Origin of the sequence: Actinomycetospora callitridis, from assembly GCF_028737265.1 — a bacterium.
Lineage (GTDB): Bacteria > Actinomycetota > Actinomycetes > Mycobacteriales > Pseudonocardiaceae > Actinomycetospora > Actinomycetospora callitridis.
Map to the genome: position 1 here is coordinate 55378 of NZ_JAQZAK010000004.1, position 446194 is coordinate 501571.

The window sequence follows — 446194 nt, forward strand, 5'->3', positions numbered from 1 at the left end:
GGAGTGGACCACCCGCCCCACGCAGGGATACTGGTCGGTAACCACGCGGTCCCCCGGAGGGGACCTCCGGAGGTGACCGACCGATGACCGCTCCCCCCACCGAGACCGGCACCGCAGCGTCCTGGGCCGAGTCCTGGGCCGAGTCCGGGATGGCGGCCCGGATGGACTCCTGGGTGCCGGAGTACGCCACCCGGTGCGCCGAGGCCGTGGTCCACGCCCTGGACCTGCTCGACGGCGACGACGTCGAGACCGTGCCCGACACGACGGGCCCCGGGTTCACGCTCAACGTGCTCGCCGACCCGCCGCCTCCCGTGCGGGCGCTGCACTGGACGCCGGACACCGGCTGGACCGTCACCGGTGACGCCGCCTCGCGCCGGGCGCCGCGCTGGTCGCCGCTGCCGCTGGCGGCCGACGCCGATCCCCTGGAGCTCTGCGAGGCGCTGGCCTGAGCAACGCGGCTCGCCGGCACCGACCGCGGGGCGGGGCGCATGTGCCGGTGCGGGCCCCTCGTCCGCACCGGCCGCCGCCCCGGGGTCGGAACGTACCGGGCGGTCCCCTCGGCGGAAAGCCGTCGCCGCGAGCCCGACTGCGTGGTGGCGTACGCACAATGACGTACAGCGTCACCCGCACGGGTGGCTCTAGCCTCGCTGGTCGACGCCCGTCATCGACGGGCACGGGGGAGGCACGATGCAACGCCGCGGCCAGGATCACCTGATCCACGAACCACGCATCCGCCGGGTTCCGCGCAGGCCGGCGACGCCGAGCACGCCCGCGCCGCGCCGCGAGGAGCCGGCTCCGCGGGTGCCCGCGCCCCGCAGCCCCCGCGACGAGGACCGCGCGACCGCCTAGGCGAGCCCCCTCGATCGGCGCAGGAGGCCGTCCTCGTCCGGCTCGACGGCGTCGAGTGCGCTCTGTGCGCGGTCCGTGCTCGGTGCGGGGGCGACGTCGGTCAGCGGTTGTGGCCGCGCGCCCGACCGCGGGGACGGTCGCCGCCCCGGTCGTCGTCGTCGCGGTCGTCCGCGCGCGCCTGCGCCCGCCAGCGGTCGAACCAGCGGTCCCAGGCCTCGGCGGCCCGGGCGTCGGCGTCGCGGGAGCGGCGCGTGGTGGTCGAGGTGGAGTCCGAGGCGTCCGACGACGACGCCACGTCCTCGACCGCCGAGGCCCGGGACGACGACGTGGTCGTCGTGGTGGGCCCGGGGTCGGCGGGGATCACGGGCGGCGCCGCGATCGGGACCGGGGCGGCCAGGGGCGTGGCGCCGACCTCGGGCGCCGCGATCGGCAGCGGGTCCGACGTGGTCGTCGCCGCCGCCACGAGCCCTGCCGCGCCCAGCATCCCGACCAGGCCGGCACCGACGGCGGCGACCCTGCGCGAGGGACGGGAGCGCGAGGCGCCCGCCCCGTCGTCGACGGACGTGGCCGCGCGGGTCCGTGCACGGGAGGCGGCGAGGGCGGCGGAGACGGCGGCCGGGACGGCGATGGGGCCGGTGTGGGACTCGTCGGCCTCCGGCTGGAGATCGGACGGCCGGGCGTCACCCGGGAGGCGGACGGCAGGGACCGACCCGGACGGGGCCGACAGCCCCGCCAGCGCCGTGATCGCCGGCACCGGGCCGGACGCCGGCGTCCCGGCCAGGGCGGCGAGCACGTGCGCCGCCTCCGCCGCACTGGGCCGCCGCGTCGGGTCGTGGTCGAGCAGGCTGCGCAGCACGGGCGTGAGGTCACCCGCGCGGCGGGCGGGCTGGACGTGCCCGGTGGCGACACGGGAGAGCACCTCGAGGGCGTTGCCCCCGTCCCCGGCCGGCGGGGTGCCCTCGAGCGCGGCGTAGAGCGTCGCGCCGAGGGAGAAGACGTCCGCGGCCGCGGTGGCGATGCCGCCACGGGCCAGCTCGGGCGCCATGTAGTGGGGCGTGCCGGCGACGAGCTGGTCGGAGGTGCCCGGATCGGCGTCGACCACGGCGATGCCGAAGTCGGTGACCGTGACGACGTCGTCGTGGCCGATCATGATGTTGGCGGGCTTCACGTCGCGATGGACGATCCCGCGGCCGTGCATGGCCCACAGGCCGTCGGCGACCTGCGCGCCGATGGCGGCGACCCGGGCCGGCGGCAGGAGACCCTCGCGGTCGAGGAGGTCGGCCAGCGACGGCGCGGCCACGTACTCCATGACCAGGCAGACCTCGCCGTCCAGCTCGGTCATGTCGAAGATGGCGGCCAGCCGGGGGTGGTGCAGCCGCGCGGCCACGCGGCCCTCACGGTGCGCCCGGTCGCGGATCTGGCGGGCGCGCGACTCGTCGAGGTGACCCCCGTGGAGCCGCTTGATGGCGACGTCGCGATCCAGCAGCTCGTCGTGGGCCCGCCACACGGATCCCGATCCGCCCCGCCCCACGGGCGCGAGCAGCAGGTAGCGGCCGGCGACCCGACGTCCGGGCTCGATCGTGGCCCGGGCGTCCCAGATGGCGCTCGGCACCGAGGTCGGTGTCGACATGCCCCTCCCCTCTGCTCCGTGACCGTGTATCGCGGGCCGTGACCGTTCCGTTACCGAGTGGTCCGGGTCCGGCCGGACGTCACCCGTTCGTGTCCGGCGGCATCCTCGCCGACCTGCGCCGCGCCACGCCGACCGCCCCACCCGGCGCCGCCGCCCTCCCCGGGGTCGGCGCTGTGACCTGGGCCATGCCGGCTGCGGTGCGCGGGGACACAGCGATCACTCCCCCGTCGAGCGCCGGGAGTCGGTACCGTCGGTACCGCGTACTTCAAGTACTCGATTCGACGCGGAGGTCACCGCCGTCATGGCGATTTCGGACATCAAGGAGTTCACGCACCTGAGCGAGGCCGATGTCGCGGCCATCGGGCGTGAGTTCGACGCGATCCGCCGCGACGTCGAGGCGTCGCGCGGAGAGGACGACGCCGCGTACATCCGCGGCGTGATCAAGCTGCAGCGCCGCCTCGAGATCGGCGGGCGCGTCGCGCTCGTCGGCAGCATCCTGCCGCCGCTGTGGCTCGCCGGCACCGCCGCCCTGGCCGCCTCCAAGATCATCGAGAACATGGAGATCGGCCACAACGTCATGCACGGCCAGTGGGACTGGATGAACGATCCGGAGATCCACTCGGCCGTCTGGGAGTGGGACAACGTCTGCCCCTCGGAGCAGTGGAAGCACTCCCACAACTACCTGCACCACACGTACACGAACGTGATCGGCAAGGACAAGGACGTCGGGTACGAGATCCTGCGGGTCTCGTCCGACCAGCCGTGGCACCCGTACTACCTGGGGCAGCCGCTCTACAACGCGCTGCTGATGTTCCTGTTCCAGTGGGGCGTCGCGCTGCACGACCTCGACATCGACGGCGCCGCCACGCTCGACGCCGACCCCGAGGAGATGAAGGCCAAGCTCCGCCAGATCGGGCGCAAGGCCGGCAAGCAGGCGGTGAAGGACTACGTGTTCTTCCCGGCCCTGTCCGGCCCGTTCTTCCCGGCGACGATCGCGGCCAACGCGACGGCGAACCTCATCCGCAACGTGTGGTCCTACGCGATCATCTTCTGCGGCCACTTCCCCGACGGCGCGGAGGTGTTCACCTCCGACGAGCTCGACGGCGAGACGTGGGGCGAGTGGTACCTGCGCCAGCTGCTGGGCTCGGCGAACTTCACCGGCGGGAACCTCATGCACCTCCTGAGCGGGAACCTCGGCTACCAGATCGAGCACCACCTGTTCCCCGACCTGCCGTCGAACCGCTACCCGGAGATCGCGGAGAAGGTGCGCGACATCTGCGCCCGCTGGGACCTGCCCTACACGACGGGCCCGTTCCCGAAGCAGTTCTGGCAGTCGACACGGTCGATCTGGAAGCTCTCGCTGCCGGTGGCGGGCGAGCTCAAGCGCTTCGTCGACCGCCTGACCGGCCGCGAGAAGCCGGTCGCCCCGGCCGACGTCCCGGCCCCCCGCACCGAGGTCCGTGTCGAGGAGCCGGTCGCCGCGTGACCTCGTGCGTGATCTTCTGAGCCATAGCTCAGAAGATCACGCACGTGGGGTCAGGCCGCCGGGTCGACGACCACGAAGTCGTCGGGCACCGGGCGGCCGTCGAGGTGGGCCTCGAGCATCTCCCGGACGCCCTCGGCGATCCTGGCCTGCGCCTCCTGCGTCATCCCCGAGCAGTGGATGGTCATGGCCTCCGCGCCCTCGGGCAGCGAGCGCCAGGGGTGGTCGGCCGGCGCCGGCTGGGGGTACCAGGTGTCGCCGGCGTAGCCCGCGAGGTGCCCGGACCCGATCGCCTCGACCAGCGCGTCCCGGTCGACGATGGCGCCGCGGGCGGTGTTGACCAGCCAGGAACCGGGCTTCATCGCCTTCAGGCGCTCCGGACCGAACAGCGCCTGGCTGCCCTCCATCAGCGGCAGGGCCAGGCAGATGACGTCCGACTCGGCGACCAGGGTGTCGAGGCGGGCGTACCGCACGCCCAGCGAGGCCTCCTCGCCGGCCGAGCGCCGGTGGTTGGCGTAGTACAGCATCCGCACGTCGAAGCCCTTGAGCCGCAGCGCGGTGCGGGCACCGATGGCCCCGAGCCCCACGATGCCGACGGTCTTGCCCTCGAGGTCGTGCGACGGTCCGGCGATCTTCGCGACGTCCCAGCCACCCTCGCGGGCCTCGGTGTGGGCCGGCACGAAGTTCCGGACCAGCGCGAGGATCTGCAGGACGTTGTGCTCGGCGACGCTGACGACGTTGCTGCCGGTGACCTCGGCGACGGTGACGCCGTGCTGCTTCGCGGTCTCGGGCTCGGTGTGGTCGGAGCCGATGCCCGCCGTGATCACCAGCTTGAGGTTCGACGCCTTCGACACGCGCTCCTCGTCGAGGTAGACGGGCCAGAACGGCGTCGTGATCAGCACCTCGGCGTCGGAGAGCTCGGCGTCGAGCCCCTCGCCGGTGTCGGTGGTCGTGACCAGCTCGTGGCCGCGCTCCGACAGGAACTCGCGCAGCCCGAGGGCTCGATCCGCACTGGCGGGGACGTCGACGTCGACGGCGTCGGACGACGGGTAGGACACGTAGACGACCTTCATGCGGTCGGCTACCCGGCCGCCCGCGACCGATATCGGTGGGGCGTGCCTCAGCCCGGCAGCGTCTCCCCGCCGATGGGTGCGAGCACCTCGCCGGTGTAGTACGACGACATCCGGTCCGACGCGAAGAACACGAAGGACGGCGCGATCTCGTCGGGCGAGGCGGGGCGACCCATGGGGGCCTGGGCCCCGAAGGAGTCGACCTTCTCCTCGGGCATCGTCGCCGGGATCAGCGGCGTCCACACCGGGCCGGGCGCGACGCAGTTCACGCGGATGCCGCGCGGCAGCAGCACCTGCGCGAGCGAGTACGTCAGCGCGTGCACCGCGCCCTTCGTCGCCGAGTAGTCGATGAGCGACTTGTTGCCGCGCAGCCCGTTCACCGAGCCCGTGTTGATGATCGCGGAGCCCTCCCCCATGTAGGGCAGCGCGTCCTTGGTGACCCAGAAGAAGCTGTGGATGTTCACGTCGAACGTGCGGGCCCACTGCTCGTCGGAGAGCTCCTCGAGCGACCCGACCGGCTCCTGGGTGGCGGCGTTGTTGACGACGATGTCGAGCCCGCCGAGCTCGTCGGCGGCGCGCTCGACGGTGCGACGGCAGTGGTCGCGGTCGGCGAGGTCGCCGGGCAGGCACACGCAGCGACGGCCCCGGGCCTCGACGAGCTTCTTCGTGTGGGACGCGTCGTCGCCCTCGTTGAGATAGGCCAGCGCGACGTCGGCGCCCTCCTCGGCGAAGGCGACGGCGACGGCGCGCCCGATGCCGGAGTCGCCGCCGGTGATCAGCGCCTTCCGGCCGGCCAGCAGGTCGCGCCCGACGTAGCCGGTCATCTCGTCGTTCGGCTCGGGGTCCATCGACCCGGTGCTGCCGGGGTAGGACTGTTCCTGGGGCGGGGGCTGCTCGCTGCTGCTCATGCCCGACGGTCTTGACGACGACGGGCGCCCCCGAAACGTGCGAGTGGGCCCGTCACCGCAGACTGGCGATCTTGTCGAGCACCGTCTTGCGGTTCTTGGTGCGGCGCTCGTAGGCGTCGACCTTGCCCAGATCGGTGGCCGAGAGCCCCTCGAGCTTCACCGTGACGTCGCCGACGTTCAGGTCGTCGTAGTCCTTGATCGGCAGGTCGTCCTCCACCGACACCGCGCCCTTGGCCTCGCCCTCCGCGGTCTCGGCGCCGGGCACCTTGCGCGCCTGGTCCGCCGCGGTCCCGGCCACGCTGCCCAGGCCCGATCCGAGGCGCTCGAGCAGCGCGGGGAAGGCCGTGGCGAGCTCGCGGGTGAACGACGCCTGGGCGCGCGCGAACGCCTGCACCCACTCGGCCGTGCGGTTCCCGGCGGCCTCCTCGGCCTCGGCGACGTTCTCGAGCAGCTCCTTGTACGCGCGCAGCGACTCCTCGCCGCCCTGGCGCGCGCGGCTCATGATCTGCTCGTTCAGGCCGCGGACCTGCTCGACGACCTGCTCGACCTTCGGGTTACCGGCCATGACTCCTCCTGGACACGTATGCCTCGCTGCATCGGCAGCTCCTCGTTTCCCGGACAGAGGTGTCCCCCAAACAGGCCAGCGCCCTCGACGTTCCGGGTGCGGACGGATCGCGGCCCCGTCGCGTGTTCCGACGGCCGGGACGCGCCGTGTGACGGGGCTCGCAACGCCACCTACAGTGGTGACGACGACGACACCGTCGGTGAAGGAGAGCTCGGCATGCGCACTCGTAGGCCCCGCCACGTCCGGCTGACCGAACCCCTGGTCCGCGAGAACGGCGAGCTGCGGCCGGCGAGCTGGGACGAGGCGCTGGAGCGCGCCGCCGCCGGCCTGCGCGGCGTGCCCGCCGACGCCTTCGGGATGTTCAGCTGCTCGAAGGCCACGAACGAGATGAACTACGCCGCGCAGAAGTTCTCGCGGGTGGTGATGGGCAGCAACAACGTCGACAGTTGCAACCGCACTTGACACGCTCCCAGTGTCGTCGGTCTGACGACGGTGTTCGGTGCCGGCGGCGGCACCTCCGCCTACGTGGAGGCGGAGCACGCCGACCTCATCATCCTGTGGGGCTCCAACGCGCGGGAGACCCACCCGATCTTCTTCCACCACGTGCTGCAGGGCATCCGCCGCGGCACCCGCATGTACTCCGTGGACCCGCGCCACACCTCGACCGCGCAGTGGGCCGACGCCTGGCTCGGGCTCGACGTCGGCACGGACATCGCGCTGGCCAACACGGTCGGCCGCGAGATCATCCACGCCGGGCTGGTGAACGAGGCGTTCGTCGAGCGCGCGACCACGGGGTTCGAGGAGTACCGGGCGACGGTCGAGCCGTACACGCTGGAGCGCGGCGAGGAGATCACCGGCGTCCCGGCGGCGACGATCCGCGAGCTCGCGCACGCCTACGCCCGCGCCGACCGTGCGCAGATCTGCTGGACGCTCGGCATCACCGAGCACCACAACGCGGCCGACTACGTGTTCGCGCTGATCAACCTCGCGCTGCTCACCGGGCACGTGGGCCGCTACGGGTCCGGCCTGGTGCCGCTGCGCGGGCAGAACAACGTCCAGGGCGGCGGTGACATGGGCTCCATCCCGGCCAAGCTGCCGGGGGGCTACGACGTCCACGACGAGGACGCCCGCGCCCGCTTCGCCTCGGTCTGGGGCACCGACGACTACCCGCGCGAGCCCGGGATGCACCTGTCCCAGATGTTCGAGGCGATGGAGCGCGGCGAGCTCAAGGCCCTCTACTGCATCGGGGAGAACCCGGCGGAGTCCGAGGCCAACGCGACGCACGCCCGGCACATGCTCGAGGGCCTGGACACCCTGATCGTGCAGGACATCTTCCGCACGGCCACCGCGGAGCTCGCCGACGTCGTGTTCCCCGCGACGGCGGACTGGTGCGAGTACGAGGGCACGGTGACGAACTCCGAGCGGCGCGTGCAGCGCGTCCGCAAGGCGATCGACCCGCCGGGGCTCGCGCGCCCGGACACCCACGCCATCTGCGCGCTGGCCACGAAGCTCGGGCACGACTGGGGCGAGCCCACCGCGGAGGAGGTGTGGGACGAGTTGCGCTCGGTGTCGCTCAACTGGCACGCCGGGATGAGCTACGAGCGCCTCGACGAGCTCGGCGGCATCCAGTGGCCGTGCCCGTCGCTCGACCACCCCGGCACGCCGCTCATGCACGCGCGGCTCTGGGCCGACGACCCCGCCGATCGCGGGACGCCGGCGCCGTTCACCGCGGTCGAGCACGTGGCGCCCGTCGACGTCCTCGACGACGAGTTCCCGATCCGCCTGACCACCGTCCGGCTGCTCGACGCCTACAACTCCGGCGTGCAGACCGGCGGCTACGCCTCCCCCATGCGCAGGCCGGAGTCGTTGCGCATCGACGCGGAGGACGCCGCCCGCCTGGGCATCGAGAACGGCGAGCGGGTGCGCGTCGTGTCCCGTCGTGGCGCGGTCGAGGCACCGATCGGCATCGACCCGTCCCTGCGTCCGGGGCTCGCGTCGTTCACACCGCACTTCAGCGAGGAGGTCGACGTCAACGTGCTGACGAACGACGCGTGGGACCCGAAGTCGGGGACCTCGGAGTTCAAGGCCACCGCCGTCCGTGTCGAGAAGATCGACGCCATGGCGGCCGCCCACCCGCGCCCGCTGCCGGCAGCGGGGAGCTGACGGATGGACCTGCACCTCTCGCAGGCCGAGCCCACCGCCCTCGAGCGGGACGCCATCGACGGGGCGTTCGCCGGGCTCGCCCACCCGACGGTGCACGACGACCGGCCCATGCGCACGGCCCACGCCGGCCACGACGCGCGGGCCCGGCGGCACCTGCTGCTGCCGGTGCTGCACGCGGCGCAGGACGCCACGGGGTGGATCTCCGAGGGCGCGCTGAACCACATCGCCCGCACGCTGTCCGTGCCGCCCGCGGAGATCTACGGGGTGGCCACGTTCTACGCGATGTTCACGGTCGAGCCGCGGGCGCCGCGGGTGGTCCACGTCTGCGACGACGTCGCCTGCGGCCCGTACGGCGGCGAGGACATCGCCACGGCGCTCACCGACGCGCTCGGCCCCGAGGGGACCGGACAGGACGCGTGCTGGGTGCGCAGCCCCTGCCTGGGGTTGTGCGAGCGCGCGCCCGCGGTGCTCCACCAGCGCGCCGGCGAGCCCGACCTCAGCCAGGCCCCGGCGGCCGCGGACGACGTGCTGGCCACGACGCGCGCGCCCGGTGCGGAGGCCGCCGACCAGGCCGACGCCGCCTTCGGCGACACCCGGGTCAGCGCTCCGCAGACCGGGCCGGGCGGCACGCTCCCGGGCGGGGGCCCGCTGCGGCTCCTGCGCCGGGTCGGCGTCGTCGACCCGGGGAGCCTCGACGACTACCGGGCCCACGGCGGGTACGCGGCGCTGCGCCGCGCGATCGACATGGGTCCGACGCGGGTGATCACCGAGCTCGAGGACTCGTCGCTCACCGGCCGCGGCGGCGCCGCGTTCCCCACCGGCGTGAAGTGGAAGGGCGTCGCCGGCGCCCCCGAGCGCCCGCACTACCTGGTGTGCAACGCCGACGAGTCCGAGCCCGGGACGTTCAAGGACCGCGTGCTCATGGAGGGCGACCCGTTCGCGCTCGTCGAGTCGATGACGATCGCCGGCTACGTCACCGGCGCGCACGTCGGCTACCTCTACATCCGCGGCGAGTACCCGCTGGCCACCCGCCGGCTCATCGCCGCGATCGACGCCGCCCGCGCCCGCGGCTACCTCGGCGAGGACGTGATGGGCGAGGGCTTCGCCTTCGACATCGAGTTGCGCCGGGGCGCCGGGGCGTACATCTGCGGGGAGGAGACCGCGCTCCTCGAGTCGATCGAGGGGTTCCGCGGCGAGCCGCGCAACAAGCCGCCGTTCCCCAGCGTGTCCGGGCTGTTCGGCAAGCCGACGGCGATCAACAACGTCGAGACGCTCTACAACGTCCTCGAGGTTCTCAGCATCGGTGGGCAGTCGTTCGCCGAGGTCGGCGGCGGGCGCTCCACCGGATCGAAGCTGTTCTGCCTGTCCGGGGCGGTCGGTGCGCCGGGCGTCTACGAGGTCGACTTCGGCACCACGCTGCGCCAGCTGCTCGATCTCGCCGGCGGCGTCCGGGGCGAGCTGCGCACGATCCTGCTCGGCGGCGCGGCGGGCGGGTTCGTCATGCCCGAGGACCTCGACGTCGTCCTCACCCTCGAGGGCGCGCGCGACATCGGCGCGACGCTCGGTTCGGGCGTCGTCCTCGTCTTCGACAGCCACGCCGACCTCACCGGCACGCTGCGGCGGATCGCGGCGTTCTTCCGCGACGAGTCGTGCGGCCAGTGCGTGCCGTGCCGTGTCGGCACCGTGCGCCAGGAGGAGGCCCTGGCCCGCCTGGAGCGCGACGCGCCGATCGGCTCGCGGGAGACCGAGATGGCGCTGCTCGAGGACCTGGCGCGGGTGATGCGCGACGCCTCGATCTGCGGCCTCGGCCAGACCGCGCCCGCGGCGATCACGTCGGCGCTGCAGCTCGGGCTGCTCGACCGGCCGAGCACGAACGGGGCTGGCAACGGGGCCCGCAACGGAAAGGTGCCCACCTGATGACCACCACGGGCAAGGGCCCTGCCGGTCCCGGCGGCGGCTCGAGCGCGCCGGTCGACGAGACGATCGACGGCGCGAACGAGGCCGTCGGCGGCGCGGCGATCGGGACGGCTCTCGAGGAGGGTCCGCCGCCGGGCGAGCGCACCGACGGCGACACCCATCCGTCGTCGCCGGTCGGGCCCACCGTCATCGATCCCGCCGCGCCCACGCGCACCGCCGAGGAGCGCCTCAGCAGCGGCCCGGTGATGCTCGGGACGATCAAGCGGCGGGTGACGCTGCAGCTCGACGGCCGCGAGGTCCGGGTGCCCGAGGGCGCCACGATCCTCGACGCGCTGCACGACGAGGGCACGCCGGCCCAGGCCGACACCCCCACGCTGTGCTGGGCACCGAACATGGACCCCATCAACGCGTGCCGGGTCTGCGTGGTCGAGGTCGAGGGCTCGCGGACGCTCGTGCCGTCGTGCGCGCGCAAGTGCGAGGACGGCATGGAGGTGCGCACCGACACCGAGAAGGTCCGCCACAGCCGGCGGATGGTGCTCGAGCTGCTCACGTCGTCGGTGGACATGGACCGCGCGAGCGCGGACGTGCAGCGCTGGATCCGCGAGTACGAGGTCGACGCCGCGCGCTACGGCCCGCCCGCACCCCCGGCCGCCGCGGGCGAGCGCGACCGTCGCCACGCGGGGCACCACGACGCTCCCGACGGGGCCACCGCGGCCACCGTGCAGCAGCCCGTGAAGATCGACAACGAGCTCTACGTGCGGGACTACTCGCGCTGCATCATGTGCTACAAGTGCGTCAACGCCTGCGGCACGGACGCCCAGTTCACGTTCGCGATCGCCGCGGCCGGGCGCGGGTTCGACGCCCGCATCGCCACGGAGTTCGACGTCGAGCTCCCCGACTCGGCGTGCGTCTACTGCGGCAACTGCATCGGCGTGTGCCCCACCGGGGCGCTCGTCTCGGTCCGCGAGCACGAGCTGCGCGAGGCCGACGACTGGCATCCCGAGGAGGAGACCGTCACGACGACGATCTGCTCGTTCTGCGGGGTCGGCTGCAACCTCGAGCTGCACGTCCAGCAGAACGAGATCGTCAACGTGACGAGCCCGTCCGACCACTCCGTCACCCACGGCCACCTCTGCATCAAGGGCCGCTTCGGATTCCAGCACGTGCAGAACCGGTGACCCGGTGTCAGGAGAGTGAGCCGGGCGGTCCACACCCGCGGGTCGAACGGCCGAACTCGACCGGCCATCGGGGCCCAACGCCGTGGCGGCGCTGTCCCCCGGGGCCGCGCTACTGATTGGCTGCGCACAACAGGCCCGCCGACGAAGGAGGCCCACCGTGGCGAAGACGTCGCAGAAGACCGATGAGGTCCTGAGCGGCCTGCAGCAACTGATCGAGGCCGGACGTGTGGCCGAGGTCGAGCAGGTCCTCACCACCCTGATCGAGAGCGAGCCGGCGCAGGACCCGACGGTCGAGGAGCGCGAGACGCGCTCCTACGCCGAGGGCATGCGCGACGGGATCGCGCTCGCGCGGGGCCTGGCCGGCGACGCCGGCCAGGACGACTGACACCTGCGTTCCGAGCGGTCCACCCGAGGGCCGCTCCCTTGCCTGGAGGACACACACCATGACCGCTGCGGCCGCCGTCGACGATCGACCGGCTCCGCAGGCCCCCGCACTCGCGGAGGCCCCTCAGCCGACAGCGGAGATGCCCTCCGCCGGGGAGATGCCCTCCGCCGGGGACCGGCTCAAGCAGGTGGCCATCGCGGCGCTCGACAAGCTGGCGGGCGCGGCCGTCGTCAAGGTGGAGGAGCTCTCCGACAAGCTCGGGGACATGGCCGCCGACGCCGTCTCGGGCAGCATGCCCACCGGGGTGGGCGCGAACGCCCTGATCAAGGGCGTCCTCGCCAAGATGGAGGGCAAGAACCCGGTCATCGCCGCGCTCAAGGGTGCCTTCGGCGCGATGAGCACCGGCACCAAGATCTGGCTGTCCCTCGCGCTGATCCTCCTCGCGGTCCTTTCCCCCGTGGCGCTGCTCGTACTCGCGCTGGTGCTGCTCGTCGCCGCCATCGTGGGGGCGGTCAAGGGCTGAGGGACCCGCGCCTCAGGTGCCCTCGGTCGCGCCCGTGGAGGTCGTGGCCATGGCCGGCTCTCCCCTGGGCTCCGAGGGGCCGCCCGTGTCGGTGATCTCGCCCGCCTGGTCGTGGGCGTGCTGCGCAGGGCGCGTGGGCGCGCGCAGGCCCTCGTAGATCGCGGGCTGGATGTCCCAGGTGTTCCAGTACTGCGCCCCGGGCAGGTCGGTGTAGCGCACCGTGACGTGGAAGTCCTCGCCCTCGAGCCCGTTCTTGCGCAGGAACGTCATCTGGTCGTCCAGGTCGTCCCAGAAGCAGGTGATGCGCGCCCCGGGTGACAGCGAGGTCAACCCGATGGTGAACAGGGGAAGGCCCGAGATCTCGACCCCGTCGGAGCTCTCGATCGGGCACGAGAACTCGAACGTGATGTTCTTGGCCGGCCCCTGGCCCACGTTCTCGACGGCGAGGCTCAGGGCCCGGGTCCCGTGGTCGAACTCGTCGTGCACGGCGACCACCGGGCGGCCCCCGGCGAGGAACTCCTGGCGCACCTCCCGCACCGACTCGCGCGCGGCGCGGAGCTGGAACCAGATCACCACGATGAACGCGGCGTAGAGCAGGGGCGACAGCGTCTGCGCGACGCTCGAGACGATCTCCAACGCGGGCACGGCGACCCTCCGATCTCCGGACACACGTCCGCGGACCGACCGTCGGGACGGCCGGTCCGCGGGGTGTGCTGTCGGGGTCCGCTCTAGCGGATGCCGACGACCTCCTGGGCCAGCGCGGCGTGACGCGTCTGGGCGGCGGAGACGACACCCGAGCGGTTCTTGTTCGCCTCTTCGTAGACGATGACCTTGTTGAGGTCCTCGACCTCGTCCAGCTGCTTGATCTTCGAGACGACGTCGTTCACGCCGAGGTCGTCGTAGTTCGGGATCGGCAGCTCCGAGGCGTGCAGCGCCCCGAGGCGGGTGCGGGCCTCGTGCAGCGCCGCCGCGGTGTCGGTCGCCCCCTCACGGCGGCTGACCTCCTCGGCACGGTCGAGCGCGGCGTCGCGGCCGGTGACGACCACGTCGCGGGCGTCCTCGCCGAAGCGCGCGGCGCGCTCGGCGGTGTCGGTGACGACACCACGCACCTGCTCGCCACGCTGCTGCAGGCGCGCCGCCCAGCGGCTGACCTGCTCACGGGCGAAGTTCACCGGCAGCGAGACGGCGCGCGTGGCGCCACCCGCGACCATCTGGAACGGGGTCGGCTGGAGCGCCGGGGGCCCACCCAGGGCGTGCTCGGCGAGCACGGTGGTCAGCCACTCGATGGTGGCCGCGTGGGCCTTCTCGAGGCGCTCGGCCAGCCGACGGACGTTGCTGTCCTTCGCGGCCTCGGCGAGGCCACGCAGGTACACCGAGCGGTCGCGGAGCTGGTGCTCCAGCGTCAGGTCGCCGAGAAGGGCCTCGTCGACCGGGCCCGCCTGCTCGACGGTCGCCTTGACGACGGCGCCGACGCGCCCGACCAGCGGGGACACGACGTCGGCGACGCCGCCCAGACGCTGGAGCTCGGCGGTGATCTCGTGCGTGCGCCGCTCGGCGTTGCGGGCGTTCTCCGTGAGCTCCTTGCGCACCGCCTCGGTCCGGGCCTGGGTGACGCGGATACGCGCGACCTGGACCTCGGTCTGGGTCAGCTGCAGCATCGAACGCAGCTGGGCGATCATGTGGTTCCGGTTGCTCACACTTCTCCTCGAACTCATCAGTTATGTGCGTGTGTTCGCGGCCTACCGGCCGGTCACCTCTGGGCTATCCGCCGGGCGCGGTGCCTATTCATCCGACGGCGGCCGGACCCGGTGTGAGCCGTACAACCGGCCCGTGACCTGCGTCGCGACCGCGCCGCGACGATCTACCCGACCCACGGAGGCGTTTGCCGTCCTCCCGGGGACGGCAACTACAGGGCCCATCGGCCCTGTCGACACTCCGGCAACCGGTCCAGTACGGAGCTCCGGCCACCGCGGCCGGGAGGGAGTGGATTCGTGATGACCCAGACCGCCGAGGACCTCGAACAGCAGTGGGCGCAGGACCCGCGATGGGCGGGCGTGCGCCGCGTACACACCGCGCAGGACGTCGTGTCCCTACGCGGCAGCCTCCCCGAGACGCACACGCTCGCCGACCACGGCGCGCGGCGGCTGTGGGACCTGTTGCACGGTGACGAGCCGGTGCGGGCGCTCGGCGCGATGACCGGCGGGCAGGCCGTGCAGATGGTCAAGGCGGGCCTCCAGGCCGTCTACCTCTCGGGGTGGCAGGTGGCCGCGGACGCGAACCTCGCCGGCGAGACCTACCCCGACCAGAGCCTGTACCCCGCGAACTCCGTGCCGTCCATGGTGCGCCGGCTCAACAACGCGATGCGCCGCAACGACGAGATCCTGGTCGCCGAGGGCGAGGAGCCCGACCCGGACCGCATCCTGCCGATCGTCGCCGACGCCGAGGCCGGGTTCGGCGGCGCGCTCAACGCCTACGAGCTGATGAAGGCGATGATCGAGGCCGGCGCCGCCGGCGTGCACTTCGAGGACCAGCTCGCCTCGGAGAAGAAGTGCGGCCACATGGGCGGCAAGGTGCTCGTGCCGACGAGCCAGCACCTGCGCACCCTGCACGCCGCACGGCTCGCGGCGGACGTGGCCGGGGTGCCGAGCCTCGTCGTCGCGCGCACGGACGCCCTGGGCGCCTCGCTGCTCACCACCGACGTCGACGACGACGACCGGCGCTTCCTCACCGGGGAGCGCACCGCCGAGGGCTTCCACCGCGTGAAGTCCGGCATGGGACCGGTGATCGCCCGGGCGAACGCGTACGCGCCGTACGCGGACCTGCTGTGGATGGAGACCGGGACCCCCGACCTCGACGAGGCCCGCGAGTTCGCCGAGGCCGTGCACCGCGAGCACCCGGACGCGATGCTGGCCTACAACTGCTCGCCGTCGTTCAACTGGCGGCGGCACCTGGACGAGAGCTCGATCGCCAAGTTCCAGCGGGAGCTGGGCGCGATGGGCTACGTGTTCCAGTTCATCACGCTGGCCGGGTTCCACGCCCTGAACCACTCGATGTTCGAGCTGGCCCGCGGCTACGCGGAGAGGGACATGACCGCGTTCGTCGACCTGCAGGAGGCCGAGTTCGCCTCCGAGGAGAACGGCTACACGGCGACGCGCCACCAGCGCGAGGTCGGCGCGGGCTATTTCGACCAGATCGCGCTCGCCGTCGACCCGCACGGCTCCACGGGCGCCATGGAGGGCTCGACCGAGTCCAGCCAGTTCGCCTGAGGAGAGGTTGTCCGAAGGGGGTGCGGTGGGCATCCCGACGGCCATGTCGGACCCGTCGAATGCCCACCGCGAACCTCCGAACCCCGACGCGCAGCGGACCCCGGAGCAGCACGACCGCACCGGTCGTGGCTCCGGGCCCTACGCCCCGGCGGGGCGTGACGACCAGGGCAACCCCGTTCCGTCCGTACCCCACGAGGGACTGCTGGGGCGCATCGCGACGTCGCTCGTCGCGGGCGAGGCGGTGGTGCTGGCCGCCCTCGGCGTCGCCGGCCTCGTCACGTCCTGGGGCGCGGGCTTCACCGCCCAGGTGCCGGACACCGTGCTCGCCCTGCGGCTCAACCCCGCCAACAGCGTCCTGCTGCTGGTCACCGCCGTGCTCGCGGTGGCTTCCCTGAAGTCGCGCAGCCTCCTGCGGCGCTTCGCCGGCCTCCAGGCCGTGGCCTACCTCCTGCTGTTCGTGTTCGGCGCGGCGTACAGCGTCAACACGGGCAACGCCACGTTCCTGGACCTCAACACGCCGGACCTCGTCCTCTTCGGGGTCCTGGCGGTCCTCGGGTTCATCATCCTGATGGTCTCGAGCGCCCGGATCGTCGAGCCACCGCCCGGCCCGCTGCCCTACCCGGACGCGGTGCCGAGTGCGCAGAAGAACGAGAACGAGGACGAGCAGAGCTGAGCACTCACGCCAGCGGTCGGCGGTGGCCGTGGTGGATGCGGTCCTTGACCAGCACCACCACCCCGCCGAGCACCACCACGAGGCCGATGTCCGCGGCGGCGCGCTTGAGGCCACCGAGCGCGACCGCGAGGTCCCCGGCGGCGAGCCCGACACCGATCAGGCCCGCGGCCGGCACGAGCGCCAGCGCGATGAGGGCGCCGGCGAGGACGGCCTCGCGGAACGACGTGATGATGACCAGCCCCGCGAGCGCGCCGCCCGCGCCCACGAGCCAGTCGGCAGCCGTGGGGTCCATGACCATGTGGACGCCCTCGCTGCTCGCGAGCACGCCGGGCTTCGCGAGGCCCAGTGCCCGCAGCACGAGGAACGCGACGCCGCCCGCCGCGGCGAGGATCGCGTAGCCGACGAGGACGGACACCAGGGCCCGCCGGATGCGGTAGAGGTCGGCGCGGATCAGGGCGAGGCCCAGCTTGGCGACGGGCTCGAAGGCCGGGGCGATGATCGCCGACGCGGCGAGGGCCAGGGCCTGCGGCACCGGCGGGGACAGCAGGCCCGCGACGGCGATCGCGCCGCCGAGGCCCATGAGCACGAGGTAGTTGACGCTCATGCGGCCGTGGTGGCGCAGCGTCCGCTCGAACTCCTCCCACGGGGACTCGTCGGCGTCGTCCTCGATGGCCTCCTGCGCGCCGGTGGCCACCACGCTCTCGGTGCGCACCGTGGCGACGGTGACCGGCCCGTGCTCCCGGGCGCGCTCCACGGTGGCCAGGACGGCGTCGATGGAGCGGTTGAGGACGTGGAGGGACAGCACGTCGCCCGCGGGTTTGAGGGACCCGCCGCGCTGCAGGGTCAGCGCGAGGACGCCGTCGTGGTCCTCGAGCGCCCCGAGCACCTCGTCGGTCGCCGCGGCCGGCACGGTCACGTCGATCTGGTGGTGCATCTGGTCTCGCTCCTCAGCGCTCGGTGGTGGGCTGGGTGGTGGGCTGGGTGACGGGCTGGGTCAGCGGCGGCACGACGGCGCGCACGACGACGAGTTCCTCGGTCCTCTGGTCGTCCGCGACCAGGCCGCGCTCGCGCAGCAGGCTGTGGCGCGCGGTGAGGACCGGGCCGAACGGGTGCTCGTGGCGCACGACGACCTCGGCGTCCATGCCCTGCTCGCGGAGCCGGGCCACGGTCACGGCCGGGTCGTTGAGCGAGGAGTGCACCACGAGCAGCCGGCCGCCGGGGCGCAGGACCCGAGGCGCCTCGTCGCACACCCGGTCGAGCACCGCGCGCCCGTCGCGCCCACCGTCGTAGGCCCGCGCGAGCCCGTGCTCGGGCAGGTCGTCGGTGGCGGCGGGCACGTAGGGCGGGTTGGAGACGACGACGTCGAACCGCTCCCCCGCCACCGGCGCCGTCAGGTCACCGCGGCGCACGCGCACCCGGCGTCCGTGCCGCAGGGCGTTGAGGCGGGTCGAGAGCAGCGCCCGGCGCGAGACGTCGACCGCGGTCACGTCGGTCCCCGGGACCCCCGCGGCGACCACCGACAGGGCCCCGGCACCGGCGCCCAGCTCGAGGACCCGGCACGCCCGCGCGGGGCCGCAGCCGTGGTCGGTCAGCTCGCGACGCAGGACGTCGGCGAGCAGCCACGTGTCACGCTGGACCGGATAGACGCCGGGCACACGCAGCACCTGGTGGTGCGGCCGGATCTCGGTGGGGGACGCGGGCGAGGTCCTGCGGGGGTCGGGGGCGACGGTCGTCATGGGCTCCTCGGCTCGGCTCGGTGGTGGCGAGTCGGGTCGCGGGCGCCGCGGGAGGCGCGCCGGTCGCCGACGTCGGCGTCGACCCAGGGGCAGGCGTTACCCGACCGGAGGTCGGCGCAAGGGGTCTCGGACATCACGTGCGAGATCCGTCGGATACGGCGACCCGATCGGGTACCACCTCGAACGCTGTCGATGTGAAGGAGCGCTCCGTGCCCGTCCTGCCCCGTCCCCGAGGACCGGTCTCGACCGCCGTGCTCGACGTGCTCTCCGGCCGTCGGCCGGCGTCGGACCTGCCCTGGCGTCCCGACGCCGAACCCCTGGGTGAGGACCTTCAGCTCGCGCTGTACTGCTGCTACGAGCTGCACTACCGGTCGTTCGACGGCGTCGACGACGCGCTGGAGTGGGACCCCGATCTGCTGGGCCTGCGCAGCCACCTCGAGGACCTGTTCCTCGGTGCCGTCCGGGCGCAGGTCTCGGGGGGCGACGACGTCGAGGCGGCCGTCGACGCCCTGCTCGTCGAGCCCGTCGAGGGCAGCGGGCCCTCGTGGCACCTCGCCCGCGACGGCGAGCGCTGGCAGCTCGACGAGTACGTCGCGCAGCGCTCGCTCTACCACCTCAAGGAGGCCGACCCTCAGGCCTGGGTGATCCCGCGGCTCGACGGCGTCGAGGGACGCGCGAAGGCGTCGCTGATGACCGTCGAGCACGACGAGTACGGCGCCGGGCGGCCCGAGCGGGTGCACGCGCGGATCTACGCGGAGATGATGGCCGGCCTCGGGCTCGACACCACCTACGGCGCCTACCTCGACGTGGCGCCCGCGGAGACGCTCGCGACCGTCAACATCATGTCGCTGTTCGGTCTGCACCGCCGGTGGCGCGGGGCGTCGGTGGGCCAGTTCGCGCTCATCGAGATCACGTCACCGCCGGGGTCGGCGCGGCTCGTGCGCGCGATCGAGCGGCTGGGCCTGCCGGACGAGGTGACGGCGTTCTACGCCGAGCACGTCGAGGCCGACGCGGTGCACGAGCAGCTCGTGCGCCGGGACCTCATCGCCGGGCTGCTCGAGTCCGAGCCGGAGCTGGCCGCGGACGTCGTGCTCGGCATCCAGGCGTCGACCCTGCTCGAGGACCGGCTCGCCGATCACCTCACGGCGGCCTGGTCGTCCGGGGAGTCGTCGTTCGTGTCGCGGGCACTCTCGGCGGTCTGAGCCGGGCGGATCTTCCGCCGGTGGCTGGTGTCGCAGAACGGGTAGCGCTTGGTCCGCCGGCAGGCGCACAGGGCCACGACCGGCCGCTCGCTGGTCACCGTCGTCCCGTCGGGCAGCTCCAGCTCGACCGGGCCCTCGACGAGGAACGGCCCGCCCTCGGTCATCGTGATGCGGGTGGGTCCTGACGGTGCGGCCATGGTCGGCGTCTACCCCGTCGACGCCTCCCGGCACACGCGGCGGGTGAGCGTCACGATGTGCCGGGCGAGCTCGGCGGGACGGGTCTGAGGCAGGTTGTGCGCCCCCTCGGTGATGGTCACGACCTCGATCCCCGGGCGGGTCGCGGCGAGCGCGTCGAGCCAGCCGGTCGGGGCGAGGTGGTCGTGCGGGCCGCGCACCAGCAGCACCGGCACCGTCGTCGCCGCGAGGGTGGCCCGCAGGTCGCGGCGACGGGCGGCGCGCAGGGCACGGGCGAAGCCGGACAGCCGGGTCGTCGCGTAGGAGCGCAGCATGCCCGGCACGCGGCGCGGGTCCTCCCGCGCCGCGGTGCGCAGCCAGCGCACGACCAGGCGGCGCCGGGGCGACATGCGCGGATCGGCGGTCGGGCCGACGAGCACGAGGCCGCGCACCGTGTGCGGGTGACGCCGGGCCAGCTCGGCCACGACCTGGCAGCTCGCCGAGTGCCCGACCAGGACCAGCGGCCCGTCCGCGAGGCCGTGCGCGTCCAGGCGCCGCGCGAGGTCGTCGGCCGACGACTCCGGGTCCAGCGCCGCGCCCGACTCCGCGCGGAGTCCCATGGACGGCAGGGCGACGACCGCCGTGGGGACGGCGACGCCGAGCGCGTCGACGAGTCCCCCGTACGACGCGGCCGTCAGACCCAGGCCGGGGACCACGACCGCGACGGGGCGGCCCGCCGGCGGCAGGAGGACGGGGTGCGGGGGCATCCCGGGTGACTACCCGGCCGCGTGCGGCGTCCTGTCGGCGTGAGACCGACTCCTCACCCCGGCCCGCTCAGCGCTCCCGCCGGGCGCCGCCGGCCGGGTGGACCTCGCGCACCACCGGCTCGGGGTGGCCGTCGACGGCGGCCCGGCGCGTCACGGCCTCGGCGATGTCCTCGGCGGCGGCGGCCGGGGTGAGCAGGAGCGCGCTGCCACCGAAGCCGCCGCCGACCAGACGCGACCCGAGCGCCCCGTGCTCGAGGGCCGTCTCCACCACGGCGTCGAGCGCCGGCACCGAGACCTCGAAGTCGTCGCGCAGCGAGGCGTGCGACGCGGTCAGCTCGGGCCCGACCTCCGCGGGGCGGCCGGCTCGCAGCAGCTCCACGACGCGGTGGACCCGCGCCTGCTCGGTGACGACGTGGCGGGCGCGCCGGAGCAGCGTCCCGTCCAGCCGGTCCAGCATCGCCGGCGTCGCCTCGCGCAGGGCATCGACGCCGAGCGCCTCCGCGGCGGCGACACAGGCGGCGCGGCGGTCGGCGTAGCCGCCGTCGGCGAGGTCGTGGCGCACCCGGGTGTCGACCACGAGCGTCACGAGCCCGTGCTCCTCCAGCCCGAGCGCGACGTGCTCGGCCTCGAGCGTGCGGCAGTCGAGCAGGAGCGCCGCGCCCTCGCGGCACATCAGCGACGCCGCCTGGTCCATGATCCCGACGGGTGCGCCGACGATGTCGTTCTCCGCGCGGCGCCCGGCGCGGGCCAGGGTGTGGCGGTCGAGGTCGCTGCCGGTCAGCTCCGCCACGGCCAGCGCCACCGCGGACTCCAGCGCTGCCGACGACGAGAGCCCCGCGCCGAGCGGGACGTCGCCGTCCACCACCAGGTCCCACCCCGCGCCCGGCAGGCCCTCCTCGCGCAGCGCCCACACCGTCCCCAGCGCGTAGGCCGACCAGCCCCGAGCCTGGGCGAGCGCGTCGAGCGTGGTGGTGACGAGGTCGTCGGGCTCCTGTGTGGAGCGCACCGTCACGGTGCCGTCGGCACGCGCGGCGGCGGCGACCCGGCAGCGCCGGTCGATCGCGAAGGGCAGCACGTGGCCCTCGTTGTGGTCGGTGTGCTCGCCGATGAGGTTCACCCGCCCCGGCGCCGAGAACACGCCGTCGGGGTCGCGGCCGAGGGCGTCGCGGAAGGTCTGCCCGACGTCCCGGTCGGTCCGGTCGGCACTGGCGGCGCTCACGCCGGCACCGTCGCGTCCGCGCAGGCCGCCCGCAACCGCTCGGCGGCCACCTCGGGCGCGACGTCGGTGAGGTACGCGCCGCCGAACGTCTCGGACCCGGCGAGGTACTTCAGCTTGCCGCCGCCCCGGTGCGGCGGGCAGATCTCGAGGTGGAGGTGGGTGACGTCGCGGTCGGCGCCGTCGGTGGGCGCTCCGTGGACACCCATCAGGTAGGACGTCGCGACGCCGAAGTACCGGTCGTACCCGGCGAGCACCCGCGCCAGGACGCGGGCGAGGTCCGCGCGCGCCTCCGGGGTCAGGTCGGGCAGCGACGGGACGTGCGCCCGGCTCCAGATGTCGACCTCGTAGGGGAAGCGCGCCCAGGGCGGGACGCCGGCCACGAAGTGCTCGCCGGCGACGACCTCGCGCACCCCGCCGGCCTCGGCCGCGACGACGTCGCAGAACACGCACCGGCCGGTGCGGTCGTGGTGGGCGCGGGCGGCGGCGATCTCGCGCGCCGGGCGGGGCGGCACGTCGGGGTAGGCGTAGATCTGGCCGTGCGGGTGGTGCAGCGTCACGCCGACCGCCTCGCCCTTGTTCTCGAACGGCAGCACGTAGCGGACGCCGGGGTCGGCGCCGAGGTCGGCGACCCGGCGCGCCCAGGCCTCGACGAGCAGGTGCACCCGGGCGACGCCGACGTCGGCGAGCGTCGCGTGGTGGTCGTCGGTGAACACCACGACCTCGCAGTGCCCGTAGGCCGGCTCGACCGGGACGAGGTCGGTGCCGGGGATCGCGGGCGCGGGCGGGTGCGGTGACAGCGACGGGAAGCGGTTGTCGAACACCGCGATCTCGAAGTGCTCGCGTGGGACCTCGGTGGGCTCGTGACAGGCCGATGTCCGACCCGGCGGCGTCGGGCAGAGCGGGCAGGCGGCGGCCGCCGGCTTGTAGGTCCGGTCCTGGCGGTCGGTCGCGAAGGTGACCCACTCGCCGTGGGTGGGGTCGTAGCGGCGCTCGCTCACGCGTCCTCCCCCCGTACGTCCCCCTGAGTCACCCAGGAGAAGAACCGGATCGTCCGCCCGTCGGCGAGCTCGCCGACCTCCTCGCCGACCTCCTCCCCGACCTCCAGGCCGACTCCCTCGCCGTCCCGTGGGATGGACGCTCCGTCCTCGTCCAACGACACCTCCCCCTCGACGCCGGGCGCACACCGATCGCGGTCTCGTGAATCATCACGTCCACGGTCACGGCGGGCGACGCCGACCATGGCAGGCCTGGACCGCACCCCGGCAAGGGCGCCGGGGCTAGTGGGAGAGAAGTCGGCGTTGTCCGCCGGGTCGGGGTCTTCGCTCGGGGTCGACCCATCGTGGGGGCGTGAACCACGGGAGCCCGTCGATCATCTGCACGGTCCAGTGGCCGTGGTGGATCACCTGGTGGTGATGGCGGCAGAGGAGCGTCAGGTTCTCGAGGCACGTCGGACCCTCGTCCGCCGCCCAGTGCTCGACGTGGTGGGCGTGGCAACGCCGCGGTCGGCGCGTGCAGCCGGGGAAGGCGCAGCCGCCGTCGCGGAAGGTCAGCGCCCGGCGCATCGCGTCCGGGACCAGGCGGGAGCGTCGGCCGATGTCCAACGGCTCCGACTTCGAGCCCAGCACCATCGGCACGATCTCGGCATCGCAGGCCCACCGGCGGATCGTGGCGGGGTCGGACAGGCGCCGGAGTCGAGCGTGCCGTGTCCGATCGCCAGCTGCAGCCACCGGAGATCCATGGTGATCGTCAGCAGCGGCCGGCCCGGGCTCCGCAGCGCCTCGGCGGTCGGCGCGGGCGCATCGGATCGGGCCGGCTCGGGGATCAGGGCCTCCTGAGCGGGGTCGTCGCCGGCGTCATCGCCCTCGGGCTCCGTGTCCGGCTCGGCCGCCCGCTCGCGGCGCGCCTCGGCCGCGAGGCCACCCGGCCCGGCGGCGTCCTCGACCAGGTCCTTCAGCGCGGAGGCGTTGCGGGTCGGGCGGTCGCGGTCGTCGTCCGGGCCGGTCGGTGTCGCGAGGGTGTCGAAGACCTCCCAGATCAGCTCCGCGTCCACCGGGTCGCGGAACCGACCCTTGATCACCAGCGATCCGTCCCGGCGGCGGGTCACGTACAGCTCGTCCCACCGGTCCGCGCCTTCGTCCGGCGCGGCGCCGTCGGGATCGAGATGGTCGAGCAGCCGCTTCGCGACCTTGTCCAACGCGCGGGGCGGCAACCGCGTGGCCTCGTCCGCGAGGATGCGCTCCGCGTCGACCAGGTCCCACGGGTCCACGTTCTCGGCCTTCGTCAGCCGCGCCATCGCCTTGCGGATGATCTCGAGGTGGTCGTCGTCGACCAGACCCTCGGCCATCACCCGCGCGGTGTTCGGCATCCGCACCGGCAGCGGCTCACCCCGGAGCGACAGCTGCGGCGTCAGGTCCTCGGACTCGCCCACCAGCCGGCGGGCGTCATTGAGGTCGATCCGCAACGAGTCCTGCAGCAACCGCTCCGTGGTGCGGTTCCCGGTCGCCACCGCCACCCCGAGCCGCTCCAGCCCGCGCGACGTCCTCGAGCAGCCGGTACTGCTCGCACCGGAGGGCGACCACCCGGGCATGGAGACGGTCGAGCGCCGCGCGCTCTGCCGTCCCCACACCCCGTTCGCTCATGTGTTCGATTCGAGAACGGACCCCTGACAGTCACGGCCGCTTCGAGGGAACCCAAGACGGAGACTTCTTGCGGGCCCGTCGCGCCCGCCGAACACGGGTGGGCAGTGCGGAAGGTCGAGCGACCCGAGGACTTCGCGGTGGGGTTCGCGCACCACGGCGACAGGCGCCCGCACACCGACAGGCCAACGGGAGGAAGCGGCCGAGGTCAGTCCCCCGACCCGTCGGCGAGCCTGTGCACCGCGTCGGCGAAGGAGTCGGCGGCGCGGAGGCGGGCGGTCAGCGAGCGTCGGCCGGTGTCGGTGAGGCGGTAGCGACGGGGGTCGCGGGACTGGCGGGACACCAGGCGGTTGCGGGCGAGCCGGTGCAGCGTCGGTACGAGGCGCGAGAGCGGCATGTCGAGGGTGCCACCGGCCTGCTCGCGCAGGCGGTCCGCGATCTCGTCGTGACGTCGCGGGGCGTCGGCCAGCGCAGCGAGGACCAGCGCATCGACCTGGCCCCGGTCCCGGATGCGGGCGCGCGGAGCGGAGGCGCGACGGGTCGTCGTGGTCATGAACATCAGGATGGCCCTGCGCGACGATCCGGCAAACGGGGCCGTTGGGCCCAGCCGGGAAGGCCGGACGGTCCATGCGGCCGGGCGTGCGGGTGCCTCGTACCCTCCGGCGCCGTGAGCACGCACGACGTCACCGGCCGGGACGCGGTCGAGCGGGCCCTGGAGGCCGCCGGGTCGCCGCGGGAGATCCGGACCTTCGACACCCCGGTCCCGTCGGCCGCGGCCGCCGCGGAGCAGCTGGGCTGCGAGGTCGGCGCGATCGCCAACAGCCTGGTCTTCACCGCCGGCGAGGACGCCCGGGCGGTCCTCGTGCTCGCCTCCGGCGCGCACCGCGTCGACCCCCGGCGCCTCGCCGCCCACCTCGGCGTCGCGAAGCGTCGCGTCAAGCGCGCCGACCCGGACACCGTCCTGCGGGCGACCGGCCAGCACGTCGGCGGGGTCGCGCCGGTCGGTCACCCGGCACCGCTCCCCTGCCTCGTCGACGTGGCGCTGACCGCCTACCCGACGGTCTGGGCCGGCGCCGGCGACGAGCACTCGATGTTCCCGACCACCGCCGAGGAGCTCGTCGCCCTCACCGGCGGGACGCTGCTCGAGGTCGCCGCGGACTGACGGCCGCCGGGCCGGGACGACCCCTTGCCGGGGTGGTGACACGGACCACTCCCCTCGATATGGACAGTCTGTTCTCTTCGTGGTTCTCTCTATATGGACACAGCGTCCACATCCACACCGGAGGTACCCATGAGCAGCACTCGCGTCGCCCTCGTCACCGGGGGCTCGGGCGGGATCGGCCGCGCGGTGGCCGAGCGACTGGCGCGCGACGGCATGGCCGTCGCCGTCCACTACGCGGGCAACAAGGCCCGGGCCGAGGAGGTCGTCGCCGCCGTCGAGGCGGCCGGCGGCCGGGCGATCGCCGTCGGCGGCGACGTCGCGGAGCCCGCGGAGATGGAGGCCGCGTTCGACGCCGTCGAGGAGGCGTTCGGCGGGATCGACGTCGTCGTCAACACCGCCGGGATCATGGTCCTGGCGCCGATCGCGGAGCTCGACCTCGACGACCTCGACCGCATGCACCGCACCAACATCCGCGGCACCGTCGTCGTCGCCCAGCAGGCCGCCCGCCGCGTCCGCACCGGTGGCGCGATCGTCGCGTTCTCGACGTCGGTGACGCGGCTGTCGTTCCCCACCTACGGCGCCTACGTCGCCAGCAAGGGCGCCGTAGAGGCCCTCGTCCCGGTCCTCGCCCGGGAGCTGCGCGGCCGCGAGGTCACCGTCAACGCCGTCGCTCCCGGCCCGACCGCGACCCCGCTGTTCCTCGAGGGCAAGACCGAGGAGCAGGTCGCCGGGCTCGCCGAGGCCGCGCCGCTCGAGCGCCTCGGGCAGCCCGACGACATCGCCGAGGCCGTCGCCTTCCTCGCCGGACCCGCCCGCTGGGTCAACGGCCAGACCCTGTTCGCCAACGGCGGACTCGCCTGAGAGGACCTGACGTGCACCAGATCATCGTCATCACCGGCGCAGTTCAATACAGCACGCCGATAGGGGCTTCGGGGCCATGAGCGCCCGCGAGCTCGCCCGCGCCGGCCCCACCGTCTACGCCGGCATCCGCGACACGGCCGGCCGGAACGCACCCGCCGTCGCCGACGCCGCGGCCTTTGCGGCCGAGCAGGGCGCGGACCTGCGCACCGTCGAGCTCGACGTCGCCGACCAGGACTCCGTCGACGCCGCGATCGCCCGCGTCGTCGCCGAGGCCGGACGTCTCGACGTCGTCGTCCACAACGCCGGGCACATGGTGCTCGGCCCCACGGAGGCGTTCACCCCCGAGCAGCTCGCGAGCGTCTACGACACCAACGTCGTGTCGACCCAGCGGGTCAACCGCGCCGCGCTGCCCCACCTGCGCGCCCAGGGCCACGGCCTGGTCCTGTGGGTCGGGTCGACGAGCACCCGCGGCGGCACCCCGCCCTACCTCGCGCCGTACTTCGCGGCCAAGGCGGCGATGGACTCGCTGGCGGTCAGCTATGCCGCCGAGCTCGCCCGGTTCGGGATCGACACCTCGATCGTCGTGCCCGGCTCGTTCACCAGCGGCACGAACCACTTCGCGCACGCCGGGCAGGCCGCCGACGCACCCGTGGCCGCCGCCTACGAGGAGCGGTACGCCGGGCTCCTGGACCAGGTCGGCGCGCGCCTCGCCGAGCTGGCCCCACCGGACGCCGACCCCACCGAGGTCGCCCGCACGATCGTCCGCGTGGTCGACACCCCCGCGGGACAGCGGCCCTTCCGCGTGCACGTGGACCCGGCCGACGACGGCGCCGAGGTCGTCAACGCCGTCGGCGACCGCGTGCGGACGGAGTTCTACCGCCGGATCGGCCTCGACGACCTGCTGCACGTCCGGGCATGACCCGGAGATCGCTAGCATCGCCGGTCGTGGACGACCAGCGCCGGCCCCGGGGACGGGGCCGGCGCCCGGCCGACGAGGTGCGCGGCGAGGTGCTGGCCGCGGCGGGCGAGCTCCTGCTCGCCGAGGGCATGGCCGGCTTCACCTTCGAACGGATCTCGGCGATCTCGGGCGCGAGCCGGACCACCCTGCACAAGTGGTGGCCGTCGCGCGGCGCCCTCGCCCTCGAGGCCTACTTCCGTTCGGTGCAGAGCACGCTCGCGTTCCCCGACACCGGCGACATCGCCGCCGACCTCACCGACCAGCTCACGGCGTTCGTCCGACTGATGACGCAGACGCCCGCGGGACGCGTGATCGCCGAGCTGATCGGCTCGGCGCAGACCGACCCGGAGCTCGCCGCGGCCTACCGCGAGCACTACTCCGCGCCGCGTCGGGCGCTCGCCGTCACGGCGATCGAGCAGGCGCGCGACCGCGGCGAGCTCCGGGACGACGTCGACGCCGAAGCGGTGGTCGACCAGCTGTGGGGCGCCTGCTACCACCGGCTGCTCATCCCCGATCAGCCGCTGACCGAGGACCTGGCCCGCACCCTGGTCGCCCAGGTGGTCCGTGGCGTGGCACGGAGGTGACGAAGGTGACGGAGACGAGAACGGTGGTGCGCAACCAGGTGACAGGAACGGCGTAGGCTGGATGGCGTCTGGATCGATCCGGTAGTGTCCGACCGGTCCGGACGTACCCCGTACACCGCACCCGAACGAAGGTTGCCGTGCCCGCACGCACCACGCCCGAATCCGAGGTCGACGCCCTCGACGTCGAGCTCTCCGAGCTGCGCCAGCTCCTCGACCGCCTCGATGGCCTGACCCATCAGGCGCGCACGCGGCTCCGCCGCATCGAGCAGCACCGCAACGGTGTCGACCCCCGTTGGATCGACCGCGCCGCTCGCTGACCCGTCCCACCAACTGAGCCCGCCCCGACCTGGTCGGGGCGGGCTTCCGTGTTCCCGGGATCAGGCCGCGAGCGCCGCGTAGCGCCCCTCGCGGTCCACCAGCTCGGCGTGCGTGCCGGTCTCGACGACCCGGCCGTGGTCGAGCACCGCGATCCGGTCGGCGTGACGCACCGTCGACAGGCGGTGCGCGATGGTGAGGGTGGTGCGGTGCCGCGCGAGGTCGTCGAGCGCGAGCTGCACGGCCCGCTCGGTCTCGGTGTCGAGCGCGCTGGTGGCCTCGTCGAGGACGAGCACCCGCGGGTCGCGCAGGAGCGTGCGGGCGATGGCGATGCGCTGCTTCTCGCCCCCGGAGAAGCGGTGGCCGCGGGCGCCGACCATCGTGTCGTAGCCCTCGGGCAGGGCGGCGACGACGTCGTGGATGCGGGCCGCGCGGGCGGCGGCCTCGATCTCGGCGTCGGTCGCGTCCGGCTTGGCCGCGCGCAGGTTCTCGCGCACGGTGGTGTGCAGGAGGTAGGTCTCCTGGCTCACCACCCCGACGACGCCGGCGAGGTCGGCCAGCCGCAGGTCGCGCAGGTCGACACCGTCGATCGTGATGCGCCCGGCGTCGGGATCGTGGAGGCGGGCGACGAGCGCGCCGAGCGTCGTCTTGCCCGACCCGGTCTCCCCCACCAGCGCGAGCGTCGTGCCGGCGGGCACCGTCAGGTCGATGTCGTCGAGCGCGGAGCGGTGGCCGCCGGGGTGGGTGAAGGTGACGCCCTCGATGCGCAGGTCGCCGCGCACGTCGGTGAGCGAGACGGGTTCGTCCGGGTCCGCGATGTCCACCGTCAGGTCCTGGTACTCGAAGATCCGGGCGAACAGCGCCAGCGAGCTGGCCACCTGGACGCCGACGTCGAGCAGCCCCGAGAGCGGCCGGAAGATCCCCGCCTGCAGCGAGGTGAAGGCGACGAGGGTGCCGATCGAGAGCGTGCCGACGGTCCAGGGCAGACCGGCGCCGACGTAGATCAGGGCCGGGATGGCCGCGAAGACGACACCCATCGTGGCCATGCGCCAGCGTCCGGCCAGCTGCGAGCGCAGCTCGAGGTCGGTGAGGCGGGCCGAGGACGACGTGAAGCGTTCGACGAGGGCGGGGCCGGTGCCGAGCGTGCGGTGCAGCGCGGCGGCGTCGACCGACAGGCCCTCCTCGATGGTGACGTTGAGGTCGGCGAGCTCGCGCTGGCGTGCCGCGGTCAGCTCGCGGCGCATGCGCGCGACGCGGCGGCTGACGAGCACGGCCGGCGGCAGCACGACCAGGGTGACCAGCGCGAGCTGCCAGGACAGGGCGACCATGGCGACGGCGGTGGCGACGACGGTCGTGAGGTTGGCGGCGATCGACGTCGCCGTCGACGTGACGACGGTCTGCATGCCGCCGATGTCGTTGGTGATGCGCGACTGCACCTCGCCGGTGCGGGTGCGCGTGAAGAAGCCGAGCGACTGGCGCTGCAGGTGGGCGAAGACGTCGGTGCGCAGACGGTGCATGACGCGCTGACCGACGCCGGTGGAGATCCAGGTCTGGACGACGCCGAGCGCCGCGGTGACGGCGGCGACGCCGATCATCCCGGCGGCGAGCAGGACGAGCAGGCGCAGGTCGCGCTGCGGGAGCGCCTCGTCGATGACGGCGCGGAGCAGGAACGGCGAGGCCATGGCGACGGTCGACGACGCGACGATGACCGCGACGACGACGGCCAGCGGCCTGCGGTCCTGCCGGAACAGGCGCGCGACGCGGCGCAGGGAGACCTGGCGCGCCAGCTCGGCGTCCTGGGCACGGGTCTCGCGGCTGGGTTCAGGAGGGCGGGGCAAGGGGCGACTCCTCGGTGGTGGGTTGCTGAGGTAACCTCAACGTGAGGCTACAACAACAACTCGCGAAGGGTATTCCCCGTGGACGACGAGCGCAGCGACGGTCCGGAGCAGGGCTCGCTCGCCGAGGCGTTCTGGCAGGTCGCGCGCCGGCTGCGCCACCAGTCGCGCGAGGCGCTCGCGCCCTGGGGCGTCTCGCCCTCCCAGCTCCGCGCGCTCGGCGTGCTGCTGCGCCACGGCGCGGTGCGCTCCGGCGAGCTCGCCGAGCACCTGCGCATCGCGCCCCGCTCGGCCACCGAGGTCGTCGACGCGCTCGCCGAGCGCGGCCTCGTCGAGCGCCGGCCCGACCCCGAGGACCGGCGGGCGACGCAGGTCGTCGCCACCGGGTCCGGCATCGAGCTCGGACGCGCGGTGCAGGCGGCGCGCGCCGTCGAGGCCGATCGTGTGTTCGCGACCCTCGGCGATGACGACCGCGCCGAGCTCACCCGGCTCCTGCGACTGCTCGCGGACGGATAGGGCCGCGCCTGCCCGCCGGCGTGCCGGGTGCCCGCGCCGGGCATCCCCACGGCCATGACGAGCAGCGGGACGAGCAGGGGACGCACGCTGGCGGCGGCCGCCCTCGCCGGCGCGGGAGCCGGCCTGGCCGGCGTGGCCGCGATGACGGCGCTGGAGAAGATCGAGCAGGCGGCGCTGGGCCGGCCGTCGTCGTACGTCCCGGCCCGGACCCTGCGGGCCCTCACCGGCGGAGCACCGTCCGACGCCGAGCGCCCGCCGGCGTGGAACCACGCGATGCACTGGGGCACCGGCGCGCTCCTCGGCACCCTGCACGGTGTGTGGGCCGCGACCGGGCTGCGCGGACCCCGCGCGCACCTCGCCCACACCGCCGTCCGGCTCGCGACCGACCAGACGCTCGAGAACGCGACCGGCGTCGGGGCGCCGCCGCACACGTGGCCCTGGCGCGAACAGGCGGTCGACGTCGCGCACAAGGCGGTCTACTCGCTCGTCACCGGTGTCGTGGTCGAACGCCTGGTGGCGCCCGACCTCGAGTCTCACCGCGGCCGCGTCAGCCACTGAGAGCCGCTGAGTCCGTTCCGGCGACTCACGCCCCGTCGAGCACCTTCCGGAGCACGACGGCGAACTCGTCGGGCTTGCCGGGCCAGCCGAACTCGCCGTCGAGGAAGCCGCCGTGGTGGCTCGGGAAGACCGTGGCCTCCTGGCCGAGCGCCGCGGCCGTCGCGCGGCCCGTGCGGGCGGTGTAGGTGTCGCCGGACTCCTCGCCCACCGCGAGGACGACGCGCGACGACGCCGAGGTCAGCGCGTCGACGTCGAGCACGTGGTCGACGACGGCCGTCGAGCGCTCGGAGAGCAGCGGGTCGTCGCGCGAGCCGTCGTCCTCGGTCGGCATGCCGAACATCGCGGGGTCGGGCGCCGGCTGGGCGAAGTACTCGTCGGTGAACTCGCCCTCCCACATCCCCAGGGCCATGAAGCCCGCCATGCCGTGCCCCCACCCCTTGGTCTGGTAGGCCTCCCGGAACTGCTCCGACGCCCGGCGGGCCGCCTCGGCGTCCGGCAACACGCCGATGATCGGCGGCTCGTGGGCCACGAGCGTCACGACGTCCCCGGGGTGCGCGGTGACGAGCTGCAGGCCGGCCACCGCTCCCCCGCTGCTCCCGAACACGTCCACCGGCCCGGCGCCGAGCTCGGCGATCAGGGCGTGGAGGTCCTCGGCCTGGGTGACCGGGTCGTTCTCGACGCGGCCGTCACTGCGGGTGCTGCGGCCGAGCCCGCGCGGGTCGTAGGCGACGACGGTGCGGTCCTCGAAACGCGCCGCGAGAGCGCGGAAGCCGCTCGCGTCCATCGGCTGGCCGATCATGAGCAGCACCGGGTGCCCGTCGGCCGGCGGCAGCGGGCCGTAGACGTCGTAGGCGATCTCGGCGCCGTCCACGGAAAGGACCTTCGTCTCGGCCACGGCCTGCTCCTCCGGGGTGAAGTATCGATATCGAACCAAACAGTTCTAGCGTTGCGCTCAACCGTGAGGTTGTCAAGGCGCCGTCGTCGAGCACCCGACCGGACGCGGTGATGGAGTGTGCGCCATGACGGACGGCGCGACCACGATCGTCACGACCCCCGAGCAGGAGCGACTGCGCGGGGAGGTCCGCGAGCTGTGCGCCCGGTTCCCCGATGAGTACTGGCGCGAGCGCGACCGCGCGCGGGAGTACCCCGACGCCTTCGTCGACGCGTTGACCGAGGCCGGCTATCTGGCCGTGCTGATCCCCACCGAGTACGGCGGGGGCGGGCTGGGGATCACCGAGGGCTCGATCGTGCTCGAGGAGATCAACCGCTCCGGCGGGCACTCGGCGGGCTGCCACGCCCAGATGTACACCATGGGCGCCCTCCTCAAGCACGGCTCCGAGTCCCAGAAGCAGACCTATCTGCCGGCGATCGCGGACGGGACGCTGCGGCTGCAGGCGTTCTCGATCACCGAGCCCGAGGCCGGGTCGAACACCACCGACATCGCCACCACCGCCGTGCGCAGCGGCGACGAGTACGTCATCAGCGGGCACAAGAACTGGACCAGCCGCATCGAGCAGTCCGACCTCGCGCTGGTGCTGGCCCGCACCGCTCCGCGGGGTGATGATCCCGCCGAGCGCACCCGCGGGATCAGCCTGTTCCTGGTCGACCTGCGTGCGATCCGCGCCGAGCAGCCCGACACGTTGGACGTCACCCCGGTGCGCACGATGTTCAACTACGCCACCAACGAGGTCCGCTACCGCGACATGCGGGTCCCGGCCTCGGCGCTGATCGGCGAGGAGGGCAAAGGCTTTCGCTACGTGCTCGACGGGTGGAACGCCGAGCGCATCCTGCTCGCCGCCGAGGCCGTGGGCGACGGCTACTGGTTCATCGCCCGCGCGACCGCCTACGCCAACTCGCGCGAGGTGTTCGGCCGCCCGATCGGGGCGAACCAGGGCGTGCAGTTCCCGCTCGCCCGCGCCTACGGGCAGGTCACCGCCGCGGACCTGATGCGCTACCGCGCCGCGGCCCTGTTCGACGCCGGCGAGAAGTGCGGCGAGCAGGCCAACCTCGCCAAGCTGCTGGCCAGCGAGGCCAGCTGGCAGGCCGCCAACGCCTGCCTGGACACCCACGGCGGCTACGGCTTCGTCGACACCTGGGACGTCGAACGCAAGTTCCGCGAGACCCGCCTCTACCAAGTGGCCCCGGTCAACAACAACCTCGTGCTCGCCTACCTCGGCCAGCACGTCCTCGGGATGCCCCGCTCCTACTGAACAGGGAGCACGCACCACGGCCCTAGCGCTGGGCGCGCCGGGCCGCGGCGATGACCTCGGTGAGCGCGCCGTGCAGGTCGCGCAGCTCGGGGAGCTCCATGTCCAGGCGCTCGACGATGGCCGGCGGGATCTGCTCGGCCTGCGCGCGCAACGCGACACCCGCCGGGGTCAGGCGCACGGCCAGCGAGCGCTCGTCGCCCGGGTCGCGCTCGCGGGTGAGGTAGCCGGCAGCCTCGAGGCGCTTGAGCAGCGGCGAGAGCGTGCCGGGGTCGAGCTCGAGCCGATGGCTGAGCTCCGTCACCGACAGCGGCGCGTCCTGCCAGAGCGCGAGCATCACGAGGTACTGCGGGTGCGTGAGGTTCATCGGCTCGAGCAACGGCCGGTACACCGAGATCACGGTGCGGGCCGCGACCGCGAGCGCGAAGCAGACCTGGTTCTCGAGGGCCAGCGGATCGAGGTCCTCCAGAGCGGTGTCGCCCATCCCACGTCCCCTCGTCGCCGGTTCGTGGTCATAATACTGGTGTGCAAACCATTGGTGCACCAACGATGGAGACCGATGTGACCGTCCGCCGCCCGAACCCCCTGCAGTGGCTCTGGTACGCCTTCGGTGGGTCGTTGCCGGCGCGGTACGCGCCGTGGGTGCTGCGCGACACCACCTGCCGCACGTGGTGGCTGCGCCACCTCCTGCGCGCGGTCGTGCAGATCTCCCCGTTCGTCATCGCGATCGTCGTGCTCGTCCCCGGCCCGCTCTGGCTGCGCCTCATGTGCTCCCTCGGCGGGGCGATCATGGGTCTGATCTTCTCGATCAGCTACCTGCACGAGACCGCCGAGCACCGCCTGGTCAAGGCCGGGTACCCGGCGGGCACAGGCCCCGCGACGCGCGCGGAGCGCACGGCCGAGAAGGACGCCGCGGCGGCCGAGCGCTACGCCAGCCGGTACCGGACCCCGCCGGCCGACTGACGGCCACAGACACATCGGCCTCAGGCACACCGGCCAGGGGCACACCGGCCAGGGGCACACCGGCCCCGGGCACACTGGGGCACGTGACCACGCCCGACACCCCCGACGGGGACGACCCCGACACCGACGACGACACCGTCTTCGAGCAGCTCGACGAGGCCGAGTCCCTCGACAACCCCGACCTCGACGACCCTCTCGACGAGGGCATCTCCCCGAACGAGCAGCCCTGGGGCACGACGGCCTGGGGCGTCACGCCCGAGGAGGAGGAAGAGGGCGAGCCGCTGGCCGACCGCCTGCGCCGCGAGGTGCCCGACGACGAGGACACCGACGACGGCGACGGCCTCGGCGACGAGTCCGACACCGACGGCGAGCTCCGCGACGACGAGGTCGGCGACGAGCGCTCCGGGCGGCTCGTCCTGAGCGAGGACGGCGAGGACTTCTTCGCCGAGGACGTCGGCGTCGACGGTGCCGGGGCGAGCGCCGAGGAGGCCGCGATCCACCTGGTGGACGACGAGCGCTGACACCCGGCGCGAGGTCAGGCGACCAGGCGCACGACCTCGTCGGCCACGCCCCACGACACGGTGACGCCCACCCCGCCGTGGCCGTAGGCGTGGACGACGCCCCGGTCGTCGACCTCGACCCGCGGAGACGGCCGCACCGGGCGCCACCCGACCTCGCGGCCGAGCACCCGGGCGTCGGCGAGGCGCGGCTCGACGGCGATCGCGCGGGCGAGGATCTCCTCGGCCACCTGCGCGTCGGGGGTCTCGTCGTCGGGCGGCAGGGCCGCGCCACCCACGACGACGCGGCCGGGGTGCGGGAAGACGTTGGTCCAGCGCGGGGAGGCGACGACCTCCATCGAGAACTCCTCGATGCCGGCGTCGGCGAGCACGACGTGGACGCCGCGCACCCCGGTCACCGTCGGGTCCCCGGCGAGCTCCCCGGCCCCGCTGCCCGCGGCGTTCACCACCACGCGTCCGGGCTCCGCGGTGTCGGTGACGTCGGCGAGGTCGGCGACGTGTCGCTGCTCGACGACGACCCCGAGCCGCGCGGCCCGGTCCGCCAGGTGTCCGAGGTAGGTCGGCATGTCGGCGAACGGGAGGGTGACGGCCATGCCGACGCGGCCCCGCGTCTCGTCCGGGCCGAGCGCCCGGAAGTCCGGGAGCACCCGGGCCCACGGCGGCAGCTCGTCCGCGACGTCGACGTGGATCCGGCCATGGAGCCGGTGGATGCCGGTCGCGGGGTCCTCGGCGAGCTCCTCGAAGACCGGGGTGGAGCGCTCGGTCCACGCCGTCAGCGGGTCGTCGGGGCCGGCCCCGCTGATCCCGAGCATCGCGCCGGCCGCCACGGACGTCGTGTCCTCCACCGCCCGATCGGTGAGCACCCGGACCCGGTGACCCGCCTCGGCCAGCCGGATCGCGCTCGACAGGCCGATCACCCCGGCACCCACCACCACGACGTCGCTCATGGTCGACATCATGGCGCCACCGGCCGGGGCGCGGCTTGGACGAATCCGATCACCGCGCGAGCTCCGAGAGCGTGACCGCCGTCAGTCCGCGTCGCCCGGTGCGCGCGAGCAGGGCGTCGACGGTGCCGGCGACCGCCTCGCGCCCCGGGCCTTCGTGCAGGACGACGACGGCGCCGTGCCGGACCACCGCGTCCAGCCACCGCGGAGTCCCCGCCGTCCCGGCGCCGGCCCCGGCGACCGCCACCGCGCTGCCGAGCACGGCGCGCAGGCCCTCCGCCTCGGCGATCGCGAGGTGCTCCGCCGTCGGCCACCCGGAGCCCGACCGGAACCACCGCACCGGGGCGTGCGCCTCCAGCGTCCGCTGGGAACGGCGCAGCGAGTCCCGGAACGCCTGCTCCTCCAGGCGCCAGCTCGGCTCGTCGCGCCAGGTGTGGTTCCCGAGCTCGTGGCCCTCGCCCACGAGGCGGGCGACGAGGTCGGGGTGGCGCTCGGCCCGCTCGCCGAGGACGAAGAACGTCGCGCGGGCGCCCCGCCGCGCCAGCACCTCCAGCAGGGCCGGGGTCGTCGACGGGTCGGGCCCGTCGTCGATCGTCAGGGCGAAGAGTGGCGCCCGCGTCGGGACGGCGAACAGCACCCGTCCGCGCAGGACCGGGCCGAGCGCACGAGCGACCACACGGACGAACGGAGCCACGGGTTGATCCAACTCCTGCGGGGGAACGGGGGCCGTATGAGCGAAGCGAGCCGGGTGTCGCGGGTGGACGTCGACGGCCGGGAGTACGAGATCGAGGTCGACCACAGCACGTGGACCGGCGGCATCGAGGTACGCCGGAACGCCGAGGTGGTCGCGACCGGCCGGTTGTGGCTCACGGCGAAGCGCTTCGAGGTCCCGATCGGCACCAGCACGGCGCTGGTCGAGGTCGAGTCCGCCTACGCCGGGTTCGCCGCGCGCAGCGAGCTGCACCTCGACGGGCGCTACGTCGAGCCGTTGCGGGGCTGAGTCCGTTCGCTGGACCCGCCCGCCGGGTCCGCCCGCTCACTCGCCCCGGAACGTCGCCTTCCCGTGGCCCTGCTCGACGAACGACGCCATCGCGTTCTGCAGGTCGGTGGTGGCGAACAGCTGCCCCGCGGCGCCCGGCGTCACGCGGTGGGCCGCCTCGAGGCCGCCCTCGGCGAGGTGGCGCAGGATCTCCTTGGTGGCCGCGTGCGCCGTCGTCGGGCCGGCGGCCAGGGAGGTCGCGAGCTCGCGGGCGGCGTCGTCGAAGCCGTCCTCGGGCAGCAGCCGGTCGACCACGCCCCAGCGCTCGAGCTCCTCGGCGCCGAATCGCTCGGCGGTCATCACCAGGAGGCGCGCCCGGCCCGGGCCGGCGCGCTCGGCCAGGCGCTGCGTGCCGCCCATGGCCGGGGTCAGGCCCACGGTGGCCTCGACCAGCCCGAACGAGGCGCGCGGGCTCGCGACGATGAGGTCGCACGCCAGGGCCACCTCGAACGCCCAGGTCAGCGTCAGCCCGTGCGCGGCGAAGACCGTCGGGAACGGCAGCCGGTGGATCCGCCGGCCCAGGTCGACGAGCTCGTCGAAGTAGCGGGTGCCGGCGTCGACGTCACCGGCCTGGGCCATGGGGTGGAAGATCTGCTTGACGTCGACGCCGCCGCTGACGACCTTGCCCTCGGCGCGCACCAGCGCCGCGCGGGGCCGTGCGTGCTCCACCTCGGCGACGGCATCGCGCAGCGCCTCGTGCAGGGCATGGTCGTAGAGGTTCAGCGGCGGGTGGTCGACGGTCACGAGGGCCAGGCCTGCGGGATCGACATCGACCGTCACGGGGCGGGTCGTCATGACCGGAGAACCTGCCCTACCCGCGCCGGCCGAGCAGCGCGAGCAGCTCGTCGCGCGCCGTGTCGCCGGCGGGAGGCACCGGCTCGCCCCACAGGCCCGCGCCGGTGAGCATGATCGGGTCGCTGCGGATGTAGGCCAGCGCGCGGTCGACGCCGACCTCGTCCAGCGTCTCGTCGAGCCCCGCACCGCGGGCGAGGTCCCACTCGTGGACGGTCAGGTCGAGCAGCATCTGCTCGGCGTACTCCCCGACCGGGAGCCACCCGAACGACGTGTGCACCCGCGCGCCGTGCCCCTCGGTGGCGGTCCACGACGGCCGCGACCGGGCGACGGCGCGCCGCCACGCCCCGGGCGGATCGCCCTGGAGCAGGTCGCCGTCGTACCGGTCGCCGACCTCGTCCATCGGCGTCCCGGCCAGGACGTGCGGCGCCCAGAGGTGCTCGAAGCAGAGGTGGGCGACGAGATCGCGCACGGACCACTCGGAGCAGGGCGCCGGGGCGTCCCATCCCGCAGGATCGACAGCACGGAGCCGGTTCGTGAACCGGTCCATGGCGGCGGGCACCAGGGCACGGGGGTCGGCGCTGTGGGGGTCGGCCATGGGGACGACCCTCCTCGCCAGGACCCGCGTCTGGGAAGCTCACCGGCGATGGCCGACGTGCACGACGTCCGTCGACTCGCCCTGGGGCTCGACGGCGTGGAAGAGATCGACAGCGACGGCTTCGACTTCCGCGTGGAGGGTCGGGGCTTCGTCTGGTCGTACCCGGACCGCAGCGGCGGGCGCCGCGTGCTGCGCACCGACGTCGCCGTGCTGTTCGTCGGCGACGAGGCCGAACGGCAGGCGCTGCTGCTCGGCGAGCCCGATCTGTTCTTCTCGACCCCGTCCTACGAGGGGTTGCCGCTGGTGATGCTGCGTCTGGAGAAGGTGGACGTCGCGCGGCTGACCGAGCTGGTCACGGACGCCTGGCTGATGCGCCGCGAGCGCTGAGGTCCGGCGCGGCCGGGAGGCACGCCGTCATCCGCACCGTCGTCCCGTCCGACGGGTCGCTGTGGATCTGCACGAGGTCGCACAGCTGGTGGGCGAGGCTCAGGCCGTACCCGCGCCCCTCGGCGGGGCCGGCGCGGTGCCGCCCGACGAGGGGGTCGGGGATCCATCCGCTGTCTTGCACCTCGCACACGACCGCGGCGGGCTCCCCCGCGCCGCGGCCCGGCTCGCGCGTCCACAGCGCGAGCAGGCCCGGGCGCCCGGTGTGCACCACGGTGTTCACCGCGACCTCGTAGGCGGCGAGGCTCAGGTCGGCGGCGCGGTCCTCGTCGAGCCCGGCCCGCAGCGCGTGCTCGGCGACGGCCCGGCGCACCACCCGCGGCCCGTCCGGTGCGGCGAACACCAGCGTCTCGCCGACCTCCTCGGGCTCGGCGAGCGGTCCGCTGACCCACTGCGCGAGTTCCGCGGGGTCGGCGTAGTGCGTGCTCGCCGAGCTGGTGCCCCGCTCGAGGATGACCGGGTGTGTGCGTTCCGCGTCGGCCACCACCGCCGGGGCGAGCGCGGTGGTGTCGTACGGGCAGAGGACCGTGGCGCGGCGGTCGGCGAGCGCGACGTTGATCAGCGCCTCGTGCTGCACGGCTGCGGCGTACTCTGCCGGGCTGCGGCCGGCCCAGATCGGCTCGCCGATGATCCGCACGCGCCGACCGGCGTGCTCGTCCACGAACGCCCGCAGCACGCCGGCGATGATGCGCCCGGGGTTGCGGCCGGCGACCGTCATGTCGTGGAAGACGACGTCGCAGGCCTGCGGGCCCAGCGCGGCGTGCACGAGGTCGAGCCGGTGCGGCGGCGCCGCCATCATCACCGGCTCACCGGCGTCGAGCCCCTCGCGCAGGAACGGCACGGTGCCGGCGAGATAGGCCTCGTCGTCGGCGTAGAACAGCGCGGGATGGACCAGCGTGTCGGCACCACCCTGGTGGTGCCGACCGTGCTCATCGTCCGCGCTCATGGTCGCCATTCCGGCCGTCGCTCTCTGACGGACGACATCTTGCCTGGTCGCGGCTCTGAACACCGCTTTCACCCGGCGTTTCCACCCGGATACCGGCGAGCGGCGCAGCCTCGGCGGTGGATGCCCGAGGACCTTCCCCCGACCGCACCAGCCGAGCACACTGCCGACGTGGACGAGGGGACGCTGCGGGTCGGCTCGGCGCTGCCCGACCCACCCTTCGAACTCGACGGGCAGGAGGGCGCTGCCGTCGGATTCGACCCGGCCGTCCTGCAGGCCGTCGCCACGGCGCTGGGCCGGGAGCTCGTGCTCGTCCGCGACGCGGCCGACGACTTCGACGGCATCTTCGCGGGCCTCGACCGCGGCGACTACGACGTGGTCGCCTCCGGCGCGACGATCACCGAGCACCGCCGCACCCTCGCCCGCTTCTGCCGGCCGTACGTGCGCTCCGGGCAGAGCCTCGTCGTCGACCGCGAGCGGAACCCGGATCTGCACGGCGTCGACGACCTCGTCGGCCGCACGGTCGGCGTGCAGCACGGCAACACCTCCGAGCCGGTGGCCGACGACCTCGCCCGCACCGGGCGCATCGCCGGCGTCCACCGCTATGCCTACCGCGACATCCTGACCGCACTCGACGACCTCGCCGCCGGCCGGATCGACGCGTTCATGAAGCTCGAACCCGTGATGCGGTGGCTGACCCGCGACCGGCCGTCGCTGGCCGTGGTCCAGACCGGGATCACCCGCGAGGACCTGGGGGTGGCCGTGCGCCGCGACGACGCCGGGCTCGCCGGGCGGATCGACGACGCCCTCGACGGGCTGCGCGCCGACGGCACGCTCGCCCGCCTGGGACGGCAGTGGCTCGGCACCGGTGAGCCGGGCACCACGACGTCCGTGGTGTGAGCTGTCCTGTGAGTTACCGGCGGCCCTTGCTCTGCCAGTAGCCAGGGCCGGGGGTGTCGACGGTGTGCCGCCGGCTCTTCGCGTTCCAGGACCAGCGTCCGGCGCCGAGTCCCCAGCTGACGCCGTCGGGCCCGGCGTGGAGCCGGACCGGGCCGAGCTTGAACGTCCGCCGCAGGTGGTGGCGGGGGTGGACGTGGGGCAGCAGTCGGAATCCCATGGAGCCTCCTTCGTCGTCAGGACAACGGCTGCCCGACGAGCCGAGTTCCCGAACGACGCCGAACGGACGAATCGGTCAGGCGAATCGGTCAGGCGAACAGGTGCCCGCGGACCAGACCCCCGTGCACGGTGCGGACGAACACGACGACCCACGCGACGAGGAGCACGACGTAGAGCACGACCGCGGCGCCCGCGAGCGCGGGCAGCGGGAGGCGGGCGGCAAGGGCGCTGGTACCGGTGACGCAGGTGCCGACGGGGAACGTGAAGCTCCACCACGTCAGCGAGAACGGCAGGCCGCGGCGGGCGGTGCGGATCGTGACGGCCGTGGCGAGGGCGAGCCAGAGCATCGCGAAGCCCCAGACGGGCACGCCGTAGAGCAGGCCGAGCACCGCGGCCCCGGTGGCGTAGGGCTCGGGCAGGCTGCCGGCGGCCTCGCCGCCGAGCAGGTTCGCGGCGGTCACCGACTGGCCGAGCGGGCCGAGCACGATCCACATCGTCGGCACCGCCGCGGCCGGGCCGGCGCCGTGGACGACGAGCTTGTGCCAGATCTGGGGCAGGATCGCGAGCGTGGCGAGCAGGCTCATCCCGAACATCGCGTAGCAGGCCAGCAGCAGCGTCGTCCGGCCCGTGCCCGCGTCCAGGTGCGCAGGAGCAGGGCCCCGTCGGCGGCCGAGACCATGGGCGGCACCACCGGCATCAGCCAGCCGCCGAACACGCCGTCGGCGCCGATCTCGTGCTCGGTGATCATCCGGTACGGGATCCAGACGGCCGTGACCAGCCCGATCGCGGTGCCGACACCCCAGAGCACGCTGCTGAGGGTCACCGCCGTGCCAACCCCGAGCACCGGGCCGCCGAGCAGCACGGTCCCGGCGCCGACGGTCATCACGGCCATCGCGACCGCCCCGAAGGACTGGGCCATCACCGGGTTGCTCGCGTGGCGGCGGGCCGCGGCGGGGTGACGCAGCCAGTGCACGGCCCACGCCGCGACGAGCGCGACGAGCAGCACCGACGCGAGGCCCCAGACGACGGTCGCGAACACCCGCAGACCGGGGACCGCCACCGGCAGGCCCGCCGCGGCGCCGCCGACGACGCCGGTGCCCATGACGGTCGAGAACCAGTTCGGGCCGAGGTTCGCGACCACCGCACCCGGACGCTCGAGGTCCCGGAGGAGGAGGCGCGGACGAGCGACCGGGGCCGTCGTGGGAGCAGCCGTGAGGGTCGTCGGTCGCTCGTCGCTCATCACCGTCATGACCGGAATGCTGGTGCCGCGCGACGTTCCCGAGTAGGTGGCCCGACCTCGTGCACCCATAAGCTGCGGTTGTGCCTCTACCGCCCCGGGTGGCCGACCTCGGCCCCTACGACCTGCTGCTCTCGGTCGCCGAGCGCGGCAGCATGGGCCGCGCGGCGGCCGCGCACGGCGTCTCCCAGGCGGCGGTCAGCGCCCGCGTCCGCTCCCTCGAGGCCGCCCTCGGCGTGACGCTGCTCGAGCGCTCGCCGCGCGGGACCACGCTGACCCCGGCCGGGGCGCTCGTCGCGGGGTGGGCGCGGTCCGCGGTCGACGCGGCCGAGGCGCTGGAGGCCGGGATCGCCTCGCTGCGCGCCGAGCAGTCGAGCCGCCTACGGGTGGCCGCGAGCCTCACGGTGGCCGAGTACCTGCTCCCCCGCTGGCTGGTCGCCCTGCGGACCCGCAACCCCGGCACCGCGGTGTCGCTGTCGTCGCAGAACTCCACCGACGTCGCCGCCGACGTGCTCGCCGACCGCGCCGACGTCGGCTTCGTCGAGGCGCCGACCGTGCCCGACGAGCTCGACGCCCAGGTCGTGGCGCGGGACCAGCTCACCGTCGTCGTCTCCCCCGACCACCCCTGGGCCCGCCGCCGGCACGGGATCGACGCCGCCCGCCTGGCCACCACCCCGCTCGTGGCCCGGGAGCACGGCTCGGGGACGCGGTCGCACCTCGAGCGGGCGATCGGTCCGCTCGCCGAGCCCGTCCTCGAGCTGGCCTCGACCACGGCGATCAAGAACGCGGCGGCGGGCGGGGTGGCGCCCGCGGTGCTCAGCTCGCTGGCCGTCGCCCCGGACCTCGCCGCCGGCACCCTCGTCGCCGTCCCGGTCCGCGGGGTGGCGCTGCACCGCACGCTGTCCGCCGTCTGGCACCGCGGCCGCCCGCTGACCGGGCCGTCGGAGGATCTCGTGCGGATCGCGACGGGCTCGGGCTGATCAGGCGACGTCGGCGGGGGTCTCCGAGACCTCCGGGATCTCGTCGATCGAGGTGTAGACGGGGAGGCCCTCCGCGCGGGCGATCGCGACGTCCTGGTCCGCACCGCGGGACTCTCCGGGCAGGCGGAGGACGGCGTCGCAGTGCTGCAGCAGCCGCTCGGCCGTCGGGTACATGACCTGCTCCGCGAGCGGGTCGGCGATCCCGTCCGCGCCCGCGCTCGCGAGCACGGGCAGCGCCACCCACTCGCCGATCATCGGGACGTGTCCCTTGGCGAAGATCGGCCACGCCGCCTCCTCGAGGCGGTGGAGGTTGCGGGCGAGGAGGGCGGGGTCGTCGCCCGTGCCCGAGCGGTAGGGACCAGCGATGAGAATGAGGAGACTGTTCACGAACGAGGACGGTAGTATGGGGAAACACGGGAAAACAAGGAGAAAAACGTGCTGACAGCGCAGCGTCGCGATCTGTTGCTGGAGCGGCTCCGCCGCGACGGGCGCCTCGTGGCCCGCGACGTCGCCGCCGAGCTCGGCGTCAGCGACGACATGATTCGTCGCGACCTGCGCGAGCTCGCGGGCGCCGGGCTCGTCCAGCGGGTGTACGGCGGCGCCCTGCCCGTCTCCCCCGCGGTCGCGGACTACTCCGCGCGCACTGCGCTGGCCGGGAACTCGAAGCAGCGGGTGGCCGCCGCCGCAGCGGGACTCGTCACCCCCGGCGCCGTCGTCGTCCTCGACGGCGGCACCACCGCGCTCGCCGTGGTGGACGCACTCCCCCGCGACCTGCGCGCCACCGTCGTGACCCACAGCCCCACCATCGCGGTCGCCCTCGTCGGCCACCTCGGGATCGAGGTCGAGATCCTCGGCGGCCGGCTCTTCCGGCACTCGCTCGTGGCGTACGGCGCCAGCGCCGTCGAGGCCGCTGCGGGCGTGCGCGCCGACCTCTTCCTCCTCGGCGTCACCGGGGTCCAGGCCGAGGCCGGACTGACCACCGGCGACCGCGAGGAGGCCGCGATGAAGCGGGCGCTCGCCGCCCGCGCGGGCGACACCTACGTGCTCGCGAGCTCCGAGAAGATCGGCGCGGCCTCGCCGTTCGAGGTGCTCCCGATCGACGCCGTCAGTGGGATCGTCACCGACGCCGAGGACGGCCCTGGGCTCGCGGCGCTCGTCGAGTCCGGAGCGCCGATCGTGCAGGCCTGATCGTTTCGCCGGAGCGGGGTCGCTGACTACGGTCGGACGCATGCCCGACGACCTCGCCTCCCGGGTCGCCGGGCCCGTCCTGCACCCCGGGGACGACGGGTACGCCGAGGAGCTCGCGGGCTTCGACCTCGCCGTCAGCCAGCGCCCCGCGGTCGTCGTCGGCGCGACGGGGGCCGCCGACGTGATCGCGGCCGTGCGGTACGCCCGCGACGCGGGGCTCGCGGTCGGCGTGCAGGCGACCGGCCACGGCATCACCGTCCCCGCCGACGACGTCCTGCTGATCACCACCCGGCGCGCCGACGCCGTACTGGTCGACCCGTCCGACGGCACCGCGTGGGTCGAGGCCGGCGCGATCTGGAGCCGCGTGCTGCACGAGGCGGCGCCGTTCGGCCTGGCCCCGCTCGCGGGCTCCGCGCCGGCGGTCGGCGCCGTCTCCTACACCCTCGGCGGCGGGATCGGGGTGCTCGGCAGGCGCTGGGGGTTCTCCGCCGACCACGTCCGACGGCTCGACGTCGTCACCGCCGACGGCGTCCCGCGTCGCGTGACCGCCCAGGACCACCCGGACCTGTTCTGGGCGCTGCGCGGCGGCGGCGGCAACGTCGGGGTCGTCACCGGGATGCAGGTCGGGCTCGTGGAGCTCGCCGAGGTCTACGGCGGCGGGCTGTTCTTCGCGGGGGAGGACGCCGGCGCGGTCCTGCCGGCCGTGGTCGACGCCTGCCGCGATGCCCCCGACGAGGTCAGCCTGTCGGTGGCGATGGTGTCGTTTCCCGACCGCCCCGCCGTGGGCCCCCTGCGCGGCCGGTGGTCGTGCTGGGTCCGGGTCACCTCGTCGGGCACCCCGGCGCGCTGCGAGGAGGTCATCGCGCCGATCCGCGCGGCGGCGACCCCGTTCCTCGACACGGTGCGGACCATGCCCGTCACCGACCTCGGGACGATCCACAACGACCCCGTGACCCCGACGGCCACGAACAGCCACTCCCTCACGCTGCGCCGCGTCGACGCCGACACGGTCGCGACGCTGCTGCGCCACGCCCGGCCCGACACGCCCTTCGTCATCGAGGTGCGCCAGCTCGGCGGCGCGCTGGGCCGCGAGCCCGCCGTCCCGAACGCGGTCGGGCACCGCGGCGCGGTCGCCACCCTCTACGTCACGGCCTACCCGCACCCCACCGGACCGTCGGCGTCCGACGGCGCCGCGGAGCGGGCCCTGATCGCCGACCTCGCGCCGTGGAGCGACGGCGGGGCGCTCGTCAACTTCCTGGCCGGCGCCCACGTCGGCACCGACGACGTCCGCGCCGCCTACGAGCCCGACCTCTGGGACCGCCTCGTCGAGATCAAGACGGCCTGGGACCCGGACAACGTCTTCCGGATCAACCACAACGTCCCGCCGGCGCGGTAGAACATCACCGGCCGGCCGGCACCTCCGCGGGCAGGTCCCGGGCCCGCGCCGCGTCCCGGTGGCGCAGCAGCATCCGGCGGCCCACCAGCACCCCGATCCCGGCGATGAGCATCGCGACGGCGGCGACGACCCACGCCGCCGCGAAGGAGATCCCGGTGGCGAGCAGCCCGAACCCGACCGGGCCGAGGCACCCGCCCGCGTACACCCCGACCTGCACGATCGCGGTGGCCGCCGCCGGGGCGGACGGGTTGAGGCGCACCACGGCGAACTGCAGCAGGCCGGGCCACGACCAGCCGAGACCGAAGCCCAGGACGGTGCCGACGACCAGGGCCACCGACCCCGGCACCGCGAGCAGGACGACCCCGGCGGCACCGAGCAGCAGGGAGCCGGCGACCACCGCGACGTGACCGCCCGCGCGGCGGTCCGCGAGCCAGCCGTGGAGCATGCGCATCACGACGGCGACGACGCTGCCGAGGGTCAGGACGAGGCCGGCGAGGCCCGGGGCCACGCCCTGGTCGACCGCGGAGGCCACCAGGAAGATGCTCAGGCCGGTGGAGCTCGCGGCGCCGAGACCCGCCGCGATCCCGACCACGGCCAGGGCGCCGGTCGCGCGATCCGCCTTCCCGGCCGCCGAGCGCTCCTCCGGCCCGGACCCGCGGGGCGCGACGGCCAGGGCGCCGAGCGCCATCCCGGCGGCGATCACGTAGGCCCAGCGCCACCCGACGGTCAGACCCACGGCGGGCACGGCCAGGCCCGCGAGCAGCGTCGCCAGCGGGACGCACGCCTGCTTGACCCCGAACGACAGCCCGAGGCGACGGGCCGGCATCGCCCGGGCCAGCGTGAGGTTCGTGCTGAGCTGGCCCATGACGTTGGTCCACGCCCCGAGCAGCACGATCGCCACGACGGCCGCGTAGCTGCGCGCGAGGGCCGCGATCAGCAGCATCGAGATCGCGGCCCCCACCAGCGCGATCCGGCTCGTGCGCCGCGACCCGAGCTTCTCGACCAGCTTCCCCACCGGCAGCGACACCAGCGCGGACACGCCGAAGTACGCCGAGACGATGAGGCCCAGCGCCGCCGGGTCGAAGCCCAGCTCGGCGCCGACCTGCACCGAGAGCGCGCCGAGCAGGAAGATCGGCAGCACCGTCGCGGTGGTGATCGCGACGGCGCCGGACCCGACGCGCACCGCCGACTGCGGCTCCGTCTCCGGCGGCGCTGGCTGCTCTGGCATCGTGAGCAACGCTAACCGAATGCCGGGGTCCCGTGGCGCCGGCTGAGCAGCGTCACACAGCAGCGGTGCCGATCAGCCCCTTGCGCGTCACGAGTGCGGCGAGCTCCTGCTCGGACAGGCCGTCGGTGCCCTCCGGACGGCGCGGCACCACCATGTAGCGCGTCTCGGCGCTCGCGTCCCAGACGGTGATGCGCACGGCGTCGGGCAGCTCGAGGCCGAACTCCCGCAGGACACCGCGGGGGTCACGGACCACCCGCGACCGGTAGGCCTCGCTCTTGTACCAGGTCGGCGACGGCCCGAGCAGCGACACGGGGTAGCACGAGCACAGCGTGCAGACGACGACGTGGTGCTCGTCGGCGGTGTTCGCGACGGCGACCAGCGGCTGCACCTGCAGGCCGGCCGCCATCGACATCCCGAGCTCCTCGATCGCGGTGCTCGCGTCGGCGAGCAGGCGCTCACGGAACCCCGGGTCGACCCAGGCCCGCGCCACGATCGCCGCGCCGTTGGCCGGGGAGCCGCCCGCGGCGAACGCGTCGATGCGCTCGTCGAGCTCACCGTCCGCCAGCCACCCGCGCTCCTCCAGCAGCGTCTCCACGTGCCGGACCCGCGCGGCGAGCGGTCCGTCGTCGTGCGTCGTGCTCATCGTGGGTCCCCCTCCGGGTCAGCGGGTTCCAGGTAGTCCTCCCAGAGCTCGACGACGACGGCGTGGTCGCGGCCGTCCTCGCCGGGGCCGAAGAGGTCGGCGGCCCGGAACCGCACCTGGTGCACGGGCCGCGGGGCGGAGTCGAGACCCTGGGCGCGCTCGTCGGCCAGCGGGTGCCGGCCGCAGGTGCCGACGATCTCGCCGCACACCCCGCGCGCGTAGCGCGGCAGCCGGGTGTGCCCGGGCGGGTCGGCGGTGCGGGTCCGGACGCGGTCGCCCGGCGCGAAGCGATCAGCCACCGGCCAGCTCCTCCGTCGTGGCGATCCCCTTCTCCGCGAGCAGCGTGGTGATCGCGTGGAACCACTTCTCGTAGTACGAGGACGCCAGGTACTCCGCCGGCGGCATCCGCTCGATGGCGTCGCGGAACTCGTCGAGGTTGTAGACACCGCGACGCAGCAGCACGCCGTTGAGGGCGAAGACGTGCGCCTCCCAGTCGGCATGGAAGGCCGGCTCGTCGGGCTCCTCGATCACGGCCGGGAACCCGACCATCCCGCCCACGTCGTTGATGCGACTCACAGGCCGTTCCTACCGCAGACGGGCCCGGTTGTGAGGGGGTCCAGTGATGTCGTGAGGGGTCCAGAAATACCGAAAGGCTGTGATCCCGCGGGTATGAGGCGCGGGATCACAGCCCGGCAGGTCGGACGCGCACCCTGACGGCGGCGTCCGACCAGGCCAGTCCGGAGGAGTCTCCGGGAAGGCTGGGGAAGATCAGGCGGGGCGGACCGAGTCCGCCTGGGGGCCCTTGGCGCCCTGGCTCGACTCGAAGCTCACCCGCTGGTTCTCCTCGAGGGAGCGGAAGCCGCCACCCTCGATGGCCGAGTAGTGGACGAAGACGTCCTTGCCGCCGTCATCCGGGGCGATGAAACCGAAGCCCTTTTCGGCGTTGAACCACTTGACTGTGCCGTCGGACATGCATCCTCTTTTTCAGGTCGGACAGAGCGGGCCTCGCCCGCTCTCGAGCGTTGCCCGATCCACTCGAGACACGGCACGGAGATGTGGCGAGCTGTGCGAGCGGGTCGATGTCAACATGATCCACGAAGCTCAGAGCACAGCGAGGACTACGAGACGGCAACGGGATCAACGTATCAGAGCCGTCCGGGGCCGTCGGTGGGGCCGGGCGCAACGGTCCGCGACGACCGGAACGTGACCCCCATCATGCCCAGCGCCGTAGGATCACCGGGTGAGCACGCGACCCCTCCGGCTTCGGCTGATCGGCCGATTCCGCGTGGAGGGCCTGCCCGACGGGGCGGTCCCCGGCGGGCAGGCCGAGCGGCTCCTGTGCATCCTCGCGGCCCACCACGGCCGCTTCCTGCCCACCACGGTGCTGACCGACCTCCTGTGGCGCGACCGGCAGCCCGCGGAGCCGGCGCGCAACCTCGCCGCCCTGGTCAGCCGCCTGCGACGGACGCTGGGACGCGATCGGGTCGAGGGCGATCCGCGCGCCTACCGGCTGGTGCGCGACGACACGACGGTCGTCGACGTCTCCGAGGCGCTCGACCTCGTGGCCACCGCCGAGCGCGAGCTCACGCAGGGGCTGCGGGCCCTCGCCGCGATGAGCGCCGAGGTCGCCGAGGGGCTGCTGACCGCGGGCATCCCCCTGGCCGGCGAACCGGACGCCGACTGGGTCGACGCGGTCCGCGCGTCGGTCGCCGGCGCGCTCTCCCGGGCCCGCACCTGCCGCTGGACCGCCGCCCTCGAGCTCGGCGACCTCGAGACGGCGGTCGACGAGGCGTCCCGGGCCCTCGCCGACAACCCCCTGGACGAGCCCGCCACCCGGGCGCTCATGACCGCCCACCAGCGCCGCGGCGCGCACGCCGACGCCCTCGGCGCCTACGAGGACCTGCGGCGCCACCTCGCCGCCGACCTCGGGACCGACCCCTCGCCGACCACCCAGCAGGTCTTCCTCGCCGTGCTGCGCCACGGGTCGGACGCGCCCGTCACCGAGCCCGAGCCGGCGCCGGCCGCGGGCCCGGCCTCCGGCCCGGAGGCGTCGCCGCTCATCGGCCGGGAGTCCGAGCTCGCGGTGCTCTCCCGGGCCTGGTCGGCGGCCGCGCGGGGACGGGGCGGCCTGGTGCTGGTCACCGGCGAGGCGGGGATCGGCAAGAGTGCGCTCAGCCAGGCGCTGCGCGTCGAGGCCCGGCGCAGCGGGGGGCTCGTCGCGGCCGTGCGGTGCGCGGGCGCGGAGCGCTCGCTCTACCTCCAGCCGCTGGCCGAGGCGGTGCGCGACATCGTCCTGCGCCTGGCGCCCGGGGCCGGCGACCTGCTCTCGGAGCGCGAACGCCGAGCCCTGGGCGACCTCGTCGGCGAGGTCGCGTCGCACCGCGCGCCCGCCCCGTCGCACTCCGAGCTGCGCCGGCGGCGCACGCTCGAGGCGATGGCGGAGCTGTTCGGCCAGGTCGGCGAGACGCGTCCCCTGCTGATCGCCGTCGAGGACCTCGAGCACGCCGGGCAGACGACGATCGAGGCGCTGCACGTCCTCGCCACGCGCCTGGCGACCCGCCGGGTGCTGATCGTCGCGACCGAGCGGACCGCCGAGTCGGCGGGCGCCGCGGAGACCCTGCGCGACGTCGCCACCGTCCTCGACGTCGGGCCGCTGTCCCGGGACGCGTTGCGCGCCCTGCTCGCGGGCGCCGGGCGGGAGCAGGACCTCGAGCGCTTCTCCTCCTGGACCGGGGGCTCGCCGCTGCTGGTCAGCGAGCTGCTCCGCCACCCCGAGTCCGGCGCCGCCGGAGGGGATGCGGCGGCCGACGACCCGACCGCCCCGGCCATCCCCGGCACGCTGCAGGAGGCCCTGTCGCGCCGACTCGCCGCGACGGCCGAGGACGTCACGGTGCTGCTGGCCCAGGCCGCGGTGCTCGGGACGTCGTTCGGGCTCGACGAGGTCGCCGCCCTGAGCGGGGTGGATGTCGAGGAGTGCGCCCACCGGGCCGGACGCGCGACCCGGGCCGGGTTCCTGCTCACCGACGGTGCGAGCTACCGCTTCGCCAACGACATCGTGCGCCGGATCGCCTACGAGTCCGCTCCCCTGCCGGTGCGCGTGAGCAGGCACCGGCGCGCGGCGGTCCTGCTCGCCGACCGGCCGGAGGCCGCGGCCGTCCACCACGCCGCGGCCGGCGACCACGCGGCCGCGGCGCGGTCGTGGATGGCCGCCGCGGACGCCGCGCACATGGTCTTCGCCCACCAGGAGGCCGACAAGCTCCTGACCGCCGCCGTCGGGGCCGCGGACCGGGCCGGCGACCGGACGCTCCAGGCCACCCTGCTGGTGCGTCGCGGCGGGGTCCGGGCCGACCTCGGGCACCACGAGGCCGCGCGCGACGACCACGACCACGCGCTCGCCCTCGCCCGCGACCTCGCCGACGAGGAGCTCGAGGCGCGCGCCCTGGAGGGCCTCGGCTGGACCGCGCTGTGGGCCCGCGACGCGCTGGGCGCCGTGGACCTCGCGGAGCGCGCCGGGCACCTCGCCGAGTCGGCCGCGGCCGCGCCGGGCGCGCGCCGCAGCTCGCTGCTGCTGGTCGGGCGCGTCCGGCACTGGGACGGCGACTACACGGGAGCGACGCACGCCTACCAGCAGGTGCTCGCCGTCGACGCCGACGACGCCACGAGCGCGGTCGCCATGGCCTACCGGGGCGCGCTCCTGCAGCACATGGACCGCTTCGCCGAGGCCCGCGCGGTGCTGGAGCGGGCGGTGGCGCTGTGCACGCGCACCGGCGAGTTCCGCACCCTGCTGCAGAGCCTGTTCTTCTGCGGGCTGGCCCGGGGCGACGTCGGCGACCTCGCCGGCGCGCTGCGCTCGCTGGATCGCGCCCGGCGCCTGATCGACGAGGCGGGCGTCAGCTACTACCGCGCCGGGATCGAGACGACGACGTCCTGGCTGTGGCAGGAGCTCGGCGACGTCGGCCGGGCCCGCGAGCACGCCGAGGAGGCCGTCGAGCTGGCGAGCCGCGGCGGTGGGGCGCTCGAGCTGGAGCAGGGCCTGCACGCCCTGCTGGCCCTCGCCGACTGCGATCTCCTGGCGGGCCGCGACGACGACGCCGGCGCGCACGTCGAGGCCGCGGCACCCCTGCTCGACCGTCCGCTGCCCTTCCGGCCGCGGGCGGCGATGCGGCTGCTCGAGATGCAGGCCCGCTGGGAGCCCGCCCGCGCGGAGGCCCTCCTCGAGCAGGCCCGCACGTTCCGGTCGACGAAGTACGAGGCGCTGGCGCTGCAGCACCTGGGGCGGGACGCCGACGCCGCCGTCGTGGCCGCGCAGACCCGCTCGGACCTGGTCGTCGCGCAGATCGGCGCGCCGTCCGCGCGCGGGCCGGCCCGCGACCGGATCGCCGCCGCGCTCCCGCCCGAGCTGCGCACCCGGTTCGTCGCACGCGGGCGGCTCGCGGAGCCGTCGCCGAGCACGCACTGAGGTGGCTCACCGGCGGCTCAGCCCAGATCGATGTCCATGACCACGTGGGGCCGCCCCGCGTAGATCTCGTCCGCCCGCGCCGTCCAGCCCAGCCGTTCGAAGAAGCGGCGGTTGTCCCGCTGCACGTGGGCCACCATGCGGGTGCCGCCGCGCGCGGCCGCCGTGGCGACGGCGAACCGGACGAGCGGGCCGCCGACGCGCGCGGTGCGGAACCCGGGGAGCACGGCGAGCCGGTCGCCCTGCCAGGCACCCGCTGCCCCGAGCGGGAACAGCCGCACCACGCCGGCGGCCCGCCCGTCGATCCAGGCGACGACGTGCAGCACGTCGGGCCGGGCGTCGTGGGCGTCGACGTCCGTCCCGTCGAAGATCCCCTGCTCGGCCACGAACACCGCCCGCCGGATGCGGTGGTGCTCCTCGGCCTCCGCGGCGTCCGCGACGAGGCGGCAGTCGGCCTGCGCGGGCGCGACCCGCAGCTCGGTCACGGGTGACGTCTCACGAGGCGGAGCCCGGCCGCGGGCCGATCTGCAGCAGCGGCTGCTGGACGGCGTTGATCGCCGAGCACGCCTGGCACCGCGCGCAACCGGCCACCGCGTCGTCGGCGCTCATGCCCCGCTGGCTCATGTAGGCGGCGACCTGCCAGTAGATCCGGTTGCTGTACGGGCCGGGCGGCGGCGCCCAGTCCTCCATGAGGCTCCCCGCGACGGGGCGCAGCGGGACGACGAACGGGTAGACGCCGATGTCCACCGCGCGCCGGCAGGCCTCGACGGTGAGGTCGGGGTCCTCGCCCATGCCGAGGATGACGTAGGTCGACACGCGCCCCGGGCCCCACAGCTCGACCGCGCGCTCCCACGTCCGGAAGTAGGTCTCGATCCCCGTGCGCGCCTTGCCCGGCGCGACATGGGCCAGCACCTGGGGATCGAAGGACTCGACGTGGATGCCGACGGCGTCGGACCCGCCCGTATCGTACACCTCGTCGAGGATCGCGAGGTCCCGCGGCGGCTCGAACTGGATCTCCACCGGGAGCCCGGAGGCGTCCTTGACGGCCCGGCCGCACCGGGCGACGTAGCGCGCGCCGCGGTCGGGCGCCGTCGAGCTGCCGGTGGTGAGGGTGGCGTCCACCGCGCCGTCGAGCTCCTTCGCGGCCACCGAGACCTCGGCGAGCTGCTCGGGGGTCTTCTTCACGATGGTGCTGCCCGCGGCCAGCGAGACGCCGATCCCGCAGAAGCGGCACTGGTCGGCGGTGTTCCAGTAGTTGCAGGTCTGGACGACGGTGCTGGCCATCGAGTCCAGGTGCAGCAGCGCGATCTTCCAGTACGGGATGCCGTCGGCGGTCTCGCGGTCGTAGTAGCGCGGGCGACGGGACGCGGCGACCGACGCGAGCCGCCGGCCGTCGCGGTAGATCGCGCGGCCGCCGTCGTCCTCGGGACGCAGCACGTAGGGCGAGCGCCGGGCCTCCTCGGTGCGGACCGGGACCGTCACCGGCATGCCCTCGATCCACAGCATCCCGGAGTCCGACGGCCCGGCCCCGCCGGTGCGGGTCTCGACGTCGGCGTCCGTGCGCAGGCCCGCGCTCTGCAGCTCCACGATCAGCGCGGCGATGTCCGCGGGGGTGGGGGTCTCCCCCGGGTCGTCGAGCGGCGCGGTCTCGTGACCCGTGTCGGAACGCAGGACCCCTGTCATCCCTGATCCACCCTCGATCCTCGTTGATTACAGGAAACGTTCATCGCTCATCGGAAACCATGCGCCCGCCGCCGTCAAGGGACACGATCTCCGCGCGGCGCTGTGCGAGCGCGGCGTCGCGCTCGGCGCGCGTGGCGAACCAGACCGGGTCGTCGTCACCCCCGGCGAGCACCTCGCCGGTCTCCGCGGCGAGCGCCACCTCCCCGACCCCGTGCGGGTCGGTGTCCCGGTAGGGCTCGTCGATCGCCACCAGGGCGAGGCCGGTCGGCAGGTGCATCGACACCGAGCGCGTGAACCCCTCCTCCAGCACCACCCAGGTCCGGCCCTCGTCCCGCGCCGCGGCGACGAGCGCGGCGCGGCGGGCCCGCGCCTGTTCGGCCTCGATCTCGTCGGCGCGCATCGCACACGCGGCGGCGTCCACGAGCGCGGACTCCGATCGCTCCTCCACCGCCAGCAGCTCGGCGGGCGTCGCCGTCGTGCGCCGCAGCTCGGCGAGCCGGTCCCCGACGCCCTCGGCGAGGCGCCGGTAGCCCTCCGCGTCGGTGAGCGCGGCCGCCCACAGGCGGTTCGCGGCCGCGCGCCACCGCGCCCGGGCCGCGTCCCAGTCGCCCTCGCCCCGGGTCTCGACGCCCGCCATCTGCGACCACCTCCCGACACGATCATCTACTATAGTCGACGATCTGACATCTCCGGTCGCCGTGAGGAGTGCTCGTGCCCAGGACCGCAGTGGTCGCGCTCGGCGGCAACGCCATCACCCGCAACGGGCAGTCCGGGACCTACGAGGAACAGTCGCGCAACGCCCGCGCCATGGCGGCCGCCGTCTGCGCGCTGCGCGACGCCGGCTGGAACGTCGTCCTGGTCCACGGCAACGGGCCGCAGGTGGGCAACCTCGCGATCCAGCAGGACGAGGCGGCGGACATCGTCCCCGCCCTCCCCCTGTTCTGCGTCAACTCGATGACGCAGGGCCAGCTCGGGAGCCTGCTCAGCCTGGCCCTGCTCGCCGAGGGCCGGGGCCGCCTGCCCGGCGTGGTGTCGGTGGTGACCCACGTGATGGTCGACCCGGCCGACCCCGCCTTCGACAAGCCCACCAAGCCCGTCGGTCCCTTCTTCACCGAGGACCAGGCCCGCCGCCTCGCCGCGGCCCGGAACTGGCAGATCATCGAGGACGGCGACCGCGGCTTCCGGCGGGTGGTCGCCTCCCCGAAGCCCGTGGGCATCGTCGAGGTCGACGCCATCCGCGCGCTCATCGAGCAGCACATGATCGTGGTGGCGGCCGGCGGCGGCGGCATCCCGGTGATGGCCGGCGACCGCGGCCTCGAGGGCATCGACGCCGTGATCGACAAGGACTTCACCGCCCAGCGGCTCGCGGCGTCGGTGAACGCCGACGCGCTGGTCCTGGTCACCGACACCCCCAAGGTCCACCTCGACTTCGGGACGCCGCAGCAGCGCGCGATCGAGGAGATGACCGTCGACGAGGCGGGCAAGCACCTGGACGACGACCAGTTCCCCGACGGCAGCATGGGGCCGAAGGTCCGGGCCGCCGTGCGCTTCATCAAGGAGGGCGGCCGCACCGCGGTGATCACCACGGCCGACCGCGCCGGGCCCTCCCTCGACGCCGTCGGCACCCATCCCGACGACCGCATCGGCACGCGGATCGTGGGGGTGCGGGCGTGACGACCCCGGTCCGGACCGTCCGGATCCTCAAGGACACCTACCTGGACTCCGTCGTCCAGCTCTCCGGCACCCGGGCGATGCGCGCCGTCGAGGGCGTCGACTGGGCGACCGCGGCGATGGCGACGCCCGCGAACCTGGAGACGCTCGGGCACGAGGGCTTCGACGGCGACGACCTGGCCGGGGCCGGCCCGGGCGACCTCGTGCTCGCGGTGCGGGCGGCGTCGCAGGACGCGGTCGAGGCGGCCGAGGACGCCGGGCGGGACGCGATGTTCTCGGCGCGCGCCGCCGGGTCCGGTCCCGAGGCGGACGAGGCTCCGGCGCGCACGCAGACCGAGGCGCTCGCGCGCCTCGCGGGCGGCAACGTCGCGGTGATCTCCGTGCCGGGCGACCACGCCGCCCTCGAGACCCACAAGGCGCTCAGCGAGGGCCTGCACGTCCTGCTGTTCAGCGACAACGTCCCCGTCGCCACCGAGGTCGAGCTCAAGACGCGGGCCGAGCAGCTCGGTCTGCTCGTCATGGGCCCGGGCGCGGGCACCGCGATGCTGGGCCGGACCTGCCTGGGCTTCGCCAACGTCGTCGCGCCCCTCGCCGAGCGCACCGGGGCGGTGGCCGTCGTCGCGGCGGCCGGCACTGGTGCGCAGGAGGCGGCCGTGCTGCTCGACCGCGCCGGCGTCGGCGTGACGCACGTGGTGGGCCTGGGCGGGCGCGACCTCGGCGCCGACGTCGGCGGGATCATGGGACGCGCGGCGGTCCGCGCGCTCGCGGCCGACCCCGCCACCGAGGCGATCCTGCTCGTCTCGAAGCCGCCGGACGCCCGGGTCGCGGCCACCGTGACCGCGGAGGCCGGGGACACGCCCCTCGTGGCCGCGCTCATCGGGCTCGAGGAGACCGGCGTCTCCGTCACCCTCGAGACCGGGGTGCTCGCCGTCCTGGACCGCCTCGGCCGGCCGCGCCCCGACGTCACCCTCGGCCTGCGCACCCAGGTCGAGGCGGCGACCGCCGCGATCGGGCCGGAGCGCACGCTCGTGCGCGGCCTGTTCTCCGGCGGGACCCTCTGCTACGAGTCGCTGGTCGTCCTGGGCCGGGTCCTCGGCCCGGTGCACTCGAACACCCCGGTCGACAAGGAGCTGGGCCTGCCGGCCCCGGCGTCCGCGCACGTCTGCCTCGACCTGGGCGAGGAGGAGTACACCCGCGGGCGTCCGCACCCGATGATCGATCCCGAGGCGCGCATCGAGCACCTGCGCGAGCAGGGCCGCGACCCCGAGGTCGCGGCGATCGTGCTCGACGTCGTCCTCGGGTACGGGGCGCACCCGGACCCGGCCGGCGAGCTCGCCCCGGTCTGCGCCGCGATCACCGCCGACGGCGGCCCCCGGGTCGTCGTCTACGTCCTGGGCACCGAGCACGATCCGCAGGGGTTCGAGCGCCAGCGCCGGGCGTTCCGGGAGGCCGGGTGCGTGGTCACCGAGACCGCGGCGCGGGCGTCGCTGGCCGCCGCCGCGATCGCGCGTCGCGAGCCGGCGCTGGCGGAGGTCGCGCTGTGAGCTCTCCGGGAGGTGACGGGGACGGGGACGGGCCCGGCATCGTGCTGGTCACCCACTCCACCTCGCCGCGCGGCGGGATGGTGCACACGCTGGCGCTGGCCGAGGCGCTGCACGACCTGGGCCGGCGGGTCCACCTCGTCACCCAGGGGGACCGGCTGTTCCGGCCCACCACGGTGCCGCACACGGTGCTGCCGGCCCCGGCGAGGGACGGCACGCTGACCGAGCGCGTGTTCGCCTCGATCGACGCCCTGACCGACGCCCTCGGCGATCTCGCGGACGGGGCGGACGTGCTGCACGCCCAGGACTGCATCGCCGCCCGCGCCGCGGCGCGCGTCCGCGCGGCCGGCGCCCCGGTGTCGGTGGTGCGCACCGTGCACCACATCGACGACTTCACGACGCCCGCGCTGGTCTCCTGCCAGCGCGAGGCGATCATCGAGCCCGACCGGGTGCTCGTCGTGAGCCAGTACTGGCGCCGCGTCCTGCACGACCACTACGCGACCGAGTCCACGGTCGTCCCCAACGGCGTCGACCCGGACCGCTTCCCGCCGATCTCCCCCGAGCGCCGCGCCGAGATGCGGGCGCGCGTGGGCGCGTCGTCGGACCAGGGGGATCGCTTCCTGTTCCTCGCCGTCGGCGGGGTGGAGCCGCGCAAGGGCACCCACCACGCGTTCGAGGCGCTCGGGCAGCTGGTCCGCCGGATGGCGCGCCCGCCGATGCTCGCCGTCGTCGGCGGGCACTCGTTCCAGGACTACGCGCCCTACCGCGAGGCCGCGCTCGCCGCGCTCCCCGGCCTCGGCCTCACCCTCGGCGAGGACGTCGTCCTGCTCGGCACTGTCAGCGACGACGAACTCGGCGCCTGGTACCGCAGCGCGGACGCCCTGTGCTTCCCTTCGGTCAAGGAGGGCTGGGGGCTGGCCGTGCTCGAGGCGATGGCCGCCGGCCTGCCCGTCGTCGCGGGCGACCTCCCGGTGTTCCGCGAGTACCTGCTCGACCACCACGACGCCCTGCTGCCGCGCTCGGGCGACAGCGCGGCGCTCGCCGCCTCGATGATGGAGATGTACGCGGACACGGCCCTGCGCCGTCGTCTCGTCGCGGGGGGCCTGGGCACGGCGGGCCGGTACCGGTGGTCGGCGTCGGCGCAGCGGCACGCGGCGATCTACGACGAGGTGCGCGCGACCCGGGCCCCGGCCGTCCGGCGGGGGTAGGTTCCCGGGCGTTCACCGACGCCCGGGAGTCGCGTGGGGAGTGCCGCCGTCCTGCTCGCCGGGGCCCCGACCGCCGGGGTCCCGGCCTTCGCCGTCGCGATCACCCTGGTCGCCGCGGTGCTGCACGCGGTGTGGAACGCCGTCGCGCACGGCATCCCCGACCGGCTCGTCGGCTTCGCCCTCATCGGGGTCGCCTACACCGTGATCGCCGGGGCCGGCGCGCTCGTGCTCGGCCCGCCGCCGGTGGCCGCCTGGCCCCTGATCGTCGCCTCCGCCGGGCTCCACGGCGTCTACACGCTCCTGCTCTTCGCGAGCTACGAGCTCGGCGACTTCAGCCAGGTCTATCCGGTCGCCCGCGGCAGCGCCCCGCTGACCGTCGTCGCGATCGAGACGGCCCTGGGCCGCGACCTGCCGGTGCTGCAGCTGCTCGGGATCGCCGTCATCTCCCTGGGGCTGATCAGCCTCGCGCTCGACGGCGGGCGCCCGTCCCGGGCGTCGCTGCCGGCCCTCGGCGCGGCGCTCGCCACCGGCGTCGCCATCGCCGGCTACACCGTCGTCGACGCGACCGCGGTCGCGACCACCCCGGTGGCGGTCTACGCGGTCTGGATGTTCCTGCTGCAGGGCCCGCTGATGCCGGCGATCGCCCTCGCGCGCCGCGGGCGGGCCCTGGGCGCCCAGCTGAGGCCCGTGGCCCTCGCCGGATTCGGTGGCGGCGTGGTGTCGCTGGTGGCCTACGGGCTCGTGCTCGTCGCCCAGACCAGCGGCGCGACCGCGGCGATCGCCGCCCTGCGCGAGAGCAGCATCGTCATCGGCGCGCTCATCGGCTCACTGTTCCTCGGCGAACGCTTCGGGCGCAGCCGGGTGATCGCCGCGGCGGTGGTGGCGGTCGGCATCGTGCTGGTCGACCTGTGAGTCGCCGACCTCAGTGACCGTGACCGTGCCCGTGCCCGTGCCCGCGACCGTGCCCGTGGTCCTCGCCGTCGGCGTGGTCGTGCCCCGAGGGGCGCTCGGCGAGCAGCGCCGACCGCTCCGCCACCGCGGCACCGGGCAGCGTGCCCGCCGCCACCAGGCGGTCCTCGAGGGCGCCGAGCCAGCAGCGGTAGTAGTGGAAGTCCTCGCCCGGCGCGTGGTCGGTCTCCCAGGCCGCGATGCGGGCGACCAGGGCGTCGCGGAACTCGTCCCAGGTGACGACGCCGGCGTCGGCGAGCGTCACCGCCATCCCGAACGCCCGGCTCTCCCAGGGCTCGGCGAAGACGAGCTCGCCGTTGGACCGCGGTGGGGCCGCCGCGCCCGCGACGTCGAGCACCGCGGTCACGGGGCACTCACCTCGGCGACCCCCACCATCGCGTCCCGCGTGACGATCCCGGCGAGGGCCTCGGCGTCCCAGCCGTCGGTGCCCGCGGGGCGCTGGGGCAGCACGAGGTAGCGCACCTCGGCGCTGGAGTCCCAGACCTGGATGTCCTTGCCCTCGGGCACGTCGAGGCCCATCTCGCGCAGCACCCGGCGCGGCGTGCGCACGATCCCCGCGCGGTAGGCGGGGTCCTTGTACCAGCTCGGCGGCAGCCCGAGGATCGGCCACGGGTAGCAGGAGCACAGGGTGCAGACCACGACGTGGTGGACGTCGTCGGTCTGCTCGACGACCACCATGTGCTCGCCCTGCGGCCCGCCGTACCCCATGTCCTTGATGGCGGCGGTGCCGTCGCGCAACAGCCACTCGCGGTACTCCGGGTCGGTCCACGCGCGGGCGACGACCTTGGCGCCGTTGAGCGGGCCCACGTCCCGCTCGTAGGTGGTGATGAACTTGTCCATCACCGCCGGGTCGATCAGCTCGCGCTCGACGAGGAGCTGCTCGAGCGCCTCGGTGCGCAGGGCCGGGGAGAGACGGCCGGAGATGTCTCCTGCGGGGGCGTTCACTGCGGCTCCAGGTAGCTCTCGAACAGGTCGACGTGCAGGGTGAACGGCTCGGCGTCCGCGCCCCACAGCTCCGTGGAGGCGAACCCGACCGTGTAGACGTGCTGGGCGTTCTCGCCCTCGAACACGGCGTGGGTGTCGGGCAGCACGTGCGCGGGACGGATCGCCGTGACGGTGCCCGAGCGCCGGCGCACGTAGGCCGGGAGCTTCGTCGGGCCCTCGGGGTGCAGGTCCTTGGTCCGCACGACATCGCCGACGGCGAACGCGGGCGCCTGCTCGACCTCGCGCAACGAGCCCGCCGCGGTGGGCTTGTAGTCGGGGCGGTCCGGCTCGGGGAACGCCGGCTCCGGCACGTCCTCGCCGAGGTTGCGCCGGGCGCGGGCGTCGACGGCCCCGGGCGCGAGGATGCGGGAGTCGGTGAGCATCAGCTCGGCGGCGTTGAGCCAGCGGCCGTAGTAGCCGTCGACGAGGTAGTCGACGGGGTGCAGCCGGCCCAGGGCGTGGCGGAACGCGTCGAGGTTGCGCCCCGAGATCCGCCCCATCGTCAGCACCGTGATGGCGAAGCTCCGGCCCTCCCAGGGCTCGGCGAAGGGCGGTTCGTCGGTGGGCACCTGCGCGGGGCCCCACCCCTGGGTGCCGCCCATGTCGGCGATCGAGTCCATGCGAGGACCCTCCTCTGCGCTGCGCGCGGGTGCGTGCCCGTCCGTGCACCGGCACGGACGAGCACGCACGGGACCGAAGGTCAGACCGTCCAGGTCTGCATCACGAGCGCGCCTTCGCGCCGTGCCGTGAGCTGGGCGTCGAGGATGTCGAGGGGGTTGACCGGCTTGACGCCCTCCATCATGTCGACCTCCCGCATGCCGTAGAGCATCGCGGCGGAGAACCGGCACGCGTAGACCTTGCCACCCTCGTTCATGAAGGTCTGCAGCTGCTTGTTGTAGCCGAGCGCCCCGGGGAAGGCCTCGTCCCCGACCGTCGGGAAGCCGCGGGAGGCCGAGGCCATCAGCGACCCCGGGCCGAAGAGCACGATGCTGGTGTCGAAGCCCTTCCGGCGCACGCGGGTCGCGGTCAGCATGTTGACCAGCCCGACCGAGCCCTCGAAGGGCACGGTGTGCATGAAGATGTACGCCTTCTCCCCCGTCTCGGCCTGGATGTCGTCGAAGACCTTGTCCTCGTAATCGACGATCGCGTCGCCCTTGCTGACCCGCTCACCAACGACCTGGACCACGGTCACACCCCATTCTCTGTGTCGCTCGATTCGTGCTGCACGTGCTCAGACCGCCGGGTCCCGCCGTTCGGGGGGCGGTGACCAGGTCCGGCGATGGCTGCCGGGCATCGCGCGCATGACGCGGTGACGCAGCGGCCAGGGCAGTGCCCGGTAGGTCGGCGCGAAGACGCGCCGCCAGAACAGGTCGACGGCCCCGTGCGGCGGCCGGGGCGGGCGGGTGCCCGAGTAGCGCCGGGCGAGCCGCTCGTGGGCGTCGATCATCAGGTAGTGCTCGGAGTTCTCCCGCAGCCACCGGGAGAAGGAGTTCCGCGTGCGCGGCATCTAGAGCTTCCCCGCCTTCCGCAGCTCCTCGAGCCCGTTGGTCGCCGCGACGACGATCGGCTCGTTCAGCGCGCCGATCGCCGGCGAGTAGACGTTCTCCATGGTGGAGAGGTCGTGGAACGTGAACCCGTGCTTCACCGCCATCGCGAGGAAGTCGGCGCGCTCCTTGATCCCCTCGCCGCCGACGATCTGGGCGCCGATGAGGCGCAGCGACCCGGGCTCGGCGAGCAGCTTGACCTTCACGGGCTTGACGCCCGGGTAGTAACGGGCCCGGGAGATGCCCTGGGCCTGGCCGACGACGTACGGGATGCCGAGCGCCGTCGCCGTGGTCTCGCCGAACGACGCGCCGCCGATGATCCACTTGCCCGCCGGCGTGCCCCACGGGACGTACACCGCCTTGTACCGCCGGTCGCCGCCGCCGGCGTTCTGGCCCGCCGTCTTGCCCTGGGCGTACGCGTGGCTGCCGGTGAGGCCCTGCAGCGGGACGCGGGTGAGCCCGTGCGGGATCTCGGTGCAGTCGCCGGCCGCGAAGACCCCGTCGACCGACGTCGCCATCCGCTCGTCGACGACGACGCCGCCGGTCGAGCCGATCTCCAGGCCCGCCGCCGCGGCGAGCCGCGCGTTGGGCACCTTGTGGGTGGCGACGACGACCAGGTCGCAGGGGATCTCGCCGTCCGAGGTGGCCACGGAGCTGACCCGCCCCTGGCCGACGAACCCCTTGAGCGTGGTGTTGAAGTGCGTGATGACGCCCAGCTCGCGCCAGGACTCCTCGACCGGCGCCATGATGTCGGGGTCGGCCATCTCCGCGAGCGGCCACGGGTGCGGGTCGACGAGGTGCGTCTCGATCCCGCGGTGTGCCAGCGACGTCGTCATCTCGACGCCGAGGGGCGTCGCCTCGATGACCACGGCCGTCTTCACGGAGTCGAGGACCTCGTCCCACTCCATGGCCCGGCGGATGTTCTTGACGTAGTAGAGGCCGCCGAGGTCCTTGCCCGGCACGCCCGGGTCGGCGTAGTCGAACCCGGTGGCGAAGATCAGCGTGTCGTAGGAGACCGCGCCCTCGCCCTCGACGTGGACCGTCCTGGCCGCGGTGTCGACCTTCGTCACCGTGGTCTCGTAGTGCACGTCGATGCCGGCGCTGACGTACTGCTCCTTGGTCGCGAGGAACAGCTTGTCGAAGTCCGAGATCTCCTTGCCGTGGACATAGGGGATCCCGCAGGGGCTGTAGGCGACGTCCTCGAACTCGGTGTAGACGACCACCTCGGCGTCCGGGGAGGCCGCCTTGACCCCTCCGGCGGCGCCCAGCCCGGCGGCCCCACCCCCGATGATCACGGTCTTGTGCGGCACACGGAACCCCTCGTCGGACTCGTACGATGCGTCGGCGCGGGCGGACGGGCTCGCTCCGGGATGGCCACCATAGGTGATGGTCATTTACGATACTAAGCGCGCCATCCGTGTCAAGGAGGCCCCATGGCCCGATCAGCGGCCGCCGCGACGGACCGCGGCGAGCCTGACTCCGCGCCCGGTGCCGAGCCCGATCCCGCCCCGGCGGCGGAGGCCCCCGGCTACGCGGCGGTGGTGGAGGCGATCGGCCCCAAGGTCCGTGACCTGCGGCAACAGGCCGGCCTGTCGCTGCAGCAGCTGGCGCGGCGTGCGGACGTCTCGGCCGCGTCGGTGCACAAGGTCGAGCGCGGCGACATGGTCCCGACGATCACGACGCTCCTGAAGCTGGCGGCGGCGCTCGAGCGCCCGATCGGCCACTTCGTCGACGACCGCGTCCCCGAGCCCGTCGCCAGCCTGGTCCCGGCCCACGCGCGTCCCGACCTGCCCTCGCCGCCGTCGGTCGAGCGCGCGGGCATCACCGGTCCCGCCGCCCGCTTCCGTCTGCAGGGCGCGGTCACCGAGGTCGACGGGGGCGCCTCGGGCGCCGACGAGGGCCCGCGCAGCGGGGAGGTCCTCGTGCACGTCCTCGACGGCGAGCTGAGCTTCGAGCTGGCCGGTGAGCGCCACGTCGTCGGCGCCGGCGACACGCTGCACTACCCGGGTGACCGGCCGGCGCTCTGGCGCAACAGCGGCTCCGGGCCCGCGCGGGCGATCTGGCTCGTGGTCCGCGGGAGCTGAGACACCGCGAGCGCCAGCCCGGCGGCCAGGTGCGCGCCGGAGCTCGCGCCGACGGCGACGAGCGAGCGCTGGGCCGCGGCGAGCTCCTCCGGCCGGCCCGGAGCGACCGCGGCCAGCCAGTCGTGCACCGGGGCGATGCACTGCCCCCGCGCGGCCCACGCCAGGAACGCGCGGGCGATCTCCGTGGTCGCCACGCCCGCGGCGATCGCGTCGAGGCGCGGCCCCGCGGCCGGGCCCCCGACCAGCCGGGCGACGACGAGGACGCCGGCGAGCTGGTCGTCGCCGGACGGGGTCAGGCCGGGGCCCCGGCCGCCCACCCGCGCGGCGAGCTCCTCGAGCCGCCCGGCCCGGACGAGGTCCTCGACCTCGGGGTCCACGTCCACCGGGCGCGGGGGATCCCCGACGAGCGACTCCGCGGCCGGCAGCGCGCCCCGCCACACCGGCCCGTCGACGCGCAGCGCCCAGTGCCCGCCCGCGAGCCGCGTGCCGTCGCCCGCCACCGGCTGCCCCGCGCGCAGCGGGGGCAGGACCGCGCACCGCACGTGCAGCGGCCCCGCGGCGAGGGAGGCGTCGACGAGCGCCACGATGTGGCTACCGGTCTCCCCGTCCAGTCGCAGGTACGCCGCCCGCCGGTAGACGGCGACGACCGTCCCGCGGCACGGCCGGGCGAGCACCGCGTGGGCGCCCTCCCCCAGGTCGACGGTCACACGGCCACCCCACCGTCCTCGCCGGCCAGGTCCAGCAGCGCCGCGACGAAGCAGTCCAGAGGCGCCGTGGCGACCCCGGCGCCGACCTGCCCGACCCCCGAGTGCGCGGCGAGGATGCCGGTGGTGACCTTGGGGGTGATCCCGAGCTCGACCACCGCGCGCACGTCCACCCCCACCGGGGTGCCGCTGAACCCGAGCGCGGGCAGCGTGAACCGGCTGCTGGCGCCGACGCAGATGCGGCGGAAGACCTCGGTGGCGCGGGCGGCGTCGGCCATCGACCCGCCGAGGAACGCCGCGACCGCCGGCGAGTTCCCCGCCGCCGGCCCGCCGAGGCCGACGAGCTCGAGCACGGCGCTGTCGCCGATGTCCGGCGCGGCGTCGTCCGGGCCGTAGCCCGAGTAGTAGAGGGCCTCGCCGACCGGCGGCGAGTCCGTGACGTACCAGCGGTCGGAGCCCGCGAGCCGGATCCCGAACGTCGTGCCGTTGCGCGACATCGTCGTGACGATGCTCGAGCCCGTCACCTGGCCCGCCCACGCCGTGAGCGCGCGGGCCGCGCCCATCGCGAGCGTCAGGAAGAACAGGTGGTTGCCGCCGAGGAAGTCGGCGAAGCCCTGGCGGGAGTCCTCGGGCAGCGCCGCGATGTGTGGCAGCCAGGTGCGGACGAGGAGGTTGGTCGCGGCCTGGGTGCGCATGTGGAGGTCGTCGCCCATCGCGATGCCCTGGGCCGCCATCGCCAGGACGTCGAGCGGTCCGGTGCGCGCCAGGATCGCGGCGACGGCGGGGCCGGCGACGTCACGCAGCAGGCGCAGCCGCGCGATCGCGGCATCGGTGTCGCGGCCGAACCAGGGGACCTCGCCGGGCCCCTGGTTGATCGGCGCGAACGTCCGGACCGTCCCGTCGCCGGTGGACATCTCGATGACGAGGACGGGCGCGGTCGGCCCGATCGCGCTGGCCATCGGCACGACGGTGTCGTGGAGGTTCGCCGGCTCGAGGCGCACCGCCCCCGAGGCGAGCAGCCCGTCGGCCCCGGCCGTGTCGACGGCCCAGCCCTCGGCCACCGTCGCGGCGCGCATCGAGCGGCGCAGCGGGTCGGCCACCTGCTCCCACCCGATCGCCGGGCCGCAGTGCAGGAGGACCCGGCCGCCGGCCTCGGAGACGCCCGGGACCACCTCGCCGGCCGGGGCGACGCCGACGAGGAAGGGCACGCCGGTGTCGAGGCGGCGCAGCACCTCGGCGTTGGCGGCGTCGATCTCCGCGCCGCGGCCGGCGTACAGCCGGGTCAGCGCCCGGATGGCGTCCGGCCGGCCGCCGGCGGGCGGGCGCCAGTCGACGTGCTCCACCGGACGCCCCTGGGCGCGCACCGCGTCGGCGAACATCGGCAGCCCGACGTTGACCACCGCGACCTCGTCGGGCAGGACGATCGGGGGTCCGGTGGTGCTCATCGTGCTCCTCCTGAGGGGTGCGGGCCTGAGGGGTGCGGGCCTGAGGGGTGCGGGCCTGAGCCCTGGCGTGCCGCGGCGAGCAGCGCGGCCTCGGCGCTGTCGTAGCCGGCGAGCCGGTCGGCGGCGGACGCCGCGAGACCGTCGAGGCGGTTGCGCAGGCTCGTCGTCATGCGGGCCAGCGCGTCGGGCGACGCCCCGCCGCGGGCGTCGCGCGAGAGCACGATCTGCCACGGGTCCAGCACGGTGGACAGGTCGCGCCCGGCCACGCCGAGGGGCGTGCCGCGGTGCTCCACGGCCGCCTCGTCGATCATCTCGCCGGTGATGGCGACACCGCGCACGCCGGCGCGGCTCGCCGCCCGCACCGTGCGACCGACGATGAGGTAGGCGGTCCGGTAGTCGACGTCGCAGGACTGCACGAGGTACTCGGCGAGGTCGGTGGCCTGCGTGTAGCCGCCGCGGACCTCCTCGGCGAGCCGGTCGGTGTTCACCCGCAGCGTGCGCACCACGCCCGCGGAGAGGCGCGCGATGCGGACGGCCAGGTCGAGCGCGCGGGGCACCTCGCCGTAGGCGTAGATCAGGTTGTCGCTGCGGGCCGAGGGGCTCTTGGTCACGGCGAGGAACCCGGCGAGCCGCCCGATGAGCACGCCGGACGCGCCCCGGATGATCGACAGCGCGTACGGGTTGCGCTTCTGCGGCATGAGGACGCTGGCGCGGGTGTAGCCGTCGTCGAGGTCGACGTAGTCGAACTCGCTCGACGACCAGATCTCGAGGTCCTCGGCGAGCTTGCAGAACGTCGTCAGCAGGCTCGACGACGTCGCGAGCACGGCGATCAGCCCGTCGACCTGCCACATCGCGTCGCGCGTGTGCTCGATGACGTCGGAGAAGCCCAGCGTGCTCGCGATGAACTCGCGGTCGGTGAGCAGCCGCGTGCCGTTGACGCAGCCCGCGCCGCCGGGGCTCGCGTCGACCCAGTCGAGCTCGCCGAGCAGCCGCTCGGCGTCGCGCACCGCGGAGTAGACGAACGAGAGGACGTAGTGCCCGAACGTCGAGGGCTGCGCGTGCTGCAGGTACGTCTGGTCCGGCATCACCGTCTCGGCGTGCTCCTCGGCACGGTCGACGGCGGCGAGCCCGAAGCGGGCGGTGTCGCTGATCAGCTCGACGATCTGGCGCCGGATGTGCAGGCGCAGCGCGATCCGCACGGCCTCGCGGCGGGGGCGCCCGGCGTGCAGCCAGCCCGCCGCGTCGCCGATCCGGGAGACGAAGTAGGCCTCGCGCGAGTTGTAGGGCTCACCCAGCTCCGGGTCGTACGGGAAGTCCTCGGGCGGCGTCGCGTCGGCCTCGAGGAGCAGCGCCAGGACCGCCTGCCGGGCGTCGTCGGGCACGAGACCGCGGCGCGCGAGGTCGAGCACGTGCCCCATGTCGGCCAGGTTCAGCCCGCGGTGCAGGAACGGTGCGTCGGCGTTCTCCAGCGCGAAGCCGGAGTCGACGAGCTCGGGCGCCGCGGCCGTCCGCGGGGGGCCCGACTCGCGGACGCGACGTGCGGTCATGGTGCTCCTGTCGTGGCGGGGACGGTCTCGCCGAGGTGGGTCAGGGCGGACGCGACGCCGCCGGTGTGCCAGAGGACGACGGGGCCGGGCCGCTCCTCGTGAACCGGCCCGGCCCGCAGCCGCGCCAGGGCGACGGCGAACGCCTTGGCGCCGTAGGTGTCGTCGAGCAGCAGTCCCTCGGTGCGCAGGACCGTCGCCGCGGCGTCCCGGTCCGCGGCCGACGCCCGCCCGAAGCCGGGTCCCCGGTGGTCGACCACCTCGAGGCGGTCCTCCCGCGGCGGCGCGGTGCCCAGGGCCGCGGCGCAGGCGCGCCCGAGGTCCAGCACCTTGGGGGTGATCTCCTCCGGCGGCCGGCTCACCGACACCGCGAGCACCGTCGTGTCGGCGCCGGCCGCGGCCAGGCCGACGAGCAGGCCCGCGGTGCTGCCGCCGGAGCCCAGCGGGAGCACCACGGTCGCCGGGAACGCCCCGTCGAGGCGCACGCACTGGTCGAGCACCTCGGCGGCGGCCCGCGCGAAGCCCGCGGCGCCGACGGGGGTCGACCCGCCGCGGGGCACCGCCAGCGGCCGGCGTCCCGCGGCCCGGAGCTCGGCGGCCCGCTCGGCGACGACGACGTCGACGCGTTCCCGCCGGTCGTCACCCAGCGGCACGAGGCGCGCGCCGGCGGCCTCCGCCAGCGCCAGGTTCGGCGTCGGGCCCGGAGCCGGCCGACCTCGGGAGGCGCCGCCCCACACCACCAGCTCGCAGGCGATGCCCGCGACCCGCGCCGCCATCGCCGCCGCCGCGACGAAGTTCGAGTCCGGCCCGCCGCCGGTGACCAGCACGTCCACGCCGTGGGCCTGCGCGTCGCCCAGCAGGTACTCGAGCGGGCGCGTCTTGTTCCCGGCGATCCCGAAGCCGGCGAGGTCGTCCCGCTTGATCCGCAGCGGCCCGCACCCGAGCTCGGCGCGCAGCCGCGGCGCGTCCACCAGCGGGGTCGGCAGCGTGCCGAGCGGCAGGCGGGGCGGGAGCCGGGGCAGCCAGGTCACACGCCCTCCCCCGCCCGGGCCCCGCGGGCCCGCGCCACCACCTCGTCGACCATCCGTCCCGCGGTGGCGACCGGGGCGCGCGCCATCCACCCGCGCACCTCGTCGGCCGACGCGACCCCGCGTGCCACGACCCCGTCGACGACGTCGCCACCGCCGGCGAGCACGCCCTGGAGCAGGTCCTGGGCCGCGTGCTTGCCGAGGCGCCCGGACAGCCCCGCGAGCACGCGCTCGGAGGTGAGCCGGTCGCCGAAGCGCTCGAGGTTCGCGGCCATCGCGCCGTCGTGGACCTCGAGACCCGCCAGGAGCGTGCGTGCGAGCCCGAGCGCGGTCCCGGTCAGCAGGCAGACCTCGGGCAGGGCGACCCACTCGGCCTTCCACCCGCGGCCGTCGCGCTCGTGGCTGACGACGGTGCCCTCGAGCAGCACCCCGGCCGACGACCGGGCCAGGCGGGCGAGGGTGTCGAGGTGCTCGCCGACCTCGGGGTTGCGCTTGTGCGGCATCGTGATGCTGCCGACGGCGGTCGCGGTGGTCGGCTCGGCGAGCTCGCCGATCTCGGGGCGGGCGAGCTCGTAGACCTCGGTCCCGATGCGCGCGAGCGTCCCGCAGACCAGGGCCAGGACGTGCCCGAACTCGGCGACGCGGTCGCGGCTGGTCAGCCAGGACGCGCCCGGGTCGCCCAGCCCGAGCTCGGCGCAGAAGTCCCGGCGCAGCGCGAGCGGGTCGAGCTCGGCCTCGTGGAACGCGAGCGCGCCCACCGCGCCGGCGAGCTGGCCCACCGCCCACCGCGGACGCCCCTCGCGCAGGCGGTCGAGGTGGCGGCGCAGCTCGTCGGCCCAGGACGCGGCCTTGAAGCCGAAGGTGATCGGGGCGCCGGGCTGGCCGTGGGTGCGCCCGACCATGACCGTGTCGCGGTGGGTCGTGGCCAGATCCAGCACCGTCGCCTCGAGGGCCAGCAGGTCGCGCCGGACGATCGCCCCGACGTCGCGCATCAGCAGGCCGAACCACGTGTCGCTGACGTCCTGCACGGTGGCGCCGACGTAGACGTGCTCGCGCGCGGACTCCGGCAGCACCCGCTGCAGCTCCCGGATGAGGCCGAGCGTGGAGTGCGACGTCGACCGGGTCCCCGCCGCGACCCGGTCCAGGTCGAGCGCGTCCGCGCGGGCCCCGGCGGCGATCTGCTCGGCGGCCCCGGGCGGGACGAGACCGTGGCGCGCCTGCACGCGGGCGAGCGCGACGAGGACGTCGAGCCAGGCCTGCCAGCGGGCCGTCTCCCCGAGCAGCTCCTCGAGCTCCGGGGTGGACCAGAGGTGCGCGTAGACCGGCGAGTCGGTCAGGCGGGTGACCACGGCGCCGCCCCCTGGCTCTCGGCGAGCTCGGCGAGCCGGCCCAGCGCCTCCCGCACGTGCTCCAGCGAGGCGCCCCACGGCACCGACACCCACGCCGTCGGCCCGTCCGGCCCCTCGGCGACGCCCTCGTCGAGCTCCTCCTGCTGCAGGCAGCACTTGGTCAGCAGGGCTCCGGCGCCGGCCGCGGCCGGGTCGGCCTTCGGACAGAAGTCGACCTGTGGCGCGTCGTGGCCGTAGAACCACCGGTGGATCTGGCGGGAGCGCTCGCAGCCGACGAGGGTCCAGTCGGCGGGCTCCGGTCGTTCGTCGAGGTAGGACATCGTGGCGCCGGGGATCTCGCTCCCGCCGCCGCGGCACGGGAGCAGGTAGTGCTCGGCGGGGAGCCGGCGGGCGAGGTCGGCCAGGTCGACGACCTCGCTCTCGAGGCGCAGCGGCCGCAGGGTCTCGGTGACGTCGACGATCCGGCGGGCCTGGTCGGCGAGCTTGGCCGGGTGCGGCGGCACCACCTCGCGCACCACCACCCGCAGCGCGTCGGGGTCGACCACGAAGTTGACGTGCTCGTACCGGCCCTGCACCACCACCGCGCGGGCGCCGGGGACCTCGGCGGCCACGGCGACCAGCGCGGACGGGATCGCCGTGTCGACGTCCGGGCGGTACACGAACACGCACTCGTCGGGGCCCGCGAGGAGCTCGACCGCCGTGATCGGGCTGAAGAGCGCGTCGCCGGGATCCCGCGCGACGGCGAGCAGGGCCACGTCACCCGAGGTCTCGTCGTGCGGGCGCACCACGAGGAACCGCGTCTTCCAGTAGGCCTCGCGCCCCAGGTAGTGCGTACGCAGGGACGCCTCGTCGAGCGGCCCGTCGAAGCGCGCGACGGCGACGCCCCGGTAGCGCCCGGGGACGAGGTTGGGCGTGCCCCTCACCGCACGGGCTCCGCGGTGACGGGCAGGGACACCTCGGCGGTGTCCGAGCGCAGGCCCAGCCGCAGCGTCTCCACCGAGAGGATCTCGTCGAGCGCGACGTTGCCCAGGTTCACCCCGGGCCCGAAGCGCCGGACGAACCACGCCTGCTGCCCGGCGCGGGGTGCCTCGAAGACGACGCGGTCGAGGCCCACGGCGTCGACGATCTCGTCCACCACGTCCTCGCGGACCGTCCCGTCGCCGTCGTAGATCCCGACGGTGCCGCTCTGACGCCCCTCGGCGACCACGAGCGCGGCGCCGGCGGCGCGGTCCTGCCCCGCCTCGTCGCCCCACTGCGCGAGGGTGTGCTGCTGGGCCGGGTCCTTGGCCCCGACCTCGGTGACCACGACGAACCGGTCGGCGGCGCGCCGGACCAGCTCGTGCTTGGCCTCGAGCGCCATCGGCACGGTGCCCCGCGACACCTCGACGTGGGTGAAGCCGGCCTCGTCCGCCCACGCGAGGCACGCCTCGGCCACCCCCTGGGCCCAGGCGATCTCGAGCAGCGTGCCCCCGAGGCACGACGCGACGTCGTGGTCGGCGAGCACGGCGAGCTTGTCCGCGATCCGGCCGTCGAGGTAGGCGGTGCCCCACCCGGTCTTCCAGATGTCGACGTACGGGGCCGTGCCGGCGAGCAGATCCGCCGCGACGGCGGGCGTCACGCCGGTGTCGAGGACGTGGGTGAGCCCGGCCGAGCGGGGCTTGGGCGGCCGGGTCGGCAGCGTCAGGAAGCTCGCGGGGCCCATGACCGTCGATGGTAGATCAGATAGTAGATGTACGCCTACGATGCGAGACGATCGAGGAGGTGCGGTGTGGGAACGACCGTGACGAGCGAGCTGGACGAGATCGTCCGGGTCGTCGCCGAGCATCCCGGGCTGCTGGCGAAGACCGAGATCGGGCTGGTCGGCGAGGTCCTCGGGGACACCGACTGGACCAGCGGACCGGGGGACGACGGGGCCGTCGTGCGCACGTCGACCGGCTCGGTGGTCGCCTGCGGCGAGGCGCTGTGGCCCCCGTTCGTCGCCCACGACCCCCGGGGCGCGGGCTTCGCGGCCGTGCTGACCAACGTCAACGACGTCGTGGCGATGGGCGCCGAGCCCCTCGGGATCGTCAACACCGTCGCGGCCACGGAGGAGACCGCCCGGGCCGCCCTCGAGGGGATGCGCCACGCCTCCCGGCTCTTCCGGGTCCCGATCGTCGGCGGCCACCTCACCCGCCACGACGGGGAGCCCTCGATCTCCGCCTTCGGGCTCGGCGAGGTGGGCGACGCCCTGTCGATGACGCGGGTGGAGGTCGGCCAGAGCCTGGTCGTCGCGGCGGCCACCGACGGCGCGATGCGCCCGGACTTCCCGTTCTTCCCGGCGTTCGAGCAGCGCGGGGAACGGTGCGCGGACGACGTCCGCCTGCTGCCGGCGCTCGCCCGCAGCGGGGCCGCCGTCGCGGCGAAGGACATCAGCATGGCCGGGCTGGTGGGCTCGCTGGCCATGCTCCTGGAATGGGGGACGTTCGGGGTGGAGATCGACCTCGACGTCCTGCCGGCGCCGCACGGCGTGGACACCGCGGCGTGGCTCACGTGCTTCCCGAGCTTCGGCTTCCTGCTCTGCGTCCCGCCCGGGCGCGAGGACGACGCCCTCGGCCCGTTCCGCGCGCGCGACCTCGAGGCCGCCGTCGTCGGGCGCATCGACGACACGGGGCGGATCGGCCTGCGGCGGGGCGAGGCCGTCGCGACCGCCTACGACCTCACCCGGCGCGCGGTCACCTGGCTCCCCCGGTCCGGCCGGTGACCGGCTCAGAGCTCGCCGGCGAGCAGGTCGGAGCCCGCGAGGTCGCGCCAGACGGCGTCGACGCCGGTGCAGGGCGCCGGCACGTGGTCCGGCGCGAGGTGGAGGCCGCGCAGGGCGACGTCGGCGGCGACGGAGAACAGCCGCAGCACGCGCTCCGGGTCGCGCCAGCGGTGTCCGGCCGCGAAGTCGATCCACGCCTCCGGCGGGACCACGTCGCTCTCGGAGTAGTCCAGCTCGCCCCAGGTGACGGCCAGCTCGAGCAGCTCGATCACCTCGTCGGGGTCGTCCTCGACGCGCAGCAGCCGGTCGTGGTGGGCACGGGTGCGCCGGTCCGGCCGGCAGCGCACCCAGGGCAGCACCGTCACCGGGTACGCCACGCTGTCGATGCTCATGGACCGATCCCCCACTTCGTCGAAGGAAACGTGATGGCCGCCACCTTCCTCAGCGGTGTTGCAGGGGTGTTGCACCGTGGCTGAGCGCACCGTCTCGGCCGTCTGGGAGGAGGGCCTGCGCTGCTCGGTGGACGCCGGCGGCTTCCCCCTCACGGTCGACGAGCCGACCTCCGTCGCCGGCGGCACCGGCCGGGGACCTCAACCCACGGAGCTCCTGCTGGCCTCGGTCTCCTCGTGCTTCACGCTGGCCGTCGCCCACAGCGCCGCCAAGCGCGACCTCGACCTGCGCGGCCTGCGCGTCGACGCGACCGGCACCTACGACGGTCCGCGCTTCGTCGCGATCCGGATCACCGTGCACGCGGACGCACCGCAGGGCGAGGAGCTCGCCCGGTTGATCACCGCGGCGGAGCGGGTCTGCTACGTCACCAACACCCTGCGGCTCGCCCCCGAGATCGAGATCCGGAGCGCCTGAGCGCTCACGCCCGCTCGCGGTACGCCGCCAGCGCCGCCTCCAGGACCGCGCGGACCGGCCACCCGAGGGCGGCCGCGGCGGCCTCCGCCTCGGCCAGTTCGGGGGTCGCGAGGGGCAGGGGCCCCTCGGGATCGTCGGCGACCTTCACCATCACCACCCGGGTCGCGCCCGCCGGGCCGACCTCGACCGGCACCGACCGGCGGCGCGCGGTCGCCCGCTCCCAGCGCGACCAGCGGACGCCGAAGGTGCTCGTGTGCCGGAACACCGCCTGGACGATCGCCTCGCGGGCCGCCTCGGGGCAGAGCACCGAGAGCACCTGACCGGGACGGCCGTGCCGGCCGACCACGGGCGTCGTCCAGCAGTCCCAGGCGCCCGCCGCCCGGGCGGCGGCGAGCACCGAGGGCCAGAGCCGCGGGTCGAGGTCGTCGACCGTGGCCTCGACGACCACGACCTCGTCGCGGCCCCGGTGCCCGGCGGCGGCCGCGGACCGCCCCAGCACGACGCGGGTGATGTTGGGCCGGTCGGCGGGGTCGCGGCGCCCGCCGCCGACGCCGACGGCCATGACCCTCATGTCGGGCAGCGGCCCGGGGGTGGCGAGGGCGGCGACCAGCGCCGCACCGGTCGGGGTGGTGCGCTCGCCCTCCAGCGCGCCGCCCGTCAGCTCCAGCCCGGCGTCCGCGGCGAGGCGGAGCACCGCGGGGCCGGGCACCGGCAGCGGGCCGTGGGCGCTGCGCACCGTCCCGTGACCCACCGCGAGCGGCGAGCACCACGTCGCGGCGCCGTCGGCGAGCAGGCCGAGCGCGTCCGCGGCGGCGGCGACACCGACGACGTCGGCGAGGGCGTCGAAGGCGCCGACCTCGTGGAAGTGCACCTCGCCGGGCCCGAGCCCGTGGACCGCGCCCTCGGCCCCGGCCAGCAGCCCGAAGACCTCACCGGCCAGCCGTCGCGCGGGCGGGCGCAGACGGGCGGTGTCGACGAGCTCCAGGACGTCGGCGAGGCGCCGTTCGCGGTCCGGGACCGCCGGGGTGCCGACGACCACCCGGGCGCACGCGAACCCGCCGCGGCGCTCCCGGAGCACCTCGACCGACAGGCCCGGGACGCCGAGCGAGGCGACGGCGTCACGCACCGCGTCGAGGTCGGCGCCCGCGTCGAGCAGGGCGCCCAGGAGCATGTCGCCGGCGACGCCCGAGGACGCGTCGACGAAGGCGACGGCCTCAGCCACGGCGCAGGATCTTCGCCGCGTGGGCCGCCGCGCCGAAGCCGTTGTCGATGTTGACGACGACGACCCCGGGGCTGCAGGCCGCGAGCATCGTCGCGAGCGCGGCCCGGCCGCCGGCCGCGACGCCGTAGCCCACGCTCGTCGGCACCCCGATCACCGGGGCCGCGACCAGGCCCGCCACCACGCCGGGCAGGGCCCCGTCCATCCCGGCGACGGCGACGACGACGTCGGCGCGGCCGATGTCCTCGACCCGTGACAGCAGGCGGTGCAGGCCGGCGACGCCCACGTCGGCCACGAGGCGGGTGCCGACGCCGAGGGCCGCGAGGGTCGCCGTGGCCTCGCGCGCGACGGGCACGTCGGTGGTGCCGGCGGTGAGCACGACGACGTCGCCGGCGGGGCGCGGGAGGGCCCCGACGGTCACGGTGCGCCCGACCCGGTCGACGGTCACGTCGTCGAAGGCATCCGGGGCGCGGTCGAGCACCTCGTCGGGACACCGCGTCGCCAGGGCCGGGCCGTCGGGATCGAGACGGCGGAGCTCGGCGAGCAGCGCGAGCGTGCGCTCGGGCGGCTTGCCCTGCGCGAACACCACCTCGGGGACACCGGTCCGGGCCCGGCGCCCGCCGTCGGGCAGCGCGTCGTGGGGCTCGCTCACGCTGGCGTGATCTCCAGGTTCAGCGACCCCGACCGGAACGGGTGCGGGTCGATCTCGACCTCGCGGTAGCCCGCCGCGCGCACGGCGGCCTCGACGGCGGCCCGCTCCCCCGGCTCGTCCACGCGCCCCAGCTCGTCACCCGCGATCTGCACGCGGCCGAGGTCGCCGTGGTGGCGCACCCGCAGGACCGCGTAGCCCCGCGCGTGCAGCGCGGCCTCCGCCCGGTCGATCTGCGCGAGGACCGGCGCGGAGACCGGCGTGCCGTACGGGATCCGCGACGCGAGGCAGGGCGACGCCGGCTTGGCGGCGCTGGGGAGGCCGAGCTGCTCGGCCAGCGCCCGGATGCGCGCCTTCCCCAGCCCGGCCTCGACCAGCGGGTGGCGGACGCCGTGCTCGGCCGCCGCCGTCAGCCCCGGCCGCCAGTCGCCCAGGTCGTCGACGTTGGCCCCGGAGAGCACGACCCGGTCGCCGGCGATCGTCGTCAGCCGGTCGTAGAGGTCGGTCTTGCAGTGGTAGCAGCGGTCCCGCCCGTTGCGCCGGTAGCCCTCGCGCTCGAGCTCGGTGCTGCTGACGACGCGGTGCGCGATGCCGATCGCGGCCGCGACGGCCGACGCCGCCTCGATCTCCCCGGTCGCCAGTGCGGGCGACACGGCCGTCACGGCGAGCGCCCGTTCCCCCAGCACCCGGCCCGCCACGGCGGCGACCACCGACGAGTCGACCCCGCCCGAGAACGCGACGACCGCCCCGGGGAGGCCGGCCAGCAACTTCTCCAGCGCCGCGAGGTCGTCCGCGGGGGACGACGCGGGGAAAGCCATGCCCGCAGCATGGACGCTGCCGCGGCCGCCGTTCAAGATTCGTGCATGACGACGGGGTCCATCACCGGCCGGGGCATGACCCTCAGCGACATCCTGGCCCGCTGGTCACGGGTGACGCCGGAGGCGGAGTTCCTCGTCGACGCCACCACCGGCGAGCGCCGGACGTACGCCCGGTCCCACGACCGGGTCACCCGACTGGCCAACACCCTGACCGGCGAGGGCGTCGTCCCCGGCGACCGGGTCGCGGTGCTGGGGCTCAACGGCGTCGACCTGCTCGAGTCCTACATCGCCGTCCTGCGCGCGGGCGCGATCTGCGTGCCGGTCAACTTCCGCCTCGTGCCCGAGGAGGTCGCCTACGCACTGGTCGACTCCGGCGCGGTGGTCGCCGTGGCCGACACGGCGACCGCGGGCCTGATGGCCGCGGCCCGCGACGGGGCGCCCGCGGTCCGCCGGACGATCACCATCGGCGGCGACCTCGAGGACGTCCTCGCCGCCGCCGACCCAACCTACCGCGAGCTCCCCGTCCCGGACGACGCCACCGCGTTCATCATGTACACCTCCGGCACCACCGGAGCGCCCAAGGGCGCGATGCTCACCCACCGCAACCTGTACCTGCACGCGGTCTCGTCGACCATGCACCTCGGCGGGCCCGGCGGGCCGAGCGTCTGGCTCTCCGGGACGCCGTTGTTCCACATCGCGGGCGTCGCGGGCTTCCTGCCGTCGCTGTTCGCGGGCGGGACCACGGTCATCCCGCCGTCGGGCGGGTTCGACCCCGAGGAGGCGCTCGCGGTCCTGGAGCGCGAGCGCGTCACGTCGTGCTTCTTCGTGCCCGCGCAGTGGGCGGCGATCTGCGAGCGGGTGCACGCGCGGGAGCGCGACCTCTCGGCCCTGCGCAAGTGCGGGTGGGGCGCGGCCCCGGCCTCGACCGGCCTGCTGCGCACGCTGAGCGCGAGCTTCCCGGACGCCGAGATCGTGAGCTCGTTCGGCCAGACCGAGTGCAGCCCCGTCACCACCACCCTGCGCGGGCAGGACGCGGTCCGGAAGATCGGCTCGGTCGGGACACCGATGATCAATGTCGAGGTCCGGGTGGTGGACGACGACATGAACGACGTCGCGCCGGGCGAGGTCGGCGAGATCGTGTACCGCGGGCCCCTGGTGATGAGCGGCTACTGGAACAAGCCCGCCGAGACCGCCGAGGCCTTCCGGGGCGGGTGGTTCCACTCGGGCGACCTGGTCCGGCAGGACCCCGAGGGCTACTACTACGTCGTCGACCGCAAGAAAGACATGATCATCTCGGGCGGCGAGAACATCTACTGCGCCGAGGTCGAGAACGTCCTCGCCGCGCACCCGCAGGTCGCCGACGTCGCCCTCATCGGCGTCGCGGACGAGAGGTGGGGCGAGACCCCGCTCGCGGTGGTGGTGCCGGCGGACCCCGCCGATCCCCCGACGCTCGCCGCGCTCGAGGACCACTGCCTCGCCCACCTCGCCCGGTACAAGCGCCCGCGCCGACTCGCGGTGGTCGACGCCCTGCCGCGCAACGCGACCGGGAAGGTGCAGAAGACGGTGCTGCGGGAGCAGGCCCTGACGGGGTCGCTCGTGCCCTGACGACCGGGGTGGGGCCGACCTCTCCGGCTCAGCCCTCCGCCGTCGGCGTCGATTCCCCGACCAGCCACCGGGCGACGTCCACGAGCTTGATGTTGGTGTCCTGCGAGCTGCGCACGAGTCGTTGGAACGCCTCGTCCTCGCCGACGCCGAAGCGCTCGATCAGGATGCCCTTGGCGGTGCCGATGACGTCCCGGGACGCCACGGCGCGATCGAGCTGCGCCGCCCGCTGCGCGCCACGGAGCGCGAGTCCGGCCTGGTTCGCGAACAGCGAGCCGAAGATGCGGTCCTCCTCGGCGAAGGCGTTCGCCCGCCGGCTGAACAGGTTGAGCGACGCGGCGCTCCGGCCCTCGCTGTACAGCTGGAACGACAGTGAGCTGTGGACGTCGAGGTCGAGGGCCCGCCGGGCGAAGTGGGGCCAGCGGTCGAGATGGTCGGCGAAGTCGTCGACGACGACCAGCTCCTGGTCGTAGATGGAGTCCACACAGGGGCCCTCGGTGTGGTCGGCCTGCACCTGGTCGAGCTCGTTGACCACCGCGTCCGTCGTCGCCGGCGACGTGATCGTCCCGCGGCCCTCGAGCAGGAGCACGCCCGCCAGGTCGGTGGCCGGCGACGTGTCGACGGCGGCGGAGAGCACCAGCGCCAGCGTGTCCTCGATGCTCGAGGCCACGGCGAACCGGCGCCCCGTGCTCAGGAAGTCGCGCAGGCGTGCGTCGTCCTCGGCGAACACCGAATCTCCTCGTCCACGGGGTACTGGCGGATCCCGACCCTAATCGTCGGGGTCCTCCCCACCGTCCGGAGCCCGGTTCACCGGCCTCCGGGACCGCCCCTGGCTGCCCGCCCGCGCGACGAGGTCGTCCAGGAGCCGGTAGACGTTCCGGCGACAGCATCCGCCCGCGCACCCGCGTGCCGGGACGATCGCGGCCACGAGGATCCCGACGTCGAGGTCGACGACCCGCACCGCCGACGGCAGGAGCCGGGCCGTCCCGGGGTCCGCGTCGAAGACCCCGACGGCCGCCATCCCGGCCTCGGGGTGGAGACAGACACGCACGATCAGCATTCGCCGGCATCCCGGTGGACGGAGGAGCGCGCGCGGTCCGCGGCCACGGGAGGACCCGTGGCGGCGGACCAGCGCTCGTGAACGGTCAGCGCTCGGTCAGCGCTCGTAGACGGCCGTGATGGTCGCCCGGGCCAGGGTGTGGCTGAACAGGTTGAACCCGAGATAGGCCGGGCTGGCGCCCCGCGGGATGCCCAGCCTCGGCACGTCGACCGCGTGGACGACGAAGTAGTAGTGGTGCACCCCGTGGCCCTCGGGCGGTGCGGCCCCGAGGTACTGGTGGATGCCGGCGTCGTTCGGGAGCACGATCGCCCCCTGCGGCAGCCGGGACCCGTCCGGATCGCCCGCACCCGCGACGAGCGAGGTGACGTCGGCCGGGATGTCGGCCACGGCCCAGTGCCAGAAGCCGCTGGCGGTGGGCGCGTCGGGGTCGTAGCAGGTGACCGCGAAGCTGCGCGTGGCCGTGGGGAAGCCCTGCCAGGCCAGCTGCGGGGACCGGTCCTCCCCGCCGGGCACGCCCATGATCCCGCTGGTGTGCGGCGGGGCCAGGGGTGTGCCGTCGGCGACGTCGGTGCTGGTCAGCGTGAACGTGGCGACCTGCGGGAGGAAGTCGTAGGGGTCGGGCGGAGCGACGGGCGGTGCGGCTGTGGACACAGGGGTCTCCGTGGTGTCTCGGGCTAGGTGAGGGTCTTGTGGAGCTCGGTGGCGATGTACTCCGCCTGGCGCGTCGCGAGCGCGACGATCGTCAGGGTCGGGTTCGCCGCGGCGCCGGTGGTGAAGACGCTGCCGTCCGAGATGAACAGGTTCGGCACGTCGTGGGCCCGCCCGAAGCGGTCGACGACGCCGTCGCGGGGCCGCTGGCTCATGCGGCAGGTCCCGAGGTTGTGCGTCGACGGGTAGGGCGGCGTCTCGATCGTCTTCTGCGCGCCGACGGCGTTGTACACCGCGGCGCCCTGGCGCTGCCCGTGGCGGCGCATGGCGACGTCGTTGGGGTGGTCGTCGAAGTGGACGTTGGCCACCGGCAGCCCGTGCTGGTCGACGGTCTCGCCGGACAGCGAGACGCGGTTGTCCGCGCGGGGCATGTCCTCGCCGATGATCCACATGCCGGCGGTGTTGCGGTAGCCGTCGAGCAGCTCGGTGACCGGCTCGCCCCAGCGTCCCGGCGCGATGAACTTCGCGAGGAAGGCCGGCCCGAGGGAGATCGTCTCCATGTAGTAGCCGCCGACGAAGCCGCGGTCGGTGTCGAGGCGCGACTCGTCGGCGATCACCCCGGCCATCGTCTCGCCCCGCCACATCTTCACCGGCTTGTCGAACTGGCCCCAGACGGTGCCGGTGGTGTGGCGCATGTAGTTCCGGCCGACCTGCCCCGAGGAGTTGGCCAGCCCGTCCGGGTGCTGGGCCGACCCCGAGAGCAGCAGGAGCCGCGGTGTCTCGATGGAGTTGCCGGCCACGCAGACGACGGCGGCACGCTGGCGGCGCAGCGTCCCGTTGCGGTCGACGTAGAGCACGCCGGTGGCGCGGCCCGTCGCGTCGTGCTCGATCTGCGCGACGTGGCTGTCGGGACGCAGGTCGAGGTTGCCCGTCTTCTCGGCCTTCGGCAGCTCGGCGACCAGCGTCGACCACTTCGAGCCGTTCTTGTCGCCCTGGAAGTTGAAGCCGTCCTGGATGCTGGCCGGGCGGCCGTCGTAGGGCTCGGCGTTGGTCGCGTACGGCCCGGTCGAGTAGTACCGGTAGCCGAGCTTCTCGGCGCCGTTGGCGAAGACCTTGTAGTTGTTGTTCGCGGGCAGCGGCGGGCGGCCGTGGCGATGGGTGACCCCCATCTTGATCTCGGCCTTGTCGTAGTACGGCGCGAGCTCCGAGAGCGCGATCGGCCAGTCGAGCAGGCTGGCGCCGTCGAGGTCGCCGTAGGTCGAGCGCGCGGCGAACTCGTGGGCCTTGAAGCGGGGGCAGGCGCCGGCCCAGTGGGTCGTGGTGCCGCCGACGGCCTTGACCAGCCACGCGGGCAGGCCGGGGAAGTCGGTGGCCACCTGCCAGCTGCCCGACGTGGTGCGCGGGTCGCTCCACGCCATCTGCCCGAACGCGGGCCACTCGTCCTGGTGGTAGTCCTCGCCGGTGAGGTGCGGCCCGGCCTCCAGGACGACGGTCTTGAACCCCCGCTGGCAGAGCTCGTTGGCCACCGTGCCGCCGCCGGCACCGGAGCCGACCACCACCACGACGTCGGAGTCGTCGTACTCGAAGCGCGTCATGCCGTCATCTCCTCCTCGTGCTCGATGCGGGGGTCGGGGAGCCAGTCGAGGTCGTCGAAGCCCCGGTGGAGGTAGCCGCCCTTGTCGAACGACGGACCCTCGTAACCCAGCAGCTCCCACACCTCGGGGTCGCTGTAGAGGGTCACGACCACGCTGTCGACGATGGCGGTGAGGAACGGCGTGCCGTCCGCCCCGCGCAGCACCGCGGCCGCGACGTCGGCGTCGAGCTCGGCGAACGGGACGTCACGCTGGGCGTCGAGGTCGGTGAGACCCTGCATCAGCTGCGCGAGGAACCGCGGGTCCTTGCCCGCCTGGTCGATCACCGCGTCGGCAGCGCGTTCGTAGGGGCCGCGGGGGAACGTGCGGTGCGGGAATGCCGCGTACACCACGTTCACCAATGTCTGGCGATGCTGGGCGGTCAACAATGTACTTCCCATCGCGCACCTCTCTCTGTGGTCTGGGGAAATGAGGGCAGGACTGTTCGCCCGGCGTCCCCTCGGGGGACGTCGGTGGGTTTGTGTGCGTGCTACTGGTCCGCGACCGCGGGCGCCCGGATGCCGTACTTCGCGATGCGTCGGTAGATGGTGGAACGGCTCATGCCGAGCGATTCGGCGGCGCCGGCGGCGGTGGCCCCCGGCTCGGAGAGGGCGCGGACGATCTCGTCGCGCTCGAGGGTCTCCATGCGCGTGAGCTTGTGGTGGGCGCCGGTGAAGACCTCGGGCGGGAGATCGCGCACGGAGACGAGGTCGGTGCGCGCCACGGCCTGCCGGACGACCTCGCGCAGCTGCGTGACGTTGCCCGGCCAGTGGTAGGTCTCGAGGACGTGCTGGGCGTCGGCCGCGAACCGGACCGCGCGTCCGCGGGCCTCGCGCGCGAACCAGGACGCCAGCGGCACGACGTCGCCGGGACGGTGCCGCAGCGCGGGGAGCTCGACCACCGTGCCGACCGCCGCCCGCAGCCCGTCGGGCACGTCGGCGAGGTCGTGGGCCGTGACCGACAGCCCGGGGGCGCCCTCGAGCCCGGCCACGAGGTCGGCCAGGTCGGTGCCCGCCCAGGCCGGGAGCTGGTCGACGCCGGAGACGATGACGCTGGTCCCGGGCTTGCCGAGCTCCGGCGACCACAGCGCCAGCCACGACGCCACGCCCTCGGGGTCCGGCGGACGGGCGTGCAGCACGCGCCGGCCGCGGTGGGTGCGCGCGTGCGCCCCGCCCAGCAGCGCGCCCTTGCCGACGCCGGGCTCGCCCACGACCGCGACGCCCTCGCCCGAGCGCAGGGCCGCCCGCACGACGTCCATCGCCGCGCACCACTCGACGCCCAGATCCTCGAGGCACGGCGCGCTGTCGTCGTCGACCGCGGTGCGCACGCGGACCACCCGGCCCCGGGTGGCCGGCCGCGTCTCCCGGCCGCGACCGCGCGCGAGCATCAGCGCCTCGGTGGTGCGGGCCGCGGTCTGCGCCAGCGCGAGCAGCAGGTTGTACGACTGCTGCGACCAGGTCGTGAGGTTGACGGCGCCGACCATCGCGCCGGTGACCGGGTCGGCCACCGGCACCGCGGCGCACGTGTAGCCCCAGAGGCTCGTCGAGTAGTGCTGGTCGGCGCGGACGAGCGTCGGGACGCGGTCGGCGAGTGCCAGCCCGAGCCCCGTGGTGCCGGTCTTGCGCTCCGAGAAGTCGAACCCGGGCGCCAGGCGCACGTCGTCGAGGGCCTGCAGCAGGAACCGGTCGCTGCACACCCGGTTCAGCACCAGGCCGTCGGGATCGGTGAGCATGAGGCTCACCGGTTCGTCGGCGAGCGTCTGGTGCAGTTCCGTGAGGACCTGGTGGCCCGATTCGTAGAACAGGGAACGGTCGTCGACGTCCCCGACGAACGCCGGATTCACCGCGTCGAGCGGCACCGCGTAATCGGCACTGCGTTTCCACGACGAGACGAGACGGCGCGGGAGCACGGCGGGATCGCGATCACGCGACAGCGCGAGCTGCTCGCGTTCACACAGATCCGCCCGGTGCATCTCGACTCCCTCACGCATCGTCGCGCCCCGCTCGCCATCGACTGTGGCAGGAACGACGGAGGAGGGAAGGGGCTCCGAGTGTCAACCTGAGACGGCCCGCCGCACTGCGGGAGACGTCGGCGGTCCTCGGCGGCATGAGGTGAGGCTAACCTCACATCACGCCGCCGGGGTACCCCCTCGTCTCAGGACGACGTCGCGGCCTCCAGGAACCGCTCCAGCTCGCGACGGGTGTCGGAGCCGCAGGGCTGGAAGACCACCTCGGTGACGCCCTGCTCGCCGAGCTCGTCGAGACGGCGCTTGACCTCGTCGCCGGTCCCGGTGATCGTCGCGTCGCGCAGCATCGAGTGGCCGCCCGCGGCCCAGGCCGCCTCGTCCGCGGCGTTGAGCTCCACGCAGTGGCCCGAGTGGACCGCGAGGTGCCGCTCGCCCTCGGGGGCGGACTCCACGACGTCCATCCACGCGTCGCCGCCGGGGAGCCCGCGCACGGCGTCGGGACCGCCGAACTCGTAGGCGCCGTGGTAGGCCAGCGCCCATCCCGGGCCGGCGGCCTCCCGGACGTGCGCGGAGTCAGCACCCTCCGACTCGTCGAGCACCGTGCCCCACAGCAGATAGGGCACCCACGAGTACTCGCCGAGGAAGTCGGGCACCTGCAGCGTCGCGTAGAGGCCGTCGCCGAGCTCCCGCGCGACCGCGTTGCCCTTCGGCCCGAGCGCGCCGACGAGGATCGGGACCTCCACGGGCCGCGCCGGCGCGTGGCCGTCCGGGTGCAGCATCTGCATCCGGGTGCCCTCCCACTCGACGACCTCGCCGCGCAGCAGGTCGCGGTAGGCGCGGATGTAGGCGTCCATGAACTTCCAGGTGATCGCCCCGTAGCCCATCGCGCGGCGTCCGGTGAAGCCGGTGCCGAAGGCGACCGCGACGCGGCCGGGCGCGAGGTCGACGAGCGTGGCCGTGGCCGCGGCGTTGACCATCGGATGGCGCAGGCTCGGGATCAGGACGCCCGGGCCGATCCCGATCCGTTCGGTGCGCTGCGCGGCCAGCGCGAGCGTCATCCAGACGTCGGGGCTCTGCTGGGGGGTGTCGTAGACCCAGGCGCGGGCGTAGCCGAGGGACTCGGCGAGGGCGATGTCGTCGGGCGAGCTCAGGGCGGTCGGGAAGGCGCAGGACACGTCCACGGGTCCTCCAGTGATCAGGGGGACTCGCGATCCGACCACGCGCGGGGCGCCCGGTCCAGCACTCCTCTCAGACCAGGGCCCAGGTGGGGTCGAGCAGGAGGCCGACCGCGACGGCGACGTCGTCGGCCAGCGGCCGGTCCTCGGTGCGCGGGTCGAGCACCTCCTCGGCACGGGCCAGCGCCTCCTCGACCGGGGCGGGCCCGGTGCCCGTGGCCGGCACCCCGACGTTCTGCCGCCGCAGGCGCAGGGCCCGGACGGCGGCGACGAGCTCGCACGCCAGGACGCGGGTGTAGGCGATCGCCACCTCGGTGGTCGCCCGCGCGGCCTGGGTGGAGAAGCTCGCGTGGTCCTCCAGGCCGCGGGACACGACGGCGCTGCCCAGGGTCACCGGCAGCGCGACCTGGCGCAGCGCGGCGAGGGCGTCGTGGCTCATGTACTCGAGGATCATCACCCCCGAGCTGCCGGGCGGTCCGTCGACGAGGAACGCGCGCAGGCCGGTCTGCTCGGGCTCGACGAGGTCGCCGAGACGGGCCGCGGAGAGCTCGGCGACGCCGTGGATGCAGGCGCGGACGTGGTCGAGCGCGCCCGCGACGTAGGCGGTGTGGAAGTGCGCGTGGTGGTACACGTCGTCCTCGGCGACCGCGATCATCGGGTTCTCGGCCCCGGCGTTGATCTCGACGTCGAGCACCCGGTGCAGCGTCGCCAGGGCGTCGATCGCCGGGCCGTTGACCTGCGGGAACGCGCGCAGCCCGAACGGGTCCTGGATGCGGCGGCCCTTGGGCGGGGTGCGCTCCATGCCGAGCAGGTGGCGCATCCGCTGGGCGCACCGGACCTGGCCGGGGTGCGGCCGGGCGCGGTGCACCGGGTCGGCGTAGGCCTCGGGGCTGCCGTCGAGCGCGAGGTAGGACAGGGCCGCGACGACGTGGCTCGAGGCGAGGACGACGTCGAGGGTGCCGGCGGCGAGCGCGGACTCGGCGAGCGTCACCGCGTTGCTGGAGACGAACGCCAGCGCGTCGCCGGCGTCGACGGCGACGGGTTCGGGACGTGACGATGCGACCGGCGGCGCCGTGTCCCACGCCCCCTCCCCCGCGAGCGCCAGCGCGATCTGGGCGAGCGGGGCGAGGTCGCCGGTGCCGATGGCGCCGAGGCGGTGGACGACGGGCCGGGCACCGGTGCGCACGGCGTCGGCGAGGGCGTGGACGAGGCGCGGCGACACCCCGGAACGGCCGGTGAGGAGCTGGTTGAGCCGGATGAGCAGCGCGGCGCGGACGAGCTCGGGATCGAGCTGGTCGCCCGCACCGCCGGAGTGGCTGCGCAGCAGGCGGAGGCCGTGACCGGCGGTGTCGGCGGGCTCGGCGTCCGCTCCGACGTACTCGTCGCGGTTCGCCCCGACCCCCGTGGTGCGCCCGTAGACCGCGCGGCGGGTGCTGAGGTCCGCGCCCAGCCGGGCGGCGCGCTCGACGTGGGCGAGGGCGGCCCGGTCGAGGTGGACGTCGGTGGGCCCGAGCGTCCGGGCCACGGCCGCGACGTCCCGGGCCGTCAGCGAGGCGCCGTCGAGCCACAGCGGCGGACGTCCCTCCACCATCGGCGGGTCGGCCTCCGGGCGGACCGGGATGTGGGTGCTCACGCTCGGGCCTCCTCGAGACGGGGTGCGGGACGCACGCGACGGCCGGCGCGCCACACGGCCGCGGTCAGCGGGACGCCGGGGCGCTGGGCGAGGTCGACGACGGTCGGTGCGTCGAGGACGTGCAGGTCGGCGCGGGCCCCGACGCGCAGGTGCCCGACGTCGTCGCGGCGCAGCGCCCGGGCGCCGCCGAGGGTCGCGGCGCGCACCGCCTCCTCGACGGACAGGCCGGAGCGCAGCACCGCCAGGGACACGCAGAGCGCCATGGACGTGGTGTAGCAGCTCCCGGGGTTCGCGTTGCTCGCCAGCGCGACCGTCACACCCGCGTCGGTGAGACGCCGCGCCGGCGGGGCGGGCTGGCCGGTGACCAGGTCGCACGCGGGCAGCAGGGTCGCCACCGTCGACGAGCCGGCGAGCGCGTCGACGTCGGCGTCGGTCAGGTGCGTGGCGTGGTCGACCGAGGCGGCGCCGGCGTCCACGGCCACGCGCACCCCGGGGCCGGGGCCGAGCTGGTTGCCGTGCACCCGCCCGCCGAGCCCGCGCGCGGCGCCGGCGGCGAGCACCCGGGCCGCGGCGTCGGCGTCGAAGGCGCCCTCCTCGCAGAAGACGTCGATCCAGCGCACGTCGTCCGCGACGGCGTCGAGCATCGGGCCGCAGACGAGGTCGAGGTACTCGTCGGTGGTGGTGTCGGCGGGGGTCAGGTGGGCGCCGAGGAAGGTGACCTCGTCGACCTCCTCCGCGGCGATCCGGGCCGCGCGGGCCTCGTCGGCGACCGAGAGCCCGTAGCCGGTCTTGGTCTCCAGACACGTGGTGCCCTGACCCACGGCCTCCGCGACGTGGCGGCGCAGCCGGGCGGCGAGGTCGGCGTCGGACGCGGCGCGGGTGGCCGTCACCGTCGTGCGGATCCCCGCCGCCGTGTACGGCCGGCCGGCGGCCCGCTGCGCGAACTCCTCGCGCCGGTCGCCCGCGAAGACCAGGTGGGTGTGGCTGTCGACCCAGCCGGGCAGCACCGCGCGGCCCTCGACGTCGACCGCGGTGTCGCAGGCGGGGGCGTCCCGTGCGCGCCCCGTCCAGGCCACGCGGTCGCCGTCGACCACCAGGGCGAACGGCCCCGGGCCCGTCGGTCCGTCCGGGTCGTGCGTGGTGAGCTCGCCGATCCCGGTGATCAGCTGGGTCGTCATGCCGCCTCCTGCGCGCGGGCGTGCAGGGCGCCGATCTCGGCGGCCAGGCGCGCCGCGGGCCGCTCGACGAGCTGGTGGACCCCGTCGCGGACGATCACCTGTCCGCCGACCCGGACCTCGCGGACGTCGGCCGCCGACGCGGCGAGCAGGACCCCGTCCGGCCGGGCGCCCGCGGTGCGCACCGAGGCGGTGTCGACGGTGACGAGGTCGGCGGGCGCCCCGACGGCGAGGCGCGCGCCGTCGGTGCCGGCGTCCAGGAGCTCCCCGGGCGTGAACCGTTCCCGCACGCCGTGGCGCAGCCGCTCGTGCATCTCCAGCGCGCGCATCTCCTCGAACGGGTCGACGACGGCGTGGCTGTCGCTGCCCAGGCACAGCGGGACGCCGGCCAAGGCCAGTGCGCCGGCCGGGCCGATCCCGTCGCCCAGGTCCCGTTCGGTCGTCGGGCAGAAGCAGGCCCGCGCGCCGGTGCGGGCGAGGCGGGCGACGTCGTCGTCGGTGAGGTGGGTGGCGTGCACCGCGGTGGTCTCGGGCCCGAGGGCGCCGGCCTCGTCGAGGAGCACGGTCGGGGTGCGGCCGTGGGCGGCGAGGCAGACGGCGTTCTCGTCGGGCTGCTCGGAGAGGTGGACGTGCAACGGCCGGTCCCGCGCCCAGGCCGCGACCGTCGGCAGGGCCCCGCGCGGCACCGCACGCACCGAGTGGATCGCGGCGCCGACGCGGACGCAGCCACCGTGATCCCCCGCGCCGTCGTCGAGCGCCGCGACGCGCTCCGCCCGCGCCGCCCAGGTCTCGACGTCGGCGTCGGCGAAGCGGCGCTGGACGCCCTCGGGCGGGCGGCCGATGCCGCCCGCGAGATAGCAGGTGTCGAGCAGCGTCAGCCGCAGCCCGGCCGCCGCGGCGGCGTCGACGAGCGCGCGGTCCATCGCGATCGGGTCGGCGTAGGGACGCCCGCCGGCAGCGTGGTGCAGGTAGTGGAACTCGGTGACCGCGGTGTGCCCGGCGAGCACCATCTCGGCGTAGACGGCGGTCGCCAGCGTCCGGTAGCCGTCCGGGTCGAGGGCGGCGGCGAGGCGGTACATGCCCTCGCGCCAGCTCCAGAACGAGCCCGCCGCCCGGGCGGGGTGGCCGCGCAGGGCGCGGTGGAAGGCGTGGGAGTGCCGGTTGACCAGGCCCGGGAGGGTGAGCCCGGGCAGGACGGTGCCGTGGCGGGGCGCGCCGGGCGTGATCCCGGCGATCCGGCCGTCGACGATCTCCAGCGCCACCGCGGCCGTGGGACCGCCGGGACCGCCGGGGAGCCACGCCTGCTCGCACCAGATCAGCGACACAGCTCCTCCAGGACGTCGGCGAGGGCACGGACGCCGGCCGCGACGTCCGCGTCCTCGGCGTGCTCGTCGGGCGCGTGGCTGGCCCCGGTGGGGTTGCGGACGTACAGCATCCCGGTGGGCAGGTGCGCGGCGAGGACGCCGGCGTCGTGGCCCGCGGCGGTGGCGAGACGGCCGGCCCGCGTGATCGTCGCCAGCGTGTCGGCGAGTCCGGGGTCGAGGGTGACCTCGTCGGACACCGACTCGGCGCGCACCTCGACGGTGCACCCCTCGGCGGCGGCTGCGCTCTGTGCGGCGGCGGTGACGTCGTCGACGAGCGTCTGCGGGAGCGGGCCGCGGGCGTCGAGCCACAGGTCCACCCGGGAGGCGACGACGTTGGTCCCGCCGGGCACCGGGTGCAGGCGCCCGACGGTGGCGCGCGCGTCGTCGCCGTGGGCCTCCATCGCGGCGCGGGCGGCGAGCACCGTCGTCGCCGCCGGGATCATCGGGTCGCGACGATCGGCGCGACGCGTGGTGCCGGCGTGGTCGGCGCGCCCGGTGAACGAGAGCCGCCAGCGGCCGTGCGCCACGATCGTCGACCCGACGGCCAGCGCGTCCCCGCGCGGTGCGAGCGCCCGTCCCTGCTCGACGTGGAGCTCGACGAAGCGGCCGAGGCGGGCCAGTCGCTCCGGCTCCGGTCCGAGCCGAGCCGGGTCGTGGCCGCGTCCTGCGAGCGCCTCGGCGAGCGTCACGCCGTCGCGGTCGCGCAGCCCGCGCGCCCGGTCGGGGTCCAGGGAGCCGGTGAGCAGCCGCGAGCCCAGGCACGGCACCCCGAAGCGCCCGCCCTCCTCCTCGGCGAAGACGACCACCGCGAGCGGGCGTCCCGGGACCACGCCGCGAGCCCGGAGCGCGTCGACGGCCGCCAGCGCCGACACCACGCCGAGCGGGCCGTCGTAGGCGCCGCCGCCGGGGACGGAGTCGAGGTGGCTGCCGGTGACGACGGCGTCGGGCCCCTCGGGGTCGCCCCACCAGGCCCACAGGTTGAGGTTCGCGTCGGTCTCCACCTGCAGACCGCGCCGCCCGGCCTGCTCGGTGAACCACTCCCGCAGGGTCCCCTCGGCGTCGTCGCCGAGGTGGCGGGACCAGCCGCCGCGGCGGGGGTCGCGGCCGATGTCCTCGAGGTCGGTCAGCAGTGTCATCCCTGCTCCCGCTGTGTCTCTCGGAGGGGGATCCGCACCCCGCGCTCGTCGGCGACCTCGAGGGCACGGGGGTAGCCGGCGTCGGCGTGGCGGATCACGCCGGTGCCGGGGTCGTTGGTGAGCACACGCGCGATCTTGCGCCCGGCGAGCTCCGAGCCGTCGGCGACGCACACCTGCCCGGCGTGGATCGAGCGCCCGATCCCGACCCCGCCGCCGTGGTGCAGCGACACCCAGCTGGCCCCGGACGCGGTGTTGAGCAGGGCGTTGAGCAGGGGCCAGTCGGCGATCGCGTCCGAGCCGTCCATCATCGCCTCGGTCTCGCGGTGCGGCGAGGCGACGCTGCCGGCGTCGAGGTGGTCGCGACCGATCACCACCGGGGCCGAGAGCTCGCCGGACGCGACCATCTCGTTGAACCGCTCCCCCGCACGGTGGCGCTCGCCGTAGCCGAGCCAGCAGATGCGCGCGGGCAGGCCCTGGTGGCGCACCTTCTCCCCCGCCAGGCGCATCCAGCGCGCGAGCGGCTCGTCGTCGCCGAAGAGGTCGAGGACCGCGCGGTCGGTGGCCGCGATGTCGGCGGGGTCGCCGGAGAGCGCCGCCCACCGGAAGGGCCCGCGGCCCTCGCAGAACTGCGGGCGGATGTAGGCGGGGACGAAGCCGGGGATCTCGAAGGCGCGCTCGACGCCGGCGAGGCGGGCCTCGGCGCGGATCGAGTTGCCGTAGTCGAAGACCTCGGCGCCGTCGTCGAGAAACCCGAGCATGGCCTCGACGTGCACGCCCATCGAGTCCCGCGCCCGGTCGGTGAACTCCTCGGGCTTGGTGCGGGCGTACTCGCCCCAGTCGGCGAGGTCGACGCCGACCGGGAGGTAGGACAGCGGGTCGTGCGCCGAGGTCTGGTCGGTGACGACGTCGACGGGCGCGCCCCGGCGCCGGATCGCGGGCAGCAACGCGGCGGCGTTGCCGATGACGCCGACCGAGACGGCCTCGTGCGCGCTCCGAGCCGCCTCGACCCGGGCGAGCGCGGTGTCGAGGTCGTCGGCGACCTCGTCGAGGTAGCCGGTCTCCACCCGTCGGCGCGCGCGGGCGGGATCGGCCTCGACGACCAGTGCCGTCCCGCCGTTCATGGTCACCGCGAGCGGCTGCGCGCCGCCCATGCCGCCGAGCCCGGCGGTGAGCGTCAGGGTGCCCGCGAGCGAACCGCCCCGGGCGCGGGCGACGGCGGCGAACGTCTCGTAGGTGCCCTGCAGGATGCCCTGGCTGCCGATGTAGATCCACGAGCCGGCGGTCATCTGGCCGTACATCGTCAGGCCGAGGTGCTCGAGCCGCCGGAACTCCGGCCAGGTGGCCCAGTCGCCGACGAGGTTCGCGTTGGCGATCAGCACCCGCGGCGCCCAGTCGTGGGTGGTGAAGACGCCGACGGGACGCCCTGACTGCACCAGCAGCGTCTCGTCCGGGGCGAGGTCGACGAGGCAGCGCCGGATGGCGGCGAGGCTCGCGTGGTCCCGGGCGGCCTTGCCCGTGCCGCCGTAGACCACCAGGTCCTCGGGCCGCTCGGCCACCTCGGGGTCGAGGTTGTTGTCGAGCATCCGCAGCGCGCCCTCGGCGCCCCACGTGCGTGCCGTCATCGTCCGTCCCCGCGCTGCTGGCATGGGTCCCAGTGCAGCGCTCCCGCGACGTCCGGGACAGACGCTCTGGCCGTCCGGTGTCTGGGATACGAGACTGGGCCGATGGCCGGCGTCCCGGGGTTGCGACGCGGGCTCGCGATCCTGCGGCTGCTCGCGGCGTCCGAGGAGCCGTTGACCGCGACGACGCTCGCGGCGCGCCTCGACCTGCCCCGCTCGAGCACCTACCACCTGCTCACCGAGCTCGAGGCCGCCGGCGTCGTCGCCCACCTCCCCGACCGGGGTCGCTGGGCCGTCGGGATCGGCGCCTTCGAGATCGGGACGGGCTACCTGCGCCACCACCCGGTCGACGAGGTGGCCGGGCCGTCGTTGCGGCGCCTCGCGCGCCGGGTGGGCCACGACGTCCACCTCGGGGTGCTCGACGGGCGGGAGCTGCTCTACCTGCTGCGCGAACGCCCGCCCCGTCCGCAGACCCTCGTCACCGCCGTCGGCGTCCGGCTCCCCGCGCACCTGACGGCGTCGGGGCGGGCGGTCCTCGCCGGGCTCGCCCCCGCGCAGCGCCGCGCCGTCCTCGCCGGCGGAGGGCCGCCGACCCGGCGCACCGATCGCGGTCCGACGTCCCAGCGCACGCTCACGGCGGTGCTGGCCGCCGACGCGCGGCGCGGCTGGTCGGTGGAGGACGGGGAGGTCAGCCGCGGCTACGCCTCGGTCGCCCACCCGATCCGCGACGCCGGCGGCCAGGCGGTCGCGGCCATCAGCGTGACGTTCCCGCACCAGTGCGAGCCGGCGTGCGGCGACACCTTCGCCCCGCTCGCGCGCGTCGTCGGCCGCACCGCCGCCGAGATCACCCATCACCTCGGGGCATGATCGCGCGGGGGCGACGGTCCGTCAGTGCCTGCCGCGCCGTCCGGATGGCGCCACGAGCGTGGGCGTGCGTGCCGGCATGGTCGAGGAGGGCGCCGCGGCGGAGGGCGTCATCGGTCTCGGACGCACCCCACCTGTCCCGCAGGCGCGCCACCGTCGACTCGACCGGGGAGGCGTAGGGCCCGAAGCTCGGGTAGCGGTCCTGCGCCGCCAGGAGGGCCCCGGCCAGCACCGCCGCGTCGTCGGAGGCGTCGAGCCGGGCCAGGAGGACGACGAGGAAGCGCAGCAGCCAGAGCTCGACGAGCTCGTTGCCCACCTCGTCCTGTCGGTCGAAGAACGCGTCGAACCGGTCCAGTGCCTTCGCCGGTTCGCCGCTCCGGGCCGCGAGGGCGACGATCGCCCCGCGGGCGAGCATCTCGAAAAGCCGACAGTCGACCTCGTCCGCGTAGGCGATCGCGGTCGCGTACGCGGCCATGGCCCGCTCGACGTCGATGTTGGTGACCGCCTCCCCGACGACGTAGTGCGCCCAGGCAAGCATGCCCGGCCCGCCGCGTGCGCTCCGGGGAAGGAGCTCGTCCAGGATGCGCCGGGACTCCGCCGCACGGCCCGCGTAGACGAGGGTCTGCGCCACGGACACCTCGTCGGCCAGGGCGCGGCATTCCTCACCCGCGGCGCGATGCAGCTCCCCTGCTTCACGGAAGGCCGCCAGCGCGTCCTCCGTGCGGCCCCGGAACATCGCGATGTTGCCCTGCTGGGTCACCGCCCGCGCGCCCGCGGGCCGATCCGGGGCGGCCGCAAGGGCGCCGGACGCCGCGTAGCCGTCGGCCTCGTCCAACCGGCCGGCAGCCCAGGCCGCCGCGCTGGCCGCAGCCAGGGCCCGCGGCCGGCGCGGGTGGGCGAACTCCTCCGCGCGGTCCCACGTGGCCACGCGCAGTCCCCACGCGAGCAGGTCGAGGCGTTGGCGACCGTAGGCGTAGTCGTAGACGTCGCCCGCCAGAGCGACGGCGAGCCGCCGATCGTGCTCGACGGCGTGGTCCCAGGCGGCGTGGAGGTCGGGCACGAGACGGCCCACCCCGAGGACGGCCGAGGCCTCGGCGGGGGTCCACATCCGGCGGTCGAGCTCGGCGAGCCGCGCGCCCGTGTCGCGGGCGTGCCGCTCGCGCAGCCCCGGCTCCTCCCCCACCGCGACGAGCCGCTCGAGCGCGTACGTCCGCAACGTCTCGAGCAGCCGGAACCGCCCGATGCTGGCCTGCACCAGCGACTGCTCGACGAGTCGGGCCACGAGGCCCGCGACGACGTGCGCCGGGAGCGTCGCGTCCGCGCAGACCGACTCCACCTGGTCGAGCGAGAACGAGGCAGGGAAGACGGCCAGCCGCCGGAAGAGCTGTGCCTCCTCCCCGGTGAGCAGGTCATGGGACCAGTCGACGACGGCGCGCAGCGTGCGGTGGCGTGCGGCACCGGTGCGACGCCCACCGGCGAGGAGGTCGAGTCGCTCGCGCAGTCGATCCGAGAGGCCGGCCAGTCCGAGGGTGGGTGCCCGCGCCGCGCCGAGCTCGATCGCCAGCGGCAGCCCGTCGAGGCGCCGGCACAGTTCGGCCACCAGGGCCAGCTGCTCGCCGGTCAGGGCGCTCGGGTCGAGATCGGGCGCACGCTCGATGAACAGGCGCACCGCGGGGTTGGACCGGTCCGCGTCCTCGGGCAGGGGCAGGGGCGCGAGGACGCGGACACTCTCGTTGTCGAGCGCCAGTCGTTCCCGGCTCGTGGCGAGCACGACCAGGTCCGGGGCGCTCGCGGTCAACCGCTCGACGATCTCGGCGAGCGCATCGAGGAGGTGCTCGGCGTTGTCGAGGCAGAGCACGCCCGTGCGGTGGCGCAGCGCGGTGCACAGGGCGCCGGCGCCGTCGTCGCCCGGCGGCAGCTCCGATCCGGTCGCGTCGGCGAGGGAGGCCACCAGTCGGCCCGGCGTGACGGTGGTCAGGTCGGCCCACCATGCGGAGCCGCCGTCCTCGACGACGTGATGCGCGACCTCCAGCGCCAGCCGGGTCTTGCCGACCCCTCCCGGCCCGACCAGGGTCACGACCGGCCGGGTGGCGATACCCGTCCGGAGCAGGTGTAGTTCGTCCTCGCGCCCGATCAGCGGCGACGGGCGCCACGGCAGGGTCCGCTCGGTCGTCGGTGCAGTGGTCGCCGGAGCCGCGGGCGGGCGGGCGGCGCCGCGCGCGGACAGACCCGGGTCGTCGCGGAGAATGCGTGCCTCGAGATCGCGCAGCCCGGTCGTCGGGTCGAGCCCGAGCTCGGAGGCGACGTGCTCGCGGTGCGTGCGGTAGGCGTCGAGCGCCTCCGCGGGCCGGCCCGCCGCGTGCAGCCCGCGCATGAGCACCTCGACGGGCCGTTCGCGAAGCGGATACTCCGCGGCGAGGTCGCGCGCGCCGGCGACGGCCTCCGCGATCGAGCCCGCGGCGAGCAGCAGCGCCGCCCGGTCCTCCCGGGCGGACAGTCGCAGCTCCTCGAGGTGGAGAGCGGCCGGACGCGCGAAACCGTCCGCAAACTCGGCGTACGCAGGACCGCGCCACCAGGCGAGCGCCTCGTCCAGCAGCGCGACCGCCGCACCCGGATCGGTCGCCGAGCGCGCCAGCGCAGCGCGGTAGTCCGACTCGAAGCACACCGCGTCGATCGACGACGCGCCCACCACCAGCAGGTAGCCGGGCGAGCGGGTGACCACAGCACGCCCCGCGGCACCGAGCGCCCGGCGAACCCGGGCCATCACCTGGTGCAGCGCGTTGTCCGTCGGGTCGGGCGGGTCGGCCCCCCAGATCGCCTCGGCCAGCCGGTACGAGGGCACGACAGAGTTCGGCTGCAGCAAGAGGCCCGTCAACAGCGCCCGCGGCCCCGCGCCCGGCGGCACCCTCGCGTCGCCACCGGAGACCTCGAGCGGGCCGAGCACTCGGAACAGCATCGTCTGGCGTCCTGGTCGTCTCGTGCCCCCGCGAGGAGTGTCGCACGTTCCCCAGCTGTGACAGCGATTCGTCAGGAAGCGGTCAGGACGCTGCGGAACCTGGTCATCGACGGGCCGGAACGAGCCGGCCCCACCCAGAGAGGCAGCACGATGACCACAGCGACGACCGTTGCCGTCCGTCCCGCCACCACCGCGACCGTCGGGCTCCCCGACGTGCTCGCCCGCGCGTTCCAGGACGACCCCGTCTTCATCTGGTGGATCCCGGACGCCGACCGCCGGCGAGCCACCCTGCCCGCCTTCTTCGACCTGTTCGTCGAGACGTTCCTCGTGCACGATCTGATCTACGTCGCCGCGGATGCCACCACCACCGGCACGGCCGTGTGGGGCCCGCCGTCGAACCCGTCGGGGATCGAGGACGAGGACGCGTTCGTCGCCGGTGTCGAGCGGTCCGTCGCCGAGATCGATCTCCCGCGCGTCTTCGAGATCGTCTCGGCGCTGGCCGATCAGCACCCGACGGAGCCGCACTACTACCTGCAGTGGGCGGCCGTCCGCCCCGATCGGCAGGGACGAGGGATCGGGTCCGCGCTCCTCGCGCCCGTCCTGGAGCGCTGCGACCGCGAAGGCGTGCCCGCGTACACCGAGGCGACCAGCCTGCAGAACCGCAGGCTCTACGAGCGTCACGGCTTCGCGTTCATCGGCGAGGTCGCCGCCGCCGGAGGACCTCCGCTGTACCGGATGTGGCGCCTGCCGGCCGCGGGGTGACTGCCCCTCGCCGGGCGAGGGGAGCCACACTGAGCTCCCTTCGCCCGGACGAGGAGCCCCGATGATCACCGGAGCACACGTCATCCTGTTCAGCGCGGACGCCGACGCCGACCGCGCGTTCCTGCGCGACCTGCTCGGCACCCGCACGGTCGACGCCGGCGGCGGCTGGACCATCGCCGCGCTGCCGCCGGCCGAGGTCGCCGTCCACCCCACCGACGAGGCTCCGTCGCATGAGCTCTACCTGATGTGCGACGACGTCGAGACGACGACCGCCGAGCTGCGCGGACGGGGCATCGCCGTGGACCCGGTGACCGACCAGGGCTGGGGGCTGCTCACCGGCATCCGGCTCCCCGGCGGCGGGACGCTCGGCCTCTACGAGCCCCGGCATCCCGTGGCGGCCGAGCCGGGCTGAGCTACAGCGAGACGTCGACCCCGCGGCCGTCACGTCGGGCGGCCGCGAGCACCACCGACGCCGCGGCGGCGTCCTGCACCGCGACGCCGACCGACTTGAACACCGTCACCCGGTCCTCGTCCTCGCGGCCCGGTCGCCGGCCGTCGACGAGCTCGCCGATCTCCACCACGCCGTCCGGGTCGAGCTCCCCCGCGGCCACCAGATCGGCGAGGTCGTTCGAGCCGGCCGGGAAGGGCTGCAAGCTGGTCTCGCGGTGCTCGACGACGACCAGGGCCTCGCGCAGGACCGCCCCGTCGACCTCGCGGCCGTCCGGGACGTAGCCCACCGACGCGATGTGGGTGCCGGGCTGGACGTTCCCCCGTCGCAGGAGGGGCTCGACGGTGCTGGTCGCCGCGCATACGACGTCGGCGCCGGCAATGGCGTCGCCGATCGTGGTCCCGCGCGCGGGCAGCCCCTCGCCCTCGAGGTCCGCGGCGAGGGCGGCCGCCTTGGCAGGGTCACGGGCGCCGATGCGGACGTCGGTGAAGTCGTGGACCCGGCAGGCGTACCGGGCGTGCTCGCGCGCCTGGGGGCCGTTCCCGAGGACGGCGAGCACGCGCGACCCGGGCCGGGCGAGGTGCCGGATCGAGAGCGCGGAGCACGCGGCGGTCCGCGCCGCGGTGAGGAGGTCGCCGTTGACGAGGGCGAGCATCTCGCCGGTGGCCGGGTCGAACACGGCGATCGCGGCCTGGTGGACCGGGAAGCCCTGCGCCTCGTTGTCGCGGTAGACGGTCAGCAGCTTGGTCGCCAGCACTCCCAGCCGCGGGCTGTACGCAGGCATCGTGGCGAGCAGCCCGGCGTCGGGGATCCGGGCGGCGATGCGCGGCGGCAGCGACGCCTGCCCCAGGGAGAGATCGACCATCGCCTCGGCCACGGCGTCCACGAGCGCGTCCGGGTCGAGCAGCTCCTCCACGGCCCGCCGGTCGAGCACCCGCATCGCTCGATGCTCGACCCGCGTTCGGGCGGGGTCAAGAACGAGGGAGGCGGTGCTCTCGGTCGGTGTGTCATCACCCGATCGGGCACGTTCCGGATCCAGCGACGACTCGTGACGAGCGGCCTCCGTTCGGCCGTCCGAGCGGAGGCCGATTCGCGAATGTGTGTCGCCGACGCTCGCGGGGAGGTCCGCAAGTTCCTCGCGACGCATCCGTGCGAGTCGGTCTATCGCGCGCTGTTCGAGGTCCGGCGCGGTGACGTCGCCGCCGTCGTCGCAGTGGCGTGGATCGAGATGGTCCAGGAGAGCGACGCGACGGAACTGAAGGCGCTCGTCGATCGACCCGAGACCGGGAACGTCAACCAGTTGCCACTTCCTCGCGGCCAGGAGGTGGTGGAGGTCGTCGACCCTGCCTACGCCTCACGTCAGCGTGGGCGCCTGGTCGTCACGGTGGAGGCCCAGCCCGTGGCGGTCACTGCCTCGCAACGCGGTCTCGAGCAGATCGCCGAAGAGGCCGCAGACACCGCGAGCCGGCCGGAGTAGCCACGGCTCCGACCCGCCGTTCTTCCTGAACCGGCCCTTCGTTGTCAGGGGTCGGTTCTAGAATCGAACACATGAGCGAAGGCGTGGGTGTCGTGGAGCGCGAGGCGCTCGCGGCTGCCCGCGCCGAGGAGATCGCGGGCAACCAGGCCTACTACCGGCGCCTGGAGCGGATCGCGGAGATGGATCGGCTCGGGCTCGCGGCGGTGACGGGTGATCGCAGCACCGAGCGGTTGCTGCAGGAGAACTGGCGGTTGGACCCGTCGAAGGCCGGGCGGCTGGTCGCCGAGGCCGAGGACCTGGCCCCGCGCTTGTCGTTGCAGGGTCAGCCGCTGCCGCCGCGGTTGTCGTGCACCGCGACGGTGCTGGCCTCGGGGGAGATCTCCCCGGAGCACGTGGCGATCATCCGCCGCGCCATGACCAAGATCGACAGGATGGAGCACGTCGACCCCGCCGAGGTCCCGGCCGCGGATGCCTATCTGGCGGAGAAGGCGACGCTGTTCCCGCCGGCGACGCTGCGCCGGCTCGCCGAGGCGCTGCTGGCCAAGCTGGACCCGGATGGGGCGGCGCCGGATGAGGACGCCGACCTGTTCGACGACCTGAAGATGACCTCGGGCCTGGACGGCACCCTGGAGATGCGGATCCGGATCCACGACGCGGTCGATGCCGAGTCGATCCGCGAAGGCATCGGGGTGCTGGCCACCCCGACCGGGGCCGATGACCACCGGTCGTTGGGGAACCGGCAGGCCTGCGCGTTCAAGGAAGTGTTCGCCGACGCCCTCGGACCGAACGGGCTGGTCACCGACACCCGCCAGAACGAGGCCGAGGCCGACGAGCCGGGGCCTGGGCCCGGCCACGAGCACGGCACCGACCCGGAGGCCGATGACTCGGGAGCCAACGACACGGCTGGTGCCGACGAGACCGATGCCGTTGACGCCGGCGACGGCGCGCCGCTCGAGGACGCGTTGATCCCCGAACCTCGCCGCCCCGAACCCGCCGCGCCCGCAGCAGAGACCGCCCGCGGGCCCGGGCGGGCGCTGCTGACGATCACGATGGACCACCGCTGGCTCCAGCTCGCGACCGGGCACGGCACGCTGGACTCCGGCGCCCTGGCCGACCCGGCCACCGTCCGCCGCTGGGCCTGCGACGCCGACATCGTCCCCCTCGTCCTGGGCTCCAAGTCCGAGCCGCTGGACATCGGGCGCCGCTCCCGGTTGATCCCCGACGCGATGCGCCGGGCGCTGAACTTCCGCGACGGCGGCTGCGCCTTCCCCGGCTGCACCCGCCGACCCCGCCGCTGCCACGCCCACCACATCGACCACTGGGGCAACGGCGGACCGACCTCCCTCGACAACCTCACCCTGCTCTGCCGACACCACCACCAGGTGATCCACCACGGGCACTGGCGAATCGACATGATCGACGGCCTCCCGTGGTTCACCCCGCCACCCTGGATCGACCCCGACCGACAACCCAGACCCGGCGGACGATCAGCCGCCGTCGTCTGACCCGGCCAGAGAACGCTTCGAAAACCGAAGCGTCCCGAACAACCGGTGGCCCCGGCCCGGCTCCCGGCCCGCCGCCCCGCCCACCTCTCAGGTCGGGGGTGCCCTCGGGCGCGTTCCACGCCCGCACGCTCACCGTCAGGAGCACGCCGATCACCAGCCGCGCCCGGCCACCCGCACCGCGGGGCGAAGAGCGGCCATCTGCAGGCCATACAGGGGTGCGGAACGCCCCTACGGTCGAGGTGACGACCACACCAGGAGTCCCCATGGCCGCCGAGGTGAACCGCACCGGCAACGTCTACGTCAATCCCGTGAGCCGGGAGCGCGCCGCGGTGCTGGAGAGCGCGGCCGAGACCGGCGGCGAACGCGTCCGCGCCGAGCTCTGGGCGCCGCCGGGCGCAGCCGTGGCCTTCCCGCACGTGCACCCCGGACAGAGCGAGAGCTTCGAGGTCCTGGAGGGCCGGCTCGGGGTCCGCCACGGCCGCCGGATCAGCACCGCCCTGCCGGGCGACCGCGTCACCATCCCTGCGGGCGACGTCCACGCCTGGTGGACCGAGGGGGACCAACCGGCCCGGGTCCGGATCGAGATCCGGCCCGCCGGCCGCTTCGAGGAAGCGATCATGACCAGCTGGGGCCTCGCCGCCACCGGGCACACGACGCCGAGCGGGCGACCCGGCCTGCTCCAGCTCGCCCTGCTCGCCGAGGAGTGGGCCGACACGATGCGCCCCGCCTCCCCGCCCGCGTGGGCCCAGCGGCTGCTCTCGCGCACGCTCGGCCCGCTCGCCCGGGCGAGGGGCCTGCGCGGCATCCATCCCGAGCTCGAGGAGCGCATCCTCATCGGCCGGCTCGGGGAGCGTCTGACGGTCGCCGGATCCTCGCCCATGGCGCCCCACGAGTCGAGGTGACGTCGTCGGGGACAACCGCCCGGACGGACCTCTGGTCCGGCGACCCCTGGCGTGGCAGCGTTGCGGCATGGACATCGGCCCCGTCCGTCGGCGCCTCACCGCAGAGCCGATCAGCTCACCCGTGCCCGGCGAGGACTCCCCCGAGCGGGAGCCCGTCATGATCGAACGAACCGTCGAGCACGACGATCCCGAGACCGTCGCGACGTCCCGCACCTGACGTGCGGTCGTCGTGACCCTCCCGCCGCTCGATCCCGTCCGGCGCGGACCGGTCGCGAGCGCCCCCGGGGTCCCGGACCTCCCGGCCCCGATCCTGGGCTGGCGCACGTGGCGCGTCGGCCGGCGGGCCCAACGCCGCACCGAGCTCGTCGCCCCGCTCGCCGGGATCACCTGGCCCGCCCGCCAACCCATGATCGCGACCTGCGGGTCGCAACGGCACGCGCCGCCGGGTGACCGGTGCGCGTGCGGGCTCTACGCGGTGACCGACCCGGGCACGCTCGAGTGGGGTCCCTCGGACCACGAGGTGCTCGGCGTCGTGGCGCTCTGGGGCCAGGTCCTCGAGGGCGCCCGGGGCTGGCGCGCCTCGCACGCCTACCCGCGCTTCGTCCTCACCGGCCCGGCCATCCCCGGCGAGCAGCGCGCCGCGCTGGCCCGCCGCTACGGGGTGCCGGTGCACCGCTCCGAGATCCCGCCGCGCGGCCTCGCTTCGCTCCTGGGCCCGGACGCCGACGTGCTGCGCCACGGCGAGATCGCCGAGGTGGAGGCCGTGCTCGCCGCCCACATGCCGGGCTGGGCCGAGCGGTGGGAGGCGCGACGCCGCCAGGCCGAGGCCGCCGCCGCACGACGGCCGTGGTGGGCGGCCCTCCGAGGGCGACGCTGACCGACCGACATCCGCTCACGAGGGCCCGGCGCGGCCCAGCGCCCGGGCCAGGAGCACGCGGGTGTCGGCAGGGTCGATGACGTCGTCGATCTCGAAGACCGTCGCGACGCTGAGCGCCTTGCCGCGCTCGTAGTACGTCGCCACCAGCTCGTCGTAGCGCTCGCGACGGGCGTCGGGGTCGTCGATCGCGTCGAGCTCCTTGCGGTACCCGAGCCGCACCGCGCCCTCCAGGCCCATGCCCCCGAACTCGCCGGTCGGCCACGCGACGGTCAGGGCGGGCGCCTTCAGGTCGCCACCGGCCATCGCCATCGCACCGAGGCCGTAGCCCTTGCGCAGCACGACCGTGCACAGCGGCGCCGCCAGCCGGGCCCCGGCCACGAACATCGCGGAGAACCGGCGCACGGTCGCGGTGCGCTCCGCGTCCGGGCCGACCATGAACCCGGGGGTGTCGCACAGGCTGACCACCGGGAGCCGGTGCGCCCGGCAGAGGTCGAGGAACGCGGTGGCCTTGTCCGCCGCGTCACCGTCGATCGCGCCGCCGAGGTGCTCGGGGTTGTTGGCCAGGACGCCGACCGCGCGGCCGTCGAGGCGGGCCAGCGCGGTGACGATCCCGGCGCCGAAGCCGCCGCGCAGCTCCAGGACGCTGCCGGTGTCGAACAGCGCGTCGAGGACGGGCCGGATCGCGTAGGCGCGCAGACGGTTCTCCGGCACGAGGTGGCGCAGCGCCCGCGGGTCCGCGTGCTCGACCGCCGCCGTCCGGCCGTCGGAGGGCGTGACGTACGACAGGTAGCGCCGCGCTGCCGCGACCGCCGCCGGGTCGTCGGGGACGAGGACGTCGACGACGCCGTTGGCCCACTGCACGTCCATCGGGCCGACGTCGCCGGGAGCGACGGTCCCGAGACCGCCACCCTCGATCATCGCCGGCCCGCCCATCCCGAGGCTGCTGCCCTCGGTGGCGACGATCACCTCGCAGCTCCCGGCCAGCGCGGCGTTGCCGGCGAAGCAGTAGCCGGAGACCACGGCGAGGGTGGGGACGACGCCCCGGAGCTCGGCGAGCAGCCGGAACGTCGGCACGTCGAGCTGGGCGACCGCCGAGGTGTCGGTGTCGCCGGGACGTCCGCCGCCGCCCTCCGCGAAGATCACGACGGGCAGGCGCCCGCGCGCGGCCAGGGTGAACAGACGGTCGGTCTTGGCGTGGTTGTGGACGCCCTGCGTGCCCGCCAGCACCGTGTAGTCGTACGACATGACGGCCACCGCGAGGCCCGCGACCGTCCCGGTGCCGGTGATCAGCCCGTCGGCGGGGGTGCGGGCGACGAGGTCGTCGACGCTGCGGCGCGCGCGTTGGGCGGCGATCGTGAGCGCGCCGTACTCGACGAAGCTGTCGGGGTCGAGCAGGTCGTCGACGTTCTCGCGCGCGGTGCGCCGGCCCGCCTCGTGCCGCCGACGCGTCGCTTCGGGGCGTCCCGCGTCGAGACCGGTCTCGTGGCGGCCGAGGGACTCGGCCAGGTCGGCGCGCACGTGGTCGAGGTCCGTGGCGGTGGCCTCCTGCGCCGGGGCGTCGACGTCGTCGACCGGCGCGAGGAACGCGACGGGCACGCCGGCGGCGACCGTGTCGCCGACCTCCACCGCCACGGTGTCGACCCGGCCGGCGGCCCCGGCGTGCACGACGTGCTGCATCTTCATCGCCTCGAGCACCACGAGCTCGGCGCCGGCCGGGACGACGTCGCCGTCGGCGACCTCGATCGCGACGACCACGCCGTGGGTGGTGCTCAGCGCCGCCTCGGTGCCGGGCGGGGCCACCGGCGCCCGCGCCGCCGCCGCGGCGTCCGGCACGAGATCCGGGAGGTGCGCGTCGACGAAGGCGGTGTCGAGGGTGCCGTCGACCAGCTCCGGCCGGTCGAGCAGCGCCCGGAGGAGGGCGACGTTCACCGGCACGCCGTCGACGTCGAACTCGGCCAGCGCCCGCCGCGCGCGCCCGGCGGCCTGCGCGACCGAGCCGGCGGTGACGATCACCTTCGCGAGCAGCGAGTCGTAGCGGGGGCCGACGGCGAACCCGGCGTAGCCGTGGGTGTCGACGCGCACGCCGCGCCCGCTCGGGGGCTGGAACCGGGTCAGCGTGCCGGCCCCGCTCGTCACCGTGCCGTCGGCCGCGACGGTCTCGGTGTTGACCCGCACCTGCAGCGCGGTGCCCCGCGGCGCGGGTGTGGCGGTGAGGCCGAGGTCGGCGAGGGCCTCGCCGTGGGCCACCCGCAGGCCGGCCTCGACGAGGTCGACGCCGGTCGTCTCCTCGGTGACGGTGTGCTCGACCTGGATGCGCGGGTTCACCTCGAGGAGGGCCCGCTGCCCGTCGGCCACGAGGAACTCGACCGTCGCCAGCCCGGCGTACGCCGCGACGAGGCGCGTCGCCGCGTCGTGCAGGGCGGCACGCACGTCGTCGGGCAGCGCCGGCGCCGGCGCGATCTCCACGAGCTTCTGACGGCTCCGCTGCGCCGAGCAGTCGCGGTCGCCGAGCACCACGGTGCCCAAACCGTCGCCGAGCACCTGGACCTCGATGTGGCGCGCGTGCGGGAGCAGCTGCTCGACGTAGACGGCGTCGTCACCGAAGGCCGCGCGGGCCTCGGAGGCGCACAGGCGCATCGTCGCCTCGAGCACGCCGGGATCGGTGACCGGCCGCATCCCCCGCCCGCCGCCCCCGGCCAGCGCCTTGACCATCACCGCGCCGCCGGGACCGAGCGCGTCCAGGAACGCCCGGGCCGTCGCGAGGTCGGTGGGCCCCTCGGTGCCGGCGAGCACCGGAATCCCCAGCGCGCGAGCACGCTCCCGGGTGCGCGTCTTGTCCCCGAACAGCGCCAGCGTCTCCGGGTCGGGGCCGACGAAGGCGATCCCCCGGTCCGCGCAGGCCCGCGACAGCGCCGGGTTCTCGGCGAGGAAGCCGTAGCCCGGGTGCAGGGTGTCGCAGCCGGTGCGCACGGCGGCCCCGACGATCTCGTCGACGTCGAGGTAGGCCGCGGCGCCGACCCCAGGGAGCCGCACGGCCTCGTCGGCGCGGGCGACGTGCGCGCCGTCGGCGTCGTCGTCGGGGTGCACCGCGACGGTCGGCACCCCGAGCGCCGCGGCGGTGCCGAGGATCCGGACCGCGATCTCGGCCCGGTTGGCGACGAGGAGCTTCACCGCGCTAGGCGAAGTGCTCGAGCAGGAGCGCGGTCGTGCGCTCCGGGGCGTGGGCGGGGATCCAGTGCCCGACGCGGGGCAGGCGCTCGTAGCGCCAGGGACCGGTGACGAAGCGCTGGGAGTCGGTCATCTGCCGCTCGGTGAGGGCGGGGTCCCGATCGCTCCACACCCCGAGCACCGGGCACCCGATCGCCGGCATCTCCAGCGGCCCCTCGGTGGCCGCGAAGATCCCCGGCGGCATGTTGGCGCGGTACCAGTTGAAGCCCGCGACGAGCGCGCCCGGCCGCTCCAGGTCCGCGATCTGCGTCTCGACCAGGGCGTCGGCGCCGCGGGGCACGCCGTCGTGGGCCCACTCCCGGAACCACCGCCAGTCGTCGGCGGGCAGCTGCGCCTCGGCGACCCCGGGGAACTGGAACCAGAGCATGTACCAGGAGAGTTGCTTCTGGACGAAGCCCGCCGACGCGAACGCCTGCGGGTGGCCGACCGAGAACGCGGCGAGGCGCGTGACCCGCTCGGGCGCGAACGCGGCGAACGCCCAGGCGACCAGCGCGCCCCAGTCGTGCCCGGCGACGCGGACCTCGCCGACCTCCAGGGCGTCCAGCAGCCCGAGGAGGTCGCCGAGCACGGTCCGCAGCCCGTAGCGCTCGACCTCCGCGGGGCGCTCGGAGTCCCCGAACCCCCGCAGGTCGGGGGCGATCACCCGGAAGCCCCGGGCGGCCAGGGTGTCGATCTGGTGCTGCCAGAGCGTCGCGCGGTCGGGCCAGCCGTGCAGGAGCAGCACCGCCGGCCCCTCACCGCCCTCAACGACGTTGAGCGTGATGCCGTCGAGCGCGATGCGGCGTGCGGTCGGGGTGGTCGACACGGGGATCTCCTCGCGAGGGGCGGTGGACCGTCCGAGGGTCGCAGCAGCGGGCGAGCGGAGCACGACGACCGGGGGGCCACGCGATCGGCGGCGTCCCCGACCCCTGTCCTCGACTCCCGTCCTTCACTACGGTCACTCGACCGACGAGGGACGGGGCGCCCGATGGCCATGTTGGGGTTCGACGACGAGGGGGCCCGGCGCCTGCAGCGCGTCTACTCCACCCCCGACGTGGTGGCACAGCGGGCCGAGGTACTCCGCCTGCTCCGCCCGGCCGCCGGTGAGACCGTGCTCGACGTCGGCTCGGGTCCGGGTTTCCTGGTCGGTGCGATCGCCGACGCCGTCGGGGCCGACGGCGTGGTGCGCGGGCTCGACCCCAGCCCGGCGATGAACGCCATGGCCACGGCGCACTGCGCGGACCGTCCCCAGGTCCGCATCGACGAGGGGGACGCCGCCGCGCTCCCCTACCCCGACGAGGCCTTCGACGCCGTCGTCTCGACGCAGGTCTACGAGTACGTGGCCGACGTCCTCGGCGCCTTCGTCGAGGCCCGGCGGGTCCTGCGCCCGGGCGGTCGGTTCGTCGTCCTCGACACCGACTGGGAGTCGATGGTGTGGCACGCCGCCGACCGTGAGCTGCACCGGCGGGTGCTGGCGGCCTGGGAGGAGCACCTGGTCGACCCACGGCTGCCCCGCATCCTGCCCGGGCTCCTGGAGCGGGCGGGCTTCCGCGTGGCCGAGCGCGTGCTGATCCCGTTGTTCAACCCCGTCTACGACGAGAACACCTACAGCGCGGGGACGATCGAGGTCATCGGCGACTTCGTCACCGGACGCCAGGGACTCACCGAGGAGGACGTCGCGCGCTGGGCCGACGACCTGCGCTCGCGGGGCACCGACTACCTGTTCACCATCAACCGGTACTGCTTCGTCGCGACGGGCTGAGCGTCGCTCACGTCCCGAGGCGCGCCGGGGCGCTGACCGCCCGCAGGTGCCGCAGCCCCTGCGCGTAGGACTCGACCAGGGACGTCTCGGTGTACGGGATCGCGTGGCGGTCGCAGAACGCGCGGACCATCGGCTGGGCGTGGCGCAGGTTCATGCGCGGCATGCGCGGGAAGAGGTGGTGCTCGATCTGGTAGTTCAGCCCGCCGAGCACGAGGTCGACGACCCGGCCGCCCCGGATGTTGCGCGAGGTCAGCACCTGGCTGCGGACGGGGTCGAGCTTCTCCGTGGCGGTCGGCATGGGCATGCCCTTGTGCCCCGGCGCGAACGAGCAGCCGAGGTACAGGCCGAACAGCCCCTGGTGGACGACGATGAAGACCACGGCCACGCCCGGCGAGAGCACGAGGAAGACCGCCGCGAAGTAGAGGGCGGTGTGCGCCACGAGCAGGACGATCTCCAGCCGCAGCCGGGGCACCCGGCGGGCGAGGAGCGACCGGACCGCGGAGATGTGCAGGTCCACGCCCTCGAGCAGCAGCAGCGGGAAGAACAGGCCCGCCTGGTGGCGGATCACGAAGCGGCCGATCGGTCCGCGGCGCGGCGCCGAGGGGCCGGTGGCCTGGGCGTCGGTGAGGGCGAAGACCCCGAGGTCGACGTCGGGGTCGCGCTCCTCGTGGTTGGGGTTCGCGTGGTGGGCGTTGTGCTTGCCGACCCACCACCCGTACCCGAGCCCGATGAGCAGGTCCCCGTGCACGTAACCGACGACGTCGTTGGCCCTCTTGCTGGCGAAGATCTGGAGGTGGCCGGCGTCGTGGCCGATGAACCCGAACTGGACGAACAGCGCCGCGAAGGCCGCCGCGGTGACCAGCTGCCACCACGAGTCCCCGATCATCACGAAGGCGACCGCGACGGCGCCGAAGACCAGGGCCGTCACGACGATCTTCACGAGGTAGCGGGCCCGGCGGCGGTCCATCAGACCGGCCTCGCGGACCTGGGCGAACAGCTCCGCGTACCCGCCGCCCTTGGGGAGGTTCGCCCCCGTCACGACAGCAGGATTCGGCAGTGAACTCATGTAGATATGTCCCTCGGAGCGCGGATCGACGGGCGGTGACCTGCGCAGAACCAGGGTCCGAGGCTCGGGCGGCTTCCCCGGACACTACCTGTGCCCGGGTGATGCGGCGCTCCGGTCGCTAGTCGCCGGGGTCGGCGTCGAGCACCTTCCGCGGCTGTCCGCGCAGCCGTCGCCGGACGTTCACCACCAGTTGCACCGTGGTCACGAGGGTCATGACCGTCCAGAGGGCGGCGCCGACGGTGACGGTCGGCGCGGCCGCCGGGGGCACGATCCCCGCGGCGGCGAGCGAGAGGCCGCCGACCACCAACCGGGCCGGGCGCTCGGGGAGCGTGACCACGCCGATCTCGACCATGCCGGCCGCGCCCGCGCTGGACCGGATCGACTCGTCGAGCAGCGTCAGCACCGCCGCCGCCGCGCACAGCGGCCCGGGGGCGCCGAGGACCCACAGCCCGGCGATCATCGCCACGTCGCCGACGCGGTCGACGAGCTGGTCGAGCACCTGACCCCAGGCGCTCGAGCTGCCGGTCAGCTCCGCGACGGCGCCGTCGATCCCGTCGAGCACCGCGACGACCACCACGAGCGCCGCGGCGAGCAGGGCCCACCGGCCCCCGAGCGCGGCGACGCCGCCGACGGCGACCGCGCCGATGCCGCCGGCGGCCGTCACCCAGGTCGCCGGGATGCCGCGACGGGCCAGCGGCGCACCGAGGGCGTGCGCGAGGCGGAGCCAGGCCATGGTGGGCCGGGAGGACCGGACGTCGTAGCCCCCGTGCGCCCGCGACCACCGGTCGACGTAGGCCTCGAGGTCGTCGACGTCCACGGGCCGGGACCCTACTGGCGGGTACCGCTCGAGCGCTGCGGTCCCTCGAGGCGGAGATCGGCGACGACGGGGTCGTGGTCGCTCGGAGGTGCGCCCGAGGCGGGATCGCGGTCGCGCACGATGGCGGCCGACTCGACGCTCCAGGCTCCCCCGGGCCCCCCGACGAGGATCCAGTCGAGGCGCAGGGGTGCGCGGCCGTTGCGCGCGCGGTGGAACGAGCGCACGACGTGGGACCGGACGCCCCCGAAGCCGTGGAAGGTGGCCGCGTCCGCGCCCCCGTCCCCACCGACGGCGAGGTAGGTGTCCTCGAAGCCCTCCGCGAGGAACGAGCGGTGGGGCGCGGAGTCGGCCGGGCAGTTGAAGTCCCCGGTCACCACCGTCGGCAGGCCGCCGTTCGTGCGCACGAGCAGCAGCTCGGCGCCCCGCTCGCGGGCGAGGGCGCTCCAGTGGTCGAGGTGCGTGTTGACGTGCCGGAAGACCACCCCGGTGCCGCGGACGGCGAAGGTCACCCCGTGCGCGGTGCGGACGTTGCGCGAGCCCCACGCGGTGGACGGCACGTCCGGGGTCTCGCTGAGCCAGAAGCCGTCGGCGTCGAGCACGTCGAGCCGGTCGGGGTCGTAGAGGATCGCGTTGTACTCCGGACGTCGGCGGGTGCCCGCCGCCGGACCGAGGACGAGCCGGTAGCCGGAGAGCTGCTCGCGGTAGGTGGCGAGCGCCTCGGCCTGGAGCTCCTGCACGCCGAGGACGTCCGGCGCCCCACGGCGCACGACGTCGGCATTGAGCCCGGCCCGCCGCGACCACCGGAGCCGGCCGTCCACGGGCGACGAGAAGCCCCGGACGTTGAAGCTCATGACCCGCAGCCGGGTCGGTCCGCCGGCGATGGGCACCTCCACACCGTTCGATCGCTCCGGACCACACGACCTACGCTCTGCCGCCATGCGGTCCGCGCTCGAGATCTTCCTGCGCATCGAGCAGAGCCATCAGAGCATGGTCGGCGGGGCGCTGGTACCGATCGACGGGGACGCCGAGGCGCGGGAGCGGTGGCTGTACGAGCAGGCGCCGTTCGGGCTCCTCGCCCACGACGGTGGGGCGGACCCGCGGTTCGTCTACGCGAACCTCACCGCCCTGCGGTGGTTCGAGTACGCCTGGGACGACCTGATCGGACGGCCCTCCCGGCAGTCGGCGGGCCCCGAGGAGCAGGCCGAGCGCGACCGGCTGCTCGCCGAGGCCGCGCGCCGGGGCTGGTCCGACGGCTACCGCGGCGTCCGCGTCTCCCGGACGGGACGCCGGTTCCGGATCGAGGACGTGCTGATGTGGAACCTCATCGACGATGCCGGCGGGCGGTGCGGTCAGGCCGCGATGATCCGGACCTGCCGTCCGGCTACGGACGACCCGAGCGGGTGAATCGGACGTACGGGCAGATGGTCAGCTCTGTGGGCGAGGACCCGCACGGCGGGGCAGGTCCCCACGCCTGGACCGCCTCCCGTCGGTGCGCGGGAACCCTCCGAGACCGGAGCTGACGGCGTGACGACGAACTGCCGAGCAGGGGATCGTTATCGTGCTGTGACCTCGTCGGTCGCTGTGGAGGTCCCTCGAGGGGCCGGCATTGTCGGGGGTCGGGGCTAGCGTTCTGGTCGTGAGCATCGACCACGGTGTCCGGGTCGGCCTGGTGGCCGAGCTGGACGCTCTCGCGCCCGGCGCGGAGCTGGCCGCTGCTCTGGAGTGCCTGTCGCCGGCCGCGTTGACGGGTGAGGATCTGGCCGCCTACGTGCGGGGCCGGTGGCGGTTGCAGAACCGGGCGACCGCCGAGCTGCTCGAGGGGCTGCACCATCTGGGGCGCGCCCAGGCGGGTCGCACCGAGCGGCTGGGGTCGTGCGACGAGTTCTCCGGCGACGAGGTGTCGGCGCTGCTGGGCTGGTCGCGCACCATGTCCTCGCGCAAGCTCGACCTGGCCGACGACCTGCTCGTGCGCCTCCCCGAGGTCGGCGACGCCCTGTTCGGCGGGTGGCTCGACGAACCCAAGGCCCGCACGATCTGCGACCAGACCCGCGACCTCGCCGACGACCACGCCCACGAGGTGTGCCGGATCGTGCTGCCCGAGGCGCCGGAGCTGCCGGTCGGCGCGTTGATCGAGCGCATCGAGCAGGTCGCGACGGCGCTGGACCCGCAGTGGGCCCAGCGCCGCCGCCAGCGCGCCGAGGCACGGGCGCGGGTGATCCTCTCGCCGACCCCGTCCGGGACTGCGAACCTGTCGTTCTGCGACGCGCCCGCCCCCGACGGCATCGCCTCCCAGGCCCGCATCGACGCGCTCGCCGCGGCCGTGCGCCACCTCGGTGTCCTCACGCCGATCGGGGTGCTGCGGTTGCGGGTCGGGTTGCGGCTGCTCGACGGCTCCACCGCCGGGATGGACGACCGCACCATCGCATTCCTGCTCGCCGCCGAGTACCACGCCCAGAACACCCCGCAAGACCCCGACGACGGGCCCCACAACACCGGCGACGACGACGGCCCCGACAGCGGGCCGGACGACGACGGCCCCGGCGACGGCGGCCCCGGCGACGGCGGCCCCGGCGACGGCGGCCCCGGCGACGGCGGCCCCGACGATGGCGGCCCCGACGAGGAGGGCCCGGATGACGATCGCGTCGCGACCGTGCCCGGACCGCGTTCACCGTCGGAGCAGGGCGTCCTCGACCTCCCCGACCTCCCGGACGCCACCGAACCCGCGGTGCCGCTCGACCCGCCCGACACCGGTCCGGGCCGGATCCGGGAGGGCTGCGTGGAGGTGCGGCTGCGGCTGACCACCGCCCTCGGGCTCGACGAGCACCCCGGCAGCGTCCCCGGCTACGGCGCCGTCCTCGCCGGCGACGCCCGCACGCTCGCCCTGCGACACCGCAGCGGCGAGTGGCGTGTCGTGCTGACCGACGACCAGGGCCGACTCCAGCACGTCCTGCTCGCCCGACGCCGACCTCCCGACCCCCGGGGCCTGGCTCGGGCGCGGGGACGCCGGGCATCGATCGTCGAGCTCCAGGTCCCGACGACGCTGCTCGCCGCCCTCGACCCCGACGACCACCCCGACTGGGCACCACTCCTGCGCGAACTGCACCAGCGGCTCGCCGACCTCGGCCGCCCCGGCGCGCCACCCGACCGCAACGCCGGGCCTGACGACCAGGCCCGGCGGCGTCCCGGCGCCGAGCTCGACCGCTGGATCCGGGTCCGCGACCGGCACTGCGTCGCGCCCTGGTGCCGACGCCCCGCCCACAAAGCCGACCTCGACCACACCCTCGCCCACGCCCGGGGCGGGCCCACCTCCTCGTGGAACCTCGGCGCCTGGTGCACCCACGATCACCGCGCCAAACACCACGCCCCGTGGACGGTCCGCCAACCCCGCCCCGGACAGTTCGTCATCCGCACCCGCGCCGGCATCACCCACACCAGCCACCTCAAGCGGATCACCGAGCCGCTCCCCGCGCCGAAGCCGGCCGCCCACCCGCGACCGCTGCCCGACGACGGCTGGGCCGACGACCGCCCCGACGCCGGCGACGACATCGACCCCGACTGGTACCGGAAGCTCACCACCAAGGCCCGTCCCACGACGACCACCCCGACCCGCAGCACCTACAACGACGAGCCACCGTTCTGAGGGTGTCCGGCCTCGATCCGGCCCGCTGCAGGGGTGTGCTCGACGCGCGACCACCCCGACCGCGGATCGCGATCGGAGTGGTCGCCCGGGTGGAGCCGGAACTCACGCGCGGGACATCGGCACTCCCATGCCCGGGTCCACCCGCGCCGGCCCGTTCTTGCCGGGCTTGACGTCGAAGTCGAAGATCCCGGTCGGGATGTACACCGTCGAGCACGAGTTCGGGATGTCGACGACGCCGGAGAGCCGGCCCTCGATCGGTGCCGCCCCGAGGATCATGTACGCCTGGATCGCCGAGTAGCCGAACTTGGTGAGGTAGTCGATCGCGTGCAAGCAGGCCCGCTGGTACGACAGGTGCGAGTCGAGGTAGCGCTGCTCGCCGTCGAGCGTCACCGACGTGCCCGAGAAGGCGATCCACTCGCTGTACTGCGGGTCGGTGTTGCCCGGGATGAAGATCGCGTTCTCGGAGACGCCGTAGGTCTCCATGCCGCCCTTGATGAGATCGACGTGCAGGTCGATGAACCCGCCCATCTCGATCGCGCCGCAGAAGGTGATCTCGCCGTCGCCCTGGGAGAAGTGCAGGTCGCCCATCGACAGGTTCGCCCCGTCGACGAAGACCGGGTAGAAGACCCGGCTCCCCTTGGTGAAGTTCTTGATGTCCTGGTTGCCGCCGTTCTCGCGCGGCGGTGCGGTGCGGGCCGCCTCGTGGCGGGCCCGCTCGAAGTCGTCACCGGTGAGCGAGCCGAGGATCGCCGCCTCGGGCTGGGGCGGCAGGGCCAGCGGCGGGACCGCCTGCGGGTTCGTGTCGATGAGCGCCTGCTCGCGGGAGTTCCACTTGTTCAGCAGGTCGCGCGAGGGCGCGGTGCCCATGAGGCCGGGGTGCACGATGCCGGTGAAGGCCACCCCCGGCACGTGGCGCGACGTCGCCTGGCCGCCCCGGAAGTCCCAGATCACCTTGTAGGCGTCCGGGAACTGGTCGGTGAGGAAGCCGCCGCCGTTCGTCTTCGCGAACACCCCGGTGTAGCCCCAGCCCTGACCGGCCAGCGGACCGGAGTCCTCCTGCGGGATCGGGCCGACGTCGAGGATGTCCACGATCAGCAGGTCGCCGGGCTGCGCGCCCTCGACCGAGATCGGGCCGGAGAGCACGTGCACGTTGTTGAGCGGGGCGTTGAGGATGTCGTCGGCGGAGTCGTCGTTGTGGATCGCGCCGTCGAACCACTCGCGGCAGTCCACACGGAACGAGTCGCCCGGCTTGACGTGCACCCGGGCGGGGACGTCGGGGTGCCAGCGGTTGTGGCCGACGATCTGCTGGTCGGTGAACGACTTGGTGCTGTCGAGCGGGAAGACCTTCTGCGGCATCGGACTCTCCTTGCTGGGCGGGGCTGGGGACGGGCTGGGTGAGCCGGGACCGTCAGGCGACGGCGGCGTGGTCGCCGGTGGGGGCGGCGGGCGCCGCGGGCGCGGGCTGCCGACGAGCCCACGGGATCAGGGCGAGGAACACGACGACGCCGAAGATCGCGAGGCCGATCGCCAGCGGGACGCCGATCTCCGTGTAGACGCCGGTCAGGAGCAGGAACGCCGGGATCCACGCGGTCACCCAGCCCTGGATGGCGCACACGGCGCCGGTGTAGCGCCCGATCCCGTCGCGCTTGCGGCCCAGGAGCACGAAGAACAGGGACCAGAGGAAGGCCCAGTAGAGCCAGATGACGCCGAAGGCCGGGTCGGCGAAGCGGAAGAAGTTCAGCGCGGAGAACACGACGGCGGTGATCGCGACGAACAGGCAGAAGTAGCCGAGGCCGGTGCCGTCGAGGTCCCAGGTCAGGTTCACCGCCACGTAGAGGTAGGTGAACGAGAAGAGGAAGAGGCCCGACGCCGCGAGGATGACGTCGGCGTCACCGTCCGCGGTGAAGATCAGGTAGAGCGGCGTGATGATCTGCAGTCCGCCGACGAAGAAGTTCATCGGCGCGGCCGACTTCGCGTCGATCCACCCCAGCAGCATGACGCCGTTGATGAAGAGCACGGCGCCGACGAAGAGCAGGCCGACGCTAGCCACGGGGCGGCCTCACTCGGGTGAGCAGCATGGGAATCCCTTTCGGACGAGGGCAGGACGACAGGGCCGTTCCGGCGAAGGCCGGACGGTGGGGACGAGCGGACGGTCGCGGGGAGCGGACGGGCTCAGGGGCGCGGCAGCGCCGCGGTGCGGGGATCGAGACGAGGGGCGGGCCGCGGGCGCGACGCCCGGGCCGGCGGGGCGGAGACCACGGTGGGCTCGGTGCGCGAGGCCTCGGCGCGGTCGATCGCCGCGACCCGCGTGCGGTCGGCCAGCCCGAGCCGGGGCACGGTGATCATCCGCCGGGCCTCGCCGCCGCAGGTCGGGCAGGAGATCATCGCCGGCGCGGCGCCCATCGGCGCCGTGACCTCGGCAGGCCCGTCCTCACCGCACCGGTACGCGTACAGGGGCATCCGTCGGGCTCCCTTCGTCGCGACCGACCGCCGAGAGGTGGCAGATGTCACGCATGAGAAATGATTTCCTGGGAAAGTAGCCGCGTGCCGACGAGACTGTCAACGGCCGTCGCGGGCCGTCGCGAGCCGGGTTCGGACGGTCACAGCTGCTGGACGACGTCCCAGGTCAGGCCGTCGGCGATCGCCAGGAAGACCCGCTGCCGCAGGTGCCGGTCGTGGACCTCGACCGTGCCGCGCGGGCTCTCGTAGGCGAGGCCCTCGGACACCGACATCATCGTCGGCACGTGCGTCGAGCCGGCGCGCCGCGTCAGCTCGGTGAGCAGCCGGACACCCTCGTAGCAGGACTCGCCGAGGCTGTTGAGCACCGGCGCGTCGTCCCCGAACTCACGGAAGTAGGTCGCGGCGAACTCCAGCCCGGAGCTCGTCGCGAGGTCCTCGAAGTAGCCCGCGGAGGTCATCAGGCCGCGCGTGCACTCCGCCCCGGAGGCGAGCAGGACGTTCTCCTCGATCAAGGAGCTGAACCGCAGGATGTCGCGGTCCAGACCCGACGCGCTGAAGGCGCGGTTGAACGCGACGGCGTCGTCGCCGATGAGCAGCATCAGCACGGCCTCGCACCCGCTGGCCTCGACCCGGCGCACGACGCTCGAGAAGTCGGTCGTCCCGAGCGGTACGAACACCTCGTCGCAGACCGTCCCGCCGATCCGCCGCAGGTAGCGCGCCGCCGTCGTGGCCGTCCGGCGGGGCCAGACGTAGTCGTCCCCGACGATCGTCCAGCGTCGGACGCCCGCGGTGCCGGAGAACCAGTCGAGGGTCGGGCCGAGCTGGAGATCCGGCGTCTCGCCGGTGAGGAACACGCCCGGCCGGTTCTCGCCGCCCTCGTAGAGCGCCGTGTAGGCGTACGGGACGCGACCGTCGATGCGGGGGGCGACCGCCTCGCGGACGGCCGAGATGTGCCACCCCGTCACGGCCTGGACGGCGCCGGCGCTCACCAGCGCGTCGACCTCGGTGGCGACCTCCGCCGGGCTGCGGCCGCCGTCGACCGGCACCAGGTTCAGCTCACGGCCGAGGACGCCGCCCTCGGCGTTGATCTCCTGCGCGGCGAGCGCGGCGCAGCTCTCGCACGACGGCCCGAAGATGCCGGCGGGCCCCTGCAGCGGGATCACGAGGGCCATGTCGAGGACGTCGCGACCGCGCGCGGCTCTGCCGCGTGAAGCCGTCGAGTCGACCATTGCTCGACGCTAGCGAGCGGGCCGCCTTCCCGGGCTGCTCCGATCGTACGAGTTCTCCGTTCCCCGATCGCGACTGCCCGATCACCATGCCGTCGCCGCTACCATCGATCGGTGCCCAGCAGCGCGGAACGACCCTCGCCGGACGGCGACGAGTCGCTCCGCCTCCTCTCGCTCGTCGAGCGGACCCTCTCGGGGCGGCTGGAGGAGGCCCTGCGGAGCTGCGACTCCAGCCTCGACCAGTGGCGGATCCTGCGTCTGCTCGCCGACCGCGGCGGCAGCCCGATGAACGTCGTGGCCGACCACGCGATGCTCCTCGCGCCCAAGCTCAGCAAGCTCGTGGACCGCATGGTCGCGGCGAACCTCATCCTGCGGCGGCAGGACCACGAGGACCGACGCCGGGTGCTCATCGTCGTCTCGGAGCGCGGACGACGGGCTCTCGCCGAGTGGGACGAGGCCACCGCCGAGGTCCGCGCCCAGTTCCGGGAGCTGCTCGGCGCCGACGCCGAGCAGTTCGGGACGTTGCTGCGGCGCCTGCGGGACGGCCTCGACCCGGCCGCCCTCGAGCAGTCGACCGCCGTCCCGGGCTGACCATGATCGCTTCGCTGGCGAGCTAAGGCTACCCTGACACGGAGTCGGACGGACCGACCGCTCCGGGAGGGTGCTTCGTGACCAGTTCCGTGCGGCAGACCGTGCCGCCCGCCGCGCCGCCGGCACGCGTCGCGCTGGCGATCGTGCTCGCGGCCCTCGTCGCCGCGGTCGTCAACACGCTCCTCGGGCTCCTGATCGGCGTGATCGAGGGCAGCGGCTACAACCCCACGACCGCCATCGCCTACAGCGTGATCGGGGTGCTGATCGGGGCCGCGGGCTGGGCGCTCGTCCGCCGCGTCGCGCCCCGGCCGGCCGCGGTGCTGCGCTGGCTGGTGCCCCTGGTCGTCGTCCTGAGCTTCATCCCGGACCTGCTGCTGCTCCAGTACGGGCTGTCCGTGCTCCTGGTCGTCGGGCTCATGGTCATGCACGTCGTGTGCGCGGCGGCCGCCGTCCCGGCCTTCCGCCGGGTCCTGCCCGTCTGACCGGGTCCCCGGTGGACCGGGGCGACGCGCCGTCGGCATAGTGGAGATCGCCAGCGTGCACGTCCCTCCCGGCCCGCCCGGGGACGCACGCCCGGAACGGGAGGAGCGCGCCGATGTCGGCCGCGGACGGAACGGGCTCCGACGGGGCGACCACCGAGCGTGCCGCCGAGGGCACCCCCGACGACGCCGGCGCGGGCACCGCCGGGAGCACCGCGACGTCGGCCCCCGCGCGCCGGCGCTGGGGCGACCGGGAGCACAGCCCCGAGGAGATCGAGGCCGCCAAGCAGCAGTGGCGCGACATGCGCCCGTGGGACAGCCCGATGGCCCGCGCCGACAAGGTGCTGATCGGGGCCACGGTCGCGGTCATCGTCTTCGGGCTCGCCTCGCTCCCGTTCCGGCCGTTCCTGCTCGCCTCGCACCCGGTGCTGCTCAGCCTCGCCACCGGCAGCCTCTCGGCCATCGGCGCCGGCGCGGCCTTCGCCCGGGTGGGCGACACCGCGCTCTGGCTGGTGATCGGCGCTGGCGTCATCGGGATGATCAAGTTCGACTGGCTGTTCTGGTGGGCGGGCCGGCGCTGGGGGGCGAAGGGGGTCCGCTTCTTCGTGCCCAGCGAGCGGGCGCAGCGCTTCGTCACGCGCGTCCGGTCCTGGCCCACCTGGATCATGCCGCTGCTCGTGGTCGCGGCGGCCCTGCCGGGCGTCCCGTCCCTGCTCGTGCACCTGCTCGCCGGCCTGGCCGGGATGCGGCTGCTCACGTTCCTGCTCGCCAACGCCGTCGGCGCCGCCCTCGTCGCCGGCCTGGTGGCGGGGCTGGGGTACGGGCTGGGCCAGTACGCCGTCGACGTCGTGCTCGCCGTCGACCGCTACGCCCTCTGGATCACCATCGCGATCGCCGTGTTCGTGGCGTACCGCGCGGGAGCCACCCAGAACCGGAAGGGCAAGGAGCAGCGCGCGGCGGGTCAGGCGCCGGGCGAGTGAGCGCGCCGAGGTCGTCGCAACGCTGCGGTGGGCATGGCGCGGTGACGGTCCCTCGCCGCCGGCCCGAGATCACAACTGGGTGACCTGGCCCGCCTCGATCGCCACGAGCCTCGTGGTCAGGCGTACGTCCGGAGTGTTGGCCGTGGGGAGGATGTCGCACGTCAACCGGAGCGCGAGCCCGGCAGGCGCCGACAGTGTGGCCACGATCGGCATCTGTGTGAAGGCGTTCCCGTTCGCCGTGAAGGACGGGAATGTCGTCTGCTGCGTGAACGCGAGCGGCGAAGCCGGCACCGTGGCGAGAGCACAGGACAGGTTGCGAACCTCGGGGGGCGACACCCCGGAGGCGACCTCGCAGGACACGACGATGTGCAGGGAGTAGTCCCCCGCCGGCACGGAACCCAGATCGAAGGTCACGGGCCCGCCGGGGTAATCGGGAATGATCTGCTCACGGCGCGATGTGTAGACCGTTGGATGAGCCGACGTTCCCGTCATGCGATGTCCCCCTGCCCGCCCCGCGCCGGAGCGCATGTGGACCGCGAGCCCAAGACAAGCACATCGAGGCGGCCCGGAGTCAGTCTGCTCCACTCGATCGGCCCATACCGAATTCGCTAGGCGTCCGTCGTCGCACCGCAGAAGCGCAAGAAGGTCGAACAGCTACCTGACGTTGCGCGTTCATCGATTCTCACGAGCATCACGTGCGCTCCGCCCTCTCCGAAGGCGCCGACGCGGGAGGTGCCGGACGACTGGCAGTCGAACCGCCTCGTCACCCTGACGCTCGAGGCCGACCGGCACCAGAGCGGCGGGCTGCTCCGGAGCTCGCCCGTCCTCCTCCCCCCGGAGCACTCGTGGGGGGCCGCGACAGGCCGATCGGGTGCGCTGCCTCGCCCTTCCGTCGCCAGGCGGTATGCTTGACAGCGAACCCGGCGCGCCGTGCACTGATCGTCCGGCGGGGCCGGCCAGTGCGGTGGATGCCGTCACCCTCGACGTGGTGACGCGGGCCGTTCGGAATCCCGGGCCCCGGCTCTTGGTTTCGTTCGTCCGGGAGGACCACTCCGGTTCTCCCAGCGGCCCATCACCCGCAGCACGATGCCCGGCAGTCCCCTGCCGGGCGTTCCGGAGGAGGTACATGGCTCGACGAGGCCAACCCCAGTCCGGCGGGCGCAACGGCGCCCCCGGGCAGCGGCGGCGAGGACGCAGGCGCGAGGACGTCATGTCCGTGCTCGCCCACGCCGTCGAGGACGTCCGGGCCGCCCTGCGCGGCGGCCGGGTCACGACGTCCACCCGCACGAAGTTCCAGGCCGTCGCCCTGGTGCTGCGCGAGGAGCGCGCCCGCGTCCGCGCGGACGAGACCATCGGGGACTCTCGGCGCACCGAGAAGCTCAAGCGTCTCGACGACATCGCGACCACCCTGGCGAAGACTGCCGTCCGCCACCCGGCGCTCCTGGCTCTGCTCTCCGAGGACGCCGTCGTCACCGACGACGCGCGGTCGCTCAAGCGCGACATGTTGCGCAAGGCCGGCATCGAGGCCGAGGCCGAGGAGGCCCCGGAGCCCGTCGAGGAGCCGGCCGCCGCGCCGACCAAGCCCGCCGTGGTGCCGCAGTCCGTGGTCTCGCGGCAGATGGCGAACCCCTTTCTCGCCCCCGACTTCTCGGCCGCGCGACCGGCCGCTCCCCGGCCCACGCCCCTGAGCGGCTGGGAGCTGCTCGACCCGCTGCTGCGCTCCTTCGAGCGCGCCGGCGACGGCACCTCGGTCTGCATGCCCCTCCCCGAGCCCGGCTCCCGCAAGGCGCCCGGCGGCCGTGAGCTCATGCCGCACCAGGCCCGGCTGGTCGCCGCGGCCGCGGAGGGTCACCGCACCTTCCTGCTCGCCGACGAGCCCGGGCTGGGCAAGACGGCCGAGGCGCTGCTCGCCGCCGAGGCGGCCAAGGCCTATCCCCTGCTCGTCGTCGTGCCGAACGTCGTCAAGACGAACTGGGTGCGCGAGGCCGGCCTGTGGTCCCCCCGCCGCAAGGCCACCGTGATCCAGGGCAACGGCGACTCCGTCGACGGCTTCGCCGACATCGTGGTGGTCAACTACGAGGTGCTCGACCGGCACGTCGGCTGGCTGCGCGAGTTCGGGTTCCGCGGGATGGTCGTCGACGAGGCGCACTTCATCAAGAACAAGACCTCGCAGCGCTCGCAGCACGTGCTCGGGCTCTCCGAGCGCATCCGGGGGTTCACCGCGCGCCCGCTGCTGATGGCCCTCACCGGCACGCCGCTGATCAACGACATCGAGGACTTCCTCGCCATCTGGGAGTTCCTCGGCTGGATCGACGAGAAGAAGCCGCTCGCCGACCTGATGGACGCCCTGACCGCCACCGGTCTGACGCCCGCGGATCCCGGGTTCTCCGCCTCGGCGCGCGAGAGCGTCGTGGACCTCGGCATCGTTCGTCGCCGCAAGGTCGACGTCGCCGCCGACATCCCGCCGCGCCGCATCGCCGACCTGCCCGTCGAGCTGGACGGGCCGACCGGCCGGTCGATCCGCGCCGCCGAGCGCGACCTCGCCGCCCGCATGGTGAAGCGCTACACCGACGCCCTCGCGGCGCGCGGTGCCGCGGCCACCGACGAGATCGACCACGACCTCGTGCGCCGCGTCGCCACGTGGGAGCAGAAGGACGCGGCCGGCTCGTCGTCCGGCGACAACGTCTTCAGCATGATGCGGCGCATCGGGCAGGCGAAGGCCGCCCTCGCCGCCGACTACGCCGCCCAGCTCGCGCGCAGCGCCGGCAAGGTGGTGTTCTTCGCCAAGCACGTCGACGTCATGGACGCCGCCGAGGAGACGTTCGCCAAGCAGGGCGTCCGGTACGCGTCGATCCGCGGCGACCAGACCCCGAGCGTGCGGCAGCGCAACATCGACGCCTTCGTCGAGGACCCGGAGGTCGGCGTCGTGGTCTGCTCGCTCACCGCGGCCGGCGTCGGCATCAACCTCCAGGTCGCCTCCAACGTCGTGCTCGCCGAGCTGCCGTGGACCGCCGCGGAGCAGACCCAGGCGATCGACCGGAGCCACCGCATCGGTCAGTCGCAGCCGGTCACCGCCTGGCGCATCCTCGCCGCGCAGACGATCGACGCCCGGATCGCGGCGCTGATCGACGACAAGGCCGGCCTCGCGGCCGTGGCCCTCGACGGCAGCGACGAGGAGGTCGGATCGTCGACCGACGCGCAGCACGCCGCACTCGTGGCCATGCTGACGGAGGCGCTGTCGGTCCCCGCCTAAGGTGGTCGCCGTGCCGATGACCGCGAAGTACGCGACCACCTGCGGCGTCTGCGGCTCGCCCGTGAGCCCCGGCGAGGAGATCGCGCGCTCGGGCGAGCGCTGGGCCCACGCGGTCTGCGCCGAGGCCACGCCGGCGAAGGCCGGTGCCACCAAGGCCGGGGCGTCGAAGGCTGCGTCGAAACCCACGAAGCCCGCGCGGCCGGACATGCCGGCCGCCGAGGGTGCGCTCGAGGTGTGGACCGACGGGGCGTGCTCCGGCAACCCCGGCCCCGGCGGCTGGGCGTGGGCCACCCGCGACGGCCGTCAGGCCAGCGGTGGCGAGCTCGGCACCACGAACCAGCGGATGGAGATCAGGGCGGCGCTCGAGGCCGTGCGCGCGCTGGAGGGCCCGCTCGTCGTCGTGAGCGACTCGACCTACGTCGTGAACTGCTTCCGCGACGGCTGGTGGAAGGGCTGGATCGCGCGCGGCTGGACCACCAGCGCCAAGAAGCCCGTGGTGAGCCGGGACCTGTGGGAACCGCTCATCACGCTCGTCAACGAGCGCGGCGACGTCTCCTTCCGATGGACGAAGGGCCACTCGGGCGACGAGATGAACGACCTCGTCGACAAGCTCGCCGTCGAGCAGTCAAAGGCCGTGTCCGCCTCGTAGTCGCTGACCACCGGTGATGTCCCGCGATCGATGGTGTCTCCGGCGAGGTCGGCGGCCTGCGCTCGGCGATCGGCGAGACCCTGGGCGCGCGGAGGTGTCACCCTGAGGTCGTGCACCCGACGGACTCCGACGCGGCCCGCATCCCGACGGGCAACGTCCGCGTGCCGCGGGACGTGTTCGTGACCCAGTGGCGGGAGGCGCTGCGCCGGGTCGAGCTCGGTGATCACGAGCCAGCGGACGGCTACCTCGAGGCGGTGGCCCACACCTGTCGGTGGATGGCGGCGCTGCCGATGCGGACCGCGCTCTGCGGAGGTCAGGCACGATCACCGGTGAGGTTGCGCGGCTGGCCGGCCCGCGCGGACCTGATCGAGGCCGAGTGGCAGGCCGCGCAGCGGGCGGAGGAGTTCCTGCCGGACCTCGCCGCCCGCCCCGGCTGGTGCGACGGTGTCCGGGCCACGCTGCGGTGGGCGTGGCGCGGCGAGGGTCCTCCCCCGCTCCCGGCCGCGTAGTCGGTGACCGCCGGACGGCGAGCTGTCCTTCGGCTGCATGTCCGGGCGCGCAAGGGCGCGGACCTCCGCCGGGATCCTCGGTGCGCGCTAGGTCCGCAATGCGGCCGGAGCCGACTCCTGCGGCTGCCCCCCGTCCCGGTAGCCGAGTCGACCCCGCGTGGCCGCGACGACCACCACCGCCACGACGGCGAACCCGACCAGCACCGGCAGCAGGCCGTACTCCGTCAGCAACGGGGCGGGGAAGGTCGGCGCCACGATCTTGTTCGCGAAGGTGTTGAAGGACGCGTGCATGAGCATCGTCAACAACAGGCTGCCCCCGACGTTGTTGAACACCCACGTCATGACGAGGGTCAGCAGGGTGGTCATCGCGAGGAACATGACCATGTTCGCCACGGTGGGGGGTGTCCACACCCCGCTCCAAAACAGGGGCAGGTGCCACGAGGCCCACAACACGCCCAGGACGATGCTGCCGACCAGGGGCCCGTACGCCGCCTGCAGGCGAGGCAGCGCGAAACCGCGCCAGCCGGGCTCCTCGCCCAACGGCCCACCGAGCACGAACGTGGCGACGAAGGCCACCGGGTACCCGATCACCATCCCGAGCGTCACCGGCTGGTACGACGCCAGGACCCCGGGCAGGACGATCGCGCCGAGGACCACGCTGGCGGGGATGACGAGCAGGACGAACAGGTACCACCGGAGCTTCACGCGCCATTGCACGTACCGGCGCAGCAGGCGCTTCGGGCCCTCCCTGCCCTCGGTCACCCGGACCATGACGAACGCCGACAGCGTCGGTCCTGTGAACGTCGCCGCCGCGATCATCAGGATCACCACGACCGGAGGCAGGGTGTACGGCAGGAGCCCGGTGCCGGTGCGGGAGAGCACGACCGGCAGCTCCACCACCCACGCGCCCGCGTACGCGAGGACGAAGAAGGACACCAGCGGGTGCCGTGTCAGCACGCCGGGACGCGCGCCGTCCCGCTGCGCACCGGCTTCGGAGATCGTCATGTCGCGTGGTCTCCCCTGCGGAGTCCCCGGTCGTCACCCTGACGGCGCACTCTCGGGAGCAGGAGCGTAGGCATTCGGGCGCCGACCCGACCCCCGTGATCACCCGATCGTGTGGCGCATGGCCGGAGGGGTCAGCGGACGATGAGAGGCCGGACACGGTCGGCCACGAGGTCGAGCTGCTGGAGCGGATCGCGCAGGGGCCAGAGAAGCATGGTGTCGACACCGGCCGCCGCGTAGTCGGACAGCACGCGCGCGCAGTGCTCGGGTGACCCGATCGGCAGGTGCGCCGCCAGGCCCTCGGGCTCACGTCCGAGCAACGGAAGGAGCTCCTACTGGAACAGCCCCTCGCGCAGGGCCGTGGCGAGCGCGGAGGTCCGGTCGTTGACCTCGAGCTTGCGGTAGATCGCCCGGACGTGGGTCCTCACGGTCTCCTCGCCGACGATCAGGCGTCCCGCGATCGCCTGGTTGTTCATCCCGATCACGATCAGCGCGAGCACTTCGCTCTCACGCAGGGTCAGCCCGAAACGTCCGCCGGGCCAGTACTCCCCCGATTCGATGCGGGTCACCATCGAGGCCGCATGTCCGCCCGCGGTCGAGGTGACGACGAGCTCGCCCGCGTGGACCCGGTGGATCGCCGCGACGAGCTCCTCGCCGGAGATGTGCTTGAGGAGGTAGCCCCGCGCCCCCGCTTGCAGGGCCTGTGCCAGGTACTGCTCGTCGTCGTAGACGGTGAGCATGATGACGCGCGAGTCGGCGCACCATGTGAGGAGATCCTGGCAGAGCTCCAGCCCGCTCGTGCTTCCCAGGCGCACTTCGCTGAGCACCACATCCGGAGCGAGGCTCTCGGCGACCTTCAACGCCTCGGGGGCGTCTTCGGCCTCCCCGACCACTCGGATTCCCGGGTACTCCGCCAGCATTTTTTTCAGGCCTACACGAACCATCTCGTGGTTCTCGACGAGAACCACCCGCACAGTTCCCATGAATGGCCCCGACCTCCGTGCGTTCCGTCGTCTTCTCCGTCGAAGACGCGGAAACTCCCGTTCTCGCCCGACGAACATCGTCTTCGCTGGGCACGAACCCGGCGCCCTGCAGGTCCTGGGACCTGCAGGGCGCCGGAGGTCCGGTCCCATCCCGGCGATCTTAGCGCCGGGATGGGAGCCCGCGGCGATTCGGTTGTCCGAGACCGCCGGGAGGGGACTACTCGATCACCCGGCGGAGGCGGCCTAGTCCGACTACGCCGGCGGGAGGCCCGCCGCGTCCCGGAGCGCCTTCGCGGCGGCCGCGGGGTCGTCGGAGTTGTAGATCGACCCGCCGGCCACCGCCACGTCCGCGCCGGCTTCCTTGACCGAGGCGATGGTGTCGACGGAGACGCCGCCCGCGATGGAGAACGGGACGCCGGCCGCGCGGCCGTCGGCGAGCAGGGTCTCGATCGAGTATCCGGGACGGGCCTGCTCGTCGAGCCCCGCGTGGATCTCGACGAAGTCCACGCCCAGCTTGGAGACCTCCTGGATTCGCTGGACCCGGTTGTTCACCACGCCGATCATGTCGGCGACGACCTTCTTACCGGCGTTGTGGCCGGCATCTACGGCACCCTTGATGGTGTCGTCGTCGAGCGCGCCCATGACCGTCACGAGGTCCGCGCCCTGCGCGAAGGCGAGGTCGGCCTCCAGCTCGCCGGCGTCGGCGGTCTTCAGGTCCGCGAACACGAGCTTGTCCGGGTGCGCAGCCTTGATCGCGGCGACCGCAGCGAGGCCGGCGTTCTTGATCAACGGCGTTCCCAGCTCGAGGATGTCGACGTAGTCGGCGACCTGGCGCGCCAGCGTCAGCGCGTCGGCGAGGCTCGGGACATCCATGGCTACCTGCAGCTTCACTGGCATCTCCTGATCTGTCTTCGACGTGTTCCTCGTTCGAGGCGTCTCAGCGGTCAGCCATTCCCGATTGCTCGACAGGAAAGGCTCGGAATTCTCGCCCGAGAACGGACTGCTCTCCGCCGACCGATTGTCATCGCCGGCGGGGCGCGGAGCTCTCGATAGGCAGCGCAACTGCGACAGCAGCGCACGCTCCGACATCACCCATAATAGTCGACGAGGCCGTTCACCACCAGTCGCGCGAGCGAATCAGCAGCAGAATCTCCGGCCGGGCCGGACGCATTCTTACCCGTCGCGGGGCGCGTGCCGACATCATGCACGGTCATCTCCTCTCCTGCAATTTCGGAGGTCGGTGAACTGGTTGTCCGACCGGTCGTCACCCGGCACGCGACAACGAGCGGCGCGCGGCCTCGACGATGGCTTCGACCGTCAGCCCGAATTGCTGGTACAGGGTCTGGTAATCGGCGCTGGCCCCGAAGTGCTCGAGGGAGACGATCTCGCCCCGGTCACCGACGAAGCGGTGCCACGGCATGCCGATCGCCGCCTCCACCGCCACGCGGGCGGTCGTCGCGGGGGGCAGGACGCCGTGTCGGTAGGACTCCTCCTGCGCGTCGAACCACTCGACGCAGGGCATGGAGACGACCCGGGTCGGCACGCCTTCCGCCTGGAGCACGTCTCGTGCCGAGAGGGCCAGCGAGACCTCGGACCCGGTGGCGATCAGCAGGAGCTCCGGTGCTCGCCCGGCGGAGTCGGCCTCGGCGATCGTGTACCCGCCGCGCAGCACGCCGTCCGTCGTGACGCCCTCGAGGATCGGGACGTTCTGGCGGGTGAGAGCGAGCCCGGCCGGCCCGGTCGGGTTCGCGAGGATGCCGCGGAAGGCTGCTGCGGTCTCGCGGGCGTCGGCCGGGCGGACCACCGCGAGTCCGGGGATCGCGCGCAGGGCGGCGAGGTGCTCGACCGGCTGGTGGGTCGGCCCGTCCTCGCCGAGGCCGATCGAGTCGTGGGTCCAGATGTAGATGGTCGGCAGCTTCATCAGGGCGGCCAGGCGCACCGCCGGACGCATGTAGTCGCTGAAGATCATGAAGGTGCCGCCGTAGGCACGCGTGCCGCCGTGCAGCGCGATGCCGTTGAGGATGGCGCCCATGGCGTGCTCTCGGACGCCGAAGTGGAGGGTGCGACCGTACGGCGACGCCTGCCCCCACATCTCCGTGTCGATCGTGCTCGGGCCGAACGAGTCGGCGCCCTTGATCGTCGTGTTGTTGCTCTCGGCGAGATCGGCCGATCCGCCCCACAGCTCGGGCAGCACGTCACCGATCGACTCGAGGACCTTCGCGAGAGCCTTCCGGGTGGCGAGGGGGTCATCCCCGGCGCTCCAGTCCGGGAAGTGGTCGGTCCAGCCGGCGGGGAGCTCACGGCGGGCCATCCGCTCGTACAGCGCGTGGCGTTCCGGGTTCTTGCGCGCCCACGCGTCGAACGACTCGCCCCAGGCGCGCCGGGTCTCCCGGGCTCGCCCGGCGAGAGCGCGGGTGTGCGCGAGCACCTCGTCGTCGACGGCGAAGCTCGCCTCCGGGTCGAACCCCAGAATCTCCTTGACCCGCGCGACCTCGTCGTCGCCGAGAGCCGCGCCGTGGGCGGCGCCGGTGTTCATCTTCTCGGGGGCCGGGTAGCCGATCACCGTCCGCAGCGCGATGAAGGACGGCCGGTCGGTCTCGGCGGCCGCGCGCTCCAGGGCGTCGCAGATGCCGGCGACGTTCTCGCCACCGCTCACGGTCTGGACGTGCCACCCGTAGGCCTCGTAGCGCTGCGCCACGTCCTCGGACAGGGCGATCGAGGTGTCGTCCTCGATCGAGATGTGGTTGTCGTCGTAGATCACGACGAGGTTCCCGAGCTGCTGGCGGCCGGCGATCGACGACGCCTCGGCGGTGACGCCCTCCTCGATGTCGCCGTCGGAGGCGATGACGTAGACGAAGTGGTCGAAGGGGCTGGCGCCGGGCGCGGCGTCGGGGTCGAAGAGACCCCGCTCGCGGCGCGCGGACATGGCCATGCCCACCGCCGCGCCCAGGCCCTGGCCGAGCGGACCGGTCGTGATCTCGACACCCGGCGTGTGGCCGTACTCGGGATGACCCGGCGTCTGTGAACCCCAGGTGCGGAGCTGTTCGAGGTCTTCGAGCTGCATCCCGTACCCCGCCAGGAACAACTGCACGTACAGGGTGAGGCTCGAGTGGCCGCAGGAGAGGACGAACCGGTCGCGACCTGCCCATCCCGGGTCGGTCGGGTCGTGGCGCATGACGCGCTGGAACAGTGCGTAGGCCAGCGGCGCCAGCGACATCGCGGTCCCCGGGTGACCGCTCCCGCAGCGCTGGACGGCGTCCGCGGCGAGGATCCGGGCGGTGTTGACGGCCCGTGTGTCGAGGTCCGACCAGCCGTCGGGAACCGTGACCGCGAGCAGGGAGGCGACCTCGTCGAAGATGTCGTGCCCCGGCCGGACGGAGGTGGCTTCGATGCTGTTCACGGGGCATTCACTCCTGAGGTCTCGGTGAGCGTTGCTGTCGTGGACCCGGGCTCACATTGCCGCGCGAGCGTCTCGGGCTGATTGGTCGCTTCGAGCACGGACATCCAGAGATCCCCGTCGGGGTCCACCCGGTTGCGGTGGCTCGTGATGAGCGGCATCGGGACGTGCACGAAGCGCCGCCGCCAGCGGACGACGACGGTCTCGGTCCGGCCGGCCATGGCCGCGTGGACGGCGGCGTGGGCCAGCCGGAGGCAGTAGACGCTGTCGTAGGCGTTCGCGGTGACGCTCCGGATGGAATAGCTCGGGTCGACGTAGCGCAGCGCCGGCTTCAGGCCGATCCGGGTGAGGTGGCTCGAGACGCGGTCGCTGAGGAACTGGCCGATGTCGCCGAGGCGCTGGTTTCCCGAGGCGTCGGTGGCACCGTTCCCGTCGGCATCTCCGGCCGCCGGGAGCAGCTCCTGCCCGGCACCTTCGGCCACGACGATGACGACGTGTCCACGGGTGAGCAGGTGGTGCTCGACCTTGGCCAGCAGGCCGTCGGGCCCCTCGAGCTCGAACGGGACCTCGGGGATGAGCACCATGTCGGCGCCGTGGTTCGCCAGCGCCGCGTAGCAGGCGATGAAGCCGGAGTGCCGACCCATGAGCTTCACGATCCCCACGCCGTTCTCGTGGGCCGCGGCCTCCGTGGTGACCGCTTCGATGAAGTCGGTCGCCCGTTCGAACGCGCTCTGGAAGCCGAACGACTGGTCGGTGTAGGGCAGGTCGTTGTCGATCGTCTTGGGGATCGCGACGACCGCGATGTCGAGTCCGCGCTGCGTGATCGCTGACACCAGCCGCATCGCCGCCCGGATGCTCCCGTCGCCGCCGATGACGAAGAGGATGTCGATCTTGCGCGCGATGAGGGTGTCGACCATCTCGTCGGCGTCCTGGTCGCCACGAGAACTGCCGAGGATCGTCCCGCCGGAGCGGGTGATGTCCTGGAAGTTGCTCTGGGTCAGATCCATCGTGTCGTCGCGGTACTTGGCGGTCAGTCCCTTGAGCCCGTTGCGGAAGCCGAGAATTCGACGCACGCGGTAATGCACGGTGAGCTCCTGGACGACGCCCCTGATGACGTTGTTGATGCCGGGGCAGAGCCCGCCGCAGGAGACGATGCCGACCGTCGTCCGGGCCGGGTCGAAGTAGATCTTCTTGCGAGGCCCGGCGCACTCGAAGGACGGGAGGGCCTCGGCGGTGTTCGCGCTGATGATCGAGGTCGTGTCGTCGAGCATCACCCGGTCGTCCTCGTGGACGAAATGCGGGGTGGTCTGCTTGTCGGCGAGCCACGCGGAGAACGGCGACGTGTAGCGGCATTCACCGAGAGTGCGGATGTGGAGGTCCTCCAGTTGCACCGTCACGGATTCTCCCTCGGGAGTGGGTGGTCGGTGGTCGCGAGTGGCCCGGGTCGGGACCTCGGGGTCACGACGGCGGGATCGGCTCGAAGGTGATGTGCCGGATGAACCGCACCTGTCCGTCGGTGATCAGGAGGGACTCGGCGACGGTGGTGCCGTCGACGCGGCGCGGTGCGGCGAGCAGTGGTCCGCCGCTGATGCCGGTGGCGGCGAACAGCGCGCCTCCGGCGACGAGCTCGTCGCGCTCGTAGATGCGATCGACGCTCATGCCGGCGCCGCGGATCGCCTCGGCCTCCTCGTCGGTCTTGGGCGCGAGGCGACCGAGCATGCCGCCGCCGAGGGCACGGACCGCGGCGGCGGTCATGACGCCTTCGGGCGTGCCGCCGACGCCGAGCAGGAGATCGACGTCGCAGGTCGGCAGGAGGACCTCGAGCGCTCCCCCGACATCGCCCCCCGCCGGGGTGTGGACCGCAGCTCCTGTCGCCAGCACCCGCGCGATCAGCCCGTCCTCCCCCTGGTGGCGAGGCTTGTCCATGATCACCACGCGGAGCTCGTCGACCTTCTTCGAGAGGGCCTCCGCGACCTTCTCCACGGTGCGCTCGGGCGGGTCGACGAGATCAACGGCGTGACGCGCCGCCGGCGGGACCACGATCTTGTCCATGTAGAAGCCCGGTCCGGGGGACCAGAACGAACCCGAGTCGCCGAAGGCGATCGTGGCCAGGGCGCCGGGAAGCCCCTTCGCGCAGAAGGACGTGCCTTCCAAGGGGTCGACGGCGATGTCGAAGTCGGGCCCGCCTCCGTCGTCCCCGACGACCTCGCCGTTGAACAGCATCGGCGCGTTGTCCTTCTCCCCCTCCCCGATGACCACCGTTCCGCGGCCGGGGACGTCCGCCAGGACGCGACGCATGGCCTCGGTCGCGGCGCCGTCGGCGGCATCCGCGTCGTGCTTGCCGACCCACGCACAGCAGGCGAGCGCCGCGCGGTGGGTCGCCGCGACCGCCGTCGACTCCAAGGCTCCGAGGTCGAGGCGCACCGGCAGGACCGTGTCGCTCTGGGATGGCATAAGGGGCTCCACATCTACTGGCTCGCTCTCCGAGAGCGACCGCGTCGTGCATGGCGTCGTCGGACGGAATCCGGCGGCTAGGCGTTCGGGGCGCGGTCGGCGAGCCGCGCGCGGCGGGCCCGCCCCTGCACGGGGCCGGGCCCGCAGGGAATCCCGTGCGGGCGTCCCTGCCGGACCGAGGTGACGTCGCCGAACCGGGAGGACGTGTCGATGGCGACGCGGAACGCCCCGGCCGCGGCGCGCGGGTCCGGAGCGCCACGGATCGCGGCCCCGACCACGGCGACCACCGCACCCGAGGCCCGGACATCGAGGATGCTGTCGAGGTCCACGCCGCCGGCGACCGAGAAGGGCGCCTCCGACTGCCGACCCGCCTCGATCACGGCCCGGACCGAGTACCGGCACGGCGCCTGCTCGTCGGTGCCCGCGTGGAACTCACAGAACTCGACGCCCAGCCCCGCGAGCTCGCGGGCCCGCAGGACGCAGCCCCGGACGTCGGTCATGTCGGCGACCACGCCCTTGCCGCAGCGTCGAGCCGCGGCGACCGCTCCCCTGACCGTGTCGTCGTCGGCTCCGCCCATCACCGACACGAGGTCGGCCCCGGCGCTGAAGGCAAGGTCGGCCTCGAGCGCTCCGGCGCCCACGGTCCTCATGTCGGCAAAGATCGTCTTGTCGGGATACGACGCCGTGATCGCGCGGATCGCCGTCACGCCCTCGTTCTTGATAAGAGGGCTTCCGATCTCGATGATGTCGACGTGCTCGGCCACCTGGCGGCAGAGGACGAGCGCCTCGTCGAGCGTTGACACATCCATGGCGAACTGCAATTGCATGACCGCATCCTTTGCACGGGATCAACGGCGACGACGGCATCGACGGCAGGCGCGGGAGCTACTCGAGGTTCGCGTGGAGGCGCCACAGATCGCGGGCCTGGCTGCCGCTGGTCTGCCAGAGGTGGTGGAAGAGCGCGTCCGTGAGGATCAGGAGGGACTGCTCGAAGAGGCTGCCGGCGTACTGGGCGGAGCGCGTGCCCTCGAAGTCCTGCTTGTCGGCGGCAGGGATCAGCAGCGTCTCGGTCGCCAGTCCGGCGAGATCCGACTCCGGGTCGGTCGTGACCGCCAGGACACTCGCGCCCTGCTCGGAGGCCGTCCGCGCAGCCGTCACGACCCGCTTGGTGGAGCCGGAGCCGGAGGCCGCGATCAGCACGTCGCCGGCGCCGATCGCCGGGGCGGTCGTCTCCCCGACGACGTGGGTGGCCTTGCCGAGATGCATGAAGCGCATCGCCGCCATCTGCAGCGCCAGCCCGCTGCGTCCCGTGCCGATGGTGAACACCGCGGGAGCATCGACCAGCAACGCTCCTGCCCGCTCCCAGCTGGCGGCGTCGACGCCCTGGAGGACCTTGGCGTGCTCGCCGACGATCAGGTCGGCGGCGTCGCCGAACTGCGCGGCGTTCTCGCTCTGGGTGTCCGATGTCGATGCGGACAATTGACACAACCCCTTTCCACACTGAATGGGACGAAAGCCCGTGCTCGTCTGCACCGGGTCGCCCCGGAACTCGATGCACGTCAGGACAGCCCGGTCGACGAGAGCGATACGTCGCCCTCGTGGAAGACCGGGCACTGGAGTGCCGGATCACGCCACCGGGTCCTCGAGCCCGCGGTGGCGACGAGCGAGGTCGCGTCGCGACCTCCTCACCTCGGTGCCCGGTCCCGGCCCCGGACAGGCGCCCCTGCCTGCCCGTGGCCCCGGGCTGTGCTGCGGCGAGCACGCTGTGCGAACCGGTCGTGGACCGGCGCTCAGGCACTCACCGCGGGGGACGTGGGGTCCCCCCCGAGGCGTCCGGTGCCCGTGGATGACGAACGAACATCGAGGTCATGGGCCAGACGCTAGGCACGCCGGCGGGGCAGTCGGCTCCCCTACGCGGGGGAGTCGGAGGGTGACAATGCGCGATGACGCCCCTCGGGAGGGCGGTCTCGGTCGTGATGCCCGTCGGATCCGGACCGTCACGGGACGTCCCGATCCACGTCGCTGTGCGTTCGTGGACGCGCGAGCGCCGCGACGGTCCGGACGCCTTCCTGCGCCCTCTGCTCTCTCCCACAGACCGACGCTGAGCAGCGAGGACCGTCGGCTCGACCGGCCCGCGGCCGGCCGGGCCGTGGCGACCGGTTGCGACGAGATGCTTGCGCTCCGTCGTCGGCGACGGCTACAACTGTCATCCGTCGGGCGCCTCGAGCTGCCCGACGCCCGGCCGGTCCCATCGCCCCCGTGGGGGACCGTGCCTCGCCGGAGGGCCGTCCGTAGACGGCGCCCCTCCGTGCACCTCCAGCCGCGATTCCTCCAGCTGCAGGTCGATCCCGCACGTGACGGTGACGGCCGCGCAGCCGACCCGGCCGTGCGCCGGGTCGGCGCCCACAGCTGGACCATTCTTCGCCGCCGCACAGGGGCGGTGTTCCACGGAGAGGTAGGGGAACTCATGTCATCTCTGACCGAGATCGCTCGGACGCTGGTGTCGAACAAGCGAGGCATCCTGGCGGCCGACGAGAGCATCGGGACGATGTCGAAGCGCCTCGAGAGCGTCGGGGTCGAGCCGACGGAGGAGAACCGGCGCCTCTACCGAGAGCTGCTCCTCACGACTCCGGAGCTCTCCGAGTCCATCAGCGGTGCCATCCTCGCGGACGAGACGTTCCGCCAGGTGCTCTCGGACGGGAACACCTTCCCCGCCGCACTCGCCGGGATCGGGGTGCTCGCCGGGATCAAGGTCGACACCGGGGCCAAGCCGCTGGCCGGCGCTCCGGGCGAGACGGTGACCGAGGGGCTCGACGGACTCCGCGAGCGGCTCGACGAGTACGTGGCCATGGGAGCCAGCTTCACCAAGTGGCGCGCCGTGTACTCGATCGGCGACGGCCTCCCCACGGACCGGTTGAAGCGGGCCAACGCCCACGCACTCGCCCGCTACGCCGGGCTGTGCCAGGAGGCGGGGCTCGTGCCGATCGTCGAGCCCGAGGTGGTCATGGACGGCGACCACTCGCTGGAGCAGTGCCGACAGGTCACACGGGCGGTGCTGCAGTCGGTGTTCGAGGAGCTGAGCCTCATGGAGGTCCAGCTCGACGGCATCGTCCTCAAGCCGAACATGGTCGTGGCGGGCGACGGGTGCCCGGACAAGCCCTCGGCGTCCGAGGTCGCCCGCGCGACCGTGGAGACCCTGAGCGAGACCGTACCGCCGGCGGTGCCGGGGATCGCCTTCCTCTCGGGGGGGCAGGACCCGCAGGAGGCCACCGACAACCTGGCCGCGATGAAGGAGCTCGCTCCCCTTCCCTGGGAGCTGACGTACTCGTTCGGTCGGGCGCTGGTCGGGCCCGCCCTCGAGACCTGGCGAGGCAGCGGCGACCAGTGGGGCGCCGCGCAGGACGCCCTCTCCGAGCGGGCGGTCGCGAATGCCGCCGTCCGCTGACTCCCTCCGCTCCTCGGCCCCTCGGGCCGTCGAGCGTGGGACGCCCGACCTCGTCCTCGAGCTCGCCCGGGTCACCGAGTTCGCGGCACTCGCCGCGGGCCGGTGGGTCGGGCTGGGCGACGAGAGCAGCGGCATCGCGGCGGCCGCCGCCGCCGCGCGCACCCTCACGGGATCGATCCCCCTCCGGGGCACGGTCGCCAGCGACGGGGGCGAGGTCGGCGCCTTCCGGGTCGGCGATCACGTCGGTGACGGCACCGGCCCGGCGCGCGACGTCGCGCTCGCCCCCCTCGACGGCGCCGTCCTGGCCGCCAAGGGCATGCCCGACGCTCTCGCGGTGATCGCCGCGACCGAGTACGGCGGGATGTTCAGGGCAGCACCGATCACCGATCTGGAGATCCTCGTCGTCGGGCCGGCCGCGTGCGACGTCGTCGACATCGACCGCCCGGTGGCCGAGAACGCCCGGGCGGTGGCCGCGGCCGGGCAGCGGCCGGTCTCCGAGCTCACCGTGAGCGTCCTCGGGCGCGGCCGGCACCAGGAGATCGAGCGCGAGGTCCGGGAGACCGGGGCGCGGGTGCGTCTCCTCCTCGGCAGTGAGATCGCCGGGGCACTCGCGGCCTCACACCCCGACAGCGACAGCGACATGCTCGTCGGCGTCGGCGGCGCACACGAAGGCGTCCTCGCGGCCGCCGCGCTGGCCTGCGTGGGCGGCTCGATCCAGGCCCGACTGTGGCCACGCGACGCCGACGAGCGTCGACGGGCGCTCGACGCCGGGCACGACGTCGATGCGGTCCTGCACACCGGGGACCTCGTCGGTGGGGAGGACATCCTCTTCAGCGCCACCGGGGTCACCGGCAGCGACGACGTCCCCGGCCTGCAGTACCGCGCCGACCGTGCCACGACGCACTCCGTGGCGATGCGTTCGAGCACCGGCACGGTCCTGGTCGTCGAGGGTCATCACCAGATCGACCGGCTCCACGACGTCCTCGGCGCCTGACCCGGCATGCGCCCCCCTCGATCCACCGTGACCACCGCACCGGCATCAGCGCTCGGGCAGCGGCGGCGGCTGTCCACTCTCCTCGTACCGATCGAGCATCGCGATGCGGTCGAGGTGACGTGGGTCCTCCGAGAAGGGGGTGTCGACGAAGGAGGTGATGATCTCGGCGGCCTCGTCGAGGGTGTGCATGCGAGCGCCGATCGCCACGATCCGGGCGTCGTTGTGCTCCCGCGCCAAGGACGCGGTCTCGGTGCTCCACGCGAGGGCGGCACGAACTCCGCGGACCTTGTTCGCAGCCATCTGCTCCCCGTTCCCGGAGCCACCGACGACCACACCGAGACTGCCCTCGTCGGCCATCACCCGGATACCGGCCTCGATGCAGTACGGCGGGTAGGCGTCGTCGGGGTCGAATTCGGCGGGACCGAGATCCCGTACTTCGTGTCCCAGTTCGTCGAGGCGCCGGAGCAGATGGTTCTTCATCTCGAACCCGGCATGGTCGGAAGCGAGGTAGACGCGCATGCCGCAAGTCTGACAGTCGTTCCACCGAAACAACACCTACTCGATCGCAGCAATCGAGAACGTTCATCGAATCTCGCCGGAACGCTATGCCGCTCCACTGCCGGATGATAAGATGATGATCACTCCAATGAGACCACTCTCTCTCGGTCGGCCGATCGGTTGCGCTGAACTCACCCAGCCTGAGGACCACCACCGCCGGCGACGTCGTGGAAGTGTGCATCGAATTCGCGACGAAGGCCGGACAGGGCGATTCGTTCGTCGTCGGGCGCCGGATCGCAAGCGCACGCGGAAAGGATTCGACGACCCATGGCGACCTGGACGCTCCACCAGCGACGGGCGATCGACGAGGGCCTGGGCGGTTCGTCCAGGACGGGCACGACGAGTCGTAGACGGAGGGCATCGATGACCGGACCAGCCATCGTCGCATCAGTTCTGGGCGCCGATTACTCCCGTCTCGCCGGGGAGGTCCTCGATCTCCAGGCCGCCGGCGTCGACCGCATCCAGTGGGACGTGATGGACGGCCGCTTCGTCCCGAACCTGACGTTCGGGGCCGCGGTCGTCGGCGCGTGCCGACCCTACGTCGACCTGCCCTTCGAAGCGCACCTCATGGTCGAGGATCCCGACGCCGGGCTGGCGGAGTTCGTCTCCGCCGGGTGCGGCACGGTCATCGTCCACGTCGAGGCCTGCAAGCACCTGCACCGCACGCTCTCGAGCATCCGGGACCTCGGGGCCCGCGCGGGGGTGGCCGTGAACCCGTCGACGTCGCTCGACTTCGTCCCGCACGTCCTCGACCAGCTCGATCACATCCTGATCATGACGGTCAATCCCGGATTCGGCGGTCAGGAGTACATCAGCGCGATGGAGGACAAGGTCTCCGAGGCGCGCGAGATCGCCGACCGCAGCGAGCGGCCGATCCAGATCGAGGTGGACGGGGGAATCTCCGCGAAGACGGCAGCAGGGCCCTTGCGAGCCGGCGCGGAGTTGCTCGTCGTCGGTTCCGCGCTGCTCAACCACCCGTCGGGAAAACAGGCGGCGACCGAAGAGATCCGTCAGGTACTGGCGCAGGCGACGTCCCTGACATAGCTGTGGAGAAGGAAGCCCCGGCGAGAGCACACCGGCGCGCCGGAATGACGTAGAGGAGTTTCTCCATGATGACCGACCAGTCCTCGGTGAGGGAAAGTCAGGACAACCTGCTGAAGCAGGCCGCCAGAATTCTCCGGACGCGGTACGAGCTCGGTAAGGGCTATGTCGACGTGTCGTCGGCCGAGGCCGCGGACCTGGTGGTCACCCTCGAGGCGACGGCGTCCACGAACGGTTCCGACGGGGTCGACCGCGAGGAAGCGATCGCCCTGGCGCACCGCCTGGTGGACGACGATCAGCCCGAGATGTCGCCGATGTGGCCCCGCGCATCCGCGGAGAGGCACCCCGGCTAGCGGCCACGGGCGGCGCGACGCGAGTCGCGTCCGTGACCCACGTCGATTCCTGGGGAGGTGAATCCACGTGGAGATGCGCGCTTGGGAATCCCCCGAGTTCGAGGAGATCGGGGTCGCCCCCGAGGTGACGATGTACGTCGCCCAGCTGGACGACTGAATGACGTCGGGGAGCCGGACCCGTGCTACACGGGTCCGGCGCCCTTCCTTGTGTGTCAGCGATGTTCGGGGAGTGGTGTCGATGGGCGAGCAGACGCTCGCCGAGCCCGGCGAGGTGCTCGGCTGATGATCACTGGATACGGTCACTTCGCCCAGCTCGCAGAATCACTGCAGTGGGACGAGACCACCATCGACCTCTCCACCGACATCGAGTCCTGGACGAAGCTCGAGGACAGCGAGTACGACCAGATCCTCGGACTGATCGCCGGCTTCTGCATCGGCGAGACGTCGGTCGCCACCCATCTCACGTCGTTCCGTGGCGCGGCGAGCACCGACGACATGATGGCCGAGGTCTTCGCGGCCCAGGCCCGCGACGAGGCCCGGCACGCCCGCTTCTTCGACCGCGTGGTCAGCGAGGTCGTCGGCGTCCCGGGGAAGAACCTCAACGAGCGGCTCGAGGTCCTGCGCGAGCGGGTGAGCCCGGACCTCCTCGAGCTGTTCGAGGAGCGCCTGCCGGCCATCGCCCGCGGCCTCGCCGACTCCGACGAGGAGCTCACCACCGCGGTCGGGCTCTACCACATGATCCTCGAGGGCGTGGTCCTCACCGCCGGGCAGCACGCGCTGCTCGACGCCCTCGAGAAGCTGTCGGTCCCGATGCCCGGGATGCGCAAGGGCATGGAACTGGTGCTGCGCGACGAGCGCTGGCACATCGGCTTCGGCTCCCGGGTCATCCAGAGCGCCGACCTCGTCGACAACGACCTCGAGAAAATCCTCAACGAGGGCTCGAAGGCCGCGTGGGCCTGGGGAGACCTCATCTCCTCCAAGGACATCGAGAAGGTCGACCAGCTCCACAAACGCCGTCTCAAGTCCGTCGGGATCAAGTTCTGGTGACCGGCGACGTCGAGATGCCACCTCGCGAGTCCCCCGCTGATGGAGCGAACCCGTGATCCCGATCATCGAATTCGTGCTGGGCATCGCCGTGCTGGTGTACAGCGCCGAGAAGCTCATCGGCCATCTGGTCGGCATCGCGAGCCGATGGGCGATCTCGCTGTTCCTCGTCGCGGTGGTCTTCACCGGCATCGAGTTCGACGATCTCGCCTTCGGGATCGTGCTGAACCTCGAGGACCTCAGCAACGTCGCCCTCGGGACGGTCATCGGCACGACAGTCGCCATGACCGGCGTCGTGCTCGCCATCGCGGCGATCGTCGCACCGACACCGGTCGACGTGCCCACCAGCTACCTCGTCCTCTTCGTCGCCGCACCGGTCGTGATGTACGCCCTCGCTCTGGTCGGGGCCCTGACACTCCTCACCGGGATCGTGCTCATCGTCGCGTTCGTCGCGTTCGTCGGCTGGGTGGCGTACCGGGAGCACTCCGCCCGACGTCCGGTGTGGCGCAACGCCGAGCTCTACGAGCAGATCGACAACGTCGAGGTCGGCGTCGGTGGCAGGGGTGGCACCGCCCCGATCGTGGCGACGACGGCAGGGACCGCGAGCGGGCCCGCCGACGGGCGCGGCGGCTTCGACCTGCCTGCGGATCTGAAGATCGATCAGGGCTTCCTCAAGGCCCGGCAGCACTCGCCCGGCGCCACCCTCGCGTTCGCCGTCCTCGCCCTGATCGGTCTCGTGGCCGGTGCCCTCATCGCCGGTCGGGGCACCGAGGGCATCCTCGACGAGTTCGCTCTCGACGGCACGGTCTTCGGCGTCACGATCGCGACGCTGGCGCTCTCCCTCGAGGACATCTTCCTCACCGCCGAACCGCAGCGGCGGGGCGCGCCGGAGATCGCCGTCGCGAACGTGATCGGCAGCGTGGTGTTCTCGGTGACCGGCAAGCTCGGGATCATCCTGCTCGTCGGTGGGGCGATCACCGTCGACCACTCCGTCCTGGTCTGGCACCTACCGGCGCTGATCGTGATCACGCTGATCGCGGCGCTCTTCCTCTCGACCGGTCGACTGCTCCGCTGGCACGGGATCGTCCTGCTCGGTCTGTACGTCATCTACTTCGTCACCAGCCTGGTGTCCTTCGGCGGAGTCCCCCTCGACGACTGATCCCGGCCGGCGACACCGCCCCTGAGAGGAGCCACTCCCGTGACGACGAAGGACCGGATCGGAGCCGGGCTGGCGGCCGTTGCCGCGATCATCGGGCTCGTGCTGGTGTCCGGGTACCGCGACGCCTCCGCCGCCTCCGACGACGACGGCGCGGGCCCCGCCGACCCCGCACCGACCAGCCAGGTCGGCCCGGGACCGGCGCCCGACGGCGACTGAGGATCCGCGACCCGGGTCAGGACAGCCGGGCGCTGCGGGCGTCGTCGAGCCGGATCAGCAGCTCGACGGGCAGGTGGGCGAGGTCGAGGGCCCGGCACAGCCGGGGCACGGCCTCGGTGTCGATGCGCCGGCGGAGGTCGGTGACGTCGGCGGCGTCCTCGGTGCCGACGTGACCTGCGAAGACGTCGTTCTCTGATCGAGATGTCGCAGGTGTGGATGACGCGGGGGCGGCGACCGACGATGTCCCGGTGACCACGGAGCAACGCCCGACCACCCCGGCCACCCCGGCGGTCGACGGCCCGCCGCCCTGGGTCCTGCGGCTGGCGAGCCTCACGATCTACGTCGGCGTCGTCGGTTTCGTCATCGCCGAGATCGTGCAGTACGCGCAGTCCAGCACCGACGGGTTCCTGGCAGCGACCTTCGCCAACGCCCTCGTCTGGGTGGTCGGCGTGAACGCGATCATCTGCGGCTCGGGCCACATCGTCATGCCCGGTCCGGTCGCGGAGTCCATCGGGTGGCCGAAGGGCAGCCCGTTCCAGTTCGAGGTCGGCCTGGCCAACCTGGGGATCGGTGTCCTCGGCGTGCTGTCCCCGTCCTTCGACCGCGACTTCGCGCTCGCCGTCGTCATCGCCTTCTCGATCTTCTACTTCGGAGCGGCCCTCGGGCACGTCCGGGAGATGATCAGCGAGCACGACACGGCGCCGGGCAACGCCGGGTTCATCTTCTGGTTCGACGTGATCGCGCCGCCGGCGCTCATCGCGCTGTACCTGGCCACCTGAGGCCCGGGTCCGTGACGGGCGCCGAGGTGGGCGTCCCTCAGTGGCAGGGGAACCCGAGGAAGTGGCGGGCGTCGTGCACCAGCTCGTGGATCACCGAGCTGTCGCCGAACAGCGACGTCGCGCCCTGGTCGATGCCGATCAGGTAGTAGAGCACCAGCCCGACCACCACCGCGCTGACCAGCCACGGCAGCGTCTCGGAGGCCGGCACGGCCACGGCCGTCGCGCGGCCCTTCGCAGCGGCGACACCAGAGGTCATGGCTTCTCCTCGAAGACGGCGGGGCGTGCGACCTCCCCGAGCCAACCCGGCGCGATCAGCACATGTCAATACCTGTGCACCGATCGCGTCGTCAGCGCGGGCCCATCCGCAGAGCGCCGTCCATCCGGATCACGTCGCCGTTGAGGTAATCGTTGGCGACGATCATCGCCACCAGCCGGGCGTACTCCTCGGGCGCGGCGATGCGCTGCGGGAAGGGCACGCTCTCCCCGAGTCCGGCACGGACCTCGTCGCTGAAGCCGGCCATCATCGGGGTGTCGACGATGCCCGGTGCGATGGTCATGACGCGGATCCCGTACTGCGCGAGGTCGCGGGCGGCGGTGACGGTCATCCCGGCGACGCCGGCCTTGGACGCGGCGTACGCGACCTGGCCGACCTGCGCCTCGTAGGCGGCGATCGACGCGGTGTTGACCACCACGCCCCGCTGGCCCTGCGCATCCGGCGACAGGGTGGCCATGGCCTCGGCCGCCAGGCGCATCACGTTGAACGTGCCGAGCAGGTTGACCTTCAGGACCGTGTGGAAGAGATCCAGGTCGTGCGGCCCGCGGCGGGACAGCACGCGGGCGGACGGGGCGATGCCGGCGCAGTTGACGGCGAGCCGCAGCTCGCCGCCGTCCTCCTGGATGCGCGTGACGGCGGCCCGGACCTGCTCCCCGTCGGTGACGTCGGCCGCGAGAAGGCGCACGTCACCGCGGGGCGCGGCCACGTCGGCGACGGCCTGCTCGAGGTCCAGCCCGTACACGGTGGCCCCGCCCTCGACGAGAGCGGCCGCCGTCGCGGCCCCCAGGCCGGAGGCCGCTCCGGTGACGAGCGCAGCGATGCCGTCGAGCTGCATGCCCGATCCCCTCTGCCGTCGGTGGGACGAGTATGGGCCCCGCCGCACCGAGCGGGGTGCCGTGATCAGGGCGCGGTGGACGATCGACCGCTGCCCTCGGTGCCGGGCCCGGACAGGAGCCCGCGCACCGACCGGCGGGCCTGGGTCTTCTTGCTGTGCAGGAGGGCGGCCTCGACGGCGCGGTGCGTCCCTTCGGGCTCCTCGACGTCCACGACGAGACGGTGGAACGGACGCCCCGACAGGTAGACGACGAGGACGCGAGGACTCCGGCGCACGCCCCACAGCTGTCGGCGTTCGCCGATCCCCCAGGAACCCGCGCGGAGCCGACCGGGCCACCAGGAGCCCGGACAGGGCACGTGCGGGCTCGAGGCGACCGCCTCGTCCCTGCCCATCACCCGCGAGCCGACGATCCTCTCGAACGACACGTCGAGCCCCCGCGAGCACGCGGCCACCCGGTCGACCCCGGTGAACCGCATCCGGAGCCCGGTCGGCATCACGGCGAGGCTGATCGCCATCGGCCCCCCTCGAGTCTGCGCGCGGGCGCAGTCGATCGACTGCCCCTCCAGCGCGTCGACCCGGGGTCAGGGGGGCGAACGCGATCGTCATTGTGTCGTCGCCCGAGCATCGGGGGTTACCACGGGGCGCGACGGACCCCCCGGGCTCCGTCGTGCGCTCCTCAGCGCTCGATGAGCCGCATCTGCTCCTCGGTGTGGTGCCCACCCTCGGCCGGGGGCAGCGCGTCGAGGCGGCGCAGCTGGTCGTCGGTGAGCTCGACGCCGTCCGCGGCGGCGTTCTCCTCGACCCGACCGACCCGCTTGGTGCCCGGGATCGGCGCGATGTCGCTGCCCCGGCTCAGCAGCCACGCGAGGGCGACCTGCGCGGGGGTGGCGCCGGCCTCGGTCGCGACGGCCTGGACCTCGTCGGCGAGGGCCAGGTTGCGCCGGAAGGCCTCCCCGACGAACCGCGGGTTGTCCTTGCGGAAGTCGTCGTCGGCGAAGTCCTCGATCGACCGGATCTGCCCGGTGAGGAACCCGCGTCCCAGCGGCGAGTAGGGCACGAGACCGATGCCGAGCTCGCGCAGCAGCGGCAGGATCTCCTCCTGGTCGCGGGTGAAGAGCGAGTACTCCGACTGCAGCGCCGTGATCGGGTGGGCCGCGTGGGCGCGGCGGATCGTGGCGGTCCACGCCTCCGAGAGGCCGATGTGGCGGACCTTGCCCTGCTCGACGAGCTCGGCCAGGGCGCCGACGGTCTCCTCGATCGGGGTGCCCGGGTCGACGCGGTGCTGGTAGTAGAGGTCGATGTGGTCGACGCCGAGGCGGCGCAGCGACCCCTCGACCGCCGCACGGACGTTGTCCGGGCTCGAGTCGGCGCCCTGTCCCCCGGTGTGGGAGATCAGGCCGAACTTGGTGGCCAGCACGACCTCGTCGCGCCGACCCTCGATCGCGCGGCCGACCAGCTCCTCGTTGACGTACGGGCCGTAGACCTCGGCGGTGTCGATCAACGTGACACCCAGGTCGAGGGCGCGGTGGATGGTGCGGATCGACTCGTCGTCGTCGCTGCCCGCCCCGGTGTAGCCGTGGGACATGCCCATGGCTCCCAGGCCGATGCGGCTGACCTCGAGGTCGCCCAGCGTCGCGGTCTTCACGATGTGGTCCTCAGGTTGTCGGGGCGGTGGTCCACGCGCTCGACGGTACGAGCAGCGCGCGGCGCGTGGGGGTCCTGGCGTGATCCGGCACGGGCTGGACGTGGTCGCCCCGACCTGGCCGACTGACCCCGACACGGTCGGACGGCAGAGAGGCAGCGGACATGGATCTGGGCATCGCGGGGCGGACGGCACTCGTCTGCGCCTCCACGTCGGGCCTCGGCCTCGCGACGGCGTCGGCCCTGGCCCACGACGGCGCGACGGTGGTGGTCTCCGGACGGTCCGACGAGCGCGTCCGCGACGCTGCGGCCGGACTGCCCGGCGCGGTCGGGATCGCGGTGGACCTGGTCGAGGAGGGGGGCGCGGAGCGGCTGTACGCGGCCACGGTCGAGCAGGTCGGCGAGCCCGACATCCTGGTGCTCAACGGCCCGGGCCCGGCGCCGGGCTCCGCCCGGGAGGTGGGTCCGGACGGCATCCGGACCGCGATCGCGACCCTCGTCGCCCCGCACCAGGTCCTGCTGGAGCGGGCGCTGCCCGGGATGATCGAGCGAGGGTGGGGCCGCGTCCTGAGCATCAGCTCCAGCGGTGTGCAGGCCCCCATCCCCGGGCTCGCGCTGTCGAACCTCGGTCGCGCGGCGCTGGCCGGCTACCTCAAGACCCTCGCGACGGAGGTGGCGGCGTCCGGGGTCACCGTCAACTCGCTGCTGCCCGGGCGCATCGCGACGGCGCGGGCGGAACAGGTCGACACGGCGGCCGCGGAACGCACCGGCCGCTCGCGCGAGGAGGTCGAGGCGGAGATCCGGGGCACCATCCCCGTGGGGCGGTACGGGGACCCCGCCGAGTTCGGCGCGGCCGCCGCGTTCCTGTGCAGCGCCCCGGCCGGCTACATCACGGGCACGGTGCTGCGCTGCGACGGCGGCATGCTGGCGACACCCTGACCTGCGGCCGGCCGGCGTCCGCCATCCGGGCGCTGATGCACCCGGTAGCGCACTTCCCGGCACGTGTGATCGACGTTACGCTCGCCCGCGTTTGGACTAGCGGAGTAGGCCTCTCAGAGAGGTGGCGTCGTGGGCAATTCGGTCCTGGGCGATCTTTCGAGTCAGCTGCGCGTGGCGTTCCACCGCGTCCAGGACTGGGCGTATCCGGATCAGGTCGATCGTGGAACGTTCCGGGCCTTCATGAAGACGCCGCACGACGTCGGCGGTGAGCCGGACCCTCCGGCCTTGTTCGAGGACAAGGAGGAGGAGCAGTGGGAGCTCAACACCTTCGTCACCTGTGAGGTCCTGGGCTGGCGGGGCATCTGGACCTCGGAGGAGCGCCGGAGGATCGGCAACGTCGATCTCGGACGGACGAACTATCTGGGCCTGCCCTATTACGGCCGCTGGCTGTGGGCGATCGCCCGTTGCCTGGTCGACAAGCGCCACATCACGCTCGGCGAGCTGATCGAGCGGGTGGGCGAGGTCCGCGACCGGTACGCCGGCGGCATCAACGGTCCCCTCGACGCCGCGCCCCGGACGACCGGGAACACGGACGCGGTCGCCCGCAACCACCACCACGTGGACGCGATCGGCAAGGGCGATCCGCAGTGCTTCGCCGACACGGCGGGCACGCCCGGGTTCGCGGTCGGTGATGCGGTGCTCGTGCGCGAGCTACCCACGATCTTCTACACGCGCACCCAGGAATACCTGAGGGGCGCGAGCGGAACGGTCGCCAAGGTCTCCTACGAGAGCCTGGCGCCGGAGGACGAGGCGTTCGACCGGGAGGACCAGGAGTCGGAGTGGTTCTACATCGTGCGCTTCCGGATGGCCGACCTGTGGACGGCGTACACGGGCCCTCCGAACGACACGCTCCAGGCAGAGATCTCGGAGCGGTGGCTCCGACCGGCGGTCTAGCCCGGCAGCACGCGCCGCGGAGACGAGGAGGGGGACAGGGATGACGGGGAACCACACGCATCAGCACGCCGGCACGGCACCGATGGTCGAGGAGGTCACCGACTTCGAGGTGCTGGAGATCGCTCTACGGGAGCTCGCCATCGAGAAGGGCCTGTTCACCGCCGAGGACCACCGGCGCTACACCGAGCACGTGGAGCAGCTCGAGCCGGCCGCCGGGTCCCGATTCGTCGCCAAGGCGTGGCTCGATCCGGAGTTCCGACGGCTGGCGCTCGACGATGCCATCGCCGCCTCCCGGGAGATGGGCGTCGACTGGCTCCATCCGACCGGGTTCGGCACCCCCAGCGACTTCACCGCGTTCGAGGTGCTCGAGGACACCCCGACGCTGCACCACGTGATCGTCTGCACCCTGTGCTCCTGCTATCCCCGCCCGATCCTGGGCATGTCGCCGGAGTGGTACCGGACGCCGAACTACCGTCGCCGCATCGTGCGGTGGCCGCGCCAGGTCCTCGCGGAGTTCGGCCTCTATCTGCCCGAGGACGTCGAGGTCCGCGTCGAGGACTCCAACTCGAAGCACCGGTTCATGGTGCTCCCGGTCCGGCCCGACGGGACGGAGGGATGGAGCGAGGAGCAGCTCACGGAGATCGTGACCCGCGACTGCCTGATCGGTGTCGCCCTGCCCAAGCCGGGGGTCACCGCGAACGCGGTCCGCCCGGTGCACCCCGCGATCCGTCCGGTGACGAGCGACTAGTCCACGGGAACAGGACATGACGACCGACCACGACATCGCCTCCGTCCGGGTCCGGACGCTGGAACACATCGTCGAGCACGACCAGATCTGGGAACGGGTGGCCGCGGAGTACGGCGTCACCCACGCGGTGCCGCCCTGGAAATCCAGCCTCGACGCGATGTGCGACGCGCTCGACGAGGAGGGGTCGGCGCTGCCCGTGCTCACCCGTCGGGACGACGAGGACCGCATCACGCGCGAGGTGTACGCCTCGCTGCCCCACCCGGAGAACCAGCTCGTCGCCCTGGCGCACTCGCTGGTCGCCCGGAATGTCATCGACGAGACCGAGCTGGCCGCCCGCCTGGAGGCGGTCCGCGCGCGGCTCGACGCGGGCGGGTCCTGACCGGCACCAGCCACCGCCGTCCCCTGCGGTGGATCTCAGGAGAGCAGCTGGGGCCCCGACGTACCGTGGGTGGGTGTCCGCCGCGAGGTCGTGCCGGCTGTGCTCGCAGGGGTCGCAGCCCTGGCAGGTGGCGCTGTGCGGCACCCGGGCCCGGCTGCACGGCGACGACCCGGCCGCTCAGCTCGTCCGCTTCGTCACGGTGGGCGTGATCAGTTCGCTGGTCTACTTCGGCCTGTTCCTGCTGCTGCGCCCGCTCGGCATCCAGCTGGCCAACCTGACCGGCGCCGTCGTCTCGTCCGTCCTGGCCAACGAGCTGCACCGGCGACTCACCTTCCACGCCGGGGGACGGATCGGCTGGTGGACGGCGCAGTGGGAGGGCGGCGGGCTGGCGGCCGCCGGCCTGGTCGCCACCGCCACCGCCCTGGCGGTGCTCGACCCCGTGGTGAGCGATGCCTGGTGGGCGCAGGTGCTGCTCATCGGAGCGGTGACCGGCGCGGTCGGTTCGGTGCGGTTCGTCGTGCTCCGACTGTGGGTGTTCTCCACCCACGCGCGCCGGACCACGGCGCGGCCCGAGCCCGAACCGGCCTGACCCGAGCGCCTCGACCGGCCCGCCCTCAGATGTTCGACGCGTCGGGCGGGAGCCCCGCCGGAGGCCGGGGCATCGCGTCCCCGCCGGACGCGGCCGTGCACGAGGCGTCGAGGGTGTAGGCGGTCATCGACAGGGACCCGTACGCGTACCCGTCGACGAGGACGTCCATCTTCGGGTCGGCGCTCGCCCCGGCCATCCCGGCGAAGTACAGGGCCGGGATGAAGTGGTCCGGTGTCGGCACCGCGTGCCCGAAGTCGGCGTGGGCGTCGAGCGAGGCGAACTCCGTGGGCGCCGTCAGCATCCGCTCGCGCGAGACGTCGCTGAACCGCCGCGCCCAGTCGTACCCGTCGTCGGCGAGGCGCCAGTCCATCGCCCGCAGGTTGTGCACCACGTTGCCGCTGCCGATCACGAGCACGCCGCGCCGGCGCAGCGGAGCGAGCTTCGCACCCAGCTCGAGATGGTAGTCGAAGGGCTTGTCGGCGTTGATGCTCAGCTGCACGACGGGGATCGAGGCGTCGGGGAAGGCGTGCAGGAGCACGGACCAGGTGCCGTGGTCGATCCCCCAGCTGTCCACGTCGGCCCCGACCCAGGTCGGGTGGACGATCTCGCTGATCTCGTCGGCGAGCTCGGGCAGTCCCGGTGCGGGGTACTGGACGTCGAAGAGCTCGGCCGGGAAGCCGTAGAAATCGTGGATGGTGCGCGGTCGCGGCATGACGGTGACGGCGGTGGCGTTGATGTACCAGTGCGCGCTGATCACCAGGATCGCGCGCGGGCGCGGCACCGCGGCGCCCAGCGAGTGCCAGGCCGTGGTGTAGCGGTTCACCGCCAGCGCGTTCATCGGGTTCCCGTGCCCGAGGAAGGCGGCCGGCATCAGCGCGTCCTCCGGCGCCGGCCCTGTCGTGGTGCCGGGGTCGACCATCGCGGTCCACCACCTTCCTGTGGGCCCGTGGGCCTGCTCGGTGCTCCCCCACCCTCTCGGCTCTTCCGCGCGGGCACATCCCGCAGACGGGCGCAGCGCCCCTACGGCACGTCGCTGGGCTCGGAGACGAAGTGGGCGCTGCCGAGGAACACGAACTGGACGAAGCCGGCCAGGGCGATCACCACCGGCAGGAAGATCCCGGCCAGGTTCATGTCCCAGGCACCGACCGGGAAGTAGACGGCACCGGCGGCGAACATCGCCGCGGCCACGGTCGCCTTGGACACCGCGACGCGGCGCAACCACGCGGGGTGGCGCAGGGTCACGAGGATCGCCACTCCGATCGCGGCGAGGACCGCGAACTGGGGCAGGCCCAGCCGGACACCGGCCACGGTCGCCGTCGCGGCCTCCCCGGCGTCCAGGAGGCCGAGGCCGACGCCACCGAGCGCCAGCGCGAGGACGCCCTCCACCGCCATCGAGAGCCGGGTCCGACGCGTGAACCGCCGTGCCTCCTCCTCGAGGTGGACGGTGGCCATCGCCCGCACGTCCCGACCCGTCGCCACGCTCCCCATCACCGCGCTCCTTCCCCTCACGTCGCACTGCTCGTCGCGGGGCGGCCGGTCCGCCCTCACCACCGAGCATGTCGCGAGGTACCGCGGCCCTGGTTGTAGAGTCGGACAATTCGGTGACCCTACGTTGTCGGGAGTCGACAGATGATCACGCTGGATCGTCTCGTCAACGTGCTGGCCGGCAGCGGCACCCGGCTCGCCGGCGGAGCCCGCGGGCGTGACGTCATGCTGCGGAGCCTGGTCGTGCACGACCCGACCGATCCGCGCACCGCCACCGGCGACGTCTTCCTGGCCGTCGGCGTCGACTCGACGGCCGAGGCGGTCGACCTGGCCGCGTCGGCGCACGCGGCCGTGGTGCTCGTCCGCGCCCCGGCGCCGCTCGGACCCGCGATCTCCGCGACGGCCGAGCACGCGGGCATCGCCGTCGTGCTGGCCGACCCCGAGGTCTCGTGGAGCCATCTCACCGGGCTGGCCTACGGGTTGGTCCTCGAGGGCCGCGAGACCGAGTCGGGCCGGGGCCCGACCGACCTGTTCGCCCTGGCCGACACCCTCGCCGCCGCGCTGCGCGACTCCTCGGTCGTGATCGAGGACCAGCTCTCCCGCGTGCTGGCCTACTCGAGCTCCGACGACGTCGTCGACACGGTGCGCTCGCAGACCATCCTGGGTCGACGGCTGCCCGACCGCGTCCGGGAGCTCTTCGCCGAGCGCGGGGTGTTCCGCCACCTCGCCGCCTCCGACGAGCCCCTGTTCGTCGAGCCGTCCGCGGCGCACGGCTTCGGCGGGCGCATGGTCATCGCCGTGCGCGCGGGCCGGGAGCTCCTGGGCTCGCTGTGGGTCGAGAGCGCCGTCCCCTTCGACGCCGCGCGGAGCCGGGTCCTCGAGGACGGCGCACGGACCGCCGCGCTGCACCTGCTGCGCTCGCGCGCCAGCGCCGACCTGGAGCGCCAGGTGGAGTCCGACCTGGTCACCCGCCTCCTCGAGGGCATCGGCGACGCCCCGGCGATGATCAGCCAGCTCGGGCTGCCCCGGCACGGACTGCGCGTCGTGGCGCTGCAGGCCCACGTGGAGGACGAGCAGCACGCCGGGGTCCTGCTGGCCTTCGAGCACGTGACCACGGGCTTCGGCTGGTCCCGTCCGGGCCGCAGCGCCCTGTTCGCCCACACCGTCTACACCCTGCTCCCCGCCGGGGACGACACCGTCGAGACCGCCCGCGAGTGGCTGGCGTCGGTGCGCGGCGGTCTCCCCGCCCACGTGGGACTGGTGGCCGGGATCGGCGGTCCGGCCGAGGCCCCGCTGCTGCCGGCCAGCCGCCGCGAGGCCGACGAGTGCCTGGCCCTGCACGCCGCCCGTCCTGACCTCCCGCCCGTGGCGTACGACGAGTCGTGGGATCGGATCGTGCTCCGCCGCCTGCGTGCCGTCACCGCCGCGGGCCGCATGCCCGAGCGCGGTCCGGTGGCCGAGCTCCAGCGGCACGACCGGCGCCACGGGACACACCACGTCGAGACGTTGCGGGCCTGGCTGGCCGCCCACGGGGACATCGGGGTCGCCGCGGCCACCCTCGACGTCCACCCGAACACGGTGCGGTACCGCCTGCGGAAGATGGACGAGGCCACTCCCCTCGCCACCGATCACCCGGACCAGCGACTCGCCCTGATCATCGCCCTCGCCGCGACGGACGAGGACCAGCTCTCGTAGCTCACGTCCGCCCGGGCGGCGGTGCACCGGCGGTGCCCGGAGCGGCGCCCACCAGCGGCGTCCGTCGGAGTCGGCGCACGAGCCAGACCAGCAGGACGGCCACCGCGGCGAAGAACACCGCGGGGCCCGGGGCCTGCGCCACGACCATCAGCAGCGCGAGGGCCGCGAAGACCACCGACCCCACGGCGTGGAACGCCAGCTCGAAGGTGCGCTGCCGCCGGGCCCGCCACGCGTACGTGGAGAAGGCCGTGGACCACCCGGGGTCCTCGGCGAGCAGGTGGTTCTCGATGTCGAGCAACATCGCGCGTTCTCGGTCGTCGAGCATGTCGGGCCTCCCATCGGGCCTCGGGTCGGTCGGGATCAGCGCACGGGATCGAACGGGAGCAGCGCGGGCGGCTGCTTCCCGGTGGTGATCTGTTCGGCCAGCAGGCGCCCGGTCACCGGCCCGAGGGTCACGCCCCACATGCCGTGGCCGCCCGCGACGTAGACGCCGGGCCGGCGCGTCGCACCCACGAGCGGGAGCGCGTCGGTGGTGACGGGGCGCGCACCCACCCACGGAGTGCTGCGCTCGTCCCAGCGGACCCCGGCGAGCAGGTCGCGGACCGAGGCGACGACGGCGTCGGCCCGGGTGGTGTCGGCCGGTCGGTCGGCCGCACGGAACTCCATCGTGCCCGCCACCCGCAGGCGGCCCCGGTACGGCGTGCACGCGACGCGCGCCCCCGGCAGGTAGATCGGGCCGGGTACCGGGGCATCGGTCGGCACGGTGAACGAGTAGCCGCGACCGGCGCGCACCGGCATGCGCACACCGCGACCGCGGGCGAGATCGCCGAGGTGTGCGCCGGTCGCGAGCACCGCGACGTCCGCACCGATGGGCGGGCCCTCGTCCGCGGACACGAGGACGCGACCCCGGTCGCCCCGGAGCGCCGAGACGGTCATCCGGGACCGGATGGTGGCGCCGCGCCGGACGACGGCGTGGGCCAGCTGGTCGACGAACCGCGCAGGGTCGACGAACCGTTGCCCGTCGACGCGCACCCCCGCCACGATGCGGTGCGAGAGCTGGGGACGCGCGGCGTGCAGCTCCGCCCCGTCGAGATCGTGGGACGACACCGGCACACCGACGGCTTCCACGAGGGCGAGCTCCCGCCGGAAGGCCGCGGCCGCTCGGGGATCCGAGAACCCCGCGACGATCGGGGACTCGACGTCCCCGACGTCGACGCCCTCGCCGGCCAGCGTGTCGTAGGCCGCCAGGCTCTCGACGAGGAGAGGCAGGGAGGCCTCGAGCGCCCGGCGCCGGTGCCGGGTGGTGCAGTGGGCGGCGAAGCGCAGCAGGAAGCTCCACAGCCGCGGGTCCGGGCGCGCGGGGACGCTGAGCGGAGCACGGGGATCGAACAGCCCCCGCAACCCCTCCCCCAGCACGTGCGGCGACGTCAGCGGCAGCGCGAGCCCCGGCGACACCCACCCCGCGTTGCCCCACGAGGCGCCGCTGCCGACCTCGTCACGGTCGACCACCGTCACGTGGACCCCGCGGTCCTGCAGGAACCACGCCGTCGACAGCCCGACGACTCCCGCCCCGACGACGACCGCACTACGCGGCGTCATGTCGCCACCGAACCCCGACATGGCCGACCTCCCTTGGACACCAGAGACGTCTCCGACGATGGCCGAGACCGCACCTGGATTCGTTGTCCGCAGAGGACAAAGCCCCCGGGATTCATTGGCGCAAGAACACAACCGGCGCTCGCGGCCGGGGCCGCACCCTGAGGCGACGGAGACGGACTCCGCGCTCCGGCGAGCTCACGCCGGGCAGCCCGTCAAGGAGGCGCGCATCGTGGGGATCGACGGCGGAGCGTGGCTGAGCGCGCAGGGCTATCAGCAGACCCGCACCGAGCTCGAGCGGCTCCTGCTGAGCCACCGCTCGGACAGCACGCGACTCGACGTCGACGACGACGCCGGGGCTCGTCACCGGTGGCGGGAACGGCGGATCCGCCATCTCCAGGAGCTCCTGCTCGGCGCGACCGTCGGCACCGCACCGGCGGACGACGGCATCGCCGAGCCGGGCATGGTGCTCACCGTCCGCATCGACGACGACCCGGAGACGGAGACGTTCCTGCTCGCCGAGAGCAACGTCCCGGCCCCCTCCGAGATCGAGGTCTCCTCGCCGGCCTCCCCCATCGGACGGGCCGTGCTCGGCGCGCGCGGCGGCGACACCCGCACCTGCCGGCTCCCCGACGGGCAGACGATCTCGATCACGCTCCTCGCCGCGAGGCCCTACGGAAACGAGGGCGCCGTGCTCGACCGGACGGGCGCCGGCGAGGGGTGAGCGTGCGGTGGAGCACGAGCGCTCGCTGGAACGCACGTCACACTGACTACCCGATCGGGTGGTCGGTCGGCCCCGTCCCCTGACAAGGTGGTCGAGGGGCGACGGAGGACAGTCGATGATGACGACCGAGCCGGAGGTCTCGACGCCCGCCGTGGCACGGCGGGCGCCCCGTGACGCGTCAGCTCGGTTCAGGGCGCCGACGCACGTGCACAACGTCATCGAGCGGCGGCGGGTGCTCGCGGACCTGCGTCGTTCCGAACCGCGGCGGCTCACGGTCATCCACGCCCCGGCCGGGTACGGGAAGTCGACGCTGGCGGTGCAGTGGCTGGCGATCCTGCAGGACGGCGGGGCCCAGGTGGCCTGGCTCGGCCTGCACGGCGACGACAACGACCCGCACTGGTTCCTCGCCCACCTGCTCGAGGCCGTGCGCCGGGCCCTCCCGTCGGCGGCGGAAGCCATCGGCGACCTCGCGGCCCTGATCGAGCAGAACGCCGAGAACATGCAGGGCTACACCCTGTCGGCCCTCCTCGAGGTCATCGGCGACCTCGACGGCCGGTTCGTGCTCGCGTTCGACGACTGGCATCTCGTCGACGACTCCGGTGCCCGGCGGGCGCTGGTCCACCTCCTGGACTTCGCGCCACCGAACCTGGCGATCGTGCTCACCAGCCGCCGGCGGCCGCAGTTGCCGCTGAGCCGGCTGCGCGTGCGGTGTCAGCTGGTGGAGATCGACGCCGACCTGCTGCGCTTCGACCTCGACGAGACCCGGGAGTTCCTCGTCGAGCTCAACGGGCTGCGCCTCGACGGCGACGACGTCGCGCGGCTCTCCGCCGGCACCGACGGATGGGTCGCCGCGCTGCAGCTGGCGTCGCTGTCGTTGCGGGACAGTGCGGATCCTGCCGCGTTGATCAGGGGGTTCTCCGGACGTCACCACTCGGTGGGCGAGTACCTGGCGGAGAACGTGCTCGACGCGCTCCCGGCCGACGTCCTGGACTTCCTGCTGGCCACCTCGGTGTGCGACCGGCTCTGCGGCGACCTTGCGGGCGTACTCGCCGGCCGGGGGGACGGCCAGGCGATGCTCGAGGAGCTCGAGAGCCGGGACCTGTTCCTGCGTCCCCTCGACACCGAACGGGAGTGGTTCCGCTACCACCACCTGTTCGCCGACTACCTCCGCCGTCGCCTCGACCGCGACCATCCCGACCGGGTCGTCGAGCTGCACGCCCGGGCGTCGGCGTGGTTCGCCGAGCAGGCCCTGGTCCCGGAGGCCGTGGCGCACGCGCTGAGCGGCGGCGACATCCGGCGGGCCACCGACCTCGTCGAACGGCACGCGATGCCGCTCGTGGAGCACAGCCGGATGGTGAGCCTGCTGGGGCTGCTCGGCCGGCTGCCGGGCACCGCGGCCGACGACCGGCCGAGGCTGCTGATGGCGGTCGCGTGGGCGAACTGCCTGCTGCAGCGGAGCGCGGCGGCCCAGTCCTCGCTCGACGCCCTCCGACCGGCGCTGTCGAGCGCGGGAGGCTCCGAGGAGATGCGCAGCGAGGCCGACGTCGTGCAGGCGTGCATCGACGTCTACGGCGACCGCACCGACCGGGCCGAGCGCCTGGTCGAGCAGAGCCTCCAGTGCGCACGCAGCTACCGGCCGTGGGTGGTGGCGGTGGCGGCGAACATCCAGTCCTTCTGCGACATCCACGCGATGCGGTTCGCCCGCGCCCGCGAGCGGCAGCGTTGGGCCGTCCCGTTCCACGAGCGGACCACCGGCCCGTTCTCCGGCGTGTACGGCCGCTGCTTCGCCGGGATCGCCGCGCTCTCACAGCTCGACATCCCCGAGGCAGAGGCGCAGCTCGAGGGCGCCGTCGTCCTGGCCCGGAGGTCGGCGGGGCGCCGCTCGCATGCCGCCCAGCTGGCCGGTGCGCTGCTCGGGGAGCTGCACTACCTCCGGGGCGAGGTCGCCGAAGCCGAACGGCTGCTGGACGAGGGCGGCGAGCTCGGGGCGGAGAGCGGGGTCGTCGACTTCATGATCGCGAGCTTCGTGCTGTTGGCACGTATCAAGGCCGGGCGCGGCGCGACCGACGAGTCGGCGGAGGTGCTCGTGGAGGGCGCACGGGTCGCCGACCGGCTGGGGCTGGCGCGACTGCGAGCAGCGGTCGGCGCGGAGCGCGTCGTCCAGATGCTCGCGCGGGGTCGCACCAGGGAGGCGCACCGGGTGGCCCGCGACCTGCCGGAGGGCTCGTCGCGACACGACGGGATCGGTCTGCGGATCGATCAGTTCCGGACGTCGTCGCTCGCGGCGGTGCTCTCCGCCCAGGGCGAGCACGATCGGGCCGTGGCTCTCGTCGAGGACCTGGTCGCCGAGGCCACGGACAACGGGCAGGTGCGCGTCGCGGTGGAGCTCTCGATCCAGCTGACCGGGATCGAGCAGCGCGCCGCCCGCTATCTGGCCGCGGAGCGCACCCTGGCGGGGGTCCTGGACAGGGTCGTCGCGGCGGGCGTCCCCCAGCTCGTCCACGAGGGCGGCCCGGACGTCCGGACGGTGCTCGGACGCGTCGTCAGCCGTGCCCGCGGAGGTGCCGTCGACGACTCGGTGCCGCCACTCGAGGACCTGGAGGCCCTGCTGGCGACGGCGCCGGACCCGGTCGGCCGGCCCTCGGTGGGGGACCTCAACGGTCGGGAGCTCGAGGTCGTCCGGATGCTGGACGTCGGGCGGAGCAACCAGCAGATCGCGTGCGCCCTGGGCGTCACCGTGAACACGGTGAAGTGGCACCTCAAGAACATCTTCAGCAAGCTCGACGTCGCCAACCGCGCGGAGGCGGCGTCCGTGGCGCGACGAGGTGGTTTGTTGGTGTGACCGGGATCGGCCCGCTGGATCGTCCGGCGGACCGACCCCGGTCGCCCGGTCACAGAGAGGCGTAGAGGGCCTGCTCGAACTCGCCGTAGAGCGCGAACGCCCCGGGCGAGACGAACGGGAGCGAGTTGGTGTAGATCGACGCGCAGATCCCGGTCGTGGGGTCCACCCAGAAGTGGGTGTTGAACAGGCCCGCCCAGGCGCCGCTGCCCGCACGGCGGCCGCCCGGCACGTCGGCGGTGTTGAGCAGCAGCCCGTAACCCCACTTCCAGCCGGGTCCGGCGTTGAACGAGTAGGTGGTCGCCGGGTCGGCCGTGGGGATCTCGGGCGGGAAGTTCAGGGCGCCGATCTGGTTGGTGAAGGCGTCCTCGACGCTCGCCTCGGCGAGGATCCGCTCGCCGTCGAGCTCACCGCCGCGCAGCAGGGCCTGCTCGAAGCGGATGTAGTCGCGAGGGGTGGAGTACAGACCGTGGCCCCCGGCCCACCACTCGGGTTCCTGCGGGAGCAGTTCGCCGGCCGAGGCCCAGCTCCCGCCCTCACCCGGCACGTGGACGGTCACGGCGTTCTCGGTGCGGGCCGGATCGAGCAGGAACATCGTGTCGGTCATGCCGAGCGGGCCGGTGATCTTCTCCTTGACCACCACGTCGAGGCCCTGACCGGTGACGGCCTCGATCACCTTCCCGAGCCAGTCGGTGTTGATGCCGTAGGTGAACCGGGCACCGGGATCGTGCAGCAGCGGGGCCTTGAACGCTCCGGCGCCACCGAGGACGTTCGGGGTGCCCGTGACCTGCTCGTACCGGGCCAGGTCGGCGTCGAAGAACCAGTAGCCCAGGCCCGAGGTGTGGGTGAGCAGGTGGCGGACGGTCGCCTGGGTGCGGGGTGCCCGCAGCCGTGGGGTGTCGCCGTCGAAGCCGTCGAGGACCTGGAGGTCGGCGAACTCCGGGCAGAACTCGGCCACCGGGGCGTCGACGTCGAGGCGCCCGGACTCGCGGAGCTGGAGCGCCGCCACGGTCGCGACCATCTTGGTCATCGACATGATCCGGAACTGCGTACCGGTGGTGACGGTGCCGCCCTGGCCGACGGTCGGGGCACCGGCACCGCCCTCGTAGACGATGCCGTCGCGGTCGGCGGCGATGGCCGCGACGTGCGGCACCGCACCGTCGTCGACCGCGGCCTGCAGGACCTTGTCGATGGCGCTGCTGTCGAAGGACTTGCTCATGATCGGTCTCCGGTCTGCTGGCGCGCCGGTCCCGGGACCCGGGTGCGACGCGAAGGGTGAGCGAGGAGGAAGGGGCTCAGGTCCGGGAGAAGGTCGGGTAGCCGCCGGCGGCCTCGTCGTCGCACTTCTGGCGGTAGGTGCCGACACCCCCGATGTAGGACAGCAGCCGACGTGGCTTGCCCGGGACGTTCGAGCCGAGATACCAGGAAGTGGTCTTGGGAACGAGCGTCGCGTTGGCGAGCTCCTCGTGATGGGCGACCCAGGCGTCCTCGCCGTCCGCGGTCGGCTCGATGGTCGACTTCCCGTCGGCCTTGAGGTCCCGGATCGCCCCGCTGATCCACTCGGTCTGCTGCTGCAGGCAGGTGGTCATGTTGCACAGCGCCGCCGACGGCGCGAGGGGCACCGCGGTGGTGAGCAGGTTCGGGTAGCCGTGCTTGGCCAGGCCCATCGTGGTGCGGATGTCCTGCCCCCACTCCTCGGCCAGCGAGCGGTTGTCCCGGCCGCGGAGGTCGATGCGGGTCAGCGCGCCGGTGCCGGCGTCGAAGCCGGTGGCGAGGATGATCACGTCGAACTCGTGGAGGGTGCCGTCGGCGAGCTCGATCCCCTCGGGGCGGATCTGCGCGATCGCGTTGTCGCGGACGTTGACCAGGTCGACGTTGTCCTGGTGGTAGACCTCGAGGTAGCCGTTCTCCAACGGCACCCGGTGGGTGCCGAACCCGTAGTCGGTCGGCACGAGGGTGTCGATGAGGTGCTGGTCGCCGCGCAGGCGCGCACGCATCTTGTCGCGCACGAACTCCGAGACCGCCTCGCTGATCTCGTCGACGAAGAACACCTCACCGAACCCGGCGAGCCAGAGCTTGAGCGACCCGTCCTGATAGATCTCCTCGAGGATCTCCTGGCGTCGCTCCGGGGAGCAGTCCGCCCAGGCGTGCTCGAAGTCGTACTCGAAGCCGGAGAACGTGTGCGGGATCGTGGCCTTGAGCTCCTCGAAGCGGCTCTTGTACCAGTCCTGTTCCTCCGGCCCGTAGGTCGGATTCTTCATCGGCAGCATGTACTGCGGGGTGCGGGCGAAGACCGTGAGGTGGCCGACCTCGGAAGCGATCGTCTGGATGACCTGGATCCCCGTCGCGCCGACCCCGACGACACCGACGCGCTTGCCCTCCAGCTGCGGGCCCTCGGCGGGATAGGCCGACGTGAACACCAGCTGCCCGTCGAACGACTCGATGCCCGGGATGTTCCGCAGGGGCGCGGAGAGCATCCCTGCGCAGGAGACGAAGAACTGGGTGTCGACGACGTCGCCCTGGTCGGTGTGCACGAGCCACCGGCCGCGATCCTCGTCGTAGTGCGCGGAGGTGACCCTCGTGCCGAACTGGATGTCCTTGCGCAGATCGAGTCGGTCAGTGATGTAGTGCATCCACCGCTCGATCTCCGGCTGGCCGGGGAACTTCTGGCTCCAGCTCCAGTCCTTGTAGAGCTTCTCGTCGAACAGGTACTGGTAGATGTAGCCCTCGGAATCGAAGCGTGCGCCCGGGTACCGGTTCCACCACCAGGTCCCACCGACGTCGCCGGCGGCGTCGAACGCCTTCACCCGCAAGCCCTGCTCGCGGAGCTGGTGGAGCTGGTAGAGGCCGGCCACGCCGGCCCCGAGCACCACGGCGTCCAGCTCGGTCACGCGACTCTCCCCTTTCCCGTTCGGGGTCACGTCGGTGGCTGAAGTCATGTGTCGGTGCTCCTTCGTGGAAGGTCCGTGTTCGCGGACTCGAAAGCCCGAGGCGTGCGTCGTCGGGATGGCGCGCATGACGCGCGGGCGATCGCCGCAGCGGCCGCGCGGCGGTCAGGGAGACGTCATCAACGGCCTGCGGGCGGTCGGCCTCGGAGCTGCATCACCCGGAGCACAGGGCCCGCTCCACCGTGGGAGAAGGTGATGCAGAGAACCCTGACACCGTCGCCGGGACGGCGACCCACCTATCCGGGTAGTGACCGAGACCGTCGCCGGGTAGCGCGCCGAGCCGAGGTCCGGGGCCATGCCGATGTCCTGAGACACCACACGATCGGGCGCCGAGCACGGGTTCGAGCGAGCGCCCGGCTCGACGAGCCGTGAGCCTGGAGCCGGTATGAGCTGGCAACCGCTCCTGGAGTTCGTGGGCTCGACCGCGTACGGCGTGCTGTCCGCACTGATCCCGATCTTCAACAGCGAGATCTACATCGTGGCGTCCCAGGTCGGAGGGTTCGCCGAAGAGGTCACGGCGGCGACCGGCTGCGCCCTCGGCCAGAGCATCGGGAAGGTCGGCGTGGTCGTCGGACTGCGGCGGGGCGCGACCTCCGGGTGGGTCCGGCGGATGCGCGACCGTCCCCGGAAACCGGCCGGGAAGGTGCGGATGACGGTGCGAGGCTGGTCGGACCGCATGATGGGGCTCCTCGGTGGATCCCGGTGGGGAGTGGCGGTCGTCTTCCTCTCGGCCTGCGTGTTCATCCCGCCGCTGTATCCGCTGACGCTCGCCGTCGCCGGAACGCGGATGTCCGTCATCGCCTTCGGCCTCGCCGTCCTCGTCGGGCGGATGCTGCTGTTCCTGGCCATCGCCTTCGGGGTGTCGGCTCTGGTCCGTTGATCGGTGTCCGCCTCGGGCCGGGCACGCCACGGTGCGCCTCGGCGAGCTCGCGGTCCTGACACCGGAGGACGTCGGTCAGCCGGGGACCTTGTAGCCGTGCCGGAGGATGTCCCGTGCCCCGTCGGCCTGCTGGGTCCCCTGGGGGCCGGTCGAGCCGAGCCACGCCAGCATGGCGGCGCACCCCACGAGGTCGTGGGCGGTGACCTCCGGCCTCGCCACCCCGGCCTCCTGGGACTCGGCGAGGAACCTCGTGGTGGTGGCGATCATCTCCTCGCACGCGGGGCCGAGCGGGGTCGGCTGCCCACCCTCCAACGCGCCCACCAGCGGGCCGGACAGGCCGCGGTAGCTCGCGACGTGTCGCTCCACCTCGCCCAACCAGGCGTCCAGCCGCTCCGCGGGCCCGACGTCCCGTGCGATGCGCTCGCCGGCCGCGCGGAGCTCGTCGTTCTCGACCCGGAGGACCTCGGCCACCAGGCAGTCCCGGTCGGGGAAGTGTCGGTAGAGCGTCCCCGGACCCACGCCGGCCTCCCGGGCGATGGCCTCCAGCGAGGTCGTGACGCCGTGGAGCCGCAGGTGCCGCCGGGCGACCGCGACCAGCAACTCGCGGTTGCGCCGCGCGTCGGAGCGCATCGGCCGGTCGGTGTCCGCCATGCGCGTCCTCCCCCCTGCCGTCCCCGTGTCGACCCTCCGTGGGTGCCACTGCGGGCAGGTTACCGGAGGCAGCCTCCGTGTACGGTAAGTGGAGGGAGCCTCCGCTCGGGTGGGCGCGGCTCCGATCCCACCACGACCACGAGAGGACCGCCGTGGCGACGTCCGTCCCGCTCTCCCTGTTGGACCTGGCGCGGGTCCGCCCCGCCGAGACCGCTGCCGAGGGTGTCGCCCGCAGCGTGCGCCTGGCGCGCACCGCCGACGACCTCGGCTACCACCGGCTCTGGGTCTCCGAGCACCACAACATGCCCGGGCTCGCGTCCTCGGCGACGTCGCTCTACATCCAGCACCTGGCCGCGAACACCACGAACCTGCGCGTCGGGTCCGGCGGGATCATGCTCCCCAACCACTCGCCGCTCGTGATCGCCGAGCAGTTCGGCCTGCTCGAGACGCTCTTCCCGGGGCGGATCGACCTCGGGCTGGGCCGGGCGCCCGGGACCGACGGGGCCACGATGCAGGCCCTGCGTCGCGGGGCCGCCGCCTCCGAGCACTTCCCGGCCGACATCGTCGAGCTGCACGGCTACCTCACCGGCGAGACCACCGTTCCCGGGGTCCAGGCCTACCCGCACCACGCGGGCGGGGTCCCCCTCTACATCCTCGGATCCTCGCTCTACGGCGCCCAGCTCGCCGCCCACCTCGGCCTGCCGTACGCCTTCGCCTCGCACTTCGCCCCCGAGGCCCTCGTCGAGGCGGCCACCATCTACCGGGACCGCTTCGACGCCTCCCGGTCCCTCGCCGGCCCCGACGCGACGCCGCACTTCATCGCCGCCGCCAACGTCGTCGCTGCCGACGACGCGGAGACCGCCGCCGCGCAGTACCGCCGGACCGAGCTCGAGTGGTTGCGCTCGATCCTGGGCCGCGGCCGGGACCTGTCCGACGAGCAGCTCGTCGAGCTCCGCGAGCACCCCTCCGGGCGCCAGGTCCTCGGCATGCTCGCCCGCACCCTCGTGGGCACCGGCCCCGAGGTCGTCGCCGGGCTCGACGCGCTCGCCGAGGAGGTCCGGGCCGACGAGCTCATCCTCGTCAACGCCGCGGTCGACGAGGACCACCAGCACCGCACCCTCGAGCTCCTCGCCCCGCAGACGGGCCGAGGGGTCCGCGACGAGGCTCCCCTCGCCGCCTCGGCGGTCTGACCCGCACGCCGAACACGACGACCCGACATCAGGAGGTAACGATCTTGGCGATGGACCTGGGCCGGTACGGCATCTGGCAGGGGGCGTGGCAGCTCGACCCCGAGATCGCGCGCGCGGTCGAGTCGCTGGGGTTCGGCACGATCTGGATCGGCGGCTCCCCTCCCGGAGATCTCGCCCTGGCCGAGTCGCTGCTCGACGCGACCGACCACCTCATGATCGCGACCGGCATCGTCAACATGTGGTCCACCCCGGCCGACGAGGTCGCCGCCTCCTACCACCGGCTCGAGGCGAAGCACCCCGGTCGCTTCCTGCTCGGCGTGGGTGTCGGCCACCCGGAGGCCACCAGCGACTACACCCGCCCCTACGCCACGGTCGTCGAGTACCTCGACGCCCTCGACGCCGCCGAGGTCCCGGTCTCCCGCCGGGTGCTCGCGGCACTCGGCCCGAAGGTCCTTCGGCTCGCCGCCGAGCGGGCCGCCGGCGCGCACCCCTACCTCGTTCCCCCCGAGCACACCCGTCGAGCCCGCGACATCCTCGGCGACGGGGTCCTGCTCGCCCCGGAGAACAAGGTCGTCCTGCACCCCGACCCCGCCACCGCGCGCGGGATCGGCCGCCCCGCCGTGCAGAAGCCCTACCTGGGGCTGCGCAACTACGTCAGCAACCTCGAGCGTCTCGGCTGGACCGACGCCGACATCGCCGACGGCGGCAGCGACGCCCTGATCGACGCCCTCGTCGCGCACGGCGAGCCGGAGGCGGTCGCAGCACGGCTCGACGAGCACCTCGACGCCGGCGCCGACCACGTCTGCGCCCAGGTCCTCGCGGTGAAGGGCGACCCCCTGCTCCCCGACCTGCGCCGCCTGGCCGGAGCACTCCGGCTGAGCTGACCGCCGGCGGAGCGGGCCCGGCCGCCGACCCGGGATCGTCGAGGACTGTCGACGACCTGGCGCTCGTCGCGTCCGACGCAGGTCAGTGAGGGTGCTGACCAGCGGTGGCCCCCGAGGCGCCGACCGGACTGCCCATCCCGTGGATCTCGAGGCGGTCGATGTCGCGGGGACCCACACCGACAGGACGCCGGCGCTGCCGCCAGGGCTGCGCCGTCCAGCGCTCGCACCACGCGGGAGCGGCGATCAACGGGAGGAAGCCGGCCCAGAACTCGTTCATCAGGTCCCAGAGGGGTGCTGCGTCGCCACCCGCATCGGCGACCGTCGCCCGGCCGGCGAAACTGGCGACGACCTCGTCGGCGATCCAGCCCGGGTCCGCCTCACGACGCAGCAGGCCTTCGGTCTGCGCGTCGGCGAGCAACTCCTCGGCCTGGTCACGCCACCAGGCGATGACCTCGGCCAGCGTCGGCGTGACGACGACGCGGTCGCGCAACAGGCGGCCGGCACCGCGCACGATCGGGTCGTCGAGACGGACGATCACGGCGTCGGTCAGGAGGACCAGCGCTTCGAGGCCGTCACCGGCGACCCGGCGGACCGCGGGCAGGACCTGGTCCCACGATTCACTCATCGCCGCGACGAGTGCCTCGGCGACGGCGTGCTTGGACGCGAAGTGGAAATAGAGCGCGCCCTTGGTCGGGACGCCGTCCCCCACCAGGTCGTTGAGCGCCGTGCCGTGGAAGCCCTGGATCGCGAAGCGCTCTCCCGCCGCGGCGAGCAGGGCACGTCTCGTGGCACGGGACCGCGCCTGCTGCGGCACCCGCGCCCCCTCCACCGCCGACGCGGCCTCAGTCGCCACGACCATCTCCCCCAGAGCCGTCGACCGGCGCACCGACCAGCACGGTGTCGGCCTGCACCGGTCCGAGAAGTGTGGAGCCCGTCCGGACGACACGCCATCCCCGGATCGGCGCCCGTGACACGGCAACTGGCCCAACGTGCGGTCCGACGCGGAGAGGACCCTTCCGCTCGAACCGTACCGCTGGGTACGGTTCTCGGTAGCGGGTGCCGGAGCGTCGGGGGCCCTGATCCGCGTCGGGGGGAGGCGACGTCGCCGGAGAGGGGGCCGGCGACGTCGTTCCCCTGTCCGACACGTGCGGCCCCGAGCCCGACGCGTCGGGCTCCTCGCCTCCACGGCGGGTGGTGCGGTGCAACAACGTCACCCCGACACGGTGCTCGAGCTGCTGGCGTCACGGCCTTGCGACGGTCTTCCTCGCTCGCCACCGAGATGGTCGCCCTGTCAGTGACCGATCGACAGCGTCACGAGGCGCGACTCGTCGACCAGCGACACGTACGCGAGCCGGCCACCGGGGGCCGTGGCCACGCTGGTCGGGGGTCACCGAGACCCCGTCGTGAGGGAGGCCCTTGCCGCCTACGAATGCCGGGCTCGTACTCGCACGTCCCGATGGGCACGTCGCCTGGCGGAGCGACCGCACGCCCGACGACCCCACCGCGATCGTCGACACGGTCCGGGGCCCTCGCGCGACCGCGACTCGACGCCGACGCCGACGCCGACGCCGACGCCGAGGTTGCCGCGTCGCCCGGTCGCTAGCCCGCGGCCCGGCCAGATCGCGCGGACCCGGCACAGGCCCGCTGCTCACGGACCACCACCACAGCCGCGAACGGAGCTCGACGACGGTCGCTCGTCTGCCCCTCCCGCCCACCTCGATCGTCGGAAGCGTGCCGCAGCCCGACTAGTTGATCGACAGGCGAGAGGTTGCGGGACGCTTCCCACCCCGCGTCCTGCTCTCCGCCCGCCCTGCCGAATGGCCGGTCCGGGTGAGCCACTCGCGGTCAAGCGTCGTGCAACAGCTCACGCCCACCGCACAGCGCTGCTTCGACCTCGGCCGCGCCATCGGCCGCCGACTCGCGGCGGGTGGTGGCGTGCTCCACGTCGAGGACGCCACCACCGCCGCTGTCGAGCTCAGCGCCGGGTCTGAGCGGACCCGGTGCGGCCGTCCGTGGTCCCGGTGGACTGAGTCTCGTCGGTGGCCTCGATCTGCTCCTTGCGGACCTCGTCGGAGATCTGCTCGTGATCGCGGTGGGTCTCGGTGTCCATACGGACCCGCTCCTTGGCCACGGTCTCCTTGCCGACCACGGGCCGCTCCTCGTGCAGCACGACCTCGTGCTCCTCCTCGGAGATCGACGGGCCGTCGTGGGCGGCCGGAGCGTTCGCCTCGGTGATCGGCTCGCGCTCGACGCGGACCTCCTCGCGCGACACCGGCACCGTCTGGGTCACGTTCTCGGTGACCACGTACTTTCGCAGCCGCGCCCGCCCGCGCTCCTGGGTCTGCGTGCCGACCCGCAGCTCCTCCTCCGAGCGCGTCATCGCCTGGTCAGTGGTGGGACCCGACGTATCGTGACCGACGGCGCCCTCGTGCTCGCCGTCGCGCTCGGTGCCTCGGCGTTCGGTGCCACGGCTCTGGCCGGTGCCGGCGGCGGTGTGCTCGTCGCGCTCACGCCGGCCGACCTGGTCGCCGCCGGTCGGGCTGTCGTCGGTGCGCGCGGTAGCGGTGTCACCGCCGTAGTCGACCCCGTAGTGGGCGAACAGCTGCCGCTCGTCGTCGACCGACAGTTGTTGGCCCGGGTCGTGATGCGGGGCGTTGCGGACCTCGTCCTTGCTGAACGGGACCTGCAGGTGCCCGTTGTCGTAGTGGGCGGTGGCCAGCGGGACCAGGGACACATGGCTGCCGAACAGCCCTGTCGTCACCGCGGCCCATTCCGGGCGCTGGGTCTGGTTGTCGAGGTAGACGGTGTCGACCTTGCCGAGCTTCTCTCCGTCGCTGCCGGTGACGGCAGCGCCGTACATCTCTCGAGGATCGCTGAGGTTGACGGTCATGATCGGAACAACTCCTCCGGATCGAGCCCATTGCGCAGGTTGCCCACCCGATCGATTCGGGGCGCGCGGACGCGGGCGAGACGTCGAACAACAAGGAACACGCGGCCCGCCCGATGCTGGACGAGGAGCAGCAAGATCTCGGAATTGCTGCCGCGATGACGAAGAAGTGTTCGCCGCCCGCGTCCCACGGAGGGTGGCCGGCGAGCCGGAGGACCAATCCTGCGAACGCTGCGGCGATCGGAGCAATTTACGATGGCGACGACAGCCGTTCAGCGCAATTTCGCCGCCGGTCCGGACACGACGAGGGCCGCCCCCTCCGGAGCACGTGCGGTGTCGAGATGTCGATCAGCGGGCGCGGAACGCCTCCGTGGCCCCCAGGGCGCGGGGCTCGGTACCGTCGCCGTTGTAGGGCCCGGGTTGGGCGTACTGCTCGGGGTACTGCTGGGCCTGAGCCATTGCACGCTGTGACCGGCCTGGAGCTCGGCCTGGACCTGGTCCGACTGCTGCTTGAGCCGTGCGGTCCCCGGATTGATCAGGTCGGGCGGCGGCGTCACGGCCACCGAGACCGAAGGCCAGCGCCGACCCGGCGCGATCGCGCCGATCAGGGCGATGAGGTGGCGTTCACGATCGTCGCGGCGATCCCGAGCTGGTCGAGGATCATGAATAGTGCGATCACCACGACGAGCGTCGGTGCCACAGCTGCCGCGACCAGAAAGATCGGCCGCGCGGCGAGGACGTCGGGCAGGTCGGACAGCACCAGGGTATGGATCCGGAGACCACGGGAATGTCCAGCGTCCCGACCGCGCAGACGACCACGAAGACCATCAGCACGTACTGCACGACCAGCCGACGATCTGGGAGGGCTTGCCATGCGGAGAGCAGCGGGCGATGTACTCCCCCGCTGGAGCTGTGGGTCAGCTTCTCGTCGACGCGGATCTTGCGCAGCAGACGGCTGATCCCGGCCCGGACGAGCCGGGCGATGAGGTGCGGCGCATCTGAAGGAGTACGTCGCTCCACCAGAAGATGGCTGGTGATTACGGTCGTCGTCGGAATTTTCCCCTCTCTCACGCAGTGCGGGTTCGCTCGCGCAATGAGTGGGGCAACAGAGGCGATGAGCGAGGATGGGAACGCGGGCCCCTCACGGCGGAGACGGATCGGACAGGCTCGTTCTTCAGCCGCCACGTCGCGCATCGAGGACCAGGCCCCTCCGCGGACATCTGATGGTTCTGAGGCTTCTCGGCGGCCAAGGCAACGTCTCGGCGCCCGGCGAATCCTGACCGCAGCCCAGGCATTCGCGAACGACCTGGATTGGCAGTGGGAGGCCCTGTCCGGCCTTCGTCGTGACGACGATGGCTGGACCGTGGCGATGGATGTGGTCGAAACCCGACGTGTGCCCTCGACGACCGACGTCATCGCCGTGTACGAGGTCGATTTCGACGAAGGGGGAGAGCTTCTCGGCTATCGTCGGATGCGCCACTACGTGCGCGGACGGGGAGACAACGAGCAATCGCGTTAGCCTCAGCCGTCGACGACCTCGAGCACGCCGCGGCGACCCGAGTCGACCTCGGCGAGCAGGCGCGTTCGGACCTTCTCGGCCTGAGCCGCCGCCTTCGGGCCGGCCGGCACGACCTCGGCGAGGCCGTTGCTCAGTGACCCAGTCGTAGCCGGCGTAGACCCGCACCCTGAGCGACCCGCTGGGCAGCTTCTGGATCGTCCCGCGGCGGCGCCCTGCCGAGGCCGACGAGGACGTCATGGTGCGACCGAAGTGCGGGTCGGCACCACGATTGATGACACGAAGCCGTGCGGATAGACGTCTGCAAGCCTCTGACCTGCGTGGGCGCGGCAGGATTCGAACCTGCGACCGACGGCTTGTAAGGCCGTTGCTCTTCCGCTGAGCTACGCGCCCGGTCCGGAGCGAACGGGGAGTTCGTCCGCCTAGAAGCAGCGAACAGCACGTTCGCTCCGGAAGCCAGGGAGTCCGGTCAGGCCAGCTGCTTCAGCGCGTCGCGCCAGCCCTGCTGGTCGCGGGCCTCGCCGGGGCCGTTGTGCTCCGCGAAGCGCACGACGCCGTCGGAGTCGATCAGGAACGTGCCGCGGAAGGCGAACCCCAGGTCGGCGCTGAAGACGCCGTAGGACTCGGACACCGCGCCGTGGGGCCAGAAGTCGGAGAGCAGCGGGAACTCGTAGCCCTCCTGCTGCGCCCAGACCTTGAGCGACCAGGTGGTGTCGCAGGAGACGCCGACGACCTGGACGTCGTCGTTCTGGAACGACGGCAGGTCGTCGCGCACCGAGCAGAGCTCGCCGGTGCAGATCCCGGAGAACGCGAAGGGGAAGAACACCAGGAGGACGGCCTTGTCGCCGGCGAAGTCGGCGAGCGAGACCTCCTGCCCGTCCTGGTTCTTGAGCGTGAAGTCGGGGGCCTTCGAGCCCACCTCGACGGTCATCTGACCAGTCTCCTGTTCCGTCCGGGTCGAGAACCCGGCCAGCCTAGCGAGGAGCGCAGGTCATCGACGTCGCTGGGCCGACGCCTTCGGCGCGACGAGGCGGGTGCCGACCCAGGCCTCGGACACGCTGATGTTGGAGGTCTGCGAGAGCCCCGCGGTGGGGGCCGCCTCCGCGATGTCGGAGGGCTCGACGTGACCGTCGTTGCCGGTCTTGGGGGTGAGCACCCAGACCACTCCGGTGTCGGTCAGCGGGGTGCGCGCGTCGACGAGGGTGTCGACGAGATCCCCGTCCCCGTCACGCCACCAGAGGAGCACGACGTCGACGACCTCCTGGGCGTCCTCGTCGAGCAGGTCCTCGCCGCAGCGGTCCTCGACTGCGGACCGGACCTCCTCGTCGACGTCCGAGTCCCAGCCCAGCTCCTGCACGATCATCCCCGGCTCGATGCCGAGCTTCCCGGCGAGATCGGACTTGTCCGCATCTCCCGTGGCCGCGACCACGCCTGGTGCCCCCTCCTCGTCCTCGGGCGCCGCTAGGTGCACGTCACCCGTCCGAAGCGCTTAGAGAACACGGCCGTCGCACGCAGCGCAACCAGCCACGCGGGGACGGTCGCCGTCGGCGCGCCCGTCGTACCCGTCGGTAGACGTGACGGCGGGGGCGGAGCAGGTGACCATGGGCCCGCCGCGGAGCCCGGGACGGGACGGCGCGGTTCCGGACGACCGGGCAGAATCGGTTCCGAAGCACCGGCCAGGGACCCCGTGATCCGGACCCGGCCCGGGCCGTCGACCCACCAGCGACAGGGAGATCGAGCCGTGACCACCCAGAAGGGCACCGCGAACGCGGACACCGGCCGGGTCCACATCATCCGCGACGGCCTCTCGTCGCACCTGCCCGACATCGACCCGGACGAGACCGCGGAGTGGATCGAGTCCTTCGACGCGATGCTCGAGGGGCAGGGCGAGCAGCGCGCCCGCTACATCATGTTGCAGCTGCTCCAGCGCGCGCGGGAGCGCCGCGTCTCGGTGCCGTCGCTGTACTCCACGGACTACGTCAACACGATCCCGACCGACCAGGAGCCGTGGTTCCCGGGCGACGAGGAGACCGAGCGGCGCTACCGGGCGTGGATCCGGTGGAACGCGGCGGCGATGGTGCACCGCGCGCAGCGTCCGGGCGTCGGGGTCGGCGGGCACATCTCGACCTACGCGTCGGCGGCGTCGCTGTACGAGGTCGGCTTCAACTGGTTCTTCCGCGGCAAGGACCACCCCGGCGGCGGCGACCACGTCTACATCCAGGGCCACGCCTCCCCCGGCATCTACGCCCGCGCCTTCCTCGAGGGCCGCCTGGGCGCCCAGCACCTCGACGGCTTCCGCCAGGAGCTCTCGCACGCCGGGCCCGGCGGCGGCCTGCCGTCGTACCCGCACCCGCGGCTGATGCCGGGGTTCTGGGAGCACCCGACGGTGTCGATGGGCCTCGGCCCGATCAACGCGATCTTCCAGGCGCGCTTCGACCGCTACCTGCACAACCGCGGGATGAAGGACACCTCCCAGCAGCACACCTGGGCGTTCCTCGGCGACGGCGAGATGGACGAGCCGGAGTCGCGGGGGGCCATCCACGTCGCGGCGGCCGAGGGCCTCGACAACCTGACCTTCGTCATCAACTGCAACCTGCAGCGCCTCGACGGGCCGGTGCACGGCAACGGCAAGGTCATCCAGGAGCTCGAGTCGTTCTTCCGCGGCGCCGGCTGGAACGTCGTGAAGGTGATCTGGGGCCGTGAGTGGGACCGGCTGCTGCACGCCGACCGGGACGGCGCGCTGATCAACCTCATGAACACCACCCCGGACGGCGACTTCCAGACCTACAAGGCCAACGACGGCGCCTACGTCCGCGAGCACTTCTTCGGCCGCGACCCGCGGACGAAGGAGCTGGTCAAGGACCTCTCCGACGCCGACGTCTGGAACCTCAAGCGCGGCGCGCACGACTACCGCAAGGTCTACGCCGCCTACCAGGCCGCGATGGAGCACCAGGGCCGCCCGACGGTCATCCTGGCGAAGTCGATCAAGGGCTACACGCTCGGCCCGACGTTCGAGGGCCGCAACGCGACCCACCAGATGAAGAAGCTGACGCTCCAGGACCTCAAGACGTTCCGCGACGAGGTCCGCGTGCCGATCACCGACGCCGAGCTCGAGCGCGACCCGTACCTGCCGCCGTACTACCACCCCGGCCCGGACGCCCCCGAGATCGAGTACATGCTCGACCGCCGCCGGCAGCTCGGCGGTCCCCTCCCGGAGCGCCGCACGCACGCGAAGCCGCTGGTGCTGCCCGGCGACAAGGTCTACGACGTCGTGCGGCGCGGCTCGGGCAAGCAGGAGATCGCCACGACGATGGCGTTCGTCCGCCTGGTCAAGGAGCTCACCCGCGACGCCGAGATCGGCAAGCGGGTCGTCCCGATCATCCCGGACGAGGCGCGCACCTTCGGGATGGACTCGTTCTTCTCGAACCTCAAGATCTACAACCCGCAGGGCCAGCTCTACACGTCGGTCGACCACGACCAGTTGCTCGCCTACCGCGAGTCCGAGGCGGGCCAGCTGATGCACGAGGGCATCAACGAGGCCGGCTCGGTGGCCTCGTTCACCGCCGTCGGCACGTCGTACGCCACGCACGGCGAGCCGATGATCCCGATCTACATCTTCTACTCGATGTTCGGGTTCCAGCGCACCGGCGACGGCATCTGGGCGGCGACCGACCAGCTGGCGCGCGGCTTCCTGCTCGGCGCCACCGCGGGCCGCTCGACGCTGGTCGGCGAGGGCCTGCAGCACAACGACGGCCACTCGGTGCTGCTCGCGGCCACGAACCCCGGGATCGTGCACTACGACCCGGCCTACGGCTTCGAGATCGCGCACATCGTGCGCGACGGCCTGACCCGCATGTACGGCGAGCCCGACCCGCACCGCGACCCCAACGTCAGCTACTACCTGACGGTCTACAACGAGCCCTACCAGCAGCCGGCGGAGCCCGACGGCCTCGACGTCGACGGGCTGCTGCGCGGGCTCTACCGCTACGCCCAGGCCCCCGGCGGCCCGGGCCCGCGGGCCCAGATCCTCGCCTCGGGCGTCGCCATGCCGTGGGCGCTCACGGCGCAGGAGATGCTGGCGCAGGAGTGGGGCGTGCAGGCCGACGTGTGGTCGGCGACGTCGTGGACCGAGCTGCGCCGCGACGGCGTCGACACCGACGACCACAACCACGCGCACCCCGACGCCGACCCGCGCACGGCGTACGTGACGCAGGCACTCGCGGACGCGGCCGGCCCGGTGCTCGCGGTGTCGGACTGGATGAAGGCCGTTCCGGACCTGATCCGCAAGTGGGTGCCGGGCGACTTCACCGTCCTCGGCACCGACGGGTTCGGCCTGTCCGACACCCGCCCGGCGGTGCGGCGACACTTCGGCGTCGACGCCGAGAACATCGTCGTCGGCATCCTCGCGGCGCTCGCGCGGCGCGGCGAGGTCGGGCACGACACCGTCGTCCGCGCCGCGGCGCGGTACCGGATCGACGACCCCCAGGCGGCGGGCCCGCAGACCTCGGACTCCGGCGTCGCCTGAGCCGCGTCCACCGGGCCGGCGGTGACACGCCGACCCGGTGGGCGGGGCCGCCTCGGCGCGCCCGGCGTAATCGTCCGATGACCGTTCGTCGCGGGAGTCGATGTCGGGGCTGGTCTCCCACCCCGTCCTTCCGGATAGGCTGTCGCCGTCACGCCGCCCGGACGCCCCCGGACGATCCTGGCGGCGCGGCTCCGACGTTCCGGAGCTCCCGGCTCCGGCGGCGGATCTGAAGGTCGGGGCTGATCGACGCCTCGTGACATCGGTATGAGGAGCAGGAATGGCAGAAGGCACCGTCAAGTGGTTCAACAGCGAGAAGGGCTTCGGCTTCCTCGCTCCCGACGGTGGTGGCGCTGACGTGTTCGTCCACTACTCGGCCATCCAGGCTCGCGGCTTCCGCACCCTGGACGAGGGTCAGCGCGTCTCGTTCGACGTCGAGCAGGGCCAGAAGGGCCTGCAGGCCGTTCAGGTCACGCCGCTGTAAGGACTCGGCGGAGTCACCTCACGATTTCGGGGGCGGGGCGTCGGGAGACGCCCCGCCCCCGTCGTGTGTCCGGGGTCGGGTGGGTACGCGGAGCGAGGGTCACCCCGACTGCGTCCTACGCACCGAGGGACGCCCTCGCTCCCACCATCGCGCGCCCGGGTCAGGCCGTGGTGACGACCACCAGCTCGGCGCCGTCGGCGCTCGCACGGAGCTCGACCGCCCCGCTGCCGGTGATCTCGAGGCTGTCGCCGGTCGAGGCGTCCTCCAGCGCGCCCCGGGCCACGTGCACGTGCCGGAACTCCCCGTCGGCCGGGGACCACGCGTCGTCGGCGGCGAGCCGCGCGACCGTCACCGTCACGCCGGGACGGCGCAGCCCGAGCACGAAGGGCCCGGCGGCGAGGTCGGGCCGGTGGTGGGTCAGCGACGGCTCCCCCGGCGGCGGGTCGTCCATCCCCGGCGTGATCCAGACCTGCACGAGGTGCGCGGGCGACTCTCGAGCGGCCCGCTCGTCGTGGTGCCAGCCGGTGCCGGCGACGAGGTGCTGCAGGGTGCCGGCGGGCGCGGGCGTGTCGACGCCGTCGGGTCCCGTGTGGATCATCGTCCCGTCGACGACCCACGCCAGGATCTCGACGTCGCGGTGCTCGTGGGCCCCGTACGCGACGCCCGCGGCGAGCTCGTCGTCGTTGTGCGCGACGAGGGCGCCGAACGAGGTGCGCTCCGGGTCGTAGTGCGCCCCGAACGACAGCCCGTGGCGCGAGCGCACCCCGTCGCCCTCGCTGAGCGGGCGCTCGTCGCGCGGACGGATCCGGACGGTCGCCATCCGTGCCATGCTCCCCGTCCATGACCAGCGCCGCGGTCCCGGGGCTGCCCGGCCGCGCCGCGGGAGGTCGCAGGCCCGTGCGGGCCACGACGCTGCGCCGCCTCGAGCGTTCCTCCGGCGAGGTCGCCAACGCCGGTGTCGCCGCGATGGCGGCCCGCCTGCCCTGGTTCACGCGCCTGACCGCCGAGCAGCGGTCCGGGGTCCTGCTGGTCACCCAGACCGGCGCCGCGAACTTCGTCGCCTGGCTGCGCGATCCCGACGCCACCCCGCGGCTCACCGCCGAGGCCTTCCGCAGCGCCCCGCTCGACCTCGCCCGCCGCGTGACGCTGCGCCAGACCGTGGAGCTGGTGCGCATCGCGATCGCGGTGTTCGAGGAGCGCATCCCCCGCCTCGGTGCCGACGAGGCCGAGCGGGCCGCGCTGGAGCACGCGGTGCTGCGCTTCGGCCGCGAGGTCGCGTTCTCCGCGGCGACGGTCTACGCGAGCGCCGCCGAGGCCCGCGGCGCGTGGGACGCGCGGCTCGAGGCGCTGGTGGTCGACGCCGTCGTGCGCGGCGAGGCGGCGGAGACGCTGCTCTCGCGCGCGTCGGCGCTGGGCTGGGACCCGGCCGCCGAGACCACCGTCCTGGTGGGCGAGCCGCCCGCCGAGGAGCCGCCCGAGCCGCTGCACGCGGTGCGGCGCGCGGCCCACCGCGCCGGGGCGACGGTGCTGCTCGGGACGCACGGCGCGAAGCTCGTGATGATCGCCGGGCCGGGGGCGCCGCTGGACGAGCTGTCGGCGTCGTTCGGGCCGGGCGCGGTCGTCGCCGGACCCACGGTCGCCGGGCTCACCGAGGCCCACCTCAGCGCGACGCGCGCGCTGGCCGGGCACCGCGCGGTCCGGGCGTGGCCGGGTGCCCCGCGCCCCGTGGCCGCCGACGACCTGCTCCCCGAGCGGGTGCTCGACGGCGACGCCGGGGCCGTCGAGCAGCTGCGTCGCGAGGTCGCGGCGCCGCTGCGCGAGGCCGGCGGCGAGCTCACGACCACCGTCGAGAGCTACCTGGACGTCTCCGGGGTGCTCGAGGCCGCGGCCCGGGCGCTCTACGTGCACCCCAACACCGTCCGCTATCGGCTGCGCCGGGTGGCCGAGGTCACGGGCCGCCACCCCGGCGAGGCGCGCGGCGCACTGGTGCTGCGGCTCGCACTCGTCCTCGATCGGTTGCACTCCGGAACATCACCGGGATGAGCCCCTGACCTGCATCGATGTGGTCCACACCGCCTCTGGTCGGGGGTGTGTGATCCGGGGCATTGTGGGAACTCCACAACCACGGCGGACGCGAGTTCGTCGCCCCGACGCCTTCGGCCCGACGGGGGGTCGTGATGAGGTGGCCACGTGATCGCGATCCTCGCCCCCGGTCAGGGCGCCCAGAAGCCCGGCATGCTCGCCCCGTGGCTCGACCGGCCCGAGGCCCGTGGACGGCTCCAGGCGTTCTCCGACGCGGCCGGGCTCGACCTCGTGCACCTCGGTGTCGAGGCGGACGCCGCCGCCATCGAGGACACCGCCGTGACGCAGCCGCTGCTCGTGGCGTCCGCGCTGCTCGCGTGGGACCAGCTCCGGCTCGAGGTGACCGTCCCCGACGACGCCGTGGTGGCCGGCCACTCCGTGGGCGAGCTCGCCGCCGCGGCGATCGCCGAGGTCATCGACGCCGAGCAGGCCGTCGCCCTCGCGGCCGTCCGCGGGCGGGAGATGGCCGCCGCGTGTGCCGAGGAGCCGACCTCGATGGCCGCCGTCCTCGGCGGGGACGCCGACGCCGTGCTCGCCCGCCTCGCCGAACTCGACCTCGAACCGGCCAACCGCAACGGGTCCGGTCAGGTGGTCGCCGCCGGCCGCAAGGACGCCATCGACGCGCTCGTCGAGAACCCGCCCGAGGGCGCCCGGGTCCGCGCGCTGTCCGTGGCCGGCGCGTTCCACACGCGCTTCATGGAGCCCGCCGAGAAGGCGTTGGGCACCTGGGTCGGCGAGCACCGCGACCAGCTCGCCCCGGCGGCCCCCTCGCACCCCCTGCTGCAGAACGCCGACGGCGCGGTGGTCACCGACGGCGGCGAGTTCATCGACCGCCTCGTGGCCCAGGTGACGCGCTCGGTGCGCTGGGACTCCTGCATGGACACCCTCGCCGCGCGGGGCGTCGACGCCGTCATCGAGCTGACGCCCGCGGGCACCCTCACCGGGATGGTCAAGCGCGCGATCAAGGGGACCGCCGTCGTCAACGTGAACGCACCGGACGACCTGGAGAAGGCCGCGCAGACGATCGGGGAGCACGCGTGAAGATCCAGCTGACGCCGCCCGTCGCCGGGGCCCGCATCCTCGGGCTCGGCAGCATGCAGCCCGACACCGTGATCACGAACCACGACCTCGAGAAGCGCGTCGAGACCAACGACGCGTGGATCCAGAGCCGTGTCGGCATCATCGAGCGGCGCTTCGGCAGCGCCGAGGACTCGGTGGTGTCGATGGGCGTCGACGCCGGGTCCAAGGCCCTGGCCGACGCCGGCGTCTCCCCCACCGACCTCGACGCCGTCATCGTCGCCACCTGCACGATGTCCAAGCCGATCCCGAACGCCGCGGCGCAGACCGCCGACCGCATCGGGGTCAACGGCATCGGGGCGTTCGACGTCAACACCGCCTGCGCCGGCTTCTGCTACGGCGTCGGCATGGCCGGCGACATGATCCGCTCGGGCACGGCGCGCCACGTGCTCGTGATCGGCTCGGAGAAGCTCTCCGACTGGCTGGACATGGACGACCGCTCGACCTGCATCATCTTCGCCGACGGGGCGGGCGCCGCGGTGATCGGACCGGCGACCACCGAGGACGAGGTCGGCGTCGGCCCGGTCGTCTGGGGCGCGGCGGGCGACCTCGTCTCCACGATCCACATCGATGAGACGGACGCGCTGCGCCAGGAGGGCCAGGCGGTCTTCCGCTGGGCCACCACCAAGATCGCGCCGGTCGCGCTGCGCGCCGTCGAGGCCGCCGGCCTGACCCCCGCCGACATCGACGTGCTCGTCCCCCACCAGGCCAACCTGCGCATCGTCGAGGCGATCGCGAAGCGCCTGCGCCAGGCCGGGGCCCGCGACGACCTGCGCGTCGCCGACGACATCCAGTACTCCGGCAACACGTCGTCGGCCTCGATCCCGATGGCCATCGACCACATGCGCGGCGCCGGGCGCGCGCGGTCCGGCGACGTGGCGCTGCTCATCGGCTTCGGCGCCGGCCTGTCGTACGCGGGGCAGGTCGTCGTCCTGCCCTGAAACGTCCTACGGTGCGCACCGCACGGCGCGCACCGAACGAAGAGAAGCACGAGAAAGGGAGCCAGTGGCGACCAACGAAGAGATCCTGCCCGACCTCGCGAGCATCGTGGAGGAGGTCGCCGGCGTCGACGCCGCGGAGGTCACCTCCGAGAAGTCGTTCGTCGACGACCTCGACATCGACTCGCTCTCCATGGTGGAGATCGCCGTGCAGGCCGAGGACAAGTTCGGCGTCAAGATCCCCGACGACGAGCTGGCCAAGCTGACCACGGTGCAGGACGCCGTCGACTACATCTCCTCGCACTCGTGAGCGCCACCGGCCAGGGGGTCGTCGTCACCGGCATGGGAGCGACGACCCCGCTCGGCGGCGACGTGGCGACCACGTGGGACGGCCTCCTGGCCGGTCGCAGCGGCGTCTCCACCATCGACGCGGAATGGATCGACACGTTCGAGCTGCCGGTCAAGATCGCCGCGCAGCTCGCGACGGAGCCGACCGAGACGATCAAGCGCGTCGAGGCCCGGCGCCTCGACCGCAGCGAGCAGACCGCGATCGTCGCGGCCCGCGAGGCCTGGGCGCACGCGGACCTCGGCGACTACCCGTCCACCGAGGACGGCTCGCCGAAGGTCGACGGGCTCCGGCTCGCCGTCATCATCGGCACCGGCATCGGCGGCGCGCTGACCCTGCTCGGCCAGGACGACATCCTCGAGCAGCAGGGCCTGCGCAAGGTCTCGGTGCTCACCATCCCGATGCTCATGCCGAACGGCCCGGCCGCGCACGTCGGCCTGGAGCTCGGCGCCGCGGCGGGCGTCCACGCGCCCGTGTCGGCCTGCGCCTCGGGCGCCGAGGCCATCGCCTGGGGCTGGCGGATGCTGCAGGCGAACGAGGTCGACGTGGTCGTGGCCGGGGGCACCGAGGCGTGCATCCACCCGATCACGCTCGCCGGCTTCAGCCAGGCCCGCACCATGGCGATGCGCAACGACGAGCCCGAGCGTGCTTCGCGCCCGTTCGACACCGGCCGCAACGGCTTCGTGCTCGGCGAGGGCTCCGGCATCGTCGTGCTCGAGCGCGAGGAGTTCGCGCAGGCCCGGGGGGCCACGGTGCACGGGCGCGTCGCCGGCATCGGCACCAGCGCCGACGCGTACCACATCACCGCGCCCGACCCCGAGGGAACGGGCCAGTCGCGGGCCATCGCGGCCGCGCTGCGCACCGCGGGTCTCGACCCGTCCGACGTGGGCCACGTGAACTGCCACGCCACCGCCACCTCGGTGGGCGACGTGGCCGAGACCGTGGCCGTCAAGAAGGCGATCGGCGAGCACCCCGTGCTCACCGCGCCCAAGGGCTCGCTGGGTCACCTGCTCGGCGCCGCCGGCGCCGTCGAGGCGATCACGACGATCCTGTCGGTGCGCGAGGGCCTCGTGCCGCCCACCGCGAACCTCGAGGAGCTCGACCCCGACGTCACCCTCGACGTCGTCGCGGGCGACGCACGCAAGGTGTCGCTCGACGCCGCGATCAGCGACTCGTTCGGCTTCGGCGGGCACAACGTGTGCCTGGCGATCACGCCTGCCTGAGGTTCGTTCCCCCTAACAGGGCGTCCGCAGCTGGCTGCCGGGTCGGGGGTCGACGAGACGGGGCTCGCCCCGATCGGTCTCGACGACGGCCCCGACCTGCCAGCACAGCCGCGGCACCCGCACGTCCGCGGGCGCGTCGGCCGGGTCCTGGGTGGTGACGTACCCCAGCGGCACGACCAGCTCGCCGCCGGCCACGGGGTCGATGCGGCGCACCACGACCGACCCCACGCGCTGGGTGCGCGCGGCCGCCGCGAAGGCGGTCGCGTCCACGCGGGCGTCCGGGACGAGCGTCGCCCGGTAGGCGGACAGGTCACCGCTGTTGCGGGCGTCGGTCCAGCGCTGGAGCAGGTCGCGGACCGCGCCCGACTGCGGGTGCGCGGCCGCCGACGCGGACAGCACCACGGTCGGCGGGCCCGCGGAGCCGTCGGCGGGCAGCTCCGCGCCCACGAGCACCGGCCCGGTGTCGCCCACCGCGGCCCGGGCGACGGTGGCGGCACGGGCGCCGAGCACGGCCCCGGCCACGACGATCAGCGCCAGCGCGAGGGCCAGCACGACGGGCACGAGGATGCCGGGACGCAGGCGGTCGGCGAGGGCGCCGTCCCGCAACCGACCGAGCATGGCTCCCACCCTGCCAGTACCCCCCGACACGCTCCCGCCGGTAGGTGGGGAGGCCAGGACTAGCCGACCTGGTGCAGGCGGGCGGACGCGGCGCCGTCGCCGGCGTAGCGGAACTCCTCGAGCGCGGCGTCCCACCGGGTGCCGAGCAGGTCGTCGAGCCGACGGGTCAGCGCCTCGCGGGTCCCAGCGCCGGCGAGGGCGGTCCGGACCTGGTCCTCACCGAGGACGATGTCGCCGTTGGCGCTCGTCCGGCCGTGCCACAGGCCCAGGCCGGGGACGTGGCTGAAGCGCTCGCCGTCCGTGCCCGGGGAGGGGTCCTCGGTGATCTCGAAGCGCACCATCCCCCAGGCGCGCAGAGCGGTCGCCAAACGGGCCGCGGTGCCCGTGGGACCCACCCACGTGCACTCGGCACGCACCGTCCCTGGTGCCGCGTCCTGCGCGGACCAGTTCAGCACGACCCGAGCGTCGAGGACGCTCGAGAGCGCCCACTCGACGTGCGGGCCGACCGCAGACGGCGACGAGTGGACGTAGACAACGCCACGGGTGCTCACTGCTGACCTCCGGCTCGACGAGAAGCGCCTTCCCCAACGTCCTCGCGAACTTCGGTCCTCTGGATCACCCAGCGCTGCAGTGTGCACCGTGGGACGGGTGTGGCGCCAGTGCCCCCCGGATCTCGGGCGTGTCGACTTTCCTGTCCGTAGAGTCGTCGTACCGTGACCGACGATCACGGTCCGCACACGGGCGGTGCGCGGTTCGGGGACGTCTTCGCCGACGCCCAGTTCCGGGCCCTCTGGGCGGCCCAGCTGCTCTCGGTCCTCGGCGACCAGGTCGCCCGCGTCGCCCTCGCCGTCCTCGTGTTCACCGAGACGGGGTCGGCGGGGCTCACCGCGCTGACCTACGCCCTGACCTTCCTGCCCGACCTCGTCGCCGGTCCCCTGCTCTCCGGCATCGCCGACCGCGCCCCGCGCCGGCTGACGATGGTCGTGAGCGACCTCCTGCGCGCCGGGGTGCTCGCCCTCATGGCCGTGCCCGGGATGCCGTTCGCGGTGCTGTGCGGGCTGGTCGTCGCGGGCCAGCTGATCGCCGCGCCGTTCGCCGCCGCGCGGGCGGCGATCCTGCCCCACGTGCTCACCGGGGAGCGCTACGTCGTCGCGTCGGCGGTGTCCGGCACGACCTACCAGAGCGGGCAGGTCCTCGGGTTCGCGCTCGGCGGGCCGCTGGTGGCCCTCGTCGGGGTGCCGGTCGCCCTGCTCGCCGACGCCGCGACGTTCGTCGTCTCGGCGCTGATCCTGCAGGTCGGGGTGGCGGAGCAACGGGCCACGGGCGGGGTCCCCGACGACGCCGGCGTCCGCCTGCGCGACGGCGCCCGGATCGTCGTGGGCGACCGGCGCCTGCGCTCCCTGGTCGCGCTCGCCTGCGTGTCGGCGTTCGTCGTGACGGTGGAGGGCCTGGCGGCGCCGTACGCGGCGTCGCTGGGCGGCGGGCCGGTGACCGTGGGCCTGCTGCTCGCCGCCAACCCGCTCGGGGCGGCGCTCGGCATCGTCCTGCTCGCCCGCCTCGTCCCGCCCGCGCGGCGCGACCGGCTGCTCGGGCCGCTCGCGGTGCTCTCGTGCGTCCCGCTCGTCGCCTCCGCGCTCGATCCGCCGCTGGGCGGGGTGATCGCGCTGTGGGTGGTCTCGGGGCTGGCGTGCGCCTACCAGGTGCCGGCGAACGCCGCCTTCGTCGCCGCGGTGCCCGACGCGCACCGCGGCCAGGCCTTCGGGCTCGCGGTGACGGCCCTGCGCGTCACGCAGGGCCTCGGGGTGCTCGTCGCGGGTCTGCTCGCCGAGCGGACCGGGCCGGCGACGGCCGTGGCGCTCGCCGGCGCGCTCGGCGTCGTCGTGGCGCTCCTGTGCGCCGTCGCCTGGCACCGCGCCCGCGCGTCGTGACCGGGCCCGGGCGTGATGACCGGCTGGTATCGCTCGCCCGGCGAGCGATACCAGCCGGCAACACGACTGCCGGGGTCCGGACCTAGTGCCAGTTCGAGTCCCGGTGCCAGTTGGAGTCGGCGAAGTGCCAGTTGGAGTCGGTGAAGTGCCAGTTCGAGTCCCGGTGCCAGTTCGAGTCGGCGAAGTGCCAGTTGGAGTCGCGGTGCCAGTTCGAGTCGGCCACGGGGGTTCCCTTCGGATCTCTGGGGGTCGGTCGACGGGTCGGGCCCGCCGCCACGGACGTGGCCCATCGCACACGCTGCGTGGTGGGCCGAGCCGCGACGTCGGTGCGACCACCGGCCGCTCTCCGCGCTGACGGAGAGCGACCGGACTGTCACATCCGGCGGTGCGTCGCGGCGCATCCGCCCCTCGATGCTCGCCAACGGCGCTGTGTGTGACCAGACGGCGACTGGGCGTCAACCATCGGAGTGATTACTGCCCAACGGGTGATGCGGGATGACGAGATCCACAGTCCGTCGGTACCGTGTTCCGCACGCGGAGACCGCCCCTGCGGCGCTCCGTCGGCTCGGAGGAGGTCACTCATCGTGACGGCGCGTGAACCTGTGAGGGGTCCTGGCGACCCCGGGTCCGCGCTCTCTCCCGCGTCCGGAGCAGCCCAGCCCGAACGTTCGGTACGTCCAGTGACGGAGGGGACCATCCAGACCGGTGAGAGCGACGGGGTGCAGCCGGTCCGTCCGGCCCGCGCGACCGCCGACGGCCCGGTGGACGGTCCCGACGTCGACGTGTCCGACATCACCACCGCCTCGATCTCGGCGGCCTCCTCGGGGCCCGGACGCTCCGCGCTCCGCCGGTTCGACCCCCGCCGTCTCGACCCGCGCCGCTGGAGCCTGTGGCAGGCGCCGCGCCGGGTCGTCGTCGCCGTCCTGCTCGTCGACCTCGTCGCCGTGGGCCTGTCCCTCGGTGTCGCGAGGACGGAGCCGATCGGGCCGGCCGACTGGCGGGCGCTCGCGCTCCTGGTGCTCGGCCTCGTCATCCACGTCGAGACCGCCCGCGGGATCGAACGACGGCGCGAGGTCGTCGCCGACGGCCAGCCCTACATCGAGCTGAAGTCCGTCTGGAGCTTCGCGGGGCTGCTCCTGCTCCCCATCGGCCTGGCCCTGGCCCTCGTGGTGGTGACGTTCGCCTACTGGTGGCTCCGGGTCAGCCAGCGCCCGGTGCCCCATCGGTGGACGTACTCCGCCGCCACCGTGCTCATCGCCTCGGTGGCGGCGTGGCAGGTCCTCGAGCTCGTGCCCGGCGGCGTCCTGGTGAAGGTCGCCGGCCCGCTCGGGCTCCTCGTCCTCGTGGCGGCGGGCGTCACCCGCTGGGTGGTCAACCACGGGCTCGTCGTCTTCATGATCTGCCTCAGCGCGCCCGGGACGCCGTGGTGGAAGCGGCTCGGCTCCCCCACCGACACGCTCATCGGCATCGGCGCGCTCGCGCTCGGCGCCGCGCTGGCCGTCGTCGCCGTGACGACGCCGTGGCTGCTGCCGGTGCTGCTCATCCCCGTCATGGGCATGCACCGCGGCTTCCTGATCCAGCAGTTCGCGCGCGCCGCCCGCACCGACCCCAAGACGGGCCTCGCCAACGCCACGGCGTGGCGCGACCAGGCCGACCGCGAGCTCGCCCGCCTCCGCCGCCGGGGCGGCGAGCTCGGCGTGATCATGGTCGACATCGACGCGTTCAAGGCGATCAACGACCGGCACGGCCACCTCGTGGGCGATGCGGTCCTGCGTGCGGTCGCCGACACCCTGCGGGCCGAGGTCCGCCCCTACGACTCCGTCGGGCGCTTCGGGGGCGAGGAGTTCATCGTGCTGCTCGCCGAGGCGAACCCCGAGCAGGTCGTGCGCACCGCCGAGCGCCTGCGGCGCAGCATCGCCGAGTGCGAGGTCGTCGTGGCCCCGACCCTCGGCGGCGGGACGGTGCGGGGCATGACGGCCTCGATCGGCACCGCCTCGTTCCCGCAGGCCTCCCGCGACCTCGACGGCCTCATGGTCAGCGCCGACGCCGCGCTGTACGCCGCCAAGCACGGCGGCCGCAACCGGGTGGAGTGCGCGCCCCCGCGCTAGGGATGTCGCTGGGGGACGTCAGCGGAACGCGGCGATCCCCGTGACCGCCTGCCCGATCGACAGGGCGTGCATCTCCTCGGTGCCCTCGTAGGTCAGGACGGTCTCGAGGTTGGTCATGTGCCGGAACACGGGGTACTCGAGCGTGATCCCGTTGCCGCCGAGCACGGTGCGCGCCGTGCGGGCGACGTCGAGCGCGGCCCGGACGTTGGCCATCTTCCCGAAGCTGACCTGCGCGGGGTGCAGCTGCTCGGCGTCCTTGAGCCGCCCGATGCGCGACGCGGTGAGGCCGGCCTGGTTCACCGCGACCACCATGTCGGCGAGCTTGCGCTGCGTCAGCTGGAACCCGGCGATCGGCTGCCCGAACTGCTCGCGGTCGATCGAGTAGGCCAGCGCCGACTCGTAGCAGGCCCGCGCCGCGCCGACGGCACCCCAGAGAATGCCGTAGCGCGCCTCGTTGAGGCACGACAGCGGGCCCTTGAGCCCCGCGACGTCGGGGAACACGGCGTCGGCGGGCAGCCGCACGCCCTCGAGGACGAGCTCGGCGGTGAGCGACGCCCGCAGCGAGAGCTTGTGCTTGACCTCGTTGGCGGTGAAGCCGGGGGTGTCGGTCGGGACGACGAACCCGCGAATGCCCTTGCTGCCCTGCTCCGGGTCGGTCTGGGCCCAGACGACGGCGACGTCGGCGAGCGTGCCGTTGGTGATCCACATCTTGGAGCCGTCGAGCACCCAGTCCTCGCCGTCGCGGCGCGCCCGTGTGCGCATCGAGCCCGGGTCGGAGCCGGCGTCGGCCTCGGTGAGCCCGAAGCAGCCCAGCGCGTCGCCGGTGGCCATCGACGGCAGCCACCGCTGCTTGTGCTCCTCGGAGCCCCAGCGGTGGATCGCGTACATCGCGAGCGACCCCTGCACGCTGACGAAGCTGCGCAGCCCCGAGTCGACGGCCTCGAGCTCCCGGCAGGCCAGCCCGTAGGAGGTGGCGTTCGTGCCCGCGCAGCCGTAGCCCTCGAGGTGCATGCCGAGCAGGCCCAGCGAGCCCAGGCCCTTGGCGATGTCGCGGGGCAGGGTGTTCGACTCGTACCACTCGGCGATGCGGGGGCTGAGCTCCGCGGCGGCGTAGTCGCGCACCGCGTCGCGGATGTCGCGTTCCTCGGCGCTCAGGTCGGCGTCGACGCCGAGGAAGTCGCTGGGGTCGGGAGGAGCGGTCGCCATGGGTTCACGGTAGGGGTTCCAGCGCGTCCGGACCCGCCCAGAACTGCGCGAACCCCGGGTGCAGTGGCAGGTCCGACACCTGCTCGACGGGCGTCCAGCGCAGCTCGGTGGCCTCGCCGTCGGTGGGCTCGAGCGCCGGCGGGACGTCGGTCTCCAGCCGGGCGTGGACGGTGACGTAGGACCATCCGCCGTGGTCGTCGACGGTGTCGCCGGTCAGCCGCACGCGAGCCGGGTCGATGCCGGTCTCCTCGACGGCCTCCCGCAGCGCCGCGTCCCGCGCCGTCTCGCCGCTGTCGCGCGCGCCGCCCGGGATGCCCCAGGTGCCGCCGTGGTGGCTCCACCACACCCGGTGCGCGAGCAGCACGCAGTCGGCGTGCCCACGGTGCCCCGCGTGACGCAGCAGCAGCCCCGCGGCCCCGAACCGGCCCCAGTGCCGGTGCCCGGCGTCGCAGACCACCCAGCCGTCGCCGTCACCACCCACACGATCACGGTAGGCCGCCGACGGTTCGCGCGCCGGGCAGGTGGGAAGCTCGCAGCATGAGCGAGGTGCCCCCGTTCGGGGCCGAGGAGGAACTGCTGCTGGTCGACCCCGCGAGCGGCGCGCCGCGGGGATGGGCGGCCGCGGTGCGCGACGCGGCCGACGGCTCGCTCGACGGCGAGATGCGTACCGAGCAGGTGGAGACCGCGACCGCGCCCCACACCAAGGCCGACGACCTCGCCGCGGACCTGCACCGCAGGCGGGTCGAGGCCCGCGAGGCCGCCGCGGCGCAGGGCGTCGACGTGGCCGCTCTCGCGACCTCTCCGCTGGCGGCCGAGGACGGCGGCGGGTCGGGGCCGAACCAGCAGGGCCGCTACGGGCGCATCGCCGCCCGCTTCGGCGCGATCGCCACGTCACAGCTCACGAGCGGGCAGCACGTGCACGTCGAGGTCGCCTCGCCGGAGGAGGGCGTCGGCGTCCTCGACCGGATCGGTCCCTGGCTGCCGGTGCTCCGCGCGCTCGCGGCCAACTCGCCGTGCTGGCGGGGCCGCGACACCGACTACGCCAGCTACCGCTCGGTCGTCTGGTCGCGGTGGCCCTCGGCGGGCCCGACGCGGGTGTTCGGCTCGCTCGCGGCCTACGACGAGGCCGTCGCGGCGATGCTCGCGACCGACACGGTGCTCGACGACGCGATGGTCTACTTCGACGCCCGGCTCTCGCGCGAGCTCGGCACCGTCGAGGTACGGGTGACCGACGTGGCGCTCGAGGTCGAGGACGCGGTGCTCGTGGCCGTCCTCGCCCGGGGACTCGTCGCCACCGCCGCGCGCGACCACCGTCGCGGGACGCCGGTGCCGAGCGCGCCCGTCGAGGCGCTGCGCCTGGCGCACTGGCGTGCCGCGCGCTGGGGCCTGACCGACGCCCTCGTCGACCCGCGCGACGGCCGCACCGGCGCCGCGGGCACGGTGCTCGACGCCCTGCGCGAGCACGTGGCGGACGCCCTGACCGACGCCGGCGACGCCGACCGGGCCGCCGAGGGCTGCGCCCGCCTGCTCGCCGACGGCACGGGCTCCGAGCGCCAGCGCGCCGCGGCCCGGGGCGCCGACGGCGACCTCGCCGCCGTCGTCCGCGACGCCCGCGAGCGTTTCCTGCCCTGACCCCCCCGTGAGCGATGTTCCCGGCTATAGCCGGGAACATCGCTCACATGGCGTGCCGAGCGATGCCCCGGGCCATCGCGCCGAAGATCGCGGGGGCGCCCGCCTGGATCGCGCGGCCGTAGAGCACCCCGGGCAGGCCCGAGGCGGCGAAGCGCACCGCCAGGCGCAGGTGCGACCCACGGCCGGAGACGTCGGGGTCGACGGCGAGCTCGAGCCACATCCGCCCGGGCTGGCGCAGCTCCGAGCGCAGGAGCAGCGAGGAGCCCGGCTCGACGGCCGCGACGCACCAGCCGTCGACGACGTCGCCGGCGCGCAGCGGGCGTCCGTGCGGGCGTCCCCGGTAGGCGCCGACACCCCCGAGCAGCTGGTCGGTCCAGCCGCGCACCGTCCACGCGCCGAGCGGGACGTACCAGCCGGCGTCTCCCCCGATCCCGTCGACCACCGCCCACAGGGCGTCGGCGTCCGCGGCGCACGGCTCGGTGGTGCTCCAGCGGTACACCGCTCCCCCGGAGCCCTCCGGGTCGGTGGGGCCCGCGAGCGCCGGGTCGTCGACGGGGACGGGCCCGGCGAGGTCGCCGTCGCGCGGGCGCCCCAGCGCCGCCCGCACCGCGGCGTCGTAGGTCGTGCGTCCGCCGGGCGGCGCCCCGATCACCGAGAGCACGTCCTCCTCGGCGCACACGAGCTCCTGGGACAGCGACTCGATCAGCGGGGTGACGAGCTGTCGCGAGAGCGGGGTGAGCGCCTCCACCACCCAGCCGGCCAGCGCGGGCGCCCCGGACGGCACCGGCACGGGCAGCGGGACCGCCGCGCTCTGGGGCAGCCCGGCGAGGCGCAGGTAGCGGCGGATGAGCTCGAGGTAGCTCAGGACGTCGGGGCCGCCGACGTCGAAGCGGCGGTTCACCTCGGGCGGCAGGTCGAGGGCGCCGACGAGGTAGTGCAGGACGTCGGCGATCGCGATCGGCTGGGTGCGGTGCGCCAGCCAGGGCACCGCCGGCAGCACGGGCACGCGCTCGGCGAGGTAGCGGATCATCTCGAAGCTCGCCGAGCCCGAGCCGACCACGATCGACGCCTCGAGCGCGGCGGTCGGGACCGGGCCGGCGAGGAAGACGTCGGCCACCTCCGCCCGCGACGTGAGGTGCCGCGACGACCGGCCGGACGGCCGCAGCCCGCCCAGGTAGACGACGCGCCGCACGCCCGCGTCCGCCGCCGCGGCGTCCACCGCCCGGGCCGCCTCGCGGTCCTTCTCGGGGAAGTCGGGCTGGTCGAGGGCGTGCGCGAGGTACACCACCACGTCGGCGCCCGCCACGAGGGAGGCGATCGCGGACCGGTCGGCGAGGTCGCCGGGGACGACGTCCACGCGGTCGGCCCATCCCGTCGCGGCGAGCTTGTGCGGGCTGCGGACCAGGGCGGCGACCTCGTGGCCGCCGTCGAGCAGCCGGGACACCAGCCGGACCCCGACGTAGCCCGTGCCCCCGATCACCGCGCAGCGCATGGGGCCATGATCTCCGCGCGCGCACCCCGGGGGCACCCCCGGGTCGGGGTCAGCTGACGGTGGGCTTGCCCGGGCGGTCGGCGCGCCGCTGATCGACGAACAGGCCGCCGCCGCGACGCGCCACGAGCACCAGCTGCCACAGCGCGAACGCGAGCAGCACCGCGCCGATGATCGACGCCCCGAGCACCAGGGCGACGATGCCCGCCGTGGCCGCGATCCAGATGACGGTGTCGCGCGCCGTGCGCCGTGCGCGCATGACGTCCTCCTCAGATCCGGGACCCGATCCCCACGATCGTGCGTCGCCCGATCGTGGCCGGCGACGCGACCAGTGTGACCCGTCCGGGTGCGGACCGCAGCCGATCGTGGCCGGTGAGAGGCCCTGCCACCCGATCGCCCGACCTCCGTCGGCGCAGCGTGAGCAGGAGCTGTGACCAGCAACACAGCACTGCGACAGGGTGGTGTGGATCCAATGCGTTTGCCCGACGCGCTGCGCGGCTAGATCATGGTGTTCGGCTGACGCGGTGTCCCCGCACGCCCGGGGATCCGCTCCGCGACGACACACGTCGCGGGTCGGGGGAACCGAGACGGGGATCCCGACGTCATACCGAGTACATCGAGTGCTCCGGTCCCCGGAGACGTCGACCCCCCGCGGGTCGCCGTCGAGGACCGTCACGCAGGACCTCCGGATACGTACCGACGCCCGGCGCACGACCGTGCCGCAGGGTCCGTCGCCGGGTGCGCACGCGCCCGACAGCGGGCCGCGGCGCCTGGCCGCCCCGGCGCGGACAGACCGACCGACGGCTTCGACCACCACGAGCGAGATTGGATGAGCAGGATCATGGACTGGGAGCTCGCGGCTTGCCGCGACCACGACCCCGAACTCTTCTTCCCCCTGACCGCCCACGGTCCCGGCTCGGCCCAGCTGGCCGAGGCGAAGGCCGTGTGCGGCGGATGCCCCCTGCAGCGGGGCTGCCTCCAGTGGGCGATGGACACCGGCCAGGAGGCCGGCGTCTGGGGCGGCACCTCCGAGGACGAGCGCCGCGCGATGCGTCGCGGCGCCCGGATCGGCAGCTCCGCCCGCGCCGCCTGAGGCGGGCACGACACACACGAAGGGCCCGTCCCCCGAGGGGGACGGGCCCTTCGTCGTGCGCGGGGTCGCTCGTCAGCGCCCGGTGACCTTGCGGGCCGCGAACTGCAGCACCTGACCCCCGGTGGAGATCACGGCGCCCGCGACGCTGAAGCCGGTCTTGACGGCGATCGCGGCGGCGTTGCCGACGATGCGCACCGGGTTGTAGCCCGGCGCGTTGTCGCGCACCTGGTCCGCGGCCTGGCGGACGTTGCGGTCCACCTGCTGGGCGGCGGCCTCGCTCGCACGCCCGACGCGCGCCGCGGCGGCGTCGCCGGCCCCGTCGAGCTCCGAGGCGATGCCCGAGGAGACGGCGTCGGCGCGGTCGCCGGCCTCCGCCACCTTCTCGCCCGCCTCGTCGGCACGGACCTTGGCCTCCGAGCCGGCGTGCTGCGCGACCCGGGTGGCGTCCTTCGCGACGCGCTCGCCGGCGCGCGAGGTCGTGGTGGCGACCTGGTCGCCGGTGACCTGCGCGACGGTCGCGGCGTCCTTGGCGGCGGCGGACACCGACTTGTCGCCGTCCGCGGCCTTCTTGGCCTGGTCCGCGACACCGGCCGCGCCGGCCTCGGCCTGCGCCGCGGCCTTCTTGCCCGAGGCCTGGACGCGGTCGGCGTCCTTCTGCGCGGTCGCCTTGGCGTCCGCGCCGACCTTCTTGGCGCTGCTGGAGGCCTTGTCCGAGGCGGACTCGGCCTTGGCGCGCGCGCCCTCGGCGTTGGCCTTGGTGGTGGCCTTGGCGGCCTCGGCGGTGGTGCTGTCCTCGCCGGAGGCGACGTTGTGGGTGTCACGCACCTTGCCGTCGGTGCCGTGCACGACGACCTTGCCGCCGCCGTCCTTCGACACGATCTCGGTGGCGCGGTCGACGGCCTCGGCCTGCGTGGCCGCCTTGGCGCTGGCTCGCTGGGCACCCTTCTTCTGCACCTGCCAGCCGTCCTCGGTGGGAACGACGTACCGGTCGGCCATGACGGTCTCAACTCCTGTCTGACGGCTTCTTCAAGCCGTGTGTTTCCCAGGCCGCGACCTGCACAAACGCCCCGGCGGCCGAGGTTGGTCTCACCCGTTCAGCGCAGCCGCCGCACGGTCCTGCAGCTCGACGTACCGCCGGGTGGCCTCGTCGCGGACCTCCTCGAGGCGGGCGAGCCACGCCTCCTGCGGCGATCCCTCCGGCACGATGACCGGACCGTACCGGCGCACGAGCTCCGGTCCCACCACCGAGGCCGCGGTGGCGACGGTGGCCGATCCGGCGGCCTGCGCCCAGGCGACCGGGCCGAGCGGGGTGCAGCCGAAGAACTGGCTGACGCCCGGGGTCTGCACCACCGCGAACAGCGCGCCCGCGGAGACCACGCCGGCGCCGATCACCATCGGGCTGCGACCGCCGCCGGCGACGACGGTCTGGCCGAGCTGGGTGCCGACGAGCGCCGTGAGCGCCACGGTGCGCGAGCGGGCCGGGCTGCCGTACGGGGTGGTCTGCGCCGCCAGCCACGCGAGGCTCGCGCCCCCCGCGGTGGCCATGGCGCGCAGCCCGATCTCGCGGTTGAGGGCCTCGCCCAGCGACGCGTCCGGCCCCTCGGCCAGCAGCGCGGCCGTCGAATCGGGCTCGGGCGCGCGCACCGCGAGCGCCAGCGAGGGCACCAGGTCGGTGAGCAGGTTGACCAGCAGCAGCTGGCGGGCGTTGAGCGGCGACGTGCCCGTGGTGCTCGCCCCGAGCACCGTGAACGCGATCTCGCCGAGGTTGCCGCCGACGAGCACGCCGAGCGCCTCGCGCACCGACGCCCACATCGCCCGGCCCTCGACCAGCGCCGCGAGGATCGTCTCCAGCCGGTCGTCGGTGATGACGAGGTCCGCGGCGGCGCGGGCGGCGGGCGTGCCCCGGCGACCGAGTGCGATGCCCACGTCGGCGAGCCGGATGGCCGGCGCGTCGTTGGCGCCGTCGCCCGTCATCGCCACCGTGCGCCCGAGGCGCTGGAACGCCTGCACCGCCCGCACCTTGTGCGACGGCGTGCCGCGCGCGATGACGCGGACGCGCGGGATGAGCTCGTCGAGCGCGTCGTCGTCGAGGGCGTCGAGCTCCGTGCCGGTGACGACGATGCCGCCGTTGAGGACGTCGAGCTCCTCGGCGACGGCCTCGGCGGTGCTCGGGTGGTCCCCGGTGATCATGACGACCTGGACACCGGCGTCGCGCAGGTCGCGCACGGTGGCCTGCGAGCCGGCGCGCACCGGGTCGGTGAAGCCGACGAACCCGGTGAACTCGAGGTCGGCGACGTCGGCGTCGTCGAGCGTGCGGTCGTCCGCCTCGTCGGAACCGTCGGCACCGTGCAGGGCCGCGTGCTGCTCGGCGGTGAGCACCCGCTCCGCCACCGCGAGCACGCGCATGCCCTGCCCCGCGAGCAGCTCGGTGTGCTCGAGGAGGCGCTGGCGGGCCTCGTCGTCGAGCGGGGTGCCCGCCCAGCTGGTGGCGCGGGCGATGACCACCTCGGGCGCACCCTTGACCGAGATCAGCCGGAACGGGCCGCCGTCCTCCTGCGGGTCGTCGATCTCGCCGAGCGTCGCGTGGTACCCGCGGGACGGGTCGAAGTCGAGGGAGGCCACCGGCCACCAGCCCGGCCGCTTGTGGGCCGGGTCCACGTCGAACTGCTGGCCGCCGTAGACCACCGCGCGGTCGGTGAGATGCGCGAGGCGCTCCCCCGGAGCCGGACGCGGGGTGGCGCGCAGCGCGGCCGCCAGCACGCGGCGCTGGCGCTTGCGCAGACGGTCGGTGGGCCGCAGCTTGACGCCGTCGGAGATCGCCGAGAGCGCGAGGCGTCCCTCGGTGAGCGTGCCGGTCTTGTCGAAGCACAGGACGTCGGTGCGCCCGACGGCCTCGATCGTCTTGGGGTTGCGCACCAGCGCGCCCTCGGCCGAGAGGCGCCGGGCGGACGCGAGCTGGGCCGCCGAGACGACGAACGGGAGGCCCTCGGGGACGCTGGCGACGGCCAGGCCGACCCCGGAGTGCAGGTTCTGCTGGAACGGCAGGCCGCGCACCGCGCCCGCGAGGACGACGGCGCCGGCCGACGCGATCGCCAGCGGGGTGGTGACGCTGGTGAGGCCGGCGAGACGCTCGTCGACGCCGGCGACCGGGGCGGCCGCCCTCGCCGCGGCGGTGGACCGGCCGACCTCGGTGCTCGACCCGGTGGCGACGACGACGGCGCGCCCGCGGCCGGTGGCGACGGTCGAGCCCTCGTAGAGCATGGAGCGGCGGTCGGCCACGGTGCGCGCGATGACCGGCAGGGGCGACTTCGGCACCGGCAGGGACTCGCCGGTCAGCGACGACTCGTCGATCTCGAGCCCGTCGGACTCGAGCACGCGGCAGTCGGCGGGCACGACGTCGTCGGGCCCGAGGTCGATGATGTCGCCGACGACGACCTCGTCGGCGCCGACGCCGCGCGCGGTGCCGTCGCGCACCACCCGGGCGCGGATGGACGACCGCTCGAGCAGCCCGGCCACGGCGCGGTCGGTGGCGACGCGCTGCACGCCGCCGATCAGCGCGGAGAACGCGGTGACGCCGACGACGATCGCGGCGTCGACGACGGCGCCGATGGCCGCCGAGAGCACCGCGCCGCCGGCGAGCACCGGGGTGAGCGGGTTGTTGAGCTCGTCGAGGAAGGCGCGGCCCAGCGAGGTCTCGGTCTCGGCCGCGGCGGGGTCGTCGCGCTGGCGGCGGTGCGCCTCGGCGGAGGTGAGGCCGCCCTCGGTGACGTCGAGGCGGGCGAGCACGGTGCTCGTCGGCATGACGTGCCAGGGCGTGCGGCTCACGCCGGGGACGACGACCCGGCGTCCGAGCTCCGTCGCCGACCAGGCGCCGTTGCCGAGCGACACCGCGGCGGCGCCGTTGACGGCGAGCCCCGCGAGGCCCGGGCCGCGCGGGGCGGTGCCGGCCGTCGCCATGATCGTCCCGAGCACCGTGCCGGCGCGCGCGAGGTTCACCGAGCGCGAGGACACGCCGCGCGCGACCTTGACGCCCTCGATGAGCAGCGCGGCGGTGCCGAGGTCCTCGCCGACGAGCACGTGGGCGCCCCAGGGGGCGACGCCGTCGGCGCGCGAGACGCCGATGCCGAGGTCGGCCGCGGCGAGGGCCTGGCGGTCGCGGGAGACGACGAGGACGCCCGACCCGGCGGCCTGCAGCGCGCGCACGGAGTTGCGGAGGGCCTCGCCCCCGGGCACCGCGCGGTCGGCGATGCCGGGGCCGGTGCCCTCGCTGTCGCCGAGCACGAGGGTCAGTCCGGCGCGGCGCGCGGCGGCGGCGAGCGCCTCGGCGGCGGACGCCGGCTCGGGCAGCACGCCGACGACGGCGGTGAGCCGGTCGTCGCGGCGCAGGCCCAGGACGTGGGTGGCGCCGTCGGCGCGCAGGGCCTCGCCCGCCTCGACCGCTCGCGGGTCGTCGCCGCCGGGGATGTCGTCGAGGCCGGTGAGCAGCCAGTGCTCGCCGTCCTCGCTCAGCCGGCGCGGCGCGGTGGCGTCCTCGGGGTCGAACAGCTCGTGCACGCGCGGCACGAGCTCGTCGAGGGCGTCGGCGGTGCCGTCGGCGCCGGGCAGGGCGAGCAGGTCGCCGAGCATGAGCACGCCGGTGGTCAGGGCCTCGGCGTCGAGGACGACGGTGTCGAGGCGGTCCATGCGGCGCAGCGCGCTCGGCTCGACCACGACGGCACCGCGGCGGGCGAGCACCCGGCCGAACGTGGTGGCGAAGCCCTCGCGGCCGAGACGCCCGGCCTTCGGCAGCGTCGACAGCGCGACGCCGGCGCCCTTGCGCAGGGAGGTCGTGGCCGCGGACGCCCCGGCGAACCCGGCGAGGGCCGCGGCGCCGACCACGTCGCCGTGACGCTCGACCGGACCGAGGGGCAGCGGGACGGGGCGGGGCTCGGCGAGGGCGTCGTCGGCGCGGGCCGCCGCGCACTCGGGGTTGGAGAGCAGGCGCGGCTCGGCCTCGGTCCAGGTCTGCTGGCGTGCGCGGGCCTCGGCGACCTGCATCGCGCGGTAGGCGGCGTCGACGAGCAGGCCGGCGTGGCCCTGGCCGAGGGCCTGCGCGGCGGCGTTGGACAGCGCGAGCAGGACGTTGGCGCGCTCCTGGCCCATGGCGCGCTCGACGGCCTCGCGCAGGCGGGGCTGGTGGTCCACGAAGGTGGCCGCGGAGGCGAGCTCGGTGGGCAGCGGGGTGCGCCGCAGGATGCTGCCGAGGGCGGCGACGCCCAGGCCGGCGATGTCGGCGGCCAGGATCGTGAACGCCTGCTGCGCGGCGTTCATCAGCGGCGTGGACGCGGCGGCGACCGCGTCCCCGCCCTCGCGCTCCTCGAGGATCTCGACGAGGTCGATCAGGTCGTCGACGGTCTCGTCGTCGGGCAGACCGACGGGGCCCTCACCCTCGTCGGCGAGTCCGACGACGACCGCACCGAGCGCGGCGTTCACCGCCGCCCACGCCACCTGCGGGTGCGCCGCGAGCGCCTTCTCGACCGCGCGCGCCAGCTCCTCCCCCGACTCACGCACGACGGCGGGCACACCGATCTGCACGCGACCGGCTCCACGCCACACACGGCGGCCGCGGTGGCGGAACGGGTCGACGCGGTCGAGCACGCCGCCGGCGATCCCGAACGGGTCGACCACGCGGGCGAGCAGGCCGCGGGACGGACGGGGCGCGGGAAGGGAAGCCATGAGGGTGGCTGACGTCCTCTCGTCGGAGGGGGGCGAGCGGGTCGGCGCCCGTGGTGTCGAGGGCCTCGCGACGTCTCCGCCGGGGCACGCGCTCGGCCCAGCGCCGACACCGGCGGCGACCAGCTTACGGGCGACCCAGTGCAGGAGGCCCCATCGCGCGCGTCCCGGACGTGGCGCCTGGGTGAACGTCGCCCCGATCGGGTGCCCGTCCCCTGCCGACCGGCGCGCCGATCCCGGCGTCGGCGCCTGCACCACCCGGTCCACCCGGTGCTGCGGCCCGCGACGCCAGGGCGTGCAGCACCCGGCCGGCCGGCGGCCACGACGCGACGCGCAGCGCTCCCCGGCGCACCGCGGCCACGAGGCGGTTGCCGGGCAGGAAGAAGTGGCGTGACCGCCGGGCCGCGCTGCCCGCCGCGAGCGCCGCGGGCCGGTGGGCCTGCTCCCACTCCGCAAGCCCGGCCTCGGGGTCGTCGGGGTGCGCGGCGAGGTGGGTGCCCAGCGTCTCGCCGCCCACGAGCGCGAGCGCCGAGCCCTGGCCGGAGTAGAGCGTCGGGCACCACGCGGCGTCGCCGACGAGCACGACGCGACCGCGCCGCCACGACCCGAGGCGGATCTGGGCGACGGTGTCGACGTGGGTGGTGCCGGCTTCCTCGACGCCGTCGAGGATCTCCGGCATGAGCCCCGCGAAGTCGCCGTAGACCCGGCGCAGCGCGCCCACCGGGTCGCGGGCCGCCCGCGAGGCGGCGTCGGCGCCGTCGGCCCCCAGCAGGTCCGCGCGGAAGGTGAAGAACACGACGGGGTCGTGCTCCGCGACGGCCATGAGGTGCGCGGTGCGACCGACCTCCGCGGGCACGACGTAGTCGCCCTCGCGCAGCTCGCCGGGCAGACGCGGCAGGACCGCGGAGATCACGACCTGGTCGAACTCGTGACGGAAGTGCTCGTCGGGACCGAAGACCATCCCGCGGACCGCCGAGCGCACGCCGTCGGCACCGACGACGAGGTCGAAGCGCTCGCGCGTGGAGCCGTCGGGGCCGTCGAGCACCACGTCGACGGTGTCGCGGCGCGGGTCGAGCCTGCGGGGCGCGGTGGCGAAGCGGACCGTCACGTCGTCGGGGCGCGCCGCCCAGAGCGCGGCCTCGAGGTCGCCGCGCACCAGCGCCAGCGCGCGCGGATCGTCGGCCAGCGACGCCTCGACCCGGGAGACGGTGCGCCCGCGGCCGTCGACCCCGGTGATGATCCCGTCGGCGGGCAGGCGGGTGCGCAGCGCGCCGGAGGCCCCGAGGCGGCCGGCGGCGGCGAGGCCCTCGGGCGCGAGGCGCACGAAGTACCCGCCGGTGCGCCGGGCGGGGGCGCGCTCGCAGACGTCGACGCTCCAGCCGGCACGGTCCAGCGAGGCCGCGGCGGCGAGCCCCGCGACGCCGGCGCCGACCACGAGCGCCCGCGGCGGTCCGTCACGCCCGGTGCGCTCCACGATCCCCACAGTAGGCGTCGCCGGAGGGCCGGACCGTGGGCAGGCGGGTGGGCCCGCTCTCACCGCGGACCCCGGACAGCACGCGGCCCCGTCAGCCGCGGGGCGTGACGGGGCCGGGAGGAGAGCTCAGCTGCGCGCCGGCTCGCTGCGGCGGAAGTGCGCGCACTCGCACTGGGCGCAGTGGTCGCCGAGGTAGTAGTGCTCGTGCGACTCACGCGGGTGCCGACAGGCGCAGAGGTCCACGAGCGGGACGCGGGCCAGGGACGGCGGGATGGGGGCGCGGAGGAAGGGACGGTGTGACCGACGGTGGTCGATGAGCTTCATGTGGAGGAGGTCCGTTGAGGTGGAGGGGTCGGCAGGGGCGGTCGAAGAGCGGTCGTGGGCACTTCGGGCCCGCGCGCACGGTGGGTACGCGCGGACGGCACGGGGTGGGCGGTGGTCCCGCCCCGGGCCGCGACGAGCTCCGTCCGGACCCGTGACAGTTCTCGTCGGGCCTGATCGAGCTCGTCGTGGGCCTGGTCCCGCTCGCGCGTGACCAGGGCCACCTCGTCCTGCAGCGACACGACCATCGCGGCCGCGGTGAGGGTCAGCCCCTCGTCGAACAGCTCGCGGATCCGGGCGGCGAGGGCCAGCTGCCGACGCGACCAGCGTCGGTGCCCGCCGGCGGAACGATCCGGACGGACCATGCGACCCGCGTCCAGACTCCGGAGGAACGCCTGCCTCACACCCAGGAACTCCGCTGCCTGACCGGTGGTCAGAGCGGGGGTCTCCTCGTCGTCGAGGCTCTCGGCGCCCACGGCTTCCGTCGCGTCCTCAAGTTCGTGCACTGCGTGCGTCCGCACCGCGTTGGGCAGGGCGGACGTCCCGAAGTTCTACTCGCCACTGCAATTTCTGTCAACGCTCGACGAGACACGAGCAGGGCCTGTCACCCGGAGGGAGTGATCCGTGGGCGACGGTCGGGCGACGGGGTGCCCACGATCACCCGAATTCGTGGACTCGGTATGTCGATGTGGCCCGATCCGGGTATTCGTGGTGGAAGGATGGGACTCGGTGTCGAGTAGGGGGGGTGGAGGATGGGCCAGTCGGATCCGTCCGCGTTCCCGTCCGCGCCCGGCCCGCTCCCCGAGCGTCTCGGTCAGCGCTTCGCCCTCGGCGAGCTGATCGGCCGGGGCACGTGCTCCGAGGTCTACCGCGCCCACGATCTCCTCCTCGACCGCGACGCCGCCGTGAAGATCTTCCCGGTGGCCGACGACCCGCGCATCGAGCGCGAGGTCTCGCTCACCGCGTCGATGGACCACCCGAACCTCGTGCCCGTCTACGACGTCGGCAGCGTGAACGGCCGGGCGTTCGTGGTGATGGCCCTGCTCGAGGGCGGCAACCTCTCCGACCGCCTCGCCGACGGCCCTCTCCCGGTCGCCGAGACGCTGCTGGCCGTGGCGGCGGTGGCCGACGCGCTCGGTCACGTGCACCGTGCGGGCGTCCTGCACCGCGACGTGACGCCCCGCAACGTCCTCTTCGACGGCGACGGCCGGGCGCACCTGTCCGACTTCGGTGTCGCCTTCGTCGCCGACGCCCCGCGCATCACCGACACCGGCATCGTCGTCGGCTCGGCGCCCTACCTCGCCCCCGAGCAGGTCCGCGGCGAGGCCGTGGGCGCGCCCGCCGACGTCTACGCCCTGGGCCTCGTGATGATCGAGGCGCTGACCGGGCGTCCGGCCTATGAGGGCGCCCCGCTGGCCGCCGCCCGCGAGCGCCTGGAGCGTCGTCCCGAGGTCCCCGAGGGCCTCGACTTCGAGATCGTCACGCTCCTCGAGGCGATGACCGCGGACGATCCCGCCCACCGCCCGCCCGCCGAGAACGTGTGCATCGGCCTGCGCCGGGCCGCGCTCGCCGCGGAGACGCTGCCCGCGAACGGCGCGCCCCTCCCGTTCGCCGGCCTCGGGCTGCCCGGCCTCCTCCACGCCACGACCGACACGTCCGCCACCACCACCACCTTCGCCACCTCGGGCGCCACCACCGCCGCGTCCCGGGAGGAGACCCCGGCCCGCGAGCCGCGTCCCGTCCTCGCCCGGTCCGGCGGTCTCGTGATCGCGGCCTCGGTGGCCGCGGCGGTCCTGCTCGCCGGCGGCGTCGTCGTCGCCTCGGCCTGGACCGTCGACAGCGTCGCGGCCTCCGCCCCGCCGGCGGCCACGCTGGCCCCGCCGACCGCGGAGGTCGTGGCCGACCCCGGTCCGGGGTCGCTCGTCGGCCGCGGGTCCGGCCGGTCCGAGGCGCGCGACGAGGACCGCGGTGCGCGCGGTGACGACGAGCCGGTGACGGTGCGCCGCGGATCGAGCGCGCCGCAGCGCGCCGCGACCACCTCGACCGACGGCGGCGCGGCGTCCTCCGCACCCCGCGAGACCACGTCGAGGGCGCCCACCACGCAGACCTCCGCGGAGCCGACCCGGGAGACGACCCCGGAGACATCGTCGTCCGAGCCGTCGTCCGAGCCGTCGTCCGAGCCGTCGTCCGAGCCGTCCTCCGAGCCGAGCGAGAGCACCGAGTCGTCGGCGCCGGCGCTCGTCCCGGGTCTGCCGTCGGTGTCCCTGCCGTCGGTGTCCCTGCCGTCGGTGTCCCTGCCGTCGGTGTCGCTGCCCCTGCCCACGGGGACGTCGTCGACCACCACCACGGCGCCCTCGTCGAGCAGCACCTCGAGCAGCACCACCTCGAGCACGGCATCGTCGTCGACCACCGACGCCGAGTCGACGAACACTGCCCCGGCCTCCCGCACCGAGGCGAGCAACGACGCGGCGCCCCGCACCACGACGACGACGCCGAAGCGCGCGGCCGCCCTCACCGACCCGGCGGTCGAGGCGCTCGGCGGGGTGCTCGGCAGGCGCTGACCGACCCGCTGACCGACCTTCAGCGCAGCGAGGCCATCGACCGGACGTCGAGGCGCCGCAGCACCCGGTCGGCCACCTCGGGGTCGACGCCCGGCTCGCTGCGGGCGGCGAGCACCTCGCGGCGCGCGGCGGCGAGGGCGAGCGACTGCACCCGGTTCCACTGGTCGCGACGCCGGCGCAGGGTCGCGAGGCGGCGCTCGTAGTCGGCGCGGTCGGTCGCGTCGTCCCCCGGCGCGCCGCCCATCCCGCCACCCGGCCCACCCTCCGCCGCGCCGAGGCGGGCGAAGCGGGCACGCAGCTCGCCGAGCACCTCCTCGCCGACGCCGTCGTCGAGGCCGAGGGCCTCGCGGTCGAGGCCCGCGAGCTCGGTGAGCGCCGCCCGGCGCGCCCGGCCGGCGAGGCGCTGCTCGGCGTCGCGCCCGACCTCCTCGCCCTCCTGCACCCCGAGCCGGCGCAGGAGCAGCGGCAGCGTCAGGCCCGGCACGACGAGCGTCGCGACGAGCACCCCGGCGGCGATGATCACCAGCTCGGTGCGGAACGGGAACGGGCTGCCGTCGGCGGTGAGGCGCGGCAGGGCGAGGGCCAGCGCGAGGGTGGCGAGGCCCCGCATCCCCGACCAGGTCAGCACCGCGGCCTCGGCCGCGGTCCGTGGTGCGGCGAGCTCGGCACCACCGCGCCGGCGCACCACCACGAGCGCGGCGAGCGTCCACACCGCCCGCACCGCGATCACGACGACGGCGACGACCGCCGCGTCGGCCACCATCCCGCCGAGCCCGGCGCCGGCGTCGGCGACCACCGCGCGCAGCTCGAGCCCGATCAGCGCGAACGCGGCCGCGGTCACGAGCATCTCGACGACGTTCCAGAACGCCCCGCCGACGAGACGCTGCTCGACGTCGTCGGCGTCGGCGCGCTCGCGGGTCTGCAGCGCGGCCACGACGACGGCGATCACCCCGGAGGCCTCGATCCCGTCGGCGGCCAGGTAGACGGCGAAGGGCAGCACGAGGGTCAGGGCGTTCGGGGCGACGGGGTCGGTCAGCCGGTCGGCCAGGCGCCCGGCGAGCCACGCCGCGGCGAGACCGACGAGCACCGCCCCCACGGCGGCCCACACCAGCTCGAGCAGGGTGCCCGCGCCCGCGGCCTCCCCCGACACGGTCGCGGCGATCGCGGCCTGGAACACGACCAGCGCGGTGGCGTCGTTGAACAGCCCCTCGCTCTGCAGCACCGAGACGAGCCGGCGCGGCATCCGCAGCGGCCCGGCGACGGCCTCGACGGCCACCGGGTCGGGCGGGGCGACGGCGGCGCCGATCGCGAGGGCGGCGCCGATCGCGATGCCCGGCACCAGCCACACCACCGTGGCGCCCACCGCCGCGATGGTCACCGCCACCAGCAGCACGGCGAGGAACAGCACCGAGCGCCAGCGCTCGCGGAACACCGTCCACGACGCCCGCTGCGCGGTGGCGAACAGCAGCGGCGGCAGGAACAGCGGCAGGATCAGCTCGGGGTCGAACTGCGGGGCGTCGACGCCGGGGACGAACGCCGCCCCCGCGCCGACGAGCACGAGCAGCACCGGCCACGGCAGCCGGAGGCGGTCACCCACGCCCACGAGCACGACCCCGACGAGCAACGCCGCGACCACGAGCGCCAGCACGGTCATGCGGCCGGACCCTGCCAGAGCACCGGCGGACCGACGCGGCATGCTGATCCCCATGGCGGGATTCCGGGACCTCGTGGGGCGGGCACTGCAGGCCGGGCTGGACCTGCTGAACAAGCAGGCGGACAGCCAGGGTCGGCAGCAGGGCCGGGAGCAGGACCGGCAGCAGGACCGGGGCGGGCCTCCCCCGGGCCGGCCGGGACCGTCGCCCGCGGGCGGTGGCGTGCGGACCGCGGCCGCGAACGAGCGTGCCGGCGCGATCGCCTACCAGCCCGACCTCGACGGTGCCGCCGATCCGGGCGAGGTCGTGTGGACCTGGGTGCCCTACGAGGAGGACGCCTCGCAGGGCAAGGACCGTCCCGTGCTCGTCGTCGCCCGCGGCAAGGACGGCGACCTGCTCGGCCTGATGCTCTCGAGCCAGGGCCACCGCCGCGACGACGCGCACTGGCTGAGCGTCGGGTCGGGCCCGTGGGACCGCGAGGGGCGCGAGTCCTTCGTCCGCCTCGACCGCGTCCTGGAGATTCCGGAGGACGGCATCCGGCGCGAGGGCGCGATCATGCCCGCCGGGGCGTTCGAGCACGTGGCGGACGAGCTGCGCAGCGGCTACGGCTGGCGCTGACCACGCGAGGAGCCGCTACCCTCCAGCCACCGACCCGGCGCCCTGTCCGGGTTTCGATCGTCCTCCGTCACCGCGTCGCGGCTGCTCGGCCGGGCCCGAGGGTGTAAGGAGTGCCCGTGCCGATCGAGCCCGCGTCCGTCTCGCCCTCCGTGTCCTGCGGAGCCTGCGGCGAGCCCACCACCGGAGAGGACGCGCGCTGCGAGGCCTGCGGGCGCCGTCCCGCGGGCGTCGAGCACGCCGAGGACGTCCTCGAGAACCCTGATACGGGGACCGCCGCCCTGATCGTGCTGGGCGCCGGCGTCACCGACCGCGGACACCGCCGCCGGCGCAACGAGGACGCGTTCGACCTGGTCCGCGTCGCCACCGACACCGGCGACGTGGTCGTCGCCGTCGTCTGCGACGGGGTCGCCTCCGTGCCCGGCGGTGCCACGGCGTCGCGCGCGGCCTGCGACGTCGCGGTGGCCGCCGGCCGGGAGGCGCTGGCCGGCGGGCAGGATCTCGACGAGGCCGCCGCCACCACGGCCGACGCCGCGCGCCGGGCCGTCGCCGCGCTCGCGCCGGGTGCCGGCCAGGCCCCGGCGTGCACCTACGTCGCGGCCGTGCTCGACGCCGAGCGCGCGGTGGTGAGCTGGGTCGGCGACAGCCGTGCCTACTGGCTCTGCCCCGCGACGCCCGAGGACTCGGCGGTGCTCACCGAGGACGACTCGTGGGCCGCCGAGATGGTGGCCGCCGGCGTCGTCGGCGCGGAGGACGCCCTGTCGGACCCGCGCGCGCACGTCATCACCCGCTGGCTCGCGGCCGACGCCCCGGACGTCGTCGCCCGCCACCGCAGCTGGGTCCTCGACGACACCGGCGTCCTGCTGCTGTGCAGCGACGGGGTGTGGAACCACCTCCCCGACCCCGCGGTGCTCGCCGCGGCCCTGCCGTCGGCGACGACGCCCACCGACGCGGACGGGGTGCACGCGGGCGCGCTCGCCCTCGTCGACGCGGCCCTCGACGACGGCGGCCACGACAACGCCACCGCCATCCTGCTCGCGGTCGGTCGGGCCCCCGGGGCCTGAGCGGTCACAGGGGTGTGCGCGACGCCAGGTGGGCCGGCGTCATCGCCAGGGCGATCATGACCTCGCCCGCGTCGACGTAGGCACGGTCGGGGATCTGCTCGAGCTTCGTGCGCGTGCGCGGGTCGACGCCGTAGTCGTCGGCCACGGCGAGCACCTGCCACCGCCGCAGCGGGAAGCGCTCGCCGTCGAGGACGGCGCGGAATCCGGGCACCCCTCCACGGGTACCGGCGGCCGCCGCGGTCGACAACGTGAGCGTTCCGACAGCCGGAGTTCACGCCACGGGTAACGCCCGTGTCCCGTGCAGCAACGCCCCGGTCAGCCGCGCGCGCGGGTCGGCGGCCACGTCGAGGGGGTCGGGCTCGACGTCGGCGCGCACCAGCAGGTCACCGAGGGCGGCGATCATCGCGCCGTTGTCGGTGCACAGCCGGATCGGCGGGACGCGCAGGGTGAGGCCGGCGGCGGCGCAGCGCTCCTCCATCAGCGAGCGCACGCGGGAGTTCGCCGCGACCCCGCCGACCATGAGCAGGGTGTCGGCGCCCTGGTCGGCGCAGGCGGCGACGGCCTTGCGGGCGAGGGTGTCCGCCACCGCCTCCTGGAACGAGGCCGCGACGTCGGGCACGGGCAAGGTCCCGTCGTGGGCCTCGACCCAGCGGGCGACGGCGGTCTTGAGCCCCGAGAACGAGAACGTCCACGGCGGGTCGGACGGACCGGTGAGCGGGCGCGGGAAGGCGATCGCGCGCGGGTCGCCGTCGCGGGCGGCGCGGTCGATCGCCGGACCGCCCGGGTAGGGCAGGCCGAGGAGGCGCGCGACCTTGTCGAACGCCTCGCCCGCGGCGTCGTCGACGGTGTCGCCGAGGTGCACGATCTCGTCGCGGGCCAGGTCGCCGACGCTGAGCAGCGACGTGTGCCCGCCCGAGACGATGAGCGCGACGCAGCGCTCGGGCAGCGGGCCGTGGTCGAGCACGTCGACCGCGGCGTGCCCCGCGAGGTGGTGCACGGCGTAGAGCGGCACCCCGGCGGCCAGGGCGTACGCCTTGCCCGCCGCCAGCCCGACCTGCAGCGCCGGGCTCAGACCGGGCCCCGCGGTGACGGCGACCGCGGTGACGTCGGCGAGGTCCACCTGGGCGCGCTGCAGCGCCGTGCGCACCATCGGCGCCATCGCCTCGAGGTGCGCGCGCGCCGCGACCTCGGGCACCACGCCGCCGAAGCGCGCGTGCTCCTCCATGCTCGACGCCAGCGCGTCGCCGAGGAGCACCCCGCCCGAGACCAGGCCCACCCCGGTCTCGTCGCAGGACGTCTCGATGCCGAGGACCAGGGGCGCGCTCACCCCGTCATTCTGCCCTCGCTGAGACATGACCCTCAGGCCGGCACCAGCCGCCGGCGGGTGCGGTCGGGGTCGGCGCGGTACCAGGCGAGGGTGGCGGCGATGCCGTCGTCCCAGTCGCTCGCGCGGGTGGCGAACGAGGCCCGGAACGCGGAGTCGTCGACGAGGAAGGGCTGCTCGAACTGGTAGAGCAGCTCGGCGCCCTCGCGCGCGATCGGCGAGACGAGGCGCATCGCCGCGACCATCGCCGGGGTGATCCGGCCGACCCGGGGCTCGTGGCCCGCGGCGGCGAAGACGCGCTCGACGAACCGGCGGCCGGTGATCGCCGGCGGCACCGGCGTGTGCCAGACGCGGCCGGTGGCGCTCGCCGGGGCGAGGGAGAGCTCGACGAGCGCGGCCCCGACGTCGGGGGTGTAGCCGGCGGTCATCGGGAGGTCGGGGTCGCCCGGCCAGCGGACCGTCCGGCCCTGCGCGGCCTCGCCGAAGACCCCGGCGGCCAGGAGCGACTCCACGCCCGGTCCCCACAGCTCCGGCGCGCGCCCGATCACGGTCTCGACCTCGCCGCGCGCGTGCGCGGCGAGCACCATCTCGGCGAGCCACGCCCGCAGCACGCCCTTGGACGACACCGGCGCGACCGTCGTGTCCTCGCGCATCGGGGCGTCGACCTTCCCGTACATCCAGGTGTCGTCGGCGAACACCAGCCGCGCCCCCGCCGCGCCCGCGGCCGCGAGCAGCGCCCGGGTGACCGCCGGGAACGCGGCCCGCCAGGTGGTGAACGGCGGGTTCACGCAGTGGTGGACCACGACCGCGTCGCGGCAGACGTCCCGCATCGCGGCGGCGTCTCGTGCGTCGGCGGCGACCGCCTCGCCGCCCTCGACCGGGGTGCCCGACCGCGTCACCGCCCGGACGGGCAGCCCACGGCGCACGAGGTCGGCGCAGACCGCCCGCCCGATCCCACCGCCGGCGCCGACGACGACGTGCGTGCTCATGAGCTGGTCTCCTTCTGGTGCGGGGTGTCGGGGGTGCCGAGCATGCGGTCGAGACCGGCGGCCGCGACGCCCGCCGGGAGGGCCGCGACGAGCGCGTTCCGCGCGGCGACCGCGAGCGGCGAGCGCCAGAGGGCCACCTCGCCCGCGCGGCGGGAGCGTCGCGCCACCGCCTCCGCGCCGGGGCGCCGGCGGGCCTCGTAGGCGGCGAGGGACGCCGGGTCGTCGGTGGCCTCCTCGGCGAGGGCCACCGCGTCGAGGAACGCCTGGGCCGCGCCCTGGCCGAGGTTCGGGGTCATCGCGTGGGCGGCGTCGCCGAGCAGGGCGATCCGGCCGTGGTGCCAGGAGCGCGGCGGGCGCAGGTCCTCGAGCGCGTGCACGAGCACCGGTCCCTCGACGGCGTCGAGCACGGACGGGATCGGGTCGTGCCAGCCCGCGAGTCGCGCGCGCAGCCAGGGCAGGTGGTCGTCGCGCGGGACCTCGGCGGTGGGTACGACGGCGTAGAGGTAGGTGCGCGCGCCGGGCAGCGGGCCGAGCCCGACGAGGGCGCCGTTCCCCCAGCTCTCGCCGCCCTCGGCCAGGTCGTGGGCGGCGATGAGCCGGAACGTGGTCTGCCCGGTGGGTCGCGGCACGGCCTCGGGCCACACGGCGGCCCGGATGGTGCTGCGCAGGCCGTCCGCGGCGACGACGAGCTCGGCGGGGTGCTCCCCGCCGGCGTCGTCGTGGACCACCGCGGGCCGGGCGGCGTCGCCGGGGTCGACCCGGCGCACCCCGACGCCCGTCGTGACCTCGGGGGCCGCGGTGCGCAGCAGGGCGTGCAGGTCGGGGCGCCGCAGCACGACGACGCCGTCACCCTGGCGCCGGCGCAGGTCGGCGGTGTCGGTGCGGGCGAGCCAGCGGCCCGACATGGTGCGGATGCCGCCCCCGACCTCGACGGTGCCCGCGGCCCGGGCCTGCGCGCCGAGCCCTCTCGGACCGGGACCCAGCACGTCGAGTGCCCGCAACGCGTTCGGCCACACCGCGATCCCCGCGCCGGTCTCGTCGGGTTCGGACCTGCGCTCCAGGACCGTGACGTCCCATCCGTGCCGGCTCAGCGCGATCGCGCCCGCCAGCCCGCCCAGCCCCGCGCCCACGACCACCGCTCGTGCCATGACCCTCACTCCTCTACGTCTGTAGTAGGACGTACTCTACGGGTGTAGAGGAAGCCGACGGAAGGGGACGAAAGGTGGAACGCCGGGACGTCCTCGCCGACGCCGCGATCGCGGTGCTCGCCCGGGCGGGCAGCCGCGGCCTGACCCACCGCGCGGTCGACGGCGCCGCCGGCCTGCCCGAGGGCACGAGCTCGTACTACTTCCGCACCCGCTCCGCGCTTCTCCAGGCCTGCGTCGACCGGATGGCGGCGCGGACGCTGTCCGAGATGGCGAGCGGGGCGCCACCGGGGCCGGCCACGGTCGACGGTCTCGTCGCGGCCGCCGTGGCCACCGTCGGGCGCTGGCTGGCCGACGACCAGGAACGCCTGCTGGCGCGCTGGGAGCTCGCGCTGGAGTCGACGCGACGCCCCGAGCTGGGCGCGGCCCTGCAGGCGGCGGGCGCCCGGGTGCGCGAGCGCGTGGCCGCGACGTTCGCCGCGCTGGACATCACCGAGCCCGAGCGCCGGGCCCACGACCTCGTCGCCTGCCTCGACGGCCTCGCGTTCGACCAGCTCGCCGGCGCCGGGGCCCCCCGCGACACCGCGGCGCTGCGGGCCGCGATCACCGACGTCGTGCGGGGGTTCACGGGGGCGCCGTGACGGCTCTCCCTCTCGATCTCCCGGGAGTGTCGTGAGCGCTCCCGCCGCGGACAGCACTGGTGACAGCACTGGTGACACCGTCGAGAGATCGACACGGAGAGCTCACGCCACGGGGACCCCCCGCCGATCCCGCGCCACGAGCACCAGCACCGCGACGGCCAGGACGATCTCGACGAGGAACCCCGTCTGCTGGAGCACCGCGTCGAGCAGCGGGAAGTGCGCGAGGTGCAGGGAGTGGAACACCGTGTGGGGCACGGTGAAGACCAGGAACGCGACGACGGCGGTGATCACCACCCGCCGGTCGAGCCACCAGGCCGCGAGCGCCAGGGCGACGCCCATGGCCAGGGTGCCGGCGCCGACGTCGCGCACGAGGTGCTCGTTGTAGGGCGGGAGCAGGGCGACCCAGGGCGTGCCGCCGTACGGGAAGGCCTCGTAGAAGGCCACGGGCAGGAACAGCGCCCAGAGGCCGACGACGAACTGGATCGCCGCGAGGGCGCCGAGCAGGATCCTCATCGCGCGACCTCCGCCCGGGCCGCGAGGAACTGCTCGAAGGTGACGACGCCGTCGGCGTGCTCCGGAGTGAGGTGGGCGCCGTACCGGTAGCCGCGGGCGATGGCCCCGGGCAGGCGCAGCGGGACGACGATGCGGCGCCGGCCGGAGGCGGCGAGCCAGGCGCGGGCGAGGTCGGCCATCAGGCGGATCTCGGGGCCACCGAGGTCGCTCGCGCGGCCCTGCGCAGGACCGTCGACGAGATCGGCGAGACGGTCGGCGACGTCGTCGGGCGCGACGGGCTGGAACGAGGTCCCGGCGAGCACGGGCAGGATGCCGATGCGCGCGGCGGAGGTGAACACCTGGACCAGGAGGTCGTGGAACTGCGTCGCGCGCAGGATCGTCCACGGCAGCCCGGACTCCTGCACGACGCCCTCGGCCCGGACCTTCTCCCGGTAGTGGCCCAGCGGGATCGCGTCGGCGCCGACGATCGACACGAAGACGAGGTGCGGGGTGCCCGCGCGTCGGGCGGCCGCGACGAGGTGCTCGGTCGCGGCGGCGTCGCCCGTCGGGGCCGTCGCGCAGTGCACGATCGTCGAGACGCCGGCGACGGCCTCGTCGAGGCCCTCGCCGGTCGCCAGGTCGCCGACGACACGGCCGGGCCCCGGCCGGCGACTGAGTACGCGCGGCCGATCGAGCCGGGCGACGAGCGCGCCGCCGAGCCTCCCCGTCCCGCCCGTCACGAGCACGGTCATGGTGTCTCCTCCCGAGGCCGTCGGGCGCCTCGGTGCGGCGCCCGTCAGGAAGGTCGACCGGACAGCTCGTCGGAACGTGACACCTGCCCGGCGAGGAAGGTGAGCTTGTCGGGGTTGCGCAGGAAGCGGACCCCCCGGATGTGGTCGCCGTCGGCGTCGACCGCGACCACGCCGACGAGCTCGCCGTCCTGGAAGCCGAGCAGGGCCGGGGCACCGTTGACCTCCGCGGCCGCGCCGGTCCCCCGCCACCGCGACGGCCCGAGGATGCCGACGAGGAACCGCGCCACGGCGTCCCGGCCGTGCACGGGGCGCCGGGCCGCACGGACCCTGCCGCCGCCGTCGGACCAGACGGTGACGTCGGCGGCGAGCAGCGACTCCAGGCCCGCGACGTCGCCGTCGCGGGCCGCCGCGACGAAGCGCGCCAGCAGCGGCCCGACGTCGGCGCGGGGCGGGGCCGCGGGCGCCGTCGCGAGGTGCCGGCGGGCCCGGGTGTGCAGCTGGCGGGACCCGGCCTCGGTGACGTCGAGCACCGAGGCGACCTCGGCGTGGCTGTGCCCGAACGCCTCGCGCAGCACGTAGACCGCGCGCTCCGGGGGCGTGAGCCGTTCCAGCGTCGTCAGCAGGGCGAGGGACACCGACTCGCGCTCCTCGACCGTCGCGGCCGGGCCGGTCGCCGGATCCGTCGTGAGGATCGGCTCGGGCAGCCACGGCCCGACGTAGGTCTCGCGGCGCGCCCGCGCGGAGTCGAGGCGGTTGAGGCACAGGCGGGTGACGACGGTGGTCAGCCAGGCGGCGGGGTTGTCGATCGCGTCGCCGTGGCCCGACCACCGCAGCCAGGCGTCCTGCACGACGTCCTCGGCGTCGTGGGCGGACCCGAGCATGCGGTAGGCGAGCCCGAACAGCCGCGGGCGCTGCGCCGTGAACGTCTCGGTGGCGTCCCTCACGACGACCATCCTGCCCGGGAACACTTGCCTTCGACCGCACTCGAAGTCCTACGGTCGAGGGCGTGAGCGTGACGACCGAACGTCTGCGGGACCTCATCGAGACGATGCCGACCGAGCTGCCGCCGCTCACGGTCGAGCTGGTGCGCGACCTCGACATCGCCGAGCACCTGGCGATCGCGGACGTCGCGGCGCTGACCGGCCTGTCGCCGCACACCCTGCGCTACTACGAGCGGATCGGGCTCGTCGACGTCGCACGGGACGCGGGCGGGCGCAGGGTCTACGACCGGGACGCGGTGGGCCGGGTCGTGTTCATCACGCGGCTGCGCGACTCGGACATGCCGATCGCGTCGATCGCGCGCTACGTCGAACTGGTCAAGCAGGGCCCGGAGACCGAGCCGGAACGCCTCGCACTGCTCGAGGCGCACCGCGCCGACGTGCTCGTCCGCCTCCGCGACCTGCAGGCGGCCCTGGCCGTCGTCGACTACAAGATCACCACCTACGGCGGGGCCTGCGGCAGTTGAGAAACGGACACGACGCTCTCCCGAGAATTGTTCACGACCTGCCGTGACATTCCCCAGTCGGCACCCCGTCGTCGTGCCGTCCACCGACCTCCGGGGCGCTCCGAGCCGGACCTTGCTGCCGAGGGGAACCGGCTGCTCTGATCTGGGGATCATGGGCCGCGCCGGAGCCGACCGTCGTCCGACGCGCACCGCGTCCGGCCTGGCGATCGCGCTGCTCTCGGCGTTCTCCTTCGGGCTCGCCGGGCCGTTCGCGGCCGCGCTGCTCGCGGTGGGCTGGTCGCCGCTCGCGGTGGCGCTGGGCCGGCTGGCCGGCACCGCGGTCCTGCTCGGGGTGCCGCTGGCGCTCGTGTTCGCCCGCGGGTGGCGTCCGCGCGCCGGCCACCTGCGCGCCGTCGTCGTCTACGGGATCGTCCCCCTGGCCGGCGCGCAGGTCTGCTACTTCAACGCCGTCGACCACCTCTCGGTCGGCGTCGCGCTGCTCATCGAGTACACCGCGCCGGTCCTGTTGCTCGGCTGGATGTGGGCACGCGGCGGCGCGCGTCCGAAGCCGGCGACGCTGCTGGGTGCGGCGCTGGCCGTGGCGGGCCTCGTGCTCGTCCTCGACGTCGCCCGCGGTGCGGAGTTCGACGTCGTCGGCGTGCTGTGGGGCCTGGCCGCCGCGGTGTGCCTGGCGGCGTACTTCCGGCTGTCCGCCGATGCCTCCGACGAGAACGGCCCGCCCGCGCTCGTGCTCACCGCCGGGGGCGCGATCGTCGGCAGCGCCGTCGTCGTGCTCGTCGGGGCCGTCGGGCTGCTGCCGCTCACCGCGACGACGACCCCGATCGCCCTCGCCGGGTGGACCGCGCCGTGGTGGGTCGGCGTCGTGCTCGTCGCGGCGCTGTCGACGACGCTCGCCTACCTCACCGGGATCGCCGCCGTGGGGCGACTGGGGTCCCGGCTGGCGTCGTTCGTCGGGCTCAGCGAGGTGCTCTTCGCCGTGCTGGGCGCATGGTGGCTGGTGTCCCAGCGCCCCACTCCCACCCAGGTCGCGGGCGGCGTCCTGGTCGTCGCCGCGATCGCCCTCATCCGCTGGGCCGAACCGCCCCCGTGAGCGGAATTCACGGCTATCACCGTGAATTCCGCTCACGGGGGGTCAGGCGCCCTCCGCGTCGCCCTCGGCCTCGAGGAAGGCCTCGCGCAGCTGCTCGACCATGGCGGGATCGGGCTCGGCCCAGAGCCCGCGGTCCACGGCCTCCAGCAGGCGCTCGGCCATCCCGTGCAGCGCCCAGGGGTTGGCGTCGCGCAGGAACGCGCGGTTCTCCGGGTCGAGGACGTAGTTCTCGGTGAGCGAGCCGTACATCCAGTCGCTCACCGTCCCCGCCGTCGCGTCCCAGCCGAAGAGGTAGTCGACGGTCGCGGCCATCTCGAACGCGCCCTTGTAGCCGTGGCGGCGCATCGCGGCCATCCAGCGCGGGTTGACGACGCGGCTGCGGAAGACGCGCGCCGTCTCCTCGATCAGCGACCGGGTCTTCACGTTCTCCGGCCGCGTCGAGTCCCCGACGTACGCGGCCGGCGCGGCCCCGGTGAGCGCGCGGACCGTGGCGATCATGCCGCCGTGGTACTGGTAGTAGTCGTCGGAATCGGCGATGTCGTGCTCGCGGGTGTCGATGTTCTTCGCCGCCACCGCGATCCGCCGGTACGCCGCGCGCATCTCGTCGACCGCCGACTCACCCTGGCGCCCGCGGCCGTACGCGTGCCCGCCCCACGTCGTGTAGATCTCGGCGAGGTCGGCGTCGCCACGCCACTCGCGGGAGTCCATCGCCTGGAGCAGACCCGCGCCGTAGGCGCCGGGGGGCGAGCCGAAGATTCTTGTCGTCGCCTGGGTCCAGCTCGACCCGGAGGCCGCGTCGGCCCGGGCGTGCGCGGCCACGAAGTTGTCCTCGTCGGCCTCCTCGAGACCCGCGACCAGCTGCACCGCGTCGTCCATCGTCGCCACGACGTGCGGGAACGCGTCGCGGAAGAACCCGGAGATGCGCAGGACGACGTCGACGCGGGGCCGACCGAGCTCCTCGGTCGGCGTCACCTCGAGGCCCGTGACCCGGCGCGACGCCTCGTCCCACACCGGCCGGACGCCCATGAGCGAGAGCGCCTCGGCGATGTCGTCGCCGCTCGTGCGCATCGCCGCGGTGCCCCACAGCGACAGGCCGACCGACGTCGGCCACTCGCCCTCGTGGTCCTCGCGGTACCGCTCGAGCAGGGAGTCGGCGAGCATCTGCCCGGTCTCCCACGCCAGCCGCGAGGGGATCGCGCGCGGGTCGATCGAGTAGAAGTTCCGCCCGGTCGGCAGGACGTTGACCAGCCCGCGCAGCGGCGACCCGCTCGGCCCGGCCTTCACGTGCCCGCCGTCGAGGGCGTGCAGGACCCCGGTGATCTCCTCGGTGGTCCGGTCCAGGCGCGGGACGACCTCGGTCGCGGCGAAGGTCAGGATGTCGGTGACGACGGGATGCTCGGTCCCCAGCACCTCGACGGTGACGTCGTGTGCGACAGCGCCCAACCCCCGGGGATCCGCCCAGCCCTGCTTCTCCATCCCCAGCACCAGCGAGTGCGCGGTCTCCTCGAAGCGGTCGGTGTCGGCGCGCGACGTGGTCCCGTCCTCGACCATGCCCAGCGCCTCGCGCAGTCCGGGCAGGGAGTTCGTGCCCGACCACAGCTGCCGCGCGCGCAGGATCGCGAGCACCATGTCGACGCGCTCCTGCCCGCCCGGCGCCTGGCCGAGCACGTGCAGGCCGTCGCGGATCTGCGCGTCCTTGATCTCGCAGAGCCAGCCGTCGAGGTGCATGACGAAGTCGTCGAAGCGCTCGTCCTCGGGCTGGTCGGAGACGCCGAGGTCGCTGTCGAGCTTCGCGGCCTGGATGAGCTGCCAGATCTGGCCGCGGATCGCCGTGATCTTGCCGGGGTCCATCGCCTGGATCGAGGCGTACTCGTCGAGCAGCTGCTCGAGACGGGCGAGGTCGCCGTACGACTCGGCGCGGGCCATCGGCGGGACGAGGTGGTCGACGAGCGTCGCGTGCGCACGGCGCTTGGCCTGCGTGCCCTCGCCCGGGTCGTTGACCAGGAACGGGTAGACCAGCGGAAGGTTCCCGAGGATCGGGTCGGGTGCGCAGGACGCCGACAGCGCCGCGGTCTTGCCGGGCAGCCACTCGAGGTTGCCGTGCTTGCCGACGTGCACCAGCGCGTCCGCGCCGAACGTGGTCTGCAACCAGCGGTAGGCCGCGAGGTAGTGGTGCGAGGGCGGCAGGTCGGGGTCGTGGTAGATCGCGATCGGGTTCTCCCCGAACCCGCGGGGCGGCTGCATCATCACGACGACGTTGTCGCGCTGCAGGGCGGCGACGGTGATGGCGTGATCATGGATGAACATCGAGCCGGGTGCCGCGCCCCAGTGCTCCTCGACGCCGGCGCGGAAGTCCTCGGGCAACGTGGCGAACCACGCGGTGTACTCGTCGACGGGCACGCGCGCGGGGTTCGCGGCGAGCTGCTCCTCGGTGAGCCAGTCCTGGTCGTAGCCGCCGGCGTCGATGAGGGCGCGGATCAGGAGGTCGCCGTCCTGGACGTCGAGCCCCGGGACGTCGCCGATGGTGTAGCCGGACTCCCGCATCGCGGCGAGCAGCCGCACCACCGACGCCGGGGTGTCGAGGCCGACCGCGTTCCCGATCCGCGCGTGCTTCGTCGGGTAGGCGCTGAGCACCAGCGCGATCCGCTTCTCGGCGTTCGGGACGTGGCGCAGGCGCGCGTGCGACACCGCGAGCCCCGCGACGCGCGCCGCGCGCTCCGGGTCGGCGACGTACACGGGCAGGCCGTCGGCGTCGGTCTCCTTGAAGGAGAACGGGACGGTGATGACGCGCCCGTCGAACTCCGGCACGGCCACCTGGTTCGCGGCGTCGAGCGGGCTCACGCCGTCGTCGTCGCCGAGCCAGTCCTCGCGGGACCGCGTCAGGCACAGGGCCTGCAGGATCGGGACGTCGAGCCCCGCGAGCGCGCCGGTGTCCCAGCTCTCGTCGTCCCCGCCCGCGCTGGCCGTCGCGGGCTTGGACCCGCCCGCGGCGAGCACGGTGGTGACCAGGACGTCGGCCTGCCGGAGCACCGCGACGAGCTCGTCCTCGGGCGCGCGCAGCGACGAGCAGAACACCGGCTCGGGCACCCCGCCGGCGTCGACCACCGCGCGGCACAGGGCGTCGACGAACGCGGTGTTCCCGGCCATGTGGTGCGCGCGGTAGTAGACGATGGCGACCCGGGGGCGGGCCTTGTCCGCAGCGAACGCGCTGTTCGCTGCTTCTATGCGCGCAAACTCCCCGTTCGCTCCCTCGACGGAGGCAGGGTCCCAGCCCTCGAGCCGGCCCCAGTTCGGCATCTCGGCGGGCGGGTCGAAGCCGTGGCCGGTGAGCAGGACGGTGTCGGAGAGGAAGTGGTGCAGCTGCGTGAGGTTCTCCGACCCGCCCTGGGCGAGGTAGAGGTGCGCCTGGGTGGCGACGCCGACGGGGACGGTCGACGACTCCATGAGCTGCGCGTCCGGGCTCTGCTCGCCGCCGAGCACGACGACCGGGCGCGGCTGCGACGGCGCGAGCAGGGCGTCGAGGCCCGCCTCCCACGCCTGGCGCCCACCGAGCAGGCGCACGACGACGAGGTCGACGCCCTCGAGCAGGGCCTCGAGGTCCTCCACCGCGACCCGGGCGGGGTTCGCCCAGCGCCAGGCACCCTCCTGCCCCGGGGTGCTGGCCCGCGCCGAGCGCAGGTCGGTGTCGGACGTCGACAGCAGCAGCAGCACCGGCGCTCCCGGGGGTCGGTGGCGGGCGCCCGGGAGTTCGGACGCCTCATCATCTGATCAGACATCGTGACACGGGCACCGGGGTGCAGGTCCGTGTCGCCGGGCACTCTCATCTGAGCATCTGACTAGATACTGTGTCGACGATGCCCGACTCCCGACGACGTGACGGCGCCGAGCCTACGGACCCGCGCACGACCCCGCGGACCGTGCCGGACGCCTGTCCGGGCGCCTGGCGACGCCACGACGCCGCCGACGGCGCCCTGGCACGCTTCCGCCCCGTCGGCGGCGCCGTCACCGGCGCGGAGCTCCGGGTGCTCGCCGACGCCGCCGTGACCGGCGGCTCGCCGCTGGAGCTCACCTCGCGGGGATCGCTGCAGGTCCGCGGCCTGACCGCCGAGGGCGCCGACCGGCTCGCGGCGACGCTCAGCGCGCTCGGCGGGGACGGCGCGCTGCTCGACGAGCAGGGCCGCGACGTGCCCTGCAGTGTCGTGGCCTCGCCCTCGGGGCTGCTCGACGACGCGGCCCGCGCGGTCGCCGACGCCCTGCGCGGGCGCACCGACGTGCCCGGTCGGCTGCTCGTCGCGCTCGACGACGGCGCCGGCGACGTGGCCGCCCTCGACGGGGACGTCACGGTGGTCGACGGGGCGCTCGTGCTCGCCGGCACGCCGACCGACCTCACCGGCGACCCCGCCGCTCTCGCCCTCGCCGCGGTCGAGGCGTTCCTCGAGATCCGGGGCAGCGCCTGGCGCGTGGCCGAGGTGGGGCCCGAGAGGGTCGCGGGTGCGCTACGCACACGTGAGCACTTCGGAGTGCCGGAGCACTCCGAAGTGCTCACATGGCCGGAGGCCACCTCGCGCGAAGTCACCCCCCGCCTCGGGGAGATCGACGCACCGACCGCCGCGGTGCTCGCCGACCTCGCCGACGCCGGGGCCACCCTGCGCGTCACGCCCCGGCGCACGGTGGTGCTGCGGGGCCTCGCCGACCCCGACGACGCCCTCCGGCGACTCGCCGGCCTCGTCGAGACCGGGCCGTCACTGTGGTCGAGCCTCTCGGCCTGCGTCGGCGCACCCCGCTGCGCCCGCTCGCACACCGACGTCCGCGGCGACCTCGCCCGCGCCGTGGCCACGGGCCGCGCCGGCGGGCTCCTGCACGCGCACTGGGTCGGGTGCTCGCGGGCGTGCGGCACGCCGGCCGGGCCGGTCGCCGTGGTCGAGGGCACGCCCGGCGGTACCTATCGCACGATCGTCCGAGCAGGGAGGGTGACCCCGTGAGCGCCGGTCCCACCGAGAGATCCGCCGTCCCCTCCTACATCGCGGACGGGCCCGAGATCTACCGCCGCTCGTTCGCGATCATCCGCGCGGAGGCGGATCTCGCGCACCTCCCCGAGGACGCGCACGACGTCGTCATCCGCATGATCCATTCGTGCGGGATGGTCGACCTGGCCGCCGACACCGAGGTCTCCCCCGGCGCGGTCGCCGCCGCGCAGGGCGCGCTGAAGGCCGGCGCCCCGGTGCTCTGCGACGCGATGATGGTCGCGAGCGGCATCACGCAGCGCTTCCTGCCCGCGGGCAACGAGGTCGTCTGCACGCTCAACGCCCCCGAGGTCCCGGCCCGCGCCGCGGCGATGGGCACCACCCGCAGCGCCGCCGCCCTCGAGCTGTGGCGACCCCTGCTCGACGGCGCCGTCGTCGCGATCGGCAACGCGCCGACCGCACTGTTCCGGCTGCTCGAGATGATCGAGGAGGGCGCCCCGCGGCCCGCGGTCGTCCTCGGCCTGCCCGTCGGGTTCGTCGGGGCGATGGAGTCGAAGGCGGCGCTGGTGGGGCACCCGGCCTCGTTGGAGCACGTCGTCGTCCACGGCCGCCGCGGCGGCTCCGCGATGACCGTCGGCGCCGTCAACGCCCTCGCGCTCGGGTGCACCCCGTGACCGGACGGCTCTACGGCGTCGGGGTGGGCCCCGGCGACCCGTCGCTGATGACGGTGCGCGCGGTGGACCTCGTGCGCGGCGCCGACGTCGTCGCCTACCACTGCGCGCGGCACGGTCGCTCGCACGCGCGCTCGATCGTCGCCCAGTACCTCGGCACGCAGACCGAGGAGCAGCTGACCTACCCGGTCACCACGGAGCAGACCGACGACTACCAGGGCCGCCTCGACGCCTTCTACGCCGAGGCCGCCGCCCGGCTGGCCGCGCACCTCGACGCCGGCCGCGACGTCGTGGTGATCGCCGAGGGCGACCCGTTCTTCTACGGCTCGTACATGCACCTCCACAAGCGCCTCGCCGACCGCTTCCCCACCGAGGTCGTGCCCGGCGTGACCTCGGTGTCCGCGGCCGCCGCGTCACTGGGACGCCCGCTCGTGGAGCGCGACGAGGTCCTCACCGTCCTGCCCGGCACGCTGCCGCCCGACGAGCTGGCGGCCCGTCTCGCCGACACCGACGCCGCCGCGGTGATGAAGCTCGGCCGCACGTTCACCGGGGTCCGCGCGGCCCTCGCGACCTCGGGACGCCTCGACGAGGCGTTCTACGTCGAGCGCGCCTCCACCGAGACCGAGCGCACCGCGGCCCTCGCCGACGTCGACCCGGGCACGGTGCCGTACTTCTCCGTCGGCATCGTGCCCTCGCGGGTGCACGCCGACACGACCCCGGCCGCGCGGGCGGAGACCGCCGAGGTCATCGCCGGCCGGACGCCCGGCGAGGTGGTCGTGGTGGGGCTGGGGCCGGGGGCGCGCGACCGTCTGACCCCCGAGGCGGCCGCCGCCCTCGCGTGGGCCGACGACGTCGTCGGCTACGCGACCTACACCGCGCGCGTCCCGCCGAACCCCCGCCAGCGCGTGCACGCCTCGGACAACAAGGTCGAGTCCGAGCGCGCCGCGTTCGCCCTCGACCTGGCCCGCTCCGGGCACCGCGTGGCCGTCGTGTCGTCCGGCGACCCCGGGGTGTTCGCGATGGCGTCGGCCGTGGTCGAGGTCGCCGCCGACGACTACCCCGACGTCCCGGTGCGCGTCGTCCCCGGTGTGTCCGCGGCGCAGGCGGTGGCCGCCCGGGTCGGCGCCCCGCTGGGCCACGACTACGCGATGATCTCGCTCTCCGACCGGCTCAAGCCCTGGGAGGTCGTCGAGCGCCGGCTCGCCGCCGTCGCGGACGCCGACATGGCGATGGCCCTCTACAACCCGGGCTCGCGGTCACGGACCTGGCAGGTCGAGGCGGCCCGCGACCTGCTGCTGAAGTACCGCGACCCGTCCACGCCGGTGATCGTCGGCCGCGACGTCGACGGGCCGGAGGAGTCGGTGCGCGTCGTACGCCTCGCCGACCTCGTGCCGGGCGAGGTCGACATGCGGACCCTGCTCATCGTCGGGTCGTCGAGCACGCGGTGGCCGGCCACCGGCACGGTGTACACGCCACGACGGCACGGGTAGGGGTCAGTCGCCCGCGAGGGGGACCCACATCCAGTCCTGGTCGGTCCGATCGCGCCCGACCAGCTGCCCGCACGTCGCGCAGAACAGCTCGTTGGCACCCATCGACTCGTCGGCGACGGCCCACCCCGTCACCACCCAGGAGTGCTGGCGCCCACCCAGGCACAGCCACCGCTCGTCGCCGTTGCTCACGGGCCTGATCGTGTCAGGCGACCTGGGTCAGCGTCGCGGATTCGTAGGGGCGGGTCTCCCACCGGTCGAGGGGGAGCTCGCCGACGGACGCGAACAGCTCGCCCATGCCGGCCTGCATCGCCTCGGGCGACGCCCAGATCGACACGGCGACGATGCGCGAGCCGTCGGGCTCCTCGAAGGCCCCGATCTCGTCGAGACCGTCGATGTCGCGGGACGTCGAACGGATCACGTCCATCGCGGCGAGCATGTCGTCGCGGTGCTCGGGCTTCGGGAAGTGGACGACCTGGAACAGGACACGGCTCATGGCGAGCTCCTCTCGGGGTCTGCGGCGGCGGCCAGGGCGGCGAGGATCGCGGCCCAGCCTGCGGAGTAACCGCCGCCCGCGGTGGTGGCGGCGGCGAACTGCTCGGCGGTCAGCTGCTCCCAGCCCCGGTGCTCGACGTCGACCTTGGTCAACGCGGGCCCGAGGGCGCGGAAGGTCAGCTCGACCTCGGTGGTGACCGGGGTGGCCTCCCAGGTCATGACGAAGCGTTCGGACGGCTGCCAGGCCAGCAGGTGACCCCACGTGACCTCGGTGCCGTCGGCCCAGGTCTCGTGGATCCGGCCGCCCTCGCGGCGGTCGAACGCGACGGCGCGGACACGCTCGCCGCCCAGCGAGTACGGCTGCAACGGCCACCAGTCGCCGATGGTGTCGACGAAGACGCCGAAGGTGTGCTCGCGGCTCGAGCGCACGAGCGTCGACTGCCGGATCGGCGGCCGGCGCAGCGGGGTGACGGTGCCGTCGCTGTGGTCGGGCGGGCTCATCCGGTCTCCTCCTCGTGCTGGTCGTCGGCGACGCCCCGGTCGGCCTCGACGATCCGGCGCGCGCGGTCGAGCGCCGAGGCCCACAGGTCGTCGAGCATCTCCCGCAGCTCGGCGAGCCCCTCCGGGCGCGCGCCGTAGAGCCGGCGCGTGCCCTCGCGGCGCTCGGTGAGCAGGCCGGCCTCCTTGAGCACGGTGAGGTGCTGACTGACGGCCGGGCGGGTCACGTCGAACGCGGCCGCGATCTCCCCGGCGGCCAGCTCGTCGTGGGCCACGAGCTGCAGGATCGCCCGCCGACGCGGCTCGGCGAGCGCCCGCAGCGCGCGGTCGCGAGGATCCTCGCCAGGGCTCACGCCCACAACCCGACGGGGTTGCCGTCGGGATCGGACACGACGGCGATGCGCCCGTAGCCGCCGGGCAGGTCCATCGGCGGGGCGAGGGTGTCGGCGCCGAGCTCGGAGGCGCGGGCGAGGCCGGCCTCGAGGTCCTCGACCCGGACGTAGAACTTGACGCCCGTGTCGCCCGGCGCCTGCGACGGACCGATGCCGCCGCCGATGGCGTCCGGCCCCGCGCCGGTGTCGACCATCGCGTAGCCGTCCATGTCGGGGTCGGGCTCGGCCGACCACCCGAACAGCTCGGTGTAGAACCCGCGGACCTTCTCGGGGGCGGTGCTGGTGATCTCGAAGAACGCGACCGGCTGGCCCATGGTGACCTCCTGCTCGTGCTGTGTTGGACGTCGCTAACGTTAGTGTGTGCTTTCGTTAGTGTCAACGCACGTTTACGGAGTCGCCGCGACGACCTCGCCGACCTCGTCACGGAACCGGGGGCGACGCGGACGCCACCCCAGCTCCTCGCGGGCCCGGCGCGGGTCGATGCGGAACGAGGTGGTCAGGCTGGCCGTGAGCGTCCCGCCCAGGAACAGGGCGCCCAGCGCCGGCGGCAGCGTGCCGACGGGGCCCACGCCGCAGGCCGCCGCGGTGAGGTCGGTGAGCTCGCGCAGCCGCAGCGGCTCCTCGTCGGCGACGGCGTAGGCGGCCCGGGGCGGCGCGTCGGTGAGCGCGCCGAGGTAGGCCGTCGCGAGGTCGTCGACGTGCACGCAGCTCCACCAGTTGGTCCCGCGCCCGAGGCAGCGCAGCCGGCCCGCCCGCGCCTGGTCGACGAAGGCCTGCTTGAACAGCCCGCCCGGCCCGTACACGAACCCGGGGGCGACGCGGACGGCGTCGAGGTCGGTCATCGCGTCGAGCACCGCGGCCTGGCGGGCGTGGCCGACGCCCATCGGCGACGGGTCGAGCGGGGTGTCCTCGTCGATCCACACCTCGCCGCGGTCGCCCCAGTCGAAGCACCCGGCGGTGTAGACGAAGCGTTTCCGCTGCTCGCGGCAGGCGTCGGCCAGCGCGGTGGTCATGACGCCGTCGGCGGCGAAGACCCGCTCGGCGCGCCGCCGGGTCAGCCGGCCGTCCACGGCGAGCTGGGCGGCGTGCACGACCGCGTCCACCTCCCCCACCAGCGGCACGTAGGACGCGGGGTCGAGCATGTCGCCGCGGCGCAGGTCCGCGCCCGCCGCGCGCGTCGCCCGGACCGGGTCGCGGACGAGCCCGACGACCTCGTGCCCGGCCTCGAGCGCGGCCGCGGCGACCGCCCCGCCGACGAACCCGCTCGCTCCGGTGATCAGGACGCGCATGATGGTCTCCCCCGTACGACGATTGTCAGTGGTGCTGACAGTAGAGGAGGTGGCCGTGACCGACCTCCCGGAGACGCTCACCGACCGCACGGCCTTCCTCCTGCAGCTCGCCCTCGGCCGGGCGCAGGCGATGGGCGAGGAGGTGCTCGTCGAGGTCGGGATCAGCGGGCGGGAGTACGGCCTGCTCGCCGTCATCGCCCACCTCGCGCCGTGCTCCCAGATCACCGCCGCGCGCACCCTGGGCATCGACCGCACCACCACCGTCGCGCTGGTCGGCGGCCTGGAGGCCCGCGGCCTCCTGCGGCGCACCCCCGACCCGGCGAACCGGCGCGCCAACCTCGTGTCGCTCACCGACGAGGGCGAGCAGGTGCGGGCGCGGGCCGCCGAGGCCCTCGCCGCGTGCGACGACCGTTTCCTCGATCCCCTCGACGCGCCCGACCGCGAGCGACTGCGGGCGCTGCTCGGACGGCTCGTCGCGGGCGGTGACCCGCATACTGGGTGAGATGCGGCGCTTCCGCCGGTCCCCTCCCCGCCGGCCCCTCGACGCGGTCGAGCTCGCGGAGGCGGCCGCCCTCGGTGATCTCGTCGCCGTCGTGTGCGTGCTCACCCGCCTGTTCCCGGTCGGCCCGATCGGCGTGGTCGTCGCGGCCTTCCCGCTGGCCGTGCTCTCGTCGCGGCGGCCCGGGCGTGCGGGGCCGGTCGGGGCGCTCGTCGCCGTGGTCGTCGCGTTCCTCGTCGCCGGCGTCGGTCCGGCGGGCACGGCGGCGTCCGCGGCGTCGCTGGGCTGGCTCGTCGGCGTCGGCGCGCGCCGCGGGTGGTCGACGGTGCGCACCGCGCTCACCGGCGTCGTCGCCCTCGCCGTGCCCACCTCGGTGGTCGGCACGGCGCTGCTCGCCGTGTTCCCCGCCTACCGGGAGCTGGTGCTCGACCAGCTGCGCACGTCGTGGAGCGGCCTGGCCCGCCTGCTGCGCGGCGGGCTGCCCGAGGTCGTCGCGGCCGGGGACCGGGCGGTGTGGGCGATCACCGACTACTGGTGGGTGACGCTGCCGGCGATCGCGGTGGTCAGCACCCTGTTCGGGGTGGCGGTCGCGGCGTGGATCCTCGCGCGGCCGCTGCGCGCGGTGCAGCGCCTGCTGCCGACCGACCTCGCCGGCCGCCTGCCGACCGCCCGCGCGGGCGCGTCGGTGGCGCCGCTGCCGCTGCACCTGCGCGGGGTCGCGCTGCCGTCGGGGCCGCCGGTGGACCTGGACCTCGACGCCGGCCGGTTCGTCGTGGTCACCGGGCCGAACGGGGCCGGCAAGTCGACGCTCGGGCGCGTCGTCGCGGGGCGTCCGCCCGCCGAGGGCACGGTGATGCGTCCCGGCGAGGCCGGGCTCGGCGTCGTCGGCGGCACCGGGATGGTGTTCCAGCGCCCCGACAGCCAGGTGCTGGGCGTGCGCGTCGCCGACGACCTGCGCTGGGGCCTGCCCTCCGGTCACCCCGTGCCGGTCGACGAGCTGCTCGCCCGGGTCGGCCTCGAGGGCGCCGGCGACCGCGAGACGGCGACGCTCTCGGGCGGCGAGCTGCAGCGTCTCGCCGTCGCGGCCCTGCTCGCGCGCTCCCCGGCCGTCGTCGTCAGCGACGAGAGCACGGCGATGCTCGACCCCGAGGGCCGCACCGAGGTCACCGACCTGCTGCGCAGCCTGACGCGCACCGAGGGCGTCGGGGTCCTGCACATCACCCACCACGACCCCGGCGAGGCCGACGCCGTGCTCGCACTCCCGGGCGTGCCGTCGCCGCCGGGGGCGGGCGGGGTGCCGTGGGGTCCGCCGCGCCCGCCGGCCGGCGGGTCGCTGCGCCTGCGGGGCGTCGACATCGTCCACGACGCCGGCACGCCGTGGCGCCGGCCCGTGCTCTCCGGGGTGGACCTCGACGTCCCGGCCGGGCGGATGGTGCTGCTCACCGGCCCGAACGGGGCGGGCAAGACGAGCCTCGCGTGGGTGCTCGCCGGCCTCGCGACCCCGGCGCGCGGCACCGCGACGCTCGACGGCGCGCCGCTGCGCAACGGCCGCGCCGGCGCGCTGCTGGCCGTGCAGCACGCGCGCCCGGCGCTGCTGCGCCCCACCGTGGGCGAGGAGGTCGAGGACGCCGCCGGCGTCGGCCCGCGCACCGCCGACACGACCCTCGCCGCCCTGGGCCTCGACCCGGCGATCTACCGCGACCGATCCGTCGACGAGCTCTCGGGCGGCGAGCAGCGCCGGGTCCTGCTCGCCGGGCTGCTCGGCGCCGGGCCGCGGGTGCTCGTGCTCGACGAGCCGCTGGCCGGCCTCGACACGGACGCCGCGACGGCGGTGCGCGAGGCCCTGCGGGCGGCGCGGGCGGCGGGCACCACGCTGGTGGTGGTCACCCACGACATCGCGCCGCTGGCCGACCTCGGCGACGCGGTGCTGCGCGTCGAGGACGGGTCGGTGCACGGGCCGCCGGAGCTCGTGCGGCCGTCGAGCACCTCGTCCTCGTCCTCGTCCTCGTCCTCCTCCGAGCGGGAGCGCCGGCCCCGCGCCGTCGGCGCGGTGCGCACGCTGCCGGGGCCGTCGGTGCTGCACCGGACCTGGGTGGGCACGAAGATCGCGGCGCTCGCAGGCACGGCGCTGGCGCTGTTCGTCGACCCGACCTGGCCGACCCTCGGCGCCGCCACCCTGCTCCTGGTCGTCGGGGCCGTCGCGGCGCGCCTGCCCCGCGGGGCCGTGCCGCGCCCGCCCCGGTGGCTGCTCCTCTGGCTGCCGGCGATCGTGCTGTCGACGCTCGGCACGCGCCCGCCGCTGGTCGACGTCCTGGGCACCGAGCTGAGCCTCGGCGGGCTCGAACGCGTGGTGCTCTTCCTCGGCACGACGCTCGTCTCGCTGCTGGGCGCGGCCCTGCTGATCGCGACGACCCCGCTCGGCGCGTTCCCGCCGTTGCTCGAGCGCCTGGCCCGGCTCGGGCGGCGCGTGCGGATCCCGCTGCGGACGCCGACGACGGCGATCGCGCTCGGGCTGCGCCTGGTGCCGCTGCTGCTCGCCGAGGGCCGGACGGCGTGGCTCCTGATCGCCCAGCGCCAACCGGTCGGGCGCGCGGTCACGCCGGTGCGCGAGCAGGTGCGCACGGCCGTGCGCGCGGCGATGCAGGCGTGCGCGATGGCCACCCGGCGGGCGGCCGAGACGGGCGAGGCGATCACCGCCCGGGGCGGCCTGGGCGCCGTCGCCGGCCCGGACCAGCGCCCGGGGCGGCGGGACCTCGCCGTCCTCCTCGTCGTCGCCGCCGTCCTCGCTGTGGGGCTCTGGGTCTAGGGGCGAGATGTCAGCGGCGTGGCGCCGCAGACGGTGAGTGTCCGTGTTCTCCCGTCGATCACAGGCGCTCGAGGACCTCGTCCACGGAGCCCACCGACGTCACGCCCTCCGGCAGGGGCGGGCGGTCGACCAGCACCACGGGCAGGGACCGCTCGCGGGCCGCGACGAGCTTGGCCTCCGTGGCGCCGCCGGAGTCCTTCGCGACGACGACCGTGATCGCGTGGCGGTCGAGCAGGGCGCGCTCGTCGGCGAGCGAGAAGGGACCGCGGGCCAGCAGGAGCTCGGCGTGTGGTGGCAGCACCGCAGGCGCCTCGATCGCGCGCACGAGGAACCACGCGTCGACGTCGACGAACGCCCCGACGCCCTGGCGGCCGGTCGCGAGCAGGACCCGCGCACCGACAGGGATGGCCGCGGCCGCCGCCGTCAGCGAGGGCACCCGCGTCCAGCGGTCCCCCGGGGCCTCGGTCCACCCCGGACGACGCAGCACGATCAGCGGCGTCCCGGCGAGCGACGCCGCGGCGGCCGCGTGCTCGGTCATCGTCGCCGCGAACGGGTGGGTCGCGTCGACCAGCACGTCGACGTCCGCCAACGCGTCGGCCAGCCCGGCGACCCCGCCGAAGCCGCCGGTCCGGACCTCGCCGACCGGCAGGCGGGGGTGGCGGGTGCGGCCGGCGAGGGACGTGGTGACGTCGAGACCCCGCGCGGCCAGCTCGGCCGCCAGCGACCGCGCCTCCGCCGTCCCCCCGAGCACGAGGACCCGGCGCGTCATGGAGAGCCCGCGACGTACCGGTGAAGGGCGCCCCCCCGCCGCTCCATCCGGCCGAAGGTGCCCTTCGCGCGAGACCCGGCGCCTCACGGCCGGGCGCGGGTGGCCGAGTAGAGGTGTGACTCGTCGCCGCCGGAGGTCCCGACCACCGCCCCCACCACGATCACCGCGGTCCGGCGGACGTCCGCGGCGGCGACCTGCTCGGCGATGTCGGCGAGCGTGCCGCGCAGGACCACCTCGTCGTCACGGGACGCCCGCGCGACGACGGCGACGGGCTCCGAGGGCGGCCTGTGCCTCAGGAGCGCGTCCACCACCGAGGCGCACCGCTGCACGGCCAGGTGCAGCACGAGCGTCCCGCCGGCCGCGGCCCACACGTCGAGCGACTCCCCCGGCGGCATCGGCGTCGCGTTGGCGGCGTCGCGGGTGAGCACCACGGACTGGCCGACGCCGGGGACGGTCAGCTCGGTGCGCAGCGCCGCCGCCGCCGCGGCGAAGGCCGGCACGCCCGGCACGATCTCCCACGGCACGCCGGCGGCGTCGAGACGACGGGTCTGCTCGGCGACCGCGGAGAACACCGAGGGGTCCCCGGAGCACAGGCGCGCGACGTCGTGGCCCGCCTCGTGCGCGGCGACGAGCTCGGCGGTGATCTCGTCGAGGGTCATGCGGGCGGTGTCCACCCGGTGCGCCCCCGGTGGGCACTGCCCGAGCAGCTCCTCGGGCACCAGTGAGCCGGCGTAGAGGCACACCGGGCTGGTGGCCAGGGCGCGCAGGCCGCGCACGGTGATGAGGTCGGGCGCGCCCGGCCCGGCGCCGACGAAGCGGACGGTCACGCGGAGGGGTCCTTCCGGTGGATCAGTTGGGTCACGCCGGCCAGGGCCCGCCACGCCGAGAAGCGGCCGACGGGCTCGGCGCGCTGGATGCCGATCCGCCGCAGCGCCCCGCCGTGCGCGGTGCGGAACGCGGCGAGCGCCGCCTCGCCCTCGACGGTGACGGCGTTGGCCACCAGCCGCCCGCCGGGACGCAGCGCCGAGTGCGCCGCCTCCAGCATCCCGGGCACCGAGACCCCGCCGCCGACGAACACCGCGTCCGGCGTCCCGAGGTCGGCGAGCACGTCCGGCGCCCGCCCGAGGACGACGCGCAGCCCCGGCACCCCGAGCGTCGCGGCGTTGGCGCGGATGCGGGCCGCGCGGTCCTCCCGCACCTCGACCGTCAGGGCCCGGCACGCCGGGTGGTGGCGCATCCACTCGATGCCGACGCTGCCCGCCCCGCCGCCGACGTCCCACAGCAGCGCGCCCGGCACCGGACGCAGCGCGGCGACGGACAGGGCCCGGACCTCGGCCTTCGTGAGCTGACCGTCGTGGGAGTACGCGTCGTCGGGCAGGCCCGGCGCGCGCCCGAGCAGCGGGTCCTCGGGCAGGTCCGGGCAGGTCACGGCGACGACGGCCAACGGGTCGCCGGGCGGGTGGACCCAGCCCGCGGCGTGGCCGTCGACCCGGCTCTCCCCCGGCCCGCCGAGGGACCCGAGCACCGTCATCGTCGCGGCGCCGTAGCCCCACGACGTGAGCGACTCGGCCAGCGTCTTCGGGGCGTCGCCGTCGGGCACGAGCACGAGCAGGCGCCGGCGGGGGGCCAGCGCGGCGCGGACGGCCTCCGGCGGGCGGCCGACCGTCGAGAGCACCTCGACGTCCTGCGCGGCCCAGCCCAGGCGCGCGCACGCCAGCGCGAGCGACGACGGCGCCGGGTGGACGGCCGCCGTCGGATCGAGGGCGAGCACCGCGGACCCGATCCCGTAGAACGTCGGGTCGCCGCTGGCGAGCACGACGAGCGCCCGGCCGGCGTGCTCGTCGAGCAGCCCGGGCAGCGCGGGCATCAGCGGCGAGGGCCAGGTGGCGTGCGACGCGGACAGCGGGGGCAGCAGGGCGAGCTGACGGGGCGCGCCGAGGACGACGTCGGCGGCCTCGAGCGCCGCCCGGGCGGGCTCCCCCAGCCCCGGCCACCCCTCGGCTCCGATGCCGACCACCGTCACGGTCACCGCGACACCTCATCACGGACCGGGACCCTCCCGGGCTGGGAGCCTCGTCACCCCCGTGCGACTCAGCCCGGGGTGTAGCGCAGGCCCGTCATCGTCAGCACGGTGCGGTCGCGGTCGTCGCGCAGCAGCGCGCGCCCGCTGCGCAGGCGGCGCCCGTCGTGCTCGACCTCGACCTCGGTGCGCACGGTGCTCCCGTCGGCGGGGACGGCGCGCAGGAACGTCGCCGTCGCCTCGTCGGGCGGCCCGCCGAGCGCGTCGGCGAGGGCGCGGGCGGGCAGCGAGGCCAGAGCGCCGCCCTGCACCACGCGGGCGTGGTTCACGGCCTCCGGGTCGGGGGCGGCGCCCTCGCCCACCAGCGTGTGGGGCGCCCGCGCGGTCGGCGACCAGTCCGGGGTCGCCGTCCGGTACTCGGCGGCCTGCTCGTCGCGCAGCACGGCGTTGCGGCCGTGGGCCCGCGCCAGCGTCCGCCCGTCGTCGTCGGTGATCACCGCGGTGCTCAGCGCCACCTCGGGATCGCGCTCGTCGAGGCACCCGACGGCGTGCAGCGTCCCGGCGACGTCGTCCCGCGCGACGACGTGCAGCGTGAGGCGCAGCGTGGTGATCCGCTCGCCGGCCGCGAGCGTGCTGGTGACGGCGAGCCCGGAGACGAAGTCGCCGAGCAGCCAGAGCGCACCGTCGACATCCCCGTCCGGAGCCGGCATGTCGGCCTCGGCCCGTCCCGGCTCGATCGCGCGGAGCCGCGCACCGACGGCGGCGTGGACGGGCGCGAGAGGGACGTCCTCCGCCACGCAGCGCCGCAGGACGCCCAGCGGCGTCTCGTCGGCGGTGGGCGTGCTCAGGAGTGTGCCCCGGCCCGGATGTGGGGCGTGACGCCCGTCAGCTCCGACGCGAGGTCCCACAGGCGCGCCTGGACCTCGCGGTCGTGCGACGCCACCGTCGAGCCCACCGGGACCGGCGGCCCCGCGATCTCCTGGAACCCGCTCGGGCCGATGAAGGTGCCGCCGGGCAGGTCGGGCATCGTCGCGGCGTAGAGCGTCGGCTGGGCGCCCGACTCCGGGCCCTGCGCGATCACCTTGTTCATCAGGCCCATCGCGGCGTCCTGCACCGACTCGGTACGGCTCTGCAGGTTGGTCGCGCTGTAGCCGGGGTGCGCGGCCATCGACCGCAGCGGGGAGCCGGCCGCGACGAACCGGTGCTCGAGCTCGTAGGCGAACATCAGGTCGGCGAGCTTGGACTGCCCGTAGGCGAACCAGCGCTGGTAGCGGCGGCGGCGCCAGTTCAGGTCGGAGAGGTCGATGCTGCCGAGCCGGTGCGCGACGCTCGAGAGCGTCACGACGCGGTCGCTGATCACGTCGAGCAGCAGGCCCGTCAGCGCGAAGTGCCCGAGGAAGTTCGTCCCGACCTGCATCTCGAACCCGTCGGCGGTGCGCCGCTCCGGGATCGCCATGAGGCCGGCGTTGTTGATGAGCACGTCGACGGGGCCGTCGAGCTCGGCGACGAAGGCGCGCACCGAGGACAGGTCGGCGAGGTCGAGCCGGCGGACCTCGGTGCTGCCGGGGGCGTCCACGCCGATCTCCGTTGCGGCCTGCGCGCCCTTCTCGGTGTCCCGGACCGCGAGGACCACGTGGGCGCCGGCGCGGACGAGCGCACGGGACGCCTCGAGGCCGATGCCCGAGTTCGCACCGGTGACGACGAATGTCCGTCCGGTCTGGTTTCCGATGTCTGCAGGAGTCCACGCGGCCATGTGGCTCCCGTGCCCGGCGTACGGGTGGCCGAAACGGTGGTCACCGTCGCACGAGGACCTCGGCGAGGTGCCGGTAGACCTCGACGTTGACACCCAGCCCGACGTGGCTGCCGCGGACCTCGAGCGCCTCGGCGTCCTCCGGGCGGCACGCCGAGGGCCGCACGATCCCGTCCTGCCCGCTCCAGATGGCGACGACGGGCGGGGCCGCGGGCGCGACGAGGTCGGCCCCGAACGGGCACGGGCAGCGCACGGTGAGGCAGAGCGGACGGTGCGGGCGCACCACGTTCTGCGCGACCCGGGCCCCGCTCACCGCGGCCAGGGTCAGCACCGAGGCGTCGAGCTGCGAGGCCAGCGGGCTGCCGAGCGCGACCACCCGGCGGACCAGCGATGGGCTCCGGGACGCGAGTGCGCGGGCGAGCAGGCCGCCCCGGCTGTGCCCGATGATCGTCACGGGCGCCCCGGCGCGGTCGGCGACCTCGGCGAGGCGCCGGTCGAGGCGGCGCACCGCGGCCTCCGAGCAGTCGACGTTCCAGGCGATGCCCGAGCGGTAGGAGCGGTGGCCGATGCGCCGTAGCCAGTCGTGCAGGACGGTGAGCGTGACGTCCCCGGCGAGGAACCCCGGCACGAGCAGCACCGGCGCGCCGTCGCCGTGCGGGACGTCGTGCCCGCGCCAGGTGTCGCTGACCAACAGACGCGCCAGCTCGAGGTGCACCCGCGCCTCGCCGAACGGACGACCCCACCAGCGCAGCGGGGGCGGGAGCTCGGCCACATCCTCGACCCTACGTGCGTGATCTTCTGAGCTATAGCTCAGAAGATCACGCACGTGGGGGGCCGGGCAGCCGCTACGTGAGCGGAATTCACCGCGATAGCCGTGAATTCCGCTCACGGGGGTAGGTCAGCTTCCGGACGGCGAGTTCGGCCGGGCCCCGGTGGCCGGCGCGGGCGAGGAGACCGGCGACCAGGACGCCGACGAGCCACACCAGCAGCCCGGTCACCGTGGCCGTCGTCAGCGACGCCGTCGACCCGAGCCCGCCCGCGACCGTCGCGAACACGGCGACGAACACCACCGACTGGGACAGGTAGAGGGTCATCGACCAGGTGCCGGCGGCCGCGATCAGATCGCGCCCGGGCCAGGACACGCTCGCCAGCAGGCCCATGACGCCGAGCAGGCCGAGCGCGCCCGCGTAGCCGCCCGCGGTGTGGGCCGCGCCGGCGAGACCCGCCAGGACCCCCGCCGGCACCCACGTCCCGACGACCGCCAGGGCCAGCGGCAGCCCGAGCAGCACCGAGGCGCCGAGCCCCCCGACCGCCCAGAGGGCGAGCCGCCGCCGGCGGGCCTCCGGGTCGTCGAGCGTCCCGGACCGGGCGATGACGACGCCGACGAGCACCGCCGGCGCGGTGAGCAGCGCCGAGAACAGGGTGGTCGTGAGCCACTCACCGGGGTGCGCGGCCAGGAAGGCGCCGACGGTGGGCGCCCCGATCGACGGGACGGTCGGGACCCCCTGCGGCGTGCCCTGGCCGGTGCTCAGCAGGACCCCGAACGCCGCGATCGCCCCGGCCGCGGCGAGGAGCCCGCGGGACGACGACGCCGCCGGCCCCGTCGCCACCACCGGCGCGACCAGCAGGATGACCAGCCCGTAGGCGCCGATGATGTCGCCGGGGAAGAGCAGCACGCCGTGCAGCGCGCCGACGCCGATCAGCACCACGCCGCGCCGTCGCAGCACCCCCTCGGGCGCGCGGTCGGCCAGCCGCGCCAGCCCGTAGCCGACGAGGGCCGCGAACAGCGGGTAGACGCGGCCGTCGACGAGCACCATCTGCACGACCGCCACGACGCGGTCGCCGCCGACGAGCCCCGCCGGGTAGCCGCGGTAGCCGATCGGGCGGTCGACGAGGTAGAGGTGCGCGTTCGCCACCGCGATGAGGACGAGCATCAGACCCCGGGCCAGGTCGGGGGCGGTGCGCCGCGCGGAGAGTCCCGTCGGTCCCGTCACCGCGCGCGTCCCCCATCTCCCGGCGCCGCCACCCGGCGGCCGGGCGAGGATGACACGATGTGTCGGTGCACCTCACCGAGCCCCCGGACGGCACCGACGAGGACGCCGCGCGGGCCGAGCAGCGCCAGCGCGCGCTCGACGAGGACCACCGGATCTGCGACGCCGTCGAGGCGCTGCCCGACGGCGACAGGATGCACGCCTGGGTCACCCGGTTCGCCCTCCTCGCCGACCCGACGCGCCTGACCCTGCTGCTGTGCATCCACGCGGCCGGCGAGATCTGCGTGTCCGACCTCGCCCTGGCCGCCGGCCTGAAGGACACCACCACCTCGCAGGCGCTGCGCCTGCTGCGCGCGCAGGGTCTCGTCGCCACCCAGCGCAGCGGTCGCGTCGTGCGCTACCGCCTCGACGACGAGACCGTGCACGCGCTGCTCCACGAGGTGGCGGGGCAGCCCGCACGGTTGTAGCTCCCCGCCGGAGCGACGGGTGGTCCCTAGGCGCGGAAGAGCTCGCCCAGGATCTGCTCGAGCCGCCGCGCCTCGATGAGGAACGCGTCGTGCCCGTACGGCGACTCGATCCGGTGCACCTCGCCCGCGCCGGGGATGAGCTCGGCCAGCTCCTCCTGCTGGTGCAGCGGGTAGAGCCGGTCCGACACGGAGCCCGCGACGACCGTGCGCGCCGTGATCCGGCCCAGCGCCTCGCGCAGCGAGCCCCGCCCGCGGGCGACGTCGTGCCCGTTCATCGCCAGCGTCAGCGCGACGTAGCTGCCGGCGTCGAAGCGGTGGACGAGCTTCTCGGCGTGGTGGTCGAGGTAGCTCTCGATCGCGAAGCGCCCGCCGTCCTCCGGATCCTCGCCCGGCTGGGGCCGGCGTCCGAAGCGCGTGTCGTACTCCTGGCCCGTCCGGTAGGTGTTGTGCGCGATCCGCCGCGCGACGCCGAGCCCCACGTGCGGGCCCTGGCCGCGTGGGCGGTCGTGGTAGTCGCCGCCGTGCCAGCCCGGGTCCTCGCGGATCGCCGCGATCTGGGGAGCCGCCCACGCGATCTGGTCGGCCGACGCCGCCGCGGGCGAGCACAGCAGCAGCAGCCGCTCCACCCGCTCGGGCGCCATCACGGCCCACTCGAGCGCCCGCATGCCGCCCATCGAGCCGCCGAGCACGGCGGCCCAGCAGTCGATCCCCACCGCGTCGGCGAAGCGTTCCTCGACCGCGACCTGGTCGCGCACCGTCGTCCGCGGGAACCGCGAGCCCCACGGGCGCCCGTCGGGTCCCGGGCTCGCCGGTCCCGTCGTGCCCTGGCACCCGCCGAGGACGTTGGGGGCGACGACGAACCAGCGGTCGGTGTCGATCGCCCGACCCGGCCCGATGATCGCCGACCACCAGCCCGGCGTGGGGTGCCCGAGCCCCGGATCCCCGGTGACGTGGCTGTCGCCGGTGAGCGCGTGGAGCACGAGGACGGCGTTGGTCCCGTCGAAGCGTCCCCACGTCTCGTAGGCGACGCGCACGTCGGGCAGGGTCGCGCCGCTCTCGAGCGTCACCGCACCGAGGTCGACGAAGCGACGGCCGCCGACCGGGTCCCCCTCCCGCCACGCGCCGGTGGCGGGAGGGAGGACCTGGACGGACACGTCGCCGTCGACGCGCTGGAGCGAATCCGTCACACGTGTGACTTCGCCGCGGTGAAGCCCGCCTCGAGGTCGGCCTTCAGGTCCTCGACGTGCTCGATGCCGACGGCCAGGCGCACGAGGCCCGGGGTCACGCCCGCCGACTCCTGCTCGTTCTCCGAGAGCTGGCTGTGCGTCGTCGACGCCGGGTGGGCGATGAGGCTGCGGACGTCGCCGATGTTCACCAGCTGCGAGTGCAGGGTGGTGCCGTCGACGAACGCGCGCCCGGCCTGGACCCCACCGCGCAGGTCGAACGACACGATCGCGCCGACGCCGCGGGGCAGGTACTTCTTGCCGGCCTCGTACCAGGGGCTCGAGGGCAGGCCCGCGTAGTAGACCTTCTCGACCTCGTCGCGCTGCTCGAGCCACTCGGCCAGGGCCTGCGCGTTCTGCACGTGGCGCTCGAGGCGCAGCGACAGCGTCTCGATGCCCTGGATGATGAGGAAGGCGTTGAACGGGGCGATCGCCGCACCCGTGTCGCGCAGCAGCTGGACGCGCAGCTTGGCCGCGTACGCGCCCGGGCCGAGGGCCTCCCAGTACTTGAGGCCGTTGTAGCTCGGGTCGGGCTCGGTGAAGCCGGGGAAGCGGTCGCCGTGGGCGCCGAAGTCGAACGTGCCGCCGTCGACGACCACGCCCGCGATCGTCGTGCCGTGGCCGCCGAGGTACTTGGTGGCCGAGTGGATGACGATGTCGGCGCCGTGCTCGATCGGGCGCAGCAGGAAGGGCGTCGGCACGGTGTTGTCGACGACGAGCGGGACGCCGACCTCGTGCGCCACGCCCGCGACGCCCTCGACGTCGAGGACGTTCGAGCCCGGGTTGGCGATCGTCTCGGCGAAGAACAGCTTGGTGTTCGGCCGGACGGCGTTGCGCCACTGCTCGAGGTCGTCCTGGTCCTCGACGAACGAGACCTCGATGCCCATCTTGGGCAGCGTGTAGTGGAACAGGTTGTACGTGCCGCCGTAGAGGCTCGGGCTCGACACGAAGTGGTCGCCCGCGTGGGCGATGTTGAGGATCGCGGCCGTCGTGGCTGCGCTGCCGCTCGCGAACGCCAGGGCCGCGACCCCGCCCTCGAGGGCGGCGACGCGCTGCTCCAGCACGTCCTGGGTCGGGTTCATGATCCGCGTGTAGATGTTGCCCGGCTCGGCGAGGCTGAAGAGGTCCGCCCCGTGCTGGGTGTCGCGGAAGACGTAGGACGTCGTCTGGTAGATCGGCGTGGCCCGGGCGTTCGTCGCCGGGTCCGGGCTCGCGCCCGCGTGGACCTGCTGGGTCTCGAACGACCAGCCGGTGCTCGCGTCCGTCATGGGGTGCTCACTCCATCGTGGGGGATCGGGGATTCTCGGTCGTTCACGTCGCCGGCGGGGTGCTGCCCCTCAGCGACACCATTCGTCGAACGCGTCGCCGCGCCTGCTCGGCCAGAAGCCTTCGAGATCAACCCGCACCACGTCGGCGATCCTCCCGCCGCCGGGCACACGGCACAACCGACACCCCCGGGTCACGGGTGTCACGTCCTGCGCATGGCGGGCGGCACGCGGCGTTGGCATCCTGCCAACTATGACGCTCCCGACCGTCGACCTCGGTGACCGCGAGTTCTGGGCCGCGCCCTGGGCGCGCCGGTTCGAGGCGTTCGACGCTCTGCGCGCCGACGCGGGGCTGCCGTGGTTCGCCGAGCCCGAGTTCCCCGGGTTCGAGCGCGGACCCGGCTTCCGCGCCGTCACCCGGCACGCCGACGTCGAGTACGTCAGCAAGAACCCCGACCTGTTCTGCTCGGGCCGGGGCGCGGTCTCGATCCTCGACCTGCCCGCCGAGGCCCACGAGTTCTTCGGCTCGCTGATCAGCATGGACGCCCCGCGCCACACCAAGATCCGGCGCATCGCCGCGCAGGCGTTCACGCCGCGGCGTACGGAGGCGCTGCTGTCCGACGTGACGCGGGTGGCGCGCTTGGTGGTGGCCTCCACCCGGGAGAAGGCGCTGGCCGGCGACGGCTCGTTCGACCTGGTCACCGAGGTCTCCGCACGGATGCCCCTGCTGATCATCTGCGACATGATGGGCGTCCCGGAGTCCCGGCGCGACGAGGTGTTCGCCCACTCCAACGTCATCCTCGCCGGCGACGACCCCGAGTACGTCACCTCGGACAACCCCCTCGGCGACTACCTCACCGCCGGCGCCGGCCTCTCGGGACTGATGACCGAGCTCGCCGCCGCCCGCGAGGCGTCGCCGACCGACGACATCACCTCGGCGCTGGTGCACGGCACGGTCGACGGCGAGCGGCTGACGCACCAGGAGATCGCGTCGTTCTTCATCCTGCTCTGCGTCGCGGGCAACGAGACCACGCGCAACGCGATCACCCACGGCGTCTGGGGCATGCACCTCGACCCGTCGCAGTGGGAGGCGTGGTCCTCGGACGTCGACGGGGTCACGCCCACCGCGGTCGACGAGATCGTCCGGTGGGCCTCGCCGATCAACTGGATGCGGCGGACGGCGGTGGCGGACACGACGGTCGGCGACGTGCCGGTGTCCGCGGGCGAGAAGCTGCTGCTCGTGTACGGCGCGGCGAACCGGGACCCCGCCGTCTTCGCCGACCCGGACCGCCTGGACCTGCGTCGCTCCCCCAACCCGCACCAGGGCTTCGGTGCCCACGGCCCGCACTTCTGCCTCGGCGCGCACCTCGCCCGTCGCGAGGTCGCGGTGCTCTTCCGCGAGCTCTTCGCCGGCATGCCCGACCTGCGCGTCGTCGGCGAGCCCGACCGCCTGCGCAGCATCTTCGTGAACGGGATCAAGCACCTCCCCGTCGCGCTCGCGGGGACCGACGCGGCGCGGTGAGTGCGGTGTCGGGCGCGGCCGTGTCCGCGCGAAGGGCACCGTCGGCCGACTGGAGGGTGACGGACGCCCTGGGCCGGAACGGCGCGGGGCGGGGTTCGAGGACGAGATCCAGGGTCGTGGAGCGTGCGTTCCGCTGAGCGGAGCGTTCGCTCCACGGACCCGGATCTTGCGGTGCGGCGCCGCGGTGATCGCCGTTTCGGTGACGAGACACTCCGGATCTGAGCTGCTTCGTCACCGAAGTCGCGATCATGGCCGCTCCCGGGCGTCTTCGGTGGCGAAAGCCGCGCTGAGCGCGGGATTCGCCACCGAGGTCTCAGCTCGCCGGCTCGGGCTTCGGAGCGGCGGCGAGCCGGACCCGGCGCAGCACCCGGTGGCGCAGGGCGAAGCCCGCGAGCGTGGAGAGGATCAGCACGCCCAGCACCGCGGGCGTCCCCAGCCCGCTCGGGAGGCCGTCGAGCGCCATCGCCTGGACGTCGCTCGACGTCGTCACCGGCGAGCCCGGGGTGACGCCGGTGAGGGTCCGCAGCGGGCTGCCGGTCGGCACCATGAGCAGGCGGGGGTCGACGGTGCCGAAGCCCAGCGCGGGCACCCGGGCGGCCAGGCCACCGGGTGCGGAGACGGCGGGAGCGACGAGACCCGCGCCGATCGCGGCGGGCGCCTGCGGGACGCGCTGCGCGGCCATCGCCGTGTCCTGCTGCGCCCGCGCCTGCTGCTCCCGGGCCCGCTGATCGGCGAGACGCTGACGCTCTTGATCCTGAGAAGCAGAGGCGCCACCTCCCCCGGGATTGCTGCTTACGGACGTCGGCGTGGTCGTGGTCGCCGGGGTCGGAGTCACCGAGGTGGCCGGCGGAATCGCGTCCTCCACTGCCTGTGTGGTCTCAGCGACGCTGTAGCCCAGAGCCCGAAGGGTCCCGGCAAGCGCTCCGAGAAGCCCGGGGCCCTCACACTGCCCATCAGACCCACGCTCGAGAGCCCCCGACAGCTCGAACTTCTGACCGTCCGAGCTCGTGCACGTCTCCGCGGCTCCCGCACTCCCCGCCCCCAGGGCCAGGGCGCCGGTGACGAGAGCACCGACGATCACGCTCGGCAGCAGACGACCGGATCGAACGACCATGTGCGGACCCCTTCGGCCGGACGGTGGACCACCAGGTGCATCCCGGTGACCTGCGCGGACATCGGCGTTCGCCGACCGTTGTTACTCGCGAGTCGGACATCCTGAGGAAGTGGGGCGCTTCGGCCCAGTGACCCTCGGCGAGCGGCCGCTGACGTTGCGCCGTCCGCGATGTTTGATCGGCCCAGCCTGAGTGCGTCCCGCAGGCCAACCGGCACCGCCGACCGGGTGTGAGAGAGCTGCTCCGCGCACCGTGCCGGTTGCGGTGAGTGACACTGACCGGATGAGCGGCGAGTCGTTGCGCCTGGAGTTCCGGCGACAGGTGCGCGAACGGGTCCTCGAGACGGCCCACCAGCACACCGTCGAGCGGGGCTGGGAGCGGGTGCGCGTCGGCGAGGTCGCGGTCGACTCCGGGGTCTCGCGCCCGACGCTCTACCGGGAGTTCGGCAACAAGGACGGCCTGGGCGAGGCGCTGATGACCCGCGAGGCCGAGCGGTTCTTCGCCGCGATCGCCGATGCCCTCGATCGGCACGACGACGTCCCCCGCGCCGTCGCGGCCGCCACCCGCCTGACCCTGCAGGAGGCGGCGGACAACCCCCTCCTGCGCGCGGTGCTCACGGGCAGCCGGTCCGGCGACGCCGGGCTGCTGCCGTTCCTCACCTCACGGTCGGAGTCGATCCGCGAGTCCGCCCGCGCCCTCCTCGCGGCGTGGCTCGGACGGCGGCAGCCGGAGCTCCTCCCGTCGCGGGTCGAGGAGACCGTGGACGCGCTCGTCCGTCTCGTGATCTCTCATGTGGTGGCGCCGGCCCTGGACCCGGTGGACGTCGGGGAGCGCATGGCTCATCTGGTCGCCGCTCTGTTGGTCCATCCGCGAAACTGAGACAAAAATCGGGTATTGTCTCTGAACGCATCACCGCGCACACTTCGTCACGAGCCGTCGTGTCGAGGGAGACAGGCCCATGAGTACCGAGTTCGTGCCGGACACCGCGGCGGGGAACGATGCCCCGCAGCGCCCCTGGCGAGACCGCAAGCGCTACCTGTGGCCGCTGGCCACCCTGATGCCGGCGATGCCGTTCGTCGGCGCGGGGCTGTCCACGGCCACCGGCTGGGCCGGCTGGTGGTGGATCGGCCCGATGATCCTCTTCGTGATCCTGCCGGGCCTCGACCTGGTCTTCGGCGCCACCGACGACAACCCGCCGGAGTCCGAGCGCGAGCGCCTCGAGGCCGATCGCTACTACCGCTGGGTGACCTACCTGTTCATCCCGATCCAGTACGCGAGCCTGGTGTTCTCGTGCTGGGTGTGGGCGAGCTGGGACCTGCCCTGGCACGCGAACCTCGGTCTCGCGCTGACCATGGGCGTCGTCAGCGGCGTCGCCATCAACACCGCCCACGAGCTGGGCCACAAGCGCGAGGACGTCGAGCGCTGGCTGTCGAAGATCGCGCTCGCGAGCTCCGCCTACGGGCACTTCTACGTCGAGCACAACCGCGGCCACCACGTCCGCGTCGCGACCCCGGAGGACCCGGCGAGTTCGCGGCTCGGCGAGGGCTTCTGGATGTTCCTGCCGCGCACGGTCTGGGGCAGCCTGCGCTCGTCGTGGCACCTGGAGTCGAAGCGCCGGTCGAAGGGCAGCCACACGCCCTTCGACCACGAGATCGGCGTCGCCTGGGCCATGACCGTCGTGCTGTTCGTCGCGCTCGTCGTCGCGTTCGGGCCGGTGATCCTGCCCTGGCTGATCCTGCAGGCGTTCGTGGGCTTCTCGCTGCTGGAGGTCGTCAACTACCTCGAGCACTACGGGCTCAAGCGCCAGCGCCGCGAGGACGGCCGCTACGAGCGCACCGACCCGCGGCACAGCTGGAACGCCGACCACACCGTGTCGAACCTGCTGCTCTACCAGCTGCAGCGCCACTCCGACCACCACGCGAACCCGCTGCGCCGCTACCAGACGCTGCGGCACTTCGAGGAGTCGCCGCAGCTGCCCAGCGGCTACGGCTCGATGATCGTCGTCGCGCTCTTCCCGCCGCTGTGGCGGGCGATGATGGACCGCAAGGTGCTCGCGCACTACGACGGCGACGTCACCCTGGCCAACATCCACCCCCGCCGGCGTGAGCAGTACCTCTCCCGCTACGCCCGGACATAGAACCGACGACGCGGGTGTTGCGCCGGGAGTGACGGCACCCGCTGACAGCCTCGACCCCGTCCGCCGCGGCCGGCTCTTCGCCGCGGTGGCCGGGGTCGTCGTACTCTTCCTGGCCGCCTCGAGCGTCCCGAGCCCGCTCTACGTCGTCTACCAGGCGCAATGGGGTTTCTCGGCCGCGACGCTGACGGCGATCTTCGCGGTCTACGTCGTCTTCCTGCTCGCCTCGCTCCTCGTGGTCGGCGGCCTGTCCGACCACGTCGGGCGACGGCCGGTGCTGGCGGTCGCGCTGGGCGTCCAGACCGTCGCGGTGGTGCTGTTCCTGCTCGCGACGAACGTGACGATGCTGCTCGTCGCGCGCGCCGTGCAGGGGGCGGCGACCGGCGCGGCGATCACCGCGATGGCCGCCACGCTGGTGGACCTCGGCCCGCGCCGCGCCGGGCTCGCGAACGCGACGACGCCGCTGATCGGCCTGGCGCTCGGCGCGCTGGGCTGCGGGCTGCTCGTCGAGTACGCCCCGGCGCCCACCCGCCTCGTCTACGGCGTCCTGCTCCTGGGCTTCGCGGTCGTCGGCGTCGTCCTGGCGCTGCTGCCCGAGACGGCCCCGCGACGCACCGGCGCGCTCGCCTCGCTGCGTCCCCGCGTCCGGATCCCGGCGGGACTGCGCGCCGAGGTGCTCGCGATCGTGCCGACGCTGGCGGCGAGCTGGGCGCTCGGCGGGCTCTACCTCTCGCTCGGCCCGTCGGTGGCCGCCGAGATCCTCGGGCTGCGCAGCCACCTCGTCGGCGGCGTCGTCGTCACCCTGCTGTGCGGGGTGGGTGCGGTCACCGCCGTCGCGGTCCTGCGCCGCTCCCCCGCGACGCTGCTCGCCCCGGCGGGCGGGCTGCTCGCCGTCGGCACCCTCGTCACGCTGGGCGGGCTCGTCCTCGGTGTCCCGCTCGGCGCCGCCGCGGGCACCGTCGTCGCCGGCGTCGGGTTCGGCATGGCCTCGCTGGCCTGCTTCGGCACCCTCGCCCGGATCGCCGCCCCGGAGACCCGCGGCGAGCTCATGGCCGTCGCCTACGTCGTCGCGTACCTCGCCTTCAGCCTCCCGGCGGTGGTCGCCGGGATCGCCACCGTGCACCTCGGGCTGCGGCCCGTCGCCGAGGTCTACGGCCTCGTCGTCGTGGCCCTCGGCCTGACCGCGGTCGTCGCGCGCGCCCTGGTGGTGCGCCGCCGCTCCGTGGGGGCCGCGCGCGTGTGAGATCGGGGCCCATCGAGCACTCCTGCCCGAGACCGTGCACCACCCCGACGAGAGGACGACATGCCCAAGCCCCCGCTGCCCGACGAGGTCCAGGAACTCCTGCGCAAGCCGAACCCCAGCGTGATCGTCTCGGTCCGCCCCGACGGCCAGCCGGTCTCGGTGCCGACCTGGTACCTCTGGGAGGACGGCCGGGTGCTGGTCAACATGGACAACGCGCGCAAGCGCGTCGAGTACCTGCGCAAGGACCCGCGGGTGTCGATCTCGATCCTGTCCGAGGACGACTGGTACACCCACGTCAGCATCCAGGGCCACATCGTCGAGTGGGCCGACGACGACGATCTGACGATCATCGACCGGTGCTCGGAGCACTACACCGGCAAGCCCTACCCGATCCGTGACCGCGGTCGTGTGGCCGCGTGGATCGAGGTGGACCGCTGGCACGGCTGGGGCGCGGTCAAGGCCTCGGACGTCCCGGACAACGCGGGCTGACCGGCCCTCCTCCGGATCACCGCCGATCACCCGATCGGCACGGCCTCCGCCGTGGTTAGGGTTGCCTGGGTTCGGGGCGGGAGTCCTCCGAGAGGATCTCCCGCTCCGGTCCGGACACGTCGCGACGGAGGTGTGAGTGACCCTCGCCCGTGGGCCCCGACCGGGCCCCGCCGGTGACCTGGCCTGGCTCGATGCGGGGCACCTCGATGCGGGTCCCCGCGATCCGGGTCTCCTCGATCCGGGCCCCGAGGCCGTGCACGGCTCGGTGCTCGACACGGTCGGGGCGACGCCGTTGGTGGAGCTGGGACGGCTGTTCGCCCGGCCGGGGGTGCAGGTCCTCGCCAAGCTCGAGCTGATGAACCCGGGCGGGAGCATGAAGGACCGCTCCGCCCGCTACATCGTCGCGAGCGGACTGGCCGACGGGTCGATCCCGCCCGGCAGCCGGCTGGTCGAGTCGAGCTCGGGCAACTTCGGCGTCGCCGTCGCGATGGCCGCGCAGCTGCACGGCCTGTCGTTCACCTGCGTCGTCGACCGCAACGCCAGCGCCGCCAACGTGACGATCATGCGAGGGCTCGGCGCGGATGTCGAGGTCGTCGACAAGCCCGACGAGGCCGGCGGGTACCTGCACACGCGCCTGGCGCGGGTGCACGAGATCCTCGCGACCACCGCCGACACGGTGTGGATCAACCAGTACGCCAACGAGCGGAACTGGCTCGCGCACTACCACGGCACCGGCGCCGAGCTGGTCGACCAGCTCCTCGTCCCGCCGACCCACCTCGTCGGGGCGGTGTCGACCACGGGCAGCCTGCTGGGCTGCGCGCGCCGGCTGCGGGAGGCGTGCGACCCGCTGCAGGTGGTCGCCGCCGACGCCGTCGGCTCGGTGATCTTCGGTGGACGGGGCGGGTACCGGGAGCTGCCGGGCCTCGGGTCCAGCCGCGTGCCCGAGCTGCACTCCCCCGACGAGATCGACCGCGTCGAGCACGTCGACGACGCCACCGCGGCCGAGGCGTGCCGCGAGCTGCTGGCCACCGAGGCGATCTTCGCCGGGGGGTCGACCGGCGCCGTCGTCACCGCGGTGGCGCGCCTGCTCGACGACGTCGTGCCGCCCGCGCGCATCGTCGCGATCTTCCCCGACCGCGGCGACCGGTACCTGGACCGCGTCTACGACGACGCCTGGCTCGACCGGGCGCGGGCGAGGCGGGTGGCGCTGTCGCGGTGAGCGAGCGCCTCGTGATGCGCGATCTGCTCGACGCGGCGGTCGCCGAGGGCCTCGTGTCCGCCCCGCTGGTGGCCGGGCGGGTGCGTGTGACGCTCCCCGACGGCCGGGAGCTCAGCTGGCCGGCCCGGCCGGGCGGGGTCCTGCAGGCCACGCGGTCCGTCGACGGCACGGTGCTGGTCGACGGCGTCCCCGTCACGACACCGTCCGCGGTCCTGCGGCTCCTCGCCCCCGACGCCCCGTACGTCGACGCGGTGGCGCGGGACCTCGACACGGCCGTCGGCCACGCCCTCGACCCGCCGTCGGGGGACCTCACCGAGAACGTGGGCGAGGTGCTCGCCGCGGTGCGCGGACGGCCCTTCCACCCCACGGCGCGGGCGGTGTCCGGGTGGGGTGCCGACGACCTCGCGCGCTGGGGGCCGGGGCGCACCGTCGCCGTCGACGCGGTCGCGGTCCGGTCCGACCACCTGCGGCTCGGGGCCAGCGGCTTCCCGGGCCTGCTGGACGCCCCCGACGGCTACCGGGTCCTCCCCGTGCACCCCTTCGACCGCGGGCACGTGCTGCCGGTCGCGTTCGCCGCCGAGATCGCCGACGGGATCGTCGTCCCGCTGGACCGCGGGATCGGCGACGGACGGGTGACGTCGTCGCTGCGGACGCTCGACCTCGGCGGCGGCCGGCACCTCAAGCTGCCGCTCGGGGTGACGACGCTGGGCTCGACCCGCCTGCTCGGGGCCCGCTCGCTGGACTTCGCGCAGCGCGGCGAGCGGGTGCTGCGCGACGTGCTCGCCGCGGACCCCGACCTCGCCGCGCGCGTCACCGTGGCCGACGAGACCGCCTGGGCCGGCTTCGCCCGTCCGGACGGCTCCGACGAGTTCGACGACCGCCCCGGGCACCTCGCTGCGGCGCTGCGCGTGCTGCCGCCCCCGGCCGGTTCGTACCGGGTGCCGCTGGGTGCTCTGGCCGCGCCCGCCTGGGACGGGCCGCTGGCGGCGCTCGGCGACCCGGAGGCGGTGTTCGGGGCGGTCGTGGACACCGTCACCGACGTCGGGATCGGGTTCCTGCGCCACGGCGTGCTGCCCGAGATGCACGGGCAGAACGTGCTGCTGGACCTGGACGCCCGCTCGACGAGCCTGGTTCTGCGCGACCACGACGCCGTCCGCGTCCACCCCGACTGGCTGACGGTGCCCGGGCCGGGCTACCGGTTCACGCCCGGCGGCACCCAGTCGCTGGTGCTCGACACCCCCTCGGAGCTGATCGGCTTCTTCGCGACGCTGTGCGTCGAGGTGGGGCTGGGCGGGGCGGTCGACGCGCTCGTCCGGCACACGGGCACCCCGGAGCCGCGGTGGTGGGCCACGATCCGGCGCGCCGTCGAGGGCGCCGTCGCGCGGACCGCCGACCCGGAGGTCCGGGGCACCCTGCAGGCGGTCCTGCTGGACGCCGACACCTGGCCCTACCGCACGGTGCTGCGCCCGCTGCTCGAGAGCGGGCCCTCGACCGGCACGAGCATGCCCGCCGGCCTCGCCCGCGTCCCGAACCCCCTATGTACGTGAGCGAAGTTCCCGGCCATAGCCGGGAACTTCGCTCACGGGTGGGTCAGCGCAGGCCGATCGTGCGGAACATGGCGGTCGGGTCGTACTGCTCACGGACGGCGGTGAGGCGGGCGAGGGTCTCCTCGTCCCACAGCGCCCCGAGCCGCCCGCCGGACGCGGGGCCCTGGAAGTTCGGCAGCCCCCCGATCGCCCAGGGCCGCAGCGCGTCGACCACCCCGCGGGCCGCGGCCGGGGCGATCCCGGCGAGCGGGGGGACCATCGGCGCGAGCGCGTAGAGATTGAACGCCGCGTCCCGGCCGGCGACGGCGTCGAACGCCCGCTCCGGACCGCGCGCGATCGCCCCGCCGAGCTGGCGCAGCTCGGCCATGACCAGCGGTGTCTCGACCCCCGGCCCCGCGACGGCGAGCAGCGCGTCGACGGCCTCGGCGGGCAGCGCCGAGAGCGTCGCCGACTCGTCCCAGATCGGCATCGGGTCGGTGGGGTCGGCGTGGATCGCGTCGATCGCCGCGAACGGCATCTCGTCGACCATGTCGGCGATCGGCTCCGCGACCGCGCGCATCGGCGCCAGCAGCGCGGCGCCCTCCTCGGCCGACCCCAGGTGCGCGAAGCGCAGGTGCACCACGAACTGCCCCTGCAGCGGCGGCGGCAGCGCCGGGTCCGGGGGCAGGCGCAGCAGCGCGATCGAGCTCGAGGTGTCGGCCGGCAGCGTCGCGACCCACTCGCGCCAGGCGTGCAGCAGCTCGGGGGACGCCGCGCCGGGGAAGAAGATCCCGCCGCCGTAGAGGCGCGCCACGGGGTGCAGCGCGATCTCGATCTGGGTGACGACCCCGAAGCCGGTCTTGCCGCCGCACAGCGCCGCGAACAGCTCGGGCTCGCGGTCGGTGTCGACGTCGCGCTCGACGCCGTCGGCGGTGACGAGGCGGACGCGGCGGACCTGGTCGGCGCCCGTCCCGAACGCCCGCGACAGCGGGCCGTGCCCGCCGCCGAGGCTGAAGCCGACGACGCCGACCCTCGACGACGAGCCGCAGATCGGGGCGAGGCCGTGCGGGGCGGAGGCCGCGATCACCTGGTGCCAGTGGGCCCCGCCGCCGACGACGGCCGTGTGCGCCTCCGGGTCGACGCGGACGGTGTCGAGGTGGCGCGTCGAGACCAGCATCGAGCCGGCGAGGTCGGAGAGCAGCTGGTGGCCGGTGGCCTGCACCGTCACGGGACGACCCTCGGCGCCCGCCCACCGGACCGCGTCGACGACGTCGCCCGGACTGCGGGCCGCCACGACCAGGTCGGGGCGTGGGGTCAGGGTCGTGACGAACGGGGCGACGGCGGCGGCGAAGGCGGGATCACCGGGGAGCAGGGCGGCGGGGGCGGTGGAGGTGGTCACGGGAGGTCCTTCCGGGGTGGCTGGGGAGGGGTCAGCGGCCGGCGGTGGCGTCGATCTCGACGGCCATGCCGGCAGGGCGAGGCGCGTGACCTCGACGAGGGTCGTGGGCGGGGTGGCGTCGAGGGCCTCGAGCCGCTCGGTGATCGCGCCGTAGGCCGCGAGGGCGGCGTCGACGTCGGTGACGTAGACGACGAGGCGGCTGACGTCGCGCAGGTCCATGCCGCCGGCGGCGAGGAGGTCCTCGACTCCTCCCATCGCGAGCGCCATCTGCGACGTCATGTCGCCCTCGTGCAGGACCACCCCGTCCGCGTCGACCGACCCTTGACCGGCAACGATGAGTAACTACTGCGGTGCCGGACGGAGTTGTGCCTGGTCGTAGCGGAAGGGCGCGTTCCAGGTCGTCGGGTTGATCCTCTGCGTGGCGAGGAGCTGCGGGTTCGGCATGAGCAGGAGCGTGCGCCGTCGGTGCGCACCCGCCCATCCCAGGCTCCTGGTGTCCTGCCTCCCAGGAATCTGGGATACCTCATCCGGCCCAGTCGGTACTACTCTGGGTGACGTGGCTGTGAAGAGCGCCGAGCAGGTGCGCGATCAGATCGACGGGCTGGCCGCGGCGGGCCTGGACTGGACGACCTTCGGCACGGCCGCGATCGAGACGCTGCGGCGGGCGCTCCCGTTCTCCGCGGCGTGCCTCGCGACGCTCGACCCCGCCACCGAGCTCGTCACCGCGACGGTCAAGTGGGGCGATGTCGACGACGACCACGACCTGCAGTGGTCGTACTACGAGTACGAGGTCGACGACGTCTACGACTTCCGGGTGGTGGCCCGGCGTCCCGGCGCCGTGACGGCGCTCGGCACCGAGACCGGGGGCGACCCCGCGCGCTCGCGACGCTGGGCGGAGATGTTCTCGCCGCTCTGGGACTACTCCGACGAGCTGCGCGCCGGCCTGTCCGCCGACGGTGCGACGTGGGGCGGGATCGCGCTCTTCCACCAGGGCGGGCGCACCTTCACCCCGGCCGAGCAGGAGTTCGTCAGCTCCGTGGCCGGCGGGTTCGCCCGGGGGCTGCGGGCCGGGCTCGTCGCCGGCGCGGTCGACCTGGCGGCGGCCGGGGACGGTGACGGCCCGGCGGTGCTCGTGGTCGGTGCCGACGACGAGGTCGTGTCGGCGAACGCCGGCGCCGAGGCCCGGATCTGCGAGCTGGGCGGCGGGACGCTCGGCGAGGCGCCGCTGCCGCAGATCGTGTACGCCATCGTCGGCGCCGCCCGGCGGCGCGCGCTCGACCCGTCGGCGCCGCCGCCGCGGGCGCGCCTGCGGTCGCGGTCCGGGCGCTGGGTGGTCGCGCACGCCTCACCGCTGGTGGGACGGGGCGATCGGGGCACCGACGTCGTCGTCACCCTCGAGGACGCCCGCCCGCCCGAGGTGATCCCCCTGATCGTCGCGTCCTACGGCCTGACCGACCGCGAGCGCGACGTCGTCGGCCTCGTCCTCGCGGGCGTCGACACCGCCGACGTCGCGCAGCGGCTGCACCTGTCGGCCTACACCGTCCAGGACCACCTCAAGAAGATCTTCGCGAAGGTCGGCGTCCGCAGCAGGCGCGAGCTCATCGCGCGCATCTACACCGACCACTACGTCCCGCGGCTGGTCGAGGGCGGCGCGCTCGCCCCCTCGGGATGGTTCGCGGGCTGATCCCGGCGTTCCTGTCCCGGAGGACGCCCGCGCGGTAGATTCGGGCCGACCACCCGGTGCGCAGCGCCGGAAGTCGCATCCGGGAACGACGATCGGCGCGTGAACCCCCTCGGATCCGATCCACCGTGATCCGAACCGCCGGGAGCGCCCGATGTCCGACAAGTCCCCTCGCCAGTCCTCCTCCAAGAAGTCCGACAAGAGCCTCAAGGAGAAGCGGGCGATCAAGAAGGCGAAGAAGTCCGGCGACGACGGCGGGGCCTTCCCGACGCGCTAGTTGGCCTGCCGCTGCCCGTCGATCTTCCAGATGCCGTCGACGAAGGCCAGCCGGAACACCGTGCGCTCGTCGACCTCGCGGCCGTCGGCGTAGCGGTAGGTGACGGTGGCGTCGACCTCGTCGCCGCCGGCGGGCGAGACCCCGCGCACGGTGACCTGCTGGATCGTCGCCCAGAAGCTGCGGTAGTTCTCGATCCCGCCCGCGGTCGAGGACCGGAACGAGGGCGTCAGGCGCTGCCAGCCCTCGTCGAGCTGGTTCGGCAGCAGGCCGTAGTAGTCGATGATTGCCTGCTGGCGGGCCTGGTCGTCCGGACCGCCGGCGAGCGCGCCCTCGCTCCCCGCCCCCGCCCCCGCCTCCGCCTGCGACGTCGTCGCGCTCGCGCCGCCGGCCTCGGGCGACGCGGTGCTCCCGGGGACCGAGGCCCCCGGCCTGCTGCCCGGGGTCCCGAGCAGGGCGGCGAGCACGACGGCGACGACCACCGCGACGACGGCCGCCACCGCGGCGATCCACGGCCAGCGACGTCGGCGAGCTCCGTCCTCCGGGGTGGCGTCGTCCGGGATGGCGTCGTCGCGGTCCGGCGCGGACACCGGTGCCGTCGTCGCCGGCCGCGTCAGGGGCGGGACGTCGGCGGGCTGGGTCGCCACGACCCTGTCGGGAACCACCCCGGCCGTCGCACGCCCACCGGGGCCGGACGGCTGGGGCCCCGTGGACGGTGCGGGCGGGACGGGCGGGGGCGTGGGCGGCCCGGAGCCCGGTCCCGGGCCCTGTCCTGGTGCTGGCCCCGGCCCTGAGCTGATCGGAGCCTCGGGACGCACGAAGAACGGCGTCATGGGCCCCTCCTCGGTGCCGGCCTCGGCGGCGACGAGACGGGCGAGGTCGCCGCGCACCCGCTGCATGCCCGGGCGGCTCGCGGGGTCGGGCTGCAGCAGGTGCTCGATCAGCGGGGTGATCGGGCCCCGCGGGGACGGCGGGGCGTACTCGCCTGAGGCGACGCGGTGCAGGACGGCGAGGGGGTTGTCGCCCGTGCCGAAGGGCGGCACGCCCTCGAGTGCGGTGTAGAGCGTCGAGCCCAGCGAGTAGACGTCCGAGCGGAAGTCGGCCGTCCCGCCCCGCGCCACCTCGGGGGCGAGGTAGGCCGGGGTGCCCGCCATCATCCCGGTCGAGGTGATGGTGACGTCGTCGACGGCGCGGGCGATGCCGAAGTCGGTGACCTTGGCCAGACCGTCGTCGCCGAGCAGGACGTTGCCGGGCTTGATGTCGCGGTGCACCATCCCGGCCTCGTGGGCGGCGGCCAGCGCGTCGGCCACCTGGCGCCCGATGTGCGCGACGCGCTCGGGGTCGAGCGGCCCGTCGGCGACGATCGCCTCGGCGAGGCTGCGCGAGGGCAGGTACTCCATGACCAGCCACGGCTGCCCGTCGTGCTCGACGACGTCGTAGACCGCGATCGCGTGCGGGTGGTGCAGGCGGGCGATCATCCGTGCCTCGCGGAACACCCGGCGATGGGCCTGGTCGCGGGCCTCGTCGTCGGCACCCGCGGGCAGTGACACCTGTTTGAGGGCGACCTCCCGCTGCAGGCGCTCGTCCTCGGCCCGCCACACGACGCCCATGGCGCCCTGCCCGACGCGCGTGCGGACGCGGTAGCGCTCGGCGATCACCTCGCCCTCGTCCGCCACCCGCCACCCCTCGCCTCGGTCCACCGTCGGTGCGGGGAGTCTGCCCGAGACGGGCGGGGATCATGTGGGGGACGTCGGTTCAGACCACCGGGAGCCGGAAACCACCCGTCATGAGCTCGTAGCTCATCTCGTGGACGTCCTGGGTGGTGACGAGCTCGATGCCCCGGCGCGCGGCCTCCGCGCGGGCGGCGCCGAAGGTCTTCTCGGAGTCCTCGTGGGAGCGGCCCTGCGTCCAGTAGCGGATGGCGTGGCAGTGGCTGCGTCCCAGGCCCCGGCCGAGGCGCAGGGTCTCGCGGATGGCCTTGACGACGTGCCCCTCCCCCGCGACCCACGCGGCGGCGCCCTCCGGGACGGGCCGGGCGCGCACGACGTCGACGAGCGTCTCGCCCCGCGCGCGGTGCACCCAGCGCACCGGGCGGGCGAGCTCCTGCTCGTCGAGGGCGTCCTCCACCTCGATCGCGGTGTGCACCAGGGCGTGCTTCGGCAGCCACTCGAGCAGGGCGGCGATCGCGGGCAGGGCCGCCTCGTCGCCCGCCAGCAGGACCTCCGTGGCGTCGGCGGGCGGGGCCCACCCGCCACCGGGTCCGACGATGCCGGCGGGGTCGCCAGGGCGGGCGGCGGTGGCCCAGCGGCCGGCGGCGGAGTCGCCGTGCAGGGCGATGTCGATCGTCATCTCGCCGCGGACGCCGTCGAGGGAGCGCACGGTCATGCTGCGCGCGTAGGGACGGTCGCGGTCGTCGGGCCAGCTCAGGCCGTGCGGCCCGGGGGTCGGCAGGACCACCGGCGCGCCGGGCTCGGCGAACAGCAGGCGCACGTGCGCGGCGGGCGGGACGGCGTCGAGCGCGCGCAGGGCGGGGCTCCCCGGGCCACCGAGCGTGACGCGCTGCATGCGCGGAGTGAGGCGTTCGGACGCGACGACCTCCAGCAGCGGCAGCACCGACATCCGCGCCACGTGCTTCCCCTCCCTCACCCGAATGCGAGGAAGGCTAGCCTCACTTCATCCGCGCGTGCCACCCCGCGCCGCGATCGGGGCGCCGAGCGAGAGATCTGCCGCGCCGGGCGGGTCCGGTCACGTGATCGATGCGGAAATCCTGGCGTTGAGTGCAAGCGAGGACGCAGGGCTTGCACGCGCCGCGTGCTACAGCCCGAACACCTTGCGGGCCGTCTCGCCGAGGATGTTCCGCTTGGCGTGGTCGTCGAGGAACGGCAGGGACGCGATGCGGCCGGGCACGTCGAAGTCCCAGTGCGGCCAGTCCGAGGAGTACATCAGCGAGTTCGGCGCATCGATGGCCCGCAGCGTCGACTCGAGCAGGGCGTCGTCGGTCCACTCCATCGGCTGCGAGGTGTAGAACATCTCGCGCATGTAGTGCGACGGCGGCTTCGTCAGCAGCGGGGCGTCGGACTGGCGCATGTAGTACTCGTGGTCGAGCCGCTGCATCATGAACGGCACCCACGCGAGGCCGCTCTCGATCCAGATGGTCTTGAGTCCCGGGAACCGCTCGGGGATCCCGTTGATGACCCAGTTGGTCATGTGGGTCATGTTGCAGGTCACGAAGCTCATGGCGTGCGCCGAGAGGAACTTGTTCATCGTCGACGTCATCGAGTCGGCCTGGTTGGGCCCGGCGTGGAAGCCGATCGGCAGGCCGCGCTCCTCGAGCATCCGGTACAGCGGCATGTAGGCGTTGCGGTGCACGCCCGCGTGGCGCTGGCTCGTGACGAGGAAGCCGATGACGCCCGGGTGGTCGGCGAACTCCTCGACCGTGGCCAGGCACGCGTCGGGGTCCTCGAACGGGAGGCCGAGCATGGTCTTGATGCGGGGCTCGCGCGGGAGGACCTCCGCGGTGAACCAGCGGTTGTAGGCCTGCAGCAGCGCGGTGGCGATCTGCGGCTGGGGGTGCAGGCCGGTCTCGAGCATCGGCTGCGGGAACACGATCTGGACGTCGATCGACATCGCGTCCATCGCCCGGCGCACCAGGGTCACGTCGCGGTGCGCGCCGTTGTCGGTGCCGGGGGTCTCCTCGCCCAGCGCGGCCTGGTGCGGAATGCGTCCGGAGACGTCCTGCATGGTCAGGCCCGGCGAGTGGTTGTGGAGGGCCAGCCGCGATGCGTTCGGCCAGTTCTTCATCATCTGCTCGGCCGTGTCGCGCAGGACGGGGCTGTCGAGGTACTTCAGGATCTCCGGCCACGAGTCGAGCTCCACGTGGTGGGAGTCGACGTCGACGATGAAGTACTCGTCGAGCGCGTAGCGCTCGGTGTCGCGGGCGGCGTTCGCGAGGATCTCGCGGCTGTCGGTGTGGGTGGTGATCTCCTGCGTGGGCAGGCGACGGACATCGTCGTCGATGGTCATGACGTGCTCCTCGAGAACCACAGGGCGAGGTCGAAGGGGTTGAGGTCGTGCGCCCGCAGCGCCGCGGTGGCGAGCACGACGGACTCGGTGGGCGTCAGGTCGGTCCCGGTCGGCGGGTGCGCGCCCTCCTCGGCGGCGACGACGTAGAGCCGCCCCGCGACCGCGAACAGGCGCCGGGCGGCGTCGGGGTCCAGCGCGGCGATCGCCCCGTCGCCGAGCCCGGCGTCGACCTCCGCGCCGAGCTCGTCGACGAGGGTCGCGATGCGGGTGGCCCGCTCAGACGGTGACACGGATCCGCCCGCCCTCCTCGTCGACCGACACCGCGCGCAGCGCGAAGTCCGGCCGGCCGGGATGGCGCCCGGTGGTCACGTCGTACTCGAAGCCGTGCCAGGGGCAGACGATGTGCATCGTCGTCTCGTCGAAGACGGTGCCGAGGCTGCGCTGCTGGTCGTCGAGCCGTTCGCGCACCCGGGAGACGATGCGTCCCTGACAGGCGGGCCCGCCCTGGTGGGCGCAGCGGTTCTCGTAGGCGTAGAGCCGGCCGCCGAAGCGGAAGACGCCGACGGTGACCGCGTCGGATCCCCCGCCGAGCGTGACGACGAGACGGCCGCGCTCGGCGACCTCGTCGGAGGCCCCGACGTCGTAGGTGCGGGCCGGCGGGGCCGCGCCGGCCGCCGAGCCGTCGAGCGTGGTGGTCATGGCACTACGGTGCGCCGCGCCACATCCCTTGTAAAGTTCAGGTATGTGGGCTGATACATGAGTAATCCTGCGTATTCGCTCCGGCAGCTCGCGTACTTCGTCGCGGTGGCCGAGGCGGGGACGCTGGCCGGGGCGTCGGCGACGCTGCACGTCTCCGCCTCGGCGCTCTCACTCGCCCTCGACGAGCTCGAGCGGGCCCTCGACGCCCAGCTCACCGTGCGTCGGCGCGCCCACGGCATCCGCCTCACCCCGGCCGGCCAGGAGACGCTGCGACGGGCGCGGCGCCTGCTGCGCGAGGCCGACGAGCTCGCCGACGCCGCGGGCGGCGATCCGCGCGAGGTGGCCGGCACCGTGCGCGTCGGCTGCTACACGACGCTCGCCCCGGGGCTGCTCCCGGCGACGATCGGGCGGTTCACCGCGCGCCACCCACGGGCGCGCGTCGAGTTCGTCGAGGGGTCGCAGGACGTCCTGCAGCGGGGCCTGCTCGACGGCGAGCTCGACGTCGCCGTGCTCTACGACCACCGGCTCGATCCCGTCCTCGAGCTCACGCCCCTGTCGTCGAACACGCCCCACCTCGTGCTCCCGCGGGACCATCGGCTGGTGCACGGGTCCGCGCCCGTCGCCCTCGCCGACCTCGTCGACGAGCCGATGGTGCTGCTCGACCTGCCGCCGAGCTCCGAGCACGCGCTCGGGGTGTGCCTGGCGGCGGGACTGTCGCCGCGCATCCGCTACCGCACGGTCAACGCCGAGACGGCCCGGGCGCTCGTCGGGCAGGGGCTGGGGTTCACGGTGCTGGCCCAGCCCGAGCCGGGCGGTCGCGACGAGGTGGCCGCCGTCCCGATCGCCGAGGACCCCGCGCCGCTGCCGATCGTGATGGGGTGGTCCGGACGCGTGGCCCCGACCGCGACCGCCCGGGCGTTCGCGGACGCGGCCCGATCGAGATGAGGGTTTCGGAGCGCCCCTCGCGGCGGAACAGACAGCGTGGAACGGGCAGTGTGGAGCAGCAGGGCGAAGCGCACGGCGTGCGACGAGGCTGGAGGGCCACCGGTGACGGAGCTGCGGGACGACGACTACATCCCGGCACACCTGCGTGACGACCTGACCGACGAGCCGCCGCCCTGGCCGCCGCACGAGATCGTGCCGGGCATCTGGCAGTCGGGCAGCCCCGAGCCCGGCGAGCACTGGGACGCCGTCTTCGACCTGCACGGCAGTGCGCCACCGCTCGAGGACGTCGAGTTCTACGTGCACTGGCTGATCGAGGACGGGCCCGCGCCGTCCTTCACCACGCTGCGCAGCCTCGCCGACCTCGTCGACGACCTGCGCGCCGACGGCAAGCGCGTCCTGATCCACTGCGCGGCCGGCATCAACCGCTCCGGCCTGCTCTCCGCCGCCGCGCTCATCCGCGGCGGCCACGACGTCGACGAGGCCATCGCCCTGGTCCGCGAGGCCCGCACGGGCGCGCTGAACAACGTCAACTTCGTGGAGCTGCTCCACGACCCGCGATGGGAGCCGCGCTCGTCGGGCTGAGGGCGCCGAGCTCGTCGAACAGCGCCAGGAGCTCGCCGACGTCGGTGGGGCCGAGGCGCTGCTGGTGGCCGATGAGCACGGCGAGGGTGAGGTCGGCGAGCCGGTCGGCGCGCTCGGCGTCGACCCCGGCCCCGACCAGCGCCTCGGCGACGACGCGGCGGCGCTGCTCGTCGACGCGCGCCTGCACGACGGCCACCCGCTCGTCGCCGTGCGCCCAGGCCCGGATCGCGGTCTCGGCCTCGTGCGGGAACGTCAGCGCGAGGTGCTTGAGGACGTCGAGGCGCCCCTCGGGGTCGGGCTCGCGCGCGGCCAGCTCGGCGAGACGCCGGGTGTCGACGGTCTCCCAGTGCTCGAGCAGCGCGTCGACGAAGCCGTCCCAGCCGCCGAAGTGGTGGTAGAAGGATCCGCTGGTCACCCCCACGTCGCGGCACAGCGTGGCGAGCCGCAGGCCCGAGCGGCCGTCGCGCGCCAGCAGCGCCATGGCCGCGGCGAAGAAGCCGTCGCGGTTGGTCACCGTCACGTCCCCACCCCCTTGCCGCGGGAACGTAGCAGCTTCTATGTTCTCGGGCAGCCGAAGATAATCGCTCTTACGTTTCGGGGAGACGCGCCGTGGACCGCTTCGCCTGGCTGCGCCGCATCGCCGCCCTCGACCCCGCGCACCCCACCGAGGCCGAGGAGATCCACAAGATCACCGCGGCGATCGAGTTCCCGTGGGACGTGCGGCAGGCGCTCGGGCTCGCGCTGTTCCGCACCTACGCGGTGCCGTCGGTGGGCGAGCTCCTGGCGCGCACCGGCGAGTTCACCGCGCACACGCAGAAGCGCTACGACGACACGGTGCTGCTGCTCGGCGCCACCGTCGACCGCGGCTTCGACGACCCGGACTCCCGCACCGCGATCCGGCGCATGAACCAGATGCACCGCCGCTACGGGATCGGCAACGACGACATGCTCTACGTGCTGTCGACCTTCGTCGTCACCCCGCTGCGCTGGCTCGACGAGTTCGGCTGGCGGCGCCTGCACCCGCACGAGCGCCAGGCCACCGTGACCCACTACCGCGCGCTGGGCCGTCGCATGGGCATCCGCGACATGCCCGAGGACGAGGAGGGCTTCGCCGCGCTCATGGACGGCGTCGAGGCCGAGCGCTTCGCCCACACCACCGGCGGGCGGGAGGTGGCCGACGCGACGCTCGCCCTGCTCGCGACGTTTCCCCCCTTCTCGGTGCTGCCCGCCGCCCTCGTCCGCCGCTCGACCACGTGCCTCATGGACCCGCACCTGCTGCGCGCGCTGCACTACCCGGTGCCGACGCGGGCGGAGCGCGCCGCGACCCGGGCCGGCATGCGGCTGCGGGCCGCGGTCGAGCGCCGCATGTCCCCGCGCCCGACCCCGATCACCGTCGACGACCTACCGGAGGTGCGCTCCTACCCGGACGGCTTCGACCTCGCCCGCCTGGGCACGTTCGCCGAGACGGTCAGACCGTCGTCCGCCGCGGCAGGTCCATCCCGTCGGTGAAGTGCTCGGCCGCCGCGCGCAGCCACATCTCGCGGCGCTCGTCGCCGTCGGGCACCGGGAAGCGCTCGCACGTGCGCGTGCGGCCGGCCGCCGGCGTCTCGGCCGGCCCCCAGACCTCGGCGAACTCGTAGGCGTGCGCCGTCGTCAGGGCCTCCGCGACGACCACGGCGTCGTCGTGCGTCGCGCTCCAGGCGAGGCTGTGCCAGCCCTCGACGTCGCGCCGGCGCCCCAGCGGCTCGGCCCACCCCCGGACCTCCCAGGCCAGGACATCGTGCTCGTGGGGACGACGATCGGACAGGGGACGCTCGCTCACGGCGATCACGCTCCTCGCACGGACTCGGGCGGCAAGGGCGGCCCGGTCGGGTCCGACGGACCGGGTCGTCGGGGTCCGGAATACACCTCCCGGCCCCCGACGTCGAGCACGACGAACCGCACCCGCGGGGACACCTCAGGACACCGCGGCACACCTCGGCACGCAGCGCCGGGAAAACGTGATCACGTCGCGCCGTGCAGGTGGGCTCGGGCGTCGGCCAGGTCGATCACGTCGGCGTACTTGGCGTCGAGATCGGCGAGGTTCTGCTCGTGGAGCGCCGCGCTCCGGTCGGCGCAGGCGCCGGCGACGACGATCGGGCGGAAGCCCGCGGCCGACGCGTCGGTGGCCGTGGCGCGCACGCAGCCCGACGTCGACACCCCGGCCACGACGACGGTGTCGACGCCACGGGCGCGCAGGGTCGCGGCCAGCGACGTGCCCGCGAACGACGAGGCGTGCTGCTTGGCGACGACGGGCTCCCCCGGCCCGGCCGCGAGGGCGAGCTCGCCCCACCCGCCGGGCGCGCCGTCGGCGAAGCACGCGAGCGCGGGCACCTTCGCGGCGAAGAAGCCCGCGTCGCCCATGTCCGCGGCGAACCGCACGATCGTCCAGAGCACCGGGTGGCCGCCGGCCCGGGCGGCGTCGACCAGCTCCGCGCAGCCGTCGACCACCGAGGGTTCGTCGAGCCAGAACGGGCCGTCGGGCTCGGTGTAGGCGCGGACGAGGTCGACGACGACCACCGCGGGGCGGGCGCCCCAGCCGACGCGGCCGGCGAAGCTCGACCCGTGCGGGTTGCTCACCGCGATCCCACCATCACCGCGCGGGCGTTGCCGATGTGGCTCGCCATCACCGCGGCCGCCCAGTCGCCGTCGCCGGCGCGCAGGGCCGCGACGATCTCGACGTGGTGCGCGAGGCTCCGCGCGAGCGAGGCCGGGTCGTAGGCGTGGAAGGTCCGCGTCACCACCGGCGTGTGCACGACGCCGGCGAGTGCGGCGGCCAGCGCGGGCGCCTGCGCGAGGTCGAGCAGGCGCGCGTGGAACCCCCGGTTGAGCCCGACGAGCGCGTCGAGGTCCTGGTCGGGGCCCGGGGCGCCGATCTCGAGCATGCGGTCGGCCAGCGCGGCGAGCTCGTCGAGGTCGTCGGCCGTGGCGTGGTCCGCGGCGCGGGCGGTCGCGCGCGACTCGAGGGCACGCCGGACGTCGAAGATGGCGTCGAGGTCGTCGCGCGAGAACGACGTCACCCGGGCCCCGCGGTGCGCCGTCGTCTCGACGAGGCCCTCGGCGGCGAGCCGGGTCAGCGCCTCCCGCACCGGGGTGCGCGAGAGGCCCAGGCGCTCGGCGAGCTCGACCTCGCCGAGGTGGGCGCCAGCCGCGAGGTCGCCGGTGAGGATCGCCTCGCGCAGGTCGGCCAGCGCACGTTCGGACGCGCGCCCCGCTCCTCGTTCGACCGTCGTCGCCATGACCCTCCCCTCAGGTTGTACGCAACGTAGGGTGCGCGGCCGCCCGCGACAAGGCACGATCGCCACGCCCCGTCCGTCGTTGTGCACAAGGAGCCGTGCCGTGGGAGATCTGCTCAGCCACCCCGGGAACCGCCGCGCCCGCCTGCGGGAGCTGCTCGGCTCCGGCCGCCCCGTCCTCGCCCCCGGCGCCTTCGACGCCCACTCGGCGCGCCTGGTCGAGCAGGCCGGCTTCGACGTCGTCTACATGACGGGCTTCGGCACCACCGCCTCGCTGCTCGGCCGGCCCGACGTCGGGCTGCTCGGGCAGGCCGAGATGGTCGACAACGCCCGCCGCCTCGCCGGTGCGGTCGACGTGCCGCTGGTGGCGGACGCCGACACCGGCTACGGCAACCCGATCAACGTCGTCCGCACGGTCCGCGAGTACGAGCAGGCGGGCGTCGCGGGCCTGCACCTCGAGGACCAGGTGATGCCCAAGCGGTGCGGGCACCTCGCGGGCAAGGTCGTCGTGCCCTGCGAGGACATGGAGGCGAAGATCCGGGCGGCGGTCGCGGCGCGCACCGACCCGGACCTCGTGATCATCGCGCGCACCGACGTCGCCGCCGTCGAGGGCCTCGACGCCGCCATCGACCGTGCCCGCCGCTTCGCCGACGCCGGCGCCGACGTGCTCTTCGTCGAGGCCCCGACCTCGGAGCAGGACATCGAGAAGGTCGCGACGGAGCTCGCCGGCCACCAGCTCGTCTTCAACTGGGCCGAGGGCGGGCGCACGCCGCCGCTGTCGCTGGAGCGGCTGACCGAGATGGGCTTCGCGCTCGTCCTGTTCCCCGTCTCGACCCTGCTCGCGGCGGACACCGCGATGCGCTCGGTGCTCGCGCGGCTGCGCGCCGACGGCACGCCAGCGGGGGTGCTCGACGAGATCGGCGGGCTCGACGGCTTCGCCGACCGCGAGGGCCTCGCCGAGATCCGGGAGATGGAGACGCGCTTCTCGAGCTGAGCGCGCCGGCGTGGTGGAGCGAGGGACGCCCCGGCTGCGTGGGATGCAGCGAGGGTGACCCTCGCTCACGCTTCGGTCGCCACTCCGGGGGTCGGCGCGCCCCCGTCGCGACGCCAGACGTCGCCCTCGATGTGGTCGAGGTCGAGGTCCGCGGCGGCCTGCAGGGCCGCGGGCGAGCGCGCGACCAGCAGCGCCATCCAGATCGGGTAGTGCTCCTGCTGGCGCAGCGCGACCTCGTGCTGCCCCGCGATGAGCATCCCGGGCTTCGGTGGACGGCACCAGCAGCGCGCCTGGTCCGGCATCGTCGCGTCCGGGTGGTGGGTGCAGAGCACGACGTGGTCGAGGAGGTTCGCGACGCGCTCGCGCACCGTCCAGAGCGTGCGCACCGCGGTCTGCTCGTCGGTCTCGCCGAGCGCGACCCCGCCCTGGTGGCTGAACCCGACGATCCGGCCGCCCGCGCCCTTCCACAGCCGCAGGCGCTCGACGGCGTCGGGGAAGACCTCGATGTCGAAGGGGCCCTTCCACGGCCGGCCCAGGTCCTCGGGCGTCTTGCGCAGCACGCCCTCGACCTCGACGAAGAGCATCGGCACCGCGGGCCGCGACGGCGGAGGGCTCATGGCCCGGCGATGCTAGTCCTCATCGCGCGCATCGCCTCGATCTCACCGGACTGCGTGGTCACCACGACCTGCGCGTACCGGCGCAGCGTGTCGTCGGTGCCGGTGGCGAGGTAGTCGCGGGCCATCATCAGCGCGCCGTCGTGGTGGCTGATCATGGTGTCGAGCCATAGACGCTCGAAGGCCGGCCCCTGCCACGACCGCAACGTCGCGAGCGTCGCCGGGTCGGCCATCCCGTGCATCATCCCGGCCGCCACCGGCGCGAGCCCCCGGGCGCGCATCAGCCCCTGCATCTGGCCGATCTCCTCGACCTGCTCGCGGTCGATGCGCAGCGCCATCGCCTCGAGCCCCGGGGAGCCGCCCCGTCCCCCGACCATCGCCGAGAGCTCGAGGGCCTGCTCGTGGTGCGGGATCATCCCGGAGAGGAACGCCGCGTCGGGGCTCGGGGCGGGCGCGGTCACGGGCTCGTCGGCACACCCCGCCACGGTGACGAGGGCGAGCAGCACGGCGGCGAGCACACGGAGCATCGCGAGCGATCGTCGCCGACTCCGCGTGACGCCGCCGTGCGGGGCCCGGTGCCGGAGCGAACGGGGAGTTCGTGCGCCTAGAAGCAGCGAGATACCCGTTCGCTCCGGAACGTCAGGACAGAACGTCAGGAACAGAACCTCAGGACCGAACGTCAGGACCGAACCTCAGGACCGCAGCGCGCGCCGCAGCAGCTTGCCGGTGACGGTCTTGGGGATCTCGTCCATCAGCTCGACCTGGCGCGGGTACTTGTACGCCGACATCCGCTCCTTGCAGAACGCGATGAGCTCGTCCGGGTCGACCTCCTGCCCCGGGCGCACCGAGACGAACGCCTTCACCGTCTCGCCGCGGTACTCGTCGGGCACGCCGACGACGGCCGCCTCGCGGACCGCGGGGTGCTCGTAGAGCACGTCCTCGACCTCGCGGGGCCAGACCTTGTAGCCACCGGCGTTGATCTGGTCCTTCTTGCGGTCGACGACGTAGAACCAGCCCTGGTCGTCCATGTAGCCCACGTCGCCGGTCTTGAGCTCGACCGAGCCGTCGGGGGCCCGCAGGGCGTTCTGGGTCTCCTCGGGCTTGTTCCAGTAGCCCGGCACCACCTGCGGCCCGCGGGTGACGATCTCGCCCACCTCGCCGACGTCGGCGTCCGTGCCGTCGTCGCGCACGATGCGCACGACGGTGGAGAACACCGGCACACCGACCGAGAGCGCGCCCGACGCCGTGTCGACCGGTGCGTCGGCCTCGCGCGGCACGCCGTGCGAGGGCGAGCTCGTCTCGGTGAGCCCGTAGAAGTTGTGGATGTAGAGCCCGAACTGGTCGGAGAACGCCTTGATCGTCGACGGCGGGATCGGCGCGCCCCCGGAGTAGAGCCGGGTCATCGAGGCGAGGTCGTCGCGCTGCGCGCCCGGGGCGTTCATCAGCGCGATGAACACGGTGATCGAGCCGATCGAGAAGGTCGGCCGGTGCTCACGGATCGCGTCGAGCACCACCTGGGGCTCGAAGCGGTAGGCGAGCACGAGCGGGATCGGGACGAGCAGGGCGATCGCGAGGTGCCCGATGACGCCCGTGATGTGGAACAGCGGGGCGACGCCGAGCACGGAGTCCTCGGGGCCCAGCTGGATCCAGTCGCGGTAGGTGCGCGCGTTGAACACCACGTTGCGGTGGGTGTTCATCGCGCCCTTGGGCGGGCCGGTCGTCCCCGACGTGTAGCCGAGGAAGGCGACGTCGTCGAGGCCGAGCTCCACCGGCTCGGGCTTCCGGTCGCCGACGGCGGCGAGCACCTCGGTGAGGTCCTCGGTGCCCTCGTGGCGCACCCGTTCGACCGACGCGAACAGCCGGGGGTCGTGGCGCGTCTGGTACTCCAGCGGCGAGGTCGTCCACGCGATGCGCAGCGACGGGATCGTCGGGACGACCTCGGCGGCGACCTGGCCGAAGAGGTCCTCCTCGGCCAGCAGCGCGGTGGCCTCGCAGTCGCCGAGCAGCGTCGTCAGCTCGCGGGTCCGGCTCATCGGGTTGATGGAGACGACGATGCCGCCGGCCTTCCACGTCCCGATGACCGCGATCAGCACCTGCGGGATGTTCTGCAGGTAGGTCGCGAGGCGGTGGCCCTTCTCGAAGCCGCGGTCGGCGAGCGCCACCGCGAACTGGTCGGAGAGTCGGTCGAGCTCGCGCAGGGTCAGCGTGCCGTCGAAGTACCGGACGATCTCGGTGTCCGGGGAGCGCTCGAGCGACGCCGAGAACATCGCCAGCGCGTTGGGGTACTCCGGCTCGACGTCGTGCGGGTAGTCGTCCCGGTAGCGCGGCAGCCAGGGCCGTTCATCGTAGATCCCCATCAGCGGATCACCACCGGGTTGACCGGGGAGCCGGTCGCCTCGTGGATCTTCAGCGGGGCCGCGGTGTAGAGGAAGTCCCAGCGCCCGTCGGCGGCGCAGGCGTCGGCGAGGTCGTCCAGCCAGATGATCTCGGCGAGGCTGACCCCGAGGTTGCGCAGCAGCGATGCGTGCAGCGGCAGCAGCACCCCGGTCTCGGGGTTCGCGGTCACCTCGTTGGCGATGGTGTCGGTGACGAGGTTCGGGATCTCCTTGTTCTGGAACCACTCCACGAGCTCGCGCGAGTAGGTCAGCCCCGGCTCGATGAAGCCTTCGTAGAACTCCTCGGCCGGCGTCGCGTAGAAGTACTTCAGGAAACCCGTGCGCACGAGCAGGATGTCGCGGTCCTCGATCGTCGTGCCCTGCGTCGCGGCCGCGTCCTCGAGGTCGGTGTGGGTGAACGTCTCGCCCTTGTCCAGCCAGTCCTTGCCGCGGTGGCGCGCCATGTCGATCAGCACGCCGCGCCCGGCGACGCCCCGCTCCGCGATCGGCAGGATCGACGCCCAGCTCATGCCGCCGCCGTTGGTGGTGTCGGCCGAGCGCCCGTTCCAGAGCGTGTCGTCGTACCAGGCGTGGCCGAGCGCGTCGTACTGCGACGACCCCTGGAGGAAGATCTCCGCCTTGTCGTCGGTCGCGCGGATGCCGCCCGGGAAGCTCGGGCCGTTGCCCGACTCGAAGAGCTCCTGGTCCCACACCATCTCGCGCTTGATGCCCTCGCGGCCCGGGAAGACGGGATCGCCGTGCGGGTGGCCCATCGGGCACTGGAGCGTGAAGACCTGGCCGTCGCGCACGCTCGCCACGCCCCGGAGCACCTGGGCGGGGTCGAGGTAGTTCAGCGAGCCGACCTCGTCGTCGGAACCCCATTTCCCCCAGTTCTGAGGGGGGTCGTCGCCCAGCAGTTCCCGCATCGACGGGACGTCGGCCATGTGTCTTCTCCTCTTCGAGAACGCGGTCACCACGCGGGTGATCCGGACCACCGTGCCCCCTCGCCCGAGGCCGGGACAAGGGGCCAGCACATCGGCCGTCGAGATCGACGAGGGGCCGGGCGGGTCCCCCGTCCGTGATCGGCTCGTACGGTCCGCGGCGCTTCGACGAGGTTGCTGTGACGCACCACCTGGGGGACCGATGACGAACTCTCTGCTGCTGCCGGAGGAGACCGCCACCGCCGCCGGACACGGCCCGTGCCCGCTGCGCTGCCCGGACTGCCGGGCCACCCCGACCTTCGCCCCCACCCCCACCCAGCCCCTGCCCGGCGGGTGGTTCGGGGTCCTGCGCTGCGACTGCCACACCGACCCCGTGCTCGACTCGATCCCGATCCTGCGGCGCGGGCCGATCGACGTGCAGGACCACGTCACCGGACGCACCGAGATCGAGGGCCCCGACCACGACACGCTCGTGGCGATGCTGGAGGCCGACCGCGGCCTCGAGGCGCTGGTCGAGATGCTGACGTTCCCGCCGGCCGTGCCGTTCGGCCTAGCCCGGCGCCGGGGCCTGCGCCTGCCGTTCACGCGCGGTCCGTGGCCGCGCCTGGCCCGCGAGGCCCGCCGCGGCGAGGTGGCGGAGATGCTGGCCGACGTCGAGGCGCTGACGGCCCAGGACTGGATGGAGCTCTGCTACGCGCGCTCCTCCGAGCAGATCGCCGGGGACATCTTCCCGTACTTCTTCGCACGCTTCGGCCAGCCGCGCTACGTCGCCTCGATCGAGATGGCCCGCCACCTGCCGGTCGGCCGCGGCCCCGTGCTCGACCTCGCCTGCGGCTTCGGGCACCTCATGTACCACCTGGGCGCCCGCGACGAGGCCGTCGAGACGGTCGGGGTCGACCGCAACTTCTTCCAGCTCTGGGTCGGGCGCCGCTACGTCGCCCCCGACCAGCGGTTCGTGTGCGCCGACCGCGTCGACGCCCTGCCCTTCGCCGACGACGCCTTCGCGGCGTCCCTGTGCTCCGACGCCTTCCACCTCTTCGACGCCCAGCAGGGGGCCGCGGACGAGATGCGCCGGGTCGCCGCCGACGACACGATCATCCTCGACCGGCTCGGCAACCGGTTCCTCGAGCCGTTCGACAGCACCTTCGAGCGCTCCCCCGAGGGCTACGCCGACCTCGTCGGCGACGCCCCCGTGCGCCTGACGTCCGAGGACGAGCTGATCGGGGCCTACCGCGCCGGGCGCGGGCTGGACCTGACCCGGGAGCGCGACACCGCCGGGCTCGCCGAGCAGAAGTGGCTCTACCTCGTCAGCTCGCGCGACGAGCGGGTCTTCGCCGACACCGACGAGATCGCCGGCACGCCGCACGGCGCCGGGTCGCTGCGGGTCAACCCGATCTTCCGCGTGGACCGGATCGACGGGGACGACAGGGACGACGAGGCGGTGCACCTCGTCTTCGACTACCCCTCGGCCTGGTACGCCTTCGAGAACGCGGTCATGCGCACCTACACCTCCGCGGGCGAGCGCCTCGATCCCGACGCGTTCGAGGAGGTCGCGGCCGGGCGCCCCGTCCCGGAGACCCCGCGCCTGCTGCGCCGGTGGGTGGTGCTCGGCATGCCGCCGCGCTACGCCCGTCCGCCCGGCGCGCCGGGTGCGGTCGGCTCGGTCGCCCGCGGCCTCCTGCGCGGTGCCGTTCGGCGACTGCGCCATCGGCGGTGTTCCGATCGGGTGCAGTGATCGTCAGCCACGCTAAGGTTCGACCATGCGGCCGACGGTCGAGGAGCTCGGAGCGATCGAGTGGTTCCGTCGCCTGGCTCCGGGTCACCTCACCGCGGTCGCCCGCCTCTGCACGGTGGAGACGCTGGGCCGGGAGGCGGTGCTCTACAAGTCCGGTCACGCCCCGGACGCGTTCTTCGTGCTCCTGCAGGGGCGGGTCGGGGCGTGGCGGGGCGACCCGACCGACCCCGAGTCGATGCTCTACTTCGTCAGCGATCGCCGCTTCGAGAGCCTGTGCCTGGAGAACGTCGTCGCGGACATCCCGTACTACGCGACGATGCGCGCCCTGGTCGACGGCACGCGCGTGATGCGCATCCCCGCGTCCGTGCTGCCCGGGCTCCTCGAGGCCGACCGCGAGCTGGGCATCGCGATCGCCCGCCACATCGCCGAGCGTCTGCAGGCCTTCACCGAGCAGATGGCCGACCTCGGCTCCTTGCCCGTCACCCGCCGGGTGGCCAAGTTCCTGCTCGCCTCGCAGCAGGCCGGCTCCGACCTCATCGTCATCCCCCTGCGGCAGGCGGAGCTGGCCAGCCGGCTCGGGGCCGCCCGGCAGTCGGTGAACCAGGCGCTGGCGGCGATCGCGGCGCGCGACATCGTCGAGCCTGTCGGGCGCGGCGTCTACCACCTGCGGGACCGCCCCGCGCTCGTCGCGCTGGCCCGCGGCGAGCCCGCGCCCGGGCCTGGCTCACGGGCGCGCGGCGTGGTCGGATCGTCCCGTGCCCGCGACGCATGAGGTCTCCAACCAGGTGCCCGATCTCGTCGGCCACGACGTGGCGGCCGACCCGCCACTGCTCGAGGGCCTCGAGCGCGAGGGCGCCGGGTGGGCCCGCGACGACCTGCACGCCGTCGGCCGGCTCGCGGGCTCGGCCGTGGCGGCGGAGTGGGCCGACGCCGCGCACCGGAACGAGCCCCGCCTGCGCACCCACGACCGCGTCGGGCACCGCGTCGACGAGGTCGACTACGACCCGGGCTACCACGCGCTGCTGGCCGAGGCCGTCGGTCACGGCTTCGCCGGCGCACCCTGGGCCGACGAGCGCGCGGGCGCCCACGTCGCCCGCGCCGCGGGCTTCCTGACCTGGTCGCAGCTCGAGGCCGGGCACGGCTGCCCGATCTCGATGACCTACGCCGTGCTGCCCGCCCTGCGCGCCGCCCCCGAGCTGCTCGCGACCTACGGACCGGGCCTGACGAGCCGGACCCACGACCCCGGCCTGCGCGTGCCGTCCACCAAGCGGGGCCTGCTCGCGGGCATGGGCATGACCGAGAAGCAGGGCGGCTCGGACGTCCGGGCGAACACGACCCGGGCCGTCGCCACCTCGGACGGGACGTACCTGCTGACCGGCCACAAGTGGTTCACCAGCGCCCCGATGTGCGACCTGTTCCTGGTGCTCGCGCAGGCCGGCGGGGCGAGCGGAGCGACGGGAAGAGGCGGAGGAGCCGGGCTGACCTGCTTCCTCGTGCCCCGCGTGCTGCCCGACGGCACGCGCAACACGTTCCGCATCCAGCGGCTCAAGGACAAGCTCGGCAACCGCTCGAACGCGTCGAGCGAGCCCGAGTTCGAGGACACCGTCGCGTGGCGGGTGGGCGACGAGGGCCGGGGCGTGCGCACGATCATCGAGATGGTCGCCTGCACGCGGCTGGACAACGCGCTCGGCTCGGCCGCGGGCATGCGGGCGGCGGTGTCGCGGGCGGCGCACCACGCCCGGTACCGGTCGGCGTTCGGGCGGACGCTGCTCGAGCAGCCGCTGATGCGGGAGGTGCTCGCCGACCTGGCCCTCGAGTCCGAGGCCGCGGTGACGCTGGCCCTGCGGCTGGCCGGGGCCCAGGACCGGGCGCCGCGCGACGAGCACGAGGCCGCGTTCCGGCGGATCGGCGTGACGCTCGGGAAGTACTGGATCTGCAAGCGCCAGACCGCCGTGGTCGGCGAGGCCCTCGAGTGCCTCGGCGGCAACGGCTACGTCGAGGAGTCGGGGATGCCGCGGCTGTTCCGCGAGTCGCCGCTGAACTCGATCTGGGAGGGCTCGGGCAACGTCAACGCCCTCGACCTGCTGCGGATCCTCGCCCGCGAGCCGGCCTCGCTGGAGGCGTGGCGCGCCGAGGTGTCCGGCGTCGACGACCGGATCGACGCGGGCCGCAAGGAGGTCGAGGCCGACCTCGTCCACGCCGACGAGCGCGACGCCCGGCGCCTCACCGAGCGGATGGCGGTGCTGCTCTCGGGCGCGCTGCTCGTGCGCCACGCGCCGACGGCCGTCGCCGACGCCTACGTGTCCTCGCGCGTCGCCGGCGACCACGGCCAGGCGTTCGGCACACTCCCCCGCGGTGTCGACGTCGACGCCCTGCTCGCCCGCCTGCCCGACACCTCCAGGAGCGCCTGATGGATCTCATGCCCGGTGTGCGTGCCGCCGAGGTCGACGGGCGCATCCGCACCCACTACCTCGAGTCCGGCCCGTCCGACGGCGAGCCCGTGGTCCTCGTGCACGGCAACCTCTCGACCGGCCGGTTCTACGAGCACCTCATGCCCGGCGCGCCCGAGCGCTACCGGCTGCTGGCCCCGGACATGCGGTGTTTCGGGCGCAGCGAGGCCGCGCCGATCGACGCCACCCGCGGGCTCGGCGACTGGGCCGACGACCTCGAGGGGTTCCTCGACGCGCTCGGCATCGACCGCCCCGTGCACCTCGTCGGCTGGTCCACCGCGGGCGCCGCGATCGCCCTGGTCGCCCGGGCCCGGCGGGTCGCGTCGCTGACGTTCCTCGACCCGGTCTCGCCGTACGGGTTCGGGGGCGTGTTCCGCGACGGCCGGCCGTGCTGGCCCGACGTCGCGGGCTCCGGCGCCGGCGTGGCCAACCCCGAGTTCGTGCAGCGCCTGCGCGACGGCGACCGCTCCGAGGACAGCCCGCTCTCGCCGCGCAACGTCATGAACGCGACGTACTGGCGCGCCGGGCACCGCGAGCCGCCCGCGCGCGAGGAGGTGCTCCTCGACGAGATCCTGCTGACCACCATCTCCGACGACGGCTACCCGGGCGACGCCGTGCCATCGGAGAACTGGCCGGGCGTCGCGCCCGGGACCCGGGGCCTGCTCAACGCCCTGTCGCCGAAGTACTGCGACTGGTCGTGGCTGCCCACGCTCGCCGAGAAGCCGCCGGTGCTCTGGACCCACGGCGGTGCCGACGTCGTGGTCGCCGACAACTCGGCGCTCGAGCTCGGCACCCTCGGGGCGGGCGGCGTCGTGCCCGGCTGGCCCGGGGCCGACGTCTTCCCGCCGCAGCCGATGGTCACCCAGATCCGCGACGTCCTCGAGGCCTACCGCGCCGCCGGCGGCCGCGCCGAGATCGAGATCTTCGAGGAGTCCGGGCACGGCCCGCACGTCGACGACGCGCAGCGGTGGGCCGACACGTTCTTCAGCTTCCTGGACTCGGTGCGCTGACGCGCATGTGAGCACTTCGGGGTGCTGGAGCACTCCGAAGTGCTCACATGCGCGAAGCGCACCCGAGGAAGACGTCGACGGCGTGCTCGGCGGTGGCGGCGATCTCCGCGTCCGTCGGGGCCGCCGCCGGGACGTGGAACAGGCCGTGGTCCAGCGGGCGCCCGAGCACCAGGAACGCGAAGTCGTCGGCGGCGCGCCGCGGGTCGTCGACGGTGATCAGCCCGAGGTCGGCGAGCCGGGCGAACCCGTCGGCGAGGGCCGCCAGGACCATCGCCGGTGACCGCTCGTAGTAGGTGGCCGCGACCTCGGGGAAGCGGGCGGCCTCGCCGATCACCAGCCGGCGCAGGGCCAGGACCTGCGGGTCCATCACCGCGGCGAGGTAGCGCCGCGCCAGCGCGCGCAGCACCCGCGCCACGTCCCGCGCCTCGGAGACGTCGGCGAGGGACGCCGTGAGGTCGGCGGCGAAGGCCTCCGCGGTGGCGGCGACGCCGAGCACGATCTCGCGGAACAGGCTCTCCTTGTCCCCGAACCGGCTGTAGACCGTCTGCTTCGACACCGCGGCGGCCGCGGCGATCTGCTCGGTGCTCGTCGCCTGGTAGCCCTGCTGCAGGAAGAGCTCGGTCGCCGCGCGGACGATCACCTCGCGCTTCCCCGCGGTCATGTCGCCCTCCGTTCCGACGAAAACTGGACGGTACGGTACCAGGACCACTACCGTGCACCGGCATGACCGGTCCCTCGGGAAGCCCGCTGGTCGGGCGCGGTGACGCCGACCGCCACGCCGCGGTGACCCGCTCGCTGCTCGGGTACGGGGTGCTCGCGGGACCGTTCTACCTGGTCGTGGGCCTCGCGCAGGCCCTCACCCGCGACGGCTACGACCTCGCACGCCACGACCTCAGCCTGCTGGCGAACGGACCGTGGGGCTGGATCCAGATCGCGAACCTGGTCGTCACCGGGCTGATGACGATCGGCGCGGCGGTCGGGATGGGACGGGCGCTGCGCACCCTGGGCGGCGGTCCCGGCACGGTCTGGGGACCGCGTCTCGTCGCCGGCTACGGGATCGGGCTCGTGGGCGCCGGCGCGTTCGTCGCCGACCCGATGAACGGCTTCCCGCCCGGCACCCCCGACGGGCCGCCGGCCGTCGTCACGGTCGGCGGGATCGGCCACCTCGTGGTCGGGGGGCTCGGCTTCCTGTGCCTCGTCGCCGGCGCGCTGCTGCTCGGGCGCCACTTCGCCGGGCAGGGCCGGCCGGGGATGGCGTGGTTCTCCCGGGCCACCGGCGTCCTGTTCCTCGTCGCCTTCGCCGGCATCGCCAGCGGCTCGTCCTCGCCCGTCGTCGTGGTGGGGTTCTGGGCCGGCGTGGTCCTCGTGTGGGTCTGGCTCGCCGTGACGTCGGTCGACCTCTACCGGCGCACGCCGCTGCTGACCCCGGCGCGCTAGCCGAAGACCTGGTCCAGGCCCGTGAGCTTCAGGGCGCGGGCGGGCTGGCCGTGCGCGCCGCGCAGCACGAAGGTGGCGCCGACGTCGTGGGCGCGGGCCTGGGCGCCGAGCAGCACGCGCAGCCCGCAGGAGTCGCAGTAGGTGACCTCGGCGAGGTCGACGACCAGCCCGGCCGGGCGTCGTCCCCCGTCGAGCGCGGCGTCGACCGCCTCCTCGAGGCGGCCGTGGGAGTCGTAGTCGAGGTCGCCGCCGACGGAGACGACGGCCTGGCCGTCCGGGCCGTCGGTCCGCTCGGTCCGGATCGTCAGGTCGGCCATCACGCCACCGGCGTCGGCAGGCCGCCGTGCGCGCCGCGCAGCAGCGCCGCGGTGCGGGGCGAGTCGGCGAGGGCGGCGGCGAGGGCGTCGAGCACCGGGCCGACCTCGTCGAGCCGCAGGCCCGTCGGGATCGCCACCGACCCGACCCAGCGCACGAACCCGTCGAACAGCGACGGGTCGTCGACGAACACGGCGGCGGCCAGGAAGTCGACGAGGTGCCCGAGGTCGTCGGCGAGCTCGTCGGGCACGCCGTCACCGGGCCCGTCGACAGCGGGACGGACCGCGGCCGCCGCGTGCCGGACGAGCTCGGCGCGACGGGCGTGCAGCACGGCCTGCTCCTCGCGGGCGGCGCGGTCGACAGGGGTCCCGTCCGCGGGCTCCTCGGTGAACCAGGGCCCCTCCGGGTCGGCCGCGAGCATCGCGGCGGCGGCGCGGGCGTCGGGCGCCCAGCCGTCGGCGCCGACGGCCCGGGCCCAGCGGCCGTCCTCGCCGAACGCGGGGCCGCCGGCGAGCACGGGCGTGCCGGTGGCCCGGCAGGCCTCGACCATCCGGCGCGCCGCGGGCAGCCGCGAGGCCAGCGAGCTGGAGATGGCCACGACGTCCGGGCCCGCCCGGTGCACGTGGGTGGCGAGCTGCGCGGCGGGCACCGAGGCGCCGAGGAACTCCACCCGCCAGCCGTGCCGGGTGAGGACCTCGGCGAGCAGCCGCGCCGGCAGGCCGTGCCACTCGCCGTCGAGGCAGGCGACGGCGACGGTGTCCGAGCCGGTGGGCGGGGGCGCCGGGGCGTGCCGTGCGACGGCGGCGACCACGCGCTCGCTGATGTGGGTCGCCACGTGCTCCTGGACGACCGTCCACTCCCCCGCGGCCCAGCGCTCGCCGACCTCGCGCTGCGCCGCGGCGACGACGTCGAGCAGCACGACCTCGGGGTCGACGCCGGCGTCGAGCGCGTCGGCGGCCACCGCGATCGCGCCGGCCTCGTCGGAGACGGCGACGCGCTCGAGGTAGGCGACGCGCAAGGCGTCCGGGCTCGTCACGCGGGCGCCTGGATCGCCAGGAGGGCGACGTCGTCGTGGTCGTGCCCGTCGAGCCACTCCACGACGGTCTGCTCGAGGTGCTCGCACACCACCGCGGGGGGCGCGCCGGCGCAGGCGGGCAGGGTGGTGGCCAGGCGTTCCTCGCCGAAGAAATCGCCGGCGCCGCGCGCCTCGACCACCCCGTCGCTGTAGAGCAGGCAGGTGTCGCCGGGGCCGAGCAGCACCTCGGCCTCGCCGAAGCGGGCCTCGCGCAGGCCGCCCACGAGCATCCCGGCCACCGGCACCGTCTCGACGCTCCCGTCGGCGCGCAGCACCAGCGGCGGCGGGTGGCCGCCGGTGGCGAGCCGCAGCGCGACCGTGCCGTCCTCCTGCGGACGAGCGTCACCGAGCACCATCGTCGCGAAGCGCGGGCCCTCGTCACGGGTGGCGACGGCGTCGAGCAACGCGGTGTTGAGCAGCGGCAGCAGGCGGGCCGGGCGGTCCTCGAGCAGGCGCAGCGCGTGCCACGACTGGCGGACCCGGCCGGAGAGCACCGCGGCCTCGATGCCCTTGCCGCACACGTCGCCGAGCAGGAAGGCCGAGCGGCCCTCGGGCCCGCGCGGCCCCACGACCTCGTAGAAGTCGCCGCCGACGCGCAGCGTCTCGCGGGCCGGGCGGTAGGCGGCACCCCAGACGACGCCCTCGGTCTCGGGCAGGCGCGGGGCGGCCAGGCTCTCCTGGAGGACGGCGCCGAGGTGGGCCTGCTCCTCGTGCAGCGCCGCGGCCGCCAGGGCGGCACCGGCGCGCGCGACGTAGGAGGAGAGCAGGTCCTCCTCGGGATCGGTCGCGTCGTCGCCGGCCGCGCGGGGGCCGGCGAGCACCACGAGCGCGTCGACGACCCCGGTGACGGGCACCGGGCAGGCGCGTAGCGGCGCTCCCGAGCCCGGGGCGTCGAGACCGGTCAGCGTGGCGAGCTCCTCGGCGAGCCACGGGTCGACGTCGACGCCGCCGCCCTCGTCGGCCAGCGCCGCGGCGACGCGCGGGACCCGGGTCAGCTCGGACGCGGCGGTGTGCCCGAGGCGCGGTCGGCCACCACCGAGCTCGGTGGCCGCCCAGGTGACCTGGTCGTCGTGCCGCATCACGAGCACGGCCCCCGTGGCCAGGCGTGGCACGGCCAGGGCGACGACGCGGCGGGCCGTCCGGTCGAGGTGCAGGACGCCGTGCAGGGCCCGCCCGGCCTCGGCGAGGAACGCGGCGCGCTCCTGGGCGGCGAGCAGGGTGTCGGTGCGGGCGTGCTCGCCGGTGACGTCGCGCAGGAACCAGGTGGAGTCGCCCTCGCCGGGCTCGGGCGGCGGGGGCGGCGTGGGCCCGAGCACCGGGCCGCGGCGGCCGCGCACGTGGCGCTCGCCCTCGGGGTGGTCGACGACGGCCTCGAAGCTGCCCGTCCCCTGGCCCTCGCCGCGGACCGCGCGGGCGAGGACCTCGCAGCGGGCGACGTCGACGACCTCGCCGACGCGCAGGTCGGGCAGCAGGGCACGGGCGGCGGCGTTGGCGGCGCGCACGACGCCGGCGCGGTCGCAGACGACGACGCCCTCGTCGAGCCCGTCGATCAGGCCGGGGCCGACGGTGGTCGGCGGCGCGGGGGCCGGGGCCGTGGAGGGGGTGTCGTCCGCGGGGGTGCGCACGTCGGCGACACGGGTGGGGACGCCGTGACGTCCGTCCATCGCCGTCGCCTCCCTCCGTGACGGTCCCGAAAACCCTAATAGATGCCGATCACCACCGGCTTGGCCCACGCGCGACGGCACGACGAACCGTCGGCGAGGAGCGGACGAGCGGTGGGCGTACCCGAATCACCGGGACCGTCACCCGATCGCGCACGGCGACCGGCCGATGACGCGACGACGTCGCGCGGCGTCCGGTGTGATGCGCGGGCGCGCGGTGGGTACCGGCCCGCCATGAGCATCCACCTCGAGCAGGCCCAGAGCATCGTGTCCGCCGCGCTCGCCCACGCCCGGGCGCAGGGCTTCAAGCCGCTCACCGTCGTCGTGCTCGACCCCGGGGGCGCACCGGTGGCGCTCGGGCGCGAGGACGGGTCGGGGTTCCTGCGCCCCGACGTGGCGACGGCCAAGGCCTACGGGGTGCTCGGCCTGGGCATGGACAGCCGGGCGATCGCGGCGCGAGCGGCGGACTCGGCGGAGTTCTTCACCTCGGTCGCCTCGCTGACCGCCGGCAAGGTGTTCTCGGTGCCGGGCGGGGTGTTCATCCACGACGAGGCGGGCGAGCTGCTCGGCGCGGCCGGGGCCAGCGGCGACGCGTCCCTGGCCGACGAGGAGGCCGTCGTCGCCGGCATCCGCGCCGCGGGCCTGGTGCCCCGCACGGGCGCGGAGTAGCCCACGTGCGTGATCTTCTCAGCGATAGCTCAGAAGATCACGCACGTCAGGGTTCCAGCACCGTGCCGAGGTCGCGGGCCAGCGCGGCGTCGTGCACGTCGGCGGCGAGGGCGACGTCGAGGACGCCCATCCCGAACGGGTTGCTCAGCACGACGTCGGTGTCCTTCGCCCGCCCCGGGTGCCGTCCCGCGACGACGTCGGCGAGCGTCGCGTCGACGGTGCGCGCCCCCGGCGCCGACTCCCCCGGCCCGCACAGGGTGCCCTCGCGCAGCATCCGGCCGAACAGCCGGCGGTCGTCGGCGGCGATGAGGTTCCAGTCGTCGACGACGACCAGGTCGGCGCCGGTGGCGACCTCGGGCAGCACGTCGTCGAGGGACACGTGGGCGACGAGCGCGCCGGGCGCCAGCCAGTCGAGCGCGATGTAGCCGGTGGTGGTCGTGGTCGTGCAGACGACGAGCCCGGCGCCCTCGACGGCGGTGCGCGGGTCGTCGGCCACCTCCGCGCGCCGCAGGGCGGCCAGCGAGCGTGCGCGGGCGGGGTCCTGGTCGTAGACCACCACCGAGGCGTCCGGGTGGTCGACGCGCAGCAGGTCGAGGTGCGACTCGGCGATCGCGCCGCAGCCGAGCACCGCGATCCGGTCGAGGCCGGGCGCGGCGAGCCGACGCGCCGACAGCACCGTGTAGGCCGCCGTGCGGGTCGCCGAGATCCACGCCGCGGACAGCATCGCGATCGGCCGGGCGGTGTCCGGGTCGAACAGGAACGTCCAGCCCTGTGCACGGGGCAGCCCCCGCGACGGGTTGTCGAGGCTCGAGTTGATCACCTTGAGGCCCACGGCCGGCCGGTCGCCCCACACGGCGCCGGGCAGCGCGAGGCTGCGGGCGAAGGCGCCCGACGCCGTGTGCCACGGGAGGTAGGCCTCGTCGGGCAGCGTCGTCGCGCCGCGGGCGTGCAGGAGCAGCGTCGCCTCCACGCTCGCGACGGGGTCGACGTCCTCCGCCGCGGCCAGGACGTCGTCGTGGCGCAGCACGCGCAGGGCCGGTTCGGGGCTCGGGGTCGACACGACAGGCGATCCTCCTCGCCCGCCCCCGTCACGCACCAGTCCTGCCACGCACCGGCGCCCCACGCACCGACCCGTGAGCGACGTTCCCGGCCATCGCCGGGAACTTCGCTCACGTGCGCCGTTCGGCCCAACCCTGAGAGCGCCGTCCGGCCTCTTTCCGTCCGGACCCGGGCGAGTCGGGCACCGGACCGGGCACAGTGCGTCACGACTGCGGAGGAGGTGGCGAGGTCCGGTGACGGGCGGAGGCGGCGGGCTGCATCGCGGGCGCGTCACGGGCGGCCCCGGCACGGGCGCGCACTGGTGGGGCGGCCGGGGCCCGGCCGGCGGCGGCACCCACGCGGCGCGGGTCGGCGGCCGGCGGGGCGTGCTGCTGATCGCCCTGCTCGCGGTGCTGCTCCTGGGCGGGGTGGCCGCCGCGGTCGCGCTGACGCGGACGTCCAGCACGCCCTCCCCCACCGCGGCGTCGCCCGTCGCGCCGGCCCCCGGGCCGTCCACCACCTCCCGCGCCGCGGGGGCCCCCGACGTCGCGGTGCTCCAGCAGACGATCGACGAGGTCCTCGTCGCGACACCCCTGCGCTTCCCCGCCGACAGCGCCACGCCGAACGCCGGGGCGGACGACGTCGTCGACCGGCTCGCCGCCGTGCTGAAGGCGAGCCCCGGGCCGGCCGTGACCGTCGAGGGGCACACCGCCCCCACCGGGGAGGACAGCGGGGACGCGCAGGTGCTCTCGCAGCAGCGCGCGGAGGACATCGTGCACCGGCTGGAGGCGGCCGGTGTGCCCGCCGGGAGCCTCACCGCCGTCGGCGTCGGCCCCGCCGACCCGCTCGACTCGCTGGAGGCCAGCCGGCGGGTGGAGCTGCGGGTGGGGTAGGTCAGCCGGTCACGTCGGTGAGCCCGGCCCGCTGCCGGTACCCGTCGACGAACGACAGCAGCGCCGGCCCCCGCGGGCGACGCCCGGCCACGACGTCACAGGTGCCGGTCTTGGTGTCCATGATGTGGACGTTCGGGTCCAGCGAGATGCCGATGATCTCGTTGGCCGCGTCGCCGGTGACCAGGCCGTTCGGCCCCCAGTGCCACGGCAGGCCCACCTGGTGGATCGTCTCGCCGGCGATGCGTAGCGGCTTCATCCGCGCGGTGACCACCACCCGCGCCTCGATGGCGCTGCGCGCGGTGACGATCGTCGCCCACCCCGTGTGCTCCAGGCCGCGCTCGGCGGCCAGCGCCGGCGAGACCTCGACGAACATCTCCGGCGCCAGCTCCGCGAGGTACGGCGTCCACCGGCTCATCCCGCCCGCCGTGTGGTGCTCGGCGATGCGGAACGTCGTGAACGCGTACGGGAAGACCTCGGACCCCGGCTGGTGGTCCGAGGGGTTGTAGAGGTTGTCCGGCCGCTCGAAGCGCTCGCGGGCCGGGTTGGACCGCGTCTTCGGGTGCAGCGCGTTGCGCGTCGGGGCCTCCTCCGGCTCGTAGTGCACCGGCATCGGCCCGTCGGCCAGCCCCGTCGGGACGTAGAGCCACACGCGGCCGTCGGCCTGCATGATGAACGGCTCGTCGCCCCCGATCGCGTCCTGCGCCTCGGCACCTTCCGGCGGCCGGTACGACGGGGGCTTGTCCGCCTCGAAGTCGGGCACGTCGTGGCCCGTCCAGCGCTGCTGGTCCTCGTCCCACCAGACGTAGGCCTTGCGCTCGCTCCACGGCCGGCCCTCGGGGTCGGCCGAGGCCCGGTTGTAGAGCACGCGCCGGTTCATCGGCCACGCCCAGCCCCACTCCAGCGCGGCAGGACTCTCCCCGCCCGCGGGCACCCGCCGCGCCGCCTGGTTGACGCCGTCGGCGTACACCCCGGAGTAGATCCAGCAGCCGCACGACGTGGAGCCGTCGTCCTTGAGCGCGGTGTAGCCCGGGACGGGGTCGCCGTGCTCGTCGACGCCGCTGATCTCCTTGAGGATCGCGTGGGCGTCCGGGTCGCCGTGCGGGCCCTCGGTGGGGTAGTCCCAGGTCAGGTTCTTGATCGCCGCGTCCCGCGTCAGGCCCGAGTCGGCCAGCCGCGCGCGGATCCGACGGCCCAGCTCCCAGACGAACCAGAGGTCGCTGCGGCAGTCGCCCGGGGGTTCGACGGCCTTGTGCCGCCACTGCAGCAGGCGCTGGGTGTTGGTGAACGATCCGGCCTTCTCGACGTGCGTCGCGGCCGGGAGCAGGAACACCTCGGTGTCGATGTCCTCGGTGCGCAGCTCCCCGGTCTCGATCTCCGGCCCGTTCTTCCAGAACGTGGCCGTCTCGATCTCCTGGAGGTCGCGCACCACGAGCCACTTCAGCGCGGCGAGGCCCTGGCGCTGCTGCTTCGAGTTCGTCGTGCCCACGGCCGGGTTCTCGCCGAGCACGAAGTAGCCCTCGCACTGCCCGTCGATCATGTTGAGGACGGTGGTGAACGTGGAGTGGTCGCCGGAGATGCGCGGCATCCACTCGAAGCCGAAGTCGTTCTCCCGCGTCGCGGCGTCGCCGAACCACGCCTTGAGCAGGCTGACGACGTAGGCCGGCATGTTGCCCCAGAAGCCCTTGGTGGCCGAGTCCGCCGCCAGGTACTCGGCGAGGTGCATCTCCTTGTGCGCGTTCGGCATGGGGATGTAGCCGGGCAGCAGGTCGTAGAGCGTGGGGATGTCGGTGGAGCCCTGGATCGTGGCGTGGCCGCGCAGCGCCATGATCCCGCCGCCCGGGCGCCCGATGTTGCCCAGCAGCCCCTGCAGGATCGACGCGGCGCGGATGTACTGGACGCCGACGGTGTGCTGGGTCCAGCCCACCGAGTAGATCCACATCGTCGTGCGCTCGCGCCCGGAGTTCGCGCAGATCGCCTCGGCGACCTGCCGGAACTGGCCCGGGCTCATCCCGCAGACGCGGGAGACCATCTCCGGGGTGTAGCGGGCGAAGTGGCGGCGCAGCACCTGGTAGACGCACCGCGGGTGCTGCAGCGTGTCGTCGCGGTGGGGCTCGCCCGAGAAGGTCGCCCCGCCCGAGCCCGCGCCCTCCGACTGGCCGAGCAGGTGGGCGACGCGCTGGGTCTCCTGCGGGTCGGCCACCCGCGACCAGTCGTCGCGGTTGCCCGACGCGGCCGCGACCTCGGCACCCTCGTACTGCCAGGTCGAGGTGTCGTACGACCGCGTCTCCGGGTCCCAGCCGGAGAACAGGCCGTCGTCGTCACCGGCGTCGACGAAGTCCTCGCGCACCAGCATCGGCGCGTTGGTGTAGGCGACGACGTACTCGCGGAAGTCGCGCTCGTTCTCCAGGACATAGTTGATCAGCCCGCCGAGGAAGGCGATGTCGGTGCCGGGACGGATCGGGACGTGCGAGTCGGCGACCGCGCTGGTCCGCGTGAACCGCGGGTCGACGTGGATGATCTGCGCCCCACGGGCCTTGGCCTCCATCACCCACTGGAAGCCCACCGGGTGCGCCTCGGCCATGTTCGAGCCCTCGAGCACGACGCAGTCGGCCTGCGCGATGTCCTGCTGGGTGTTGGTGGCGCCGCCACGACCGAAGCTGGTCCCCAGACCGGGGACGGTGGAGCTGTGTCAAATGCGCGCCTGGTTCTCCACCTGGACGGCGCCGAGCGCGGTGTAGAGCTTCTTGAGGAGGTAGTTCTCCTCGTTGTCCAGCGTCGCGCCCCCGAGGTGCGCGAGCCCCAGGGTGCGGTTGAGGACGCGGCCCTCGTCGTCGGTGTCCTGCCACGTCCGGGACCGGGTGTCGACGACGCGGTCGGCGATCATGTCCATGGCCGTGTCGAGGTCGAGGTCCTCCCAGTCGGTCCCTCCCGGCCGCCGGTAGCGCACCTTCGTGATGCGCGACGGCGAGGTCACCAGCGACAGGCTCGACGACCCCCGGGGGCAGAGCCGGCCGCGGCTGATCGGCGAGTCGGGGTCGCCCTCGATGTGGGTGACCCGGCCGCCCTTGGCGTAGATCTTCTGCCCGCAGCCGACGGCGCAGAACGGACACACCGAGCGCGTGACGGAGTCGGCCTCGGTCGTGCGCGCGTGCCACTCGTCGGCCGAGTTGGACTCCACCGCGGCACCGCGGCCGAGCGGGTCCGGGCCGGTCAGCTGACGGAACAACGGCCAGGAGCGCACGAGGTCGGCAGCACGACGGGGCAGGCTCACGGCGCCTCCGGGAAGAACGGTCCGGCTGGTGGGCGCCGGCTGTCGCGTGAACCGGTGCGACCACCGTGTCACCGCCGACGGGGACCCGCAAATGCACCGACGGGGTTTGTCGATCCCTCGTATCACCCACCTCCTAGGCCGACACGTCGGGGACCACCCCGCCGGACACACCGGAGGCAGGCGCGATGAGCCAGGAGACGAGCCAGGACACGAGCAACCAGGCCGAGGACACCGAGGACCAGCAGGAGGACCAGCAGAACCAGCAGGACCAGCAGGACCCCGACGCGGGTCACGAGGGCCAGCCCATCACCCTGACGCTCGGGAACCAGGAGCTCGTGCTGCGGCAGCGCTTCGAGCTGCTCAGCATCATCAACGACATCGGGATCTTCATCTTCTTCACCGTCGGCAGCATCGCCTTCTACTGGCACGAGCTCTTCAACGTCGGCGTCACGCTGTTCGTCATCGGCAGCGCCCAGCTCGGCATCCGGCCGCTGATCCGGCTCGCCCGGCGCATCCAGCTCCAGAGCCTCACCCGGGGCACGCCGAACGAGGTGGCACGGGACTTCTGACCGGCGTTACCGGCGCACCCGTGGACGGGTACGCCAGAGGCCCCGAGTTGAGCGAGCAGCCCGGAGCACATCCACGTTCCTGGAGGTTCACATGGCCACCGGAGAGACCGGCTTCGACGACGTCAACTTCGACCTCGTGTCGGTGCAGTACCACGCCCTCAAGGCCGGGCACGACTACGGGCAGTACGTCCGCGACGCGGAGAACGCCGGCCTGGACGAGGTCGCCGACTTCTTCCGTCAGGTGATGAGCCAGGACTCCGATCGCGCGCACCAGTGCCACCGGTTCCTCGCCCAGCTCACCTCGAAGACCTCGAGCTGACCGACGACGTGCGTGGTCTTCCCGGTCACGACCGGGAAGACCACGCACGTGGGTCAGCGGCGCGGGATCTCGTCGTCGAGCTCGTGGTGGCGGACGGCGGCACGGCGGTCGAGCGTGGTCAGCAGGCGCTGCCACCAGGGCTGCTCGGGGAGCGTGTGACCCGGCTCGGGCGGCGCCTCCCCCGGCGTCGGCAGCAGGCGGTCGAGCAGGCCGAGCGCCCGCTGGGTCAGGCCCGGGGCGATCCCGTGCACCCGGAGCCCGACCTTCGCCGCCGGCGTCAGCACGACCTCGGCGCGCCCGGCGAGCCCGCCCGCGACGATCCGGCGTGCCGCCGCCCCGGCGTCCATCGACAGCAGCGGCAGCGACGCCAGCGCCGTGAACCACCGCAGCTCCGCCTCGCGGTCGCCCCCGACGAGCGCGTTGCGGGTCGACCCGGTGCGCATCAGCCCGGGCACCACCGTCGTCACGGTGATGTCGTCGCGCCCGGCCTCGGTGCGCAGCGACTCCGCGAACCCGACCGTCGCGAACTTCGCCGCCGTGTACGGCAGCAGCCGCGGCGTGGGGATCTTCCCGCCGATCGAGGTGATCACCACGATCCGCCCGCCGCCACGGCGGCGCAGGATCGGCAGCGCCGCCATCACGGGGTGGACGGCGCTCCAGAAGATGGCGTCGTGGGCGGTGGCGATGTCGCCCGCGTCCAGGGCGCGCAGCGGCGCGACCTGGATGATGCCGGCGTTCGCCACCACGACGTCGAGGCGCCCGAAGCGCTGCGCGGCGGTCTCGACGACGGCCTCGGCGCCGGGTCGCGACGACAGGTCCGCCGGCAGGGCGAGCACCGTCGCCCCCGTGGCCTCGAGGTCGGGCCGCGCCGCCTCGAGCCCGTCGGCGGAGCGGGCGACGACGGCGAGGTCGTGGCCCCGCCGGCCCAGCTCCTGCGCCACGAGGAAGCCGAGCCCCCGGCTCGCTCCGAGGACGAGCGCCACCGGACGCCCCTGATCTGCGGAAGGCTGCACGTGGGCGGCTACCCGCCTCCCCGACGTGGCTACCGACACCGCGAGGACGGTTTGCGCGGCGTCCGACCGGATAGCCCTGACGCAACGGGTTGAGCAGCTCAGCCCCGTCCGGCGGTCCGTCCGCCACCCCTCGTCACGACACCCGCGGTGGTCCCGCGGCGCTCTGACGTTTCCCGACCCGAGGGAGTCCTCATGAGCACTCGCAACACCGTCCTCCACGCCATGCACGACGTCGGCCTCGCGGCCTGGTTCGGCGGCTCGCTGTTCGGCCTCGCCGGCCTCAACGCCGCGGCCGAGGAGTCGGGCGACCGCCGCACCGCCGACCGCGTCTCCAGCATCGGCTGGGCCAAGTGGAGCCCGGTGAACGCCCTGGCCATCGGCGCGCACGTCGTCGGCGGCGCCGGCCTGCTCGCGGAGAACCGCAAGCGGGCCGTGGCGCAGAAGGGCCACACGGGCACCGTCAACGCCAAGCTGGCGCTGACCGCGGCCGCCCTCGCCGCCTCGGCCTACACGCGCCTCGTCGGCAAGAAGGTCGAGGACGCCGTGATCCACCAGTCGAACGGCGTCTCGTCGTCGACCACCTCGCCGGTGCCCTCGGACACCGCCAAGCAGGGTGGGGCGAGCGACGCGACCGAGGCCGTCCGCGAGGCCGACAAGCGCATCGGCCAGTCCGTCAGCGCCGCGGCCGAGTCGCTGCCCGTCGACGTCGCCCGCGCCAACCGGCAGCTGCACGCCCTGCAGTACGCGATCCCCGCGCTCACCGGCGCGATCGTCGTGCTCTCCGCGCAGGCCAGCGAGCAGCAGCGTCCCGGCGACCAGATCCGCGGCATCGCCCGCCGGGCGACCGAGGCCGTCAGCAACGCCGTCGCCGCCTGACCCCCCGCACCACCCCACCTCCGGCCGGGACCGCCACGCGCGGCCCGGCCGGAGGTGTCTCGCCGGGAGATGTCGCTCAGCCCGGCCGCACGACCGCCTTGATGGCGTCGGGGTCGCGGCGGGCCGCGAGCAGCGCGTCGACGGCGCCGTCGAGGTCGTGGTGCGAGGTCACCATGTCGTCGAGGCGCACGGCGCCGGACGCGGCGAGCGCGATCGCCGCCGGGTAGACGTGGGCGTACCGGAACACGCCCTTGAGCACGAGCTCGCGGGACTGGACGACGTCGAGGGGCAGCGTGACCTGCGCGCCCGTGCCGACGAGCACGACGGTCGCGGCCGGGGCCGTCGCGGCGACCGCGAGGTCCACCGCGGGCTGCACCCCGCTGCACTCGAGCACCACGTCGACCGGCGGCACGTCCTCCGCGGTCTGCACGGACGGGTCGAGCACGGCGTCGGCCCCGAAGTCGCGCGCGACCGCCCGCCGGCGCTCCACGGGGTCGGACACCGTCACGTGCTCGGCGCCGCGGGCCCGCGCCACCTGCAGGCACAGCAGACCCACGGGGCCACCGCCGGTGACGAGCACCCGCGTCCCCGGCCCGACGTCGGCCTTGCCCGCCGCGTGCACGGCGACGGCCAGCGGCTCGATCATCGCGGCGGCGTCGTCGGAGAGCGCGTCGGGCACCGGGTGCGCCCGGTTGGCGGGTACCACGACGTACTGCGCGAACGAGCCGTCCACCGGGGGCGTCGCGAAGAAGGAGATGTGCGGGCAGAGGTGGTAGCGCCCACGGACGCACTGCTCGCAGCGGCCGCAGTTGCGCTGCGGCTCGACGGCCACCCGCGTGCCGACGACCGGCTCCTCGACGCCGTCGCCGACGGCGCTGACGACACCCGACGTCTCGTGACCCAGCACCAGCGGGGCGTGCATGACGAACCCGCCGATGCGCCCGTGGTCGTAGTAGTGCACGTCGGAGCCGCACACGCTCACGGCGCGGACGGCGACCTGCACCTCGCCCGGGCCGGGCGTCGGCACCGGGCGGGTCTCGACGGTGATGTGCTCGGGTTCCTGGAGCACGGCCACGCGCTGCTCGTCGCTCATGTGACCCTCTTACACGGCCGTCGGGGCTCAGTCGACGGAGGCGCGGACCTTCCGGGCCGGCGTGAAGATCCGGAGGTCGAGCAGACCCGGCGGCTCGGCCACCCCGGGGCCGCCGGCCTCGACCCACGCGACGACCTCCGCCTCGGTCTCGTCGTCGAGCACGCCGAAGAGCCACACCGGGCGGGCGCCGGCGGCGCGGCCGGCCTTGGACGGCGACACCACGACGACGTTGGAGTAGGCGCAGGCGTCGAGGCAGTCGCTGACCCGGACCCGCCCGGGGGCGCCGCGGAAGCGCTCGAGCTGGGCGCGGTGATCGACGCCGGGGTGCTTGCGCGAGGTGCCGCAACAGCAGTCGCGGCACACGGTCAGGGTCGGTCCGGCGTTCATCGAGCGGGAACGCTAGCCGGTGGGACGCTCAGCGCCAGGTCGATGTGAGGCACGCCAGACGCCCACCCGCGGTGCCGGCCTGGCCCGGGGCGGTCGCCGTCATCTCCTTCTCGTGCACGACGACCGAGGCCGGCGCCCGCTCGGGGAGCGCGAACGGCACGGTGGTCGTCGCCGTCCCGGCGCCGTCGCCGTCGGTGCGCAGGTCCAGCCAGACCTCGTTCTGCGGGTTGGCGTAGGCGGGGTCGGACGACGGGGCCTGCGGGGTCGCGGCCGGGTCGACACGGTTCTGGAAGTGCGGGCCGGCGTCGGTGCCGGCCGTCCCGCACGGGCGGACGTGCGCGTGCACGGCGTAGCCGCGGTCCGGGAGCATCCCGGTGACGCGGAAGGTCGCCGTCGTCGACCCGTCGCCGGGCACGACCTCGAGGGCGACCTGCGCCCCCTCGGGCGCGGTGGCCGGCGCGTAGGTCATCGCGGGCCCGCCCTGGGCCGGCGTGGCGAGGACGCCCTCGGTGACCAGCGGGCCCGCGGCGTCCGCGGAGCCGGAGCAGGCGGCGACGAGGGCGGCTCCACCGACGAGCGCGGCGAGGCGGGCGAGACGGGCGATCGGGCGCGGCACGGGACGATCCTGGCACGCTGCGTGTCCGCGCTCTCACTCGGAGTGTCCGGTCGCGTCGCGTCGACCCCTCCGGCGCACGCCCGACGGCGGTTACCGTGGACCGACCGACCCGACGAAGGGGCGCGCCATGAGCACGACCGCCGTACCTCCGGCCGCGACACCGGCTCCCGTCGTCGGGGCGCTCCTGGCGGCGCTGCCCGCCGGCCGCGTGCTCGACGACCCCGACGTGCTGGCGAGCTACGCCCACGACGACGCGGAGTGGGCGCCGCACGCCGTGCCGGCGGCGGTGGCGCGCCCGCGCACCTCCGAGGAGGCCCAGGCCGTCGTCCGCGCCTGCCTGGAGCACCGCGCACCGCTGGTGCCGCGCGGCGCGGGCACCGGCCTCTCGGGCGGGGCGAACGCGAGCGAGGGCGCCGTGGTGCTCTCCACCGAGCACATGACCGACATCGTGGAGATCGACGGCTCCGAGCGCCTCGCGGTCGTGCAGCCCGGTGTCGTCAACGACGACCTCCGCGCCGCCTGCGCCGAGCGCGGGCTCTGGTACCCGCCGGACCCCGCCAGCTCGCCCTGGTCGACGATCGGCGGCAACGTCGCCACGAACGCCGGCGGGGTGTGCTGCGTCAAGTACGGCGTCACCCGCGACTACGTGCTCGGCATGCAGATCGTCAACGGGCTCGGCGAGCTGGTGCGCCTGGGCCGGCGCACCGCCAAGGGCGTCGCGGGGCTCGACCTCGCCGGGCTGATGGTCGGGTCCGAGGGCACGCTCGGGGTGATCACCGAGGTCACCGTGAAGCTGCGTCCCGCCCGCGCGCCCGAGCACACCGTCGCGGGGTACTTCGACTCCGTCGTCGACGCCGGCCGCGCGGTCGCCGCGATCACCGCGGCCGGGCTCACGCCCTCGGCGCTCGAGCTGGTCGACCGCACGTGCCTCGAGGCCGTCGACGCCTGGAAGAACATGGGGCTGGCGGCCGAGGCCGACGTCGTGCTGCTCGGGCGTTCCGACGCCCCCGGCGCGGCGGGCGACGCCGAGGCGGCGGAGATGCTGGCGCACTTCGAGGCGGCGGGCGCGACGTTCGCCGCTCAGGCCGCCGACGCCGAGGAGGCCGACGCGCTCTTCGCCGCCCGCCGGCTGGCGTACCCGGCGCTCGAGCGCCTCGGCCCCGTGCTCACCGAGGACGTCTGCGTACCCCGGGCCGCGGTGCCCGAGATGCTCGGGCGCATCCAGGACATCGGGCGGCGCTACGAGACGACGATCGCGAACCTCGCCCACGCCGGCGACGGCAACCTGCACCCGCTGCTGATCACCCCGGTCGGCGACGAGCCGGCCCGCCGGCGCGCCCAGGCCGCGTTCGAGGAGATCCTCGCCGACGCGCTGTCGCTCGGGGGCACGGTGACCGGCGAGCACGGCGTCGGGCTGCTCAAGCGCGAGGGGCTCCAGCGCGAACAGAGCCCCGAGGTGCTGGCGATGCAGCGCGCGGTCAAGGCCGCCCTCGATCCCCACGGCATCCTCAACCCCGGCAAGGTCCTCTGAGCTCGGGGTGAGCCCGCACGGCGTGTCGCGCTCGCGACGATGTGGCGATCCTCGCCCTATCGGCGTGCTGTGTCGGACCGTCAGCGTGGGCGCAGGGCTGGCATGTCAGGAACCGGGCGCGCTGCTCGTCGTGGTCGTGGTGGTGGCCGACGCCCCGGCCTCGGACGCCCCGGCCTCTGACGCCCCCGCCGGCGAGGGCGTCTCCGCGCCGCGGCAGGGCTCGCCCCAGACGCCGCGCTCGGCCACGCGGGCGCGGTCCTGGGCCGCGCGGACCGGGGCCATGGCCTCCGGCCGGGCGTCGGCGGCGTAGGCACGGGCGATGCCCGCCTCGGAGGCGAGCACCGCGTAGTCGGCGCCGCCGACGAGGGCCACGGCCGCGAGCCGGCGGTCGAAGCGGTCGGTCGCGGGTCCCGGCCCGGCGCCCAGGATCACCGCGCGGCCGTCGAGCACCTGAGCCGCGAAGGCCCTCGCCTGCGCGCCGTAGCAGGCGCCGGGGGGCTGCACGCCCAGGGCGCGCACCCGCACGACCGGCCCGCCGTCGGGCAGGCGCGCGTCGAAGGTGACCGCGTCGACCACGGTCTGCACGACCACCCGCTCGCCCACCGGCGCGGCCGCCGGGCCGCTCAGCACGGCGGCCGGATCGGGTGCCGGCACGGCGGCCACCTCGGGCCCGCGCAGGGTCACCAGGGTGAACACGGCGGCCGAGGCGCACACGGCGACGGCGACCCCGAGGACGAAGCGCGCGAGCGCGGCACGGGACACTGGGTCATAGTGACTGGTCGTGATCGGTAATCGACGTTCGGTCACTGGGGGTGGCGGTCACCCGATCAGGTCGCGACCACCGGCAGCCGCCGCGTCCCGAGCACACGACCCGTGTACGGGCGTTGCTCCCCCTCGCCCACGGACAGCCCAGCCCACCGGGACGTCATCTCCTCGAGCGCCACGCGCGCCTCGAGTCGGGCCAACGGGGCGCCGAGGCAGAAGTGGATGCCGTGCCCGAACGCGAGCTGTGAGCCGCCGCCGATGCCGGTGCGCGTCGGGTCGAAGCGCTCGGGGTCGGGGTGGGCGTCGGGGTCGTGGTTCGCCGAGAGCAGCCAGGGCATGACGATCGAGCGCGCCGGCATCGTCGTCCCCGCGATCTCGACGTCGCGGGTCGTCGCGCGGGCGGTCATCGGGAAGGGCGGGCGCAGCCGGAGCACCTCCTCGACGACGGCCGGGATCGTCGAGGGCTCGGCGCGCAGGCCCGCCCAGGTGCCCGGGTTCTCGTCGATCACCCGGACCGCGTTGCCGAGCAGCAGCGTCGTGGTGATGTGCCCGGCGAGCAGCAGGAGCATCGAGAAGTTGGCGGCCTCCTCGTCGTCGAGGCGCCGCCCGTCGACCTCGGCGGTGACCAGCGCGGAGATGAGGTCGTCGGTGGGGTCCGCGCGCCGGGCCCGGCACCAGTCGCCGAGGTAGGAGGTGATCTCGCCCATCGCGTCGCGGACCTTCGGGTCGACGACGGCCTCCTTCGGGTCGTCGACCTGCATGGAGAACAGGCCCTCGGCCCAGCCGCGGAAGCGCGCACGGTCCGAGGCGGGCAGCCCGAGCATCTCGGCGATCACCGTGACCGGCAGCGGGAACGCCAGGGTGTCGACGAGGTCGAACTCCCGGTCGACCCCGTCCAGCATCGAGCGCGTCAGCTCCCGGATCCGCGGCTCCAGGGCCGCGACGCGACGGGGCGTGAACGCGGCGCTGACCAGGTGCCGCAGGGCCTTGTGCTCCGGCGGGTCGAGCCGCGTCAGCATCCCCTTGCTCATCGCCTCGGAGCCCGGCATGACCGCCGAGAAGTCGGAGCTGAAGGTGGCGACGTCGCGCAGGACGACCTCGACGTCCGCGTGCCGGAAGACGTGGCGCAGGCCGTAGCGGTCGCCCCAGACGGGGGCGTCGGCACGGTGTGCGGCGAGCCAGTCGAGCAGGACGGGCAGGTCGGCGGTGTCGGGAGGCAGGTCGAGATCGGTGTGCGTGGTCATGGCTCCTCCGGGAGGGCCGCGGTGAGGTGGTGGATGGTGCGCTCGTAGAGCGCGGCGAGCTCGGGCGCGGCCGCGGCGAGCGCGGCCGGGTCGGGCTCGCCCGGCGGGGTGAAGCCCGCGCGGACGAGGGTGGCCAGGGCGTCGGCCCGGGCCGCGAGACCCATCCCGTCGGTGGGCACGAGGTCGTCGAGGAAGAAGCCGAGCACCGCGGCGCGCAGCCGGTAGGTCAGGTCCGGCGTCGTCGCGGGGTCGTCGGCGAGCAGGCCGTGGCGGTGGAGCATCGCGAAGTGCTCGGCGGCGAACTCCGTCTTGTCGGTGACGACCTCCAGGCCCGCCTTGGTGTCCGTCACGACCGCGCCCAGGATCTCGACGTCACCGGTGTGCAGCGCCCGGCTCAGGGGCCGGCGGTGCACGGCGAGGAACGTCGAGCGCAGGGTCGCGTCGAGGGCGGCCTCGCGCGGATCGGCGTGCAGTGCGGCCAGCAGGTCGCGCGTCGTGCCGATCGAGTCGCGGACGAGGACCCCCGCGAACAGGTCGAGCTTGCTCGCGAAGTGCAGGTACACGGTGCCCTTGCCGACGCCGGCGCGACGGGCGACGTCCTCGATCGTCACCCGGCGGTAGCCGTGGGCGAGCAGCAGCTCCCCCGCCGCGTCCAGCATCCGTGCCACCCGGCTCACGCGGGGAACCTCCTCGTGACTCGTGACCAGATTTCGTATCCGGTCACGAGTCACGGTAGACCGGTGCGGGGCGCAGCGACAGACCGTGCGTCGTGATCGTCGAGGCGGCAAGCTCTGCGGTCATGACGAGGACGGTGCGGTTCTCCGAGCTCGGCGACCCCGAGGTGCTGCGGATCGAGGAGGAACCCGACCCGACTCCGGGGCCCGGCGAGGTGGCCGTCGACGTCGCCGCGATCGGCCTCAACCGGGCCGAGTCGATGTTCCGGCGCGGCGAGTACATCGAGGCCACCACGCTCCCGGCCCGCCTCGGCTACGAGTGCTCGGGCACCGTCGCGGCGCTGGGCGAGGGCGTCACGCGCTGGTCGGTCGGCGACCGGATCAGCGTCGTCCCGGCGTTCTCGATGAACGACTACGGCGTCTACGCCGACCGCGCCGTCGTCCCCGCCCGCGCGCTCGTACCGCTGCCGGAGGCGACGAGCTGGGTCGACGGCGCCGCGGTGTGGATGCCGTTCCTCGTCGGGTACGGCGGGCTGGTCGAGTCGGGCGGGCTCCGGGCCGGCGACCACGTCCTGATCACCGCCGCCACGTCGAGCGTGGGGCTCGCGGCGATCGCGGTGGCGAACCGCGTCGGCGCGGTCCCGATCGCCACCAGCCGGTCGAGCTCCAAGGCGCCGCAGCTGCGCGACGCCGGCGCTGCGCACGTCGTCGCCACCGGCGAGGAGGACCTCGTCGAGCGCGTCCATGAGATCACCGACGGCCGGGGCTGCGAGCACGTCTTCGACGCCGTCGCCGGTCCCGCCGTCGCCGACCTGGCCCGGACGACCGCGGCGGGCGGCATCCTCACGATCCACGGCCTGCTCTCGGGGCAGCCGACGCCGTTCCCGGCCGAGACGCTGCCCGATCTGTGGATGCGGACCTATACGTTGTTCGCGATGACCCACGATCCCGAGCGGCTCCGCCGCGCCGGCGCCTTCGTCGGCGCCGGTCTGCGTGACGGCTCCTTCTCCCCGCAGGTGGACCGCGTGTTCGACGGGCTCGACCAGGTGGTCGACGCGCACCGTCACCTCGAGTCCAACACCCAGGTCGGCAAGATCGTGCTGCGCCCGGGCGGTGCGTCGTGAGCGCCGAGGAGGTCCCCGACGTCGTCGTGCGCTGGTTCCGCGACCACATCGACGAGATCGAGGGCGCGCTCGACTTCACCCGCATCGCCGGCGGGCGCTCCAACCTGACCTACCGCGTCACCGACGAGGCCGGGCACGCCTGGGCGCTGCGGCGCCCGCCGCTGGGCGGGGTGCTGGAGACGGCCCACGACATGGGCCGGGAGTGGCGGTTCCTCTCCGCGCTCAACCCGACGAACGTGCCCGTCCCGACGCCGCGCGCGTTCTGCGACGACCACGACGTCTGGGGCGCCGACCTCTACGTCATGGACTTCGCGCCCGGGAAGGTCCTCAACGACACGGAGTCCGGCGAGAAGGTGCCGCAGGACGCGCGCGCGGTCGTCGGAACCTCGACGATCGACGTCCTCGCCGCCCTGCACGCGGTGGAGCCCGGCGAGGTGGGTCTCGACGACCTCGCCCGGCCCGGCAACTTCGTCGCGCGCCAGCTCAAGCGCTGGCACCGCCAGGCCCACTCGTCGGCGATGGAGGACCTCTCCGCCCTCGACGCGGCCCACGACGCCCTCGCCGCGCGCGTCCCCGAGGGCGCGGTCGGGATCGTCCACGGCGACTACCGACCCGGCAACATCGCCTACTCCCCCGAGGGGCAGGCCGTGGCCGTCTTCGACTGGGAGCTGGCGACGATCGGCGACCCGCTCTGCGACCTCGGGCACCTGCTCGTGTCGTGGAGCGAGCCGGGCGACACGGTGCCCGAGGCCCTGCCGAGCCCGACCCCGGCCGGCGGCTACCCCACCCGCGGCGAGCTCATCGAGCGCTACACCGCGGCGACGGGCACCGCGGACGTCGACATCGCCTACTACCTGGCCTTCGCGCGCTGGCGGGCCGCGTGCATCCACGCCGGCGTCTGGACCCGCTACCGCGCGGGCGACATGGGCGCCGACGCCGACCCGGACGAGGTCACGGGCCCCGAGGCGATCATCGTGCAGGCCGAGACCGCGCTGGCGGAGCTGGACGGCTGACCCCCACGTGAGCGAAGTTCTCGGCTATAGCCGCGAATTTCGCTCACGGGTGGGCGCGCGTCACAGGGTGGGGCCGGTCACGGAACGGGATCGCGCGGCCACGTTCGGGCACCACACTCATGGGCGGTCCCGCGCTCAGCGTCGACGCGACGGGGTCGTTCCCCGAGATCGCCGACGTGCCCGGAGTCCCCGATGATCACTGGCGAGTGCCACTACTGCGAGTCCGTGCGGGTCTGGAAGCTCTACCCGATCCGCCACGAGGACGGCTGCCCCACCGGCGGACGCCCGCCGCAGCGCCTGAGCCCCGACGAGTCCCTGCTCTTCGGGCACCCCGACCTGGCCGAGCTCGACCTCACGGTCAGCGCCTGGTACCCCGAGCTCGCGTCGGCGCTCTGAGCGCGTCGTCGGGTAGGCCTGGACCAGACCCGCCGGCAGGCCGGCGGCCCCCGCCGGCGCGTGACCGGTGAGCTCCCCGGTCCACGGGACACGCGGAGAGCCAGGTTCCGTCCGACGGCGCTCCGACAGCGCCCGGCGCCGGAGCTCGTCGCCGAGCCCGTCGCACACCGAGGCAGCACCCTCCGTCACCGGTACCGCTGCGCGTCCGGATGATACCGGACATCCGAGGGTTTTCCCCGATGCAGAGAGCAACCGAAGCCCCCTACCGTCCGTCGGCGACGGCCCCGATGTGGGCCGTTCGGGGGTTGGGGGCATCGATGGGGGACGACGATCAGGCGGTCCAGCGCCGGGCGGCGGCGGTTCCGCACCCGCGCCCTGCCGCCGGCGAGGCGGCTGACCACACCTCCGCGCCGCCCGGCACGCGTCGCGGGTGGGTCCGGGCACTCGGGCAGGTCTCGGGGCTGCTGCTCGCCCTGCGCGAGGCGGAGACCGACGGTGCGACCCCGCCCGACCCCCTCGCGGGCGGCCTGGCGCTGCGGGCGTGGAGCGCGCTCACCCGGCCGGTCCTCCGCGACCCCGACCGCATCACGATCACCCATGGGCGGCCCGAGGAGCTCGCCCTCGTGGCGCGCACGGCCCGCGTCCTCGCGACGTCGCTGTGCCGTTGGCGGGTGATCGGCGTGGCCGACCTCGTCACGACGGTCCTGCGCGAGGAGGCGGCCGTCCACGAACGCGAGCCGGAGTGGCTCGTCGCGCAGGTCGCCCGCGTCCACGGCGTCCTGTCGGCGCCGGACGCCGTCTCGGCCGGGGTCGTGTGGCACGCCCTCGACGACGACCCCGAGGAGACCCCGTGGACTACCTGACGATGCGTGGCCTGTTCTTCGCCCCGCCCGACCGCCCCCGTCCCGCCGACCCGCCGGCCGGCCGCGACCCGTCGCCGGCCCGCGCTCTGCGGGACGCGATGGAGCCGCTGGCGTGCCTGTCGATCTGGTCGCCCGAGGCCGCCGAGGGGTACGCCCGGCTGGGCCTCGAGGACTACTTCGCGGCCTACGTCCGCGAGCGCACCGCGCCGCTCGGGACGCCGCCGACCGCCGTCGCGGTGGAGGCGCTCGGAGTCTTCGCACCGGACCTCGTCGGGCCCGAGTACGAGGCGGGCGTCGCCGCGGTGCCGCTCGCCGACCTCGTCCGGGTGCGCATCGACGCCCCGGGCGCCACGCTGCGCCGCCTGCTCGGGGACGTCGACGCCGAGGCCGCGTCCGTGGTCGAGGGGCTGCGCCGGGGCATCGACGCTGCCGACCGCACCGCCCGTCCCCTGTTCACCGGCCTGACGACCGAGCCGTGGCCTGCCGACCCGCTCGCCGCCGTCGTCCACGCGTGTCACGTCCTGCGCGAGCACCGCGGCGACTCCCACCTCGCCGTCTGCGCGGTGGACGGGCTCGACGCGGTGCAGATGAACGTGCTCACCGAGCTCTGGTGCGGCTATCCGCTCGGCGCCTACACGGCGTCGCGCGGGTGGAGCCCGGCGCAGATCGACGCCGCGGTCGCCGGGCTGGGTCGCCGCGGGCTGCTCGAGGGCCAGGAGCTCAGCGCGGCCGGTCTGCGACACCGCGCGGACCTCGAGGGGCGGACCGACGCGATGCAGCAGTCCGTGGTCGACGCGATCGGCCCCGACCTGCCGGGGATCACCAAGCAGCTCGACGACTGGTCGGACGCCCTCGTCGCCCTCGACGCGGCGCCGTCCGACCCTGCGAAGCGGCTCGCCGGTTGAGCGTCAGCTCTCCGGCTCGGGCTCCGGCCCGTCGATCGGCTCCTCGTGGTCGGAACCCTGCACCGCGCCCGGGACGTCGCCACCCGGCTCGACCCTGGGCCGGTGATCGGGCTCGCCCCGGGTCGGCGGCTGGTCGGCCGTCGCGAGCGGGTCGGTCCGGTCGCTGCGGTCGCCGGCCATCTAGAGCGCCGCCTGCAGGGCGCGGCCCTCGCCGACACGCTCGGCGGCCAGCTCGCGCAGCCGGTAGCGCTGGACCTTGCCGGTCGCGGTGCGCGGGACCTCGTCGATGGCGATGACGTGGCGGGGGCGCTTGAACGACGCGAGGCCCTCGCGGCACCAGGCCACGAGCGCCTCGGGGTCGACGGTGTGGCCCTCGCCCGGGACGACGCAGGCCACGGGGACGTCGAGGCCGTCGTCGTCCGACACCGCGACCACCACGACCTCGGCAACGCTCGGGTGCGCGACCAGGCGCTCCTCGACCTCGGCCGGCGTGACCCAGATGCCGCCGACCTTGAGCACGTCGTCGGTGCGCCCGAGGCAGGTGTAGGTGCCGTCGGCGTTGCGGATGTAGGTGTCGCCGGTGCGCAGCCACTCCCCCTCGAACACGAGGCGGTTGGTGGCGGTGCGGCACCAGTAACCGGTGCAGATCGAGTCGCCGCGCACGTAGAGCGTCCCGGTCTCGCCGTCGGGGACGGGCCGGCCGTCGGTGCCGCGGATCTCGACGTCGTAGCCGGGGACGGGCACGCCCGAGGTCCCGGGCACGACCTCGCCGGGCCGGTTCGACAGGTAGATGTGCAGCGCCTCGGTGGACCCGATGCCGTCGAGCACCTCGACGCCGAACACCGAGCGCATCCCGTTCACCATCCGGGCGGGCAGCGCCTCCCCCGCGGACGCGCCCCGGCGCACGGTGGCGAAGGCCACGGCGTCGATCTGCCCGGACTCGGCGGCGGCCAGCAGTGGGCCGTAGGAGCTCGGGGTGCCGAAGAACATCGTCACCCGGTGGCGGGCGGCGAGCTCGGCGAGCAGCGCCGGGGTGGGCCGCGACGGCTCGAGCACCGCGGCCGCGCCCACCGACAGCGGGAAGAACATCGAGTTCCCGATGCCGTAGGCGAAGAACAGCTTGGCCACCGACAGGCAGAGGTCGTCGGGGCGGATGCCGAGGACCTGCTGGCCGTAGGTCTCGCACACCGTGCGGATGTCGGCGTGGCGGTGCATCGCGGCCTTGGGCTTGCCGGTGGTGCCCGACGTGTAGAGCCACAGCGCCTGGGACTCGTCCCACGTGTCGTACGCCGGCGGGGTGCCGCCCAGCGCGTCGCCGGCGGCGAGCATCTCGGCCCACGTGCGCGCGCCCACCTCGGGGCCGAAGCCGGACGGGTCGTCGCCGGTGACGACGACCTCGCCGACGTCGCCGCCCTTCTCGCGCGCCGCGAGCACCGCGGCGCGGGTGACGTCGGCGAACGTCTGCGAGCAGAGAACGAGCCGGCTGCGCGAGTCGGCCACGAGCACCGAGAGCTCGGGGCCGCGCAGCATCGTCGACACCGGCACGGCCACCGCGCCGAGCCGCATCGTCGCGAGGATGCCGGTGAACAGCTCGACCTCGTCGACCATGCACATGACGACCCGCTGCTCGGGCTGGACGCCCAGCGCCGCGAGCCCCGCCGCCACGCGCCCGACCTCGGCGTCCAGCTCGGCGTAGGTCAGCGTGCGCGAGGGCGCCCGCACCGCCACCCGGTCGCCCTCACCGGCCGCCAGCCGACGACCGACGAGGTAGTCCGTGGCGTTGAACGACTCCGACATGGGCGCCAGCTCCGTGGTGGTCGGCGTGACGGGTGGTGACGGCGAGGATGTGGCTTTCCTGGCACTGAGTGCAAGCGTGGACGCAGGGCTTGCACTCAACGTCAGAAATGCCGCATCGTCGCCCTGAGCTCCGGTGACGCTCAGTTGAAGTGCACGTACTCGAAGTCCATCGGCTTGTCGTTGATCCCGTTGGACGGCGGGGCGATCCAGCCGGCGATCTTCCCCGGCTCGAGGACGGGGTGCATGAGCCCGCGCACGTGGGTCTTGTCCACGTCGGTGGGCAGCCACTTCGACTCCTGGGCCTTCCAGTCCTCCGCCGAGATCATCTTGCCCTCGGGGGTGATGTGGCTGCCGGCGAACGCGCCCACCTGCCGGTTGAAGCCGACGTGCGGCAGGGACAGGCGCGCGTCGATCCCGTGCTTCTCGAGGATGCGGTTCCAGCGCTTGAGCCCGCCGCGGCAGTCGCTCATGTACTCGCTGCGCAGGTCCTGGTTCAGGGCCAGCAGCGCCGGCACCTCGGTGGTGGTGATCTGCCCGTCGCGCACGGCGTCCACGGCGCCGGCGTCGTCGGTGAGCAGGTGGTCGTCCTTGCGGCGCTCCTCCTGCCAGCGGCCCTTGATGCCGGCGGTGAAGTAGTTCGCGGCGTTGGTGGAGGACTCGTTGCCGAAGAGGTCCAGCGAGACCGTGTAGTGGAAGTTGATGTACTTCTGGATCATGTCCAGCGGGATGCCGCCGGCCCCGGCGACCTCCTCGGAGTCGTGCTCGTTCATCAGCTGCGCGGTGCGGGTGACGACGCGGTCGATGCCGGTGGTGCCCACGAACATGTGGTGGGCCTCCTCCTTGAGCATGAACTCGCAGGTGCGCGAGAGCGGGTCGAAGCCCGACTCCTTCAGCGTCCCGAGCTGGTACTTGCCGTCCCGGTCGGTGAAGTACGTGAACATGAAGAACGACAGCCAGTCCGGGGTCTCCTCGTTGAAGGCCCCGAGGATGCGCGGTGAGTCGTCCGAGCCGGAGTTGCGGGCCAGCAGCTGGTCGGCCTCCTCGCGCCCGGCCCGGCCGAAGTAGGCGTGCAGCAGGTAGACCATCGCCCAGAGGTGACGGCCCTCCTCGACGTTGACCTGGAACAGGTTGCGCATGTCGTAGAGCGACGGCGCGGTGGCCCCGAGGAAGCGCTGCTGCTCGACCGACGCGGGCTCGGTGTCGCCCTGGATGACGATCAGGCGCTGCAGGTCGGCGCGGTACTCCCCGGGCACCTCCTGCCAGACCGGCTCGCCCTTGTGCTCCCCGAAGGCGATCTTGCGGTCCGGGTCGTGCTCGGAGAGGAAGACACCCCAGCGGTACTCGTTCATCGGGACGTGGTCGAAGTGCGCCCAGCCCTCGCGCCCGACGTCGACCGCCGTGCGCAGGTAGACGTCCTTGGTGTCGACGGCCGGGCCCATGTCGCCCCACCAGTCGAGGAAGTTCGGCTGCCAGCGCTCGAGGGCGCGCTGGAGCTTGCGGTCGGACGCGAGGTCGACGTTGTTCGGGATCTTGGCGTCGAAATCGATCTTCGGGCGTGCAGAGGTCATGGTGTGGTCACACTCGCTTCTGGTCGAAGTCGGCCTTGCGTCCCGTGCCGTAGCGGCGCAGCGCGCCCTCCGGTCCCGAGGCGTTGGGGCGGAGGAAGATCCAGTTCTGCCAGGCGGTCAGGCGGCCGAAGATCCGTGTCTCCATCGTCTCCGGGCCGACGAAACGGTGGTTCGCCTCCATGCCGGTGAGGGCGTCCGGGCTCAGGGAGGCGCGCTCCTCGAGGAGGATGCGGATCTCGTCCTCGTAGTCGATGTCGTCGGGGGCGTCGGTGACCAGGCCGGCCTCCTCGGCCTGCGCGCCGGTGAAGCGCGAGCCGGCCTCGAGCGCCGCGAGCGTCTCGTCGTCGCCGTAGAAGCGGGACTGCAGGCGGGTCAGGCCGTTGCCCATCGGGAACGTGCCGAAGTTCGAGGCGGTGAGGACGAGCTGGGCCGGGTCCTGCTCCTCGTCGTGGTCCTCGAACGTGCCCTCGAGCATGTACTGCCGGTCGCACGCGAGGGCGAGCTCGAGCAGGGCGCCCGCGAAGCAGCTGCCGGGCTCGATCAGCGCGATCAGCGTGCGGCTCGTGACGTCGAGACGCTTGAGCGTGCGCTTGAAGTAGTGGCGGATCTCGTTGACGAGCCAGTCGGACGCGGAGTGCTCGGCGATGACCCGCTCGAACGCGAGCGCGCCCTCGATCGAGCCCTGGGTCTTGACCAGCCAGGTGCCGATCTCGAGCTCGTTGGTGCGCAGCCGCAGGATCAGGTCGTCGAGCTCGCGGGTCATCGCCAGCGGCCAGAAGTCGGCGCCGAGGGCGTGGATGCGCTCGAGCGACTCGGGCACGGCGTGGGGCTCGGGGCCGAGCACCGTGATCGTCGCGGTCCGCGCGCCGCGGTCGATGTCGCAGCGCACGTTGGGGTAGCGGATGGAAGCCGAAGAATCAGACTCAGCGGTGACCTCGCGGGCCAACGGCGGCAGGCTGATCCCGTGACCATCGACGGGGCGGTGCGACCCCGCCGCGGCCTCCGCCGCGCGCTCGCGCACCGTCGCGTCCCACTGCTTGCGCGACACCGTCTCGTCGACGAGCCTCCAGTCGACGGCCTTCTGTCCCTGGAAGCCCTCGGACTTGGTGGCGAAGATGTCGGCGCGGTCCTTGCGGACGTGGCGCTTGTCGGTGACGCGGGTGAGGCCGCCGGTGCCGGGCAGCACGCCGAGCAGCGGCACCTCGGGCAGCGCGACGGCGCTCGACCGGTCGTTGACCAGCAGGATCGTCTCGCACGCGAGGGCCATCTCGTAGCCGCCGCCCGCCGCGGTGCCGTTGAGCGCGGCCACCCAGGTCTGGCCCGAGTTGGCGCTCATGTCCTCGATGCCGTTGCGGGTCTCGTTGGTGAACTTGCAGAAGTTCACCTTCCAGGAGTGGCTCGACTGGGCCAGCATCCGGATGTTCGCCCCGGCGCAGAAGTTGGACTCCTTGCCGCTGGTGAGCACCACGCTGCGCACCTCGGGGTGGGAGAAGCGCAGCCGCTGGGTGAGGTCGTAGAGCTCGATGTCGACACCGAGGTCGTACGAGTTGAGCTTGAGCTCGTAGCCGGGCACCAGCCCGCCGTCCTCGGCGACGTCGAGGTAGACCCAGGCGGTCTCACCCTCGACCTCGTACCGCCAGTGGCGGTAGCGCGTGGGGTCGGTGTCGAAGTCGACCTGCGGCGGGGCGTCGGCACCGGCAGCCTGCGGGGCGGCCGGAGCGTCCTCGAGAACGGTCACGGTGGTGGTCCTCCCTTGTCGTGCGGACCACACTCTACGAGAATTCGACGCCAGTGCATAGAGCTGTAGAACGTTGGAGGACCGGATGACGTGGCAGTGGATCGCCGAGCAGGAACCTCGTTGGGACCAGGGCAAGGCCGCGGCGCTGGGCGACCTGCCGCCGACGCTCTTCGGGCTCGGCTACCCCGAGGTGGGCCAGCACCTCGGTGACACGTGGTGGCGCGTGGAGGACGACGCCGGCGCGGCCCTCGGCTACGGGCGCCTCGACGACACCTGGGGCGATGCCGAGATCCTGATCGTGGCCGCACCCGGGGCGCGTGGCACCGGGGTCGGGACGTTCGTCCTGGAGAACCTCGAGCGCGAGGCCGCGTCCCGGCAGCTCAACTACGTCTACAACGTCGTCCCCACCCGCCACCCCGACGGCGAGACCGTGCGGGAGTGGCTCGGTGCGCACGGGTTCACGGCCACCGAGGTCGGCGAGCTGCGCAAGAAGGTCGCGTCGGGGGCGGCGCCGCGCGGGGCGTGACCCCTCAGCCGACGAGCGTCGGCAGCTGACGGCGGACGCCGGCGCGCAGGCCGTCGAGGGCGTCCGACGATCCGGTGAGGTGGCGCAGCAGCGCCTGGTGGAACAGGCCGTCGACGGTGGCGTAGGCGAACGACGGGTCGCACGAGGGCGTCCGGCCGACCAGCCCGGCGTACGCCTCGACCGTCCGCCAGATCATCCGCTCGAGGCTGCCGTCGATCTCCGCGACATCGGCGCGGAACGACTCCTCGAACAGCGCCTGGGTGCGCAGGTCGTACCAGAGCCGGTGCATCAGCGTGTCCTGCGCCAGCGTCCCCGCGAGCGCGTCCGCGACCCCGGCGAGCAGCACCTCGGGGTCGTCGACCGTCGCCACGATGCCGTCGTAGCGCTCCACGCAGTGGGCCTTGTACTGCCGCACGCAGTAGGTGATCAGGTCGACCTTGTCGCGGAAGTAGTAGTGCAGCACCCCGTGCGAGAAGCCGGAGTCCTTCGCGATCTCCCGCAGGCTCGTGCGGGCGTAGCCGAGCTCGGACAGCGTCAGCAACGCCGCGTCGGCGAGCTGGCGACGACGCTCGGAGAACTTGTCCACCTGCCGCCGCGCGATGCGGTCGGCCGTCGCGGTCGAACCCGTCGCGGTCGAACCCGTCGCGGTCGAACCCGTCGCGGTCGACCCGCTCGCGGTCGTGCTGGTGTCGTTCGTGCTGGTCACGGGCGGATCCCTCGTCGGCGCCGGAGCACCTCAGCGTAGCTCCTGACCCGCGTTGGACACCCGTCCGAGGATTTCTTGACGATCGTCCAAAGCCCTCCCTACGTTGTGACCTGCGTCGCACCAGCAGAGCACGTGGATCTGGCGGCCGACAACACGGCCGGCGGGAAGGACAGCGGATGAGCGAGCAACTCGCCGGCCGGAGAGTGCTGATCACGGGCGGCGCCCGCGGGCTCGGCGCCGGGATGGCGACGGCGATGGCGGCCGCCGGTGCCTCGGTGATGCTCGCGGACGTGCTCAAGGACGTCGGTGAGCAGACCGCCGCCGAGATCCCGGGCGCGCGCTTCGTCGAGCTCGACGTCACCGACGACGCGCAGTGGGAAGCGGCCGTCGCGCACACCGTCACCGCGCTCGGCGGGCTCGACGTCGTGGTCAACAACGCCGGCGTCGAGGTCACCTCGCTGATCGTCGACACCGAGCCCGACGACGTCCGTCGCATGCTCGAGATCAACCTCCTGGGCACGATGCTCGGGCTCAAGCACGCCTTCCGCGCCATGCGCCCCGGCGGCGCCGCCGGGCACGGCGGGTCGGTCATCAACATCTCGTCGGTGGCCGCGACCATCGCCTTCCCGGCGATCGGGGGCTACTCGGCCACCAAGTCCGGCGTCGACCGACTCACCCGCGTCGCCGCGATGGAGTCGGGCAAGCTCGGCTACGGCGTGCGCGTCAACTGCCTCTACCCCGGCCTGGTGCCCACCGACATGGGCGTGAAGCTCGCGGTCGAGACCTCCGCGATCGGCCTGTTCGAGAGCCCCGACGCCGCCGTCGGCGCGGTCGTCGAGCTCACCCCGTCCGGGCGCCTCGCCGAGGTGTCCGACATCGCCGACGCCGCGGTCTTCCTCGCCTCGGACGCGTCCCGGTTCGTCAACGGCGTCGGCCTGCCGGTCGACGGCGGGATGGGTATGTAGTCGTGGCCCTCACGTCCTGGTTGGACAAGGGGGCGTCGCTCGGGCCGGAGGCCCCCTGCCTGACCCTCGACGGCACGTCGCTGTCCTACGGCGACGTCGTCGACCTGAGCCACCGCGTCGCCCGGGCGTTGCGACGCTCGGGCGTCCGGCCCGGGGACAAGGTCGGCATCCTCTCGGCCAACGATCCCGTCGCGTTCGCCTGCGTCTTCGGCATCGCCCGCGCCGGCGCCGTCTGGTGCCCGATCAACCCGCGCAACGCCGGCGACGAGAACCGCGAGCTGCTGGCCCTGTTCGACTGCGCGGTGCTGATCTTCCAGAGTGGGTTCGGCGAGCTCGTCGCGTCCATCGCCCCGGCGCTCCCCCAGCTGCACACCGCGGTGTGCCTGGACGGGCCGCGCGGCGACGCCCCGGGGTTCACCGACTGGCTGGCGGCCGCGGACGGCGACCCGCCCGCCGAGGCCGAGCCGCCCGACGACGTCGTCGCCCTCGTCGGCACCGGGGGCACCACCGGACGGCCGAAGGGCGTGATGCTCACCGACCGCAACCTCGAGGCGATGTCGGCGATCACGCTGATGAGCTATCCGTTCGAGGGACGACCCGTCTACCTCGCGCTGGCCCCGCTCACCCACGCCGCGGGCGTGCTCTGCTTCCCGGTGATGGCCCTCGGCGGCGAGATCGTCGTGATGGCCACGCCCGACGTGGGCCGGTTCCTCGCCCTCGTCGAGCGCCACCACGTCACGCACACGTTCCTGCCGCCGACGCTGATCTACATGGTGCTGGGGCACCCCGACCTGGACCGGACGGACCTGCGCTCGCTGCGCTGCTTCTGGTACGGCGCCGCGCCGATGTCGGTGGCGCGCCTGGAGGAGGCGCTCGAGCGGATCGGGCCGATGGCGCAGCTCTTCGGGCAGTCCGAGGCGCCGATGATGGTCTCGACGATGTCGCCCGCCCAGCACCGCGAGCGGGACGGGTCCGTCGCGCGGTCCCGCCTCGCGTCCGCGGGCCGGCCGTCGCCGCTGGTGACGGTGGCGATCATGTCGGACGCCGGGGCGTTGCTGGCGGCCGGCGAGCGCGGCGAGATCGTCGTGCGCGGCTCGCTGGTGATGGCCGGCTACTACAAGAACCCGGAGGCCACCGCGGAGGTCTCGGCGCACGGCTGGCACCACACCGGCGACATCGGCTACCTCGACGCCGACGGCTACCTGTTCATCGTCGACCGGGCGAAGGACATGGTCATCACCGGCGGGTTCAACGTGTACTCCGCCGAGGTCGAGCAGGCCCTCATGGCGCACGAGGCCGTCCGCGACTGCGCGGTGATCGGTCTGCCGGACGAGAAGTGGGGCGAGCGGGTGACCGCGGTGGTCGAGCTCGTGCCGGAGCGCTCGGTGTCCGGCGACGACCTCGTCGCGTTCGTCAAGGCGCGCATCGGCAGCGTGAAGGCGCCCAAGCAGATCGAGTTCTGGGACGCCCTGCCGCGCTCCACCGTCGGCAAGATCCTGAAGACCGACGTGCGGGCGGCGCTGGCGGCACCGTGATCGTCGATTCGGTGACGAACCCGCGCAGATCGGCGTGGGTTCGTCACCGAAGTCGTGATCACCGGTGCCCGGCGACCCCGCGGGGCTCGTAGCGCTCCTCGAGCGCGCGGACCTCGTCGTCATCGAGGCGCAGGTCCACCGCGGCGACGGCGTCGGCGAGGTGGTGCTCCTTCGTCGCTCCGATGATCGGGGCGTCGACGACGGGGTTGTTCAGCACCCACGCCAGCGCCACCTGGGCGCGGGAGACGCCGCGCTTCTCGGCGATCTCGGCGACGGCCTCGACGATGTGCCGGTCGGTGTCGCGGTAGAGCGACTTGCCGACCTCGTCGGTCTCCTGCCGGCCGGTCGAGTCGTCCCAGTCGCGGGTGAGCCGGCCGCGCGCGAGCGGGCTCCACGGGATGGCGCCGACGCCCTCGTCGCCGCACAGCGGCAGCATCTCCCGCTCCTCCTCGCGGTAGAGCAGGTTGTAGTGGTCCTGCATCGTGACGAAACGGGTCCAGCCGTTGACGTCCTGCAGGTGCAGCGCCTTCGCGAACTGCCAGGCCCACATGGACGACGCGCCGATGTAGCGGACCTTGCCCGCCTTGACGACGTCGTGCAGCGCCTCGAGCGTCTCCTCGATCGGCGTGCCGTAGTCCCAGCGGTGGATCTGGTAGAGGTCCACGTAGTCCATGCCGAGGCGCCGCAGCGAGGCGTCGATGCCGGTCATGATCGCCTTGCGCGAGAGGCCGCCGCCGTTCGGGCCCTGGCGCATCGGCATGAAGACCTTGGTGGCGACGACGATCTCGTCGCGGTCGGCCATCTCACGCAGCGCGCGGCCGGTGATCTCCTCGCTCGTGCCGTCGGAGTAGGCGTCGGCGGTGTCGAAGAAATTGATGCCGGCGTCGAGGGCCTGGCGGAAGAAGGGTTTCGACGCCTCCTCGTCGAGGGACCACGGGTGGGTACCGCGGTCGGGGACGCCGTAGCTCATGCACCCCAGGCAGATCCTCGACACGTCGACACCGGTCATGCCGAGCTTCGTGAACTCCATGCCGTCAGCCTGCCCCGCGAACCACCGATCGATTCACACGTCCTCGCGGGAATCGACGGGACCCCGTCCGCGCTCGACCTGAACAGCGTCGGCAGCCAGGGACAACGCCGTTCCCGACTCGGTCGAACCCCCCAAGAATCGCCCAGAACGGTCGTACGCCTCGTGAGCACCCCCGAAGCACCACCCGCCCGGCGACGCTGGCTGATCCTCGCCGTGATCGGGATCGCCCAGCTGATGGTCATCCTCGACAACTCGATCGTGAACATCGCCCTGCCCTCGGCGCAGGCCGATCTCGGCTTCGACGACGCGCAGCGCCAGTGGATCATCACGGCCTACGCGCTGGCGTTCGGCAGCCTGCTCCTGCTGGGCGGGCGCCTCTCGGACCTCTTCGGCCGCAAGCGCGCCTTCCTCGTCGGCCTCGTCGGCTTCGCCGTGGCCTCGATCCTCGGCGGCCTCGCGCCCGGCTTCGAGCTGCTGGTGGCGGCGCGCGCCCTGCAGGGCGTGTTCGGCGCGCTGCTCGCCCCGGCCGCCCTCTCGCTGCTGACGACCACGTTCACCGAGGGACGGGAGCGGGCGCGCGCCTTCGGGGTGTTCGCCGCCCTCGCCGGCTCCGGCGCCGCGATCGGGCTCCTGCTCGGCGGTGCGCTGACCCAGTACGTCGACTGGCGCTGGTGCATGTACGTCAACGCGGTCTTCGCGGCGGTCGCGTTCCTCGGTGCCTCGCTGCTGCTCCCGGCGCAGCCGGTCGAGCACCGGCCGCACCTCGACGTCGTCGGCACGGTGCTGGCCTCGGCCGGGCTGTTCAGCGTGGTCTTCGGCTTCGCGAGCGCGGAGACCGACGGCTGGACCTCGCCGCTGGTCTACGCCTTCCTCGCCGCGGGCCTCGTGCTGCTCGTCGCGTTCGTGCTCGTGCAGCGCCGGGTCAAGGCCCCGCTGCTGCCGCTGAGGGTCGTGCTCGACCGCTTCCGCGGCGGGTCGTTCCTGACGATCCTCGTGCTCACCACGGGCATGTTCGGCGTGACGCTGTTCCTCGCCTACGTCATGCAGCAGGTCTTCGGGTTCTCGCCGCTGATGACCGGGGTCGCGTTCCTGCCCATGGTCGCCTGCATCGTGCTGGCGGCGAACACCGTCCCGGCGCTCCTGCTCCCGCGGACCGGGCCCAAGCCCCTCGTGGTCGTCGGGATGCTGCTCGGCGCGGGCGGGCTCTTCTGGTTCTCGTTCCTCACCCCGGAGTCGGGCTACGCGGCCCACGTCCTCGGCCCGCTGCTGATGATCGGCCTCGGCATGGGCACGGCGATGTCGACGTCGATCAACACGGCCACCTACGGCGTCGAGCCCGGCGACGCGGGCGTCGCGTCGGCGTCGGTGAACACGATGCAGCAGGTCGGCGGGTCGGTCGGCACCGCGCTGCTCTCGAGCATCGCGGGCACCGCGGCCGCCGGCTTCGCGGGGCCGCCGCTCGCCGCGGCGCTGCACGGCTACACGACCGCGTTCGCGGTCGCCGCCGGCATCTTCGTCGTCGGCGCCGTCGTCGTCGGCTTCCTCATCCCCGCCGGCCGGACCACCGCACGGAGCGCCGTCACCACCCGGACCGCCCCCACCGAGCCCGCGGAGCCCGTGGGCACGGGGCTGGTGGGCGCGGTCCGCGACGGTGGCGGCCACGCCGTGGCCGGGGCGACGCTGACGCTCGTCGACACGGCCGGGCGCGAGGCGGGCCGGGCGGTCACCGACGACGCCGGCGACTACACGCTGCGCGCGACGCCCGGCGACCACCTGCTCGTCGCCGGGGCCGCCGGACGTGCCCCGACCGCGCAGCAGATCGTCCTCACCGACGGGCTGACCACCCGCGGCGACGTCGTCCTCGACCTGTCCCCGGAGCCCGCACGCACCTGAGACACGACGGAGCGAGGGTCACCCCGACTGCGTCCCTCGCAGCCGGGGTGACCCTCGCTCCGTCATCGGTGCGTCGTCAGGACGTGTGGTGCGACTCCTGGAGCCTGTGCACCGGGGTCGGGATGCCCACCGCGCGGGCCTTGAGCTGCAGCGCGAGGTAGAGCGAGTAGAAGCGCGACTGGTGCAGGTTGCCGCCGTGGAACCAGAGGTTCTCCTGCTGGGTCGGCTTCCACATGTTGCGCTGCTCGCCCTCCCAGGGACCGGGGTCCTTGGTGGTGTCCGAGCCCAGGCCCCACACCTTGCCGACCTTGTCGGCCACGTCCTGGCCGATGATGTCGGCGGCCAGGCCGTTCATCGACCGGTAGCCGGTGGCCCAGACCACGAGGTCGGCCTCGAGACGGGTGCCGTCATCGAGCACGACCTCCTTCTCGGTCAGCTCGGTGATCTGGCCCTTGGCGAGCTTGACCTTGCCGTCGGCCACGAGCTCGGCGGCGCCCACGTCGATGTAGTAGCCCGAGCCGCGGCGCAGGTACTTCATGAACAGGCCGGAGTCGTCGTCGCCGAAGTCGAGGTCGAAGCCCGCCTCCTCGAGGCGCCGGTAGAAGTCGGCGTCGACCTCGCGGGCCTTGTCGTACGCCGGCTTCTGGAAGTTGTGCATGATCCGGTACGGCAGCGACGCGAAGATCATGTCCGCCGTGTAGGTGTCGACGCCGTTGCGCACGGCCTCCTCGGAGTACAGGTCCCCGAGGGCGTAGGTCATCAGCGTCTCGGACCGGATGATGTGCGTGGAACTGCGCTGCACCATCGTGACGTCCGCGCCGACCTCCCACAGCGAGCCGCAGATGTCGAAGGCCGAGTTGTTCGACCCAATGACCACGACCTTCTTGCCCTTGTAGGCGTCCGGGCCGGGGTGCTGCGACGAGTGCTGGATCTCGCCCTGGAAGACGTCCTCACCGGGGACGGACGGGATGTTCGGCTTGCCCGAGACGCCGAGGGCGAAGACGAGCTGGCGGGGCTTGAGCGTCACCTTCTCGCCGGCACGGTCGACGACGACGCTCCACTGGCCGGACGCCTCGTCGTACGTCGCGCTCTCCGCGGTCGTGGAACCCCAGTAGTTCAGCTCCATGACCTTGGCGTACATCTCGAGCCAGTCGCCGATCTTGTCCTTCGGCGAGAAGACCGGCCAGTTGTCCGGGAACTTCAGGTAGGGCAGGTGGTCGTACCAGACCGGGTCGTGCAGGGCGAGGCTCTTGTAGCGCTTGCGCCACGAGTCGCCGGGCTTCTCGTTGCGCTCGACGATGATCGTCTCGATGCCGAGCTGGCGCAGGCGCGCGCCGAGGGCGATGCCGCCCTGGCCGCCGCCGATGACGACGACCTCGGGCTGGCGGGTGTAGCCGAGCTCGGCGGCCTCGGCCTCGCGCTGCTCGGCCCAGGTGACGCGGTCGGGGTTGGCGCCGTGCTCGGTGCCGAACGGCCGGTCGGCGTTCGGGCTCGCCGGCTCCTCGTGGCCCTTGATCTCGTCGAGGGTGGTGAGGAACGTCCAGGCCTTGTCGTCGGCGTTCAGCCGCAGGTGCCCGGTGCCGCGGCCGATCGCGGTCTCGAACTTCAGCCAGGCCTCGGTGATGCCGTCGGCCTCGCTGGGCTCCCCGCTGACCTCGAAGGACACCGGCGCGACCTGCCGGGCCGCGTCGGCGGACACCAGCTCGGACACCTCGCCGGGGCCCTCGACGGTGACCAGGTTCCAGGTGAAGGACACGAGGTCGCGCCAGTAGGACTCGTCGGCGAACAGCGACGCGGCGCGGTCGGCGTCCCCGGCGTTGAGCGCCTCGGTGAACTGGGTCAGCCAGGCATCGACGCGGGTGCCGGCCTGGGTGCGGCCACTCTCGACCGTCTGGGTCACTGCTACCTCCACGCGGGCGACGTACGGCCGACCGCGGGCACTCGCCCACACCCGCCCGCGGTCGTGTGGCGTGGGGGACAGTGAAGCCGCTCACGCGCCCCAGCGGCAGGGGTTGCAGCCAGGTTGCAGCGCCCGTTCAGGCGCGCCGGCTGCCCCGGACCACCAGCGCCACCCCGCCCAGCAGCACCACCAGGCCGACGAGGGTGGCCGGCGCGAGCCGCTCCCCCAACCAGAGCGCCGCGACCAGCGCCGCGCCGGGCACCTCGAGCAGCGAGACGACGGCGACCACCGGCGCACCCACGGTGCGCAGGGCGCGGTTGAGCAGCGAGTGCCCGAGGAACTGCCCGCAGAGGGTGATCGCGACCAGCGACAGCCACCCGGCCGCGGGCCACCCCGCGAGCGGCACCCCCGCGACGAGGACGACGGCGAGCAGGACCAGCGCCGCCGTGCCGTAGCAGAGCAGCGTGTAGGTCGAGGTCGCGAGCCGTTCCCGCGCCGCCGCGCCGGCCAGCAGGTAGCCCGCCATCGCCAGCCCGCCGACGAGGGCGAGCGCGTCGCCGAGCAGGGCACGCGGCGAGCCCGCGAGGTCGACCCCGGCGACCAGCAGCACACCCGCCAGCGCCACCGCCACACCCGCCCACTCGGCCGGCGCGACCCGCCCGCCGCGCAGCCGGGTCAGCACCGCGGTCCACAGCGGCGCGGTACAGACCAGGGCCGTCGAGGTGGCCACCGAGGTGAGCACGAGGCTCGGCACCCACGTCGCGAAGTGCACCGCGAGCAGCACACCCGCCACGGCGCAGGTGCGCGCGTCCCCGGCACCGACCCGTCGAGGGTCCGGCCGCGCCGCCACGACCGGCGCGAGCACCGCCGACGCCATCGCCGTGCGCCAGAACGCGATGGCCAGCGACGGGACGGCGGCCGCGGCCGCGAGGGGCGCGGAGAACGAGATGCCGACGACCGCGAGGAGCAGCAGCCCCGCCTCGGCGAGCACCTCTAGAAGATCGAGTACGCGCCGTCGACGACGATCTCGTCGCCGGTGTGGAACCCGCCGACGCCGCCGGCCAGGTAGACGGCGAGGCGGGCGAAGTCGTCCGGCTCGCCCCAGCGCCGCTGCGGCATCCGGGCCATGACCGCGCGTTCGAAGCGTTCGTCGTGCAGCCGCGGGGAGGCCAGCGGGGTCTCGGTCCAGCCCGCGACGATCGAGTGCGCGTGGATGCCGTACCGGGCCAGCTCCACCGCGCAGCCCTTGATCAGCGCGGTGAGCCCCGCCTTGCTCGCCGCGTAGGCCTCCGCGCGCGGGGCGCCGTGCACGGTGGACACGCTCGAGGTGCCGACGAGCACGCCGCCTCCCCCGCGCTCGACCATGTGCCGGGCGGCGCCCCGCAGCGTGAGGAACGCGCCGTCGAGGTTCACGCGTGTCACCGCGCGGAAGTCCTCGAGGGTGGTGTCGACGAAGCGCGCGCCCGAGCCGGTCACCCCGGCGTTGGCGAAGCAGGAGTCGACGCGGCCGAAGTGCTCGAGCGTCGCGGCGAAGGCCTCCTCGACGGCGTCCTCGTCGCCGACGTCGCAGCGCAGGGCCCGGACGCGGGTGCCGTACTCCGCGAGCTCGTCGGCGGCCTTCGCGTTGCGCTCGGCGTTGGTGCCCCAGAGGCAGACGTCGGCGCCGCAGCGCGCGAGCCCGCGCGCCATCCCGAGCCCGATCCCGGAGTTGCCGCCGGTGACGAGGGCGACGTGGCCGGTGAGGTCGAAGAGCCCCGTCACCGGATCGACCACTCCCCGGTGAAGTCCGGGTCGCGCTTCTCGGTGAAGGCGGCGAACGCCTCGGGCGCGTCCGCGGTGGCGAAGTTGACGGCCTGGGTGCGCGCCTCGCTCGCGAGGGCCTCGCGCAGCGTGCGGTCGGCGTTCTCGTGCAGCAGGGCCTTCGACTGCGCCGCCGCCACCGGCGCGACGGACGCGAGCCGGGTGGTGAGGTCGGCGACGAACGCGTCGATCTCCTCGGGCGTCTTCACCCAGGTCACCAGCCCGAGCCGTTCGGCCTCGGTGGCGTCGATCATCTCCGCGAGCAGCGCGAGCCGCTTGGCCTGCTGCATCCCCACGAGGCGGGGCAGCAGCCACGACCCGCCGAAGTCCAGCGAGAGCCCGCGCTTGGCGAAGATCTGCGAGAAGCGCGAGGTCGGGGTGGCGACCACGAGGTCGCAGCCGAGCGCGAGGTTCCACCCCGCCCCGACCGCGACGCCGTCGACGCGCGCGACGGTGGGCTTCGGGAGCTCGTGCAGCAGCAGCGCGATCTCGTTGATCGAGCGCATCCGGTCGAGCGGGTGGCCCTCCCGCTTCACGGAGAGGTCGGCGCCCGCGCAGAACGCCCCGCCCGCGCCCGTGATCACCACGACCCGCGTCTCCGGGTCGTCGCCCGCACGCTCGAACCCCGCGCGCAGCGCGTCCCACGTCGGGCCGTCGATCGCGTTGCGGCGCTCCGGCCGGTTCAGCGTGAGGGTCAGGACACCGCTCTCGCGGTGGGCGAGCAGGACCTCGTCGGCCATGGTGCGGAACCTATCGATCGATCGTTCAGGATGCCAGGTGATCGCCCTATGCTGACCCGATGAGCACCGCCGCGCCGGTGCCGCGCGGGGGCGGCCGGGACGCGATCACGCGCGCGGCGCGCGAGAGCTTCGCCGAGCAGGGGTACCACGGCACCTCGATCCGCGACATCGCCCGCCGGGCCGGTCTGTCCCTCTCGGCGCTCTACCACTGGCACACCGGCAAGCAGGACCTGCTGGTGCTGCTCATCGAGGAGAGCACCGCCGAGTACTTCCGCCGCTGCGAGGGCGCGCTCGACGGCGTCGGCGACGACCCCGCCGAGCGCCTGCTCGCGCTCGTGCGCGCCACCGTGGAGTACCGCGTGAGCCGCCGGGTGGAGAGCACGATCGCCGCCGCCGAGTGGCGCAACCTCGCCCCGGAGCACCGGGCGCGGCTGGACGGGCTACGGGAGTCCGCGGGCCGGCTGTGGACCGAGATCGTCGACGACGGCGTCGCGCGCGGGCACTTCCGGTGCGCCCACCCCGAGGACGCCCGGCGCGCGATCGTCGCCGCCTGCAACGCCGTCGCGCAGTGGTACGACCCGGCGGGCGACCTCGCCGTGCCCGACCTCGTCGAGCGCTACGGCGAGATCGCCCTGCGGATCGTCGACGGCCCCCGATGACCAGCCCCCAGCTGACCGACCCCCTAGCTGACCGACCCCCTAGCTGACCGACGCCGCGTCCAGCAGGTGCGCGAACTTCCGCCGCGCCGCCTCGCGCCGGGTCGGCACGTGCTCCGTGGGCACCTCGCGGGGCTCGTAGTCGCGCAGCACCCGGCGGGCGACGGTGACCTTGTGGACCTCGTCGGGGCCGTCGTAGATCCGCGCCGCCCGGGCGTGGCGGTACATCGACTCCAGCGGCAGGTCGGTGGTGTAGCCGAGGGAGCCGTGCACCTGGATCGCCCGGTCGATGACGTTGTAGAGCACCGAGGCGCCGTAGAATTTGATCATCGCGATGTCGGTGAGCGCCGCCTCGGTGCCGCCCTGGTCCATCTTCCAGGCGGCCTGCAGCGTCATCAGGCGCGCCGCGGTCATCTCCGCGGTCGACGTCGCGATCCAGTCCTGCACCATCTGCTTCTCCGAGAGCAGCGACCCGTGGGTGTGCCGGGAGACGGCGCGCTCGCAGAGCATGTCGAAGGCGCGGCGCGACTGCCCGAGCCAGCGCATGCAGTGGTGGATGCGCCCGGGGCCCAGCCGTTTCTGGGCGAGCAGGAAGCCGTCGCCCTCGGCCCCGATGAGGTTCTCCGCCGGCACGCGGACGTCGCGGTAGAGCACCTCGGAGTGCCCCCCGGCGTAGCCCGTGCCCTCCTCGGGGTGCTCCATGGTCGGGATGTCGCGCACGACGTCGACCCCGGGCGTCGTGACCGGCACGACGAACATCGACGCGCGCCGCCGCGGCGCCGCGTCCGGGTCGGTGACGGCCATGAGGATGAGGAAGTCGGCCACCGAGCCGTTCGACGTGAACCACTTGTGCCCGTTGATCACGTACTCGTCGCCGACGCGCTCGGCCCGGGTGGTGAGCAGGGTCGGGTCGGCGCCGGCGTTGGGCTCGGTCATGGAGAACGCGCTGCGCAGGCGACCGTCGAGCAGGGGCTCCATCCACTGCTTCTTCTGCGCCTCGGTCGCCCCCAGCGCCAGCAGCTCGGCGTTCCCCGAGTCGGGGGCGTTGTTGCCGAACACCGACGGCGCATACACGCACTGCCCGAGGATCTCGTGCATCAGACCCAGCTTGACCTGGCCGAACCCGCCCCCGCCCAGCTCCGGCGGCAGGTGCGCGGCCCAGAGCCCGCGGGCCTTGACCTCCTCCTGCATGGGCGCCGTCGCCGCCCGGAGGGCGGGCCCGTCGAGGTCGAGGGTCTCGAGCGGGAGGATCTCCTCGCGGACGAACGTCCGCATCCACGCGAGCTGCTGCTCGAACTCCGGCTCGGTCGAGAAGTCCCAGGCCATGTGTCGCTCCTTCAGGCCCTGAAGGCCAGGTCGAGCCCCGGGGTGTCCCACTCCAGGGCGTAGAGGACGCCGCGTCCCGACGAGGTGACCCAGGCTGAGTGCGAGCCCGCGCCGGCGAAGCAGATGTTGGTGACGTAGGGGTCCGGGTCGGGCACGGGCACCTGCCGCCGCAGCGTGCCGTCGGGCGAGACGACGCTGATCGCGCCGGTCACCAGCGTCGCGACGCAGACGTTGCCGTCCCCGTCGACGGCCAGCGAGTCGAGCGGCTGGTGGCCCGCGAACCCGTGCAGGAGCCGCCGGGGTTCGTCGAGACGCCCCGGGCCGGCGACGTCCCAGGCCCACAGCCGGCCCGGCCCCGTCTCGGCGACGTAGAGCCGCGAGCCGTCCGGGGAGAGGCCGACGCCGTTGGGCTCGACGAGGGGGTGCACGACCTCGGTGATCGCGCCGCCGTCGGGCCGCGCATAGTACAGCGCCCCGGTGTCCTGGTCGCGCTCGCGCTTCTTGCCGAGGTCGGTGAACCAGAAGCCGCCATCGGCGTCGAAGACGATGTCGTTGGGGCCGCGCAGCGGGCGCCCGTCGCAGGCGGTGTAGAGGTCGGTCACCGAGCCGGCGTCCGGCCCGTCGAGGACGACGCGCTGGATGCGCCCGCCGACGTAGTCGGGCGGCTGGTGGCCGGGTGCGGTGATCCCGCCGTCGCGGTCGTGCCACGCGAAGCCGCCGTTGTTGCAGACGTAGACCGCGCCGTCCGGGCCGATCGCGGCCCCGTTGGGACCCCCGCCGAGGTCGGCGACCACCGTCGTCGTCCCGTCGGGCGCGACGCGCGTCAGCGTGCCGCGGCGGATCTCGACGACCAGGACGTCGCCGTTCGCCAGCGCGATCGGTCCCTCCGGGAACCGCAGGCCGGTCGTCACCGCGCGCATGTCCGGAGCCTCCTTCGCGACGGCCGTCGCGCGCAACGGCCCGTCATCCGGGCGGTCATCCGGGTTGGGCCAGGTAGCGCGGGTTGGTGACGGCGAGCCGGTCGGTTGTCGCCGCGCGCACGGCCGCGAGCAGTGCGGGGTCGGTGTCGTCGATCTCCCCGGCCCGGATGGCCGTGGCCAGGGCGGCCTGGTCGGCGTACCCCAGCGCGGCCAGCCGCTCGCGGTGGCGGCGCTCGTGCGCGGGGCCCAGGCGCAGCTCCCGGCCCACGCCGCCGAGGACGTTCGCGGCGACGCGGGCGAGGTACGCCACCCGCTCGTCGTCGCCGGTCACGACGTCCTCGCGCAGGAACGACGTCACGGCGTCGACGAGGTCGACCGCGCTCGGGCGTCCGTAGAGGTCGGAGGGCCCTGCTTCGACCGCCTCACCGACGGCCTCCTCCTGCGCCGGGAGGCCCAGCAGGAGCAGGAGGTCGTGCTCGTTCTCGGCGACCCGCCGGCCGATCGCGGCGAGCTCGACCGACGGCGTCGTCCCGTCCAGGTGCCGCTGCGCCATCTCCCGGCAGCCCAGCGCCCACCAGGTCGTGCGGTGGATCTGCCACCAGCGCACGGCCTCCGGGTCGGGCCGGTACCCGGCCACCTCGGCGTAGCCGTCGAGCAGCTCGTCGACGGTGCCGAGGCCGGCGACGGGAAGCGCCGCGCCGAAGCGCCAGCACTTCACGCAGAGCCAGCCGAGGTCCTCGCGCGGGTCGCCGCGGTGCACCAGCTCCCAGTCGAGCACCGCGCGCAGCCCGCTCTCGTCGACGATGAGGTTGCCGAGGCGGAAGTCGCCGTGCACGAGGGTGTCGGGCACCGGGGCGGGCCGGTGGCGGTCGAGCCGGCGCAGCGCGATCTCGACGACGGGCAGCGGCTCGTCGAGGGCGTCGTAGGTCGCCCGGAGGTCCTCGACCGGGTCCCCCGCCGCCAGCCCCGGGAGCGCGTTCGGCCGGATCGTGTGGATGCGGGCCAGCGTGCGGCCCAGCTCCGCGGCCAGGCCCTCCCGGGCCTGGGCGTAGCGCTCCTCGCGCAGCAGCCGCGGCCCGAGCGTCTCGCCGTCGACGTGCTCGGTGATCAGGTACGGCGAGCCGACCGTCGCGGTGTCGGCGCCGCTGTCGACGAGCCGCGGGACCCGGACACCGGCGTCCGCGGCCGCGGCGATCGCGGCGGCCTCGAGCGCCATCCCCTCGGGCCGGTCGTTGCCCGGCGGGTCGCGGCGCAGCACGAGGTCGCGACGCCCGTCCGCGGACGTCGCGGCGAACGCCCACGTCTCGCGGCTGGCCCCGGCGGTGAGCCGGCGCAGCTCGGTCACCGCGACGGCGGTGCCGGAGAGCTCGGCGAGGCGCGCCGCCAGCTGATCGCGCAGGTCGCTCATCGGATCCTTCGGGGACCCGCGAAGCCGAACAGGTACGCCGCCACCTTGCGCATCTGGACCTCCTCGGCGCCCTCGGTGATCCGGTAGCGGCGATGGTGGCGGTAGATGTGCTCGAACGGCGTGTGCCGCGAGTAGCCGAGGCCGCCGTGCACCTGCATCGCACGGTCGGCGGCGTCGCACACGAAGCGGTTGGCCCGGTAGTTGCACATCGAGACGCGGTCGCTGATCTCCGTGTGCGGCACGCGGTCGAGCTCCCAGGCGGTCTTGCGCACCAGCCCGCGCAGCATCTCGGCCTCGGTCTGCAGCTCGACGAGCGGCCACTGGATCGCCTGCCGGGTGGCCAGCGGCTCGCCGAACGTCCGGCGCTCGCGGGCGTAGGCGACGCTGCGGTCGACGCAGTACTGGCCGGCGCCGACGCCGGACGCGGCCTGCCGGATGCGGTTCTCGTGCACGAACGTCTGCGCGACCGCCAGGCCGCCGCCCTCCTCGCCGAAGATCGCGGAGTCGGGGACGCGGACGTCGCGCAGGGTCACCTCGGCGTGGTCGGTGGGCATGTTCAACGTCCACCAGTGGAAGTCGACCGAGAACCCCGGCGTCTCGACGGGGACGAAGAACGCGGTGATGCCCCGCGCGCTGCCGTCGGTGCCGGACGTCCGGGCGAACACGACGTCGTGGGTGGCCGAGTGCATCCCGGAGTTCCAGCGCTTCGTCCCGTTGATCACCCAGTCGCCGCCGTCGCGCACGGCCGTGGTCTCCATCCACGTGGCGTCGCTGCCGTGGTCGGGCTCGGAGAGGCCGAAGCCGACGCGCGCGGTGCGGGTCAGCATCGGCTCGAGGAACTCCTCGCGCTGCTCGGCCGTCCCGTACTCGAGCACCATGTGCACGAACGGGAAGTTGCCGACCACCGACGACTCGTTCTGCAGGTCGTTGTGCAGGCCCAACCCGCGGTGGGCGAGGTGCTCGCGGATCACCGCCATGTCGAGGTTCGTGCCGTCCGACCCGCCGACCTCCGCCGGCAGCCCGTAGCGGAGCCAGCCCGCGGCGTCGGCCCGGCGGAACATCTCGCCGAGCAGCTCCTCCCAGTCCCGGCGCGGGACCCCGCCGCCCTCGAAGTCGGTGCGCGCCCACTCCCGCCGGTGGTCGAAGAAGCGGGCGTTGTCGTCCTGCTCCTCGAGGGGGCGGATCTCGGCCTCGATGAACTCGTCGAGTGCGCCGAGCCGCCGGGTCAGCTCCGCCGGGAGTGCGAAGTCCACACCGACCTCCTCGGCGAACGTCCGTTCAGCGAGCATGCCAGCGGCGTCGATGCGGACGGAAGAGCCCGCCCGCGTTCGACGATCACGAGCGCGTCATCGACGCCGCGGCGCACCCCGAGGTGCACCAGGTGCCCGTGATCTCCGTGTCGCGAGCGAAACTGGGGCCATGAGCGACGAGCGGGTCCGGGTCGAGATCACCGACGGGGTCGCCGACGTGCGGCTCGCGCGGCCGGAGAAGCGCAACGCGCTGGACCCGGCGATGTTCGAGGGCCTGGTGACGACCGGCGAGCGGCTGAAGGCCGACCCCGCGGTGCGCGTCGTCGTCCTCTCCGGCGAGGGCCCCGACTTCTGCGCGGGCCTGGACTTCGGCTCGTTCCGCGCGATGGCGAACGGGGAGCGGCTCTCGGCGTCGGCGCAGCTGCCGCCGACGGACGGGCCGGCGCGGGCCACGGGGCAGCGCGCGGCGTGGGTGTGGGCCGAGCTCGAGGTCCCGGTGATCGCCGCGATCCAGGGCAACGCGCTCGGGGGCGGCCTGCAGATCGCGCTGGGCGCCGACCTCCGCATCGTGGCCCCCGACGCCCGGCTCTCGGTGATGGAGGTCAAGTGGGGCCTCATCCCGGACATGACCGGGACGCAGGTGCTCCCCGAGCTCGTCGGCCGCGACGTCGCCAAGGAGCTGACGCTGACCGCGCGGGTCGTCAGCGGCACCGAGGCCGCGGCGCTGGGGCTCTGCACGCGCACCGACCCCGAGCCGCGCGAGGCCGCGCTCGCGCTGGCCCGCGAGATCGCCGGGCGCAGCCCGCACGCCGTGCGCGCGGCGAAGCGCCTGATCGACGCCGCCGGCCGGGTGGACCTCGCCACCGGCTTCGCCGCCGAGCAGACCGAGATCGGCGCGCTGATCGGGAGCCCGAACCAGGTCGAGGCGGTCACCGCGGGCTTCGAGAAGCGGGCGCCGGTCTTCGAGGACTAACCGTCGAGCACCGGCAGGAGCACGGCGGCGACGTCGTCGCCGAGCTCGCGCGGCGAGCGCGGGCCGGCGGGGTCGAACCACTTGTAGGTCCAGTTCGCGGCGCCGAGGCACGCGTTGACGTAGGTCCGCGGCGTCATCGGCAACGTCCGCCCCGTCGCGCGCAGGTGGGCGTGCACCGCCTCGAGCACGAGGTCCTCGAACGCGCGGCGGCGGGCGAGGATCGGTGCGGCGAGCTCGTCGGGCAGCTCGGACTCCTCCTCGAAGCAGATCGTGAGCAGATCACGGTGCTCGCAGGTGTAGGCGACGCGCTCGACGATGAGCCCCCGCACGGCCTCGCGCGTCGACGACGCCCCGGCGACGATCGTGCGGGCGCTGGTCAGGCTCTCGTCGAGGACCTCCTCGTAGACCGCGACGAGCAGGTCCTGCTTGGTCCGCACGTAGTGGTAGAGCGTCGGCTTGCGCAGGCCGACCTTCTCCGCCACGTCGTTCATGGACGCCGCGCGGTACCCGCGGCGGCTGAACACCTCCACGGCGGCGGCGAGGATCCGCTCGCGGACCTCGTCGGCACGACTCACCGCGGCCTCCCCCCGGTCCGTGCGGTTGACCCGACTCCTGTGATGTGGGGTACTTTCGTCCGACCGGTCGGTCGAACGCAAGCGAAGGAGCCCGCGTGACCCACGATCTCGACGAAGTCCACGAGGACTTCCGTCGCAGCGTCCGCGCGTTCACCGACCAGCGGGTGCGCCCCGTCGTCGACGAGGCCGAGCGCGAGGGACGTCCGCCCGAGCGGCTCTGGAAGGAGCTCGGCGACGCCGGGCTGCTGGGCCTGCTGACCCCGGCCGAGTTCGGCGGGTCCGCAGGCGAGGGCGGCGAGGCGACCGCCGTCACGGTGCTCGCCGAGGAGCTCACCCGCGCCTGCGGCGGCATCGCCGTGAGCGCGCTGGTCAGCGCCTACATGGCCGCGCCCCACCTCGTGCGCCACGGCACCACCGAGCAGCAGGAGCGCTGGGTCGCCGCGCTCGCCGCCGGCGAGGCCATCGCGGCGATCGCCGTCACCGAGCCCGGCGCGGGCTCCGACGTCGCGGGCATCTCCGCCCGCGCGCGGCGCACCGATGACGGTTGGGTGCTCGACGGCCGCAAGATGTACATCACCAACGCGGGCCTGGCCGACGTCCTCGTCGTCGGCGCGAAGACCGACCCCGAGGGCGGGCACCGCGGGATCACGACGTTCGTGGTGCCGGCCGGCACGCCCGGGCTCTCGTTCGGCGCCCCGCTGCAGAAGATGGGCTGGCACTCCTCGGACACCCGCGAGGTCGTGCTCGACGGCGTCGCGCTCGGCGAGGACGCGGTGCTCGGCGTCGAGGGCCGCGGCTTCCACCAGATCATGGACGCGTTCCAGCTGGAGCGCGTCGTGCTGGCGGCGATGGGGGTCGGTCACGCCGCCGAGGCGCTCGAGACGGTCACCGAGTACCTGCGGGGCCGCGAGGTGGCCGGCGAGCCGCTCACCGCGCGCCAGGCGATCCGGCACCGCATCGTCGCGATGGAGATCGAGCTCGAGGCCGCGCGCGTGATGACCTACAAGGCCGCCGACCGCATCGACCGCGGCCACCCCGAGGCCGGCCGGTCCGTCGCGGCGGCGAAGTACTTCGCGGCGAAGGCGGCCGCGTGGATCGTCGACGAGGCGGTGCAGCTCTACGGCGGCGCCGGCTACCTCGAGGAGACGCCGATCGCCCGCCACCACCGCGACGTCCGCATCCTGCGCATCGGCGGCGGCACCGACGAGATCCAGCTCGAGATCCTGGCGAAGCGGCTGGTGCCGTGACCGGGACGGCGGCCAACGGCGCGGGTCCCGCGTGGGAGGTGTCGGCGCCCCATCCCCCCGGGGCGCCGGCACCTCCCTCGGGGGATGACGTGCTCGCGGCCGCCGACCGGGCGCGCCGCGGCGGGGACTCCGGGCGCTGGCCCGAGAAGCTCCCCGTCCGGCAGCGCCTCGACGTGCTGCTCGACCCGGGCAGCTTCGTCGAGGACGGCCTCCTGGCCGCGGCGACCGAGCCCGGGATGCCGGGCGACGGCGTCGTCACCGGCGTCGGGACGGTCGAGGGCCGGCCCGTGGCGGTGATCGCGCACGACTTCGGCGTCAAGGCCGGGTCGTGGGGCGAGCGCACCTGCGAGAAGCAGATCCGCATCCTCGAGCGGGCCGACCGCGACCTGCTCCCGGTGTTCTACCTCGTCGATTCGGCGGGCGGGCGGCTCACCGAGCAGATGGGCTTCTTCCCCGGGCGCCGCGGCGCCTCGCGGATCTTCCACCTGCAGGTCCGGCTCTCCGGGCGGGTCCCGCAGATCTGCTGCCTGCACGGCCCCTCGGCCGCGGGTGGCGCCTACATGCCGGCGTTCACCGACTGGGTCGGGATGGTCGAGGGCCGCGGGTCGATGTACCTCGCGTCGCCGCGGGTGGCCGAGAAGGTCACCGGCGAGCACACCACCGCCGAGGAGATGGGCGGCGCGCGGATGCACGCCGAGGTCTCCGGCTGTGGCGACTCGGTGTTCGAGGAGGACTGGGAGGCGCTCGCCGCCGCCCGCCTGCTCCTGACCTACCTGCCCGACGACTTCACCGGGACGCCGCCCGAGGTCGAGCCCGTCGAGCCCGAGGCCATCGACTGGGACGGGCTGGTCCCCGAGGACCCGAACATCGGCTACGACGTCATCACGGTGATCGACCGGCTCGTCGACGGCGGCACGTTCTTCGAGATCAAGCCGGACTGGGCCCAGGAGCTCGTGGTCGGCTTCGCCCGCCTGCACGGCCGCGTCGTCGGCCTCGTCGCCAACCAGCCCCAGGTGCGCAGCGGCGCGATCCACGTCGACTCCGCCGACAAGGCCGCCCGCTTCATCGCCCTGTGCGACGCCTTCAACGTCCCGCTGCTCTTCCTGCAGGACGTGCCGGGCTTCATGGTCGGCGTGGCCGTCGAGCGCCAGGGGATCATCCGCCACGGCGCCAAGATGATCCTGGCGATGTCCTCGGCCGAGGTCCCGAAGTTCACGATCGTCCTGCGCAAGGCCTACGCCGCCGGCTACTACGCGATGTGCGCGCCGGGCTTCGAGCCGCGGGCGACGCTCGCGCTGCCCAGCGCGTTCATCGGCGCCATGGGCCCCGAGGCGTCGGTCAACGCCGTCTACGCCGGCAAGATCGCCGCGATCGAGGACGAGGACGAGCGCGCCGCGTTCCTCGCCGCCCGCGTCGAGGAGCACCGCGCCGAGGTCAACCTGCTGCGCATGGGCGACGAGCTCGTCGTCGACGCCGTCGTCCCCGGCGAGGGCCTGCGCGACGAGCTGATCGCCCGCCTGCGCCACGCCGACGGCTGGACCCGCTCCAGCGGGCGCCGTCACCACCCCGTCAGCCCTGTGTGACCCCCACGGAGGAGACCCGATCATGGACGATCGCGACACCCTCGCCACCCTGATCTCCGCGCCGCTGCAGCCGTTGGACGAGCGATGGCGCTCTCCCGAACGGGTCGACGAGCTCGCGACGGCCCGCGCGCGCCACGACGCCGACCCCGACGACTACTGGGTCTGGGTGGCCGAGAAGCACCGCTGGCTCGAGCCGTGGCACACCGTGCGCTCGGGCGAGCTGGGCGACTTCCGCTACTTCGAGGGCGGGCGGATCAACGTCGCCGACAACTGCGTCGACCGCTGGGCCGAGGACCCGGCGACGGGCGACCGCGCCGCGATCGTGTGGGAGGGCGAGCCGGGCGACACCCGCACGGTGACCTACGCCGAGCTCGCCGACGAGGTGAACCGGCTGGCCGGCGGCCTGGTCGCCCTGGGCGTCGGGCGCGGGGACGTCGTCGCGGTCTACATGCCGAACCTCGTCGAGGCGTTCACCGCGATCCACGCCTGCAACCGGATCGGCGCGATCTACACGGTGCTCTTCTCCGGCTTCGGTCGCGACGCCGTGGCCTCGCGGCTCTCCGCGGCCCGGGCGAAGGCCGTCGTCGTCGCCGACGCGATCTACCGTCGCGGCAAGCCCGTCGAGCTGCTGGAGACCCTGCGGGCGGCTCGGTCGGACGCCCCGACGGTGGAGCACGTCGTCGTGGTCGACCGCACGGGCCGCGGCGTGGCCCTGGAGGGTGACGAGGTCTCCTACGCCGCCCTGCTCGCCGAGCACCCCGAGGGTGCGCCGATGGCGTCGCTCGACCCCAACGAGGCCGCGTTCCTGATCTTCACCAGCGGCACCGAGTCGAAGCCGAAGGGCGTCGTGCACTCGGTCGGCGGCTTCCTGCTCGGGACGTGGGCGAACGTGCACTGGCAGGCCGGGCCCGTCGACGGCGACGTCTACTGGGTGGCCGCCGACGTCGGCTGGCTGACCTTCCCGATCCAGGCCGTGATCGGCGGGCTGGCCCACGGCTCGACGATCGCCTGCTACGAGGGCGCGCTGGACACCCCGTCGTCGTCGCGGTTCTACGACGTCTGCGAACGCCACGGCGTCACGCAGGTGCTGTGCGCGCCGACGGTGCTGCGGATGCTGCGCAAGTTCGGTGACGACCTCGCCGCCGCCCACCCGCTCCCCCGCCTCGCGCTGATCACCGTGCAGGGCGAGCCGCTCGACGGGGAGACGTTCACCTGGGCGAACGAGACGTTCGGCGTCCCGATCGTCAACGCCTACGGGCAGACCGAGACCGGCTCGACGTGGACCTATCCCGTCACCGGCGTCGACGACCTCAAGGCCGGCTCGGCCGGCACCCCGGTGCCGGGCCACGCCTTCGACGTCGTCGACGACGACGGCGCGCCGGTGACGCCGGGGGTCAAGGGCAACCTCGTGATGACCCGGCCGTTCCCCACCCTCGCGCGCACCGTGTGGGACGACCACGACCGCTACCTCTCGACCTACTTCGGGCGCTTCCCCGGGCGCTACGCCACGAACGACGAGGCCGTCGTGGACGCCGACGGGCACCTGTGGGTGCTCGGGCGCGCCGACGACGTCATCAACGTCGCCGCGCACCGCCTCTCGACGATGGAGATCGAGGCCGTCGTCGGCACCCACCCGCGCGTCGTCGAGGCCGCCGTCGTCGGGGTGCCCGACGCGACCAAGGGCACGGTGCCGGTGGCGTTCGTGACCGTGTCCGGTGAGCCCGAGGGAGTGCCCGACGAGGTCCGGGACCTGGTCGGCGAGACCATCGGCGGGCTCGCGCGGCCCGACCGCGTGATCGTCACCTCGGCGATGCCGAAGACCCGCACCGGCAAGATCATGCGCCGGCTGATGCGGGAGGTCCTGCTGCACGGCGAGGCCCGCAGCGACACCAGCGCGCTCGAGGACCCGGGCAGCCTGGACACCCTCGCTGCGGCGGTCCGCGGATGAGCGGCCTGTGGTTCGAGGACCTCACCGAGGGACTCGTGGTCGAGCACGCCGTCCGGCGCACGGTCACCGAGACCGACAACGTGCTGTTCACGACCATGACGATGAACCCCGCGCCGCTGCACCTCGACCACCAGTACGCCGAGGGCACCGAGTTCGGGCGTCCGCTGGTGAACAGCATGTTCACCCTCGCGCTGGTGGTCGGGCTCTCGGTGCCGGAGCTGACGCTGGGGACGATCGTCGCCCAGCTCGGGCTCGACGAGGTGACGTTCCCGGCGCCGGTGTTCCAGGGGGACACCGTGCGGGTGTCCACCGAGGTCGTCTCGGCGCGCGAGTCACGCAAGCGGCCCGACGCCGGGATCGTGGTGTTCGCCCACCGCGCCCGCAACCAGCGCGACGATGTCGTGTGCTCCTGCAGGCGCACCGGCCTCATGCACCGGCGGCCCGCATGAGGGTCCCCCGGAGCCTGCTGTTCGTGCCCGGCGCGCGGCCCGACATGGTGGCCAAGGTGCCGCGCTGGGCGCCCGACGCGGTGGCCGTCGACCTCGAGGACGCCGTGGCCGCGGGCGACAAGGAGTCCGCGCGCGACGCCACGGTCCGCGCCGTCGCCGAGCTGCCCCGCGACGGCGGGACGCTCGTGCTGATCCGCGTCAACGGCCCGACGACGCCCTGGTACGCCGACGACGTCGCCGCGGTCGCGGAGTCGGCCGCCGACGGCGTCGTGCTGCCCAAGCTGGAGTCCCCGGACCAGCTCGAGGACCTGCGCTCCCGTCTCGGTGACCGCCCGGTGATCGGGGGCCTCGAGTCGGCGCGCGGGGTGGCGCGGTGCCGGGAGCTGATGACCGGCCTGCTGGCGGCGTACTTCGGCGCCGAGGACTACATCGCCTCGGTCGGAGGCCGGCGCACGGCGGGAGGGCAGGAGGTGCTGTTCGCGCGCAGCGAGGTGGTGCTCGCGGCCGCGGTCGCCGGCGTCGGGCTGCTCGACCAGGCCGTCGTCGCCGCCCACGACGCCGAGGCGTTCCGGGCCGACGCCGCCGTCGGCCGCGACCTCGGGTACGACGGCAAGATCTGCATCCACCCCTCGCAGGTCGCGCTCGCGCACGAGACCTTCACCCCGACCGACGAGGAGATCGCCCACGCCCGCCTCGTGATCGAGGCCGGGTCCTCGGGGGTGGGGGTCGTCGACGGCGAGATGGTCGACGCGGTGCACCTGACGATGGCCAGGGCGGTCCTGTCGCGAGCGGGCGTCGAGGCGTGAGGGCCGACACGCACGTGAGGATCGGCTTGGTCCTGCCGCCCACCGGCGACCCCGCCGACGTCCCGGACACCGCCCGGCGGGCCGAGGAGCAGGGGTTCGACCTCGTCGCGAGCGGCGAGCACGTGCTGTTCGGGAGCCCGACGCCCAACGCGTTCGTCACCCTCGCCGCCGCCGCGGCCGTCACCACCCGCGTGCGCCTGCTCAGCGCCGTCACGCTGCTGCCGCTCTACCCCGCGCCGCTCGCCGCGAAGATGGCCGCGACCCTCGACCGGATCTCCGGCGGCCGCTTCGAGCTCGGCATCGGGGTCGGCGGCGAGAACCCCGTGGAGTTCGCGGCGTGCGGGGTGCCCGTCCGCGAGCGGGGGCGGCGCACCGACGAGGCGCTCGACGTCCTCGTCACGCTCTTCGCCGGCGAGCCGATCGACGTCGACGGCACGCCCGCCACGCTCGACCCGCTGCCGATCCAGCGCCCGCGTCCGCCGGTGTGGGTCGGCGGGCGCTCCGAGGCCTCGATGCGTCGCGCCGGGCGCGCGGGCGACGTGTGGATGCCGTACCTGGGCAGCCCGGACCGTGTCGCCCGGGGCCTGGCCACCGCCCGCGCGGAGGCCGAGCGCCACGGGCGCGACCCCGCCGAGGTCTCCGGGGCCTACTTCGCGTGGACGGCCGTCGACCCCGACCCCGCCGTCGCCCGCCGCCGCGCGCGGGACAGCCTCGCCGCCACCTACGGGCAGGACATGGACCGCATCCTCGACGCGGTCGTCCCCCACGGCACGCCCGAGCAGGTCGCCGCCCGGCTCGCCGAGTACGCCGACGCCGGCGCCGACTCGGTGGTCCTCGCGCCCGCGGTCGACGCCGCGGACCGCGAGCGGATGCTGGATCTCGTGGCCGGCGAGGTCCTCCCCCGCCTGCGCCGCGCGTAGGCCGTGCCGGTGGGCGGAAGCCACCGTGACGACGGGCCCCGCGTGGCGCAGAGTGCCGAGGTCATCCCCTGCCGACCCCCTGCCGACAACCCCTGCCGACACCGGCCGACGAGGAGCACCCGTGACCGCGGAGTTCGTGACACCGACGTCCGAGGAGACCCTGCCGGGGCGTCCGTCCCCGTTCTTCCTCGCGGCGGGTGAGGGCGAGCGGGCGCACCTGTTCGACCAGCTCTTCACCGTGCTCCTCTCCGGTGACGAGACCGAGGGGCAGTTCGGCGTGTTCACCATGGAGGCGCCGAAGGGGCAGGCCATCCCGGTGCACTCCCACGACGACGTCCACGAGATCTTCTACGTGCTCGACGGGCGTGTGCGCGTCGCCGTCGAGGACGCCGACGGGCGGCTGCTCGACCGCGTCCTGACCACCGGCGACTTCGGCTACGTCCCGGCCGGGCGCAGGCACACCTTCCGCGTCGAGTCGCACCGGGCGCGCACGCTCGGGGTGTCGACCGGCGGCTTCGAGCGCTTCTTCGCCGCGGCCGGCGAGCGGACGGCCTCGACGATGCCGCCCGCCGAGCCCGTCATCCCCTCCCGCGAGCAGCTCGGCGACGCCGCGCGCCGCTACCGCAACGAGTTCCACCACGATGTCCGCCTCCTCGACTGACGCCCCGAGCGAGCCGCCGGACCTTCCCGAGCCCGTCCTCGCCGACGGCGTCACGACCTGGCGGGCGGTCGAGTTCGCGGCCGTCCCCGGGTACCGGCCGCTGCTGCTCGACCTGCACCGACCCGACGGTCCGCTGCCGGCGCTGATCGTCTTCCTGCACGGCGGCGGCTGGCGCGGCGGCAGCCGTACGGGCTTCGGACCGGCCTACGCCGACTGGTCGCCGTCGCCGTTCCTGCAGCTCGCGGCGCACGGGTTCGCGGTGGCGTCGCTGGACTACCGGCTCAGCGGCGAGGCCCGCTTCCCGGCGCCGCTGGAGGACGTCGCCGCGGGGCTCGGCTGGTTGCGGGCCCACGCCGAGCACCTCGAGATCGACCCCACCCGCATCGCGCTGTGGGGCGAGTCGGCGGGCGGGCACCTCGCCGCCCTGCTGGGCCTCACCGACCCCGGCGTCCGCGCGGTCGTCGACTGGTACGGCCCGGCCGACCTGACGACGGTCGCCACCGACGCCGCCACCGGGGGCATCAGCGCCGTCGACCCGGGCGCGCCGGACTCGCGCGAGGCGCTGCTGCTGGGTGTCGCGCCGTCGTCGGACCCCGAGCGGGCCCGGGCGGCGAGCCCGGTGACGCACGTCCACGCCGACGCGCCGCCGTTCCTGCTGCTGCACGGCACGGCCGACCGCCTCGTCCCGACCCGGCAGTCGGAGCGCTTCGGCGCGGCTCTGAGGGACGCCGGCGCCGCGATGACGCTCGAGCTGTTCGACGGCGCCGACCACCTGTGGCTCGGGCGGCCCGACGTCGCCCGGGCCGCCTTCGACCGCTCCGTCGACTTCGTCCTGGAGTGCCTCACGAGCTGACCGGCGTGCTCGTTCCGGTGCGTGCCGACCTGGTGACGAACGGTGCTCGGAGCGTTAGCATATGCGGCTCAAGCGGCCGCACTCGGCCGTACCGCGCCCCGGACCCCTGGCGCTCCGTCATCACTGCGTCGCGTCCAGGGGGCCACCGAGATGAGCCGCATCACCGTCACCCGCACGAGCTCCTCGCGATGGGTGGGCGAGCACCACCGCAAGACGATCTTCGTCATCGGTGGCGCCGTCGACGGCGCCGCCGTCCCGTCCCTGCGCGCCCGGGCGGAGTCCGAGGCCCGCGAGGGCTCGACGCGGGTGGTCCTGGACATCCGCGGGATCGTGTCGTGCGACCGCGCCGGCCTCCTGGGCCTCGCCCGCCTGCGCGGCCGGCTCGAGGCCCATCCCGAGTGCGTGGTGGACGTGGTCGGCGCGCGCTGGCCGCAGTTCGCCGACATCCTCGCCCGCGAGGCCGCCGAGGGCACCGAGACGCTCCGGGGGACGGTCCGGGAGCTCCGCCGCCCGCTCATGATCGACCCGCACCGCGTCCCGGTCGTCCCGCCCTCGGTCCCGGCCCCCCGGACGATGCCACCCACCGAGATGCGCCCGGCCGACAGCTGATGATCACCAACCGCGATCTCGAGTGCATCGGACTGTCCACGGGATGCGTGTGCCCGGCCGGCACGGACACCGCCGCGGTCCGTGGGGCCTGGCTGTGGGAGCGGCGCCCGGCACAGCCGGAGACGATCCTCGCGCTCCGCCGTCTCGTCCGGCGGTGGACGGTGGCGACGGTGGTGGACGAGGAGATCGGTGAGTCGATCGTCCTGGTGGTCGACGAGGCGGTGAGCAACGTCGTCGAGCACGCCTATCCGGGCCCCGTCGGGGACGTCTCGCTGTTCGCGGCACCCCGCCCGTGCGGGAACGGCGTGGTCGTGGTCGTCGAGGACCAGGGGGTCTGGTCGCCGCCGAACGCGGACCCGGGCTTCCGCGGCCGCGGACTCGACCTCGTGCGCGAGCTCTCGGACCACCACTACGTGGTGGGGTCGGACCTCGGCACCACGGTCCGGATGTGCTGGCGGGCCCCCGTCACGAGCTGAGGGGGCCTCAGCGCAGGAGCGGGGCGGTGTCGAAGGACCCGTCGGTCACGGTACGGGCCAGGTCGGACAGACGCTGCTGGCTCGAGCGGGCGTGGGCCCGCAGGCGGGAGAACGCCTCGTCGAGCGGGATCTGCCCGCGTTCGGCGAGGACGCCCTTGGCCTGCTCGATGATCACCCGGCTGGTCAGCGCGGCCTGGAGCTGCTCGGTGAGACGCTCACGCTCGCGGGTGTTGCGGTCCGAGAGGATGGCAATGGTGGCGACGTCGGCGAGGGCCTGACCGATGGCGAGCTCGTCGGCGCTCATGTCCGTGCGGCTGCGGTGGAACAGGTTGAGCGCGCCGATGGTCTCCCCCCGCAGCCGCATCGGGAGCGCGTGCACCGCGGTGAAGCCGTTGTCGTCGGCGAGCCTGGCGAACCGCGGCCAGCGGGTGTCGGTCGCGAGGTCGCCGGCATGGATCTGGGCCGAGGTGCGGAAGCAGTCCAGGCACGGGCCCTCCTCGGCCTGGAGCTGGAACAGCTCGACCAGGTTGGCCGCCTCGGTGGACGCGGAGACGACCTGCAGGGTGCCGCGCTGGTCGGTCAGCAGCAGCCCCGCGGCATCGACACCGAGCAACGAGACACAGTCGCCGCACAGGCCGTGGAACAGCTCGATCACGTCGTAGTCCGCCACCAGGGTGTCGGCCAGGCGGACGAACGCCGTCACCAACGCCTGTTCGCGGGCGGCTGACGGTGTGCTCATGATGGCTTCTCCTCGTCGTCCCGGCTGGAAGAGTCAACCGGGTCGTCGCTACGGGCGTCGCGCTGTCCAGGATGTCCCGAACCGGCGTTGCTCCACACCCCGTCGGGGTGCAGGCGGAGGCGGCGGGCGACGACGTCGTCCGCGACCTCGGTGATCGTGCGTCCGGCGCTGAAGGAGTACGCGCGCAGCCGGGCCAGCGCCGACGGCGCGTCGAGCCGTGCCTGCGCCATGAGCATCCCCGTGGCCTGGTGCACCTCCGCGCGCACCAGCGCGGAACCGTCCGGCGCGCTGACCGATCCGGACGGCCCGTCGCCCCCGGGGTGGGTGCGGTCGAGCAGGGACCACACCGCGGCGTCGGCCGTGCGCAGGGCTCCGGTCAGGTCCTCGTCGTCCAGCGGGCCGGGAGCATCGCGGTAGCAGTCGAGCACCCCGATCCGTGCACCGCCGACCTGGAGGGGGAACACGAACATGCCGCGCGCGCCGGTCGCGGCCGCGGCCGCGGCGAACACCGGCCACCGGGTCTCGGCCGGGTCGGCGATGTCGGGCACGAGCACGGCCCGACCGGTGCGGAAGGACTCCACGCACGGGCCGTCGCCCAGGCCGAACTGCAGCTCGTCGATGCGGGCGGAGACCGCGTCGGTGGCGCAGACCGGCTCCTGCACCTCGGCCACCGTCATCATCGTGATCGACGCCCCGGTCATCGGCAGCCATTCGACGCAGGCCCGGCACACGGCCAGGGCGGCCTCGGAGCCGCCCGCGGCGACGGCGTCGGCGAGGGCCTGGCTCAACCGGGCCTGATCCACCTCGCACCCGCCGCCCATGGTCGCCGCGTGGGCGGGCTCCCCCGCTCACGCCCCGACGAGGTCCAGGCCGGGTTCCCCGCCCCCGCCGAGAGGTCCCGGAGGAGCAGGTGCGGCGAACCCTACACCCGGGCAGGGTCCCCGCCCGGGCTGCGCACTCACCGCCACCATCGCCTCGATCCGCGGCGTTGGACCGGTATCTGCGGGGCCACGGTGATCGCGGCGTAGGCCCGGGCCTCCGGGTCGGCCGGGTTCCATCCCAGGACGTCGATCCCGTGGCCGGACAGGACGCGGACGGCCACCGCCTGGGCGACACGGGTGGGCGCGGCGTAGGCCGCACCGTGCGCGTCGAGGCGGATCGACCAGCTCCAGCGGCTGCCGTGGGCGGCCAGCACGGTCCACCCCGGCCCGCACAGGCCCAGGCCCGGGACCGAGGGCGCCAGGTCGGACGACATCGGGGCGGACGACGTCGGGTCGGACGGCCGAGCGGGATCGGTGCCGGAGTGGACGAGCACGTACGACACCGCGGGTTCCGCCGGCTGCGGGCGCGCCGGCCCGGAGGGACCGTGGGACGGCTGGACGGTGCTCATCGGCGCGTCAGGGGTCGTGCCGTGGCGGCGAGCTCGCGACCGCCGAGAGGTGGCGTCCGGTGCGGACCGGGCGGCGGAACGCCAGCTCGTCGTCCACGGGGCTGTCCGAGAGGACGGCGAGGGCCGCGGCGTGGAGCGAGACGCTCTCCACGGCGGCGCGGCGACGGAGCGCCTCGGCGCTCTCGACATCGGTGAGGCCGCTCGCCAGACCGAGGAGGACCTGCGCGCGATGGATGTCGCGCCGATCCTGGAGGTCTTCGGGACTCCTGTGGGCCATTGTTCCCCCGGTGCGATCGACGGGCCCCCGATCACGGCGGGGGCGGGTCGGCGACGGGGTCCTGGTCGTCCGCGACCACGATCGCGCACGACCGCGACGACGTCCAGCCGAAACAGATCACGGTGCTAGGAAGGGCGGCATGGCCCCGCCCTCCACGCTCGTCCTGGGGCTCGACCCCGTCACCATCGCGGGCTACGACCCCGCGCCGGTGCTCGAGGCGCTCGAGCGCGGACGGCGGCGCTTCGACGAGCTCGGGATCTCCCACACGATGTGCCTGGTGCCGCTCGACGACAGCGCCGAGGGGACGATCGTCGAGCACCTGCGCCGCGAGCCGTGGGAGTGCGTGGTCGTCGGCGGCGGCCTGCGGAAGGACGAGGAGCTGGTGGAGTTCTTCGAGGTCGTCGTCAACCTCGTCCGGCGGCACGCCCCCCAGGCCGCCATCGCGTTCAACTCCACCCCGGTCGACTGCGCCGACGCCGCGGCGCGGTGGCTGACCCCGCGCTGACCCTTCCCCACTGTTCAGCCGCCGCTGTACGGTTCAGCGCATGCTGACCGGTGAGACCCAGGACGCCGCCCTCGCGCGGGTCGGGCGGGCGCTGGCCGACCCCACCCGGTGCCGCCTGCTGGTGGCGTTGCTCGACGGTCCGGGCTATCCGGCACAGCTCGCCGGGGCCCTGGGGCTGTCGCGCTCCAACGTCTCGAACCACCTGGCGTGCCTCCGGGGCTGCGGCCTCGTGGTCGCGTCGCTCGAGGGGCGTCAGACCCGCTACGAGATCGCCGACCCCCACCTCGCGACGGCCCTGCGGGAGATGGCCCGGGTCGTGCTCGCGGTGTCGCCGTCCGAGGAGTGCCTGGACGAGGTGGTGCGACCGTGAGCGCCGGGCACCAGGCACGGCACTCGCTGCCCCTGGCCTCGGGCGCGGAGTGCGAGAAGGAGTGCTGCGCCGGACCCGTCGCGCAGCGCGTCGGCGGCGACGTCGACCGCCGCGCCGTCCTCACCCGACGGGTCCGCCTGCTGGTGGCGGCGACGATCACCTACAACGTCGTCGAGGCGGTCGTCGCGATCAGCGCCGGCACCGTGGCGTCGTCGTCCGCCCTCATCGGCTTCGGCCTCGACTCGACCATCGAGGTCGCCTCGGCCGCCGCCGTGGCCTGGCAGTTCTCCGGCCGCGACCCCGAGGCCCGCGAGCGCGCGGCGCTGCGCGTCATCGCCTTCTCGTTCTTCGCCCTCGCCGCCTACGTGGGCGTCGAGTCGGTGCGGACCCTGCTCGGCGCGGCCGACCCGCAGCCCTCGACCGTCGGCATCGTCCTGGCCGCGGTGAGCCTGGTCGTCATGCCGTTCCTCTCCGCCGCGCAGCGCCGGGCCGGCCGGGAGCTGGGCTCGAACTCCGCGGTGGCCGACTCGAAGCAGACGCTGCTGTGCACCTACCTCTCCGGCGTGCTGCTCCTGGGCCTCGTCCTGAACGCCACCCTGGGGTGGAGCTGGGCCGACCCCGTCGTCGCCCTCGTCATCGCCGCCGTGGCGGTGCGGGAGGGGATCACCTCCTGGCGCGGGGAGCACTGCTGCTGAGTCCGTGCCGCAAGGCTGACTGATCGGTCAGTGAGGCCTTGCGATCCGCGGGGCGACCGATGCCTGACCTTCCACCTCGCCGGCGGCGAGGGCGGCATGGCCCACATGCTCGACCACTTCGGGCCGTCGCTGCGCGCACCCTGGACCCACCTCGAGGCCCCGGAGCTCACCGCCGAGCTGTGGGGCGCGATGGTCGAGGGCACCGCGGCCGAGGCCGCCGGGCGTGACTACGCGGCCCTCGTCGCGGAGCGGGACCGGGCGGTGATCGCCGTCCGCCGGGCCGTCGAACAGGCGCGCCGGACCTCCGTCAGGCCCTGATCAGCGGCCGGTAGCCGAGGACGGACGCGGCGCCGTCGAGGTAGGTCCGGCGGTGGGCGCGCGGGACCCACTCCTCGACGGGGTGGACGGTGAGCATGCCGCCGCCGGCGATCCGCCGGTGCTCCTCCTCGGCCAGCGCGATCGCGGCGTCCTGCTCGCCCTGGGCCCGGGCCTGCTCCCGCTCGGTCATGTCCGGCACGGTGCCCGAGCAGGGCGGCGGCGTCCAGAGCGCGGCCGACCCGTCAACCGCGCTCGGCGCGCGGAGGGAGGCCGGCGAGGTCGGTGGCGAACGACCCGATGCCGAAGGCCAGGGCGTTCAGCATGCGTCCGTACGCGACGCGGTCGATGTTGCTCGTGGTGTCGCACGCCCGGTGGTAGCAGACGTCGAAGGGGACGCCGGCCCGACCGCCCCAGAGCGCGGCCTGCTCCGGCGTCTTGCTCGGGGCGTCGCCGGTGAAGACCCCGCCGGACGGGATCGCGGCCTCGACGAACGGGGCGTAGTCGGAGTCGCCGTTGAAGGGGGTCCCCTGCGCCGGCACGCCCAGCGAGGCGAGGCGGTCGACGAACAGGCGCTCGATCGTCGGCGATCCCGCCGCCGCGTCCTCGGTGTTGCCCGCGTCCGACCCGTCGCCGTCGTAGACGAAGTAGCCGGCGTTGGGGGACGCGATCATGTCGGAGTTCAGCATCAGCGCGATGTCCCGCCGCCGGTCGGCCGAGAGCCCCTGGACGTACTGCTGCGACCCGACGAGGCCCTCCTCCTCGGCCCCGAACCAGACGAAGCGCACCGCGTTGGTCACCGGCGCCGCGGCACCCAGCCGGAGCGCGATCTCGAGGTTCGCGGCGACCCCGCTGCCGTCGTCGTTGATGCCCGGCCCCTCGGGGACGCTGTCGAGGTGGGCGCCGCTCAGGACGACCTCGTCGGTCCGGCCCGAGGTGGTCTGGGCGATCACGGTGCGGGTGGTCCGGGCTCCGGCCGCGCCCTCGGCGCCCTCGTCCTCGCCGTCCTCGCTGGTCACGGCGATGGTGGGGGTCTCCACCCGGAAGCCGGCACGAGTCAGCGTGGACGCCACGTACTCCACGCTCTGGTCGTAGCCGGGAGTGCCCACGGCGCGGTTCCCGCCGTTGCGGTCGGCGATGGCCTGGAGCGCCTCGAGGTGGCCGACGGCCCCGTCGACGGTGGCCTCCGCGGCGAGACGCTCGGCGAGGGGGCCGCCGCCGACCGGGCCTCCTGGAGCCGGTGCCTGACCGGAACCGCTCGCGCAGCCCGCCACGACGAGGGAGGCCATGAGCGCGGCGATCAGGGCGCGCGCACGTCCCGAACTGCTCATGGCGGGTTCCCCTCGTGGCCGATCAGGCCGTCGTCCGTCGCTCGACGCCCGTGCTGTCGCTGCCGGAGGTCCGCTGACGTCGCAGGAGCCCGCCGACGACGGCGACGCCGACCAGGGCGGCCACCGCGAGGGCGACATCGACCCACATCCGAGGACTCGAGGGTGCGTCGGTGACGTCGGCGGCGTCGGCCCAGCGGGAGCCGATCCCGGCGATCGGCACCGTCGCGGCCAGGAGCCACCGACGCGACGATCGGATCGTGGCGTGGTCCATGCGTCCAGCGTGGCCGTCGCCCACGGAGTTGACCAGGCCGGCGGGGGACGGTGACCACCGTCGGGGGACCGGGGGCGAGGGTGGGTCGTCGCGCCGGCGTGTCCGTCGCACAGGTGCCCGCGGGAGCCGGCTGATGTGCGTGTGGGGCGTCTTGCGGAACAGGCGCACGGAACCCTCCGGGTCCGCGAACCGCCCGCCGGTCCGGTGGCACGGTCGAGCGCTTCTCCGGGCCCGTGTCGTCATGCGCCGGCACCGGCACCGCCCGATCGACCAGCAAGGTAGGCCCCTGCCCGAGCATCGCCGATCACGCCGGGCGCCCTGGGCCTCGTTGGGAGCTCGACGCCCATGTCGACGAGCGGGCCGCCGGGGCGCGCGGGACGACGCGCTCGACGCCACGTGGGCACCGAGTCATCACGCATTGTGATGGTCGACGAGCCGGCCCCTCGGGCTGGTGCTCCACGCTGGGGTCCGCCCGCGCTCACCGGCCCCGCTCGCGGGCGGGCCCCCGGTCCTTCGGAACGGGCTCCGGGCCCTCTCCGTGGCGCTCATGGCGCCGGTGCGCTGCTCAGTACGTGTCGCACGAGACGTTGGTGTACTGCCCGCGGACCGTCTGCGTGTCCACCACGCGGTCGCCCTCGCGGATGGTGCAGGTCAGGTCGCCGCCGCCGCCGCCCGTGATCGAGCCGGACCCGGTGACCATCGCCCCCCCGTCCTGGATCGTGACCGTCTGCCGCCACGGGAGCGTCCGGTCCTCCTCGGAGTCGTAGCCGCCCGTCGAGTTCGTGAACCCGACGCGCCCCGCGGAGTCCTGGTCCGTGCTCGTGACCTCCAGCGTGTACGTCCGCGGGCCGGCCACGAACGGCTCGGAGACGTCCCCCGGGCCTCCGGGCAGGCCGGCGAACGCCTCGTCGATCGCGGCCACGTACGCCGCGGTGAACACGAACGAGAGGACGAGCCCGAGGACGGAGAGCCCCAGGCCCACGGCGCTCATCACGACCCGCGAGCCGCGCCGCCGGCCGATGAGCACCGCGGCGACCCCGATCCCGACGCCCACGAACCCGACGAGGATGCCCGCCTGGTTCAGCACCGGCACCGGGGAGAGCGCGAGGCAGACGATCCCGAGGACGAGCGCGGCCACCGCCCAACCGTTGCTGGACGAGCCTCCGGGCGGGACTGGAGCCGGCGCCTGCGGCGCCATCGCCGGCCGCGCGGGAGCGGCGACCGGCGCCGCCGACCGGGACGGGGCGAGCTGGACCGTCGGCGCGTCGAGCGGGTCGAGCCCGCGGCGCGGCTCGCGGGGGAGCGTCATGTCCGTTGTGTCGGGTTGGCCTCACAGATCGTTACTGCCTGGTCACGGATACCGAACACGTCCGGTTCACCTCGCTCTCGACCTGCCACCAGTCGCCCAGCCCGAACCGGCGACGTCGTGAGTTCCAGCTCCCGCCGGCGAACCACACGGAGGAGACCGCGGACCCCGGGGCGAACAGGTCACCCAGATTGGGGCTTCCAGAGTCGTTCCGCCGATTCTTGCGCCTGATCCCCATCACCGTTGCCCTCTCCGTCGGCGCCCACCGTTACTGCTTGTAGTTTGCTCGTCCCGGGAATCATGTCGTTCTTCACCTGGCGCGCTGATTGCTCCCGGAAGAACCCGGAATCGGGCCGCGGGTCGCGAGGAGGAGAATGTGCCCGTAGCTGGCCGGCGCTGGAGAATGTCGGCGGTAAGCAGCCACCGAGCTCGCTCGTGACGTCGTTCTCCGGCATGGCGTCCAGGGCGCTCACTCGTCGTCTCCGCGGGGCGCAGGAGGTCCTTGTGGACCTCGTAGGGAGAACGGACTGATGCTCGATCGTCTCGTCCGAGGGGCCGGACCCGTAGCGGTTTCCCCTGATCTCGGGGTTCTCCCGGCGCTGGCCTGATGCCCGTGCTGGTGGGACGTGGTGGGGCAGGTCGGGCTCGAACCGACGACCTGACGGATTATGAGTCCGCTGCTCTGACCAGCTGAGCTACTGCCCCCCGGGCACCGCGGACCTCCGGCGACCCGCCCCCGGGCGTCGCGGCGGGGCGAGCGTACGACACCGCCGGGCGACGCCGGCGCGACACCGCGCCCCGCCGTCCACCCCCGCACGAGGGGCACCTTGCGCATGATCAACAGGTCGGAACGCCTGCCGAACGTGCCCCTCGCCGGACGTCGGCGCCGCCACCGTGTCGATCACATGACACCCCGTTACCGGAACGTGACATCGCGGAGATCCGCCAGCGCGGGACCGAACACGGGCTTGACATGCCACATCGACGACGAGGCGCGACGAGCGGTCGTCACGGCTCGTGATGATCTCGTTACCGACCGGCCGAAGGGGCCGTTTCGTCTTGAATCGGACGTCGGATGGCGGTCATGGTTCGGCCGCTCGGTCCACTGTTGGTCCGAACGTGTTCACCGTCCTGATCGGGAAGGACCCCCCATGAAGAAGAGCACGATGCGTCTCGCGTTCGCCGTTGTCGCCGTTCCGGCGGCCGTCACCGGCTTCGCCGCCCCGGCGGCCAACGCGGTCGAGCTGGCGCCCTACGCCCACCAGCTCGACAAGGACGTCGCGGCCACCGAGGCCGAGGTCGGCGCGGTCGTCGACGACCTGGGCTTCGCCGCCGAGTAGGACCAGCACGACCAGCACGACCAGCACGACGAGCCGCTCCCCACAGCAGCTTCCGCGAGGGCCCGGGCCGGATCAGCTCCCCACGAGGAGCCCGACCCGGGCCCTCGGCGCTGCCGGGGTGGCGCAGGGGCTGGACATGGTCGCGATCGCCGACGACTCTGTGGGGACGTCACCCCGAACGCTCGGAGGCCGCCATGCGCCTGGGACGTCGACTCTCCGCCGGCATCGCGGAAGACCCGCCGGACACCCCGGAGGTCCCCGCGGACGAGGTCGCCCCGATCAGGGCCGACGAGGTGAGGGCGGCGGAGACAGGGACGGGGCAGCGTGAGCCGGCCGAGCAGCTGGTCGATCGCTAGGCACCGCGGGCCGGAGGGTCCGCTCACCGGGTACAAGATCGCCTACCCGATGATCTCGGCGGACTCGCGGCGCGTCGGCTTCAACGGCGTGGCCCTGGGGCGCACCCAGGTCTACGGCCAGGTGGCCGACGCCGTCTGCATTCAGAGCCCCCGTCACCACCCGCCGTCGTCCTGGTGCGACTGCGGGTTCTACTGCTTCCACACCCTCGAGGACGCGCGCGACCTCGCCTGCGACCCGCAGTACCAGCACTGCGTCCTGCTCGAGATCGCCGCGTCCGGCCGCTTCGTGCGCTACGAGCTGGGGCTGCGCTACGCGCGCCAGACCGTCCGCACGGTGCGCCTCGGGCGGTGCGGCTGCGGTCGGGTGTCGACGGCCCTGGCCGACGGCGGGCCGGGCGTCGTGGGCTGGCGGCGGCTGCACCCGGTGTGCGGTCTGTGCGCCGGACCGCGGCCCGTCCTCACCCTCGCGGCGTTCGGGACACTGAGCGGCGGCATCACGGTCTGCAGCGACCAGGCCGGCGACGATCCGGACGCCGTCTTCGCCCCGCTCGCCGGGGTGGCCGACGACGTCGACGAGGCCTCGCTGGTCCCGCTGCTCTCCGCCGAGGTCGCGCTCCTGCAGGCCCGCCTCGACCAGGTGCAGAGCCGCCTGGAGCAGCTGACCCACCGCTCGGAGTGATCGCGCCACGCCCGGCCCCCGGGCGACGTGCCGCGATCCCCCGGCTGGGGTAGGCAGGACCCGTGAGCACCCTGGAGCTGGGCCCCCTCCTGCGCCACGTCGGCACCACCACCGCCACGATCTGGGTGGAGACGAGCGAGGCGTGCACCGTCGAGGTGCTGGGCGCCTCGGCGCCCACCTTCCAGGTCTGCGGGCAGCACTACGCGCTCGTCGTCGTCGACGGGCTCGAGCCCGGCACCTGCCTCCCCTACGAGGTCCGACTCGACGGTGAGCTCGTGTGGCCCCTCCAGGGCACCGGGACGCCGCCGAGCTACCTGCGCACGCGCACGGAGGTCGAGGACACCGGTCGCCTCCGGTTCGTCTTCGGCTCCTGCCGTTACCCCCCGACCGACGACGCCGACCTCGAGGCGTCGCTGGGCATCGACGCGCTCGATGCCTTCTCCGTGCGCCTCATGGACGAGGTCAGGGCGGCCGACGATCCCGCGTCGGTCCTGCCCGACGCCCTCTGCCTGCTCGGCGACCAGGTCTACGCCGACGAGATCACCCCGCGCACCGAGCAGTGGATCCGCTCCCACCGGGACCCCGACGACGAGTCCGGCCCGGGCATGGAGATCGCGGACTTCGGCGAGTACGCGCACCTCTACAGCGAATCCTGGACCGACCGCGAGATGCGGTGGCTGCTCTCGACGGTGCCCACCGCGATGATCTTCGACGACCACGACGTCCGCGACGACTGGAACACCTCGCAGGCCTGGCGCGATGAGATGGCGAGCAAGCCGTGGTGGCCGCAGCGCATCCGCGCGGGGCTGTCGTCGTACTGGGTCTACCAGCACCTCGGCAACCTCGACCCCGCGACGCGGGACGCCGACCCGCTCTACCGCAAGGTGCTCGAGGCCGACGGCGACGTCTTCGACCTGCTCGCGGACTTCGCCGGCCGCGCCGACGCCGAGGTCGGCGAGCCCAGCGGGGTGCGCTGGAGCTACCGCTGGGACCTCGGGAAGACCCGGCTGCTCATGGTCGACTCGCGGTGCGCCCGGGTGCTCAACGAGAACGACCGCCTGATGATCAACGACCACTCGTTCACCTGGATCGAGGAGAATGCGACCCCCGACGCGGGCGAGGACGTCGACCACCTCCTGCTGGGGTCGTCGATCCCGTGGCTGATGCCGCCCGCGGTCAGCCACTTCCAGTCGCTCGACGAGTGGGCGGCCGCGCGGGGCAGCAAGCTCGCCGAGACCGTCCGCCAGGCCGTCGACCTCGAGCACTGGCCGGCGTTCCGGGCGTCGTTCGACCGGCTCGCGGACCTGGTGCGCGGCGTCGCGTCGGGCCCGGACGCCCCCGCGACGGTCTGCGTGCTCTCCGGCGACGTCCACCACAGCTACGCCGCCGAGGTGCGCTACCCCTCCCCCACCCGCTCGCGGGTCTACCAGCTGACCTGCTCGCCGGTGCGCAACGGCGTCCCGTGGTTCATGGAGTACGTGTTCGCCCTCGGCTGGTGGAAGGGCCTCACCTCCGCGCTGGCGCGCGTCGCCCGGGCCGCCGGGATCGGTGACCTGCCGATGAGCTGGTCGCCGATCGGCGGGCCGTGGTTCGGCAACGCCGTCTCCACGCTCGAGGTCAACGGCCGCGCGGCGCGGATCCGGGTGGAGCGTTCGGGCACCCGCGGCGGCCTCGAGGCCGTCGCGGAGCTCCCTCTCACCTGACGGGTCCCGGGGTTCGTCAGCCTGGGGGCCACGCTGACGTTCATCGTCAGTAGCTCCCCCAGCTCGAACGATGCGACGAGGACCGGGAACCGTCGGCGCTGTCGCTGCGTCGAACCCCATGTGCCGGATCGGGTGCGATCCGGCGCATGTCGCTACCCGCCCGGGTCGCGGCGTCGTTCTACGGTCGAAGGTCGAGCAGCGGAGGGAGGCGAGCGTGCGGTTCGTGCACACCGCCGACTGGCAGCTCGGCATGACGCGCCGGATCCTGGGCGCGCGCCCGCCCAAGGAGGCCGGTGGGCTCACGGGCGAGGCGCAGGCGCGCTTCGCCGAGGCCCGGCTCGACGCGGTCCGGGCGCTCGGGCAGATCGCCGACGCGCAGGGCGCCGCGTTCGTCCTGGTCTGCGGCGACGTGTTCGAGTCCAACCTCGTCGGCCCCGACGTCGTCGCCCGCGCCTGCGAGGCGCTCGGGTCGTTCCGCACCCCGGTGCTGCTCCTGCCCGGCAACCACGACCCCGCCGACGCCGCCTGCGTGCTCCGCAGGCCGGACTTCGTGCGGCGGTGTCCCGCGCACGTCCGGGTGCTCGACACCCCGGGGGTGCACGAGATCGCGCCCGGCGTCGAGGTCGTCGCGGCCCCGTGGCGTTCCAAGCACCCGCTCACCGACCTCGTCGGCGAGCAGTTGGCCGCGCTCGAGCCGGCGCCCGCGGGCACGCTGCGGGTCCTCGCCGGGCACGGCGAGCTCGACGTGCTCGACCCCGACGACGACGAACCGGCCCGCATCCGCCGCGACGGGGTGCTCGCGGCGCTGGCCGACGGCCGGGTGCACTACGCCGCGCTCGGCGACCGGCACTCCGTCTGGACCGACGCCGTCGACGACCGCATCCGCCACGCGGGCACGCCGGAGGTCACCGACTTCGACGAGGTCGACCCGGGCCACGTCCTGGTGGTCGACCTCGACGAGCGCGCCGCGCGCGTGACGACGGAGACCGTGGGGCGCTGGCGGTTCGTGCGCCACGACGCCGCGCTCGACACCGACGCCGACCTCGACGCGCTCGACGCCCGGCTCGCCGCGCTGCCCGACAAGGAGCGCACCGCGGTCCGGCTCGCCCTCGTGGGCACGCTCTCGCTGCGCCAGCGCTCCCGCCTCGACGACCTGCTCGCCGGGCACGGGCTCGCGTTCGCGGCGGTGGAGGTGGTCGAGCAGCACTCCGACCTCGCGACCGTGCCCGACGACGCCGACCTCCACGAGCTCGACCTGCACGGGTTCGCCGCCGACGCCGCGTCGGAGCTCTTCGCCGCGGCCGCGCCCGCCGAGGGCACGGGCGACGCCGAGTCCCGGGACGCGCTCCGTCTGCTGCACCGGCTGGTCGGGAGCCCCCGATGAGGCTGCACCGGATCCGGCTGCGCGACTTCCGCGGCGTGCACGATCGTGAGGTGTCGCTCGCCGAGCACGGGGTCACCGTGCTGCAGGGCGACAACGAGGTGGGCAAGACCTCCACGCTCGTGGCGCTCGACCTGCTCTTCGACGCGGCCGACTCGTCGCGCCGCGCGGAGATCCGCGCCGCCCAGCCGGCCGGGGTCGACGCCGGGCCCGAGGTCGAGGCGGAGGTCTCCACCGGCCCGTACCGCTTCGTCTACCGGAAGCGCTGGCTGCGCCGCCCGCGCACCGAGCTGCACGTCACGGCGCCGGCCCCCGAGCAGCTCACCGGCGCCGACGCCCACGCCCGCGTCGCCGCGATCCTCGACGAGACGATGGACCGGGCGCTGTGGCGGGGCCTGCGCGTCGAGCAGAACAGCGTCGTCGGGCAGGCCGACCTCGGCGGGCAGGACGCGCTGACCCGCGCGCTCGACCGCGCGGCGTCGGGGCCGGGCGCCTCCCGGGCCGACCCGAGCGCCGACGACGGGCTGATCGAGCGCGCCGCCGAGGAGCTGCGCCGCTACCGCACCCCGAGCGGCCGGGCCACCGGCGAGCTGCGGGCCGCCGAGGTGCGCCTCGCCGACGCCGAGGCCGAGGAGGTGCGCTGCCGCGCCGCGCTCGAGGCGGTGGAGCGCGACGTCGCCGCCCGCGACCGCCTCGACGCGGACGCCGCGGCCCTCAAGGCCCGCAAGCACGCGCACACCGCCGAGGTCACGGGGCTCGAGGACACCTGGGCCGCCTTGCAGTCGCGGCTGCGCGAGGTCGACGCCGCCCGCCAGCACGCGGTGCTCGCCCGGGAGCGCGCCGACGCGGCCCGCGAGCGCCGGGAGACCCGAGACTCCCTGGTCGCCGCCCTCGAGGACGACGCCGACACCGCGGCCCGCGCGGCCGAGGCGGTCGCGGCCCACGAGGCCGAGCACGCCGGCGCCCGCGACGAGCGCGACGCCCGCCGCGCCGCCGACACCGCGGCCCGCGCACGGGCGGGCGAGGCCCGCCGGGCCGCCGACGCGGCCGAGCGGGCGGTGTCCGCCGCGCGCGACCGCGCCGAGCTCGCCGACCTCTCCGAGCGGCTGCGGCGCGTCGACGAGGCCGCCGCCGGCCTGGCCGCCGCCGAGCGGGCCCTCGCCGCGAGCACGGTGGACGCCGACGACCTCGACGAGCTCGAGGACCTCGCGCGCGACGTGGTGCGCGCCGAGGCCGCGCGGGACGCCGCCGCCGCGCGGGTCGAGCTGGCGGTGCCCGCCGACGCCGGCGAGCTGACCGTCGTGGTCGACGGGGAGACCGTCGTGCTCGCGCCCGGTGGCTCGCACACGCTGCCCGTCGCCGGGTCACGGGCGCTGTCGCTGCCCGGGGTCCTCGACGTGCGCGTCACCCCGGGCCTCGACGACGCCGGCCGCGATGACGCGGTGCGCGAGCGCTCCCGCGCCCTCGCCGAGGCGTGCGAGGACCTCGGGGTCGCCGATCTCGAGGCCGCCCGTGCCGCGCGCCGGGACGCCGAGGACGCGGCCCGCCGGGCCGACGAGCACCGCGCCGCCCTCGCCCGCGAGCTCGCCGGGCACGGCGACGCCCCCGCGCTACGCGCCGCCCGCGACGCAGCGCGCACCCGGTTGCCGGACGACGGGACGTCCGCGACCTCGGTGGACGTGACCCCGGTGGACGTGACCTCGGTGGACGTGACCTCGGTGGACGTGACCTCCGCGGACGTGACAGAGCTGCGCGCCGCCGCCGACACCGCGCGCGCCGACGCCGAGGACGCCGCCCATAGGGCCGACGAGGCCGACGCGGCGTGCCGCAGCGCCGAGGACACGGTGCGCGAGGCCGACACCCGCGCCGCCGTGCTGGCCGAGCGCGCCGCCGAGGCCCGCCACGCGCACACCCGCCGGCTCGAGGAGCTCGACGCCGCCCGCGCCGCCGAGCCCGACGCGACGCTGGCCGAGGCCGAGAGCACGCGGCTCGCGCGCGCCCGCGACGCCGAGCGCGAGCACGAGGCGATGGCCGCCGCGCTCGCCGACGACGACCCGGACACCGTCGAGGCGCGCGTCCTGAACGCCCGCGCCGTCGCGGAGCGCCTCGCCGGCGAGGGCGCCCGCCTGGAGCGCGAGCACGCCGAGACCACCGGCCGCCTGCAGGCCGCGGGCCTCGCCGGCTGGCACGACCAGCTGGCCGCCGCGGAGCTCGAGCTCGACGCCGCGGTGCGCGAGCACGCCGCGGTGGCCCGCCGCGCCGCCGCCGCGCGGCGCCTGCACGAGACCCTGACGCGGCACCGCGAGCGCGTCCGCCGCTCCTACGTGGCGCCGTTCCGCGCGCAGGTCGAGCGCCTCGCGCGCATCGTGTTCGGCCCGTCGCTGGCGCTCGAGATCGACGAGGACCTGCGGATCACCCACCGCACGCTCGACGGCACCACGGTGCCCTTCGGCGCGCTCTCCAGCGGAGCCCAGGAGCAGCTCGGGCTGTGTGCGCGGCTGGCCTGCGCAGCGCTCGTCGACCCGTCCGAGGGCGTCCCGGTGGTCATCGACGACGCGCTCGGCCACTCCGACCCCGACCGGCTCTCCCGGCTCGGCGCCGTGTTCACCGCGGCCACCTCGGCCCACGGCGCGGCCCAGGTCGTGGTGCTCACCTGCACGCCCGAGCGCTACCACGGCATCGGCGCGGCGACGGTCGTGCCGCTCGCGCCGTCCCGTCGGCCCGGCGAGCGCGCCGCCTCGGAGCGCTCGGGCCCCGAGGTCGTCCGCGTCGCCGAGGACACGCCGGCCGCGACGCCCGGCACGGTCCTCGACCTCCCCCGCGCACCCCGCGCGGGCTGACCCCGCACGCGTCCCGCTCCGGGTCGTCGCACGCCCGTGGGGAGCGAAGGACGCCCCGGCTGCGTCCCACGCGGTCAGGGTGACCCTCGCTCCGTCACCCCGGACCGCGCGCGTCAGCTCCGGCGACGCAGCCACCGCCGGACACGCGCCCACGCCGACGGCCGGGGCACGTCCGCCGCCGGCGCGTCCGGCGTCGGCCCCTCCCGCGCGGGCAACGACCGCGTCGCGCGCCCGGCCCGCCAGGCCTCGACGACGTCGTCGGCGCGGGGCATGCGGACGCTGATCTGCGGGCCGTCGGGGAAGCGCAGCCACTCCGCGACCCGGCGGGCGAGGGCGGCGACGGTGTCGCGGACCTCGCGCTCGGTGTCCATGTCCCGCACGGTCTCGGGGAGGCGGTCGATCTCGCGGCGCAGGCGCAGCGGCGTCGGCAGCAGGACGTCGTTGGGCAGGCCCTCGCGCTCGAGGTAGGAGCGCAGCCACCAGTTCTCGTCGTGCGGGCCGTGCAGGGGACGTCCGGCGCCGCGCAGGTTCTCGAACGCACCCTCGTCCTGCGCGTCGCGGATCCGCTGCTCCACGACCGACTCGTAACGTTCCCAGTAGGCCTCGTTCGCCATCGGGCACCACGTTACGACGAGCCGGCCCCCACGGCGATGGCCGTGATCACCAGGCCGTCGCGCACCACCCAGCGCCCGGTAAAGGCCGTGATCTCGGCGTCGTCGACCACCGGACCGGGCACGCGCAACGTCGCCCGGAAGGTGCCGTCCGGGGCGGGCGCGAGGTCGGCGTCCTCGAAGCCCAGCCACCGCCCGGTCAGCGGGAACCAGGCCTTGTAGACGCTCTCCTTCGCACTGAACAGGATCTTGTCCCACCGCACCTCGGGCTGCTCGCGGGCGAGGCGTTCGAGCAGCGCGCGCTCCCCGGCGTCCGACACCGCCTCGAGCACGCCGTCGGGCAGGGCGGTGTGCGGCTCGGCGTCGAGCCCGACCGTGCGCACCTGCTCGCGCCACGCCACGGCCGCGGCGCGGAACCCGGCGCAGTGGGTGATCGCGCCGACCACCCCGTCGGGCCACACCGGCGCGCGCCGCTCCCCCACCGGCACGGCCGGGGCGGCCAACCCGAGCCGGGAGAGGGCGTCGCGGGCGCACGCCCGCGCGGTCGTGAACTCCGCCCGCCGGGTCGCGACGGCCTTCGCCACCGCCGGCTCCTCCTCGGGGGCGAGCACGGCGTCCGGGTCGTCGTCGGTACGCGCGGCGACCACCACGGCCGACGGCAGGACGTCGGCGAGGGAGCCGAGGACGCCGGTCACGACCGTGCCCATCGGGCGGACCGCTCGGCGGCCCAGGCGGTGAAGGGATCGGGGCCCTCGTCGACGGGGCCCGGCAGGATCTCGCGCAGCGCGCCGCGGACGAGCCCGTGGCGCTGCCACTCGCGCGGATAGCCCACCGACACCTCCTCGAAGCGCACGCCGTCCTCCTCGGTGGTGCGCGGGATGTGGAGGTGGCCGTAGACCACGGCGACGGCGTCGTGGCGGACGTGCCAGTCGCCGCTCGCGGTCGTCCCGCACCACAGCGAGAACTCGGGATACCGCAGGATGCGCGTCGGCTCCGGGGTGAGCGGCCAGTGGTTCACGAGCACCGTCGGCATCCCCGCCGGACGCTCGGCGAGCCGCGCCTCGGTGATCGCGACGCGGTCGGCGCACCAGGCGGCGGCGTCGGGGAACGGGTCGCTGGACATGAGGATCTCGTCGGTGGCGACGACGCCGGCCTCGCGGGCGACCTCGAGCGCGGCCTCGTTCGACCAGTCCGCGGGGATCGACGGCGGGCGCACCGAGTAGTCGTAGAGCAGGAACATCGGGCAGACGAGCACCGGCCCGCCCGCCCCGTCCCACACCGGCCACGGGTCCTCCGGCGTGAGCACCCCGAGGTCGCGGGCGGCCTTGACGAGGTGGTCGTAGCGCGCGGGACCGACGAGGTCGACCTCGTCGCCGGGCGGGGTCCACAGCTCGTGGTTGCCCGGCACCCAGATCACCCGCGCGAAGCGCTCGGCCAGGATCTCCAGGGCCCAGGTGGTGGTGGCGACGCGGTCGCCGACGTCGCCGGCCACGATCAGCCAGTCCCCGGGGTGGGTCGGGTGGAGGTCCTGGACCAGGCTCTCGTTCTCCGAGCGGTTCACGTGCAGGTCGCTCGTGGCCAGCAGACGCGGGCCGCTGCTCATGGGGTCCTCCCTGTCTCCGACCTGCACGCTACGTGCCTGCTCTCCCGGGACATCGCCCTCGTGAGCGGACTCCCACACCGTGTCCCCACCTCGCATGTTTGGCACCATGAGCCGGTGCCGCCCCGCCACCGCACATCGCTGCCGATCCCGGCGCGGATCCGGTCGGTGATGGCCGAGGGTGACTACGAGCGGGCCGGGCTCCTCGACGGCCTCACGGGCGAGGACCGCCGCACGCGGGTGTCGGTGCTCGAGTCGCTGGCCGCGGACGGCGTCGCCATCGACGCGATGCGCGACGCCATCGACGGCGACCGCCTCGGCCTGCTCCTGCTCGAGCGGACCCTGCGGCCCGAGGACGGGCACTCGTTCACCGACGTCTGCACGCTGGCCGGGATCGAGCCCGACGTCGTCCGGATCTGGTTCCAGGCCCTCGGACGACCGCTGGCCCCGAGCCCCGACGACCCGATCTACACCGACGAGGACGTCGAGATCGCCCAGCGGATCCACCGGTACCGCAGCCTGGGCTTCACCGACCAGGAGATGATGCCGGTCGTCCGCGCGATCGGGCGCGGCGTGCTCAACATCGCCGACGCGCTGGGCGGGCTGCTCGGCGAGGCCCTCCTGCGCCCCGGCGAGCCCGAGCCGGAGCTGGCCCTGCGCTACGCCACCGAGGCCCGGCGCATCGTCGAGGACGACTCGCTGCACCTGGTGCACCTCGTCGCCGCCGCCCTCGCGGACCGCATCCGCTCGCACGCGCTGGCCGTCGAGGAGTCGAACGCGGGGCGGCTGCGCGGCGCGCAGGAGGTCACCGTCTGCTTCGCCGACCTCGTGGGGTTCACCGACCTCGGCGAGACGGTGACGGCGGTGGAGCTCAGCGAGGTCGCCGAGATGCTGTCGGCCACCGCCACCCAGGTCGCGACGTGGCCGGTGCGTCTGGCCAAGGTCATCGGCGACGCCGTCATGCTCGTCTCGCCCGACCCGACAGCCCTGCTGCGGGCCACGCTCGACCTCGTCGAGTCCTGGTCGGAGGCCGACGACGGCCGGCCCGCGCTGCGCGTCGGGGTCGCGATGGGGGTCGGGGTCCCGCACGCCGGGGACTGGTTCGGGCCGCCGGTCAACCTCGCCAGCCGCGTCACCGAGACCGCGCGTCCGGGCCACGTCACCGTCACCGCGGCCGTCCACGACGCGATCGTGGCGAGCGCGCCGGACGACCCGCCGTTCCGCTTCCGGGCGGCGGCACCCCGCAAGTTCAAGGGCGTCCGGGGCGCGCAACGGCTGTACCGCGTCCAGCGTCGCCCGTCCGGGTCACACGGCAACGCCGCGCTCACCGATCCGGTGAACTAGTCCGTCAGCACGTGGCTTCTTAGGCCATTCGGTCTACCTCCTGTCCGGAACGTCGGGGAAGTACCGGCGTCGGAAGGAGTGTTCGACGTGGAGACCACCACCAAGAGGCGCCTCGGCGCCATCGCCGGCGGCATCGCCCTCGCGTGCGTCGCGGGCGTCGCCCTCGCCGCCTGGCTCTCGAGCGGCGCCGGCACGGCGGAGGGGACCTCGACCACCGCCGTCAACTCGACCATCGACCCGAGCGGGGGCGGCGCCGGCCTCTACCCGGGAGCGACGGTGGACACCACGGTGACGGTCGACAACCCGAACCCGTACCCGGTGGTCGTCGCCTCCATCTCGCCGGGCACCTCCGACGCCACCGCCGGCAACTGCCCCGCCGGCACCGTGACGACCGGGGGTCTGGCCAACCCGCCGGGCACCATCGCGCCCGGCGCGACGCGCACCTACACGCTGCCCGCGAAGATGATCAACGACCCGAGCAACGCCTGCCAGGGGAAGACCTTCGTGCTGCCGCTGACCGCCAGCCTGGCGTCCGCGGCCGGCTGACCGGTGTCCCCCCGTCGCGCCCGCTGGTCCTCGGACCGCCGGCTCTCGTGGCGGTGGTGGATCCGCCGCCTCCCGGCCGTCGGCGTGATCGGTGTCGTCGTCGCCGTCCTGCTCGGTGCCGGGCTCGCCTCGGCCGCCTGGCTGTCGAGCGGCGGCGGCACCGCGACGTCGCGGGCCGGGCAGGCCCTGCCCCCGACGACGACCACCGTGGCCGGGTCGGCGATCACCTCCGGCCTGCTCTACCCCGGCTCCAGCGGCGACGTGAAGATCACGGTGAACAACCCGAACACCTACCCCGTCACCCTGACCTCGGTCACCGCGAACGGCTCGCCGACCGCCACCGGCGGCACGGGCTCGTGCTCGACCACCGGGGTCACGCTGACCTCCGGGTCCTCGGGCACGACGATCCCGGCGAACGGGTCGGCGACGCTGACCCTGAACAACGCGGCGTCGATGTCCAGCGCGTCGGACACCGGCTGCCAGAACGCGGTGTTCACGATCCCGGTCACCGTCGCGATCACGAGCGCATGAGGCGGCCGGCTCTCGCGACCGTCGCCGCCGTGGTCGTCACGCTGCTGCTCGCCGGCGGCGGCGTGGCGGCCGCGGCGTGGCGCACCACCACCACCGGTACCGGCACCGCCAAGGCCGGCCAGATCGGCACGCCCGCGAACGTCACCATCGGCGCGATCACGTGCACCACCAGCGGGCTCACGACCACCGCGACGATCCCGGTCAGTTGGTCGTCGGTGACCGGGGCGACGCAGTACACGGTCGAGTCGGGCCGGGTCCTGAACCTGGTGCAGGCCGAGAAGAAGATCGTCACCGGCACGTCGACGACGCTCACGACCTCGACGCTGCTGCTGAACATCCACGTGCGTGTCACGGCGAGCGCCGGGAAGTGGACGGGCACGCCGAGCAGCACCGTCAGCAAGGCCGTGACCTGCCCCTGAGCTGCTCCGACACCTGCGATGATGGTGGGCCGGGGCCCGCTCCCCAGCTGCCTGATCCGGCCCACCACCACGCGGACGGTGCCCCCGGGCACCGGCACCGGGAAGGTCCTCACCGGTGTATGGAGGAGCGTGCGGCCAGTTCGACCCGGGCACCAGGGTTTCCCCCGAGGTTCACTCGACGAGGGCACGGGTTCACTCGACCTGGCTAATGACGACGACGACCCCCGGCACTGCCCAGAGGGGCCCTCGCCGGACTGCACGTCCGGATTCCCGGGTTGAGCACAGGTGAGTCGACTGGTACAGATATAGGATTACATAGTCCTCAGGAGTACTCATGGCGTCGCCACCCCTGCCCGACACCGCCCTGCCGCCCATCGTCACGCCGGAGGAGTGGACCGCCGCCCACGAGGCCGTGCTGGTGGAGGAGAAGGCGTTCACGCGCGCCCGCGACGCCCTCGCCGCCCGGCGCCGCCGGATGCCGATGACGCCGGTCGAGACCGACCACCGCTTCGTCGGCCCGGAGGGCGAGGTCGGCCTCCTCGACCTGTTCGACGGCCGGCGCCAGCTCGTCGTCTACCGCTTCTTCTACCAGTCCGACGTCGACGGGTGGCCCGACAAGGGCTGCCCGGGCTGCTCCTACCTGGCCGACCACGTCCCCTACCTCGACCACCTCCGCGCCTGGGACACGAACTTCGTGATGGTCTCGCCCGCCGACCAGCAGAAGATCGTCGATCTGCGGCGGCGCAGCGGCTGGGACCACGTGCCCTGGTACACGCTGGTCGGTGACACCTTCGGGGACGACTTCGGTGTCGCCGAGATGTTCGGCCTGAACGTGTTCCTCCGCGACGACCACGACCGGGTGTTCCGCACGTACTTCGTCAACGGTCGCGGCGTCGAGCCCGTCCTCCCCACGCTCGGGCTCCTCGACATCACCCCGCTCGGCCGGCAGGAGACCTGGGAGGACACGCCGGAGGGCCGCCCACAGCTCCCGCCCTACCGGGCGGAGCGCCGCGGGGAGTACTCCTGATGCTGATCATCGCCGGGCACGTCCGGGTCGCGCCGGAACGACGGGACGCGGTGGTCACGGAGTTCGAGGACCTCGTGCGGCGCTCCCGGGCCGCCCCGGGCTGCCTCGACGTCGCCGTGACGGCCGACTCGGTCGACCCGGGCCGGATCAACAACTTCGAGCGCTGGGAGTCGCAGGAGCACCTGGACCGGTGGCGTGCCGTGGCCGACGCGCCCGACGTCGGCGACGAGTTCGTGGCGGTCGAGGTCGGCCTGTTCGACGTGTCCGGCGAGCGCCCGCCGTTCTGAGGGACCCACTCCACGAGAAAGCCCCAGGTCAGCGATGTGACCTGGGGCTTTGGCTCCTCCGACTGGACTCGAACCAGTAACCCTTCGATTAACAGTCGAATGCTCTGCCGATTGAGCTACGGAGGACCGTCACGCCCGGACCGTCGTGCTCCCGGACGAGAAACACGCTACAACACCCGCCCCACCGCCTTCCCGCGCGGGGTGGGGCAGGATGGGCCCCCGAGACGATGTCGGGGAGGAGAACGTCAGATGGTGATCCCGTTCCTGTTGGGCGCCGGTGTGGGGTACGTCCTCGGCACACGGGCCGGTCGTGAGCGCTACGAGCAGCTCTCCCGCGCGTACCGCCGGGTGGCCGACCACCCGAGCGTGCAGGGAGCCGCGGGTGTGGCTCGCGCCAAGGCCGGAGAGGCCGTCCAGGTGGGGGTGTCGAAGGCCCGCGAGCGGGTCGCGCCCACCGGTGGTCACGAGCCTGCGGCGCCGGGTCGCGCGACGGCCAACGGGTCGCACGCCCCCGGGCGCTGAGCGCCCCAGAGCTCAAGGCACAGACCTCAGCGCGCGCCGAGCACCGCGAAGACGCGGCGGAACCCGAACCAGGTGACGCCCGCGTCGTCCGGGGGGTAGGCGGCACGGAGGCGCGGGGCGAGCTCGGCACGCAGGCGGTCCCACGCCGCGTCGTCGAGCACCCCGCGCACCGGGCGTAGCGTCGACCCCGCGATCCAGTGGCCGACGGGATCGTCGCCGGTCAAGGGGTGCAGGTACGTCGTCTCCCAGCAGTCCACGTGGGCGCCGGGCCGCGCGCCGGCGAGCAGCCGGGCGTACTCCTCGGGGGTGCCGACGCCGTACGCGGGCAGGCCCTCGGGGACGAGCCCCGACCACTCCGGGGACGCGAGCAGGTCCCGGGCCGTGGTGTGCGACGGCGAGACCTCGTTGCCCGGCACCTGGACGGCGAGCCAGCCTCCGTCCGGGAGCGCCGCGGCCCAGCGGGCGAGCAGGTCCCGGTGCTCGGGCACCCAGTGCAGCACCGCGTTGCTCACGACGACGTCGGTCTCGGGGCCCGGCGCGAAGTCGTGGACGTCGGCGAGCTCCGCGTCGACCCCGTTCTCGCGCGCGGCGGCGACCATGTACGGCGACGCGTCGGAGGCGTGCACCCGGGCGCCGGGCCAGCGCTGCGCGAGCACCCCGGTGAGGTGCCCCGGTCCGCAGCCGAGGTCGACCACCTCGCGCGGGGCCTCGGCGCCCACCCGCGCCACGAGGTCGAGGAACGGGCGCGCCCGGTGGTCGTCGTGGTGGCGGTAGAGCGCCGGGTCCCACGTGTGGGTCACGGCCGGCCCGCGCCCCGGAGCTTCTCCCCCACCCCGGCGGCGACGGTGCGCACCGCCTCCGGGTCGGTGCCGGGGTCGGGACGCACGTGGAGGACGATCCCGGCGCCCGGGACGCGCCGCTGCACGAACCACGCGCCGCCGTCGCCGAGATCGTGGTGCTGGCTGTCCTTCACCGCGCCGGTGACGCGGCGGTGCACGGTCTCGGGCAGGCGCCCCGGCGTCGCGAGCGGCACACGGCGGGGCGGGCGGTCGGCGAGCAGGACGACGCCGCCCTCGAGCTCCTCGACCTCGTCGGCCTCGATCACCTCGAGCGCGCCGCCCGACCAGGTCGCCTTCGTGACGAGGTGCCAGTCGACGCGGCGCGAGCCCTCCCCCGACGCCGCGGGCGGCAGCCAGAGGCCGAGGTCGGTGGCGAGCACGACGGACCCGCGCGGCCCGAGGCCGTCGGCGAGCACGCGCTCGTCCTGCTCGAGCGTGCCGGTGAACCCCTCCGGCACGGGCTCGCGGCCGGTCAGCAGGGCCGCGAGCCGCGCACGCACCCCGCTCACAGCGCCACCACCCCGGCCGCCTGGCCGCGCAGGGCCTTCTTGTACTGCTCGAGCGCGACGAGGTCGCCGAAGAGCTCGTGGTACTCGTCGGCGTCGGTGACCGGCGAGAGCCGCTGGAGCCGCGACTTGATCTCGGCGACCTGCTTGCCGACCAGCGACTCCTGCAGGCCCGCGAGCATCCCCGAGATGTAGCGGTGGTCGTCGGACTCCCGCGACTGCAGCGCCTCGACCGCCAGCTCGGAGACCAGTGGGCGGAAGCCGGTGGGGACCTGGTCGGCCACCGCGTTCAGCCAGCTGTGGCCGGAGAGCCCGGACGCGGTGCCCCCGGCGGCGAGCACCGCCTGGTGGACCGCGAGGTAGCCGGGGTGGCTGAACGCGTCGTCGGGCAGCGTGTCGTAGACCGGACCGGCCAGCGCGGGGGCCTGGAGCGCGGCCTTGATCACCTCGCGCTGCACCCGCAGGCGCGGATCGCGGCGATCGGGCATCTCCGGGCCCTCGGTGCGCGTGGCCTGGGCCTGCGTGCGGCGCTGGGTCCGGCGGGTGGGGGCGTCGACGGGCGCGCCGGCGCTCTCGCGCACCCGGCGCACCACGGTGTTCTCGTCCGGCCAGCCCGTCCAGCCCGCGAGGCGGCGGGCGTACCCGTCACGCAGGTCCTCGCGGCGGATCCGCGCCACCAGCGGCACGGTGCGCTGCAGTGCCGCGGTCTGGCCCTCGACCGTGGTGAGGTCGTGCTCGGCGAGGATCGTGCGCACGGCGAACGCGAACAGCGGCTGGCGGCGGGCCACCAGGTCGCGCACGGCGACGTCGCCTGAGGCCTGCCGCAGCTCGCACGGGTCCATGCCGTCCGCGGCCGTGGCGATGTAGGTCTGCGCGGCGAACTGCTGGTCGCCCTCGAACGCCTTGATCGCGGCGGCCTGGCCCGCGGCGTCGCCGTCGAAGACGTAGATGACCTCGCCGCGGTCGAAGGAGTCGTCCATGAGCAGGCGGCGCAGCACGGCGACGTGGTCGTCGCCGAACGCCGTCCCGCAGCTGGCGACGGCGGTGGGGACGCCGGCGAGGTGCATCGCCATGACGTCGGTGTAGCCCTCGACGATCACCGCCTGGCGGGTCTTCGCGATCTCCCGCTTGGCCTTGTCGAGCCCGAAGAGGACCTTCGACTTGTGGTAGACGGGCGTCTCGGGGGTGTTGAGGTACTTGGCCTCGATGCGGTCGTCGTCGAACAGCCGGCGGGCGCCGAACCCGACGACGTCGCCGCCGAGGTCGCGGATCGGCCAGAGCAGCCGGCGGTGGAAGCGGTCGATGTGCCCGCGCTGGCCGGGGCGCGAGAGCCCCGCCTTCTCGAGCTCGTCGAGCGTGTAGCCCTGGGCGAGCAGGTGCTTCGTCAGCCGGTCCCACCCCGACGGCGCGAACCCGCAGCCGAAGTCCTCCGCCGAGGCCTGGTCGAACCCGCGCTCGGCGAGGAACTCGCGCGCCTTCTGCGCCTCCCCCGGCGTCCGCAGCTCGGCGGCGTAGAACTCCGCGGCCAGCTTGTTCGCGGCCAGCAGCCGGGTGCGGGTGCCGCGGTCCTTCTGGACGCTGGACCCGCCGCCCTCGTAGGTCAGCCGGAAGCCGACGCGGTCGGCGAGCTTCTCCACGGCCTCGACGAAGCCCAGCTGCTCGATCTTCATGATGAAGTCGATGACGCTGCCGCCCTCGCCGCAGCCGAAGCAGTGGAACGTGCCGTGCGTGGGGCGCACGTTGAACGACGGCGACTTCTCGTCGTGGAACGGGCAGAGCCCCTTCACCGACCCCGCGCTGGCCCGCCGCAGGGCGACGTACTCGCCGACGACCTCGTCCACCCGGTTGCGGTCCCGCACCTCCGCGATGTCCGCGTCCCGGATGCGTCCCGCCATGGCCCCGAGTGTAGGGACCGGGCTCGGGAAGGGTGGGGCGTCCCGTGCGGTTGCAGGCCCCAGCACCGTCCACGATCGCGAGGAGGACCCATGCAGCTCGACCTGTCCGGGCGGACGGCCCTGGTCACCGGCTCGACGAGCGGTATCGGCCGGGCCATCGCCGCCGACCTCGCCCGCGCCGGCGCCCGGGTGGTGGTCAACGGGCGGACCGAGCCGCGGGTGGACGGCGCCGTCACGCACCTGCGCGACGAGACCGGCGGTGAGGTCGTCGGCGTGGTCGCCGACGTCGCCACGGCCGAGGGCGCCGCGGAGCTCGCGGCGCGTGAGCCCCACGTCGACGTGCTGGTCAACAACCTGGGCATCTTCGGCTCGCAGCCGGCCCTCGAGATCAGCGACGACGACTGGCGGCGCTACTTCGAGGTCAACGTGCTGGCCGCGACCCGGCTGATCCGCACCTACCTGCCGGGCATGACCGCCCGCGGCTGGGGCCGGGTGCTCGACATCGCCAGCGACTCCGCCGTCGTCATCCCCGCCGAGATGATCCACTACGGGATGTCGAAGACCGCGCTCCTGGCGGTCTCCCGCGGCTTCGCCAAGGAGGCCGCCGGCACGGGCGTGACCGTCAACTCCGTGATCGCCGGACCGACCCACACCGGCGGCGTCGAGGGCTTCGTGCGCCAGCTGGTGGGCGACGAGCTGCCGTGGGACGCCGCACAGCGGGAGTTCATGATCAAGTGTCGGCCGCAGTCGCTGATCCAGCGGCTGATCGAGCCCGAGGAGATCGCCCACATGGTGACGTACCTGGCGTCGCCGCTGGCGTCGGCCACCACCGGCGCGGCGGTGCGCGTCGACGGCGGCTACGTGGACTCGATCATCCCGTGAGTCACTGTCCGAACGTCGCGACGTCCACGACCGCACGGTCGATCTCGCCGTCGCCGACGACCTGGCCGTCGCCGTCCTCGGCCTTGACGGTGAAGGAGAGCTTGGCGCCGTCGCGCTCGCGCAGCTCCGCGGTGACCTCGATGCGCCCGCCGACGCGCGTCGGACGGCGGTGGCGGATGCGGACCCCGGTGCCGACGGTCGTCTCGCCGTCGGCGAGCAGCGGCTCGGCGGCCTCGACCGTGGCGCCCTCGAGCCAGGCGAGCAGCCGCGGGGTGCCGAGCACCTCGATCTCGCCGCTGCCCAGCGCCCGGGCGGTGTCGTCGTCGGTGACCTCGTGTCTCATCGGCCGGACCCTAGATCGGCGAGGGGCCTGCGGCCCACGTGAGGGATATGGGTCGCCGGGACGACCCATGTCCCTCACGTGGCCGGAGGCCCTCGTCCTCCCGGGGTGATGCGGCCCCGCCCGGTCGCCCGTCATCATCACCGGAATCCCGTTCGTACGGCTGCGGGAGGTCGGGATGGTCACCGCGGGTGCCGCACCGATGGCGGACGGCTCGGTGCGCGGCGGGCCGGCCTGGGTCCGGTTCCTCGTCGGGTTCGGGCTGCTCTGGACGGTGCTCGCGGGCGCCGCCCAGCTCGACCCGACGGCGGCGTGGGGCGTCGCGGTCCTCGCCGCGGTCCTGGCGGTCGGCGTCGTCGTCGAAGGCGTCCTGCACGGCTCCGGGCGGCCGCTGCGCCGCCTCGGGTTCGGGCGCCCGACGACCCGCGGCCTCTGGCTCGCCGGGGGCGTGTCGGCCGCGATCCTGCTCGTGTATCCGCTGACCGAGGCGGTCACCGGGGCCTCGATCACGCTGCGGCCCGGGTGGCCCGTGCTGCTCATCGGGGTCTTCGCCCTGCACGGTCTCGCCGAGGAGATCGTGTGGCGGGGCTACGTCTTCCGACGGCTGCGCGTCGGCCGCTCGTTCCCGGCGGCGGCCGCCCTGTCGATGCCCCTGATCGCCGTCACGCACATCCCGATCGCCGTGGTGTCGGGTCCCGTGATCGGCCTCGGCGCCATGGCCGTCGCCGCCACCACCGCGGTGCCGCTGGCCTACCTGTTCGAGACCGGGCGCGGGACCCTGTGGGCCCCCGCGATCGTCCACACCGCCATCGACTCGTTCAAGCTCGTGGTCATCCCGGTCGCGGCCCTCACGACCTTCTCGCTGCTGCTGGTGGCCGTCTCACTGCTCGTGCCCCTGCTGGCCCTCGCCGTCCCCCGCCGCGTGCTGGGTCGCTGACGTGCTCGCCACCTACGGTCTGCTCGCCGCCGTCGTCGCCACCGCCCTGTGGTCGGGCCTGCTCCTGACGCTCACGACGATCCTGCACCCGCTCTACGTCCGACGGGACGCCGCGGGGTTCGCACGGGACATGCACCGGTTCCTGCCGATCGCGCGGCGCTCGCCCACCAACTACGTGCTCGTCGTCGCGATGGCCGTCGCCCCGGTGGTGGCCCTCGTCGGGCTGTGGCCGCCGCCGGTCGGCGTCCCGTTCGTCCTGACCGCCCTGGGCCTCGTCGTGATCGTCGCCGGTCCGCTCCTGACCTCGCGCTTCGGCGCGGAGCCGAACTACGACGTGATCCTCGGCTGGGACCCGGAGGCGCCGCCGCCGGACTGGCGAGAGGTCCGGGCGCGCTACCTGCGCCTGAACTGGATCCGCGGCGCGGCCACGTGGACGGCGCTGGTGCTGTTCATCGTCGCGGCGCTGTGGCCTCCCGCCTCGTGAGCCGCCCCCATGAGCTCACACGGCCGAGCGGTGCACCCCGAGCAGGTGGCGGTACGTCGCGGCACCGGCGGCGATCATGGCGCGCTCGTCGTCGGTGACCTCGCGCCGCACCTTGCCCGGCACGCCCGCGACGAGGGAGCCGGGCGGGACCACGGCGCCCTGGGACACCACCGCGCCGGCCGCGACGAGCGAGCCGCGGCCGATCGTCGCGCCGTTGAGGATCACCGCGCCCATCCCGACCAGGCAGTCGTCCTCGACCGTGCAGCCGTGCACGACGGCGCGGTGCCCCACCGTCACGTTGTCGCCGATCGTCGCCGGGAACCCCGGGTCGGCGTGCACCACCGTGCCGTCCTGGATGCTCGTGCCGGCCCCCACGGTCACCGCCTCCATGTCGGCGCGGACGACGGCGGTGTACCAGACGCCCGTCTCCGGCCCGAGGCGCACGCGGCCCGCGACGACCGCGCCGGGCGCGACCCAGGCGGCCTCGTCGATCTCGGGGGTGTGGCCGTCGACGGTGATCAGCTGCACGCGGGGCAGCCTAGCGCCAGGACGCGGGCGCGCCGCCTGCCGAGGCGTTCGGGCCCGAGCTCGCCGTCGCGGCGGGCGGGGCGTTCCTGCTCGACGGATCCCGCAGGCGCGCCCACCACCGCTCGGCGCCCGCGTCGGTGAGCACCGCGACCTGGTCGACGACGGCGCGCAGACGGCCCGCGTCGTCGTCGGCGCCCTCCCACGCGGGCACGAACGCGGGGTCGAGGGAGTGCGGGGCGCCCGCGACCAGGCGTTCGACCAGCTCGGTGACGACGTCGCGCTGGCGCGCCTGCACGGCGAGGCGGGCCGGATCGCGCATGACCCACCGCAGCGCCGCCGCCTTGAGCACCGCCACCTCCGCGCCCAGCGGGGCCGGGACGACGAGGTCGGCGTCGTACCCGGCGGGCACCGTGTCGTCGCCGAGCGCGGTCCGGGTGGCCTCGACGGTGCCGGTGACGAACCGCCCGACGAGCTCGCTGGTCAGGCGCTTGAGCGCCGCGGTGGCCGCGAGCGAGCCGTCGTGCGCCCCGTGCGCCGCGGCGGCCCGCACCGACGGGAGCTCGGCGAGGGTGCCCGCGGCGTCCTCGAGGTCCCGGGGTGACGCGCTCGAGAAGGCCTCCGCGGCGAGCGCCGCGAGCTCCGCGCGCTCGGCGGGGCGCGCGAGCCAGCCCAGGACGATGCGGCCGGCGAGGATGCCGTCCTCGAGGTCGTGGACGGAGTACGCGACGTCGTCGGCCCAGTCCATGATCTGCGCCTCGAGGCACCGACGGTCCGCCGGCGCGCCCTCGCGCACCCAGGTGAAGACCGGCAGGTCGTCGGCGTAGACGCCGAACTTCCGGAGGCCCGGCCGCCGGGGCCACGGGTACTTGAGGCAGGCGTCGAGGACGCCGCGGGTGAGGTTCAGCCCGCGACAGCGCTCGTCGTCGAGCATCTTGGGCTCGAGCCGCGTGAGGATGCGCAGCGTCTGCGCGTTGCCCTCGAAGCCGCCGGCGTCGGCGGTGATCGCGTGCAGGGCCCGCTCGCCGTTGTGCCCGAACGGGGGGTGCCCGATGTCGTGGGCGAGGCCCGCGGTGTCGACGACGTCGGGGTCGGCGCCGAGGTCCTCGGCCATGCCCCGCCCGATCTGGGCGACCTCGAGCGAGTGCGTCAGCCGGGTGCGCGGCACGCCGGTGACCTCGGCGTCCTCGTCGGGACCGACGACCTGCGTCTTGCCCGCGAGGCGGCGCAGCGCCGCCGAGTGCAGCACGCGTCCGCGGTCGCGGGCGAAGGGCGAGCGCCGGTCGCGGCCCGGCTTCGGCGCCTCGTCGAACAGGCGCGCGGCGCGGTGCCCCAGGGTGCTCATCCCAGCCCGGGGTCGGAAAAGTCCGACGAACCGTGCGTGAGGTGGTAGTAGATCAGCGCGCCGGTCTCGCGGACGATGTAGCGCAGCTGGGTCTCGCGGGTCTGCACCACCGGGCCGCGCTTGGTCGGCGAGGTGGTGGCCTCCAGCCCGACGTCCGAGGCCATGGTGCGCGACCGCAGCGAGTGCCACGGGTCGCTGACCAGCACCGCGGAGCGCCAGCCCCGTTCCTCGGCGACGCCGGCGACGGCCTCGAAGCTGCCGTAGGTGTCGCTGCCCTCGTCGACGGGCAGCAGCGCCTGGCCCGGCACGCCGTTCTCGACGAGCCACTGCTCGCCGGCCTGGGCCTCGGTGAACGCGTCGCCGGCGGCGGCCCCGCCCACGGTGACGATCCGCGGCGCGACGCCCTGCTCGTAGAGCTCGAGCGCGTGCTGGAGCCGGGCCCGGAACACCGGCGAGGGCTCGCCGTCGTACTGCGCGGCCCCGAGGACGACGATCATGTCGACCGGCTCGCGCTCGTCGACCCGGCCGAGCTGCCACACCCGGAACGCCGTCCCGCCGACGAGCAGAAGCGCGACGACGAGGGCGCCGAGGACGATCCGGGGCGCCCAGGCGACGGCCTTGATCGCGGACCCGGACGGGGTGGGAGCGGGGTGGGGACCCGACATGCGGCTCACGCGCCGATCGGCCCCGCCGCCACGCCGAGCGCCGAGGGGTCGCGCCCGCTGCGGACGGCGAGCACCTCGCCGACGATCGACACCGCCGTCTCGGCCGGCGTGCGCGCGCCGAGGTCGAGCCCGACGGGGCCGTGGATGCGGGCGAGCCGGTCCTCCGTGACGCCGGCGGCGAGCAGGCGCTCGCGGCGCGCGGCCTGGGTGCGCCGTGAACCGAGGGCGCCGAGGAACCCGCGACCCTCCAGGCCGGTGCGCAGGACGGCGTCGAACGCGGGGTCGTGGTCGAGCAGCACCAGCACGTCGGCGTCGGTGAACGCGGCGACCGCGGCGTCGGCCTCGGCGACGGTGTCGGCGCGGCCCGCGACCCAGCCGAGCAGTCCGGCCTGGGCGATCAGCGCGTCGGCGATCGCCCCGGGGCCGACGATGACCATCGTCGGCACCGGCACCCAGAGGTCGACGAGCACGTCGGCGCCCGCCTCGAGCGTCACGCGCTCGGTGACGGTGGCGCCGCGCCGCAGCAGCTGCCGCACGCGGGACGCCGCCTCCGCGTCGACCGTGGCGAAGCCCAGCGAGCCCTCGACGTCGTCGAGGTCGCCGCCGGTGATCGCGAGCGACGCCGAGCCGTCGGCGCGCGTCACGAGCGCCGCCGGCACCCCGGCCGCGAAGGCCTGCGCGAGCGCGCGGGCGGGCGCGGCGTCCAGGGGGTGGCCGAGCAGCGTCGCACCGCCCGCGCAGGCGAGGCCGGCGGCCACGGCGTCGTCCTCGGCGACGTGCGCCTCGATCACCGACGGAGCCCGCCGGGCGTCGCGGGCGAGGGCCGCGGCGCGGTCGTCGAGCGCACCGCGCAGCAGCACCCCGCCGAGCGTCCCGTCGGCGCTCGCGACCAGGAGCTGGCCGGGTTCGACGGTGCCGAACCCGTGCCGGTCGAGCACGCGCACCACGGCCCGGGCCTCGTCGCCGCGGGCGAGGACGTCGGCCACCTCGGTCAGCTCGCTCACGCCTCCCAGGGTAGGCGAGCGCGGCTCAGCAGCCGATCAGGCGGGCGGCGAGGTAGGACTCGAGCTGGTCGAGGGCCACGCGCTCCTGGGTCATGGCGTCGCGGTGGCGGACGGTGGCGGCCTGGTCCTGCAGCGAGTCAAAGTCGACGGTGACGCAGAACGGGGTGCCGATCTCGTCCTGGCGCCGGTAGCGACGGCCGATGGCGCCGGCGTCGTCGAACTCGACGTTCCAGTGCTTGCGCAGGGTGGTCGCGAGGTCGCGGGCGACGGGCGAGAGGTCGGCGTTGCGGCTCAGCGGCAGCACCGCGGCCTTGACCGGGGCGAGGCGCGGGTCGAGGCGCAGCACCGTGCGCTTGTCGACGCCGCCCTTGGCGTTCGGCGCCTCGTCCTCGGTGTAGGCCTCGAGCAGGAACGCCATCATCGGGCGCCCCACACCGGCCGCCGGCTCGATGACGTAGGGCTTGTAGCGCGAGTCGGTGGCCTGGTCGTAGTAGCTCAGGTCGACGCCGCTGTGGTTCGAGTGGGTCGTCAGGTCGAAGTCGGTGCGGTTGGCGACGCCCTCGAGCTCGCCCCACTCCTGGCCGGCGTTGAACTGGAACTTGTACTCCACGTCCACCGTGCGCTTGGAGTAGTGCGAGAGCTTCTCCTTGGGGTGCTCGTAGTGCCGCAGGTTCTCCGGCGCGATGCCCAGGTCGGTGTACCAGCGGGTGCGCTCGTCGATCCAGTACTGGTGCCACTGCTCGTCGGAGCCGGGCTCGACGAAGAACTCCATCTCCATCTGCTCGAACTCGCGCGTGCGGAAGATGAAGTTGCCGGGCGTGATCTCGTTGCGGAAGCTCTTGCCGATCTGGCCGATGCCGAACGGCGGCTTCTTGCGCGCCGCGGACATGACGTTGGCGAAGTTGACGAAGATGCCCTGCGCGGTCTCGGGGCGCAGGTAGTGCAGCCCCTCCTCGGACTCCACCGGGCCCAGGTAGGTCTTGAGCATCATGTTGAACTCGCGCGGCGCGGTGTACTGCCCGCGCACGCCGCAGTTCGGGCAGGGCACGGTCGAGAGGTCGTAGCCGACCTTGCCCTCGGCGTCGACGGACTCCAGCGACGGGCCGCCGGTGCGCTCGCTGAAGTCCTCGGCGAGCTGGTCGGCGCGGAAGCGGCGGTGACAGTTCGTGCACTCGACCAGCGGGTCGGTGAACACGTCGACGTGGCCGGACGCGACCCACACCTGGCGCGGGAGGATCACGCTGGAGTCCAGGCCGACGACGTCCTCGCGGCCGGTGACCATCGTCTTCCACCACTGGCGCTTGATGTTGTCCTTGAGCTCCACGCCGAGCGGGCCGTAGTCCCAGGCCGAGCGCGTTCCGCCGTAGATCTCCCCGGACGGGAAGACGAAACCGCGGCGCTTGCAGAGGTTGACCACGGTCTCGATGCGGGCGCTGCCGGTGGGGGTGGGCACGGTGGTACTCCGGGATCGCTGGGTGAAGGGATCGCTGGGTGAAGCGGGTGCACCCAGCGTAGCGAGCGCCCCGCCCCGCTCCGTGCCGCGGCTCGTGAGCGGCGTCAGCGGTCGGTGAGCAGGCTCGGGTGCTCGGTGACGCCGTCGGCGTCGGCGACGAGGGCGCGCTCGTGGGCGGCGGGCTCGTCGGTCAGCGCCTCGGACAGCAGTGGCACCACGTGCTCGCGCACCTCGAACGGCTGCAGCGCGCGACGGTAGGCGGTGACCGTCGTGAAGCGGGCGACGAGCACCCAGTGCCCCGGCTCCTCGATCGCGCGGCCCAGGTCGACGCCCTCGCACCCCGGTTGCGCGGCGAGCAGGGCGACGGCGCGCCGGGCGCGGGCGAGGAACGCCTCGCGCCCGGCCTCGTCCGGCACGAAGCGACAGACCAGCAGCATCGCGGACCCTCCTCGCTTCCCCCACGCTCGACACGGCACCGACAACGAGTGCCATTATCGGGAGTGACACACCGACGAGCAGCATCGGGAGGCACCCGTGAGCGACGGGAGGACACCCCGTCCGGGGCGCGTCCGGGCGCCGTTCGCCCGCCGGCGTGGACCGATGGTCCCCGGCGAGGGGCCGCTGGCGCGCGTGCCCCCGGTGCTCGTGTTCGTGGCCGTGGTCGTGGTGTTCACCGCGGCCGTGATCCTCGGCGGCGTCGTCGGAGCGCTCCTGCTCGGGCTGCTCGCGCTCGGGGTGGCCGGGCTGCTGGCCGCCACGTGGCCGCGCCTGACCCCGGGCGCGCGGGCCGTGCGGGTGCTGGTGCTCGTGGTGCTCGTGGCCATCGCCGTGGGCCTGGTGTTCCGGTGACCGCCGCCGGCCCCGCCGCGGTGGGACTGCGCGACGACCACGTCGTGGAGCCACCGGCCGAGGCGCCCGAACCCCCACGCTCCGACGCGCTCGTCGCCGCGGGCGACCTCCTGCGCGCCCTGGCCGCCCCGGTGCGCATCGCGATCGTGCTGCAGCTGCGCACCTCGCCGCGCTGCGTCCACGAGCTGGTCGACGCCCTCGCCGTCACCCAGCCGCTGATCAGCCAGCACCTACGGGTGCTCAAGGCCGCCGGCGTGGTGCGCGGCGACCGCCGGGGGCGCGAGGTGGTCTACCGCCTCGTCGACGACCACCTCGCCCACATCGTCGTCGACGCCGTCGCGCACGTGGAGGAGGAGTCGTGACGACCTCCAGCTCGCGCACCCCCTCGGTGCCCGGCCTGCGGGCGACCCGCCAGCGCGCGGCCGTCGCCGGGCTCCTCGACGAGCTCGCCGACTTCCGCTCCGCCCAGGAGATCCACGAGGAGCTGCGCCGGCGCGGCGAGGGCATCGGGCTCACCACGGTGTACCGCACGCTGCAGGCCCTCGCCGACGCCGACGAGATCGACGTCCTGCGCACCGGCACCGGCGAGGCGTCCTACCGGCGCTGCTCCGAGCACCACCACCACCACCTGGTGTGCCGCGTCTGCGGCAAGACCGTCGAGGTCGAGGGCCCGGCCGTCGAGCACTGGGCCGACCGCGTCGCCACCCTGCACGGCTTCGCCGAGATCTCCCACACCGTGGAGATCCTCGGCGTCTGCGCGGCCTGCCGCGCGACCGGCTGACCGGCGCGGCACCGGCCCGGCACCGGCCCGGCCCCGAGCAGGCCCCGAGCAGGCCCCGAGCAGGCCCCGAGCAGCGAGGGCGTCCCTCGCTGCCTCCCACGCAGCCAGGGAGTCCCTCGCTCCTCCACTCGATTCGCGCACGGACCCGTGCACGGACCCGCTGACCCCGGACACGACGGGAGCCGGGCCCCCGCGAGGGGACCCGGCTCCGTCTGCCGTCGTGCGCGCCTACTCCCGGTCGGCGCTGGGCCGGCCCGCGGCCTCGGCCCGGGAACCCGGCCCGGTGTCGACGACCTCGGTACCGCTCGGGTCGTCGTCCTTGGGCACGGAGCGGGCCCGGGCCCGCGCCTCCTCCGGGTCCGAGGGCACGGCCGGGGTCTCCCCCGTCGAGAACGGGTCCTGCACGCCGTAGACCTCGGCGTACGTCGGCCCGGTGGTCTCGCCGGTGGCCCGCTGCCGGGCCCTCGTCGTCGGGAAGGCCTGCACGTGGAGGTAGAAGTCCTCGCCGTGCTTGTCGGTGCCGTGGTCGATCGCCTGCTCCATGACCTCGAGGCCCTTGCGCTCACGCAGGATCACGGGGTCGTGGTTGAGGTCGCGCATGAACGCGATGCAGAGGAACACCATGATCACGACGAACGGGGCCGCGACCAGGATGGTGAGGCTCTGCAGGCCGGACAGGGCGTCCTCGCCGCCGACCAGCAGCATGATGATCGCGACGGCGCCCATCACGGAGCCCCAGAAGATCACGACCCACTTGGACGGCTCGTCCGTCCCACGCTGCGAGAGCGTGCCGGTGACGATCGACGCGGCGTCCGCGCCGGACACGAAGAAGATCGCCACGAGGATCATGACGAGCAGCCCGGTGAAGGTCGCCCACGGGTAGGCCTGGAGCACCGCGAACAGCTGGGTCTCGGTGTCCGCCGCCGCCGGGTTCAGACCCGCCTGCTGCTGGGTGATCGCCGTGCCGCCGAAGATCGAGAACCAGACGAGGCTCACGAGGCTCGGCACGAGGATGACGCCGCCGACGAACTGGCGGATCGTGCGGCCCCGGCTGATCTTGGCCAGGAACATGCCGACGAAGGGCGTCCAGGAGATCCACCACGCCCAGTAGAAGACCGTCCAGCTGCTCAGCCAGTCGAGCATCGCGGCGCCACCGGTGGCCTCGGTACGCCCGACCATCTCCGCGAAGTCGCCGAAGTAGGCGCCGACGGCGGTGGGCAGCAGGTCGAGGATGATCACCGTCGGGCCGACGACGAACACGAACAGCGCCAGGATGCCGGCGAGCACCATGTTGATGTTCGACAGCCACTGGATGCCCTTGGCGACACCGGACACGGCCGACAGCACGAAGGCCGCGGTGAGCACGATGATCAGCGGGACCAGGACCTCGTTGCCGGCGCCGGGCAGGAAGCCCGTCGCGTCGAGACCGCCGCCGATCTGCAGGGCGCCGAGGCCCAGGGACGCGGCCGAACCGAAGATCGTCGCGAAGATCGCGATGATGTCGATGATCCGGCCGATGACCCCGTTGGCCGCCTTCTCACCGATCAGCGGGATGAACGCGGAGCTGATGAGCTGGCGACGGCCCTTGCGGAACGTCGAGTACGCGATCGCGAGGCCGACCACGGCGTAGATCGCCCACGGGTGCAGCGTCCAGTGGAACAGCGACGTCGCCATCGCGGTGTTCAGTGCGCCGACCTGGTCCCCCGGCACGACCGACCCGGGCGGGGGCTCGGTGAAGAACGACAGCGGCTCGGCGACGCCGTAGAACATCAGCCCGATGCCCATACCGGCGCTGAACATCATCGCGATCCACGAGACGGTCCTGAACTCGGGCTGCTCGTCGTCGCGCCCCAGCCGGATGCGCCCGAAGCGGCTGAACGCCAGCCACAGCGCGAAGACCACGAAGCCCGTGGCCGCGAGGATGAAGCCCCAGCCACCGCCACGGATGACGCCGCTGAGCATCGCGCTCGAGGCCGCGCTCAGGCTCTCGGTGCCGATGACCCCCCAGGCCACGAAGATGACCGCGAGCCCCGCACCGACGCCGAACACGACCCAGTCGGTGCCGTGCTTGCGGTCGGCCGCGGATTCGGCCGGGACGTCTCCGGGGTCGGCCCCGGGATCACCGGCCGGGGGGCCCGGCGGTGATGAGAGATCCTGTGTCATCGCGAGTCGCGCCTCCCCGTCGGGCTCACCGACGAGAGACGCCCCTCCTCTCCGGCTGGACGGCAGGTGCGGAGTCTACGTGTCGTTCCCGCGGGTTCGTCCCGCTTTCGGCCGTTCGCAGACCCCGCGCGTCGTTTCGGGTCAGTATTCGTACACCGGATCGGGTGTCGCAATAGGCCACCACGCGGTGACCGACAGTGTCGGTACGTGGCCGTCGGCCGGCGTCCCCGTCCCGGCGACGACGCGGCCCCGGATCGTCACCCAGCGATCGCCCTCCGCGCCACCCGGGACGACCCCGGCGAGCCGTCCCGAGGGGTCGGCGAGGTGCAGACGGACCGCCGAGGCGTCGGCCGCGCAGCACGAGATCACCAGCCGCGCGAGGTCGGGGCCGTCGGCGCCCCCGGCCCCGGTCGCGACCGATGGCGCGACGAAGCCCGTGACGGTGATCTCCCGCTCGGTGACCGGCCCGTGGGGGTCCGCCGAGGTCCGCGAGACGACATCGAGCAGGCCCAGGGCGGGCGCCTCCCCCGGCGGCAGCGGCTCGTCGGCGGGTGTGGCGACGGTCGGGGCCGCGCGCGCCCCGAACCCGGCGAGCGCGCCCGACCCCAGCGCCGGGAGCACGACCAGAAGCAGCGCGAGGACCGGGAGCACCAGCAGCCAGGCGGCGGGGCCGGCGCGCCCTTCGGGGTGGTGGTCGTGCCCGTGGTCGCCGGTCGACGGTGACCGGCCCCGCAGGTCGCGGACCAGCGCCACGAGGGCCACCGCGACGAGGACCACACCGACGACGAGCACGGGCGTCGCCGACCAGGGCCGCACGTAGCGCAGGTACGAGCCGTCGAGCACGATCTTGATCAGCACGCCGCCGACGAGGACGAGCAGGACGTGCTGGGTGTCGCGGGTCATGCGGTCATCCCGTGCCCCCGAACACCAGCAGGCCCGCCAGCACGGCGCAGGACACGGCGACGACGAAGGTCAGGGGCGCGAAGCGCAGCGCGAAGGCGCGCCCGAAGGTGCCCGCCTGCAGCGCGACCAGCTTGACGTCGACCGCGGGCCCGACCACGAGGAACACCAGGCGCGGCAGCAGCGGCAGGGCCGAGAGGGAGGCGGCGACGAAGGCGTCGGCCTCGCTGCACAGGGCGAGCAGCACCGCGAGCAGCGCCATGACGGCGACGGCGAGGACGACGTGCCCGGCGAGGCCGTCGACCCAGGAGCGGGGCACGAGCACCGTGAACGCCGCCGCCGCGAGACCGCCGAGCACCAGGAAGCCGCCGGCGTCGACGACGTCGTGGCGCACGGTCTCGGAGAACACGGCCCACCGCGGCGTGCCGTCGTCCGGCGGCGGGTGCCGCAGCCGGGCGGGGATCCACCCCGGGCGACCGACCCGCGTCAAGAGCCACCCCACGCCCACGGCCGTGGCGGCGGAGCCGAGCAGCCGGGCGCCGACCATCTCGGGGTGGTCGGGGAACGCGACGGCGGTGGCCACCAGCACCACGGGGTTGATCGCCGGGGCCGCGAGCAGGAACGCGCACGCGGCCGCCTCGGGCACGCCCTGGCCGATGAGCCTGCGGGCCACCGGCACCGACGCGCACTCGCACCCGGGCAGGACCAGCCCCGCGGCCCCGGCGACCGGCACGGCGAGCGCCGGTCGGGTGGGCAGGACCCGCCGGAGCACGGCCGGCGAGACCCACGCCGCGAGCACCCCCGACAGCAGCGTCCCGAGCACGAGGAACGGCAGCGCCTGCACGCAGATCGCGACGAACACGGTGGCCCCGGTGCGCACGGTGGGGGCATCGAGCAGGCCGACCAGCGGGCCCTGCAGGAGCGTCGCCAGCAGCAGCGTCGCGCAGAGCGCCACGAGCGACGCCGTCCCACGGGACGTCGTGGTGGCCGGGCCGGGGGCGCTCACGGCCGGCGATGCTGCCAGCCGGCACCGGGCCCGACCGCACCCCACCGAGCGGCCTGTGGACGGCCGGGGCGGGTGTGGACGGCCGCGGTCCGCGCCGGGACCGGCGTGGGACCGTTCAGCGGATCAGCTCTCCGCCACCAGGTCGTCCCGCACCCGCTCGGCCGTGGACACCACGAGCATGAGCAGCGTCCCGAGCGGGCCCGTCGCGAGGCCCTCCGCGGGGAACGCGTAGCGCAGGGTCACGTCCCACCCGCGGTCGGTCGCGACGGCGCCGAGGGTCCCGAACAGGCCCTGACCCGCGCGTTCGGCGACCCGGCGCGGGGTGTCGGCGTCCTCGAGGTCCCAGGCGACGACGCACGTCAGGCTCAGGACGGCGAGGCCCTCGACGAGCTCGACCCCCTGCACCGCGCACGGCACGGCGCCGGACCGGAACGACAGGGCGCCGTCGTCGTCGACGTGCACCTCGACGAACTGCTCCAGCGACTCCCGCGCGGTGATCAGCAGGCCGGCGGTGGTCGCCGCCTCACGGCTCATGACGTCCCGTTCGTGTCGGTGCGGTCGAGCGCGCCGCCGTAGCGGCGGTCGCGGCCGGCGTAGATCTCGCACGCCTCCCACAGGTGGCGGCGGTCGAAGTCGGGGAAGAGCGTGTCGAGGAAGACCATCTCGGCGTACGCCGACTGCCAGAGCAGGAAGTTCGACGTGCGCTGCTCGCCCGAGCTGCGCAGGAACAGGTCGACGTCGGGCATGTCCGGCTCGTCGAGGTGTCGGGCGAGGGCCTTCTCGTCGATCTTCTCGGGGTCGATCTCGCCGCGGGCGGCCCGCCGGGCGAGCTCCTTCGCGGCGCCGACGATCTCCTGGCGCCCGCCGTAGTTGACGCACATCGTCAGGGTGACGACGTCGTTGTCGCGGGTCAGCTCCTCGGCGATCTCGAGTTCCTTGACGACGCTGCGCCACAGCCGCGGCCGCTGGCCCGACCAGCGCACCCGCACCCCCATGGCGTGCATCTCGTCGCGCCGCCGTCGGATCACGTCGCGGTTGAACCCCAGCAGGAAGCGCACCTCGTCCGGGCTGCGTCGCCAGTTCTCGGTGCTGAAGGCGTACGCAGAGATCCACTTGACGCCGATGTCGATGCACCCGCGCACGACGTCGAGCAGCTGCGCCTCGCCGTGCCGGTGGCCCTCGATCCGCGGCAGGCCCCGCTGGTTGGCCCACCGGCCGTTGCCGTCCATGACGAGCGCGACGTGGTTCGGCACCAGCTCGGCCGGGATGTCGGGCGGGGTGGCGCCGCTGGGGTGCGGCGTCGGCGCCATCACCGTCGGATCGTCGCGTCCGCGCAGCGCGCGGCCGGTCGAGCGTCCGCGCTCGGGGCGCAGGCGGGGGCTCACAGGGTCACTCCCGGTCCGTCGCGGAGGGCCGGCTCGTCGTCGTCGTGCGCACCCTCCACCGTCGCCGGGATGCCCCCGGCCAGGTCGACGCGGGGGATGCCGCCGCGGCGGTCGACGAGCGGGAGGGAGCGCAGGGTCCGCTCGAGGTGCCACTGCAGGTGGGCGGCGACGAGGCCCGCGGAGTCGCGGCGGGCGGCGGGATCGGTGCCCTCCGCGGTGCCCCAGTCGCCGTCGCGCAGCGCCTCGAGCAGCCGCCACGTCTCCTCGGACGGGACGACGGCGCCGGACGGGCGGCAGCCCTCGCACACCGCGCCGCCCGCGGGCACCGAGAAGCGCCGGTGGTACCGCTCGCCCTCCATCCCGCAGCGGGCGCACTCGGTGATCGCGGGCGCCCAGCCGGCGATGACCATCGCGCGCAGGAGGAAAGCGTCGAGCACGAGGTAGGGGTCGCGGACGCCGCCGGCCAGCCCCCGCAGACCCCCGACGAGCAGCAGGAACAGCTCGCGGGCGGGCTCGCCCTCCTCGGACGCGAGCCGGTCGGCGGTCTCGAGCAGCGCGCACCCCGCCGTGTAGCGCGGGTAGTCGCCGGTGAGCCCGCCGCCGAAGGCGTCGAGGGTCTGCACCTGGGTGACGATGTCGAGGCTGCGGCCGGTGTGCAGCTGGAGGTCCACGTGACCGAACGGCTCGAGCCGGGCGCCGAACCGCGAGCTGGTGCGCCGCACGCCCTTCGCGACCGCGCGGACCTTGCCGTGACGCTGGGTCAGCAGCGTGACGATCCGGTCGGCCTCGCCGAGCTTCTGCAGCCGCAGCACCACGCCGGTGTCGCGATAGAAGCCCACGCGGTCATCGTCGCACGGGGTGGTTCGCGATCACGTCCTGTAGGAGGCTCCGGGGATGAGCGGAACGATCGCGCGGCAGGTCGTCGAGGCCCTGGCCGATCCCTCCTCGACGCCGCCGGAGGGCCTGTTCGCCCCCGGCGCGGTCACCTGGCACTCGTTCGACGAGGTCGAGGCCCCGACGGTGCCGGACACCTTCGCGTCGCTGGTGGCGATCCGGACGGTGGTCCCGGACTTCACGATGACCGAGCTGCGCGCCGGCGACGGCTACGCGCAGTACGTCGTGACCGGGACGCTGCCCGACGGGTCGACGCTGCGGGCCCCGGCGGCGCTGGTCGTCCACGTCGAGGAGGGCATGGTCACGCGGATCGAGGAGTACGTCGACACCGGCCAGCTGGCGCCGCTGTTCGCGCTCCTGGGCTGATCGGGACGCGAGCGACGAAGCGGCTTTCCTGGCACCCAGTGCAAGCGAGGACGCAGGGCTTGCACTGACAAGTGCTCAGAAGCCCAGGCGGCGGAGCTGGCGGGGGTCGCGCTGCCAGTCCTTCGCGACCTTGACGAACAGGTCGAGGTGGACCTTCTCGCCGAGCATCGCCTCGATCTGGCGGCGGGCCTCGGTGCCGACGTGCTTGAGCCGCGAGCCGCCCTTGCCGATCACGATCGACTTCTGGCTGTCCCGCTCCACGAAGATCTCGGCGCGGATCGTGAGGACCTTGCCGGGCGTCATCTCCTCGACCACGACGGCCAGGGAGTGCGGGAGCTCGTCGCGCACGCCCTCGAGCGCGGCCTCGCGGACGAACTCGGCGATCATCGTCGTCTCGGGCTCGTCGGAGAGGTCGCCGTCGGGGTAGAGCGGCGGGCCGGGCGGCATCTGCGCGAGCAGCAGGTCGGTGAGCAGGTCGATCCGCACGTTCCCGGTGGCCGAGACGGGGACGATCTCGGCGAACTCCGCCAGCTCCTGCAGGGCGAGCAGGCGCTCGGCGATCACCTCGGGCTTCACGAGGTCGGTCTTGGTGAGCACGCCCAGCACCGGGGTGCGGCCCGCGATCTCGCGCAGCTCGCCGGCGATGAACCGGTCGCCGGGCCCGATCGTCTGGTCGGCCGGGACGCAGAAGCCGATGGCGTCGACCTCGGCCCAGGTCGTGCGCACCACGTCGTTGAGGCGCTCGCCCAGCAGCGTGCGCGGGCGGTGCAGGCCGGGGGTGTCGACCAGGATCAGCTGGCCGTCCTCACGGTGCACGATCCCGCGGATCGCGTGCCGCGTGGTCTGCGGACGCGAGGACGTGATCGCGACCTTCGACCCCACCAGCGCGTTCGTCAGCGTCGACTTGCCGACGTTCGGGCGGCCGACGAAGCAGGCGAACCCGGACCGGAAGCCCTCAGGCGTCTCAGGCTGCGTCAACGGACTTCCCCTCGAGCCGCGCCACGATCTCGCGCCCGATGGGCAGGGCCGCGGTGGCCGCCGGGGAGGGGGCGTTGAGCACGTGCAGCACCGCCGGTCCCTCGCCCGTGCCGGAGTCCGTGTCCCCGTCCTGCACGAACAGGAAGTCGTCGACCAGCGACCCGTCGGGCCGGACGGCCTGCGCGCGCACCCCGGCGCGGCGGGCGACGTCGTGCGGGGGCCGCAGGTCGTCGGCGGTGACGCCGGGCAGCATCCGGGCGACCGCGGCGGCCATCGCGCGCTTCGACAGCGAGCGGTGCATCTCCCCCAGCCCGTAGCGCCACTGCTTGCCGGCGAGCTTGACGAACCCGGGGTCGACCAGCGTCCCGGCGAGCTCGCGCACCCGCAGCGTCCGCCAGTCGTAGCCCTCGCGGGCCAGGGCGAGCACCGCGTTCGGGCCCACGTGGACCGACCCGTCGACCCCGCGGGTGGCGTGCACGCCGAGGAACGGGAAGGCCGGGTCGGGCACGGGGTAGACGAGCCCGCGGACCTGGTCGGCCAGCGGTCCGACGAGGTCGGAGTACTCGCCGCGGAACGGCACGATGCGCACGCCGGGGTCGAAGCCCGAGGCCCGCGCGATCTCGTCGGAGCGCAGGCCCGCGCACACCACGACCTGGCCGGCGAGCAGGTCGCCGCGGTCGGTGTGGACGACGGCGTCGCGGCGTCGCCGGGTCACCGACGTCACCGCACGCCCCGTGTGCACGGTGGCGCCGCGGTCGACGGCGAGGCGCGCGAGCGTGCGGGTGATCGCGCCGTAGTCGCAGATCCCGGTGGACGGCACCCAGAGCCCGGCGAGCGCGGCGACGGCGGGCTCGCGCTCGCGGACCCCGGCCTCGTCGAGCTCGGTGACCTCGACGCCGTTCGCACGCCCGCGGCGGACGAGCTCGGCCATCCGCGGCAGCTCCGCCTCCTCGGTGGCGACGACGACCTTGCCGCACTCCGACCAGGGCAGATCGTGCTCGGCGCAGAACGCCTTCGTCTCCGCGCAGCCCGCGACCGCGAGGCGCGCCTTGAGCGACCCGGGCGCGTAGTACAGCCCGGAGTGGATCACGTTGGAGTTCCGGCCGGTCTGGTGCGTGCCCGGGGTGTCCTCGCGCTCGACCAGCGCGACCGACGTGTGCCCGGCCGCGAGCAGCTCGTGCAGCACCGCGAACCCGACGATCCCGCCGCCGACGACGACGACGTCGTGGCGCGGGCTGCCCGTCACCGGGAGGGTCGCCGGCCCGGTCACGCCGAGCCCTGCACGCGGTGGACCGCCGACGCGTCCGGGCCCGCGACCAGCACCGTCGCCCCGGCCGTGACGTCGGCGACGGCCGCGAGGCCCGGGTCGTCGAAGCCGCTGGCGAGGTCCTGCACGCCGACCACCGCGGCGGCCTCGAGCCCCGGGGCCCCGGCGGCGACGGCGGCGGCGACCGCGGCCTGCAGCGCCGTGAGCGACAGCGAGGGCAGCGCGACGGTGCAGGCGGCGTAGGTCCGGCCGTCGAGGTCGCGCACCGCCGCGCCGTGGGCCGCACCGGTGCGCGCCCGGGCGGAGCGCGCCAGCGTGACGATCTTGGCGTCCTCGGGATCGAGCGCGTCGGGGGCGACGGGCTCGGCGAGGGTCGCAGCGGCGTCAGCCACGGTCGTCCTTTCCGTCGCGGGCGCCGGTCTGGGCCAGGTCGCCCGGGGTGGGGTCGCCAGAGGTGGGGGTCACGGTGTCGGGGCGCTCCCCGTCGTCCCTGTCGTCCCCATCGTCGCCGTCGCGGTGGGCGCCATTCGTGGGGGCCCCGTCGGCGGAACGGGCCGGGGCGTCGTCGGTGGGCACCGGGTCCTCGTCCGGCGCGGGACGCCAGACCAGCAGGCTGCGGATCCGCATCCGGCCGCGGGCGTCCTCGCCGCCCTCGGCGCGCAGGCGCAGGCCGGCGATCTCGGCCTCGGCGCCGGGCAGCGGCACGCGGCCCAGGCGCTGGGCGAGCAGGCCGCCGACGGTGTCGACGTCCTCGACGTCGAACTCGACGTCGCAGGCCTCCTCGAGGTCCTCGACGGGCAGGCGCGCGGCGACCCGCCACGTGGACTCGTCGAGGTGCTCGAGCGGGCGGTGCTCGGCGGAGTCGTACTCGTCGGTGATCTCCCCGACGATCTCCTCGATCAGGTCCTCGATGGTCACCAGGCCCGCGGTACCGCCGTACTCGTCGACGACGAGCGCCATGTGGTTGCGGTCGCGCTGCATGTCGCGCAGCAGGGCGTCGGCGCGCTTGGAGTCGGGCACGAAGTTGGCGGGGCGCATGACCTCGCCGACCGAGCCGGCCCCCGCACCGGCGCCGCGGGGGGTGTCCCCGTGGTCGACGGTGCGTCGCACGAGGTCCTTGAGGTAGACCACGCCGACGGTGTCGTCGACGTTCTCCCCGATGACGGGGATGCGGGAGTACCCGCTGCGCAGCGCCAGGGCCAGCGCCTGCCGCACGCTCTTCTCGCGCTCGATCCACACCATCTCGGTGCGGGGCACCATCACCTCGCGCACGCGGGTGTCGCCGAGGTCGAACACCGACTGGATCATCGCCCGCTCGTCGTCGTCGACGAGCCCGCCGGCCTCGGCCATGTCGACCATCTCGCGGAGCTCGACCTCGGAGGAGAACGGCCCCTCGCGGAAGCCGCGCCCTGGCGTGATCGCGTTGCCGACGAGGATCAGCAGGGTGGCCAGCGGACCGAGCAGGCGGGCGAGCATCCGCACGGGCCCGGCGACGGCGAGCGCGAGCCCGTAGGGGTGCTGGCGACCCAGGGTGCGCGGCCCGACGCCGATCAGCACGTAGGACACGAGCACCACGATCAGCGCCGCGACCAGCAGCGCGAGCCCGTCGGGCCCGATCAGCTGCAGCGAGACGAACGCCCCGAGCACCGCGGCGGTCGCCTCGCAGGCCACCCGCAGCAGCAGGAGCAGGTTGAGGTGGCGCGGACGGTCGGCGACGATCGCGGCGAGCGCCTTCGAGCCCGTGGCCCCCTCGCGGACCAGGGCGTCGACGCGGGCGCGGGACACCGTCGATAGGGCCGCGTCGGCCGCCGCGAACACCCCGGCCAGGGGCACCAGCAGGATCGCCGCGACGAGCTGGCCGACCAACGACCCCGTCACCGCGTCGCGCCGCCGGCGGCGTCGTCCCCGAGGCCCACGGTGCCCAGCAGACGGTCGTCCGCGGCCCGCTCGCGGGCGGAGCGCGCCGCGGCCGCGCGCTGGGTGCGCCAGTCGGCGAGCAGCTCGGCCTGCAGGCCGAACATCGTGCGCTCCTCGTCGGGCTCGGCGTGGTCGTAGCCGAGCAGGTGGAGCACGCCGTGGACCGTGAGCAGGTGCAGCTCGTCGTCGAGGCCGTGGCCCGCGGTGGCGGCCTGGTCGGCGGCGAACGCCGGGCAGAGCACGATGTCGCCGAGCAGCGCCGGGCCCGACGACGGCGCGTCCGGACGGCGTGCCGAGTCGTACTCGTCCATGGGGAACGACATGACGTCGGTGGGCCCGGGCTCGTCGAGCCAGCGCTCGTGCAGCTCGGCCATCGGCTCGAGCTCGATCAGCATGATCGAGAGCTCGGCGAGCGGGCTCACGCCCATGCGGTCGAGGGCGTAGCGGGCGACCTCGACTATCGGGCCCTCGGCCACCGCCATGCCGGACTCGTTCGCGATCTCGATGCTCATGTCGGTCCCGTCGGGCTCGGGTGCGGTCATCGTCCCCGGCGCTCGCGGTTGCGCGGGCCCACCGGCGGCCCGGTGCGCGGGGCGCTCGAGACGGCCTGGGGGCGCCGCTGCTCCTGGGCCGCGTCGTAGCGGCCGTAGGCGTCGATGATGTCGGCGACGAGGCGGTGGCGCACGACGTCCTGGCTGGTCAGCTCGGCGAACTCGACGTCGTCGACGCCGTCGAGGATCTCGCGGACGATGCGCAGGCCGGAGGTCGAGCCGCCCGGGAGGTCGACCTGGGTGACGTCGCCGGTGACGACCATCTTCGAGTTGAAGCCCAGCCGCGTCAGGAACATCTTCATCTGCTCGGGCGTGGTGTTCTGCGCCTCGTCGAGGATGATGAACGCGTCGTTGAGCGACCGGCCGCGCATGTAGGCCAGGGGCGCGATCTCGATCGTCCCGGCCGCCATCAGCTTGGGCACCGACTCCGCGTCGAGCATGTCGTGCAGCGCGTCGTAGAGCGGGCGCAGGTACGGGTCGATCTTCTCCGAGAGCGTCCCGGGCAGGAAGCCGAGCCGCTCGCCGGCCTCGACGGCCGGGCGGGTCAGGATGATCCGGTTGACCTGCTTGGCCTGCAGCGCCTGCACGGCCTTGGCCATCGCCAGGTAGGTCTTGCCGGTGCCGGCGGGGCCGATGCCGAAGACGATGGTGTTGACGTCGATCGCGTCGACGTAGCGCTTCTGGTTCAGCGTCTTGGGCCGGACGGTGCGCCCGCGGCGGGACACGATGTCGAGGCTGAGCACCTCGGCCGGCGACGTGCCGGTGTCGCCGCCGTCGTCGCTGTCGTCCTGCAGCATGCGCACCGAGCGGCGCACGGCGTCGGGGTCGATCTGCTGGCCGCGGCTGGCCAGGACGACCAGCTCGGCGAACACCCGCTCGGCGAAGGCCACGTCGGCCGGCTCACCGCTGAGGGTGAGCTCGTTGCCGCGGACGTGGACGTCGGCGGCCAGCAGGCTCTCGGCCTCGCGCAGGTTCTCGTCGCGCTTGCCCAGCAGCGCCAGCAGCGCCGCCTCGGGCACCACGATCCGGGAGGTTCCGTCACCGGTCACGTGCTGAACAGTCCTGCTTCCTCGCCGTCGTCGGTACTCCATCATCGTACCGCCCGGGCCCCGGGCCCCGGACCGCCGCTCACAGCAGGCTCTCGACCTCCGCGCGCACGGCGGTCCACGCCGGCTGCGCGGGGTCGATCACGGCGAAGTGGTCGGCGCCGGGCACCACCCGCAGACGGGCGTCGCCCCGGGCCGCCACCGCGGCGTCGACGTACCGCTGCGACTGGTCCAGCGGCACGATCGTGTCCGCGTCGCCGTGCACACAGACGACCGGGCCGGCGGCCGGCACGAGGGCCGCGGGCGAGGCGAGCGCGTAGCGGTCGGCGACGGTCGCGGGCGTGCCCCCGAGCAGGTCGACCACCGCGCCGCCGCCGAGGCCCTCGGCGGCGCCGGCGACGAGGTCGAGCACCCCGGCCTGGGCGACGGTGCCGACCGGGCGGACGCGGGGAGCGGCGGCCACCGAGCCGTCACGCAACCGGTCGCGGCTCGCGGCCCAGGTGGCCAGGTGCCCGCCCGCGGAGTGCCCGAGGAACACCACGCGGTCGAGGTCCAGGCGGCCCGCCGCGGCCTTCTGCACCGCCTCGGGCAGCAGGTCGATCGCGGCGGCGACGTCGGTGAACGTCGTCGGCCAGCCCCCGCCCGCCCCGACCCCGCCGGATCCGACCCTGCGGTACTCGATGTTCCAGGCCGCCACCCCGCGGTTGGTGAGGTCGACAGCGAGCGGGGTGCCGAGCTCGAGGCCGTACGACGACCGCCAGTAGCCGCCGTGGACCACGACGACGACGGGCAGGGACTTGCCGTCGCCGGGCGGGAGGTGCAGCACCCCGTACTGGGCGGGGTCGGCGCCGTAGCTCAGCCGGCCCGGCGTCGGGGTGCCGGGCTGGGTGGCGGGGATCTGCACGCCGCCGCCCGGCGTCGGGACGGTCGAGCACGCGGCCAGGCCGAGCGCCGCGCCGAGGCCCCCGAGTCCGACCGCACCGAGAAGGGTCCGTCGCGGCATGCTCACCCCCACCGCGCCGTCCGGGCACCCAGGGCACCGAGCGCGACCGCGGCCGCGGTGGAGGTGCGCAGCACGTCCGGGCCCATCCGCACCTCGCGGGCCCCGGCGCCGGCGAGGACCGCGCGCTCGTCGTCGGTGACCCCGCCCTCGGGGCCGACGACGAGCACCAGCTCGCCGTCGTCCGGGAGCGCGACGCCGGTCAGTGTCTCGGCGGCCGTGGCCTCGAGGACGAGCATCGCCGCGCCGCGGTCGGCCAGCTCGCGGGTGGTCACGGGGGCGGCCACGTCGGGCACCCGCGCCCGCCGGGCCTGCTTGGCGGCCTCGCGGGCGGTGGTGCGCCAGCGCGCGAGGGCCTTCTCCCCGCGGGGGCCGTCGTCCCAGCGGGCGACGCTGCGCTCGGCGCGCCAGGGCAGCACCGCATCGACCCCGGCCTCGGTGGCCGTCTCGACCGCGAGCTCCCCGCGGTCGCCCTTGACCAGCGCCTGGGCGAGGACGACGCGCAGCGCCGGCTCCTCGTCGTGGCGCCGCTCGAGCACCGTCGTCGTCACGCACCCCTTGGCGACGTCGACCACCTCGGCGCGCGCCCGCGTGCCGGCGCCGTCGCCGAGCAGCACGACCTCGCCGGCACGCACCCGGCGGACGTCCGCGGCGTGCCGGCCCTCCGGCCCGTCGAGGACGACCTCGCCCCTGGCCGGCACGTCGTCGACCCAGAACAGCGCCGGGCGGGTCCAGGCGGCCGCCGTGCCAGCGCTGCGTCCACGCTTGCACTCAACGCCAGGAAAGCCGCTTCCTCGATCCGGGTCCGAGCTCTGGCTCACCGAGCGCGGCCACCCGACCGCCGCCGGCCGAAGAGACCGTTGCGGTGCGCGGCGAGGTCGGGGCGCTCCTCCCCGCGGAGCTCGGCGAGCTCGCGGAGCAGCTCGGTCTGGCGCGCGTCGAGCCGGTCGGGGACCTGGACGTCCAGGTGCACGAGCAGGTCGCCCCGCCCGTCGGTGCGCCCGGTGGACCGCAGCCGCGGCATCCCCTTGCCGCGCAGGGTGATCGTCGTGTTCGCCTGCGTGCCGGGCTCGATCGAGAGCTCCTCGTCGCCCTCGAGGGTGCGCTGCGGGAGCGTGGTGCCGAGCGCCGCCGCGGTCATCGGCAGGCTGACGTGGCAGTGCAGGTCGACGCCGTCGCGGGTGAAGTACTCGTGGCGCTCCTCCGAGACCTCGATGTAGAGGTCGCCCGCCGGCCCGCCGCCGGGGCCGACCTCGCCCTGGCTGGCCATCCGGATGCGCATGCCGTCACCCACGCCGGCCGGCACCTGCACGGTGACCGTCCGCCGCGAGCGCACGCGCCCGTCGCCGCCGCACTGGTTGCAGGGGCTCGGGATGATCTCGCCGGTGCCGCGGCAGACCGGGCAGGCCCGCGCCGTGACGACCTGGCCGATGAACGAGCGCTGCACGTTCTGGATCTCGCCGCGGCCGTCGCAGGTGTCGCAGGTCTCGGTGTGCGTGCCCGGCTCGGCGCCGCCGCCGTGGCACTTCTCGCAGAGCACGGCGGTGTCGACGGTGAGGTCGCGGGCGACGCCCGTCGCGCACTCCTCGAGCGTGAGGTCGATGCGGATCAGCGCGTCCTCGCCGGGTTGGACGCGGCTGCGCGGGCCGCGGCCGCCGGTGGCGCCGGCCGCGCCGAAGAACGCGTCCATGATGTCGCCCAGCCCGCCGAAGCCGGCCGAGGAGAAGCCACCGCCACCGCCACCGCCACCACGGGCGGTCTCGAGCGGGTCCCCGCCGAGGTCGACGATCCGCCGCTTCTGCGGGTCGGTGAGGACCTCGTAGGCGCTCTTGACGTCGTGGAACTTCGCCTGCGTCTCGTCGTCCGGATTGACGTCGGGGTGCAGTTCCCGGACGAGCTTGCGGTAGGCCCGCTTGATCTCGCCGTCGTCAGCGTCCCGGGACACGCCCAGGATTCCGTAGTAGTCCTTCGCCACGCTGGTCCTCGTCCGTCCTGTCGTTGCGTGCTGTCGCCGCCCTGCGAGGCGAGCGTTCAGCGTCCCCCGACGATCTCACCGACGTAGCGGGCCACCGCACGCACCGCCGCGATCGCACTGGGGTAGTCCATCCGCGTCGGCCCGACGACGCCCATGCCGCCGAGGGCAGTAGTCCCCGCTCCGTAACCGATCGACACCGTGGCGGCGCTCCACAGGTCCTCGGACTCGTTCTCCTCGCCGATGCGCACGGTCACGGTGCCCGGGTCGCTCGCCGAGGTGAGCAGACGGAGTACCACCACCTGCTCCTCGAGTGCCTCCAGCATCCCCCGCAGCGCGCCGGCGTCGGTGCCCGCCCGGGTGAGGTTCGCCGTGCCGCCGAGCACCAGGCGCTCCTCGGGCCGCTCGAGCAGGGCCTCGACCAGCACCGCGGCCACGCTGAGCAGCGGGGAGCGCAGGCCGTCGGGGGCGTCCTCGGGCAGCTCGGACATCCTCGTCGAGGCCGTGGCCAGGGGCTGGCCGACCAGCGAGTGGTTGAGCAGGGCACGCAGCCGCGCGACGTCCTCCTCGTCGAGCACGTCACCGAGGTCGACGACGCGCTGGTCGACCCGTCCGGCGTCGGTGATGAGCACCAGCATCAGGCGGGCCGGGGTCAGCCGGACGACCTCGAGGTGGCGCACGGTCGAGCGGGACAGCGTCGGGTACTGGACGACGGCCACCTGGCGTGTGAGCTGCGCGAGCAGCCGCACGCTGCGCTTGAGCACGTCGTCGAGGTCGACCGCGCCCTCGAGGAACTGCGTGATCGCCCGGCGCTCGGCCCCGGAGAGGGGCTTGACCTGGTGCAGGCGGTCGACGAAGAGCCGGTAGCCCTTGTCGGTGGGGATGCGCCCGGCACTGGTGTGGGGCTGGGCGATGTAGCCCTCCTCCTCCAGCGCCGCCATGTCGTTGCGCACCGTCGCGCTCGAGACGCCCAGGTTGTGACGGTCGACGAGGGCCTTCGACCCGACCGGCTCGTTGGTGGCCACGAAGTCGGCGACGATCGCGCGCAGGACGGCGACGCGGCGCTCCTCGGCGTTCACCGCGTCCACCTCCCGAGCCTCCGTGACGTCCCGGCTGACGTCCCGACCTTCCATGGTAGGCGAGGTGCGGCGGGCGGGTGGGGGCGTCAGGGCAGCGCCGGTTCCGTCGCCGGCACCGCTGCCAGGATGCCCTCCACGCTGCGCGCGACGACGCGGGCGAGGTCGGTGCGGGCGCGGTCGGCCCGGGGGTCCTCGCCGGCCCGGCGCCAGCGGGTGAGGGCGTCGAGGGCGAGGCCGCGGACGTCGGCCTCCGGGAGGTCGGGCGGGGCGCCGAGGCGGGCGGGGGCGAACGGCCCGTCGCCGCCGAGCAGCCGGCGGGCGTCCTCGACCTCGCCGACCTCGCCACGAGCCACGCCGACGCCCTGGCCGCCGCCGCGCTCACCAGCCACCAGGCGGTCGCCCCCGCCCGCGCCGCCGGGGTGTGGCTCCGCGTGCTCGCCGGGGACGTCGACCCCGACGAGGTCACCGCCGCGGCGACGGGGCTGCGGGCCGCGGGCCTCGGCTGGGACGGGTCGCGCCTGGCCGGGGAGGCGGCGCTGCGCACCACCGACCGGCGCGCGATCTCGGCCCTCCTGGCCTGCGCGCGCGACCTGAACCCCGCCACCGAGCCCGTCGCCGACGACGCCGGGCCGGACCACCCGACGCCCCGGGTCGCCCTGACCGAGCGCGAGCGGGAGGTCGCCGCCCTGGTCGTCGAGGGCCTGACCTACCGGGAGATCGGCGCCCGGCTGTTCCTGTCGGCCAAGACCGTCGAGCACCACGTCGCCCGCCTGCGCCACCGGCTCGGGTCCGCGACGCGCAGCGAGCTCTTCGGCGACCTGCGCGCCGCACTCGGGCGCTGAGACGCCACGTCGGTGGCGAGACCCGCGCTCAGCGCGGGTTCCGGCACCGAGGTCGTCCCGTCATGGGTGGACGCCGCCGCGGACCGCACCTCCGACCCGCCGAGCGGGACCGCAGGATGCTTCGATTTCCGAAGCTTCTGGATCGGACGAGTCGAGCTCGGGGTTGTGGGGCGACCCGACCCGGAGCGCGACCCTCAGGCCCCCGCCAGCGAGATGGCGACCCCGTCGGCGAGCAGCCGGCCCCGGCGGGTGAGCACCGCGCGCCCCCCGGCCCAGGCGTCGGGGGCGAGCAGACCCTCCCGGGCGGCCTGTTCGCCGGCAGCCCGGCCCGGCCCGTCGAGTGCCTCGGCCGCGAGGCCGTCGACCGTGCGGAGCTCGAGCAGCACCTGCTCGAGGTGGGCCTCCTCCGGCGTGACGCGCTCGCGGGCCTCCGCGGGCGAGCGCCCCTCGGCGAGCGCGGCCGAGTAGCGGGCGGGGTGGCGCACGTTCCACCAGCGGGTCCCGCCGACGTGGGAGTGCGCGCCCGGTCCGGCCCCCCACCAGTCGCCGCCGCCCCAGTAGATCTGGTTGTGGCGGCAGCGGGCGTCGGCCGAACGCGCCCAGTTCGACACCTCGTACCAGCCGAACCCGGCGGCACCGAGCGTGTCGTCGACGATCTCGTAGCGGTCGGCGAGCACGTCGTCGTCGGGCATCGGCAGCTCGCCGCGCGCCACCCGGCGGGCCAGTGCGGTGCCCTCCTCGACGATCAGGGAGTACGCCGACACGTGGTCGGCACCGGAGGCGAGCACGGCGTCCAGCGAGCGCCGCAGGTCGGCGTCGGTCTCGGTCGGCGTGCCGTAGATGAGGTCGAGGTTGACGTGCCCGATCCCCGCCTCGAGGGCCTCCCCCACGACCCGCGCCGCGGCGCCGGGGGTGTGCCGGCGGTCGAGCACGGCCAGGACGTGGTCGACGTCGGACTGCATGCCCAGGGACAGGCGGGTGTAGCCGGCGTCGGTGATCGCGGCGAGGAGCTCGGGGGTCGTCGACTCGGGGTTGGCCTCGGCGGTCACCTCGGCGCCGGGCCGCAGGCCGAACGAGCTCCGGACGGCGTCCAGCACCGCGACCAGGCCCTCCGCGCCGAGCAGCGACGGCGTGCCGCCGCCGAGGAAGACGGTGTCGGCGGCCGGGGGCGTCCCGAGCACCCGCGCGGCGAGGTCGAGCTCACGGCGCAGGCCCTCGAGCCAGGAGGCGGGCGAGGCGGGGTCGTCGGACGACGTCAGGCCCAGGTCGGACGCCGTGTACGTGTTGAAGTCGCAGTAGCCGCACCGGGTCGCGCAGAACGGGACGTGCACGTAGATCCCGAAGGGTCGCGTGCCGAGCCCCGTGAGCGACGAGGCCGGCAGGGCGCCGTCGGGAGGCGCCGGCTCGCCGGACGGGGGGACGGAAGGCACGGATCCAGTGTGCCCCCCGCTCGTGGCGGGACCGTCCGGCGCAATCAGTGGTCCCGTCGCGCGCTTGCCGTGGTCCACCCCCGACGATCACGCCACTAGCGTCCGACGGCATGCCGAGAGGGCTCCGCATGTCTCTGACCTCGTGGGGGTGCAGCGCACCGTCGGCGGGTCCGCCCCCGCCGTCGGCCACGGTCAGACGCCGCCGGCGAGGACTGCCACCTGCTCGTCGCGGACCCCGGCGCGCGCCGTCGACGTGCGTGCGCTCCGACCACTGAGCGAGTGCGTGGCGATACGGACACTCAATGTCTGCGACGGCACGCCGCTGACACTCCCGACCCCGCCGCCGGCCGCCGTCCCCGGCGCGCAACAGGACTGTGGGCGAAGGTCACGTGGAGAAAGACCCCCTCCTCGTGGCAGTCTGGGAGCCGTGCGCGCGACCGGACTGCTCCTCGTGAGCCGACGTCACGTCGACCTCGTGCGCCTCGCGAGCTCCCTCTGCCGGGCTCACTGAGCGCGAAGCACCGCCACCACATCCCAGCGGGTCCCGCGCGCCACCGCATCGAGGGCCACCTCGTGATGCCTGCGCGCGCCCGTGCACCACCCCGGAGGAACCCCGACCCATGGCTGACGCCCCCTCGTCCGAGAACGCCACGACCTCGGAGGAGTCGTACGCGGAGACCACCCCGCTGCGTCATCCCGGGGCCACCGAGGACGCCCCGCCGAAGCCCAAGCCGGCCCGGGCGCGCAAGGGCAAGGCCGAGGGCCAGTGGGCGCTGGGCTACCGCGAGCCGCTGAACAAGAACGAGCAGTCCAAGAAGGACGACCACCCGCTGAACGTGCGGGCGCGCATCGAGAACATCTACGCCCACCGCGGCTTCGACTCGATCGACCCGGCGGACCTGCGCGGACGGTTCCGCTGGATGGGGCTCTACACCCAGCGCGCCGAGGGCTTCCCGGGCACCGACACCGGGCACGTCGACGAGGAGGAGCTCGACGCGCCGCACTTCATGCTGCGGGTGCGCGTCGACGGCGGCGGTCTGACCACCGAGCAGCTGCGCGTCATCGGCGAGATCTCCCAGACCTTCGCCCGCGACACGGCCGACGTCACCGACCGCGAGAACGTCCAGCTGCACTGGATCCGCGTCGAGGACATGCCGGAGATCTGGCGCCGGCTCGAGGCCGTGGACCTCTACACCACCGAGGCGTGCGGCGACTGCCCCCGCGTCGTCCTCGGCTCCCCCGTGGCCGGGATCAGCGCCGACGAGATCATCGACGGCACCCCGGCCGTCGAGGAGATCGTCGAGCGCTTCATCGGTGACCGCTCGCTGGCCAACCTGCCGCGCAAGTTCAAGACCGCGATCTCCGGCCAGCAGGACGTCGCCCACGAGGTCAACGACGTCTCGTTCGTCGGGGTCGTCCACCCCGAGCACGGCCCGGGTTTCGACGTGCACGTCGGCGGCGGGCTCTCGACCAACCCGAAGCTCGCCGTGCGTCTCGGCGCCTGGGTGCCGCTCGACGAGGTCGCCGACGTCTGGCACGCCGTGGTGCAGGTCTTCCGCGACTACGGCTACCGCCGCCTGCGCACCCGTGCGCGCATCAAGTTCCTCATCGCCGACTGGGGCCCCGAGAAGTTCCGCCAGGTCATGGAGGACGAGTACCTGGGCCGCAAGATGCTCGACGGCCCAGCGCCGGAGGCCATCGCCGGCACCATCGACCACATCGGCATCCACGACCAGACCGACGGCAACCACTACGTCGGCGTGGCCCCGCCGGCCGGGCGCACCAGCGGGTCGACGCTCGTCGGCGTCGCGAAGGCCGCCGAGGAGGCGGGGTCGGGCCGCGTCCGGCTCACGCCGTACCAGAAGATCCTCGTGCTGGACGTGCCCACCGACAAGCTCGACGGGCTCACCGCCGCGCTCGACCACCTCGGCCTCCCGGCCCGCCCGACGCCGTGGCGCCGCGCGACCATGGCCTGCACCGGCCTGGAGTTCTGCAAGCTCGCGTTCGTCGACACCAAGAACCGCGCGGGCGAGCTCGTCGAGGAGCTCGACCGGCGTCTCGCCGACGTCCAGGACGATCTCGAGCACCCGGTGTCGATCCACCTCAACGGCTGCCCGAACTCCTGCGCGCGGGTCCAGGTCGCCGACATCGGGCTCAAGGGCCAGATCGTCAACGACGCCGACGGCCACCCGGCCGCCGGGTTCCAGGTGCACCTCGGCGGCGGGCTCGGCCTCGACGCCGGCTTCGGCCGCAAGCTGCGCGGCCACAAGGTGCTCTCCGCCGACCTCGGCGACTACGTCGAGCGCGTCGTGCGCGCCTACGCCGAGCAGCACGAGGCCGGCGAGCGCTTCGCCCAGTGGGTCGTCCGGGCGGAAGAAGGACAGCTGACATGAGGTTGGCCCTCCAGTACTGCCCCTACTGCGGCGAGCAGGACCTGCGTCCCCGGGAAGAGACCCCTGAGACCCCGGCGGGCGCCTGGGAGTGCGCCGACTGCCGCAGCACCTTCGTCGTCACCCCGGTACCGGCTCCGGCGAGAGGATCCGCATGACCACCACGACAGGCACGCGGGACGATCTGCGCGCGGAGGCGCTCGCCGCCGGCGAGCGCTTTGCGGCCCGCGAGGGCACCGCCGCATCAGATCCGGGGAGCCACGAGGACCTGACCCGCGAGATCCTCGCCTGGGCCGCCGAGACGTTCGGCGAGGACCTGATCGTCGCCTCGAACATGCAGGACGCCGTACTCGTCGAGCTGGGTGCCGCCGCCCGTCCCGGCGTCGACGTCCTGTTCCTCGAGACCGGCTACCACTTCGCCGAGACCCTCGGCACCCGCGACGCGGTGGCCCAGACCTACGGGGTCACCATCGTCCAGGCCGAGCCCGAGCTGACGGTCGCCGAGCAGGACGCGACGTACGGCAAGGATCTCTTCAACGTCGACCCCGGCGCGTGCTGCAACATGCGCAAGGTCGAGCCGCTGCGCACGACCCTGGCGCGGTACGACGCCTGGGTCACGGGCGTCCGCCGCGTCGAGGCGCCGACCCGCGCGGCGACGCCCCTGGTCACCTGGGACGAGCGGCACGACCTCGTCAAGATCAACCCGATCGCCCACTGGACCGATGAGCAGATGGACGCCTACATCCGCGAGCACGCGGTGCTCGTGAACCCGTTGGTCGAGGCGGGCTACCCCTCGATCGGCTGCGCGCCCTGCACCGCCAAGCCGGCCCCGGGCGCCGACCCGCGCAGCGGGCGCTGGGCGGGCTTCTCCAAGACCGAGTGCGGGCTGCACGGATGACCGCCGCCGCGGTGGAGACGCTCCACACCGACCAGCTCGACGCCCTCGAGTCCGAGGCGATCCACATCATGCGCGAGGTCGCGGGCGAGTTCGACCGCCCGGTGATCCTCTTCTCCGGCGGCAAGGACTCGATGCTGCTCGTGCACCTCGCGCGCAAGGCGTTCTGGCCCGCGCCGATCCCGTTCCCGGTGCTGCACGTCGACACCGGGCACAACTTCGACGAGGTCATCGCGTTCCGGGACGCCGTCGTCGAGCGCTACGGCCTCGAGCTCGAGGTGGCGCGCGTCCAGGACTACATCGACGACGGGCGCCTCGAGGAGCGCGCCGACGGCACGCGCAACCCGCTGCAGACCACGCCGCTGCTCGACGCCATCGCCGAGCACCGCCACGACGCGGTGTTCGGCGGCGGGCGTCGCGACGAGGAGCGGGCGCGCGCCAAGGAGCGCGTGTTCAGCCTCCGCAACGCCTTCGGCCAGTGGGAGCCGTCGCGCCAGCGGCCCGAGCTGTGGAACCTCTACAACGGGCGCCACAAGCCCGCCGAGCACGTGCGTGTGTTCCCGCTGTCGAACTTCACCGAGCTCGACGTCTGGCGCTACATCCGGCGCGAGGGCATCGAGCTCCCGTCGATCTACTACGCGCACACGCGCGAGGTGTTCTCCCGCGACGGGATGTGGCTGACCTCCGGGCCCTGGTTCGGGCCGCGCGACGACGAGGAGGTCGTCGCGAAGACCGTGCGCTACCGCACGGTCGGCGACGGCTCCTGCACCGGCGCCGTGGAGTCGGACGCGTCGACGCTCGACGAGGTGCTGGACGAGGTCCGCGAGAGCCGGTTGACCGAGCGCGGCGCCACGCGGGCCGACGACCGTCTCTCGGAGGCCGCCATGGAGGACCGCAAGCGAGAGGGCTATTTCTGATGCCGGACCTGCTCAAGCTCGCCACCGCGGGCAGCGTCGACGACGGCAAGTCGACGCTGGTCGGACGTCTGCTCTACGACACCAAGTCGGTGCTCGCCGACCAGATGGAGGCCGTCGAGCGCGCCACGCAGGGCGGTGGAGACCCCGACCTGTCGCTGCTGGTCGACGGGCTGCGCTCGGAGCGCGAGCAGGGCATCACGATCGACGTCGCCTACCGGTACTTCGCCACGCCGCGGCGCTCGTTCGTCCTCGCCGACACCCCCGGGCACGTCCAGTACACCCGCAACACGGTCACCGGAGCGTCCACCGCGGCGCTGGCCGTGCTGCTGGTGGACGCCCGCGCCGGCATCATCGAGCAGACCCGCCGCCACGTCGCGGTGATGGGCCTGCTGCGCGTGCCGCGCCTGGTGCTCGCGGTCAACAAGATGGACCTGGTCGACCACGACGAGAACACCTACTGGCGCATCGCCAAGGAGTTCTTCGGGCTCACCGAGGCCCTCGGCTACGCCGAGGAGGACGTCGTGGCGATCCCGCTGTCGGCGAAGAAGGGCGACAACGTCGTCCTGCGCTCGGACAACACGCCCTGGTACGAGGGCCCGACGCTGCTCGAGCACCTCGAGTCGGTGCCGGTCGCCGGCGCCGACCACTCCGCGCCGCTGCGCTTCCCGGTGCAGTACGTCGTGCGCCCCCGCACCGAGTCCCACCCCGACTACCGCGGCTACGCGGGCCTCATCGCCGCGGGCACGGTGCGCGCCGGCGACGAGGTGATGGTCCTGCCCGACGGGCAGCGGACCCGGGTCGAGGGCATCGACACCTTCGACGGCGAGCTCGACGCCGCCCACGACGGGCAGAGCGTCGTCCTGCGCCTCGCCGACGACCTCGGGATCGCCCGCGGCGCCGTCATCGCCGCCCCGGGCGCGCCGGAGCCGGTCACGGAGTTCGACGCGACGCTCGCGTGGCTGCACGAGAAGCCGCTCAAGCCCGGCGCGCGCCTGCTGCTCAAGCACGGGACGCGCACGGTGCAGGCGCTCGTGGGCGCGGTGACCCACCGGCTCGACACCGAGACCCTCACGCTCGACGAGGACCCCGGCGAGCTGGCGATCAACGACATGGGCCAGGTGTCGCTGACGGTGTCCGAGCCCCTGCCGCTCGACGACTACGACGTCGTCGCCGCCACCGGCTCGTTCCTGCTCGTCGACCCGCAGGCCGGCGACACCCTCGGCGCGGGCCTCGTCGGCCGCCCGCTCGTGGCGGCCGCCCTCGACTAGGTGCGGCGCCGCCGCAGGTGCCCGCGGTCACTGGCTGGTACCGCTCGCTCGCTGAGCGAGCGATACCAGCCAGTGATCGGCGACTCAGCTCACCTCGTTGAGCTTCCCGGTCGCGACGTCGAGGACGAAGCCGCGCACCGAGCCCTTGTTCTTGACGAACGGGCTGTCGGTGATGCGCTTGATCGAGTCGCGGACGTCGCCCTCGACGTCGGGGAAGGCGTTGGCCGTCCACGTCGGCCGCTCGCCGGCCTCCTGCTCGAGGATCCCGGCGAACTGCTCGTCGGTGAAGGTCACCATGCCGCAGTCGGTGTGGTGGATCAGCACGATCTCCTCGGTGCCGAGGAGGTGCTGGCTGATCGCGAGCGAGCGGATCGTGTCGTCGGTGACGACGCCGCCGGCGTTGCGGATGACGTGCGAGTCGCCCTCGGACAGGCCCAGCGCGCCGTAGGGGTTCACTCGGGCGTCCATGCAGGCCACGACGGCGGTCTTGCGCGCAGGCGGCAGGGGCAGCTCGCCGGGGAAGTTCTGGACGTAAGTCTCGTTGTTCTTCAGGTACTCGTCGGTGACGGACACCGGGTCCTCCGCAGGCTGGATCGATTCTGACGACACACGGGCAGCGCTGTGCGGCCGCGGAGCGGCTCGATCCCTACGGGGTACGGGCGCTCACGCGGCCCGTCGACACCACTGATCGAACTCCTGCCCGCGCCGGCTCGGCCAGAACGGCTCGAGGGCGCGGGGACTCATGCGCACATCTCACCGCAGGCATCCGTCCGGCCGCAACGAGAGTCGTCCGTCCACGCGCCGGAGATCACGAGCGCGTGGTCCCCGTGCACGGGCCCTGGCCGGTGGATGGAGCGCCCTGATCTCCGCTACCGACGTTCTCGCACCCCGGCGCCGAGGACGTCGTCGATGGCGTCACTCCTGCAGGCCCGCGGGCTGCTCGACCGGTGCGACGCGGGGTAGCCGGGTGCGCCAGCCCCGCGTTCGAGGAGGAGCCCGCATGGGCGTCGAGTTCATCGGTCAGATCAGCACCCAGTTCGCCTCGGAGATCCACCCGGCGTCGGGCCCGGCGATCGACCCGGACTTCGTCCGCCGCTTCGTCGGCGCCCACGAGGACGCCGGGTTCGACAAGGTGCTGGTCGGGCACAGCGCGTCGTCCGCCGACGGGCTGCAGGTCGCGGCCTTCGCCGCGGCGCACTCCGAGCGTCTCGGGTACCTCGTCGCCCACCGGCCCGGCTTCATGGCGCCGACGATGGCCGCGCGCGCCTTCGCGACGCTGGACCGGTTCTCGGGCGGGCGCGTCGCCGTGCACACCGTCTCCGGCGGCAGCGAGGCCGACCAGGCCCGGGACGGCGACCACCTCGACAAGGAGGGGCGCTACCGGCGCACCGACGAGTACCTCGAGGTCATGGAGCGCACCTGGACCGCCGAGGAGCCCTTCGACCACCGGGGCGAGTTCTACGACGTCACCGACGTCCACGCGGTCGCACGGCCGGTGCAGCAGCCGCGCATCCCGATCTACTTCGGCGGCTCGTCGGAGGCGGCCTACCGCGTGGGCGGCAAGCACGCCGACGTCTTCGCACTCTGGGGCGAGCCGCTGGCCGGGACCGCGGAGCAGATCGCCGCGGTGCACGAGGCCGCGCGCGCCGCGGGCCGGTCGACGATGCCCCGGATCAGCGTCTCCTTCCGCCCGATCCTCGGCACCACCGAGGAGCAGGCCTGGGAACGCGCCCACGACGTCCTCGACCGCATCGTCGCCGCCGACGGCGGTGGTGGGTCCTTCACCGGGCGGACGACCCACCGGCAGGGCCACGAGACCACCCGCACCAACGCCGGCTCCCGGCGCCTGCTCGCCGCGGCCGAGCGGGGCGAGCTGCACGACCGCGCGCTGTGGACCCCGACCGCGGCCGCCTCGGGCGCCGCCGGGAACTCGACCGCGCTCGTCGGCACGCCCGAGACGGTCGCGGCGGCCCTGCTGGACTACGTCGACATCGGCGCGACGACGTTCCTGCTGCGGGGGTACGACCCGCTCGACGACGTCGCCGACTACGGACGGCGACTGCTCCCCCTCGTGCGCGAGGAGCTGGCGCGGCGCGAGAGGGTCCCGGCGTGACGACGCCCTCCCCCGCCGTGAGCGCCGCGGCCCGCTCCCCCGACGCCCGCGCGCTCCTGGCCGGGATCGCGGAGGGCGCCGCGGAGCGCGAGCGCCGCGACGAGAGCCCGTTCGCGCAGGTCGCGGCCGTCGCGGAGGCGGGGCTGGGCGCGTTGTCGCTGCCCGTCGAGGAGGGCGGGCAGGGCGCGTCGGTGCGCGAGCTCCTGGCCTTCGTCATCGACCTCGCCGAGGCCGACCCGATCGTCGCCCACGTCCTGCGCACCCACTACAGCCAGGTGCTCGGGTTCCTGCGCAGCCCCGACCCCGACGTGCGGCGCCGCTGGCTCGACCGCATCCGCGCCGGGACGGTGCTGGGCAACGCGATCTCGGAGACCGGCCCGTCCGCGGCGGGCGGGCACGAGTACGACACCCGCCTCGACGAGGTCGACGGGCGCCTCGTGCTCAACGGCGCGAAGTACTACAGCACCGGGACCCTCTACGCGGACTGGATCGCCGTCGCGGCCCGCGTCGAGGGCGACCTCGTGGCGACCGTGATGGTCCCGGCCGACCGCGCGGGTGTCTCGGTGGTCGACGACTGGGACGGCATGGGGCAGAGCCGCACCGGCACGGGGACGACGACGTTCACCGACGTCGTGGTCGACCCCGACGACGTCCTGTCGCGGCGCCCGCGCCTCGAGCCGCGGGCCCCCGGCGACGTGGCGTTCCTGCAGCTCTACCTGCACGCGCTGGTGGCGGGCATCCTGCGCTCGGTGGTCGCCGACGCGACCGGGGTGGTGCGTTCGCGCAGCCGCACGTTCGAGCACGCGCCCGCGTCCCGGGCTGTCGACGACCCGATCCTGCACGAGAAGGTCGGCACCCTGGCCGCCACGGCGTGGATCGCCGAGTCGGCCGTGCTCGCCGCGGCGGACGCCGTCCAGGCCGCGATGGACGCGGCGGCGCGCGGCGAGCCGACCGACGAGCTGCGCACCGCCGCGGCGCTGGCCCACTGCGCCGTGAAGATCCACCTGGACCCCGCGTCGCTCGGAGCCGCCTCGGACCTCTTCGACGTCGGCGGCGCATCGGCGTCGAGCCGTGCGCGCAACCTCGACCGGCACTGGCGCAACCTGCGCACGATCACCCTGCACAACCCCGCGTCGTACAAGGCGGCCGCGATCGGCCGCCACCTCGTCACCGGCGAGGCGCTGCCGGTGAACGGCTACTTCTGACCCAGCTTCGCCACCGTCAGCAGCACGACCGCGTCCTCCACGGCCTCGAGGCGGTGGCGTTCGTCGGGGACGACGAGCAGGTCACCACGCCGTCCGTCCCAGGAGTCCTTGTCCGACACCAGCCGGACGCGGCCGCTCAGGACGACGAGGGTCGCCTCGCCCGGGTTCTCGTGCTCGCCGAGCTGACGACCCTCGGTCAGCGCGATCACGGTCTGCCGCATGACGTTCGAGTGCCCGCCCACGACGGTGTGGGCGGCACGGCCCGCGGTGCTCGCGCGCGCCGCCGTGAGCTGCTGGCGGGCCATGGCGTCGAGGGAGAGCTTCAGCATGGTCGTCCTCGTCCCGGCTGTGGTGGTGGACGACCATGCTCTCTGCTCCGGGCCCCCGTGAGCGAACTTTGGGCCTATCGGCCCAGAGTTCGCCCACGGCACGCGGCCGGAGGGTGCGGGGACCTGTCAGGTCAGCTTGACGTCAGGGCGGCCTGACGGCAGCGTGGGCGACATGACGCCCGATGCCCTGGAACGTGAGCACACGTTGCGCACCGCGGTGGCGCGGTACGACGAGCTCCGGACGCAGGACTCGCTCGCGTCCGACGACCCAGACGACCCGGGGGCCGCGGCCGCGCTCGCCGGCGAACAGGCGCTGGAGATGCTGGCGCTCGGTGAGCTGATCGCCCGGAAGGCCGGGTACGGGCGCCAGCTGGGGGTGCGCAGCGCTCGTCGGGCCGGCGCGTCGTGGACCGAGATCGGGCGCGCCCTCGGGTCGAGCAAGCAAGCGGCGTGGGAAGCCCACAGCCGCTGGCTCGAGGAGCGCCGCCCCTGAGCCGACCGCAGTCCTCGCGTCGGGCCGGAGTGGTCGAATCGCTTCGGAAACCGAAGCAATTCCACTGGACGGTTCGGTCGGGCCACGACGCGGTCGAGCGGTGGGTGCCCCGACACCTCACGCCAACGCTTCGATTTCCGAAGCTTTCTCCGCAGGTCGGTTCGGCCTCGCCCGCGTGACCACGTCCGCCGGCTACCGCGCCAGGGCACGCACCACCTCGCCTCGCGGCCGAGCGCTCGTGGCGCCGACCGCGAGCAGCACCGAGACGCCCATGACCGTGCCGGTGAGCCGGCCGCTGGCGATCGTCGTGCCCGTTTCCGAAGTCGGGTCCGCGCACCTATGGGTCGCGGAATGGTCGTCGGGACGGGGCGGTTGTCCTCGACGTGGCACCCGCAGCGACAGGACCGCTGGACGACCCGGTCCGGGCCGCCCTGCTCGGTCCGCACGCGCACCTCGCGCAGCGCCACGGGAACGCGATCCGCTACCAGCCCGACGTCTCCCCGTTCCTCGCGGAGCCGCACGGCGCCGACGAGTGGGACGACGTCGCCGCGCTGGTCGGCGACGGGCGCTCGGTGGTCCCGGCGTTCGCGCCCCTCGACCCGCCCGATCCCCTCGAGATCGGGATGTTCCTGCCCGGCGTGCAGATGGTGGGCGACGCCATCGCCGGCCGTCCGGACCCCGAGGCCGTCCGCCTCGGCCCCGACGACGTCCCGGCGATGCTCGATCTCGTCGCCCGCACGCGCCCCGGGCCGTTCGGGAGCCGCACCGTCGAGATGGGCACCTACCTGGGCTTCGTCGAGGACGGCGTCCTGATCGCCATGGCGGGTGAGCGCCTCCACCCGCCCGGGTACACCGAGATCAGCGCGGTGTGCACCGACGCGGCCCACCGCGGACGGGGGCTCGCGACCCGGCTCGTCCTCGCGGTCGCGGCCGGCATCCGTGCCCGCGGCGAGGTCCCGTTCCTGCACGCCGCGGCGGACAACACCGCCGCGATCCGGCTCTACGAGCACCTCGGGTTCCGGCTGCGCGCCCGGCCGGACTTCGTGGCGCTCACCGTCCCGAGCCACGTCGCGGCTCGAACCTGACGAGCCCTGAGACAGGAGGACCATGACCTTCCACCTCGCGGTCGCCCTCGACGGCACCGGCTGGCATCCCGCGTCCTGGCGTGAGCCCGGCGCCCGCGCCGACGAGCTGCTGACCGCGGGCTTCTGGGTCGACCAGGTCCGTGAGGCCGAGGCCGGGCTCGCCGACCTCGTCACGTTCGAGGACGCCTTCGCCCTGCCCGGCGACGAACGCGCCGACCGCGTCCAGGGCCGCGTCGACGCCGTGCTGACCGCGCTGCGGGTCGGGCCCGTCACGTCGCACATCGGGCTGGTCCCGACGGTGATCGCGACCCACACCGAGCCGTTCCACGTGTCCACGCAGATCGCGACGCTGGACTGGGTGACCTCCGGGCGGGCCGGGCAGCGGATCAAGGTGTCGTCGGACCCGGCCGAGTACGCGCTGTTCGGCCGCCGCGATCCGGAGGACCGCGAGTCGCTCTTCGGCGAGGCCGCCGACCACGTCGAGGTCCAGCGCCGGCTGTGGGACTCGTGGGAGGACGACGCCGAGATCCGCGACGCCGCGACCGGCCGGTTCATCGACCGCGACAAGCTGCACTACATCGACTTCGAGGGCCCGCACTTCTCCGTGCGCGGCCCGTCGATCACGCCGCGCCCGCCGCAGGGCCAGCCCGTCGTCACCGCGCTCGCGCACGTCGACACCGCCTACCGGCTCGCCGCTCGCAGCGCCGACGTCGTGTTCGTGACCCCCGACGGCACCGGCCGCGACGGCCCGACGGGGGACGCGGCGTCGATCCTCGCCGAGGTCCGGGCGGCCGAGGGCGCGACCGACCGCACGACCCCGCTGCACGTGTTCGGCGACCTGCTGGTGCTCCTCGACGACACCGCCGACGCGGCCCGCGAGCGCCTGCGCCTCCTCGACGCCGCCGACGGCACGGAGCTGCGCAGCGACGCCCGCATCCTCGCCGGTACCGCGGGCGACGTCGCCGACGTCCTCGCGTCGTGGCAGGACGCCGGCCTGACCGGCGCGCGGCTGCGTCCCGCCGTCACCGCCCACGACCTGCCGCGCATCACCCGCGAGCTCGTACCCGAGCTGCAGCGCCGCGGTCTGCACCGCACCGCCTACGAGGCCGACACGCTCCGCGGGCTCCTCGACCTCGAGCACCCCGCCGACCGCTACGCCACGGCCTGAGGAGGACCCCCGTGCCCAAGCAGATCCACCTCGCCGCCCACTTCCCCGGCGTCAACAACACGACGGTCTGGAGCGACCCGGCGGCCGGCAGCCACATCGCGTTCGAGTCCTTCCGGCACTTCGCGCAGACCGCGGAGCGCGCGAAGTTCGACTTCCTCTTCCTCGCCGAGGGCCTGCGCCTGCGCGAGCAGGGCGGCAAGATCTACGACCTCGACGTCGTCGGGCGCCCCGACAACGTCTCGATCCTCATGGCGATGGCCGCCGTCACCGAGCGGATCGGCCTCGCCGGCACGGTGAACTCCACGTTCAACGAGCCGCTCGACGTCGCCCGCAAGCTCGCCTCGCTCGACCACCTCTCCGGCGGCCGCGCCGCGTGGAACGTCGTGACCAGCTGGGACGAGTTCACCGGCGAGAACTTCCGCCGCGGCGGCTACCTGCCGAAGGACAAGCGCTACCTGCGCGCGCAGGAGTTCCTCGAGACCGCGAAGACGCTGTGGGACGCCTGGGACGTCGACGAGGTGCTCGCCGACCCGACGTCGGGGCGGTACCTGCGCCACGGCGACGCCGGCCGGTTCGAGGTGCACTCCGACCAGTTCGACATCTCGGGGCGGTTCGCGACCCCGCGCAGCCCGCAGGGCCACCCGGTGATCATCCAGGCCGGCGACTCCGAGGAGGGGCGCGAGTTCGCTGCGGCGAGCGCGGACGCGATCTTCACCCGGCACGCGGAGCTGGAGGCCGGCAAGGAGTTCTACGCCGACGTGAAGGGGCGCCTGGCGAAGTTCGGGCGCCGTCACGAGGACCTCAAGATCTTGCCGGCCGCGACGTTCGTGCTGGGCGCCACCGAGGAGGAGGCGGCGGAGAACGCGCGCCAGGTGCAGTACCAGCAGGTGGGCCCGCAGACCGCGATCGCCTTCGCCGAGCAGGTCTGGAACCGCGACCTGTCCGACGTCGACCCCGACGGCCCGGTGCCGTCGTTCGACCCGAAGACCTCCGACGACGTCGACAGCGGCGCGCACATCTCGAAGGGTCGCGCGAGCGTGCGGATGTACAAGGACCCGGTCGCGATCGCGAACGAGTGGCGCGAGCTGGGCGAGCGCGAGGGCCTGTCGCTGCGCGAGGTCGTGATCCGCAAGAACGGGCGCCACACGTTCGTCGGCACCCCGCAGCGGGTCGCCGACACCATCGACGAGTTCGTGCAGTCCGACGCGAGCGACGGCTTCGTCCTCGTCCCGCACGTCACCCCGGGCGGGTTGGACGTGTTCGCCGACGAGGTCGTGCCGCTGCTGCAGGAGAAGGGCTCGTTCCGCACCGAGTACGAGGGCACGACCCTGCGCGAGCACCTCGGACTGCAGCCCTCGCCCACCACGACCACCCCGGCGGAGGCGCGCGCCTGACCCGCGACCAGCCGGGGTGAGACGATCCGCGGCGTGGCCGACCCCCGCCCGGACAAGGAACGCCCCGAGTCGTTGGCCTTCGCGACGCAGGCCGTGCACGCCGGCAATGCCGTCGACGCGGGCAGCGGCGCGATCCGCACGCCGTTGGTGATGGCGAACTCCTACGCGCTGCCCGAGGACCCCTCGGAGCTGTCGTGGTCGGGGTTCGACGTGCCCCTCTACACGCGCAACACCGGCGCCAACCAGCGCGCGCTGCAGCAGAAGCTCGCCCACCTCGAGCAGGGCGAGGACGCCGTCGTGCTCGCGTCGGGGGTCGCGGCGCTGCACGGGGTGTTCTTCACGTTCCTGCGCACCGGCGACCACGCGGTGGTCTCCGACGTCACCTACGAGGCGTCGTGGCGGCTCTTCGCCGACATTCTCCCGGCGCGCTACGGCGTCGAGGCGACCTTCGTCGACACCAGCGACCCCGACGCCGTGCGCGCGGCGATGCGGCCGACGACGCGGCTCGTGCACACCGAGGTGATCGCCAACCCGACGACGCGGGTGTGCGACGTCGCCGCGATCGCGGAGATCGCGCACGAGGGCGGCGCGCTGCTGTCGGTCGACTCGACGTTCACCCCGCCGCCGCTCTACCGCCCGCTCGCCGACGGCGCGGACCTCGTCGTCCACTCGCTGACCAAGGTCGTCAACGGGCACGGCGACGCGATGGGCGGGGCGGTGATCGGGGCCCGCGAGCACATCGACGCGATCCGCGCCGAGGCGATGGTCGACGTCGGTGGCGTGGTGTCGCCGTTCAACGCGTGGCTCATCGCGCGCGGGGCGATCACCCTGCCGCTGCGGCTGCGTCAGCACCTCGCGTCGGCCCAGCGGGTCGCGGAGTTCCTCGCCGGCCACCCGGGCGTCGCCTACGTCGCCTACCCGGGCCTCGCCGGCCATCCGCAGCACTCCCTCGCGCAGCGGCTGTTCGGTGGCCGCGGGAACGGCTGGATGATGGCGTTCGCCCTCGACGGGGACGCCGACCTGCAGAACCGCTTCGTCGCCGACCTGCGCGTCATCACCTCGGCGGTCTCGCTCGGCCACGACGAGAGCCTGATCGTGCACGTCGGGACGACCGGGGCACGGGCCGCGCACTGGCCCGAGGAGTTCCGCCGCTACGGGCACCTGCGGTTCTCCGTGGGCCTGGAGGACCCCGACGACCTGATCGCCGACCTCGACGCCGCCCTGGCCACGGTCCGTGGGTGATCGAGCCCGCTGGGTACTGGTCCGGTTGTGCGCCATCGGGTAGGAAGGTGATCGTGGGCTTCGGTGGCGGACTGGTGCGACGTCTCCACGTCGACCTCTGCCGGCTCGCGACGTGCACCTGTCGTCGCGGCTGATCTGCTCGCGTCTCTCCCTCTTCCCACGCCCGGCCGTCGCGCGCGTCCGGGCGCCCCCCTCCCACGCCTCCAGAGAGGTCCCCGATGGCTGTTCGTCCCAAGGAAACCGTCGTCCCGTTCGCCGTGCACGGCGAGGGCACCGGCGTCGCGCAGGAGCTGACCGCCGGCGGTCACGTCTTCACCACCGACGCCTACCCCGCCTTCGGTGGTGCCGACGAGGCCCCCAGCCCGCTCTTCTACGCGCTCGGCTCGCTGACCTCGTGCAACCAGGTCACCGCCGCTCTCGTCGCCAAGGACCTGGGCGTCCAGCTCGGGAAGTGGACCTTCGACATCCAGGGCGACCTCGACACCGCCGTGCTCGTCGGCGGCGCCGAGGGCAACGCGAACTTCGAGAGGGTCGAGGTGCGCGCGACCGTCGAGACCGACGCCAGCGAGGAGCAGTTCGCCACGCTGATCTCCGAGACCGCGCGCCGCTGCCCCGTGACGCAGCTCTTCCAGCGCTCGGGCCTGGAGTTCGAGAACAACTGGACCCGCGCGGAGCTCCCCGCGGCGGTCTGACAGGCCCCGACATTCGGAACGAACGCGCCGTTCGCTGCGGTAGAAGCAGCGAACGGCACGTTCGCTTCTCCACGACAGCACGATGCGGTCGCCCACGCCGGTGCGGGAGCCTGGGGAGGTGACCGGTCTCCCCGTCCTCGACCTCGCCCGCTTCCGCTCCCCCGAGCGGGACGCGTTCCTCGACGACCTGCGCCGCGCGGCGCGCGACGTCGGCTTCTTCACCGTCGTCGGCCACGGGATCGCGCCGGAGCTGACGGCACGCCTCGACGAGGAGGTGCGGCGGTTCTTCGCGCTGCCGCTGGAGCAACGCCTCGCCATCGAGAACATCGCCTCGCGGCACTTCCGCGGCTACAGCCGGGTCGGCACGGAGCGCACCGGCGGCGAGGCCGACCAGCGCGAGCAGATCGACGTCGGGCCCGAGCGGTCGCCGGTGCACGGAGAGGCGCGCTACTGGGGCCTCGTCGGGCCGAACCAGTGGCCGCCGGCGCAGCCCGCGCTGCGCGACGCCGTGCTCTCCTGGCAGGACGAGGCGCTGCGGGTGAGCCGGGAGATCCTGCGCGCCCTGGCGGCGTCGCTGGGCCAGCCCGAGGACCACTTCGACCGGTGGTTCGACGACGAGTCGCACCTGCACCTCAAGGTCGTCCACTACCCCGGCGGGGCATCCACCGGGCAGGGCGTGGGAGCGCACAAGGACTACGGATTCCTCGCGCTGCTGCACCAGGACGACGTTGGTGGCCTGCAGGTGCAGGTCCCGGGCACCGGCGAGTGGCTCGACGCCGCGCCCGTGCCGGACGGCTACGTCGTCAACATCGGCGAGATGCTCGAGGTCGCGACGCGCGGCTACCTCACCGCGACCCGCCACCGCGTCGCGAGCCCGCCGCCGGGCGTCGACCGCTACTCGGTGCCGTTCTTCCTCGGGCCCCGCCTCGACGCCGTCGTCGAGCCGGTGGACCTGCCGCCGGAGCTCGCGGCCGAGACCGCGGACTGGGACCCGAACGACGACCCCGACAACCCCCTGCTCGCGGCGTACGGCGAGAACGCGCTGGTCGGCTGGCTGCGCTCGCACCCGGCCGTCGCCGCGCGGTACTGGAGCTGAGCGCCGGCCTCCTCTCCGCGCGCAGGGCACCTTCGGCCGGCAAGAGCGGCGAGGGCCACCCTCCGCCGGAACGACCTCGCCGACGACGGGCACGTTCCGCATGATCGCCACCGGATCCGGCTGCGGAACGTGCCCGTCGTGGCGGCCCCGCGACGCGACATCGATCTCGTCTCTCCGGTCTCCGGTTCCGTGCACCAGGATGGCGCCGTGGCGAGGATGCGTGCCGTCGTGCTCGACGGGCCGGGTGACCTGACCGCTTTGCAGCTGCGCGACCTCACGGTCCCCGAGCCGGAGCCGGGGCAGGTCCTGATCTCCGTGAAGGCCTTCGGGCTCAACCGGTCCGAGCTGCACACCCGCCTCGGCCTCGCCGACGGCGTGACGTTCCCGCGGGTCCCCGGCATCGAGGCCACCGGGACCGTCGCCGTCTGCCCGGGCGGCGAGTTCGTCCCCGGCCAGCAGGTCGTCGCCATGATGGGCGGGATGGGCCGCACGTTCGACGGCGGCTACGCCGAGTACACCTGCGTGCCGGCCGCCCAGGTCACCGCCTTCTACAGCGACCTCGACTGGGCCACGCTCGGCGCGGTGCCGGAGATGCTCCAGACCGCGCACGGCGCGCTCACCGATGGGCTCGACGTGCGGCCCGGCCAGTCGCTGCTCGTGCGGGGCGGGACGTCGTCGGTCGGCATGACCGCCGCGGTGCTCGCCAGGTCGCGGGGGCTCACCGTGCTCGCGACGACCCGCGACGAGGCCAAGGGCGAGCGGCTCCGCGCGCTCGGGGTCGACCACGTGCTGGTCGACGACGGGGACGTCGCCCGCCAGGTGCGCGACGTCCTCGGCGACGGCGTCGACGCCGCGCTCGAGCTGGTGGGCACCCCGACCCTGCCCGACACCCTGCGCGCCACGCGCCGCCACGGCGTCGTCTGCTTCGCGGGGATGCTGTCGAACCGATGGACGGTGCCGGATTTCTATCCCATCGAGTACCTGCCCCGCGGGGTCCGGCTCACCGCCTACGGCGGGGACGCGAGCGACCTGCCGGCCGCGGTGCTGCAGCAGTTCCTCGACGACGTCGCGGCCGGCCGCGCCACCGTGCCGCTCGGCCAGGTCTTCCCGCTCGAGCGCATCCGCGACGCCCACGCGGTCATGGAGGCCGACCGCGCGACCGGGAAGCTCGTCGGGCTCCCCCGCATCCTGCGCTGGCGCTCGCGCCGCTGAGGCGTGCCCCGTGGTTCGGGACGAACGCGCCGTTCGCTGCTCCTAGCGCAACGAACGGCGCGTTCGCTCCAAACCGAGGCGGGGCGGCGTCAGCTGTACCAGGTCGGCTCGGGGAGCTCGTCGGTCAGCACGAACCGCCCGACCTCGCGGCGCTTGTACGCCACGGGGTCGTGCAGGGTGTGCGTCCGCACGTTGCGCCAGAAGCGGTCGAGGCGCAACGAGGACGTCGTGGACCGCGCACCGGTGGCCTCGAAGATGCCGCTCGTGATCTCGAGCGCCACGTCCGTGGCGCGCGCCTTGACGGCCGCGACGCGCACCTCGTGCTCGCCGCGCGCCCGCTCGGTGACCGCGTCGGGCTCGCGGTGGATCGGCAGCGCCTCCTGCGCGACCGCGTCCGCGAGCGCCTCGACGGCCCACAGCTTGGCCGTGTGGTCGCCGTAGAGGTCGATCACGTACGGCTCGTCGACGGCGCTGGAGTGCCCGCCGTGCAGCCACGGACGCGTCGTCGTGCGCGTGTACGCCGCCGCCTCGTCGAGCGCTCCGCGGGCGATGCCGAGGTAGAAGCTGACGAAGACGAGCTGGATCACCGGCACGTTGAGGGTGTTGTAGACGCGCGGGGTGAAGACCTTGTCGCGGAACCCGGCGGCCTCCGCCCACGAGACGCGCACGCCCTCGAGCGTCACGCTGCCCGACTCGGTGAGGCGCTGGCCGATGTTGTCCCAGTCGTGGAACGTGATCGCCGGCTGATCCGACGGCACGATCGCGAAGATGTGCGTGTCGGTGTTCTCCAGCACCCCCTCGAGGACGGTGACGTCGGAGACCCTGCTGCCCGTCGAGAACGACTTGTGGCCGCTGAACGTGATCTCGTCGCCCTCGTCACGGATGACGACGTCGGCGTCGCGCGGGTTCACCGCGCCGCCGAAGAACCACCGCTGCCGCGTGGCCTCGGCCTCGACGTGGGCGATCTGCTCGGGCGTGCCCACCAGGCGCGCGGCCCAGAACCAGAGCAGGTGGTAGCCCAGGAGCTGGCCGATCGAGCCGTCGCCGGCGGCCACCTCCCGGATCACGCGGTAGGCGGTGGGCCACTCCTGGCCGCCGCCGCCGTGCTCGACGGGGCCGAGCAGGGTGACGAGGCCGGAGTCCTTGAGCAGGGCGACCTCCGCGTACGGCGCCTTCCCCGCCGCGTCACGCTCGGCGGCGTCGGCGGCCAGGACGGTGCGCACGAGGCGCGCCCGCTCGAGCCACTCGGCCTCGGTGTGCGGGGTGGGCAGGGTGCTGAAATCGGGGGTGGTGGTCTGGCGGTCGAGCGTGCTGGTCACGGTTCTCCTCGATCACGGGGTTCGGGCGGGTCGGCGAGGAGGTCCGACATGCCTGGGCGAACACCCGCCCGTGGTCGATGTGCCGGCGCCGCGTGAACGGGGCCGGCGCGGACGGCGAGGTCACCGCCGGGTGGGCAGCGGGTGGCGACGCAGGTCGTCGCGCGGACGCGCCTGGGCCGTGGCGACCTCGGCCGCGATGCGCTCGGTCAGGAGCTCGGCGACAGCGGCGCCCCGTGGACCGAACCGGCGGCTGGAACGGGGGATGACGGTGGCCATGCGGGGTTCCTCCGATGGACCTCGGCGGGCGCGGTCGGCGCGCACGGCGAGGAGGTGTGGACCAGGGCGAGCAGCGGCGCGCGACGACACAGGTCGTCGAGCAGGCGCGTACGGATGGCCCGGAAGGGCGTCATGTCGACTCCGACGAGCAGGAGGGCGGCACCCGGGGATCACCCGGGTGGTGCTCATGCGGTCAGGGTCGACAGATCGCGGCGGAGGTCCGGCAGAGATCGACATGACGGCGCCACGCGTGCCACACGGTGGTCGGCGCCTCGGTCACGGACGGGACGGTACGCATGGCCGACGCCCCGGCGCCACCACCGTGTGAGCGAGATCGGTCGGCTGCCACAGTGACGGTCATGGACGACGAATTGGTGCACCTCGAGGTCACGGGCGGCACGGCGACGATCACGCTCGACTCGCCGCGCAACCGCAACGCGCTCTCCGCGCAGGTCCGCCGGGAGCTCTCCGCCCACCTGGACACCGCGACCCTCGACGAGACGGTGCGCGTCATCGTCCTGACGCACACCGGGCCCGTGTTCTGCTCGGGGATGGATCTGCGCGAGTCGCGCGGCGCGGGGTCGGACGACCAGGGCGTCAACGAGTTCCCCGCGATCCTCAGCACGCTCTGGACGTCGGACACGCCCGTCATCGCCCGTGTCGCGGGCCCGGCCCGCGCCGGTGGCGTCGGCCTCGTCGCCGCCTGCGACATCGCGGTGGCCGTGCGCGAGGCGACCTTCGCGTTCACCGAGGTGCGCATCGGCGTCGTCCCCGCCGTGATCTCGTCGGTGGTGCTCCCCCGCCTGCTCCCCCGCGCCGGCAGCGAGCTGATGCTCACCGGCGAGACCTTCGACGCCACGCGCGCCGAGGCGGTCGGCCTCATCAACTCCGCCGTCGACGCCGACGGTCTCGACGTCGAGGTCGCCCGCTACGCCGACATGCTCGCCCGGGGCGGGCCCCGCGCCCTCGCGGCCACCAAGGCGCTCCTGCGCCGCGACCGCGGGGAGCACCTGCAGCAGGACCTCGAGGCGATGCTCGGGCTCTCGGCCGAGTTCTTCGCCTCCGAGGAGGGCCAGGAGGGCATGGCCGCGTTCGCGGAGAAGCGGGCGCCGTCGTGGGTGCCGGGCCCGCCGACCGAGTGATCCCTCGTCAGACGAGGTTGACGACGACCACCAGCACGAGCAGGGCCAGCAGCGTGGCCGTGACCCAGATGCGCGCGACCCGGCGGTCCACCTCAGACCTCGGGCGCGGTCGTGGCCTCGGCGCGCCGCCGCTCACGTCGCTCCTGGGCCTCCAGGCGGGCGGCCACCGAACGCTCGACGACCGTGTCGATGATCGCCGCCGCGCCCCAGCACACCGGGCCCACGACGGCGACGACGAGGACGACCTGGACGGTGAAGTCGAGCTGGGTCAGCCACAGCTCGACGCCGTCCCACCAGGTCGCGACGGCACGCAGCACGTGCTCGACGGTACGCGGGGGGCCGGGGCCCCGGTCAGCGGGCCAGGAAGTCCTCGACCAGGGGCGCGACGAGGTCGACGCGGCTGATCAGCTCGGTGTGCTTCGTGCGCGGGAGGACCGCGAGGCCGGCGTCGGGGATCGCGTCGGCCATCGCCACGGCGGCGTCGACCCGGACGAAGTCGTGGTCGCCGACCATCACCAGCGTCGGCGCCGTGATGCGCTCGAGGTCGGCGCGCGACCAGTTCTCGTCGGCGGTGACGATGGGGTCCAGCTTGGCGACGACGGTCTCGAACGTGCTCAGCCCGTGGCGCTCGTACTCGGCGAACATCGCGCCGAACTCGGCCTCGGTGGGCATGCGGGTCGACGTCGCGTACTGCGAGGGGTCGTGGATCTCGTCGTGGTAGTCGTCCTTGCGCCGGTGGACAGCCCCGAGCACCAGCCGGTCGACGCGATCGGGATGCCGCACCGCGGTCTCGAGGGCCACGAGCCCGCCCCAGCTGAACCCGAGCACGTCGGCACGCTCGAGACCGAGGTGGTCCAGCACGCCGACGACGTCGCCGGCCTGGTTGGCGAGGGTGATGTCACGGTCGACGTCGGCCGTGCGCCCGTGTCCCTGCAGCTCGACGGGGACGAGGCGGCGGGTCGGGCCCAGACGGGGCATCAGCGTCCCGAAGCTCAGGTCCAGCGTCATCATCCCGCCGTGCAGCAGCACCAGCGGCGTGCCGGTGCCGTGGTCCTCGAAGTAGACGTCGATACCGGGCAGCGGGGCGTACACGGGTCCTCCAGGAGGTTCTCGGTTCGTTTCGGGGCTCTCACCGGTGGAACTGCGCCCACCCGCCGAACTCATCGGGCATCGGGCAAGTCGTCCCGGATAGGTTGCGGGGCATGTTCGCGGTCTACGCCTCCGAGCCCAACGCCGACGACCCGATCGCCTCCCTCGTGGTGGGCGAGCGGCCCGATCCCGACGTGCCCGAGGGCTGGGTACGGGTCAAGGTCGAGGCGGCGAGCCTCAACATGCACGACCTCTGGACCCTGCGGGGCGTCGGGATCAAGGAGGACCAGTTCCCGATGATCCTCGGCTGCGACGGCGCCGGGACGCTCGACGACGGCACGCCCGTCGTCCTGCACTCACTGATGGGTGACCCGGACTGGAAGGACGACGAGACCCTCGACCCGAAGCGCAAGATGCTCACCGAGTGGGCGCAGGGCAGCTTCGCCGACTACGTCGTCGTCCCGAAGCGCAACGCGCTCCCCCGCCCGGAGGGCATGACCGCCTCCACCGGCGCGGTCATGGGGACGGCCTGGCTCACCGCCTACCGGATGCTGTTCACGAAGTCCGGCCTGCGCGGCGGGCAGACGATGCTCGTGCAGGGCGCCTCCGGCGGCGTCTCGACGGCGCTCATCCAGCTCGGGCGCGCCGCCGGCATGCAGGTGTGGGTCACCGGGCGCTCCGACGAGAAGCGCGAGCTGGCCCTGCGTCTCGGCGCGCACCAGGTCTTCGAGTCGAACGCGAAGCTCCCGGGCAAGGTGCAGGCGGTGTTCGAGACCGTCGGCGAGGCCACCTGGAAGCACTCGCTGCGCTCGCTCGTCCCGGGCGGCACGATCGTCTGCTCCGGCGCGACGTCGGGCAACGCGCCCAGCGCCGACCTCGCCCAGGTCTTCTTCCTGCAGAAGAACGTCGTCGGCTCGACGATGGGCACGCTCGCCGAGCTCCGCGACCTGCTCGAGTTCGTCGCGGCCACCGGCATCGTCCCGGAGATCGGCCAGGAGATCCCGATGGCCGACGCGAAGGACGGGTTCCGGTCGATGCTCGACGGCGTCACCGCAGGCAAGATCGTCTTCACGCGCTGATCCCCATGTGAGCGATTTTCACGGCTATAGCCGTGAAAATCGCTCACGGGGTCAGGCGGAGAGGCGGCCCTCGGCGGGCGCGGACTCGGCGAGCTGGGTGAGGACCGCGCGGGCGAGGGCGTCGTTGGCCCGGAAGCTCAGCGCGTTGGTGTTCGGGCGCGTGAACGCCCCGGGCAGCCGGACGTTGGTGTGCGGCCCGATCGCGAAGCGGCACGGGTCGGGCCGGCCCTCGGCGTCGACGAGGCGGAAGTCCGACGTGCGCACCCGCACGAGGCCGGTGTTGTGCAGGGTGACCGCGGCGCCGGAGTGCGCGACCGCCGCGTCGGCGGCGTGCACGGCCGTCCCGGAGTCGGTGTGCTCCTCGCGCAGGGTCTCCTCGTCGAGCAGGCCCTCGGCGTGGAGCCCGGCGAGCATCGGGTCGTCGCTGCGGCTCACGCTCGGGGAGGACAGGCGCGCCTCGACGAACGTCTGCGCGGTGACCGCGACGCGGTCCAGCGAGGCACTGGTGGCCCGGAAGCCGCCGTCGACAGGGTGCACCTGCACGCCCGCACCGAGGAAGACGACGTAACCCGCGCGCGAGAGCGCGAGCAGCTGGCGCAACCGCGGTCCGGGTGGGCCGCTGGCCAGCGAGCTGAAGAAGTTCTGCCACCACGCGAGGTCCTGGGCCCGCGAGCGCGGCGTCAGGGCCGGCGTGCCCGCGAGCTCCGCGACCTGCGCGAACACCGACAGCAGGCCGACGAACGCCCCGAGCTCGGCGGTGTAGCGGTCGTCGACGTGGCGGGCGAGGTCGTCGAGCACGTAGGACCGCAGGCGCTCCTGCAGGCTCGGGAGATCCGGCGCGCTGACGTCGTCGAGGGGCCGGTCCATGCGCTCGAAGTCGAGGCGGTCGGAGGGGTCGGGCACGAACCCGGCGACGAGTTCGTGCATCGCCGGCGTGTACCAGTCCAGCGCGGCGAAGCGCAGCGCGAAGTCGTCCCAGACACCGCGCACGCGGTCGGGGTGGCCGGCGAAGAGCTCGTGGTAGTACGCCCAGCCGACCTCCTTGGCCATGAGCGGCCACACGTCGCGGCGCAGGTCGACCGACCCCCGACGGACGAACCCGGCGATCTCGTCCGGGCCGAGGAACCGCGGCAGCGGAGGCCGCGGTCCGCGCAGCGCGTACTCGGTCTTGGCGTGGTACGGCACCCCGCGTCCCGACCCGACGTGCACGACGGGCTCGCGGCCGGAGGGCTCGTAGTCGAGCGTGCCGTCGCCGCGGTCGTGGAAGCGGCCCCCGCGGCCCTCGAAGAGCAGGACCATGAGGTCGATGAACGCGAGGCCCATCCCGCGCGCGATCACCGTCTCCCCCGCCGGGATGCGGTCGAGGTCGGAGTCGGTGGTCTGCTCGGGCGGGAAGTAGCGCAGCCCGTGCTCGTCGGCGTGCGCCGCCAGCGCGGCCTCGGCCTCGGTCGGCGCCGCGTCGAGGTGGCCCGAGGCGAGCACCAGCACGTCGGCGGGCAGCTCCGGAGGGTTCTGGTCGGAGCCCCCGTCGAGCAGCACCACGTCGGGGGCACCGCGTCGCAGGCCCACCGCCCGCGTGCGGTGGCGGTGCACCCGGACCTGCGGCGGGAGGGTGGCGAGCACGCGGCGCAGGACGAAGTCGAGGTAGTGGCTCTGCAGGCGCCGGGTGGCGAACGTCGCCGGCCCGAGCGCGCGCAGCTCGTCGCCCACCGGCCCGTCCGGCACCGACTCGCCGTCGAGCTCGCCGTCGCGGACCGCCACGGCCCAGTCGTAGAGGGACGGACCGGGCACGATCGGACCCTCGCAGCGCACACTGTCGTCGGTGAACATCGTGACGTCGGCGGCCATGGAGTTCATCCACAGCAGCGCCGACTGGTCCTCACGCCAGATGCGTCCCGCGCCGTCGGGGTAGGGATCGACGAGGTGGACGTCGAGATCCTCGACGAACTCGGGTGCGCTCGCCGCGAGGCGTTCGAGCACACCGGTCCCGCGAGGCCCGCCCCCGACGATCACCACCGACCGCGTCATGACGCTCCCTCCGCGTTCTTCCACGGTAGGTCCGCGCCCGGGGGCCGGCCACTCTGCGCTCCGCGCGTGTGAGCGCTGGCACGTGCCTGCGCACGCGCCAGCGGTCAGCGAGGAATCAGCGGCGGGGGCGGCTCGGGCGCGAGGACGGGCTGGCCGCCTCGGCGCCCGACGCGCGGCGCAGGCCCATCGGGCGACCGGCGACGCGGGCGCGCTGCAGGCGCTTGACCACGTGCCCCGGCACGTCGGCCGGGAGCTCGACCAGCGTGTGGTCGGGCCGGATGTCGATGTGGCCGATGTGCTGCGAGTCGAGGCCGGCCTCGTTGGCGATGGCGCCGACGATCGCACCGGGACGCACCCGCTGGTTGTGGCCGACGTCGATCCGGTAGGTGTCGGTGCCCGAGCCGACGGTCCACTCGGGCGCCTTGCCGCTACGGCCCTGGCCGCGGTCCGGCTTGCCGCCACCCTCGCGCGGGCTGCGCTTCTCGCCGCGCGGCGGCGCGACGGGCAGGTCCTCGACGAGCAGGGGCTTCGTGCCCTGCACCATCTTGGCCAGCGCGGCGGCCAGCTCGAGGGGGTCGGCGCCGGTCTCGGCGACGTAGTCGCCGACGATGCCGCGGAAGACGTCGAGCGGGTCGCCGCCGGTGACGGTGCCGTCGAGCGTGCCGGTGATGCGCTCGGCGAAGCGGCGCTTGCGCACCGCGTTCACCTCGTCGGTGCCCGGCACCGACATCTCCTCGGCCTTCTGCTTGGTGGCCGACTCGATCATGCGCATCGTGCGGATCTGGCCGCGGGTGACGAACGAGATCGCCTCGCCGCTGCGCCCGGCCCGCCCGGTGCGCCCGATGCGGTGCACGTAGGACTCGGAGTCCGGCGGGAGGTCGTGGTTGACGACCAGCGAGATCCGGTCGACGTCGAGCCCACGGGCGGCGACGTCGGTGGCCACGAGGACGTCGATCTCACCGGAACGCAGACCGTTGATGGTCTTCTCGCGCTGCGGCTGCGACAGGTCGCCGGAGATCGCCACCGCCGAGAACCCGCGCCGGTTGAGGGCGTCGGTGACGTCGGTGGTGTTCTGGCGGGTGCGCACGAAGACCAGCGCGGCGTCGAAGTCCTCGACCTGCAGGATGCGCGCGAGCGCGTCCGCCTTCTGCCGCTCGGGCAGCACGACGTAGCGCTGACGGGTGTTGATACCCGTCTGCGTCTTCGACTTGATCGACACCTCGGCCGGCGAGTTCAGGTGCCGGCGCGAGACCTCGCGGATGGCGCCGGGCATGGTCGCCGAGAACAGCGCCACCTGACGGTCGGCGGGCAGCAGCTCGAAGATGGCCTCGACCTCTTCGAGGAAGCCCATCTGCAGCATCTCGTCGGCCTCGTCGAGCACGAAGTGCGCGACGCCGGACAGGTCGAGGGTGCGCTTCTCGAGGTGGTCGGCGATGCGGCCGGGGGTGCCGACGACGATCTGGCCGCCACGGCGCAGCCCGTGCAGCTGCGGGCCGTAGGGCGCGCCGCCGTAGAGCTGGACGACGTTGAGCCCGGGGACGCCGGCGCCGAGGCGCTCGATGGCCTCGGCGACCTGGATCGCCAGCTCGCGGGTGGGCGTGAGGACGAGCGCCTGCACGCGCCGCTGCGCGGGATCGATCGCCGAGAGCATCGGCAGCGCGAACGCGGCGGTCTTGCCGGTGCCGGTCTGCGCGAGGCCGAGCACGTCGCGGCCCGACAGCAACAGCGGGATGGTCTCGGTCTGGATCGGGGTCGGGGTGTCGAACCCGGACTCGACCAGGGTGGGGAGCAGGCGCTCCGCGACACCGAGCGCGGCGAACCCGGTGGCGGGCTCGTCGTCGGTGGCGTCAGCGGTGGCGTCGTCGTCTTCGGTGGCGTCGGACGCGTCGACGGCCGGCTCCTCGGAGCCGGTGTCGTCGGGGGTCTCGGTGACGGGAGCGTCCTCGGCGGACGTCGCGTCCGCGGGGCTCTCGTCGGTGGAGTGGGAGATCACGTCGACGAGCTCGACGTCGTGATCGGACAGGACAGCAGCGTTGGTCACAGATCTCTTTCAGGAAGGGTACGGCGGACACGTGAGCTGTCCGCGGACCCGGTGACACGCAGGGTCCTTCCCAGGCCGACAGCTCGGCGTTGATAACCAGTCTACGCGAGCGGTTGTTCCCCACCGATCACCGGCGGTGCCCCGCTACTTCTTCTTGGCCTTGTCCACCGCGTTCTGGTCAGTGGACAGTGCCGCGACGAAGGCCTCCTGCGGGACGTCGACGCGGCCGATCGTCTTCATCCGCTTCTTGCCCTCCTTCTGCTTCTCGAGCAGCTTGCGCTTGCGGGTGATGTCCCCGCCGTAGCACTTGGAGAGCACGTCCTTGCGGATCGCGCGGATCGTCTCGCGAGCGATGATCTTCGCGCCGATGGCGGCCTGGATCGGCACCTCGAACTGCTGGCGCGGGATGAGCTCGCGCAGCTTCGTGGCCATCGAGTTGCCGTAGGCGTAGGCGGCGTCGCGGTGCACGATCGCCGAGAACGCGTCCACCGGCTCGCCCTGCAGCAGGATGTCGACCTTCACCAGGTCGGCGGCCTGCTCGCCGGCGGGCTCGTAGTTCAGCGACGCGTAGCCGCGGGTGCGCGACTTCAGGATGTCGAAGAAGTCGAAGATGATCTCGGCGAGCGGCATCGTGTAGCGCAGCTCGACGCGGCTGTCGGACAGGTAGTCCATGCCCTCGAGCTGGCCGCGCCGCGACTGGCAGAGCTCCATGATCGGGCCGACGAAGTCCGACGGCGCCAGCACCGAGACCTTGGTGATCGGCTCGAAGATCGTCGCGACCTTGCCCTCGGGCCAGTCGGCGGGGTTGGTCACCTCGGCCTCGGAGCCGTCGTCCAGCTCGAGGCGGTAGACGGTGTTGGGCGCGGTGGAGATCAGCTCGAGCCCGTACTCGCGCTCCAGGCGGTCGCGGGTGATCTCCAGGTGCAGCAGGCCGAGGAAGCCGCAGCGGAAGCCGAAGCCCAGCGCCGCCGAGGTCTCGGGCTCGTAGGACAGGGCGGCGTCGTTGAGGCGCAGGCGGTCGAGCGCGTCGCGCAGCAGCGGGTAGTCGGTGCCGTCGATCGGATAGAGGCCGGAGTAGACCATCGGCTGCGGGTCGCGGTAGCCGCCGAGCGGTTCCGTCGCGCCCTTGCGCTCCCACGTGACCGTGTCGCCGACGCGGGACTGGCGGACGTCCTTCACGCCGGTCATGAGGTAGCCGACCTCGCCGACGCCCAGGCCCTGGCAGGGCTTCTGGTCCGGCGAGATGATCCCGACCTCGAGCAGCTCGTGCACCGCGTTGGTGGACATCATGCGGATGCGCTCGCGAGGGGTGATCTTGCCGTCGACGACGCGGATGTAGGTGACGACGCCGCGGTAGGTGTCGTAGACCGAGTCGAAGATCATCGCGCGGGCCGGGGCGTCGGCGTCGCCCACCGGCGCGGGCACCCGGTGGACCACCGAGTCGAGGACCGCGGGGACGCCGTCGCCGGTCTTGGCGCTGATCCGCAGGATGCTCTCGGGGTCACAGCCGATGAGGTGGGCGATCTCGGCGGCGTAGCGCTCGGGGTCGGCGGCCGGCAGGTCGATCTTGTTGAGCACGGGGATGATCTCGAGGTCGTGCTCCATGGCCAGGTAGAGGTTGGCCAGGGTCTGCGCCTCGATGCCCTGCGCGGCGTCGACCAGCAGGATCGCGCCCTCGCACGCGGCGAGCGAGCGGCTGACCTCGTAGGTGAAGTCGACGTGGCCCGGGGTGTCGATGAGGTGCAGCACGTGGTCGCGCATCTCGCCGTCCGGGCCGGCGGCGCACCAGGGCAGGCGCACGTTCTGCGCCTTGATCGTGATGCCGCGCTCGCGCTCGATGTCCATGCGATCGAGGTACTGGGCACGGTAGGCCCGGTCCCCCAGCACGCCGGTCATCTGCAGCATGCGGTCGGCGAGCGTCGACTTGCCGTGGTCGATGTGGGCGATGATGCAGAAGTTGCGGATACGGTCCGGCGGCGTGAACGTCTCGTCGGCGTAGCCCTTCGTGCCCGGCCGTCCGGGGTTGCTCGCGGACTGCTGGGTGGTCTGGGTCAACGGGATCCTCACGTCTCGCACGGTCGGGCTCACCCGCCATCGTCCCACGACGCCGCTCCGGGGCCGGTCGGCGGAGCGTCGAGGTGAGGTTGGTAATCTGGGCGGCACTGCGTGGTGCGGTCGAGCGCCCCCGCGCGCTCCCGTGCACAGAACTCCGACGGACGAAGGTTCGAACACCCCGTGGCGAACATCAAGCAGCAGGTCAAGCGCAACCGCAAGAACGAGGAAGCGCGCCAGAAGAACAAGGCGGTCAAGTCGCGCATCAAGACCGCGATCCGCCGCTACCGCGAGGCCGCCGAGGCCGGCGACGCCGAGCGCGCCGGCGAGCGCCGCCGCGAGGCCGGCCGGCTGCTCGACAAGGCCGTCAGCAAGGGCGTCATCCACAAGAACCAGGCGGCGAACAAGAAGTCGCGCATGGCCCACCGCGCCGAGCGCTTCACGGTGGACGCCAAGGCGGGCAAGACCCCGGCCTGAGCCACCTCGCACGTCACGGAGCCCGTCCCCGGTTCGCCGGGGGCGGGCTCTTGTCGTGGGTTGGGGGTGGCACGGGCCCGTGCAAGCCCTGCGTCCACGCTGGCACTGGGTGCCAGGAAAGCCGCGTCGATCACGAGCGGCGGCGGCCGGTCAGCGCCGCGAGCTCCCGCGGGCCGCGAGGACCTGCTCGACGGCGTACTCCAGGGCGTAGGCCGGGTCGGCGGCGGCGCCCTTGACGTTCGCGTTGAGGTCGGCCACGACGCCCATCGCCCGCGTGAGCCCCTCGTCGCCCCAGCCCCGACCCTGACCCTGGGCCTTGCGCACCTTCCACGGCGGCATCTTGAGGGACGACGCCATGGCGTACGGATCGCCACGGCCGGCGGCGTTGACGCGCGCCACGGTGCGCACGGCGTCGGCGAGGGCGTCGGCCAGCAGCACGTGCGGCACGCCCGTCTCCAGCGCCCAGCGCAGCGACTCGAGCGCCGCCGTCCGGTCTCCCGTGATCGCCCGCTCCGCGACCGCGAACCCCGTGACCTCGGCGCGGCCCCGGTGGAAGGCGCGCACGGCGTCGGCGTCGACCTGACCGCCGGAGTCCGACACGAGCTGCGACGCGGCCGCGGCGAGCTCGCGCAGATCCGAGCCCACCGCGTCCATGAGCAGCCCGAGCGCCTCGCCGGTCATCCGCCCGCCGGCCTGGCGGACCTCGCTGCGCACGAAGTCGGCGCGCTGATCGTCGGAGAGCCCCGCCGCCGAGGCCTCCGTGGCCCCGGCGCTGCGCAGGCCCTCGAGCAGCGCGTCACCCTTCGCGCCGCCCCCCTTGCCGCCCTTCGCGGGCTTCCGCGCCTTGCCCCCCTTGGGCGGGCCGCGGTGCACGACGACGAGCGTCACGCCGTCGCTCGGGGCGCGGGCGTAGTCGAGCAGCAGCGTCGTGACCTCGGCGCTCGCGTCGTGGGCATTCTCGATCACGACGACCCGCGACTCGGCGAACAGCGACGGGCTGACGACCTCGCCGAGCACACCCGCGGTGATCTCGCCGACCGGGAGGTGCGCCACCTCGACCGCGGGGTCGGCCTCGCGGGCCGCGGTGACCGCGCGCGCCACGGCCCGCTCGACCAGCAGCGACTCGTCGCCGACGACGAGGTGCAACGGCGCGGTGACCTCGGGCGCGCTCGTGGGGCTCACGGACCGATCGTGTCACGGGGGTCCGACGGCCCCGGGGCGTGCTGTCGCGAGCGCCGTCGTGAGGGACGTCTCGCCTGAGCGCGCTCGGTGGTCGAGGTGTGACCCGTGCCGTAATGTGCTCCGGCGGGCGTCCAGGGGCGCTCGACAACCGAATACGGCTCATCCAGAGGGGTAGAGGGAACGGCCCGACGACACCCCGGCAACCGGCGCAGCGCGTTCTGCACGCAGCGATCACGGTGCCAATTCCGACCCGTTCGCGGGGAAGATGAGGAAGGATTTTCCTTTCATGACGCTCACCGCCCAGCCGACGACGACGTCGTTCGATCTCGGCCCGGCCACCGCTCTCGCCTGTCGCGCCTGCGGCCACCGCATGGACCTCGCCGCCGAGTTCGCCTGCCCGCAGTGCTTCGGGCCCCTCGAGATCGCCTACGACTTCGGCACGGTCACCCGCGAGGACATCGAGCGCGGCCCCCGCAGCATCTGGCGCTACAAGTCGCTGCTGCCGGTGCCCACCACCGTCGAGTCGCACCCGAACATGGACCCGGGCTGCACCCGCCTGCTGCGCGCCGACCGCCTCGGCGCCGAGCTCGGCATCCGCAACCTGTGGGTCAAGGACGACACCGGCAACCCGACGCACTCCTTCAAGGACCGCGTCGTCGCCGTCGCCCTCGCCGCTGCCCGCGAGCTGGGCTTCACCACCCTCGCCTGCCCGTCGACCGGCAACCTCGCGAACGCCACGGCCGCCGCGGCCGCGCGCGCCGGCTGGGACTCGGTCGTGCTGATCCCCGCGTCGCTCGAGCGCGCCAAGATCCTCATGACCGCGGTCTACGACACCAACCTGCTGGCCTGCGAGGGCACGTACGACGACGTCAACCGCCTGGCCACCGAGCTCGCCTTCGACCAGGAGGACTGGGCGTTCGTCAACGTCAACGTCCGGCCCTACTACGCCGAGGGCTCGAAGACCCTCGGCTACGAGGTCGCCGAGCAGCTGGGCTGGCGCATCCCGGCGCAGACGGTCATCCCGATCGCCTCGGGCTCGCAGCTGACCAAGGTCGACAAGGCCTACGGCGAGCTGATCTCGCTCGGGCTCGTCGACGACGCCGAGTACAAGGTGTTCGGCGCCCAGGCCGCCGGCTGCTCGCCGGTGTCCACCGCCTTCCGCGAGGGCACCGACGTCGTCCGTCCGCAGAAGCCGGACACGATCGCCCGGTCGCTCGCCATCGGGAACCCCGCCGACGGGCCGTACGTGCTCGACGCGGTGCGCCGCTGCGGGGGCTCGATCTCCGACGTCACCGACGAGGAGGTCCGCGACGGCATCCGGCTGCTCGCCCGCACCGAGGGCGTGTTCGCCGAGACCGCCGGCGGCGTCACCGTGGCCAACGCCAAGAAGATGGTGGAGTCCGGCGACCTCGACCCGGACGCCGACACCGTCCTCCTCATCACCGGCGACGGCCTCAAGACCCTCGACGCCATCGAGCACCAGGTGGGCCCGAAGGCGACGATCCCGGCGACGTCGAAGGCGGTCCGCGAGGCGCTGGGGCTGTAGCGCCCGGCCCCCGAGCCCTCCTGGGCCGGGGGCATGCTCGCCACCATCCCGGCGGCGGGCGTCCTCCGACGGATGACTCCACGGGTGGGCGACGCTTCGATTTCCGAAACGTCACCGGAACCCCGACACGGGTGCCGGCCCTGCGTCGTCCGGCGCTCACCGTCGCCTCGGGTCCGGTCGCGGATCGCCGCGGGCGACGACGGCGGGGCCGGCGCGTGGGTCGGCGCCGACCACCACGGCCAGGTCGCCCGACTCGTCGGTGCGCCGGACGAGGGCGCCGCGGCCGGCGAGCAGGCCCACCACGCCCGGGTTCGGGTGACCGTAGGTGTTGCCTCGTCCGACGCTGACCAGCGCCAGCGAGGCCCGCGCCGCGGTGAGGAAGGTCGGCAGCGACGACCGCGAGCCGTGGTGCGGCACCTTCAGGATCTCCGCGTGCAGGTCGCCGGCCGTCCCGAGCAGTGACGACTGGGCGGATCTCTCCGCGTCGCCGGGCAGGAGCACGCGCCCGACGGGGGTGTGCGCCCGCAGCACCACCGACGTGTCGTTGACCGCGCTCCCGTCCTCGCCGTCGACGTGGGCGACGGTGCGGACGGGGCCGAGCACCTCGAGCACCAGGCCCGGCCAGCGCAGGACGGTCCCGCGCCCGAGCCCGACCAGGGGCGCGCGGGCGGTCGCGGTGCGGCGGGTGACCTGCGCCAGCGTGTCGGCCGGCTCGCGCGCCGGCCCGAGCCCGACCCCACCCACCGCCCGGCCCGCCAACGCGCCGGCCAGCCCGCCGACGTGGTCGGCGTGCAGGTGCGTCAGGACCACGAGGGCCAGCGACCGGACGCCGAGGCGGGCGAGGCAGCCGTCGATCGCGCCCGCGTCGGGGCCGACGTCGACGAGGACCGCCCGCCCCGGCTCGCCGGTGGCGAGCACCAGGGCGTCGCCCTGACCGACGTCGCACGCGACCAGCGACCACCGCGCGGGCGGCCACCCCGGCGGCACGACCCGGGTGGGCACGAGCACCAGCAGCGCCCCGACCAGCACCGCCGCCACCACCGCGCGCAGCCGGCGCCACCGCAGCGCCGCCCCGACGAGCACCACCACGGCGGCGAGGGCGAGCGCGCCCGGCACCCCGCCCGGCCACGCCAGCGTCGCGCCCTGGACGGCCGCGCACCGCCGGGCCACCCACACCAGCCACGACACCCCCGGCCCCGCGAGCCACACCAGCGCCTCGGCACCCCCGGCCCACCAGGGCGCGACCGCGGCGGCCAGCACGCCGAGCACCGTCACCGGCGCGATCACCGGCGCGGCGAGCAGGTTGGCGACGACCGCGACGAGGCTGACCTCGCCGGACAGGCCCGCGATCACCGGCGCGGTGACGACGTGCGCGGCGACGGGGACCGCGAGCGCCTCCGCGATCCCGGGCGGCACGCCGCGGGCCCGCCACCGCGCGACCATCCCCGGCGCGAGCAGCACGAGCGCCCCGGTGGCGAGCACCGACAGCGCGAACCCCGGATCGGTGGCGAGCCCGGGGTCGACGAGCAGCAGGACGATCACGGCCGCGCACAGCGCCGGCACCACCGACCGTCGCCGACCCACCGCGAGCGCGAGCACCGTGACCCCGCCCATCACCGCCGCCCGCAGGACGCTCGGGGACGGCCGGGCGAGGACGACGAAGCCGGCGAGCGCCAGGGCCGCCAGCACCGCCGCGGTGCGCGGACCGGCCCGGGCGAGGCGCGCGAGCAGCAGCACCGCACCGCAGATGATCGCGACGTTGGTGCCGGACACGGCCGTGAGGTGGGTCAGACCGGCGGTGCGGAAGTCGTCGGCGAGCCCCGGCGCGACGCCCGAGGTGTCGCCGACCACGAGGCCCGGGAGCAGGCCCGCCGGGTCCTCGGCGAGCACGGCGCGGGCGGCGTCGCGGAGCCCGCCCCGCAGGTCGCCCGCGACCCGCTGGACCAGCGGCACCGGCCCGACCTGCCCGGGCGGGCCGCGGACCTGCAGGACCGCGACGGTGAGGTCCGCGCGGTCGGGCGGACCGAGCCGGCCCCGGGCGGCGACGACCTGGCCCGGCAGCAGCCCCGCCCAGTCCTCGGCCGGCGCGAGGAGCACCACGCGGCCCCCGGCCCGCCACGGAACGCCCGCCCCGACCTGCCCGCCCAGCAGCTCGCCCCGCACCACCACCCGTCCGGGACCCGGCACCGTCGACCGGACCGGCCGCGGGTCGGCGGTCACCACGACGTCGAGCCGCGCGGAGACCCCGTTCCCCGTGGCCGGGCGCAGCGGGTGGCTCGCCACGGCGAAGGCGCCGAGCCCGGCCACCAGCCCGACCGCCGCCACGCAGCCTCCGGTCGCGATGACCACCGCGCGCAGCTCCGGCCGGGACCCCGTCGCCGCCGGCCGGCGCGCAGCGACCACCGCGGCGGCCGCGCCGGCGACGACCAGCACCACCGCGGCACCCCACCCGGCGGTCAGCGCGGCGATCGCGACGCCCCAGGACGCGAGCGCCGCGGGCACCAGGCGCAGGTCGGGCGGCGGCAGCAGCTCCGGCTCACCGGGCGCCGGTGGAGGCCGCCGGGCGTTCACACCGAGACCAGGTCGCGCAGGGTCGCGAAGCGGGCGTCGCCGATGCCGCTGACCTCCTGCAGCTGCTCGACGGCCGCGAACCGCCCGTTCTGCGTCCGCCACTCGAGGATCCGCTGGGCGGTGACCGGGCCGACGCCGGGCAGCTGGTCGAGCTGCTCGAGGGTGGCGGTGTTGAGGTCCACCCGCCCGCCGGGTGCGCCGCCCGCTCCGCCCGACCCGCCACCCGACCCCGGCGCGGCCCCGCCCGCGGCGGCTCCCACCGGGGGCGTGACCGGCGTCGGCACGCCGACGACCACCTGCTCGCCGTCGGTGACGCGCGCGGCGAGGTTGAGCCCGGTGAGGTCGGCGTCGGGCGTCGCACCGCCGGCGGCGTCCACGGCGTCGCCCACCCGGCTGCCGGGGGCGAGCCGCACCAGCCCGGGCCGGGCGACGCGCCCGGACACCGAGACCACGAGCGGTCCGGTGTCGGCGGGCGCCGCCACGGGCAGCACCGGACCCGCCGGTGGGGCTCCCGCGACCAGGGGCAACGACGGCACCGGCTCCGGCACCGGGCGCTCCGCCCACACGCCCACGGCCGCGACCACCGCCGCCACGGCCGCGACCGCGGCGAGGGCGAGCGCGCCCGTCCGGCCCGGGTCCCAGCGCGCGCCGGCCCAGGAGGCGGGCAGCCACCGCGCCACCCACCGCTGCGCCCGGCGGCCGTGCTCCGGCGGGTCCCACGCGCTGCCGGCGCGCGCCGCCCGCGGCGGGTCGTCGTCCTCGTCGTCCCACCACTCCGGCTCGGGATCGGCGGCGGGGCGGGAGCCGCCGACCGGCACCTTGAGCCGCGCGGCCGGCGTCCCCGGTGGGGCGCCCGGCCAGCCGCGCCGCACCGGCCCGTCATCGCCAGGACCGCCGGGATCGGGCTCGCCGACCTCGACGTCCTCCGGCCCGCCCCACCCCGCCGCCGCCGAGGGGGAGCTCCCACGGATCCCCTCGAGGGAGCGGAGCCGGGTGCGGGCGCCGCCGGTGGCGGGCGCGGACGGGTAGCGCATGCCCCGGGACGCTAGGAACGCGCCGGCCACCCGGGACAGCACGCGGGACCCGCCTGGGGACAACGGGACGGGATGGGGACGGACCCCGGTCACGGCGGGCGCGCTCCACACCCGCCCGGCCCACGGCGCTCGACTCTTCGAGACCAGAGGCCCCTCGGACCGCGGTCCCTCGCGCGCAGGTCGCGCGGGACCTCAGCCCCGGTCGGCCAGGGCCTTCTCCACCGTGCGGCCCACCGCGTCCCCCACGGCCGCGTGCGCCGCCCAGCCCCAGTGGATGCCGTCGGGGTTGCCGTGGCCGCGCAGGACGTGGTCGGCCACCAGGGGCGCCGGGTCGACGAGGGCGACACCGCGCCGGGACGCCCACGCGGTGAGCGCGGCGACGTGCCGCTCCCGCCCGGCGTGCACGCCGCCGTAGGCGGGCGCCCGGTGCACCGCCGGCAGCATGCCGACGACGGGCAGGCCCGGGATCAGCGTCGTCACGGCGACGCGCAGGCGCTCGAGGTGCCGGACGGTCTCCCCCGGCGGCAGCGCCACCGGTCCGGCGGCGCCGAGCAGGCGCGCCGCCCGCGGCGTCAGCCACCCGTGCGCGTCACGGACCGCCCGGCGCAGCGGGGCCGGACGCAACGCCGGGATCGTCTCCCGCAGCGCCGTCGGCACCGGCGACGGCAGCGTGTCCATGCCCCCGACGCCGAGGACCACCGCGTCCGCGTGCCGCAGCGACGCCCAGATCCGCGGGTCGCCGACCATCGCGCGCCACGCGTGCCGGGCGGTCCACCCGAGGCCCGCGTGCAGCTCGGCCCGCCCGTCCACCACCGACGCGGCGACGTGGGGCCACAGCCGCGGCTCGTCGGCCGGCTCGGCCCGGTCGGGCCCGTGGAACGACAGCGAGTCGGCGATCACCACGAGCACCGGACCGGGGCTCACGTCGCCGCCAGGCCCCAGGCCCGCAGGCGCCACCGGTCGAACCGCTGCTCCAGCACGGCCCACGCGCAGTTGTGCAGCGGCTGCAACGAGTGCCACGCCTGCACCGGCCAGCCGAGCGTCGAGGCCGTCAGCGCGCTGATCGTGCCGCCGTGCGCCACGACCATCGCGGTCTGCCGCTCGTCGGTGCCGGCCAGCTCGTCGTCCAGCTCGGCCAGCACCGGGAGGGCCCGCTCGGCCACCTCGACCCGGGACTCCCCGCCGGGCGGCGCCCACTCCGGGTCGCTGCCCCACGAGGCGAGCCCGCCGGGCCAGCCGGCCTCGACCTCGCCGCCGGTCAGCCCCTCCCAGTCGCCCAGCGCCGTCTCGCGCAGCCGGCCGTCGGGACGCGGGACGAGCCCGGCCTCCTTGGCGATCGCGTCGGCCGTGCGCCAGGCGCGGACCTGGTCGGACGCCACGAGCAGCACCGGCTCGTACGTCGCGAGCACCGGGGCCGCGGCGAGGGCCTGGGCGCGGCCGGTGTCGTCGAGGTCGGGGTCGAGACGACCCTGCATCCTGCTCTCGGCGTTCCAGGTGGTCCGACCGTGCCGGACCAGGACCAGCCGGTGCAGGCTCACTCGCCGGCGGCGGTCTGGTCGCGGGGCGGGCCGTACACCTCGTCCGGCAGCGTCAGCGCCGGGCAGTCCTTCCACAGCCTCTCGAGGCCGTAGAACTCGCGCTCCTCGCCGTGGAACACGTGGACGACGACGTCGCCGAAGTCGAGGAGCACCCAGCGGGCCTCCTGCGTGCCCTCGCGGCGCACGGGCTTGGCGTCGAGCGCGCGCAGCTTCTCCTCGACGTTGTCGACCACGGCCTGCACCTGGCGCTCGTTGGGCGCCGACGCGATGACGAAGCAGTCGGTGAGGGGAAGCCGCTCGGACACGTCGATGGCGACGACGTCGTGGGCGAGCTTGTCGGCAGCGGCGAGTGCGGCGGTCTCGGCCAGACGGCGCGCGCGATCGGTGGCGGGCACGTAACCCTTCGAGGTCGTGGAGCGGGGGCGTACCGATCCTACTCGACCCCGCTGGGGGGCTCGTCGCCGTCGCGAGACCGCGCCCCGGCGGGGCTCGTCGCATACTGGGGCGATGCCGGATTTCGGGGACGGGCTGGCCCAGGGAGCCGATCTCGTGGCCGCCGCCGAGGACGCCGTCGCGCAGGCCACCGCTCCGCTGGGGGGTCGGCGACCCGACCTGCTCGCCGTCTTCGTCTGCCATCCCGACCCCGACGAGATCGGACGCGCCGGGGCCCGGGCGATGGAGGTGGCGGGCGCCCGCGTGGCCGTCGGGTGCAGCGCCGGCGGCGTGATCGGCGACGGCCGGGGCGTCGAGGCGCGCCCCGCGGTCGCCGTCTGGGCCGCCGCGCTGCCGAACGCGACCCTGACCCCGTTCCGCCTCGACGCGAGCCGCACCGAGACCGGCCTCGTCGTCGGCGGCATGCCGAAGAACGCCGGCGCCGACGAGGTCGGCCTGCTGCTCGCCGACCCGTACACCTTCCCCATTCAGGGCTTCGTCGAGCAGTCGGCCGACGTCCTGGGCGGCCTGCCCCTCGTCGGCGGACTCGCCTCCGGCCCGGGGGGTGCGGGCGGCACGCGGCTGTTCCTCGACGGCGTCGTGCACGAGCGCGGCGTCGTCGGCGTGACGATCGGCGGCGACGTGCGGGTCCGCACGCTGGTCAGCCAGGGCTGCCGGCCGATCGGGCCGACGATGACGGTCACCGCCGCCCAGGGCCCGCACCTGTTGGGACTCGCGGGCACGCCGGCCTACACGAAGCTCGAGGAGATCGTCCGCGGCCTCGAGGAGGCCGATCAGCAGATGGTCGCGCGGGGCCTGCACCTCGGCATCGCCATGGACGAGTACGCCGACGACCACCGCCAGGGCGACTTCCTCATCCGCGGCGTCGTCGGCGCCGACCCGGAGCAGGGCTCCATCACGGTCGGCGACGTCGTCGAGGTGGGCCGCACCGTGCGGTTCCAGGTGCGCGACGCGACGAGCGCCGACGCCGATCTCGACTGGCTCATGAGCCGCTTCCGCGGCGAGGGCACGACGGCCGGCGCGCTGCTGTTCTCCTGCAACGGGCGCGGCCGGGCGATGTTCCCGGACGCCGACCACGACGTCGACGCCGTGCGCCGCGGCCTCGGCCCCGAGGGCGTCGCCGGGTTCTTCGCCGCCGGCGAGATCGGACCCGTCGCGTCCCGCAACCACCTCCACGCGTTCACCGCGTCGGTGCTCGCCTTCGGGGACTGACGGCGCGGAAACCGGGGGCCGCTGCGACCCCGCGGCGGGGCTCTCCTACCGTGGTCGGGCCCGCCACCACCCCGCCCGGAGGACCACGAGCGCCCGATGAGCCTCGCGTACCCGCAGGCCGAGCCCCTCCCGGAGGACGTCGTGTCCCTCCTGAGGGGCCCGAACCGCTGCGTGGTCGCGACGGTCATGCCCGACGGGTCGCCGGAGACCACGGAGACCTGGGTGGACACCGACGGCACCCACGTCGTGATCAATTCGGTGGAGGGCTTCCAGAAGGTCGCCAACGTGCGGCGCGACCCGCGCATCTCGGTGGCGGTGGCCGACGCGGGTCGTCCGCAGCGCTACGTCACGCTGCGCGGCCGGGTCGTCGAGGTGACGCCGCAGGGCGCGGCCGAGCACATCGAGGCGCTGTCGCGTCGCTACCTGGGCGGCCCGTACCACTGGAACGACGGTCCGGGACACGCGCGCCGAATCTTGCGCATCGCGCCCACCGCCGTCCACCGCCCGGGCTGATCCCGCCTATCGGTGGACCGCGGTGCCCTCGCTGCCGCCGCTGCGGGCGAGCCACTTGGCGAAGCAGTCGTCGGCGCCGAAGCTCTGACGGTCGCACCAGGAGTTGGCCCCGCCCGCCGACGACGACGGCGTCGCCAGCACCGTGACCCAGTAGTCGTCGCTGCCGAAGACCGGCCAGTCGCCCGACCACAGCAGGCGCGCCCCGGGATGGCGGGCCCGGAGCTGCTCGTGCTCGGCGAGGATCGCCGCCGCGTCGTAGGTGCGTCCCGAGGCCACGGTGCCCGGCCGCTTCGACGACAGTTGTGGCACCCAGGCGTTCTCGACGGCCGCCAGCGCGGTCGCGTCGGAGCGGGCGAGGCGTTCCAGCTCCGCCGAGGGGTCGATGGGCGCGCTCGCGGCGGGCGCGACCTGCGAGGACGTCGTGCCGGTGCCAGGTGCCGCCTCCCCGGACGCTGCGGAGGGCGACCGGGCCGAGAGCCCGAAGAGCTCGGGGCGCACGAGCCCCACGCCGAGTCCGACGAGCAGGACGACGAGCACGGCCACCGCCGCGAGCATCCAGCCGCTCGACCCCCGGCGCCGCGGCGGCGGTCCCATCGAGGGCTCCGGCGGCCACGGACCCCACACCACCGGCGGCGCCGGCCGCGGCGGGAGGGCCGGGAGCGCCGCATGCGGGACGGTCCGCGGACCCTCGGCGCCCCACCGGGCGAAGCTCCCGGGGGCGTCGGCCCACTCCCGGCGCACCTCGGGCGGGAGCGCGATCCCCGTCCGGGGCGTGATCGGGTCCCGCGCCGGGCCGGTGATCGCTCCGGGTGCTCCGTGGAGCCCGCTGAGCGGGCCCGCAGGAGCAGCCGGGGCGATCACGGCTCGCCGGGGGGTGGTGACGATCGTGAGCGAGTGCCGGGTGGGCGGAGTCTCCTCGGCGACCTCCGCCGTCGGCGTCACCGGCTCCGACGCCGGCCGCTGGTGCGGGACGGCGACCCCCGGCGCGAGGGTCAGCGGCCCGGTCGGGGGGTCGACGGCGACGTCCGCCGGCGCCTCGTCCCCGGGCTGACGGTGGCGGCTCACGAGGAGGTCGAGGTGAGCGTGCAGGCAGGGGTGCTCAGGGACGTCAGCGTCGTGGTCGAGGCGCTCGGCAGGTCGAAGGTCGTGGAACCCGACGACGTCGTGAGGCTCAGGGCACCTGCACTGGCCGTGTACGTCCCGGACACGGTGCCGGTGAGCCGGCCGCCCGAGCCGAAGGTGACGGTGCCCGGCCCGAAGGAGCACCCCGAGCCCGCCGTCCAGCTGGTACCGGCGAGCGTCGTCCCGGCGCCGGAGGTCGACGGGGTCGTCGTGGTGGTCGACGACTCCGGGCCGGTGGACGTGGTGGTCGACGACCCGGGGCTGGTGGACGTCCCGGGACCGGCGCCCCCCGGGGCGACACCCGTGGCGCCCTCCCCGCCGGCGGCCGGAGCGACGACGTCCGGGGCCGAGCCGCCGCCGTTCTCCGCGCCGGCCTGGGCGCCCCCGCCGGCCTGCGGCTCCGCGCCCCCGGGGAAGGCCTCGCGGACCTCCCGGTTCTCCCGGTCCCGCTCGCCGTCCGTTCCCCGCGGGCGGTCGTGCCCGCGCCCTGTGTGGACGTCGATGATCGTGTAGTTGTTCGTCACGGTCGTCGTCTGGTGGTTGATGATCGTCACCGAGTTCGAGGTGAACGAGGTCCACCGCGGGCCGACGTAGGCGACGGTGGTGAAGGACTGCGGGGCCGTCAACGGGTTGCCGCAGAAGCACCGGGTGACGGGGTTGCCGTACGGGTCGACGAGCACGGCCGTGCCGGCCTGGAGCACCGCGGGCCAGGACGTGACGCTGCCGTCGCTCCAGCCGTGGTTGGTGACGTAGGTGTCGGAGCGCAGGACCACGGAGGTCAGCCCGTCGACGTAGCTCGAGATCGTCGACGACGAGCCGTCGCGCAGGCCGAGGACCGAGGCCCAGCCGGCGGCGCGGTCGGGGTGCGCGCTCAGGTAGCGGGTGAGCTGGGAGCGGTCGCACGACGAGTCGTCGCCGGTGCCGCCGTAGAGGCCCGGGGTGGTGCCGGAGTGCCGTCCGCCGGTGTGCGCGACGGGCCGGACGTCGGGGACGTCGGTGCCGACGCTGTCCATGAACGGGTTGGCGCCCGCGGTGGCCACCGGCTCGAGGGCGACCTCGGCCGGCGCGCCCATCTCGCGAGCGACGATCACCCCGCCGAGGGCGGCCACGAGCATCCCGAGGACGACGACCAGGGCGATCATCCCGCGGGACAGACCCCGCGCCGCTGGCGGCGGAGCCTGCGGGACGACGGGTTGCGGCGGCGTCAGCACCGAGATCACTCCCCCCGAGCGGGCCGGGCCCCGACCGGGCGCCGACCTTCGAAAGAATCTCGGAGGGCAGACACAATGCGTTAGTCGACACGCACCACCGTCACTCGTTCGAGTGGGATCGGCCCCGAACGGCCCAGCCAGCGACTACTCGGAAGACACATGCTCCGTCGGTCCGAGCACCGAACCTTCACCTCGCCGGCGGTACAACCCGCGCTTGGCGATGTACTGCACGACGCCGTCGGGCACGAGGTACCAGACCGGCTCGCCGGCGGCGACGCGCTCGCGGCAGGCCGTCGACGAGATCGCCATCGCCGGCACCTCGAGCAGGCTCACCGAGCCGCTCGGCAGGTGGCCGTCGTCGAGGTCGAACCCGGGCCGCGTGACCCCCACGAAGTGCGCGAGCCGGAACATCTCCTCGGCGCGGTGCCACGACAGGATCTGCTCGAGCGCGTCGGCGCCGGTGATGAAGAAGAGCTCGTCGTCGGGGAAGATCGCCGCGAGGTCCTGGAGGGTGTCGACGGTGTAGGTCGGCCCGTCACGGTCGACGTCGACGCGGCTGACGGTGAAGCGCGGGTTCGACGCGGTGGCGACGACGGTCATGAGGTAGCGGTCCTCGGCGGCGCTGACCGACTCGCCCTCCTTGCGGTAGGGCTGACCGGTCGGCACGAACACGACCTCGTCGAGCGCGAACCGCACCTGGGCCTCGCTGGCCGCGACGAGGTGCCCGTGGTGCACGGGGTCGAAGGTGCCGCCCATGACCCCGATCCGGCGCTGTCCCACCCGGTCAGCCTAGTGATCTCGACTAGACCGGCAGGAGCCCGGAGACGACCCCCGCGAGCTGGGCCGCCGTCCGGCACTCGTGCATCGGCACGACCTGCCCGTAGCGGCGGGCCGCGGAGTCGCCGGTCCCCCACTGCGCCTGCGGCTCGGGGTTGAGCCAGTGCACGTGACGGGAGCGCTCGGCGAGGTCGCCCAGGACCGCCAGGTTCGGGTCGCGGTAGTTGGTGCGGCCGTCGCCCAGCAGCAGCAGCGACGTGCGCGGGCCGACCACGTCCGGCCAGCCCTCGCGGAAACGCCCGAGCGCCGAGCCGTAGTCGCTGTGCCCGTCGAAGGCGATGAGGCCCGGGCGCGCGGTGATCTCGGCCATCACGCCGCCGAGGTCCGACCCCGGCCCGAACAGGTCGGTGACCTCGACGCACCCGTCGACGAAGCAGAAGATCCGGATGCGCGAGAACTGCTCCCGCAGGGCCTGGACCAGCATCATCGTGAAGTGGCTGAACCCCGCCACCGACCCCGAGACGTCGCAGAACAGCACCAGCTCGGGACGTCCCGGACGCGGACGCCGGTACGCCGGGCGCATCGGCACCCCGCCGGTGGACATCGAGCGGCGCAGGGTGCGGCGCAGGTCGATCGGGCCGCGCCGGGCCCGGCGGCGCCGAGCGGCGAGCCGCGACGCGAGGTGCCGGGCGAGCGGGGCGACGCGGCGGCGCAGGTCGGCGAGCTGCTCGGAGTTGGCGGTCAGGAAGTCGACGCGGTCACCCTGCTTCGGGACGCCGGTGCGCGCCGCCGCCTCGCGCCCGCGGACCTCCGCGCCCCGCCGGCGGGCCTCGTCGGTGACCATGCGCCGGAACGACGCGATCCGGTCCCGCACCTCCCGGCGCGAGACCTCCTCGGCGAACGGGCTGTCCCACGCCGCGTCGGCCCCGCCGCGCAGGTCGGCCAGCACGCGCGCCAGCAGCGTCTCGGGCCGGACCGCGTTGAGCGCCTGGTAGGCCGACCACGTCGACGGCTGTCCCCCACCACCCTGGCCGCGGTCGCCGCCCCCGCCGCCCTGACCCTGGCCCTGACCGCCCTGGCCCTTGCCCACCGCGCCCAGCCCGTCGACGATCGCGCGCGCCAGCTCGGCCATCGCGGCGGTGTCACCGTCGCGCAGCAGCCCGGCGAGCAGGTCGCGCAGCGCCTCGACGTCCACCGACCCGTCCTCGGCGTAGGGCAGCGCGACCTCGCCGAGCGCCGCGCCCTGCCCGAGCGGGAACCACAGGTCGAAGAGCGCGTCGAACACCGCGCGCTGACCCGAGCGCCGCAGCATCGCCGCCGCGAGGCCCTCGCGCAGCTGTTCGCGGCGCAGCAGGTCCAGCTCGGAGATCACGGCTGCGGCGTCGACCGACTCCCCCGGCCCCACCGCGATCCCCGCCCGCCGCAGCGCCCCGACGAAGTCGACCAGGTGGGCGGGCAGGCCGCCGTGCACGACCGGAGAGGCCATCAGGTCAGCCCCTTCAGTTCAACCGGAGCTCGGCGACGGCGCGCTCGGTGTCGGACTGGTGCTTGAGGACGACCCCGAGCGTCGCGCGCACCGTGGCGTCGTCGACCGTGTCGAGCCCGAGGGCCAGCAGGGTGCGCCCCCAGTCGATCGTCTCGGACACCGACGGCGCCTTGCGGAGCTGGATGCCGCGCAGCACCCCGACGATGCGGACGAGCTCCTCGGCGAGCGCCTCCGGCAGCTGCGGCACGCGGGTGAGCACGATGCGCCGCTCGAGCTCGGCGTCGGGGAAGTCGAGGTGCAGGTAGAGGCACCGGCGCTTGAGCGCCTCGGAGAGCTCGCGGGTGGCGTTCGAGGTCAGGAGGGTGAACGGGCGCTGCGCGGCCACCACGGTGCCGAGCTCGGGGACGGTGACCTGGAAGTCGCCGAGCACCTCGAGCAGCAGCCCCTCGACCTCGACGTCGGCCTTGTCGGTCTCGTCGACGAGCAGCACGGTCGGGTCGGTGCGCCGGATCGCGGTGAGCAGCGGGCGCGGGAGCAGGAACTCCTCGGAGAAGACGTCGTCGCGGGTCTCGTCCCAGGCCTCCGGGCGGGTGGGGGACGACGCGGCCGCGGTGATGCGCAGCAGCTGCTTGGCGTGGTTCCACTCGTAGAGCGCGCGGGCCTCGTCGATGCCCTCGTAGCACTGCAGGCGCACCAGGCCGCTGCCCGTCGCCTCGGCCACCGCGCGCGCCAGCTCCGTCTTGCCCACGCCCGCGGGACCCTCGACGAGGAGCGGCTTGCCCAGGCGATCGGCGAGGAAGACGGTGGTCGCGACGGCGGTGGAGGCGATGTAGCCGACGTCGGCGAGCCGGGTGGCGACGTCGTCGACGGAGTCGAACAACGCCTTCTGGTCGACCGGCTCGGTGCTCACGCCCCGGCATCCTGCCCGGTGATCGGGCGCTTGTCCCGGCGTGGTGACGCGATGGCCACCGGTCGTCGTGGACGGGACCCACGGTCGTCGGCCGTGGGTATCCTCGGCGTCCGAACCGTCCCGTTCCCCGCGCGGCGCCCACGTCCCGGTCCGCGAGGGCAACCACGGGCGACCGCCGGTCGGTCGACGACGACGCGCCCGGCAGCCGGCATCGTGCTGCTCCCCGAGGAGGACCGGGCCCCATGGCCGAGGTGACGACCACCCGCCCGTCCCCGTGGCGCGGCGTGCTCGACCGCATCGAGGCCGCCCGTCGCGGCGACTCGAGCGAGTCGCTGGCCGCCGTCTTCGTCCTGGCGGCGACCGTGATCGCGCTGGTCTGGGCCAACTCCCCCTGGGGCTGGACCTACGACGCGTTCTGGGACATCCAGGTCGCGATCACGGTCGGCGACGCGGGCATCGACCTCGACCTGCAGCACTGGGTCAACGACGGCCTGATGGCGCTGTTCTTCTTCGTCATCGGGCTCGAGGTCAAGCGCGAGTTCGCGATGGGCGAGCTGCGCGACCGGTCGAAGGCGGCGGTCCCGCTCGCGGCGTCCGTCGCGGGCCTCGTCCTGCCGGCGCTGCTGTACCTGCTGCTCAACCCATCGGGGCCGGCCGCGTCCGCGTGGGGCGTCGTGATCTCCACCGACACCGCGTTCCTGCTCGGCGCGCTCGCGGTGGTCGGGCCCGGGCGGGCGGAGCGCCTGCGGATCTTCCTGCTGACCCTCGCCGTCGCCGACGACGTGGGCGCGCTGGCGGTCATCGCCGTCGTCTACACCGACGAGCTGTCCCTCGTGCCGCTCGCGGTGGGGGTGCTCGGACTGCTCGCGATCTGGCAGCTGCGGCGCCTGCGGGTGTGGCGCGGCGGCGGCTACCTGATCGTCTCGCTCATCACCTGGGTGGCCTTCTACGAGTCCGGCGTGCACGCCACCCTCGCCGGGGTCCTCATCGCCCTGCTGCTGCCCGTCTACCCGCCCAAGCGCGCCCTGGTGGAACGGGCCGCCGCGCTCACCAGGGCCTTCCGGCAGTCGCCGAACCCCGAGTACGCGCGCTCGGCGCGGCTCGGGCTGGAGCGGGCGGTGTCGGTCAACGAACGGCTCATGCGGCTCTACCAGCCCTACACCGCGTTCATCATCGTGCCGGTGTTCGCGCTGGCCAACGCCGGCGTGCCCCTCACCGCCGAGACGCTGCGGGCGTCCATGACCTCCCCGTTGACCTGGGGTGTCGTGCTCGGCCTCGTCCTCGGCAAGTTCGTGGGCATCACCGGGGCCACGGCCCTGTTCGCCCGCCTGCGCCCCGGCAGCCTCGCTCCCGGACTCCGGATCCCGCAGGTCGCCGGCGGTGCGGCGCTGTCGGGGATCGGGTTCACGATCTCGCTGTTCATCGTCGACCTCGCGCTGGACGACGAGCCCCTGCTCGCCGACGAGGCGCGCGTCGGCGTGCTGGCGGCGTCGGTGATCGCGCTCGTGCTGGGCTCCGGGGTCTTCCGCGTCGGTGCGCGGCTCGGGCTCGAGCCCGAGGAGCCGTCGATGGAGCTGCTGCGCCCCGTCGACCCGCACCGCGACCACATCCGCGGGCCGGTCGGGGCGCCGCTGACGATCGTCGAGTACGGCGACTTCGAGTGCCCGTTCTGCAGCAAGGCCACCGGCAGCATCCGGCAGGTCCGGGCCCACTTCGGCGACGACGTGCGCTACGTGTTCCGGCACATGCCCCTCGACGACTACCACCCCGACGCCCGCTCGGCCGCCGAGGTCTCCGAGGCCGCCGCGAAGCAGGGCCGGTTCTGGGACGTGCACGACGCCTTCTTCGCGCACAACGACGCCCTCGAACGCGACGACCTGCTGCGCTACTGCGCGGAGCTCGGCCTCGACGTCGACCGCATCGAGGAGGATCTCCGCGACGGCGACGCGCAGAACCGCGTGACCGACGACGAGATCGACGCGCGCACCAGCGAGCTGCCGGGGACCCCGACCTTCTACCTCGGCGCGAACGGGTCGGCTCCGGTGCGCCACGTCGGCCCCTACGACGCCGACACCCTGATCGCCGAGCTGACGCGTCAGCGCGAGGCGGCGCCGGACCCGGTGTGAGGGGGCCGAGGCCTAGTAGCGGTTCGTCCGCGCGTCGACGGCCAGGGCGGCGTCGATCGCCCCGGCGGGCACGTGCGTGCCGGACTGGCTCTTGGCGATCTTCCCGGCGGAGGGTACGTCGCGCGGCCAGGTCGCCGGGTCCCAGAGCGAGGAGCGCAGGAACGCCTTCGCGCAGTGCAGGAAGAGCTCCTCGATCTCGACGACGACGGCGAGCTCGGGGGTCCTGCCCTTGACCGTGAACTCGCCCGCGAACGGCGGGTGCTGGTGGATCCGGGCGCGCCCGTTGATCCGCAGCGTGTGGTCCCGCCCGGGCACGAGGAAGATCATCCCGACCTGCGGGTGGGCGAGGATGTTGCGGAACGAGTCCAGGCGGTGGTTGCCCGGGCGGTCCGCGAAGGCGACGGCGCGGCCCTCGTCGAGCACGAGGACCTGGCCTGCGGGGTCGCCGCGGGGCGAGACGTCGACGCTGCCGTCGGCGCCGGTGGTGGCGAGCAGGAAGAACGGCGAGGCGTCGAGGAAGCGCCGGGACTGCTCGTCGACGTGGTCGATGGCCTTGTCGGCGATGACGGCCGGCGGCTCGGAGACGATCGCGCGCAGCGTCGCCTCGTCGGTGATCTCGGGCATCTCCGCTCCCCACGATCGAGTAAGGCGACCCTAACTCCGCACGGGTCGACGGCACCACCCGGCCTGTCGGACCCGTCGTCCACCATGGAGCCATGACCGTCGCGACCGAGTCCGATCTGCGCGCCGACGCCGAGGCCACGCTGCAGCGCCTGGCCGGTCCCGACGCCGCGCTGCGCGAGGACCAGTGGTCGGCGATCCACGCGCTGGTGGCCGAGGGCCGGCGGGCGCTGGTGGTGCAGCGCACCGGGTGGGGCAAGTCGGCGGTCTACTTCGTGGCCACCGCGCTGCTCCGGGCCCGCGGGAAGGGCCCGACGGTGATCGTCAGCCCGCTGCTCGCGCTCATGCGCAACCAGATCGAGGCGGCGGGCCGCGCCGGCATCCACGCGGTCACGGTCAACTCCGCCAACACCGACGACTGGTCGCTGGTCTACGGCCAGGTCCAGTCCGGCGAGGTCGACGTCCTGCTCGTCAGCCCCGAGCGCCTGAACAACCCCGAGTTCCGCGACCAGGTGCTGCCCGAGCTCTCGCGCACCGCCGGGATGCTCGTCGTCGACGAGGCGCACTGCATCTCCGACTGGGGGCACGACTTCCGGCCCGACTACCGGCGGCTGCGCACGCTCATCTCCGAGCTGCCCGACGGCGTGCCGGTGCTGGCCACCACGGCCACGGCGAACGACCGCGTCACCACCGACGTGGCCGACCAGCTCGGGGTCTCCGGCCAGGGCGAGCGGAGCGACGGGTCATCGACGCAGGGGGACGGCGCGCTGGTGCTGCGCGGCGAGCTCGACCGGGAGTCGCTGCGCCTCGGGGTGCTCCCGCTGCCCAAGGGCGCCGACCGCTTTGCCTGGCTCGCCCAGCACCTCGACGACCTGCCGGGCTCGGGCATCGTGTACACGCTGACGGTCTCGGCCGCCGACGAGCTGGCCGCGTTCCTGCGCGAGCGCGGGCACCCCGTCGCCGCGTACACCGGCAAGACCGATCCCGCCGAGCGCGAGCGCGCCGAGGACGACCTGCTGGCCAACCGCGTCAAGGCGCTGGTGGCCACGTCGGCGCTGGGGATGGGATTCGACAAGCCCGACCTCGGGTTCGTCGTCCACCTCGGGGCGCCGCAGTCCCCCGTCGCCTACTACCAGCAGATCGGCCGCGCCGGCCGTGGCGTCGAGCGCGCCGAGGTGCTGCTGCTCCCTGGCCCCGAGGACCGCGACATCTGGGCCTACTTCGCCTCCCTGGCGTTCCCCGCCGAACCCCAGGTCAGGGTCGCGCTGAGCGTGCTCGGCGATGCGGGGCGTCCGATGTCCACCGCCGCGCTCGAGCCGCGCGTGGAGCTCTCCCGCGGCCGGCTGGAGATGATGCTCAAGGTCCTCGACACCGACGGCGCCGTCCGCCGCGTGAAGGGCGGCTGGGAGGCCACCGGTCAGCCGTGGGAGTACGACGGCGCCCGCTACACCGGCCTCGCGAAGGCCCGGCGCGCCGAGCAGCAGGCGATGCTCGACTACATCGCCACCGACGGCTGCCGCATGGAGTTCCTCCGCCGCCAGCTCGACGACCCCGGCGCGACGCCGTGCGGGCGCTGCGACAACTGCACCGGCCGGCACGCCGACCCCACGATCGGCGAGGACGTCCGCGTGCAGGCGCAGGCGACGCTCGACCGGCCGGGGGTCCCGCTGGCGCCGCGCAAGCAGTGGCCCAGCGGCATGGACGCCCTCGACGTGCCGCTCAAGGGCAAGATCAAGCCCGAGGAGGCGGCCGAGGACGGGCGCGCGATCGGGCGGCTCACCGACGTCGGATGGGGTCCGCGCCTGCGGCCGCTGCTGCAGGGGGACGACCTCGTGCCCGACGCGCTGGTCGACGCGGCCGTGGAGGTCCTCAAGGGCTGGGACTGGGCGCAGCGGCCGGCCGGGATCGTGTGGCTGCCCAGCCGCGGACGCCCGGCGCTCGTCGAGAGCTTCGCCCAGCGCATCGCCTCGATCGGCCGGCTGCCGCTCCTGGGCGCGCTGGCCGACAGCGCCCCGCCGCGCTACTTCGATCCCGAGGACGACAGCGAGCCCGAGCCGCCGAACTCCGCGCAGCGCCTGGCCGAGGTGTACGGGCGGCTCTCCGTGCCGGCCGGTCTCGACCTCGGGGCGGGGCCCGTCCTGCTGATCGACGACGTGGCGGACTCGGGGTGGACGCTCACCGTCGCGGCGATGCTCCTGCGCCGGGCCGGGGCGCCCGCCGTGCTCCCGTTCGTGCTGGCCACCACCGGCTGAGCCTGTCGGTGCCGGGCTTGAGGAGGGGTCTGGCACCCTGCCCGGGACACGGTCCGCACCGCGCACGAGGGGGACGATGACCGCCGGGACGACGGTCGGTGAGCGCACCGAGCACCCCGTCGAGGGAGACCTGCGCCCCGAGGGCCCGCCCCGGGCGCCGGTCGTCGGCCGCGGGATCCGGCTGCTGCTCGCCGTCGGGGTCGCGCTGCTCGTGGGCGCGGGGCTGCTCGTCCGGCTGGGCCTGGTGGGCGGGGACGCCATCGGTGCCGCGGACAACGGCGACGCCATCCGCCTGTACTGCGTCGCCGATCTCGTGCCCGACACCTCCGACCGCGCCGCCCCCGGCCACGGGGTCGCCGTCACCGAGTACCGCACCGGCGGCCCCGGCTGCCCCCGCGAGGCACCCACCACCTCCGCCGGGCTCGTGCTGCAGGCCACCGTCGCGGTCACCACCGCCCTCGACGCCACGCCCCCGGCCCCGGACGGGTCCGACCGCTTCTCGCTGGAGTGGCTGGCCGCGGTCTACGCGGGCCTCCTCGCCGCCGGCGCGGGCATCGCCACCTTCGCCGCCACGTCCGCCCCTTCATTGGCCGGTCGGCGCGCCGGACGGGTCGCCCCGGTCCTGCTCGCGGTGGTCGTGCCACCCCTGCTCCCGCTGCTCGCCGTCCCGTGGTGGTCCCGCTTCCTGGTCTCCTCCTTCAGCGAGTCCGCCGGCCTGCTCGGCGCCGCCTGGATGGCGTGGGGTCTGCTGACGGTCGCCGCCACCCGTCCGACCGACCGGGGCGCGCGGGCGGCGGCCCTCGGCCTGATCGCCCTGGGCGGCGTCGTCGCCGCCACGGGCAAGCCGGGGTTCCTGCCCGTCGGGCTCGTGGCGGTCGGGGTCTGCGCGGTCGTCACGGTCGGCGTCCGGCGGTGGTGGCGCCGGGCGCCGGGGCTCGCCGTCGCCCTGCTCGCCGTCGCCGTCGCCGTGCCGGCGGTGCTCTCCGGGGTCGCGGCCCAGGACGCGGCCTACGACAAGGTCAACGCCCACAACCTCGCGTTCACCGCCGTGCTCCCCGAGTCGGGGCCGGCGGCGACGGGCGCGCTCGGCCTGCGCCCCGAGGCGTTCGGGCAGGCCGGCCAGCACTTCTACCTCGACGGCGGGCGCAGCGTGCCGGGCTGGGCGGAGACGGTGGGCGCGCGGCCCGACGAGCTGCGCTCCGCGGCGCGTCTCTGGGTGGCGCAGCACCCGCTCGTCCTGGCCCGGATGGTGCACCGGGGACTCGTCGCCACCCTGCGGCCCCACATCCCCTACCTCGCGAGCGAGACGGGCGGGCCGCGCACCGTCAGCGGCGAGATCCCCCGGCCCTCCTACCCCGAGGGCTCGCAGCTGATGGGCCCGACGTTCGTGTACTTCGACGGGCTGCCGGGACGCTGGGTGCCGCCGACGGTCGTCGTCCTGGCCCTCCTGGCCGCGGCGCTGGCGCTGATCGCCTCCCGCGTCCCGCGCCTGGCGGCCGCGACGACCCCCACGGCCCGGGGGCTCGCGCTCACCGCGGGCGCGCTCGCCGTCACCGCGCTCGGGATCGTGCTCGTCGCGGTGCTCGGCGACGGGTACTGCGAGCTCGCCAAGCACGTGTGGCTCGGCTCGTACCTGCTCGTCGTCACGGCCGCGACGCTGGTGGCGAGCGGTGTGGCCGCCGGCGCCGGGAGGCTCCACGCCCGAGGGGATCGCGGAGACCGGACAGACGATCGGGCAGACCCGACCGCGCGGCCGGTTCCCGATGACGCCGCCGGGTGGTAACCACTCCGGTGTGACCATCGCCGCTCTGTACCGCTACCCCGTCAAGTCGATGCTCGGAGAGTCCCTGTCGCGCGCCACGTTCGACGAGCGGGGGGTGCTGGGCGACCGCGCCTACGCCGTCCTCGACGTCGAGACCGGCATCGTCGCCAGCGCCAAGGTCCCGAAGCGCTGGGCGAAGCTGCTCGAGTTCTCGGCGTCGTTCGCCGGCGAGCCCGTGGCCGGGGAAGCGGCACCGCCCGTGGTCATCACGTTCCCCGACGGGTCCACGCGCCGCAGCGACGACGCCGACATCGACCAGGCGCTCTCCGACGTGCTCGGCCGCGAGGTCAAGCTGATCACCACGCCGCCGGACGGTGTGGCGTTCGAGGAGCTCTGGGTGGACATCGACGGCCTCGAGCGCGCCGAGCTGGGTCCGGAGCACATCATCGAGGCGACCACCAAGCGCCAGGAGGACACCGGGGAGGCGATCAGCCACTTCGACGTCGCCGCCTTCGCCCCGCCCGGCCGCTTCTACGACCTCGCGGCGCTGCACGTCGTCACCGAGTCGACCCTCGCGCGGCTGCGGGAGCTGGCGCCGGAGAGCGAGTTCGACGTGCGCCGCTACCGGCCGAACGTCGTCCTCGCCGACACCCCGCCCGGCTTCGTCGAGAACGACTGGCCCGGGCAGGAGATGACCCTCGGCGACGACGTGCGGGTGGCGTACACCTTCCAGACCATGCGCTGCGTCATGACCACGATGGCCCAGGGCGATCTCCCCGAGGACCGCAACACCCTGCGCACGGTCGCGAAGAACAACCGCATCCAGATCGACAAGCCCGAGGTCGCCGGGAAGTGGGCGTGCGCCGGCGTCTACGCCGACGTCGCCGCGGGTGGCGAGGTCGCCGTCGGCGACGCCCACGCCTGACCGTCCGCGCCGTCGAGGAGGACACCCCCGTGGATCCCCGTTCGAGCACGGTCGACGGGGTGCTGGCGCGCAGCGCGCGCCGCACCCCCGACCGTGTCGCCCTGCACTTCGCCGACCGGACGTGGACCTACCGGGAGCTCGACGACGCCGTCACCCGCGCCGCGGGCTACCTCGGCGAGATGGGAGTGTCCGCCGGCGACCGCGTCGCCGCCTACGGGCGCAACTCCGACGCCTACCTGCTCGCCTTCCTGGGGTGCGCCCGGCTCGGCGCGGTCCACGTGCCGATCAACTACGCGCTCACGGGCGAGGAGCTCGGTTACCTGGTCGAGCAGTCGGGCAGCCGCCTGCTGCTCATCGACCCGGCGCTGGCCGGGCCCGTCGACGCGCTGGACAGTCAGCCGAAGCAGGTGGTCCCGCTGCGCGACGCGGCGGGCTCCCTGCTGGAGCGCGCCCGCACCGGCGAGCTCCCGGAGCTGACCAGCACCGTCGCCGACACCGACCTCGTCCAGCTGCTCTACACGTCGGGCACCACGTCGCGGCCCAAGGGCGCGATGATGACCCACCGCGCGCTGGTGCACGAGTACGTCTCGTGCGTGCACGCGATGGGGATGGGCGACGGGGACGACCCGCTGCACCCGATGCCGCTGTACCACTCGGCGGGCATGCACTGCTTCCTCATGCCCTACCTGATGGTCGGCGCGGTCAACCACCTCATGGAGGCGCCCGACATCCCGGAGATCCTGCGCCGGGTCGAGGACGACCGGCTGGGCGCGCTCTTCCTCGCCCCGACGGTGTGGGTGCCGCTGGCGAACCACGCGGACTTCGGCACGCGGGACCTCTCGAGCCTGCGCAAGGCGTTCTACGGCGCGTCGATCATGCCCGGCCCGGTGCTCGCCCGGCTGCGTGAGCACCTGCCGGGGCTCGCGGTCTACAACTGCTTCGGGCAGTCGGAGATCGGCCCGCTCGCCACCGTGCTGCAGCCCGAGGAGCACGACGAGCGCCCGGAGTCGTGCGGGCGCCCGGTGCTGTTCGTCGAGCTCCGGGTGATCGACGACCGGGGCGACGACGTCGAGCCCGGCGGCACCGGCGAGGTCGTGTACCGCTCGCCCCAGCTCTGCGAGGGCTACTGGGACAAGCCCGAGGAGACCGCCGAGGCGTTCCGCGACGGCTGGTTCCACTCGGGCGACCTCGTGCGGATCGACGAGCAGGGGTACATCACCGTCGTCGACCGCATCAAGGACGTGATCAACACCGGCGGCGTGCTGGTCGCGTCCCGCGAGGTCGAGGACGCGCTCTACACCCACGAGGCCGTCGCCGAGGCCGCGGTGATCGGGGTGCCCGACGAGCGCTGGATCGAGGCGGTGGCGGCGTTCGTGGTGCTCAAGGGCGAGGTGTCGACCGACGAGCTGATCGCGCACGCCCGCGGGCGGCTCGCGGGCTACAAGACGCCGAAGAGCATCCACGTCGTGGACGAGCTGCCCCGCAACCAGTCGGGGAAGCTGCTCAAGCGGGTCCTGCGCGACCAGGTGCCGTCCTGAGCGGCCCGCGGGTGGCCGGCCCGCCGGCGTCGTCCGAGCGGCACGGGAACTGGTTCACCCGCGGCGGCTGGTGGTTCATCGTCCACCTGCTCGGCGCCGGGCTCCTGCTCCCGGTGCCGTTGGCCTCCGCCGCCGTCCGCACCCGGCGGCCGTGGCACGTGGTCGCCGCGGTCGCGTCGCTCGTGCTCGTGGTCGCGACCTTCGTGTTCGTCGGCGCGGCGGACCGCGGTCCCGACGGCTCCACGACCGGCCTGTTCGCGACCCTCTCCTCGATGAGCATCCTGACGCTGTTCGTCGGCGGGCTGGCCGCGCTGATCGTGGTGCGGCACCAGGTGTTCGGTCCCCGGGCCCGGCCCACCGGCTGGGACCGCCCGCTGCCGGACCCGGCCGTCGCCGCCGCGCTCGCGGCGCGCGGTCGTCGCGACGAGGCCCGCCGTCTCGCCGCGCAGGACCCCCTGCTGGCCCACGAGCTGCGCGTCGGGCGCCCGGACCTGCCGCGCTCCTACGACGACGGTGGGCTCGTCGACCTCAACGCCGCGCCGGCCCAGGCCATCGCCCGGACCTGCGGGATCGCGCCGGAGCACGCCGAGCGCATCGTCGCGTGCCGCTCCGCGGCGGGCCGGTTCGCCACCGTCGAGGACGTGTTCGCCTGGGCGGACCTGCCCTACGACATCTGGGACTACGTCCGCGACCGAGCCGTGGTGCTCGCGCGCTGAGCGCGTGTGGGACGGTGCGGCCCAGCCGGACCGGACCGAGGAGTGGGCGATGCAGGACGCGGTGACCGAGCACATCCGGGCGTCGCCGGAGACGGTGTGGGAGCTGGTCTCGGACGTCACGCAGACGCACCGCTACAGCGAGGAGACCTTCGAGGCCGAGTGGCTCGACGGCGCGACCGGGCCGGCGGTCGGCACACGCTTCCGCGGGCACGTGCACCGCAACGGCCGGGGCCCGACCTACTGGTCGACCTGCCGCATCACCGCGTGCAAGCCGGGCCGCGAGTTCGGGTTCGAGGTGCTGGTCGGCGGACGCCCGATCAACAACTGGCACTACCGGTTCCAGCCCGAGGACGACGGCACCGACGTCACCGAGTCGTTCCGCCTCACCCCGAGCATCGGGACGCGGCTCTACTGGACGCTGGCCGGCTGGGCCCGCGGGCGGACCAACCGGGCGAACATGCGGGCGACGCTGCAGAAGATCAAGGCGATCGCCGAGTCCGGCGGCTGATCAGCCTCCCCGTATCTCCCGAACCCCCCGCGCGTTCTCCCTGTGGACGACCGATCGGGGGGATCGTGGGCCGTAGCACGCGGGCTGCAGGGCGTTGGGTGGGTGCGGGGCTGGTGGCTCCGCTCGCGGCGGTGCTGGTGGCGACGGGGGTGCCGGCGGTGCCGGCGATGGCCGCCCCGTCGATCGGCATGGCGCCACCGCCGGCCCAGACCGAAGACGTCGAGCCCGCCCGGCTCCCGTCCGCGGCCGCGACGCCGGCGCAGGTGGAGGACGAGCAGCTCACCACGCCGAGCCCCTCCCCCGACTCGGGCGGCGCACGGCAGGCCACGAGCCCCGACCCGCTCAAGCTCGTCGCGGTGACCTGGACCGGGGCGACACCGCAGGTCATCGAGCTGCGCAGCCGGCTCGCCACCGGCCTGTTCGGGCCGTGGACCCGGGTCGACCCGGTCGACACCGAGCGCGACGGGCGGCGCGCCGCCTCGACCGGCACCGAACCGGTCTGGGTGGCCGACAGCAAGGAGGTGCAGGTCCGGGCGAGCACCGACGGGCAGCCGGTGACCCAGCGGGTGGCGCTCACCTCGATCGACCCCGGGACCGGCAGCAACGACGCCCGGATCGCCGCGGCGGCCGTCACCCCCGGCGGGGCGACGGGCAGCCCGAGCAGCCCGGCCGTGGTGACCCGCGCGCAGTGGGGCGCCGACGAGCGCCTGATGACGTGGACACCGGAGTACACCCCCACCGTGCGGGCGGTGACCATCCACCACACGGCGGGCACCAACGCCTACTCGGCCGCCGAGTCCGCGGCCATCGTCCGGGGGATCTACACCTACCACGCCCGCACCCAGGGCTGGGGCGACATCGGCTACAACGTCCTCGTCGACCGGTACGGGACGGTGTTCGAGGGGCGGGCCGGGGGCCTGGCTCGCTCGGTGATCGCCGCGCACGCCGGCGGGTTCAACCGCGAGACCTTCGGCATCGGGATGATGGGCGACTTCACCTCGGTCGCCCCGCCGGCCGCCACCGTCGAGGCGACCGCGCAGCTCGCGGCCTACAAGCTGGGCGGGCTCTACCGCGACCCGAACGCCACGGTCACGCTGACCAGCGGCGGAGGCGGCACGTCGCGCTACCCGAAGGGCCGCGCGGTGACGCTGCCGACCGTGTTCGCGCACCGCGACGTGGGCGCCACCGAGTGCCCGGGCAACACCGGCATCCGCTCCATGCCCACCATCCGCTCGCGCACCGCGGCGCTGGTCGGCAACCTCGCGACCTACCCGATCCGGCAGAAGTGGCTGGCGCAGCGCAGCGTGCTCGCCGAGCCGTCGGTGGTCGAGAGCCCGACGTCGAGGTCGGCGCGCGTGACCCGGTTCTCCGGGAGCAACGGCGCGGTCTACTGGTCGAGCGCCACGGGGGCCTGGTCGGTGCAGGGCGTCATCAACTCCCGGTACGACGCCCTCGGGGCCGCGGGCTCGGTGCTCGGCCTGCCGCGGACCGACGAGAAGGCCACCCCGGACGGGCGCGGGCGCTACAACCAGTTCCAGTCCGGCGTCGTCTACTGGACCTCGGCGACGGGGGCCTGGCCCGTGCGGGGCCCGATCCTCACGCGCTGGGCCCAGCTGGGCTCCGAGCGGTCGAGCCTGGGCTACCCGAAGGGCGACCAGTTCGCGGTCACCGGCGGGGTGCGCCAGAACTTCGAGCGCGGCTACCTGCGACTCAACACGAGCTCCGGGGCCGTGACGACGAACGCGTGAGCTACTCGGGGTGCCCGATCGCGGTCGACGCGGGGACCACGACGTACTGGCGCAGGCAGAGGTCGGTGAAGACCACGGGGCCGCGGGGGCCGGGGACGTGGTCGACGTTGATGCCGGTCTCCGGGACGCGGCGCAGCTTGACGCCGTCGAGCAGCCGGGTGGTGGCGTTCCAGAAGGCGCCGGTGCCGGCGTAGGTGTCGAGGAACTCCCGCGCCGAGGCCTCGTCGGAGGTCACGATCGTCGCGGCGAGCCCCGACGTCTCGCGGTTGGCCGTGGTGGCCGCGTCGGCCGGGCCGTCCACGGGCGCCAGGGTCACCGTCGCCTCGTTCCCGTCGTCGAGCGCCCACTCGTGGCCGAGCGCGTGCTCGTGCGGGGGCATCGACGCGCGCAGACCGTGTCCCTCGAGGAGCGCGACCAGGTCCGGGACCAGCTCGTCCCACCGGTGCCGGTCGACGAGCAGGAGGTTCAGGCGGTTGCAGACGCCGAGCCGGTCGATCGACGAGGTCACGAGCGTGTGCGCGAGCTCGAGGGGCGCGGCACGGTCGACGTAGAGCACGCCGCCGCCGTCGGCGTGGGCGAGCGTGCGCACCCCGTGCTGGGCCGCCTCGAGACCGAGCGAGCGCGTCGTGTCGCCGGAGCCGCGCAGGATGACCAGCGGGATCAGGCCCGGGCGGCGCACCAGCTCGACGGCGCACTCGCGGCGCGGGTCGGTGACGAGCACGACGGAGTCGGGGTCCAGGCCCGCGCCGGCGAGTGCGGGGGCGACGACGGCCTCCATCAGCGCGGTGGCCGAGGCGAGCGCCGCGCCGCCGGTGCGCAGGACCCCCGCGTTGCGCGACTTCAGCAGCTGGGAGGCGACGTCGACGACGACGTTGGGACGCGCCTCGAAGTTCGCCCCGATCACGCCGACGGGCCGACGACGCTCGATCAGGCGCAGCCCGTCCGGGCGCTCCTCGAGGACGGTGTCGACCTCCGGCGTCGGGATGTCGGCGAGCTCGACCAGCGACCGGGCCATGCCCTCGAGGCGCGCGCGGTCGAGGCGCAGGCGGTCGACGAGCGCGGAGGTGGTCCCCGCGCTCTCGGCGGCCTCGACGTCCGCGGCGTTGGCCTCGAGCACGGTGTCGGCGGCCTCGACGAGCAGGGTCGCCATGCCGCGCAGCGCGGTCGCGACCTCGTGGTCGGTCGCCGCCGCCATCCGCGGGGCGGCCGCCGCAGCGCGGCGGCCGCAGTCGGTGACGATCTCGGTGGGCGTGCGCTGCGTGGTCGGGGTGGTCGCGGTCGGGCTCGTCACGCCCGCCATTGTGCCCACCCCGTCCGGTCCAGGAGGCCCGGGCTCTCGAGCAGGGAATCGTGACCGTTCCGTGACCTCGCTGGGGGCCTGGGAGCCCCCGTTCTCGGCCGTCGCTGTCGGGGGTCGGCCCTAACGTCGTCCCCGTGAGCATCGACCAGGACGTCCGGTCCGGCCTCGCGGCCGAGCTGGATGCGCTCGCGCCGGGCGCGGAGCTGGTCGACGCCCTGGAGCGGCTGTCGCCGGCGGCGCTGACCGGTGAGGACCTGGCGTCCTACGTCCGGGCGTGCGCGCGGGCCCAGAGCCAGGCCGCGGCGGGCTTCCTGGAGGCCATCCACCACCTGGGCCGCGCGCAGGCCGGCCGCACCGATCGGCGCCCGGAGCTCGACGAGTTCTCCGGCGACGAGATCTCCGCGATCCTGGGCTGGTCGCGCACGATGTCGGGCCGCAAGCTCGACCTGGCCGACGATCTGTTCGGTCGGTTGCCCGAGGTCGGCGACGCGCTCCGGAGCGGGTGGCTGGACGAGCCCAAGGCGCAGCGGTTCTGCGAGTGGACGCGCGACCTCGCCGACGATCACGCCCGTCTCGTCTGCTCCGAGCTCCTGCCCGAGGCTCCCGAGCTGCCGGTGGGCGAGCTCATCCGCCGCATCGAGGAGACCGCGGCCGCGCTCGATCCGGAGTGGGCGAAGCGACGCCAGAAGCGCGCCGAGAAGAACGCCCGGGTGATCCTGTCGCCCAACCCGTCGGGCACGGCCACCCTGTCGATCTGCGACGTCAACGCCGTCGACGGCCTGTCCATGCGCGACCGGGTCGACGCCCTCGCCGCCGCGGTGCGGGGGCTGGGGGTGCTGATCCCGGTCGGTGCCCTGCGCGCTGCAGTCGCCGCGCGTCTGCTCGACGGCTCCGTGGCGGGCCTCGACGACCGGCACGTGGCCCTCACGCTGGCCGCGGAGTACCGGGACCCGCCGCCCGCCGGGTCGGACGACCCGAGGCAGGACGACCCGAGGCCGGACGACTCGGGGCCGGACGACTCGGGGCCCGACGACGGACCGGGCTCGCGGGACGACTACGGCCCCGACGACCACGGCTCCGACGACCACAGCTCCGACGACGGCACGGGCACGCCGGACGACCACAGTCCCGATGATCGCGGCCCCGACGCCGCGGGGGCTACCGCCGGCGAGACGCCGATGCAGGGTGTCCTCGACCTCCGGGACCTTCCCGAGCACGACCTTCCGCCGATGCTCGACGGCCCCGAGCCCGGCCCGGGACGCGTGCGCAGCGGGACCTCGGGGCTCCGCCTGCGGCTCTCGACGGCCCTCGGGCTCGACCAGCTCCCGGGCACGGTCCCCGGCTACGGCACCGTGCTCGCCGGCGACGCCCGCGCCATGCTCCTCCGGCATCGCCATGGCGAGTGGCGGGTGGTGCTCACCGACGACGACGGGCGCCTCCAGCACGTTCTGCTCGCCCGCCGACGACCCCGCCCCCGCGGCCCGTGCCCACCACGGGCCCCCGGGGACGAGCCGTGCACCGCCATCGTCGAGCTCCAGGTCCCGACGACGCTGCTGGCCGCCCTCGATCCTCACGAGCACGGGGCCTGGGCTCCGCTGCTCGCCGAGCTCCAGCAGCGGCTCCCCGAGGTCACCTCGCGCCTCGGCCGCCCGCCACGGGAACAGACCGGCGATCCCGCACGGCGACGCCCGCGCGCCGAGGTCGACCGCTGGGTCCGGGTCCGCGACCGGCACTGCGTCGCGCCCGGCTGCCGGCGCCCCGCCCACAAGGCCGACCTCGACCACACCGTCGACCACGCCCTGGGCGGCCCGACCTCGCCCTGGAACCTCGGCGTCTGGGACCGCCACCACCACCGCGCGAAGCACCACGGCGGGTGGCGGGTCCGGCAACCGACCCCGGGCCGCTTCGAGATCCGCACCCGCGCCGGCGTCCACCACACGACCCTGCCCAAGAGGATCCTCGAGCCGCTCCCCCGGCCCCGACCGTCCACGCGGCCCCGGCCCCTGCCCGACGAGGGCTGGAGCGAGGACGATCCCGGCTGGCGGCAGCGGTTCGTCCGCAGGACGGGCTTGGGCGCCATCAACCACGGACCCGCGATCCCGCCGCCGGTGCACGCCGCCGACGACCCGCCGCCCTTCTGACGCGGCGCGGCCGCCCGACCGCTGCGGGGACGCGTCAGCTCGGGGGGCTGGTGGCGGCGGGGTCGGCGGCGGCGGGCTCGCAGGTGGGGTCGGCCGCCGAAGGAGCGGTGCCCGCGGGGTCGGTAGGCGCGGGAGTGGTAGCCGCGGGACCGGTGCCCACGAGCGTCGCACCGACCGGGACAAGATCGTCCGCGTGCACCACCTCGCGCCGGTGCTCCGGCGCCAGGTCCTCGCTGGACCGTCCGGAGATCTCCGGGAGCTCCTCGGCGTCGAAGGCGACGACCCCGCGGGCGACGACGTCCCCCCGCGGGTCGACGAGGTCGACGACGTCGCCGGCCTCGAAGTCGCCGTCCGAACCCACGATCCCGGCCGCGAGCAGGGATCGCCGGCGCCCGACCACGGCCTTCACCGCGCCGGCGTCGAGGTGGAGCCGCCCGCGCGTACCGGCCATGTGCCGCAGCCAGAAGCGGCGGGCCGACAGCCGCGGGCCGTGGGGCGCGAACACCGTCCCGACCTCGGCGCCGTCGAGCGCGGCCGGGGCGTCGGCGGCCGCGGCCACCAGGACGGGCACGCCGGCGCCGCTGGCGAGGTCCGCCGCGGCGAGCTTGGAGGCCATCCCGCCGGTGCCCAGCGAGGACGTCTTGCCGACGCGCACGCCGGCGAGGTCGGCGCCGCCCGTGACCTCCCGGACCAGCGTGGCCCCGGGGTCGCGCGGGTCGGCGTCGTAGACCCCGGCGACGTCGCTGAGCAGCACCAACGCGTCGGCCGAGATCACGTGGGCCACGAGCGCAGCCAGCCGGTCGTTGTCCCCGAACCGGATCTCGTCGGTGGCCACGGTGTCGTTCTCGTTGACCACCGGGACGACACCGAGCCCGAGCAGGCGCTCGAACGTCCGCTGGGCGTTGCGGTAGGGCTGGCGCCGCACGACGTCGTGGGACGTGAGCAGGACCTGCCCCACGGTGCGGCCGTGGCGGGCGAAGGCCTCGGCGTAGGCCCGGGTGAGGTGCAGCTGGCCGACGCCCGCGGCGGCCTGCTGCGTCGCGAGGTCCCGGGGCCGGCGCGGGAGTCCGAGCGGACGCAGGCCCGCCGCGATCGCCCCGGACGACACGAGCACCACCTGGGTGCCGGCCGCCCGGGCGGCGACGGCGTCGACGAGCGCGTCGAGGCGCCCCACGTCGAGCCCGCCGTCGACCGACGTGAGCGACGTCGACCCGATCTTCACCACCAGCCGCCGCGCCCCGGCGACGGCCTCGCGGGCAGTCATCGATCGTCGCCGCGGAGTTCGGCGGGCACGTCCTCGTAGTCCTCGTGCCACGGCGCGATGCCGAGCTCGTCGTCGTCGCGGTGACGGCGGCGCTCGTCGCGGGCCGCGCGACGCTCGGCCGCGGACGCCCGGTCCACGTTGTCGATGCCCTCGAGGCGGGGGTCGGTGCCGCGGTTGCCGCGCATCGCCGCCACGCCGGCCGGCGTCGAGGGCTCCCAGTCGAAGGTGTTGATGCCGATCGTCACCATGTCGCCGGGCACCGCCCCGGCCTCGGCGAGGGCCTCCTCGACCCCGAGACGGGCGAGCCGGTCGGCGAGGTAGCCGACGGCCTCGTCGTTGGTGAAGTCGGTCTGCCGCACCCAGCGCTCGGGCTTCTCGCCCCGGACGAGGAACCCCTCCTCGGGGTCGCGGCCGACCGTGAAGCCGGTGTCGTCGACGGCCGTCGGACGCAGGACGACACGCGGGGCGGTCGAGGGAGCGGCGGTGGCGCGCGCCTCGTCGACGGCCGCGGCCATCTTGTAGGCCAGCTCCTGCAGGCCGGCGTGGCTCGCGGTGGAGATCTCCACGACCGGCCAGCCGAACTCGGCCACCTCCGCGCGCACCATTTCCGCGAGATCGGCGGCGTCCGGCACGTCGATCTTGTTCAGGGCGACGATCCGGGGGCGCGCGGCGAGGTCGGTGCCCAGCGCCGGGGTGTAGGCGGCGAGCTCGGCCTCGAGCGCGCGGATGTCGGACACCGGGTCGCGGTCGGGCTCGAACGTGGCGCAGTCCACGACGTGCACGAGCACCGAGCAGCGCTCGATGTGGCGCAGGAAGTCCAGCCCGAGGCCCTTGCCCTCGCTGGCGCCGGGGATGAGGCCCGGGACGTCGGCGACCGTGTAGGTGCTGCCGCCCGCCGAGACCACCCCGAGGTTGGGCGCCAGCGTGGTGAACGGGTAGTCGGCGATCTTGGGCTTGGCCGCGCTGATGGCGCTGACCAGCGAGGACTTGCCCGCGCTCGGGTAGCCGACCAGCCCGACGTCGGCCATCGAACGCAGCTCGAGCACGAGGTCGCGCGACTCCCCCGGCTCGCCGAGCAGCGCGAAGCCCGGGGCCTTGCGCGACGGCCCGGCCAGCGCGGCGTTGCCGAGCCCCCCGCGGCCGCCGCGGACCGCGACGAGCCGGGTGCCGATGCCGGTGAGGTCGCCGACGACCTCGCCGTCGGTGTCGAGCACGACCGTCCCCTCGGGCACCGCGAGCTCGATGTCCTCGGCGTTGGCGCCGTGGCGGAAGCTCCCCATGCCCGGCTTCCCGTTGCCGGCCACCGCGTGGGGCCGGTGGTGGAAGTCGAGCAGCGTGTGGACGCCGGGATCGACCACCAGCACGACGTCCCCGCCGCGCCCGCCGTTGCCGCCGTCCGGCCCACCGAGGGGCACGAACTTCTCCCGGCGGATCGACGCGCACCCGTGGCCGCCGCTCCCCGCCGTGACGTGCAGCGTCACGTGGTCGACGAACCGGGCCATCGGGTGTGCGGTGTCCTTCCGGATGCAGGGGTGGAGACGAACGAAAGGGGCGGGTCCGAGAGTCCCGGACCCACCCCTGACGGTACTGCTGCTACACGGTGCTCAGGCGGAGACGGTCTCTTCCACCGGCACGATGTTGACGTTCTTGCGCCCGCGCTTCGTCCCGAAGGTCACGGCGCCCGGGATGAGGGCGAACAGCGTGTCGTCGCCGCCGCGGCCGACACCGACGCCCGGGTGGAACTTGGTGCCGCGCTGGCGGACGAGGATCTCGCCGGCCTTGACGACCTGGCCGCCGTAACGCTTGACGCCGAGCATCTGGGCGTTCGAGTCGCGACCGTTGCGGGAGCTGGACGCACCCTTCTTGTGAGCCATTCCTGCTCCCCTTTACTTCGAGATGTCGGTGACCTCGAGGCGGCTGTAGCGCTGGCGATGGCCGACGCGCCGCTTGTACCCGGTCTTGTTCTTGTACTTCAGGATCTTGATCTTCGGGCCCTTGTGCTCCCCGACGATGCTGCCGGAGATGCTGACCTTCTCGAGGTCGGACGCCGAGCTGAGGACGGTGCTGCCGTCGACGAGCAGGACCGGCTGGAGGTCCACGGTGTCACCGTCGAGGAGCTCCACGTCGATGACGTCGCCGACCGCGACCTTGTACTGCTTGCCGCCGGTCTTCACGATCGCGTACATCTTCCGCGTGGACTCCTGTCTGGCGTGGGGTTCCGGTCCCGGCGCGCGTCCCGTACGGGGCGGGCGCGGCGCGCCGGTGCCGCGGGCAGCGACCCGGCGGGCACCGATCTCCTAGGGTACCCGCCCGGCCTCCGCGGGCCGGACCCCGGGTGGGCCCGACCGTCCGCGGGTGGTGCTCAGTCGCTCGATCCGCCGACCGGCGGACCGGCCGGACGGGACGCCGCCCGGCGACGACGCGGTCGCGCCGAGCCGCTCCCGGTGGGGACCACCGCGGGCTCGGGCGTCGCCTCGTCCTCGGGCTCCGCCGGGCTCCCGGCCGGGGTGATGACGGTGTCGCCCCCGTGGCCGTTGCCGTTCCCGTTGCCGGTCGCGGCCCCGATGGCGCCCGTGACGCGGGGCGCGGACGAGGTCGCGGGCTCCGGGGTCGTCCCGTTGCCGCCCGGCACGTGCTCGGCGAGGTCCGCCTCCAGAGCGACCTCGGCCTCGACGGCCTCGTGGATCGCCTCCTCGACGTCCTCGGTCTCCGCCGCGGCCGGGAGGTCCGCCTCGGCGGGCGCCTCGTCGGTCTCCTCGACGCTCCCCGCACCCGGGCTCGCCTCGGCCAGCCCGGCCTCGAGGGTCACCTCGGTCTCCTCGGCGCCCTCCACGGGCACCGCGGCCGTCTCGGGGCTCTCGGCCGTCCCCGAGTCGGAGGGATCGACCGTGTCGACGGTCTCGACGACGTCGGTGCCCGTCTCGTCCGCGCCGATCTCTTCGGAGACCGCGTCGTCGTCCTCCCGGCCGGCGGTGAGACCGCTGGCCGCGGCCACGACGGCGGGCGAGGCGCCCTCGGAACGCTCGGCCCGGCGTCCGCGACGACCCCGGCGTGAGGACGAGCCCCCGCCGGTGCCGCTCGCGGCCTTCTCGCCCGACCCGTTCTTGTCGCCCGAGCCGTTCTTCTCCGCGGCGCCGGCCTTCTCGCCGACGTTGCCCCCGCCGTTGCCGCCGCCCTGCTCCCCCATGACCGGCTCGGACGAGACGATGACGCCCCGGCCCCGGCAGTGCTCACAGGTGGTCGAGAACTCGTCGAGCAGGCCCTGCCCGACGCGCTTGCGGGTCATCTGCACCAGGCCGAGCGAGGTGACCTCGGAGACCTGGTGGCGGGTGCGGTCGCGGCCCAGGCACTCGGTGAGGCGCCGCAGCACCAGGTCGCGGTTCGACTCCAGCACCATGTCGATGAAGTCGATGACGATCATGCCGCCGATGTCGCGCAGCCGGAGCTGGCGGACGATCTCCTCGGCGGCCTCGAGGTTGTTGCGGGTCACCGTCTCCTCGAGGTTGCCCCCGGAGCCGGTGAACTTGCCGGTGTTGACGTCGACGACCGTCATCGCCTCGGTGCGGTCGATGACCAGCGTGCCGCCCGAGGGCAGCCACACCTTGCGGTCGAGCGCCTTGATCAGCTGCTCGTCGATCCGGTACGCGGCGAACACGTCCTCAGGTCCGACGTGACGCGACAGGCGCCCCGCGAGTTCCGGGGCCACGTGCGACACGTAGCCCTCCAGCGTCTCCCACGCCCGCTCGCCGGAGACGACGAGCGAGGAGAAGTCCTCGTTGAACATGTCGCGGACGACACGGATGAGGAGGTCGGGCTCCTCGTAGACGAGGGTCGGGCCCTTCGAGTTCTTGTTGCCCGCGTCGGAGGCCGACTTGTCGATGGCCTCCCACTGTGCGGTGAGACGCCGGACGTCGCGCTCGAGGTCTTCCTCGCTGACGCCCTCGGCGGCCGTCCGGATGATCACGCCCGACTCGTCGGGGACGATCCGCTTGAGGATCTCCTTGAGGCGCTTGCGCTCGGTGTCGGGCAGCTTGCGGCTGATGCCGGTCGCCCCGCCGGCGGGGACGTACACCAGGAAGCGGCCGGGCAGGCTGATCTGGGTGGTCAGGCGTGCGCCCTTGTGACCCACCGGGTCCTTGGTGACCTGGACGAGCACCTGGTCGCCCGAGGACAGCGCCTGCTCGATCTTGCGCTGCTTGCCCTCGAGGCCGGAGGCGTCCCAGTTGACCTCGCCGGCGTACAGGACGGCGTTGCGCCCGCGGCCGATGTCGACGAACGCGGCCTCCATCGACGGGAGCACGTTCTGCACCCGGCCGAGGTAGACGTTGCCGACCATCGAGTTCTGGCCGTCGCCCGCGACGAAGTGCTCGACGAGCACCCCGTCCTCGAGCACCCCGATCTGGCTGCGGCCGGCGTGCTGGCGCACCACCATCGTGCGCTCGACGGCCTCGCGCCGGGCGAGGAACTCGGACTCGGACAGGATCGACGGCCGCCGGCGACCGGACTCGCGCCCGTCGCGGCGACGCTGGCGCTTAGCCTCGAGGCGCGTCGAGCCCTTGACCCCGCGGATCTCGTCGTTCGAGGACTTCCCGCCCTCGGGCCGCTCGACGCGGTCGCGGACGTGGGTGACGGTGTTCGGCGGGTCCTCGACCTCGCCGTCGCCGTCGCCCTCCGAGGACCGGCGACGCCGCCGGCGCCGGCGGCGCGAGCCGCCCGACGAGCCCTCGGAGTCCTCGGACTCACCGGAGTCGGTGTCCTCCTCGTCGTCGTCGCCCTCACCGGAGCCGGAGTCCGACTCCGACTTCCCGGAGGAGTCCGTGCCCGCCTCGCCCTCGCCGTCGGAGGAGCCGTCGGAGGAGCCGTCGGAGGAGCCGTCGGAGGAGCCGTCGCCGGACTCGGCGTCGTCGGCACCGCCCCGACCGCGCCCGCGGCCGCGGCGCCCGCGACGACGGCGCCGGCGGCTGCCGTCCTCGTCGTCGTCGTCGGAGTCGGAGGAATCCGAGGAGTCAGCGGAATCCGAGGAGTCCGAGGACTCCGACGGGTCCGTGGCGTCGGACGTCTCGGAGGTGTCGGAGGCGTCCGGGGACTCGTCGGCCCCCGAGCGACGACGGCGGCGGCGCGAGGACCCGCCCGTGTCGGCTGCGGCCTCACCGGAGTCCTCGGTCGCAGCGGCGGGGGTCTGCTCGTCGGGCGAGGCCGGGGTGTGGTCCCCCGTGGTCTCGGTCTCGGTGGACTCACCGGGGGTCACGACGCCGGTGGAGCGGCTGCCGCGACGACGCCGGGCGCGCGTCGGGACGGCCTCCTCGGAGGTCGAGTCGGGCGCCAGGAACATCGGGGCCGCGAAGGCCGGGGCACTGGCGGGCGCGCCGGCGGTCGGGGCGCCGGCGCTCAGGGTGAGCGGCGCCTCCGGCTCGCTCGGCTCCTCGTCCGGCGAGGGCGTGAGGGCCGCGGTGGCCTCGGCGACGGGGTCGGCGACCGGGCCGCCGGGCGGCGGGAACAGGTCGTCCATCACCTGCGCCACGACGCCGCGGTCGACGCTGGACTGCGCGCTGCGCGCCCCCACGCCGATCCGGGCGAGCACGGCGAGGAGCTCGCGGCTCGAGGTGCCCACCACTCGGGCCAGGGCGTGCACGCGGACCTTGTCCGGAAGCGCGGCCAGGGCCTGCTCGTCGGGGCGTCCGGGTGCGACGGAATCCCCCGCGGCGGTGCTACCGCCGGACGGGGTGTCGGTGTCGGTCATCCATCTCCTTCGCCCCCGGGCGCGACCCGGGGGTCGCGGCCACACGGGGACCTCGCGTGGGCTCGCCGTGGCGGCCGCAGGGGACGGCCACCGACTGCGGCACGATTCGGCGGGTCGAGCCGGTGGGCCCGGGTGCCGTCGATCCGTGCGGTTCGGCGATGTGTGTGCACCGCGGCCGACCGGGGACCTTCCGCGGGGCTACGCGGTGGGTGCCGCGCGGTCCGTCGCGAACGGGTCGATCAGCTCCCCGCGCTCGTCGAGCCGACCCTGAGCCCTCCGGGTGGCCCTGACGGGTTCCGGGAACTCGAGGCCGGCGACGGCGCGGAGGGCACCGCACACGTCGTCGGGTCGTGCGGCCGGCGTGGTGTGCCGTACGACCGCCGTCAGTCTCCCACACGTCGCCGCTCGTGCACGGTCCTCCCGCTCCGGCGCCTCCGGTTCGTCCGGACGGGTGAGCGTCAGCCGCAGTTCGGCGACGGCCGTTCGCACGTCCAGCGGCTTCGGACCGTTCTTGGTGAGGCGCTCCACGATGACCTCGTCGGCGGCGTGGAACGCCGCGAGGGCCGGGGCGAGCAGCTCGTCGGGGACGCCCGGGGTCTCGATCTCCCAGTGGCTCGCGTCGATCCGGTCGGCGAGCGCCCCGGGCGAGGCGGGCACGACCTCGATCACCGAGAGCCCCTCGGGCAGCACGGCGTCCACCTCGCGGGCGACCACGAGCGGGTCGAGGTGCTCCGTGACGCCGATCTCGACGTACTCGGCGTCGCTCGCCGCGCCGGTGGGCGCCGCGCCGATCCAGGAGAGCCTCGGGTGCGGGCTGAAGCCGTGCGACAGGGCCACCGGCACCCCGGCGCGCCGCAGCGTCCACTCCATGGTGCGGGCGATGTCGCGGTGCGAGCTGAACCGCGCGCGGCCCCGCTTCGCGTAGCGCATCCGGAGCTTCTCCACGATCGGCGCCGAGGGGTGTGCCGCCTCGCCTGCCTTCGTCGTGCGGGTCGCCATCAGGCCGTCCCTCCGGTCGGTCCGTGTCCCCCGGTCGGGAGGACCACGATCTCGTCACCGGCCGGGCTGAACCCGGCCGCACGGTAGAAGGCCGCCCCCGCCGGGGACGGCCGGAGCACGAGCCGCGCGAGCCCGCGGTCGCGGGCGTGCGCCACGGCGGCGCCCAGGAGCCTGCGCGGCACCCCGCGCGGCGCGGCGCCGAGGGCGACGAGGCTGCCCACGTAGCCCCAGCGCTCCCCCGGCCGCCCGGGCGCGGGCATGGCGGCGACCTCGGCGACGTCGAGGGAACCGACGACGTCCCAGGCACCGCCGGACGGCACCTCCGCCACCCACACCGCGTGGTGCGAGAGCTCCGCGCGCCACCACGTCGCGAACCCGTGCTCGAAGCCCGGGTCGGCGCCCGGCCGGGCGCGGCCGCGCTGCTCGACCCAGGCCCGGCGCAGGGCGGCGACGGCGTCGCCGTCCGGGGCACCCGCCCGGCGTACGCGCACCTCCGGTCCGTCGCTCACCGGTGTCCTGCCACGCGGTCAGACCCCGCGGTCGGCCGCGAGGGCGGGGTTGCGCACCGGCGTCGACCTGCGCTGCTCGACGGGCGTGATCGGCAGCGACACCCGGCCCGGGGGCGCCATCTGGATCTCGGTGCCCATCGTCGGGCAGACGCCGCAGTCGAAGCACGGCGTCCAGCGGCAGTCGTCCTGCTCCTCGGAGTTCAGCGCGTCCTGCCAGTCGTCCCACAGCCAGCCCCGGTCGAGCCCGGAGTCGAGGTGGTCCCAGGGCAGGATCTCCTCTGCGCCGCGCTCGCGGGTGGTGAACCAGTGGAGGTCGACGCCCTCGAGCGCCGCCTCGGCCGCGGTGACCCAGCGCTCGAACGAGAAGTGCTCGCTCCAGCCGTCGAACTGCTGGCCGTCACGCCACGCCCGCTCGATCACCCGCCCGATCCGCCGGTCACCCCTGCTGAGCAGGCCTTCGATGAGGCTGGGCTGGCCGTCGTGGTAGCGCAGCCCGATGTTGCGGCCCAGGGAGCGGTCGCTGTTGATCGCCTCGCGCAGCTTGCGCAGACGGTGGTCGACGACGTCGGGCGCGGTCTGGGCGGCCCACTGGAACGGCGTGTGCGGCTTCGGCACGAACGCGCCGATCGACACCGTCGCGCGGACGTCGCCCCGGCCCGCGGCCTTGCGCCCGGCCCGGATGACCTCGTGGGCCATCGACGCGATCTGCAGCACGTCCTCGTCGGTCTCGGTGGGCAGACCGCACATGAAGTACAGCTTCACCTGCCGCCAGCCGTGCTCGTAGGCGGTGGAGACCGTGGCGATGAGCTCCTCCTCGGAGACCATCTTGTTGATCACCTTGCGCAGGCGCTCGGACCCGCCCTCGGGCGCGAACGTCAGGCCGGACCGGCGGCCGCTGCGGGTGAGCTCCTCGGCGAGCGTCACGTTGAACGCGTCGACGCGCGTGCTCGGGAGCGACAGGCCCGTGCCGGTGCCCTCGTAGCGGTCGGCGAGGTCCTTGGCGATCGTGCCGATGCCGGAGTGGTCGGCGCTGGAGAGCGAGAGCAGGCCGACCTCGTGGTAGCCCGAGTTCTGCAGCCCCTGCTCGACCATCTCGCCGACGCCCTGCGGCGAGCGCTCCCGGACGGGCCGGGTGATCATGCCGGCCTGGCAGAAGCGGCAGCCGCGGGTGCAGCCGCGGAAGATCTCGACGCTCATGCGCTCGTGGACGGTCTCGGCCATCGGGACGAGCGGGGCCTTCGGGTACGGCCAGTCGTCGAGGTCGCTGGTGGTGCGCTTGTGGACGCGCTCGGGGGCGTGCGTGCTGGTCGGGGTGACCGCGGCGATCGTCCCGTCGTCGCCGTAGCGGACCTCGTAGAGGCCGGGCACGTAGACGCCCGGGACCCCGGCGAGGCGCTCGAGGGTCTCGCGGCGGGACAGGCCCTCGGCCTTGGCCGCCTTGACGACCTCCGTGATCTCGCCGACGACCTCCTCGCCGTCGCCCAGGGCCACGATGTCGACGAAGTCGGCGATCGGCTCCGGGTTGAACGCCGCGTGCCCGCCGGCGAGCACGATCGGGTGGCTCGTGTCCCGGTCGGCGGCGTGCAGCGGGATGCCGGCGAGGTCGAGGATCGAGAGCATGTTCGTGTAGCCGAGCTCGGTGGCGAAGCTGATGCCGAGCACGTCGAACGCGCCCACGGGGCGGTGCCCGTCGACGGTGAACTGCGGGACGCCGTGCTCGCGCATCAGCGCAGCGAGGTCCGGCCACACGGCGTAGGTGCGCTCGGCGAGGGCGTCGTCCCGCTCGTTGAGCACCTCGTAGAGGATCATGAGGCCCTGGTTGGGCAGCCCCACCTCGTAGGCGTCGGGGTAGCACAGCGCCCAGCGGACCGGCACCGCGTCCCACGGCTTGGTCCCCGCGTTGCGCTCGCCGCCGACGTACTGCACCGGCTTCTTCACCCGGGGCAGCAGCGGTTCCAGGCTCTCGAACACGGATTCGGCCACGGACCCAGGGTAACGAGACCTGCGCCGGGCCCCGACCACCCGCCGTCCGGCCGCCGAGTGTGCGCCCATCATGATCAGCAGGCCCTGTCGATCATGATGCGCGCACGGTCGGCGCCCAGCCCCGGGCGAGCAGCGCCTCACGCACGCGGGCCACGACCCACTCGGGCCGTCGCAGCACCTGGCGTGCGGTCATCGAGGGCCACCCGGAACTCGGAGCGCGGGTCCATGAGCTCCGCGACAGGACGGACCCGCCGGACGCCGCGCGCACCGGGGTGCCGCCGCGCCATCTCCTCGAGTTCGGCCCCGGTGAACCCGCCGTACCGACCCAGCCCGTCGGCCGCGACGACGGCGTTGGACGACGTCGATCCCCTGGATCGCGCACGCCGACCAGCCGGTGACGACCGCCGACCGACCGCCCCGGACCGCCGCCGCGAGGACCCGCGTACGGGCGTCGTCCGGCGCGCCCGTCGCCACGTAGGTGTCGGAGCCGACCCGTCGGGAGCCCGGCCCGGTGAGCACGCCCCGGGTCACACGTCCCGCACGGACCGCGTCCGAGCCCCGGAAGGGTCTGCCGTCGTCCACACGGGGTTCGACGCAGGAGAACCCTCCACGGCTCCCTCGAACGCCGAGAGTGCGCCAGGTCGACGAGGCTCGTCGATCACGATGGGCTCACACTCGGCGAACCGACCCTCCCTCTACCCGAACCAGAGCTTGATCTCGCGCTCGGCGGACTCGGGCGAGTCCGAGCCGTGCACGATGTTCGACCCGGTCTCCAGGGCGAGGTCCCCGCGGATCGACCCGGGGGCGGCCTTCTCGACGGGGTCGGTGCCGCCGGCGATCTGCCGGAACGCCGCGATCGCGCGCGGGCCCTCGACGACCATGGCGGCGACGGGCGCCGAGGTGATGAAGGAGATCAGCTCCTCGTAGAAGCCCTTGCCCTCGTGCTCGGCGTAGTGCTGCTCGGCGAGGCCGCGGTCGACGGTCTTCAGCTCCAGCGACACGAGGCGCAGGCCCTTGCGCTCGATGCGCGACACGACCTCCCCGACCAGGCCACGCTCCACGCCGTCGGGCTTGACCAGCACCAGGGTGCGCTCGCTCACTGCGGATCCTCTCTCGTGGACACCTGTCGGTGCGCGAGCCTAACGAGCCGCCCTCAGGCCTCCCGGTCGGCCCAGAGCGCGTGACGGCGCAGCACCTCGTGCCGCATCCACAGCATCCCGGCCCACACGAGGCAGAACACGAGGCCGAGGACGCCCAGCGACGGCGAGACGATCCAGCCGAGCAGCATGAGCACCTGCAGCGCCAGCGCCAGCGGCAGGCCCCAGGGCTTCGAGAACCGGGCGATGGCGACGATCATGCCGAGGGTCAGGACGACCACCCAGGCGATCTTCAGGGGCGTCAGCCCGCCCTCGACCTTGTCCATGACGAGCAGGGCGAGCGGGACGATGACGATCTCGAGGCTGAGGGCCGCGCTGGCCGGGCCGCGGAAGGCCTTCCTCGCGGCCTCGCCCGGGGCGGGCTCGGTCATGCCGGCTCCCGCCCCAGCAGCGTCCGGGCCTCACCCGCGGCGACCACCGACCCGACGACCAGCACCCCCGCGCCCGCCATCGGGGCCTCGTCGTCGTCGGTCTCCTCCGCGAGCCCGATCGCGGTCTCCAGCGCGGCGTCCATGCGGGTCTCGACGACGACGCGGTCGGCGCCGAAGAACCCGACCGCCAGGCTCCCGAGCTCGTCGGCGTCCATGGCCCGCGGCGACGACACCTGGGTCACCACGACCTCGTCGAGCACCGGTTCCAGCGCCGTGAGGATGCCCTCGGCGTCCTTGTCGCCCATCACCGCGACGACGCCGATGAGCCGGCGGAACGAGAACTCCTCGCGCACCGCCTTCGCCGACGCCCGCGCCCCGTGGGGATTGTGGGCGGCGTCGACCACGACGGTGGGCGCCGAGCGCAGGCGCTCCATCCGCCCCGGCACGCGCACCGAGGCGAAGGCCTCGCGCACGGCGGTGATGTCGAGCTTGCGCGACGCGCCGGCCCCGAAGAACGCCTCCACCGACGCGAGCGCCAGCGACGCGTTCGCCGCCTGGTGCTCGCCGAAGAGCGGGAGGTAGATGTCGTCGTACTCGCCGCCGAGACCCTGCAGGCGCAGCTGCTGCCCGCCGACGGCGATCTCGCGCGCCAGCACGCCGAACTCCATCCCGGAGCGCGCGACCTCGGCCTCGACCTCCACCGCCCGCTCGAGCAGCACCTTGGCGGCCTCGGGGGTCTGCTGGGCCATCAGGGCGACGGCGCCCGGCTTGATGACGCCGGCCTTCTCGGCGGCGATCCCGGCGATGTCCGATCCGAGGTAGGCGACGTGGTCGACGTCCACCGGGGTGATCGCGGCGACCACGGCGTCGGCGACGTTGGTGGCGTCCCAGCTCCCGCCGAGCCCGACCTCGAGCACGGCGACGTCCACCGGGGCGTCGGCGAAGGCCGCGAACGCCATCCCGGTGAGCACCTCGAACTTCGAGAGCCGCGGGCCGTCGCCCTGCGCCCGGTCGACGATGCCGAGGAACGGCGCGATCTCCTGGTAGATCTCCACGTAGCGGCGCGCGCTGATCGGGGCGCCGTCGATCGCGATCCGCTCGGTGGCCCGCTGCAGGTGGGGGCTCGTGTAGCGCCCGGTGCGTGGCCCGATGCGGGTGAGCAGCGCGTCGATCATCCGTGTGACCGAGCTCTTGCCGTTGGTGCCGGCGACGTGGATCGCCGGGTAGGAGCGCTGCGGGTCGCCCAACACCTCGACGAGCGCCCGGATCCGGTCCAGGGACGGGGCGATCCGCGTCTCGGGCCAGCGCTCGTCGAGCTCGGCCTCGACGGCGCGCAGCGCGGCGAGCGACTCGGCGTCGTCGGGTTCGTGGCCGGGCGTGTCGCCGGTCGGCCCGGTGGTGACGCCCTGGCTCAGCGCGTCGGCGAGCGCGCCCCCGCCCGGGCCGGAGCCCGAGTCGTCCGCACCACCGGCCATGGCGAGGATCTGGGCGAGCTCGTCGGCGTCGCCGTCACCGGCTGCGTCCTGGTCGGCGGAGACAGATCCCCATCGGTCGTCGCTGGTCATCACCCACGATGCTACGGCTGGTCGTCGCCGCGGGCCCGCGCCGCCAGGCGATCGGCGAAGCCCTGGGCGAGCTCCTGCTCCCCCGGGCCCGACCCCGCCGCCCGCCCGACCGCGAGGCCGAGCAGGTAGGCGGAGATCGGGGCGGCGGGGCGCGCGACGCCGTGGGCGACGTCCTTGGTCATGTCGAGCACGAGGGGCTGGACGTTCTCGGGATCGACCAGCTCCCCGAGCTCGTCGATACCGAGCTCGCGGACGACCTCGTCGATCCAGTCGGAGAGGGTGCTCATGCACCCGATCCTCCTAGAAGAGGGCGCCGACGTTCTGCAGGAGCGACCACACGCCGTACAGGAACGGGATCACGACCCAGAGCCACACGACGACGGTGAGCACGGTGCGTCCGGCGGTCATCGGGACACCTCCTGGTTGCGGTCGGACCCGGATCCGCCCACGGCGGCGTCCTCGACGCCGCCGCGCTCGGAGTCGGGCACGAAGTACTGCGGATCGACGGGACGGATGAGCTCGTTGGCGACGAAGCCGATGGCCAGCAGCACGATCATGATCGTGAAGGACACCGTGTACTTCGACGGGCCCGTGACGTCGCCCTGGGCCTCCACGACGGCGTTGACGATCAGCGGGCCGAGCACGCCCGCCGCCGACCACGCGGTCAGCAGGCGGCCGTGGATGGCGCCGACCTGGTAGGTGCCGAAGAGGTCCTTGAGGTACGCGGGCACCGTGGCGAACCCGGCGCCGTAGAACGAGAGGATCAGCATCGAGGCGATCAGGAAGATCACCTTGTTGCCCTCGCCGAACAGCAGGATCACGAGGTAGAGCAGGGCGCCCACCCCGAGGTACATCCGGTAGAT

456 protein-coding genes, 3 tRNA genes, 1 pseudogene and 1 riboswitch (1 of these 461 cut by a window edge) are annotated in these 446194 nt (G+C 74.2%); of the genes and pseudogenes, 197 read left to right on the top strand and 263 right to left on the bottom strand.

All coding sequences use genetic code 11. The features are described 5' to 3' along the window. The first annotated feature begins 83 nt into the window (after positions 1–83). Positions 84–449, top strand: coding sequence for a hypothetical protein (locus PH191_RS14655; protein WP_274195360.1), 366 nt, complete (start codon positions 84–86; stop codon positions 447–449). Positions 450–949: 500 nt separating this feature from the next. Here the strand turns inward: PH191_RS14655 and PH191_RS14660 are convergent, their stop codons facing one another. Further along, complete coding sequence (locus PH191_RS14660; protein WP_274195361.1) at positions 950–2479, bottom strand: serine/threonine-protein kinase; 1530 nt, start codon at positions 2477–2479, stop codon at positions 950–952. A gap of 301 nt (positions 2480–2780) precedes the next feature. Here PH191_RS14660 and PH191_RS14665 point away from each other — a divergent pair, with 301 nt between their 5' ends. After that, positions 2781–3965, top strand: a complete 1185-nt coding sequence (locus PH191_RS14665) for a fatty acid desaturase family protein (RefSeq protein ID WP_274195362.1) — start codon at positions 2781–2783, stop codon at positions 3963–3965. Between the two features lie 50 nt (positions 3966–4015). Here PH191_RS14665 and PH191_RS14670 read toward each other — a convergent pair whose 3' ends face one another. Genes PH191_RS14670 through PH191_RS14680 form a run of 3 tightly spaced genes read right to left on the bottom strand, consistent with a single transcriptional unit; the run spans position 4016 to position 6505 of the window. Beyond that, entirely contained in the window at positions 4016–5035 is a 1020-nt protein-coding gene (locus PH191_RS14670) for an NAD-dependent formate dehydrogenase (RefSeq protein ID WP_274195363.1), read from the bottom strand. A 47-nt stretch (positions 5036–5082) separates the two neighbouring features. Beyond that, positions 5083–5940 carry an SDR family oxidoreductase gene (locus tag PH191_RS14675; protein ID WP_274195364.1) on the bottom strand — a complete coding sequence of 286 codons (858 nt, stop codon included), beginning with the start codon at positions 5938–5940 and terminating at the stop codon, positions 5083–5085. Between the two features lie 52 nt (positions 5941–5992). Further along, positions 5993–6505: a hypothetical protein gene (locus tag PH191_RS14680; RefSeq protein ID WP_274195365.1), complete on the bottom strand. Its 513-nt coding sequence runs from the start codon at positions 6503–6505 to the stop codon at positions 5993–5995. A 216-nt stretch (positions 6506–6721) separates the two neighbouring features. On the opposite strand from PH191_RS14680, the gene PH191_RS14685 reads away from it, so the two are divergent. From PH191_RS14685 to PH191_RS14705, 5 genes are all read left to right on the top strand, one after another. Next, positions 6722–8668 carry a molybdopterin oxidoreductase family protein gene (locus tag PH191_RS14685; protein ID WP_274195366.1) on the top strand — a complete coding sequence of 649 codons (1947 nt, stop codon included), beginning with the start codon at positions 6722–6724 and terminating at the stop codon, positions 8666–8668. 3 nt (positions 8669–8671) lie between these two features. Further along, positions 8672–10585, top strand: a complete 1914-nt coding sequence (locus tag PH191_RS14690) for an NAD(P)H-dependent oxidoreductase subunit E (protein WP_274195367.1) — start codon at positions 8672–8674, stop codon at positions 10583–10585. Continuing rightward, positions 10585–11763 carry a 2Fe-2S iron-sulfur cluster-binding protein gene (locus PH191_RS14695; RefSeq protein ID WP_274195368.1) on the top strand — a complete coding sequence of 393 codons (1179 nt, stop codon included), beginning with the start codon at positions 10585–10587 and terminating at the stop codon, positions 11761–11763. Before PH191_RS14690 ends, PH191_RS14695 begins: the two co-directional genes overlap by 1 nt. Positions 11764–11920: 157 nt before the next feature. After that, the gene (locus tag PH191_RS14700; protein WP_274195369.1) at positions 11921–12148 is read left to right on the top strand and encodes a hypothetical protein; all 228 of its coding nucleotides are present in this window, start codon (positions 11921–11923) and stop codon (positions 12146–12148) included. A 58-nt stretch (positions 12149–12206) separates the two neighbouring features. Next, positions 12207–12671 carry a hypothetical protein gene (locus tag PH191_RS14705; protein ID WP_274195370.1) on the top strand — a complete coding sequence of 155 codons (465 nt, stop codon included), beginning with the start codon at positions 12207–12209 and terminating at the stop codon, positions 12669–12671. A 12-nt stretch (positions 12672–12683) separates the two neighbouring features. On the opposite strand, the gene PH191_RS14710 is transcribed toward PH191_RS14705, so the two are convergent. Further along, positions 12684–13316, bottom strand: a complete 633-nt coding sequence (locus tag PH191_RS14710; protein ID WP_274195371.1) for a hypothetical protein — start codon at positions 13314–13316, stop codon at positions 12684–12686. Positions 13317–13399: 83 nt separating this feature from the next. Then, the gene (locus tag PH191_RS14715) at positions 13400–14368 is read right to left on the bottom strand and encodes a ferritin-like domain-containing protein (protein WP_274195372.1); all 969 of its coding nucleotides are present in this window, start codon (positions 14366–14368) and stop codon (positions 13400–13402) included. A 297-nt stretch (positions 14369–14665) separates the two neighbouring features. Here PH191_RS14715 and aceA point away from each other — a divergent pair, with 297 nt between their 5' ends. After that, on the top strand, positions 14666–15937 hold the full coding sequence (aceA, locus tag PH191_RS14720) for an isocitrate lyase (RefSeq protein WP_274195831.1): 1272 nt from the start codon (positions 14666–14668) through the stop codon (positions 15935–15937). Between the two features lie 25 nt (positions 15938–15962). After that, entirely contained in the window at positions 15963–16610 is a 648-nt protein-coding gene (locus PH191_RS14725; RefSeq protein WP_274195373.1) for a DUF4383 domain-containing protein, read from the top strand. Positions 16611–16614: 4 nt separating this feature from the next. Here the strand turns inward: PH191_RS14725 and PH191_RS14730 are convergent, their stop codons facing one another. Both PH191_RS14730 and PH191_RS14735 read right to left on the bottom strand, forming a co-directional pair. Beyond that, entirely contained in the window at positions 16615–17544 is a 930-nt protein-coding gene (locus PH191_RS14730) for a DUF389 domain-containing protein (protein ID WP_274195374.1), read from the bottom strand. 13 nt (positions 17545–17557) lie between these two features. Next, positions 17558–18346, bottom strand: a complete 789-nt coding sequence (locus PH191_RS14735) for a HemK2/MTQ2 family protein methyltransferase (RefSeq protein ID WP_274195375.1) — start codon at positions 18344–18346, stop codon at positions 17558–17560. Positions 18347–18555: 209 nt separating this feature from the next. Here PH191_RS14735 and PH191_RS14740 point away from each other — a divergent pair, with 209 nt between their 5' ends. Then, entirely contained in the window at positions 18556–19548 is a 993-nt protein-coding gene (locus tag PH191_RS14740; protein ID WP_274195376.1) for an iron-containing redox enzyme family protein, read from the top strand. On the opposite strand, the gene PH191_RS14745 is transcribed toward PH191_RS14740, so the two are convergent. The 7 genes from PH191_RS14745 to PH191_RS14775 all read right to left on the bottom strand — a co-directional run bounded on the left by PH191_RS14745 (position 19482) and on the right by PH191_RS14775 (position 24897). Continuing rightward, positions 19482–19745: a CDGSH iron-sulfur domain-containing protein gene (locus tag PH191_RS14745; RefSeq protein ID WP_274195377.1), complete on the bottom strand. Its 264-nt coding sequence runs from the start codon at positions 19743–19745 to the stop codon at positions 19482–19484. The two genes, PH191_RS14740 and PH191_RS14745, sit on opposite strands and share 67 nt — an antisense overlap. A gap of 9 nt (positions 19746–19754) precedes the next feature. Next, complete coding sequence (locus tag PH191_RS14750) at positions 19755–20489, bottom strand: alpha/beta fold hydrolase (RefSeq protein ID WP_274195378.1); 735 nt, start codon at positions 20487–20489, stop codon at positions 19755–19757. A 67-nt stretch (positions 20490–20556) separates the two neighbouring features. Next, positions 20557–21708: a galactokinase gene (gene galK / locus PH191_RS14755; protein WP_274195379.1), complete on the bottom strand. Its 1152-nt coding sequence runs from the start codon at positions 21706–21708 to the stop codon at positions 20557–20559. Further along, positions 21705–22706 carry a galactose-1-phosphate uridylyltransferase gene (gene galT / locus PH191_RS14760; RefSeq protein WP_274195380.1) on the bottom strand — a complete coding sequence of 334 codons (1002 nt, stop codon included), beginning with the start codon at positions 22704–22706 and terminating at the stop codon, positions 21705–21707. Before galT ends, galK begins: the two co-directional genes overlap by 4 nt. Further along, the gene (locus PH191_RS14765) at positions 22703–22861 is read right to left on the bottom strand and encodes a hypothetical protein (RefSeq protein ID WP_274195381.1); all 159 of its coding nucleotides are present in this window, start codon (positions 22859–22861) and stop codon (positions 22703–22705) included. Before PH191_RS14765 ends, galT begins: the two co-directional genes overlap by 4 nt. Positions 22862–23254: 393 nt before the next feature. Continuing rightward, complete coding sequence (locus PH191_RS14770; RefSeq protein ID WP_337994063.1) at positions 23255–24214, bottom strand: DUF222 domain-containing protein; 960 nt, start codon at positions 24212–24214, stop codon at positions 23255–23257. A gap of 338 nt (positions 24215–24552) precedes the next feature. Further along, a complete protein-coding gene (locus PH191_RS14775; protein WP_274195383.1) occupies positions 24553–24897 on the bottom strand; it encodes a PadR family transcriptional regulator in 345 nt (114 codons plus the stop codon). 114 nt (positions 24898–25011) lie between these two features. Here PH191_RS14775 and PH191_RS14780 point away from each other — a divergent pair, with 114 nt between their 5' ends. The 5 genes from PH191_RS14780 (at position 25012) to PH191_RS14800 (ending at position 28226) form a co-directional block, all read left to right on the top strand. Then, on the top strand, positions 25012–25506 hold the full coding sequence (locus tag PH191_RS14780) for a YbaK/EbsC family protein (protein WP_274195384.1): 495 nt from the start codon (positions 25012–25014) through the stop codon (positions 25504–25506). 129 nt (positions 25507–25635) lie between these two features. Then, on the top strand, positions 25636–26367 hold the full coding sequence (locus PH191_RS14785; protein ID WP_274195385.1) for an SDR family oxidoreductase: 732 nt from the start codon (positions 25636–25638) through the stop codon (positions 26365–26367). 46 nt (positions 26368–26413) lie between these two features. Further along, entirely contained in the window at positions 26414–27286 is an 873-nt protein-coding gene (locus PH191_RS14790) for an SDR family oxidoreductase (RefSeq protein WP_274195832.1), read from the top strand. A 26-nt stretch (positions 27287–27312) separates the two neighbouring features. Beyond that, positions 27313–27909 (top strand): TetR-like C-terminal domain-containing protein, encoded by a 597-nt coding sequence (locus PH191_RS14795; protein ID WP_274195386.1) that lies wholly within the window; start codon positions 27313–27315, stop codon positions 27907–27909. 137 nt (positions 27910–28046) lie between these two features. Beyond that, the gene (locus PH191_RS14800; protein ID WP_274195387.1) at positions 28047–28226 is read left to right on the top strand and encodes a hypothetical protein; all 180 of its coding nucleotides are present in this window, start codon (positions 28047–28049) and stop codon (positions 28224–28226) included. A 60-nt stretch (positions 28227–28286) separates the two neighbouring features. Here PH191_RS14800 and PH191_RS14805 read toward each other — a convergent pair whose 3' ends face one another. Then, positions 28287–30062 carry an ABC transporter ATP-binding protein gene (locus PH191_RS14805; RefSeq protein WP_274195388.1) on the bottom strand — a complete coding sequence of 592 codons (1776 nt, stop codon included), beginning with the start codon at positions 30060–30062 and terminating at the stop codon, positions 28287–28289. A 78-nt stretch (positions 30063–30140) separates the two neighbouring features. Between PH191_RS14805 and PH191_RS14810 the strand changes: the two genes are divergently transcribed. Then, positions 30141–30575 carry a MarR family winged helix-turn-helix transcriptional regulator gene (locus tag PH191_RS14810; protein WP_274195389.1) on the top strand — a complete coding sequence of 145 codons (435 nt, stop codon included), beginning with the start codon at positions 30141–30143 and terminating at the stop codon, positions 30573–30575. A 54-nt stretch (positions 30576–30629) separates the two neighbouring features. Further along, on the top strand, positions 30630–31133 hold the full coding sequence (locus PH191_RS14815) for a hypothetical protein (protein ID WP_274195390.1): 504 nt from the start codon (positions 30630–30632) through the stop codon (positions 31131–31133). A 25-nt stretch (positions 31134–31158) separates the two neighbouring features. Here PH191_RS14815 and PH191_RS14820 read toward each other — a convergent pair whose 3' ends face one another. Further along, the gene (locus tag PH191_RS14820; RefSeq protein ID WP_274195391.1) at positions 31159–32028 is read right to left on the bottom strand and encodes an alpha/beta fold hydrolase; all 870 of its coding nucleotides are present in this window, start codon (positions 32026–32028) and stop codon (positions 31159–31161) included. A 124-nt stretch (positions 32029–32152) separates the two neighbouring features. Here PH191_RS14820 and PH191_RS14825 point away from each other — a divergent pair, with 124 nt between their 5' ends. Beyond that, positions 32153–33343, top strand: coding sequence for an acyl-CoA dehydrogenase family protein (locus PH191_RS14825; RefSeq protein WP_274195392.1), 1191 nt, complete (start codon positions 32153–32155; stop codon positions 33341–33343). Positions 33344–33365: 22 nt separating this feature from the next. Here PH191_RS14825 and PH191_RS14830 read toward each other — a convergent pair whose 3' ends face one another. After that, entirely contained in the window at positions 33366–33824 is a 459-nt protein-coding gene (locus PH191_RS14830) for a MarR family winged helix-turn-helix transcriptional regulator (RefSeq protein WP_274195393.1), read from the bottom strand. 65 nt (positions 33825–33889) lie between these two features. On the opposite strand from PH191_RS14830, the gene PH191_RS14835 reads away from it, so the two are divergent. Together PH191_RS14835 and PH191_RS14840 are read left to right on the top strand one after the other, a co-directional pair. Next, entirely contained in the window at positions 33890–34303 is a 414-nt protein-coding gene (locus PH191_RS14835; protein WP_274195394.1) for a DUF5313 family protein, read from the top strand. A gap of 83 nt (positions 34304–34386) precedes the next feature. Next, positions 34387–34824, top strand: coding sequence for a DUF5709 domain-containing protein (locus PH191_RS14840; protein WP_274195395.1), 438 nt, complete (start codon positions 34387–34389; stop codon positions 34822–34824). Between the two features lie 14 nt (positions 34825–34838). Here the strand turns inward: PH191_RS14840 and PH191_RS14845 are convergent, their stop codons facing one another. Both PH191_RS14845 and PH191_RS14850 read right to left on the bottom strand, forming a co-directional pair. After that, positions 34839–35768, bottom strand: coding sequence for an FAD-dependent oxidoreductase (locus PH191_RS14845; RefSeq protein WP_274195396.1), 930 nt, complete (start codon positions 35766–35768; stop codon positions 34839–34841). Positions 35769–35817: 49 nt separating this feature from the next. Further along, positions 35818–36459: a polysaccharide deacetylase family protein gene (locus PH191_RS14850; protein ID WP_274195397.1), complete on the bottom strand. Its 642-nt coding sequence runs from the start codon at positions 36457–36459 to the stop codon at positions 35818–35820. Between the two features lie 36 nt (positions 36460–36495). Between PH191_RS14850 and PH191_RS14855 the strand changes: the two genes are divergently transcribed. Beyond that, positions 36496–36765, top strand: coding sequence for a hypothetical protein (locus tag PH191_RS14855; RefSeq protein ID WP_274195398.1), 270 nt, complete (start codon positions 36496–36498; stop codon positions 36763–36765). 36 nt (positions 36766–36801) lie between these two features. Here PH191_RS14855 and PH191_RS14860 read toward each other — a convergent pair whose 3' ends face one another. Beyond that, positions 36802–37599, bottom strand: a complete 798-nt coding sequence (locus tag PH191_RS14860; protein ID WP_274195399.1) for an enoyl-CoA hydratase/isomerase family protein — start codon at positions 37597–37599, stop codon at positions 36802–36804. A 16-nt stretch (positions 37600–37615) separates the two neighbouring features. Continuing rightward, positions 37616–38194, bottom strand: coding sequence for a TIGR03086 family metal-binding protein (locus PH191_RS14865; RefSeq protein ID WP_274195400.1), 579 nt, complete (start codon positions 38192–38194; stop codon positions 37616–37618). 48 nt (positions 38195–38242) lie between these two features. Here PH191_RS14865 and PH191_RS14870 point away from each other — a divergent pair, with 48 nt between their 5' ends. Further along, positions 38243–38581 (top strand): MmcQ/YjbR family DNA-binding protein, encoded by a 339-nt coding sequence (locus tag PH191_RS14870; protein WP_274195401.1) that lies wholly within the window; start codon positions 38243–38245, stop codon positions 38579–38581. On the opposite strand, the gene PH191_RS14875 is transcribed toward PH191_RS14870, so the two are convergent. Further along, positions 38547–39584 (bottom strand): sensor histidine kinase, encoded by a 1038-nt coding sequence (locus PH191_RS14875; protein WP_274195402.1) that lies wholly within the window; start codon positions 39582–39584, stop codon positions 38547–38549. The two genes, PH191_RS14870 and PH191_RS14875, sit on opposite strands and share 35 nt — an antisense overlap. A gap of 168 nt (positions 39585–39752) precedes the next feature. Between PH191_RS14875 and PH191_RS14880 the strand changes: the two genes are divergently transcribed. Then, positions 39753–40481: an ABC transporter substrate-binding protein gene (locus tag PH191_RS14880; protein WP_274195403.1), complete on the top strand. Its 729-nt coding sequence runs from the start codon at positions 39753–39755 to the stop codon at positions 40479–40481. A gap of 13 nt (positions 40482–40494) precedes the next feature. Here the strand turns inward: PH191_RS14880 and PH191_RS14885 are convergent, their stop codons facing one another. The 3 genes from PH191_RS14885 to PH191_RS14895 all read right to left on the bottom strand — a co-directional run bounded on the left by PH191_RS14885 (position 40495) and on the right by PH191_RS14895 (position 41946). After that, the gene (locus PH191_RS14885) at positions 40495–40698 is read right to left on the bottom strand and encodes a DUF4236 domain-containing protein (protein WP_274195404.1); all 204 of its coding nucleotides are present in this window, start codon (positions 40696–40698) and stop codon (positions 40495–40497) included. A gap of 88 nt (positions 40699–40786) precedes the next feature. Then, on the bottom strand, positions 40787–41281 hold the full coding sequence (locus PH191_RS14890) for an SLAC1 family transporter (protein WP_274195405.1): 495 nt from the start codon (positions 41279–41281) through the stop codon (positions 40787–40789). Next, entirely contained in the window at positions 41278–41946 is a 669-nt protein-coding gene (locus PH191_RS14895) for an SLAC1 family transporter (protein WP_274195406.1), read from the bottom strand. Before PH191_RS14895 ends, PH191_RS14890 begins: the two co-directional genes overlap by 4 nt. A gap of 71 nt (positions 41947–42017) precedes the next feature. Here PH191_RS14895 and PH191_RS14900 point away from each other — a divergent pair, with 71 nt between their 5' ends. Then, positions 42018–42914 carry a LysR family transcriptional regulator gene (locus PH191_RS14900; RefSeq protein WP_274195407.1) on the top strand — a complete coding sequence of 299 codons (897 nt, stop codon included), beginning with the start codon at positions 42018–42020 and terminating at the stop codon, positions 42912–42914. On the opposite strand, the gene PH191_RS14905 is transcribed toward PH191_RS14900, so the two are convergent. After that, positions 42915–43301, bottom strand: coding sequence for a DUF4406 domain-containing protein (locus PH191_RS14905; RefSeq protein ID WP_274195408.1), 387 nt, complete (start codon positions 43299–43301; stop codon positions 42915–42917). Between the two features lie 48 nt (positions 43302–43349). On the opposite strand from PH191_RS14905, the gene PH191_RS14910 reads away from it, so the two are divergent. Continuing rightward, the gene (locus PH191_RS14910; RefSeq protein WP_274195409.1) at positions 43350–44102 is read left to right on the top strand and encodes a DeoR/GlpR family DNA-binding transcription regulator; all 753 of its coding nucleotides are present in this window, start codon (positions 43350–43352) and stop codon (positions 44100–44102) included. 40 nt (positions 44103–44142) lie between these two features. Then, positions 44143–45498: an FAD-binding oxidoreductase gene (locus PH191_RS14915; protein WP_274195410.1), complete on the top strand. Its 1356-nt coding sequence runs from the start codon at positions 44143–44145 to the stop codon at positions 45496–45498. A gap of 4 nt (positions 45499–45502) precedes the next feature. On the opposite strand, the gene PH191_RS14920 is transcribed toward PH191_RS14915, so the two are convergent. The 5 genes from PH191_RS14920 to PH191_RS14940 form a co-directional block, all read right to left on the bottom strand. Further along, entirely contained in the window at positions 45503–46726 is a 1224-nt protein-coding gene (locus tag PH191_RS14920) for an MFS transporter (protein ID WP_274195411.1), read from the bottom strand. Positions 46727–46778: 52 nt separating this feature from the next. Then, a complete protein-coding gene (gene nthA / locus PH191_RS14925; protein WP_274195412.1) occupies positions 46779–47369 on the bottom strand; it encodes a nitrile hydratase subunit alpha in 591 nt (196 codons plus the stop codon). Further along, the gene (locus PH191_RS14930) at positions 47366–47668 is read right to left on the bottom strand and encodes an SH3-like domain-containing protein (protein ID WP_274195413.1); all 303 of its coding nucleotides are present in this window, start codon (positions 47666–47668) and stop codon (positions 47366–47368) included. Before PH191_RS14930 ends, nthA (PH191_RS14925) begins: the two co-directional genes overlap by 4 nt. Continuing rightward, positions 47661–47945 carry an SH3-like domain-containing protein gene (locus tag PH191_RS14935; RefSeq protein ID WP_274195414.1) on the bottom strand — a complete coding sequence of 95 codons (285 nt, stop codon included), beginning with the start codon at positions 47943–47945 and terminating at the stop codon, positions 47661–47663. The genes PH191_RS14930 and PH191_RS14935 overlap by 8 nt, the downstream gene beginning before the upstream one ends. Positions 47946–48137: 192 nt before the next feature. Next, positions 48138–48341, bottom strand: coding sequence for a cold-shock protein (locus PH191_RS14940; RefSeq protein ID WP_274191308.1), 204 nt, complete (start codon positions 48339–48341; stop codon positions 48138–48140). A gap of 268 nt (positions 48342–48609) precedes the next feature. Between PH191_RS14940 and PH191_RS14945 the strand changes: the two genes are divergently transcribed. Beyond that, the gene (locus tag PH191_RS14945) at positions 48610–51828 is read left to right on the top strand and encodes an ATP-binding protein (RefSeq protein WP_274195415.1); all 3219 of its coding nucleotides are present in this window, start codon (positions 48610–48612) and stop codon (positions 51826–51828) included. Positions 51829–51845: 17 nt separating this feature from the next. On the opposite strand, the gene PH191_RS14950 is transcribed toward PH191_RS14945, so the two are convergent. From PH191_RS14950 to PH191_RS14960, 3 genes are read right to left on the bottom strand one after another with little or no spacing between them, the layout of a single operon-like run. Next, positions 51846–52310, bottom strand: a complete 465-nt coding sequence (locus PH191_RS14950; protein ID WP_274195416.1) for an MSMEG_0567/Sll0786 family nitrogen starvation N-acetyltransferase — start codon at positions 52308–52310, stop codon at positions 51846–51848. Positions 52311–52320: 10 nt separating this feature from the next. Further along, positions 52321–53508 carry an MSMEG_0568 family radical SAM protein gene (locus tag PH191_RS14955; RefSeq protein WP_274195417.1) on the bottom strand — a complete coding sequence of 396 codons (1188 nt, stop codon included), beginning with the start codon at positions 53506–53508 and terminating at the stop codon, positions 52321–52323. A gap of 40 nt (positions 53509–53548) precedes the next feature. Next, positions 53549–54145 (bottom strand): hypothetical protein, encoded by a 597-nt coding sequence (locus PH191_RS14960; RefSeq protein ID WP_274195418.1) that lies wholly within the window; start codon positions 54143–54145, stop codon positions 53549–53551. 74 nt (positions 54146–54219) lie between these two features. On the opposite strand from PH191_RS14960, the gene PH191_RS14965 reads away from it, so the two are divergent. The 4 genes from PH191_RS14965 to PH191_RS14980 are packed head-to-tail and all read left to right on the top strand — an operon-like array spanning position 54220 to position 58840. Then, positions 54220–55182, top strand: a complete 963-nt coding sequence (locus PH191_RS14965; protein ID WP_274195419.1) for a carbamate kinase — start codon at positions 54220–54222, stop codon at positions 55180–55182. Continuing rightward, positions 55179–56723, top strand: a complete 1545-nt coding sequence (locus PH191_RS14970) for a protein FdrA (protein ID WP_274195420.1) — start codon at positions 55179–55181, stop codon at positions 56721–56723. Before PH191_RS14965 ends, PH191_RS14970 begins: the two co-directional genes overlap by 4 nt. Beyond that, positions 56720–57928 carry an MSMEG_0565 family glycosyltransferase gene (locus PH191_RS14975; RefSeq protein WP_274195421.1) on the top strand — a complete coding sequence of 403 codons (1209 nt, stop codon included), beginning with the start codon at positions 56720–56722 and terminating at the stop codon, positions 57926–57928. The genes PH191_RS14970 and PH191_RS14975 overlap by 4 nt, the downstream gene beginning before the upstream one ends. A 33-nt stretch (positions 57929–57961) precedes the next feature. Continuing rightward, the gene (locus PH191_RS14980; protein WP_274195422.1) at positions 57962–58840 is read left to right on the top strand and encodes an EamA family transporter; all 879 of its coding nucleotides are present in this window, start codon (positions 57962–57964) and stop codon (positions 58838–58840) included. Between the two features lie 10 nt (positions 58841–58850). On the opposite strand, the gene PH191_RS14985 is transcribed toward PH191_RS14980, so the two are convergent. The 6 genes from PH191_RS14985 to PH191_RS15010 form a co-directional block, all read right to left on the bottom strand. Continuing rightward, positions 58851–59243 carry a nitrile hydratase accessory protein gene (locus tag PH191_RS14985; RefSeq protein ID WP_274195423.1) on the bottom strand — a complete coding sequence of 131 codons (393 nt, stop codon included), beginning with the start codon at positions 59241–59243 and terminating at the stop codon, positions 58851–58853. After that, positions 59240–59842: a nitrile hydratase subunit alpha gene (gene nthA / locus PH191_RS14990; protein WP_274195424.1), complete on the bottom strand. Its 603-nt coding sequence runs from the start codon at positions 59840–59842 to the stop codon at positions 59240–59242. Before nthA (PH191_RS14990) ends, PH191_RS14985 begins: the two co-directional genes overlap by 4 nt. Further along, the gene (gene nthB, locus PH191_RS14995; RefSeq protein WP_274195425.1) at positions 59839–60501 is read right to left on the bottom strand and encodes a nitrile hydratase subunit beta; all 663 of its coding nucleotides are present in this window, start codon (positions 60499–60501) and stop codon (positions 59839–59841) included. The genes nthA (PH191_RS14990) and nthB overlap by 4 nt, the downstream gene beginning before the upstream one ends. 80 nt (positions 60502–60581) lie before the next feature. Continuing rightward, positions 60582–61073 carry an MSMEG_0572/Sll0783 family nitrogen starvation response protein gene (locus PH191_RS15000; RefSeq protein WP_274195426.1) on the bottom strand — a complete coding sequence of 164 codons (492 nt, stop codon included), beginning with the start codon at positions 61071–61073 and terminating at the stop codon, positions 60582–60584. A gap of 39 nt (positions 61074–61112) precedes the next feature. Next, on the bottom strand, positions 61113–61388 hold the full coding sequence (locus PH191_RS15005; RefSeq protein WP_274195427.1) for a hypothetical protein: 276 nt from the start codon (positions 61386–61388) through the stop codon (positions 61113–61115). After that, positions 61389–62819 carry an FAD-dependent oxidoreductase gene (locus tag PH191_RS15010; RefSeq protein ID WP_274195428.1) on the bottom strand — a complete coding sequence of 477 codons (1431 nt, stop codon included), beginning with the start codon at positions 62817–62819 and terminating at the stop codon, positions 61389–61391. 39 nt (positions 62820–62858) lie between these two features. Between PH191_RS15010 and PH191_RS15015 the strand changes: the two genes are divergently transcribed. Next, the gene (locus PH191_RS15015) at positions 62859–63509 is read left to right on the top strand and encodes a helix-turn-helix domain-containing protein (protein WP_274195429.1); all 651 of its coding nucleotides are present in this window, start codon (positions 62859–62861) and stop codon (positions 63507–63509) included. Here the strand turns inward: PH191_RS15015 and PH191_RS15020 are convergent. Genes PH191_RS15020 through PH191_RS15050 form a run of 7 tightly spaced genes read right to left on the bottom strand, consistent with a single transcriptional unit; the run spans position 63425 to position 71281 of the window. Beyond that, positions 63425–64216: an oxamate carbamoyltransferase subunit AllH family protein gene (locus tag PH191_RS15020; protein ID WP_274195430.1), complete on the bottom strand. Its 792-nt coding sequence runs from the start codon at positions 64214–64216 to the stop codon at positions 63425–63427. The genes PH191_RS15015 and PH191_RS15020 overlap by 85 nt on opposite strands. Beyond that, entirely contained in the window at positions 64213–65658 is a 1446-nt protein-coding gene (locus tag PH191_RS15025; protein ID WP_274195431.1) for a YlbE family protein, read from the bottom strand. Before PH191_RS15025 ends, PH191_RS15020 begins: the two co-directional genes overlap by 4 nt. After that, positions 65655–67205 carry an argininosuccinate lyase gene (locus PH191_RS15030; RefSeq protein WP_274195432.1) on the bottom strand — a complete coding sequence of 517 codons (1551 nt, stop codon included), beginning with the start codon at positions 67203–67205 and terminating at the stop codon, positions 65655–65657. The genes PH191_RS15025 and PH191_RS15030 overlap by 4 nt, the downstream gene beginning before the upstream one ends. Then, positions 67202–68233 carry a 1-aminocyclopropane-1-carboxylate deaminase/D-cysteine desulfhydrase gene (locus tag PH191_RS15035; protein ID WP_274195433.1) on the bottom strand — a complete coding sequence of 344 codons (1032 nt, stop codon included), beginning with the start codon at positions 68231–68233 and terminating at the stop codon, positions 67202–67204. Before PH191_RS15035 ends, PH191_RS15030 begins: the two co-directional genes overlap by 4 nt. Next, the gene (locus tag PH191_RS15040) at positions 68230–69579 is read right to left on the bottom strand and encodes a class-II fumarase/aspartase family protein (protein ID WP_274195434.1); all 1350 of its coding nucleotides are present in this window, start codon (positions 69577–69579) and stop codon (positions 68230–68232) included. Before PH191_RS15040 ends, PH191_RS15035 begins: the two co-directional genes overlap by 4 nt. Beyond that, on the bottom strand, positions 69564–70502 hold the full coding sequence (locus tag PH191_RS15045; RefSeq protein WP_274195435.1) for a DUF7714 family protein: 939 nt from the start codon (positions 70500–70502) through the stop codon (positions 69564–69566). The genes PH191_RS15040 and PH191_RS15045 overlap by 16 nt, the downstream gene beginning before the upstream one ends. Beyond that, a complete protein-coding gene (locus PH191_RS15050) occupies positions 70499–71281 on the bottom strand; it encodes a phosphosulfolactate synthase (RefSeq protein ID WP_274195436.1) in 783 nt (260 codons plus the stop codon). Before PH191_RS15050 ends, PH191_RS15045 begins: the two co-directional genes overlap by 4 nt. Positions 71282–71347: 66 nt before the next feature. Between PH191_RS15050 and PH191_RS15055 the strand changes: the two genes are divergently transcribed. Then, positions 71348–72319, top strand: a complete 972-nt coding sequence (locus PH191_RS15055) for an AIR synthase related protein (protein WP_274195437.1) — start codon at positions 71348–71350, stop codon at positions 72317–72319. 5 nt (positions 72320–72324) lie between these two features. On the opposite strand, the gene PH191_RS15060 is transcribed toward PH191_RS15055, so the two are convergent. Beyond that, complete coding sequence (locus tag PH191_RS15060; RefSeq protein ID WP_274195438.1) at positions 72325–72711, bottom strand: hypothetical protein; 387 nt, start codon at positions 72709–72711, stop codon at positions 72325–72327. Between the two features lie 76 nt (positions 72712–72787). Here PH191_RS15060 and PH191_RS15065 point away from each other — a divergent pair, with 76 nt between their 5' ends. Continuing rightward, positions 72788–73183 (top strand): OsmC family protein, encoded by a 396-nt coding sequence (locus tag PH191_RS15065; protein WP_274195439.1) that lies wholly within the window; start codon positions 72788–72790, stop codon positions 73181–73183. A gap of 4 nt (positions 73184–73187) precedes the next feature. Here PH191_RS15065 and larC read toward each other — a convergent pair whose 3' ends face one another. Genes larC through larE form a run of 3 tightly spaced genes read right to left on the bottom strand, consistent with a single transcriptional unit; the run spans position 73188 to position 75869 of the window. Next, on the bottom strand, positions 73188–74405 hold the full coding sequence (gene larC, locus PH191_RS15070) for a nickel pincer cofactor biosynthesis protein LarC (RefSeq protein WP_274195440.1): 1218 nt from the start codon (positions 74403–74405) through the stop codon (positions 73188–73190). Then, positions 74398–75054 carry a nickel pincer cofactor biosynthesis protein LarB gene (gene larB / locus PH191_RS15075; protein ID WP_274195441.1) on the bottom strand — a complete coding sequence of 219 codons (657 nt, stop codon included), beginning with the start codon at positions 75052–75054 and terminating at the stop codon, positions 74398–74400. Before larB ends, larC begins: the two co-directional genes overlap by 8 nt. Next, the gene (larE, locus tag PH191_RS15080; protein WP_274195442.1) at positions 75051–75869 is read right to left on the bottom strand and encodes an ATP-dependent sacrificial sulfur transferase LarE; all 819 of its coding nucleotides are present in this window, start codon (positions 75867–75869) and stop codon (positions 75051–75053) included. Before larE ends, larB begins: the two co-directional genes overlap by 4 nt. A gap of 45 nt (positions 75870–75914) precedes the next feature. On the opposite strand from larE, the gene PH191_RS15085 reads away from it, so the two are divergent. After that, on the top strand, positions 75915–77474 hold the full coding sequence (locus tag PH191_RS15085) for a long-chain-fatty-acid--CoA ligase (protein WP_274195443.1): 1560 nt from the start codon (positions 75915–75917) through the stop codon (positions 77472–77474). A 28-nt stretch (positions 77475–77502) separates the two neighbouring features. Here PH191_RS15085 and PH191_RS15090 read toward each other — a convergent pair whose 3' ends face one another. The 12 genes from PH191_RS15090 to hutU all read right to left on the bottom strand — a co-directional run bounded on the left by PH191_RS15090 (position 77503) and on the right by hutU (position 90905). Next, positions 77503–78201: a GAF and ANTAR domain-containing protein gene (locus PH191_RS15090; protein ID WP_274195444.1), complete on the bottom strand. Its 699-nt coding sequence runs from the start codon at positions 78199–78201 to the stop codon at positions 77503–77505. Between the two features lie 39 nt (positions 78202–78240). After that, a complete protein-coding gene (locus PH191_RS15095) occupies positions 78241–78531 on the bottom strand; it encodes a hypothetical protein (RefSeq protein ID WP_274195445.1) in 291 nt (96 codons plus the stop codon). 96 nt (positions 78532–78627) lie between these two features. Beyond that, entirely contained in the window at positions 78628–79182 is a 555-nt protein-coding gene (locus PH191_RS15100) for a YbhB/YbcL family Raf kinase inhibitor-like protein (RefSeq protein ID WP_274195446.1), read from the bottom strand. A 23-nt stretch (positions 79183–79205) separates the two neighbouring features. After that, a complete protein-coding gene (locus tag PH191_RS15105; protein WP_274195447.1) occupies positions 79206–80774 on the bottom strand; it encodes a GMC family oxidoreductase in 1569 nt (522 codons plus the stop codon). Further along, positions 80771–81163: a hypothetical protein gene (locus PH191_RS15110; RefSeq protein WP_274195448.1), complete on the bottom strand. Its 393-nt coding sequence runs from the start codon at positions 81161–81163 to the stop codon at positions 80771–80773. The genes PH191_RS15105 and PH191_RS15110 overlap by 4 nt, the downstream gene beginning before the upstream one ends. Positions 81164–81300: 137 nt before the next feature. Next, positions 81301–82782, bottom strand: coding sequence for an AAA-type ATPase lid domain-containing protein (locus tag PH191_RS15115; RefSeq protein WP_274195449.1), 1482 nt, complete (start codon positions 82780–82782; stop codon positions 81301–81303). 182 nt (positions 82783–82964) lie between these two features. Beyond that, entirely contained in the window at positions 82965–83957 is a 993-nt protein-coding gene (locus PH191_RS15120) for an LLM class flavin-dependent oxidoreductase (RefSeq protein ID WP_274195450.1), read from the bottom strand. Between the two features lie 67 nt (positions 83958–84024). Then, positions 84025–85542: an aromatic amino acid ammonia-lyase gene (locus tag PH191_RS15125; RefSeq protein WP_274195833.1), complete on the bottom strand. Its 1518-nt coding sequence runs from the start codon at positions 85540–85542 to the stop codon at positions 84025–84027. 38 nt (positions 85543–85580) lie between these two features. After that, positions 85581–86762, bottom strand: a complete 1182-nt coding sequence (gene hutI / locus PH191_RS15130; protein WP_274195451.1) for an imidazolonepropionase — start codon at positions 86760–86762, stop codon at positions 85581–85583. Beyond that, positions 86759–88084: a formimidoylglutamate deiminase gene (locus tag PH191_RS15135; RefSeq protein ID WP_274195452.1), complete on the bottom strand. Its 1326-nt coding sequence runs from the start codon at positions 88082–88084 to the stop codon at positions 86759–86761. Before PH191_RS15135 ends, hutI begins: the two co-directional genes overlap by 4 nt. Next, positions 88075–89259, bottom strand: coding sequence for an allantoate amidohydrolase (locus PH191_RS15140; RefSeq protein WP_274195453.1), 1185 nt, complete (start codon positions 89257–89259; stop codon positions 88075–88077). The genes PH191_RS15135 and PH191_RS15140 overlap by 10 nt, the downstream gene beginning before the upstream one ends. Further along, positions 89256–90905, bottom strand: coding sequence for a urocanate hydratase (gene hutU, locus PH191_RS15145; RefSeq protein ID WP_274195454.1), 1650 nt, complete (start codon positions 90903–90905; stop codon positions 89256–89258). The genes PH191_RS15140 and hutU overlap by 4 nt, the downstream gene beginning before the upstream one ends. 78 nt (positions 90906–90983) lie before the next feature. Between hutU and PH191_RS15150 the strand changes: the two genes are divergently transcribed. After that, positions 90984–91745: an IclR family transcriptional regulator gene (locus tag PH191_RS15150; protein ID WP_274195455.1), complete on the top strand. Its 762-nt coding sequence runs from the start codon at positions 90984–90986 to the stop codon at positions 91743–91745. Here PH191_RS15150 and PH191_RS15155 read toward each other — a convergent pair. Next, the gene (locus tag PH191_RS15155; RefSeq protein WP_274195456.1) at positions 91723–94698 is read right to left on the bottom strand and encodes an AfsR/SARP family transcriptional regulator; all 2976 of its coding nucleotides are present in this window, start codon (positions 94696–94698) and stop codon (positions 91723–91725) included. The two genes, PH191_RS15150 and PH191_RS15155, sit on opposite strands and share 23 nt — an antisense overlap. A gap of 150 nt (positions 94699–94848) precedes the next feature. Here PH191_RS15155 and PH191_RS15160 point away from each other — a divergent pair, with 150 nt between their 5' ends. Then, positions 94849–95460 (top strand): GNAT family N-acetyltransferase, encoded by a 612-nt coding sequence (locus PH191_RS15160; RefSeq protein WP_274195457.1) that lies wholly within the window; start codon positions 94849–94851, stop codon positions 95458–95460. Positions 95461–95521: 61 nt separating this feature from the next. Beyond that, positions 95522–95872: a VOC family protein gene (locus PH191_RS15165; protein ID WP_274195458.1), complete on the top strand. Its 351-nt coding sequence runs from the start codon at positions 95522–95524 to the stop codon at positions 95870–95872. Position 95873: 1 nt separating this feature from the next. On the opposite strand, the gene PH191_RS15170 is transcribed toward PH191_RS15165, so the two are convergent. Next, positions 95874–96848, bottom strand: a complete 975-nt coding sequence (locus tag PH191_RS15170; RefSeq protein WP_274195459.1) for an ornithine cyclodeaminase family protein — start codon at positions 96846–96848, stop codon at positions 95874–95876. A 6-nt stretch (positions 96849–96854) separates the two neighbouring features. Between PH191_RS15170 and PH191_RS15175 the strand changes: the two genes are divergently transcribed. From PH191_RS15175 to PH191_RS15195, 5 genes are all read left to right on the top strand, one after another. Continuing rightward, complete coding sequence (locus PH191_RS15175; RefSeq protein WP_274195460.1) at positions 96855–97385, top strand: hypothetical protein; 531 nt, start codon at positions 96855–96857, stop codon at positions 97383–97385. A 71-nt stretch (positions 97386–97456) separates the two neighbouring features. Further along, a complete protein-coding gene (locus PH191_RS15180) occupies positions 97457–98890 on the top strand; it encodes an HNH endonuclease signature motif containing protein (protein ID WP_274195461.1) in 1434 nt (477 codons plus the stop codon). A 263-nt stretch (positions 98891–99153) separates the two neighbouring features. After that, positions 99154–99792 (top strand): cupin domain-containing protein, encoded by a 639-nt coding sequence (locus tag PH191_RS15185; RefSeq protein WP_274195462.1) that lies wholly within the window; start codon positions 99154–99156, stop codon positions 99790–99792. 67 nt (positions 99793–99859) lie between these two features. Then, positions 99860–100009, top strand: a complete 150-nt coding sequence (locus tag PH191_RS15190; protein WP_274195463.1) for a hypothetical protein — start codon at positions 99860–99862, stop codon at positions 100007–100009. Positions 100010–100021: 12 nt separating this feature from the next. After that, complete coding sequence (locus tag PH191_RS15195) at positions 100022–100669, top strand: hypothetical protein (protein WP_274195464.1); 648 nt, start codon at positions 100022–100024, stop codon at positions 100667–100669. A 15-nt stretch (positions 100670–100684) separates the two neighbouring features. On the opposite strand, the gene PH191_RS15200 is transcribed toward PH191_RS15195, so the two are convergent. Together PH191_RS15200 and PH191_RS15205 are read right to left on the bottom strand one after the other, a co-directional pair. After that, positions 100685–103840 carry an acetyl-CoA carboxylase family protein gene (locus tag PH191_RS15200; protein ID WP_274195465.1) on the bottom strand — a complete coding sequence of 1052 codons (3156 nt, stop codon included), beginning with the start codon at positions 103838–103840 and terminating at the stop codon, positions 100685–100687. Positions 103841–103844: 4 nt separating this feature from the next. Further along, complete coding sequence (locus tag PH191_RS15205) at positions 103845–104702, bottom strand: alpha/beta fold hydrolase (protein WP_274195466.1); 858 nt, start codon at positions 104700–104702, stop codon at positions 103845–103847. A 162-nt stretch (positions 104703–104864) separates the two neighbouring features. On the opposite strand from PH191_RS15205, the gene PH191_RS15210 reads away from it, so the two are divergent. After that, positions 104865–105638, top strand: a complete 774-nt coding sequence (locus PH191_RS15210; RefSeq protein WP_274195467.1) for a methyltransferase domain-containing protein — start codon at positions 104865–104867, stop codon at positions 105636–105638. Positions 105639–105645: 7 nt separating this feature from the next. On the opposite strand, the gene PH191_RS15215 is transcribed toward PH191_RS15210, so the two are convergent. The 3 genes from PH191_RS15215 to PH191_RS15225 form a co-directional block, all read right to left on the bottom strand. Next, positions 105646–106704, bottom strand: coding sequence for a fatty acid desaturase family protein (locus tag PH191_RS15215; protein WP_274195468.1), 1059 nt, complete (start codon positions 106702–106704; stop codon positions 105646–105648). A 118-nt stretch (positions 106705–106822) separates the two neighbouring features. Continuing rightward, on the bottom strand, positions 106823–107521 hold the full coding sequence (locus tag PH191_RS15220) for a CDP-alcohol phosphatidyltransferase family protein (RefSeq protein WP_274195469.1): 699 nt from the start codon (positions 107519–107521) through the stop codon (positions 106823–106825). Positions 107522–107532: 11 nt separating this feature from the next. Next, complete coding sequence (locus PH191_RS15225) at positions 107533–108408, bottom strand: endonuclease/exonuclease/phosphatase family protein (protein ID WP_274195470.1); 876 nt, start codon at positions 108406–108408, stop codon at positions 107533–107535. 49 nt (positions 108409–108457) lie between these two features. Here PH191_RS15225 and PH191_RS15230 point away from each other — a divergent pair, with 49 nt between their 5' ends. Both PH191_RS15230 and PH191_RS15235 read left to right on the top strand, forming a co-directional pair. After that, entirely contained in the window at positions 108458–108925 is a 468-nt protein-coding gene (locus PH191_RS15230) for an MEKHLA domain-containing protein (RefSeq protein ID WP_274195471.1), read from the top strand. 232 nt (positions 108926–109157) lie between these two features. Further along, the gene (locus PH191_RS15235; RefSeq protein ID WP_274195472.1) at positions 109158–111161 is read left to right on the top strand and encodes an HNH endonuclease signature motif containing protein; all 2004 of its coding nucleotides are present in this window, start codon (positions 109158–109160) and stop codon (positions 111159–111161) included. A 102-nt stretch (positions 111162–111263) separates the two neighbouring features. Here PH191_RS15235 and fmdA read toward each other — a convergent pair whose 3' ends face one another. The 4 genes from fmdA to PH191_RS15255 all read right to left on the bottom strand — a co-directional run bounded on the left by fmdA (position 111264) and on the right by PH191_RS15255 (position 114793). After that, complete coding sequence (fmdA, locus tag PH191_RS15240) at positions 111264–112517, bottom strand: formamidase (RefSeq protein WP_274195473.1); 1254 nt, start codon at positions 112515–112517, stop codon at positions 111264–111266. 52 nt (positions 112518–112569) lie between these two features. Further along, positions 112570–113211, bottom strand: coding sequence for an AmiS/UreI family transporter (locus PH191_RS15245; RefSeq protein ID WP_274195474.1), 642 nt, complete (start codon positions 113209–113211; stop codon positions 112570–112572). A 122-nt stretch (positions 113212–113333) separates the two neighbouring features. Continuing rightward, on the bottom strand, positions 113334–113621 hold the full coding sequence (locus PH191_RS15250) for an FmdB family zinc ribbon protein (protein ID WP_274195475.1): 288 nt from the start codon (positions 113619–113621) through the stop codon (positions 113334–113336). A 140-nt stretch (positions 113622–113761) separates the two neighbouring features. After that, on the bottom strand, positions 113762–114793 hold the full coding sequence (locus PH191_RS15255) for a substrate-binding domain-containing protein (protein WP_274195476.1): 1032 nt from the start codon (positions 114791–114793) through the stop codon (positions 113762–113764). A 168-nt stretch (positions 114794–114961) separates the two neighbouring features. On the opposite strand from PH191_RS15255, the gene PH191_RS15260 reads away from it, so the two are divergent. The 3 genes from PH191_RS15260 (at position 114962) to PH191_RS15270 (ending at position 116897) form a co-directional block, all read left to right on the top strand. Then, positions 114962–115438, top strand: coding sequence for a MarR family winged helix-turn-helix transcriptional regulator (locus PH191_RS15260; RefSeq protein ID WP_274195477.1), 477 nt, complete (start codon positions 114962–114964; stop codon positions 115436–115438). 77 nt (positions 115439–115515) lie between these two features. Further along, positions 115516–115920 (top strand): DUF6069 family protein, encoded by a 405-nt coding sequence (locus tag PH191_RS15265; RefSeq protein ID WP_274195478.1) that lies wholly within the window; start codon positions 115516–115518, stop codon positions 115918–115920. Positions 115921–116033: 113 nt separating this feature from the next. Continuing rightward, on the top strand, positions 116034–116897 hold the full coding sequence (locus PH191_RS15270; RefSeq protein WP_274195479.1) for a DedA family protein: 864 nt from the start codon (positions 116034–116036) through the stop codon (positions 116895–116897). Positions 116898–116966: 69 nt separating this feature from the next. Here the strand turns inward: PH191_RS15270 and PH191_RS15275 are convergent, their stop codons facing one another. Continuing rightward, entirely contained in the window at positions 116967–117389 is a 423-nt protein-coding gene (locus PH191_RS15275; RefSeq protein ID WP_274195480.1) for a hypothetical protein, read from the bottom strand. A 718-nt stretch (positions 117390–118107) separates the two neighbouring features. Between PH191_RS15275 and PH191_RS15280 the strand changes: the two genes are divergently transcribed. From PH191_RS15280 to PH191_RS15290, 3 genes are all read left to right on the top strand, one after another. After that, complete coding sequence (locus tag PH191_RS15280) at positions 118108–120150, top strand: DEAD/DEAH box helicase (RefSeq protein WP_274195481.1); 2043 nt, start codon at positions 118108–118110, stop codon at positions 120148–120150. A gap of 16 nt (positions 120151–120166) precedes the next feature. After that, a complete protein-coding gene (locus PH191_RS15285) occupies positions 120167–120799 on the top strand; it encodes a ribonuclease H family protein (RefSeq protein WP_274195834.1) in 633 nt (210 codons plus the stop codon). Between the two features lie 110 nt (positions 120800–120909). After that, a complete protein-coding gene (locus PH191_RS15290; protein WP_274195482.1) occupies positions 120910–121308 on the top strand; it encodes a hypothetical protein in 399 nt (132 codons plus the stop codon). An 87-nt stretch (positions 121309–121395) separates the two neighbouring features. On the opposite strand, the gene PH191_RS15295 is transcribed toward PH191_RS15290, so the two are convergent. The 10 genes from PH191_RS15295 to hxlB form a co-directional block, all read right to left on the bottom strand. Beyond that, positions 121396–122313, bottom strand: coding sequence for a CPBP family intramembrane glutamic endopeptidase (locus PH191_RS15295; RefSeq protein ID WP_274195483.1), 918 nt, complete (start codon positions 122311–122313; stop codon positions 121396–121398). A 131-nt stretch (positions 122314–122444) separates the two neighbouring features. Then, on the bottom strand, positions 122445–122630 hold the full coding sequence (locus tag PH191_RS15300; RefSeq protein ID WP_274195484.1) for a hypothetical protein: 186 nt from the start codon (positions 122628–122630) through the stop codon (positions 122445–122447). Positions 122631–122642: 12 nt separating this feature from the next. Then, entirely contained in the window at positions 122643–123278 is a 636-nt protein-coding gene (locus PH191_RS15305) for a response regulator (protein ID WP_274195485.1), read from the bottom strand. A gap of 267 nt (positions 123279–123545) precedes the next feature. Further along, complete coding sequence (gene hxlA / locus PH191_RS15310) at positions 123546–124184, bottom strand: 3-hexulose-6-phosphate synthase (RefSeq protein ID WP_274195486.1); 639 nt, start codon at positions 124182–124184, stop codon at positions 123546–123548. 197 nt (positions 124185–124381) lie between these two features. Continuing rightward, the gene (locus PH191_RS15315; protein WP_274195487.1) at positions 124382–124507 is read right to left on the bottom strand and encodes a hypothetical protein; all 126 of its coding nucleotides are present in this window, start codon (positions 124505–124507) and stop codon (positions 124382–124384) included. Positions 124508–124557: 50 nt separating this feature from the next. Next, the gene (gene tkt / locus PH191_RS15320; protein WP_420791814.1) at positions 124558–126651 is read right to left on the bottom strand and encodes a transketolase; all 2094 of its coding nucleotides are present in this window, start codon (positions 126649–126651) and stop codon (positions 124558–124560) included. A gap of 38 nt (positions 126652–126689) precedes the next feature. Continuing rightward, a complete protein-coding gene (locus PH191_RS15325) occupies positions 126690–128087 on the bottom strand; it encodes an ATP-dependent 6-phosphofructokinase (protein ID WP_274195488.1) in 1398 nt (465 codons plus the stop codon). A gap of 61 nt (positions 128088–128148) precedes the next feature. After that, positions 128149–129144: a fructose-bisphosphatase class II family protein gene (locus PH191_RS15330; protein WP_274195489.1), complete on the bottom strand. Its 996-nt coding sequence runs from the start codon at positions 129142–129144 to the stop codon at positions 128149–128151. A 77-nt stretch (positions 129145–129221) separates the two neighbouring features. After that, positions 129222–129971, bottom strand: coding sequence for a 3-hexulose-6-phosphate synthase (gene hxlA / locus PH191_RS15335; RefSeq protein WP_274195490.1), 750 nt, complete (start codon positions 129969–129971; stop codon positions 129222–129224). Positions 129972–130029: 58 nt separating this feature from the next. After that, positions 130030–130623: a 6-phospho-3-hexuloisomerase gene (gene hxlB, locus PH191_RS15340; protein ID WP_274195491.1), complete on the bottom strand. Its 594-nt coding sequence runs from the start codon at positions 130621–130623 to the stop codon at positions 130030–130032. Positions 130624–131611: 988 nt separating this feature from the next. Here hxlB and PH191_RS15345 point away from each other — a divergent pair. Both PH191_RS15345 and PH191_RS15350 read left to right on the top strand, forming a co-directional pair. Further along, positions 131612–132589 carry a class I fructose-bisphosphate aldolase gene (locus PH191_RS15345; RefSeq protein ID WP_274195492.1) on the top strand — a complete coding sequence of 326 codons (978 nt, stop codon included), beginning with the start codon at positions 131612–131614 and terminating at the stop codon, positions 132587–132589. Then, complete coding sequence (locus tag PH191_RS15350; RefSeq protein ID WP_274195493.1) at positions 132573–133583, top strand: fructose-bisphosphatase class II family protein; 1011 nt, start codon at positions 132573–132575, stop codon at positions 133581–133583. Before PH191_RS15345 ends, PH191_RS15350 begins: the two co-directional genes overlap by 17 nt. A gap of 45 nt (positions 133584–133628) precedes the next feature. Here the strand turns inward: PH191_RS15350 and PH191_RS15355 are convergent, their stop codons facing one another. Then, entirely contained in the window at positions 133629–134102 is a 474-nt protein-coding gene (locus PH191_RS15355; RefSeq protein WP_274195494.1) for a ribose-5-phosphate isomerase, read from the bottom strand. A 402-nt stretch (positions 134103–134504) separates the two neighbouring features. On the opposite strand from PH191_RS15355, the gene rpe reads away from it, so the two are divergent. The 6 genes from rpe to PH191_RS15385 all read left to right on the top strand — a co-directional run bounded on the left by rpe (position 134505) and on the right by PH191_RS15385 (position 137954). Beyond that, complete coding sequence (rpe, locus tag PH191_RS15360) at positions 134505–135185, top strand: ribulose-phosphate 3-epimerase (protein WP_274195495.1); 681 nt, start codon at positions 134505–134507, stop codon at positions 135183–135185. Positions 135186–135250: 65 nt separating this feature from the next. Next, the gene (locus PH191_RS15365; protein ID WP_274195496.1) at positions 135251–135535 is read left to right on the top strand and encodes a hypothetical protein; all 285 of its coding nucleotides are present in this window, start codon (positions 135251–135253) and stop codon (positions 135533–135535) included. A 73-nt stretch (positions 135536–135608) separates the two neighbouring features. Next, positions 135609–135692, top strand: coding sequence for a pyrroloquinoline quinone precursor peptide PqqA (gene pqqA / locus PH191_RS15370; RefSeq protein WP_274195836.1), 84 nt, complete (start codon positions 135609–135611; stop codon positions 135690–135692). A gap of 125 nt (positions 135693–135817) precedes the next feature. Further along, on the top strand, positions 135818–136582 hold the full coding sequence (locus PH191_RS15375; protein WP_274195497.1) for a ribonucleotide-diphosphate reductase subunit beta: 765 nt from the start codon (positions 135818–135820) through the stop codon (positions 136580–136582). Positions 136583–136634: 52 nt separating this feature from the next. Further along, on the top strand, positions 136635–137738 hold the full coding sequence (locus PH191_RS15380; RefSeq protein WP_274195498.1) for a sodium:calcium antiporter: 1104 nt from the start codon (positions 136635–136637) through the stop codon (positions 137736–137738). A 39-nt stretch (positions 137739–137777) separates the two neighbouring features. Then, positions 137778–137954, top strand: a complete 177-nt coding sequence (locus tag PH191_RS15385) for a hypothetical protein (protein ID WP_274195499.1) — start codon at positions 137778–137780, stop codon at positions 137952–137954. Between the two features lie 16 nt (positions 137955–137970). Here PH191_RS15385 and PH191_RS15390 read toward each other — a convergent pair whose 3' ends face one another. After that, positions 137971–138210, bottom strand: a complete 240-nt coding sequence (locus PH191_RS15390) for a hypothetical protein (protein ID WP_274195500.1) — start codon at positions 138208–138210, stop codon at positions 137971–137973. Between PH191_RS15390 and PH191_RS15395 the strand changes: the two genes are divergently transcribed. Next, positions 138203–138733 (top strand): DUF6790 family protein, encoded by a 531-nt coding sequence (locus tag PH191_RS15395; protein ID WP_274195501.1) that lies wholly within the window; start codon positions 138203–138205, stop codon positions 138731–138733. The genes PH191_RS15390 and PH191_RS15395 overlap by 8 nt on opposite strands. A 37-nt stretch (positions 138734–138770) precedes the next feature. Here PH191_RS15395 and PH191_RS15400 read toward each other — a convergent pair whose 3' ends face one another. The 4 genes from PH191_RS15400 to PH191_RS15415 all read right to left on the bottom strand — a co-directional run bounded on the left by PH191_RS15400 (position 138771) and on the right by PH191_RS15415 (position 141487). Beyond that, positions 138771–138989 (bottom strand): CbtB domain-containing protein, encoded by a 219-nt coding sequence (locus PH191_RS15400; RefSeq protein ID WP_274195502.1) that lies wholly within the window; start codon positions 138987–138989, stop codon positions 138771–138773. Between the two features lie 91 nt (positions 138990–139080). After that, complete coding sequence (locus PH191_RS15405; RefSeq protein WP_274195503.1) at positions 139081–139842, bottom strand: SDR family NAD(P)-dependent oxidoreductase; 762 nt, start codon at positions 139840–139842, stop codon at positions 139081–139083. A 65-nt stretch (positions 139843–139907) separates the two neighbouring features. After that, positions 139908–140357, bottom strand: a complete 450-nt coding sequence (locus tag PH191_RS15410; RefSeq protein WP_274195504.1) for a hypothetical protein — start codon at positions 140355–140357, stop codon at positions 139908–139910. Positions 140358–140518: 161 nt separating this feature from the next. Next, complete coding sequence (locus PH191_RS15415; RefSeq protein ID WP_274195505.1) at positions 140519–141487, bottom strand: aldo/keto reductase; 969 nt, start codon at positions 141485–141487, stop codon at positions 140519–140521. A 161-nt stretch (positions 141488–141648) separates the two neighbouring features. Between PH191_RS15415 and PH191_RS15420 the strand changes: the two genes are divergently transcribed. From PH191_RS15420 to PH191_RS15440, 5 genes are all read left to right on the top strand, one after another. Then, on the top strand, positions 141649–142422 hold the full coding sequence (locus tag PH191_RS15420; RefSeq protein WP_274195506.1) for an SDR family oxidoreductase: 774 nt from the start codon (positions 141649–141651) through the stop codon (positions 142420–142422). 240 nt (positions 142423–142662) lie between these two features. Further along, the gene (locus tag PH191_RS15425) at positions 142663–143376 is read left to right on the top strand and encodes an SH3-like domain-containing protein (RefSeq protein ID WP_274195507.1); all 714 of its coding nucleotides are present in this window, start codon (positions 142663–142665) and stop codon (positions 143374–143376) included. A 40-nt stretch (positions 143377–143416) separates the two neighbouring features. Beyond that, a complete protein-coding gene (gene scnC, locus PH191_RS15430; protein WP_274195508.1) occupies positions 143417–144124 on the top strand; it encodes a thiocyanate hydrolase subunit gamma in 708 nt (235 codons plus the stop codon). Positions 144125–144140: 16 nt separating this feature from the next. Beyond that, positions 144141–144503, top strand: a complete 363-nt coding sequence (locus PH191_RS15435; protein ID WP_274195509.1) for a hypothetical protein — start codon at positions 144141–144143, stop codon at positions 144501–144503. Between the two features lie 73 nt (positions 144504–144576). After that, positions 144577–145092 (top strand): GtrA family protein, encoded by a 516-nt coding sequence (locus PH191_RS15440; protein WP_274195510.1) that lies wholly within the window; start codon positions 144577–144579, stop codon positions 145090–145092. Between the two features lie 25 nt (positions 145093–145117). Here PH191_RS15440 and ygiD read toward each other — a convergent pair whose 3' ends face one another. Next, a complete protein-coding gene (ygiD, locus tag PH191_RS15445; RefSeq protein ID WP_274195511.1) occupies positions 145118–146011 on the bottom strand; it encodes a 4,5-DOPA-extradiol-dioxygenase in 894 nt (297 codons plus the stop codon). 101 nt (positions 146012–146112) lie between these two features. After that, a complete protein-coding gene (locus tag PH191_RS15450) occupies positions 146113–146580 on the bottom strand; it encodes a hypothetical protein (protein WP_274195512.1) in 468 nt (155 codons plus the stop codon). 141 nt (positions 146581–146721) lie between these two features. Here PH191_RS15450 and PH191_RS15455 point away from each other — a divergent pair, with 141 nt between their 5' ends. Next, positions 146722–148272, top strand: a complete 1551-nt coding sequence (locus PH191_RS15455) for a PucR family transcriptional regulator (RefSeq protein WP_274195513.1) — start codon at positions 146722–146724, stop codon at positions 148270–148272. Between the two features lies 1 nt (position 148273). On the opposite strand, the gene PH191_RS15460 is transcribed toward PH191_RS15455, so the two are convergent. Together PH191_RS15460 and PH191_RS15465 are read right to left on the bottom strand one after the other, a co-directional pair. Further along, positions 148274–148597: a DUF3040 domain-containing protein gene (locus PH191_RS15460; RefSeq protein ID WP_274195514.1), complete on the bottom strand. Its 324-nt coding sequence runs from the start codon at positions 148595–148597 to the stop codon at positions 148274–148276. A 35-nt stretch (positions 148598–148632) separates the two neighbouring features. Next, positions 148633–149892, bottom strand: a complete 1260-nt coding sequence (locus tag PH191_RS15465) for an NAD(P)/FAD-dependent oxidoreductase (RefSeq protein ID WP_274195515.1) — start codon at positions 149890–149892, stop codon at positions 148633–148635. A gap of 208 nt (positions 149893–150100) precedes the next feature. Between PH191_RS15465 and PH191_RS15470 the strand changes: the two genes are divergently transcribed. Then, entirely contained in the window at positions 150101–150592 is a 492-nt protein-coding gene (locus PH191_RS15470; RefSeq protein ID WP_274195516.1) for a GreA/GreB family elongation factor, read from the top strand. 115 nt (positions 150593–150707) lie between these two features. Continuing rightward, positions 150708–153434, top strand: a complete 2727-nt coding sequence (locus tag PH191_RS15475; RefSeq protein ID WP_274195517.1) for a winged helix-turn-helix domain-containing protein — start codon at positions 150708–150710, stop codon at positions 153432–153434. A gap of 49 nt (positions 153435–153483) precedes the next feature. Here the strand turns inward: PH191_RS15475 and PH191_RS15480 are convergent, their stop codons facing one another. Beyond that, positions 153484–154650: a serine hydrolase domain-containing protein gene (locus PH191_RS15480; protein WP_274195518.1), complete on the bottom strand. Its 1167-nt coding sequence runs from the start codon at positions 154648–154650 to the stop codon at positions 153484–153486. A gap of 76 nt (positions 154651–154726) precedes the next feature. Then, complete coding sequence (locus PH191_RS15485; RefSeq protein WP_274195519.1) at positions 154727–156322, bottom strand: flavin-containing monooxygenase; 1596 nt, start codon at positions 156320–156322, stop codon at positions 154727–154729. Between the two features lie 442 nt (positions 156323–156764). On the opposite strand from PH191_RS15485, the gene PH191_RS15490 reads away from it, so the two are divergent. Beyond that, positions 156765–157259 (top strand): hypothetical protein, encoded by a 495-nt coding sequence (locus PH191_RS15490; protein ID WP_274195520.1) that lies wholly within the window; start codon positions 156765–156767, stop codon positions 157257–157259. A gap of 75 nt (positions 157260–157334) precedes the next feature. Here PH191_RS15490 and PH191_RS15495 read toward each other — a convergent pair whose 3' ends face one another. After that, a complete protein-coding gene (locus PH191_RS15495) occupies positions 157335–157910 on the bottom strand; it encodes a TetR/AcrR family transcriptional regulator (RefSeq protein ID WP_274195521.1) in 576 nt (191 codons plus the stop codon). A gap of 152 nt (positions 157911–158062) precedes the next feature. On the opposite strand from PH191_RS15495, the gene PH191_RS15500 reads away from it, so the two are divergent. Beyond that, positions 158063–159100 (top strand): LLM class flavin-dependent oxidoreductase, encoded by a 1038-nt coding sequence (locus PH191_RS15500; RefSeq protein ID WP_274195522.1) that lies wholly within the window; start codon positions 158063–158065, stop codon positions 159098–159100. A 44-nt stretch (positions 159101–159144) separates the two neighbouring features. Beyond that, the gene (locus PH191_RS15505; RefSeq protein WP_274195523.1) at positions 159145–159984 is read left to right on the top strand and encodes an LLM class F420-dependent oxidoreductase; all 840 of its coding nucleotides are present in this window, start codon (positions 159145–159147) and stop codon (positions 159982–159984) included. A gap of 82 nt (positions 159985–160066) precedes the next feature. Here PH191_RS15505 and PH191_RS15510 read toward each other — a convergent pair whose 3' ends face one another. The 3 genes from PH191_RS15510 to PH191_RS15520 form a co-directional block, all read right to left on the bottom strand. After that, positions 160067–160837, bottom strand: coding sequence for a TetR/AcrR family transcriptional regulator (locus PH191_RS15510; RefSeq protein ID WP_274195524.1), 771 nt, complete (start codon positions 160835–160837; stop codon positions 160067–160069). A 1122-nt stretch (positions 160838–161959) separates the two neighbouring features. Next, a complete protein-coding gene (locus PH191_RS15515; protein WP_274195525.1) occupies positions 161960–162874 on the bottom strand; it encodes a PRC and DUF2382 domain-containing protein in 915 nt (304 codons plus the stop codon). Between the two features lie 601 nt (positions 162875–163475). After that, positions 163476–163631 carry a hypothetical protein gene (locus PH191_RS15520; RefSeq protein WP_274195526.1) on the bottom strand — a complete coding sequence of 52 codons (156 nt, stop codon included), beginning with the start codon at positions 163629–163631 and terminating at the stop codon, positions 163476–163478. Between the two features lie 354 nt (positions 163632–163985). Between PH191_RS15520 and gvpO the strand changes: the two genes are divergently transcribed. Further along, complete coding sequence (gene gvpO, locus PH191_RS15525; RefSeq protein ID WP_274195837.1) at positions 163986–164390, top strand: gas vesicle protein GvpO; 405 nt, start codon at positions 163986–163988, stop codon at positions 164388–164390. Positions 164391–164708: 318 nt separating this feature from the next. Here gvpO and PH191_RS15530 read toward each other — a convergent pair. From PH191_RS15530 to PH191_RS15540, 3 genes are all read right to left on the bottom strand, one after another. Continuing rightward, positions 164709–164780, bottom strand: a tRNA-Val gene (locus PH191_RS15530). 76 nt (positions 164781–164856) lie between these two features. Continuing rightward, a complete protein-coding gene (locus tag PH191_RS15535; protein WP_274195527.1) occupies positions 164857–165318 on the bottom strand; it encodes a peroxiredoxin in 462 nt (153 codons plus the stop codon). A 60-nt stretch (positions 165319–165378) separates the two neighbouring features. Next, entirely contained in the window at positions 165379–165816 is a 438-nt protein-coding gene (locus PH191_RS15540; protein WP_274195528.1) for a DUF3052 domain-containing protein, read from the bottom strand. 312 nt (positions 165817–166128) lie between these two features. On the opposite strand from PH191_RS15540, the gene aceE reads away from it, so the two are divergent. Together aceE and PH191_RS15550 are read left to right on the top strand one after the other, a co-directional pair. Beyond that, positions 166129–168912 carry a pyruvate dehydrogenase (acetyl-transferring), homodimeric type gene (gene aceE, locus PH191_RS15545; protein WP_274195529.1) on the top strand — a complete coding sequence of 928 codons (2784 nt, stop codon included), beginning with the start codon at positions 166129–166131 and terminating at the stop codon, positions 168910–168912. 277 nt (positions 168913–169189) lie between these two features. Continuing rightward, positions 169190–169393: a cold-shock protein gene (locus tag PH191_RS15550; RefSeq protein WP_116710338.1), complete on the top strand. Its 204-nt coding sequence runs from the start codon at positions 169190–169192 to the stop codon at positions 169391–169393. A gap of 160 nt (positions 169394–169553) precedes the next feature. Here PH191_RS15550 and PH191_RS15555 read toward each other — a convergent pair whose 3' ends face one another. After that, complete coding sequence (locus PH191_RS15555) at positions 169554–170213, bottom strand: pirin family protein (RefSeq protein WP_274195530.1); 660 nt, start codon at positions 170211–170213, stop codon at positions 169554–169556. 20 nt (positions 170214–170233) lie between these two features. Here PH191_RS15555 and PH191_RS15560 point away from each other — a divergent pair, with 20 nt between their 5' ends. The 5 genes from PH191_RS15560 to PH191_RS15580 all read left to right on the top strand — a co-directional run bounded on the left by PH191_RS15560 (position 170234) and on the right by PH191_RS15580 (position 175059). Continuing rightward, a complete protein-coding gene (locus PH191_RS15560; RefSeq protein ID WP_274195531.1) occupies positions 170234–171436 on the top strand; it encodes a PucR family transcriptional regulator in 1203 nt (400 codons plus the stop codon). 147 nt (positions 171437–171583) lie between these two features. Further along, positions 171584–172516: an ACP S-malonyltransferase gene (locus tag PH191_RS15565; RefSeq protein ID WP_274195532.1), complete on the top strand. Its 933-nt coding sequence runs from the start codon at positions 171584–171586 to the stop codon at positions 172514–172516. Further along, complete coding sequence (locus PH191_RS15570; RefSeq protein WP_274195533.1) at positions 172513–173493, top strand: beta-ketoacyl-ACP synthase III; 981 nt, start codon at positions 172513–172515, stop codon at positions 173491–173493. The genes PH191_RS15565 and PH191_RS15570 overlap by 4 nt, the downstream gene beginning before the upstream one ends. A 64-nt stretch (positions 173494–173557) precedes the next feature. Further along, positions 173558–173800: an acyl carrier protein gene (locus PH191_RS15575; protein ID WP_274187924.1), complete on the top strand. Its 243-nt coding sequence runs from the start codon at positions 173558–173560 to the stop codon at positions 173798–173800. Continuing rightward, entirely contained in the window at positions 173797–175059 is a 1263-nt protein-coding gene (locus PH191_RS15580; RefSeq protein ID WP_274195534.1) for a beta-ketoacyl-[acyl-carrier-protein] synthase family protein, read from the top strand. The genes PH191_RS15575 and PH191_RS15580 overlap by 4 nt, the downstream gene beginning before the upstream one ends. A 12-nt stretch (positions 175060–175071) precedes the next feature. Here PH191_RS15580 and PH191_RS15585 read toward each other — a convergent pair whose 3' ends face one another. Beyond that, positions 175072–175677, bottom strand: a complete 606-nt coding sequence (locus PH191_RS15585; RefSeq protein WP_274195535.1) for a hypothetical protein — start codon at positions 175675–175677, stop codon at positions 175072–175074. A 59-nt stretch (positions 175678–175736) separates the two neighbouring features. Then, positions 175737–176228: a DUF3145 domain-containing protein gene (locus PH191_RS15590; RefSeq protein WP_274195536.1), complete on the bottom strand. Its 492-nt coding sequence runs from the start codon at positions 176226–176228 to the stop codon at positions 175737–175739. Between the two features lie 162 nt (positions 176229–176390). Between PH191_RS15590 and PH191_RS15595 the strand changes: the two genes are divergently transcribed. Further along, positions 176391–177605: an MFS transporter gene (locus PH191_RS15595; RefSeq protein WP_274195537.1), complete on the top strand. Its 1215-nt coding sequence runs from the start codon at positions 176391–176393 to the stop codon at positions 177603–177605. A gap of 82 nt (positions 177606–177687) precedes the next feature. Here PH191_RS15595 and PH191_RS15600 read toward each other — a convergent pair whose 3' ends face one another. Further along, positions 177688–177828, bottom strand: a complete 141-nt coding sequence (locus PH191_RS15600; RefSeq protein WP_274195538.1) for a hypothetical protein — start codon at positions 177826–177828, stop codon at positions 177688–177690. A 457-nt stretch (positions 177829–178285) separates the two neighbouring features. Here PH191_RS15600 and PH191_RS15605 point away from each other — a divergent pair, with 457 nt between their 5' ends. Then, a complete protein-coding gene (locus PH191_RS15605) occupies positions 178286–179713 on the top strand; it encodes a sensor domain-containing diguanylate cyclase (protein ID WP_274195539.1) in 1428 nt (475 codons plus the stop codon). An 18-nt stretch (positions 179714–179731) separates the two neighbouring features. Here the strand turns inward: PH191_RS15605 and PH191_RS15610 are convergent, their stop codons facing one another. Both PH191_RS15610 and PH191_RS15615 read right to left on the bottom strand, forming a co-directional pair. Further along, positions 179732–180919 carry an acyl-CoA dehydrogenase family protein gene (locus PH191_RS15610; RefSeq protein ID WP_274195540.1) on the bottom strand — a complete coding sequence of 396 codons (1188 nt, stop codon included), beginning with the start codon at positions 180917–180919 and terminating at the stop codon, positions 179732–179734. 4 nt (positions 180920–180923) lie between these two features. Further along, positions 180924–181400: an NUDIX hydrolase gene (locus PH191_RS15615; protein WP_274187916.1), complete on the bottom strand. Its 477-nt coding sequence runs from the start codon at positions 181398–181400 to the stop codon at positions 180924–180926. A 56-nt stretch (positions 181401–181456) separates the two neighbouring features. On the opposite strand from PH191_RS15615, the gene PH191_RS15620 reads away from it, so the two are divergent. Beyond that, a complete protein-coding gene (locus PH191_RS15620) occupies positions 181457–182551 on the top strand; it encodes a carboxylate-amine ligase (RefSeq protein WP_274195541.1) in 1095 nt (364 codons plus the stop codon). A gap of 43 nt (positions 182552–182594) precedes the next feature. Here PH191_RS15620 and PH191_RS15625 read toward each other — a convergent pair whose 3' ends face one another. After that, a complete protein-coding gene (locus PH191_RS15625) occupies positions 182595–184043 on the bottom strand; it encodes a DUF2867 domain-containing protein (protein ID WP_274195542.1) in 1449 nt (482 codons plus the stop codon). Positions 184044–184092: 49 nt separating this feature from the next. Next, entirely contained in the window at positions 184093–184299 is a 207-nt protein-coding gene (locus tag PH191_RS15630) for a hypothetical protein (protein ID WP_274187913.1), read from the bottom strand. A 582-nt stretch (positions 184300–184881) separates the two neighbouring features. On the opposite strand from PH191_RS15630, the gene PH191_RS15635 reads away from it, so the two are divergent. Continuing rightward, positions 184882–185133, top strand: a complete 252-nt coding sequence (locus PH191_RS15635; RefSeq protein ID WP_274188014.1) for a WhiB family transcriptional regulator — start codon at positions 184882–184884, stop codon at positions 185131–185133. Between the two features lie 72 nt (positions 185134–185205). Here PH191_RS15635 and PH191_RS15640 read toward each other — a convergent pair whose 3' ends face one another. From PH191_RS15640 to PH191_RS15660, 5 genes are all read right to left on the bottom strand, one after another. Beyond that, complete coding sequence (locus PH191_RS15640; RefSeq protein WP_274195543.1) at positions 185206–186129, bottom strand: DUF2188 domain-containing protein; 924 nt, start codon at positions 186127–186129, stop codon at positions 185206–185208. A 90-nt stretch (positions 186130–186219) separates the two neighbouring features. Next, entirely contained in the window at positions 186220–190848 is a 4629-nt protein-coding gene (locus PH191_RS15645) for a cation-translocating P-type ATPase (protein WP_274195544.1), read from the bottom strand. A 124-nt stretch (positions 190849–190972) separates the two neighbouring features. After that, positions 190973–192319, bottom strand: coding sequence for an FAD-dependent monooxygenase (locus PH191_RS15650; protein ID WP_274195545.1), 1347 nt, complete (start codon positions 192317–192319; stop codon positions 190973–190975). Positions 192320–192445: 126 nt separating this feature from the next. Next, positions 192446–192643 (bottom strand): hypothetical protein, encoded by a 198-nt coding sequence (locus PH191_RS15655; RefSeq protein WP_274195546.1) that lies wholly within the window; start codon positions 192641–192643, stop codon positions 192446–192448. Beyond that, positions 192640–193116 (bottom strand): helix-turn-helix domain-containing protein, encoded by a 477-nt coding sequence (locus PH191_RS15660; RefSeq protein ID WP_274195547.1) that lies wholly within the window; start codon positions 193114–193116, stop codon positions 192640–192642. Before PH191_RS15660 ends, PH191_RS15655 begins: the two co-directional genes overlap by 4 nt. A gap of 276 nt (positions 193117–193392) precedes the next feature. Between PH191_RS15660 and PH191_RS15665 the strand changes: the two genes are divergently transcribed. Continuing rightward, the gene (locus PH191_RS15665) at positions 193393–195201 is read left to right on the top strand and encodes a serine/threonine-protein kinase (protein ID WP_274195548.1); all 1809 of its coding nucleotides are present in this window, start codon (positions 193393–193395) and stop codon (positions 195199–195201) included. A 19-nt stretch (positions 195202–195220) separates the two neighbouring features. On the opposite strand, the gene PH191_RS15670 is transcribed toward PH191_RS15665, so the two are convergent. Further along, the gene (locus PH191_RS15670) at positions 195221–196855 is read right to left on the bottom strand and encodes a Na+/H+ antiporter (protein WP_274195549.1); all 1635 of its coding nucleotides are present in this window, start codon (positions 196853–196855) and stop codon (positions 195221–195223) included. Between the two features lie 52 nt (positions 196856–196907). Between PH191_RS15670 and PH191_RS15675 the strand changes: the two genes are divergently transcribed. Continuing rightward, positions 196908–197471 carry a type II toxin-antitoxin system PemK/MazF family toxin gene (locus PH191_RS15675; RefSeq protein WP_274195550.1) on the top strand — a complete coding sequence of 188 codons (564 nt, stop codon included), beginning with the start codon at positions 196908–196910 and terminating at the stop codon, positions 197469–197471. Positions 197472–197587: 116 nt separating this feature from the next. Beyond that, positions 197588–198532 carry a PP2C family protein-serine/threonine phosphatase gene (locus PH191_RS15680; protein ID WP_274195551.1) on the top strand — a complete coding sequence of 315 codons (945 nt, stop codon included), beginning with the start codon at positions 197588–197590 and terminating at the stop codon, positions 198530–198532. Positions 198533–198536: 4 nt separating this feature from the next. Here PH191_RS15680 and PH191_RS15685 read toward each other — a convergent pair whose 3' ends face one another. The 4 genes from PH191_RS15685 to PH191_RS15700 are packed head-to-tail and all read right to left on the bottom strand — an operon-like array spanning position 198537 to position 201993. Next, positions 198537–198743 carry a DUF2795 domain-containing protein gene (locus PH191_RS15685; RefSeq protein ID WP_274195552.1) on the bottom strand — a complete coding sequence of 69 codons (207 nt, stop codon included), beginning with the start codon at positions 198741–198743 and terminating at the stop codon, positions 198537–198539. Positions 198744–198803: 60 nt separating this feature from the next. Then, positions 198804–199859: a tRNA (adenosine(37)-N6)-threonylcarbamoyltransferase complex transferase subunit TsaD gene (gene tsaD / locus PH191_RS15690; RefSeq protein WP_274195553.1), complete on the bottom strand. Its 1056-nt coding sequence runs from the start codon at positions 199857–199859 to the stop codon at positions 198804–198806. A 32-nt stretch (positions 199860–199891) separates the two neighbouring features. Further along, a complete protein-coding gene (locus tag PH191_RS15695; protein WP_274195554.1) occupies positions 199892–200845 on the bottom strand; it encodes an NAD-dependent epimerase/dehydratase family protein in 954 nt (317 codons plus the stop codon). Next, positions 200842–201993 carry an FAD-dependent monooxygenase gene (locus PH191_RS15700; RefSeq protein ID WP_274195555.1) on the bottom strand — a complete coding sequence of 384 codons (1152 nt, stop codon included), beginning with the start codon at positions 201991–201993 and terminating at the stop codon, positions 200842–200844. Before PH191_RS15700 ends, PH191_RS15695 begins: the two co-directional genes overlap by 4 nt. A gap of 74 nt (positions 201994–202067) precedes the next feature. Here PH191_RS15700 and PH191_RS15705 point away from each other — a divergent pair, with 74 nt between their 5' ends. Beyond that, on the top strand, positions 202068–202631 hold the full coding sequence (locus tag PH191_RS15705) for a TetR/AcrR family transcriptional regulator (RefSeq protein ID WP_274195556.1): 564 nt from the start codon (positions 202068–202070) through the stop codon (positions 202629–202631). A gap of 102 nt (positions 202632–202733) precedes the next feature. Here the strand turns inward: PH191_RS15705 and PH191_RS15710 are convergent, their stop codons facing one another. Genes PH191_RS15710 through PH191_RS15720 form a run of 3 tightly spaced genes read right to left on the bottom strand, consistent with a single transcriptional unit; the run spans position 202734 to position 204828 of the window. After that, complete coding sequence (locus PH191_RS15710; protein ID WP_274195557.1) at positions 202734–203144, bottom strand: hypothetical protein; 411 nt, start codon at positions 203142–203144, stop codon at positions 202734–202736. Next, complete coding sequence (locus PH191_RS15715) at positions 203141–203875, bottom strand: SDR family oxidoreductase (protein ID WP_274195558.1); 735 nt, start codon at positions 203873–203875, stop codon at positions 203141–203143. Before PH191_RS15715 ends, PH191_RS15710 begins: the two co-directional genes overlap by 4 nt. Before the next feature lie 44 nt (positions 203876–203919). Continuing rightward, complete coding sequence (locus PH191_RS15720; RefSeq protein ID WP_274195559.1) at positions 203920–204828, bottom strand: RNA polymerase sigma-70 factor; 909 nt, start codon at positions 204826–204828, stop codon at positions 203920–203922. 53 nt (positions 204829–204881) lie between these two features. Between PH191_RS15720 and PH191_RS15725 the strand changes: the two genes are divergently transcribed. Continuing rightward, entirely contained in the window at positions 204882–205340 is a 459-nt protein-coding gene (locus PH191_RS15725; RefSeq protein WP_274195560.1) for a MerR family transcriptional regulator, read from the top strand. Positions 205341–205491: 151 nt separating this feature from the next. Then, positions 205492–206430: an EamA family transporter gene (locus PH191_RS15730; protein WP_274195561.1), complete on the top strand. Its 939-nt coding sequence runs from the start codon at positions 205492–205494 to the stop codon at positions 206428–206430. 42 nt (positions 206431–206472) lie between these two features. On the opposite strand, the gene cobN is transcribed toward PH191_RS15730, so the two are convergent. Beyond that, on the bottom strand, positions 206473–210141 hold the full coding sequence (cobN, locus tag PH191_RS15735; protein ID WP_274195562.1) for a cobaltochelatase subunit CobN: 3669 nt from the start codon (positions 210139–210141) through the stop codon (positions 206473–206475). 143 nt (positions 210142–210284) lie between these two features. Between cobN and PH191_RS15740 the strand changes: the two genes are divergently transcribed. From PH191_RS15740 to PH191_RS15750, 3 genes are read left to right on the top strand one after another with little or no spacing between them, the layout of a single operon-like run. After that, on the top strand, positions 210285–211412 hold the full coding sequence (locus tag PH191_RS15740) for a hypothetical protein (protein WP_274195563.1): 1128 nt from the start codon (positions 210285–210287) through the stop codon (positions 211410–211412). Beyond that, entirely contained in the window at positions 211409–212068 is a 660-nt protein-coding gene (locus PH191_RS15745) for a precorrin-8X methylmutase (protein ID WP_274195564.1), read from the top strand. The genes PH191_RS15740 and PH191_RS15745 overlap by 4 nt, the downstream gene beginning before the upstream one ends. Then, a complete protein-coding gene (locus PH191_RS15750) occupies positions 212065–213555 on the top strand; it encodes a precorrin-2 C(20)-methyltransferase (RefSeq protein ID WP_274195565.1) in 1491 nt (496 codons plus the stop codon). Before PH191_RS15745 ends, PH191_RS15750 begins: the two co-directional genes overlap by 4 nt. Positions 213556–213558: 3 nt before the next feature. Here PH191_RS15750 and PH191_RS15755 read toward each other — a convergent pair whose 3' ends face one another. The 6 genes from PH191_RS15755 to PH191_RS15780 form a co-directional block, all read right to left on the bottom strand. Further along, positions 213559–213744: a hypothetical protein gene (locus tag PH191_RS15755; protein WP_274195566.1), complete on the bottom strand. Its 186-nt coding sequence runs from the start codon at positions 213742–213744 to the stop codon at positions 213559–213561. Between the two features lie 13 nt (positions 213745–213757). Next, a complete protein-coding gene (locus tag PH191_RS15760) occupies positions 213758–214048 on the bottom strand; it encodes an antibiotic biosynthesis monooxygenase family protein (RefSeq protein WP_274195567.1) in 291 nt (96 codons plus the stop codon). After that, positions 214045–214548: an SRPBCC domain-containing protein gene (locus PH191_RS15765; RefSeq protein ID WP_274195568.1), complete on the bottom strand. Its 504-nt coding sequence runs from the start codon at positions 214546–214548 to the stop codon at positions 214045–214047. Before PH191_RS15765 ends, PH191_RS15760 begins: the two co-directional genes overlap by 4 nt. After that, complete coding sequence (locus PH191_RS15770; protein ID WP_274195569.1) at positions 214545–214898, bottom strand: ArsR/SmtB family transcription factor; 354 nt, start codon at positions 214896–214898, stop codon at positions 214545–214547. Before PH191_RS15770 ends, PH191_RS15765 begins: the two co-directional genes overlap by 4 nt. Next, on the bottom strand, positions 214895–215251 hold the full coding sequence (locus tag PH191_RS15775; RefSeq protein WP_274195570.1) for a VOC family protein: 357 nt from the start codon (positions 215249–215251) through the stop codon (positions 214895–214897). The genes PH191_RS15770 and PH191_RS15775 overlap by 4 nt, the downstream gene beginning before the upstream one ends. A gap of 72 nt (positions 215252–215323) precedes the next feature. After that, positions 215324–216226 carry an NAD-dependent epimerase/dehydratase family protein gene (locus tag PH191_RS15780; RefSeq protein ID WP_274195571.1) on the bottom strand — a complete coding sequence of 301 codons (903 nt, stop codon included), beginning with the start codon at positions 216224–216226 and terminating at the stop codon, positions 215324–215326. A gap of 55 nt (positions 216227–216281) precedes the next feature. On the opposite strand from PH191_RS15780, the gene PH191_RS15785 reads away from it, so the two are divergent. Next, positions 216282–216728 (top strand): MarR family winged helix-turn-helix transcriptional regulator, encoded by a 447-nt coding sequence (locus tag PH191_RS15785; RefSeq protein WP_274195572.1) that lies wholly within the window; start codon positions 216282–216284, stop codon positions 216726–216728. 1 nt (position 216729) lies between these two features. Next, on the top strand, positions 216730–219531 hold the full coding sequence (locus tag PH191_RS15790; RefSeq protein ID WP_274195573.1) for a DUF2232 domain-containing protein: 2802 nt from the start codon (positions 216730–216732) through the stop codon (positions 219529–219531). Between the two features lie 58 nt (positions 219532–219589). On the opposite strand, the gene PH191_RS15795 is transcribed toward PH191_RS15790, so the two are convergent. The 7 genes from PH191_RS15795 to PH191_RS15825 form a co-directional block, all read right to left on the bottom strand. Beyond that, a complete protein-coding gene (locus PH191_RS15795; protein WP_274195574.1) occupies positions 219590–220300 on the bottom strand; it encodes a cobalt-precorrin-6A reductase in 711 nt (236 codons plus the stop codon). Positions 220301–220383: 83 nt separating this feature from the next. Next, the gene (cobM, locus tag PH191_RS15800) at positions 220384–221127 is read right to left on the bottom strand and encodes a precorrin-4 C(11)-methyltransferase (RefSeq protein WP_274195575.1); all 744 of its coding nucleotides are present in this window, start codon (positions 221125–221127) and stop codon (positions 220384–220386) included. Continuing rightward, on the bottom strand, positions 221124–222329 hold the full coding sequence (gene cbiE, locus PH191_RS15805; RefSeq protein ID WP_274195576.1) for a precorrin-6y C5,15-methyltransferase (decarboxylating) subunit CbiE: 1206 nt from the start codon (positions 222327–222329) through the stop codon (positions 221124–221126). Before cbiE ends, cobM begins: the two co-directional genes overlap by 4 nt. 62 nt (positions 222330–222391) lie before the next feature. Beyond that, entirely contained in the window at positions 222392–223117 is a 726-nt protein-coding gene (locus tag PH191_RS15810) for a PaaI family thioesterase (RefSeq protein WP_274195577.1), read from the bottom strand. Between the two features lie 47 nt (positions 223118–223164). Beyond that, entirely contained in the window at positions 223165–224073 is a 909-nt protein-coding gene (locus PH191_RS15815) for an oxidoreductase (protein WP_274195578.1), read from the bottom strand. Between the two features lie 40 nt (positions 224074–224113). Next, a complete protein-coding gene (locus PH191_RS15820) occupies positions 224114–224842 on the bottom strand; it encodes an esterase/lipase family protein (protein ID WP_274195579.1) in 729 nt (242 codons plus the stop codon). An 88-nt stretch (positions 224843–224930) separates the two neighbouring features. Beyond that, the gene (locus tag PH191_RS15825) at positions 224931–226064 is read right to left on the bottom strand and encodes a DUF418 domain-containing protein (RefSeq protein ID WP_274195580.1); all 1134 of its coding nucleotides are present in this window, start codon (positions 226062–226064) and stop codon (positions 224931–224933) included. Positions 226065–226129: 65 nt separating this feature from the next. Here PH191_RS15825 and PH191_RS15830 point away from each other — a divergent pair, with 65 nt between their 5' ends. Further along, positions 226130–226528 (top strand): ArsR/SmtB family transcription factor, encoded by a 399-nt coding sequence (locus PH191_RS15830; RefSeq protein ID WP_420791810.1) that lies wholly within the window; start codon positions 226130–226132, stop codon positions 226526–226528. Between the two features lie 26 nt (positions 226529–226554). Here PH191_RS15830 and metX read toward each other — a convergent pair whose 3' ends face one another. Together metX and PH191_RS15840 are read right to left on the bottom strand one after the other, a co-directional pair. Beyond that, positions 226555–227715, bottom strand: coding sequence for a homoserine O-acetyltransferase MetX (gene metX, locus PH191_RS15835; RefSeq protein ID WP_274195581.1), 1161 nt, complete (start codon positions 227713–227715; stop codon positions 226555–226557). After that, complete coding sequence (locus PH191_RS15840) at positions 227712–229019, bottom strand: bifunctional o-acetylhomoserine/o-acetylserine sulfhydrylase (RefSeq protein WP_274195582.1); 1308 nt, start codon at positions 229017–229019, stop codon at positions 227712–227714. The genes metX and PH191_RS15840 overlap by 4 nt, the downstream gene beginning before the upstream one ends. 250 nt (positions 229020–229269) lie before the next feature. Between PH191_RS15840 and PH191_RS15845 the strand changes: the two genes are divergently transcribed. Next, positions 229270–230538 (top strand): cytochrome P450, encoded by a 1269-nt coding sequence (locus tag PH191_RS15845; protein WP_274195583.1) that lies wholly within the window; start codon positions 229270–229272, stop codon positions 230536–230538. A gap of 313 nt (positions 230539–230851) precedes the next feature. Here the strand turns inward: PH191_RS15845 and PH191_RS15850 are convergent, their stop codons facing one another. Further along, the gene (locus tag PH191_RS15850) at positions 230852–231220 is read right to left on the bottom strand and encodes a hypothetical protein (protein ID WP_274195584.1); all 369 of its coding nucleotides are present in this window, start codon (positions 231218–231220) and stop codon (positions 230852–230854) included. Between the two features lie 694 nt (positions 231221–231914). Here PH191_RS15850 and PH191_RS15855 point away from each other — a divergent pair. The 6 genes from PH191_RS15855 (at position 231915) to PH191_RS15880 (ending at position 238282) form a co-directional block, all read left to right on the top strand. Then, on the top strand, positions 231915–232529 hold the full coding sequence (locus tag PH191_RS15855; protein ID WP_274195585.1) for a TetR/AcrR family transcriptional regulator: 615 nt from the start codon (positions 231915–231917) through the stop codon (positions 232527–232529). Between the two features lie 79 nt (positions 232530–232608). Beyond that, positions 232609–233787 (top strand): alkane 1-monooxygenase, encoded by a 1179-nt coding sequence (locus PH191_RS15860; protein WP_274195586.1) that lies wholly within the window; start codon positions 232609–232611, stop codon positions 233785–233787. Between the two features lie 28 nt (positions 233788–233815). Then, positions 233816–235027 carry an MFS transporter gene (locus PH191_RS15865; protein WP_274195587.1) on the top strand — a complete coding sequence of 404 codons (1212 nt, stop codon included), beginning with the start codon at positions 233816–233818 and terminating at the stop codon, positions 235025–235027. A gap of 60 nt (positions 235028–235087) precedes the next feature. After that, positions 235088–235516 (top strand): PPOX class F420-dependent oxidoreductase, encoded by a 429-nt coding sequence (locus PH191_RS15870; RefSeq protein WP_274195588.1) that lies wholly within the window; start codon positions 235088–235090, stop codon positions 235514–235516. Between the two features lie 136 nt (positions 235517–235652). Continuing rightward, positions 235653–236735, top strand: coding sequence for a 2,3-diaminopropionate biosynthesis protein SbnA (gene sbnA, locus PH191_RS15875; RefSeq protein WP_274195589.1), 1083 nt, complete (start codon positions 235653–235655; stop codon positions 236733–236735). Further along, positions 236732–238282, top strand: coding sequence for an IucA/IucC family protein (locus tag PH191_RS15880; RefSeq protein WP_274195590.1), 1551 nt, complete (start codon positions 236732–236734; stop codon positions 238280–238282). Before sbnA ends, PH191_RS15880 begins: the two co-directional genes overlap by 4 nt. 43 nt (positions 238283–238325) lie before the next feature. Here PH191_RS15880 and PH191_RS15885 read toward each other — a convergent pair whose 3' ends face one another. Next, entirely contained in the window at positions 238326–239960 is a 1635-nt protein-coding gene (locus tag PH191_RS15885) for an FAD-binding protein (protein ID WP_337994065.1), read from the bottom strand. A 256-nt stretch (positions 239961–240216) separates the two neighbouring features. Between PH191_RS15885 and PH191_RS15890 the strand changes: the two genes are divergently transcribed. After that, entirely contained in the window at positions 240217–241344 is a 1128-nt protein-coding gene (locus PH191_RS15890; protein WP_274195592.1) for a response regulator transcription factor, read from the top strand. 151 nt (positions 241345–241495) lie between these two features. Further along, entirely contained in the window at positions 241496–241618 is a 123-nt protein-coding gene (locus PH191_RS15895; RefSeq protein ID WP_274195593.1) for a hypothetical protein, read from the top strand. On the opposite strand, the gene PH191_RS15900 is transcribed toward PH191_RS15895, so the two are convergent. From PH191_RS15900 to PH191_RS15920, 5 genes are all read right to left on the bottom strand, one after another. After that, the gene (locus tag PH191_RS15900; RefSeq protein WP_274195594.1) at positions 241615–243291 is read right to left on the bottom strand and encodes a serine/threonine-protein kinase; all 1677 of its coding nucleotides are present in this window, start codon (positions 243289–243291) and stop codon (positions 241615–241617) included. The genes PH191_RS15895 and PH191_RS15900 overlap by 4 nt on opposite strands. Before the next feature lie 79 nt (positions 243292–243370). Then, positions 243371–244261 carry a siderophore-interacting protein gene (locus tag PH191_RS15905; RefSeq protein WP_274195595.1) on the bottom strand — a complete coding sequence of 297 codons (891 nt, stop codon included), beginning with the start codon at positions 244259–244261 and terminating at the stop codon, positions 243371–243373. A 168-nt stretch (positions 244262–244429) separates the two neighbouring features. Further along, positions 244430–245638, bottom strand: a complete 1209-nt coding sequence (locus PH191_RS15910) for an amidohydrolase family protein (RefSeq protein WP_274195596.1) — start codon at positions 245636–245638, stop codon at positions 244430–244432. Then, entirely contained in the window at positions 245635–245928 is a 294-nt protein-coding gene (locus tag PH191_RS15915; RefSeq protein ID WP_274195597.1) for a hypothetical protein, read from the bottom strand. The genes PH191_RS15910 and PH191_RS15915 overlap by 4 nt, the downstream gene beginning before the upstream one ends. Then, a complete protein-coding gene (locus PH191_RS15920) occupies positions 245915–246337 on the bottom strand; it encodes a Rieske (2Fe-2S) protein (RefSeq protein WP_274195598.1) in 423 nt (140 codons plus the stop codon). The genes PH191_RS15915 and PH191_RS15920 overlap by 14 nt, the downstream gene beginning before the upstream one ends. Before the next feature lie 57 nt (positions 246338–246394). Between PH191_RS15920 and PH191_RS15925 the strand changes: the two genes are divergently transcribed. Beyond that, a complete protein-coding gene (locus tag PH191_RS15925; protein ID WP_274195599.1) occupies positions 246395–247282 on the top strand; it encodes a LysR family transcriptional regulator in 888 nt (295 codons plus the stop codon). A gap of 102 nt (positions 247283–247384) precedes the next feature. Then, on the top strand, positions 247385–247864 hold the full coding sequence (locus PH191_RS15930) for a protein-tyrosine phosphatase family protein (protein WP_274195600.1): 480 nt from the start codon (positions 247385–247387) through the stop codon (positions 247862–247864). Here PH191_RS15930 and PH191_RS15935 read toward each other — a convergent pair. After that, on the bottom strand, positions 247809–248384 hold the full coding sequence (locus tag PH191_RS15935) for a TetR/AcrR family transcriptional regulator (RefSeq protein WP_274195601.1): 576 nt from the start codon (positions 248382–248384) through the stop codon (positions 247809–247811). The genes PH191_RS15930 and PH191_RS15935 overlap by 56 nt on opposite strands. A gap of 89 nt (positions 248385–248473) precedes the next feature. Here PH191_RS15935 and PH191_RS15940 point away from each other — a divergent pair, with 89 nt between their 5' ends. Further along, on the top strand, positions 248474–249373 hold the full coding sequence (locus tag PH191_RS15940) for an oxygenase MpaB family protein (protein WP_274195602.1): 900 nt from the start codon (positions 248474–248476) through the stop codon (positions 249371–249373). On the opposite strand, the gene PH191_RS15945 is transcribed toward PH191_RS15940, so the two are convergent. From PH191_RS15945 to PH191_RS15955, 3 genes are all read right to left on the bottom strand, one after another. Continuing rightward, positions 249333–249686: a hypothetical protein gene (locus PH191_RS15945; protein WP_274195603.1), complete on the bottom strand. Its 354-nt coding sequence runs from the start codon at positions 249684–249686 to the stop codon at positions 249333–249335. The genes PH191_RS15940 and PH191_RS15945 overlap by 41 nt on opposite strands. Positions 249687–249868: 182 nt before the next feature. Next, the gene (locus tag PH191_RS15950) at positions 249869–250483 is read right to left on the bottom strand and encodes an isochorismatase family protein (RefSeq protein ID WP_274195604.1); all 615 of its coding nucleotides are present in this window, start codon (positions 250481–250483) and stop codon (positions 249869–249871) included. Continuing rightward, entirely contained in the window at positions 250480–251142 is a 663-nt protein-coding gene (locus tag PH191_RS15955) for a GntR family transcriptional regulator (protein WP_274195605.1), read from the bottom strand. Before PH191_RS15955 ends, PH191_RS15950 begins: the two co-directional genes overlap by 4 nt. 100 nt (positions 251143–251242) lie before the next feature. Between PH191_RS15955 and PH191_RS15960 the strand changes: the two genes are divergently transcribed. Further along, positions 251243–252133, top strand: coding sequence for an isocitrate lyase/PEP mutase family protein (locus PH191_RS15960; protein WP_274195606.1), 891 nt, complete (start codon positions 251243–251245; stop codon positions 252131–252133). A 65-nt stretch (positions 252134–252198) separates the two neighbouring features. On the opposite strand, the gene PH191_RS15965 is transcribed toward PH191_RS15960, so the two are convergent. The 4 genes from PH191_RS15965 to PH191_RS15980 all read right to left on the bottom strand — a co-directional run bounded on the left by PH191_RS15965 (position 252199) and on the right by PH191_RS15980 (position 256066). Further along, positions 252199–252750, bottom strand: a complete 552-nt coding sequence (locus PH191_RS15965) for an HAD family hydrolase (protein WP_274195607.1) — start codon at positions 252748–252750, stop codon at positions 252199–252201. Continuing rightward, on the bottom strand, positions 252747–253274 hold the full coding sequence (locus tag PH191_RS15970; protein ID WP_274195608.1) for a DUF305 domain-containing protein: 528 nt from the start codon (positions 253272–253274) through the stop codon (positions 252747–252749). The genes PH191_RS15965 and PH191_RS15970 overlap by 4 nt, the downstream gene beginning before the upstream one ends. A gap of 165 nt (positions 253275–253439) precedes the next feature. Next, positions 253440–255104: a class I adenylate-forming enzyme family protein gene (locus PH191_RS15975; protein ID WP_274195609.1), complete on the bottom strand. Its 1665-nt coding sequence runs from the start codon at positions 255102–255104 to the stop codon at positions 253440–253442. Next, positions 255104–256066, bottom strand: a complete 963-nt coding sequence (locus PH191_RS15980; protein ID WP_274195610.1) for a cyclase family protein — start codon at positions 256064–256066, stop codon at positions 255104–255106. The genes PH191_RS15975 and PH191_RS15980 overlap by 1 nt, the downstream gene beginning before the upstream one ends. A 199-nt stretch (positions 256067–256265) precedes the next feature. Here PH191_RS15980 and PH191_RS15985 point away from each other — a divergent pair, with 199 nt between their 5' ends. Genes PH191_RS15985 through PH191_RS16000 form a run of 4 tightly spaced genes read left to right on the top strand, consistent with a single transcriptional unit; the run spans position 256266 to position 261258 of the window. Beyond that, a complete protein-coding gene (locus PH191_RS15985; protein ID WP_274195611.1) occupies positions 256266–257798 on the top strand; it encodes a class I SAM-dependent methyltransferase in 1533 nt (510 codons plus the stop codon). Positions 257799–257823: 25 nt separating this feature from the next. Next, entirely contained in the window at positions 257824–258570 is a 747-nt protein-coding gene (locus PH191_RS15990; RefSeq protein ID WP_274195612.1) for a Crp/Fnr family transcriptional regulator, read from the top strand. Next, positions 258554–260209, top strand: coding sequence for an acyl-CoA dehydrogenase family protein (locus tag PH191_RS15995; protein ID WP_274195613.1), 1656 nt, complete (start codon positions 258554–258556; stop codon positions 260207–260209). Before PH191_RS15990 ends, PH191_RS15995 begins: the two co-directional genes overlap by 17 nt. Further along, positions 260209–261258, top strand: a complete 1050-nt coding sequence (locus PH191_RS16000) for an alpha/beta fold hydrolase (RefSeq protein WP_274195614.1) — start codon at positions 260209–260211, stop codon at positions 261256–261258. Before PH191_RS15995 ends, PH191_RS16000 begins: the two co-directional genes overlap by 1 nt. A 43-nt stretch (positions 261259–261301) precedes the next feature. On the opposite strand, the gene PH191_RS16005 is transcribed toward PH191_RS16000, so the two are convergent. Further along, complete coding sequence (locus PH191_RS16005) at positions 261302–261919, bottom strand: TetR/AcrR family transcriptional regulator (protein WP_274195615.1); 618 nt, start codon at positions 261917–261919, stop codon at positions 261302–261304. 62 nt (positions 261920–261981) lie between these two features. Between PH191_RS16005 and PH191_RS16010 the strand changes: the two genes are divergently transcribed. Continuing rightward, positions 261982–262695, top strand: a complete 714-nt coding sequence (locus PH191_RS16010; RefSeq protein ID WP_274195616.1) for a DUF998 domain-containing protein — start codon at positions 261982–261984, stop codon at positions 262693–262695. Here PH191_RS16010 and PH191_RS16015 read toward each other — a convergent pair. Genes PH191_RS16015 through PH191_RS16025 form a run of 3 tightly spaced genes read right to left on the bottom strand, consistent with a single transcriptional unit; the run spans position 262692 to position 265749 of the window. Then, positions 262692–263012 (bottom strand): STAS domain-containing protein, encoded by a 321-nt coding sequence (locus PH191_RS16015; RefSeq protein WP_274195617.1) that lies wholly within the window; start codon positions 263010–263012, stop codon positions 262692–262694. The two genes, PH191_RS16010 and PH191_RS16015, sit on opposite strands and share 4 nt — an antisense overlap. Then, entirely contained in the window at positions 263012–264046 is a 1035-nt protein-coding gene (locus tag PH191_RS16020; protein WP_274195618.1) for a cobalamin B12-binding domain-containing protein, read from the bottom strand. The genes PH191_RS16015 and PH191_RS16020 overlap by 1 nt, the downstream gene beginning before the upstream one ends. Next, positions 264043–265749, bottom strand: a complete 1707-nt coding sequence (locus tag PH191_RS16025; RefSeq protein ID WP_274195619.1) for a PP2C family protein-serine/threonine phosphatase — start codon at positions 265747–265749, stop codon at positions 264043–264045. The genes PH191_RS16020 and PH191_RS16025 overlap by 4 nt, the downstream gene beginning before the upstream one ends. A 231-nt stretch (positions 265750–265980) precedes the next feature. Between PH191_RS16025 and PH191_RS16030 the strand changes: the two genes are divergently transcribed. Then, the gene (locus PH191_RS16030; RefSeq protein ID WP_274195620.1) at positions 265981–266415 is read left to right on the top strand and encodes a GlcG/HbpS family heme-binding protein; all 435 of its coding nucleotides are present in this window, start codon (positions 265981–265983) and stop codon (positions 266413–266415) included. A gap of 46 nt (positions 266416–266461) precedes the next feature. Here PH191_RS16030 and PH191_RS16035 read toward each other — a convergent pair whose 3' ends face one another. Beyond that, complete coding sequence (locus PH191_RS16035; RefSeq protein ID WP_274195621.1) at positions 266462–267475, bottom strand: ornithine cyclodeaminase; 1014 nt, start codon at positions 267473–267475, stop codon at positions 266462–266464. 232 nt (positions 267476–267707) lie between these two features. On the opposite strand from PH191_RS16035, the gene PH191_RS16040 reads away from it, so the two are divergent. Continuing rightward, positions 267708–268346, top strand: a complete 639-nt coding sequence (locus PH191_RS16040) for an OmpA family protein (RefSeq protein ID WP_274195622.1) — start codon at positions 267708–267710, stop codon at positions 268344–268346. A gap of 1 nt (position 268347) precedes the next feature. Here PH191_RS16040 and fdh read toward each other — a convergent pair whose 3' ends face one another. Further along, positions 268348–271611: a formate dehydrogenase gene (gene fdh / locus PH191_RS16045; protein ID WP_420791815.1), complete on the bottom strand. Its 3264-nt coding sequence runs from the start codon at positions 271609–271611 to the stop codon at positions 268348–268350. A gap of 191 nt (positions 271612–271802) precedes the next feature. On the opposite strand from fdh, the gene PH191_RS16050 reads away from it, so the two are divergent. Beyond that, the gene (locus PH191_RS16050; RefSeq protein ID WP_274195623.1) at positions 271803–272186 is read left to right on the top strand and encodes a YrhK family protein; all 384 of its coding nucleotides are present in this window, start codon (positions 271803–271805) and stop codon (positions 272184–272186) included. 91 nt (positions 272187–272277) lie between these two features. Next, a complete protein-coding gene (locus PH191_RS16055; protein ID WP_274195624.1) occupies positions 272278–272505 on the top strand; it encodes an acyl carrier protein in 228 nt (75 codons plus the stop codon). A gap of 53 nt (positions 272506–272558) precedes the next feature. Here the strand turns inward: PH191_RS16055 and PH191_RS16060 are convergent, their stop codons facing one another. Further along, positions 272559–273488, bottom strand: a complete 930-nt coding sequence (locus PH191_RS16060) for an SDR family NAD(P)-dependent oxidoreductase (protein ID WP_274195625.1) — start codon at positions 273486–273488, stop codon at positions 272559–272561. Between the two features lie 222 nt (positions 273489–273710). Here PH191_RS16060 and PH191_RS16065 point away from each other — a divergent pair, with 222 nt between their 5' ends. Continuing rightward, on the top strand, positions 273711–274394 hold the full coding sequence (locus PH191_RS16065; RefSeq protein ID WP_274195626.1) for a hypothetical protein: 684 nt from the start codon (positions 273711–273713) through the stop codon (positions 274392–274394). Positions 274395–274470: 76 nt separating this feature from the next. Here PH191_RS16065 and PH191_RS16070 read toward each other — a convergent pair whose 3' ends face one another. Genes PH191_RS16070 through PH191_RS16080 form a run of 3 tightly spaced genes read right to left on the bottom strand, consistent with a single transcriptional unit; the run spans position 274471 to position 276490 of the window. After that, a complete protein-coding gene (locus PH191_RS16070) occupies positions 274471–275487 on the bottom strand; it encodes an NAD(P)-dependent alcohol dehydrogenase (RefSeq protein WP_274195627.1) in 1017 nt (338 codons plus the stop codon). A gap of 27 nt (positions 275488–275514) precedes the next feature. Continuing rightward, positions 275515–275874, bottom strand: a complete 360-nt coding sequence (locus tag PH191_RS16075) for a hypothetical protein (protein ID WP_274195628.1) — start codon at positions 275872–275874, stop codon at positions 275515–275517. Positions 275875–275902: 28 nt separating this feature from the next. Continuing rightward, positions 275903–276490, bottom strand: coding sequence for a superoxide dismutase family protein (locus PH191_RS16080; RefSeq protein WP_274195629.1), 588 nt, complete (start codon positions 276488–276490; stop codon positions 275903–275905). A gap of 127 nt (positions 276491–276617) precedes the next feature. Between PH191_RS16080 and PH191_RS16085 the strand changes: the two genes are divergently transcribed. Beyond that, on the top strand, positions 276618–278021 hold the full coding sequence (locus PH191_RS16085) for an FAD-binding oxidoreductase (RefSeq protein WP_274195630.1): 1404 nt from the start codon (positions 276618–276620) through the stop codon (positions 278019–278021). Between the two features lie 105 nt (positions 278022–278126). On the opposite strand, the gene PH191_RS16090 is transcribed toward PH191_RS16085, so the two are convergent. The 3 genes from PH191_RS16090 to PH191_RS16100 form a co-directional block, all read right to left on the bottom strand. Continuing rightward, a complete protein-coding gene (locus tag PH191_RS16090; protein ID WP_274195631.1) occupies positions 278127–278783 on the bottom strand; it encodes a thermonuclease family protein in 657 nt (218 codons plus the stop codon). 65 nt (positions 278784–278848) lie between these two features. Further along, positions 278849–280030 carry a cytochrome P450 gene (locus PH191_RS16095; RefSeq protein ID WP_274195632.1) on the bottom strand — a complete coding sequence of 394 codons (1182 nt, stop codon included), beginning with the start codon at positions 280028–280030 and terminating at the stop codon, positions 278849–278851. Beyond that, the gene (locus tag PH191_RS16100; protein ID WP_274195633.1) at positions 280027–280707 is read right to left on the bottom strand and encodes a TetR/AcrR family transcriptional regulator; all 681 of its coding nucleotides are present in this window, start codon (positions 280705–280707) and stop codon (positions 280027–280029) included. The genes PH191_RS16095 and PH191_RS16100 overlap by 4 nt, the downstream gene beginning before the upstream one ends. A 122-nt stretch (positions 280708–280829) precedes the next feature. Between PH191_RS16100 and PH191_RS16105 the strand changes: the two genes are divergently transcribed. The 5 genes from PH191_RS16105 to PH191_RS16125 all read left to right on the top strand — a co-directional run bounded on the left by PH191_RS16105 (position 280830) and on the right by PH191_RS16125 (position 285005). Then, positions 280830–281828 (top strand): zinc-dependent alcohol dehydrogenase family protein, encoded by a 999-nt coding sequence (locus PH191_RS16105; protein ID WP_274195634.1) that lies wholly within the window; start codon positions 280830–280832, stop codon positions 281826–281828. Beyond that, positions 281825–282841, top strand: a complete 1017-nt coding sequence (locus PH191_RS16110) for a phosphotransferase family protein (protein ID WP_274195635.1) — start codon at positions 281825–281827, stop codon at positions 282839–282841. The genes PH191_RS16105 and PH191_RS16110 overlap by 4 nt, the downstream gene beginning before the upstream one ends. Positions 282842–283033: 192 nt before the next feature. Continuing rightward, positions 283034–283237, top strand: a complete 204-nt coding sequence (locus tag PH191_RS16115; protein WP_274195636.1) for a hypothetical protein — start codon at positions 283034–283036, stop codon at positions 283235–283237. Between the two features lie 317 nt (positions 283238–283554). Then, the gene (locus tag PH191_RS16120; RefSeq protein WP_274195637.1) at positions 283555–284100 is read left to right on the top strand and encodes a hypothetical protein; all 546 of its coding nucleotides are present in this window, start codon (positions 283555–283557) and stop codon (positions 284098–284100) included. After that, positions 284088–285005 carry an SCO6745 family protein gene (locus PH191_RS16125; RefSeq protein ID WP_274195638.1) on the top strand — a complete coding sequence of 306 codons (918 nt, stop codon included), beginning with the start codon at positions 284088–284090 and terminating at the stop codon, positions 285003–285005. The genes PH191_RS16120 and PH191_RS16125 overlap by 13 nt, the downstream gene beginning before the upstream one ends. Positions 285006–285008: 3 nt before the next feature. On the opposite strand, the gene PH191_RS16130 is transcribed toward PH191_RS16125, so the two are convergent. The 4 genes from PH191_RS16130 to boxC form a co-directional block, all read right to left on the bottom strand. Then, the gene (locus tag PH191_RS16130) at positions 285009–285185 is read right to left on the bottom strand and encodes a hypothetical protein (protein ID WP_274195639.1); all 177 of its coding nucleotides are present in this window, start codon (positions 285183–285185) and stop codon (positions 285009–285011) included. After that, complete coding sequence (locus tag PH191_RS16135; protein WP_274195640.1) at positions 285186–286802, bottom strand: benzoate-CoA ligase family protein; 1617 nt, start codon at positions 286800–286802, stop codon at positions 285186–285188. Positions 286803–286942: 140 nt separating this feature from the next. Then, the gene (gene boxB / locus PH191_RS16140; RefSeq protein ID WP_274195641.1) at positions 286943–288370 is read right to left on the bottom strand and encodes a benzoyl-CoA 2,3-epoxidase subunit BoxB; all 1428 of its coding nucleotides are present in this window, start codon (positions 288368–288370) and stop codon (positions 286943–286945) included. A 7-nt stretch (positions 288371–288377) separates the two neighbouring features. Beyond that, positions 288378–290108 carry a 2,3-epoxybenzoyl-CoA dihydrolase gene (gene boxC, locus PH191_RS16145; RefSeq protein ID WP_274195642.1) on the bottom strand — a complete coding sequence of 577 codons (1731 nt, stop codon included), beginning with the start codon at positions 290106–290108 and terminating at the stop codon, positions 288378–288380. 85 nt (positions 290109–290193) lie between these two features. Between boxC and PH191_RS16150 the strand changes: the two genes are divergently transcribed. Then, on the top strand, positions 290194–290634 hold the full coding sequence (locus PH191_RS16150) for a GNAT family N-acetyltransferase (RefSeq protein ID WP_274195643.1): 441 nt from the start codon (positions 290194–290196) through the stop codon (positions 290632–290634). A 4-nt stretch (positions 290635–290638) separates the two neighbouring features. Here the strand turns inward: PH191_RS16150 and PH191_RS16155 are convergent, their stop codons facing one another. Beyond that, positions 290639–291235, bottom strand: coding sequence for a TetR/AcrR family transcriptional regulator (locus PH191_RS16155; RefSeq protein WP_274195839.1), 597 nt, complete (start codon positions 291233–291235; stop codon positions 290639–290641). Positions 291236–291516: 281 nt separating this feature from the next. Between PH191_RS16155 and PH191_RS16160 the strand changes: the two genes are divergently transcribed. Both PH191_RS16160 and PH191_RS16165 read left to right on the top strand, forming a co-directional pair. Then, positions 291517–292305, top strand: a complete 789-nt coding sequence (locus tag PH191_RS16160) for an SDR family NAD(P)-dependent oxidoreductase (RefSeq protein ID WP_274195644.1) — start codon at positions 291517–291519, stop codon at positions 292303–292305. Positions 292306–292307: 2 nt separating this feature from the next. Then, complete coding sequence (locus PH191_RS16165; protein ID WP_274195645.1) at positions 292308–293840, top strand: acyl-CoA synthetase; 1533 nt, start codon at positions 292308–292310, stop codon at positions 293838–293840. A gap of 58 nt (positions 293841–293898) precedes the next feature. Here the strand turns inward: PH191_RS16165 and PH191_RS16170 are convergent, their stop codons facing one another. Then, a complete protein-coding gene (locus PH191_RS16170; protein WP_274195646.1) occupies positions 293899–294870 on the bottom strand; it encodes an aldo/keto reductase in 972 nt (323 codons plus the stop codon). A 162-nt stretch (positions 294871–295032) separates the two neighbouring features. Between PH191_RS16170 and PH191_RS16175 the strand changes: the two genes are divergently transcribed. Next, entirely contained in the window at positions 295033–296763 is a 1731-nt protein-coding gene (locus PH191_RS16175) for an MFS transporter (protein WP_337994066.1), read from the top strand. 76 nt (positions 296764–296839) lie between these two features. Here PH191_RS16175 and PH191_RS16185 read toward each other — a convergent pair whose 3' ends face one another. The 4 genes from PH191_RS16185 to PH191_RS16200 form a co-directional block, all read right to left on the bottom strand. Continuing rightward, positions 296840–298663 carry an NAD(P)/FAD-dependent oxidoreductase gene (locus tag PH191_RS16185; protein WP_274195647.1) on the bottom strand — a complete coding sequence of 608 codons (1824 nt, stop codon included), beginning with the start codon at positions 298661–298663 and terminating at the stop codon, positions 296840–296842. A 136-nt stretch (positions 298664–298799) separates the two neighbouring features. Further along, positions 298800–299654, bottom strand: a complete 855-nt coding sequence (locus tag PH191_RS16190) for a DMT family transporter (RefSeq protein WP_274195648.1) — start codon at positions 299652–299654, stop codon at positions 298800–298802. A 2-nt stretch (positions 299655–299656) separates the two neighbouring features. Then, positions 299657–300424, bottom strand: coding sequence for an SDR family NAD(P)-dependent oxidoreductase (locus PH191_RS16195; RefSeq protein WP_274195649.1), 768 nt, complete (start codon positions 300422–300424; stop codon positions 299657–299659). Beyond that, positions 300421–301203 (bottom strand): enoyl-CoA hydratase/isomerase family protein, encoded by a 783-nt coding sequence (locus PH191_RS16200; protein ID WP_274195650.1) that lies wholly within the window; start codon positions 301201–301203, stop codon positions 300421–300423. The genes PH191_RS16195 and PH191_RS16200 overlap by 4 nt, the downstream gene beginning before the upstream one ends. A 59-nt stretch (positions 301204–301262) precedes the next feature. Here PH191_RS16200 and PH191_RS16205 point away from each other — a divergent pair, with 59 nt between their 5' ends. Continuing rightward, positions 301263–301862 (top strand): TetR/AcrR family transcriptional regulator, encoded by a 600-nt coding sequence (locus PH191_RS16205; RefSeq protein WP_274195651.1) that lies wholly within the window; start codon positions 301263–301265, stop codon positions 301860–301862. Between the two features lie 39 nt (positions 301863–301901). Here PH191_RS16205 and PH191_RS16210 read toward each other — a convergent pair whose 3' ends face one another. From PH191_RS16210 to PH191_RS16225, 4 genes are read right to left on the bottom strand one after another with little or no spacing between them, the layout of a single operon-like run. Beyond that, the gene (locus PH191_RS16210; RefSeq protein WP_274195652.1) at positions 301902–303185 is read right to left on the bottom strand and encodes an acyl-CoA dehydrogenase family protein; all 1284 of its coding nucleotides are present in this window, start codon (positions 303183–303185) and stop codon (positions 301902–301904) included. An 11-nt stretch (positions 303186–303196) separates the two neighbouring features. After that, positions 303197–304105 (bottom strand): SMP-30/gluconolactonase/LRE family protein, encoded by a 909-nt coding sequence (locus tag PH191_RS16215; RefSeq protein WP_274195653.1) that lies wholly within the window; start codon positions 304103–304105, stop codon positions 303197–303199. Between the two features lie 55 nt (positions 304106–304160). After that, the gene (locus PH191_RS16220) at positions 304161–305513 is read right to left on the bottom strand and encodes a phosphotransferase family protein (RefSeq protein WP_274195654.1); all 1353 of its coding nucleotides are present in this window, start codon (positions 305511–305513) and stop codon (positions 304161–304163) included. Then, positions 305510–306766 (bottom strand): acyl-CoA dehydrogenase family protein, encoded by a 1257-nt coding sequence (locus PH191_RS16225; protein ID WP_274195655.1) that lies wholly within the window; start codon positions 306764–306766, stop codon positions 305510–305512. The genes PH191_RS16220 and PH191_RS16225 overlap by 4 nt, the downstream gene beginning before the upstream one ends. A 166-nt stretch (positions 306767–306932) precedes the next feature. Here PH191_RS16225 and PH191_RS16230 point away from each other — a divergent pair, with 166 nt between their 5' ends. After that, complete coding sequence (locus PH191_RS16230) at positions 306933–307736, top strand: crotonase/enoyl-CoA hydratase family protein (protein WP_274195656.1); 804 nt, start codon at positions 306933–306935, stop codon at positions 307734–307736. On the opposite strand, the gene PH191_RS16235 is transcribed toward PH191_RS16230, so the two are convergent. Then, positions 307733–308311, bottom strand: coding sequence for a TetR/AcrR family transcriptional regulator (locus tag PH191_RS16235; RefSeq protein WP_274195657.1), 579 nt, complete (start codon positions 308309–308311; stop codon positions 307733–307735). The two genes, PH191_RS16230 and PH191_RS16235, sit on opposite strands and share 4 nt — an antisense overlap. Positions 308312–308406: 95 nt before the next feature. Between PH191_RS16235 and PH191_RS16240 the strand changes: the two genes are divergently transcribed. The 10 genes from PH191_RS16240 (at position 308407) to PH191_RS16285 (ending at position 317863) form a co-directional block, all read left to right on the top strand. Beyond that, a complete protein-coding gene (locus tag PH191_RS16240) occupies positions 308407–309558 on the top strand; it encodes an acyl-CoA dehydrogenase family protein (RefSeq protein ID WP_274195658.1) in 1152 nt (383 codons plus the stop codon). Between the two features lie 89 nt (positions 309559–309647). Next, a complete protein-coding gene (locus tag PH191_RS16245; protein WP_274195659.1) occupies positions 309648–311141 on the top strand; it encodes an acyl-CoA carboxylase subunit beta in 1494 nt (497 codons plus the stop codon). 22 nt (positions 311142–311163) lie between these two features. Further along, a complete protein-coding gene (locus PH191_RS16250) occupies positions 311164–313089 on the top strand; it encodes an AMP-binding protein (RefSeq protein WP_274195660.1) in 1926 nt (641 codons plus the stop codon). Next, on the top strand, positions 313086–313538 hold the full coding sequence (locus PH191_RS16255; protein ID WP_274195661.1) for a MaoC family dehydratase: 453 nt from the start codon (positions 313086–313088) through the stop codon (positions 313536–313538). The genes PH191_RS16250 and PH191_RS16255 overlap by 4 nt, the downstream gene beginning before the upstream one ends. Then, the gene (locus PH191_RS16260) at positions 313535–314344 is read left to right on the top strand and encodes an HpcH/HpaI aldolase/citrate lyase family protein (protein WP_274195662.1); all 810 of its coding nucleotides are present in this window, start codon (positions 313535–313537) and stop codon (positions 314342–314344) included. Before PH191_RS16255 ends, PH191_RS16260 begins: the two co-directional genes overlap by 4 nt. Before the next feature lie 26 nt (positions 314345–314370). Continuing rightward, positions 314371–315264, top strand: coding sequence for an LLM class flavin-dependent oxidoreductase (locus tag PH191_RS16265; protein ID WP_274195663.1), 894 nt, complete (start codon positions 314371–314373; stop codon positions 315262–315264). Between the two features lie 121 nt (positions 315265–315385). Next, positions 315386–315925: a quercetin 2,3-dioxygenase gene (locus tag PH191_RS16270; protein ID WP_274195664.1), complete on the top strand. Its 540-nt coding sequence runs from the start codon at positions 315386–315388 to the stop codon at positions 315923–315925. Continuing rightward, positions 315906–316778 (top strand): alpha/beta hydrolase, encoded by an 873-nt coding sequence (locus tag PH191_RS16275; RefSeq protein ID WP_274195665.1) that lies wholly within the window; start codon positions 315906–315908, stop codon positions 316776–316778. The genes PH191_RS16270 and PH191_RS16275 overlap by 20 nt, the downstream gene beginning before the upstream one ends. 150 nt (positions 316779–316928) lie before the next feature. Continuing rightward, positions 316929–317387 carry an STAS domain-containing protein gene (locus tag PH191_RS16280; RefSeq protein WP_274195666.1) on the top strand — a complete coding sequence of 153 codons (459 nt, stop codon included), beginning with the start codon at positions 316929–316931 and terminating at the stop codon, positions 317385–317387. Next, positions 317387–317863, top strand: a complete 477-nt coding sequence (locus PH191_RS16285) for an ATP-binding protein (protein ID WP_274195667.1) — start codon at positions 317387–317389, stop codon at positions 317861–317863. The genes PH191_RS16280 and PH191_RS16285 overlap by 1 nt, the downstream gene beginning before the upstream one ends. 7 nt (positions 317864–317870) lie before the next feature. On the opposite strand, the gene PH191_RS16290 is transcribed toward PH191_RS16285, so the two are convergent. From PH191_RS16290 to PH191_RS16305, 4 genes are all read right to left on the bottom strand, one after another. Then, the gene (locus tag PH191_RS16290) at positions 317871–318602 is read right to left on the bottom strand and encodes a GAF and ANTAR domain-containing protein (RefSeq protein ID WP_274195668.1); all 732 of its coding nucleotides are present in this window, start codon (positions 318600–318602) and stop codon (positions 317871–317873) included. Next, positions 318599–319390 carry a GAF and ANTAR domain-containing protein gene (locus PH191_RS16295; protein ID WP_274195669.1) on the bottom strand — a complete coding sequence of 264 codons (792 nt, stop codon included), beginning with the start codon at positions 319388–319390 and terminating at the stop codon, positions 318599–318601. Before PH191_RS16295 ends, PH191_RS16290 begins: the two co-directional genes overlap by 4 nt. Before the next feature lie 170 nt (positions 319391–319560). Next, on the bottom strand, positions 319561–319992 hold the full coding sequence (locus tag PH191_RS16300; RefSeq protein ID WP_274195670.1) for a hypothetical protein: 432 nt from the start codon (positions 319990–319992) through the stop codon (positions 319561–319563). Between the two features lie 7 nt (positions 319993–319999). Next, positions 320000–320269 carry a hypothetical protein gene (locus tag PH191_RS16305; RefSeq protein ID WP_274195671.1) on the bottom strand — a complete coding sequence of 90 codons (270 nt, stop codon included), beginning with the start codon at positions 320267–320269 and terminating at the stop codon, positions 320000–320002. A 139-nt stretch (positions 320270–320408) separates the two neighbouring features. Between PH191_RS16305 and PH191_RS16310 the strand changes: the two genes are divergently transcribed. From PH191_RS16310 to PH191_RS16325, 4 genes and pseudogenes are all read left to right on the top strand, one after another. Beyond that, a complete protein-coding gene (locus PH191_RS16310) occupies positions 320409–320774 on the top strand; it encodes a hypothetical protein (RefSeq protein ID WP_274195672.1) in 366 nt (121 codons plus the stop codon). A gap of 40 nt (positions 320775–320814) precedes the next feature. Further along, entirely contained in the window at positions 320815–321144 is a 330-nt protein-coding gene (gene cmtR, locus PH191_RS16315) for a Cd(II)/Pb(II)-sensing metalloregulatory transcriptional regulator CmtR (RefSeq protein ID WP_274195673.1), read from the top strand. Next, entirely contained in the window at positions 321141–321839 is a 699-nt protein-coding gene (locus PH191_RS16320; RefSeq protein ID WP_274195674.1) for a cation efflux transmembrane domain-containing protein, read from the top strand. Before cmtR ends, PH191_RS16320 begins: the two co-directional genes overlap by 4 nt. Positions 321840–321899: 60 nt before the next feature. Beyond that, a pseudogene (locus PH191_RS16325) lies at positions 321900–322157 on the top strand (L-carnitine dehydrogenase); the annotation flags it as partial. Here PH191_RS16325 and PH191_RS16330 read toward each other — a convergent pair. The 5 genes from PH191_RS16330 to PH191_RS16350 all read right to left on the bottom strand — a co-directional run bounded on the left by PH191_RS16330 (position 322147) and on the right by PH191_RS16350 (position 325767). After that, complete coding sequence (locus PH191_RS16330) at positions 322147–322347, bottom strand: hypothetical protein (protein WP_274195675.1); 201 nt, start codon at positions 322345–322347, stop codon at positions 322147–322149. The pseudogene PH191_RS16325 and the gene PH191_RS16330 sit on opposite strands and share 11 nt — an antisense overlap. Positions 322348–322399: 52 nt before the next feature. Next, positions 322400–323485: a M28 family metallopeptidase gene (locus tag PH191_RS16335; protein WP_274195676.1), complete on the bottom strand. Its 1086-nt coding sequence runs from the start codon at positions 323483–323485 to the stop codon at positions 322400–322402. A gap of 22 nt (positions 323486–323507) precedes the next feature. Further along, positions 323508–323756: a hypothetical protein gene (locus PH191_RS16340; protein WP_274195677.1), complete on the bottom strand. Its 249-nt coding sequence runs from the start codon at positions 323754–323756 to the stop codon at positions 323508–323510. A gap of 565 nt (positions 323757–324321) precedes the next feature. Continuing rightward, complete coding sequence (locus tag PH191_RS16345; RefSeq protein WP_274195678.1) at positions 324322–325065, bottom strand: hypothetical protein; 744 nt, start codon at positions 325063–325065, stop codon at positions 324322–324324. Positions 325066–325689: 624 nt separating this feature from the next. Then, positions 325690–325767: transfer RNA gene (locus PH191_RS16350), tRNA-Ile, on the bottom strand. A 446-nt stretch (positions 325768–326213) separates the two neighbouring features. Here PH191_RS16350 and PH191_RS16355 point away from each other — a divergent pair. The 5 genes from PH191_RS16355 to PH191_RS16375 all read left to right on the top strand — a co-directional run bounded on the left by PH191_RS16355 (position 326214) and on the right by PH191_RS16375 (position 333361). Continuing rightward, positions 326214–326402 (top strand): hypothetical protein, encoded by a 189-nt coding sequence (locus PH191_RS16355; protein WP_274195679.1) that lies wholly within the window; start codon positions 326214–326216, stop codon positions 326400–326402. A 324-nt stretch (positions 326403–326726) separates the two neighbouring features. Continuing rightward, positions 326727–327437 (top strand): hypothetical protein, encoded by a 711-nt coding sequence (locus PH191_RS16360; protein WP_274195680.1) that lies wholly within the window; start codon positions 326727–326729, stop codon positions 327435–327437. Between the two features lie 62 nt (positions 327438–327499). After that, on the top strand, positions 327500–329140 hold the full coding sequence (locus tag PH191_RS16365; RefSeq protein ID WP_274195681.1) for an alkaline phosphatase D family protein: 1641 nt from the start codon (positions 327500–327502) through the stop codon (positions 329138–329140). Between the two features lie 214 nt (positions 329141–329354). Beyond that, positions 329355–330524: a metallophosphoesterase family protein gene (locus PH191_RS16370; RefSeq protein ID WP_274195682.1), complete on the top strand. Its 1170-nt coding sequence runs from the start codon at positions 329355–329357 to the stop codon at positions 330522–330524. Next, positions 330521–333361 (top strand): AAA family ATPase, encoded by a 2841-nt coding sequence (locus PH191_RS16375; protein ID WP_274195683.1) that lies wholly within the window; start codon positions 330521–330523, stop codon positions 333359–333361. Before PH191_RS16370 ends, PH191_RS16375 begins: the two co-directional genes overlap by 4 nt. A gap of 113 nt (positions 333362–333474) precedes the next feature. On the opposite strand, the gene PH191_RS16380 is transcribed toward PH191_RS16375, so the two are convergent. From PH191_RS16380 to PH191_RS16390, 3 genes are read right to left on the bottom strand one after another with little or no spacing between them, the layout of a single operon-like run. Further along, on the bottom strand, positions 333475–333975 hold the full coding sequence (locus tag PH191_RS16380) for a DnaJ family domain-containing protein (RefSeq protein ID WP_274195684.1): 501 nt from the start codon (positions 333973–333975) through the stop codon (positions 333475–333477). An 11-nt stretch (positions 333976–333986) separates the two neighbouring features. Then, a complete protein-coding gene (locus PH191_RS16385; RefSeq protein WP_274195685.1) occupies positions 333987–334679 on the bottom strand; it encodes a 4'-phosphopantetheinyl transferase family protein in 693 nt (230 codons plus the stop codon). Continuing rightward, entirely contained in the window at positions 334664–335575 is a 912-nt protein-coding gene (locus PH191_RS16390; RefSeq protein WP_274195686.1) for a metallophosphoesterase family protein, read from the bottom strand. Before PH191_RS16390 ends, PH191_RS16385 begins: the two co-directional genes overlap by 16 nt. A 114-nt stretch (positions 335576–335689) precedes the next feature. Here PH191_RS16390 and PH191_RS16395 point away from each other — a divergent pair, with 114 nt between their 5' ends. From PH191_RS16395 to PH191_RS16420, 6 genes are all read left to right on the top strand, one after another. Further along, complete coding sequence (locus tag PH191_RS16395; RefSeq protein ID WP_274195687.1) at positions 335690–336916, top strand: adenylate/guanylate cyclase domain-containing protein; 1227 nt, start codon at positions 335690–335692, stop codon at positions 336914–336916. Positions 336917–337003: 87 nt separating this feature from the next. Continuing rightward, positions 337004–337462 (top strand): LEA/WHy family protein, encoded by a 459-nt coding sequence (locus tag PH191_RS16400; protein ID WP_274195688.1) that lies wholly within the window; start codon positions 337004–337006, stop codon positions 337460–337462. Positions 337463–337465: 3 nt separating this feature from the next. Continuing rightward, complete coding sequence (locus PH191_RS16405) at positions 337466–337993, top strand: hypothetical protein (protein WP_274195689.1); 528 nt, start codon at positions 337466–337468, stop codon at positions 337991–337993. Beyond that, entirely contained in the window at positions 337990–338412 is a 423-nt protein-coding gene (locus PH191_RS16410) for a hypothetical protein (RefSeq protein ID WP_274195690.1), read from the top strand. Before PH191_RS16405 ends, PH191_RS16410 begins: the two co-directional genes overlap by 4 nt. Before the next feature lie 334 nt (positions 338413–338746). After that, on the top strand, positions 338747–339439 hold the full coding sequence (locus tag PH191_RS16415) for a DUF899 family protein (RefSeq protein ID WP_274195691.1): 693 nt from the start codon (positions 338747–338749) through the stop codon (positions 339437–339439). Next, the gene (locus tag PH191_RS16420; RefSeq protein WP_274195692.1) at positions 339439–339726 is read left to right on the top strand and encodes a putative quinol monooxygenase; all 288 of its coding nucleotides are present in this window, start codon (positions 339439–339441) and stop codon (positions 339724–339726) included. Before PH191_RS16415 ends, PH191_RS16420 begins: the two co-directional genes overlap by 1 nt. Positions 339727–339776: 50 nt before the next feature. Here PH191_RS16420 and PH191_RS16425 read toward each other — a convergent pair. Continuing rightward, positions 339777–339852: transfer RNA gene (locus PH191_RS16425), tRNA-Asn, on the bottom strand. Between the two features lie 123 nt (positions 339853–339975). Between PH191_RS16425 and PH191_RS16430 the strand changes: the two genes are divergently transcribed. After that, positions 339976–340248 carry a hypothetical protein gene (locus tag PH191_RS16430; protein ID WP_274195693.1) on the top strand — a complete coding sequence of 91 codons (273 nt, stop codon included), beginning with the start codon at positions 339976–339978 and terminating at the stop codon, positions 340246–340248. A gap of 26 nt (positions 340249–340274) precedes the next feature. Here the strand turns inward: PH191_RS16430 and PH191_RS16435 are convergent, their stop codons facing one another. The 3 genes from PH191_RS16435 to dnaG are packed head-to-tail and all read right to left on the bottom strand — an operon-like array spanning position 340275 to position 343488. Continuing rightward, on the bottom strand, positions 340275–341048 hold the full coding sequence (locus PH191_RS16435; protein ID WP_274195694.1) for a trans-aconitate 2-methyltransferase: 774 nt from the start codon (positions 341046–341048) through the stop codon (positions 340275–340277). Next, the gene (locus PH191_RS16440) at positions 341045–341596 is read right to left on the bottom strand and encodes a hypothetical protein (RefSeq protein ID WP_274195695.1); all 552 of its coding nucleotides are present in this window, start codon (positions 341594–341596) and stop codon (positions 341045–341047) included. The genes PH191_RS16435 and PH191_RS16440 overlap by 4 nt, the downstream gene beginning before the upstream one ends. Beyond that, positions 341593–343488, bottom strand: a complete 1896-nt coding sequence (dnaG, locus tag PH191_RS16445; protein WP_274195696.1) for a DNA primase — start codon at positions 343486–343488, stop codon at positions 341593–341595. Before dnaG ends, PH191_RS16440 begins: the two co-directional genes overlap by 4 nt. Before the next feature lie 90 nt (positions 343489–343578). Here dnaG and PH191_RS16450 point away from each other — a divergent pair, with 90 nt between their 5' ends. After that, positions 343579–344370: an SDR family NAD(P)-dependent oxidoreductase gene (locus PH191_RS16450; RefSeq protein ID WP_274195697.1), complete on the top strand. Its 792-nt coding sequence runs from the start codon at positions 343579–343581 to the stop codon at positions 344368–344370. Position 344371: 1 nt separating this feature from the next. Here PH191_RS16450 and PH191_RS16455 read toward each other — a convergent pair whose 3' ends face one another. Next, positions 344372–344713 (bottom strand): thioesterase family protein, encoded by a 342-nt coding sequence (locus PH191_RS16455; RefSeq protein WP_274195698.1) that lies wholly within the window; start codon positions 344711–344713, stop codon positions 344372–344374. Between the two features lie 175 nt (positions 344714–344888). On the opposite strand from PH191_RS16455, the gene PH191_RS16460 reads away from it, so the two are divergent. Both PH191_RS16460 and PH191_RS16465 read left to right on the top strand, forming a co-directional pair. Continuing rightward, on the top strand, positions 344889–345647 hold the full coding sequence (locus PH191_RS16460; protein WP_274195699.1) for a CPBP family intramembrane glutamic endopeptidase: 759 nt from the start codon (positions 344889–344891) through the stop codon (positions 345645–345647). Between the two features lies 1 nt (position 345648). Then, complete coding sequence (locus PH191_RS16465; RefSeq protein ID WP_274195700.1) at positions 345649–346131, top strand: hypothetical protein; 483 nt, start codon at positions 345649–345651, stop codon at positions 346129–346131. A 15-nt stretch (positions 346132–346146) separates the two neighbouring features. Here the strand turns inward: PH191_RS16465 and PH191_RS16470 are convergent, their stop codons facing one another. The 6 genes from PH191_RS16470 to PH191_RS16495 form a co-directional block, all read right to left on the bottom strand. Continuing rightward, positions 346147–346659 (bottom strand): gamma carbonic anhydrase family protein, encoded by a 513-nt coding sequence (locus PH191_RS16470; protein WP_274195701.1) that lies wholly within the window; start codon positions 346657–346659, stop codon positions 346147–346149. Positions 346660–346669: 10 nt separating this feature from the next. Next, positions 346670–348001, bottom strand: a complete 1332-nt coding sequence (locus PH191_RS16475; protein ID WP_274195702.1) for a deoxyguanosinetriphosphate triphosphohydrolase — start codon at positions 347999–348001, stop codon at positions 346670–346672. Further along, positions 347998–348666 carry a YdcF family protein gene (locus PH191_RS16480; protein WP_274195841.1) on the bottom strand — a complete coding sequence of 223 codons (669 nt, stop codon included), beginning with the start codon at positions 348664–348666 and terminating at the stop codon, positions 347998–348000. The genes PH191_RS16475 and PH191_RS16480 overlap by 4 nt, the downstream gene beginning before the upstream one ends. A 5-nt stretch (positions 348667–348671) precedes the next feature. Then, a complete protein-coding gene (locus PH191_RS16485; RefSeq protein ID WP_274195703.1) occupies positions 348672–349670 on the bottom strand; it encodes an XdhC family protein in 999 nt (332 codons plus the stop codon). 25 nt (positions 349671–349695) lie between these two features. Further along, positions 349696–351123 (bottom strand): glycine--tRNA ligase, encoded by a 1428-nt coding sequence (locus PH191_RS16490; protein ID WP_274187735.1) that lies wholly within the window; start codon positions 351121–351123, stop codon positions 349696–349698. A 104-nt stretch (positions 351124–351227) separates the two neighbouring features. Next, positions 351228–351560 (bottom strand): antibiotic biosynthesis monooxygenase, encoded by a 333-nt coding sequence (locus PH191_RS16495; RefSeq protein ID WP_274195704.1) that lies wholly within the window; start codon positions 351558–351560, stop codon positions 351228–351230. 97 nt (positions 351561–351657) lie between these two features. Here PH191_RS16495 and PH191_RS16500 point away from each other — a divergent pair, with 97 nt between their 5' ends. The 3 genes from PH191_RS16500 to PH191_RS16510 are packed head-to-tail and all read left to right on the top strand — an operon-like array spanning position 351658 to position 352753. Beyond that, entirely contained in the window at positions 351658–351972 is a 315-nt protein-coding gene (locus tag PH191_RS16500; RefSeq protein ID WP_274195705.1) for a DUF6703 family protein, read from the top strand. Positions 351973–352016: 44 nt separating this feature from the next. Then, positions 352017–352334 (top strand): ArsR/SmtB family transcription factor, encoded by a 318-nt coding sequence (locus PH191_RS16505; RefSeq protein WP_274195842.1) that lies wholly within the window; start codon positions 352017–352019, stop codon positions 352332–352334. After that, positions 352331–352753 (top strand): Fur family transcriptional regulator, encoded by a 423-nt coding sequence (locus PH191_RS16510; protein WP_274195706.1) that lies wholly within the window; start codon positions 352331–352333, stop codon positions 352751–352753. The genes PH191_RS16505 and PH191_RS16510 overlap by 4 nt, the downstream gene beginning before the upstream one ends. A gap of 228 nt (positions 352754–352981) precedes the next feature. Here the strand turns inward: PH191_RS16510 and PH191_RS16515 are convergent, their stop codons facing one another. The 6 genes from PH191_RS16515 to recO form a co-directional block, all read right to left on the bottom strand. Further along, positions 352982–354916 (bottom strand): BCCT family transporter, encoded by a 1935-nt coding sequence (locus PH191_RS16515; protein WP_274195707.1) that lies wholly within the window; start codon positions 354914–354916, stop codon positions 352982–352984. A 141-nt stretch (positions 354917–355057) separates the two neighbouring features. Continuing rightward, on the bottom strand, positions 355058–355819 hold the full coding sequence (locus tag PH191_RS16520) for a TIGR03943 family putative permease subunit (protein ID WP_274195708.1): 762 nt from the start codon (positions 355817–355819) through the stop codon (positions 355058–355060). A gap of 4 nt (positions 355820–355823) precedes the next feature. Next, positions 355824–356822 carry a permease gene (locus tag PH191_RS16525; protein WP_274195709.1) on the bottom strand — a complete coding sequence of 333 codons (999 nt, stop codon included), beginning with the start codon at positions 356820–356822 and terminating at the stop codon, positions 355824–355826. Between the two features lie 123 nt (positions 356823–356945). Beyond that, complete coding sequence (locus PH191_RS16530) at positions 356946–357356, bottom strand: hypothetical protein (protein ID WP_274195710.1); 411 nt, start codon at positions 357354–357356, stop codon at positions 356946–356948. Continuing rightward, positions 357353–358132 carry an isoprenyl transferase gene (locus PH191_RS16535; RefSeq protein WP_274195843.1) on the bottom strand — a complete coding sequence of 260 codons (780 nt, stop codon included), beginning with the start codon at positions 358130–358132 and terminating at the stop codon, positions 357353–357355. The genes PH191_RS16530 and PH191_RS16535 overlap by 4 nt, the downstream gene beginning before the upstream one ends. A gap of 71 nt (positions 358133–358203) precedes the next feature. Next, positions 358204–359046 carry a DNA repair protein RecO gene (gene recO / locus PH191_RS16540; protein WP_274195711.1) on the bottom strand — a complete coding sequence of 281 codons (843 nt, stop codon included), beginning with the start codon at positions 359044–359046 and terminating at the stop codon, positions 358204–358206. A gap of 55 nt (positions 359047–359101) precedes the next feature. On the opposite strand from recO, the gene PH191_RS16545 reads away from it, so the two are divergent. Continuing rightward, positions 359102–359467: a nuclear transport factor 2-like protein gene (locus PH191_RS16545; protein WP_274195712.1), complete on the top strand. Its 366-nt coding sequence runs from the start codon at positions 359102–359104 to the stop codon at positions 359465–359467. A gap of 75 nt (positions 359468–359542) precedes the next feature. Here the strand turns inward: PH191_RS16545 and era are convergent, their stop codons facing one another. The 11 genes from era to PH191_RS16600 all read right to left on the bottom strand — a co-directional run bounded on the left by era (position 359543) and on the right by PH191_RS16600 (position 369666). Further along, on the bottom strand, positions 359543–360445 hold the full coding sequence (gene era, locus PH191_RS16550; RefSeq protein WP_274195713.1) for a GTPase Era: 903 nt from the start codon (positions 360443–360445) through the stop codon (positions 359543–359545). Continuing rightward, complete coding sequence (gene lhgO, locus PH191_RS16555) at positions 360432–361715, bottom strand: L-2-hydroxyglutarate oxidase (protein WP_274195714.1); 1284 nt, start codon at positions 361713–361715, stop codon at positions 360432–360434. The genes era and lhgO overlap by 14 nt, the downstream gene beginning before the upstream one ends. After that, positions 361712–362104, bottom strand: a complete 393-nt coding sequence (locus PH191_RS16560) for a cytidine deaminase (protein ID WP_274195715.1) — start codon at positions 362102–362104, stop codon at positions 361712–361714. Before PH191_RS16560 ends, lhgO begins: the two co-directional genes overlap by 4 nt. Next, positions 362097–363590 (bottom strand): hemolysin family protein, encoded by a 1494-nt coding sequence (locus PH191_RS16565; protein ID WP_274195716.1) that lies wholly within the window; start codon positions 363588–363590, stop codon positions 362097–362099. The genes PH191_RS16560 and PH191_RS16565 overlap by 8 nt, the downstream gene beginning before the upstream one ends. Further along, positions 363587–364141 (bottom strand): rRNA maturation RNase YbeY, encoded by a 555-nt coding sequence (gene ybeY, locus PH191_RS16570; RefSeq protein WP_274195844.1) that lies wholly within the window; start codon positions 364139–364141, stop codon positions 363587–363589. The genes PH191_RS16565 and ybeY overlap by 4 nt, the downstream gene beginning before the upstream one ends. Before the next feature lie 26 nt (positions 364142–364167). Beyond that, positions 364168–365271: a PhoH family protein gene (locus tag PH191_RS16575; RefSeq protein ID WP_274195845.1), complete on the bottom strand. Its 1104-nt coding sequence runs from the start codon at positions 365269–365271 to the stop codon at positions 364168–364170. 37 nt (positions 365272–365308) lie between these two features. Beyond that, entirely contained in the window at positions 365309–366229 is a 921-nt protein-coding gene (locus tag PH191_RS16580; protein ID WP_274195717.1) for an alpha/beta hydrolase, read from the bottom strand. Positions 366230–366231: 2 nt separating this feature from the next. Further along, positions 366232–366945 carry a 16S rRNA (uracil(1498)-N(3))-methyltransferase gene (locus tag PH191_RS16585; protein WP_274195846.1) on the bottom strand — a complete coding sequence of 238 codons (714 nt, stop codon included), beginning with the start codon at positions 366943–366945 and terminating at the stop codon, positions 366232–366234. A 98-nt stretch (positions 366946–367043) separates the two neighbouring features. Beyond that, entirely contained in the window at positions 367044–368201 is a 1158-nt protein-coding gene (dnaJ, locus tag PH191_RS16590; protein WP_274195718.1) for a molecular chaperone DnaJ, read from the bottom strand. 56 nt (positions 368202–368257) lie between these two features. Next, complete coding sequence (gene hrcA / locus PH191_RS16595) at positions 368258–369331, bottom strand: heat-inducible transcriptional repressor HrcA (protein WP_274195719.1); 1074 nt, start codon at positions 369329–369331, stop codon at positions 368258–368260. 32 nt (positions 369332–369363) lie between these two features. After that, positions 369364–369666 carry a hypothetical protein gene (locus tag PH191_RS16600; RefSeq protein ID WP_274195720.1) on the bottom strand — a complete coding sequence of 101 codons (303 nt, stop codon included), beginning with the start codon at positions 369664–369666 and terminating at the stop codon, positions 369364–369366. Positions 369667–369708: 42 nt separating this feature from the next. On the opposite strand from PH191_RS16600, the gene PH191_RS16605 reads away from it, so the two are divergent. Beyond that, positions 369709–370119 carry a helix-turn-helix transcriptional regulator gene (locus PH191_RS16605; protein ID WP_274195721.1) on the top strand — a complete coding sequence of 137 codons (411 nt, stop codon included), beginning with the start codon at positions 369709–369711 and terminating at the stop codon, positions 370117–370119. A gap of 194 nt (positions 370120–370313) precedes the next feature. Here PH191_RS16605 and hemW read toward each other — a convergent pair whose 3' ends face one another. After that, on the bottom strand, positions 370314–371549 hold the full coding sequence (gene hemW, locus PH191_RS16610; RefSeq protein WP_274195722.1) for a radical SAM family heme chaperone HemW: 1236 nt from the start codon (positions 371547–371549) through the stop codon (positions 370314–370316). 427 nt (positions 371550–371976) lie between these two features. On the opposite strand from hemW, the gene PH191_RS30110 reads away from it, so the two are divergent. From PH191_RS30110 to PH191_RS16635, 6 genes are all read left to right on the top strand, one after another. After that, a complete protein-coding gene (locus PH191_RS30110; RefSeq protein WP_420791816.1) occupies positions 371977–372060 on the top strand; it encodes a putative leader peptide in 84 nt (27 codons plus the stop codon). Between the two features lie 109 nt (positions 372061–372169). Then, positions 372170–373942, top strand: a complete 1773-nt coding sequence (locus tag PH191_RS16615) for a nitrite/sulfite reductase (RefSeq protein ID WP_274195723.1) — start codon at positions 372170–372172, stop codon at positions 373940–373942. Then, positions 373939–374097: an Insertion element protein gene (locus PH191_RS16620; RefSeq protein WP_274195724.1), complete on the top strand. Its 159-nt coding sequence runs from the start codon at positions 373939–373941 to the stop codon at positions 374095–374097. The genes PH191_RS16615 and PH191_RS16620 overlap by 4 nt, the downstream gene beginning before the upstream one ends. Further along, positions 374094–374837, top strand: coding sequence for a phosphoadenylyl-sulfate reductase (locus PH191_RS16625; protein WP_274195725.1), 744 nt, complete (start codon positions 374094–374096; stop codon positions 374835–374837). The genes PH191_RS16620 and PH191_RS16625 overlap by 4 nt, the downstream gene beginning before the upstream one ends. Next, entirely contained in the window at positions 374834–375751 is a 918-nt protein-coding gene (cysD, locus tag PH191_RS16630) for a sulfate adenylyltransferase subunit CysD (protein WP_274195726.1), read from the top strand. Before PH191_RS16625 ends, cysD begins: the two co-directional genes overlap by 4 nt. Further along, positions 375751–377019 carry a sulfate adenylyltransferase subunit 1 gene (locus tag PH191_RS16635; protein ID WP_274195727.1) on the top strand — a complete coding sequence of 423 codons (1269 nt, stop codon included), beginning with the start codon at positions 375751–375753 and terminating at the stop codon, positions 377017–377019. Before cysD ends, PH191_RS16635 begins: the two co-directional genes overlap by 1 nt. Before the next feature lie 84 nt (positions 377020–377103). On the opposite strand, the gene PH191_RS16640 is transcribed toward PH191_RS16635, so the two are convergent. Next, on the bottom strand, positions 377104–377592 hold the full coding sequence (locus PH191_RS16640; RefSeq protein ID WP_274195728.1) for a beta-class carbonic anhydrase: 489 nt from the start codon (positions 377590–377592) through the stop codon (positions 377104–377106). Between the two features lie 427 nt (positions 377593–378019). Here PH191_RS16640 and PH191_RS16645 point away from each other — a divergent pair, with 427 nt between their 5' ends. Then, positions 378020–379132 (top strand): LLM class flavin-dependent oxidoreductase, encoded by a 1113-nt coding sequence (locus PH191_RS16645; protein ID WP_274195729.1) that lies wholly within the window; start codon positions 378020–378022, stop codon positions 379130–379132. Continuing rightward, positions 379129–380337, top strand: coding sequence for an acyl-CoA dehydrogenase family protein (locus PH191_RS16650; protein WP_274195730.1), 1209 nt, complete (start codon positions 379129–379131; stop codon positions 380335–380337). Before PH191_RS16645 ends, PH191_RS16650 begins: the two co-directional genes overlap by 4 nt. On the opposite strand, the gene PH191_RS16655 is transcribed toward PH191_RS16650, so the two are convergent. Then, positions 380328–380666, bottom strand: a complete 339-nt coding sequence (locus PH191_RS16655) for a cupin domain-containing protein (protein WP_274195731.1) — start codon at positions 380664–380666, stop codon at positions 380328–380330. The genes PH191_RS16650 and PH191_RS16655 overlap by 10 nt on opposite strands. 172 nt (positions 380667–380838) lie before the next feature. On the opposite strand from PH191_RS16655, the gene PH191_RS16660 reads away from it, so the two are divergent. The 9 genes from PH191_RS16660 to PH191_RS16695 all read left to right on the top strand — a co-directional run bounded on the left by PH191_RS16660 (position 380839) and on the right by PH191_RS16695 (position 389048). Further along, positions 380839–381159 (top strand): hypothetical protein, encoded by a 321-nt coding sequence (locus tag PH191_RS16660; RefSeq protein ID WP_274195732.1) that lies wholly within the window; start codon positions 380839–380841, stop codon positions 381157–381159. A gap of 383 nt (positions 381160–381542) precedes the next feature. Beyond that, entirely contained in the window at positions 381543–382244 is a 702-nt protein-coding gene (locus PH191_RS16665) for a GNAT family N-acetyltransferase (RefSeq protein WP_274195733.1), read from the top strand. Between the two features lie 22 nt (positions 382245–382266). Beyond that, positions 382267–383412, top strand: coding sequence for an LLM class flavin-dependent oxidoreductase (locus PH191_RS16670; RefSeq protein WP_274195734.1), 1146 nt, complete (start codon positions 382267–382269; stop codon positions 383410–383412). 11 nt (positions 383413–383423) lie between these two features. Next, entirely contained in the window at positions 383424–384806 is a 1383-nt protein-coding gene (locus PH191_RS16675) for an NtaA/DmoA family FMN-dependent monooxygenase (RefSeq protein ID WP_274195735.1), read from the top strand. A 33-nt stretch (positions 384807–384839) separates the two neighbouring features. Continuing rightward, positions 384840–386048 (top strand): trans-sulfuration enzyme family protein, encoded by a 1209-nt coding sequence (locus tag PH191_RS16680; RefSeq protein ID WP_274195736.1) that lies wholly within the window; start codon positions 384840–384842, stop codon positions 386046–386048. 53 nt (positions 386049–386101) lie between these two features. Then, positions 386102–386182 carry a putative leader peptide gene (locus PH191_RS30115; RefSeq protein ID WP_420791817.1) on the top strand — a complete coding sequence of 27 codons (81 nt, stop codon included), beginning with the start codon at positions 386102–386104 and terminating at the stop codon, positions 386180–386182. Between the two features lie 84 nt (positions 386183–386266). Next, positions 386267–386740: an OsmC family protein gene (locus PH191_RS16685; RefSeq protein WP_274195737.1), complete on the top strand. Its 474-nt coding sequence runs from the start codon at positions 386267–386269 to the stop codon at positions 386738–386740. A 118-nt stretch (positions 386741–386858) separates the two neighbouring features. Further along, complete coding sequence (locus PH191_RS16690; RefSeq protein WP_274195738.1) at positions 386859–387836, top strand: isopenicillin N synthase family dioxygenase; 978 nt, start codon at positions 386859–386861, stop codon at positions 387834–387836. Between the two features lie 216 nt (positions 387837–388052). Next, on the top strand, positions 388053–389048 hold the full coding sequence (locus PH191_RS16695; protein ID WP_274195847.1) for a zinc-binding alcohol dehydrogenase family protein: 996 nt from the start codon (positions 388053–388055) through the stop codon (positions 389046–389048). An 89-nt stretch (positions 389049–389137) separates the two neighbouring features. Here PH191_RS16695 and PH191_RS16700 read toward each other — a convergent pair whose 3' ends face one another. Continuing rightward, positions 389138–390319 carry an acyl-CoA dehydrogenase family protein gene (locus PH191_RS16700; RefSeq protein WP_274195848.1) on the bottom strand — a complete coding sequence of 394 codons (1182 nt, stop codon included), beginning with the start codon at positions 390317–390319 and terminating at the stop codon, positions 389138–389140. Positions 390320–390487: 168 nt separating this feature from the next. After that, positions 390488–390643, bottom strand: a complete 156-nt coding sequence (locus PH191_RS16705; protein WP_274195739.1) for a hypothetical protein — start codon at positions 390641–390643, stop codon at positions 390488–390490. 359 nt (positions 390644–391002) lie between these two features. Here PH191_RS16705 and PH191_RS16710 point away from each other — a divergent pair, with 359 nt between their 5' ends. Beyond that, positions 391003–391785 (top strand): enoyl-CoA hydratase-related protein, encoded by a 783-nt coding sequence (locus tag PH191_RS16710; RefSeq protein ID WP_274195740.1) that lies wholly within the window; start codon positions 391003–391005, stop codon positions 391783–391785. A gap of 7 nt (positions 391786–391792) precedes the next feature. Here the strand turns inward: PH191_RS16710 and PH191_RS16715 are convergent, their stop codons facing one another. From PH191_RS16715 to PH191_RS16725, 3 genes are read right to left on the bottom strand one after another with little or no spacing between them, the layout of a single operon-like run. Beyond that, entirely contained in the window at positions 391793–391921 is a 129-nt protein-coding gene (locus tag PH191_RS16715; protein ID WP_274195856.1) for a hypothetical protein, read from the bottom strand. Beyond that, complete coding sequence (locus tag PH191_RS16720; RefSeq protein ID WP_274195741.1) at positions 391878–392102, bottom strand: hypothetical protein; 225 nt, start codon at positions 392100–392102, stop codon at positions 391878–391880. The genes PH191_RS16715 and PH191_RS16720 overlap by 44 nt, the downstream gene beginning before the upstream one ends. A gap of 34 nt (positions 392103–392136) precedes the next feature. Next, entirely contained in the window at positions 392137–392877 is a 741-nt protein-coding gene (locus PH191_RS16725; RefSeq protein WP_274195742.1) for an alpha/beta fold hydrolase, read from the bottom strand. 110 nt (positions 392878–392987) lie between these two features. Between PH191_RS16725 and PH191_RS16730 the strand changes: the two genes are divergently transcribed. Next, positions 392988–393953 carry a quinone oxidoreductase family protein gene (locus tag PH191_RS16730; RefSeq protein ID WP_274195743.1) on the top strand — a complete coding sequence of 322 codons (966 nt, stop codon included), beginning with the start codon at positions 392988–392990 and terminating at the stop codon, positions 393951–393953. Between the two features lie 51 nt (positions 393954–394004). Here the strand turns inward: PH191_RS16730 and PH191_RS16735 are convergent, their stop codons facing one another. From PH191_RS16735 to lepA, 3 genes are all read right to left on the bottom strand, one after another. Beyond that, the gene (locus tag PH191_RS16735) at positions 394005–395981 is read right to left on the bottom strand and encodes an FAD/NAD(P)-binding protein (protein ID WP_274195744.1); all 1977 of its coding nucleotides are present in this window, start codon (positions 395979–395981) and stop codon (positions 394005–394007) included. A 115-nt stretch (positions 395982–396096) separates the two neighbouring features. Beyond that, a complete protein-coding gene (locus tag PH191_RS16740; RefSeq protein WP_274195745.1) occupies positions 396097–398022 on the bottom strand; it encodes a DEAD/DEAH box helicase in 1926 nt (641 codons plus the stop codon). Positions 398023–398166: 144 nt separating this feature from the next. Then, positions 398167–400077: a translation elongation factor 4 gene (gene lepA / locus PH191_RS16745; RefSeq protein ID WP_274195849.1), complete on the bottom strand. Its 1911-nt coding sequence runs from the start codon at positions 400075–400077 to the stop codon at positions 398167–398169. Between the two features lie 180 nt (positions 400078–400257). Here lepA and rpsT point away from each other — a divergent pair, with 180 nt between their 5' ends. Beyond that, complete coding sequence (gene rpsT, locus PH191_RS16750; protein ID WP_274195746.1) at positions 400258–400551, top strand: 30S ribosomal protein S20; 294 nt, start codon at positions 400258–400260, stop codon at positions 400549–400551. 150 nt (positions 400552–400701) lie between these two features. Here rpsT and holA read toward each other — a convergent pair whose 3' ends face one another. Beyond that, on the bottom strand, positions 400702–401733 hold the full coding sequence (gene holA / locus PH191_RS16755; protein WP_274195747.1) for a DNA polymerase III subunit delta: 1032 nt from the start codon (positions 401731–401733) through the stop codon (positions 400702–400704). Between the two features lie 156 nt (positions 401734–401889). Continuing rightward, positions 401890–402005, top strand: a riboswitch (SAM riboswitch). A gap of 14 nt (positions 402006–402019) precedes the next feature. Between holA and thrC the strand changes: the two genes are divergently transcribed. Then, positions 402020–403279 carry a threonine synthase gene (gene thrC / locus PH191_RS16760; RefSeq protein ID WP_274195748.1) on the top strand — a complete coding sequence of 420 codons (1260 nt, stop codon included), beginning with the start codon at positions 402020–402022 and terminating at the stop codon, positions 403277–403279. A gap of 156 nt (positions 403280–403435) precedes the next feature. Here the strand turns inward: thrC and PH191_RS16765 are convergent, their stop codons facing one another. From PH191_RS16765 to rsfS, 5 genes are all read right to left on the bottom strand, one after another. Beyond that, positions 403436–405850, bottom strand: coding sequence for a ComEC/Rec2 family competence protein (locus PH191_RS16765; protein WP_274195749.1), 2415 nt, complete (start codon positions 405848–405850; stop codon positions 403436–403438). Then, positions 405847–406884, bottom strand: coding sequence for a ComEA family DNA-binding protein (locus PH191_RS16770; RefSeq protein ID WP_274195750.1), 1038 nt, complete (start codon positions 406882–406884; stop codon positions 405847–405849). The genes PH191_RS16765 and PH191_RS16770 overlap by 4 nt, the downstream gene beginning before the upstream one ends. Before the next feature lie 192 nt (positions 406885–407076). Next, positions 407077–407808, bottom strand: a complete 732-nt coding sequence (gene octT / locus PH191_RS16775; protein WP_274195751.1) for a diglucosylglycerate octanoyltransferase — start codon at positions 407806–407808, stop codon at positions 407077–407079. Further along, positions 407805–408422 carry a histidine phosphatase family protein gene (locus tag PH191_RS16780; protein WP_274195752.1) on the bottom strand — a complete coding sequence of 206 codons (618 nt, stop codon included), beginning with the start codon at positions 408420–408422 and terminating at the stop codon, positions 407805–407807. The genes octT and PH191_RS16780 overlap by 4 nt, the downstream gene beginning before the upstream one ends. After that, positions 408419–408817 (bottom strand): ribosome silencing factor, encoded by a 399-nt coding sequence (gene rsfS / locus PH191_RS16785; RefSeq protein WP_274195753.1) that lies wholly within the window; start codon positions 408815–408817, stop codon positions 408419–408421. Before rsfS ends, PH191_RS16780 begins: the two co-directional genes overlap by 4 nt. Positions 408818–408929: 112 nt before the next feature. Between rsfS and PH191_RS16790 the strand changes: the two genes are divergently transcribed. Then, a complete protein-coding gene (locus tag PH191_RS16790) occupies positions 408930–410087 on the top strand; it encodes an FIST signal transduction protein (RefSeq protein WP_274195754.1) in 1158 nt (385 codons plus the stop codon). 96 nt (positions 410088–410183) lie between these two features. Then, entirely contained in the window at positions 410184–410600 is a 417-nt protein-coding gene (locus PH191_RS16795; protein WP_274195755.1) for a TIGR03618 family F420-dependent PPOX class oxidoreductase, read from the top strand. Positions 410601–410606: 6 nt separating this feature from the next. On the opposite strand, the gene PH191_RS16800 is transcribed toward PH191_RS16795, so the two are convergent. The 5 genes from PH191_RS16800 to PH191_RS16820 form a co-directional block, all read right to left on the bottom strand. After that, entirely contained in the window at positions 410607–411665 is a 1059-nt protein-coding gene (locus PH191_RS16800; protein ID WP_274195756.1) for a hypothetical protein, read from the bottom strand. Beyond that, the gene (locus tag PH191_RS16805; protein WP_274195757.1) at positions 411662–412933 is read right to left on the bottom strand and encodes a DUF6777 domain-containing protein; all 1272 of its coding nucleotides are present in this window, start codon (positions 412931–412933) and stop codon (positions 411662–411664) included. Before PH191_RS16805 ends, PH191_RS16800 begins: the two co-directional genes overlap by 4 nt. Before the next feature lie 144 nt (positions 412934–413077). Continuing rightward, a complete protein-coding gene (gene nadD, locus PH191_RS16810; protein ID WP_274195758.1) occupies positions 413078–413713 on the bottom strand; it encodes a nicotinate-nucleotide adenylyltransferase in 636 nt (211 codons plus the stop codon). Positions 413714–413735: 22 nt separating this feature from the next. Next, positions 413736–415196: a vWA domain-containing protein gene (locus PH191_RS16815; protein WP_274195759.1), complete on the bottom strand. Its 1461-nt coding sequence runs from the start codon at positions 415194–415196 to the stop codon at positions 413736–413738. Positions 415197–415209: 13 nt separating this feature from the next. Then, positions 415210–416106: an AAA family ATPase gene (locus tag PH191_RS16820; RefSeq protein ID WP_274195760.1), complete on the bottom strand. Its 897-nt coding sequence runs from the start codon at positions 416104–416106 to the stop codon at positions 415210–415212. Between the two features lie 242 nt (positions 416107–416348). Between PH191_RS16820 and nhaA the strand changes: the two genes are divergently transcribed. Beyond that, positions 416349–418232, top strand: a complete 1884-nt coding sequence (nhaA, locus tag PH191_RS16825) for a Na+/H+ antiporter NhaA (RefSeq protein ID WP_274195761.1) — start codon at positions 416349–416351, stop codon at positions 418230–418232. A 12-nt stretch (positions 418233–418244) separates the two neighbouring features. On the opposite strand, the gene PH191_RS16830 is transcribed toward nhaA, so the two are convergent. Then, positions 418245–418856: an MSMEG_1061 family FMN-dependent PPOX-type flavoprotein gene (locus tag PH191_RS16830; RefSeq protein ID WP_274195762.1), complete on the bottom strand. Its 612-nt coding sequence runs from the start codon at positions 418854–418856 to the stop codon at positions 418245–418247. Positions 418857–418948: 92 nt separating this feature from the next. Between PH191_RS16830 and PH191_RS16835 the strand changes: the two genes are divergently transcribed. The 7 genes from PH191_RS16835 (at position 418949) to PH191_RS16865 (ending at position 428302) form a co-directional block, all read left to right on the top strand. Next, on the top strand, positions 418949–421105 hold the full coding sequence (locus PH191_RS16835; RefSeq protein WP_274195763.1) for a RecQ family ATP-dependent DNA helicase: 2157 nt from the start codon (positions 418949–418951) through the stop codon (positions 421103–421105). Positions 421106–421181: 76 nt separating this feature from the next. Next, positions 421182–422888: a glycan biosynthesis hexose transferase WsfD gene (wsfD, locus tag PH191_RS16840; protein WP_274195764.1), complete on the top strand. Its 1707-nt coding sequence runs from the start codon at positions 421182–421184 to the stop codon at positions 422886–422888. 10 nt (positions 422889–422898) lie between these two features. Next, positions 422899–423792 carry an MOSC domain-containing protein gene (locus PH191_RS16845; RefSeq protein WP_274195765.1) on the top strand — a complete coding sequence of 298 codons (894 nt, stop codon included), beginning with the start codon at positions 422899–422901 and terminating at the stop codon, positions 423790–423792. Positions 423793–423821: 29 nt separating this feature from the next. Further along, positions 423822–425330 carry an acyl-CoA synthetase gene (locus PH191_RS16850; protein WP_274195766.1) on the top strand — a complete coding sequence of 503 codons (1509 nt, stop codon included), beginning with the start codon at positions 423822–423824 and terminating at the stop codon, positions 425328–425330. Between the two features lie 11 nt (positions 425331–425341). Then, positions 425342–426046 carry a helix-hairpin-helix domain-containing protein gene (locus PH191_RS16855; protein WP_274195767.1) on the top strand — a complete coding sequence of 235 codons (705 nt, stop codon included), beginning with the start codon at positions 425342–425344 and terminating at the stop codon, positions 426044–426046. A 49-nt stretch (positions 426047–426095) separates the two neighbouring features. Further along, a complete protein-coding gene (locus PH191_RS16860) occupies positions 426096–426554 on the top strand; it encodes an SRPBCC family protein (protein ID WP_274195768.1) in 459 nt (152 codons plus the stop codon). 113 nt (positions 426555–426667) lie between these two features. Beyond that, complete coding sequence (locus PH191_RS16865; RefSeq protein ID WP_274195769.1) at positions 426668–428302, top strand: N-acetylmuramoyl-L-alanine amidase; 1635 nt, start codon at positions 426668–426670, stop codon at positions 428300–428302. A 1-nt stretch (position 428303) separates the two neighbouring features. On the opposite strand, the gene PH191_RS16870 is transcribed toward PH191_RS16865, so the two are convergent. After that, positions 428304–429593, bottom strand: a complete 1290-nt coding sequence (locus tag PH191_RS16870) for an aldehyde dehydrogenase family protein (protein ID WP_274195770.1) — start codon at positions 429591–429593, stop codon at positions 428304–428306. Positions 429594–429736: 143 nt separating this feature from the next. Between PH191_RS16870 and PH191_RS16875 the strand changes: the two genes are divergently transcribed. Then, positions 429737–431743, top strand: a complete 2007-nt coding sequence (locus PH191_RS16875; RefSeq protein ID WP_274195771.1) for an HNH endonuclease signature motif containing protein — start codon at positions 429737–429739, stop codon at positions 431741–431743. A gap of 34 nt (positions 431744–431777) precedes the next feature. Here the strand turns inward: PH191_RS16875 and proB are convergent, their stop codons facing one another. The 14 genes from proB to PH191_RS16940 all read right to left on the bottom strand — a co-directional run. Further along, positions 431778–433007, bottom strand: a complete 1230-nt coding sequence (proB, locus tag PH191_RS16880) for a glutamate 5-kinase (protein ID WP_274195772.1) — start codon at positions 433005–433007, stop codon at positions 431778–431780. Further along, complete coding sequence (obgE, locus tag PH191_RS16885) at positions 433004–434509, bottom strand: GTPase ObgE (RefSeq protein ID WP_274195773.1); 1506 nt, start codon at positions 434507–434509, stop codon at positions 433004–433006. Before obgE ends, proB begins: the two co-directional genes overlap by 4 nt. Before the next feature lie 102 nt (positions 434510–434611). Beyond that, a complete protein-coding gene (gene rpmA / locus PH191_RS16890; protein WP_274195774.1) occupies positions 434612–434881 on the bottom strand; it encodes a 50S ribosomal protein L27 in 270 nt (89 codons plus the stop codon). Between the two features lie 12 nt (positions 434882–434893). Further along, a complete protein-coding gene (gene rplU / locus PH191_RS16895; RefSeq protein ID WP_274195775.1) occupies positions 434894–435193 on the bottom strand; it encodes a 50S ribosomal protein L21 in 300 nt (99 codons plus the stop codon). 176 nt (positions 435194–435369) lie between these two features. After that, positions 435370–438747: an Rne/Rng family ribonuclease gene (locus PH191_RS16900; protein ID WP_274195776.1), complete on the bottom strand. Its 3378-nt coding sequence runs from the start codon at positions 438745–438747 to the stop codon at positions 435370–435372. Positions 438748–438945: 198 nt separating this feature from the next. Beyond that, complete coding sequence (locus PH191_RS16905; protein WP_274195777.1) at positions 438946–439746, bottom strand: TIGR03936 family radical SAM-associated protein; 801 nt, start codon at positions 439744–439746, stop codon at positions 438946–438948. Continuing rightward, positions 439746–440255: a GNAT family N-acetyltransferase gene (locus tag PH191_RS16910; RefSeq protein ID WP_274195778.1), complete on the bottom strand. Its 510-nt coding sequence runs from the start codon at positions 440253–440255 to the stop codon at positions 439746–439748. Before PH191_RS16910 ends, PH191_RS16905 begins: the two co-directional genes overlap by 1 nt. An 18-nt stretch (positions 440256–440273) precedes the next feature. Continuing rightward, a complete protein-coding gene (locus tag PH191_RS16915) occupies positions 440274–442307 on the bottom strand; it encodes a TIGR03960 family B12-binding radical SAM protein (protein WP_274195850.1) in 2034 nt (677 codons plus the stop codon). 626 nt (positions 442308–442933) lie between these two features. Then, positions 442934–443338 carry a nucleoside-diphosphate kinase gene (gene ndk / locus PH191_RS16920; protein ID WP_274195779.1) on the bottom strand — a complete coding sequence of 135 codons (405 nt, stop codon included), beginning with the start codon at positions 443336–443338 and terminating at the stop codon, positions 442934–442936. Between the two features lie 53 nt (positions 443339–443391). Next, the gene (locus PH191_RS16925; RefSeq protein WP_274195780.1) at positions 443392–443766 is read right to left on the bottom strand and encodes a DUF4233 domain-containing protein; all 375 of its coding nucleotides are present in this window, start codon (positions 443764–443766) and stop codon (positions 443392–443394) included. Then, entirely contained in the window at positions 443763–445331 is a 1569-nt protein-coding gene (gene folC, locus PH191_RS16930) for a bifunctional tetrahydrofolate synthase/dihydrofolate synthase (protein ID WP_274195781.1), read from the bottom strand. The genes PH191_RS16925 and folC overlap by 4 nt, the downstream gene beginning before the upstream one ends. An 11-nt stretch (positions 445332–445342) precedes the next feature. Next, the gene (locus PH191_RS16935) at positions 445343–445618 is read right to left on the bottom strand and encodes a DUF6457 domain-containing protein (protein ID WP_274195782.1); all 276 of its coding nucleotides are present in this window, start codon (positions 445616–445618) and stop codon (positions 445343–445345) included. Between the two features lie 13 nt (positions 445619–445631). Further along, complete coding sequence (locus PH191_RS30120) at positions 445632–445739, bottom strand: MFS transporter small subunit (protein WP_420791811.1); 108 nt, start codon at positions 445737–445739, stop codon at positions 445632–445634. After that, positions 445736–446194 carry the final stretch of an OFA family MFS transporter gene (locus PH191_RS16940; RefSeq protein ID WP_274195783.1) on the bottom strand. 933 nt of this gene lie beyond the right edge of the window, so the window shows 459 of its 1392 coding nt (coding positions 934–1392); the start codon falls outside the window, past its right edge — the gene reads right to left on this strand; its stop codon occupies positions 445736–445738. The genes PH191_RS30120 and PH191_RS16940 overlap by 4 nt, the downstream gene beginning before the upstream one ends.

What these genes read in the sequence shown, in the direction of transcription:
- PH191_RS14655 (WP_274195360.1), top strand. Translation starts at nt 84, where the DNA reads ATGACCGCTCCCCCCACCGAGACCGGCACCGCAGCGTCCTGGGCCGAG.
- PH191_RS14660 (WP_274195361.1), bottom strand. Translation starts at nt 2,479, where the DNA reads ATGTCGACACCGACCTCGGTGCCGAGCGCCATCTGGGACGCCCGGGCC.
- PH191_RS14665 (WP_274195362.1), top strand. Translation starts at nt 2,781, where the DNA reads ATGGCGATTTCGGACATCAAGGAGTTCACGCACCTGAGCGAGGCCGAT.
- PH191_RS14670 (WP_274195363.1), bottom strand. Translation starts at nt 5,035, where the DNA reads ATGAAGGTCGTCTACGTGTCCTACCCGTCGTCCGACGCCGTCGACGTC.
- PH191_RS14675 (WP_274195364.1), bottom strand. Translation starts at nt 5,940, where the DNA reads ATGAGCAGCAGCGAGCAGCCCCCGCCCCAGGAACAGTCCTACCCCGGC.
- PH191_RS14680 (WP_274195365.1), bottom strand. Translation starts at nt 6,505, where the DNA reads ATGGCCGGTAACCCGAAGGTCGAGCAGGTCGTCGAGCAGGTCCGCGGC.
- PH191_RS14690 (WP_274195367.1), top strand. Translation starts at nt 8,672, where the DNA reads ATGGACCTGCACCTCTCGCAGGCCGAGCCCACCGCCCTCGAGCGGGAC.
- PH191_RS14695 (WP_274195368.1), top strand. Translation starts at nt 10,585, where the DNA reads ATGACCACCACGGGCAAGGGCCCTGCCGGTCCCGGCGGCGGCTCGAGC.
- PH191_RS14705 (WP_274195370.1), top strand. Translation starts at nt 12,207, where the DNA reads ATGACCGCTGCGGCCGCCGTCGACGATCGACCGGCTCCGCAGGCCCCC.
- aceA (WP_274195831.1), top strand. Translation starts at nt 14,666, where the DNA reads ATGACCCAGACCGCCGAGGACCTCGAACAGCAGTGGGCGCAGGACCCG.
- PH191_RS14730 (WP_274195374.1), bottom strand. Translation starts at nt 17,544, where the DNA reads ATGCACCACCAGATCGACGTGACCGTGCCGGCCGCGGCGACCGACGAG.
- PH191_RS14735 (WP_274195375.1), bottom strand. Translation starts at nt 18,346, where the DNA reads ATGACGACCGTCGCCCCCGACCCCCGCAGGACCTCGCCCGCGTCCCCC.
- PH191_RS14745 (WP_274195377.1), bottom strand. Translation starts at nt 19,745, where the DNA reads ATGGCCGCACCGTCAGGACCCACCCGCATCACGATGACCGAGGGCGGG.
- PH191_RS14750 (WP_274195378.1), bottom strand. Translation starts at nt 20,489, where the DNA reads ATGCCCCCGCACCCCGTCCTCCTGCCGCCGGCGGGCCGCCCCGTCGCG.
- PH191_RS14775 (WP_274195383.1), bottom strand. Translation starts at nt 24,897, where the DNA reads ATGACCACGACGACCCGTCGCGCCTCCGCTCCGCGCGCCCGCATCCGG.
- PH191_RS14785 (WP_274195385.1), top strand. Translation starts at nt 25,636, where the DNA reads ATGAGCAGCACTCGCGTCGCCCTCGTCACCGGGGGCTCGGGCGGGATC.
- PH191_RS14815 (WP_274195390.1), top strand. Translation starts at nt 30,630, where the DNA reads ATGACGAGCAGCGGGACGAGCAGGGGACGCACGCTGGCGGCGGCCGCC.
- PH191_RS14825 (WP_274195392.1), top strand. Translation starts at nt 32,153, where the DNA reads ATGACGGACGGCGCGACCACGATCGTCACGACCCCCGAGCAGGAGCGA.
- PH191_RS14830 (WP_274195393.1), bottom strand. Translation starts at nt 33,824, where the DNA reads ATGGGCGACACCGCTCTGGAGGACCTCGATCCGCTGGCCCTCGAGAAC.
- PH191_RS14835 (WP_274195394.1), top strand. Translation starts at nt 33,890, where the DNA reads ATGGAGACCGATGTGACCGTCCGCCGCCCGAACCCCCTGCAGTGGCTC.
- PH191_RS14845 (WP_274195396.1), bottom strand. Translation starts at nt 35,768, where the DNA reads ATGAGCGACGTCGTGGTGGTGGGTGCCGGGGTGATCGGCCTGTCGAGC.
- PH191_RS14855 (WP_274195398.1), top strand. Translation starts at nt 36,496, where the DNA reads ATGAGCGAAGCGAGCCGGGTGTCGCGGGTGGACGTCGACGGCCGGGAG.
- PH191_RS14860 (WP_274195399.1), bottom strand. Translation starts at nt 37,599, where the DNA reads ATGACGACCCGCCCCGTGACGGTCGATGTCGATCCCGCAGGCCTGGCC.
- PH191_RS14865 (WP_274195400.1), bottom strand. Translation starts at nt 38,194, where the DNA reads ATGGCCGACCCCCACAGCGCCGACCCCCGTGCCCTGGTGCCCGCCGCC.
- PH191_RS14870 (WP_274195401.1), top strand. Translation starts at nt 38,243, where the DNA reads ATGGCCGACGTGCACGACGTCCGTCGACTCGCCCTGGGGCTCGACGGC.
- PH191_RS14875 (WP_274195402.1), bottom strand. Translation starts at nt 39,584, where the DNA reads ATGAGCGCGGACGATGAGCACGGTCGGCACCACCAGGGTGGTGCCGAC.
- PH191_RS14885 (WP_274195404.1), bottom strand. Translation starts at nt 40,698, where the DNA reads ATGGGATTCCGACTGCTGCCCCACGTCCACCCCCGCCACCACCTGCGG.
- PH191_RS14890 (WP_274195405.1), bottom strand. Translation starts at nt 41,281, where the DNA reads ATGAGCCTGCTCGCCACGCTCGCGATCCTGCCCCAGATCTGGCACAAG.
- PH191_RS14895 (WP_274195406.1), bottom strand. Translation starts at nt 41,946, where the DNA reads ATGACGGTGATGAGCGACGAGCGACCGACGACCCTCACGGCTGCTCCC.
- PH191_RS14915 (WP_274195410.1), top strand. Translation starts at nt 44,143, where the DNA reads ATGCCCGACGACCTCGCCTCCCGGGTCGCCGGGCCCGTCCTGCACCCC.
- PH191_RS14920 (WP_274195411.1), bottom strand. Translation starts at nt 46,726, where the DNA reads ATGCCAGAGCAGCCAGCGCCGCCGGAGACGGAGCCGCAGTCGGCGGTG.
- nthA (WP_274195412.1), bottom strand. Translation starts at nt 47,369, where the DNA reads ATGAGCACGACGCACGACGACGGACCGCTCGCCGCGCGGGTCCGGCAC.
- PH191_RS14940 (WP_274191308.1), bottom strand. Translation starts at nt 48,341, where the DNA reads ATGTCCGACGGCACAGTCAAGTGGTTCAACGCCGAAAAGGGCTTCGGT.
- PH191_RS14955 (WP_274195417.1), bottom strand. Translation starts at nt 53,508, where the DNA reads ATGACAGGGGTCCTGCGTTCCGACACGGGTCACGAGACCGCGCCGCTC.
- PH191_RS14960 (WP_274195418.1), bottom strand. Translation starts at nt 54,145, where the DNA reads ATGGCGGGCGTCGAGACCCGGGGCGAGGGCGACTGGGACGCGGCCCGG.
- nthB (WP_274195425.1), bottom strand. Translation starts at nt 60,501, where the DNA reads ATGGACTCGATCGCCGACATGGGCGGCACCCAGGGGTGGGGCCCCGCG.
- PH191_RS15005 (WP_274195427.1), bottom strand. Translation starts at nt 61,388, where the DNA reads ATGCCGCGCACGCGGAACTCCTTCTCCCGGTGGCTGCGGGAGAACTCC.
- PH191_RS15010 (WP_274195428.1), bottom strand. Translation starts at nt 62,819, where the DNA reads ATGACCATCACCTATGGTGGCCATCCCGGAGCGAGCCCGTCCGCCCGC.
- PH191_RS15015 (WP_274195429.1), top strand. Translation starts at nt 62,859, where the DNA reads ATGGCCCGATCAGCGGCCGCCGCGACGGACCGCGGCGAGCCTGACTCC.
- PH191_RS15025 (WP_274195431.1), bottom strand. Translation starts at nt 65,658, where the DNA reads ATGAGCACCACCGGACCCCCGATCGTCCTGCCCGACGAGGTCGCGGTG.
- PH191_RS15030 (WP_274195432.1), bottom strand. Translation starts at nt 67,205, where the DNA reads ATGACCGCACGTCGCGTCCGCGAGTCGGGCCCCCCGCGGACGGCCGCG.
- PH191_RS15050 (WP_274195436.1), bottom strand. Translation starts at nt 71,281, where the DNA reads ATGGGCCCCGCGAGCTTCCTGACGCTGCCGACCCGGCCGCCCAAGCCC.
- PH191_RS15060 (WP_274195438.1), bottom strand. Translation starts at nt 72,711, where the DNA reads ATGAGCATCGACAGCGTGGCGTACCCGGTGACGGTGCTGCCCTGGGTG.
- larE (WP_274195442.1), bottom strand. Translation starts at nt 75,869, where the DNA reads ATGGCTTTCCCCGCGTCGTCCCCCGCGGACGACCTCGCGGCGCTGGAG.
- PH191_RS15085 (WP_274195443.1), top strand. Translation starts at nt 75,915, where the DNA reads ATGACGACGGGGTCCATCACCGGCCGGGGCATGACCCTCAGCGACATC.
- PH191_RS15095 (WP_274195445.1), bottom strand. Translation starts at nt 78,531, where the DNA reads ATGCTGATCGTGCGTGTCTGTCTCCACCCCGAGGCCGGGATGGCGGCC.
- PH191_RS15105 (WP_274195447.1), bottom strand. Translation starts at nt 80,774, where the DNA reads ATGACGCGCTTCGAGTACGACGACTCCGACGTCGTGGTGGTGGTCGGC.
- PH191_RS15115 (WP_274195449.1), bottom strand. Translation starts at nt 82,782, where the DNA reads ATGCACCGGGCGGATCTGTGTGAACGCGAGCAGCTCGCGCTGTCGCGT.
- PH191_RS15125 (WP_274195833.1), bottom strand. Translation starts at nt 85,542, where the DNA reads ATGGTGGAGGGACGTCCGCCGCTGTGGCTCGACGGCGCCTCGCTGACG.
- hutI (WP_274195451.1), bottom strand. Translation starts at nt 86,762, where the DNA reads ATGACGACCCAGCTGATCACCGGGATCGGCGAGCTCACCACGCACGAC.
- PH191_RS15140 (WP_274195453.1), bottom strand. Translation starts at nt 89,259, where the DNA reads ATGACACTGCTGACCGACCTCGAGGACATCGGCCGCGACCCCCGCCGC.
- hutU (WP_274195454.1), bottom strand. Translation starts at nt 90,905, where the DNA reads ATGCCAGCAGCGCGGGGACGGACGATGACGGCACGCACGTGGGGCGCC.
- PH191_RS15150 (WP_274195455.1), top strand. Translation starts at nt 90,984, where the DNA reads ATGGCCGGCGTCCCGGGGTTGCGACGCGGGCTCGCGATCCTGCGGCTG.
- PH191_RS15155 (WP_274195456.1), bottom strand. Translation starts at nt 94,698, where the DNA reads ATGCTGTTCCGAGTGCTCGGCCCGCTCGAGGTCTCCGGTGGCGACGCG.
- PH191_RS15160 (WP_274195457.1), top strand. Translation starts at nt 94,849, where the DNA reads ATGACCACAGCGACGACCGTTGCCGTCCGTCCCGCCACCACCGCGACC.
- PH191_RS15165 (WP_274195458.1), top strand. Translation starts at nt 95,522, where the DNA reads ATGATCACCGGAGCACACGTCATCCTGTTCAGCGCGGACGCCGACGCC.
- PH191_RS15170 (WP_274195459.1), bottom strand. Translation starts at nt 96,848, where the DNA reads ATGCGGGTGCTCGACCGGCGGGCCGTGGAGGAGCTGCTCGACCCGGAC.
- PH191_RS15175 (WP_274195460.1), top strand. Translation starts at nt 96,855, where the DNA reads ATGCTCGACCCGCGTTCGGGCGGGGTCAAGAACGAGGGAGGCGGTGCT.
- PH191_RS15180 (WP_274195461.1), top strand. Translation starts at nt 97,457, where the DNA reads ATGAGCGAAGGCGTGGGTGTCGTGGAGCGCGAGGCGCTCGCGGCTGCC.
- PH191_RS15185 (WP_274195462.1), top strand. Translation starts at nt 99,154, where the DNA reads ATGGCCGCCGAGGTGAACCGCACCGGCAACGTCTACGTCAATCCCGTG.
- PH191_RS15190 (WP_274195463.1), top strand. Translation starts at nt 99,860, where the DNA reads ATGGACATCGGCCCCGTCCGTCGGCGCCTCACCGCAGAGCCGATCAGC.
- PH191_RS15210 (WP_274195467.1), top strand. Translation starts at nt 104,865, where the DNA reads ATGGCCATGTTGGGGTTCGACGACGAGGGGGCCCGGCGCCTGCAGCGC.
- PH191_RS15215 (WP_274195468.1), bottom strand. Translation starts at nt 106,704, where the DNA reads ATGAGTTCACTGCCGAATCCTGCTGTCGTGACGGGGGCGAACCTCCCC.
- PH191_RS15230 (WP_274195471.1), top strand. Translation starts at nt 108,458, where the DNA reads ATGCGGTCCGCGCTCGAGATCTTCCTGCGCATCGAGCAGAGCCATCAG.
- fmdA (WP_274195473.1), bottom strand. Translation starts at nt 112,517, where the DNA reads ATGCCGCAGAAGGTCTTCCCGCTCGACAGCACCAAGTCGTTCACCGAC.
- PH191_RS15250 (WP_274195475.1), bottom strand. Translation starts at nt 113,621, where the DNA reads ATGCCCCTGTACGCGTACCGGTGCGGTGAGGACGGGCCTGCCGAGGTC.
- PH191_RS15255 (WP_274195476.1), bottom strand. Translation starts at nt 114,793, where the DNA reads ATGGCCCTCGTGATCCCGCTGCAGGGGCCCGCCGGCATCTTCGGGCCG.
- PH191_RS15270 (WP_274195479.1), top strand. Translation starts at nt 116,034, where the DNA reads ATGTCGGCCGCGGACGGAACGGGCTCCGACGGGGCGACCACCGAGCGT.
- PH191_RS15275 (WP_274195480.1), bottom strand. Translation starts at nt 117,389, where the DNA reads ATGACGGGAACGTCGGCTCATCCAACGGTCTACACATCGCGCCGTGAG.
- PH191_RS15280 (WP_274195481.1), top strand. Translation starts at nt 118,108, where the DNA reads ATGTCCGTGCTCGCCCACGCCGTCGAGGACGTCCGGGCCGCCCTGCGC.
- PH191_RS15285 (WP_274195834.1), top strand. Translation starts at nt 120,167, where the DNA reads ATGACCGCGAAGTACGCGACCACCTGCGGCGTCTGCGGCTCGCCCGTG.
- PH191_RS15295 (WP_274195483.1), bottom strand. Translation starts at nt 122,313, where the DNA reads ATGACGATCTCCGAAGCCGGTGCGCAGCGGGACGGCGCGCGTCCCGGC.
- PH191_RS15315 (WP_274195487.1), bottom strand. Translation starts at nt 124,507, where the DNA reads ATGACCGTGCATGATGTCGGCACGCGCCCCGCGACGGGTAAGAATGCG.
- PH191_RS15330 (WP_274195489.1), bottom strand. Translation starts at nt 129,144, where the DNA reads ATGCCATCCCAGAGCGACACGGTCCTGCCGGTGCGCCTCGACCTCGGA.
- hxlA (WP_274195490.1), bottom strand. Translation starts at nt 129,971, where the DNA reads ATGCAATTGCAGTTCGCCATGGATGTGTCAACGCTCGACGAGGCGCTC.
- PH191_RS15345 (WP_274195492.1), top strand. Translation starts at nt 131,612, where the DNA reads ATGTCATCTCTGACCGAGATCGCTCGGACGCTGGTGTCGAACAAGCGA.
- PH191_RS15350 (WP_274195493.1), top strand. Translation starts at nt 132,573, where the DNA reads ATGCCGCCGTCCGCTGACTCCCTCCGCTCCTCGGCCCCTCGGGCCGTC.
- PH191_RS15355 (WP_274195494.1), bottom strand. Translation starts at nt 134,102, where the DNA reads ATGCGCGTCTACCTCGCTTCCGACCATGCCGGGTTCGAGATGAAGAAC.
- rpe (WP_274195495.1), top strand. Translation starts at nt 134,505, where the DNA reads ATGACCGGACCAGCCATCGTCGCATCAGTTCTGGGCGCCGATTACTCC.
- PH191_RS15365 (WP_274195496.1), top strand. Translation starts at nt 135,251, where the DNA reads ATGATGACCGACCAGTCCTCGGTGAGGGAAAGTCAGGACAACCTGCTG.
- pqqA (WP_274195836.1), top strand. Translation starts at nt 135,609, where the DNA reads ATGCGCGCTTGGGAATCCCCCGAGTTCGAGGAGATCGGGGTCGCCCCC.
- PH191_RS15375 (WP_274195497.1), top strand. Translation starts at nt 135,818, where the DNA reads ATGATCACTGGATACGGTCACTTCGCCCAGCTCGCAGAATCACTGCAG.
- PH191_RS15400 (WP_274195502.1), bottom strand. Translation starts at nt 138,989, where the DNA reads ATGACCTCTGGTGTCGCCGCTGCGAAGGGCCGCGCGACGGCCGTGGCC.
- PH191_RS15405 (WP_274195503.1), bottom strand. Translation starts at nt 139,842, where the DNA reads ATGCAGCTCGACGGCATCGCTGCGCTCGTCACCGGAGCGGCCTCCGGC.
- PH191_RS15410 (WP_274195504.1), bottom strand. Translation starts at nt 140,357, where the DNA reads ATGGCGATCAGCCTCGCCGTGATGCCGACCGGGCTCCGGATGCGGTTC.
- PH191_RS15420 (WP_274195506.1), top strand. Translation starts at nt 141,649, where the DNA reads ATGGATCTGGGCATCGCGGGGCGGACGGCACTCGTCTGCGCCTCCACG.
- PH191_RS15425 (WP_274195507.1), top strand. Translation starts at nt 142,663, where the DNA reads ATGAAGACGCCGCACGACGTCGGCGGTGAGCCGGACCCTCCGGCCTTG.
- scnC (WP_274195508.1), top strand. Translation starts at nt 143,417, where the DNA reads ATGACGGGGAACCACACGCATCAGCACGCCGGCACGGCACCGATGGTC.
- PH191_RS15435 (WP_274195509.1), top strand. Translation starts at nt 144,141, where the DNA reads ATGACGACCGACCACGACATCGCCTCCGTCCGGGTCCGGACGCTGGAA.
- ygiD (WP_274195511.1), bottom strand. Translation starts at nt 146,011, where the DNA reads ATGGTCGACCCCGGCACCACGACAGGGCCGGCGCCGGAGGACGCGCTG.
- PH191_RS15450 (WP_274195512.1), bottom strand. Translation starts at nt 146,580, where the DNA reads ATGGGGAGCGTGGCGACGGGTCGGGACGTGCGGGCGATGGCCACCGTC.
- PH191_RS15455 (WP_274195513.1), top strand. Translation starts at nt 146,722, where the DNA reads ATGATCACGCTGGATCGTCTCGTCAACGTGCTGGCCGGCAGCGGCACC.
- PH191_RS15460 (WP_274195514.1), bottom strand. Translation starts at nt 148,597, where the DNA reads ATGCTCGACGACCGAGAACGCGCGATGTTGCTCGACATCGAGAACCAC.
- PH191_RS15465 (WP_274195515.1), bottom strand. Translation starts at nt 149,892, where the DNA reads ATGTCGGGGTTCGGTGGCGACATGACGCCGCGTAGTGCGGTCGTCGTC.
- PH191_RS15475 (WP_274195517.1), top strand. Translation starts at nt 150,708, where the DNA reads ATGATGACGACCGAGCCGGAGGTCTCGACGCCCGCCGTGGCACGGCGG.
- PH191_RS15480 (WP_274195518.1), bottom strand. Translation starts at nt 154,650, where the DNA reads ATGAGCAAGTCCTTCGACAGCAGCGCCATCGACAAGGTCCTGCAGGCC.
- PH191_RS15490 (WP_274195520.1), top strand. Translation starts at nt 156,765, where the DNA reads ATGAGCTGGCAACCGCTCCTGGAGTTCGTGGGCTCGACCGCGTACGGC.
- PH191_RS15495 (WP_274195521.1), bottom strand. Translation starts at nt 157,910, where the DNA reads ATGGCGGACACCGACCGGCCGATGCGCTCCGACGCGCGGCGCAACCGC.
- PH191_RS15515 (WP_274195525.1), bottom strand. Translation starts at nt 162,874, where the DNA reads ATGACCGTCAACCTCAGCGATCCTCGAGAGATGTACGGCGCTGCCGTC.
- gvpO (WP_274195837.1), top strand. Translation starts at nt 163,986, where the DNA reads ATGAGCGAGGATGGGAACGCGGGCCCCTCACGGCGGAGACGGATCGGA.
- PH191_RS15535 (WP_274195527.1), bottom strand. Translation starts at nt 165,318, where the DNA reads ATGACCGTCGAGGTGGGCTCGAAGGCCCCCGACTTCACGCTCAAGAAC.
- PH191_RS15550 (WP_116710338.1), top strand. Translation starts at nt 169,190, where the DNA reads ATGGCAGAAGGCACCGTCAAGTGGTTCAACAGCGAGAAGGGCTTCGGC.
- PH191_RS15555 (WP_274195530.1), bottom strand. Translation starts at nt 170,213, where the DNA reads ATGGCGACCGTCCGGATCCGTCCGCGCGACGAGCGCCCGCTCAGCGAG.
- PH191_RS15560 (WP_274195531.1), top strand. Translation starts at nt 170,234, where the DNA reads ATGACCAGCGCCGCGGTCCCGGGGCTGCCCGGCCGCGCCGCGGGAGGT.
- PH191_RS15585 (WP_274195535.1), bottom strand. Translation starts at nt 175,677, where the DNA reads ATGCTCGGTCGGTTGCGGGACGGCGCCCTCGCCGACCGCCTGCGTCCC.
- PH191_RS15610 (WP_274195540.1), bottom strand. Translation starts at nt 180,919, where the DNA reads ATGGCGACCGCTCCTCCCGACCCCAGCGACTTCCTCGGCGTCGACGCC.
- PH191_RS15620 (WP_274195541.1), top strand. Translation starts at nt 181,457, where the DNA reads ATGAGCGAGGTGCCCCCGTTCGGGGCCGAGGAGGAACTGCTGCTGGTC.
- PH191_RS15625 (WP_274195542.1), bottom strand. Translation starts at nt 184,043, where the DNA reads ATGCGCTGCGCGGTGATCGGGGGCACGGGCTACGTCGGGGTCCGGCTG.
- PH191_RS15630 (WP_274187913.1), bottom strand. Translation starts at nt 184,299, where the DNA reads ATGCGCGCACGGCGCACGGCGCGCGACACCGTCATCTGGATCGCGGCC.
- PH191_RS15635 (WP_274188014.1), top strand. Translation starts at nt 184,882, where the DNA reads ATGGACTGGGAGCTCGCGGCTTGCCGCGACCACGACCCCGAACTCTTC.
- PH191_RS15640 (WP_274195543.1), bottom strand. Translation starts at nt 186,129, where the DNA reads ATGGCCGACCGGTACGTCGTTCCCACCGAGGACGGCTGGCAGGTGCAG.
- PH191_RS15645 (WP_274195544.1), bottom strand. Translation starts at nt 190,848, where the DNA reads ATGGCTTCCCTTCCCGCGCCCCGTCCGTCCCGCGGCCTGCTCGCCCGC.
- PH191_RS15655 (WP_274195546.1), bottom strand. Translation starts at nt 192,643, where the DNA reads ATGAAGCTCATCGACCACCGTCGGTCACACCGTCCCTTCCTCCGCGCC.
- PH191_RS15665 (WP_274195548.1), top strand. Translation starts at nt 193,393, where the DNA reads ATGGGCCAGTCGGATCCGTCCGCGTTCCCGTCCGCGCCCGGCCCGCTC.
- PH191_RS15670 (WP_274195549.1), bottom strand. Translation starts at nt 196,855, where the DNA reads ATGACCGTGCTGGCGCTCGTGGTCGCGGCGTTGCTCGTCGGGGTCGTG.
- PH191_RS15675 (WP_274195550.1), top strand. Translation starts at nt 196,908, where the DNA reads ATGGCGGGATTCCGGGACCTCGTGGGGCGGGCACTGCAGGCCGGGCTG.
- PH191_RS15695 (WP_274195554.1), bottom strand. Translation starts at nt 200,845, where the DNA reads ATGAGCACGCACGTCGTCGTCGGCGCCGGCGGTGGGATCGGGCGGGCG.
- PH191_RS15700 (WP_274195555.1), bottom strand. Translation starts at nt 201,993, where the DNA reads ATGGCACGAGCGGTGGTCGTGGGCGCGGGGCTGGGCGGGCTGGCGGGC.
- PH191_RS15710 (WP_274195557.1), bottom strand. Translation starts at nt 203,144, where the DNA reads ATGAGGATCCTGCTCGGCGCCCTCGCGGCGATCCAGTTCGTCGTCGGC.
- PH191_RS15715 (WP_274195558.1), bottom strand. Translation starts at nt 203,875, where the DNA reads ATGACCGTGCTCGTGACGGGCGGGACGGGGAGGCTCGGCGGCGCGCTC.
- PH191_RS15720 (WP_274195559.1), bottom strand. Translation starts at nt 204,828, where the DNA reads ATGGTCGTCGTGAGGGACGCCACCGAGACGTTCACGGCGCAGCGCCCG.
- PH191_RS15730 (WP_274195561.1), top strand. Translation starts at nt 205,492, where the DNA reads ATGGGCCGCGCCGGAGCCGACCGTCGTCCGACGCGCACCGCGTCCGGC.
- PH191_RS15740 (WP_274195563.1), top strand. Translation starts at nt 210,285, where the DNA reads ATGCCCGACTCCCGACGACGTGACGGCGCCGAGCCTACGGACCCGCGC.
- PH191_RS15760 (WP_274195567.1), bottom strand. Translation starts at nt 214,048, where the DNA reads ATGAGCCGTGTCCTGTTCCAGGTCGTCCACTTCCCGAAGCCCGAGCAC.
- PH191_RS15765 (WP_274195568.1), bottom strand. Translation starts at nt 214,548, where the DNA reads ATGAGCCCGCCCGACCACAGCGACGGCACCGTCACCCCGCTGCGCCGG.
- PH191_RS15775 (WP_274195570.1), bottom strand. Translation starts at nt 215,251, where the DNA reads ATGGGCCAGCCGGTCGCGTTCTTCGAGATCACCAGCACCGCCCCCGAG.
- PH191_RS15780 (WP_274195571.1), bottom strand. Translation starts at nt 216,226, where the DNA reads ATGCGCGTCCTGATCACCGGAGCGAGCGGGTTCGTCGGCGGGGCGGTC.
- PH191_RS15790 (WP_274195573.1), top strand. Translation starts at nt 216,730, where the DNA reads ATGCGGCGCTTCCGCCGGTCCCCTCCCCGCCGGCCCCTCGACGCGGTC.
- PH191_RS15795 (WP_274195574.1), bottom strand. Translation starts at nt 220,300, where the DNA reads ATGACGCGCCGGGTCCTCGTGCTCGGGGGGACGGCGGAGGCGCGGTCG.
- PH191_RS15815 (WP_274195578.1), bottom strand. Translation starts at nt 224,073, where the DNA reads ATGGCCGCGTGGACTCCTGCAGACATCGGAAACCAGACCGGACGGACA.
- PH191_RS15840 (WP_274195582.1), bottom strand. Translation starts at nt 229,019, where the DNA reads ATGACGGACGCGAGCACCGGCTGGTCGTTCGAGACCCAGCAGGTCCAC.
- PH191_RS15845 (WP_274195583.1), top strand. Translation starts at nt 229,270, where the DNA reads ATGACGCTCCCGACCGTCGACCTCGGTGACCGCGAGTTCTGGGCCGCG.
- PH191_RS15850 (WP_274195584.1), bottom strand. Translation starts at nt 231,220, where the DNA reads ATGGCCGCGCAGCGCGTCCCGCAGGCGCCCGCCGCGATCGGCGCGGGT.
- PH191_RS15860 (WP_274195586.1), top strand. Translation starts at nt 232,609, where the DNA reads ATGAGTACCGAGTTCGTGCCGGACACCGCGGCGGGGAACGATGCCCCG.
- PH191_RS15870 (WP_274195588.1), top strand. Translation starts at nt 235,088, where the DNA reads ATGCCCAAGCCCCCGCTGCCCGACGAGGTCCAGGAACTCCTGCGCAAG.
- PH191_RS15895 (WP_274195593.1), top strand. Translation starts at nt 241,496, where the DNA reads ATGTCCGACAAGTCCCCTCGCCAGTCCTCCTCCAAGAAGTCCGACAAG.
- PH191_RS15910 (WP_274195596.1), bottom strand. Translation starts at nt 245,638, where the DNA reads ATGACCATCGACGACGATGTCCGTCGCCTGCCCACGCAGGAGATCACC.
- PH191_RS15920 (WP_274195598.1), bottom strand. Translation starts at nt 246,337, where the DNA reads ATGACCACCACGCTCGACGGCTCGGCGGCCGGCGCGGCCCCGCCGGCC.
- PH191_RS15925 (WP_274195599.1), top strand. Translation starts at nt 246,395, where the DNA reads ATGAGTAATCCTGCGTATTCGCTCCGGCAGCTCGCGTACTTCGTCGCG.
- PH191_RS15955 (WP_274195605.1), bottom strand. Translation starts at nt 251,142, where the DNA reads ATGGCGACGACGGTCGAACGAGGAGCGGGGCGCGCGTCCGAACGTGCG.
- PH191_RS15965 (WP_274195607.1), bottom strand. Translation starts at nt 252,750, where the DNA reads ATGAGCCCTCCGCCGTCGCGGCCCGCGGTGCCGATGCTCTTCGTCGAG.
- PH191_RS15970 (WP_274195608.1), bottom strand. Translation starts at nt 253,274, where the DNA reads ATGCTCCGTGTGCTCGCCGCCGTGCTGCTCGCCCTCGTCACCGTGGCG.
- PH191_RS15975 (WP_274195609.1), bottom strand. Translation starts at nt 255,104, where the DNA reads ATGGGGATCTACGATGAACGGCCCTGGCTGCCGCGCTACCGGGACGAC.
- PH191_RS15980 (WP_274195610.1), bottom strand. Translation starts at nt 256,066, where the DNA reads ATGGCCGACGTCCCGTCGATGCGGGAACTGCTGGGCGACGACCCCCCT.
- PH191_RS15985 (WP_274195611.1), top strand. Translation starts at nt 256,266, where the DNA reads ATGACGAACTCTCTGCTGCTGCCGGAGGAGACCGCCACCGCCGCCGGA.
- PH191_RS15990 (WP_274195612.1), top strand. Translation starts at nt 257,824, where the DNA reads ATGCGGCCGACGGTCGAGGAGCTCGGAGCGATCGAGTGGTTCCGTCGC.
- PH191_RS16000 (WP_274195614.1), top strand. Translation starts at nt 260,209, where the DNA reads ATGGATCTCATGCCCGGTGTGCGTGCCGCCGAGGTCGACGGGCGCATC.
- PH191_RS16005 (WP_274195615.1), bottom strand. Translation starts at nt 261,919, where the DNA reads ATGACCGCGGGGAAGCGCGAGGTGATCGTCCGCGCGGCGACCGAGCTC.
- PH191_RS16010 (WP_274195616.1), top strand. Translation starts at nt 261,982, where the DNA reads ATGACCGGTCCCTCGGGAAGCCCGCTGGTCGGGCGCGGTGACGCCGAC.
- PH191_RS16015 (WP_274195617.1), bottom strand. Translation starts at nt 263,012, where the DNA reads ATGGCCGACCTGACGATCCGGACCGAGCGGACCGACGGCCCGGACGGC.
- PH191_RS16025 (WP_274195619.1), bottom strand. Translation starts at nt 265,749, where the DNA reads ATGGACGGACGTCACGGCGTCCCCACCCGTGTCGCCGACGTGCGCACC.
- PH191_RS16030 (WP_274195620.1), top strand. Translation starts at nt 265,981, where the DNA reads ATGAGCATCCACCTCGAGCAGGCCCAGAGCATCGTGTCCGCCGCGCTC.
- PH191_RS16050 (WP_274195623.1), top strand. Translation starts at nt 271,803, where the DNA reads ATGAGCCAGGAGACGAGCCAGGACACGAGCAACCAGGCCGAGGACACC.
- PH191_RS16055 (WP_274195624.1), top strand. Translation starts at nt 272,278, where the DNA reads ATGGCCACCGGAGAGACCGGCTTCGACGACGTCAACTTCGACCTCGTG.
- PH191_RS16065 (WP_274195626.1), top strand. Translation starts at nt 273,711, where the DNA reads ATGAGCACTCGCAACACCGTCCTCCACGCCATGCACGACGTCGGCCTC.
- PH191_RS16070 (WP_274195627.1), bottom strand. Translation starts at nt 275,487, where the DNA reads ATGAGCGACGAGCAGCGCGTGGCCGTGCTCCAGGAACCCGAGCACATC.
- PH191_RS16075 (WP_274195628.1), bottom strand. Translation starts at nt 275,874, where the DNA reads ATGAACGCCGGACCGACCCTGACCGTGTGCCGCGACTGCTGTTGCGGC.
- PH191_RS16085 (WP_274195630.1), top strand. Translation starts at nt 276,618, where the DNA reads ATGAGCACGACCGCCGTACCTCCGGCCGCGACACCGGCTCCCGTCGTC.
- PH191_RS16095 (WP_274195632.1), bottom strand. Translation starts at nt 280,030, where the DNA reads ATGACCACGCACACCGATCTCGACCTGCCTCCCGACACCGCCGACCTG.
- PH191_RS16105 (WP_274195634.1), top strand. Translation starts at nt 280,830, where the DNA reads ATGACGAGGACGGTGCGGTTCTCCGAGCTCGGCGACCCCGAGGTGCTG.
- PH191_RS16115 (WP_274195636.1), top strand. Translation starts at nt 283,034, where the DNA reads ATGATCACTGGCGAGTGCCACTACTGCGAGTCCGTGCGGGTCTGGAAG.
- PH191_RS16120 (WP_274195637.1), top strand. Translation starts at nt 283,555, where the DNA reads ATGGGGGACGACGATCAGGCGGTCCAGCGCCGGGCGGCGGCGGTTCCG.
- PH191_RS16130 (WP_274195639.1), bottom strand. Translation starts at nt 285,185, where the DNA reads ATGGCCGGCGACCGCAGCGACCGGACCGACCCGCTCGCGACGGCCGAC.
- PH191_RS16135 (WP_274195640.1), bottom strand. Translation starts at nt 286,802, where the DNA reads ATGTCGGAGTCGTTCAACGCCACGGACTACCTCGTCGGTCGTCGGCTG.
- boxB (WP_274195641.1), bottom strand. Translation starts at nt 288,370, where the DNA reads ATGACCTCTGCACGCCCGAAGATCGATTTCGACGCCAAGATCCCGAAC.
- PH191_RS16150 (WP_274195643.1), top strand. Translation starts at nt 290,194, where the DNA reads ATGACGTGGCAGTGGATCGCCGAGCAGGAACCTCGTTGGGACCAGGGC.
- PH191_RS16160 (WP_274195644.1), top strand. Translation starts at nt 291,517, where the DNA reads ATGAGCGAGCAACTCGCCGGCCGGAGAGTGCTGATCACGGGCGGCGCC.
- PH191_RS16170 (WP_274195646.1), bottom strand. Translation starts at nt 294,870, where the DNA reads ATGGAGTTCACGAAGCTCGGCATGACCGGTGTCGACGTGTCGAGGATC.
- PH191_RS16200 (WP_274195650.1), bottom strand. Translation starts at nt 301,203, where the DNA reads ATGGCCGACGAGGTCCTGCTCGCCCACCGCGAGAGCGGTGTCCTGACC.
- PH191_RS16205 (WP_274195651.1), top strand. Translation starts at nt 301,263, where the DNA reads ATGAGCACCGCCGCGCCGGTGCCGCGCGGGGGCGGCCGGGACGCGATC.
- PH191_RS16210 (WP_274195652.1), bottom strand. Translation starts at nt 303,185, where the DNA reads ATGGCCTGGGACTTCTCGACCGAGCCGGAGTTCGAGCAGCAGCTCGCG.
- PH191_RS16215 (WP_274195653.1), bottom strand. Translation starts at nt 304,105, where the DNA reads ATGCGCGCGGTGACGACCGGCCTGCGGTTCCCGGAGGGACCGATCGCG.
- PH191_RS16220 (WP_274195654.1), bottom strand. Translation starts at nt 305,513, where the DNA reads ATGAGCGACCTGCGCGATCAGCTGGCGGCGCGCCTCGCCGAGCTCTCC.
- PH191_RS16230 (WP_274195656.1), top strand. Translation starts at nt 306,933, where the DNA reads ATGAGCGACGAGCGGGTCCGGGTCGAGATCACCGACGGGGTCGCCGAC.
- PH191_RS16250 (WP_274195660.1), top strand. Translation starts at nt 311,164, where the DNA reads ATGGACGATCGCGACACCCTCGCCACCCTGATCTCCGCGCCGCTGCAG.
- PH191_RS16255 (WP_274195661.1), top strand. Translation starts at nt 313,086, where the DNA reads ATGAGCGGCCTGTGGTTCGAGGACCTCACCGAGGGACTCGTGGTCGAG.
- PH191_RS16260 (WP_274195662.1), top strand. Translation starts at nt 313,535, where the DNA reads ATGAGGGTCCCCCGGAGCCTGCTGTTCGTGCCCGGCGCGCGGCCCGAC.
- PH191_RS16275 (WP_274195665.1), top strand. Translation starts at nt 315,906, where the DNA reads ATGTCCGCCTCCTCGACTGACGCCCCGAGCGAGCCGCCGGACCTTCCC.
- PH191_RS16280 (WP_274195666.1), top strand. Translation starts at nt 316,929, where the DNA reads ATGAGCCGCATCACCGTCACCCGCACGAGCTCCTCGCGATGGGTGGGC.
- PH191_RS16285 (WP_274195667.1), top strand. Translation starts at nt 317,387, where the DNA reads ATGATCACCAACCGCGATCTCGAGTGCATCGGACTGTCCACGGGATGC.
- PH191_RS16290 (WP_274195668.1), bottom strand. Translation starts at nt 318,602, where the DNA reads ATGAGCACACCGTCAGCCGCCCGCGAACAGGCGTTGGTGACGGCGTTC.
- PH191_RS16300 (WP_274195670.1), bottom strand. Translation starts at nt 319,992, where the DNA reads ATGAGCACCGTCCAGCCGTCCCACGGTCCCTCCGGGCCGGCGCGCCCG.
- PH191_RS16305 (WP_274195671.1), bottom strand. Translation starts at nt 320,269, where the DNA reads ATGGCCCACAGGAGTCCCGAAGACCTCCAGGATCGGCGCGACATCCAT.
- PH191_RS16310 (WP_274195672.1), top strand. Translation starts at nt 320,409, where the DNA reads ATGGCCCCGCCCTCCACGCTCGTCCTGGGGCTCGACCCCGTCACCATC.
- cmtR (WP_274195673.1), top strand. Translation starts at nt 320,815, where the DNA reads ATGCTGACCGGTGAGACCCAGGACGCCGCCCTCGCGCGGGTCGGGCGG.
- PH191_RS16330 (WP_274195675.1), bottom strand. Translation starts at nt 322,347, where the DNA reads ATGACCGAGCGGGAGCAGGCCCGGGCCCAGGGCGAGCAGGACGCCGCG.
- PH191_RS16335 (WP_274195676.1), bottom strand. Translation starts at nt 323,485, where the DNA reads ATGAGCAGTTCGGGACGTGCGCGCGCCCTGATCGCCGCGCTCATGGCC.
- PH191_RS16340 (WP_274195677.1), bottom strand. Translation starts at nt 323,756, where the DNA reads ATGGACCACGCCACGATCCGATCGTCGCGTCGGTGGCTCCTGGCCGCG.
- PH191_RS16345 (WP_274195678.1), bottom strand. Translation starts at nt 325,065, where the DNA reads ATGACGCTCCCCCGCGAGCCGCGCCGCGGGCTCGACCCGCTCGACGCG.
- PH191_RS16355 (WP_274195679.1), top strand. Translation starts at nt 326,214, where the DNA reads ATGAAGAAGAGCACGATGCGTCTCGCGTTCGCCGTTGTCGCCGTTCCG.
- PH191_RS16375 (WP_274195683.1), top strand. Translation starts at nt 330,521, where the DNA reads ATGAGGCTGCACCGGATCCGGCTGCGCGACTTCCGCGGCGTGCACGAT.
- PH191_RS16380 (WP_274195684.1), bottom strand. Translation starts at nt 333,975, where the DNA reads ATGGCGAACGAGGCCTACTGGGAACGTTACGAGTCGGTCGTGGAGCAG.
- PH191_RS16385 (WP_274195685.1), bottom strand. Translation starts at nt 334,679, where the DNA reads ATGGGCACGGTCGTGACCGGCGTCCTCGGCTCCCTCGCCGACGTCCTG.
- PH191_RS16390 (WP_274195686.1), bottom strand. Translation starts at nt 335,575, where the DNA reads ATGAGCAGCGGCCCGCGTCTGCTGGCCACGAGCGACCTGCACGTGAAC.
- PH191_RS16410 (WP_274195690.1), top strand. Translation starts at nt 337,990, where the DNA reads ATGAGGCGGCCGGCTCTCGCGACCGTCGCCGCCGTGGTCGTCACGCTG.
- PH191_RS16415 (WP_274195691.1), top strand. Translation starts at nt 338,747, where the DNA reads ATGGCGTCGCCACCCCTGCCCGACACCGCCCTGCCGCCCATCGTCACG.
- PH191_RS16420 (WP_274195692.1), top strand. Translation starts at nt 339,439, where the DNA reads ATGCTGATCATCGCCGGGCACGTCCGGGTCGCGCCGGAACGACGGGAC.
- PH191_RS16430 (WP_274195693.1), top strand. Translation starts at nt 339,976, where the DNA reads ATGGTGATCCCGTTCCTGTTGGGCGCCGGTGTGGGGTACGTCCTCGGC.
- dnaG (WP_274195696.1), bottom strand. Translation starts at nt 343,488, where the DNA reads ATGGCGGGACGCATCCGGGACGCGGACATCGCGGAGGTGCGGGACCGC.
- PH191_RS16450 (WP_274195697.1), top strand. Translation starts at nt 343,579, where the DNA reads ATGCAGCTCGACCTGTCCGGGCGGACGGCCCTGGTCACCGGCTCGACG.
- PH191_RS16455 (WP_274195698.1), bottom strand. Translation starts at nt 344,713, where the DNA reads ATGAGACACGAGGTCACCGACGACGACACCGCCCGGGCGCTGGGCAGC.
- PH191_RS16460 (WP_274195699.1), top strand. Translation starts at nt 344,889, where the DNA reads ATGGTCACCGCGGGTGCCGCACCGATGGCGGACGGCTCGGTGCGCGGC.
- PH191_RS16475 (WP_274195702.1), bottom strand. Translation starts at nt 348,001, where the DNA reads ATGAGCACCCTGGGGCACCGCGCCGCGCGCCTGTTCGACGAGGCGCCG.
- PH191_RS16480 (WP_274195841.1), bottom strand. Translation starts at nt 348,666, where the DNA reads ATGTCGGGTCCCCACCCCGCTCCCACCCCGTCCGGGTCCGCGATCAAG.
- PH191_RS16495 (WP_274195704.1), bottom strand. Translation starts at nt 351,560, where the DNA reads ATGCTGCTGGTCTGTCGCTTCGTGCCGGACGAGGCCGGGCGCGAGGCG.
- PH191_RS16515 (WP_274195707.1), bottom strand. Translation starts at nt 354,916, where the DNA reads ATGACACAGGATCTCTCATCACCGCCGGGCCCCCCGGCCGGTGATCCC.
- PH191_RS16520 (WP_274195708.1), bottom strand. Translation starts at nt 355,819, where the DNA reads ATGACCCGCGACACCCAGCACGTCCTGCTCGTCCTCGTCGGCGGCGTG.
- PH191_RS16530 (WP_274195710.1), bottom strand. Translation starts at nt 357,356, where the DNA reads ATGAGCCGTGAGGCGGCGACCACCGCCGGCCTGCTGATCACCGCGCGG.
- PH191_RS16535 (WP_274195843.1), bottom strand. Translation starts at nt 358,132, where the DNA reads ATGGCGCCGACGCCGCACCCCAGCGGCGCCACCCCGCCCGACATCCCG.
- PH191_RS16545 (WP_274195712.1), top strand. Translation starts at nt 359,102, where the DNA reads ATGAGCGGAACGATCGCGCGGCAGGTCGTCGAGGCCCTGGCCGATCCC.
- ybeY (WP_274195844.1), bottom strand. Translation starts at nt 364,141, where the DNA reads ATGAGCATCGAGATCGCGAACGAGTCCGGCATGGCGGTGGCCGAGGGC.
- PH191_RS16575 (WP_274195845.1), bottom strand. Translation starts at nt 365,271, where the DNA reads ATGGAGTACCGACGACGGCGAGGAAGCAGGACTGTTCAGCACGTGACC.
- PH191_RS16580 (WP_274195717.1), bottom strand. Translation starts at nt 366,229, where the DNA reads ATGCCGCGACGGACCCTTCTCGGTGCGGTCGGACTCGGGGGCCTCGGC.
- hrcA (WP_274195719.1), bottom strand. Translation starts at nt 369,331, where the DNA reads ATGGAAGGTCGGGACGTCAGCCGGGACGTCACGGAGGCTCGGGAGGTG.
- PH191_RS16615 (WP_274195723.1), top strand. Translation starts at nt 372,170, where the DNA reads ATGGCTGACGCCCCCTCGTCCGAGAACGCCACGACCTCGGAGGAGTCG.
- PH191_RS16620 (WP_274195724.1), top strand. Translation starts at nt 373,939, where the DNA reads ATGAGGTTGGCCCTCCAGTACTGCCCCTACTGCGGCGAGCAGGACCTG.
- PH191_RS16625 (WP_274195725.1), top strand. Translation starts at nt 374,094, where the DNA reads ATGACCACCACGACAGGCACGCGGGACGATCTGCGCGCGGAGGCGCTC.
- cysD (WP_274195726.1), top strand. Translation starts at nt 374,834, where the DNA reads ATGACCGCCGCCGCGGTGGAGACGCTCCACACCGACCAGCTCGACGCC.
- PH191_RS16635 (WP_274195727.1), top strand. Translation starts at nt 375,751, where the DNA reads ATGCCGGACCTGCTCAAGCTCGCCACCGCGGGCAGCGTCGACGACGGC.
- PH191_RS16645 (WP_274195729.1), top strand. Translation starts at nt 378,020, where the DNA reads ATGGGCGTCGAGTTCATCGGTCAGATCAGCACCCAGTTCGCCTCGGAG.
- PH191_RS16655 (WP_274195731.1), bottom strand. Translation starts at nt 380,666, where the DNA reads ATGCTGAAGCTCTCCCTCGACGCCATGGCCCGCCAGCAGCTCACGGCG.
- PH191_RS16660 (WP_274195732.1), top strand. Translation starts at nt 380,839, where the DNA reads ATGACGCCCGATGCCCTGGAACGTGAGCACACGTTGCGCACCGCGGTG.
- PH191_RS16670 (WP_274195734.1), top strand. Translation starts at nt 382,267, where the DNA reads ATGACCTTCCACCTCGCGGTCGCCCTCGACGGCACCGGCTGGCATCCC.
- PH191_RS16685 (WP_274195737.1), top strand. Translation starts at nt 386,267, where the DNA reads ATGGCTGTTCGTCCCAAGGAAACCGTCGTCCCGTTCGCCGTGCACGGC.
- PH191_RS16695 (WP_274195847.1), top strand. Translation starts at nt 388,053, where the DNA reads ATGCGTGCCGTCGTGCTCGACGGGCCGGGTGACCTGACCGCTTTGCAG.
- PH191_RS16705 (WP_274195739.1), bottom strand. Translation starts at nt 390,643, where the DNA reads ATGGCCACCGTCATCCCCCGTTCCAGCCGCCGGTTCGGTCCACGGGGC.
- PH191_RS16710 (WP_274195740.1), top strand. Translation starts at nt 391,003, where the DNA reads ATGGACGACGAATTGGTGCACCTCGAGGTCACGGGCGGCACGGCGACG.
- PH191_RS16730 (WP_274195743.1), top strand. Translation starts at nt 392,988, where the DNA reads ATGTTCGCGGTCTACGCCTCCGAGCCCAACGCCGACGACCCGATCGCC.
- PH191_RS16735 (WP_274195744.1), bottom strand. Translation starts at nt 395,981, where the DNA reads ATGACGCGGTCGGTGGTGATCGTCGGGGGCGGGCCTCGCGGGACCGGT.
- thrC (WP_274195748.1), top strand. Translation starts at nt 402,020, where the DNA reads ATGACGCTCACCGCCCAGCCGACGACGACGTCGTTCGATCTCGGCCCG.
- PH191_RS16770 (WP_274195750.1), bottom strand. Translation starts at nt 406,884, where the DNA reads ATGCGCTACCCGTCCGCGCCCGCCACCGGCGGCGCCCGCACCCGGCTC.
- PH191_RS16790 (WP_274195754.1), top strand. Translation starts at nt 408,930, where the DNA reads ATGCCGGATTTCGGGGACGGGCTGGCCCAGGGAGCCGATCTCGTGGCC.
- PH191_RS16795 (WP_274195755.1), top strand. Translation starts at nt 410,184, where the DNA reads ATGAGCCTCGCGTACCCGCAGGCCGAGCCCCTCCCGGAGGACGTCGTG.
- PH191_RS16815 (WP_274195759.1), bottom strand. Translation starts at nt 415,196, where the DNA reads ATGGCCTCTCCGGTCGTGCACGGCGGCCTGCCCGCCCACCTGGTCGAC.
- nhaA (WP_274195761.1), top strand. Translation starts at nt 416,349, where the DNA reads ATGGCCGAGGTGACGACCACCCGCCCGTCCCCGTGGCGCGGCGTGCTC.
- PH191_RS16830 (WP_274195762.1), bottom strand. Translation starts at nt 418,856, where the DNA reads ATGCCCGAGATCACCGACGAGGCGACGCTGCGCGCGATCGTCTCCGAG.
- PH191_RS16835 (WP_274195763.1), top strand. Translation starts at nt 418,949, where the DNA reads ATGACCGTCGCGACCGAGTCCGATCTGCGCGCCGACGCCGAGGCCACG.
- wsfD (WP_274195764.1), top strand. Translation starts at nt 421,182, where the DNA reads ATGACCGCCGGGACGACGGTCGGTGAGCGCACCGAGCACCCCGTCGAG.
- PH191_RS16860 (WP_274195768.1), top strand. Translation starts at nt 426,096, where the DNA reads ATGCAGGACGCGGTGACCGAGCACATCCGGGCGTCGCCGGAGACGGTG.
- proB (WP_274195772.1), bottom strand. Translation starts at nt 433,007, where the DNA reads ATGACTGCCCGCGAGGCCGTCGCCGGGGCGCGGCGGCTGGTGGTGAAG.
- obgE (WP_274195773.1), bottom strand. Translation starts at nt 434,509, where the DNA reads ATGGCCCGGTTCGTCGACCACGTGACGCTGCACGTCACGGCGGGGAGC.
- rpmA (WP_274195774.1), bottom strand. Translation starts at nt 434,881, where the DNA reads ATGGCTCACAAGAAGGGTGCGTCCAGCTCCCGCAACGGTCGCGACTCG.
- rplU (WP_274195775.1), bottom strand. Translation starts at nt 435,193, where the DNA reads ATGTACGCGATCGTGAAGACCGGCGGCAAGCAGTACAAGGTCGCGGTC.
- PH191_RS16900 (WP_274195776.1), bottom strand. Translation starts at nt 438,747, where the DNA reads ATGACCGACACCGACACCCCGTCCGGCGGTAGCACCGCCGCGGGGGAT.
- PH191_RS16905 (WP_274195777.1), bottom strand. Translation starts at nt 439,746, where the DNA reads ATGGCGACCCGCACGACGAAGGCAGGCGAGGCGGCACACCCCTCGGCG.
- PH191_RS16915 (WP_274195850.1), bottom strand. Translation starts at nt 442,307, where the DNA reads ATGGGCGCACACTCGGCGGCCGGACGGCGGGTGGTCGGGGCCCGGCGC.
- PH191_RS16925 (WP_274195780.1), bottom strand. Translation starts at nt 443,766, where the DNA reads ATGACCGAGCCCGCCCCGGGCGAGGCCGCGAGGAAGGCCTTCCGCGGC.
- folC (WP_274195781.1), bottom strand. Translation starts at nt 445,331, where the DNA reads ATGACCAGCGACGACCGATGGGGATCTGTCTCCGCCGACCAGGACGCA.
- PH191_RS16935 (WP_274195782.1), bottom strand. Translation starts at nt 445,618, where the DNA reads ATGAGCACCCTCTCCGACTGGATCGACGAGGTCGTCCGCGAGCTCGGT.
- PH191_RS30120 (WP_420791811.1), bottom strand. Translation starts at nt 445,739, where the DNA reads ATGACCGCCGGACGCACCGTGCTCACCGTCGTCGTGTGGCTCTGGGTC.